Source organism: Stenotrophomonas sp. Iso1 (assembly GCF_027497995.1).
Taxonomy (GTDB): Bacteria; Pseudomonadota; Gammaproteobacteria; order Xanthomonadales; family Xanthomonadaceae; genus Stenotrophomonas.
Window position 1 is genome coordinate 344,349 of record NZ_JAODBT010000001.1, and the last position, 461,373, is coordinate 805,721.

The following is a 461,373-nucleotide window of genomic DNA, read 5'->3' on the forward strand; positions in this document are numbered from 1 at the left end:
TTCCCGTCAGAGTGGGTTGATTGAGCTGCATCCGAGACTTCCGCTGCAGCACACCGTGATCAGATGCAGGTGCGGCGTTGTAATTACTCAAATACCGGAATGCAGCGTCATTGTGTGTCGCAGGAACAGTGTTGCGCGATAGGTTGCCAGTCGTGATCACGCCGGAGGCGCTGATTGCCACGCACCTGTTTGGATGACGGCTGCGAACAATCGCTGCGATCCCAGCCGGTCGCACAAAAGGCTTATCACCAGCAGCTTTCGTGCGTCGTTTTGGCCGTCAGGCGCGCTCCAGCTTGAGCTTGATCCACGGCTGCCAGCCCACCTTTTTGTCTTTGAGTTCCCAAAGGCCGGTCAATTGGTTGCTGTCCGCACTGAACTTGCCTTGGAAGCGAACGAACTCTCCGGTGATGGTCCACCGCTTGCCTTTCAATGCAACGTCAAGCACCTCGGTTCCTCCCTGGTCATCGTAGGACCGGGCGACGTATTTTTTGCTTGCACGGTCGTAACCCACGATTTCCATGGAGCGGGTGGGGCTCTGACCAAAGCGCGCATCAACGTCGTGCAGCATGAAGTGCTTGCCGGGAAGCCAGCGGTAGGTGTCCGTTGCAGATAGCGTCGTCGCTGGTGAGCCCTGCGTCGCGAGCACTTCCCCGGTGGTGTTCCACGTGCCAATGAATACTTCCAAACGGGACATTCGATTCGTGGCCATCTACAACTCCAATGCAGTGTTGATACGGATGGCGCGAATATAAATGACCCAGCAGCAAAAAGCTGATTAAGCCAAGAAAAATAGAATTGTCAGCAGCATCATGCCCTCTGGTTCAATGCAGAGTGGATGTTTGTGGCGCACTACCATTGAACCAAGCCATGCCGCGAAGCGGGGTCGGCTTAGGGGGCAGCCAGCTCACGATTGAAATACTGCTTCGTTCTTAGGCTGAGTAGCGCCCAGAGGTTGATTGCGATTTCAAGACCGCTACGGAACACATGAGAGGTCAGCTTGCTGGCTGGAACCAAGCTGCCTTGTGATTGAGCGAGAAGAAGTGCATTTTGCACCAAGATACTGCCGTAGAAAGCCAGGGCCGCTAGAAGCATTAGGTGGCGCCAACGTGGCTTGCCGAGCAATGCCAGCGCTGATGAAATGATAAGGAAGCTTGCCGTTATTATGGCCATTGCTGTAGTCCCTGCTGAGAGTTGTATCTCCACAGGGATGCGCGACGAGATTGTGATGAAAGCAAGCATGGTCAAGCTGAGACAGCCGACCAGAATGTTCATGATAGAGGCCAGCCAGAGGCGCCTTGGTCGCTTTGTCTGCGGTGCTGTCATTGCTCCACCTACGGGCTGAATCCAAGCGAAGAAATTACCGGCAAGGCTTGAGTGAGTTTCTAGCGCACAACGACGGTTTGGGCCTTGTTTGCGACGATGTATGACTTGAGATCAGGCATCTCGCCTAGCTTGGCCTCGACTGCATCGACGAAACGATTGGCAGAACAACGGACGTGGCAGTTGCGGAAAGGATTGGCCTTGTCGTTGCCGCGAGACGTAAAAATCACGCGACCATCTCGATCCCACCCCAATACCAATCTTTCTTGATTCTTCTTGGTGCGATAGATCCAACCTGTCGCGATGTCTGAAATTGCAATTGCCACGGATATTTCCTTGGGCGCGAACGCCAGCGTTAAATCGAGCCGCGAAGCGGCGGAGACTTCCGTCGAAAAAGCGGACACCTATTGGTCAATGGCAGGTGCGCCCGAGTTCCACGGGTGTTTGATAAACCAGTGCCGAGTGTAGGCGCTGGTGATTGTAAAAATCCATGCAGTTGCAGAGGGCGGCCAGCAGGGATCGGTCGCTCTCAAATACACGTTGGTGTTAGAAGTCGGATTTCATGGATCTGTCCCACGATTCCATATGCGCATTGTCAGTCATCCGGCGAAGTCGGTTGGCCGACTGCAAGAGTCCTGCCCGCCGCAGGTGCCGCTTGAACTTGTCACTTTGAAAGTTGATGCCGCGGTCAGCACCGGCATGCGCTTGATGGAATGCCTGCGGCTTCGCATCAAGGACGTGGATTTCGCACGGGATGAAATGTATGTCCGTAGCGGTAAAGGCAAAAAGGGCCGGCGGGTGCCGCTGCCAATTTCATTGCGTGAGCGTCTGTTCCGTCAGCGCGAGTGGACATTGCTGCGCCACGCATCTGATCTGGCACAAGGCATCGGGCGGGTGTATCTGCCACATGCGTTGGCGCGGAAATATCCCAATGCGGATACCAAGCCGGGATGACAGTACCTGTTCCCTTCAGCGAAAGTTTCCGCCGATCCACGAACACGTCGCATCGGTCGCCATCATCTCAGCGAAGAAATGGTGCAGCGTGCGATGAAAGCCGCGCGAGCAGTGCAGGCATCACCAAGCCGGCCAGTTGCCACACACTGCGGCACTCTTTCGCCACGCACCTGCTTGAGGCCGGGCACGATATCCGCACGGCGCAGGAGCTGCTTGGCCACAAGGATGTCACCACCACGCAGGTCTACACGCATGTGCGCGGGCGGGGTGCCGGTGGGCGATTGAGCCCATTGGATCGGTTGCCGGGGACGTCGCCGTCCCCGTTCTGAAGCCGTCGATCAGCCGTCGAGTAGCGCCTTGTCGCGCACGGCGCCCTTGTCGGCGCTGGTGGCCAGCAACGCATAGGCCTTGAGCGCGGTAGTGACCTTGCGCGGTCGCTGCTCGGCGGGCTTCCAGCCGATTGCATCCTGCTCAGCGCGTCGGCGTGCAAGCTTGGCGTCGTCCAACAGCAGGTTGATGCCGCGCTGCGGAATGTCGATGCGGATGCGGTCGCCATCGCGGACCAGGCCGATGGTGCCGCCGGCCGCTGCTTCCGGCGAGCAATGGCCGATGCTCAGGCCGGACGTGCCGCCGGAGAAGCGGCCATCGGTGAGCAGCGCACAGGCTTTGCCCAGTCCTTTTGATTTCAGGTAGCTGGTGGGGTACAGCATTTCCTGCATGCCGGGCCCGCCCTTGGGGCCTTCGTAGCGGATCACCACCACGTCGCCGGCCTGCACTTCATTGCCGAGAATGGCTTTCACCGCCGCATCCTGGCTTTCATAGACGCGCGCGTTGCCCTCGAAAACATGGATGGACTCATCCACGCCTGCAGTTTTCACCACGCAGCCATCTGCTGCGAGATTGCCGTACAGCACGGCCAGTCCGCCTTCGTTGGAGAACGCATGGGCGACATCGCGGATACAGCCTTCGGCACGGTCCACATCCAGCGACGGCCAACGCGTGGACTGGCTGAAAGCCACCTGCGTGGGAATGCCCGCCGGGCCTGCCTTGTAGAACTGGTGGATGGCCTGGTCCTGGGTTTGGGTGACATCCCATTGCGCGATGGCAGTGCCCAGTGAGCGGCTGTGCACGGTAGGCACATCGGTATGCAGCAGGCCACCGCGCGCGAGTTCACCCAGAATGGCCATGATGCCGCCAGCACGGTGCACGTCTTCGATGTGGTACTTCTGCGTGTTCGGCGCCACCTTGCACAGCTGAGGCACGCGCCGCGACAGGCGATCGATATCGCGCTGATCGAAGGCGACTTCCGCCTCTTGTGCCGCGGCCAGCAGGTGCAGGATGGTATTGGTGGAGCCGCCCATGGCGACGTCCAGCGTCATCGCATTTTCGAATGCTTCGAATGTGGCGATACCGCGCGGGAGAACGCTCGCATCCTCGCCGCCGTACCAGCGGTGGCAGAGTTCGACGATCAAACGACCGGCACGCTTGAACAGTGCCTCGCGGTCGCTGTGCGTGGCCAACACGGTGCCATTGCCCGGTAGCGACAGGCCCAGCGCTTCAGTCAGGCAGTTCATTGAGTTGGCGGTGAACATGCCTGAGCACGAACCGCAGGTGGGGCAGGCGCTGCGTTCGATCACCGCGACCTCTTCGTCGCTGATCGCTTCATCACCGGCGGCAACCATCGCATCGACCAGGTCGAGCTTGTGGTCGGCCAGCTTGGTTTTACCCGCTTCCATCGGGCCGCCGGAGACGAACACCACCGGGATGTTCAGGCGCAACGCAGCCATCAACATGCCGGGGGTGATCTTGTCGCAGTTGGAAATGCACACCAGCGCATCGGCGCAATGTGCGTTGGCCATGTATTCGACCGAGTCGGCGATGATTTCGCGGCTGGGCAGTGAATACAGCATGCCGTCGTGGCCCATGGCGATGCCGTCATCCACCGCGATGGTGTTGAATTCCTTGGCAACGCCACCGGCGGCTTCGATCTCGCGCGCCACGAGCTGGCCGAGATCCTTCAGATGCACATGGCCAGGCACGAATTGGGTGAAGGAATTCACCACGGCAACGATGGGCTTGTGGAAGTCACCATCGGTCATGCCGGTGGCGCGCCACAGTGCACGGGCGCCGGCCATGTTGCGGCCGGCAGTGGAAGTTTTCGAACGATATTCAGGCATGGGGGCGAGCAGGAGCGAGCTAGCAGAAGCGCAGTGGGATTGATTCTGCATGAAGATCCCGGTTGCAGCTGCAACCATCGGGAGGTGGTCGCAGGGCCTGCTGGAAGGCTCAGAGCCAGCCCTCTCCACCTCTCCCCTTGTCCTTGGCAACGCGAAGGGAAGGGCGGATCAGCGGGCAACCTCAAACCGATCAGCTGAAACCCGGTTCAGTTTCCGGACCTTTCTCATTTACGCCTCAGCCGCCGGATCAGGCATCATTCGGAAACAACTTTCACGGGGAATCGACGATGAAGCGATCCAGAACTACTGCGCTGCTGCTGATGAGCGCCGCGCCGCTGCTGTTCACCGCCTGCCAGAAGGAAGAAACGGTGCAGGTGAAGGAAGGGCTGTACACCTCGGTGGAAGCCTGCAGCGAAGCCACAGGCGATCCATCCAGCTGCCGTCAGGCGTTTTCTACCGCCCAGCAGCAGTCGGCCGATGCGGCGCCCAAGTACGCCAGCAAGGAAGAGTGTGCCAAGGAGTACCCGGCTGAGCAGTGCGTGCAGCAGCAGACCAGCGCGGGCACCTCGTTCATCGGGCCGATGATGATGGGTTTCTTCATGTCGCAGATGCTCAACGGCAGCCGTGGCGCCGTGGCCGCGCCGCCGGCATCGCAGCCGGCTTTCAGGGACAAGGCCAATGGCTGGGCCAAGCCCGCACCGGGCGGTAGCGGCGGCCTGAACACCGGCAGCGGCATTGGTGCCGGCAAGGCCGGCCTGGCGCCGGTGACCAGCCAGCCCAACCGTGCCGTGACCGCAAGCCGTGGCGGCTTCGGCAGCCGCAGTGGTGGCCGTAACAGCGTCGGCGGTTGATGCAGTGAAACGTGTTGCGATTGCCGAACGTGGCAACTGGCGTGCCCGCGCCGCTGAAGCGGGCTTCCGTTTCCACACCATCGACGGTGCGCCGTACTGGGATGAAAGCGCGTACTACGCCTTCACCCTGCGGCAGATCGAAAACGACCTGGAAGACCCCAGCGCCGAGCTGCATGCGATGGCGATGGACCTGGTAGGCGAGGTGGTGGCCAGTGAGGCGTTGATGACGCAACTGGCCATCCCCGAACCGTTCCGGGATTGGATTGCCGAAAGCTGGCGCCGCCGTGACCCGCATCTCTACGGTCGCCTGGACTTTGCCTATGACGGCACTGGCCCGGCCAAGCTGTACGAGCTGAACTACGACACGCCGACCTCGTTGTACGAGGCGTCGTTCTTCCAGTGGCAATGGTTGGAAGACCAGCGCAATCGTGGTGCTCTGCCGCAGCAGGCCGATCAGTTCAACTCCCTCCACGAGACGCTGGTGGAACGCTTTGCCGAACTGGCCGCGCGTCTGCCGCCGCCGCTGTATTTCAGCGCGGTGGGGGAATCGACGGAAGACCAGGGCACGGTGGATTACCTCCGCGATTGTGCGGCGCAGGCCGGCTTGCACGGCGCCGCCATCGCCATCGAGGACATTGGCCTTTCCGCTGATGGACGCTTCACCGACATGGACGATGTGGTGATCGGCAGCCTGTTCAAGCTGTATCCGCTGGAAGACCTGATGCGCGAAGAATTCGGCGCCGCATTGCCGCGTTCGGGTGTGCAGTTGCTGGAGCCGGCATGGAAGGCGGTGCTGAGCAACAAGGGCATCCTGCCGTTGCTGTGGCAGCGCCATCGCGGCCACCCCAATCTATTGGAGTCGCATTTCGACGATGGCAGCGCGTTGCCGGCCGGTTGGGTGCGCAAGCCGCTGCATTCGCGCGAAGGCGCCAATGTGGCCATGCACATGGCCGACGGCAGCTGGCAGGAAAGCGAGGGCCCGTACAACGGTCCGAGCATCCGCCAGGCGTTCCATGCATTGCCGGTGTTCGACGGCAACTATCCGTTGGTGGGCAGCTGGGTGGTCGGTGACCGCGCCTGCGGTATCGGCGTGCGCGAGGACAACAGCCGCATTACCCGCGACAGTGCGCGCTTCCTGCCGCATGCCATTGTGGATGACGCACCGCAGGGCAGCACCCGCATCTACGTTTGATGCGCGGGGTGGTGGCGTGATTGATGCAATGAGGAAGGCTCCGCGAGCGGCGGGGCCTTCTTTTTGTGTGTGAGGTTGTGTGGCAGTTGAGCGGTCGCGTCTACTTCGAATGCAGACAGCCGTGGCAGGGCGAACAAGACCCCGGTTGTGGTTCCATCGTGGGCCTCGCGGCTTGAGCTTCTGCCGCAAAACCTGCCGGTCTAGAGCAGGCCGTCGCGTTTGACGGCGAGGTAGCGTTCCACCAATGCCGCCGGCAATTCTTCGGCGGTGACGTCCAGCACCATCACGCGGTGGCTGCGCAGGGCTTCATGCGCATCAGCGCGTTGCTGCAGGTAGCGGGCGATGGCGCCGGCCTGCACCGCGTCGGGCAGGGTTTCCACATCGCGCGCCAAGGCTTGGTCGAGCTCGCGTTCGCGCAGGCTGGCCACACAGACCAGGTGCCGCTTCTGCAACAACCGGACGGCGGCCAGTAGATCTTCGATGTCTTCATCGCGCACGTTGGTCACCAACATCACCAAAGTGCGGCGCGAATGCAGCAGCGACAACTCGGTGGCCGCCGCCAGATAGTCGGTGGCCACCGGCTTCGGCTGCAGGTCGTAGCTTGCCCGCAGCAGGGTGTCGATTGCACCCAAGCCGCGCTTGGGGGCCACCCAGCGGCTGTCCCCGCCGCTGGCAAACAAGCCCACGCCATCGCCCTGGCGCAGGGCCAAATAGGACACCACCAACGATGCATTGAGCACATGGTCGAAGTGCGATAGACCGCCTTCGTTGGCCATCATGCGACGGCCGGTGTCGATCATCATCACCAGCTGCTGGTTCTTTTCATCCTGGTACTCACGCGAGATCAACTTGCGCGCGCGTGCGGTGGCCTTCCAGTCGATCTGACGCAGGCTGTCGCCGACACGATATTCACGCATCTGGTGGAAATCCGTGCCTTCACCGCGACGACGTTTCAGGTGCGCACCGACCAGGCGTGAGGCCATCTCCGCGCTGAGCAATGCCAGCCGGGTAAGCGGGGCGAAGTTGGGGTAGACGCGCACGGTCTGCGGCGTGCCTGCAACGCGCTGATGCCACCACAAGCGAAGTGTTGAATGCAGCCGCAGTTGCACTCCATCGAAGACGAACGTGCCACGATTGGCCGGTGTGACGCGGTAGCTGAAGCGGCTTTCGCTGGTTGCTGCCAGGGTGAGCCGGCGTGGCAGACCATGGCATTCCCAACCATCGGGAACCAGGTCGAAGACATCCACACGCTGTCGCCCGAAGGCGTCCAGTTGCAGCCAGCTCTCGCGTTCGATGCCCAGGGCGAGTGAGTCTGGCAACTCACGGCGTACAAGCGGCGTCGGGCGGCGGTACAGCAGTAAGGCATCGAGCAGGGCGAACACGGCGATCACGCCGGCTGCGACACTCCATGCCAGTTGTGGAAGGTAGTGCAGGGCAACGGGAATGCCGAGCAGGCCCCACAGCACCAGCAGCGTGATCAGCAGCGGGGACGGCCTCACGGTGTGGACTCCGGGGCTTGTGCGCGAGGAGCACACCTCACCCGCCCTTTCCTTCGTACTGCAAACGAAAGGGAAGGGGTTGTGTACTGACTGAGGGCTCGCGCCTGGCTCACTTGCGTGGCGCCTCAACCTTGGCCAGCAACGCGGTGAGGACGTCGTCGGCCGATTGACCTTCGATCTGCAGCTCCGGCGCCAGTGCGATGCGATGACGCAACGCTGGCTTTGCGATCTCGCGCACGTCGTCAGGCGTGACAAAGTCGCGCCCGGACAACGCGGCCTGCGCACGCGCGGCGCGGACCAGCGCGATGCTGCCGCGTGGGCCAGCACCCAGCGCGATGCCGGGCCACTTGCGCGTGGCCGAGACGATGCGCACGGCGTAGTCGATCACCTGTGGGTCTACCGTGATCGCGGCCACGGCCTTCTGCAGCGCGGTCACGTCGGCGCCGCTGAGTACACGCGGCACCTGCGACAGGTTGAAGTCGCTTGCCGCACGGCCGGTGGTGATGGCCTCGACCATGCGCTTCTCGTCCTCCAGCTGCGGGTAGTCGATCAGCACCTTGAGCAGGAAGCGGTCCAACTGCGCTTCCGGCAGCGGGTAGGTGCCTTCCTGTTCCACCGGGTTCTGCGTGGCCAGGGTGAGGAACGGCGGGGTGAGCGGGAACGCCTTGCCTTCGATGGTGACTTGGCCTTCCTGCATCACTTCCAGCAACGCCGACTGGGTTTTGGCCGGTGCGCGGTTGATTTCATCAGCCAGCAGCAGGTTGGTGAACACCGGGCCACGGCGGATCTTGAAGCTCTCGGTCTTGGGGTCGTACACCGCGTGGCCACTGACGTCGCTGGGCATCAGGTCGGGGGTGAACTGAACACGTGCGTAGTCCAGTTCCAGTGCCTGTGCCAGGGCGCGCACCAGCAGGGTTTTACCCAGCCCGGGGACGCCTTCGATCAGCACATGGCCGCCGGCCAACAGTGCGATGAGGATCTGCTCCAGCACATCGGCCTGGCCGATGAAGGCGTGGCCCACCGCGTCGCGGATGCGCTCGACACGTTCAATCAGCTCGGCGTTGCCCGGCGCAGGCGTCGGCACAGGAGCGTCGCCGGGAAGGGTGGGCGGAAAGGGCGTCTCGGTCATAGCTGGTTTCTCATCTGGATGAGCAAGCGGATGCGTTCGCGCAGCGCGGTGTCGTCCCGCGAGGGCGGAACCTGCATTGCGGTCTGCACGCGGGAAATGGGCCACTGCAGGTGGTCGGCGATGGCCTGTACCTGCGCCTCGCCGGTGAGCGCGGCGGCCATCGGCGAGCGCCGGCGCAGACGCGCCAGGAACGATTGCCGTACCGCGTCGTACAGCAGCGGTGATTTGCCGTAGCGGTGCAGCAGCTCGCCGCTGGCACGGACGTGCTCCAGCAGCGAGCGGCGTTCCTCGCGTGGCGAAGGCAGTAGCGCGCCAAAGCGTTGGCTGCGCGCCCACAACCATGCCAGCAACGCCAGCAGCAGCGGCAACCAGATCGGCCAGCCGCGCTGGATCACGGTCTTCCACAGCGACGGCATTTCCATCGCATAGACCAAGTGGACGGTGCCTTGGCCGTAGTTGGGGGCCAGCACCAAACGGGAGAGGTCGCGGTGCGGCAGGTCACGCAGGCCGGGGTCGCCCGGGCCTGTGCCGTTGAGCAGGAAGTCCATATCGCCCAGAATATCGACGCGACCGGTGCCATAGCGCAGGCGGGCCCAGGCCACGCTCTTGTCGGCGTTGCCATCGCTCCAGCGGTATTCAACGCGGGTGGTGCCATCCAACGTGAAGCGGGTGCCGCCGCAGAATTCCTGATGGCTTTCCTGCCCGGGCACCTGCCATGTCTGGCAGCGCGCAAACCCCTCCTGGCCGGCTACGCCCAGGCGGTGCAGCAGATTGTTCCCGTCGGCATCCAGAGCCTCGTCCGGCTCCTGTGCACGCAGCACCAGGTGTCCGCCGAACTGCACCCAATCCAGCAGATCGTCGACCTGCGAGGGCGTGAGCAGGCGTGGGTCGTCCAGCATCAGCACGGTGTCGCCGGGCTGCAATCGCATGGTTGGCAGGTCGAGCTGGCGCCGCGATTCGGCCTTGCCGCCATCACGACGAATGGTTTCGCGCAGCGCGAACAGCGGGTTGTAAGTGGGCTCGCCGTAAGCCGGCAGGGTGATCTCCTCGCTGCCGCGCTCATAGTTGCTCAGGAACAACACCGTCAACACGCCGCACAGCAACAGCGCGACCAGAGCGATCAAGGCGTAACGCCAGCGCAGGCTCATGCCGGCCACCCGTACTGACGATGCAGGTCGCCCAACAACGCTTGGAATTCATCCTCACGCGGTAGCCGGCCGGCGTAGGCGGCGTATTGCCAGGCACGCACCATGCGTGCGAACAACAGACGGTCGGCATCCTGCGGCATGCGTCGGGAAGCACGCAGGCACTGTGCTTCGGTGGCGCCGGGTGGCAGCACCACGTCGGCGCGTTGCGACAACACTTCGACCGAAGCGCGGTACAGCAGTGCCAGGGCATGCCGCGGCTTGCCCTGCTGCCAGAGCTGCCGCGCACTGCCCAGGATGTCCGGCGGCAGCACGTCGGGCAGTTGCAGGACATCCTGCTGTACGGGGCTTTCGGCCTCACGTCTGCGGCGTCCGCTGCCACGCAACCACGGTAGCCACCAACGGGCAGTGAGTGCCAACGCTACTACCAGGATGCCCACCACAATCCACAGGAAGCTCTGGCTGATCAGTGCGAGCAGCTTGGCGAATGTGCTGAACGGCAGGTCCGGCAGATCATCGCGCTGCGCGCGCTCGGCGTCGTCGGGCTTTTTCTTTACCCAGCGCGTGACCGTGCGCTTGGTGCCCAGTTGCGGGTCTTCATATACACGGGCGGCGGCTTGACGAAAACCAGCGGTGTCGGCGGGGGTTTTGCCAAATACGCTTTCCGGCGTAGCGACGGGCGCATCGGCATCTGACGCTGTTTTGTGGTTGTCGTGAGGGGTAGGTTCTGCCGCATCGCTGTGCTGTGCGTGTGTGGGCAGCACCGGCAACGCGAATACCGCCAGCAGCATCACCAGCAACGGCGCGGTGCGCAGCAGCCGTTCGCGCAGGCGGCGGAAGGCGATCTCCACATCCCACGCTTCCAATGCGGTACGTCGGTTGAGGTACAGGCCGAAACCCGCGCCGCTGAAGAACGGGCTGATCAGTGTCATCGCCGCCCAGGCCAGCAGATTGAAGCCGATCCACGCCCACGCGGGGGTGTCTTTGCCGATCAACTCCCAAGTGGCGCGCAAGGATTCGGACAACCATTCCACCGGCACGAACATGAAAAACAAGGCCACACCAGCCAGCTTCAACATCACTTCAAAATGCCAGCACGTCCACGTCAGCAAGGTGGCATGGCCATAGCTGCCACCGCCCAGTGCGCTGCGGCGCAGGGCACGTTGGCCCGCATCGCCACCTTCGAGTAGATCCACTGGCATCAACAACGAACGCGCCGGGCTCAGGCGCCGCCAGGTCAGGTAAGCACGCGTGCCGCGCCAGCCCCAGTTCCACTGCGCACGCAGGGTTTCGGCCGTACCGGGCTCGGCACCGAAGGCACCGCGTGAAATCACATACAGCGGGATGCGCTCGAATGCCGGCTTCAGCCACCACAACACGAAGGCGGGCAGCCACAGGTTGTCCAGCCACCAGCCAGCAAGATTGAGCAACGCAAACACGGGCAGCGTCAGCAGCAGCCACGGCTTCCAGATGGCGCCGGCATGACGCCGCACCAGCGCAGTGCCCAGCTCCATTGCTTCCCACTGTGAACGGGCGCGCAGCACCACGTTGAGCTGGTCAATGCGCATCGCCCGCTCCGCCACGTCCGCCACGCCATAACCACACGATCACCAGCGTCCATAGCACGCCGGACGCAGTGAGCTTGCCCCACATTGGCACCCAGACAATGGCGGACCAGAACGCTTCAATGAAGGCCGCCACCAGCAGCATGAAGGCCACGCCCAGGCATAGCCGCGCGCCGATCACACCGCCTTCCACCAACGCATCGATACGTCGTTTGCGCCCCGGTGCCAGCAGGCGCAGACCCAACTGCAGGCCGGCGCCTCCGGCGATCACGATGGCAGTGAGTTCAAACGGTGCATGGCCGACGACGAAGCGCCAGAACGGCTCACCGAAGCCGGCGTTCTGCAGGTGCCCGGCGACCGCGCCGATGGTGATGCCGTTGAACAGCAGCACCAGGACCGTGCCCACTCCCGCCAGCAGGCCGCTGGCAAACGTGCGCAGGCCGATGCTGATGTTGTTCATGATGTAGTGGCCGAACATCGCCCAGTTGGTGCCACTGTCGCGGCCCAGGTGGTCGGCGGCCGGGTCATACATTTTTTCCATCTGCGCGATCTGGCGTGGATCGAGCAACAGGTGGATCAATTCTGGCTGAAATTGCAGCAGCACGAAGATGCCGATCAGCGGTACCGCGAACAATGCGCAGGCTATCCACATGGCGCCGGCCTGGCGGCGTACCAGCTGCGGGAAATCGGCGATGAGGAATTCCACCGCGCGCTGCCAGCGTGGTGCCGGCGTGCGATAGAGCAGGTTGTGCCCGCGCTGCATCAGCTGCTGCAGGCGTTCCACCAGCTGCGGGCTGTAGCCGCGACGGCGCGCCAGTGCCAGTTGTTGGCACAGGCGCCGGTAGCGCTGCGGAATGGTTTCATCGCCGGGCAACGGCGGGTCCAGACCGCTATGTCCCTTGCGCGCCTTCTCACCACGACGTTGTAGCCAGTCCTCGAACTGCTGCCATTCGTGCTGATAGCGGGTGACGAACTGTTCCTGTCTCATCGCCGCCCCAGCAACCAGTTGGCCATCGCGTACAGGCGCAGCACGCCGGTCTGTCCGTCGGCCTCGGTCAATGGCGTGACAATGTGGGCAAGCTCGCGCTGGCGCGGTGCCGACAGTGCCGGTGCGCGCTCGGCAAAGGCGATCAACGCGGCTTGCTCACCCGGCTGCAACGGCAGCGGTGGCGCAAGCACGGTGTCGATGCGCGGAGGCGCCACAAAGGTGCGCGGCGGGCTGTGCACCACCAGCGAGCCGGCCACAAGATCACCCAGACGGCGGCCATGCGCATCGCACAAGCAACTGACCAGGCCCAGCGCATAGCCGAACGGCAGGATGTCCACGGTACGCAGCAGGTTGCGCACGATCGCCGGCATCCAGCCCAGCGGTGCGCCATCGCGTGCGACCACGCGCAGGCCCAGGACGCGCTTGCCCAGCGTCTGTCCCAGCCACACTTCCAACACGATGGGGTAAACCCAGAACACCAGGAACATCAGCCCCAGGTAGATGCCTTTGCCCAGCCCGCCCAGCATCAACAGCAAGGGGCTCATCACGAGCAGGGTGCCGAAGCGGATCACCAGGTCGATCAGCCATGCCAGGGCACGCGGCACCGGGCCGGCCGCCGGCAATTGCAGCGGTACGCCTTCGGGCGTGATGACTTCCAGATAGGTGTCCAGCATCGGCGCTGCAGCACTCATCGCGACACGCCCAGCGAGGGCTGCGTGGCTTGCATGCGGTGATGGAAAGTCCGGTTTCCGGCCCGGACGGATGCCTGGGGCATTCGGGTCTCTGCTGCGTCCTGTCAGGACGCAGACTTTAACCGCCGCCAAGCGGAAAACCCAGCCTGCGGTAAGCGCAGGCCGGGCGGGTTGGGCCTTAGCGGTTGCTGCGCTTGTCGCGCTTGCCGCCAAACAGCTTGCCGATGCTGCCGCCCAGGAACAGCACGCCGATCAGCAGCAGCTTCCAGAACTTGGCCAGCAACAGGCCGATCTTGGCGAACAGACCAGCTTTGGCCGCCAGCCCGCCGCCGATCAGGGTGGCCACGCCGTAGGCGGCGACCTTGTCGGTGCTGGGGTTGTGGTCGGCGTAACGGGCGCCTTCGTTGAACTCGGTCAGCGGCAGCAGCCGGCCCATGCCTTCGCGCACCATGCCGACCTCGGACATGCTGGAGACCGCATTGAGGCTCAGATAACCCTGCCGGCCCAGCACGCGGATGTCGTAGTTCAGGACGTGCTTGGGCGTGTCGTTGAAGGCCAGCTCGCGTGCCCAGTGCAGTTTCTTGCTGGAAGCGTCATAGCGCGGTGGTACCGCCCAGCCAACCAAGTCGAGCGTGCCGTAGCCGGCTTTCTCGCGTTCGGGATTGGCATCGCGGATGTTGCTCTGCATGTCGCCGAGCAATTCGTCGTAATCGATCTTGTGCGCGTCCTCGTCGGACACATAGCCATCGTCGGAGTAGGTGACTACCACTGCCCAACTGTCATCGGCGGTAAGTTCCGGCGAACGCGGCACGATCAAGCCCAGCACGCTGTCGTCGGGTGGGTTGCCCCACATGTCTTCCAGTACGCGGCGTGCGTCAGCCTTGTCCAGATAACGGAACTCGTTGTCCAGATTGAAATGGGCTTTGGCTTCGGGCACGTCGATCTGCCCGGAACGGAAATGCAGTGACTGTACGAACTGCTCGGCCGTCATGCCCTCTTCTTCCTGGGCAACGGCGGCAAACGGAACCAGCAACAACAGCGACGCTACGGCCAGCAGGCCCAGCGCCCTGGACTTCATCGACTTCATGTCAATCCCTCATTGGGCGTCCCCACGCCCGGACGCGCATTTTGCACGCCTTGCCGCAGCACCGACAACGGCTACCCGGTATCAGCCCAGCATGCCGCGGTACTGGTCCTTGACCTTGACGTAATGGTCGGCCGAATAGCGCAGGCCTTCGATGTCTTTCTCGCTGAGCTGGCGCATCAACCGTGCGGGGTTTCCGGCCCACAACTCGCCAGTGCGTACCACTTTGCCGGGGCCGACCACGGCACCGGCCGCGATGAAAGCATTGGGTTCGATCACGGCACCGTCGAGGATGCAGGCGCCCATGCCGATCAGGCAGTAATCGCCAATCGTGCAGGCGTGGATGATGCATCCGTGGCCCACGGTGACGCCTTCGCCGATCAACGTCGGGTAGCCGCCCTTGTTGTACGGACTGTCATGGCTGACGTGGATGACTGCACCGTCCTGCACGTTGGTGCGTGCGCCGATGCGGATGTAATTTACATCGCCGCGAATCACGGTGCCCGGCCAGATCGAGGCGTCATCACCGATCACGACATCGCCGATCACCGTGCACGCCGGGTCCACATAAACGCGCTCGCCGACGACGGGCATCTTGTCCAGGAAGGGGCGTAGTGCGGTCATGGATGAAGCTCTTTCAGTGAACGAGGGCGGCGCAATGATAGCGCGCGTGATTGTTGTTCCGGTGGGGGACATGCGGAAGCGCGTGGAGGTTGCCGTTCAATCGTGATGTGGTTGTTGGCAGTAACGATGGCGGTCAAGAGCCGCTGCGCGAGTGTGTTGCAGCGTGTCTTGCTGGCGAGAGGTAACGCTTCGCGCGGCTGCTCCCGCGTCATGATCCTGGTGCCCAGTGTGTAAAGGAGGCTTGACAGGCCTCGGATTGCCGGGGCAGGATGTGTCAAGCGTCCTTTACAGGCGTTCCGTACGTGGCTAGCGGGAGCAGAGATGAGCCGTAACGTGCAATCAATGTGGTTGCTTTCCAGTGCCGTGCTGCTCGCTGGTGCAGGGGCTGTGGTGATGCAGCTGGCGTCGTTCTCCGGCAATACAAAGTTGTCGGGTGTGTTGTTTGGTATCGCAACCGGGATGGGTATCGCCGCAATACTGCGACGCTTGATGCCCGAGGATTGCGATGCCGCGCCGCCGGCACTGCGCAAACGCTATACCCGCGAAGTCATCATCGCCATGCTCGCGTATGCGGTGCTGCTGGTGGTGTCGATCCTGCTGCTGAAACAGGTCGATGGCGCGCCGCTGCGAGCGTTGATCGCACTGCTGCCGGTACCGCCCATCGTGCTGGTGCTGCGGGCGATGATCCGTTACATCCGCGATGTCGATGAGCTGCAGCAGCGTATTGAACTGGAAGCGGTGAGCTTCGCCACGGCGTTTGTGTCGCTGGTGTATCTGACCGGTGGCTTCCTGCAGTCGGCCAAGGTCATCGATGTGCCGTCCAACGCGGCGATGATCTGGGTGTTTCCGCTGGTCTGCCTGGCCTACGGGTTGGCCAAGGCCGTGGTTGCACGGCGTTACAACTGAGGTGGCGGCAGATGGATAACCGCCTGCGTGAACTGCGCGACGCTGAAGGATGGTCACAAGGGGAGTTGGCCGAACGCCTGGAAGTGTCCCGGCAGACGATCAATGCTCTGGAAACCGGCAAATACGATCCCAGCTTGCCACTGGCGTTCCGCATCGCCCGCCTGTTCGGGGTGCGGATCGAGGAAATTTTCTTTCCGGATGTCACATAGCCAACCCGGCCGCGTCTGGGTAATGGCAGAACCGTTGTTCGTTTCTTTCAATCAATCGTGGGGGCTGTTCCGATGATGTCCCGCAAGACCCAAACCCTTCTGGCGATAGCCGTTGTCGCCGGCCTTGTCGGCTACCGCATGACGCGGCCTGCCGCCGATGCGCCGGGCACCGCCAAGCCTGTCGCCGAGGAGGCCGCTGTTACGGCCAAACCGCTGACGCTCGGCAACCTGCAGTTCCGGCCGTGCAGCCTCAGCTCGTCCTTCAGCAAGGACAGCATGGAAGCGCAGTGCGCCACCTTCGAGGTGCCTGAAGACCGCGCCAACCCGGCGGGCCGCAAGGTGCCTCTCAACATCGCGTGGTTGGCGCCGGAGAAGGAGGGCGATCTGCTGCCGGATCCGCTGTTCTTCCTGGCCGGCGGCCCCGGCCAGTCCGCGGTGGACAGCTTCCAGCAGATGGCCCCGGCCTTCAAAGAGCTGCGCAAGCACCGAAATGTGATTCTGGTGGACCAACGTGGCACCGGTAAATCCAACCTGCTGGCCTGTGAGACCTCACCGGAGGCTGTGGCTACGCCAGAGTCGTACGGGGTGGAAGCAGCCAAGTGTGCGGCGGAGCTGTCGAAGAAGGCCGACCTGCGGCACTACACGACCACCGAAGCGGTCGCTGACCTGGATGCGGTACGTGAAGCCATTGGCGCGACGCAGATCAATCTGTATGGCGTGAGTTACGGCACGCGTGTCGCCCAGCAGTACGCCATGCGCCATCCGCAGCAGACGCGCAGCATCGTGCTCGACTCGCCGGTGCCCAACAGCCTGCAGTTGGGCAATATCTTTGCCCGTAACCTCGACGACGCACTGGCGCTGCAGTTTGCTCAGTGCAGCAATGTCGCTTCATGCAAGGACAAGCTCGGCGATCCACGTGCCGAACTGGATGCCTTGCTGGCCAAACTGCGTGCGCAGCCGGTGATGGTGGCGTACCGCGATGCCGCCAGCGGTGAACAGCGCGAGGGTCAGCTCACTGCCGATACCGTGGCTGGGCTGGTGCGCATGTACGCCTATATGCCGGCAGCAGGTGCATTGCTGCCCAAGCTGATTCATGAAGCCGGTGCAGGGCGCTACGAGAACCTGATGGCACTGACGCAGATGTTGCAGAGTGACATGAAGGACAGCATGGCCATGGGCATGCAGTTGTCGGTGGTCTGCAGCGAGGATGGCGAAAGCATGACCGGCGCCGGTGGTGACGAAGGCACCGTGCTCGGCAACCAGATGGCGCAGGGCATGGCGGCGATGTGCAAGGTATGGCCGAAGGGCACTGCGCCGGCCGATTTCCATCAGCCGTTGACCACGCAGGTGCCGGCGCTGGTGTTGGCCGGTGAGTTCGACCCAGTGACGCCGCCACGCTATGGCGAGGACGTGGTCAAGCATCTGCCCAATGGCCGTTTGTTCGTGCTGCGTGGCCAGGGCCATGCGGTGCTCGGCGCGGGTTGCATGCCCAAGTTGTTCGCCCAGTTTGTTGAAAAGGCCGATGCCAAGGCACTCGATGGCGCCTGCCTGGACAAGCTCAACTATGTGCCGCCGTTCACCAGCTTCAATGGCTGGGAACCGTGATGTCATCGCATTGCCAAGGAATCCGCTGAAATGATCGTTGCAGAACGACTCCGCAAGACCTTCCCCGGCAAGGGCAAGGACAAAACCCCGGTGATCGCCGTGGACGATGTGGGCTTCACTGCCCATGACGGTCAGATCACCGGCCTGCTCGGCCCCAACGGCGCGGGCAAGACCACGACGCTGCGCATGCTTTATACGCTGATGACGCCGGAGAGCGGCCGCGTATTGGTGGATGGCATCGACCCGGCCATCGACCCGAACGCCGTGCGCCGCAGCCTGGGTGTGTTGCCCGATGCGCGCGGCGTCTACAAGCGGCTGACCGCGCGCGAGAACATCGATTACTTCGGTGAACTGCATGGCATGTCGTCGGCCGATATCGCAGCACGCACCGTGCGCCTGGCGGCTGCATTGCAGATGGAGGATTTCCTCGACCGCAGCACCGAGGGTTTCAGCCAGGGCCAGCGCACCAAGACTGCCATCGCGCGCGCGCTGATTCACAACCCGCGCAATGTCATCCTCGACGAGCCCACCAACGGCCTGGACGTGATGACCACCCGTGGCCTGCGTGGGTTCCTCAAGGAACTGCGCGAAGAAGGGCGGTGCGTGATTTTCTCCAGCCACATCATGCAGGAGGTGGCGGCGCTGTGTGATCGCATCGTCATCGTCGCGCATGGCCGCGTGGTGGCACAGGGCACGCCGGACGAGCTGCGTGAACAGGCGCACGAATCCAACCTGGAAGATGCGTTCGTGAAGTTGATCGGCAGCGAAGAGGGCCTGCACGCATGAACCGGATTGGATTCTTCAGCAACATGTGGACGGTGATGCGCAAGGAACTGCGGGATTTTTCCCGTGACCGCCGCACCTTCCTGCTGACCCTGTTGACCGCACCGCTGCTCTATCCGCTGCTGTTCCTGGGTATGAACAAGCTCACCAACCTGCGCGCCGAAACGCAGTTGGACAAGGACATGACCGTGCCGGTAGTGGGCATGCAGCAGGCGCCGAACCTGGTGGCCTTTCTCGCCAGCCGCGGCATCAACGCAACGGAAGCACCGAAGGATTTTGAGGCTCGCATCCGCAGTCAGAAAGAAGATGTGGCGTTGGTGATTGACCCGGATTTTGCCGAGGATTGGCATGCGGGCAAGCCAGCCAAGGTGGAGATCGTGGCTGATACCACGCGCCGTACTGGTGACGTGCAGGTCGCACGGGTGCGTGCCACGCTGGCCGAGTACGGGCAGTCGGTAGGTGCGCTGCGCCTGCTCGCACGCGGCGTCAGTCCGATGGTGGCAGCGCCGGTCAATGTGGGCATCCGTGACTTGGCCACAGCGGAGGCCAAGCGCGGCATCTTCCTGTCCATTGTGTTGCCGCTGGTGTTGATGTTGTTCGCCTTCGTTGGCGGGTCGCATCTGGCGATGGACACCACGGCCGGCGAGCGTGAGCGGCAATCGTTGGAGCCGTTGTTGGCAACGCCGGCATCACGCAGTGCGCTGGTCAGCGGCAAGATGCTGGCCGCCGTGGTGCTGGGCCTGGCCTCGATGCTGTTGATCCTGCTGTCGTTCAAGCTCAGTGCGAGCATCGGTAGTGGTGCGGCACGCTCGCTGGATGTGAGCTTTGCGGCAATGGGCAAGCTGTTGGTGATCCTGCTGCCGCTGGTGCTGATTGGCACGGCGTTGCTCACCTGCCTGTCGGCGAGCGCCAAGAGCATGAAGGAGGCGCAGAGCCACATGGTGTGGCTGATGATGCTGCCGATGCTGCCCGGCTATGCGTTGATGGCGTACCCGCTGAAGGACACGCAGTTGTGGCAATACGCGGTGCCGTTCCTGTCGCAAAACCAGATGCTGGTGAAGGTGACGCGCGGTGAGATGCCGTCGGCGCAGCAATGGGCGGTGTACCTGGGTGCGTCGGCGCTGTTGGCGGTGCTGCTGTGGCTGATCGCAGTGTGGCGTTATCGCCAGGAGCGGTTGGCGATTTCGGGCTGATAGGCCGGGAGTATTTCTGTGTGGAAGGCCCGGAGCGATCCGGGCCTTTTTTTTTGGATTGGGCTGTGGGGAGGGCCAAGGCAGCCCTCATCCGCCCTTCGGGCACCTTCTCCCGCAGGCGGGAGAAGGGAGCGGCGACAGCAACAGCAACAAGAGCAACAAGAGCAACAGCAAGGGCAACAGCGAGGGCAACAGCAACAGCAACCGCAACAGCAAGAGCAACCGCAACCGCAACTGCAACTGCAACTGCGAGAGAAAGAGCCACGGCAATAGCAACTTCAGAAGCAACTTCAGAAGCAACTACTTAGGCAACTGCAAAAGCCATGATTGCCCTTGCCCTTGCCCTTGCCCTTGCCCTTGCAGTTGCAGTTGCAGTTGCAGTTGCTCTTGCCTTGCTCCTGCTCTTGCTCTTGCTCTTGCTTGTGTGCTTTCCGCAGCAGGATCAGGCGTTCAAATGCATCAGAAAAATCCCTTCTCCCGCCTGCGGGAGAAGGTGCCCGAAGGGCGGATGAGGGCCGGCTTTTGCCTTAAGGCAGGCTTTTGCCTCTTTAACGCCGAAGTTGAAAAAATCCCAAACCAATCACCCAGCCAAAGAAAAAGCCCGGATTGCTCCGGGCTTTTGCTGTGCCGCGTTGAGGCGAGCGCTTACTTGTTCGGCGCGAATGCCAAGGTTCGGCGTGTGGTTACCGAACTGGAGATTGGCTCGAACTTCCAGCGGCGTACCGCGCTCAATGCTTCACGGTCGAATACACGGGCCGGGGTTGCACGCAGCACGCGTGCATCGGTGACCGAACCATCGGTGCCGATGGTGAGCTCCACCAATACTTCACCGGAAGTGCCCGAACGCAGGGCATCGGCCGGATAGCGCGGCGCCGGTGTGCTGACCGCGCGTAGGCTGGGCGCGGCAGCGGCGGGTTTGGGGGCGGCCTGTTGTGCCGCAGCCTGGGCGGCGCTGCGCTGCTCGGCCTCACGCCGCGTGGCGGCCTGACGCTCGGCTTCAACGCGCTCGCTTTCCTTGCGCGTAGCTTCCTGCTTGGCAGCCAGCTGCTGGGCCGCGCTTGCCTCGGCGGCCTGCTGCTGGGCCATGCGCTGCTGTTCGACCTGCTGCTTGGCGCGGTTTTCAGCGTCCTTCTTGGCCTTGTCGGCTTCTTCGACCGTGCGCTTCTCGGCCACCTGCATCGTGCTGGTGATGCCCTGTTTCAGGCGCGGCAATGCGGGCGCGGTCGGATCTACCTTCTCCACCAGGGCGATCAGGCGCTGGGCTTCGGTAAAGTCCTCGCGGCCCAACGCTTGCTCGGCGGCAATCAGCGTGTAGGGCTGCAGATCGGTGAGTGCGTTCTTGATGGATGCATCGTCCGGCAGCTTGTCGCGCAGGACCAGGTAGTACTCCATTGCGTTGTCGCCGGCGGGGGCGTACATGCGGTTCTCACGCAGTGCGGTGCTGGCTGAATCGCGCAGCTGCGCGGTATCCATTGCCTGCACCTTGTTGGACACCGCCGGTTCGGCGGGTGCGGCAGCGGGTGCGGGCGCGGCAGTACCGGTAGCAGCGGCGGGAGTGGTTTCATCCTTGCCGGAGCAGGCGGCCAGGGTGACCAACAAAAGAGCAGGCGCCAACAGGCGCACCTTGCCTTGGATTGCGACGTACGACATCAAACATCCCCTTGAATCGACGAACGTGGACTGCCTGTGCCCGGTGGGCGGTGTGGACGCGGCATTTCCCGATGCCGCGCCGGTAGGCAACGTAGCGCGAATCTAGCATCGCCGACCCGACCTGCGGGAGGGGTAGTGCTCGATAAGGGTAAAAGGTGATGGGCGTCACGATGTTGCGACGCCCATCAATGGCAGGCCTCAGTGCGTGGTGCTGGGCTTGCTGTGGCTGTTGGACATCAGCTTGTCGGTCCAGGCAATACCAATGGCCGAGAGGATGAAAACGCAGTGGATGATGGTCTGCCACAACACGCCGGCTTCGGTGTACTTGCTGCCCTCGGCACCCAGCGTGCCGATTTCGATGAAGGTCTTGAGCAGGTGGATCGAGGAGATGCCGATGATCGCCATCGCCAGTTTGACCTTCAGCACCGATGCGTTGACGTGGCTCAGCCATTCCGGCTGATCCGGGTGGTTGTGCAGGCCAAGGCGCGAGACGAAGGTTTCATAGCCGCCCACGATCACCATCACCAGCAGGTTGGAGATCATCACCACGTCGATCAGGCCCAGCACCGCCAGCATGATCAGCTGTTCGGTCATTTCGGTGGCCGAGTGGATCAGGTGCCACAGCTCCTTGCCGAACAGGAACACATAGACGCACTGCGCCAGGATCAGGCCCAGGTACAACGGCAGCTGCAACCAGCGTGAGGCAAAGATCAGCGAGGAGAGCGGGCTCAGGGGGGCGTTCGAGGACATGTAGAAGGATGCTGCGTTGCAGGAAAGGATGCAGATTACCGGGCTGTTTTAACCCTGCCAAGCAGGGCGCGTGGCTACACTCCAAGGCCCATCTGCTGGAGGTTTCCCCATGATCGACCTGCATTACTGGCCCACCCCCAATGGCCACAAGGTCACCCTGTTTCTGGAAGAAGCCGGGCTGGATTACCGCTTGCACCCGGTCAACATCGGCAAGGGCGACCAGTTCCTGCCGGAATTCCTGGCCATTTCGCCCAACAACAAGATGCCGGCCATCGTTGACCACGCCCCGGCAGATGGCGGCGCGCCGCTGAGCGTGTTCGAGTCCGGCGCGATCCTGCTGTATCTGGCCGAAAAGACCGGCCGTTTCCTGTCATCCGACCTGCGCGGCCGTGCCGCCACGCTGGAATGGCTGTTCTGGCAAATGGGCGGTTTGGGGCCGATGAGCGGGCAGATGGGCCACTTCAACGTATACGCGCCCGAGCGCATCCCTTATGCCATCGAGCGTTACGACAGTGAGGTGCGGCGCCTGCACCGGGTGATGGACAAGCGCCTGTCTGAGTCCAAGTACCTGGCCGGCGACGAGTACGGCATCGCTGATATGGCCAGCTACCCGTGGATCGGTGCCTATTCCAAGCTGCCGGCCGATTTTGTGGCATTTCCGCATCTGGGCCGTTGGCACCAGGCCATTGCCGAGCGCCCGGCCACACAGCGCGCCTACGCACTCGGCCCGACCGTCAACCCGGATGCCGGCAAGCCGCTCAGCGATGAGGAGCGCAAGCACCTGTTTGCCAAGCGGGACTAACGGGAGGGGCAATGGCAGGCATGCTCGGCTAGGATGCCCCGATCCATGCTGTCTACGACAGGAATTCCATGCGCCCCTTGTTTATAGCCCTTGCCCTGATGCTCGCCACGCCCGCCGTCCACGCTGAGAAACTCACCCTTGAGGCCATCACCGGCAACGCGCCGCTGTCCGGCCCCACGTTGATGAAGCCCAAGGTCGCGCCGGATGGCTCGCGCGTGACCTTCCTGCGTGGCAAGGACAGCGACCGCAACCAGCTGGACTTGTGGGAATACAACATCGCCAGCGGCCAGACCCGGCTGTTGGTCGACTCCAAGGTGGTCCTGCCCGGTACCGAGACGCTGAGCGATGCCGAGAAGGCGCGTCGCGAGCGTCAGCGCATTGCTTCGTTCAGCGGCATCGTGGATTACCAGTGGTCGCCGGATGCCAAGACGCTGCTGTTCCCGCTGGGCGGCGAACTGTATTTGTACGACCTGGGCAAGCAGGGCCGCGATGCGGTGCGTCAGCTCACCCATGGTGAAGGTTTCACCACCGACGCCAAGCTCTCGCCCAATGGCGGCTTCGTCAGCTTCGTGCGCGAGCGCAACCTGTGGGTGATTGACCTGGCCAGTGGCAAGCAACTGCAGCTGACCACCGATGGCAGCGACGTCATTGGCAACGGTGTGGCCGAGTTCGTCGCCGATGAGGAAATGGACCGCCACACCGGTTACTGGTGGGCGCCGGACGACTCTGCCATCGCGTTCGCCCGCATCGACGAATCGCCGGTGCCGGTGCAGAAGCGCTACGAGATGTATGCCGACCGCGTCGAGATGATCGAACAGCGTTATCCCGCTGCCGGCGACCGCAATGTGCGGGTCACGCTGGGCGTGGTGGCGCCGCGTGAGGGCGGCACCACGAAATGGGTGGACCTAGGCAAGGAACAGGACATCTACCTGGCCCGCGTTACCTGGCGCGATCCGCAACACCTGACTTTCCAGCGGCAGAGCCGCGACCAGAAGCAGTTGCAACTGATCGAAGCCAACCTGGCCGACGGCAAGCAGCGCACGCTGGTCACGGAGACCAGCAAAACCTGGGTGCCGCTGCACAACAGCCTGCGTTTCCTCAAGGATGGCCGCTTCGTGTGGTCGTCCGAGCGCAGTGGCTTTGAGCATCTGTACCTGGCGAGCGCCGACGGCAGCCAGCTGACCGCGCTGACCTCCGGCAACTGGCCGGTGGACGAACTGCTGGCGGTGGATGAAGCCGCCGGCACTGCCTACTTCCGAGCGGGTGTGGAATCCCCGCTGCGCAGCGAAATCTACGCCGTGCCGTTGGCGGGCGGTGCGCTGAAGAAGCTCTCGCACAGCGCCGGCATGCACAGCGCCACGTTCGCCAACAACGCCAGCGTCTATGTGGACAGCTGGTCCAACCACAGCACGCCGCCGCAGATCGAGCTGTACCGCGCCAATGGCGAAAAGATCGCCACGCTGCTGGACAATAATCTGGCCGATCCCAAGCACCCGTATGCGAAGTACCGCGATGCACAGCGCCCGGTCGAATACGGCACGCTGACCGCCGCGGATGGCAAAACCGAGCTGAACTACAGCCTGGTCAAGCCGGAAGGTTTCGACCCGGGCAAGAAGTACCCGGTGGCGGTGTATGTGTACGGCGGCCCGGCATCGCAGACCGTGACCGATAGTTGGCCCGGTCGTGGCGATCACCTGTTCAACCAGTACCTCGCGCAGCAGGGCTATGTGGTGTTTTCGCTGGACAACCGTGGCACCCCGCGTCGTGGCCGTGACTTCGGTGGCGCGCTGTACGGCGTGCAGGGCACGGTGGAAGTGGCCGACCAGCTCAAAGGCGTTGCGTGGCTGAAGTCGCAGCCGTGGGTGGATGGCAAGCGCATCGGCGTGCAGGGTTGGTCCAACGGCGGTTACATGACGCTGATGTTGCTGGCCAAGGCATCGGACCAGTACGCCTGCGGCGTGGCTGGCGCACCGGTCACCGACTGGGGTTTGTACGACACGCACTACACCGAGCGTTACATGAACCTGCCGGCCGCCAATGTGGCCGGTTACACCGAAGGCCGCGTGCTCACCCACATCGATGGGCTGACCTCGCCATTGCTGCTGATCCACGGCATGGCTGATGACAACGTGCTGTTCAGTAATTCAACCAGCTTGATGAGCGCCTTGCAGAAGCGTGGCCAGCCGTTCGAGCTGATGACGTATCCGGGCGCCAAACACGGGTTGTCCGGTGCCAATGCGTTGCACCGCTATCGCATCGCCGAGAACTTCCTGGGACGTTGCCTCACCCCATGATCGGAGCCGGACAGGGAATGTCGACCAAGCCACCCCCCTTGCCGGGCAGCATGCCCGGCAAACCCCCACGGAACTGGCTGCAGCGCAACCTCAAATGGCTGCTGCCATTGCTGATGCTGGGGGTGGTGGGCACCTTTGCATGGCTGTTCTGGCGCGGTTACCACCAGGTCGAAGGGCACATGCAGCAAGATTCGCCCTATCTGGAGGCGATTAAACGCGCTTCCTCCTCCGACGAGATGAAGACCGTGCTTGGTACGCCGTTGCAGGTGACGTTGGTGGCGGTAGAAGGTGCCATCGAAGGTGATGCCGCCCAGTCGGGGACCTACCGCTTCCGTGCCAAGGGTCCCAAGTGCGATGCCCGCATCGTCGCCGAGGCGCGGCGTGTGGAGAAGCGTTGGGTCTACGACCGCTTCGCCGCTGACATTGAAGGGTGGAACGTGCGGTTGGATCTGCGGACGGATGAAGAAAAAGCGTGCGCCGCGCAGTTGCCCTGCGATTGAAGTCTAGGCAGGAGCTGCGCGTCGGCGGCCTCAGCCCTCTCCCTTCGCCGCAGGCCGGGGAGGTCGGGAAAGGGGCGTTTTGAGCATGCAGGCACTGCTTCACGCGCACGTCTCATGGCCCTTGTCGCGCTGGCATTGACTGCGTAGGGTCACGGCACTGACTTCAGGAGCCGCGCATGAAACCTCTCGCCCTTGCCGTTGTCCTCGCCTTGGCCGCACCGCTGCCGTTGAACGTGGCCGCCGCAGCGCCCGTCGCCAAGACCAGTCCGGCAGCGCCTGCCTGGGTTGCCCATAGCAACGAGCTGGCGCAGATCCTGCTGCAGGCACAAGCACCGTTCCAACCGGAAATGGCGAGCTTCTTCGGTGTGCCGGGGTACGACGACAAGGTCGCCGACCTCGGTCCGGATTACACCGGCCGTTACCGCACCGCGCTGGGCAAGGCGCGTGAGCAGTTGCGCGAAAAACTGCAGCTCGAACGTGACCCGAACGTGCGCCAGGATCTGGAGATCATGATCGGCGCTGCTGAGCGCAGTATCGAAAGCAGCACGCTCAACGAGCAGCATTTGATGCCATGGGTGGATGTGCCGCAGACGGTGTTCGGGGGCCTCAACAACCTGCTCTCCGACCAGGTGCCGGCCGAGCGCCGGGCCAAGGCGCTTGATCGTCTCAAGGCGTACCTCGGCCAGGCGTCGGGCACGCAGCCGATGGCGACGCTGGCACGTCAGCGCTATGAAGAAAAAAGCGGCACGCCCAACCTGCTGCAGCCGACCAAGATCGAAGTCGACCAGGCACTGGCCAATGTCGATACCTACATCGCCGGCATCGGCAAGCTGTTCGCCAAGTACAAGATCGAAGGCGCTGACGCCTCGTTGGCCGAGTTGTCCACGCAGATGAAGGACTACATCGCCTGGACGCAGAAGGACGTGCTGCCGAACGCGCGCACCGACACCCGCCTGCCGGCCGAGCTGTATGCGTTCCAGCTCAAGGAAGTGGGCGTGGACATCGACCCGGCGCTGCTGATGCAGCGTGCGCAGCTGGAGTACATGGAAACCCGCGCGATGATGCGTCAGCTGGCACCGCTGGTGGTGCAGGCAAAGGGACTGAAGGTCGCCGATCCGAACGACTACGCTGCAGTGATCCGCGCGCTGAAGCAGGACAAGATCAACAACGATCAGCTCGAAACGCACTATCGCGGGGTGATCGACGCCATCGATCCGATCATCCGCAAGCAGGGCATCGTCGACGTGCCGCAGCGCCCGCTGCAGATGCGTCTTGGCAGTGAAGCGGAAAGCGCGGCCTCGCCTGCACCGCATTACCTGCCGGCGCCGCTGGTGGGCAACACCGGCCAGCAGGGTACCTTCGTGTTGCCGCTGGGCAACCCGGCCTCGGGTGAGAAGGCGCAGTACGACGATTTCAACTTCGGTTCGGCAGCATGGACGTTGAGCGCGCATGAAGGCCGCCCCGGGCATGACCTGCAGTTCGCGGCGATGGTCGAGCGCGGCATTTCGCTGGCGCGCACCCTGTTCGCGTTCAACTCGGTCAACGTTGAAGGCTGGGCGCTGTATGCCGAAGCGGAGATGGTGCCGTTCGAGCCGCTGGACGGGCAGATGATTGCGCTGCAGTTCCGTCTGCTGCGCGCCGCCCGCGCGATGCTGGATCCCATGCTCAACCTCGGCCTTACGGACCGTGAGCGTGCACGCAGCGTGCTGGTGGATGGCGTTGGTTTGTCCGAGGCGATGGCCACGCAGGAGTTGGACCGCTACACCGTGCGCGCGCAGGGGCAGGCCAGCAGCTACTTCTACGGTTACACGCGGATCATGGAGCTGCGTATGCAGACCGAACTGGCGCTGGGCAACAAGTTTGACCGCCTGGCATTCAACAACTTTCTGCTCGACCAAGGCCTGTTGCCGCCGGACCAACTGGCCAAGGCCGTCAATGAAGTGTTTGTTCCCGCGCAGCGCCGGAAGTAAGAACAAACAAGAAGGGCGCCGCAAGGCGCCCTTCTTGTTTACGTAGGAGTGGTTTCAACCGGGAAGCCGCTGCTGCGGTATTACCTGCCGGCACCCGGTGGCACCCAGATCGCCACGCCTGCCGCGCGCTTTTGCTGGGTCGGGATACCAACACTCAGGCCACCAGCGGTATGCCGGCCGTAGCTGCCAGCGCCGACCGACATGCCCACCGGCGAGCCGCCCGAGCCCACGCCCATCAGGATCACCCCATTGGCGCCCAGTGCTGCTGCTTCGCGCTTGAGTCGGGCGATGGCGGCGTCCGTCTGGCCCTGGGTGCCGAAGCCGACTGCGCTGGAGGATTCCAGCTGCGCGATTTCCACCGAACCGGGCGGGGGCGTGGAATAGATCTGCACGCTGGCCGGGTCCACCGGTGCGCGGGCCTGGCCCAACATCACCTTGGAGGTGCTGGCGCAACCGCCCGTGGCCAGGACGATGCCCAGTGCGAAGGCAAGCGGTAGTTTCATGGTTTCACTCCCCGATGATGGCTGTTTGCGGATGATCCGCGCTGACGGGTGAATTGACCGCGAATGCACGGTTTAGCACCTGGCTACTTGAATACGCTCGTTTCCGGGCTATCTTGCTGACAGTTACGTAAGGGAAAAAGCCATGGGATTGATCAGTCTGGTGTGGGGCATTGTGGCACTGCTGTGGATGGTGCTGGCGTTCATCCCGCTGCTGGGCTGGGGCAACTGGTTCGTGATCCCGTTTGCGGCCGTCGGCGCGATCATTGCCGCCATCGGTCTGCTGTTCACCCACGCCAGCAAGCGTGGCCGGGCCAAGACCGGGTTGCTGCTCAACGTGGTGGTCATCGTGGTGGGGGTGATCCGCCTGAGTATCGGCGGTGGCTTCATCTGAGGCCTTTTGGGTGCAAACCTGCCTTGTACAGGTAGCGGGCGTAAAATACTGCGATTGACCGGGCACACGCCCGGCGTGATTGCGTCCTGATGATCATCCGTCCCCGCCCCAATGGCTGGCAGCTGCTGTACATCCTGCGCGGCTCCATCGTGCCGGCCATCGCCCCCAAGGTGCTGGCCATCGGCGTGTTGGCGGTAGCGGTGGCCGCATTCGAGCGTTACTGGCATCCCTTTGGCCGCGATGGGGTGACGGTGGTGCCGTTCACCCTACTGGGGTTGGTGCTGTCCATCTTCCTGAGCTTCCGCAACAACGCCTGCTACGACCGTTGGTGGGAAGGCCGCAAGTTGTGGGGACAGCTGTTGATCGAATCACGCGGCTTTGCCCGCGAGGCTGGCGCGCTGCTGTCCGCTGAGCCGCAACTGCGTGCGCGTGTTTCGCAACTGGTGATCGGCTTTGCCCATGCGTTGGCAGCGCGTCTGCGTGGCGCGGACGTGGCGGCCGCCAGTGCGCCGTGGTTGGCGGCAGACCAGTCTGCGGTACTGGAGCGCCGCAACATTCCCGACGGCCTGCTCTCGCAGCTGGCCAGCGAACTGGCGGTACCACTGCGCGAAGGCAGGCTCGACCCGTATCTCTACGGCCAGTTCGAGGCACGCCTGCATGGCATGTCCAGCGTGCAGGCCGCTTGCGAACGCATTGCCGGCACACCGCTGCCGTTCGCCTACACGTTGCTGCTGCACCGCTGTGCATGGCTGTTCTGCGTGCTGTTGCCGTTTGGTCTGGCGGGCGCGTTGGGCTGGGCCACGCCGGTGGTGTCGATGCTGCTGGCCTACGCATTCTTCGGTCTCGACCAGCTGGGCGAGGAGATGGAAGAGCCCTTCGGGCTGGAGCCCAACGACCTGCCGCTGGACGCGATGGTGCGTACCATCGAGATCGATGTGCTGGATGCGCTGGGCGACCGGCCGCTCCCCGAACCATTGCAGCCGCAGGGCTACCAACTGCGCTGACCACTGTTTTTTTGAATCAAGGAGTCTTTCATGGGCCATCCCCACTACCGCCCGCGCCGCATGCGTCACGATGAGTTTTCGCGCCGTTTGATGCGCGAAAACACGCTCACCAGCAACGATCTGATCTGGCCGGTGTTCGTGCATGAATTGGCTGGGCGCGCACCGGTGGGTTCAATGCCGGGCGTGGACCGCATGTCCATTGACGAGCTGCTGCGTGAGGCCGAGCAGGCGCTGGAACTGGGCGTGCCGGTGATCGACCTGTTCCCGGTGATCGACCCATCACGCAAGACGCTGGATGCGGCCGACGCATGGAATCCGGATGGCCTGGCGCAGCGTGCGATTCGTGCACTGAAATCGCGCTTCCCCGAGCTGGGCGTGATGACCGATGTGGCGCTGGATCCGTACACCACGCATGGCCAGGACGGCATCATCGACGAGCGTGGTTACGTGCTCAACGAGATCACCGTGGAGGCGCTGGTCAAGCAGTCGCTGTCGCATGCGCAGGCCGGTGTGGACATCGTGTCGCCGTCGGACATGATGGACGGCCGCATCGGTGCGATCCGTTCTGCGCTGGATGCTGCCGGCGATATCAATGTGCGCATCATGGCGTATTCGGCCAAGTACGCATCAGCGTTCTACGGCCCGTTCCGCGATGCGGTGGGCAGCTCGGGCAACCTGGGCAAGGCCGACAAGAAGACCTACCAGATGGACCCGGCCAACGGCGATGAGGCAATGCGTGAGATCGCGCTGGATCTGGAAGAAGGCGCGGACATGGTCATGGTCAAGCCGGGCATGCCGTACCTGGATATCGTGCGCCGCGTGAAGCAGGAGTTCGGCGTGCCGACGTTCGCGTATCACGTCAGTGGCGAGTACGCGATGCTCAAAGCGGCGGTCGCCAACGGTTGGTTGGACGAACGCAGCTGCGTGATGGAAACGATGATCGGCTTCAAGCGCGCCGGTGCTGACGGCGTGCTGACGTATTACGCGCCGCAGATCGCGCGTTGGCTGAAGGAGGGTTGATATGAATGTCCCCGGCCTGGAGAGCTACAACTGGGTGGTGTGGATTCTTGGCGTGCTGGCGTTTGCGGTGGTGATCGGCGTGGTCATTGCCGCCATCGTGCGCGCCTCGCGACGCCCGCCGGCACTGCACTCGGCTGCTGAGCGCCTGCAGCGTGAAGCGCCACAGAAACCCGAGGTGGAAGCAACGCTGCGCGAACTGAACCTGTTGAAGGAGCGTGGGCAGCTGAGTGAGGCGGAGTATGAGAAGCGGCGGGCCGAGGTATTGGCCGGGCGTTGAGGCAGGGCCGAAGTTCAAGGCCCCTCTTTCCAATCCTTCCCTTCGCTTTGCAAAAGGGAGCGGTACAAGCAACAGCGCTGCGCCTACCGATGCCTGCATGATCCGCTCTCTCCCTTGCGCCGACGGCGCGGGTGAGGGGTGGTTTTTCGGCCACCGCCGGCACTATCACGGTGTCTCTACCGGGAACTTCCCAGTCAGCAAAAAAGCGGCCGAATTCAGCGGCAATCGGCGCTGCCATCTACTGTCGGTGCCTTCATTCGATAAAGATCCAAGCCCCCGGCTCGCGGTGCACGCGCCTTGCCGCTGACGACCAGTTCGCCGGGTTTGTTGGCGTCAATCAGCGCGCCGCGTGTATCGCTCTCGGCGGTATTGAACGACAGCGACAACGGCGCCGCTTCGCCCCATTGCCCCTGACGGCACTGCGACACCCACAGCTGCGTGCCGCCCTGTGCATTGGCGCGGGCAAACACCACCGCGCGACCATCGCCGAGCCAACTGCCATCTACTTCATCGGCGGTGGTGTTGATGCCGCCCAGCGGTGCAGGCGCTGCAAAGCCATCACCGTCGCGTGCGGCGGCCCACAGATCCCAACCGCCTACGCCAGCACTGCGGTTGCTGGCCAGCAGCAGGGCGCCGTCGTCGGCGAGGCTGGGCGAGCGTTCGTCCTGCCGGCCATTGACGGCGTTGCCCAGCGGCTGGGGTGCACCGATGTCGCCATTGCCGGCCAGCGGTGCTCGGTACAAATCAAAACCGCCACGCCCCCCCTTGCGGTTGGAGGCGAAGTACAGCCAGCGACCGTCGGCGCTGAAGAACGGGTCGACGTCGTCGGCTGCACTGTTGAGCACCAGCGGCTGCGGGTCCATCCAGCGCTTGTCCTGCAGCGTGGCCTGCCACAGGTCCCAGCCGCCAGCGCCGCCTTCTCGGTTGCTGGCCCAGAGGATGCGCTGGCCGTCGGCACTGATCGTGGCGCGCAGCTCATCGGCGCGGGTGGAGACCATGCCCATGCCTTCAATGCCGAATTCGGAAAGCGCCGAGGCTGCCGGGGTAAAGAGTAGACTCGCAGTCAGCGCGAGCAGCAGTGGTCGGGTCCGCATGAAGGTTCCGCAGGCAAGAATCGCGTCCAGTCTAGGTCATGCAAAGGATCCCCATGAGCGCTCCCCGTTACGCAGTATTCGGTCAGCCCATCGCCCATTCGCAGTCGCCACGCATCCAGTCCGCGTTCGGCAAGGCGCACGGTATCGCGGTGGACTACCGTGCCATCGAGGCGTCGCCGGAAGGCTTCCCCACCGCACTGGAGGCCTTTGCGGCCGATGGCGGCGTGGGTGCCAACGTGACCTTGCCGCATAAGGAAGCAGCGTTCGCGCTGTGTACCACCACCACCTCACGCGCGCAGCGCGCCGGCGCGGTCAACACGCTGCTGCGCAAGGGCGAACGCTGGCACGGTGACAACACCGACGGCATCGGCCTGGTGCGCGACCTCACCGGCCGTCATGGTCTGGACCTGCGCGGCCGCCGCGTGTTGCTGCTGGGTGCCGGTGGCGCCGCACGCGGCGTGGCACCGGCGCTGCTGGACGCCGGCATCCTGGAGTTGGTCGTGGTCAACCGCTCGCCCGAGCGCGCTGATGCGCTGGTCGATGCGATGAGCGAACCGGGCCGCGCCATCTCTGCTTACTGGGAGGCACTGCGTGAGCAGGGCGATTTTGAACTGATCATCAATGCCACCTCGGCCGCGCGCGGCGAGGGCACCGGCTTCAACCTGCCGCTGTCGCTGGTCAACAGCATGACCACGGCGGTGGACCTGAATTACGGCGAAGCGGCAATCCCGTTCCTGGCATGGGCGCGCGCGGCCGGTTGCCGCAACAGCTTCGATGGACTCGGCATGCTGGTTGAACAAGCCGCAGAAAGCTTCCAGCAATGGCATGGCATGCGCCCGGAAACCGACGCCGTCTATGCCGAACTGCGCGGTCGTGACGCGCTGCTGGTCACGGCGGACTGAGCATGGACAACAGCACCTTGCTGCAGAGCCTGCTGATGACGGTGGGTTATCGGTTGCCCATCCTGATCGCGCTGGGGGTGGCGCTGGTGATGCTGATGGATACGCCACGCAGCCGGGCACGTACGGTGGCCATGAGCGCATTGGCGATGCTGATGCTGGCCGCCTTGGTCGGCGCAGGCCTGAACGTGTTGCCGTTGCTGATGATCGCTGCCGGTAATTTCAACGGCCTGAGTGGGCTGAATACGCTGCTGAATCTCAGCCAGGCGGTGGTGGCGCTGACCCAGGCCGCTGGGTTCATTCTGTTGGCCTGGGCGCTGGTGCAGGCCTTGCGGCGGCCGCTGCTGCCCGGGAAACCCTGAGCCACCAGCGCATTCGGTGAATGCGGGCGGGTATGGGAAAATGCCCGTCTTGATGAGTGCAGGTGGCAGGTTGGCGTGAGCGAAAAAGTAGAAGCACCGCGGATGTTGACCGAGGAACTGAAGGCCGGCATCCGTGACGCTTACGCCAAGCTGCAGGCCAATACGCCGGGCTTCAGTACGCGCCGTTCGCAGAGTCAGATGATCGGCGTGGTGTCGCGCGCGCTGGCCACCGGCGGCGTGGGCGTGGTGGAAGCGCCCACCGGCGTCGGCAAGAGCCTGGGGTACCTCACCGCTGGCGTACCGATTGCGCTGGCCAGCAAGAAGAAGCTGGTCATCAGCACCGGCACGGTGGCGCTGCAGTCACAGCTGGTTGAGCGCGACATCCCCAACTTCCTCAAGTCCACCGGCTTGCAAGCCACGGTGGCGTTGGCCAAGGGGCGCACCCGCTACCTGTGCACGCGCAATGCCGCCGAAGCGCAGGGCGAGGGCGCGCAGGAAGGCATGTTCGGCGACGACGTGCAGCTCTACGACCGGCCGTTGGCGCCGATTGAAATGGACGTGGCCGAAAAACTGACCAAGGCCTTCATCGAAGGCCGCTGGAACGGCGACCTCGACAACGCCCCGGAAACCGTTTCGACCACATTGCGCATGCGCATCACCACACCGGCGTCTGCCTGTGCCGGCCGTCGCTGTGCGTACTCGGCGCAATGCCCGGTGCTGCGTGCGCGCACCGAAGTGCGCGATGCGCAGATTGTGGTGACCAACCACGCGTTGCTGCTTTCGGCGCTGTCCATTGGCGAAAGTGACAGCGGCCAGCCGTTGATCGCACCGCCCGGCGACATGCTGCTGGTGCTGGACGAAGGCCACCACATTGGCAACGTCGCCATCGACCAGGGCGCGGCCAATCTGCCGCTGGATGACATGGCAAAGCGCACCGGCCGTCTGCAGATTTTGATTGCTGGCGCTTACCGCGCGGTGGACAAGGACAAGATCGGCAACCTGCTGCCGAATGAAGCCATCGAGGTGGCATCGCGGGTAAGCAAGCTGCTCAAAAGTTTTCGCGATGACATTGCCAACGTCTGGATTCCGCAACCGGATGATCGAGAACCGATGTGGCGCGCGGCCAACGGTCGCCTGCCGGAAGCCTGGAAGCAGCCCATCGAAGTGCTGGCCGATGAAACCCGCAGCCTGCTCAACTGGGCAACGGCGGCCACTTCACTGGTAGCCAAGGGCAAGCCCGAAGACGCCGGGCACGAACGCCTGCAGCGCAACCTGGGCATGGCGCTGGAGATGATCGAGCAGCAGTACAACCTGTGGGCCGGTTGGCGCCGCGAGGACAAGGAAGGTCAGCCGCCAATCGCGCGCTGGGTAACGTTGTCGCGGGAGGGCGACTACATCCTGCATTGCTCGCCGGTGTCGGCGGCAATGGTGCTGCGCAAGCTGCTGTGGGACGAAGTGAACTCGGTGGTGATGACTTCGGCCACGCTGACTGGCGGCGGCGATTTCCAATCGCTGGCCATCGACAACGGCATTCCCGAAGACGCGGAAATGGTGTCGCTGGCCTCGCCGTTCGACCTGCCGAACCAAGCTCAATTGATCGTCCCGCAATTTCCGGTGACGCCGGACGACCGCGAGCGTCATCCCAAGGAAGTGGCCAAGTACCTGGCCGCCGAGCTGGACTGGGAGAAGGGCAGCATCGTGCTGTTCACTTCGCGCTGGAAGATGGAAAAAGTGGCCGAGCTGATGCCGGCTACATTGCGAAAAAAGGTGCTGGTGCAGGGCGAAAGTGCCAAGCAGCGGATGATCGACGAACACCTCAAGCGCACAGCCGCTGGTGAGGGGTCGGTGTTGTTTGGGCTCAACTCATTTGGCGAAGGTCTGGACCTGCCCGGCGAAGCCTGCACGACGGTGGTCATCACCCAGGTGCCGTTCGCCGTGCCGACCGACCCGCAGACATCAACCTTGAGCGAGTGGTTTGAGAGCCGGGGCTTGAACTCGTTCAACCTCATTGCCATTCCGCATGCGTTGCGCACATTGACGCAGTTTTCGGGACGGTTGATCCGCACTTCCACCGACACCGGGCGCGTGATCATTCTGGATTCGCGCTTGCTGACGCGGCGTTATGGCAAGCGGATCATTGATTCGCTGCCACCGTTCAAGCGGGTGATCGGGTGAGGGCAAACGTGCCACCACTGGCGCTGCAAACCTCCAGTACGTAAAGTTCGCCGCCTCCCTCTCATCCCCTGGCCGCCATGCCCAACTTCCACGCGACTTTCCCTTGGGCAACCCAGCTGCAGCGTCTTCAACAACGCGATCCTGCCTGGGCTTCGTTGGCGCTGTTTGATGCAGCGGGTCTGACGGATGCCGGCCGTGCGCTGGAGCAGCTGCTGCAGGCTGGCCAGGTGTTCGCGCAGAGTGATGTGGACGTTGGTCTGGTTGCCGATGAACTGCGCCGTTATCAGAAGTTCGCGCCACCGGGACGACCGTCGGTGCAGATCGTGCAGTTGCGGCGCCAGCAGTCGACGGTGCAGCAGGCGCAGCGTATGGCGCGGCAGGCCTTCATCCGGCAGGCGGATGCGCTGGCGCGTGCGTTGCCGCTGGTGGTGCCCGCGAAACTGGGTCCGGTGGTCACGATTGAACGCTGGTTGGCGACCAAGCTGGCCTGACAGACGATCGTTGTTGGCGGTGCTTTCCCCTTTCCCGCGTGCGGGACGAAGAGGATCGTTTGCGAACCATGGATTCGCGATTCGATGAGTGGTGTCAGCGCAAAGGCTGGGGCGTGGAGCGGGCGAGGGGCGAGGACATTTTTGCCTTCGCCGTTGCCCTTTGACCTATCGAGCGCTTCCGCTGCTCAGTGCCACAACCCAAGAATCAAGCCGAACAGCACGAACTGCGCGATGTGGTAACCGCCATCAATCGCCCACAGTTTTCCGCTGCGCTGCGCGAACTGATAGTTGATGCCGAAGCTGGCAGCGACCATGCCGAAACCAACCACTGCCCCGCATAGCAACGCCTTGCGCAGTTCCGGCGCTGGCCCCAGCCACCATGCGAACGCAAACGCGGCCAACAGCGAAAACGCGAAGCTGATGCCGAACACCTTGGCGGGATGACCTTGCGGTACCTCGCCCCCGTTTTCACGGTTCCAGGCGCGGCCAAACAATGCTGGGGAATACCAGAGCCCGCCCAGCAGGAAGCTGGACACGGCGGCAAGCACCACGGCATACACGTTCATGCGTTTCCCCTCAGTTCCGATGATGCGTGCATCGTAGCGCTCCCTGCAGGGGCTGCGATGTGCAGGCGATCGCTCGGTGCACCGCGAAGCAGGCTGGTGCACACGGCTGCTTACGCCCCCTTCCTTCGGCCGGAGGCCAGAGTGGGGTTGGGAGTGCGGTGCGGGTTTCTCAACGAAGGCGATTTTGCGTGGATGCGCAGGCAGGCTCACAAAGAGAAGGCCGGTGGTTGCCCACCGGCCTTCTCTACCTCGTCGCACTTCTACAACACGCTCCGATCAGGCCTCCAGCGCGGCGGCGGGGCCGAAGAATTCATAACGGCTCTGTGCTTCGGGTACGCCGACATCGCGCAGCAGCTTCTTCACCTGGGCCATGAACGGCTTGGGGCCAAGGAAATAGGCATCCATGTCGCGCTCGGCCGGCAGCCACTGCTCCAACAGTTCGCGACTGAGGAAGCCCTCCGCATCAGCCGCATCACCAGGCAGCGATTCGCTATAGCAGGTGTAGCTGCGCAGCTGCGGGTGCTGCTTCTGCTTTTCAGCGATGAACTCCCGGAATGCGTGCACCTGACCGTTGCGTGCACAGTGGATGAAATGCACGTCGCGGCCGCTGGCCAATGCCTGTTCCAGCATCGGCAGGGTGGGAGTGATGCCAACGCCGCCGCTGATGAAAGCTACCGGGCGCTCGCTGGCAGCCAGGGTGAAATCACCGGCCGGGGCGAACAGCTCCAGCGTGTCGCCAATCTGCACGTTGTCATGCAGGTGGTTGGAGACCTTGCCGTTCTCCTCGCGTTTGACGCTGATGCGGTAACCCACGCCATCGGCTGCGCGCGACAGTGAGTAATTGCGGCGCGTTTCCTCGCCGTCGATTTCCAGCTTCATGCCGATGTACTGGCCCGGCTGGAAATCCACCACCGTTCCGCCGTCAACCGGCACCAGATGGAAGGAGGTGATCTCGGCACTCTCTGGCACCTTCTCGGCAACACGGAAGCTGCGGGCGCCGCGCCAGCCACCCGGGGCTTTTTCGTTGGCGGCATACGCGGCTTCTTCGGCACCGATCAGCAGGTCGGCCAGCGCTTGGTAGGCGGCGCCCCAGGCGTCGATGATGTCGTCGGTGGCCACGTCCGGGCCCAGCACCTCGCGGATCGAGAGCAGCAGGTGATGGCCGACGATGGGGTAGTGCTCAGGCAGAATCTGCAGGGCAACGTGCTTGTTGACGATCTGCCCCACCAACGGGCCCAGCGCTTCCAGGCGGTCGATGTGCTTGGCGTACATCAGCACCGAGTTGGCCAGCGCACGCGGTTGGTCGCCGGTGGCCTGGTGCACCTGGTTGAACAAGGGGCGCGCGACGTCGCTCTCGGTCAACATCCGCCCGTAGAAGTGCTTGGTCAGCGCCTCGCCGCCTGTTTCCAGCAGCGGAACAGTGGCCTTGATGAGGTCGCGTTGGTTGGCAGTCAACATGGTGAGTGGCTTCCTTGTAGGGGTGCCACCATCAACCCATTTTGCGGGCGCCGCTTCATTGATGAATATCAAGGAAGGGGCGTATTTCGACTGCATGCGGCCTGTGGGTTGCGCAGGAGCAGGGATTCCTGCTCCCCGTTCTCCCATCCGATGCAGCCGTTCGCTGCACCGTAGACAACAGAACTCAGGCCACCTTGCCGCGTCGCGCCCGTTCCAGGTGCACCAGCAGCAGGGAGATCGCAGCGGGCGTCATGCCCGGAATGCGCTGCGCCTGGCCGATGGTCTGCGGGCGCACGCGCTCCAGTTTCTGCAGGACTTCAGCCGAAAGGCCATGCACCGATGCGAAGTCGAAGCCTTCGGCAATCGCTGTGGTTTCATGCCGCTGCTGACGTTCGATCTCACCGCGCTGGCGGTCAAGATAACCGGCATATTTAACGCTGATTTCTACCTGCTCAGCCACGCGTGCGTCGTCCACGCCGGGGCCGAGCGAGGCCACCTGCATCAACTTGGCGTAGTCCAGTTCTGGGCGTTTGATCAGATCGAGCACATTGGTTTCGCGGCTCACGCTCACGCCAGTAGCTTCGGCCACTTCGCGGCCCAGCGCGTTGGCCGGTGTCGCCCACAAGCCACGCAGACGCGCGCTTTCGTGGGCGACAGCGGCCTGCTTGGTCTCAAACGCCGACCAGCGGCGGTCATCGACCAGGCCAAGTTCGCGCCCCGTTGGCGTCAGTCGCGTATCGGCGTTGTCTTCGCGCAACTGCAGCCGGTATTCGGCGCGGCTGGTGAACATGCGGTACGGCTCGGTGGTGCCGTGGGTGATCAGGTCGTCCACCAGCACGCCGATGTAGGCTTCATCGCGACGCGGGCACCAGCCGTCCTTGCCCTGCACGAACAGCGCGGCGTTGATGCCGGCCAGCAGGCCCTGCGCACCGGCTTCCTCGTAGCCGGTGGTGCCATTGATCTGCCCGGCAAAGAACAGCCCGGCGACCTGGCGGGTCTCCAATGTGTTCTTCAAGCCGCGCGGATCGAAGAAGTCGTATTCGATGGCGTAACCCGGGCGGGTGATGTGTGCGTTTTCAAAGCCCCGGATGCTGCGCACCAGCTCCAGTTGCACGTCGAACGGCAGCGAGGTGGAAATGCCGTTGGGGTAGATTTCCACCACGTCCAAGCCTTCGGGCTCGACGAATATCTGGTGGCTGTTCTTCTCGGCAAAACGCACCACCTTGTCCTCGATGGACGGGCAGTAGCGCGGGCCGATGCCTTCGATCTGGCCGCTGTAAAGCGGCGAGCGATGCAGCGCGCCGCGGATGATGTCGTGCGTGCGCTCGCTGGTATGGGTGATCCAGCAACTCACCTGTTGCGGGTGTTCATTGACGCTGCCCAGATAGGACATCACCGGCATCGGATCGTCGCCGGGCTGCTCATCCATCACGCTGTAGTCGAGCGAGCGGCCATCGATACGCGGCGGTGTACCGGTTTTCAGGCGGTCAATGACGAATGGACGCTCGCGCAGGCGTGCTGCCAACGTGGTGGCCGGCGGGTCGCCCATGCGCCCGGCGGTGTACTGGGTTTCGCCGATGTGGATCTTGCCGGCCAGGAATGTGCCGGCAGTCAGCACCACAGCCGGTGCATGGAAGGTCAGCCCGGTCTGGGTGATGGCGCCACGCACGGCGTCGCCTTCGATCACCAGATCGTCCACCGCTGCCTGGAACACGGTCAGATTGGGTTGCGACTCGACGATGCCTCGGATCGCCATGCGGTACAGATTGCGGTCCGCCTGGCAGCGGGTGGCACGCACCGCAGGGCCCTTGGAGGCATTGAGCGTGCGCCATTGGATGCCGGCGCGGTCGGCAGCGTGCGCCATGGCCCCGCCGAGTGCGTCGATCTCCTTGACCAGGTGTCCCTTGCCAATGCCGCCGATGGCCGGGTTACAGCTCATCGCGCCGACGGTTTCGACGTTGTGGGTCAGCAGCAGGGTGCGGGCACCGCCGCGCGCAGCAGCCAGCGCGGCCTCGGTGCCGGCGTGGCCGCCGCCAATAACGATGACGTCGTAACGGTAGAAGGTGTCGCTCATACGCGTGAGATCGAAGATAAGTGTGAAGTCCGTCTGCGGGGTGATTCCGCATGGCGACGGCGTGTTTGTCGATTTTACTGCCAATGCCAGCCAGACACGCTTTGCGCCCTAAAGTTGGCACGCTACCTGCAGCTAATACATTGCACCCAACGTGGCATGCGACTTGAGCGCAAATGGTCGGAATTGGAACAGGGGCCGACTGAAGCGCACGCTGGGGGAGCAAAGGGGCCGGTAGTCGGGGGACTGCCGGCCCTGTTTCTTTATGGTCCGTCAGGATCTTGGCGATGTACAAAGACAAAGCCCCGGCCATGGCCGGGGCTTTGTCGTTTTAGGCGCCGATGTCCGACAGGGCCGGAACAGGGGGGATCCAGATTTTCTGGCGGACATCGACATTGAAGCGATGGGTGACGCCGGTTTAGGTCAGATTGCGACGTTGCCGGTCACTCGTGACGCCAAGAATGCCTGCATTTGTGCCAAATGCAACCCCTTTACCGTTCAAGTGTCCTGACGCGCTGGCCACTTCGGACTTGTGACGGCTGTCGGGCGGCGGCGGGGCGTTCCTGAATGGCGGGACGCGGTGCAGCCATGGCCTGCGGACGCGGCATGGCCCGCTGCATCGGCCTGTTGTCAGCCCGTGGCTGCGGCCGTTGCAGGCGATCCAGATCACGCCACGGCGATTTCCCGCCACCGCCGTTGTTGGCCGGCGGTGGACGCGGCGGACGGCCGTCACCATTGCCTGGACGCGGTGGCCTGCCACCTTCATTGCCCGGGCGTGGCGGTCGGTTGCCGTTGTGATTGTGACTATTGCCATGGCCCGGCGGTCGATGACCGTTGCCGTAATGCGGCGGCTGCGGACGGTAGTACGGCCGGTAAACCGGATAGCCATAGCTGCCGTAGCCGTAGTAGCCACTGCCGTACCCGTAGCCCGCTCCGGACGGATAGCCGTAGGGATAGTTGTATTGCGTGGACGGGGAGCCGTGGTAATAGCCGCCCGAGCTGCCGCCGACATAGTCGTACGTGGCGCAGCCGGACAGGCCCATCAACAGGCCGGCGGAAACAATCAGGCGCTTGATCATGTAAGTCCCCCCAGTGGGAATGACGCCAGCATCGGGCTGGCGCGTTGAATTGGCCCTTAATCCAGAGATGCTCCGCTGAATGCAGGCTGTGCCCTGCATTCCCGGCCACACCTGCCTGGGATGCCGCCGCCGCAACGGCTGCGGCAGGGCGGGGCCAGCAGTGCCTTTGTGGAGATGGCCCAACCCGGTGAGCCTACGCTAACCTTTCACCATGAATGAACTTCCCTTGCCCGGATTTGCCGAGGTACTGGCAGCAGCGGCACGTATCGCGCCCCACGCAACGGTCACCCCGGTGCTGCGCTCGCGTGAACTGGATGCGATGGCCGATGCCAGCCTGCACTTCAAAGCGGAGCACCTGCAGCGCGGTGGGGCGTTCAAGTTCCGGGGGGCCTGCAACGCGGTGTGGTCGCTGGATGCCGAACAGGCTGGCAATGGGGTGGTGACGCACTCATCAGGCAATCATGGCGCCGCATTGGCGCTGGCCGCACGCTCACGTGGCATCCCGTGCCATGTGGTGGTGCCCGAAGGCGCGGTTGCTACCAAGCTGGCCAATATCGTCCGCCACGGCGCCACGTTGTGGCGATGCGCGGCAAACCAGGCCGCCCGTGAGGCGGGATGCGCGCGCGTGCAGCAGGAAACCGGTGCAACCCTGGTGCATCCCTATGCCGATGCGCGGGTGATTGCCGGGCAGGGCACGGCAGCGCTGGAACTGATGCGCCAAGCAGGCGCCACGCTGGATGTACTGGTGGTGCCGGTGGGCGGGGGAGGGCTGGCCGCAGGTACGTTGTTGGCCGTGCGCCAGCTGCTGCCGGATTGCGAAGTAGTGCTGGCAGAACCCACGGGTGCGGCCGATACCGCACGTTCGCTGGCCGCAGGCGCGCGTCAGCTGGATTTCGTCCCCGACACGGTCTGCGATGGCCTGCGTGGTGCGCTGGGGTGGCCGAATTTCGCGCTGCTGCAGGGCAATGCCCAGGTCATTACCGTGGATGACACCGACACCGTGGCAGCGATGCGCTTGATCTGGCAGGTAATGAAGCAAATGGTGGAGCCGTCGTCGGCGATTGCCCTGGCCGCTGTGCTGGCCCAGCCCGAGCGTTTTGCCGGGCGCAATGTCGGGGTGGTGCTGTCCGGCGGTAATGTGGATCTGGATGCCTTGCCATGGGGGCAGGGATGAGTGGGCGGCGGCGGATCGGTTTGATGGGTTGGTTGTGGCGGTTGGGTGCGTTGTTGCTGCTGTGGCTGCTGGGCGTGGCGGCATGGATCATCTGGGTGGGCGACCGCGACCAGGCCGCGCCGGCGGACGCGATCATCGTGCTGGGTGCGGCGGCGTATGACGCCAAGCCATCACCGGTGTTTGAAGAGCGCATCCGTCATGGCTTGGATCTGTACCACCAGGGCTATGCGTCGAAGCTGATCTTCACCGGTGGTTTTGGTGGCTCGCGCGCGCGTTTTTCTGAATCGCAGGTGGCGCGTCGCTATGCACTCAAGCAGAAGGTGCCGGCGGCAGACATCCTGATCGAGACCAAATCACGCACCACGCGGCAGAACCTGGTCGAGGCCAAGCAGGTGATGGCGAAGAACAACCTGCACCGGGTGATCGTGGTCAGCGACCCGCTGCATATGGCGCGCGCGCTGCGGTTGTCCAAAGAGTTGAACATCGATGCGTTGGCATCGTCCACACCGAGCACACGCTTCCGCAGCTTCCACACGAGTTGGCGGTTCTTGTTGCAGGAAGTGTATTTCTTCCACCGCGACCTGTTCGTCAAAGGCGCTTGAGAGATCGGCGGGAGTGGGGAGCAGAGCAGCAGCACGCTTTCCCCTGCCTTTCTTTCACCTTCGGTGAAAGAAAGGGCGTGTTGCTCTAGTCCCTAATCCTGCATCTTCCGCCGGATTGGAATCGCCGATACCGGCACCGCAGCCACATCGTGGCCCTGCTCGCGGATGGGTGCGCCCGGCTCCGGCGCCCAGGCTTGGGCGTAGATGACTTCCCAGCTGCTGGGCAGCTTCCCGTCGGTGCGGCGCAATGGTTCGTAGGCGTCGCGTGCTGCGGCGAAGCGGCCGCGCCCGGTGAGGGTGTGGCGGCGGCTGCTCATGGCGTTGGTCGCGCCGATGGCCTTGAGCTCGCGCATCAATGCGGGCAGGTCGTCGTAGGTGAGCGTGAACAGGTCGCGGTCCAGCACCGGGTTGCGGAAGCCGGCCATCATCAGCGCATCACCAAACTGAGCGATCTGCACGAAGTTGCTGACATGGGCGGTGTCATCGGCCTGGGCGAACGCCTGGCGCAACTCCACCAGCGTGTCAGGGCCGAACGTGGAGCACACCAGTAGACCGCCGGGTTTGAGCACGCGACGGAAACCGGCAAACACGGCGGGCAGGTCTTCCACCCATTGCAGGCACAGGTTGCTGAAGATCACGTCCACGCTGTTGTCGGCCAGCGGCAGGGCGCGTGCATCGGCGCAGACGCGCGAAAACGGGCGCCACCAGCCAGCCTGTTTCTTGGCTTCGACCAACATGGGCATTGCCAGGTCCAGCGCGATCACCTGCGCCTTGGGCCAGCGCTTCTTCATCACGGCGGTCGAATACGCTGGGCCGCTGCCGATATCCAGCACCACGTGCGGCTGTTTTTCTTCCAGGTAGTCCAGCGATTCCAGCAGGCGTTTGGCCACTTCCTGCTGCAGTACGGCGGCGGCGTGGTAGCTGGAAGCGGCGCGTGAAAAGGCGCGGCGGACGTGCTTGGGATCGAACAGGGAAGGCATGGCGGTTACAACGCTGAGAGCGGAATTAGAGAGTGCGGCTGCGCGACATGATCGAGCATGTCGCGCCAACGGGCGTGCAACGCATCACGCGCAGCCCGCAACGAACTGTTGCAGCAGATTGGCGACGGCATCGGCGTGGCCAAGGAACGGCGCATGGCCGCCGCCTTCGATGGTGTGCGCGTGGTGCTGGCCAGCCGGCGCCAATGCGGCGGCCCTGTGCATGGTGCGCGCGGACACCAGCCGGTCGCGCTGGCCGCCTATCCACAGGCCGGGCTTTTGCAGGCCGGGCAGGGCGCCGCGCAGGTCGCTGCGTTCCAGCAGGGACAGGCCTTCGTGCAGGGCGCGCGGGGCCGGTTCGCCGCGTTCGACCAGCGACTCGCGCAGGGTGCGCAGCTCGCTGCGTGCGTGCTGCGAGCCCATCACATCCAGGGCGAGAAAACGCTCCAGCGTGCCGCGGTAATCCTGTTCGAGGTCGCGCCCGAACTGCTCAAACACCGACGGCTCGACCGCATCGGGCCAATCATCACCACGAACAAAACGCGGCGTGGCGGCGAGCATTGCCAGCCCGCGCACCTGCGGCAGCGTCGCCGCGGCGTGCAGCGCCACCAGCCCGCCCAGCGACCAGCCACACCACACGGCAGGCGGTGTGGCGGCGGCGATGGCGTTGACCAGGTAGGGCAGCCGCAGCGGTGTGCTGTCCTCGCGGCTGTGGCCGTGACCGGGCAGGTCGACGACATGCAGTTGGAACCGCGGCGCCAGCCGTTCAACCAGCGGCGCGAAGATGCCGCCATGTAATGCCCAGCCGTGGATCAGGACCAATGCCGGTCCGCTGCCGGTGACGTCGATATGCATGGGGACGACCGTCGGCTCAGGCGTTGACGGTGTTCAACGAGCGCTGGTACAGCACCACGTCGCGGGCGCGGGTGATGGCGTCGATCAACGCCTTGACCTGCTCGACGCTGTGCAGCGCCGACAACGTCACCCGCAACCTTGCCTTGCCTTCGGGCACCGTTGGTGGACGGATCGCGCTGACCAGGAAGCCGGATTGCTCCAACGTTGCCGACAACGCCATCACCGTCGATTCGTCGCCGCACAGCAGCGGCTGGATCGGCGTTTCTGAAGGCATCAATTCCAATCCCTGACGACGTGCGCCCTCGCGGAATGCGGCGATCAGCTCGGTGAGCTTTTCGCGACGCCAATGGTCGCGACGCGCCAGTTTCACCGCTGCCAGCGAAGCAGCTGCTTGAGCCGGCGGCAGGGCGGTGGTGTAGATGTAGGGACGTGCGGTTTCGGCCAGGTGCTGGATCAAGGCTTCATCACCCAACACCACCGCACCGTGGCCACCGAGCGCTTTGCCCAGCGTGGCCAGCTGCAGCGGTACTTCGTTTACGCCCAGGCCGGCGGCGGCAACGCAGCCACGGCCGTGTTCACCGACCACGCCCACGCCGTGAGCGTCGTCCACGTAGAACAACGCTTCTTGCATGCGTGCCACCAGCGCCAGCGAGCGCAGCGGGGCGATGTCGCCATCCATGCTGAAGACGCCATCCGTGATCAACATGGCCGCGCCTTCGGCGGTGTTCTTGAGCTGGCGCATGGCGCCTTCGCTGTCCAGATGCGGATAACGGCGGAGCCGGCAGCCGGCCAGGCGCGAGGCATCAAGCAGGCTGGCGTGGTTGAGCCGGTCCTGTACGCAGACGTCGGTTTCCTCACTCAGCAGCGCCTGCTGTACGGCCAGGTTGGCCATGAAGCCACTGTCGAACAACAAAGCGCGCGGATAACCGAGCCAGTCGGCCATCTCGCGTTCCAGTTGCTGGTGCAGGCTGTGATGGCCGCAGACCAGATGCGAGGAGGTACTGCCGGCGCCTTCACGCGAGGCGGCGTCCTGCAATGCGGCCACTACCTCGAACTGCTGCGACAGGCCCAGATAGTCATTGCTGCAGAAGCCGATCAGCGAGCGGCCGTCGATCTCCAGGCGCACGCCATCCCGCCGGCCAACCGTGCGCCGGGTACGGATGCGGCATTGGGCAAGCCGCAGCTTGCGCTGGTGCTGGATGCGTTCGTGGAGGTCAGGACGGGCCATGGCGGTGGTTCATGGTCAGGCGGCCGGCTAGCGTACCCGGTTGCCCGTCAGAATTCCTGCGACGGGGCCGGGGTGCCGGAGCGGCCATCAGGCGCTTTGAGCGCAGACCGGGGCGATGTCCAGATGCACGGTGCCGGGGTGGTCGTGGTCGTCGGCATCCACCGTCACGGCCATCGGCCGGATACCCAGGCGGGCGAACAGGGCCTGGTCGCGCTCGGTGTCCGGGTTGCCGGTGGTCAGTAGCTTTTCGCCATAAAAAATGGAGTTGGCGCCGGCCAGGAAACACAGCGCCTGCAGCTCGTCACTCATGCTTTCGCGGCCGGCCGACAGCCGCACCATCGACTGCGGCATGGCGATGCGGGCCACCGCGATCATCCGCACGAACTCGAACGGGTCCAGCTCGGCGCTGCCGTGCAGCGGGGTACCGGCCACCTGGACCAGGCGGTTGATCGGCACCGAATCCGGGTGTGCGGGCAGATTGGCCAGCGCCAGCAGCAGGCCGACGCGGTGGTCGCGGGTTTCGCCCATGCCGACGATGCCGCCGCAGCAGGTCTTCAGGCCGGCATTGCGCACGTGTTCCAGCGTGTTGAGCCGGTCCTGGTACTGACGGGTGTGGATGATGGAGTCGTAGTAATCCGGTGCGGTGTCCAGATTGTGGTTGTAGTAGTCCAGCCCGGCTTCCTTGAGCGCCTGCGCCTGGTGGCCTTCCAGCATGCCCAGGGTGGCGCAGGTCTCCAGACCCAGTGCCTTCACTTCCTGGATCATCGCCGCCACTTTGGGGATGTCACGGTCCTTGGGCGAGCGCCATGCCGCACCCATGCAGAAGCGCGAGGCGCCGGCCTGCTTGGCGGCGCGGGCGCGGGCAACCACGCTGTCGGTGTCCATCAGCTTCTGTGCGTCCACGCCGGTGTCATAGCGCTGTGCCTGCGGGCAGTACGCGCAGTCTTCCGGGCAACCCCCGGTCTTGACCGAGAGCAGGGTGGAGACCTGGACTTCTGCCGGATCGAAATGCAGCCGGTGCACGCTGGCGGCGCGGTGTAGCAGGTCGGGGAAGGGCAGATCGAACAAGGTCTGCAGCTCTTCGCGTTTCCAGTCGTGGCGGATGACAGCGGACATCGGTGTTACCTGACGGTTGGGACTACGGAAGCGGCGCAGTCTGGTGAGCATGGATGAAGCTGTCAACTCTTGTGGGTGCCAATTGGTTTACAGGGCGCGGGCGCAGATGTCGGCCTGGTTGTTTCCGCCGCGCTGTCTGGTCTGTGCCGAGCCGGGCGTCGCTGGCCGGGATCTGTGCGCTGCCTGCAACGCCGGCCTGCCTTGGCCCGTGGCCAGTTGCCGACGCTGTGCTCTGCCGCTTGCTGTAGCGGACGACGACCAGCGCTGCGGTGCCTGCCGGCAACGCGATTCGCCCTTGAATGAGGTGCGCGCGGCCTTTATCTATGCCGCGCCGGTGGACGGCCTGCTGCGCCGGTTCAAATTTCATCAGGATCTGGCGGCGGGGCGCCTGTTGGCTGGCTTGATGTGCACACGCTTGGCCGATGTCGAGCGCCCCGTGGCGTTGGTCCCGGTGCCCTTGCATGTGTCGCGGTTGCGTCAGCGTGGTTACGACCAGGCGCTGGAACTGGCGCGCCCCCTCTCACGCGGGCTGGGAGTGCCGCTGTGGCACGGCCTGCAACGCGTCCGGGCCACCGCACCGCAATCGGAGCTGGATGCCGCCGCACGTCACCGCAACCTGCGCTCCGCATTTGCGGTTCAGGCCCCGGTACCTGCGCACGTGGTGCTGGTGGATGACGTGATGACCACCGGCGCCACCTTGCATGCGGCCGCTACGACCCTGCGCAGCGCCGGGGTGGCGCGGGTGGATGCCTGGGTCTGCGCGCGCGTGCCTTGAGCACGCCATCGCCACATCGGCAGGGCTAGAGTTGCAGGATGGAAATGTTTTCAATGCAGAAACCAAGGAGTTAGTGACATGAGTGCATCCACAGGTTTCCCGTCAGGTTCGCTGTTCACCGCGCTGTCGCGCAATTGGTGGGTGGTGCTGCTGTTCGGGCTGTTTGCGGTGGTGTTTGGCGTGCTCGCAGTGATGGCGCCGGTACGCACGGCGGCCGTGCTGGCTTGGTGGCTGGGGGTGATGGCCGTCGTCGAGGGCGTGGTGGTGCTGGTCGCCGCGATCAAGGGTTCGGCGCCGGTATCACGCGGATGGGCGGTGTTCTATGCGCTGGTATCCATCGCGTTCGGCGTGCTGGCCATTCTCAATCCGCTGGCCACCGCGAGCGTCCTGCTGCTGTTCCTGGCGGCATGGCTGGTGGTGGCGGGCATCTACCGCATCGTGTTCGCCATCCGCGTGCGCAAGCAGATTGAAGGCGAGTGGCTGTTGATCGTCAGCGGCCTGCTGGCCGTGGCCCTGGGCGTGATGTTTGCGCTCAACCCGTTGTCGGGGCTGGTGGTGACGTCGTTGTGGATCGGCGTACTGGCCTTGGTCTACGGTGTGCTGCAGATTGTTGTCGCGTTCCGCCTGCGCTCATTGGGCAAAGCGGCCTGACGCTGGCTCACAAGGGACAACCCAACAGCCCGCCGAAAAGCGGGCTGTTTCGTATCAGGGGAGGTATTGGCTGGCGACGATGCCGGCAAACAACACCGCGCCGACCCAGTTGTTGTGCAGGAAGGCCTTGAAGCAGGGCTCACGCTCGCGGTTGCGACATAGCCAGAACTCATAGACCACCATCACCAGCGCCACGGCCATGCTCGCCCAATAGGCCATGCCCAGTTCGGCGCGCTGCCCCACCAGGGCCATCGCGCCAAAGAACAGTGCATAGAGGATGCCCTGGATCACCAGGTCCAGATCGCCGAACAGGATGGCGGTGGAATGCGAGCCTATCTTCAAGTCATCGTCGCGGTCGACCATGGCGTACCAGGTGTCGTAGGCGGTGGACCACAGGATGTTGGCGCCATAGAGCACCCAGCCCAGCGGGGGCACCTCGCCCTGCACCGCAGCGAACGCCATCGGAATACCCCAGCCGAACGCCATGCCCAGATAAACCTGTGGCAGGTGCGTGTAGCGCTTCAGGTAGGGATAGCTGGCAGCCAGAAACACACCGATGAAGCTCAGGCCGATGGTCAGCGCGTTCATGGTCAGCACCAGTGCGAACGCCACCAGCATCAGCCCGGCGAACAGCGCCAACGCTTCGCGCCCGGAGACCGCACCGGTGGCCAGCGGCCGCTCCTTGGTCCGTTTGACGTGCGGGTCCAGCCAGCGGTCGGCGTAATCGTTGATCACGCACCCGGCCGAGCGGGTCAGCCAGACGCCGGCGGTGAACACGAACAGCGTCCACAGCGGCGGCATGCCGTCAGCGGCCAGCCACAGCGCCCACCAGGTGGGCCACAGCAGCAGCAAGGTGCCGATCGGGCGATCGGCACGCATCAGTTTCCAGTAGTGCGCGAACCGCGAGGACGTGCTGGCGGTGGGCGGGGAGTGGGGGAGACGGCTCATGGGTGCAAAGGTTACCAGCTGCACCCGGGCAGCCCTCCCATACGCGGCTTTCCGAAAGTGGGGGAAGACCTGCGCGCGCTTTGCCGCTAGAATGCGCGTCCGTCTGGCAATGCCAGCCGGTTTTCACTGCGCTCGTAGCTCAGCCGGATAGAGTAGTGGCTTCCGAAGCCATTGGTCGGGGGTTCGAATCCCTCCGGGCGCACCAGATTCAAGTCCGGGCATGTCCCAGGATGTCCAAAAACCCCAGAGAAATCTGGGATTTTTGCTTTTCCGGTGTCCGCTCGGATCTGGGGTAGTCCATTGCACTCTGAGGCCTTTCGGGGGGCAATTTTGGGGGCATCCCGATCAATCAAAACCCTAGATGTCCCCCATGGCTCTGACCGATATCCAAATACGTAACGCCAAGCTCATGGATAAGCCTTAGCGGCTGGATGCAGGCAGAGCGGGGCGTTCGCGCGCTGGAGAAGGCCGAGGGCCATGCGCTGGCCGAGATTGGAGCAAAGCATGAAGAACGATCGGGAAGTTGCCGAGGCCGTCTCTGCTGTTGTTGCGGACCTGCGTATTGGCAACCCCCAGCTGTGCCGGCAGTGGGGAGCGCGTGAAACGAACCGCGTGTCCGAATCCGCAGCGGGTGTCGCCGAACGTTATGCGCTCGCCGAACTACGAATAAAGGATCAGGGCGATCATGCCGTTTCTTCGGTGTTATCGCCCGCGCTGGGCGCCCCCGACGCGGCAGGTGGACGCGCTTGCGCTCAAATTGCATTGCCGCAAAGCAGTCTCCGAGTGTCGATGTCACGCGCTGGACTCCCCGGCGACCGGTATGGCCGTTCAAAGCAAAGTCAGCCCCCCGCAGGGAGGGCTGACTGCAATGCTTATGGCGCTGGGCAGGCCTCTGCACGACAGTTCGCATAGTTCTGGTAGCACTGTGCCTCGCTCATCGCGCCCTTTGTAAGGCATCGATTGAGGCTCACCTCACACATGGAGCATGGAGTGACCTGTGCGGAGGCAAGGCCGGATGCAGCAACAAGCAGGAACAGCACGGTCTTCAAGGTCTTCTTGATCATCACGTCAGTCCTTTGTTTGCCCGGGAACGGGCAGCTCAGACGCTACACATGGGCTAGGTGTCCTTCAATTTGCACTGCCGCAATCAGTGAGGGTGGGAGAAGGGTCGAGAGCTGCGCGTGAGGTTGAGTCGATGAAACGCAGCAGGAGCGATGGGTACCTTGCCCTTGGCCATCGACAATGTTGCAGGCCATGAAATGCGAACTGCGAACTGCTGGCCTTCCGCGATTGCCACGGATGCTGTTCGGCTCGATTTAGGTACCAGTCGGTGCGTCTACCTTGCAGTCGCGCACGCGTATGGCGCGTCCTTGATGCAGCCATCTGAATAGCCGTCGAAATCAAATCGCTGAATTTGATAAACAGGTAATTCCAGCGGAATTGCTGTCGAATCGTAGTTTTTTACGTCGCGCTGGATGAGTGTTCATTCATACGAAAAAAGACTGGATTGTCTGAATGTTCGTCTTGGACTCGGAGGGGGCGATAGGCCGAAGCTTCGGGCCACGAGCTAGTCTGGCCCTGCGTTGCTTGACGATGGGCTGCTTGCTCAGGATGAGGACGCGTCGAAGATCGGCACAGTCCAACTTCCGGGCAGTTTCAGGGCCAGGTGCGGCTCTCGGGTGGGTGGTTCGCGATCGTTGGAAGCCAGCGGCTCAATCCAGCGATCTACACCAATGGCCAATGATTTCCGGAGAAGCTATGAGCGCTAAAGACACGTTCAATCAACTGAAGGACAAAGAGCTGCTCAGTGACGAAGAGCTGCTGGCGTTCTTTGATTCACTTCCCGCTGTCTCGATAGAGCAGGCGCTGGGCCGCTGGAAAGGCGGTGACTTCAATACGGGGCACTGGGGGAACTCAGCGCTCAAGGAAATGAAGTGGTTTGGAAAGTGGTATCGCAGCAAGCTGGATGCTGTTCCGTTGGTCTGCTACGACGAGCACGGACGCTTGTTTTCGAGCAAGGCAATGAAGGGCGAAGCATCGCTGTGGGAGGTGGGTTTCCGTGGCAAGAGCTCGACCACCATGATCTACGACGGCGTTCCGGTCTTTGATCACTTGCGGAAAGTGGATGATCAAACCCTGCTCGGCGTGATGGACGGAAAGTCGTTCGATGGATTCCCCGACATCGTTGACAACGGTAAGTACTACTTCTTCTACCTCGAGCATGTGGACAGCTTTCCTGCGGAGTATGTCGAGGGCTGATCCAGCGCGACAACGGCAATGAGTCGCAGCAGTGAAGTGATTGAAGCGGAGGGTTGTCTGCTGCTGCAGGCAACTCTTCTGCGTTACTGCCTGCTTTGACCGCCGCACATGGCATTGGTGCTTGCTGTCTTCAACCACCTTCAATCAGTTGATCAATCCAGCGGGAACATTGAGATGAGTTTCGTACCAGATTTCGAGAGATTGAACTCGGCCGACCGCCTGCAACCGGAAGTTGTTTCCCGATTTATGACCGCGCTTGTAGCCGTTTTTTGGAGGGCAGCATGAAAGTTGAAGCAGCCGTTGCGCGATCGCCTGAAGCGGGATTCTCGCTTGAGGTACTTGACCTGGGAGAGCCGGGCGATGATGAGATTCTGGTCCGGATTGTGGCTGTGGGCGTATGCCACACGGATCTGGTCGCCAAGAATCAATCGTTGCCTTTCCCGTTGCCTGCAGTGCTCGGACACGAGGGTGCCGGCATCGTGGAACGTGTTGGGTCTCGGGTAACCAAGGTGGTTCCCGGTGACCATGTTGTCCTCACCTTTGCCTCTTGCGGGAAGTGCTTGAACTGTCAGCGAGGAAGCCCGGGACGCTGCCGGGAATTTATGATCCGCAATTTTTCTGGGCAGTGTTGTCCCCTGCATGCACATGACGGGGAGCGCGTCAGTGGCGGCTTCTTCGGGCAGTCGTCGTTTGCGAGCCATTCGCTCACCAACGAGCGCAATGTCGTCAAAGTTTCGAAGGCGGTTCCGTTGGAAACGCTCGCTCCGCTCGGATGCGGAATTCAGACCGGGGCAGGGACGGTGCTGAACAGCTTGCGTCCGCATGCTGGCAGCAGCATTGCCATTTTTGGCGCTGGCGCAGTTGGCCTCTCCGCGATGCTTGCGGCTATCGTTGCAGGCTGCACTCGGATCATCGTGGCGGACGTGAAGCCGGAGCGTCTGGAACTGGCTAAGCGCCTGGGCGCCACGGATGTCATCAACAGCGCGCAGGAGAATCCAGTTGAACGCGTGCGTCTGCTCACCGATGGCGAAGGGGCAGATTATGCGGTTGAGTGCTCAGGCATTCCGAGTGTGATGCGCCAGGCCATTGATGCGATTGCTGTACATGGTGCTTGCGCGCTGGTGGGCGCAGCGCCGGCGGGCGCCACCGTCAACGTGGACATTGGCAGCCTGGTCGCTGGCCGCACGATCATGGGTGTCATTGAGGGCGACAGCATTCCCGACATCTTTATTCCGCAACTGATTGAGCTCTGGCAGCAAGGGCGCTTTCCATTCGATCAGTTGTTGGAGTTCTATGACTTCGGTGACATCAACAACGCGGTTGAAGATTCAGAGCGGGGGAAGGTGGTGAAGCCCGTTCTGCGGTTCAGTCGAGCCGGGGATGGATAACGCCTTGAGAGAGGGAAGCCCGGATATAGAGGTTCCCATGTGTTGCCTCGGGCAATGAAGAGGGGGCCGCCCTGTGGCGGCCTCTGCAATGCCCTCTGCCCCATTCAGTAACGACTTCCTGCTGCGCTGCCGCGAGTTGTTTCAGCCCTTGCTGGCTAAACTACTTTCAATTGCAACGGAGGTGGTATGGCCGGTTTTCGTCCTGTTTCATTGATTGGTGTGCCGACTGACATAGGCGCGGGCCACCGGGGCGCCAGCCTCGGCCCGGAAGCGCTGCGTGTTGCCGGTTTGCCCGAGGCATTGGTCGCGCGTGGCGTGGATGTGCGCGACATCGGCAACCTGGCGGGGCCGCGTAACCCGTGGACCGGGCCAGTACAGGGTTACCGCCATCTGGATGAAGTGGTGGCGTGGAACCACGCGCTGATGGAAGCCACCTATGCTGAGCTGACTGATGGGCGCATGCCGATCATGCTCGGTGGCGACCACTGCCTGGGAATCGGTTCGATCACCGCCGTGGCGCGCTGGTGCCGTGAGCAGGGCAAACAGTTGCGGGTGCTGTGGCTGGATGCGCACTCGGATTTCAATACCTCTGATGTCACGCCCTCGGGCAACATCCACGGCATGCCAGTGGCCTGCCTGTGTGGTCTGGGCCCGGATGTGCTGACCCGACTCGGTGGCAGTGCCCCGGCGATCTCACCCAGCCAGGTGCATCAGATCGGCATCCGCTCGGTGGACCCGGAAGAGAAGCGGCTGATCAAGCATCATCAGGTGGATGTCTACGACATGCGCCATATCGACGAGGCCGGCATGAAGCGCACCATGGAGGCGGCGCTGGAAGGCATTGATGCCAACACGCACCTGCATGTCAGCTTCGACGTGGATTTCCTCGATCCCAGCATTGCTCCGGGTGTTGGCACTACCGTGCCGGGGGGGGTGAATTACCGCGAAGCGCAGCTGGTGATGGAGATGATTGCCGACACCGGTTTGATGGGCTCGCTGGACATTGTTGAGCTGAACCCGCTGCTGGACCACCAGAACCGCACGGCCGAGCTGGCGGTTGACCTGGTGGAGAGCTTGTTCGGCAAATCCACCCTGATGCGGGATTGACGTCGCGGCCACTTGGCTGAACGCCAGTGGCCGGTATTCACACGCGCTGCACACCACAGTCGCCAGATTCGTCTTCACACGCGGCACGCAGGTTTCGGTTTCTCCGGGGTCTGCGGTTGCCAAGCGAAGAAGGGAGACGCCTGATGAAGCGAGTATTGATGTTGGCCCTGCTGGGCATGTTCTCTGTGGGGATGCTCAGCGGTTGCAATACCGTTGCCGGTGCGGGCAAAGACATGCAGAAGGCCGGCGAGAAGGTTGAAGACAAGGCAAAAGACTGCAACGACGGCAAGTGCTGATGATCGCCGTGGCTCCGCCGGGGCCACGTTACTCGTGAACCACCACAGGAGAAAAACATGAAGCGTTTGGTTTCCTTGATGTTGCTGTCGCTGTTCTCAATTGCCGTGTTGTCGGGCTGCAACACCATTGCCGGTGCCGGTAAGGATGTACAGAAGGCCGGTGAGAAAGTGGAGGGTGCCGCCAAGAAGTAACGCGTTCCTGGCGGAATCAAGAAAAGGGCCGGCATTGCCGGCCTTTTTCGTTCCTGACGGTATGAACCTGAAGCTGTGTTCAAGATCGTCAGTGCCCTGCAACGAATTCTGGACCCTATGGCAACACCGACAGGGGCACGCTGGTCCCACGCGGATTTACCGCGTTTCCCCCAAGGAGAAGACTGATGAACAAAGACATCATTTCCGGCAAGTGGAGCCAGTTGAAGGGCAAGGCGCAGGCCAAGTGGGGCGATCTGACCGACGACGACTTCAAGGTTGCCGAGGGCAACGCGGAATACCTTTCCGGACGTCTGCAGGAACGGTATGGCTGGGCCAAGGATCGCGCTGAAAGCGAGGTGCGCGAATTCCAGAAAGACCTGAGCAAGGACTACCCGGATCACCACTGAGCGCGCGTGATGTAAGCGCATGAACAATGGGCCGCAGCGATGCGGCCCATTGTCTTTCTGCGGATCAGCGGCCGCGTGGCGGATCGGGGACGAAACCGCCGGGGAATGCCTGCGGCTGCCGGCTGCTGCCGGGGCGCAGGCGCGGGATCACGCCCATTGCCAGCAACCGCGAACGCGTGTCGTAGCGCAGCTCGCTGACTTGTGCTGGTGTGCGGCTGGCGCGTTCAAAGCGGGTGGAAGACGACTGCGACCACTCGCGCTCGCCATGGCCGGTGCCCAACTGCTGGCGGCTTTCCGCCTTGCCGTAGGCCGATGTCGCATCCGCAGCGCGGTTGCTGGCGCTGGACTCAGCTTGCGGCGCGGCACGCGGCATGGGGTAGGGCGCCGGCATCGGGCGCACGTCGTATACCGGGCGGTGCAGCTCGTTGAACACCGCAACACCGATCACCCCGACATTGGCCGGGCGCCCGGTGCGGCTGGCGTAGCTGTCGCCGTGGTCGGTGAACACGAACTGCGCCACCTCGGCATTGGATTTGCGCCAACCGGTGATCTCGCTGCTCTGCCACGGTTCCAGCACGTAGCCGGATTGCTCGGGCGAGGCGGTCTGGCCAGTGATGGCGTTGACGCCGTCCACCGACAGCACCACCAGCACGCGCTCGCCGCTACGGTTTTCCATGCGCACGCTGTAGCGGTGGCCTGGTGCGCCGGCTACCCAGCGCTGGCCACGGTGCGGGTAGGCATCGAGGTCCTCGCCGGCATCGCGGTCAATGAGGGACAACGCCACCGGGCCCTGCATGGGCGGTGGCACGGGGCGGAACCCGCACAGGGCGAGAACCAACAACACACTGGCTGAAATGCGGTACATGGCAGGCTCCTGCGTGAGGGACGAGACGATGAACGGCCAAGCGCGGGAAGCGGGGTTGAGCCATGGCGGTTACACTGGCCCGGTTAATCCGTCCGTCACAATTGCGTACATGACTACCCGCGTCCTTACCGGCATCACCCCCTCCGGCACACCCCACCTGGGCAACTACGTCGGCGCCATCCGCCCGGCCATTGCCGCCAGCCGTGCTGCGGATATCGAGAGTTTCTTCTTCCTGGCCGACCTGCACAGCCTGATCAAGTCACAGGAGCCCGAGCGCACCCAGCGTTCGACCCTGGAGATCGCAGCCAGTTGGCTGGCCTGCGGCCTGGACCCGGAGACGGTGTGGTTCTACCGCCAGAGCGACATCCCGGAGACCACCGAGCTGATGTGGTTCCTGACCGCGGTGGCCAGCAAGGGCATCCTCAACCGCGCCCACGCCTACAAGGCGGCGGTGGACAAAAACCGCGAGGAACAGCTGGACGACGATGCAGGCGTTACCGCCGGCCTGTTCATGTACCCGGTGCTGATGGCAGCGGACATCCTGATCTTCAATGCCAACAAGGTGCCGGTGGGTCGTGACCAGATCCAGCACATCGAGATGGCGCGCGATTTCGCGCAGCGCTTCAACCATGTTTACGGCAAGGAATACTTTGCCCTGCCGGAAGTGGTCATCGACGAACAGGTGGCCACCCTGGCCGGCCTGGACGGCCGCAAGATGAGCAAGAGCTACAGCAACACCATTCCGTTGTTCGTCCCGCGCGACGAGCTGAAGAAGCTGGTGTTCTCCATCCTCACCGACTCGCGCCTGCCCGGCGAGCCGAAGGAGACCGAGGGCTCGCCGCTGTTCCAGATGTACCAGGCGTTCGCCACGCCGGAGCAGACCGCCGCCTTCGCCAAGGCGTTCGCTGACGGCATCAGCTGGGGCGATGCCAAGCAGCAGTTGTTCGAGCGCATCGATGCCGAACTGTCGCCGCTGCGCGAACGCTACAACGCGCTGATGGCCGAGCCGGAGAAGATCGAGGCGATCCTGCGCAAGCGCGGCCAGCAGCTGCGTGAGCAGTTCGCCATTCCGCTGCTGAAGGAACTGCGCCATGCGGTGGGCCTGCGTGATCTGTCTGCCGCAGGCGACACGCCCAAGGGCGAAGCCGTTGCCAAGGCAGCGTTGCCGCTGTTCAAGCAATACCGTGAAAAAGACGGCCGCTTCTACTTCAAGCTACTCGATGGTGAAGGCGAATTGCTGATCCAGAGTGAGGGTTTTGATTCGCCGCGCGATGCCGGCCAGCTGATCGCCGTGATCAAGCAGGCCGAGCAGGGCGATGCGCTGCAGAGCGAGCTGTTCAAGATCGAAGGCGAGATGGAGCCGGTGCTGGCTGCGTTGCAGGCACTGCGCGAGGCTGCCGCCAAGGATTGATTGCTACCCGAAGGAGCACGTCGATGGCCTGGTTGTCGTTGTTGTTGTTTCTTCCGTGGTTTGGCGTGATGGGCGCGTTGTACTGGTGGTTTCCACGCCAGCCTCGACACCGTGCCCGCACGCTGTTCGATACGGTCATGCTGGTGCTGGCCTTGCTGGTCAGCATTGGCTTGATGCACTGGGGCTACCGCGTGGGTGCGGCCGAAGTGGCCGCTGGGCTGTGGAAGCAGATCATGGCGGTGCTGTACGCCTATGGTGGCTTTCTGGCGGTAATGGTGCTGGCCCTGCTGCTGCGCCCGCGCGTGCTGCAGTACTGACGCCACGCATCTGCGACCAAGGTGCAATGTAAGCCCGGCGGTGTGGCTGGCAGGATCGAAGGCCGCCCGTGAAGGAGTTCCCGATGTCCGTTGACCATGGCATCCATACCATCGATACCGCGTTCCAACGCGATCATTTCGATGCGGCCTACCTCATCGTGCAGGACGGGCGCGGCGCCTTTGTCGATTGCGGCACCAGTCACTCGCTGCCGAATCTGTTGGCTTGCGTGCAGCGGGCTGGCCTGCAACCGGCCGATGTTGATTGGCTGATCGTCACCCACGTGCACCTGGACCACGCGGGTGGTGCCGGTGCGTTGATGCAGCACTTGCCCAACGCCAGGCTGGTGGTGCACCCGCGCGGCGCGCAGCACATGATCGACCCGACGCGGCTGATTGCCGGCGCTACCGCTGTTTACGGTGAGGCGGAAATCGCGCGCAGTTACGGGCAGATCGTGCCGGTGCCAGCCGAGCGTGTGGTGGTGGCCGATGACGGGCATTGCGTCTTGCTGGCCGGGCGTGAGCTGCTGTGCATCGACACGCCGGGACATGCGCGTCATCACTTCTGTGTATGGGATCAAGCCAGCCGCAGCTGGTTCACGGGCGACACGTTTGGGTTGTCGTATCGCGAACTGGACGGTGATGCCGGCGCCTTCATCATTCCGACGTCCTCGCCGGTGCAGTTCGAGCCCGAAGCTCTGCACGCTTCCATCGATCGTTTGATGGCGCGCAACCCGCAGGCGATGTACCTCACCCATTACGGGCGCGTGGAAGGTACTGCACGCTTGGCCGGCGACCTGCACGAACAGATCGACGCGATGGTGGCCATCGCCCGCCAATGCGCGGATCTTCCGGAGCGGCATCGCGTCCTGGTGGAAGCACTGAGCGCCTTGTATGTGGCGCGTGCCCGCAAGCACGACCGCACGCTGGCCGATGCTGAAGTGTTGAGGGCGTTGGACATGGACATCGAACTCAACGCGCAAGGCCTGGCGTGCTGGCTGGACCGCGACAAGCGGTGAGGTTCTGCGCCTTGCTTACAGCTGCGTAGGTTGAGATGTCAGTCGGGTCTGCGCTGCAGCGGGTGCTGGCGCTTTACCTCTCCCTTTTGCGCGGCGAAGGGGGACGGGCAGCTGAACTTGCTCAGGATCGCCGCTTCACCGCCGTCATCACTTTTGCGACGCGGGCAGCGTCGGCGGGGATGAATTCCCTGCGGTTGGTGTGATCGGCAAAAAGGGAATGCTGCCATTTCATCCCGGCCTGCACGCTGCCGTTCCGCACGTCTGATTCACTCTTTCCCGCCTTTCCTCCGTAGAATCTGCAGCTCTGCCTGCTTGTTGGTATCTGCCGTGAACCCGATGCGCATCTTGTTGCTTTCGTCCTGCCTGTTTGTCGGCGGCATCGCCAATGCGGCCAATGATCTTCCCGGTGGCGGCATCGATCCGGAAGCGTTGTCGCGGCATGTGCGCATCCTTGCTTCCGATGAGTTCGAGGGGCGAGCGCCAGCGAGCAATGGTGAGCAGCGCACCGTGGATTACCTGATCGAAGAGTTCGGCAAGGCGGGTCTGCAGCCAGGTGGCAAGGACGGCAGCTGGGTGCAGGAAGTGCCGCTGGTGCGCGCGACGGTGAATGGCGAGGTCGCTGCCAGTTTGTCGCTGGGAGGCAAGCCGCAGCCGCTGACCAACGGCGAGGATGTGACGCTGCAAAGCCTGAGCCCACTGGGTGTGGTCGACCTGAAGGATGTGCCGCTGGTGTTCATCGGTTACGGCATCTCCGCACCGGAGCGTCATTGGGACGATTACAAGGGCGTGGACCTGGCCGGCAAGATCGCCGTGGTGCTGATCAACGACGCCGACTTTGAAGCCGATGCCCCGGGCGCGTTTGATGGCAAGGCTGTGACCTATTACGGACGCTGGACCTACAAGTTCGAGGAAGCCGCGCGGCGCGGTGCCGAAGGCGTGTTGATCGTGCACGAGACAGCCGGGGCCGCATATCCGTGGGCAACGGTGAAGGCGTCGGGCACCTCGGCACTGTTTGATATTGAACGCAGCCAGGAAGAAGCGCTGGCTGCACACACGCCGGTACGCGGCTGGATGCAGCGTGCACTGGCTGAGCGCATCTTCAGTGCGGCTGGGCTGGATTTTGAAGCAGAAAAGCGCAAAGCCATGAAGGCCGATTTCCGTCCGGTGGAACTGGGCGATGCGCGTTTGTCGACGAGTTTCCGGGTCAACCGCGAGCGCGTGGTGACCCGCAACGTGGTCGCCAAACTGGAAGGCACAACGCATCCGCAGGAGTCGGTGATCTTCTCCGCGCATTGGGATGCGTTTGGTATTGGCGAGCCGGATGCCAGCGGCCAGACGGTGCGCCACGGTGCCATCGACAACGCCACCGGCATTGCTTCGGTGCTGGAGCTGGGCCGCGTGTTTGCCGCGGGCCCACGCCCGCAGCGCAGCCTGTACTTCCTGGCACTCACTGCCGAAGAAAAGGGCCTGCTCGGTGCCAGCTACTACGCCGCGCATCCGCTGGCGCCGCTGGAGACAACGGCGGCGGTGTTGAACATCGAAATGTTCAGCCCGGACGGCGAAACCGCCGATATCGCGACCTGGGGCAAGGGCCGCGTGTCGTTGGAAAATGATGTGGACCGCGTGGCCAAGGCGCGCGGCCGCCGTTGGTCGCCGGATCCGAATCTGGAAGCTGGCTTCTTCTACCGTGCTGATCACTTTGCCTTTGCGCGCAAGGGTGTGCCGGCGATTACGGTCGGTGCGGGTCTGGATAAACGGGAGGGTGGCGTGGCTGCGGGCCGCGCGCTGCGTGATGCCTATTTTGCCAAGTGCTATCACCAGGCCTGCGATGCATGGTCGCCGCAGTGGGATGCGCGCGGATTGGCGGCTGACACACTGCTGGTTTACGACCTGGGCCTGGAGTTGGCCAATGGCCGGCAGTGGCCGCAATGGGACAAGGGTGCGGAGTTTGAAGCTGCCCGCGAAGCCAGCGACGCGGCACGGCGCTGAGCGTTGTAGGCGCGTGCTGGGTGTAATGCCAGCAGCGCGTCGCGATCAATGGCTTTTTGTTCGTCATTCCCGTCCATGCGGGAATGACGAACAGAAAAGAGGCCTGCATTAAAACAAAAGCTCCCCAACCGCGCTGCCCAACCGTGCGGTTTGCGCTATTGGCGCGTTCCATCCAGCCAGTTCGGTCCCTTGTTCTTCAGGAAGAACACGTAGACCACCAGCGACACCGCGATCACTGCGGTGACATAGAGCGCGAACGTGTTGACGTGGCCCGTCTTCAGCGCGGCCTGGTACAGCAATGGTGCAGTGCCGCCGAAGAGTGAGTTGGCCAACGCATAGCCAAAGCCGACGCCCAGCGCACGCACATGCGTGGGAAACAACTCGGCCTTCACCACCGCGTTGATCGACGTATAACCGGTGAGGATGACGAAGCCCACCGCCAGAATCAGGAAGGCCATCAGCGCGTCGTGCTGCTTGGGCAGCGCGGTCACCATGTAGCCGGTGTAGAGCACACCGCCGATGCCGAAGAACACCAGCAGGCTCTTGCGGCCGACGATGTCCGACAGCCAGCCGCCGAGCGGCTGCAACACCATCAGGAAAGTCAGTACGCCGAGGTTGATCAGCGTGCCGGTCATCACGTCATCCCCGGCGAAAGCACTTTGGATCATCTTCGGCCCGTTGACCGAATACGTGTAGAACGCCACCGTGCCGCCGGCGGTGATCAGGAAGCACAACAGCAGCGGACGCCATTGGTGGACGAACAGTTCGTACATCGAACCCGATGCCTTGGCCCGCCCTTCCTTGGCCGCCTCGATGGAGGACGCCTGTAGTGATTCGTCCATGCTCTGGCGCAGCCAGAACACCACCAGCGCTGCAATGCCGCCGATACCGAAGGCGATGCGCCAGCCCCAGGTGGAGATCTCGGGCTTGTCCCAGAAGCTGAGCATCGCCAGCAAGGTCAGCTGTGCCAGTACATGGCCGCCAACCAGGGTGACGTAGTGGAACGAGGACAGAAAGCCGCGCCGGCCGGGAATGGCGGCCTCGGACATGTAGGTGGCGCTGGTGCCGTATTCGCCGCCGGTAGCGAAGCCCTGCAGCAGACGCGCCAGCAACAGGATGATCGCAGCCCAGATGCCGATCTGCGAGGCCGTGGGCGTGATGGCGATCAGGAATGAGCAGCCGGCCATCATCGACACCGATACCGTCAGAGCCCGGCGCCGCCCGAAGCGGTCGGCGAAGCGGCCGAAATACCACGCACCGATCGGGCGCATCAAAAACGTGGCCGCGAAAATCGCCCACACATACATCGTGGAGTTTTTGTCAGCGGCCGAGAAGAACTGCGATTCAAAGTAGAGCGCGAATACCGAATAGACGTAGACGTCGTACCACTCAACCAGATTGCCGGCCGAGCCCTTCAGCGTGTTGGAGATGGAACGGCGCAGCGCGTCGCGTTCGGGATGTGCCGATGTGGCGGCGGGGGAAGTGCTCATGCGAAGGGGTTTCCTGGCAGGGAAGTGGGAACATGCACGCCTTGCCGGCACCATCCGGCCGCCGGTTCTGTGGTTCACCGTACTCCCACCGGGAGTTAGGCGATGTAATGACTTTGTAGGGGGTACGCGGGGCTGAGGGCGGCCATGGCTGCGTCCTCGGCACGATCCCCCGCTGCGGGCAAGCGCAGGACTCCACTCCTATCAGCCCCAACGCGGCCCACGTGGACGCGACGTTGTTCGGTCATGGATGCCAAGCGAAAACAGCATGCCGTTTTCCGTACTGATAACCCGTGGCTCACTGGCCTAGAATTCGCGTTCCCCTGATGGCGGTGTCTGCCCCATGTCTTCCCCCCAACTTTCGCCGGCTGCTCCCAAGAGCGGCCTTGTCGTACTGGCCTTGTTCCTGGTCTACGTGGTCTGGGGGTCCACCTACCTGGGTATTCATCTGGCGCTGGAAAGCGGCCTGCCACCGCTGTCGGTGATCTCCGGCACGCGCTTTGTGGTCGCCGGTGGTGTGTTGTACGGGTTCCTGCGCTGGCGCGGCATGCCTGCACCCACGCGTGTGCAATGGCCAACGCTGGCGGTGATGGGCCTGTGCCTGTTGTTCTTCGGCAACGGCATGGTGGTGATGGCCGAGCGGGATGTGTCCTCAGGGCTCGCCGCGGTAGCAGTGGCTTCGGTGCCGCTGTGGATGGCGCTGTTTTCCGCCTTCCGTGGTGACAAGGTGACGCGCGGTGAGTGGTTGGGTATCGGCATCGGCTTCATTGGCGTGGTGTGGCTCAATGCCGGCAGCAGCCTGACCGCGACGCCGAAGGGTTTGGTGTTTCTGCTGATTGCACCACTGGGTTGGGCTGCCGGTTCTATCTGGTCGCGCGGGCGTGATCTGCCATCGCCGTTCATGACCGCTGCCGGGCAGATGCTGTGTGGTGGCGCGATTCTGGTGGCCGTCGGCCTGCTGCGCGGCGAACGCATTGACGGTTGGCCGGGCATGCAGGGCGTGTTGTCGGTGGGCTATCTGACCGTGTTCGGTTCCATCGTCGCCTTCACCGCCTATGTGTGGCTGCTGCAGAACGTGCGGCCGGTGCTGGCTGGCAGCTACGCCTACGTGAACCCTGTGATCGCCGTGGCGCTGGGCACATGGATCGCAAATGAGCATTTCAGCAAGTCGGATATCGGAGCGATGGCGGTCATTCTGGTCGGCGTCGTGGTCATCACCCTGGCACGGATACGTCGCGCATGAATCCCGCTACCGAACACCGCAACGGTCTGCTCGCCGCCACATTGGCATTCGTCATGTGGGGGCTGTTTCCGCTGTACTGGCATCTGCTGGCTGAAGTGCCGTCATCGCAGATCATCGCCCACCGCATCGTGTGGAGCGCGGTACTGCTGATCGGTGGACTGGCGATTGCACGCGGCTGGGGTTGGCTACGTGAGGTTTGGCTCACGCCGCGCCGGTTCTGGTTGCTGGGTTTGTCGAGCCTGCTGATCAGTGCCAACTGGAGTCTGTACATCTGGGCCGTGAATGCCGGCCATGTGATCGAGACCAGCCTGGGCTACTTCATCAACCCGTTGTTGAGCGTGGTGCTGGGCGTGGTGGTGCTGAGCGAACGGTTGGGCAAACTGCAATGGCTGGCGGTCGGGTTGGCCGCGCTGGGCGTGGCCTGGTTGACCTGGCAGAGCGGTCGCCCGCCGTGGATCGCCATTGGCCTGTCGATCACCTTTGGCCTGTATGGCCTGCTGCGTAAGCTGGTGGCGGTGGAAGCAGTGACGGGCCTGGGCGTGGAAAGCCTGTTCATGGTGCTGCCGGCGCTGGCGTATGTGCTGTGGGCCGAAAGCGGCCACGGCGGCGGTTTCATTTCCGGCTGGGGCTGGGGCAATGATGTGTTGTTGGTGCTGGCCGGTGTGGTCAGTGCGGTGCCATTGATCGCGTTCGCCTACGGCGTGCGGCGGATACCGTTATCAGTGGTCGGTTTGCTGCAGTACATCGGTCCGACGCTGCAGTTCCTGGTCGGTGTATTGATCCTGCGTGAGCCGTTTGATCATGCACAGCTGGTGGGCTTTGGTTTCATCTGGGCCGGCTTGCTGGTGTTTGCGATTGCCGGCGTGCGTGCGGCGCGGAATGCACGGGCCACGCGTAGCTGAGTGCAACCAAAAACGCGCAACCTTCCCCGTCCTGATGCGGCCGGGAAGGACGAAGCAGTTGTTGCTGACGACGGACAGATCGCGTGAACCTGCTCGCTGTCTGGTGCCCTGCGCTTTACCGCTAACGTCGCCTGCAACGTCGCGATCTGCTGCTTCCCTTTGCCGCAGCCAAGGGGAGGGTTGCGCAGTCTGCTTATGCTTCCGCTTCGCGGATCACACCGCGCCTGCCGGTACTGCGGGACAGTGATTGTTGTCGCCGGATTCGGCGAACCAATGGTTGACCACGTTGGAGAGACGGTCCAGACGCATTGGCAGGGTCAGATGATCTTCGCCTGCCACTTCCAGATAGCGTGCATGCGGTGCCGCCGCTGCCAATGCACGGCCCTGTGCTACTGGGATGTGCGCATCGTCGCGGCCATGCACGAGCAGCACACAGGCCGGCACCTGCGCCAATGCCTGGCCGACATCCACGCGATCCAGATCAATGCCGAGCTTGTGATCAGTTGCTGCGATGGCGTCGTCCAGGCCACTGCCGCCGTACTGCCAACGGGCAAGCGGCAGGGCGACGTAGTCACTCAGGCGTTCGGGTGGGCGCGACAACATATGCGGCACCATCGTGCGGATCGCCTGACCGGCGTTGTCGAAGGACTCCATGGCCACCACGCTGCGCAGCTGCGGGCCAAGTTCGCGCGCGGCGAAAATCGCCGTTGCCGCGCCATAGGAAACGCCGAGCAAATGCACCGGACCACTGATCTGGCCTTCGGCCTTCAATGTCTGCAGTGCGGCCACGACATCCTCGCCCTCACGCGTGCCGTAGCCCGACGGTGCGTGCCCGGAGCGGCCGTGGTTGCGCAGGTCCAGCGCGATGGTGCGATAGCCGTTCTGTGCAAGCTCCAGTGCCCAGGGCAGCAGCGAGCCACCATCCATCATCCAGCCATGCAGCAGGATCACCGTGCCGCGTGGTGCGATGGCAGAAGGCGCAGGCGCCGAGGCGTCCATGGAAAATTCCGGGAAGTGCTTGCCCTTGCCGAGATAGCGGTAATCCAGCTGATAGTTGCCAGGATCAAATGCAATCCAATGCAGCCTGACACCGTCGCTGCCAGCAACGCTGCCCTGTTGATGGGGCAATTGCGCCAGCAACGCATCGATGCGCTCGGTGGGAACCAAGGGAGAGGTGCCGCCGGGTGCGGCGAGGCGCTCGCTCAGCGACAGTGGCGGAACGGGAGACGAGAGAGCAAAGCCGGCCAGCATCACGCAGACGCCAGCCAGCGCCAGCGAACGAAGCATGGCGGGAACCGATATGGGAACACCGACACCGTAGTCACAAGCGGGCGTTGCATCTACCGCATGGCGATGACAACTAGATGACCGTTGTGTGGTGTTTGGGTTGCGCGAGTGGCTTTCCGCTGCCGGATGCTGTGCGAGCGTTGTGCTCGTTTGTGCCTTCTCGTGGAAGGGCGTGCGGTGGGTGATGAGGGCAACTGCTGAAAGCTTGCCCTCACCCCAACCCCTCTCCCGCGTGCGGGAGAGGGGCTTCACGTCATGCAATCACGACACGGTGAATCAGCGCCGTTGCGGCTTCTGGATCAGAAGCGCTGCTGGTACTTCATGTACATGAAACGACCGATGTCGAAGCCACCGTAGTAGGTGAAGCTGCTGTTCGGCTGGCTGTACATGATCGGGCCTTCGTGCTTGAACACGTTGTTGACGCCCAGCGACACGGTGCCGTCCCACGGCAACGCGTAACGCACCTGCAGGTCATGGAACGTGTTGGAACCCAGCTTGCGGCTCGGCTGCATGTCCGTGTACGGCGACTGGAAGTTCGGCATGTTGCATTCCGGGCCGCCTTCCAGATCGTACGAGCACTTCTCCTTCATGCTGGAGGTGTAACGGGTGGTCCAGCTCGCGCCGAAGTTGCCGTTCTGCCAATCCAGCGTCAGGTTGGAGCGCACGCGGAAGTTGCCTTCCCAGCCGGTGGACTGCTCAACCGGGGTGGTGTCCACGTTGTCAGCCTTGCGCGACAGGTAGTCCACGTAGGTGGTGTTCCAGCGCAGCGACAGCTGGCCGAACGCCATTTCCGGCAGGCGGTAACGGACGCCGAGGTCATAGCCAGCGGTTTCCTGGTAACCGGCGTTGTTCAACGAACGGTTCATGTCGCTGACCTGGCCCTTGTTGGTGCCGGAGGCGTAGCGGGTGAAGCGGTCGCAGGCCGAGGCGATGCCCTGCACGTAGCACTGGTTGAGGATGTCGGTGGCCGACTCGCCAACGATCACGTTGTCGATGCGGATCTTCCACCAGTCCAGGCTCAGGTCCAGGCCGGTGACAAAGTCCGGGCTGTAGACCAGGCCCACGGTCCAGGTCGTGGCGGTTTCCGGCTTCAGCGCGGCGTTGGAGCCGGAGGTGAAGTCGGTGACGGCCTGGACGCCAGAGGTGGTGGCCAGTTCGCCGTCGCCGGTCTTCTGGCGGAAACCGGCGCCCATGCCGGCGGCGGTACAGCGTGCAGCCACTTCACTGTTGCGTGCGGCAGCGCCGAAGGAGCGGTCGCACGGATCGGTGATGCGGTCACGGGTGGTGACGGTGCCGCCGTACAGGTCGTCCACGGTCGGCGCACGGAAACCGGTGCCGTAGGTGGCGCGGACCAGCAACGTGTCGATCGGCTTCCACTTCAGGCCGAACTTGCCGTTGGTGGTGCCACCGAAGTTGTTGTAGTCCGAGTAACGGCCCGCCACGTCCAGCGACAGCTCGCGCACGAACGGCAGGTCGGCCAGCAACGGCACCTGCAGCTCCATGTACACCTCGTCCAGCTTGTAGTCACCCTGGGTTGGCTTGCCGCTGGTGCCGGCGATCTGGCCGTTCTGCACCATCATGTCCGGGGTGTAGCTGGCTTCTTCGGTGCGGTGTTCCACGCCCATCGCGGCCATGACGTCGCCGGCCGGCAGGGTGAACAGCGAGCCGGAGATGTTCGCGCTGACCACCTTGGTGGTGCTGCGGATATCGTCGACGAAGCTCTTGAACAGGTAGTCGCGCACGGCCGGGTCGCCGCTGAGCGAACCGGGGCTGTTGCTGCCCATCGGTGCCAGCGGGTTCCACGGCACGCAGCCTTCGATCACGTTGCCAACGCTGCCGCAGCGGGCCACGCCGCTGCCGTCGATGAAGGACGGGCCCACGGCCAGGTTCACGTTCGGCTGGTACATGCTCTGCAGGGTGCGACGCTCGCCCTCATTGCGGTTGTACATGTAGCTGACGTTCCAGTCCCAGAAGCGCGAACCGGTTTCGAAGCTGCCTTCCAGACCAATGCTGGCGCGCTTGGTGGTCAGGCTGTTGTTGGTCGCACGCGGAAATTCCTCGGTGCGATGCGAGAACAGCACGTCCTTGCCCCAGTGGTTGAACGCACTGTCGGCAGACAGTGGCGCACGCGCACCGCTGGCCGACTGCGCGGCGGACACCGAGTACGGGTAACCGGCCAGCTGCTTGACCGACTCACGCTCGCTGTACAGCACGTCGGCGACAACGCGCAGGTCGTCGTTGATCTGGAAACCACCATTGGCGAATGCAGACTTGCGCTCCAGCGAGGAGAGCAGGGTCATGTTGGTCTTGGTGTTGGCGTAGGTGGCCGGGTCACGTGGCTTGAAGTTTTCCACCTTCGACGGATCGCCACCCGGGCCGACGCTGAGCACCTTGCCGTCTACGGTGACCGAGCCCCATGCGGTGGTGCCATTGAGGCCATCGGCGGGGTGGTACGGGCCGTTCGGGTACGCGGTGAACTCACGCGCGCCACCGAGCACCGGGTCTTCCTTCGACTTCTCTGCGCCCACGCTGAACCAGCCGCGGTCGAAGGTCTTGCCGAAGTTGGCGCTGTAGGAGCGCTTCTGGCCATCGCCTTCGCTGTACTGGCCGACATAGGCGCTGGCGTTGCCGCCATCGAAGTTCTTGCGGGTGATGACGTTGATCACACCAGCGATGGCATCGGAGCCATACAGCGCCGATGCGCCGTCGGTCAGCACTTCAATGCGCTCGACGATGGCCGAGGGAATCGAGCCGACGTCGGAGTAACCGCCGGCGCTGACGCCCATGCGGCGGCCGTCGATCAACACCAGAGTGCGCTCCGGGCCAAGGTTGCGCAGGCTGACGAACATGCCGCCGTAATCGCGGCCCGACGACAGTGCAGAGGCACGGCTCAGCGACGGTGCGCCGGCGGCGGTGACGTCCTGCAGGATGTCGGCGACGTTGACGTAGCCCTTCTTTTCGATCTCCGCGCGGGTCAGGGCGATGACCGGCTGTGCGGTCTCGACGTTGGCCTGGCGGATACGCGAACCCGTGATTTCAATACGGTCCAGCGTGGTGGTGGAATCGTTGGCGTCTTGCGCGAACACAGGGGCAGTGCAGCTGCTGGCCAACGCGATGGCAATCGCGGTGCGCAGCGGATTCGACTTCAGATACATCTCTTTCGGCTTTCCTTTATACCTACTACGAAAAAAGCGCCCTTATAGGGCGCTGTGACAGATGCATCACCGTTGGGGGAGGGACGCAGCATCCGCTATCACAGCTCGCTGCCCGCCGAAAACTCGGGCGGGCGCGCATGATGGACCAAACGGATCGATGCGTGAAGGGACAAGTTCCGCCATGCCCATCTGCAATCGTTGCAGATGGGCACGCCATGGCGGACCGTCATGGTGCGGTTGACGAAGGGCTCAGGTTTCGCGCAGGGCGGTGGTGATCGGCAGTCGCGCCGCCCGCAGGGCCGGGAACAAACCACCTACCAGGCCAATGCCCAACGCCCATTTCAAGCCGCTCCACAACAACGGTGGCGACACTTTGAACTGGAACACCACCTGGCTGAAGTTGTTGCCCAGGGTGGAGACGCTGAAGTTGTTGAACGCCAGCCACGCGATCGCGCCGCCCAGTAAACCGCCAAGCAACGCCAGAAGCATGGTTTCCAGCATCACCGCGGTCACCACCGGCACGCCGCGGAAACCAATGGCGCGCAGCGTAGCGATTTCCCGGGCACGCGTGGCGACTGCCGCATACATGGTGTTGAGCGCACCAAACACTGCGCCCACCGCCATGATTGCGCCGATCACCGTGCCTAGCACGTTGAGCAGCTTGTTCAAGCCGCCGCCCTGCTTGCGGTAATACTCGCCGGTGGTCTCCACATCCAGTTTCAGGCGGGGGTCGGCGGCCACGGCGGCTTTGAAGGCTTCAAAGCCCTGCTTGCCTTCGGTGCGGACATTGATCGACTGCCAAGCGCTGCGGTTGTACGTGGTGGCCAGTGTCTGTGCATCCGTCCATAGCTCGGACTCATGCGCATCGCCCGATTCAAAGATGCCCACCACCGTCCATGCCTGGTTGCCGAGGGTGAGCGTCTTGCCGACGTCAAGCCCCTGGAACTGCGTCTGCGCACCGCGCCCGGCCACGATCTCGCGCAGGCCGGTGCCGAAGCTGCGGCCTTCGACGATGCGCACCTTGTCGTGCACAGCCCAGGCCTGCTCGCCGACGCCACGGAACTGCGCGTTGACGTCGGTGCCATCACTGCGTGACGTGAGATTGACTACCTGCGAGACCTCGGCCGACACCAGCGGGCGACCGTTCTCACTGCGTGCCACGCCGGGCAGGGTTTCCAGCAGCGGAACCTGGTCGCGGGTGATGACTGAATTGGTCTCTGCCTGTGAACCGCCGCGCAGCACGATGGCGGTGGTGTCATCGCCGGTACTTTCCAGCGTTGCCTGGAAGCCCTGACCCATCGCCAGCATCGCCACCAACACACCGACTACCCCGGCAATGCCGATCACGATCACTGAGGAGGACCCCCAACGCTGCGGCAGGCTGGCCAGCCCGATACGGGTTGCAGCCAGTGCGAGGCGACCGCTGCGGGTGAGCAGCAGCCACAGAGTGATGGCAACGGCGACGGCGGCAACACCGATCCACGGTAGTGCGATCCACACGCCCAGACCAACGATCAACAGCACGATCACCAGCGCGTTTGAAAGAAAGTTCTTCATGTCGTTCTCCTTAGCGCCCGGCCAGTGCATCAACGATCTTCAGGCGTTTGGCCCGAAGTGCCGGCAATACGCCCACCACCAAACCAATCACCACGATCAGCAATGCACCCACCAACCACGTCTGCGTTGGCACATGCGGTGGCAGCAAGCCCATGGTCTTGGGTGCCATCACAGGTAGCGCCAACGCCGCCAGGCCGAGGCCGATCACACCGCCCAGGCCGACCAGCAGCACTGCTTCCACCATCACCAGCATCAGCACGGTGCCGTCCTTGAAGCCCAGCGTCTTGAGCGTGGCCAGTTCGGGGACGCGCTCGCGCACTGCCTGCGCCATGGTGTTGCCGGTGAGCAGCAGCAGGGTGAAGAACACCGCGCCCATGATCGAAGTGACGATCATGCCGATGTCGGCAAACTGTTTGATGAAGGCCTGCTGGAACGCCGACTCGGTTTGGCTCTTGGTCTCATGGTCGGAGTTGGCCGAGATGGCATCGATGGCCTGTGCCACGCGTGAAGCATGGTCCGGGTTGTCCAGTCGCACCGTGTACCAGCTCACCTGGTTCTTGATGTAGTCGTTGGATTCGTCGAAATACTTCCAGTTCATCATCAACTGGCGCTCTTCGTTGGCGGCAGTGGCGGTGTTCTTGGAGCGGAACGTGCCGACCAGTTGCAGCGGCCAATCGTTGCTGCCGCCACGCGGGAAGATAGTGGCCTGCAACGGAATGGTGTCGCCGATCTTCCAGCCAAACTGCTTGGCCAGCGATTCACCGACGATGGCACCGGTGCGGGTGTTGCGGAATGCTTCTACCTGCTCCTTCGGGATCTCGAATTCATTCATGACATCGAAGTAATTCGGTGCGACCGAGAAGTTGGGGAAAAAATTCTTCGGGTCCTGATAGATGCCACCGAACCACATGGCGTAGGTCACATCGGTCACGCCTTCTATCTGGCGGATCTGCGATTCCAGGCGGATGGGTATGGTCTGGGTGATGGACAGCCGTGAACCGACCACCAGCCGGTTGGCACCGGCCACCGAATTACCGCCGCTGGCAAACGCCACGCGCACCGAATCCAGCATGCCGAACAACAGAAAGGCCGTGACGATCGACAGCAGCGTGAACAACGTACGCGTGCGGCTGCGGAACAGCTGTGCCCAAACCAGTGAAAAATATTTCATGGTTGCGCTCCTCAGTGCACGGGGGCGTCGACCAGCTCGCCCTTGTCCAGATGCACGGTGTGGGTGGCGTACTCGGCAGCCTTGGGGTCGTGCGTGACCATGATGATGGTCTTGCCGTGCTCGCGGTTGAGCAGCTGCAGCAGGCCCAGGACTTCCTCGGCGGATTGACGGTCAAGGTCGCCGGTGGGCTCGTCGCAGATCAGGAAAGTGGGGTCGGACACAATGGCGCGCGCGATTGCCACGCGCTGCTGCTGGCCGCCAGACAATTCGTTGGGGCGGTGGTCGCGGCGGTCGGCCAGTCCCACCAGCGTCAGCGCGATCTGTGCACGGCGCTTGCGATCAGCCGCACTCAGATTGGTGAGCAACAACGGCAACTCCACATTCTTCTGCGCGGTGAGCATTGGCATCAGGTTGTAGAACTGGAACACGAAGCCGACGTGGTGGCTGCGCCATGTGGACAGCTGGCCGGCACCGAGTTGGTCGATACGCTGCTCTTCGATATTGATTTCACCGCCAGAAGGGGTATCCAGGCCACCGATGAGGTTGAGCAGAGTGGTTTTGCCTGAGCCGGATGGTCCCATCAGCGCGACGAAGTCACCGCGGGTGATGTCCAGGTTGATACCGTGCAGTACTTGCACTTTTTCCGGGCCGCGCTGGTAGGTCTTGGTGATGTTGCGGAGGGAGACGAGGGTACTCATGGATGTTCCTCAGCGGTGACGTGTTGGGTTTTGGGTTTTGTCGTCCGGTGTGAGAAGCGCGGGACGAGGCAGGCGGAGCGAGGTACGAGGAGCGAGCGGTTGTTTCCCCCTCCCTTGCGCAAAGCGCAGGGGAGGGTTGGGGAGAGGTGTCGTTGCTCTGGCAGTTGCTTTGCAGTTGCTTTGCTTTGCAGTTGCTTTTGATCTGCCGGGTTCCCTTCCGCAGCGATGGAGCTGGCAGGCAAGACCCCGAAAGGGGCGGCGCACAAGGATGTGCGTCGTTTTTCGACGAGACAGGGATGTCTCGTCGAAAAATCCTGCCGGCGGAGTGGACCCGCGATGCGAAGCATCGTGGGCGCGGAGGCAGGGTGTGTTTTCTTTGCGCCAGGTTTCTTTGCACAAGCAAAGAAAGGTGGCTCGCGCCCCTTTAGGGGCACGAAAGCTTTTGCCTTTAGTCCTTGCTGTGCTTCTCACTACTCAAAAGCCGAAGCAGGAACAAGAACAAGTGCAAGAGCTTTCACTCCCCTCCGGGGAGCGAGTTACTTTTCTTTGCTTGTGCAAAGAAAAGCTAACCAAAAGAAAACACACCCTGCCTACGCGCCTTCCGCGCTGCACGCCGCCCCCTTCGGGGCCTTGTCCGTCAGCTCCGCCGCTGCGGAAGGGAACCCGGTAAATCAAAAACAAGAGCAACAGCAACAGCAGGATCAACAACAGAATCAACAACAGAATCAACAACAGAATCAACAACGCAACTACCCGGTGATTGGCAGCACCGCGGCACAGGTCACAGCCCAGCGCGCAACGCGCTTACTTCTCCGCACCTGCCAGCGCCACTTTGTCACCGTCCTTCAATTCATCCGATGGATTGACCACCACCGTCTGCCCGGCACTCAGGCCCGACAACACCTGCTTGTCCTTGCCCAGCGTGGCGCCGGTCTCCAGCGCCTGCTGCCGCACTTTGTCGTCGGCCTGCACCACGAACGCTACGGGTTTTCCTTCGCGTTGCACGATGGCCGTGGCGGGGACGCGCACGCCCTTGGGCACCTCGGTACCTGCAGGAGCGGCTTTCTCCAGGAAGCTCACCCGCACACCCATCTCCGGCACGATGCGCGGGTCCTTTACGCCCAGTGCGACGCGCACCTTCACCGTGGCCTTGCCGCGGTCGGCGGTGGGAATGATGGCGATCACCTCACCGGGAATCTTCCAGTCCGGGTAGGCGTTGAGCACGGTTTCCACCGCCATCTTCGGTTGCACACGGCCAATGAAGGCTTCGCCGACTTCCACTTCCACTTCCAGCGAATCCATGTCGACGATGGTGCCAATGCCGGTACGGGTGAAGCCGCCACCGGCCGACAGCGGCGACACGATCTCGCCCGGCTGCGCGGCCTTGGCCGTGACTACGCCGGAGAACGGTGCGCGCACGATGTTGTTGTCCACGCCCAGGTCGGCGATGGACAAGGCGTCCTGCGCCACCTTGGTGTTGTGCTGTGCGGTCAGCAACTGCGCACGCAGGCTGTCGCGTGCGGCCACTGCCTGGTCGTACTGTGAGCGCGAGACCAGCTGCTGGCTTACCAGCGATTGCAGGCGTGATGCTTCCGCCTCCGTCTGGCGCAACTGCGCCTGCAGGCCGCCAATCTGGCTGCGTGCGGCATCCAGCTGTGCGGCGTTGAGACTGCGCTGTGCGTTGGCATCAATGGGGTCGAGCGTGGCCATCACCTGGCCTTCTTCCACGCGCATGCCTTCTTCGATCATGACCTCGCGCACCTTGCCGGTGATCTTGGCCGAAACCGTCGCCATGCGCCGCGCGACGACATAGCCGCTGGCGTCCAGCACCGCGGTGCTGCCGGCGCCCGCCTGGGCCATGGCCACGACCGGTGCGGTTTCCACCGTGATGGCCGGTTTGCGGCTGAGCAGGGCGCCGATGGCCAAGGCCAGCAGCAACGCCAGGATCAGGCCAAGCACCACCCACAGCCAGCGGCTGGATGAGGACGGGCCGCGCGGCGGCGGGGCGGCCGAGCGATCAATGCGGAGTTCCTTCAGCAGTTCAGCAGATGCATTCATGTGGGAAAGGACGGCGCGAGAGGGGAAATGTGACCGAAAGGTACCGCAAACCTGTGTTTCAGGTGGTCTGCAACGGAACGGATGATAGGCATGCAGCACCCCAGATGCAGGTGACGGTTGTCACCCGCTTCGCCTGACCGCCGTGACTGTCGACTGCCTGGCCGACGCCTTACCTTGGCGCCATTCCCAGCGAGAGGCGACGGCGATGGTGCAAGGCAGCGACGTATTGGCCAGTCTGCGTGGCGTGCATAAGCGTTATGGCACGCTGGTCGCACTCAATGGCGTGGATCTGGACCTGCATGCCGGGCAGGTGATGGCATTGCTGGGCCCCAACGGTGCCGGCAAGACCACCACCATTGGCTTGTTGCTGGGCCTGCTGCGTGCAGATGCCGGGCAGGTGCAGTTGTTCGGGCAGGACCCGCAGCAGCTGGCGGCGCGGCGCGGCATCGGGGTGATGCTGCAGGATGCGGCGCTGCCGCCCACGCTCACGTTGGCGGAGTTGCTGCGGCTGAGTGCCAGTTACTACCCGGCGCCGCGCCCGTTGCTCGAGAGCGCATCGCTGGCCGGTGTCGAGGAGCTACTCGGTCGTCCTTACGGCAAGCTCTCCGGCGGGCAGCAGCGCCGCGTGCAGTTCGCCATCGCCCTGTGTGGCCGGCCGCGGTTGTTGTTCCTCGATGAACCCAGCGTCGGCCTGGACCTGCCGGCACGCCAGCGGCTGTGGGCAACCGTGCGCCAACTGGTGGGCGAGGGTGCCGCCGTGGTGCTGACGACGCATTACCTGGAGGAGGCCGAGCACCTGGCCGATCGCGTCTGCGTGATGTTGCACGGCCGTATCGTCAGCGATGGCAGTGTCGATGCGCTGCGCGCCCGCGTGGCCAATCGCGTGATCCGCTGCCAAACGGCGCTGGATGTCACCACCGTCGCTGCGTGGCCGGGAGTGCATGATGCCCGCCGCGATGGCGCGCGCCTGCAGTTCAGCAGCAGCCAAGTCGAGGTGGTGGTGCGACGTCTTCTCGATGCCGACCCGCAGTTGTCCGCACTGGAAGTGCAGCCGGCCGGCCTGGGTGAAGCCTTCACCGCCTTGACCGACGACACCACCGCAGCCGAACAACGCGAGGCCGCCTGATGAACACGCTGACACCGCTGCACACGGAGCGCACGACCACCGCAATGACGGGCCGACGCGTGCTCGGCGCCTACCTGCAGGAGATCCGTGCCGAATGCCTGCGTTATCTACGCAGCCCCTCATTCGTACTGCCGTCGATGTTGTTCCCGGCGGTGTTCTACCTGATGTTTGCGGTGGTGCTGGGCGCGCGTCAGTCTGCCGATGCGCCGCGTTTCCTGTTGGCTGCCTACGCGACGTTCGGCGTGATGGCGCCTGGCCTGTTCGGCTTCGGTGTGTCGCTGGCGATGGAGCGTGACAACGGCCTGCTCACGCTCAAACGTGCATTGCCGATGCCACCGGCGGCGTACCTGCTCGGCAAGATGGTCATGGCCATGCTGATGTCGCTGATGATCACGTTGTTGCTGCAGGTGCTGGCCATCACCTTGGCGGGTGTGTCCATGACGGCGGTGCAGATGCTGCGCCTGACCGTGGTCTGCACGCTTGGCGCCTTGCCGTTCTGCGCTTTGGGGCTGCTGCTGGGCACGCTGGTCAGAGGCCACGGAGCGCCGGCGGTGGTGAACCTGTTGTACCTGCCGATGGCGTTCCTGTCCGGCCTGTGGTTTCCGCTGTCGCTGTTGCCGCCGTTGATCCGTGGGCTGGCGCCGATCTGGCCCAGTCATCATCTGAACGCGTTGGCCCAGGCGGCGGTCGGTTTCGATACCGGCAATCCATGGCCGCACGTGTTGTGGCTGGGGGTGTTCACGGTCGTGGTTTGCGCCATGGCCGCACGCCGGTTGCGCCGTCATGGGTGATGGCATCATGTGCGGCATCAGAACAGGACGTACCCGTAGATGAGTCTGCATCTTCCCGCCTGGTTCAAACCGGCACCGGATTCAGTGGTCGCCGACAACATCAAGTTGGGCAAGTGGCCGTGGCTGGACGCGGTGCACCTGTTGTGGACGGTGTGGGTGTTCATCACACCGGCATTCAGCGGTGGCTTCACCTTGCGCTGGGCGTTGATAACGCTCTGGTCGTATCCGCTGTTCGTGCTGCTCTATGCAATGACGCTGGTGTCGTCGCGCCGCACCGCGCCGGTCTTCGCGCTGGCCATGGTGGTGATGGCGATATCGTTGTTGCGCGTGTATCCGTCCGGCATCAGCTACTTCATCTTCGGCTGCGTGATGTTGCGTACCAATCGCTCCATCTCGACATTCCGGTACCTGTTTGAACTTGCCTGTTTGAATGTGGTGTTCGTGGTGCTTGCGTCGTGGATCGGTTACCCGTGGCAGACCATCGCCTGGGTGCCGGTGCTGTCGACCATCATTGGCTTGATCGTCAACGTGGAGCGTGCCAGCAGCGAGAAGGATGCCGCGTTGCGGCTGTCACATGAGGAGGTGCGGCGTCTGGCTGCTACCGCCGAGCGTGAGCGCATCGGGCGTGATCTGCATGATCTGCTCGGGCACACGTTGTCGCTGATCACCTTGAAGATGGAGTTGTCGCGCAAGCTGTTCGAGCGTGACCCGGAGCGTTCAAAGCGCGAGCTGACAGAAGCCGAACAGATCGCGCGCGATGCGTTGGCCCAGGTGCGCAGTGCTGTTACCGGTTTCCGCGCCGCCGATCTTGCTGCCGAGCTGGCCTCGGCCCACCTGTTGCTGGAGTCCACGCACGTGCATCTGCGTTACAGCCCGCCACCCGCGATGCCGGCGTGGATTGAGGGCGGGCTGGCGATGGTGCTGCGTGAGGCGGCAACCAATATTGCCCGCCATTCGCAGGCCAACGAAGCCATGATCACCATTCAATGCGACGCCGGTGTTGTGTCCTTGGAGGTAGCCGACGACGGCCGCGGCGGCGTGTCGGCCAACGGCAACGGGTTGTCGGGCATGCGCGAGCGCGTGGCGGCAATGGGCGGCAGCCTTGAGATGGATTCACCACGCGGGCAGGGCACACGCTTGAAAGTACGCATTCCATTCGTGCAACCGGCGGTGCCCGGCGCAGAAGCAAGCACCGCCGCAGGTGACACCTTGACTCCAGCGGTGCGTGAGGTACGCGCATGATCCGTATTCTGTTGGCCGAAGATCAGGCCATGGTGCGCGGCGCCCTGTCGGCGCTGCTCAATCTTGAAACGGATATTGAAGTGGTTGGCACCGCCGCAGACGGCGAAGCGGCATGGCGCGAACTGCAGCGGCTCACGCCCGATGTGCTGGTCACCGATATCGAGATGCCCCACCTCACCGGATTGGAGCTGGCACAGCGCGTGCAGCGCCACCAGTTGCCGGTGAAGGTGGTGATCGTTACCACGTTTGCCCGCAGTGGCTTCCTGCGTCGTGCACTTGACGCTGGCGTGCAGGGTTATCTGTTGAAGGACTCGCCTGCGGAAAAACTGGCCGATGCCCTGCGTCAGGTGCAACGCGGCGGCCGCGCGATTGATCCCCAACTGGCGATGGAAGCCTGGTCGGAAGCCGACCCGCTCAACGACCGTGAGCGGCAGGTGCTGCGGCTTGCAGGCGAGGGCCGCTCGGCCAATGAGATCGCCGAACAACTCGGCCTCTCGCATGGCACCGTGCGCAACTATCTGTCCGAGTGCATTGGCAAGCTCGGCGTGGTCAACCGCATCGAAGCGTATCGGCTGGCGCGGCAGAAGGGCTGGTTGTAATCACCGCAGGCAGTGTCGGCCGGCTACCGGGCATCGTCGCGCGATGGGCCCTTTGCCATCGCCTGGAAAACGCCGTCGCGGCGTACCCACAGATGGAACAGCGCCGCCGACAGATGTCCGATCACGGTAGCGAACAGCACGTAGGCCAGCAGGCTGTGCGCGTTGCGCAGCGCGGCGTACAGCGCCGGGTCGTGCGGCACGATCGGCGGCAGGTTCAAGCCCGACCACATCACGATCGGGTATCCGCCAGCCGACAGCATCGACCAGCCGATCAACGGCATCGCCAGCATCAACCCGTACAGCAGCCAGTGCGAGGCATGTGCGGCAGCGGCTTGCCTCGCGGGCAGGTCGGTGGGCAGCGGTGGTGGCCGGTGACGCAGGCGGTTGTACAGGCGCACCAACACCAGCAGCAGAATCGCGATGCCGAGTGGTCGGTGCAGGTTGATCAACGCCGGGCGCCAGTGCAGCGAGGCAACCATGCTCACGCCGACGAACAGCATGCTCAGGATCATTGCCGCCATGAGCCAGTGCAACACGCGGGCGGTGAGATTGAAGTGGCCTGCATCGCGGCTCATCGTGCACCTTCCTTGCCGGTGGCATCGGTCGCCTTGCCGCTGGCGATCTCGCGTTCGCGGCGGTTGAACGACTGCGAATACACCGCTGATCGCGCGGCGAGGATTGGGTCATTGGACCCCTTGATGCCACTGGGCAGGATCAACGGATCGTAGTTGACGTCGCGGCAGGCGCCGTCGGCCTGCGGCTGCATCGAGGCCAGACTGAGTGTGCCGACCTTGATCTGGCGGCGCTGCTCGGGCCACACCTGCGAGGGGTCATCAATCGGATCGCCGGCCTCGGCGATGGTCACCCACATGTCCCAGCGCACCGGGCCCTGTGCCAGCCGTTGCTGGAATTCGTCGGCAAGGTAATCCAGCCCGGCCTGCGCGCGTTGCTCCGGTGTCATCTCCGCGATTGGCGCCTGCGGCCGCATGCTCCAGCGCACGACGTGCTCGCTGCCGTCGGCGGCAATGAAACGGAAGCTGTTGATCCCGTTGTAGGTGGTGTTGGCCCAGCTGTTCGACCACGGGGCAGTCTTGGCCCACTGCCCGAACGCGCGTGCCGATGGATATTTCGCCAATACCGCAGCCATCTTCGCCGGGTCTGGTTTGCCGGTGGCTGGGTCGGGGATGCCCGCGCGGGTCTGTTCGAGGAAGGCCTCGGTAGTGGGTACGGCGAAGAACGGGAAACTGTTCATCGCGGTGCGCAATTCCTGGCCGTCATCGCTGATCAGCTGCAACGCCATGCTGCGTACGCGCGCATTGGCATCGGCGCCGTGTGGGTCGCCACCGCCTATCGACAGACGTCCCAGCACCGGCACCTGCTGTTGCTGGAACACGCGTGCCGAACTCAGGGCTGCGCCTTCCGGTGTGCCCTGGAAGTTGCCGCTCACGCACACGCCCTTGCTATGCGCACGGCGGAAGCCGGGATGCGCCGAGCCGGTGGCTTCGATGCTGTCAGTGAAGGCCTGGGCCGTGGCACGGTCGCGACCGATCCAACCGGCCAGCCAGGCGAAGGCCAGCACCAGCAGGCCGGCGATCAACGCGATCAGCGCGATCCATAGCAGCGGCGAACGGGGGCCGCGTGGTTCTTGGCCAGCGCGGGTATAGCCGAAAAGCGACATGTCTGAATTCCTGCCTTCACGATGCGTGTGGGTGGGCGATGTAGGCATGGTGTCAGAACAGCGGCCGGGCCGATATTCACGTTTTCGACAACTATTGCGGAAACGACAGATCCCCGCCGGAGCGGGGATCTGTGGGTCCAATTGAAAGCTAAGTAACGCCCGGTTCTATCAGGCGTAGCGTGCTTTCAACATCGCCCATGCAGAACGCAGCGCCAGGGCTTCGCCACCGGCCGGGCGGCCCGGGCGTTCGCCGTCATTCCAGGCGTACACATCCAGATGCGCCCACACTTGGCCTTCGTTGATGAAGCGCTCCAGGTACAACGCGGCGGTGACCGCGCCGGCCATGCGCGAGCCGGAATTGGCCAGGTCGGCAATGCCGCTGTTGAGGTAACGCAGGTACGGGCGCCACAACGGCATGCGCCACAGCGGATCGCGGGTGGCGTCGCCGGCCTGCAGCCACTGGTTGGCCAACGCGTCGTTGTTGGAGAACAACGCCGGCAGGTCTGGCCCCAGCGCAATGCGTGCGGCACCGGTGAGCGTGGCGAAATCGATGATGGCTTCCGGCTGCTGCTCGCTGGCGTAGGTCAGTGCATCGCACAGGATCAAACGGCCTTCGGCGTCGGTGTTGTCGATCTCCACCGTGATGCCTTTGCGCGTGGTGATCACTTCACCCGGGCGGAACGCATCCGGGCCGACGGCGTTCTCCACTGCCGGCACGATCAGCGTCAGACGCACCGGCAGCTGCTGCGCCATCACCAGCCCGGCCAGCGCCAGTGCATGTGCGGCGCCGCCCATGTCTTTTTTCATGTTACGCATGCCGTCGGCCGGCTTCAGGTCCAGGCCACCGGTGTCGAAGCACACGCCCTTGCCGACCAATGCCAGGTGCGGAGCGTCTTCCTTGCCCCAACGCAATACGATCAGGCGTGGTGCGCGGTGCGAAGCGCGGCCAACGGCGTGGATGGTGGGGAAGTTCAGCTCCAGCAGTTCGTCACCGGCAATGACTTCCAGTGCACCGCCGTGGGCGTTGACCAGCTCGCGCGCGGCGTCTTCTAGCTGCTGCGGGCCCATGTCTTCGGTCGGCGTGTTCACCCAATCGCGCACGCGCAGGCAGGCGGTGACCACGTCCAGCACTTCCTGCGATGGGCTGGCCAGCAACTGCGCCGGTGCACGTAGCGGTTTGCGGTAACGGGCAAAACGGTAGCTGCCCAGGCCCCAGCCCAACTGCAGGTTGGTGGCGCTGATCGGGTCCAGCGCGTTGGCGACCTTCCAGGTCGTGCCGGCCGGCAGTGCAAACGGGGCATGCGCGAAGGCGTAGGCATCGGCGCGGTCGCCCACGCCCATCACCGCGCCGGCAATGCCGTCAGCACCCGGCAGCAGTGCCACCGAGGTGTGTGCGGCGGTGAACTGCTGCGCGGCAAGCCAGGCCTGCACGGCGGCCGGCTGCTGTGCGTTCCACGCGGCAAAGCTGTCGCGGTCCAGTACGTACAGCGGCAGGGCGTGGGTGGCGTCGGAGGTGAAACCGTTGAGGGGCGTCATGATCTGCATCTCGTATCTGAAGGTGGCCGTTGGCTCAGCGCTGCGCCGATGCGTTGGCATCGAGCCAGTCGGCCAACCCGGTCAGGGTGTCGAACTGCAGGTCAGGCTGCAGCGCTTGGTCGGTCCATGTATGTGATTCGCGGTTGATCCAGCAACCGCGCAGGCCCGCGCGCATCGCACCGGCAACATCCATTTCGGCGTGGTCGCCAACATGCAGCACGTGTGCGTGTTCAACGCCCAGGCGCTCGCAGGCGGCGTGGAAAATGCCCGGGTCCGGTTTGGCCGCGCCAAACTCGCGTGAGCCCAGCTGGAAGGCGAACAACTCGCCAATGCCAATGCGCTGCAGGTCGGCATTGCCGTTGCTCACCGCGGCCACCGGCACGCGTGCGGCGATGCGGCGCAAGGCTTCCAGCGCATCCGGGTAGAACTCCACCTGGTTGCGCGCGGCATAGAACGCTTCATACGCCGGCTCCAGCAGGCCGCTGTCGGCGCCGCTGTTTTCCAGTGCTTCGGCCAGCGTCAACCGGCGCAGGGCGCTCAGGTCGTAATGCAGGTGAGGGTTGTCGCGGAACGAGCGTTCGCGCAGTTCACGCATGGCCGCCACCGGGTACATCGTCGCGGTGGCGGGGCTGTGCTCGAGCATCCAGTCGTGCAACACCTGGTCAATGCGGGCGCCGATGGGCGCGAATGGCCAGAGTGTGTCGTCCAGGTCGAGGGTGATAGCTAGGACAGGAAAATTCACCCGGGCATTTTACGGCAAGCCGCCGCTCGCCTGTTGACGGCCATGGGTGCCTGCGCGGCCAACGTGAACGGCGGGGGCTTATTCCAGCAGCTTGGCCCAGCCGTGCATGCCGTCCAGCCGGGTCAGCACCAGCTTCATGCAGACCAGCAACGGCACCGCCAGCAGCAGGCCGACCATGCCCCACAGCCAGCCGAACAGCATCAGCGCCAGGATCAGCATCAACGGCGATATCGCCATGCTGCGCCCCAGTACGATAGGCGTGACCAGTTGGCCTTCCAGCGTGTGCAGGGCCAGGTAGCACAGCGCAGGCAACGTGGCGGCCAGCGGGTCGCGGAACTCGACAAAACCCACCAGCAGCATCAGCACGATGCCGATCAACGGCCCGACGTACGGCGCGAAGTTCAGCAGTGCCGCCACCGTGCCCCACAGCAGGGCGTCGGGCAGGTCGATGCCCAGCAGCAACAGCACGCCCACCAGGACCAGCCCGAGCAAGGTGTTGATCACGGTGATGGTCAGCACGTAACGCGATATCTCGCGTTCCATCGACCGCAATATCTCGGTGGTAAAGCGTTTCTGCTGGCGGTTGGGTATCAGTGCAATCACGTTGCGCTGCAGGCTGTCGCCATAAATCATGAAGAACAGCGTCAGCAGCACGACGGCCAATACCGACGCCGCCAGCTTGGGCGTGCGCACCAGCGCCTTGTAGGGGTCGTCGAGTTGGGTGCGTACTACCTGCACTTTGCGGTTGCCTTCGCCGCCGGCGGCGCGGGCAAAGCTCTCGGCGGCCAGGTTGGCCTGTTGCATCGGTTTCACCAATGCCTGCACTTGCCGCGATATCTGGCGCATCTGTTGGGGCGCCTGTTGCACCCACTCGGTGGCTGGGCCTGCCAGTTGCACCGCCAGCGCGCCGGAGGCGGCCAGCCCGCCCAGTACCACCAGCAGCGCGGCCAGCAGGCGCGGCAGGTGCAGCTTCTGCAGTACGCGGATGATGGGGTTGCCGACCAGCGCGAAGAACATCGCCAGCAGCACCGGTAGGATCACGCTCTGCGCGGCCCACAGCGTGTAACCCACGGCCAGCGTGGCCAGCACCACCAAGGCCATCGGCGAGCGCGGCCGTGGCGGAAGCGGTGCCGGTTCGGCAGGTGGGGGTGTTGTTTCAGTCAGCGGCGAGGACATGCGGAGGGTGCCCCGGGTGAGGAAAGGCGCGTGCTCGCGCCGTGCTCAGGATTCTGACAGTTCCGTGGCAGCTTCCGCCGCGCGGGGCGGCATGGGATTGGCCGCTGGGGTTTGGCGTGCCGGAGCCGGTGCTGCTTCGGCGGCCTGTTCGGCCTCTTCAGCCGAGTCGCCGGCCGCTTCAGCGGCCATGCTGGCAGCCGCGGCGGCGAACGATGCCACCGACGCCTGGGCCGACGCCACCAGCCCGGAAACCGAGCCGATCATCTGCAACCAACGGCCGCCACTGAACGCGCCGCCGGGTTCCAGCTTGCCGGCCAGAAAGCCGCCTGCCAGGCCCGCAATGATGATGCGGCCGGGTGTCCAGGCACTGCGCCACACGCTGTTGAGCGCGCCCCATTGCTGGGTGGTTTCCTCGCTGCGGACCTGCACCACGGCTTCGGCACGGCGCACGCGGCGTTGCAGTGTGTCGAAATTCATGGCGTTTCCTTGTCAGGGACCTTCACGTCAGCGTCTGGATCTTCCGGACCGGGCTCATCGAACAGGCCCAGCCGCGACAGCTGCCTGCGGGTGGCGTGCATGCCGGTGTGGTGGAAGAAGTAGGACACCCGCCATACCGCATACCCGGTGATGGCCAAACTGGTCACTGCGGTGATCAGCAGTGCGACAAACAGTGACAGGCCGATGTACTGCAGGAAGGCGATCAACGTGGCTGCCAGCAGCAGCCACGCCGATGCACCGAACACGATGGCGATGCCACTCCAGGCCATCGCGCGGCCAAACGCGCTGCGTGCCAGGGCGATATCGGCCGAGGCCAGACGCCGCAACGAGCGCAGCGTGTGGCTGGCCGAATCCAGCGTCTGTCGGCCAGCCGCGCCGACCTGGCGGATGCTTTCCTCCAGCCCCGGTGCGTTGCCCGGGGTGGAATCGTCGTCGGAGGGCGGTGTTGCGTTTTCGCTCACGCCGATCAGTCGTTGCTGCGGGCGAGCTTGGCGATGATCCAGCCGGCCGCGAAGGCCACACCGAACGATGCTAACGGACGCTCACGGATAAGCTCGGCGGCGCTGTCGATCAGGTCCTTGCTCTTGTCCATCAGTGCGTCCACCTGCTCCTTGGCGGCAGCGCCGGAGAGCTCGGCAGCAGCCAGACCGGACAGCGCGCTGTCAGACAACTCGGCCTTCAGATTGGCCTTGCCCAGGCGCAGTTCATCGGCAGCGGCACCGCTGGCGCCCTTGACGGCGCTACCGGCAGCGGAGGCGGCGGACTTCAAATGTGCGCCAGCCTCGCCCAGATGTTCCTTCAAATTGTCGGTGTTGGTGGGGCTCATTGTGATCTCCTGGTTTCAACTATGGGCGCCGGTGTTTGGCGCGCGGGTAACAGCAAGAACGACATCAATAGCAGCTGTCGGGTGTAAGGAACGTTAGAGCGCGTTCACCGCGACGACACAACCGCATACAGAACGTGTCCGCAAAACGCATGAACACGTTGCTGCGCGCGCTGCATCATCGCATCACCAGCTGACCACGCACGTTGCCGCGCAGGATGCTCAACACCAGTTGCTGCGGGCGCGGGCTGAAACTTGCGCGCCAGCTGGCCAGGTCGGTGAACTGCCCGCTGCTCGCGGCCAGAATCACGTCGCCACTGGCCAATCCCGACTGAGCGGCGCGGCTGCCACGTGCCACATCGTTGACCAGCACACCATTGACGCCGGCTTGGCGCAGCGATTCGGGCAGGTCGGCAAAGGTGGCGCCGCCCAGACGAGGGTCCAGCGTGTCGCCGCTGACCGCACGCGGTTGTTCTTTCAATGTGGCCTTGAGTTGCAGCGGCTTGCCATCGCGGCGCACGTCCAAATCGACGCTACGGCCCACGGTGGAAAGCCCTTCGAAGTTGTGCAGCGCCTGCGCGTTGTCCACCCGCTGGCCGTTGATGGCCAGCACCACGTCGCCGGCCTTCAGCCCGGCACTTGCCGCGCCGGAGTTGGGCAGCACACGGGTGATCAGCGCACCACGGGTTTCGCTCAGGCCCAGCCCGCTGGCCATCTGCGGGGTCAGGTTCTGGGTTTCCACGCCCAGCGTGCCGCGCACCACCACGCCCTTGGTCACCAGCTGTTCGACCACGTCGCGCGCAAGGTTGGAAGGAATGGCCAAGCCCAGGCCGATGTTGCCGGCCATGCTGCCCTGCGGATTGAAGCTGGCGGTATTGATACCGACCAGCTGGCCGGACAGATTGACCAGCGCACCGCCGGAATTGCCCGGATTGATCGACGCATCGGTCTGAATGAAGTTCTGATAGCCCAGCCCGCGGATGCCGCTGCGGCCCACGGCCGAAACGATGCCTGAGGTCACTGTCTGGCTGAAGCCGAACGGGTTGCCGATGGCCACGACAAAGTCACCCACGCGCAGCTGGTCGCTGTTGCCCAGCGGCAGCGCGGTGAGCTTTTCGGCCGGGATGCGGATCAGCGCGATGTCGGTGTCCGGGTCCGAACCGATGAACTCGGCCTGCACCGTGCGCCCATCTGCCAGCGTCACGCGCACGTCGTCGGCGTTGTCGATGACGTGGTGGTTGGTCAGCACCAGCCCTTTGGCCGCGTCGATGATCACGCCCGAGCCCAGCGACTCATTGATGCGCTCCTGCGGCACCTGCGGGAACAGGCGGCGGAAGAACGGGTCGTCGAAGAACGGGTTGCGTACCCGGACGACTTGTTTGGTGTTGACGCTGACCACCGCCGGCATCGCCTGTTCCAGCATCGGCGCCAGTGACGGCACGGCCTGCCCAGCGACGGCGGCGGGCAGTGCGGCGGTGGTGGGCAGCACTGCCGAGGCGTTGGCCGCCTCGGCACGGTTGTCCAGGTGGGCATTGATGGCGCTGGCGGTGAAGCCGCCGAAAGCAGCGGCCAGGGCCAGGGTAAGCAGCGTGGGGAGCGGTCGCATAAGCCGAGAGATTCCATGCAGGGGCGCCGACGGCGGCCCGGGGCGGGGCGGATTGCTGAACGCGAGTGTGGCCGGTGGTGCCTAAATCGACAATGAAATTCTCTGTCAGACCGCAATCCCAAGGCCGGCGTGGCCTGCACGGAATGCAATAGTCCAAATGCAGATTTTTTGTTTGACTTCACCCCTGCGGTGGGTAAGCTTGGTCTCGCCATCACCCACTAGATGTTGGGTTGATGTGAAAGACGTCCCCAAGCAGTAGGGTTATCGCTCGGGGTGCAAGCACCCCAACGGAAGGCGTGCAATGACCGCGACAGTGATGCTGAAAACCGGTAGTCCCCGGATTCCTCCCATCCCGCCAACAGGCGCGTAATTACGCGTCTGTGCGTTGTCGTCGTTGCAGCCCTGCCAGCAGGGAAAAGTAGATCGCACCGCAAGGTGCCCCAGGAGAATTCCCACAATCATGAGTACGGTGCGTCTGGAAGTGGTCAGCAATCAAACCAAGTCGGACCTGATTCCCCTGCAGCCTGCCTCGCAGGACATCTGGGAGAAGAAGTACCGCCTTACATCCAAGTCAGGTGAAGCGCTGGATGCCGATATCGACGGCACCTACCAGCGCGTCGCGCGTGCCTTGGCCGATGCCGAAGCCACCGACGAGAAGCGCGCTTACTGGTATGAGCGTTTCCTGTGGGCGCTGCGCCGCGGGGCCATCCCCGCTGGCCGCATCACCTCCAATGCCGGCGCGCAGCAGCACAAGCCTGCCACCAGCACCATCAACTGCACCGTGTCGGGCACCATCACCGACTCGATGGACGGCATCCTGGAAAAGGTCCACGAAGCGGGCCTCACCCTGAAGGCCGGCTGCGGTATCGGTTACGAGTTCAGCACCCTGCGTCCGCGCGGTGCCTTCGTTGCCGGCGCCGGTGCCTACACCTCCGGGCCGATGTCCTTCATGGATATCTACGACAAGATGTGCTTCACCGTGTCCTCGGCCGGTGGCCGTCGTGGCGCGCAGATGGGCACCTTCGACGTATCGCACCCGGACGTGAAGGATTTCATCCGCGCCAAGCGCGAAGACGGCCGCTTGCGTCAGTTCAACCTGTCGCTGCTGATCACCGACGGCTTCATGGAGGCGGTGAAGAACGACGCCGACTGGCAGCTGGTGTTCCCGATCAACATCAAGGAACAGGCTGAAGTCGACCAGAACGCGGCCGACGTGGTGTGGCGCGACTGGCCCACCCACGACAACTACATCGTGCGTGACGACGGCCTGGTGGCCTGCAAGGTGTATGGCCACATCCGTGCCCGCCACCTGTGGGACATGATCATGGTGTCCACCTATGACTATGCCGAGCCGGGTTTCATCCTGATCGACCGCGTCAACGAGATGAACAACAACTGGTGGTGCGAAAACATTCGCGCGACCAACCCGTGTGGTGAACAGCCCTTGCCGCCGTACGGCGCCTGTCTGCTGGGTTCGGTCAACCTGACCAAGTTCGTGCAGGACCCGTTCACCGACAAGGCCTCGTTCGACTGGGACGAGTACAAGGAAGTGGTGCGCGTGTTCACCCGCATGCTGGACAACGTGGTCGAGGTCAATGGCCTGCCGCTGGAACAGCAGCGCCAGGAAATCATGCGCAAGCGTCGCCACGGCATGGGTTTCCTGGGCCTGGGCAGCACCATGACCATGCTCAAGATGAAGTACGGCTCGGCGCAGTCCTGCGAATTCACCGACGCCATTGCCCGTGACATGGCCGTCGCTGGCTGGGAAACCGGCCTGGAGCTGGCCCGCGAAAAGGGCGCCGCGCCGATCATGGACGAAGAGTTCAAGGTCACCGCCGCCATGCTGCGCCAGCGCCCGGAAATGAAGAAGGACGGCTGGAAGCTCGGCCAGAACATCACCGGCAAAGTGCTGCACGCCCGCTACAGCCGCTACATGCAGCGCGTGGCCACGGTGGCCCCGGAGCTGGTGGAAGCACTGGCCGAAACCGGCGCGCGCTTCACCCACCACAGCTCCATCGCCCCCACCGGCACCATCAGCCTGTCGCTGGCCAACAACGCCTCCAACGGTATTGAGCCTTCGTTCGCGCACCACTACAGCCGCAACGTGATCCGCGAAGGCAAGAAGTCCAAGGAAAAGGTGGACGTGTTTTCCTTCGAGCTGCTGGCCTACCGCGAGCTGGTCAACCAGAAGGCCATGCCCTTCAGTGACGAGCCCGAGGCGCAGTTGCCGGACTACTTCATCAGTGCCGACGACATCTCGCCCAAGGAACACGTGGACGTGCAGGCCGCCGCGCAGAAGTGGGTGGACAGCTCCATTTCCAAGACTGCCAACGTACCGACGGATTACCCGTACGAGCAGTTCAAGGACATCTACCGCTACGCCCACGAGCAGGGTTTGAAGGGCTGCACCACGTTCCGCTTCAACCCGGCTGCCTTCCAGGGCGTGCTGGTGAAGGAAGCCGACCTTGAGAACACCACCTACCGTTTCGAGCTGGACGACGGCCAGATAGTGGAGGTCAAGGGCAACGAGCAGATCGAGTACGACGGCGAAATGCACACCGCCGCCAACTTGTTCGACGCCCTCAAAGAAGGCTACTACGGCAAGTTCTAAATGCTTCCAACGCTGCCCCGTGGACGACGCGGGGCGGCACGACGGTGGTCGCCGCCACCGGGTTTTTGTTGTGCGTTTGTTCCCCGTCGCATCCGCTTCGATATAGCATCGCCAGCATTACAGACCCGACGCCCTTAGGAGGGCAACATGAGCAATGGTAATGGTGTAACGGCGACCGTCTCCCAGGTTGCTGAAAACGTGAAAGAAACTGCAACTCATCTGGGCGAAACCATCGCTGCCACCGCCACTGAAGCCGTTGCCGTGGTTAAAACCCGCGCGCGCAAAGTTGAAGCCGGCGCCAAGAAACAGGTAGCCAAGGTCAAGAAGGCCGTCGTAAAGGCGGAGAAGGCTGTGGCCAAGAAAGCGGCTACCGCAAAGAAGGAAGTGAAGAAGACGGTGACCTCCATGCGCAAGAAACTGGAGAGTGCCAAGGCCAGCGCCAAGGCTGAAGCCGCCGAGCTGACCAAGAAGGGCGCCGGTAAGCGCGCTGCGACCAAGAAGGCTATCGCCAAGGTCGAGAAGAAGGCTGCCACCAAGGTTGCTGCCGCCAAGAAGTCGGTCAAGGCGACCGAGAAGAAGGTGGTCAAGGCCGTCAGCAAGAAGGCTGCTGCCGCCAAGAAGTCGGTGAAGGCTGTCGAGAAGAAGGTTGCCAAGGTTGTCGGCAAGAAGGCCGCTGCTGCCAAGAAGTCGGTGAAGGCTGCCGAGAAGAAGGTCGCCAAGGTTGTTGGCAAGAAGACCGCCGCCGCCAAGAAGACGGTGAAGGCTGCTCAGAAGAAAGTTGCCAAGGTCATCGGCAAGAAGACCGTCGCCGCCAAAAAGGCAGTGAAGAAGGTCGAGAAGAAGGCCGGCAAGAAAGTCGCCGCCGTCAAGAAGACGGTGAAGACCGCCGAGAAGAAGGTTGCCCGCAAGGCCACGGTTGCCAAGAAGACTGTCGCCAAGAAGGCAGCTTCGGCCAAGAAGACCGTTGCCAAGAAAGCTACCGCCGTAAAGAAGGCCGTCAAAAAGACTGCCCGCAAGTAAGCCGCACCGCGCACCCCGTCCCGTCAGGGGCGGGGTTGCTGCCGCAATCCGTACGTAACGCATAACCAGGACTCGCACCATGGCCGTCAAGATCGACAAAAAAATCAAGGGCTACTCCGTCATCACCCCGGACGACAAAGCCCGTGAAGCAGCTGCAGCGGCCAAGGCCGCGCTGACGGTGGCCCCGGTCGAGTCCCCCGTAGACAACATCGTTCACATGCACGAGCGCATCGAGCGCCCGGAAATGCTGATCGGCAGCACCTACAAGATCAAATCGCCGCTGGTGGAGCACGCGTTCTACGTGACCATCAACGACATCGTGCTCAACCAGGACACCGAGCACGAGCTGCGCCGCCCGTTCGAGATCTTCATCAACTCCAAGTCGATGGAGCATTTCCAGTGGATTGTGGCGCTGACCCGCATCATGTCCGCCGTGTTCCGCAAGGGCGGCGACGTCACCTTCATCGTCGATGAGATGAAGGCCGTGTTCGACCCCAAGGGCGGCTACTTCAAGGCCGGTGGCGTGTACATGCCGTCGCTGGTTGCCGAGCTGGGCTCCATCGTCGAAGACCACATGAAGTCCATCGGTCTGTTGCACGACCCGGAAATGAGCGTGCACCAGCGCGCCCTCATCGCCGAAAAGCGCAAGCAGTTCGAAGAGCGCTCAAAAAAAAACAGTGAAGTAATTGCAGTGCCTGCCGTTTCGCAGAGCGAAGCGGAAGCGGAAGCGGAGTTGGTGGTTATCGACACCGCCGACAACGGCAGCTTCCCGGCCAGCGCCAGCATGTGCCACAAGTGCAATACCAAGGCGCTGGTGCTCATGGACGGCTGCCAGACTTGCTTGAATTGTGGGTATAGCAAGTGCGGGTGACTGCTTCTGCCTAGTTAACTGCTATCGAACCGATTCTTTCTGACAGGGGTTAACTTGGCTAGTCTTCATGCCGCATCATCGGAAGATGGTTGGATTCATGGTCTTTGTAAAACGATTTTGGAAGCCTCTAGTGTTTGGTATGTGAAGCACCTTGTCTTTCCACTGGTTATCAGCTTTCCGCCGGCAATTATTTTGTTTTTTGTTTCGCGGGAATCTGCCAAGTCCTCCCTTCCCAAGGGTGCCCAGGATCTTGCGAACGATCACATGATTCCAATTGTGATTTGCGTGGCTCTGTATCCAGTTGTGATGAAGGCTCTTGGAGAGCTGGTACGATATAACGCGCAGCCACGTCGTGCAGTTTCAACCAAGGATCTGGTGGCCCTTTCTTCAGTATTGGAAGAGGCTGCGTCGATAAAGTTGACCAATGCGCTTCGCGCAATTAAAGAAAACGTTGGGGCGAAGAAGAAAAGTGATGTGGTGTTGTCTCATCTTCTTAAGCCGCAGGAACAGTACGAGAGGCTTGTTGCGGCGACTTATGATTTCTTTTCAACGATAGATACGCGATCCAGTTATCGGGTCGGTCTCATGCGGATTGATAGTAGTGGTGCTCCTGTGGAATGGCAGGCATATTCGCCTCCAGGAAGAGTGCCGAGAATGAGTCCAGAAGCATTGGGTGCGCCAGCTAGTTGTATTTCGCGTTGCGTTTCAGCGAAAACAATAATTGTTGTCGGCGATGTTATAAAAGAGGCCGAAAAGAAACGAAAAGATAAGCGCAGATTTATTGCGGGTGTTGCAGGTAAGGAGGCAGGCTCTCAGATATGCATGCCTGTGCTCAATAAAGATAGTGGCGCGGTTGAGATGGTGCTGTGTGTGGCTGCTGGAGGAGCCCATGCCTTGGACGAAGGTGCACATCGTGTTTATGAGCAGCTACTAGCGCCCATTATTAGTCGCCTGCAGTATGAGCGGTGTCTTGAGGTCCTTTCCTCGGAGAAGAGTCGTGACACAAAAGTCGCTGCATAAAAAAGTTAGGCTGGTCTCAACATCTGATGACGTCTTGATTTCAGTTGAGGATCGTCTGGACCAAGCGGAGAGGTTGCTTGAGTTGAGGCGTAGGGTCTCAGGAATTGTGGATATGCTGAAAGATGAGTCGCACGCACTAAAGCAGACCTCCGTAACTAAGAAGTTTGGATCGGCAAAGCATAAGCCGACGTCGAAGTGATCCGCCCTGGATTCTGATAAAGAACAGAGGGGCAAAAACAGGGATCAGAGTCAAAAAGCAGGAAAAACAGGGGTCAGAACCGAATTTTCGTTCCAGCCCTCTCCTGTAGCCAGAAGCCAGAGCGCGATGAGTCGAGACCCCGAATCGCAGCCCGATGACGATGCCTGGTGCCCGATACTTGATCTAGACTTTCGCCTCCCGAATATCGCGGCGAGCGTCATGAAGAAGTGGGTGGTTGGGTTGTTGCTCCTTTCTGTCTTGATGCTCCCCTCGGTGGGACGCTCGGCGGAGGCGTCGCCGCAGGGGATACACGCGGCCGTGTTGGACGATTACCTCGACCAGGTGGAGGACGACAGCGGCGGGCTGGGCAGCGTTTCCATCTTCCGTGGCGGGCGCGAGGTCTATCAGCGGCGCTTCGGCCAGAAATACCTGCCCGGCGTGCGGGCGGATGCGGACACCCGTTACCAGATCGCCTCGGTCACCAAGATGGTCACGGCCATTCTTGCGTTCAAGTTGATTGAGCAGGGGCGGCTGGGGCTGGATGACACGCTGGCCGATTTCCATCCGGATATGCCCGCTGCGGCGCAGATCAGCGTCCGGCAGATGCTGGCGCATTCCAGCGGCCTGGGTAACTTCGCGATCAAGGACGGTACGGTCTGGATCGTGGACGCGCTGGAGCCGCCGGCAATCCTGGCGGAGATCAGGCGGCAGTAAAACAGGGGTCAGATTCGAATTTTCGTTCCAGCCCTCTCCTGTAGCCAGAAGCCAGAGCGCGATGAGTCGACACCTCGAATCGCAGCCCGATGATCATGCCTGGTCCCCGAAACTTGATCTAGACTTTCGCCTCCCGGATATCGCGGCGAGCGCCATGAAGAAGTGGGTGGTTGGGTGGTTGCTCCTTTCTGTCTTGATGCTCCCCTCGTTGGGGCGCTCGGCGGAGGCGTCGCCGCAGGGGATACACGCGGCCGTGTTGGACGATTACCTCGACCGGTTGGAGGACGGTAATGGTGGGCTGGGCAGTGTTTCCATCTTCCGTGGCGGGCGCGAGGTCTATCAGCGGCGTTTCGGCCAGAAGTACCTGCCCGGCGTGCGGGCGGACGCGGACACCCGTTACCAGATCGCCTCGGTCACCAAGATGGTCACGGCCATTCTTGCGTTCAAGCTGATTGAACAGGGGCGGCTGGGGCTGGATGACACGCTGGCCGATTTCCATCCGGATATGCCCGCTGCGGCGCAGATCAGCGTCCGGCAGATGCTGGCGCATTCCAGCGGCCTGGGTAACTTCGCGATCAAGGACGGTACGGTCTGGATTGTGGACGCGCTGGAGCCGCCGGCAATCCTGGCGGAGATCAGACGGCAGGGCGTGGCCTTCGCCCCCGGTGCGCGCGTGGCCTACTCCAACTCCGCGTACTACCTGTTGCGGATGATCCTGGAAGAATCCTACGGGCGGCCGTACCACGAGATCGTCGAGCAGGAGATCGCCCGGCCGTTGCAGCTTGCGCATTTCGCCTCGGTGAAGGCCAATCACGCCGATACCTTCAGGTCGTATGCGTTCGCCGATGGCGCGTGGGGCGAGATCAGGGAATGGACTTCAACAATGTCGTCGGGGTTGGCGACATCGCCAGCACCCCCAGCGATCTCAACCGGCTGATCGTCGCCCTGTTCAACGGCGAGCTCGTGCAGAAGGAGACGTTGGCGCTGATGACGCCGGAGCCAGGCAAGGGCTGGGGAATGGGGCTGGCGGAGTTCGCGTACGGGGAGAACACGTTCCTCGGGCACGGCGGTGATGTCATCGGTGCGCATTCCCGGGTCATCTACAACCCGCAGGACGGTACCGCCATTGCCTACTCCACGAATGGGGAGCGGATTCCGACCAATGCCTTCCTCGAGACCATTGTCGGGATCGTTTACGACGGCACGTTCCAAGCGCCGGCGTTGAAATAAGGCAACACGCGGGCGGCTTGGCGCAGCGCACCGGCGACGTCCCATCATCGAAAGAGGAAAGCAGGGGGCAGAGTCGGATTTCCGCTCCGGCCTTTCTTTTCGATTGATTCTTGGGGGGTGGGGAAAGCACGACGTTGGACCGTGTTTCACCCCCTCACTGTTCCTGCGAACTGGCTTAGGCTTGAAGCTCCATCGAAAGGATTTCAGATGAAGATTCCCGTTGTCATGCTTCTGGCTACGTGGGCCTCAGTGGGGCTGGCAACCGATGGCGGGACGCACGAAGAGCTGGCGGCGATCTACCTCGCGGGCAAAGATCATGGCCCCATCGAAAAGCTGGAACGACCGGGAAGCGGGAGCAGCCATTTTCCCGGCGTGGAGACATTTGATCTGGTTGAAGCGCCCCGGCGCGAAGGTGCGGGTTGCGTGAGGCAGCGCTGGCATGTGTCTGCGCCTGACGGCCGCCGTGCCGGCCCGCAATCGGTGGACGTGCATGCCTCGTACGAAGTCGCCCTGAGTCAGGGAGCATGTCCCGTTGTCGGCTATGTCGGCATCAATCCGGGGATGTCTTCCCTCCAGGCCATCGCGGTACTTGAACGACTACGCCAGCCCACCGTTCTATCGACGCGCGTGAGGTTGACCTGCTCTCAGGAATTCGGCGATCAACAGTGCAATCGCGACCATTCCCTCGCAGAGATACTCGGCGACCTTCGCCCGTGGCTCGTTGGCCGTCAGGGGCAAGTGCTTTATGTCTGGCTGGGAACTCCGGGGCAACTGGTGACAGAGATTCGTTACAACGCGCAGGCTCCACACTCCCTTCAAGTGAGCAGGCGAATTCCAGCGCCGTTCTGATCTCGGATGAAGCCAGAGGTCAGAGTTGGGTTTCCGCTCTGGCCTTTTGCGTTGTTGCCGCAGAAAACAATGGGCCGAGTCGCGCTTCCGCTTTGGTCTGGAACGCTGCAGCTAGCGCAGTTCGTCAGGCTTTATCTCTTCTGAGGCGCGCCGGTAGATTCCCAGCGTGGACGAGCGTGAGTTGATGGGAATGATCAGCCCGATCATGCCGGTGCCGCTATCTACGCGTTTGAGCGCAAGATCGTTGTGTTGAGTACAGGACAGTTCGACATGCCAGGAGCTGCATTCCACACCGGTCTCAGCAAAGCGGCAGGAGGATGGATTGTCGATGATCAGGGCGGGGCCTTTGGCCTTGTACGGCAGTTCGGTGGTGGCTTTCTCACCGGCCAAGGCTTGGTGGTCGGCGGTCAAAAACTCTGCACGCAGCTGCCCATTTTCGGTGCGCAGTTTCAGCATGGCGATGCGCTTGTCGTAGCTGCCGAAAAGGGCGCTCAGTTTTTGGAAGGGAAACGTCTGGCCGCCGGCTGAGGTGTAGTACGCCTGATTCTGAAACAGCACTCCTTGCTCAAACGCACACTGACGAGGCTGCACCTCCCGGATGCGCTCATCGTGATAACGCATGCAGCCGCCTAGCAGGAGCAGGGCGGCGAGCGGAGCAAGCAATGGTTTCAGCATTGGCATGATGGAGGACAGAGCGTGCCCGTGGCGCGGACGTTGGAGCATAGCGAAACGTGAAAGATGGCGCGTGGTGCGAGGGGCTCTGGCGTTTCCCGATCATTGCGTTCTGTCAGGCGTCTGCTTTCGGTCATTGCGTTTGCAGTTGATCAGTAAGATCAACGAAACAGAGTTGAGGCCAATTTTTACGCTGCCGCTTTCTGTTTGTGGAGGCGTGATGCAGCCACCTTGCCTGCTGCCGACAGCTCATTTACCAGACCGGATGGTTACAATTCCGCTCCCCGATGAGCGCCACATCGGCGAGGAATCGGGACTTCGCATTGGTTGGCCAGGACAGGGAATGAAGCGTCGAATTATTGAGGTGTCGTTGTTGGTGTTCCTGCTGGCGGGCTGTGAGCAGGTAGCCGATACGCGTGTAGATACCGCTGCGGTTCCCGCGCCTGCAGCTGAGGCGCCGCCGGAGCCTGCGTCAACAACGGCAACCACGGTCCCGGACGATGTGGAGGCCGGTGTGGACCCGTCCGTGTGGGATAACGAGGGCGAGCCGGAAGGGGAAACGCCCGGTGCTGAAATCACCTGTGAGCAGGAGCCGCTGGCGACGCACTTCTTTACTCTGGTGGGCGGTAACTCGGTGGACAACTGTGGCCGTACCGATCCCAAGGTGCTCGCCGCGTTCGATGCATTGATGGCCGGCGCATCTCAGGCCGAATCGCCGGATACGGAAGTTCCGCCGCTGCGCGATCGCCTGCTCAGTGGCCCCAGCGCACCGGGCCAGCCAATGGAAGTGGAGGGGAAGACGTGGTGGTACTACTCTGCGTGCCAGGCTCATCAGTGCAATACGAACCAGTTGGTGATGCTCTACGAGCCGACGCAGTCGACGTTGGTGGGTCGCTTGGTGACACAGTGCAAGTTGCAGTGGTTGGGTGAGCCGACGGCCACGCAGCGCGCTTTGCTGGATACCCGGTCTCCGGTTGATCCGGCACTGTTGAGCGACGATTTGCCCTGCGAGTAACGGGGGAGAACCGGGATCAGGGGCGGAATTCCGTCCGGACTCCCTCCTCGGGTGATGTTGAACGCCATAGTGACCGTGCCGTCTGCGTGCGAATGAAGTGGCACCAGAGCAAGCGCAATGCTTGCGCGGGTTTGAAGTGACCGGGAAAGGCTGAGCAAATGCTCGGCCTTTCTGTTTCAGCTCTCCCGGAGTAACCCGGAGCCGGAGTTTCGGACGAAACATCCACCGCTTATCATTCGCGCTCACACACAAGGAAGTGCAGCGTGATTAAACCAAAGGCACTGGGCGGCGTTGGATTCTCATATGGACTCGCATGTCCGGGTGCGGAGGCTAGTTGCGCTAAAGCGACAATGAGAAAACGTGCGATGCAGTTGGCCGTTGCGACTACGGCAATCACAACGTTTCTTCTCCTGCGAGCGACCTCTGCCAGCTTGGTCGATGGGGGCTTGTCCTTGCTGAGGAGCAACACGCCATGAAGCGGATTCTGGTCCTGATTCTTCTGCTCACCCAGATCGCGGGCAATGCGTTCGCTGGCACGCCGCACAGTGTCGGCAGTGTGACGGTGCAAGCCTTCGTATCCGCGCCGCGCGTGGCAACCATCGTTGTGTCACCGCAAGACGGTGCGAAACTCTTTGAGCAGGAAATGCGCAGGGCGGAGGAGAAAAACGCCGCTCTTATGATCCTCGTTATTCCGGTGTTGCTCCTGCTGCTCTTCATCCTGTTTGGATGGCTGAAAAAGCGATCGTCGCGAACCAAGCAGCTTGCACAGCCGAAGGCGCTGCCGCGCGTGCCGGTGCAGATGCATTGGTATGGCGGCACTCAGTTGCCCATCGCTGATTGGGAGCGAATCAGCCAGGACGCACCGGCAGAACAGGATGCCGAGGCGGTCCACGTCTACCGGACGTCTGCGGCCCGTGAGTGGCTGGAAGCACTCAATCAGCAGCTGGGTGAGCACTACCGCATCACCGAATCTGCCGATTTCCTGCTGCTGTCGAACCTGCGGGATCGGCCCGCCGTGGTGGTCCTTGAAACCTGCCAGCGCATGTTGTCGCGTATCAGCCGCAGCCTGGGCGAGCTTGCCGTCGAACCGGGCATGGGCAAGTACGTGGTGATGGTGTTCGGGGACATGGATGATTACTACGCCTATGTGTCGCACTACTACCCAGATGACGGCGAGTACGCAATGTCCTCAGGCATGTTCATCAAGGCCGGGTATGGGCACTTCGTGATGCCTCTGGAGATCCTTGAGACGATGGAGCCGGTGATCGCGCACGAACTCACGCATTGCCTGCTGCAGCATCTACCGATTCCGGCGTGGTTGAACGAGGGGCTGGCGGTGAACACGGAGCACACCCTGTTCCCGCAGCTGGCGTCACCCAGTGCGCAGCTGTACTTCCCGCACGAGATTGCGGCCCAGCATGCGGCTTACTGGAACGAGGAAAGCATCCAGACGTTCTGGTCGGGCAAGTCATTCCTGGCGACGGACGATGGCAACCGGCTTTCCTACGATCTGGCCAAGAAGATCACCGCGCTTGCAGCAGGCGATGAGCGAGCGTTCCGTGCATTCGTGGCAGCGGCACAGATGAGCGACGGCGGCCTGTCAGCGGAACAGCATCTGGGTTTTCCCCTTCACAACCTGCTTGAAGCGGTGCTCGGCGAGGGTGAGTGGACGCCGCAACCGGATACCTGGATGCAGGGGACAGAACGGGGTCAGTTCTGAGCTCAGCCGGACGCCGAATGTCTGCGATGATCGAGGTAGTACTACCGCCGCCAGCCTCACCTGAGGGATTTGAATCGTGATGGATAACAACGGAACCGAGCGATGAGTCGCTATCCCTGGTCGGTGATCGTACGGGCGCTTGTGTTCTTCCTGCCGTTGCTGGCGTTGTATCTGTTCTCGCGTTGGTCGGCAGAGCAAGTGGCCGGTCAGGCGCATCGCGGGGATAGCGCGCTGGGCATCGCCGTGCTGCTGGGAGCGATGACGCTGGTGATGTTGCTGGGCTTCTGCGTGGATTTCGTAGTGCAGGTGAAGCGCCGGCGCACCTTCAATTGGTTGATCGATATTCTGCTGATTGTCTTGTTGATGACGCCGTTCGGGTGGTTCGCCTGCAACTGGTTCGGCGGCGGAGAATGCAAGGTTTGCCAGGTGCCGATGATGGTGTTTGCCACGGTGCTTGAATGGTTGGGTTTGTGAGCTGATAGAGAAGTAACGCACGGTTCCGCTGTCTCGCATGCTGCACTCGCGGCGGAGGCTCACAGAGGTTTCACCAGGCCGGGGGCAGGCTGCGCGGAAACCGGCCTGTGCCGCACCAGCAAGGTGGAAGCACTGGACGTCATCGGAGGAATGCACGCGTGAAAATATTGCTTATAGGTTTGGCCGTGGCTTCATTGGCCGGTTGTGCCACGCATCCGGCAGGCGGTGCGGTTACCGAGCGCCGCGTCAGCTATACCTGCGAGGGCGGGCCGGATTTGACGGTGGTTTATGCCGAGAATGTGGCGCGGGTTGTGCAGCCTGACGGCAGCACCGTGGAGCTGCCGGCGCAGGTCACGGGCTCTGGCTTTGCTTATGGAACGCCGATGCACACCTTGCGCGGCAAGGGCGAGGAACTGACGTACACGGTCGGTCGAATGGTGCCAAGACAGTGCCGAGAGAAGTAAGGGGCGGGGCCAGGGTGGAGTTTGCGCTCTGGCCCTTTTTTCTTGCGGAGAAATTGAACACGCGTGATGAAACGTGGGAACGCGGGGCGGGAAGAGCCATCGTCCGCTGAGTGCCTGTGGCCCGCGAAGCACTGGCCGCTGCCGCCATCGGTAGTGCGCCTAAGCCACTCCTATCGGCGGGCGATTGGATTACCCGGATTTCACACGCCCTTGCTGCTTCTTAACAGGGCGGCGTTCACTCTGGTGGCGAGGCATCCACGATGACGGGAGTCGGCCATGAGGCGTAATCGCATTCTTTCCAAACGCGGAATCATCATCATTGGCGCGTTGGTGATCGCGCTGGCGTTGATTATCAGCTTCGCGCCTTGGTGACCGGTTTTGTAATGCACGAAACCGATCTGCCTTGATCATGGAAGCCCAGGTATGCATGCGCTTACCCGGGCTTCTAATCCGCTGTTGGCTGCTCTCAGGCCTGCGCCAGCTTGCGTAGACGCTTGCGTTCTTTGCGGCGGGCGCGCCAGCTGCGCCAATGTTGTTGCAGGCACGAGAAGATCACGTACAACGCGGGCGTGCTCAACAAGGTCAGGCTCTGTGAAATCAGCAGGCCGCCGATCATTGCGATGCCCAGCGGGCGACGCAGTTCGGACCCTTCACCCAGGCCGATGGCCAGCGGCAGTGCCGCCAGAATCGCCACCATCGTCGTCATCATGATCGGGCGGAAACGCACGATGCAGGCTTCGCGCACGGCATCTGCCGGCGACTTGCCGTGTTCACGCTGCGCCACCAAGGCGAAGTCGATCATCATGATCGCGTTCTTTTTGACGATGCCGATCAACAACACCAGCGCAATCATCGAGATCACGGAGAGATCGGTGTTGGTCAGCCACAACGCCAGCAGTGCGCCCATGCCTGCAGCCGGCAGCGTCGACAGGATGGTGACCGGGTGCACCAGGTTTTCGTACAGCATGCCCAGCACGATGTAGACCGTGGCGATGGCAGCAATGACCAGCATCAGCATCGCGCTCGGGTCCATTGCACGGCCGAAACCGCCGCGCTCGGCCTGACGAATGTCGCCGGGCATGCGCAGGCCATTGATTGCCGCCTGCACGATGGCATCCCCTTCACCGCTGCTCACGCCCGGTGCCAGGTTGTAGCTCAGGTCCATCACCGTGTACTGGTTCTGGTGCGTCACTTGCGACGGTGCCAGCCCCGGTTCCTGGTGGGCGATGGTGGTCAGTGGAATCATCTGCCCGCTGCTGGAGCGCACATACAGGTCTTCGATGGCGGCCGGGCTGGCGGTCTGGCCGGGCAGTGCATTGACCACCACGCCGTATTGGTTGAGGTCGGCGTAGATGGTGGAGATCTGGCGTTGGCCGAAGGCGCCGTACAACGCGCCGTCAATGGCGCCGATGCTCACCCCCAGGCGCGATGCCTTGTCGCGGTCGATGACGATCTTCTGCATCAAACCGCCCTTGTCCACGTCCGAACCCACGTCACGCAGCTTGGGGTTCTGCTTGAGCACTTCCACCAGCCTGGGCAGCCACTCGGCCAATTGCCCGGCATCGTTGCCCTGCAGGGTCACGCGATTCTGCGCACCCTGCGAACCACCGCCGCCGCCATCGGACGGAAGATCCTGAATCGCGCGCAGGCGTACATCCAGGTCGGGGAACTGCGCAGCCTTGGCGCTCAGGCGGGTGACGACGACATTGGTCGGCTCTTTGCGACCTTCCTGCTGCGTGCGCAGCTCGATGTTGAACTGCGCGCTACTGCCTTGGCGGCTGGAACCCAGGCGCGAACCGACCATCTTCACCGCCGGATCGGCCAGGAACATGTCGCTGAGGCGACGCTGGCGCTCGCTCATTTCCTGGAACGACACCGTCGCACTGGAACTGGCACGGCCCCACACCAGGCCGGTGTCCTGCTCGGGGAACGACCCTTTGCTGACGGAGCCGGCGAGGTAGAACGTGGCCACGATCAGCAACAGCGGTGTCAGCGACAGGATCAGGCAATGGCGCAGTGAAAAATCCAACGCCACCGTGTAGATGCGCAGCATGCCTGCATGCATTCGATCCAGCAGCGGGCCGATGGGTGAAGGCTTCACCTGCACCGAATGCGGTTGCAGGAAACGTGCACACAGCGCCGGCGTCAGCGTCAGCGAGACAATCGCCGAAACCACGATCGCCGCCACCAGCGTCAAGGTGAACTCACGGAAAAACGCGCCGATCATGCCTTGCGCGAAAATGATCGGCAGGAACACCGCGATCAGTGACGCGGTGATGGAGACGATGGTGAAGCCGATTTCGCGCGCACCGGCCATCGCCGCCTGCTTGCGTGGCACGCCTTCGTCGAGGTGACGCATGATGTTTTCAATCACCACGATGGCGTCGTCAACGACGAAGCCAATGGCGACCACCAGCGCCAGCAAGGTGAGGTTGTTGAGGGTGAAGCCCAGCGTGGTCATCACCACAGCAGCACCGGCCAACGACAGCGGTACCGTCACCGCTGCGATCAAGGTGGGCGCCAGGCGGCGCAGGAACAGCGCCATGGTCAGGATCACCATCGCCAGGCTGATCATCAGCGTGATCTGCACTTCCGCCAGCGAGGCGCGGATGGTCGGGGTGCGGTCGAAGTAGGGCGTCAGCGTGGTGCCGGCATCCAGGTAACCGGACAACCCGGGTACGGCGTCCTTCACGCGATCCACCGTCGCCACGAGATTGGCGCCGCTGCGCAGGTACACGTACATCAGCACGCCGCGCTTGCCGTTGAACCAGGCCGCTTGATACGCGTCTTGCTGGCCGTCATAGACGGTGGCGATGTCCTTCAGCCGCACCACCGCGCCGTCATGCGTGGAGATGGCGACGTTGGCGAAATCCGGGGCCTTGCGGATCTGGTCATTGAGGACGATGGCGGTCTGGCTGTTGCCGTCGCTCAAAAAGCCCAGCGGCGAGGCCACGTTGGCGGCGCGCATGGCGTTGCGCAGGTCATCCGGGCTCAGCCCCAGTGCGTTCATCGCACGCAGGTTGAGGTCGATACGCACCGCGGGCGTGGACGCACCGGCGATATCCACCTGAGATACGCCGGGCAACTGCCGCAGCCGCTGTGCCAGCAGCGAGTCGGCCATGTTGTACAGCTCGGCCACCGACTGGGTTTCAGACGTCAGCGCCAGCGCGATCACCGGATCGTCGTTGGGGTTGGCCTTCTGGTAAGTGGGCGTGTTGATGCCTGCGGGAAGATCGGCCATGGCGGCGTTGATCGCGGCCTGCACATCCTGCGCTGCCGAGTCGATGTCGCGGCTGGTGTTGAACATCAAGAACACCATGCTGCGACCGTCGCTGCTGCTCGAACGCATGGTGTCGATGCCCGGCACCTGGCCGAGGTGGCGTTCCAGCGGCGCGGTAACGGTCGCGGCCATGGTGTTGGCATCGGCGCCAATGTTCGACGCCTGCACGAAGATCACCGGGATGGTCAGGTTGGGCAGGGCGGCGACGCCCAGGCGCAGGTAGCAGACCAGTCCAGCGAAAAACAGGCCGATGGCCAGCAGGCCGATGCCGATGGGGCGTTTGATGAAAGGCGCGGAAATATTCATGCCGGCGCGTTACCGGGCCGTCTGCAGACGTGTGGCGGCGCGTTGTTCGCGACGCTTGGCGGCCCACTCGGACAGGCGCTCGAAGTACAGGTAGATCACCGGCGTGGTGTACAGCGTGACCAGCTGCGACAGCAGCAGGCCGCCGACGATGGCCACACCCAGCGGCCGCCGCAGTTCCGAACCGATGCCAGTACCCAGCGCCAGCGGCAGCGCGCCGAGCATGGCCGCAGCAGTGGTCATCATGATCGGGCGGAAACGCAGCAGGCAGGCGCGTCGGATGGCGTCGTAGGCGTTGGCACCGGAGCGCTGCGCGTCCAGTGCGAAGTCGATCATCATGATCGCGTTCTTCTTGACGATACCAATCAGCAGGATGATGCCGACGATGCCGTCCACCGACAGGCTCATGCCGCACAGGTACAACGCCAGCAGCGCGCCGACACCGGCTGGCGGCAACGTGGAGATGATGGTCAACGGGTGGATGTAGCTCTCATACAGCACGCCCAGCACGATGTAGATCACCGCGATGGCGGCCAGCAGCAACAGCACTACGTCGGTCTGGCTGCTGGAGAACTCCGCTGCCGTACCGACGAACTGCGCCTGCATCTGCTGCGGCAACTGCAGTTCGGCGACGGCCTTGTTGATCGCATCCACCCCTTCGGACAACGAATAACCCGGTGCCAGGTTGAAGGAAATGGTGGCCGACGGCAGCTGCTGTTGATGGCTGACGATCAGCGGCGCGGTGCCCGGAATGGCGGTGGCAATGGCCGACAGCGGAATGCTGCCGCCGCCGCCCAGCGCGATGCCGGTATTGCTGTTGCCGATGCCGGTGGCAGTGGAGGAGTTGCTCGATGTCACCTGGCCCAGCGAGGTGGCGTTGCTGCCGGTGAGTGTGCCGCTGCCGTTGCTGCCGATGGCGAGCTGGTTCATCAACGCATCGCTGTTGCGGAACTCCGGTGCCACTTCCAGCACCACGCGGTACTGGTTGAGCTGGGTGAAGATGGTGGAGATCTGGCGCTGGCCGTAAGCGTCGTACAACGTGTCGTCGATGGTCTGCATCGGCACGCCGTAACGCGCGGCCTTGTCGCGGTCTACTTCAACATGCAGGGCGCGACCGTGGTTGGCCAGGTTGTTGTCGACGTCGGCCAGCTCGGGCAAACGGCGCAGTGCATCGGTGACGCGGTCGGTCTGCGCGGCCAGCTCGGTGCTGTCCATGTCCGACAACGAGAACTGGTACGCGGTGGCAGCCACGCGCGTATCCAGCGTCACGTCCTGCACCGGCTTGAGGTACAGCGCCACGCCGGGGATATGCGCAGCGGCGGCCTGCAGGCGCGGCAGCAGCACGTCGAGTCCGTCACGGTCACCACGGTCCTTGAGCACGATGCTCAGCTGGCCCTGGTTGAGCGTGGGATTCATGGTGCCCGCGCCGATGTAGGCAGCCACGCCGCTCACCGCGTCGTCCTTCTGCAATGCGGCAGCCACTGCCTGGGTGCGCTGCTGCATCTGATCGAAGGCCACGTTCTGGTCGGCCAGCACCACGCCGGTGATCATGCCGGTGTCCTGGTCGGGCAGCAGACCCTTGGGGATCACCATGTACAGCAGCACCGTCAGCGCGACCGACGCCAGGGCGATGCCCAGGGTCAACGGCTGGTGACGCAGCACCCAATCCAGGCTGCGTTCGTAGGCATGTACCAGGCGCGACCATGCGGTGACCTTGCCCTCGGCTGCGGCGCGCTCGTGGGCGTCGTCGCCTTCGGGCAGTGCGTCGGGCTTGAGCAGATACGCGCACATCATCGGCGTGAGCGTCAGCGAGATCAGCATCGAGATCGACACGGCAATCGTCAGCACCCACGCAAATTCATGGAACAGGCGCCCGGTAACGCCCGGCATCAGGATCAACGGCAGGAACACCGCAACCAGTGACACCGTCAGCGACAGCACGGTAAAGCCAATCTCTTTGGAACCAACTTCCGCCGCTTCCTTGCCGTCCTTGCCTTGTTCGATGTAACGCACGATGTTCTCGATCATCACGATCGCATCGTCGACGACGAAACCGGTGGCCACGGTCAGTGCCATCAGCGACAGGTTGTCCAGCGACATGCCGGCAAAGGCCATCACGCCGAACGTGCCCATCAATGACAACGGCACCGCGACCGATGGAATCACCGTGGCCCACAAACGGCGCAGAAATACGAAGATCACCGCCACCACCAGACAGATGGTGAGGATGAGGGTGAACTGCACGTCATGCACCGAAGCGCGGATGGTGACGGTGCGGTCAGAGAACACATCCAGCTTCACGTCCGCCGGCAACATGGCCTGCAGGCTGGGCAGAATCTGGCGGATGTTCTCCACTGTCTTGACGATGTTGGCGCCCGGCTGGCGGCGCACTTCCAGCAGCACTGCCGGCTTGCCATCCGCCCAGGCGGCGATCTGGTCGTTCTCCACGCCATCGACCACCTTCGCCACGTCGCGCAGGCGCACCGGCGCACCGTTCTGGTAGCGGATGATGACGTCGTTGTAGTCGGCCGCGTCGCTGAGCTGGTCGTTGGTGGACAGCGTGTAACTCTGCGTCTTGCCGTTGAGCGACCCCTTGGGTGCATTGACGTTGGCCTGCGTCAGCGCACTGCGCAGGTCCTCCATGGTCATGCCCATGTTGGACAGCTGCGCCGGATTGGCCTGGATGCGCACCGCAGGACGCACGTTGCCGGCAATGGAGACCAGGCCTACGCCGTCCACCTGCGACATGCGCTGGGCCAGTATCGAATCGGCGAGATCGTTGACCTCACGCAGCGGCCGCGTGTCGGAGACGAGCTTGAGGGTGAGGATCGGCGCATCGGCCGGGTTCACCCGGTTGTAGACGGGCTGGTAAGGCAATGAGCTGGGCAGGGTGGCTTGGCGGATCGCGGCCTGCACGTCCTGCGCGGCGGTGTTGATGTCCCGTTCCATCGAGAACTGCAGCACGATGCTGGACAGCCCGGCCGAGGAGTCGGAGGTCATCATGTCCAGGCCGGAAATCTGGCCCAGCTGCCGCTCCAGCGGTGTGGTCACCAGCGAGGCCATGGTCTGCGCGCTGGCACCCGGGTACTGCGTGGTCACCACCAGACTGGGGGCTTCGATCTCGGGCAGGGCGGCTACCGGCAGGCGCTGGTAACCGAGGATGCCCAACAGCATCAGGCCGACCATCAACAACGAAGTAGCGATCGGACGGCGGATGAAAATAGTCGAGAAGCCCACGGGCGATTCCTGGTGCGGGGGGAGAGGGCGAGGTGACGTGCTGCGCGTCAGCGCGGCGGGCCGCCTCGTCCACCAAGGCCCTTCTGGCTGGCCGCCTTGAGCTGTTCTTCAGTGGGTGCCGCCGGTGCCTGGCCCGGGGTCAGCTGGGTGACCTTGCTGCCTTCCTTGAGCCGGAACTGGCCTTCAGTCACCACCCTGTCGCCCGGTTGCAGGCCCTTGCTGATAACCACATGGCTGTCGTCGACCTGACCGCCCTGCACCACATCACGCAGGGTGACGGTGCTGTCGGGCTTGATCAGGTAGACAAAATCACTGTTGCTGCTGCGCTGCACGGCTTCGGCCGGTACAACGACCGCGTTGGGCAGCTCGTTGAGCTGCATGCGCACGTTGACGAACTGGCCCGGCCACAGCGCGCTTTCGGCATTGGGGAACTCGGCGCGCAAGCGGAACGTGCCGCTGCTGCTGCTGATCTGGTTGTCCACCACCTGCAGCTTGCCGTCGGCGTTGACCACGGCACCGCCTTCGCGGTCGAGCGTGGAGGTCTGCAGGGGGCCGGCCTGCTGCGCGGTACGCACGGCGTCGAGCTGCTGCTCGGGCAGGTTGAACATCACATAGACCGGCTGCAGCTGCGTCACCGTGACGATCTGCGTGCCCGCACTGACCACATTGCCGGGGTCCACTGCGCGGATACCGGTGACACCGCTGATCGGCGAGGTGATGCGGGTGTAGTCCAACTGCACTTTGGCCTGGTCGGCTGAGGCCTGCGAGGCCGCGACCGCCGCTTGATACTGCGCCACCTGGTTGCGCAGCGTGGTCAGGTCGGTCTGTGCCACGAACTGGCGGTACTCCGGCGAGTTGGAGCGTTCGAAGTTGGACTGTGCGGTGGCCAGCAGCGCCTGGTTCTGGCGCTTGCTGGCGGTGGCCTGGTTGTACTGGGCCTGGAAGGTGCGCGGATCAATCTGCGCCAGCAACTCGCCCTTCTTCACCGGCTGGCCTTCGCGGAAATTCACGCTCAGCAGCTCACCGCCTACCTGCGGGCTGACGGCGACAGTGTTGTAGGCGGCCACGGTGCCCTGCGCGGTCACGTAAACCGGCACATTCTTGCGCTCGGCAGTGACGACGGTGACGGGCACCGGGGCGCTGTCGCGGTCGCCGCCATTGCCTTGGCCCATGCCTGCTTCCGCACCCGGTGCCTTCTGCTTGCCCCCGCCCATCACCCGGTAGCCGATACCGATCACGAGGAGCACTGCGATGACCAGCAGCACAATCTTCCAGAAACGCGACATGCGAAAACTCCTGAGGAACCGGTAGGGGAGGTGGAGCGGCGAAGCTACAGAGGATACCGCTGTGGTGTGTCGGACTGGTTCATGACCGATGGGCCACGCGGTCAGACCGTGATAAGTGATGAACGTTCCATGGCGGCTTTGGTTGACCTGAGTGATGGCGCGAGAGGGGTTGGGGTGAGAGGGCTTACAACGCAGTGAAGCCAATGCTCCCCTCATCCGCCCCTGTGGAGCACCTTCTTCCGCACGCGGGAGAAGGGAAGCGGAAACCGCGTGCCGCTCGCAGCTTTAGCCCCTCTCCCGCACGCGGGAGAGGGGTTGGGGTGAGAGGGCTTACAACGCAGTGAAGCCAATGCTCCCCTCATCCGCCCCTGTGGGGCACCTTCTTCCGCACGCGGGAGAAGGGAAGCGGACACCGCGTGCCGCTCGCAGCTTTAGCCCCTCTCCCGCACGCGGGAGAGGGGTTGGGGTGAGGGCGGGGACTTCCCCGGCAATGCCCCTGCGCCGCGCAGTTGCGCTCTACACTCACCGCTCTGCCCTCAAGGAGCATTGCCGATGGCTCGCAAGACCGTGTTGTTGTCCGCGCTGCTATGCGCGCTGTCACCGCTGGTTGCCCATGCAGACGTAGCGCAGCGCCCCGAAGTCGCTGCCGCCGCCAAGCGTCTGCAACAGCAGGTGGTGGACTGGCGCCGTGACTTCCATGCACATCCGGAGCTGTCCAACCGAGAGGAGCGCACCTCCGCCAAGGTCGCTGAGCGCCTGCGTGCGATGGGCCTGCAGCCGCAGACCGGCGTGGCCGTGCATGGCGTCGTTGCGATCATCAAGGGAGGCTTGCCCGGGCCGAAGATCGCCCTGCGTGCGGATATGGACGCGCTACCGGTGACCGAACAGACCGGCCTGCCGTTCGCCTCCAAGGCCAAGGCGGAGTACCGCGGTGAACAGGTGGGTGTGATGCATGCGTGCGGCCACGACGCCCACACCGCCACCCTGCTTGGCGTGGCGGATGCGCTGGTGGCCATGCGCGACACGCTGCCCGGTGAAGTGATGTTGATCTTCCAGCCGGCCGAAGAAGGCGCGCCGCCGCCGGAGCAGGGTGGTGCCGACCTGATGCTCAAGGAAGGCCTGTTCAAGGACTTCAAGCCTGAAGCAGTGTTCGGCCTGCATGTGTTCTCCAGCGTCCAGGCTGGGCAGATCGCAGTGCGCGGCGGCCCGTTGATGGCGGCCTCCGATCGCTTCTCGATCACCGTCAACGGCCGCCAGACGCATGGCTCGGCACCGTGGAACGGCATTGATCCGATTGTCGCGGCGTCGGACCTGATCGGCACCGCGCAGACCATCGTCAGCCGTCGCACCAACCTGTCCAAGCAGCCGGCGGTGGTCACCTTCGGCGCGATCAAGGGTGGCATCCGCTACAACATCATTCCCGACTCGGTGGAGATGGTCGGCACCATCCGTACCTTCGATCCGGACATGCGCCAGCAGATCTTCGCCGACCTGCGCAACGTGGCCGAACACACCGCTGCCGCGCATGGCGCCACCGCCACCACGGACATCTACGAGAAAGATGGCAATCCGGCCACGGTCAACAACCCGGCGCTGACCGCACGCATGCTGCCCAGCCTGCAGGCGGTGGTAGGCAGCAGCAACGTCTACGAGCCGCCGTTGCAGATGGGTTCGGAGGATTTCTCGTTGTATGCGTTGCAGGTGCCGTCGATGTTCTTCTTCGTCGGTTCCACTTCCGAGGGCATTGATCCGGCGACTGCGCCCAGCAATCATTCGCCCAAGTTCCTGCTCGATGAAAAAGCACTGGATGTGAGCCTGCGCGCGCTGCTGCAGGTGTCGCTGGATTATCTGCACGGTGGCACCCAGCAGTAACGCCAACTTTGTAAGTCCGGCATGTAGTGGCGAGCGATGCTCGGCAGGAATGTCGCCGACAAAGCCGCTGAGCGTTCTACGGCAACAGAAAACCCGGCAATTACGCCGGGTTTTCTGTTTGCAGCGTTCTGGCGTTTCAGGCCTTCATGCTGCCGGTATCGATGTAGCGCTGGTGCCAGGACAGAGCTTCGGGCAACAGATGCGGCGTGTGTTTGCCATAGCTGTCGCGGCTGGCGCGGTCGAAGTAATCGTTGAGCTGGTCGCGGTAATCCGGATGCGCGCAGTTGTCGATCATCACGCGTGCGCGGGCACGCGGCGGCAGGCCACGCAGGTCGGCCAGGCCCTGTTCGGTGACGATGATGGAGACGTCATGCTCGGTGTGATCGACGTGGCTGACCATGGGCACGATCGCCGAGATGCTGCCGCCCTTGGCCACCGACGGGCTCAGGAACGTGGACAGGAAACCGTTGCGGGTGAAGTCACCCGAGCCGCCGATTCCATTCATGATGCGGCTGCCCATCACGTGCGTGGAATTCACGTTGCCGTAGAGGTCCACTTCCAGCATGCCATTCATGCCGATGCAGCCCAGCCGGCGCACCAGTTCTGGATGGTTGGAGATTTCCTGCGTGCGCATGATGATGCGGTCGCGGTAGAAATGGATGTTGCGTTTGAACTCTTCGTTCGCTTCCGGGCTCAGTGCGAAACCGGTGCACGAGGCGTATTCGAGCACGCCGGATTTGAGCAGGTCGAGCATGCCGTCCTGGATCACCTCGGTGAACGAGGTCAGGCCACGCAGGCCGCTTTCGGCCAGGCCGGCAAGCACTGCATTGGGAATATTGCCCACGCCCGACTGCAGCGGCAGCAGGTTCTGCGGCAGACGGCCCCGGGCCACTTCGTGCTTGAGGAATTCGATCAGATGGCCGGCGATGAGCTTGCTGTCTTCATCAATCGGCTTGAACGGGCTGTTGCGGTCCGGGCCATTGGTACGGACGATCGCCACGATCTTGTCCGGATCCACATCCAGTGTGGTCTGGCCGATGCGGTCGTTGGCGTGCACCAGCGGGATGGGCTTGCGGTGCGGCGGCAGCGCGGTGCCGTAGTAGATGTCGTGCATGCCCTCGATGCCTTCGGGCTGCCACTCGTTGACCTCGATGATCACTTTCTTGGCCAGGTCCAGCCAGGTCTTGTTGTTGCCGACCGAAGTGGAGGGCACCAGTGCGCCGTCTTCGCGGATGGCCGACACCTCGATCACGGCGGTGTCGATGTCGCCGTAAAACCCAAACCACACGTGTTGGGCAACGTGCGAAAGATGGATGTCGATGTAATCCAGCTTGCCTTCGTTGATGCGCTTGCGGGCATCAGGGTCGGTCTGGAACGGCATGCGCATGGCAATGGCGTCGACCTTGGCCAGTGCGCCATCGAGCTCAGGCGCGGTGGAGGCACCGGTCATCAACTTGATCTGGAACGGCAGGCCCTGTGCGTGCACATCCTCGATGCGCTTGGCCAGCGCGATCGGCACCGCCTTGGGGTAGCCGGAGCCAGTGAAACCGCTCATGGCGACGGTTTCGCCCGGCTGGATGAAAGCTGCCGCTTGTTCGGCGGAAACGATGCGGTCGCGCAGGCGCGCGTCCAGGATGCGTTCGACAGACATGACGACCAGGGATTTTGGGGGGAACGCCAATTATCGCGGATCACCGTGAACAGGGGTGTTCTACCTTGGTGGGATGGTCTTTGCGGATCGGGGGCTCTTGTACCGGCAAGTACTGTTTTGCACTGCAGCGTGCAAGTTGTTCGTACACCCCGCACGATCGCCCTGCATCCCGACGTGGGGGAGGGAGCAAAGCCCGCTGACAGTTCGCTGTCAGCGGGCTTTTTTAATGTCCGTTCGCCGAACATGGCGACTGCGGCCATGGCCAGATGCCAGAATCGGCGGTATGACTCTCCCCGCCCCCGCATTGCCTGAACACGTCGTGCCGGTCGTCGACCGTGCCATTGCCCGCCTCAAACTGGCCCTGCCGGACCCGTCGCAATGGCCGCAGGCCCCGGATTTCGAGGCAGGCCTGCGCCAGCTGGCGGTGACCAGCGATTTTGCCATCGACACCCTGTGCCGCCAGCCAGAACTGCTGGCATTGCTGGCTCAGCCCGATCCTGCCCCGGTGTCGCAACCGGAGCTGGATCCGCTGCAGCCCAGCGCCTGGCCGACCCAACTGCGCCGTTATCGCGCGGCGGCCTCTACCCGGCTGATCTGGCGTGACCTCAGTGGTGCCGACGACGTGGGCGCCACCCTGGCCGGCGCCACGGTGCTGGCCGAGGACTGTCTGCAGCTGGCGTTGGTCGCGCTGGAGCAGGAATTTGCCAGCCGTCACGGGGTAGTGCGTGACGCCGACGGCAGCGTGCAGCGGCTGGTGGTGTTTGGCCTGGGCAAGCTGGGTGGCAGCGAGCTGAATTTTTCCTCCGACATCGACCTGGTTTATGCCTACCCCCACGGCGGCGGCTTTCAACAGCCGGATGGCTGGTCATCCGACGGCGCTCGCCCGCTGGCGGCCGAGGAGTATTTCGCCCGGCTCGGTCAGCGCCTGGGGCGGCTGCTCGACGAAACCACCGCTGAAGGCTTCTGCCACCGTGTTGATCTACGGCTGCGTCCGTTCGGCACCGCCGGGCGGGTGGCGTTGTCTTTCGCCGGCATGGACCAGTATTTCCAGCGCGAAGGCCGCGACTGGGAGCGCTATGCGTGGATCAAGGCGCGCGCGGTGGCCGGCGACATTGCCGCCGGTGAAGCGTGGCTGGAGACCTTGCGGCCGTTCGTCTATCGCCGCTATCTGGATTTCACCGCGCTGGACGGCCTGCGCGAGATGAAGGCGGCCATCACCGCCGAGGTTGCGCGCAAGGACCGGCTGGATGACATCAAGCGCGGGCCCGGCGGCATCCGCGAGATCGAATTTCTTGCGCAGGCTTTGCAGCTGATCCGTGGCGGGCGCGAAGCGGCGCTGCGCGAACGCCGCCTGTTGCCGGCGCTGCGCGCGCTGGTCGAGGCCGGGCAGATGGCTGAAGCCGATGGTGACGACCTGACCACCGCCTATCGCTTCCTGCGCCGGATGGAAAACCGCCTGCAGATGTTGCGCGACGCGCAGACCCACTGCCTGCCCACCGATCCGCTGGACCGCACGCGCATTGCGCTGGGCCTGGGCTACACCGACTGGGACGCCCTGCTGCATGCCCTCAACGAACAGCGCCAGCGCGTGAGTACCGAATTTGGCGCGCTGCTGGCGCCCCGCCAAGGCCAGGCCGCCCCCGATGCGCTGGCCAGTTATTGGCGCGGGCTGCCCGGTAGTGGCAATGCCGAGGTGCTGGCCGAGGCCGGTTTCGCCGACGCCAATAGTGCCGACCAATCGTTGCGCGAGTTTGCACAATCACTGGGTGTGAAGTCGCTGTCGGACAGTGCGCGTGCGCGCCTGGACCGCGTGCTGCCGGCCCTGCTGCTGGCGGCCACCCGCTCGCCGCAACCGGACGCCGCGCTGCGCCGGGTGCTGGGTCTGTTGCAGGCCATCCTGCGGCGCACCAGCTACCTGGCCCTGCTCGACGAACAACCCAGCGCGCTCACCCGCCTGGTCAACGTGCTGGCGCGCAGCGCGCTGTTGTCTGAGCGGCTGGTCGCGTTCCCGTTGCTGCTGGACGAACTGCTGGACACGCGCGTGGCCGGGCCCATGCCCGAAGCCCAGGAAATGCATGACGCCTGCGCCACCGCCCTGGCCATCGACGATCCGGAAGTGGCCTTGCGCGCCCTCAACGAAGTGCGTCTGGCGCTGAGCTTCCGCATGGCGTTGGCATTCCACGATGGTCGCCAGCGTGCGGTGGACTGCACCCAACAGCTGGCCCAGCTCGCCGACGCGGTGGTGGTGACGGTGCTCGAAATGGCGCGTGCCGACATGGCCCGCGCGCATGGTGAAGTCCCCGGCGGACGTTTCGCCATCATCGGTTACGGCAGCCTGGGCGGATTGGAGCTGGGCTTCGGTTCCGATCTGGATCTGGTGTTTCTGTATGCCCATCCGCCCGAGGCCGAGGCCAGCGATGGTCCGCGGCCGCTGGAAAGCGGCCGCTGGTTCGCGCGCCTGGCGCAGAAAGTGATGGCGTTGTTGGCGGCGGTCACGGCTGCCGGCCGTCTGTATGACATCGACGTGCGCCTGCGCCCGGATGGCGGCAAGGGCGCCTTGGTGTCGTCGTTGGCCAGCTACACCGAGTACCAGCGCGAACGCGCCTGGACCTGGGAACACCAGGCATTGGTGCGCGCGCGCGGTGTGGCGGGTGATCCGTCCTTGCTGGCCGATTTCGAGCAGGTACGCACGGTCACGCTGGGCCGCGAACGCGACCACGACACGCTGTTTGGCGACGTATTGAAGATGCGCGCTCGCATGCGTGCCGAGCTGGACCGCAGCGATGCGGCGCGGCTGGATCTCAAGCAGGGAGCGGGTGGTTTGGTCGACCTGGAGTTCGTGTTGCAGACCGGCGTGCTGGCCGGCGCATCGCGCAATCCCGCGCTGTCCGAACCGCGCGAAACGCCGTTCCTGATCGCTGCACTCGCTGCCTCAGGTTGGTTGCCCGGTGACACCGCCGTGGCGCTGCACGATGCGCACGCCACGCTGTTGGATGCCGGGCTTTCCTGCACGCTGGACCGGCGCGCGCGCATGGCCGTACCGACACCGGAGATCGAAGCGGCGTGCGCGGCGATCTCCGCTGCGGCCATCGCCAAGGGGCTGCCTTTTGAGCCGGGCAAGCATGTTTGACCGGTAGCGGGAATCAGCGCCGTACACGGCGCTGACGGTCAGCGTGCTGGCGCCATCTTCCACAGCAAGGCGCGGAACGGTGCCAGCAGGCAGACGCCGATGGCCAGCTTCACGGCCAGGTCGCCGAATGCCCAACTGACCCATGGCAGGGACGAGCCGGCAAAGGCGATGGACCAGAAGATCGCCGTATCCACGGTGGCGCTGCAGGTGGTGGCCACCATCGGCGCACGCCACCAGTTGCCCGCGCGCAGGCGGTCGAACACGGTGATGTCCAGCAACTGCGCCACGATGAACGCCGAGCAGGACGCTATCGCGATACGCGGCGTAGCGATCCAGATCGACAGCACCACCGCCACCGCAAAGCCGGCCCATGCCACGCGGCGGGCAGCCTGCGGGCCGAAGCGGCGGTTGATCAGGTTGCTGACCAGAAACGCGATGGGATAGCTGAAGGCACCCCAGGTCAGCCAATCATTGATCGGGTACTGCACCAGCACGTTCGAGCCCAGCACCACGGCACCCATCGCCAGCACGGCGAGCAGCAGCGAGGTGGGGGTGAGCGGTGCGAAGCGATTGGAAGAATGCAAGGACATGGACGGCACAGGCAGCACCGGATGGCGCTGTAGAGAAGAGAGAAAGAAGGGCGACCAGGCTGGAAGCGGCAGGTACGCAGGGCGGCATTGTAACCGGCGAGGCCAGGCAGGCATGTCAACGCGGGGGAACAGCGTGTCCTGTCAGACGCGCGGTGCTCCCCGCTTTGGCCTTCTCCCGCCACCGGGAGAAGGGGTGACGGGCCGATGCTCTGCGCTCAAAGCCCTTCTCCCGCGAGCGGGAGAGGGGTGACGTTGGCCGATGCTCTGTGCTCAAAGCCCCTCTCCCGCGAGCGGGAGAGGGGTTGGGGTGAGGGGAGCTCTTGAGCTTGTTGCTTCCCAAAAGTGCCTCATCCGTCCTACGGGCACCTTCTCCCATCAACGAGAGAAGGGATGGCGTGTGGCCGATGCTCTGCGCTCAAAGCCCTTCTCCCGCGAGCGGGAGAGGGGTTGGGGTGAGGGCAGCAATCAGCACCTCTGCGATCTCAACGCCTTACAACGCAGATGTACGGCTCTCGTCAATCGCCTCGGCGGTCGGGACGAAGGTCAGCACCGCACCATCCTCGGCGCGCAGCATCCAGCCCGCACCTTGCGGACTGGGCGTGAAGGCAACGGTCTGGCCCACGACGAAGTTCGCCGCTGGGTTGTCCTCGCGCTGCGGCCATTGCAGCTGGGCAGTGTTCTCGGCGTTGGCCGGGTCTTGCAGTGCCACGCTGCGACCGCCTTCGGCGGTGCCGGTGATCGACTTCACCTGCATGTCCGGCAGCGGGCCGGCGGTGATCCGGCGTGGCTTGTCATCCTTGCGCTCGGTCGACGCCTTGGAGCCATCGGCCGTCTTGCGTACGCCGGCCGCCGACAGGAACAACGGGCCGGAGACCACCATGGCCACGCTCGCGCTGGTCACCAGCACCGATATCTCCGAACCATTGAGTTGGCCTTCGCCGGCGCGCGCATCGCGCGGTGCCAGGGACAGGCCGAGGCAGGCGGTGATCGCCAGGGCCATAACGCCGTGATGGAGGAACTGTTTCATGGACTGACTCCTTTCATTGAACAGGGGTTTGCACGCTGGCACCGGCGACTGCGGGTACCGGCGTTTGATGGGGGATGGACAACTCGCGCTCCAGCGCGCCACTGCGGTGCAGGAAATCAAACGTCGATTCCACCGTCACCACCGAGTAATTGCCGGAGATGCGCTCGCTGGCGGGATGGTCGCTGACGGCGACGTTGTCGGCGAAGAAACGCGCGCCCAGCCGCTTGCCGATACCGATGTGCATGCGCGTGGGCAGGTAACCCTTGCGTGACAGCCAAGCCAGCGCGTCATTGCGGTTGCCCAGCGTCGTGCCGTCTTCGGCCTGCGCCATCGCCGCAGCGGTGACTTCCAGAATCCACTGATTGGAGTTCTGGAATTCGTTGCTGCCGGGATAGGCCAGCATGCTGTAACGCGGCTGGTGCAGCGCACGTGCCTGTGTGGCAGCGCCGGTCAACAGTGGCTTGAGCGCGGCACGCACTGCCGGCGTGGGGATGCCCACGCGCAGGTCGGTGGTGATGGAACTTTCACCAACCAGGTTCACCAGGCCCTCGCGGTACAGGTCGGATGAATCGGTCTTGCAGCGGTTGAGCAGGTGCACCACGTCCCAGCCGCCTTGGTCATTGCGGACCAGAAAGGCGAGGTGACTGTGGCGCAGGCCATATTTGCTCAGGTCCTGGCCGCCGCGCGCCGCGATGGCCACCTCCACGTCGGGCAGGGCATCGAGGGCGTCGGCAGTGATCGCGGCCATATCGAACATCGCTGCGACAGTGGTCGGCGGCGGGTAGCGCGGTGCGCAAACGGGTTGCGCGAAGGCCGGCATTGCCAACGTCAGTAATACGGAGAGCAGTAGTGTTCTGCGGTGTTTCATCGGCGCGCATCCTTGCATGAGGATTGAAAGGAATCGTTAGGTGGAGGGCGGGTCGAGGTTCTTGCTGCTGTCTTTGCGGGAGTGACGATCTGAAGGGCCTGGAGAAAGCTTCCGCCCCCTTCCGCCTCTCATAACCCCAAACGCAACTTCACCTCAGCGGCAATGCGCTCGGTCTCGCGCAATGGCTCAATGGTCTGCGACGAACCGGCATCCAGAACCGCCAGCCCATCAAGCAGCCGGCCACGCGTACGCAGCGCCGCCTGGAAGTGTGCCATCCGTGCCTGCGCTCGCTCGCCCAGCAACACGCCGACGGGCACTCGCGTGGCGCAGGCTTCGGACAAAAGATTCACGGAATCGGGAGTGCAGATGATGCGGTCAGCCCAGCCGAGCAGGCCCGCATACGGGTTGGAACCATCGCCGCCGTCACTCCAGATCACCCCCGGCACATCATCAAAGGCGCGCAGCAGCGCGTCGGTGACCGGGCGCGGGGTGCGCCGTGAGGTGGTGGCCAATACGCTGCCGCCATCGGCGCGGATGCGTGCTGCCAGTTGCTGCAGCAGTGGTTGGATGTCCTGTTCCTGCCAGGGCGCATGGTTGGTGGGGCCGCCCACGAGCAGGGCGGTACGTGGCCCCGGCAGCTGCTCGAAACTGGAAAACGCGGCGCGGCCCAGGGCCAGCCAGTCGTCGCTGACCGGATTCAGGCTGCCCAACAAGCTGAGGACATTATCGCCGCGCAGGCGGTCATGTTCGGGAACGACCAACAGGTCCCAGTGGCGGGCGCTGATGCGGGGGTCGAGGATCTGCACCGTGCGGGTACCGCGCTGGCCCAACAGCCGCAATGCGCCGGCCGCTTGCCTGCCGCAGCCGATGGCCAACCCTGGCGGGTTGTCGGCCAGCCGTGCGAAGGCCGGGCCAAAACTCCGTACCCCGCCGGGCAGCAAACACGGTGTAAACCAGCGCCACGGCGCCCGGGGCTGCAGCTGCAGGCGCTGCTGGCCGCCCAAACGTAGTGCAGAGGCCAACGCCACGGCCTGCCGCACATTGCCGGCGCGGCCGTCAGTGATCGTCCAGGGAAGCGTCGATCGTTTCGCGTATGGCATTAATTCGTTTCAAAAAGGCTGGGTGTTGCAACAGTCGCTGGCGCCTACACTGCGCTCTGCACATTGGCGCCGCCATTGTCCGGGGCTTCCCGAGGGAATGCCACGACCGTAGCCCACTCATCACGGAGTTTCCATGTCCGACATCTTCACTGATGCCGCGCTTGACCAGCTGTTCCGCACCGCCCGTACCCAGAACTCGTTCCAGGATCGCCCGGTCGAGGACAGCCAATTGCGTGCGTTGTACGACCTGCTGAAGTGGGCCCCGACCTCGGCCAACGCCAGCCCGGCGCGCTTTGTGTTCGTCAAATCCGCTGAAGCCAAGCAGAAGCTGGCGCCGGCATTGTCCGAAGGCAATCTGGCCAAAACGCTGGCTGCGCCGGTCACCGCGATCATTGCCTTCGACCAGGATTTCCACGAAAAACTGCCGTACCTGTTCCCGCACACCGACGCCAAGTCGTGGTTCGACGGCCCGCGCGAAGGCCGCCACGAGGCCGCATTCCGCAACGGTACCCTGCAAGGTGCCTACCTGATCCTGGCCGCGCGCGCGCTGGGCCTGGATGCCGGCCCGATGTCCGGTTTCGATGCGGCCAAGGTGGATGAAGCGTTCTTTGCCGGCACCGCCATCAAGTCCAATTTCCTCGTCAATCTGGGCTATGGCGACCCTGCCGGTATTTTCCCGCGCTTGCCGCGTCTGTCTTTCGACGAAGCCGCGCGCATCGCGTAAATGCTCCAACCGGTGGTGGCCATCACATTGGCCGAAGCCGACCCCACTGAAACTGCCTGCGTTTCCCTTTACGAATCCTCTAGGAGAGTCCCATGTCCAACCTGTCCAAGCTGCTGCTCCCGCTGGCGCTGGCCGCCGCCATCACCGCTTGCTCCAAGCCGGCCGACCAGGCGGCTGCCCCGGCCGCCACCCCGGCTGAAACCGCTGCCCCGGCCGAAGCCGCTGCGGCTGCCCCGACCGCTCCGGAAGCGGCTGCCATCGTGGTTGCTGCCGGTACCTACAAGCTCGACCCGACCCACACCGACGTGCTGGTGCAGTGGAACCACCTGGGCTTCTCCAACCCGACCGCTCACTTCGGCAACGCTGACGGCACCTTGGTGTACGACGCTGCCGACGTGACCAAGTCGACCGTGGAAGTGACCCTGCCGCTGTCCGGCCTGAACAGCTTCACCGCCAAGTTCGACGAGCACCTGCGCGCCGCCGATTTCTTTGACGCGGCCAAGTTCCCGGTTGTCACCTTCAAGAGCACCAAGGTGGAAGCCGCGGGCACCAACAAGCTGAGCGTCACCGGTGACCTGACCGTCAAGGGCGTCACCAAGCCGGTGGTGCTGGACGTGACCATCAACGGTGCCGGCGAGCACCCGATGATGAAGGTACCGTCGGTTGGTTTTGACGCCACCACCACCTTCAAGCGCAGCGAGTTCGGTATTGGCGCCTACGTTCCGAACGTCAGCGATGACGTCAAGGTACGCATCACCACCGAAGCCACGATCCCGAAGGCTGAAGAAGCTGCCAAGGCCGAGTAATCGCCTTGGCCGGCAACGGTCCGCAGTACCCGCAACAAGCAAGGGCCCGCCAGCAATGGCGGGCCCTTGCGTTGCGGCATAGGAGAAAGGCAGGCCGGCGCCTCTCATAAATCCGGCGCTCAACAATGCCCACTTACAATGGCGCCGATGAATACCCCACAAGACTCCAGCCTCGGCCGCGAGGTCGACTACCCGCGCCAGTACGACGCCAGCCTGCTGTTCCCGATTCCACGTGCCGCCGCACGCGCCGAGATCGGGCTGGCCGACCATGCTCTGCCCTTTGACGGTGAAGACCGCTGGCACGCTTATGAAGTGGGTTGGCTGGATGCACGCGGCAAGCCCTGCGTGGAAACGGCCACCCTGTGGGTGCCGGGCAGCTCGCCGAACCTGGTCGAGTCCAAGTCGCTCAAGCTGTACCTGAACTCGCTCAACAGCGCCCGTTTCAACCGCGCCGAAGCGGTGCGTGAGCGCATCGCCACCGACCTGTCGGCCTGTGCCGGTGCCGACGTGCGGGTCGAATTCGGCCTGCCGGAGTTTGCCCACGCTCCGGGCGAGACCATCGACCACCTGGACGTGGACATCGACTGCTACGGCCCGCCGCAAGAGGCGTACCTGTCCGCCGATGCCGACAACGTGGTCAGCGAGACCCTGACCTCGGCTCTGCTCAAGTCCAACTGCCCGGTCACCGGCCAGCCGGACTGGGCCAGCGTCAGCATCCGCTACCACGGCCCGCGCATCGACCGCGAAGGCTTGCTGCGCTACCTGATCAGTTACCGCGATCACGCCGAGTTCCACGAACAGTGCGTGGAGCGCATCTTCCTGGAAGTCATGCGCCGCTGCGCCCCGACATGGCTGGACGTGGAAGCCCGCTACACCCGCCGTGGCGGGCTGGACATCAATCCGCGCCGCTTCACCCCGGGCCACGCCGGCGTGCAGGCGCCAATCCGCGACCTGCGTCAATAAACCGAACTGAAGCTGTCTCCGCACGCGGGCTTTACGCCAGCGCGATAAATCCTTAACAGGCGACGTGCAATGGTGGTCGCCAGTCAAGAAGCGGAGTGGCTTGGATGGGTACCGATAAGAAGGCCGATTTTTCCGACGTCAGTTCCACCGTCTCAAGCACTGAGCAGGTCGTGCCGAAGGCAGATTTTTCCGATGTCACCTCAACGGTGACCAGTACCGAAGAGATCGTGGGCGAACAGCAGTACACGGTGCAGGCGGGCGACAACCTTTCCAAGATCGCCAAGCATCTGCTCGGTGACGCAAACGCATGGAAAAAGATCTTCGACGCCAATCGCGATGTCCTTAACGACCCGGACAAGATCAAGCCCGGGCAAGTACTGAAGATTCCCCCGCGTCAGGGCTGAAGAAGCCCGCGTCATTGAGTTGTTTATTCCCAAACCCGTTTCGGAGCAATCCATGAAGAAGACTTCGCTCAGTAGTGCCCTGATGATCGCCGTGGTTGGTGCCGTCGCTTTGGTTGGTTGTAAGAAGAAAGAAGCCGAAGTCGTCCCGCCGCCAGCGGCTAGCACGCCGGCACCGGCTCCCATGGCAGAGGCTGCACCGGCCGCCGTCAGCGTCACTTCGGTCACGGTGGGCAATACCGTTGGCGCCGATCAGTCGGTGGCACCGGTCGCAACGCTTGGCACCAAGGACAAGATCGTTGTCTCGGTCAAAACCAGTGGTACCGCAAGCAACGTCAACGTCGCTGCCAAGCTGACCTATCAGGACGGCCAGGTGGCCGGCGAGCAGAACGCATCCCTCAACACCACCGACGCTGGCACCACCAACATCGAATTCACCAAGCCCAGCGGTTGGCCGGCCGGCAAGTACACCGCCGACGTCACTGTCGATGGCAAGGCGGCTGGTATGCCGCAGCAGTTCGAGGTGAAGTGAGGTAGGGCGTTCGCCGACGCCTCTCTCCCGTCGGCAAACGCATGGGCGCAGCCAATTGGCTGCGCCTTTTTTATTCGTGGCCCACCCCGTGAAGCGGAGACCTGTTCCGCTGACGTCTTCCCTGCAAAATCGCCCGCCGAGAACATGCCCAGATGCGACCGTGGCGGAGTTGGTTCCGCAACGATTGCGCAGCAACTGCCTCTGTCCTGCGACAAGAACATCGGTTGCAGCTGAGACCAGCATCATGAGGTGGCCCGCGAGGCAAGGCAGCGCAAGGCCTGCGCACGGTTGCATGGGAAACGCTCGCTTCATCCCTACGTTTGCGTATGGCGCATTTTTGCCCGACCCGGTTGAAAACGCGACAATGCAAAGGTTTCCCCACGGCGGCAGCCAAGCCGGGGGCGGGTGCCTGCCATCGCAGCGACGCCCGCACCACGGCACGGTCACCCCGTCCCATACGCAACGCATCCGTCAGCAAGAGAGTTCCTGCCCCCATGTCGAATACGCCGAAGATCATCTACACGCTCACCGACGAAGCTCCGTTCCTGGCCACCCAGTCGCTGCTGCCGATCATCGATGCCTATACCGCCACTGCCGGTATCAGCGTCGAAACCCGTGACATCTCCCTGTCCGGCCGCATCCTGTCGCAGTTCCCGGATTACCTGGAAGAAGGGCAGAAGATCAGCGACGACCTGGCTGAGCTGGGTGCGCTGGCAACCCAGCCGGAAGCCAACATCATCAAGCTGCCGAACGTCTCGGCCTCGGTGCCGCAGCTCAAGGCCGCCATCAAGGAACTGCAGGACCAGGGCTTCATCCTGCCGAACTACCCGGACGCACCCACCGACGACGTCTCGCGCGACATCAAGGCGCGCTACGACAAGATCAAGGGCAGCGCGGTGAACCCGGTACTGCGCGAAGGCAACTCGGATCGCCGCGCGCCGCTGTCGGTGAAGAATTACGCACGCAAGCACCCGCACCGCATGGGCGCGTGGAGCAGCGATTCCAAGTCGCACGTCGCGCACATGGACGGCGGTGATTTCTACGGCAGCGAAAAGTCGGCCACGCTGGCCAACGCCGGCAGCCTGAAGATCGAACTCGTGCAGAACGACGGCAAGACCGTTGTGCTCAAGGAAAAGACCGCAGTCAAGGCTGGCGAAATCGTCGATGCCTCGGTGATGAGCCGCAAGGCATTGGCCAGCTTCATCGACGCTCAGGTGGCTGATGCCAAGGCGCAGGGCGTGCTGTTCTCGCTCCACCTGAAGGCGACGATGATGAAGGTCTCCGACCCGATCATGTTCGGCGTCGTGGTCGAGGAGTTCTACAAGGACGTGCTGGCCAAGCACGCCGCTGCGCTGAAGGAAGTGGGCTTTGATGCCAACAACGGCATTGGCGACCTGTACGCACGCCTGTCGCAGCTGCCGGAAGCTACGCAGGAAGCGATCAAGGCCGACATCGCCGCTGAGTACGGCAAGCGTCCGGCGGTTGCGATGGTCAACTCGGACAAGGGCATCACCAACCTGCACGTGCCGTCGGACGTGATCGTCGATGCTTCGATGCCGGCGATGATCCGTGACTCCGGCAAGATGTGGAACGCCGAAGGCAAGCTGCAGGACACCAAGGCCGTGATCCCGGACCGCTGCTATGCCGGCGTGTACCAGGCCGTGATTGAAGACTGCAAACTGCATGGCGCGTTCGACCCGTCCACCATGGGCTCGGTGCCGAACGTGGGCCTGATGGCGCAGAAGGCCGAAGAATACGGCTCGCACGACAAGACCTTCCAGATCACCGCCGATGGGGTGGTCAAGGTCAGCGACGACGCCGGCAACGTGGTGTTCGAACACAACGTGGAAGCCGGTGACATCTGGCGCATGTGCCAGACCAAGGACGCACCGATCCAGGATTGGGTGAAGCTGGCCGTCAGCCGCGCCCGTCTGAGCAACACCCCGGCGGTGTTCTGGCTGGATGCGGACCGGGCGCATGACGCGCAGGTGATCGCCAAGGTCGAAAAGTATTTGAAGGACCACGACACCAGCGGCCTGGATATCCGCGTGCTGTCGCCGGTGGACGCCACTGCGGTGTCGCTGGAGCGCATCCGCAACGGCCAGGACACCATCTCGGTGACCGGCAATGTGCTGCGCGACTACCTCACCGATCTGTTCCCGATCCTGGAGCTGGGCACCAGCGCCAAGATGCTGTCGGTCGTACCGCTGATGGCCGGTGGTGGCCTGTTCGAGACGGGCGCCGGTGGTTCGGCACCCAAGCACGTGCAGCAGTTTGTCGAAGAGGATTACCTGCGCTGGGATTCGCTGGGTGAGTTCCTTGCGTTGGCTGCATCGTTGGAGCACCTGGGCCAGCGTTACGACAACAAGCGTGCTGCGGTACTGGCCAACGCACTGGACCAGGCCAACGGCAAGTTCCTGGACAACGACAAGTCGCCCTCGCGCAAGCTTGGCGGCATCGACAACCGGGGTAGCCACTTCTACCTGGCCATGTACTGGGCACAGGCATTGGCCGAGCAGAACGACGATGCGGCACTGAAGGCCAAGTTCGCGCCGCTGGCTGAAGTGCTGGCCAGCAACGAGCAGAAGATCGTCGATGAACTGGCTGCCGTGCAGGGCAAGGCGGTGGACATCGGCGGCTACTACCGTCCCGACGTGGCCAAGGCCAGCAAGGCCATGCGTCCGAGTGCCACGCTCAACGCCGCAGTTGCCAGCCTGAAGGGCTGATCGCAACAACCTGCTACCGCAGGATTGCAGCAACAAAGAAACCTGCGCCCTCACCGGCGCAGGTTTTTTTCTGGAAGAACGACGATGGATTTACCCGGCAGTAGTCGCCGCGCCGGCCAAACGTAAGAGTTGTCATCGTCAGGCGCTGCGATGACAACTCTCAATCACGCGTGTGATGCGGTCGTCGCCATGCGCGCATCTTCACTTGTCCTGCACGCTGCTGCGGCAATGAAGCGTGCGATATCTTTGGTCTTGTTGAGCATTGCATCACGCAGGGAACTACAGTCCGGTTGAACTGTGTGTCCAATCACCCTTTCACATGCGACATCTGGCATAGCCTGCGTGTTCAGACGTGGTATCGCTGGGACGCAACATCGTCTAAAGGGGAAGGGAGCATGACCAGGGTGCTGGTAGTGGGCTCGGACACCCGCGAGGAGCGCGCATTGCTTGGGCGATTGCTGCAGGTGGCGGGATTGCCACCGGAGGCACTGCAACGCTGTGCCGACTTGGATCAATGCGACCTGTTGTTGGTGCGGGACACCCCCGCCCTGCGCAGCGCCGCGCTGCATATGGCCAGCAAACGGCCGGCCATGCGTCTTTGGATGCATGACGACGCAGGCGTTGTCCACGACGGTCGGTCAAACTCGACATGCCATTTGGATGACGCGCAGATACAACGTGCGTTGGCCCCGATATCAGCGCCAACGTCATTGGTTCCAGAGAACACCGAAGGTCTGTTCCTGGCCGTTGGTGCCAAGCAGATGACGCGGCTGTTGCGGCAGCGTCTGCAGGAACGAACGGGCTACGCATTGCTGGCCGTGCAAAGCGAGCCCATGCTGCTGATCGACTTCGAACACGACCTGGCTGTGCCGCTGAATGCCGGTGCTTCAGCGGGCACCAATCTTGCGCAGCAACTGGGCGATCTGTTCGATCTGTTGTCCTTGCAGGAACTGTCATCGCAACGCTTTCAGGCCTTGGCCGGCAGCGTATCGCGACAACCGCTGCGGCCGCTGTTGTGGCAGATGGCACAGCACAGCGACAACTGGACCGATTTTGAACGTCGTCTGCAGCACCATGCGCAGGTAAGCCTGCTGCGCTGGCCGGATTTCCGCGTGCTGGCACATCAGCACGATGGTTTCCGGTTGTGTTCGCTGCTGTTGAAAAAACCCTGCACCCTGTACGAATGCACGCAGCTGCTGGAGTTGGACGTTGATGCCACCCGCGCGTTCATGCGCTCGGCTTACCTGTGCGGCTACGCCGAGGTGAAGGTTCCCGAAGTCGCACCGCCCGCACCGCCGCCGACCCGACAAGGAGCCAGTGCACTGCTCGCACGCATGTGGCGCAGCGTCCGCAATCGCACAGGAAGCTTTGCATGATCGAACACAAGATTGTCGTACTGGGCGCGATGGGTGCCGGCAAGTCGACCCTCGTGCGTGCCGTGGCCGGTGGCACCGTCATCGACACTGACGTGCTCAACACCGACACCAGTTCGTCCAAGTTGGCCACCACGGTAGCGATGGACTATGGCGACGTGAGCCTGCCCAATGGCGACCGCCTGCGCCTGTATGGCACGCCGGGGCAGGAGCGTTTTTCCTTCATCTGGCCGGTACTGCTGCAGGGCGCGCGCGGCGTGGTGATCCTGGCCGACGCGTCCAGCCCGGATGTGGTGAACGAGTTGGACTGCTACCTGCGGGTGCTGCAGGAGCACGCGCGCAACCTACCTGCCGTGGTGGGAATCTCCAAGTTCGACCTGACGCCGGACGTGGATCTGGATGGCTGCCAGTTGCGTGTGCAGGCATTGGCCGGCAGGCCCTTGCCTGTGGTGCCCTTCGACGCCCGCTCCGAGGACGCGGTGATGATGTTGATGGATGTGCTGATGGGGGAAGTGGAAGCGGCCGCACTCGTGGAAGAACATGTCTGAGACAGGGAGGAACGCGGTGCTTGAGGACTGGGAAGTAACGTTGGTGGAACGCAAGCTGCAGGAATTCTCCGAATCCGTGGACGGCGTGAGTGCGGTGGTCATCGCCAGCGTGGATGGTTTCGCATTGGCACAGGCGGCAACACACGCTTCCAGCGGCGAACGCCTGGCGGCCATGACCAGCGCAATGCTGGCGTTGGCCAGCGCGGTCGGCCGGGAGCTTTCGTTGGGCACGATGGATGTGCTGATGCTGGAAGCCAGCGAAGGCAAGGTGCTGATGCAGTCGGTCACGTTGCCGCGCGGCTCATTGCTGCTGATGGCTGCCTGCGGCCAACGCAGTGTCATCGGTCATGTGCTGTGGAGCGCTCGCGAATGCGGTCGCAAAATCCAGGCGGAACTGGCCGGGTAGGTGACGTGGTGGGTGTTGGCGGCACAGTGACAAACCGCTTGTTCTTGATCTTCATTCCCGCGAGGGTGGAAATCGCCGGCACCCTCGACCGTCATTCGCGAAGATGGGCTTTCAACCGACAGATGTCGGGTCATCACTTCTGCTTTCTGACCGCCAGTTGGCGGGCGCAAACAGCGCTGGGCGTGCCGTAAGCGGCGTCGCCTTCGCGGTCTCCCAATCGCGGTAGCACCTGCATCCGCACCTCGGCCGATAGCGGTTGAAGCCCTGGCATCACCGCTCACACCGACGCTGCAGCAAGCCCGCACCAACCACGACCAGATTGACCAAAACACACCAAGGGCTGTGCCGACCACCGGTCTCTGGCGTATGGTCACGCAAACCCCCGCCAGCTGCCTGCATGCAACCGCACTGCTTCTGCACCGCACTTGTAAGCCCTCTGCATCATCGGGAGTCACGCCGATGAGCACACCGACCGTCGCACCGATACTGGCCGAGCGTATCGCCGCCTGCATCGCGGGAGGCTTTGAGCGTTATCACCAAGGCTTTGCCGACATCACCCGGCGCGCGCGTGATCGTTTCCAGACGCGCGACTGGGCCAGCGCCAAAACCGACGCGGTGGAACGTACCGAGTTCTACGACGCATGCGTCGCGCATTGTAAGCAGCAGCTGCAGGCATTGCTGGGCGAGCAGGTGCCTACGCAAGCGCTGTGGGCTGAAGTGAAAGCGGGCTTCGATGATCTGGTTGCCAGTCGCATCGACTGCGAGTTGTACAAAACCTTCTACAACACGTTGACGCGGCGTCTGTTCCGCACGCATGGCGTGGACGATGGCATCGAGTTCATGGCGTTGGATATCGAACCATCCGATGCCATCACCCATCCCGTTGCACGTCACGTGTATGCAGTATCGGAATCACGGCCGGCAGAGGCGTTTTCGCGCTTGTTGTCCGACTACGCCTTCGATGTTCCCTACCGGCACCAGCTGCGTTGTGCCGCAGCCATCGCTGTGCGCCTGCAGGATGATCTTGCACATTGGGGCGCGTATCCGGTGCGTGCCATCGAGCTGCTGGAAACCGTGTTTTACCGCGAACGCCGTGCGTATCTGGTCGGCCGTGTATTCGGTGAACACCGTTTCTCACCCTGCGTGATCGCATTGGTCAATGAGGTCGATGGCATTCGGGTCGAAGCGGTATTGAGCCGGCGGCGTGATGTGGCGCATCTGTTTGGCGTCTCGCGCAGCTATTTCCAGGCCAATCTGCCTACCGTGGCCGATGCCGTGGTGTTCCTGCGCAGCATCTTGCCGGGCAAGCCGGTGGATGAGATCTACACCGTGCTGGGCCGCGCCAAGCAGGGCAAGACCGAGCGTTACCGTACCTTCTTCAGCCACTTCCAGCAGCATGGGAACGAGCGGCTCGTGCATGCCGACGGCACGCCCGGCATGGTGATGGCGGTGTTCACGCTGCCCAGCTATCCGCTGGTGTTCAAACTCATCCGCGACCGCTTCGCCTGGCCCAAGACCATGAGCCGGCAGGATGTCGAAGAGAAGTACGCGCTGGTCTTCAACCTGGATCGCATCGGTCGCCTGCTCGACGCGCAGCCGTATCGCTACCTGCGCTTCCCGATTAACCGTTTCTCGCCCGAACTGCTGGACGAGCTGGTCAATCACTGCGCGCAGAGCGTGCGCATCGAAGGCGACGACGTGGTGATTTCGCTGTGCTACGTGCAGCGGCGCTTCCGTCCCTTGAATCTGTACCTGCGCGAGCAGGGCACGGAAGCCGCACGCTCGGCCGCGCTGGACTACGCCCAGGCCATCCGCGACATGGCCTGCAACAACATTTTCCCGGGTGACATGTTGCTGAAGAATTTCGGTGTGTCACGGCATGGGCGTGCGGTGTTCTACGACTACGACGAACTGTGCCTGCTTACCGACTGCAACTTCCGGGCATGGCCTCAGCCGCGCAGCGAGGAGGAGGCCATGGCCAGCGAGCCCTGGTTCCATGTGGCGGCCAATGATGTGTTCCCCGAGCGCTTTGGTTTGTTCATGGGGTTGCCGGGTGCCTTGCTGGATGTAGTGCGTGAAAAGCATGCCGTGCTGTTCGATCCCACATGGTGGCAAGCCCTGCAGGCGGGCTTCCGTGAGGGGCGATATCCCGACACGCCGCCATATCCGCCGGCATTGCGTTTGGCGTGAGGCTTGCTGCAGCCTGGGGCCTGCGCTCTAATCCGGATTCCATGCACAGGGAGATGTGGGATGCGACACATGCTTGCAGCAATGGCGGTTGGCGCGGCACTGATGGCAGGGATGCCGGCAGTTGCCAGTGCCGGTAGCGGCGGGATCTCTGCGGTTCGCGAACGGGTTGAAAGCAGCATGGTGGTCCGTGGCGAAGTGACCATCGAAACCGACGGTTCGGTGTCGGCCATAAAGCTGGAGAAAGAGGAAGCACTGCCCACTGCGTTGGTTGACCTGGTGCGCAACGCGGCTTTGAAGTGGCGCTTCGAGCCTGTCCTCAAGGATGGCGTCCCGGTGCGCGGGCTGGCGCCTATGAGCCTGCGGGTGATCGCCCGCGAACTTGACCATGGTCGCTATGAAGTCAGCTTAGGCGGCATCAATTTCAACCGTGTTGACTCTGATGGCCCGGAGGGCATCGCGATCATTGACTCGATACCCCCACGTTATCCTCAGCAGGCAATAGTTGCCGGTGTGTCAGGTAGCGTTTATCTGGTGCTCAAGGTCGGCAGAGATGGCAAGGTGGAGGATGCGTTTGCCGAGCAGGTGAACCTTACAGTCCTCGGCAGGGAAGGTGAGCTGCGGCGGAGCCGCGAGATGCTGGCGGCCAGCGCCCGGGACTGCGTCAGGCAGTGGACTTTCCGCATTCCCACGCAGGGCCAGGTGACCGCGCAGCGTTATTGGAACGTGCGTGTGCCGGTGAGCTATTCACTGAACAAGAATGCTCCTGAAGGCCGTGACGTGGGCCGTTGGGTGACCTACGTCCCGGGGCCACGTGAACGTGCACCTTGGCTCGATGCCAGCGAGCAGCTCGGATTTTCACCGGATGCGCTGGCCGATGGCAGCGTCAACTTGGTCGATAACAATGGCCCACGTCTGCTGACCCCGCTGCAGGGCAGTTGAGAGCCGGACGGTTCCTGCAGCAGGGCAAGCAAACAAAAAGCCCCGCTTTCGCGGGGCTTTCTGGTGAAGCGGATTCCGGTAAAAGAATCAGCGCTTCATCGAACCGAAGAACTCGTCGTTGGACTTGGTGTTCTTCATCTTGTCGAGCAGGAACTCCATCGCAGCGATTTCGTCCATCGGGTGCAGCAGCTTGCGCAGGATCCAGATCTTCTGCAGCAGCTCCGGTTCGATCAACAAGTCTTCGCGGCGGGTGCCGGAACGGTTGATGTCGATGGCCGGGTACACACGCTTCTCGGTGATACGACGGTTCAGGTGCACTTCGCTGTTGCCGGTGCCCTTGAATTCTTCGTAGATCACTTCGTCCATCTTCGAGCCGGTTTCAACCAGCGCGGTGGCGATGATGGTCAGCGAGCCGCCTTCTTCAACGTTACGCGCCGCACCGAAGAAACGCTTCGGGCGGTGCAGGGCGTTGGCGTCGACACCACCGGTGAGCACCTTGCCGGAGCTGGGCACCACGTTGTTGTAGGCGCGGGCCAGGCGGGTGATCGAATCCAGCAGGATCACCACGTCCTTCTTGTGCTCGACCAGTCGCTTGGCGCGCTCGATCACCATTTCGGCAACCTGCACGTGGCGCGCGGCCGGTTCGTCGAAGGTTGAAGAGACCACTTCGCCGCGCACGGTGCGCTGCATTTCGGTCACTTCTTCCGGGCGCTCATCCACCAGCAGCACAATCATGTGCACTTCCGGATGATTGGTGGTGATGGCCGTGGCGATCTGCTGCATCATCATCGTCTTACCCGCCTTCGGCGGTGAAACGATCAGTGCACGCTGGCCTTTGCCCTGCGGAGCCATCAGGTCGAGGATACGGCCGGTGATGTCTTCCGAAGAGCCGTTGCCGCGCTCCAGGGTGAAGCGCTTGCGCGGGAACAGCGGGGTCAGGTTTTCGAACAGCACCTTGTTCTTCGACGCTTCGATCGGCTCACCGTTGATGGTGTCCACGATCGATAGTGCGAAGTAGCGTTCGCCGTCCTTCGGGAAGCGGATGCGGCCCGACAGATGGTCGCCGGTGCGCAGGTTGAAACGGCGGATCTGGCTGGGCGAAATGTACGTATCGTCCGGGCCGGCCAGGTAGCTGGCCTCGAACGCCCGCAGGAAGCCGAAGCCGTCCGGCAGAATTTCCAGCACACCGTCGGCGGCGACGCCGTCACCATGGCGGGTCAGCACCTTCAGCAGCGCGAAGATCACGTCCTGCTTGCGGGCACGGGCAACACCTTCCGAAATCTGCAGTTGCTCAGCGATTTCCAGCAACTTCTGCGCCGGCATGCGCTTGAGGTCGCTCAACGAATAGACCGGGAAACCTTCCGGGACGCCGGGCATCATGCGCGGCACGTGGGTTTCGTTGCCACCGTCGTTGGGCATGCCGTTGTCGTCGCGGGGACGGCCGTTACGGTCGCGGTCGCGGCGGTTGCGGAAGCGATCACGGCGGTTGCCCTGACCCTGACCCTGACCTTGACCCTGGCCTTGATTCTGTTGGTTGTGACGCTGCTGATTGTTGCCCTCAGCGCGCCCTTCGCCGGCATCGTGACCTTCCTGGGGATTACCGGAAGAGGACGGGCCGTCGTCATTGCCACCCGACGAAGCGGAAGCCTGCGCTGCCGGCGCCGCACTTTCAGCGGTAGGGGCGGGGGAAGGAGCGGGAGCTGCGGGCTGCAAGGGCAGTGACGGCTGAGCCGGTGCGCTGGCAGTGCTGCTTTCATTGACCTCTACGGTCTTGGCAACGCGCGGCTTGCGCACGCGCTTCTCGACGGGCGCGTCGGCGCTCCCGGTTTCGGAAGGAGTGTTCTCGGACAAGTGCTTGATTCCTCTCGCTAAGACGTGCGAGCGCCCTGTGGGCGGCGAACTGGTTGGGAATGATCCGGTCGAGAACCCGGCCGGAGGGTGCGGCAGGCGAAAGCTGCCGGATACAGCGACACTAACACCGCCACACGCGGCGCCGCAAGATGGCGGAGGAACCTTGTTGGGCCGCCGTATGGCGGGCCCAGAAGGGCCGGCGGCAGCGTGGCCGCCGGACCATGCCGGTCGATCAGGCCAGAGCCTTGTCGATCATTTGGCTCAGCTGACCTTTACCGACGGCGCCGATCTGGGTGGCCTGGATCTGGCCATCCTTGAACAGCAGCAGCATCGGAATCGAGCGCACGTGGTACTTCACCGCAGTCGCGCGGTTCTCGTCCACATTGAGCTTGGCGATCTTCAGCTTGCCTTGGTAGGCCTCGGCCAATTCGTCCAGAACGGGGGAAATCATCTTGCACGGGCCGCACCATTCAGCCCAGAAATCCACCAGGACCGGTTCGCCAGATTGCAGCACGGCGCTATCGAAGTCGGCGTCGCCGACGTGTAAAACCTTATCGCTCACTTGGAGTCTCCTGGTGCAATGCGACTGCCCATGCCGGGTTGACGGCCGCATTGCGGTAAACTGGGGCATTGCGCGGACAAAAGGGTACAGCCCAACGTCGCGCGACCCGGCGCAGGGGCCGCAGTGTGCGACGGTGCCCGTATCGATGCAAGCCGCCCGGCCACTCTGGCTGCCCGGCACTACAAAGACAGAATAAATGAGCGACAAACCGCTGACTGATGTGACCTTTTCCTCCTTCGAACTGCAGCCAAGTCTGGTGGCAGGCCTTGAAGGAGCCGGTTTCACCCGCTGCACCCCGATCCAGGCGCTGACCCTGCCGGTGGCGCTGCCGGGCGGCGATGTTGCCGGCCAGGCGCAGACCGGTACCGGCAAGACGCTGGCGTTCCTGGTGGCGGTGGTCAACCGGCTACTGACCCGCCCGGCGCTGGCCGACCGCAAGCCGGAAGACCCGCGCGCACTGATCCTGGCGCCAACCCGTGAGTTGGCCATCCAGATCCACAAAGATGCGATGAAGTTCAACTCCGAGACCGGCCTGCGGTTTGCGCTGGTTTACGGCGGCGTGGACTACGACAAGCAGCGCGAGATCCTGCAGCAGGGCGTGGACGTGATCATCGCCACCCCGGGCCGCCTGATTGACTACGTCAAGCAGCACAAGGTGGTTTCGCTGCACGCCTGCGAGATCTGCGTGCTGGACGAAGCCGATCGCATGTTCGACCTGGGCTTCATCAAGGACATCCGCTTCCTGCTGCGTCGCATGCCAGAGCGCGGCACGCGGCAGACGCTGTTGTTCAGTGCCACGCTCAGCCACCGCGTGCTGGAGCTGGCCTACGAGCACATGAACGAGCCGCAGAAGCTGGTGGTGGAGACCGAAAACATCACCGCCGACCGCGTGCGCCAGCGCATCTACTTCCCGGCTGACGAAGAAAAGCTGCCGTTGCTGCTGGGCCTGCTGTCGCGCAGCGAAGGCGCCCGCACCATGGTGTTCGTCAATACCAAGGTATTCGTTGAGCGCGTTGCGCGTTCGCTGGAAAAAGCGGGTTACCGCGTCGGCGTGCTGTCCGGCGACGTGCCGCAGAAGAAGCGTGAGAGCCTGCTCAACCGCTTCCAGAAGGGCCAGCTGGAAGTCCTGGTGGCCACCGATGTGGCCGCACGCGGCCTGCACATCGACGGCATCAAGTACGTCTACAACTACGACCTGCCGTTCGACGCCGAAGACTACGTGCACCGCATCGGCCGCACCGCGCGTCTGGGCGAAGAAGGTGACGCAATCAGCTTCGCCTGCGAGCGCTACGCGATGAGCCTGCCGGACATCGAGGCTTACATCGAGCAGAAGATCCCGGTGGAGCCGGTGACCTCCGAGCTGCTGACCTCGCTGCCGCGTGCCGCGCGGGCACCGGTGGAAGGCGACGAAGTGGATGAAGACGCCGGCGAGAGCGTGGGTGCGATCTTCCGCGAAGCGCGCGAGCAGAAGGCTGCTGATGAAGCACGTCGCGGCGGCAAGCCCGGCGCAAGCCGTAGCGGCGAGCGCGGTGCCGATGGCAAACCGCGTCGCGAGCGCAAGCCGCGTGTGGAAGGCGAAGCTGCTGCCACGCCCGCTGCGCCGAAGCCGCCGCGTCCCGTTGCCGCCGAGGCACCGTCTGCTGCCGGCAATCCGGCGGTTGAAGGTGAGCGCGCCCCGCGCAAGCGCCGTCGTCGTCGTCATGGTCGCCCGGTAGAAGGTGCCGAAGGCGCCGCGGCAGCAACCAGCAGCAACGGCCCGGTGCAGGTACAGGCCAAGCCGATGCGGGGTGGCAGCGACAATGATTCGTTCCTGACGCGTCTGGGTCGCAAGATCCGCCGGATGCTGTCGGGCAGCTGATCCAGCCCATGCGGTGATCTCATGACCCCTCTCCCGGCAACGCGAGAGGGGTTTTCTTTGGGAGGAACGGTGGAAAGTCGAACGGATTGGTCTGCGACGGAATTTTCCTGAGCAGCGCCTGGTGACCTTTCGTAGCGCATTGCCTGGCGGCGCTGCGCCCCGGCCTCGCACAGCGTGCCGGACGTTCAACCCCGCACAAGACACTGGCTTGCAAGTCGCATGTCTCCTCTCGCTGAGGGAGAAGAGGCGATTCTGGCCGCCATCGACGCGGCATTCCCGCACCCCGCTCGCGCTCCGGCATAATCGGCGGCATGAGCGTCCTGCGTTTTGACAATGTCAGTAAACAATATTCCGGTGGCCATCAGGCGCTGGTGGATGTCAGCTTTGAGGTGGTAGCTGGCGAGATGCTGTTCGTCACCGGGCATTCGGGGGCGGGCAAAAGCACGCTGTTGAAGCTGATTCACCTGAGCGAACGCCCCACGCGTGGGGCAGTCATGTTCGGTGAGCGCAACCTGCTCAAGGTGCGCGGCGGCAAGGTTGCCCTGCATCGCCGTGAAGTCGGTGCTGTCTATCAGGACCACCGCCTGCTGGTGGACCGCACCATCGGCGAAAATGTCGCGCTGCCGCTGATCCTGCGTGGTGACCGCCGCGCCGACACCGGCAAGCGCGTGCGTTCGGTATTGGAACGTGTTGGTCTGGGGCATCGCGAAAAGGCGCTGCCCACGGAATTGTCGGCCGGTGAGCAACAGCGCGTCGGCATTGCCCGCGCGATTGTGGCCGAGCCCAAATTACTGGTGGCCGACGAGCCCACCGGCAACCTCGACCCCACTCTGGCAGCAGAGATCATGTCGCTGTTTGCCGAGCTGCCTTCGCGCGGCACCAGCGTGCTGGTGGTCAGCCATGACCTCGCGCTGATCAAGCAGATGCGCAAGCGCGTGTTGATCCTGGATCACGGCAAGTTGGCCGATGACATCTCGCCACATGAACTGGCCGAGTGAGCGAGCACGATGAGTAAACCTGCAAATATCGAAGCCGCCGCGCCATCGCGCCTGGGCACCTGGATCAACCATCACCTGCACAGCGTGGTCTTCAGCCTCGGCCGCGCGCTGCGCAAACCGTGGGCGACCGTGCTGACCGTGGCGGTGATGGCGCTGGCGCTGGCCTTGCCGCTGGGCCTGTCCATTGCGCTGGACAATCTCACCCATTTCGCCGGCAGCGTGCAGCAGTCGCGCGACATCAATCTGTTCCTGAAACCCGAGCTGGATGCCGCCGCTGCGCAGGAGATCGCCACGACGTTGCGCGCCCGTGTGGACGTCGCCAACGTGGTGCTGCGCACGCCCGATGAAGGCCTGGTCGAGCTGCGCCAAAGCGCCGGGCTGGGTGAGGCCATCGACGCACTCGGTGACAACCCGTTGCCGACGTTGCTGATCATCACCCCGGCCGACGGCGATGACGCCGCGCTGGCCGCGTCGCTGGAAGCGCTGCCGCAAACCGATCTGGTGCAGCACGATGCGCTGTGGCGTAAACGTCTGGATGGCTGGTTGGCTTTCGGTGCGCGGTTGGTGCAGGTGCTGTCGGTGTTGCTGGGCCTCGGTGCGGCGTTGGTGGTTGGCAACACCGTGCGCCTGGATATTCAGGCCCGTCGCGAAGAAATTGGCGTGCTGCAGTTGCTGGGCGCCAGCGATGGCTTCATCCGTCGTCCTTTCATCTACCTTGGCGCGTGGTACGGGCTGGCGGCGGGCGCACTGGCGCTGGGCCTGATTGGCATCTGCGGGTTGGCGTTGCGGCCACCGTTGGCCACGTTGTCACAGAGCTACGGCAGCCCGTTTGTATTGCACGGGCTCGATCTGTTTCATTCTTCGATGGTGCTGGTCGCCACGACAATCCTGGGTTGGTTGGGGGCATGGCTGGTGACAGGCCATTTCCTCCGGCAGACTCGCCCGACCGAAACCTGAGGCCGGCATGTCCACGCAAGAGCTCAAGCATCTGATCAGCGACACACCGCGAGTGATGGTGGTCGATGGTTCCAAACTGGTACGTCGCCTGATCAACGACGTTCTCAAGCGCGAACTGCCCGACGTGGAAGTGGTCGGCTGCGCCAGCATCGAAGAAGCCCGTCAGGCGCTGGCCGCCGGCCCGGTGCATCTGGTCACCACCTCGTTGGCATTGCCTGACGGTGATGGCCTGGCCCTGGCGCGCAGCGTGCGCGAGGCTGCCGGGCAGGCTTACGTGCCGGTGATCGTGGTATCCGGCGATGCCCAGCAGCATCTGGAGCAGCGCCGCTTCACCGAATACGTCACCGACTATTTCGACAAGGCACTCGGCCACGAAGCGCTGGCTGCCTTCATCCGTGGCTATGTGCAGCCCGAGCCGGTAACCGACGCCACCGTGTTGTACGTCGAGGACAGCCGCGTCGTGGCCGAAGCCACCAAGCGCATGCTTGAGCGGCACAACCTGCATGTCGTGCATGTGCTCACCGCCGAGGATGCGTTCTCGCTGCTCACCGCCGAATCGCTGGGCCGCACCACGCGCGAAGTGGATCTGGTGCTGACGGATGTGACTTTGAAGGGTGAGTTGAGCGGGCGTGATGTGGTCGAACGCATCCGCATTGATTTCGGCTACGGCAAGCGCCGCCTGCCGGTGCTGGTGATGACCGGTGATGGCAATCCGCACAACCAGTCGGCGTTGCTGCAGGCCGGTGCCAACGACCTGGTGCAGAAGCCCATCGAAGAACGTCTGCTGGTGACCAAGGTGCTGTTCCAGCTGCGGCTGGCGCGTCTGGCACAGCCGGCGGTCACGCTGTGACCCCGGACGACGCGCCGCAGATCCAGCTGGAGCCCAGCTGGAAAGCCCACATCGGCGATTGGCTGTTGCGCCCGGACATGCGTGAGTTGTCCGCGTTCCTGCGCCAGCGCAAGGCCGCCGGTGCGCACGTGTTCCCGCCCGGTCCGCAGATTTTCGCGGCCTTCGATGCCACGCCGTTCGAGCAGGTGAAGGTGGTGATCCTGGGTCAGGACCCTTACCACGGTCAGGGCCAGGCACATGGTTTGAGTTTCTCGGTGCCGCCGGGCGTGGCGGTGCCGCCGTCATTGCTCAACATCTATAAAGAGCTGGAAACCGACCAAGGCATTCCGCGTGCGGACCACGGTTGTCTGATTCCGTGGGCGCAGCAGGGCGTGTTGCTGCTCAACGCGGTGCTGACCGTGGAAGAGGGCAAGGCCGGGTCCCATCAGGGCCGGGGCTGGGAAGGTTTCACCGACCACGTGGTGGACGTGCTCAACCGTGAACGCGAAGGCTTGGTATTCCTGCTGTGGGGCGCTTACGCCCAGCAGAAGGGCAAGGTGATCGACACCCGTCGCCACCGCGTTCTGAAAGCCCCACATCCGTCGCCGCTGTCAGCGCACCGGGGCTTCATGGGCTGCCGCCATTTTTCACAGGTCAACGAGTACCTGCAGCGGCGTGGGCAGGCTCCCATCGACTGGCGTCTGCCAGCGCGGGCCGCGCTGGACACTGTCAGCTGAATCCGGTTGATCCTTGTCATATGCGTGAGAGACAGGGTTTGCTACGTTAGCGGCCTTGCTTGAGTGCTATGGTTTTTGTCGCCCATTCATGTTGTTGGGTGAGTTTTTCGACAAAAACAGAACACTGGAACTTTTTCTGTACTGGTCAGTCCAATAGCCCGGACTGCTAAGATGAGATCCTATGAACCTGAACACCTCTACTGCCCTTGTGGCAAACAATCTCCCGATTCCCAGTGCGCTTGGCTCGCTGGATGCCTATATCGGTGCCGTGCACCAGATCCCGGTGTTGTCGGTCGATGAGGAGCAGGAGCTGGCACGCCGATTCCGCGATGACCTGGATCTGGACGCCGCCCGTGAACTGGTGCATTCGCACCTGCGCTTCGTCGTGCATGTGGCCCGCGGTTACAACGGCTACGGTCTGCAGCTGGGTGACCTGATTCAGGAGGGCAACATTGGCCTGATGAAGGCAGTGAAGCGCTTCGACCCGGAAATGGGCGTACGTCTGGTGTCCTTCGCGGTGCATTGGATCCGCGCCGAGATGCATGAGTTCATCCTCAAGAACTGGCGCATCGTCAAGGTTGCTACGACCAAGGCGCAGCGCAAGCTGTTCTTCAACCTGCGCAAGTCCAAGACCCGTCTGGGTTGGATGAACGCGGCTGAGGTCAGTGCGGTCGCCAAGGACCTGAACGTCTCCGAGCGTGAAGTGATGGAGATGGAGTCGCGCTTGTCCGGTCGCGATATTGGTTTTGATGCATCGTCTGACGATGATGACGATCACGCACCGCCGTCGCCGGCGGCTTACCTGGTCGCACGCGATGAAGATCCGTCGCAGGCCTATGAGCGCGAGGACAGCCAGGACAACCAGATGCAGCTGCTGCGCGAAGGGCTGGCCAAGCTGGACCAGCGTTCGCGCGACATCATCGCCCGCCGTTGGTTGGACGCCGACAGCAAGGTGACGCTGCAGGAGCTGGCTGATGAGTACGGTGTGTCGGCCGAGCGTATCCGTCAGATTGAAGCCAACGCGCTGAAGAAGATGAAGGCGCTGTTCGCTGCCTGATGAAGGCGCGGCATTGGTGTTAGGCAAAGGCCCGGGGAAACCCGGGCCTTTTTGTATGTGCGGCGTTGGGCCGCGGCCGGTAGTGCTGAGGTGTATTCGGCTGGGGCAATGCCTGTAGAACTCCAGTGGAATTTGGCGCCGCTTTACGGCGGGGTGTAAATTTCGCGACACCTGCGACGTGGAGCCGACGATGAAAGGTAGTTGCCTGTGTGGTGCGATTGAAGTGGTTGCCGGTGAGCATTCCGAGATTGGGCTTTGCCACTGCAGCATGTGCCGGCGTTGGTCGGGTGGCCCGCTATTCGCGGTGCATTGCGATGACAAGGTGCAGTTCAACGGTGGTACGCCCAAGACGTACCGCTCGTCGGAGTGGGCCGAGCGGGGGTTCTGCGGCGAATGCGGCACGCATCTGTACTACCGCCTCATGCCGGACGGTGAGTACTTTGTTCCTGCGGGCTTGTTCCAGGATCACGCGTTCGAACTGGCCAGCCAGATCTTCATTGATGAAAAGCCGCCGTTCTACACACTGGCCAACGACACGCCGACGATGACTGGCAAACAGGTGTTCGAGCAGTTTGCCGCCGGCGACAACTGAGCCACCGACGGCATTGCGGTTACTGCGCTGGCGTCACTGCGTTGATTCGGGTGCTACCGGCCGACGTGAATCGTAGGGGCTGCCGAGGATGATGCGAGCGCTACGCTGGTAGCTCCAGTACGCCACGCCCCAGTTCAGCAGCACCACCAGCCGGTTGCGGAAGCCGATCAGGAAGAACACGTGCGCGGCCAGCCAGAACCACCAGGCCAGCAGGCCGGACAGCTGCAGCTTGCCGACATGCACGATCGCGGCCATGCGACCGATGGTGGCCAGATTGCCTTGGTCGCGGTAGCGGAACGGTGGTGGTGCGGGTTTGTCCTGCAGACGGGCACGGATGCTGTCAGCGATGTGGCTGCCCATCTGCTTGGCGGCCGGTGCCACGCCGGGAACCGGGCGGCCGTCCTCCTGCATCAGTGAGGCCAGGTCGCCGGCGACGAAGATCTCCGGATGGCCGGGGACGGTGAGGTCGGGCAGCACCTGTACGCGGCCGGCGCGATCCAATGGCACATCCAGCGTGCTCCCCAGCGGCGAGGCGGCAACACCTGCGGCCCAGACCACGGTGCGCGCGGGCACGAAGGTATCGCCCAGTTGGAAGCCCTGCGCGTCGATGTTGTTCACCGCTGTGCCGGTGAGCACTTCCACGCCCAGTTTCTCCAGTTGTTGGCGTGCCTTGAGCGAAAGCGCTTCCGGGAACGAGGACAGCACGCGCGGGCCGGCTTCCACCAGGCGCACCTTGGCCGAGGCCGGATCGATGTGGTGAAACTCGTTCTTCAATGTGTGGCGGGCGATCTCGGCCAGGGTACCGGCCAATTCCACCCCGGTTGGGCCGCCGCCGACCACGGCGAAGCTGAGCCAGGCGGCTTTCTTGTCCGGGTCGGATTCGGCTTCGGCGCGTTCGAAGGCCAGCAGCAGCTTGCGGCGCAGGAGCAGGGCGTCGTCCAGAGTCTTCAGGCCGGGGGCGTCCTTGGCCCATTCGTCATGACCGAAGTAGGCGTGAGTGGCGCCGCTGGCGACCATCAGCAGGTCGTAGTCCACGGCGGTGGCATCGCCCAACAGCACGCGACGTTGCTGCTTGTCGACGGCGACCACTTCGCCCAGCCGCACATCAACATTGTCTTGCTTGCGGAGGATATGGCGCAGAGGCGCGGCGATGTCCGGCGAAGACAGGCCGGCGGTGGCAACCTGGTAAAGCAGCGGCTGGAACAGATGGTGGTTGCGACGGTCGATCAGCGTGATGCGCAACGGGGCACTGGCGAGGGCGCGGGTGGCCCATAGGCCGGCAAAACCGCCGCCGACGATAACCAGGTGGGGAACTGGATCGTGTGGCATGGAGTCTCCTTGGGGGCCGGCAAGCCGGCCATTGGCAACAACGGGCGCCGAGGATGATTGCATGTGACATGGCGTGAACACGAGTTGGCGATACTGGTACTTAGCCTTTTGTCATGGAGCGCAACGTGTCTGAACCCGAGAAACGAATCGCACTGTTGATTGATGCCGACAACGCCCCGGCATCGAAGATCGACGAGATCCTGGTTGAAGTGGCCGGCTATGGCGTGGCCAACGTGCGCCGTGCTTACGGCGATTGGAAGAATCCACGTTTGAAAGGATGGGAAAGCGTGCTGCACGAGTTCGCGATCCGGCCTATCCAGCAATTCGCGTATTCCAAAGGGAAAAACGCTTCGGACATGGCGATGGTGGTGGATGGAATGGACCTGTTGTATGCACGGAATCTGGACGCTTTTGCCATTGTCTCCAGTGATGCGGATTTCACGCCGCTGGTGATGCGGCTGCTGACCGACGGCGTGAAGGTGTATGGATTTGGCGAGCAGAAAACGCCGTTGGCCTTCGTCAATGCCTGCTCCAAGTTCATTTATCTGGAAGCGCTGGGGAACACAGAGTCCGATCCACAGGAGGTAACTGGGGAGCCGGCGTTGGCAATTCCCACGCAATCGGCACCGGCTGGCGCGGAAAGCGCGGTGGCAGTGCCTGCAGCGGAGCCGATCAAGCCACGCCCGGGCAGCGACCTGCGCGGCGATGCGCGTCTGGTCAACCTGCTGCGTGGTGCGGTGGAAGCGGCAGCCGATGAACAGGGCTGGGCGATGCTCAGTGCGGTGGGCAACCAGATTGCCAACCGGGCGTCGTTTGACTCGCGCAACTACGGGTATCGAAAGTTGAGTGATCTGATTGTCGCGACCGGCCTGTTCGAATTGAAGAAAGTAGGCAAGGTGCAGTCGGTGCGCGCGCTGCCGCGCAAGGGTACGCGCAGCGAGCGCTAGTAGACTGGATGCAGATGATGATTGAGGAGCGGGGCTGATGCTGAAGATCTGGGGGCGCCACAATTCCAGCAATGTGCGCAAGGTGCTGTGGTGCGCGGAAGAGATTGGGCTGCCGTATGAGTCGATTGAAGTGGGCGGTGCATTTGGCGGCACGCAGACGCCGGAGTACCGCGCAATGAACCCCAATGGGCTGGTGCCGGTGATCGAGGATCACGGTCTGCCGCTGTGGGAGTCCAATACGATCGTGCGCTACCTGAGCGCGCGTTATGCGCTGGGCAGGCTGTATCCAGAAGACGTGGTGCAACGCGCGCAGAGCGAGAAGTGGATGGACTGGACCACGTCCACGTTTGCGGTACCGTTCCGTGATCTGTTCTGGGGCACGTTGCGTACCGCACCGGCCGACCGCGACGAGGTGCGCATTGCCGCGGCCCTGCAGCGTTGTGGCGAGCTGCTGGTACTGGCCGATGCTGAGCTGGAAGGGCAGCCTTGGTTGTCGGGTGAAGCGTTCGCGATGGGCGACATCCCGCTGGGCGCGTTTGCCTATGCGTGGTTTGAAATGCCGATCCAGCGCCCGGACTTGCCGCATCTGGCAGCGTGGTATGCGCGGTTGCGGGAGCGGGCGGCGTATCGGAAAGCGGTGATGACGGCTTTGACGTGAGGCTTTTCGAGGCTTTGCTTGGAGCTTTGTTTGAAGCCCCTCTCCCGCTTGCGGGAGAGGGGTTGGGGTGAGGGCAGCTTTGGCTTTGGTTGAAGAGCAGTAGCAACACAGCAACAGCAACAGCAACAGCAACAGCAACAGCACCCCCATCCGCCCTTCGGGCACCTTCCCCGCAAGCGGGAGAAGGGATGATCAAATGCGGCTGTCAGCTGCAGCTGCAGCTGCAGCCCGCAGCCCGCAGCCCAAAGCCCAAAGCCCAAAGCCCAAAGCCCAAAGCAACCAGCAACAGCGCCTTCATCCGCTTCGGGCACCGCCGCCTTCGCGGGGGCAGGCCCTTTGTTCTCCTGCAGGCGGGAGAAGGGAAAGCAGTCTCCGTCCAGCCTCAAGAAAAAAGCCGCGCTGTTGCCAGCGCGGCTGTTCATCACCGTCGTGCGTTGGGCACGGTTACAACGGTCTTAGAACTTCCAGTTCACTCCGAAGTACATCACACGGCCCGCGTAACCGTTGGAGTAGAAACGGGCCTTGGTGTCGTTGCCAAGATGCGTGCGCGTCTCTTCCTTGGTCAGGTTCAACACCGAGGCAGTCAAGCTCAGTGCCGGGGTGATGTTGTAGGCAGCGTTCAGGTCGATCTGCTGGTAGGGCTCCTGGTAGAGGTTCAGGCCGCTGACCAGGCCCTGCACCACTTCGCCGCGACGGTTCCAGGAGGCACGCAGCAGCAGTTTTTCCACTTCATAGAACACGGTGAAGTTGGCCTGGTTCTCGGCGCTGCCGACCAGCGGTGACTTGCCGATCGCCGTACCGTCTTCCAGGGTGATTGCGGCTTCGTTGGTGTCGTTCCAGGTGTAGTTCGCCTGGAAGCCCAGGCCGAAATCCAACGTGTGCTGCGCGTAGAACTCCACACCCTGCGACACCGCATCACGACCACCGGCGGTGGTGGAGTAGTTCTGCACGACCACGCTCTGGCCGCCGACGTTCTGCGTCACGTCCTGCACCACCGGTACCGAGAAGTTGCTGACGTCCTTGCGGAACAGGCCCAGGCCCAGCACCGAGCCAGGCTGGAAGTACCACTCCACGCCGATGTCGTATTGGGTGGCTTTGTAGGCTTCCAGATTCTTGTTGCTGCCCGAGCCGTACCAGCCCTGCTCGCTGGCACCACCGGTGAGGCGGCGGTCGTTGACGTATTCGGGGCTGAAGTATTCCAGGCTGCCCGGTGCTGCGATGTTGCTGTAGCTCGGGCGTGAGATCACCTTGGAGGCGGCTGCGCGCAGCAGCAGGTTCTCGGTCAGGTCGTAGGCCAGGTTGAAGCTGGGCAGTACGTCGGTGTAGTTGCGGTCCAGGCCGCTGACCGCGAACGACTCTTCGCGCTGCTGGTCGTCCGAGAGCCGCCAGTACCCTTCGGTGCCGCAATAGGTATCGGCGGGTGCGCCACCGGGTACCGTGGCGCCGGCCTGGCAGGCCAGCGGGTTGCCGTTGGCGTCATCGTAGAAGTAGTCGTTGTACGAGGTCACCTTGTCGGTGGAATCAGCGTGTTGGCGGGTGCTGACCACGCGCACGCCGACGTTGCCGCGCAGGCGCTCGGTGCGGAAGTTGGCCTGCAGGTAGGTGGAGTAGATCTTTTCGTCCACGTTGTAGACGAAGTTGTCCTCGTTGCGGGTCTGCATCGGCCCGTAGGTCTTGTTCAGATGGGCGATGTAGGCCGGGTAGTTGATGGCCGGGAACGCGCTTGCATTGATGCCGCCGGCGAGGTTGCCCATGCCGTACACGAAGTCCGGCGAGAACTGCTGGGCGATGTCGTTGCAGCGGCCGTTCCAGTAGCGGTTGCCGTAGTCGCTCGGGTCGGTGCCAGGGCAGGCCCAGTAGCTGTTGCCGGTGCTGCGGTGGATGCCACCGTCACGGTACTTGACGCCGAACTGCAGCGATTCCAGGAAGCCGGAATCGTTGTGCCAGGTGGTATCGATCTGGGCGAACTTCTGCTGGTTGGTGTTACGGGTCCATGACGAGCCGGTGGAGCCGAGGTCAACCTGCAGGATGCCGTTCTTCAGGTTCTGCATCAGTTCCGGCGAGAACGCCATCGACGGCGTGCCGGTCAGGCTCCAGGAGCTGGCCAGGTTGCCCAGGTTCCAACTGCCGTCCGCATTCTGGCTGCGCGGCTTGAGCGGCACCGAGAACTGCAGCGACGGGCCACCCTCGGCCCAGGTGCGCCCGCCCTTGAAGGCGATGTCGACCGATTCACCGATCCATTCGGCGGAGAAATCGACGGTCTGCGACAGTGCCTCTTCGAGGTTGTAGCTGCCGGTGATCTGCGGGGTCGGCACGGTGCAGTCGTCAGAACCCCAACCGCCCGGCGCCATGCCGCCGGCGGCAGCTTGGTCTTCGCTGCAGTAGTAGGTCTTGCCTGGGTGCTTGCTGTAGTTGGCGCCGGTGACGATGGTGCCACTCGGGTCCATGGTCAGCCCGTCGAGCAGGCGCCCGCCGGCCCAGTTGCCGTCACCCCAATAGCGGGCGATGTTCCATTCCGGCACCTTGATGGTGTGGGTCTGGGAGTTCTGCGACAGGTCGAAGCGGAAGTAGTTCGCGGTCAGGGTGAGGTTGTCCACCGGCTTGAACTGCAGGGTGATCTGGCCGCCCTTGCGCTCGCGTTCCTCGTCCTTGACGTCGAGATTCACCGAGGTCGGCATCATGAAGCCGGTGTAGTACTTGCCGTTCTGGTCGTAGAAGCCGGTACCGCCCCACCAGTTGGAGTTGAAGTCGGAGGGGTTGCCGTTGACGTCAACCGCGGTGCCACCTTCGTCACGGCCATACCAGGACCAGCCTTCGGTGCTGGCGCCCATGGTGCGGGTGGTGCGCTTCTGGTTGGTATAACCGACGAACACGCCGAAGCGGTCGTCCTTGTCATGCCACGAATATGAGGCCGAGAGCTGGCCGTCGGTCTTCTTGGTGGTGTCGGCCCAGGTGCCTTCGACGGAGACGAAGCCGGTGTTGGATTCCATGTCCAGCGGGCGGCGCGTGTGCAGGATTACCGTGCCGCCGATGCCGCCTTCGTCGATGCGCGCTTCCGGCGACTTGAACAGTTCGGCGCTGCCCAGCATGTTCGCCGGCAGCAGGGTGTAGTTGAACGAACGGGTCGGGTCGCCGTTGGATTCGGCGGTGGCCACGTAGTTGCCGTTCAACTCGGTCAGGGTCAGCTCCGAGGACAGGCCGCGCACGCTGACGTTTTTACCTTCGCCGCCGTCGCGGGTGACGATCACGCCCGGCACGCGCTGCAGTGCATCGGCGACGTTCTTGTCGGGGAACTTGCCCACGTCTTCGGCGGTGATCACTTCGACCACGGCATTGGCGTCGCGCTTCTGCTCAAGGCTTTTTTCGATGGCGTAGCGGTAGCCGGTGACATTGACGCTATCCAGCGTGGTGGCGCTGGGTGACGGCGTTGCGGTGGTGGTTTGTTGTGCGAAAACACTGGCCGGCAGTAAAGCGGCTGACAGCGCGATGGCGATGGCGGCTGACAAGGTGTCGCGGCCGTGTGTGCGTGCGTTGTGTTTCATTCCCCTCTCCTGGATTGAATACATGGCTGATGCGGAAACTTGAATCGATCTAATTATTGAAGCCGACTTCTGTGTGAGCGCAGGGTGCCCGGTGCATGGCGTTCGAGCCATGGGTGGCCAAGCCCCCGCATCTTCCTGATTTCCGGCAATCGTGGTCATTCGATTTGGATCGATCTAAACGATTGGCGCGGATTTTTTAGCACAGGCCGGGGGCCGACGCATGTTGCTACGCAATATGGAAGCGGGGGTTTGGGGCGCAGAGGGGCGGGGCCGGTGGTACCGGGCGTCTGGCGAAGCATCGGCCAGGCCGGAGTGCCGTCGGGCAGCCACCAGCCCCCGCGCAGCAGAGGGCGCTCCTCCGACGGTTGCATGGCGCGGAGGTTGCGCCTGCAGGCGCCTTTTTGCCGCCTGATGCTGCGCCGCAGAATGCATGCGCGGAAATTGTCATGCTTTACTTGGATCGATCTAAATTCGCGGGGCGCGGGATCTGGGGCAATGGAAAGGGGGCCGCAACCGCGCGCCGCCATCGCTCCGACCAGGCTCCCCTCTCACCAAGGTGTTCGTGACCATGCTCAGGTTCCTCCCCGATCGTTACCTTGCCTGTCGCTCCTTTGGACGTCGGTTTTCCCTAGCCGAACGCCAGCCAGTTTCCTGATCCCGGCACTCTCTCCCCCATCCCTCACCGGATGGGCCGGGCATCAGCGGCCCGGCTTCGGCCGGGCCACCCTCTCGCCGTACCGACATCGACCCACAGGATCCAGTTCATGAGCCGCATGCCGTCCGCCACGTTGCTTCACCCTCTGCGCCACCCGTTGACGGGCCTGGCCTGTCTGCTGGCGCTGTCGTTCGCGCCGCTGCTGCAGGCAGCACCGGCTGCGTTGGAGCGCGAGGTCAACACCTTCATCGGCAGCAAGGACGACGGCAACACCTACCCGGGTGCCTCGGCGCCGTTCGGTTTGATCCAGGTCAGCCCCATCGGCAGCCATTACGCCGGCTGGCGTTATGACGATGAAAAAATCCGTGGCTTCGGGCATTCCTTCATTTCCGGCGCCGGGTGCTGGGAGCAGGGCGGTCAGGTGTCGGTGTTGCCGGTCACCGGCAGCATTGGCCCGGGTGGCGATTTCGATACCAAGGATGCCAAGCGCTTCGATCACAAAAACTACGCTTCGGCCTACAGCCATGACGGTGAAGTCGGGCAGGCCGGCTACTACAAGGTGCGCCTGACCAACTACGGCGGCATCGACGTGGAAACCACCGCGCGCACCCGTGCTGCGAGCGAGCGTTACACCTTCAGCGCCGGCAGCGGCCAGGGCCATGTGCTGATCAACGTGAGCCAGGCCAATGAGCGGCATTCGGTGATCGGCAGCGTCGTTGATGTGGTCGGCGACCGTGCGGTGGAAGGCAAGCTGGTGACCAAGAGTTTCTGCGGTGGTCATCAGTACACCACGTGGTTCCGCATTGAGTTCGACCGTCCGTTCAAGGCCTTTGGCACCTGGGGCGAGGGCGGTGGCCTGCCCAATGCGCGCCACAGCATGGAAGGCGAACTCAAGCCCAACGGTGCGTGGCTGAGTTTTGATCTGGCCGATGGCCGTGCGGTAACCGCCACCAGCGCGATCTCGCATGTGGATGCAGAAGGCGCACGCAACAACCTGCGCGTCGATGGCATGCAGGGCGACACGCTGTTGAGCTTTGACCGCATGCGCACGCTGGCGCAGCAGGCTTGGCGCAAGGAACTGGATGCCGTGCGTGTGCAGGGCGGCACGGCCGACGACCGCACCGTGCTGTACACCGCGCTGTATCACGCGCTGCTGCAACCGATGACCGGCAGCGATGCTGATGGTCGGTACCGCGGCTATGACGATGCTATCCATCGCGCCGATGGTTGGACCTACTACGAGTACTTCTCGCTGTGGGACACCTACCGCACGCAGAACCAATGGCTGGCGATGACTCGCCCAGAGGTGGCGCGCGATATCGGCCGCAGTCTGTTGGCCATCAACGAACAGGGTGGTTGGTTGCCGCGCTGGGGCTATGCGAATTTTGAAACCAACATCATGACCGGCGATCCGGTGACACCGTTCCTGGTGGACTTGTGGCGCTTTGGTGCGCTGACAGGACGTGAGGCCGATGCGTGGACTGCGCTGCGTCGCAATGCGTTCTCGATGCCGCCGATGAACTCGCGTTTTGCGGGCCGTTCCGGCAACGCCAGCTATCTGGCCAACGGCTACGTAGCATATGACCGTGCATTCCCGTCCAAGGGCATGGATGTCGATCCGCATCACGGCGGCTCGGCCACACTCGAATATGCACTGGCCGATTGTGCATTGGCGCAAATGGCAGATGGCCTTGGCCATGCCGACGACGCCAAGGCATTGCGCGAGCGCGGCGGCAACTGGCACAAGGTGTGGGATGCGGATGTGCGCGATGCCGAAACCGGCTTCAGTGGCTTCCCGCGCCCGCGTGCCGAAGGCGGCCAGTGGTACACGCCGGCCGATGGCCATTACAGCCCGCGTTCGCAGCATGGTTTCCACGAAGGTACCGGTTGGCAGTACCAGTGGCTGGCACAGCAGGACATGCCAGGGCTGGTGACTGCGATGCATGGCCGCGAGCAGGCGGCCGCCCGACTGGACGCCTTCTTCGCTTACGACGCACTGCTGGAGGCGCCGCTTACGGCTGCGCGCAAAGAGTGGGTAGTTGGCCCGTACAGCTACTACAACCAGTACCGCTACAACCCGAACAACGAACCGGACCTGCATTCCCCGTGGATGTACACGCTGATCGGCCAACCGTGGAAGACCGCCACCGTGGTGCGTGCCGCGCAGCAACTGTTCACCAACGCGCCCAACGGCGTCACCGGCAATGACGACCTGGGCACGATGTCGGCCTGGTACCTGTTCAGTGCGCTGGGCCTGTACCCCGCCGTGCCGGGCAGCGGCGAATTGCTGCTGCATGCACCGCGCTTCAGCAATGCGCAGATCCAGCTGGGCAATGGCCGCACCTTGGAGTTGCAGGCGCCCGGCGCCGATGGCCGCAGCCTGCAGTACATCCAGGGTGTGCAGTTCAACGGCAAGTCGCAGCAGAAGGTATGGCTGGATTGGGAACAGCTGCGCCTGGGCGGCACGGTGCGCTTTGCACTGGGTGCGCAGGCGCCGGAGCAGGGCTGGGGCACTGCTGTGGCAGACCTGCCGGTGTCGTATTGCGCCACCCCGGGTAGCGAACTGAAGTGAGTGCCAAGCGCAACAAGCCTGCTGCCACAACGCTGGGCGCCGATGGGCGCCCCGGCGATCCATTAGGCTTGGCGCAACCAGACAGACCAGCGGAAGCAATGAACGAGAAATCTCCAGGCGCCGGCAAGGGCGTACGCAAGGCTGCCAACCGGGCCGTCACCGTCACCGATATCGCGCAGGCGGTGGGTGTGTCGCGGGCGACCGTGTCGCTGGTATTGCGTGGCAGCCCCTTGGTCAATGTCGACACACGGGCCAAGGTTGAAGCCGAGTTGCGGCGCCAGCGTTATGTGTACAACCGTACTGCGGCCAATCTGCGCAGACGCACATCGTCATCGATCGCGTTGGTCATCAATGATCTCTCCAACCCGTTCTTCGCCGAATTTGCATCGGGTGTGGACGAGGCACTGGGCGGCAAAGGCTATGTGACCCTGCTCGGCAGCACCGGCGAATCCCCGGAGCGGCAGCAGGCGGTGTTGTCGACCCTGATGGAACACACGCCCACCGGTTTCATTCTTTCGCCGGCCGAAGGCAGCGACACGCAGGCGCTGACGCAGGTGCTGGGTGCCCATGCCAACGTGCTGCTGTTCAACCGTGAACTGGTCGGTGCCGAGTGGGATTTCCTCACCCTCGACAATCAACACGGCGCCTATATGGCCACGCGCCATCTGATCGAACGTGGACATCGTGATATCGCTTTCTTCGGTGGGCATGCGGTGTCCAGTTCATGCCACCAGCGCCGCACCGGTTACCAGCAGGCACTGAATGAGGCCGGCCTGCCGGTGCGTCCGGAATGGGTGATTGAATCAGCTCCCAATCGGCTGGAAGCCGCTGCACGCACGGGTGAGTTGTTCAGCAGTGAACAACGCCCGAGCGCGGCGGTTTGCTACAACGACACGGTGGCACTCGGCCTGATGCTGGGCCTGACGTCGCGCGGCATTCGTCCCGGCGGTGACTTTGCCGTCACCGGTTTTGATGACATCTCCGAAGCCGCCGTCGCCGTGCCACCGCTGACCACGCTGACCGCCGATCCGCGTGAGCGTGGCCGTCAGGCGGCAGCACTGCTGCTGCAGCGGCTGGACAACCCCGATGCACCACCGATGCGCACCGTCGCACCGGTACAGCTGCGTATCCGCGAAAGCAGTGCCGCGCGGCCGATCTGACTTTCCACTCACCCTTCCGACATCACCGCACCGAGGCGTACCGCGCATGGCGATACCAACAACACCGCTGAAAACGACAGGTTCCTCCGCCTCGGTGGTCAATCCCCGGATGGCGCTGGCGGTGGCCACCACCATCTTCTTCATGTGGGGCTTTTTGACCAGCCTCAACGACGTGTTGATTCCGCATCTGAAGGCGGTGTTCGAGTTGAACTACACCCGCGCGATGCTGGTGCAGTTCACCTTCTTCGGTGCGTATTTTTTGATGTCGTTGCCGGCCGGTCGGCTGGTAGCGCGGCTGGGTTACAAGAACGGCATTGTCGCCGGCCTGGTGATTGCCGGCATCGGCGCGTTGGGTTTCTGGCCGGCTGCAGCGCTGCGCGTCTATGAAGGCTTCCTGGCCTCGCTGTTCGTGCTGGCGACCGGCATCACCGTGTTGCAGGTGGCCGCCAATCCGTATGTGGCATTGCTCGGCCCGGAGCAGACTGCTTCCAGCCGGCTGACGCTGGCCCAGGCGCTCAACTCGCTGGGCACCACCTTGGCGCCCTTGTTCGGTGGTCTGCTGATCCTGGGTACCACGGTCAAGAGTGGCGACCAGATCGACGCGCTGCCGGCCGCCGAACAACTTGCCTATCGGGTCACCGAAGCGCAGTCGGTACAGGGGCCGTATGTCGGTCTGGCCATCGCGCTGGTGCTGCTTGCAGTTTTCGTTTATCTGTTCCGCCTGCCGCCGTTGTCAGAGGCCACCGAGCAGGCTGACAGGAGCCATCACACCTTGATGGATGCCCTGCGTCAGCCGCATGTGCTGTTCGGCGTACTGGCAATCTTCTTTTACGTGGGCGCGGAAGTGTCTATCGGCAGCTTCCTGGTCAACTACTTGTCGATGCCGGAAATCGGTGGGTTGACCGAGCAGCAGGCTACCAACTATGTGTCGCTGTATTGGGGCGGTGCGATGATCGGCCGCTTCGCCGGCTCGGCGCTGCTGGTGCGGTTGTCGCCGCGCAAGCTGCTGGCCGGTTTTGCCGTGGCCAATGTGGTGTTGCTGGCGCTGACCTTGATGTCCTCCGGGCAGACCGCGCTGTACTGCATTGTGGCGACAGGCCTGTTCAATTCGATCATGTTCCCGACCATCTTCGCACTCGGTATCGAGCGACTCGGGCCGCTGACCAACAAGGCGTCCAGTCTGTTGATCATGGCCATCGTCGGTGGTGCGTTGATTCCGCTTCTGCAGGGTGTACTGGCTGACCGTATCGGCCTGCATCACTCTTTCATCGTGCCGCTGCTCTGCTACGGCTACGTCATTTTCTACGGACTGGTGGGCTCACGCCCCCGTACCGGCAACGGCCAGGGGGGCTGAGGCCAGATGGGCAAGATTGTTTGTTTCGGCGAAATTTTGATCGATCTATTAGCGCAGCCGCCGGCCACGCCGGAGACGCCGCGCGCATTCCTGCAGTACGCCGGTGGTGCACCCGCCAATGTCGCGGTCGCCGCCGCGCGACTGGGTGCCAGCAGCCATTTTGCCGGCATGCTGGGCCGTGACATGTTTGGTGATTTCCTGGCCGAGAGCTTGGCCGAGGCCGGCGTCGGCACCGGTTGCATCGTACGTACCGACGCGGCCAAGACCGCGTTGGCATTCGTCGCATTGGATGCCGATGGCGAGCGCAGTTTCAGTTTCTACCGGCCACCGGCAGCAGACCTGCTGTTCCGCAGCGAGGATTTCCAACCGGCCTGTTTCGACGGCACCGGCTGCTTCCACGTCTGCTCCAACAGCCTGACCGAACCGGCCATTGCGCAGACCACCTTCACCGGCATGGAGCGCGCGCGCGCTGCCGGTGCTGTGGTCAGTCTGGATCTCAATCTGCGCCCGGCACTGTGGCCGGCCGATGCCGATCCGACACCGTGGCTGTGGCAGGCACTGGAGCGGGCCGATCTGGTCAAGCTGTCGCGTGAGGAGCTGGACTATCTGGCAAAGCCGTACGGCAGCGATGGTGAAGCGCAGGTGCTACAGCGCTTGTTGGCGGCACAGGCGCGCTGGGTGATCGTCACCGATGGCGCGGGTCTGCTGCGTTGGACCACCCGCGACGGTCACGGTGAGGTGCCCAGCTTCCGCGTCGATGCCGTGGATACCACGGCCGCTGGCGATGCCTTTGTCGGTGGCGTGCTGTACGGCCTGGCTGAGCGTGCGGCCACCGGCGCGGGCTTCGCCGCGTTTTGCCACGATGCACAGGCCATCACCGACACGCTGCGCTTCGCCGCAGCGGTGGGCGCATTGGCGGTCACCCGTAAGGGCGCATTCGCGGCCATGCCTACCTTGGAAGAAGTGCAAAAGCTGCTGCAGCAACAGGACGCCACCGCATGAATACCACCGCTCCCGACTTCCGCTCCCCGGCCTTTCTGCGTGCGCATATCGCCGACACGATGGCCTTCTACCATCCGCACTGCATCGATCCGCAGGGGGGCTTCTTCCATTACTACCGTGACGATGGCAGCGTCTACGATGCGCATCATCGTCATCTGGTCAGCAGTACGCGCTTCGTCTTCAACTATGCGATGGCTTACCGCGAATACGGCAACGCCGAGTATCTGGACGCGGTGAAACATGGCGTGGATTACCTGCGCAACGTGCATCGCAATCCGGCTACCGGCGGCTATGCGTGGACGCTGCGCGATGGTCAGGTCGAAGACGACATGAACCACTGCTATGGCGTCGCCTTCGTGTTGCTGGCCTACAGCTGCGCGCTGAAGGCCGGTATCGAGCAGGGCCGGGTGTGGATGGACGAAACCTGGCAGCTGCTGGAGCGCCACTTCTGGGAACCGCAACACGGCTTGTACCGCGATGAAGCCGATGCGCAGTGGAACTTCACGGGGTACCGCGGTCAGAACGCCAACATGCATATGTGCGAAGCCATGTTGGCCGCGTTCGAAGCCAGCGGTGAACAGCGCTATCTGGAGCGCGCACTGCAGCTGGCTGACAACATGACCCGTCGCCAGGCCGCCAAGGCCGGTGGGTTGGTGTGGGAGCACTACGACACCGAGTGGAACATCGATTGGGATTACAACCTCGACAATCCCAAGCATCTGTTCCGCCCGTGGGGCTTCCAGCCCGGTCACCAGACCGAATGGGCCAAGTTGCTGATGATCCTCGACCGCCACGTGCAGGCCGATTGGCTGGTGCCGACCGCGCGTCATCTGTTCGACACCGCAATGGCGTGCTCGTGGGATGACGCACGCGGCGGCCTGTATTACGGCTTCGCGCCGGAAGCACGTCGCCAGCCCGGCATGGATGGCGCACCGATCGGCGGCGACAGCTTTGTCTGCGACGACGATAAATATTTCTGGGTGCAGGCCGAGTCACTCGCTGCGGCTGCATTGCTCGCCAAGCGCACCGGCGATGAGAACTATTGGCAGTGGTACGACCGGCTGTGGGCGTACTCGTGGGAGCACATGGTCGATCACCAGTACGGCGCGTGGTTCCGCATTCTTGATGCGGATAATCGCAAGTACAGCGACGAGAAGAGCCCGGCCGGCAAGACCGACTACCACACCATGGGCGCCTGTCACGAAGTGTTGAACGTGGTACGCGAGGCGCGTTGAGCCTTGGGTGCAGGGTTTACGTCGTCATCCCCGCAGTCTTGGCGATGACGGCGTCATGAGCTTCAAAGCCCGGTAAGGCAACCACCGGAATCAGCGGCACGGAGGAGGTGACATGCAACGCACAGGCATGCAATTTGGATCGATCCATAAGCACCTCGCTCGGCGCTGGCGGGGTGCGTTGTTGTGCCTGTTGTGCAGCTTGGTCAGCACGGCGTTGGCCGCACCGCTGCAGGCGCAGTGGAGCTTCCGGCTGCTGCCCGGCGATGCGCAGCTGCAGGCGCATGCGGGCCTGGATGCCTGGCGCCCGGCGCAGGTGCCGGGCAGCGTGCATACCGATCTGATGGCGGCAGGCGTGATCGGCGATCCGTATGTCGGCGCGGCCGAAGCCGGGCTGCAGTGGATCGGCCTGGGCGATTGGGAGTACCGCGCGCGCTTTGATGTGGACGCGGCGACATTGGCAAAGCGTCATACCGAACTGCGTTTCGATGGCCTGGATACCTTTGCGGAAGTCAGCCTCAACGGCGCGCCGCTGTTGAAGGCCGACAACGCGCACCGCACCTGGCGTGCGCGCGTCGAGGGACGCCTGCGCGCAGCGGGAAACGAGCTGCACATCGTGTTCCGTTCACCGATCCGCACCTTGCTGCCGCAGGTGCAGGCCATGCCGCACAAAATCGCCGGCAACTATCCCTCGCCCTATGGTGATGAGCCGAAGGATGCGATGGTCGGCAACTTCGTGCGCAAGCCGGCCTATCACTTTGGCTGGGATTGGGGCCCGCGATACGTGACCGCAGGCGTGTGGCGCGACGTGCAACTGGAAAGCTGGAACGACAATCGCATCACCGATCTGGCCGTGCGTACCAATGCACTGGATGCACAGCGCGCCAACCTGAGCGTGCTGCTGGAGCTGGAGCAGGGCGAGACAGTCGGCAAGGCCGAAATCGTTGTCGAGGTGTTCGACCCGGACGGCAAACGCGTCGCGCGCATTGAACGTGATGCCACTTTGCAGCCGGGCAGCAACACGCTGCAGCTGCCGTTGAGCATCGATCAACCACGTCGCTGGTGGCCGGTAGGCTACGGTGCGCAGGATCGCTACACCGTGCAGGCACGCGTGGGACATGGCCGCGATGCCGCGCATCAGGCCAGCATTCGCACCGGTCTACGCACTGTGGAGCTGCGCCGCGAACTGGACAAGGACGGTGGGCAGGGCTTTGCGTTCGTCATCAATGATGTGCCGGTGTTCGCCAAGGGAGCGAACGTGATTCCGTTCGATGCCTTTCCAGCACGGGTCACGCGCGAGCGCCTGCGTCGCGATCTGCAGGCCGCGCGCGATGCCAACATGAACATGCTGCGCAACTGGGGCGGCGGTTATTACGAGGACGATGCGTTCTTCGACATCGCCGACGAACTTGGCCTGTTGGTCTGGCAGGACTTCATGTTCGGTGGCGGTATGCAGCCCGGTTACGATCCTGCGTTCCGCAGCAACGTCGTGGCCGAGGCGCGTGACAACATCCGCCGCCTGCGTCATCACCCGAGCATCGTGCTGTGGTGTGGCAACAACGAGGAAGAAACCGCGTGGAAGGATTGGGGCCACGGCAAGCAATTGACCGAGGCGGATCCGGTTTTCGCCGCGAAGGTCTGGCAAGGCTATGTCGATCTGTTCGGTACCGATCTGCGCAAGGTGGTAGCGGAGGAGAGCCTGGGTGTGCCGTACTGGTCGAGTTCGCCGAGCAACGATCTGGACAGCAAGGCCAACGATTCGCGCCGTGGCGACAAACATTATTGGGAGGTATGGGGCGGGCCCGCGTTGCCGGTAACTGCTTACCTGCGCCAGACGCCGCGCTTCATGTCCGAGTACGGCTTGCAGGCATGGCCGCAGTTGTCCACGGTGGATGCGTTCGCGACGAAGCAGGAACAGCAAGTGGAGGGCGAGGTGATCCGCGCCCATCAGAAATTCATGGCCGGCAAGGGCAATGAGCGCCTGCTGCACTACATCGAGATGGAGTACGGCACGCCGCGTTCGTTCGCTGAGTTCGTCTATCTCAGCCAGGTGATGCAGGCCGAGGGCATTGAACTGGCCGCGCTGCATCATCGCGCCTCGCGTCCTTACACGATGGGTTCGTTGTACTGGCAGCTCAATGATGTTTGGCCGGGTGCGTCGTGGTCGAGTGTGGATTACTTCGGTAACTGGAAAGCGCTGAACTTCCACGCACGTCGCTTCTTTGCCGAGGTGGCAGTCGCCGCATTGCGCGATGCCGGGGAAACCCGTGTCAGCCTGCTCAACGATGGCCAGACACCGCTTGCCGCACAGCTGCGCTACCGGGTGATGGATTTCGACGGACGCATACTCCAGGAGCAGCAGCGGGCGGTGACATTGGCGCCGTTGGCGGCTACCGAGGTCACACGTCTGAGTGATGCCGCGTTGCTGAAAGGCGCCGATCCGCGTCGCACGCTGGCGGTATTCGAGTTGATTGATGACGGCAAAGTGCTGGCACAGCGAATCGTTTACTTCGCTGCTGCAAAGGAACAGCTGCTTGCCGCCGACCAGGTGCAGGCCGAGCTGCAGACGGAAGGCGATCACTACCGACTGCGCTTGAACAGCCGCAGCCTTGCGCGTGCGCTATGGATCGATTTCGGTAATGCCGATGCCCACGTCGAAGACAACGCTTTCGATCTGCTGCCCGGGCAACCCTATGACGTGGTCGTGCGCAGCCGCGCCGGCCTGTCCACCCTGCGTGCCGCACTGCGTCTACAGACGCTCGGCGATGCGCTGCACTCCAACCCCGCTCCATCGCAAGACAACGCTTCCGTCCAGAGGATTCCATGATGACCCGTGCCCTGCGTAGTGCCCCCTTGGTAGTCGCCGTGATGTTGGCGCTCTCTGCCTGCAACAACACGACCGCGCCCGCTGCTTCCAATACTCCCGCCGCGCCCGCAACGGCGGCAACCCAAGCGCCGCTGGCCGATGTGCCGGTCGTGGATGACGCCGAAGCTGCGCGCATGGCTGAGCAGGTGCGCGAAGCCACCCGCCATGCATGGCAGGGCTACATGCAGTACGCCAAGGGCCACGATGACCTGAAGCCGCTCACCGCCAAGCCGCGCGACTGGTATCCGGTGCCGCTGCTGATGTCGCCGGTCGATGCACTGGACACACTGTTGCTGCTCGGCATGGACAAGGAAGCCAACGAAGCGCGTGAGCTGATCGTCAGCCAGCTCTCGTTCGACCAGGACATCGACGTGCAGAACTTCGAGGTCACCATCCGTCTGCTCGGTGGCCTGCTGTCGGCCTACCAGATGACCAACGACGAGCGTCTGCTCAAGCTTGCCGACGATCTCGGCACGCGTCTGTCGCCGGTATTCGACAGCCCCACCGGCCTGCCGTACACCCACGTCAACCTGCGCACTGGCAAGACCAGTGGCAAGATCAGCAACCCGGCCGAGACCGGCACGCTGCTGCTGGAATTCGGCACGCTGGCCAAGCTCACCGGCAAGCAGGCGTACTATGACAAGGCCAAGCGTGCGCTGGTGGAAACGCACAACCGTCGTTCGAAGATTGGTCTGGTGGGTTTGAACATCAACGTTGAAACCGGCGAGTGGACCAACAAGGACGCCTCCATCGCGGGGGGCATCGACTCGTACTACGAGTACCTGCTCAAGTGCTGGAAGCTGTTCGGCGACGAAGACTGCAAGCGTATGTGGGACGAGAGCATCGGCCCGGTCAATCAGTACCTGGCCGATGAAGTGCGTGAGGGTGAGCTGTGGTACGGCCACGCCGACATGGATACCGGCAAGCGCACCTCGTCGACGTATGGCGCGCTGGATGCCTTCATGCCAGGCCTGTTGGCACTGGGGGGTGACCTGGATCGCGCCAAGCGTCTGCAGGAGTCGAATCTGAAGATGTGGCGCTTGAACGGCATCGAGCCGGAGTCGCTGGATTACGCAGCGATGGAAGTGCGCTCGCCGAGTTATGCGTTGCGCCCGGAGATCGTCGAGTCGGCGTACTACCTGCACCATTACACCGGTGATGCGCGCTACCGCGGCATGGGCAAGGAGTTCTTCGATGACTTCGTGCGTTACACCCGCACCGAGCACGGCTTTGCCGCACTGAAGGATGTGCGCAGCAAGGAGAAGGACGACTCGATGGAGAGCTTCCTGTTTGCCGAGACGTTCAAGTACTACTACCTGTTGTTCGCCCCGGCCAAGACCCTCGACTTTGACGGCGTGGTGTTCAACACCGAAGCGCATCCACTGCGCAAGACCTGGTAAGTCTGCGCAGCAACGGCGGCCCTCACCCCAACCCCTCTCCCGCATGCGGGAGAGGGGCTTTGAGCATCAGTAGACACAGACCTGAGCCCCTCTCCCGCATGCGGGAGAGGGGTTGGGATGAGGGCCGCTCTTCAAGCTAAAAAACGCCACCTCAATAAAGATCCATCGGGTCCACATCCAACGACCAACGCACGCGCCGCGCCTGCGGCAGCGCATACACCCGCGGCATCAACTGAGCGAGCAGGCCATGCAATGGCCGTCGCTGTTCGGCCGACAGCAACAACTGCGTACGCTGAAACCCAGCCCGGCGTGGCATCGGTGCCGGCATCGGGCCATAGCGTTCGACACTGCTTTCGCCCGGTATCAGGTGCTTCACGGCGGCCAGAAATTCATTGGCCTGTTCCACTTGCTTGGCCTCGGCGCGCATCAGCCCCAGATGTGCGAACGGCGGGAAGCCCGCAGCCTCGCGCTGTAACAGTTCCGCCTCGGCAAAGGCGTGGTAACCGCCGTTGACCAGCGTATGCAGCAGCGCGTTGTCAGGATGATGTGTCTGCAACCACACTTCGCCAGGGCGTTCAGCGCGGCCCGCACGGCCAGCCACCTGGATCAGCTGCTGCGCCAGTTTCTCGCTGGCGCGGAAGTCCGCCGAGAACAGGCCTTCATCGATGCCCACCACCACCACCAGGGTGAGCTTGGGCAGGTCGTGGCCCTTGGCCAATATCTGCGTGCCGACCAGAATGCCTGGCTGCTCACCGAGCGTGGCCAGTGTCTGTTCCAATGCATCGCGGCGCGTGGTGGTGCCGCGATCAATGCGCAGCACCGGGTAATCGGGGAACAGCTGCAGCAAGCGTTCTTCCAGACGCTCGGTGCCAATGCCCTGTGGTTGCAGGGCAAGGCTGGCGCAATCGGGGCAGGCCAATGGCACCGATTGTCGCGCGCCACAGTGATGGCATTGCAGGCGACGACCACCACCATGCACCGTCATGGGTGTGGTGTGCAGCGGCGTGCTGCACCGTTTGCACGGTGCGGTCCAGCCGCAGTCGTGGCATAGCAGCACCGGCGCGTAACCACGGCGGTTTTTGAACACCAATACCTGGCTGCCAGCCTTCAGGTGTTGGCCGATGCCGACCAGCACTTCCGGCGACAAACCATCCTGCAGCGGTCGCTTGCGCACGTCGAACACCCGCACGCCCGGTGGCTTTGCATCACCGGCGCGCTGCTGCAGTCGCAGGTGCGTGTACCGGCCGCTGCGTGCGTTATGCAGCGATTCCAGCGATGGCGTGGCACTGCCCAGCACCACCGGCACATTCAGTGCTTTGCCGCGCACCAAGGCAAAGTCACGCGCGTGATAGCGGATGCCGTCCTGCTGCTTGTAGCTGCCGTCGTGTTCTTCATCGATGACGATCAAACCGGCCTGCGGCAACGGCGTGAAAATCGCCGAGCGTGTGCCGACGATCACCCGTGCTTCGCCACGCGATGCCGCCGCCCACACCCGTGCGCGTTCGTTGTCGTTCAAGCCCGAATGCAGTGCGTGTACCGGGATGCCCAGGCGGCTGCGGAAGCGCGTCAGCATCTGTGGCGTCAGCCCGATTTCCGGGACCAGCACCAGCGCCTGACGGCCCTGCTGCAGGCAACGGCGGATCGCCTGCAGATAGACCTCGGTCTTGCCGCTGCCGGTGACACCATCGAGCAGGAATGGCTGGAAGCCATCGCAGCCGTTGATGGCATCAATGGCAGTCTGCTGCTGCGGGTTGGGTGTTGGGCCGGGCCGGGTGTCGGCCTGCGGGATCAATGCGGGAACATCAACCCGCACGGCGAAACCGCGTTTGGCCAGCGCGCGGGCCGCGCTGCGCCAGTCGTCGAGCTGGTCGTCCAACAGGTCTTCGTTGACCGCGCCGCCGTGCAACAGGGCGGCGAGCCGCTGCGGGCGGGTACCGGAACGCAGCTTGGCCAGACCGTCGCGACCGACGTCGGTCAGCTCCCAAGCCCAGCCGTGGGTGTCAGGTAATGCCTCGCCTCGGCGCAGGGGAGCCGGCAGGGCGGTGGCGATCACTTCGCCCAGGGGCGCATGGGTGTAGCGCGAGAGCCAATGCAGCGAGCTGGCCAGTTCACCATCGATCAGCGGCGACGGGTCCAGCCACTCCAGCGCAGCGCGGAGCGGGGCGTCGCCGTCGGCCTGGCCGATGCTTTCCACCACCCCGACCAGCTCACGCGGGCCGAACGGCACCCGCAGGCGTCGGCCCACATCGCCGCTGTCCGGCGTGGGGCTGCCTTCGGGTGGCAGGTAGTCGAACAATTGCGGTAACGGCACCGGCAGGGCGATGCGCAAGGTGAGGCAGGCAGGCATGGGCGGCAGTGTAGCGTCAGCGGACGAGTGACCAGCGCTCATCGGCTTGCGTTGTGTTGTTGTGAACGTGGGCATAAATGGCGCGTAAACGCAGGCCCTGATTGGGGATTTTGGCTTATCCACATTTGCTGTGGATAACTCTGTGGGTGAACATTGTGCTCCACGCGGTTTGGACGACGGTTCAAGCCTCAGGGTTAACTTGGACAAAAAATAGCCAAATTAATTAATTCAATTTAATCAATAAGTTGGCCGTGAAACAAAAACGAAATGTGGGTCTGCCCAACGCTATGCGTGAACTCTGTTACAGGGTATTGACGCTGTGCACAACTTGCGGCAGCGGCCTCATTCGGCGTCGTGATGACGATGTGCAGGCATCGGCAGCCAAGGATGCGCTGGGTATCATTCCCGGGATGATGGAGTTCACATGACGGCCGCACCCGCCCCCCTTTCCCCGGCCGCAGCCAATGCACTGTCCGCCTTCCTGCGAGGCGTTGAGCGCCGCGCCTTGGTCGTGGCTGAATTGCAGGCTGGCGATGCCGCCCTGGCCGAACGCGCGGTGGCCGTGGCCATGCGTGCCTTTGTCGGCCACGCAGCCAACCTGCAGATGGCAGATTGGCCCTCCCGCTTCTGGAGCTTGTTGTGCAGCACCCCGCAATTGCTGGCGCCGCCGACGGGTGGGCACTGGCCTGAGCCGGTGGCGCACTTGCAGGTCCTGGCCCCGGCCGAACGGCTGGCGATGCTGTTGCGTATCGGCGCTGGCATGGATGAGCCCGCTGCCGCAGCGGTATTGGGGGTCGAGGCTGACGCCTACCGTCAGGCCCTGGCCGGTGCCTGCCCACGCGACACCGAGGGGTATCCGGATGCAAACGGCTGGCGACAACTGGCCGAAGACGTGCAGTCGCGGATCCGCGACCTGTCTCAGCTACGCCTGCAGCAACTGGAGCAACTGCGTGAGTCGGTGATCAGCGGCGTGCTCCCGACCAAGCCGGCACCCGCGCCCGCGCCCGCGCTCACCTTCAAGGATGACCGCCGCAAGCCCACACCCCGCCGACGTCAGCGTGAGCCTTGGCGCCTGCGCACGTGGCTGCTGCTGTGCGTGCCGTTGCTGCTGTTGGCCGTGGTGGCGGTGTGGTGGTGGCGCTCGCATGCCCCGACAACTGCGGCCAATACGGGTAACGGACTGGACGACACTGGACCGGTACAAGTGGAAGAACTGCCCGACGACAGCACCCCGCTGGCCCCGGGCGAGGACGCCCATGCCGCCGCCGACGCCGCCATGCTGGCCGATCCGCGTCTTGCCTTGGCACGGGATGCGGACTTCCTGGCCTGGTATGCCGCTGGCGGCCCGTTGCCGGTGGACGAATCGCAACCGCAGCCGAGTCGGCCGGAACCGGCCGGTGCCGCATTGGAGACGGTCGATGCTGAAAATTGATTGCCGCTGGCTGTGTGTGCCGCTGCTACTGAGCACGGCGCTGGTGGCTCAGGCCGCCGTGCCCACCGCCCTGCCGGCGTCGGTTGAACAGATTGCACCGGTTGCCAGCGTGCAGACCCCGCAGGCCGCCTGGGCGACGATGACCCCGCAGCTCAAACGCGAACTGCGGGCCCGTTATGCCGCCTGGCAGGTGCTGCCCGAACCCGAACGCCAGCGCATTGCTCAAGCCGCCACCGCCCTGGCGACCATGCCCGTTGCCCAGCGCGACAGCCTGCGGGCGCGCTTCCAGGGAATGGACCAGATGCATCGCGACGGTTGGTTGCTGGGGCCGCGCCTGGGTGCGCTCTACGCCAAGCTGCAACCGATGCTGGGCTACCTGCCGGCTGAGCAGCGCGAGCCGATGCTGGCCCTGCTGCATCAACTTGATGCCGCACAGTTGGAGCAACTGAGCCTGATTTCGCAGCGCACGCCGCCGCAGGAACGGGCGGCACTGCGCGAACAGCTGCTGGCCCTGGCACCCGCGCAACGTGCCGCGTGGCTGCAGCAGAACGTGGCGCGCTGACCCCATCACGCGGGCCGTTCATCGGCGGGGCGGGGAAGTCACGCCCCTGCCACGCTAGAATGCGCACACTCGCAACCCGGCATCCGCGCGCTTTCCGCGCCGGCCGCAGTCTGCGTCATCTGTTTTATATGCCTACTTCTCCCGCTACGCCGCGCTTCATGCAAGAAGTGCGGACGACCGGTCTGCTCGCGTTGCCGTTGGTACTTGGCCACGTCTCGACCGGTCTGATCGCTTTCGTTGACAACACCATCGCCGGCCACCATGGCACCGATACCTTTGCTGCCGTCAGCATCGGCACGGCATTGCTGTGGCTGCCAATGCTGGTGCCGATCGGCACCCTGATCTCGCTCACCGCGTCAGTCTCGCAGTTGCACGGCGCCGGTCGCGAACGCGAGATTGGTCCGCTGTTCCGCCAGGCGCTGTGGCTGGGGGTGGGCCTGAGCGTGTTGATGTTCTTGTTCCTGAGCGTGGTGCCGGCATTCCTGCCGGCATTCGGCATCGCCCCGGATATCGTGCCCGGCGCCACCAGCTTCCTGCACGCCATCCGTTGGGGCGTACCCGCGCTGACCCTGTACTTCTGCATGCGCTATCTCAGCGAAGGCATGCATTGGACGTTGCCGACCATGTTGATCGGCTTCGGCGGCCTGCTGGTCCTCGGGCCATTGGGGTACGCGCTGTGCAACGGCAAATTTGGTTTCCCGGAGCTGGGCGCCGAAGGCCTGGGCATCGCCTCGTCAGTGACCATGTGGGTGCAGGCCATCTGCTTTGGCGCTTACCTATGGACGACCAAGCGCTTCGCTCACCTGCAGTTGTTCAGCCACTTCGAGCTGCCGCGCTGGCGAGCCATCTGGGACCTGCTGCGTACGGGTTTGCCAATCGGCATCACCGTGCTGATGGAAGGCGGGTTATTCATCATCACCGCGCTGCTGATTGGTCGTATTGGTGCCATCGAAGCCAGTGCCCACCAGATCGCCATCAACGTGGCGCAGCTGTGTTTCATGATCCCGATGGGCGTGGCGGAAGCCACCACCGTGCGCGTGGGTCATGCGGTCGGCAGCAACGATCCGCTGGGCGTGCGCCGTGCCACCTGGGCCGGTTACGCCATCGTCATGGTCACCCAGCTGATGTCCATCACGGGCCTGCTGCTGGGCCATGAAGCGGTGGTGCGTCTGTACACCGACGACCTCGCCGTGGCGACATTGGCTTCCCTCCTGCTGCTGTACGCCGCTACCTTCCAGATTCCTGATGGCATCCAGGTGCTCTCGGCCGGTGCGCTGCGCGGGCTCAAGGACACACGCGTGCCGATGTTCATCGCCATGTTTGCGTATTGGGGCGTGGGCATGCCGCTGGGTGCCGGCCTCGGGCTGGGCCTGGGCTGGGGGCCGCAAGGCATGTGGGTGGGGCTGATCATGGGCCTGACCGTGGCCGCGGTGCTGCTGGGTTGGCGCCTGCGGGTCAGCAGCCGGCGTCTGATCGCCCACGCGACCCCCTGACTTAAAGGCCATGCTGGCCTGTGTGGTTATGCGTATCCTGCTTTGCAACAAGCCCCATTCGGAGCGTCCATGAATCCCCCCCCTCTGCCGCGTCGCAATCCCATCGCCAGCTTCTTTATCGGCCTGTGGGACGTGATGAATTTCACCCGCCGGTTGATCCTCAACCTGGTGTTCTTCGGCCTGTTGCTGTTGTTGTTGATGGTGTTCGTTGCCGCGATGGGCATGAGCGCCTCCTCGACCAAGGTGCTGCAGGACCGCACCACGCTGGTCATCGCCCCGGAAGGCCGGCTGGTCGAACAGTTCAGCACCGATCCGGTCAGCCGCGCGCTGGGCAAGGCGCTGGGTGACAGCAATGCCGAAGAGCTGCAGCTGCGTGACCTGATCCGCGCGATCGAGGCCGCACGTGACGACAAGAAGATCGAGCGCGTGGTGCTGAACCTGGACAAGCTCCAGCCAAGCGGCTTCGCCTCGATGCGTGAAGTGGCCGCCGCGCTGCAGGAGCTGCGTGCTGCCAAGAAGCAGGTGGTGGCGTACAGCGAAAACCTGAGCCAGTCGCAGTACCTGCTGGCCGCGCAGGCCGACGAGGTCTACCTCGACCCGATGGGTAGCCTGCTGCTGGAGGGCCTGGGCCGTTACCGCCAGTACTTCCGTACCGGCCTGCAGGAAAAGCTGGGCGTGGACGTGCACCTGTTCAAGGTGGGCGAGTTCAAGTCCGCTGCCGAGCCCTATGTGCTCGACGCAGCTTCACCGCAGGCCAAGGAAGCGGACCTGTTCTGGATGAACGACGTATGGCAGCGCTACCTGGGCGACATCGCCAAGGCGCGCAAGCTTGATCCGGCGCAACTGGCTGCCGGCATCGACACGCTGCCCGAAGGCATTGCCGCCGTCGAAGGCGACCTGGCCCGTTTCGCTCTGCAGCAGAAGCTGGTGGACGGCCTGAAGACCCGCGAGGAAGTGCAGGCGCTGCTCACCGAGCGCGGCGAAGCCGACAGTGATGCCGAGGGCGGTTACCGCCAGATCGCATTGAACGATTACCTGTTGCAGGTGGATGCCCGTCGCTCGCCGATGGATTCGCGTCCGCAGGTGGCTGTCGTGGTGGCCGAGGGCGAAATCGCCGGTGGCGACCTGCCGGCCGGCCGCGTCGGCGGCGAATCGACCTCGGCGCTGCTGCGTGCAGCCCGCGACGATGACGACGTGAAGGCTGTGGTGCTTCGTGTGGATTCGCCGGGCGGTGAAGTGTTTGCCTCCGAGCAGATCCGCCGTGAAGTGGATGCGCTCAAGGCCGCCGGCAAGCCGGTGGTGGTGTCGATGGGTGACATGGCCGCATCCGGTGGTTACTGGATCAGCATGAACGCCGACCGCATCTACGCCGACGAATCCACCATCACCGGCTCGATCGGCATCTTCGGCATGATCCCGAACTTCGCCCGCAGCCTGGACAAGATCGGCGTGCACACCGACGGTGTCGGTACCACCCGTTTTGCCGGTGCATTCGACGTGACCCGTCCGATGGACCCGGCGGTTGGCCAGGTGATCCAATCGATCATCAACAAGGGCTATGCCGACTTCACCGGCAAGGTCGCGCAGGCACGCAACAAACCGGTTGAAGCCGTGGACGAAGTGGCCCGCGGCCGCGTCTGGAGCGGTGCGCAGGCCAAGGAGCGCGGGCTGGTGGATGAGTTCGGTGGCCTCAAGGCTGCCGTGGCTGACGCCGCCAACCGCGCCAAGCTGGGTGATGCCGAGAAGTTCCGCGTGCGTTACATCGAGAAGAGCGCAACGCCGTTCTCGCAGTTCATGACCGGCTTCGCCGGCAGCCGCATGGGCGCATGGATGCTGGCCGACTCCGGTGTGGCGCGGATGATGCTGGCCCGTTCGATGCCGGAGCTGGACACCCAGCTGCGCTTTGTCGAGGACGCTGTGAAAGACCGTAACGGCACCCCGGTGAAGTCGCTGGCGTATTGCTTCTGCGGCTTCTAAGCAAACCGCAATGTCAGATGTAGACAACGCCGCCCCAGGGCGGCGTTGTTGTGTGCGGGAAGCTTCCGCCCTTGAGCGCGAGCAGAAGTCCCTCTCGCGCAAGGGGAGGGCGAGGGAAGGGGCTCTTCGCTACTGCGCGCTTGCTCCTGCCGCATCCAACACTGCCTTGTCGGCTTTCGCTGCTTCCTCCGTTGCCGCCGCCGCAGCTTTGGCCTGCTCCAGCGGTTGCGCGATGGCCGCTTGCATTGCCGCCACCTGTGGCTCCGGGCGTCGCTCGGTTTCCGGTGGCTGCGGCTTGCCACACGCGGCCAGCAAGGGCAGCGTCAACAGCATCAGGGAGTGATAAGGCTTCATCGGCATGCTCCGCTGGACTCAGGCGGCTATCCTAGCGCCCATCCCCCGCAGCGTCCCTTTGCGACGCCGCATTTCGGCTTTGACGAGGAACAACCATGAATCCGCAGCGTTGGCGATTGGAAGGGCAGACCGCTCTGGTGACCGGTGCCAGTGCCGGTATCGGCTTGGCGATCGCGCGCGAACTGCTGGGCTTCGGCGCCGACCTGCTGATCGTTGGTCGTGATGCCGACGCGCTGGAAATCGCACGCGATGAACTGGCCGATGCCTTTCCCGAACGTGAAATCCACGGCCTGTCCGCCGACGTCTCTGATGATGAGGATCGCCACGCCATCCTCGACTGGGTCGAAGACCATTGCGACGGCCTCAACCTGCTGATCAACAATGCCGGCGGCAATATCAGCAAGCCGGCCACTGATTACTCCGAAGACGAATGGCGTGGCATTTTCGAGGGCAACCTGTTCTCGGCTTTCGAGTTGTCGCGTTACGCCTATCCGTTGCTCACTCGTCACGCATCATCGGCCATCGTCAACGTGGGCAGTGTCTCGGGCATCACTCATGTTCGCAGTGGTGTGGTCTATGGCATGACCAAGGCGGCGATGCAGCAGATGACCCGCAACCTGGCCTGCGAATGGGCCGAGGACGGTATCCGCGTCAACTCGGTAGCGCCGTGGTACATCCGCACACGCCGAACGTCCGGGCCGTTGTCCGATCCGGATTACTACGATGAAGTGATCGCGCGCACGCCGATGCGTCGCATCGGTGAGCCCGAGGAAGTGGCCGCCGCCGTCGGCTTTCTGTGCCTGCCGGCATCGAGCTACATCACCGGCGAATGCATCGCGGTAGATGGCGGCTTCCTGCGCTACGGATTCTGAGCACGGCTTACTTCGGTTCGGCGCAGTCGCTGCTGTCCCACAGTTTCTGCAGACGTTGATGTTCGTCCTGCAGTGACTGCGCGGCGCGCGTGGAAGTAACTGAGCGTGGCGCGGCTTCGGCATCGCGCACACGCTGGTGCCAGGTGGCGCAGTGCTGTGCGGTTTCGACGGCGGTGCAGGTGTCGCGCACGATTTCGCAGGCTTCACCCGCGCCGGTATCCGGGTTGCCATCCAGGCCGGTCACCCGCAATGCCAGGCAGCGGCCCGGCGGATCGCTGGTTTCGCTCAGATAGTTCTGGCCTTCGCGCGTGCGGCACTGGAACAGCGGTGGCAGTGCTTTGCGCGCAACCGGTGCTACCGGCGGCTTTGGCGCAGCGACCGGTGGCGCGTGTGGTGCAGCGGACAACACCGGTAGCACGGGCAATACCGCCGCGGCAGGTGTGGCCACGGGGGCGAGAGTGGGCGGCGGCGTGGCGACGGCCTGCATCACCTTGGTGGTCTGCTGCATGCCCTTCGGGCAGGGCATGTTCTGCACGGTCAGTGCACCGGTGGCATCCGTGCAGCGGTAGAAGATCACCTCATCGGCGTGCAGTTCGCCGCAGGTCAGCAACAACGTGAACACAAGCAGGCACTTCATGTGCCGCCGCAATCCTGGTTGAGTCGCGCTTCGATGCCACGCTGCTCGCGGACCAGCGTTTTGCGTTCGCTTTGCAGCGCGCTGTTGTAACGGCGAATCAGTTCCCAGCGCCGGTCTTTCAGGCGCGCACAGACTTCCTGTTGTGGCAGCGCGTGGCAGGTGTCGCGCACCAGCACCGAGCCGGTTGGCACGGCAACGCCCGGGTGCCATGGCACGCCACCTGCGCCGGGTGGGCGCGGCGGACGGGGACCATGGCCGTGATGCGGCGACACGTAACCAAATGCCCAGGTCGGCACCCAGCGCGGATTGCCTTCGTTGTTGTCGCTGGTATAGCGCTCGCCTTCGGGCGACACACATTCGTACATAGGCTGTGGTGGCTGCACGGTGACCACGCGCACTTCGCGTTCGATCACCGGTGCTGGTGCGGCGGGTGCAGGGAGCGGTGCCGCCAGCGGCGCATCCTTGGGCCGGACCATGTCCAACACCTGCTGGCGGTGGTCACCCTTGCAGGGCGCATCCTGCAACGACACCGCGCCATTGGCGCCCACGCACCGGTAGATGCGCACGTTGCTCGACGGTGGCGGATCCACCGCCAATGCCGAGGCGGGCAGCAGGGTCAGGAGGCCGAGCAGGAGCAGGCGGGTACGCATGACGCCATGGTGACACGGAGACGCGCAGGGAGCGTGCAGAGGGGCTTGCAGGCGTGGCCCGCCGGGCTGGGGCTACGAGAATAGGGCGTCGTCAATGCCCGCTTCTGAAGCGGCAGACAGGCACGCGCGGAGGCAGTGTTGGCTTCGCCATTGGCGCTGCTGCTGCAATGGCAGGATTCAATCCCGCAGCACCTGCCCGGTGGCGGCGATGCGGATGCGGGTGGGCTGGGCCAGGCCGCCAGTGGCACCATCCACCAGCCCGTCCAGCAGGTTCAACAATGCAGGATCCAGCTGCTCACGGCTGCGTGCCGGCGGCTCCCCGGCCAGGTTGGCGCTGGTCGATACCAGCGGGCCGCCCCACGCCTCGCACAGCGCCTGCACCAACGGGTGAGCGCTGACCCGCACCGCGATGCCGGTGTGTTCGCCGGTAATCCAGCGTGGCGCGCGGTCGCCGGCCGGCACGATCCAGGTATTGGCGCCGGGCCAGCTCGCCAGTACTGCCATGCGGCGGTCATCGGTCAGCGCGTCCAATCGCACCCAGCCATCCAATTGCGCCGGATCGGCGGCCACCAGAATCATTCCCTTCTCGATTGGCCGCTGCTTGAGTGCCAGCAGCTTCATCACCGCCGTCTCGTTGGACGGATCGCAGCCAAGACCCCAGACCGCCTCGGTCGGATAGGCGATGACGCCTCCAGCCTGCAGCGCCGGGACGGCGGATTCCAGATCAAGTTCACGCATGGCCAGCATCCTGAAGAATCTCCACACAGCGGTGCGGGCCCCTGCCGGGGAGCCGCACCCAGGCCCCGCAATGGGAATGCGTGGGCTGCAAAGCATCAGGCCGCCCGGAGGCGGCCTGATGCGGGAGCGGTGATTATCCTCCTGCCGGCGTGGCAGGCGGTAACCGGGCTCAGAACGGTGGTGCGTCGTCGGCCGCCGTGCGCTTCACCGCTTTCTTGACGGCGGTTTTCTTGGTGGCTTTCTTCGCTGCAGCCTTCTTGGTCGCCGTCTTCTTGGTGGCGGCTTTCTTTGCCGGTGCCTTCTTGGCAGCGGCCTTCTTCGGCGCGGCTTCCTTCTTCACAGCGGTCTTTTTGGCGGCGGTCTTCTTGCCGAAGCCCTTGCGCACCGGCTTGCCGGTATCGGCCATCAGCTGCTGCACTTCGGCCAGGGTCAGCGAGGCCGGCTCGCGGTCCTTGGGAATCTTGCCGTTGAGCTTGCCGTCACTGATGTACGGCCCGAAGCGACCGTTGAGCACCTGGATATCCGAACCCTCGAACTCCTTGATGATGCGGTTGCGCGCGATTTCTTCCTTCTCTTCGATCAGGAACACGGCGCGGGCCAGGTCGATCTTGTACGGGTCGTCTTCTTTGGTCAGCGAGGCGTAGGTGCTGCCGCGCTTGGCGAACGGACCAAAGCGGCCGATGCCCACGGTGACTTCCTCGCCATTGGCGTCGGCGCCAAGTTTGCGCGGCATGTCGAACAGCTTCAGCGCGTCGTCCAGCGAAATCGAGAAGATGCTCTGGCCCGGCTGCAACGAGGCGAACTTGGGCTTGTCTTCGTCTTCAACGGTGCCGATCTGCACCATCGGGCCGAAGCGGCCGATGCGTGCGGTGACATCCTTGCCGCTGACCGGGTCCGGGCCCAGCACGCGCGCGCTGCCGGCATCGTTGCGGTCCAGCGATTCGCTCTTGTTGTCGACCAGTTCCTTGAACGGGCCCCAGAACCGCTCCATCAGCGGTATCCAATCTTCTTCGCCACGCGACACCGCATCCAGCTCATCTTCGAGCTTGGCGGTGAAGTCGTAATCGACGTACTGGGTGAAGTGGCTGGACAGGAATTTACTCACCGCGCGGCCCACGTCGGTCGGCTTGAAGCTGCGGCCTTCCATCTCGGTGTACTTGCGGAACAGCAGGGTCTGGATGATCGAGGCGTACGTGGACGGCCGGCCGATGCCGTATTCCTCCAGCGCCTTCACCAGCGCCGCTTCGGTGAAGCGCGGCGGCGGCTGGGTGAAATGCTGCTCGGCGTGGATGCGGTCCAGCGGAATGCGGTCGCCGGGCTTCATCGCCGGCAACTTGCGGCCTTCGTCTTCGTCCTCGGCGTTTTTGCTGTCCTTGCCTTCCTCGTACACGGCCAGGAAGCCGGGCACGACAACGGTGGTGCCGCTGGCGCGGAACACATGTTCGCTGCCGGCAGACAAGTCGACGCTGACGGTGTTCAACGTGGCCGGGATCATCTGGCAGGCGACGGCGCGCTTCCAGATCAACTCGTACAACTTGCGCTCATCGTCGGTGAGGTATTTGCCCACCTGGGCCGGGGTGCGCAGTGCCGACGTCGGACGTACCGCTTCGTGGGCTTCCTGCGCGTTCTTGGATTTGGTGGTGTACGTGTTGGGCTTGTCCGGCAGCGAGCTGGTGCCGTAATCGCGGGCGATCACGTCACGGATCTCGGCCAGTGCGTCCTGCGACAGCGTCACCGAGTCGGTACGCATATACGAGATCAAACCCACGGTGCCTTCGTCGCCGATGGCCACGCCTTCGTACAGCTTCTGCGCCACCTGCATGGTCTTGCGGGTGGTGAAACCGAGCTTGCGCGAGGCTTCCTGCTGCAGCGTGGACGTGGTGAACGGCGCAGCCGGGCGGCGCTTGCGCTCCTTGCTGACCACATCGGTGACGTGCAACGCACCTTGCGCAGTCTGCTGGATACGCATGCGCGCGGCCTCGGCGGTGTCGCCGTCGGTCACGGTGAACTGTTCGAACTTCTGCCCGTCCAGCTTGATCAGGCGGGCATTGAAGTGCTGCGACGGATGCGCGCACTCGGCCTCGATGCTCCAGTACTCGCGGGAGATGAAGGCTTCAATCTCTTCCTCGCGCTCGACGATCATGCGCAGCGCCGGGCTCTGAACGCGGCCGGCGGACAGGCCGCGCTGCACCTTGCGCCACAACACCGGCGACAGATTGAAGCCGACCAGATAGTCCAGCGCACGACGTGCCTGCTGCGCATCGACCAGGTCGGCGGCAATGGCGCGCGGCTGGGTCATGGCTTCCTTGATCGCACGCGGGGTGATTTCAGTGAACACCACGCGCTGCATCGGCTTGCCTTCGGCCAGCCCACGCTCTTTCAGGATCTCGGCGATATGCCAGCTGATGGCTTCTCCCTCGCGATCCGGATCGGTCGCCAGAAAGATGTCGTCGGCGCCCTTTGCGGCTTTGAGGATGGCTTCAACGTGCTTTTCGTTCTTCTCGATCAGGTCGTAGCGCATGGCGAAACCGTTGTCCGGATCGACCGCGCCCTCTTTGGGGACCAGGTCACGCACGTGCCCATACGAGGCCAGAACCGTGAAGTCCTTGCCGAGGTATTTGTTGATCGTCTTGGCCTTGGCGGGCGATTCGACGATGAGCAGGTGCTTGGGCATGTCAGTACTTTATGGGGGCGGAAAGCGCCCCGGTGGGGGCGCTAGGGTGGCGTAAACCGGCACGATAGTGAAGCCGATGTGGCCGTTGTGCATAGATCAACGCCCGGGCAGGGGCCCGGGCGTTCAGCTTGTGCCTATAGAGGAATCACGCCGGGACCGCCGCTGTCAAGCGCGCCCGGCGTTATCTCAGTGGTTGAAACCGGATGCGCCGATGCTGAGGGCAACGATCACCAACACCACGGTGGCAGCCAACATCAGGCCGAACAGCGACAGAACCACGATGGTTACCGTGCCCAAACCGCGCTCCTGCCACTCAGGGTGTTCAGTGAAGGCCCACTTATCGACCACGACGGTGTCGCAGATCATGTCATGCAAGCCCTGCTTGCGCTCGCTGACGCCGACCATGATCGCCGATACCAACATGGCGACACCGCAGGTGACTACTGCCAGGCCGGCCATGGCGATGTAGCGCAGGAAGGCGCGCCAGAAGCTGATGCGCTCACCATTGACGCGCACAACCTTGGCGCCCACGGCCAATTTGCCGAGGCTGGCCATGTTGCTGGATGACTGCATCCAGCCGAAATAGACGGCCGGTACCAGGATGCAGATGGCGTAGTAGAGCGCGTAGAAGATCAACATTGCGCCAACGTTGGCCATTTCCGAGCCGGCCATGCTCACCACGCTCACGCCCATCACCAGCGCCAGTGGAATCAGCAGCGCGTAAGAGATGACGCCGGTGACCAGGCTGTCGATGGTCGAGGCGGCAAAGCGCCGCAGGAAGCCGGCATGGACAATGTCACCACCAGCCACCACATGGTTCGAATCGATGCTGATGCTGCCAGGTGCTGCATACGGAGAGTGCGCGGTTGCCGCTGACAGGATGGCCGGCTCCGGCGCGGTGCCGTTCTCGATGGCGGCGTAATCACTGCGCAGGTCGATACCGGTTGTCTCCTGCACCAGTAGTTGCAGTTCCTCGGCCACGGCGGACAGCGGCTGCCATTGCGACATGCCTTCGCGCCACACCAGTGCGGTCAGATCCAGCTCGCCCTGACGGAATTTCTCGCGGATTGCGCCGGCATCAACCGGCCCGTGCCGCTCGCGCTGGGCGTCGGCGTAGTACCACTCACTCATTTCATTCCCCGTAGAGGTTCAAGTCGCCCCGGCTCAGCCGCGGCAGCCCAAAGGCAGATGTTTGTCCGCCACATCGGAGCTGCACTCCCACGTGGTGGACTGCGTATCGTAGTCGAGCCAGAGAGATTTGCCGTCAAGCAGTTGCTGGGTGGGCATATGCAGCTGGGCTTCAAACCCGCAGTGGCCGTGCTCGAAGTCGCCAACGTAGATCTGTGCGATGCCGTCAGTGGCATAACTTTCAGGGCTGCCGAAGCCCTCGTCGCCATTGTTCGGGCAGCGCTCGTTGCGCATGACGAAATCGGCCACTTCCGCCTTCAGCGGCGCCAGCTGGGTTTCCACGGCGGCAATCCGAGAGCGCAGTACATATTGTTGATACGCGGGGACCGCCACGGCCGCAAGCAGGCCGCCAATGGTCAACAGCGCCACGCCCATCACCGCAGCAATGGCGGCGAAGACGACCCAACCGGATGTAGCCGGTTTGCGCGAGGGCATCGCCGCGTGTGATCTAGGGAGGGGGTGCAGCGGTGGGGGCAAGGGCGGCATGCCGGCCGGCCCTGCCGCAGAGGGCGAGTGCGCCAGTTCGTGCAGATCCAGCTCACCGGCAACATTGCGCAGTGGCTGCCAGTCGCCCGCGCCTTCGCGCCAGACGAGTGTGTCGGCTGAAAGTTGGCCGGCGCGAAATAGGGCAGCGATGTCTTCGCTTGGCACCGGGCCGCGACGCTCGCGGTTGCTTTCAGCGTAGAACCATTGGCTCACGGGGCTTTCCTCATGCATCCATGCATGGCGTGAGGCTCAGTGCAGGGGTTCGGGTTCGTCAAGGAACATCTGGGTTTCCATCCAGGCGTAAGCCGCTTCGGCACCCGGCTGGTTGAACAACACCATCAATACAACCCATTTCAGGTCATCCAGATCCAACTCGTCCTGATCCAGTGCCATGGCACGGTCAAGCACCAGCTCGCGCTGGTCGGCGTCCAGGATGCGTTGCTGCTCCAGGAACAGCAGGAAGCCGCGGCATTCCACGTCCAGCTTGTCCAGCTCGGGACCATGGAATACGCGCACCGGCCCGTCTACCCGGCCTTGGGCCACGGCTGGGCGATGTTCGGCCAAGGCATCGAGCCAGTCGAAAGCCTTGCTGATTTCGGTGGGACTAAAACCGGCCTGGATCAGGCCGTTCTGTAGCGAGTCGCGGTCTCGGATGAGATCGGCGTCCTCGCTGAAATAATGTTCAAACAAGTACAGCAGGACGTCCAGAATGCTCTCTTTCATTGCCCCTCGGCCTGCGCCATTGGCGCTGTGGAGGTGAAGAAACTTTAGTTACGGGTGTAGCGACCGTGTACGGACGACACTCTTCCTTCAAGTTCCATGACCAGCAGCATGGAGGACAGGCTGGCGGCCGTCAATCCAGTGCGCTCGATCAATGAATCCATACCGGTTGGGTCGAAGCCCAGTGCGTTCCACAAGCGCTGGTAGTCGGGATCCGGTAGGGCGGGCGCCGGGCGGGAACCGGCCGGCGCACAGGAGATGGGGGCTTGCAGGCGGCTTTGCAAGGCGCTGGCCAGTTCCCCAGCCAGGTTGGCCACGCCTTCCAGGATGTCGGCCGGGCGACCGACCAGCGTGGCGCCTTCACGGATCAGCCGATGGCAACCCAGTGCCATCGGATTGTGAATGGAACCGGGCAGGGCGAACACCTCGCGACCCGCCTCGGAAGCCAGCCGCGCGGTGATCAATGCACCGGAGCGTTCGGCCGCTTCGATCACCACCGTGCCCAAGGTGAGTGCCGCCAATAACCGGTTGCGGGCTGGAAACTGGCCGCTGCGCGGGGGCGTACCGGGCAAATATTCGCTGACCACGGCCCCCTGCGCGGCGATCTGGGCCTGCAGTTCCCGATGATGGCGGGGATAGATCACATCCGGCCCGGTGCCAACCACCGCATAAGTAGTACCGCCACAGGCCAGTGCGGCGCGATGCGCGGCAGCGTCGATGCCGGCGGCCAGACCGCTGGCGATGGTGAGCCCGTTTCGCGCCAGTTCGGTGGCGAAATCGCGGGCATTGTCACGCCCGCCGGGGCTGGGTGCGCGGCTGCCCACGATGGCGATGGCCGGTGTCCAAAGCTGGGTGGGATTGCCGGCAATGAATATTGCCAGCGGAGAATTTGGGCTGTCGCGTAGCAGTGAGGGGTAGTCCGGATCGGCCCAGCCAATTAAATGGTGGTCGGTTGCTGCGAGCCAGGTCTGCGCGCTTTCCAGCGTCGCGGGATCGGGCCGGGCGAGCGCGCGACATTGGTCCGGCGTGCAGCCTGTGGCGCGCCAAGCTTCGGGGCCAGCGGCGACGGCAGCGCTGGGGTGTTCGAAACGATCGAGCAGACCACGCAATGGCAGCAGTGGTCCGCCAGCGATCAGCAGTGTGAGCAGGGCGGCGCTGTGGCCGGCGCTTGGGGTGGTGTTGCTGGGCGCTGAGGAAGGCATTCGCTCAGGGTCCAGTGCAAACAACGACGGCGCCCTCGGGCGCCGTCGTTTCACATCATCGGAGTTTCCCCCGGCCGCAGCTTACTGCGCGTCGGGATGCTTGAGCTCGTAGCCCAGGCGGGTTGGCTTGGTGCCTTCCATGATCAGCGCGTAACTGACTTTGTCGAACGTGCGGAACACCATTGCATGCCCGGCATATTCATCCGGCAGCGAGACACGGCCAGCCCCTCTGCGCAGAGCATCGTCGGCGCGCGAGCTGTCCATGCCAGCCACGCGGTCGCTGACATGGCTGCCGCTGCGCCAGATCGAGAACACCGTGCCGTTGTCGATGCCATCGCTGGCACCGCCGGAAATGGCGATCACGTCGCGCGGGCCGCCGGAGGTGAACGTGTCGCTGATGGCAAGCACGCGCAGCTGACCATCGGCCACCGGGGCGGCCGGTGCATGTGGAATGAACTGCAGGTCATACGCCTGCGCCTGCAAGGGCATCAGTCGATCACCCGCGCGGACTTCACGGCCACTGTCTTCCAGGCGCAGGGTCGAGGCCTCGGTATCGCCGCCAGCCAGCTGGGTCAGGGTGCCAATGTTGACTTGGGCCAGTTCGTAGCCGAGGAACCCGCCACTGCGATCATTGGCGACGTAGTCCTTCCAGAGATTGCCGGCACCGGGGATGCTGTTGCCGCGTGCATCCAGGTCATTGTTGGGCTTGGATTGGCCGTAACGCACGGTCGGGCGCACCACCAGGTAGCGCTGGCCGGGTTGTGCGTCCTGCAGGCCGATGACATAGGCCTGATGGCCGGCACTGGCACGCAGGCGGTTGTCTTCCAGGCCGACGACGTAGGGCAGCTCCTTGAAACTGTCCACGACAGTCAGGTTCTTCAGGAACGGTTCGACATCCGCCAGCGGGATGGTGTTGATGGGGGCTTCCTGACGCGGGCCCGCTTGGGCGGTTACGCGGTCCAGGTAGGCAAGGCTCAGCACGTCACCCGGATAGATCAGGTGTGGATTCTTCACCTGCGGGTTGGCCTGCCAGATCTCCGGCCAAAGCCACGGCTTCTTCAGAAAACGGGCCGAGATATCCCATAGCGTGTCGCCCTTGCGCACCACATAGGTGTCAGGGTGAGTGCCATTCATTTCCACGGCGACGGCATAGGTCGTGACGGTCAGCAGCGCGACGGCAGCGACCGTACGGAATTGTTTCAACATGGTTAATGATCCGCCTGATTCCCCAACAGGTTGCCGCACTATATTCCAGAAAGCGGGCCGTCGGGCAAGCGCAAGCGGTAGAATTGGGACGTCTTGCCGAAAATAAGCGGCATCCCTTTACCGGTACTCCCCATGGCCCTCCTGCCCATTCTCGAATTCCCGGACCCGCGGCTGCGCACCAAGGCTGCGCTCGTCGAGGCTGCCGAAGTGACCACTCCGGCCTTCCAGCAACTGCTCGATGACATGTTCGAAACCATGTACGAGGCGCCCGGCATCGGCCTGGCCGCCAGTCAGGTGGACGTGCATCAGCGTTTCATGGTCATCGACGTCAGCGAAGAACATGACGTGCCCATGGTATTCATCAACCCGCAGATCATCAGCGCCAGTGATGGCGGCCGCGTCTATCAGGAAGGCTGCCTGTCCGTGCCTGGCATCTATGCCGATGTGACCCGCGCCGACGCCATCGTGGTGCGCTTCCTCGACCGTGAGGGCAAGCCGCAGGAACTGGCTGCCGAAGGCCTGCTGGCCACCTGTGTCCAGCACGAGATGGATCACCTCGACGGCAAGCTGTTCATCGACTACCTCTCGCCGCTCAAGCGCGAGATGGTGCGCAAGAAGCTGGCCAAGCAGCGCAAGCACGATGCCTGAAAGCCAGGGGCCGGGGGCCGGAAACGGGGGCTGATTGACCCCGGTGCAGGCTGACGCGCCGGGGGCCAGATTGCCGTTTCGGGTTGTTCCTCGTTGCTGCGTGCGCCGCTGCGTCCCGCCAAGCGGGCTCGTGAAGGTCGTTGCGTGCCGCCATTCTCCCTTCCTTGTTCCGCCTTTCCGGGTTAACTGCCATGAAAATCGTTTTTGCCGGTACGCCGGAATTTGCCGTCGCCTCGCTGGCTGCGGCCGCGCGCCATCACGAAGTGGTGGCGGTCTACACCCAGCCTGATCGCCCGGCCGGCCGTGGCCGTGGGCTGATGCCGTCGCCGGTCAAGCTCGACGCCATTGCCCGTGGCATCCCGGTGTTCCAGCCGGAATCGCTGAAGACGCCCGAAGCACAGCAGCAGCTGCGCGAGCTGCAGCCGGACCTGATGATCGTGGTGGCCTACGGCCTGATCCTGCCCAAGGCCGTGCTGGCCACCCCGACACATGGTTGCTGGAATGTGCATGCCTCACTGCTGCCGCGTTGGCGCGGCGCCGCGCCTATCCAGCGTGCGATCGAGGCCGGCGATGCAGAGACCGGTGTCTGCCTGATGCAGATGGAAGCGGGGTTGGATACCGGCCCGGTGCTGCTGCACCTGAGCACACCGATCAGCGACACCGACACTGGCGGCCAGTTGCATGATCGCCTGGCGCAGTTGGGCGCGCAGGTGTTGTCCGACGGACTGGGCCTACTACGTGCCGGCCTGAAGCCGATGGCACGGCCGCAGCCGGACGCTGGCGTCACCTACGCACACAAATTGGACAAGGCCGAAGCCCGACTTGATTGGAACCAGGACGCCGCCGCGTTGGCGCGCAAGGTGCGTGCCTTCAACCCGTGGCCGGTCGCCGAAGCCACGCTGGTCGGCGAGCGCGTGCGCATCCATGGCGCCATCGCTGTGGAAGGTAACAGTGGCAAAGCGCCGGGCACGGTGATCGCGGCCTCGCGTGACGGCATCGACATTGCCTGCGGGCAGGGCACATTGCGCCTGCGCGTGGTGCAGCGTGAGGGCGGCAAAGCGATCACGGCTGCGGATTATCTGAATGCTCGCCGCGACCTGAAGGTCGAGGGCTGAGCAGATGGGAACTGCAACAACTTCCAGACCCTGGGGAAACAAGGGGCCTGCACAGCCGCCCGGCGTGCAGACCCGTGCGCTGGCCGCCAAGGTGCTGGCGGCGGTGCTGGGGCGCGGCCGTTCGCTGAAGGCCGAGTTGTCCATCGCGTTGCCAAAACTTGACGACAGCCGCGACCGCGCGCTGCTTGAAGCCATCTGCTTTGCGGCGTTGCGCCGCCGTACCGCCTACGACAAAGCACTGGGGCAATGGCTGCAAAAGCCGCTGGGCCCGCGTGAGGCGGATCTGCGTGGCCTGTTGATGGCTGGCTTCGCGCAGCTGGATGTACTGCAACTGCCTGCACATGCGGCCTTGTCGGCCACGGTGGAAGCGGCGCGTGCGCTGGGCCGTGAGCGACAGGCTGGCCTGGTAAATGCAGTGCTGCGTCGTGCCCAGCGCGAAGGTTTTGCCGAAGCGCGTGCCGAAGACGCCTGGCCGAAATGGCTGTTGGCGCAGGTGCGCCAGGACTGGCCAGAGCACGCCGACGCGATCTTCGCCCGCAGCCTGCAACCGGCGCCGCTATGGCTGCGGGTGAATCGCCAGCAGCATAGTCGCGATGCCTATCTGGCAAGGCTGCAGGAGGCTGGCATTGATGCGCTGCCCGAGCCGGCGTCGGCCGATGCGATTCGCCTGCCGGTCGCAGTGCCGGTCGCCAGCCTGCCGGATTTCGCGCAGGGCGCGGTATCGGTGCAAGACTTTTCCGCCCAGCAGGTAGCCGATGCTCTTTCGCCTGCCGTGGGTGCGCGTGTGCTGGACGCCTGTGCCGCTCCCGGCGGCAAGGCGGCGCATCTGCTGGAACGCGATTCGACGTTGCAGCTGGTGGCGCTGGATGTGGATGCGCGTCGTCTGCAGCGCATCCGCGAAACCTTCGCGCGTACCGGTGTGGGCAGTCATGCACAGGTGCAGGCGGCCGATGCAGGCGATGTTGCGGCCTGGTGGGATGGCGTGGCGTTCGACGCGGTGTTGCTGGACGCGCCGTGCTCGGCCACGGGCATCATCCGACGCCAGCCTGACGTGCTGCTGCACCGCCGGGCAGAAGACATCACTGCTCTGGCCGCAATCCAGGCACGTCTGCTCGACGCGCTATGGCAGGTGCTGCGCCCGGACGGCGTGCTGCTGTATTCGACTTGTTCGATCCTGCGCCGGGAGAACCGCCAGCAGATAACGGAGTTCCTTGCTCGTACGCCGGATGCACGGCTGGAGCCGCTGGCTGATTCGCTGGGGCATGACGAAGACGGTTGTCGCCAGCGCCTGCCCGGTGAGCGCGAAGGCGATGGGTTCTTCTATGCGCGACTGGTGAAGGTAGGCGCAGGTTGAGCCAACCACCGTCGCCGTGCGGCGAGGGTGGTTGGAGGAAGCATCAACTCCGCGATTTCTGACGCGGGTTGTTTGCCAGCAGTTGCTCGTAGACCGCCAGGATGCGGTCGATAAACAGTTCCATGCCAAATTCAGCGACGGCATGTGCATGCGCGGCGGCCCCCATCTGCGGGAGGGCGTCGCGGTGCTGCAGCATCCAGCGCAATGTTTCTGCCATCTCCGCGTGGCCATGTACCGGCACCAGCCAGCCATCCTGACCGTGGCGGACATTCTCCGGCAGACCGGAGTAGTCGGTGACCATCACCGGTTTGGCCATGGACATCATTTCGCGGCAAGCGAATGAAATGGCCTCGGTGGCGTGCGAAATAACGAAACCGGCGTCCAGCGCGGCCACTACCGGGCGTACGTCGTCCAGCATGCCGGGGAAGTGGAACTGCGCTTCAAGCCCGGCAGCACGCACGATGGCCAACTGGTGTTCGGTCGGCGGATGTCCCGCCACCATGACATGCACCCGACGACGCTCGTCTTCGTTCAACAGCGCCATGGCACCGGCCATGTCGGTCCAGCTTTTATAGTCAGCGGTACCGGCATTGCTGCCGATCAACAGTGCATCGGCATCAGTGGTGAAGCGGCTGCGCTGAGCGCGGGCATCGGCATCGGAGAACGGCGCGTAGTAGTGCGTGTCCACGCCGTTGTAGACCGTCTGCGGCTGGCAGACGCGATAGGGCGTGGCCAGGACCTGACGGCAGACGTAATCGCAGACCGCGATCACCTTGTCGGTGTGGAAGCGTGCGCGCCAGACATGCTGCAGGCCGTGCATCGGCTTGGTGTTGTGCTTGGTCAGTACCAGCCGAGGACGCGGGGTGATGCCACGCAGTGCGGCGATGGTGATGCGGTGATCGGCCGAGCCATTGACGTGCACGATATCGAAGCGATGCACACGCAGGTATTCATGCAGTTGCCGCACGGCGGCGGCGCGTTCACGCAGCCTGCGCAATCCATTCGGAAACGGCTGTGCCAAGGTATGGATGCCGGGCAGCGCTGCCGCTTCCAACAGCAGCCGGCTGCCCGGGGGCGCGGCGACGTGCACCTCGTGGCGGTTGCCAAGCGCACGTGCCAGCTCGCGTACATAAGTGGTATGGCCGCCGCCGCTGCCGCTATGGAAGTTGGTGTAGAGCAGTTTCATGCGGGGTGGGATGCCTTGGGTGCCGATCAGGAATGAGGTGGTGCCTGCGATGATGTGACGTGGCCATCGATGCCATTTTCGCAGCGGGTGATGTTCTGGGTACGGGTGGCATGAAACAAGCGGTTGTTCGGGAGCGTCATGTCATCCACATCAGGAGGTGCGCGCGAGTTGTGCCACAGATGCACGGCTAGCGCGGCCCATTTGAGTCCGCGACGACGTAGCCCGTAGTTCTCCAAGCGTGCCGCCAATTCGCGATCTTCGGCGCCGTAGCCTTCCATTCGCTCATCAAAGCCGTTGACCTCAAGCAGGTCCTGGCGCCAGAAACTCATGTTGCAGCTCATTACCCTGCCGCCGTTGCGCGAACGGGCTTTCAACCGTGCCAGCAGTGGTTGGCGGAAGGCATACAGGCGCCGGGTGCCATCGAATTCGTGGAAGTCAGCATCCGACCAGGGGGCGAATACCGGCCGGCCACCCGATAGCAGCCGTTTGCTTTCGGCGGTGCTGGCCTTCAGCCGGCCGCCCTGCAGGAAAAAGCCTGGCTCGGCGAAGCGCTCATGGTCACCGACGAAATCCGGGTGCAGGAGCATGTCGCCGTCAAGCAGGATCACGTAGTCGCCGCTGCTTGCGGCAATGGCCTTGTTGCGGCATCGCGCGGCACGGAAACCCTTGTCCTCCTGCCAGAGGTGCCTGACCGGCACCGGCAGCACGCGCTGCCAGCGCGAAATCACGGCGGCGGTCGCAGGGCCGGAGCCATCATCGGCAATGAGTACTTCATCCGGCATCCGATGTTGCGCGGCAATGCTTTCCAGCACACGGTCCAGTGCGTCCGGCCAGTTGTAGGTCAGGACCACCAGCGAAATCTTCATGAGGCGCTGCTGCGTTTAATTGCCACTGAGGGCAGCAACAAATTCAACGCCAGGGGTAGCCACAGGATCAGCCAGCCCGGGCGGGGGCTATCGATCAGATGGGGCAGATCAAACTGCACCATCACCGAGGCAAACAGCCACAGCCCCAGGATGACGCGGGCCACCGGTTCCTGACGGAAGTGCCACGCGCGCCAGCCCAGGCCCAGCCAGGCTGCCAGCCACAGCAACAGGCCGGGCAGTCCCAACTCCACTGCAACCTGGGTGAACAGATTGTGGGTGTGGACCTGGAACATGCCGGTGCCGGCTTCCACTGGAATCGTGAAGCTGGCTCCCAGCCCCCAGCCCAGCCACGGATGCTGTGCAATCAGCCCGAGGGCGTATTCGAAAATCTGCGGTCGGAATGACAGGCCGCGTTCGGTCAGTTCCGGGTAAGCCGCAATCGCCACACCCAGTGCAACCGTAAGCAGCAGCACCAGACGCTGCCAGGCACGTTCACTGCGGCGCACCGCCAGCAATACGAACACCGCAGTGAACAGCGCAATCCACGCGCTGCGCGAGTAAGTGAGCAGCAGGCAGGTGGCCATCAATGCCATCGCCAGCCATTTGAGCAGGCGATGGCCCGTGGTCTGGAAGCTCCACGGCCATAGCCAGAGGATGCCGGCGCCCATTGCCGCGCCGATCAGGTTGGCATTGGCCATCACCCCGAAGCCGATCAGTCTGTCGCCATGAGGGGCTTGGAGCGCGAACTGGATCATCGCTGCCACGGCAGTCGCAGTCAGTACGCCGGCGCCACTGAGCAGCAACCAGCGCTGTCGGCGTGGGTCGTTGCCAAGCCCTTGCACAACGGCGAACAGAAACAACAGCACAGTCAACAACCGCAGGAACTCGTCCGCAGGCCGCCGTGCGTTGCTCCAGGCCAAGCTCAACGCTGCCCAGCCAAACAGGGCCAGCAGCAGCGGCATCAGCGGTCGCCTGGCGAACTCCAGCCAACGGACGGGCTTGGCGAAGCCAATGACCAGTGCGGGCAGGTAGAGCGACACGGCCAACAGGTGCTGAAAGGGCCGGCCGGGGTTGAAGGAGGGGCCGGCGGGCAACGCGCACATCCCCGCGATGAGCAGCAGCAGCCCGGCCCACAGCAGGTTGCGCCCGTAAAGGGGAGCAGGACTGAAGGGCACTGGCAAGGTCATGCGGGGGGCTGCGGCTTGGTCAGTGCGACGCTTCGGCGTGTTTTGAAGTGCGAGTTCAGGACGGCTCATGGAGCAGAGCGCAAATCTGAGGGCTGCGTGGTGAACTCGGCCGCATGGCGATCAAGGCCATGTTCGCAGCGCACCCGCTGTGCGTCCCGGCTCGCATAGAGCAACTGGTTGTTGGGCAGTTCCGGCGCACTGGGATCCGGCGGTGCCGAACTGCGGTGCTCAAGATGCAGCGCCAATGCGGCGAACTTGATCTGGCGACGGCGCAATCCGGCCTGCCGCAAGCGCTCATCCAGTTCCAGATCCTCGCTGCCATAACCGACCATGCGCTCGTCATAACCATTGACGGCCATCAGATCCTTGCGCCAGAAGCTCACGTTGCATCCCATCGGATGTCCGGACGAACGGGACTTCAGTTCAGCCAGCCATGGAATGCGCAACGTGTGGTGGCGACGGCCGAAGTGGTAGGTGCTGCGGTCTCCTTCCTTGCGGAAGTAGGCATCCACCGACAAGCCGAATACCGGGGCGCCACCGGAAAGCAGGCGAGCGGTCTCTGCATCGGTGGTGCGGATGCGGGTGCCCTGCAGGAACGCGCCGGGCCGCGCCAGACGCATGTGATCGGCCACGAAATGCGGGTGCATGATCATGTCGCCGTCCAGCTGGATCAAGTAGTCGCCCCGCGCAGCGGCAATGCCGCGGTTGCGGCAGCGGGCCAGCTGGAAGCCGTCATCGGGCTGCCATACATGCCGGAGTGGAACGGGAAAATTGCCTGCCATGGTGTGCAGAAGCTCGGCGGTATCCTCCCGCGAGCCATCGTCTGCGACGATCACTTCATCGGGAAGCCGGCTCTGCTGAGCTGCGCTGCGAAGAACCAAGGCCAGTGCCTCTTTCCAGTTGTACGTGGAAATCATGAGGGAGACGGTGGGGCTTGGTAGTGGCATGACATTACTCAAGAAGTGACTCCTGCCAGCGGGCCGGAGTGGGCCGAAATTTTAACCTACGGCCCGAATCATGAAGAAAATCGGGTGTGCGGGGGCTGAAGAGCAGGATGAACGGGGTGATGGAGGCGTTAAGTGGTAGCCCGCACCGTAAAAATCCCGTGTGTGACATTCAGCGACTCGAATGGCTGGTTTCGGTGGCTACGAACGCGGGCATTCAGGGCTGGCGTTCGCCGGGAAATACTGGGGTCGCCACCGGCTGCCCGTTCTGTAACAGCCACAGCATGATGGTCTTCTGACGGACATAGTTGGCGCTGACGAAGGCTTCGATCAGGCCGGGCCAGCCGTCCAGAAAACCGCGTTTAAACACATAGCTGCGGAAGAAGCGCCACGTGGGGGAAATGATCAGCTTGCCCAGGCTGGCACGCTTGCCGCGACTGAACTCGTGCTCGGCCATCATCCGTGCGTACTTCTGTTTCTTGTCCAGCAACTGCAGGAAGCTGCGGTAGGGGTGGTGCAGCAGGTCGCCTTGGAGCAGTGCAATCGAGCCATCCACCGATACCGCCTCATGAATCTCGCGGTCGCCGCGCCAGCCGCCGTGGCGGCGGTCGAACAGCCGCAGCACGCGGTCCGGATAGGCAGTGCCGTGGCGCAAGAAGCGGCCGAAGTACTCCGAGCAGCGGGCGAAACGGTAGCCCTTGGCACGCGGGAAACCGGCATCGCGTTCGGCTTCGATGGCTGCGCGCAGGGTGGCATCCACACGTTCGTCGGCGTCCAGGCACAACACCCAGTCGTGGTTGGCCTGTTCCACACAGAACGCCTTCTGGCTGCGGAAGCCATCGAAGGCGCGTTGCAGGACGCGTGCACCGGCTGCTTTGGCGACCGCTACGGTGGCGTCGGTCGAGAATGAATCCACCACCACGATCTCGTCGCAGAACGCCAACGAGGCCAGGCAATCGCCAATGCGGTCGGCTTCGTTGAAGGCAATGATGCAGGCCGAAAGCCGGGGGCGTTGGGCGGGTGCGGGCGATGCTGGGTTGGGCATGGGGCCGTCTGGCGCAGGTGACCGGACCAAAGCCTAGCAGCGACGCTGCCTGCTGGCGATGCGATAATCGGCCGCATATCCCGGTTATTCAGGAGTTTTCACCGTGCCACGCCACTATCTGCTGTACGGCTCCGAGCGCTATGCGCTGGCCATCCTCCGGCCGGTGCAGGCGGCGATCCGTGCACGCGGTGATGAGGCAGCATGGTTCTTCGACGGCCCCGGTGCGGAAGATCTGGCCGACGACGAGACGCTGCTGACGGTGCAGCAGGTGCGCGAATGGAATCCCTATGCGGTGATCACTTCGTCCAACGCGGTGCCGCATTTCTTCCCGGGCGTGAAGGTGGAAACCTTCCATGGCTTCGACGCCGGCAAGCCGCGTCATATCTACGTGCGGGGTTTCTTTGACCTGTACTGCACCACCGGCCCGCGCGATACGGCGGCCTTCTCCGAATTGTCCAAGGAACTCGGGCACTTCTCGGTGGTGGAAACCGGGTTCCCCAAGATCGACCCGTTCATGAGTCAACTGCATGACCAGCCAGAGCCGGTGCGCGCGCCGCCGGTGATCCTGTACCACTCCACGTTCTCGCCGTCGTGGAGTGCGGCCGGTGTCCTGCATGATGAGATCAAGCGTCTGTCGCAGACCGGCGAATGGCGCTGGATCGTCACCTTCCACCCGAAGATGGACCCGGAAGTGGTGGCCAAATACCGCGCGCTGGAAGGCCCTTACCTGCGTTTTGCCGATGACGACAACATCCTGGATCTGTTCCCGCAGGTGGACATGATGTGTTCGGACACTTCCTCGGCACTCAACGAATTTTTGCTGACCTATAAGCCGGTGGTGACGTTCAAGAACCGCCGTCCGGGCCCGCAGTTGCTGGACATCGATGACCCTGCCCAGTTCGAGGGAGCGATCCGCACCGCGCTGTCGCGTCCGCCGGCGTTGATGGCCGCAGTGCGTGAGTTTGCGGATCAGCTGCACCCGTACCGCGATGGCAAATCCAGTGATCGCATTCTGGATGCGATTGATGCCTTCGTCGCCAAGGGTGCGCGCAATCGTCGCTCCAAGCCGATGAACCTGTGGCGCAAGATCAAGCTGCGCAAGCGCATTGGTTATTGGGGCCCGGCGCGCACGTGAGGATGGCGGAGTGACCGGGCGCTCTGCCGCCCGGTTGGTTTTTCTGTCGCGTGTTTACGGCGTGCTGTGAAGGGAAAACGAAGCCTGTGGCCCTTACCAGCGCAACTTGCGTCGCGCCATCTCCCGGCCAAGCTGTTCCATCAACTCCCGCGCGCGCTGTTCTTCCAGAAAGCGCAGTTGCAACGCTGGCGCGCCAAGTGCGCCGGCCGTATCCAGTGTGAGCGTGGCGGTACCAAAGCGGCGGTCCAGGGGCGAGCGGTCAAGGCGTAGTGCCTGCAGCTTGTCCAGCTCGGCAATGCGCCACCAGCGGTTCCACCAGCCGCCGCGCACAGCCACGCGCTGTGCATCGATGTTGTAGGCCATGCGCGTGACTTGCCGGTGCGACTTGAACGCCGACCATGGCAACCACAGCAATGGCAGCAGGCCCCATGGGCCGGTTTCATAAGTAAGCAGGGTGGCCAATGCGCTGGTCACGACCAGCGCAGGCAGGCATAGCCGCCACCAACCGCGTGTGGATACCGCATGCCATTGCGACGGCGGCCATTGCAGCTGTGGCAGCAGATGTTGCAGCAGTCCATCACAGGTGGCAGGCGTTGCCAGTGGCGCCAGTTCCTTCAGCGCACGCCCTTGTTTTTCCTCGTTGCCGCCACCGCTGGCGATATCCACGCGCAGCTGGCGACGGCCGAACAAGCGATGCAGCGCGCCTTCGCGAAGGGTCCATGCCTGGATGCGACGACGCGCGACGCTGCTACGCAGCCGTGTGAGCAGGCCGCGTTCCACGGTCAAGCGTTGGTCGGCTTCGCTCAGTCGGAAGCCGTAGTACTGCATGATCGCCAAGCCGATCGACATCAACCACATCAAGAACAGGGCGGTGACCAGTAATGCGACACCGCTGGCGACCAGCGTGGTGGTGCCCAGATGCAGTTGGCTGGCATAGCCGACCGCCTGCTTGCCCTGCTGTTCGATGAAGTTTTCGGTGATGTCGCGCGGCAGCATTTGATAGAGCGCACCGATGGCAGCGGCAATCACCACCATGGCGCGGTTGGAGATCAACCCGAGTCGCACCAGTTCGGGTAGGCGCAAGACGAGCAATTCGTCGGTTGGCGGGGGCGTGCCGTCCGCGGTTTCGGTGACATCGCCGCGCTGGCGGATCAATTGCTCCAGCTCCAGCGCCTGCGTCAACTTGAGTACGCGCATCTGCGCTTCGGGCTTGTCGCCCGCTGCTGATTCCAGGCGCAGCTCGGCCACACCGAACATGCGGTGTAGCAGGTTCTGGTGAACGACCACGTTGTGGATGCGCGCGAAGGGTATTTCGCGGCGAGTGCGCTCGAAGACGCCGCTGCGGATGATCAGCCGGTCAGTGCCGATGCGGTAGCGGTAGGTCAGGTATTGCAGCAGCGCTGTGGCGACCAGCGCCACCACCACGATCAACGGCGCCCATTGGTAGAACAGGTTTTCTTCCCGTCGGCTGTTGCCGAAGAACAGCAATGCCACCAGCGGCAACAGCAGTTGTTGCACCTGTTGTTGCAGCACAAACAGCCACGACCATGGATGCAGCCGCTGTTCGTTGTCGGTAGAAACAAGGGGGCCGCTCACAGTGCGTCGTCGTGATCGAGCTGCTGGGCAAGCTGGTCGCGCAGGCGCTCGGCGTCGACGTAGTCCAAGCCGGAGATGGCGACGGTGTTCATGCGCGTGCCGGCCGTATGCACGATGAGCGTGGCCAGGCCTGCCATGCGTTGCAGTGGGCCACGCTGCAGATCCAGATGCTGCACGCGCGAGACCGGCACCCGGCTTTCGCTTTGCCACATATGGCCGCGGCGAACGCCCAGCGCCTGGCTGTCCAATTGCCAGAACGTGAGCTGGTGCCGGCGCCGGCCCATCCATGCGCCCAGCAACAAACCGATTGCCGCGCCTGCCACCGCTGCCAGCAACCAGTGTGGATAGTGCAATGCGAACGCGAGTACGCCGCCAGCAGCGGCAAAGGGAAGGGCGGTCGCCAAGCCGGCGCCGAGGGCCGCAAGCCATGCGCCGCGTGGCGGCAATGACTGCCAGGAGGTGTCGGCGGCGATGGATTCGGGGAGTGCTGGGGGCTCAGTCATTCGCCGACGATAGCTTTAGTAAGGGAGTGAGTGAAGGGGAAGGCCAGGAAAGGGCACTTCCTTCGCTGCCCTTACTCCTTTTCAGCCACTCCTGAGCGTCACTGCGCCGCCATGATCAGCGCATCCACATCCAGGTGGTGGCCGGCACGCGCAACCTTGGTGCGCAGGTATTGCTCGTTCTCGGCAGTGATTTCGCCGGTTACCGGCACACAGCCCATCACTTCGATGCCGGCATTGCGCAGCCGCTGCACCTTGGTGGGGTTGTTGGTCAGCAGTTGGATGCGCTCCACGCCCAAGGCGCGCAGCATCGCCACGGCGCTGCCGTAACGGCGCTCATCGGCACCGAAGCCGAGTAGGGCATCGGCGTCGATGGTGTCCAGGCCTTCGTGTTGATAGCCATAGGCGCGCATTTTGGCGGCGATGCCAGTGCCACGGCCTTCCTGGTCCAGATACAGCAGGATGCCGCCGCCCAGTTCCTTGAGCGTGTGCAGGCCGCGGCGCAACTGGTCGCCGCAGTCGCATTTCAATGAGCCGAACAGGTCGCCGGTCAGGCAAGACGAATGCACGCGCACCGGCACCGTGCCCTTCAGGTCCGGGTTGCCGACGATTACCGCCACTTGGTCGCGCTGGGCCACGCCGCCACGGAACACGGCGAACTCGCTCATGCCGACATCGCGCAGCGGCACCGGTGAACGGGTGACCAGTTCGTAATCCTGGCCGGCCTGGCGTGCGCCGTCGCGCAGGTCATCGAAAGTCAGTTGCAGGCAGCCATCGAACGGTGTGCTGCTGGCGCCCAATTCAACCGACACCATGGCCGGCAGCAGCAGGCCCAGTCGGGCTACTTCGACGCTGGCAGCGTCCATGTCGTTGCCGGCAATTGGGTTGTCTGCCGGCGCGACGGCATCGCGCAGGTAGGCCAGCGCAGGAAGTTCGGTGAAGGTTTGCCCGGCCAGCGGAATACGGATGCCCTGCTCACCGGTGATGCCCAGGGTCTGGGCGCGTGGCGCGGTGAGGTGCAGGTAATGCTGCTGCGCTGCCGCCCGGGCAAACGCCTCGAAGCCTGCTGGTGAACTGCTGTCCAGTGCGGTGGTTGCCACGCGACGCTCGCCATCGGCGATCACCACGGGCCGGCCAGCGCGCAGTTCGGCGGCGGCACGTTCGCAGCGAATGGCTGCGGTTTCGCTGAAAGCAGCGGGGGAAACGGGGGAGGGGGACTGGGCGCTCATCGCTGTCCTTATGGGGGTCGCCGGCCGGGGATTCAATCAACAGGCTGACGACGCTGTGTTGCGGTAGGTGCGTCAGTGCGGATGTTTGGCTGTGGCGTAGGGATCATGCTCGCCGCTGCTGGGCGGGCGCAGGGTGAAGCGCTTGTAGGTCCACTGGTATTGCGCGGGGTCGCGCCGGGCGATGGCTTCGATGCCTGCGCTGAGTGCGCTGGCCGCAACCAGCGGGTCGGGATCGGCGATCTGCGGCGACGCCGGTTCCACGTGCAAAGCAAACGCCAGGTCCGGCCCAATGCGTTCACACCAGGCGTGCAGAACGGTGGCACCGGTGCGCTCGGCCAAGCGGTTGACCAGCGTCATGGTCAGCGCCTGCACACCAAAGAACGGCACAAAGACGCCGTCGCCATTCTTGGGCTGCTGGTCGGGCAGAATACCGGTAGCACCGCCGTCCTTGAGTACCTTGAACAGTTGCCGCACCGCCGGGCCTTCTGCACGCACCTGGCGCACATTGTCACCGCCACGCACCAGTTGCAGGAATTCGTCGCCGACCGGGTTCTCCGGTGGCGCATAGACGATGGCAACCGGCCCGCGTGAGGCCAGCCACTGGTTCAACAACTCCCAGTTGCCGTAATGCGGGGCCACCACGATCACGCCCTTGCCTGAGGCCAGAGCTGCGTCATAGATGTCCTGGCCGTGCCGTTCACGCAGGTGGCGGGTGAGATTGGTGGCCGGGTCATGGGTCCATAAATACAGCGTTTCCAACGCCTGGCGGGCGGTGGTGCGCAGCACCTCACGATGCAGGCGGGCGCGCTCGGTCGGGGCCAGTTCCGGGTAGGTCAGCTCCAGATTGCGGCGGGTAACCCGGCTCTCGCGGGCGTCAATCTGTACCCACAGCCAGGCCACGGTGTCTGCCAGTGACCGCTGCCAGGACCAGGGCAGGTGGGTCAGTGCGGAAGCGAGGCGGTAGTACAGCTTGGCGATGGATTGCGGTTTCATCGGCACAAGTCTAGGGCGTGCGGTTGCTTTGCGCGTAGCCCGATGGTCCTGCCTGAGCCCGGTGCTAAGGTGCCCGATTATCCCCAAGGAGCCCCCATGCTTTCTCTGATCCAGCGCGTTACCCAGGCCTCCGTCAGCGTTGATGACGAGGTGGTCGGCCAGATCGGGCAGGGCCTGCTGGCGCTGGTGGGAGTAGAGCCGGGTGACGACGAAGCAACCTTGGCACGCATGGCGGACAGGCTGCTCGGCTATCGGGTTTTCGCCGACGATGCCGGCAAGATGAACCGTTCCCTGCGCGATACCGGTGGCGGTCTGCTGCTGGTAAGCCAATTCACCCTGGCCGCCGACACCCGTTCTGGCATGCGCCCGAGCTTCACCAGCGCCGCACCGCCCGTCGAGGCTGAACGGCTTTTCAACCGTTTGGTAGACATTTGTCGCGAAAAACACGCCGCAGGGGTGGAGATAGGGCGGTTTGGCGCCCATATGGTAGTCAGCCTGGTTAATGACGGGCCCGTGACCTTCCTGCTCAGACCCTGACGCGCCGTGAAACCACCGCCCGGCAAGCGTTACCCTGCGCTGGTATAATGCTAGGTTCCCTATCTTCACAATCGCCGGTGGCGCGAGCACTACATGGCCAACGAACGTCCTGCCCAGCAAAACGACATCAAGCTTCTGATCAGCAAGGGCCTGGAACAGGGCTACCTGACCTATGCCGAAGTCAACGATCACCTCCCTGACGACATGGTCGACCCGGAGCAGATCGAAGACATCATCGGCCTGATCACCGGTATGGGCATTGATGTCCATGAGGTTGCCCCCGACGCCGACACGCTGATGCTCAGCGACGGCAACACCGGCAACCGCGAAGTCGATGACACCGCGGCCGAAGAAGCCGCAGCCGCGCTGACCGCGCTGGATACCGAAGGTGGCCGCACCACCGACCCGGTGCGCATGTACATGCGCGAAATGGGTACGGTTGAGCTGCTGACCCGCGAAGGCGAAATCGCCATCGCCAAGCGTATCGAAGAAGGCCTTGGCCAGGTGCAGGCTGCACTCGGCACCTTCCCGCTTGCCGTGGAATCGGTGCTGGCTGATTACGAAACCCACAAGGAAGGCAAGAAGCGCCTGGCTGAAGTAATCGTTGGCTTCAACGATCTGGTCGAGGAAGTCCCGGCTCCGGCCGTGGCTGAAGACACCAGCGAAGAAGCCGAAGAAGGCGCCGAAGACGAAGCCGATGGCGACGAAGCGGAAGAAGAAGCCGGCCCGACGGGTCCGGACCCGCTGGAAGTCGCGCGTCGCATGGAGCTGCTGGCCAGCGACATGGCCAAGTTCAAGAAGGCCCACGCCAAGGGTGATACCAAGGCGATGACCAAGCTGCGCGAAGAGCTGTCGGCCACCTTCATCACCTTGAAGCTGCCGCTGCCGCTGACCGACGTGCTGGTTCGCCTGCTGCGCGACACCATGGGCAAGGTCAAGGCCCAGGAACGCCGCGTACTGCATCTGGCGACCATCACCGCACGCATGCCGCGTAAGGACTTCATCCGCTCGTGGGAAGGCAACCAGACCAACCTGGAGTGGGTGGAAGACGCGATCAAGCGCAAGCAGAAGTGGTCTTCGGCGCTGCGTGACGTCAAGGATCAGATTGTTGCCGAACAGCAGGCCACCATCGATCTGGAAAAGCACTCCCAGCTGTCGCTGGACGAGCTGAAGGAAATCAGCCGTGTGATGGCCTATGGCGAAGCCAAGGCGCGCAAGGCCAAGAAGGAAATGGTCGAGGCCAACCTGCGCCTGGTCATCTCCATTGCCAAGAAGTACACCAACCGCGGCCTGCAGTTCCTGGACCTGATCCAGGAAGGCAACATCGGCCTGATGAAGGCCGTGGACAAGTTTGAATACCGTCGCGGCTACAAGTTCTCCACGTATGCGACCTGGTGGATCCGCCAGGCCATCACCCGTTCGATCGCCGACCAGGCGCGCACCATCCGTATTCCGGTGCACATGATCGAAACGATCAACAAGTTGAACCGCATTTCCCGCCAGATGCTCCAGCAGTACGGCCGCGAGGCTACGCCGGAGGAGCTGGCCAAGGAAATGGACATGCCGGAAGACAAGATCCGCAAGGTGATGAAAATCGCCAAGGAGCCGATCTCGATGGAAACCCCGATCGGCGACGACGAGGATTCGCATCTGGGCGACTTCATCGAGGACACCAATGTGGAGTCCCCGATCGAGAACACGGTCAACATCAACTTGTCGGAAACCGTGCGTGACGTGCTGGCTGGCCTCACCCCGAGGGAAGCCAAGGTGCTGCGCATGCGCTTCGGCATCGACATGAACACCGATCACACGCTGGAAGAAGTGGGCAAGCAGTTCGACGTGACCCGCGAGCGTATCCGCCAGATCGAAGCCAAGGCGCTGCGTAAGCTGCGCCACCCGAGCCGCTCTGAGCAGTTGCGCAGCTTCCTCGACATCGACTGATCGTAGAAATCGTTGAGTTGTAGAAGTTGAAATGAGAAACCCCGCTTCGGCGGGGTTTTTCTTTATGCGACAGGTGGTGGGTTTGGAGTGGCCCGACATGTGCCGGATGCCTTGATCAGGCCACGGGAAAGTAGTCGGCTACGCCGCGCTCCACTACACTGTGCCGTCTCTACGGGCCTATAGCTCAACGGTTAGAGCAGAGGACTCATAATCCTTTGGTTCCAGGTTCGAATCCTGGTGGGCCCACCAAGAAGATCAATGCTTTGCAGCGTTCGCTGCCACTAGGTCGAGGGCCTCTGGATTCGCTGGTGCCTGTTTGGTGCCCATTCCGAAAAGGCATGCTGCCGTTACATTGATTTATCCAGATGATTTTCTTGCTGGACCAAACCTTCGCGTCTCTTCGAGGCACGAACATGCGGGCGAAGGTGCCCCACATCGCTGTTCCACCGCGCTGCCCATGTAAGTGGGCGGCTACGCGACCGATGTCAATTGCCCAGCCTTAGATCAGAGCCATCGATCTGGAATTCATCAAAGATTTCCAGCTTCTTTAGGATGGCGGGCAATACCTGATGAATTGTCCGCATGCCAACCAGCAATTCATTCATATATGCGTCTGGATGGATGCGTGATCCATTGAAGCCGAGGCTCTCAGCTTCAGCGTCGTGTCCCAGTTGATCGTGGGATGCATGCACCATTTTCATCAGCTCGGTGCGAAGGGGCGGGCTGCGCGAAAAGCCCTTTCTTTCACCGCTTCCAACCAGCGTGAGTAGTCCTGCTGCACGCGTGTCGTTGAAGTGTTGATTCAATATTTAGTGACTAGAAATGTGTATTGACTAAATATTCTAGACCGGCCGCCGGTGAGGTAGGCCCGCGACTGAATGGGAGGCTATGACGCGCGTGGCAACCTGTGGCCAATCGCTAGCCGCGGCGGCTTTGGCTTGATCGAACCCATGGACTTTTGGCAAGCCGTAAGCTCGTAAACCTCACTTCCGCTTCACGCAGGTGCCATTCGTGGCACACAGGGGCACTTCAGCATTGGGGTACGGGCTGGCGAGTGGCTGGTCCTCTTATCGAACTCACAATGCGGGAGATCAACATGGTCAAGGTTGGTGTTTTTTTGGTGGTCTTGGGATTCATCGCGCTCATCACCTTCCGGCTGGTGGGCTCTTCAATCGATGCCGATGGATTCCTGCATGAGCCATTCGCGCTGCTCCCGATTGGTTTTCTGTTGGTGGTTGTCGGTTGCGTTACCGCGTTGATCGGATGGATCAAGCGCAGGGTCCAATCGCGTTCTCGTGACTAGTTGACTGGCGGGCACGGGAGCAGGCCGAGCGCATGCTTCCGCCGTCGCCTACCGACTTGGAAAAACGCACAGCACAGCGCCAATGAGCCTCAACTATCCGCCTGACCGTGTCGAAAGGTGCCGGCAGCAGAGTCGTCGTTTGAAATGCCGAACACGGTGGCCGCATACTCCTTCAGCTCCGGGCTCAACGCTGGTGCGCAACAGGAGGCACCGGCTTTCCCTGCAGTGTCTGCAACAACACGCATGAAACGCCCGTTCTGGCCCGCGTGCCGGAACGACAACGCAAGCAGACTGCTCCATCAGGGAGGCAGCGGGAATGCCGATTCACCCAGTTCCAAGTCGTCGTCGTTTCATGGCCCATGCCGCTGCGCTCGGCGCGCTGGCGGTGCTGCCTCCGACGGAGGTGTTGGCGGCTTCTTGTGCGGGTAGCGCTGAGCGCTCGTGGATTCCCAGCGATACGTTTCTCGCCGAGTTGCCAAGGATCATGCAGGCCTTCGCGGTTCCCGGCGTTGGCATTGCGGTGGTCGAGGATGGTGTGGTTGCCTGGAGCCGTGGTTTCGGCATGGCCAACGCAGTGACTGCAACGCCGGTTGATGCACGCACCGTGTTCGAGGATGCGTCACTCAGCAAGCCGGTGTTCGCCTATCTGGTGATGCAGTTGGTGGATCAGGGTGTAATCGACCTGGATCGTCCGCTGGTCGAGTATCGACGCCCTGATTATCTAGGCGATCATCCATGGATTGCGTCGATCACCGCGCGGGATGTGTTGCGTCATAGCACCGGGTTGCCGGGCTGGCGCACGTCACCGGCGACGGAAAAACTGGTGCCGATGGTCAAGCCGGGGACGCGCATCGATTATTCCGGTGAGGCGTTCTTCTGGTTGCAGCTGGTAGTTGAAACGCTCACCGGGCAGAGTCTGGACGACGCCATGCGCACGCATCTGTTCGCGCCGGCCAACATGAAGGACAGCAGTTACGCCTGGAACGCGGAGCTCGCAGTGCGCTCTGTCCATGGCCATCCCGCGCACGACCGGACGGATCCAGAAAAACCGCGACAGGTGATCCGCGAACAATGGAGTGCCGCCCAGCAAGTCGCCGATCGCTGGGGCAAGCCGCTGTCTGCGTGGAAATACGAGGATGCCGAGCGCGCGTTGCCCGACGTTATGGCGCTTGCGCCGCCTGGGTTGGTGACATGGCCAGGTGACATCCTGGCCAATGCGGCGGCAAGCCTGCGCACGACGGTGCAGGATTACGCGACCTTCCTGACGTTGATGATGGCGCGTAAACCGCGCGCCCCGTGGGAAGTCTCTGAAGCCACGCGATTGGCCATGTTGACGCCGCAGATCAGTCTGCCCGGTCGATGGACGGAGAAGGGGCTGGGCTGGAATATGGAGCAGACCCGTGACGGCCCAGTGTTCTATCACTCGGGTAGCAACAGCGGCATCTTCAAGAATTTCGCGGTCGGTGATGCGCAGCGACGGCGCGGCATTGTGGTGTTGACCAACAGCGGTAGCGGCTCATTTGTGCATCAACGTGTCGTGCGTGCGTCAACCGGATACGACCTGCTTTCCTACGACCTCTAGCCGGCGCCGCCTGGCAGTGCCGTGGATGGGTGAAGATCCGTTGACGCCGTCGTGTTCCCGGTTTGGAGAAGATCCCCCAGATACGGCCGTTGCTTTGGCAGTGTGAGACGCCAAGGCGATGCGGATGATGGGTGTTTGATCGGGAAGGAGAGGGGCGTGAGAGTGCTGCGACGTCTTTTCGCGCTTGTACTGGGCCTGATGGGCGCTGGCCTGTTGGCCGGGGGCGTCTGGTTGCTGCTGCTGAAAGGCTCGCCCTACTACGTGCTGGCCGGAGCGGCGTATCTGTGGGCTGCGTGGCGTTTGTGGTGGGGCCGGGGTGGGGCGGGCATCGTGGCCGTTGTCGCGGTGTTGACCATTGTCTGGGCGCTGTGGGAAAGCGGGATGGATTACTGGGCGCTGTTCCCGCGTGTGATGGCACCGCTGGCATTGGCCGCCGTTGCTTTGTGGATTGCGCCTGCGGAGCAGACTGCATCGCCGGGTTGGCGCGGCAAAGTGGGGCAGTTGGGTGCGGCGGTGTTCGCGCTGTTGTTCTTTGCGGGCTTTGCGTTTGCATTCCGGCAGCACGGCGTGATCCAGCCTGCCAAAGACATCGCCTATCAGACACCGAAAGGCGACAACGCCGCTTCGGATTGGAGCGCGTATGGCCGAACGACCGAAGGTCTTCGCAATGCACCGTTTGATCAGATCAACCTGAAGAACGTCGCGCAGCTCACTCAGGCATGGATGTACCGCACCGGCGACAACGGCCCGGGCGTGGACCAGAACACGCCGCTACAGATCGGCGACACGGTGTATTCGTGTTCGCGAAACAACATCGTCAGTGCCTTGGATGCTGACACCGGCGCGTTGCGTTGGAAGCACGATCCGGAGGTGAGCGCGCCGTTCTGGCAACGCTGCCGTGGATTGGGCTTTTATCGCCTGCCGGCCGACGCAAAGGTGATTGCATCGGCCGATGCCGCCGACCTGGCCAACGGCGGCAGCACGCCGGTGCAGACGTGCGCCGAGCGCATCATCGAGACGACCGCCGATGCGCGTTTGATTGCCTTGGATGCAGATACCGGCCAGCCGTGCGGCGGCTTTGGGAATGGCGGCACGGTGCAGCTTTCGCAGGGAATGGGGCCAATCGACAAGGGCTTCTACTTCCAGACATCGGCACCGTTGGTGGCACGCGATCTGGTGGTGATCGGCGGATGGGTAGTGGACAACCAGCGCCGCGAGGAGCCGTCGGGCGTGATCCGTGCGTTCAGTGCGCGCACCGGTGAACTGGTGTGGGCATGGGACCTTGGCAACCCGGAAATCACGAAGCTGCCACCGGAAGGGCAAACCTATACGCGCGGCACGCCAAACATGTGGACGGCAGCGGCGTATGACGATGCGCTGGGCCTGGTGTATGCGCCGCTGGGCAATGCCACGCCGGACTATTTTGGCCAGGGGCGTCCGGCGGGCTCAGAGGCGTACAACTCCAGCCTGGTTGCGTTGGACATCAATACCGGGCGGCCGCGTTGGAAATTCCAGACCGTGCATCACGACATCTGGGATTACGATCTGCCGTCGCAACCGGCGCTGGTGGATTTTCCCGATGAGACTGGTCGCAATGTGGCAGCGGTGCTGCAGACCACCAAACGCGGGCAGATCTTCATGCTTGATCGCGCCACCGGCAGGCCGCTGTCGGACGTCGTGGAAAAGCCTGTGCCGCAGAATGGTGCGGTGCCGGAGGAAACGCTGTCACCCACACAGCCTTACTCCGTTGGCATGCCGTCCATTGGGGTGCAGGCGCTGGAAGAACGGCGGATGTGGGGCATGACCCTGTTCGATCAGCTGGCCTGTCGCATCGCGTTCCGCAAGATGCGCTACGACGGTGACTTCACCCCGCCGGGCCCGCAGATGGCAATTCAACATCCGGGCAACATCGGTGGCATGAACTGGGGCAGCGTGTCGGTGGATACGCAGAATCAACGCGTGTTCCTCAACGACATCCGTGTACCGAGCATCTTTCAGTTGATCCCGCGCGAGGCCTACGCGGCGTTCTCCAAAACGCATCCGCCGGTAAGCGACGGCCATGGTCCTTCGCCGCAAGCCGGCACGCCATATGGCGTTTACACGACGATCTGGCTCTCGCGGCTCGGTGTGCCCTGCGTGCAGCCCCCGTTCGGTACGCTCACTGCATTGGACCTGCGCACGCGGCGTATCGCCTGGCAGATACCGGCCGGCACCGCAGAACAATTGGGGCCTGCGGGAGTCACGCTAGGCCTGCCGATGAAGATGGGCATGCCGACGTATGGCGGAACGTTGAGCACGGATGCCGGTTTGGTGTTCTTTGCTGGTTTCCAGGATTACTACCTGCGTGCCTTCGATGCGCGTGACGGTCGCGAAGTGTGGAAAGCGCCGCTTCCGGTGGGCGCAAGCGCAACGCCAATGAGTTATGTGTCGCCGAAGAGTGGGCGGCAATACATCCTGGTGTCGGTCGGTGGTTCGGCTTACTCCCGCGATGTTGGCGATTACGTCATCGCATTCGCATTGCCGGAGAAAAAGGGGTGAATCGGCAACGATAGAGCAGGGTTGCGCTCCGTCGCGCGGCGCTGATCATTCGTCATCGATTTCCAGAACCGTGCCCAGATGCTCGGCCAATGTCTGCGCCGCTGCCAACACGCGGTGACGCGTGGAGTCGTCGGCGATTTCCACCCGGATCATGTGATTGCCCGGACCGGCGTTGTCGCTGAGGCCAGCTGAACTGCTGTCCTCATCATCCGCACCGGCATCCGGTTCCAGATCAGCCACGTCTTCGGCCCATTCCACGCCATCAAAGTCTTTGAGCAGATCAAGCATGGCTTGGGCTGCGTCATCATCGCCGGTCAGGCGGAGTTGAAGGGTTGCCATGGGGTATCTCCGTTTCAGAGCGCACAGTGTCGGAGCAAGCGCGTTAAGACGAAGCGTTGGTATGGGTGAACATGGTCACGGGGCGTGGAGAAACAGGTGCTCCACGGCTGATGAAAGACGGCGCGTTCATCGGCCTGGCGACCGGTACCAGCGGCATGTCAGCGGCGCGTGGCCAGTACACCGTCCAGCGCCAGCTCGGCCTTGAAGCCAGCTTTCTGCAGGCGCGTGGCGACCTCACGCGGTACGTCGCGGCCGCTGGTGAGTTTGTTGGGGCTGCCGGTGTAGTGGAACAGGCGCCCGCCGTTGCGCAGCACGCGTGCAAGCTGGTCGTAGAACACCTGCGAGTACAGTTCGCCGGCGATACCGAAACGCGGCGGGTCGTGCAGCACGGCATCCATCGAGGCGTCGGCGAGGTGTTCGATCTCCTGGGAGACGTCGCCCTGTTTCAAGTTCAGGCGGCCCTGTGCGTAGGTGGCCTCCGGGTCCGGCGACCAGGGATTGAGCGTGCGCAGCCACAGCACCTCCGTGCTCTTCTCGAATGAGTGCATGCCGGCGACGCCGTCGTCCAGGCAGCATGCGGCGAAGTAGCCCATGCCGCCGCAGGTATCGAGCACCTGTTTGCCGCGCGGTTCCACCAACGCTACTTTGCGGCGCGCATCGTCCATTGGCGAAACCTGCGCGCTGACCAGCATCTTGATGCCGTCAATTTCGAATGTCGGCACGCCCCAATCGGTGGGCACCAGCTTGTACAGGCCGCTGCCAAAGCGCGAGGCGGCGCTGAATTCGTCGCCATCCCAGTAATAGATCGTGCGGTCCTTGAGCTTTGCCGGCCACGGGTAATGCTGACCGCGCCATTGCCAACCGTCGTTGCTGAGGATGACGTTGTCCTCGCTGCGGCCCAGGTCGAACGAGGCGCTGGCGTGGCTGGCGCCTTTCTTCAGCGCGGCCTGCAGTTGGTCGAGCAGAGGGCGGGTGAGCAACGGGCCGGTGTAGTGGGGCATGCGGGGGACGAGGGCGAGACGGGGAGGGAATGCTACCGCAGGGTGGGTGGGAGGGCTGTTTCAACCGGAAGGGCGGCCTCGCCAGCGCTTGCTGTGTGTGATGCCCTTCATCTCGACAGCCCTCACCCAAGTGCAGGAGCAGAAAGCTGCCCCGGGCCCGCACTGCAGGCATAATTCGCGCCCTTTCCTTTGATTCCGCCGGTCCGTGCCAATCTCGGCAAGCGCTGGCGGCAGACGCGTATGTCCTTCCTGAACGCTGAACTGGCGCAGTGGCGCGCCAATCCCCTGCGCGAAATGCTGGCCGGTGCGGTGGCCACGTTCGCGCTGATCCCCGAGGTCATCGCCTTTTCGTTCGTGGCTGGCGTGGACCCGCAAGTAGGCCTGTTCGCCTCGTTCGTGCTGAGCATCGTGATTGCGGTGTTTGGTGGGAGGCCGGCGATGATCACCGCCGCTGCCGGTTCGGTGGCGCTGGTGGCGGCGCCTTTGATCAGCGCCCACGGTCTGCCCTATCTGTTCGCTGCCGGCCTGTTGGCGGGCGTGTTCCAGGTGCTGTTCGGGGTGCTGCGGTTGGGCGTGTTGATGCGTTTCGTGAGTAGCTCGGTGCGGACGGGCTTCGTCAATGCGTTGGCCATTTTGATCTTCTCCGCGCAGTTGCCACAGCTGCAGGGCGCCACTCCGGCCACCTGGATGATGCTCGGCCTGGGCTTGTTGCTGATCTATGGATTGCCGCGCCTGCCATTGCCGGGTGTGCGGGCGATTCCTTCCCCGTTGATCTGCATCGTGGTGCTGAGCCTGCTGGCGTCGTGGTTGAAACTGGACCTGCCCACGGTTGCCGATCTCGGCAAGTTGCCAGATTCCCTGCCGCATTGGATGGGTTTGCCGGCGCTGCCGTTTGATCTGGACACGTTGCGCATCATCGCGATGCCCGCGTTGGCCATTGCCATGGTTGGCTTGCTGGAGTCGATGATGACCGCGCGCGTGGTTGATGAACTTACCGACTCGCCCAGTTCCAAGAACCGCGAATGCACGGGCTTGGGCATGGCGAACATCGCTGCCGGATTGTTCGGTGGCATTGCCGGTTGCGGCATGATCGGGCAGACCGTGGGCAACGTGAAGTACGGCGGCCGGGGGCGCTTGTCCACGCTGTTTGCCGGTGTATTCCTGCTGGTGTTGATGGTGCTGCTGAAGCCGTGGGTGGCGCAGGTGCCGGTGATCGCGTTGGTGGCGATCATGGTGATGGTCAGCGTCTCCACGTTCGACTGGGGCAGCCTCGGTGCGCTGGTGCGGCACCCGCGTCTGTCTGGTGTGGTGATGTTGGCCACGGTGGCGGTGACGCTGGGTACGCACAATCTGGCTGCCGGTGTCGGTGTGGGCGTACTGCTGAGCGGCGTGTTCTTCGCGCTGAAGGTCGCGCAGCTGCTGCAGGTGCGGTCACATGAGGACGAGGATGGCAGCCTGCGCTACGCAGTGAGCGGGCAGGTGTTTTTTGCCTCGGCCGATGCGTTCATTGATGCGTTCGATCCGCGCGTGGCGGAAGGGCGCAAGGTAGTGATTGATCTGTCGCACGCGCAGCTGTGGGACATCACCGCCGTGGCCGCGTTGGAGAAAGTGGTGAGCCGTTATCGCCACCATGGCGTGAAACCGCGTGTGCTCGGGCTGGACCGGCACGGCCGCACATTGCTGCGGCGCGTGCTGCGTGAAGGTGAATTGGCCGTGGAGGATGCGCCGGCCGCGCGTTGAACGGCAGTGCCGTAGGAGCGACCTCGGCCGCTCCTACGGGTGTTGTCGGTTACATCACATCCCACGCATAACCGCCGCGCTCCAACACCGAGGCGGCGAGCGATTCGATGATTTCATCTTCATTGCGTTCCAAGCCGCGCACATTGCGGGCCATGCGCCGACGCGCCTGTCGGGCGAACAGACGCGCGATCTTGATCGCGTCATCTGCTGCAGGATGCTTGGCGTCCACCAGGCTGTTCACGCGTGACAGCACGCACAGCCCCACGAACAGATCGATGGCGATATCAGCCACGCGCTTCTGTGCATGCTGCTGATCGGCGATCTTCTTGCCGTGCGCGCGCAGCAGGCGGTCCGATGCCTTGGACAACTCCACCGAATACTTCTCGCACAGTCGCGCCAAAGGACGCAGGGACTCAGCCAGCGGTGCACGGATGCGGCCGGTGCCATAGCCGGTGGCTTCGCGTACGCGACGGCCAGCGTAATCGCTGAGCACGCCGAACCCCTTGATGGGCTCGTTGAAGATGCCGCCGACCGCGCTCTGCAGTTCGCTCAGCGTAGCGCCAACGCCCTTCAAGCCATTGAGTGCCACGTACAGGCGCAGGATCTCGTTGGTACCTTCGAAGATGGAGAGGATGCGTGTGTCGCGGGTCATCTGTTCGTATGGCAGCTCGCGCATGAAGCCGTTGCCGGCAGCGATCTGCAGTGACTCATAGCAACAGCGCTGCACCGCTTCGCTGGCGAACACCTTGCTCATCGCCGCTTCCACCGAGTAGTCGGTGCGGCCGCTGTCGATCAGGTGCGCCACCATCCACACCGTGCTTTCGGCGGCGAAACAGTCGGCGGTCATCTGTGCGATCTTCTCGCGCACCAAGCCAAACTCAGCAATCGGTTGGCCAAATTGCTTGCGTTCATTGGCCTGTGCGCAGGCCATGCGGATCAGCGAACGCATGCCGCCCACCGCGCCGCCGCCCAAGCCAGTGCGGCCGCTGTTGAGGATGTTCATCGCCACCTTGAAACCCTTGCCGACCGGGCCGAGCACATTGGCCGCGGGCACGCGCACGTCGTTGAACGCAACGGTAGTGGTGGATGAAGCGCGGATGCCCATTTTGTCTTCGTGCGGGCCGTGGCTCACGCCGTCCCATTTGGCTTCCACGATGAACGCGGTGACCTTGCCTTCGGGGGTGTCGGTGCGGGCGAACACCGTGTAGAAATCGGCAATGCCGCCGTTGGTGATCCAGATCTTCTCGCCGTTGAGCGTCCAGGTGCCGTCGTCGTTGCGCGTGGCCTTGGTGCGGATGGCAGCGGCATCGGAACCGGCACCGGATTCGGTAAGGCAGAACGCGGCGATCATTTCACCGCTGGCCAATGCCGGCAGATAGCGCTGCTTCTGCTCGTCGTTGCCGAACAGCAACAGGCCTTTCATGCCGATGGAGCTGTGCGCACCGACGGTGAGTGACACGGAACTGTCGTGGCTGCTGGTCTGGCCGAGCACACGTGCGTAAGCGCCGTTGGACAGCGCCATGCCACCGTACTCTTCGGGAATGATCAATCCGAACAAACCCATCTCGCGCAGCGCCTGGATGAATTCGGGTGGCTGCTCGGCATCTCGGTCGTACTGGCGCAGCTCGGCGGTCTTCTCGCCCAGGAACTGGTCGATGGCATCGGTCATGGCGCCGAGCATCTCGCGGTCACGCTCGCGGATCTGCGGGTAAGGAAACAGCGCATCTTCGGCGATATGGCCAAAGAACAGCTGTTTGGCGATGCTTTCGTCCAGGTTCTGCGATGCAACGTCGTTCACGGAACAGCTCCTTTCAATGCAGGGGATGACACGCCTGGGGGCCATCATCGCCCATGGGTATGAAAGGATCACATCCGGACTGCTGCCATCGCTGGAACTTGCCGTCCTTGCCGTGGTCAGTGTCTTGCGCAGATGTGCCGTGGCAGGGCCGGTAGCCGCCTTGCGGAGTTCTCATGATGGACATGCATGCACTACCGCAGTCAGCCCGAGCCTATGTGGATCCGAACCGTTGCCGGCATGGCGGCGTTGGCATTCTTATCAGCACTGGCGCGGCTGTTGCTGCAGATGCCCGAGGCCGCGCCGGCAACGCGTGAAGCGCGCGTGCAACTGCGTTGGTTGCCGCCCGCAGGTGCCCGTCCGCAGAAGGTGGAACCGCTGATCATTCCCGTTGAAGCGACACCGGACCCGGTCACGCCACCGGAGCAGCCCGTGCAGCCGCGACCAGCCATGACTGTTGTGACCACCGCGATGCCGGCTGCGACGAAACCCAGCGAAGATTTGGTGAAGAATCTCTACGGCAGCGATGGAAGACCCGAGATTCCGGATGCGGCGGGTGTACGCCAAAAGGCGTCGGCGGAACGTGTGTTTGAGCATCGCGACGAACTGGCGACGGGCGTCGGTGAACGTGCAACCGCCAACCTTTTCAGCGGCAAGAACGCAGGCACCAGCCAATCACGCGCGCAGCGGGCGCTGTATGGGCGCGACATCCAGGCTGCGGAAGCACGACGACCTCCCGAAGTCGCGTTCAACCCTGCTTTGCATGAGCGCCCGGCTGACCTGGGCAGCGAAGCAACCGGCGATGCCTACAAAGCCGCACCGATTCGCTTTGAGAAAGTACCGGATATGAAAGGCGAAGCCAGTCGCCGTATCCGTGCCGCGATCGGTGCCCTGGAAGGTCGCTATCCGCGTTGCGGTGCAGAGCAGCGCACGCGCTGGATGGCGGCTGCGTTGACGCATCTGAACACCCTGCAGCGGGTGGAGTATCGCTACAACAACGGTGCCGATCCGACCGAAGCCGAGCACACCCTGCCCAGCGCCGCCGATAGCGCCTACGACCTTGCGCGGCGCGCCCTCTGGGATGCCGAGCGGCGCATGAAGACCTGCGGCTAGGTCAGACTGTCCTGTGCGTAGCGCCGTGTGACGCCACGATGTCGGTTGCACTGGCGGCTCAGGCCGTCGTTTGTGACAGGGCGTCTGTCGCCCTGTTGTGCACCTCGGTCAGACCCCGGACATGCGTGGGTCAAAGCGGGACAGGTTTCATAACTAATTGTTTTTGGTGTGATTTATGGTGATTGGTGTGCCTAGAATCCGGGTCCTTACACGCTCTGGGATTGCGATGAAGTCGATCACCTTGTTGTCATGCGCGCTGGCACTTGTTTTCACCTTTGGTTGCCAGGCCAGTCCTGCCCCAGCGACGCAGGTGGGCGTGTCACCGGGCAACAGCCATCCGTTGCCCAGGCACGCGCTGATCGGCTACCTGCACAACTTCGACAATGGTCAGGGATTGTTGCCGGTGGGCAAGGTGGACAACCGCTGGGATGTGATCGTGCTGGCCTTTGCAGATGACATGGGCGAGGGCAAGGTCGCCTTCAATCCGGATCAGGCGTTGGACCGCACTCAACTGATTACTGACATCGCCGCCAAGCGCGCGCAGGGCAAAATCGTGGTGCTGTCCTTCGGCGGTGAACTGGGCACCGTGACGCTCAACACCCAGCGCGATGAAGACAATTTCGTGCGCACCACCGCCGATGCCATCAACACGTTCGGGCTGGATGGCATTGATATCGATCTGGAAAAAATTGCCGGTGTGGTGCATGGCGCGCCGGTCATCCCGCATCTGATTTCAGCGGTGAAGCGCCTGCATGGCATGTACCCGAATCTCTATGTATCGATGGCGCCGGAGCACCCGTATGTGCAGGGTGGTTTTGTGTCGATGGAAGGTATCTGGGGCGCGTATCTGCCGCTGATTGATGGCCTGCGCGACGAGTTGGATCTGCTGCATGTGCAGCTCTACAACAATGGTGGCTTGCCGACGCCGTATCGCGCCGAAAAGTATCCTGGCGGCAGTGTTGACATGATGGTGGGTTCGGCCAGGATGTTGATTGAAGGCTTTGAGCTTGCCGGCGGCAAGGGACGCTTTGAAGGCCTGCGCGCCGACCAGGTGGCGCTCGCATTGCCGTCGGGCCTGCGTGCGGCAGGTAACGGTTATGCGACACCGGCCGACATCAACCGCGCTTTCGATTGCCTGACCACTGCAACGCAGTGCGACGAGGTGAAACCATCGCGGCCGCATCCAGAATTCCGTGGCGTCATGACGTGGTCGATCAATTGGGATGTCACCGACAAGCGCGCCTTCTCGCAGCCGGTGGGTGAGCATCTGCGCGCAGCCAGCGCCCGATGAGATGACGTGTCGTGCCGGGCCATGCTCGGCGCGATCGTCCCGGCAACGTGCCCGTGACGCATGGCGCTGCGCTAGGGCGTTTCTGCCCAATCAAAATGCACCAGCGTGACCATCTCGTCGCGCTGGAATCCCGCGTACAGCCGCCGCATCACGGCCAACAATCCTTCCGGCGTGCGACAGGCGGGGTCATGCTCATCGCGTAGATCGGCCGCCGTCAGTGTGTCGAAACGCCGAAGTTCGGTGAGCAGCGGCAATGGCGCGGAAAGCCGGCCAGCCCCCCGGTCGATACGCGCCTGCACCACTCCGTGCCAGCGGTCCCCGCGCCGTACGCTGATGTTGTGGCCGGTATGGAATTGCGGGTTGGCGAAGCCGAGCAGGGGCAGGGGATCAGGCATGGTCGGGGACAGGAAGGTGAGCATTCATTCTGGACGCGTGTGGTGAGATTTTCATCACCTGCCGTTCAAACGGGCGGGTTCAGCATCATCGACCATTCCCTTGATCTGGTCCCGGCATGTCGCGCACGGCTGCGGTTGCACTGTTGCTGCTGTTGTTGGGACTGTGTGCGCCGTTGCAGGCGCGCACCATCTACCGCTGCGTGCAGAAAGGCACGGTGAGCATGGCCACCGCACCGGAGCCGGGTTCGGCCTGCAGGGCGATGACGGTAGACGACAACGCCGTGCAGACACCCAACTTGTGGGGCAACTTCGGCGTATTCAGTGGCACGCTGTATGAGCGTGAGCAGGACGGCAAGCTGGTGTACTCCACGCGCAACCTGCCGGGTTCGCGGCCGTACCTGCGTTTCACCGCTGCCACGCCGCCGGGCGAGCCCGCACATGAAGGGTTGGGTCGCGTGGGTACGCCGCAGTTGGATCGGCATGCGCGGCAGTTCCGCGCGGCATCCAAGGCGACCGGCGTTGACGATGCGTGGCTGCGCGCCGTTGCCCATGCCGAGAGCGCGTTCGATGAGAAAGCGGTTTCGCCCAAGGGCGCGCAGGGCGTGATGCAGTTGATGCCCGAAACCGCGACCGAATACGGTGTGAACGATCCGTTCTCGCCTGCGCAATCCATTGATGGCGGTGCGCGTTACATGAAGGCGTTGTTGGGCCGCTACAAGGGTGACCGCACTCTGGCCGCCGCTGCCTACAACGCGGGCATTGGTGTGGTTGCCCGCTATGGCGGCGTACCGCCGTATGCGGAAACGCGGCAGTACGTCGACAAGGTGCTGACGTTGTACTCGCGTTACCGCGAGGCGATGGGCACCGGCCCTGAGCGGCCGGCGCAATGAATGTTTTTGTGGATGAGCTGGCATCCCGCGTGTGTTCTGTTGCGGCGCGGAGGCGTGGCGAACCCCGGTGGGATTTCGTTCCGGCCTGTGTCGTCGAAGTAAGCACCGCGCACCCGGCAAGCTCATGCTGTCGGTGATTTGCTGCGCTGCCGGAATTTCATTCCCGCTTACGAAAGTTGCAGATGCTTCCAGCCGACGTGATGCATCAGCTCTCGCACTACCAGCAGCGCGGCGACGAACTGCGGCTGCGCCGGTAGTCCCATCGCCCGTGCGGGCATGCCTGCGGCGACCCGTGCCACTTGGTTGAAGCCACGCTCCACGTCATCAATCTCCAATCGCAGCGACGCGTTACCGTCACGCCCCAGTAGCGACGGCAATGCGGCAAGGGCGCCGTCATCGGCGATCAACATTTCCAGCGGATGCGCGCGCAGGGCCGGCACGTAGGGCATCAATGCATCTTCGGTCAGGGCAATGGCGCGCTCGAGCGCCAGCTCGGTCGGCGGGAAATTCTGCAGACCAGCGTCCAGCAAGTCGCGCAATGACAACGGCAGCACGATGGCGTCTGCGTCTGCGGGCTGCAGGTAGATGCGGCTTTGATCCATGTACAAGCGGGTGTGCATGCGCGTTGGGTTCCGATGTGGCCGATGGGAGGTTTTCGCAGAGCCTGTCAGCGTCTATCGTGCCTGCTCCGGAATGGGGTGGGTGTGGATGGAACGCAAATATTGGGTGAGCGCCGTTGTCGTCGTAACCGGGGCCGCGCTGGCGGCCAGTTTCCTGTGGGCGCCGCAGCCGCCGTTGCCCAGTGGCCCGGCGGCGACACCGCTGGGTTGGCGGGCGCAGGTGGGGTTGTTGGGCGGTGATGGCATCGCCGGCAATACGCAGGGCGCTCCGGCGCAGACGCGCTTCAGTGACCCGTGGGGCGTGGCGATCAGCGGCGGTGTGTTGTTCGTGGCGGATGCGGGCGACAACAACCGCATCGTCTATCGGACGCCGGATGGCGTGTTCCACGTGCTCGCCGGTGGTCGCGAAGGTTTTGTCGATGGCAGCGGGCAGGCTGCGGCATTCAATACACCCTCGGGTATCGCCGTGGATGCGCAGGGCAACCTGTACGTGGCCGACACCGGCAATCACGCCATCCGCAAGGTCACGCCGCAGGGGCAGGTAAGTACGCTGGGCGGCAACGGCCGCCCCGGTTTTGCCGATGGCACGGGGGCGCAGGCGCAGTTCAACGGGCCGATGGGCGTGGCAGTCGGGCCAGAGGGCCGCGTCTACGTGGCCGATACCTGGAACGACCGTATCCGCGTGATCGAGACCGATGGCCGTGTGTGGACGTTGGCCGGTGGTGAGCGGCCGGACTGGGTTGACGGCCTTGGCACACAGGCACGTTTCGATACGCCCACCGACGTGGCAGTAGATACGCATGGCAACGTGTGGGTGGCGGACCTGCAGAACAATGCGCTGCGCACCATCACCCCGGCCGGTGAGGTCAACACCCGGATGGGCGGCGGCGATGGTGAGCGCGTGTTATGGGGGCCGATGACGCTGGCGCTGACGCACGATGGGGTGGTTTACGTGGGCGAGCGTTTGAGCGGACGCGTGCTGCAGGTATCGCCCACTGGCCATGGGGTGGCTGTGGCGGGCAACGATGCCGAGCGGTTCGCGCGTCCGGCAGGTGTGGCCGTCGCGGCGGATGGCAGCTTGGTGGTAACCGATGCCGATGCCCATCGTCTGCATCATCTGCAGCAATTGCCGGCCGGCACCGTGCCGCAATTGGCGGAGCTGGGGCCGTCAGCGGATAACCCGTTGCCGCGCAATGAAGGCCGCTGGCCGTTGGCGCCGCAGACCGGTTGGCATGAAGTGACCGGCACGCTGGGCGAAGTACGTGGCAACTTCAGCGGTGAGAGTCGTCATCACCTGCACAGCGGTTTCGATGTGCGCGGCGATGTTGGCCAAACCGTACTGGCGATTGCCAACGGCAAAGTCAGCAGCCCGGCATCAACCTGGACGCTGGGCGGGCAGGCGGAAGGCTTCTCGCTGGACACGCTCGACTACATCCACATGAAGGTGGGACGCGATGCCAGCAATCGCCCCCTCGACGCGGCGCGCTTCCAACTGGTCAACGATGAGGCGGGACGACTGGACCGCGTGCGCGTGCGTCGCGGCACGCGTTTCCAACCCGGCGATGCGCTGGGCAGCATCAATAACCAGGCGCATGTGCATCTGGCGGTGGGGCCGTCGGGTTACGAGCGCAATGCGGTGCGGCTGGGCTTCCGCAACTACGCCGATCACGTTGCGCCGAAGATCGACGACATCGCTTTGCTGGACAGCAATGACCAGCGCCTGCGCGGAAAGGTGGAGGGACGATTGCAGGTAGCCCGCGATGGCGGCGGTCTGCAGTTGGTGGTGGAAGCCTGGGACCAAGTGGACAACAACCTGTCGCGTCGCCGACTCGGCCTTTACGCGCTGGGCTACCAGATCCTCGATGCGAAGGGACAGCCGCTGCCAGGTTACGAGCAGCCACGCATGAACCTCATCTTCAACCGCATGCCGCCACAGCGTGAGGCCGTAAAGGTGGCCTATGCCGCCGACAGTGGCATCACCGTGCATGGCAGCAGCAGTACCCGCTTTCGCTATGTGCTGACCAATACCGTGCGCGATGGGCAGCTGGCGACGGGACGGTTGCAGCCGTCGGAGTTGTTGCCGGGGGATTACACCATTCGCATCACCGCGAAGGATTACAGCGGGAATGAGGCGGTGGTGGGGAGGGAGTTGGCGGTGGTGGTGCAGTGAGCCGTTGCTGATGCATTCGCGTGAATGCTTCTGTAGTTCCGAGTCAGGCTTGGCAGGCGATGCTCCGGAATTGCTGCAGTGGAGCATGGCTCCGCTCTACCGGCTGTTGCGTTGGTATTACTGCCAACGATAAAAAAGCCCCGGCAAGATGCCGGGGCTTCAAGTACATCATTTAAGAGAGATCACCTTGCGGCTGAGCTTCTACGATCAGAAGTCGTAGGAAGCCGACAGACGCACAGAACGCGGTGCGGTGTAGTAGGTGCCCATGCCGTAGGTTTCCGACACCTTCTTCGGGCCCACTTCGTACTCGGCTTCGCTCTGCACCGGCTTCAGTTCATTGAAGACGTTGAAGACGTTTAGGCCGAAGGCCAGCTTGTGATCAGCGAAGGACGGACGATATTGCACGCCCATGTCCAGACGCTTGGTCCACGGCTGACGACCAGCATCACCCGGACGGGACGGCTTGCCACCGCAGTAGTGGTAGGCCGACTCATAGCCCATCGGATCGCTTACGTCGGTGCCGTAGTAGCCCAGGCAGCTCTTGGGCATGCCCGAGGCGACGCTCAGCGTTGCCGAGGCGGTCCACTCATCGTTGAACTGGTAGGCGGCAAAGCCCTTCAACTGATGGCGACGGTCGTTGGCCAGATAGCCACCGGAGTATTCCATCAGGTAACTGCCATCCCAGTCCTGCGTCTTGGAAACGTCGTCCTGACCGATGTCGGACTTCACCTGGCCTTCGGTGTTGCCGAAGTTACGCGACCAGGTGTAGTCAAGGCGGCCGTACCACTTGTCGGTCATCGGGTGTTCGATGAACAGATCGACGGCGACGTAGTCACGCTTGGCCTTCTGGCTGCCGAAGCCCCAGTCATGGCCGTTCATCTGCAGCTGGGTGTAACCCGAGCCGTCGACATTGGCCAACATGAAGCTGTTGGTTTTGCCCGGGTTGAAGATCAGGCAGCCCGGGATGGTCACCGAATCCGGGTCCACGCCGGAGGCGGTCAGTTTGTCAGCCATGCGATCCGGATCGCAGACGTCATCGATTGCAGCCTGCAGACGACGGTAGGTGACCTTGGCGCCCGTGTTCCATGATTCACCCAGGGTCTTTTCAAAGCCGAGGATCAGCTCATCCTGGTATTGCGACTTCAGATCGGTCGGTGCAACCGAGTACGGATCCGGTGCGGTGCCGTATTCGTTGTTGGACGACACCGGGCCTGGGCCCAGAGCAGTCAGACCAGTCGGGTTGCCGTCGGCATCAATGCCGGAGTAGGTGAAGTACTCGCGGGTATAGGTCGAGGCCGAGGCACCGCGGATAGCCACGCTGTTGGGAAGGGCCAGATAGTAACGGCCCAGGTTGGCGAACACCTTCAGCGAGGAATCACCAAATACATCCCAGCTCACGCCGGCACGCGGAGCCCACTGGTCACCGCTTTCAACGTAGGGAACGGCGGCGCTGTTGAAGTTGGTGAACTTGTCGTTGCGCAGGCCCAGTGTGACAAGCCAGTTGGGAGAAACCTGCCAGCGGTCTTCCAGATAGTAGGCCTTCTGCTCCACGCTCATGCTGGTGGTGGTGGAGAAGATGTACTTCTGCACCATGTAGCCTTCGCCGCCCGGCGGGGCGATGTTGAACTTGCTGTTTGGTGACTCGTTGGGATCAAGCTGGGCGTAAATCCACGCGTAGCCTGGACCGGTCATCGACTGGCCCTCGTTGTGCGCGTTGTAGTACATGTTGTCGATACCGGCAGTCAGCTCGTGATTGCCGATGCGGTATTCCAGATCTACACGCAAGCCACGGGTCTTGCTGCCAGCATCGTCAGCCTTGCCGGCGTTGGTTGCCTGGGAGTTGCGGATCGGAGAGCCGCCGGTGATCGACGGATCCTGGAATGCCGAGCCGCTGATGTAGGCCAGAGGGGAGTCGCTGGGGTTGGAGGACAGGTTGTCCTGCTTGCTTCGGCCGTAGGTCGCGCTCAAGGTCAAGTCATCGGTCAGGTAGCCGGTGTACTTGAAGATGTCGTAGGTGTCCTTGATCTTGGTGGTGTTGGGATAGACACCGGTGCGCCCACCTTCACTCAGGTCATCGTAGTCGAACGCAGTGTAGTAGCCGGCCTGACGATCGGTGTTCTGGATACGGGTGTATTCCAGCGTGTTGTTGTCGTTGATGTTCCAATCGATCTTGCCGTAGAACTTCGGCGAGCTGTAGCTGTAATTGTTGCGTGCCTGTTGCGCTGATTCGATGCTGTTGGTGGATACACCATCCGTCTTGTCGGCTTCGGCGGCCAATTGCACGAATAGGCGATCCTCGATCAGCGGACCACTGACGTAGCCGCTGGTAGTGGTCCGTGTCTTGGTGTCGTTGTCGCGATAGCGGTAGATCGAACCTTCCCGCGGATACCAGATATCGCGCGGCGAAGCGGAAAGGCTGTCAGGCGACCATGTGGTCTGAGCACCGAAGTGCCACTCATTGGTGCCACGCTTGCCCAACTGGTTGATCACGCCACCGGTAGAGCGCCCGTAACGCGCGCTGTAACCGCCGGTGTAGGTTTCCTGCTGGTCGATCGAGCCATACGGCAGGCTGACGCCGCCCATCGCACTCAATGGATTGCTGACGTTGTAACCGTTGATGTAGTACGCATTCTCGGTGACGCTGGCGCCGCCAAAGGACAGCACCGAACGCGAGCCGTTCGAGAACTGCTGACTGCCGGCGATGACGCCCGGGGCAAGCAATGCAATGGCCTCTGCACTGCGGCCAAGCGGCAGTACGTCCAATTGCTCGGAGGTGACCACCGACTTGGACACGGTGTTGGAGACGTCGATCTTCGGCATGCTGGCTGCAGTGACCGTCACCGCGTCGAGCGTGGTGGCGCCGCCGCCGCCGAAGGAAACTTCCGTACCGGCGCCGACGCGCAGCAGCACGTTTTCACGCTTGTCGACCACTTGCCCATCGCGCTGCAGGGTGACCGAGTAGTTGCCCACCGGCAGCGAGCCGAGGTTGTAGCGACCGTTGGCGTCCACCGTGGCGGTGCGCTTGAGGCCAGATTCGTTTTGCACAGTGATGGTGGCGCCTGCGGCCGCGGGGGCGTTGCCGAACAGGGAGCCAGTGGTGCTCTGGGCGGAAGCGGCGGCGATGACCGAGGTCAGAATTACCGCGAGCGCTGTGCGCTTCAGTCGAACTGTTTGCTTTGCACTGCTCATCAAATTTCCTTGATCATGAAAACGATTTCGTGTCTTGAGCTGGTCAGGATGAAATTTCCGTTACAGCTGAACGAAATATTAATTTCATTTGGTTTGATTTTGCAATATCAGCTGAAACTATATTTAAGTATTTGAAAATAAAGAATTTCACTAACTAACATTTTGCTGAATGGGGTATGGTCGAGGGCTTTGGGGGCATAAAAAGCTCACACGACGCGTGCCACCCAGGCAAAAAAAGACCCCGGCCGGAGCCGGGGTCAATGGTTGGCAGTGAGAGCTATCTCTCGGAATGGCTGCTTAGATCATCAGAAATCGTAAGAGGCCGAGAACATCACATAGCGTGGCGTCTGGCGCGCAATCGGCACCAGATAGTCATTGGCTATTGTGTAGGCGTCCTCTTCCGAGGTTACCTGCACCTGCGTGGCCTTCTGCTCGTCCAGTACGTTGAAGATCTGCACGTTGAAGGACAGCTTGTTGTCGAAGTAGGCGGGCCTATAGGTCACTGCCAAATCGATGCTCTTGGTCCAGGGATTCCGCTTGGCGCCTGGCTTCGCAATGCTGCCCAGGCAGGTGTGATACGCGGGCCCGTAACCAATCGGATCACCCTCGGACGTGCCTTCGTTGATTGACCCATCCGGGTTGTAGTAACCCAAACAGCTGATCGGTGAACCGGACATCACCCGCACGTTGCCACCCAGCATCCACTCCGGGGTGATGGCATAGCTGCCGTACAGCTTGATCTGGTGGCGACGATCGTTGGCCAGATAGCCATTGGCGAAGCGCATCATCTCGGCGGCGTCCCAATCCTGGGTTTTGGAGATGTTCGTCTGGCCGAACTCGGACTTCACCTGGCCTTCGTTGTTGCCTTCACTCTTGCTGTAGGTGTAGTTCAAACGGCCTTCCCACTTGCCGTCAAACGGGTGCTCCAGGTACAGGTCCAAGGCCTTGTATGTGCGCTTGACACCTTCTTCGAAACCCCAGTCTGCCGAGCCCATGCGGACTTCAGTGCGACCGGAACCATCAACGTTCTTCAGGCTGAAGGTGTTGGTGCCGCCTGGGTTGAACATGTAGCAGCTGGCGACTTCCACCGAGTCCGGGTCGATTTTGTTGGCGATCAGCTTGTCGACGATCTTGCCGCTGTCGCAGATGTCGTCGATCGAGGACTTCAGGTCACGGTAGGTGAACTTGGCGCCATATACCCAGTTGTCGCCCCAAGTCTTGTCGAAGCCCAGGATGTATTCGTCCTGGTACATGTTTTTCATGTCCTTGGGGGCGAATGCCAGCACGTCGATGGGCTCACCATACTCGCCGTTGGACGAGACAGGACCCGGTGCCGGCGCGCCATTGACGCCACCGACATCTTGCAAGCCGGTGGGCCGGCCGTCGGCACCGATGCCGGTATAGGTGTAGTACTGCCAGGTATAGGTGGAGGCCGAGGCACCGCGGACGGCGACATTGTTAGGCATAGCCAGGAAGTAGCGGCCGGCATTGCCGAAGATCTTCAGCGAAGCATCTCCGAACACGTCCCAGCTCAGGCCCAGTCGTGGTGCCCATTGATCCTTGGCATCCATGTAAGCCACGCCGGCATCGTTCTTGTTCTCGAATTCGTCGTTGCGGATACCCAGTGACACCAGAATGTTGTCGGTGACCTTCCAGCGATCTTCCAGATACCAGGCTTTCTGATTTAGCTCCATGCTGGTGTTGTTGAAATATTTCAACTCACGTACGTAGTAGCCATCGCCACCGGGTGCGCCGACACCCAGGGCAGCGTTTGCGTTCGTGGAGCCAGAGCTTGCTTTCCTGTACTCCCAATACTCGGCAATCTGTGAGGTACCTTCGTTTTTTGCCTCGAACTTGATGTTGTCCACGCCCACGCTGAGCGTGTGATCACCGACGACCCATTCCAGATCTGCGCGCAGGCCACGCGTTTTGTCCTTGGCATCAATGCTCTGATAGCCACCTTGGATGTTCTTGACCTCATTGCCACCGTTGGCTGCCGGGTTCTGGAAATTGGAGCCAGCAATGTAAGGGGCCCCAGCAACAATCGAGGGGTTGATTTGACGATTTGTGAAATCACTGCTGCCGTAGGTGGCATTCAGCGTCAACGTATCGGTCAGGAAGCCGGTGTACTTCAGGATGCGATAGTCGGTTTCCTTGATGACTGGCGTCGGCACGATTGAGAGCTTTTCACCTTCGGTGAAGTTGCCTAGGTCGTAGTCATGATAGGTACCGCTGTAGTCGTCGTTCTGCTGGAACCAGGTAGCTTCCAATAGGTGATTGTCGGTGATGTTCCAGTTCAGCTTTGCGTAGTACTTGGAATTGTCGTCTTCGGCATGCGTGCTGCGTGCGCTACCCAGAGTATTGGGATTGCTCACCGAGTCGGTCTTGTACCATTCACCGCCAGCGAAGAAGAACAGCTTGTCCTGGATGATCGGGCCGCCGACATAACCGCTGTAACGCGTGGATCCGAATTCAACCCCTTTGCCGCTCTGGTACTTGGTGCCTGCAAGCGTCGGGTCGGCATATCCCCATTGGCACTTTTCGTCCTTATCGACTCCACAGGTGGATGGCAGATTGGGATTGGAATTGAACTGGGACAAATCAATATTCGGCAAGTACAGATCATCGCGACGCGACCGCAGTGACTTGGGTGCCCAATCGATTTGCGCACCGAATTTCCATTCATTGGTACCGCTCTTGCCGATCTGGCTGATCACGCCGCCGTCCGAGCGACCGTACTTGGCGCTGTAACCGCCGGTATAAGTTTCCTGCTGCGCCACAGCGACGAACGGAAGGCCGGATCCGCCTAGATTGGAGAGTGGCTCACCAGTGAAGTAGCCATTGATGTAGTACGCATTCTCCGAAGCGCCCGCGCCGCCAAAAGACACCAAGCCCGCCAATGCGCCGAAGCCGCCCGCACCCGCGACGGCACCCGGAGCCAACATCGCGATAGCTTCGGCGGTGCGGCCGATAGGCAGACGTTCCAATTGCTCGGCGGTGATGACCGTGCGGGTATCTACGGCAGTGAGATCAATGGAAGCGGCTGCCGTGGCACGAACATTGACCGTCTCCAGCGTAGAGGCGTTGCCCCCCTCACTTGCTGCGAATGACGCATCGGTACCTGCGCCGACGATGACCGAAACATCACGGGTGCCGACGACCTGGCCGTCGCGTTGCACGGTGATTTTGTAGTTGCCGACGGGCAGCGAACTGATGCTGTATCGGCCGTCCGCTCCTACCGTAACTGTACGGGTCACACCACTGTTGCTGGTTGCTTGGACAGTGGTTCCGCTACCAGTGGCTTGAACGGTGCCGTAGATGCTGCCGCTGGTGCTCTGCGCATAAGCGCCACCAGCGATGCACAGGCTCAGTGCGGCACTGAGGGCTGCGCGTTGGATTGTCTTGCGCTTGACCATCTTCTCTCTCCAGAAGTTGTGTTGGTTCATGGTTCATGGTTCTTGGTGCTGGTGCCCATGCGGGACCTAAACGCCAAGTGAACGAACAATAACTGCAGATGAAAGAAAAATTAACATTACATGAACAATATTTTCGAGGGAAATTATTATTTCTTTGTAATTCAGTTGGTTGCATGTCAAGTGCATTGGGTCATAGTGTGATTTTCGACACGGTTTCTGACTGGAGAAGTGCTCACTCAACCAAAATTTTGGTGCGAAGCGAAGGCTGGACCAACCCGTGGCCTCATCGCTCCTAGCCGCGACCGCTCCCTCTCCAGGGCTCCAACAACCACATTTCGATGCTTACGTAGGCTGAGTACGGGAATTGCAGCGCGACACGCTTTGAGCCAAAGTGACGGCGATAACCCAGCCCAGATGAAGGTGAAGTTTTTCTGATCGACAACTCTGCTGAGTTGGGTGCTTGGAAGCTTTGTTGCCCTAAAAAATTCATCCAACGCATGCCACCCAGGCAAAAAAAAGACCCCGGCCGGAGCCGGGGTCAATAGTTGACAGTGAGAGCTATCTCTCGGAATGGCTGCTTAGACCATCAGAAGTCGTACTGCGCAGACAACCGCACGAAACGGGGAGTCTGGCGGGCCTGTGGCAGCAGATACGTGTTGGACACGGTGTAAGGGCCGCTTTCGGAGGTCACATCCACCTGCAGGGGCTTATCCTCGTTCAACGCGTTGAACACCTGCAGGTTGAAACCAAGCTTGCCATCCAGGATGGCGGCAGGGCGGTAGCCCACACTCAGGTCAACATTGCGTGTCCATGCTGTGCGCTTGGCGCCCGGCTTGGCAATCGAGCCGAAGCAGGTGTGATAAGCGGCGCTATAGCCGATGGGATCGCCCGCATCGGAGCCCTCGTCGATGGTGCCGTCCGGGTTGTAGTAGCCCAGGCAGCTGATCGGCGTACCCGATTGCACCCGGATGTTGCCGGCCACGGTCCACTCCGGCGTGATCATGTAGCTGCCGAACAGTTTGAGCTGGTGGCGGCGATCATTGGCGAGGTAGCCATCGGCGTACTGCATCATCTGCCATGCATCCCAGTCCTGGGTCTTGGAGATGTTGATCTGGCCAAACTCGGACTTCACCTGGCCTTCGTTGTTACCCTCGCTCTTGGAGAACGTGTACATGACACGGCCTTCCCATGTGCCGTCGAAAGGATGCTCCAGGTACAGGTCGATGGCTTTGTACGTACGCTTCAAGCCCTTCTTGAAGCCCCAGTCACTGGACGACATCTTGTAGTCAGCACGTCCACCAATATGGTTGCCGGCCGCGTCCACGTTGGCCAGGCTGAAGGTATTGGTGCCGCCCGGATTGAACATGTAGCAGGAAGCTACTTCGAGGAAGCGACCGTCATCGGTGGCGGCGATGATCTTGCCCTCCTTCGTCCCGGACTGACTCAGGCCGTTGGCGCTCATGAAGGTGCCTGGGTCGCAGACGTCATCGATCGAGGACTTCAGGTCGCGGTAGGTCAGCTTGGCGCCGGCAACCCATTTCTCGTTGATCTGCTTGTCAAAGCCCAGGATGAACTCGTCCTGGTACATGTTCTTCAGGTCCGAGGGAGAGAAGGACAGCACGTCCACCGGCAGACCGTACTCACCGTTGGACGACACCGGGCCTGGAGAGGGGCCTCCATTGACACCCGATACTGCGGTCAACCCGGTAGGAGCGCCATTGGCGTCGATGCCGGTGTAGGTAAAGTATTCCCGAGTGAAGGTGGACGCCGAGGCGCCGCGGATAGCCACATTGTTGGGCATGGCCAGATAGTAGCGGCCAGCGTTGCCGAATACCTTCAGGCTTGCATCACCCTCTACGTCCCAGCTGAAACCCAGACGCGGTGCCCATTGGTTCTTTGAGGACATGTAGGTCTCACCCGAGTTGTTCTTGTTGGTGAACTCGTCGTTGCGTAGACCCACGGTCAGTAGCAAGGTATCAGCAACTTGCCAGCGGTCTTCCAGGTACCAGGCCTTCTGTTCCAGCGACATGCTGGAATTGCTGAATTGCTTCTGATCATAGACGTAGTGGCCAGTGCCGCCGGGTGCCCCAACGCCCAAGGCCGCAGAGATGTTGCTTGAGGGATTGCTGGCACTGCGATAGAGCCAATAGTCGGAAACCTGCGAGGGGCCTTCGTTGTCCGCTTCGAATTTGATGTTGTCCACACCGAGGCTGAGCGTGTGGTCGCCCACCACCCATTCAAGGTCGGCGCGCAGGCCATTGGTGTCATTCACACCGTCGCGGCCCTGGTAGCCAGCCAGACGGCTGCGGACAGGAACCTTGCCGTTGAGCGCTGGGTTCTGCAGCGTCGGATCGGAAATATGCGGCACACCCGGCAGTACGTAAGGCTTGTCGCGCGCGATGAACTTGCTTTTGCCGTACGTGGCACTCAGGGTCAACGCATCGGTGAGATAGCCGGTGTACTTGAAGATGCGGTAATCGCTGTCCCGCTCTTGCGCAGTGGGGGTGACCGTGAGCCTGTCACCTATTGCGCTCGTCTCGATGTCATACGAACGGTAATAGCCGCTGAGATCCCGCTTCTCCTTCATCCACGTTGCTTCAAGCAGGTGGTTGTCGGTGATGTTCCAATCGACCTTGGCGTAGATCTTCGGGCTGTCCGTATCGGCATAGGTGCGGCGTGCTGCCCCCAGTGAGCTTGAGTTGGTGTCCTGTTGTGTCTTCTGGGCCTCACCGGCAACGAACAAGAACAGGCGATCGGGAATGATCGGGCCGCCAACATAGGCGCTGTAGGTCGTGACGTCGGTCTTCTCGCCCTTGCCACGTGAATACAGACTGCCGGCGGCATCCGGATCTTCGTACCCGTAGCCATCTGGCAGGGCGGCATTGGGCAGGTAGAGATCCTTGTAGTCCTCACGCAGCGACTTGGGCTCCCACATGACCTGGCCGCCGAAGCTCCATTCGTTGGTGCCGCGCTTGCCGATCTGGTTGATCACGCCGCCGGCCGAACGGCCGTACTTGGCGCTGTAGCCGCCGGTGAAGGTTTCCTGCTGCGAGATGGCGCCATAGGGCAGCGAGAAGCCGCCCAGGTTGGAAAGCGGCTCGCCGCTGAAGTAGCCGTTGATGTAGTACGCGTTCTCCGATACACCAGCGCCACCAAAGGACACCAGCCCGGCCAGCGCGGAGTAACCCGCAGCACCGGCAACCGCGCCCGGTGCCAGCATCGCCAGCGCTTCGGCTGAATGCTGCAGCGGCAGACGGGCCAGTTGCTCGGCAGTGATCACGGTGCGGGTATCAGTGGTGGTCAGGTCGATCGCAGCCGGCGCGGTGGCCGTCACGGTGATCGCATCGAGGTTTGTGGTGCCAGCGGTGCTTTGGCCAGCAACAAACGAGCCATCTGCACTGGAGCCGACGATCACCGTGATGTTGCGTGTGCCGATGACCTGATCGCCGCGTTTGACGGTAACGGTGTAGTTGCCTACCGGCAGTGAGCCGGTGGTGTAGCGGCCGTTGGCATCGGCGGTGACGGTACGGCTGAAGCCGCTGTTATTGACGGCCTGCACGGTCGTGGTTGTGCCCGCCTTGACCGGAATGTTGCCTTGGATGCTGCCGGTAGTGCTTTGTGCATGGGCGGCACCTGCGATGCACAGGCTCAGTGCGGCGCTAAGGGCCGCACGTTGGATTGTCTTGCGCTTGACCATCTTCTCTCTCCAGACATTGCGTTGGTTCTTGGCGCAGGCGCCCATGTGGGAACCCAAACGCAAAGTGAACGAACAATGACTCTGGATGTGTCGAGAATTATTTTTCTAAGGGCCCTTAATCAATCCAAAAGAATATTTCTTTCTTATTCAATGTGTTGCGGTTGTTTCGCGGTTGGCCATGCGGACGCCTTCAGCACAGTTTTCCACGGTATGGACAGGACAGTTGCAAGCTCTACCTGCCCTTTTTCCCGCTCTGCCGCTGATGCAGTGCGCTGACATTGATGTCCGCAAGCTCATCCCAACCGTACCCGCTCAGCCTCCAGATCACCCAGCGGCCGTACCTCAATGCTTCCATAGGCTGACCAGGGAAATTGCTGTGCAATACGCATTGCTTCTTCCGCATCGGCCGCTTCGATCAGGTTGAAGCCGGCCAATATTTCGCGTGTCTCGGCGAAGGGCCCGTCGGTGATGCGGGCTTGGCTTTGGCGGGTGCGTAGCGTCTGCGCGGTGCGGGGTGGCTGCAGTTTCTGTGACAGCAGCACCGTGCCTTCGGCCTGCAGTTTGTCCGCGTGCTGGATGCAGCGGCGCATCAGCGTGTCGTAGTCGGTTGCCGGCAATGCCTCCAGCAACGTGGGCTCGATGTAGATCAGCAACAGGAATTTCATCGCGCTCGCCTTATCGGGAAGGCGCTCATTTTGCCGCACGGATTCTGCTGCATTGCCGCATTAATTCATTCAGAAAAATAGCCGCCGGCGATGTCGAGAATCCACGCACTGGTTCGTCGTACTTGATGTGAGCCGGCAAAGGGCTGGCGACGGAGATGCCGCGATGAAAGTGATTGTGTTGGTGAAAGCCTCGGCCGATACCGAGGCCGGCGTGATGCCCAGCGAGGCCGAATTGGCCGCCATGGGCGCATTCAACGAACAACTGGTCAATGCCGGAATCATGCTGGCCGGCGAGGGCCTGCACCCCAGTGCGAAGGGGGCACGCGTGCGCTTTGACGGTACCGCCGGACGCAGTGTGATCGATGGCCCGTTCGCCGAGACCCGCGAGTTGGTCGCCGGTTTCTGGTTGTGGCAGGTGCGCTCGATGGACGAAGCCGTGGAATGGCTCAAGCGTGCGCCCTTCAACACCGAGGGCAGCGAACCGATGGAAGTGGAAATCCGGCCGATCTTCGAGGCTGAGGACTTCGGCGCCGCCCTCACTCCGGAATTACAGGCGCAGCAGCAACGTTTGCAGGACCGCATCGACAACCCGCTTTGACCCACACACGAAACAGGGAGCAACACCATGAAACTGATTCCGTTTCTCGGCTTCAACGGCAATACCCATGAAGCGATGGCGTTCTACGCCAAAGCACTCGGCGGCAAGGTGGTTTCGGAGATGAAATACGGCGATATGCCACCGAGCCCGGACATGGACATGGACATGGAAGGTTGCGGAGGCTTCACGCCGGATGCTGACCAGGTCGCGCACTGCCAGCTTGAAGTGGGCGCGGCGATCCTGATGGCGGCGGATGGTCCTCAGGCCGAAGGGCAGACCGCCACCACCATCAATGTCGATGTAGACAGCGTCGAAGAAGCCGAACGCGTTTTCGCAGCGCTCGCCGACGGTGGACAGGTGCAGATGCCGCTGGCTGAGACGTTCTGGGCGCGCCGCTGGGGCATGTTGACTGACCGCTACGGCAAGCCGTGGATGGTCAACTGCATGAAGCCGATGTGATCAAGGAGATGACGATGACGACACCACAGATGATTTTTGTGAACCTGCCCGTACGCGACCTGGAGGCATCGAGGACATTCTTCGGCGCGCTGGGTTACAGCTTCAATCCACAGTTCAGTGACGAAAACGCGGCCTGCATGGTCATCAGCGATGCCATCTTCGTGATGCTGTTGGTGGAGCCGTTCTTCCAGACCTTCACCCCGCAGCCGCTGAGCGATGCGCGCAAGCAGACTGAAGTCATCACTTGCCTGTCGTCGGAAAGCCGCGCAGCGGTCGACAAACTGGTGGACAAGGCATTGGCTGCCGGTGCCACCGAGCCGATGCCGGCGCGCGACTACGGTTTCATGTATCAGCGCGGCTTCCAGGATCTGGACGGCCACCTGTGGGAGATCGCACACATGGATGGCGAACCCGGCTGAATCACCGCGTGACCGAGCCGCCTGTGGCGGCCGGTCAGCGCGCAAATCACGTTACGAAGGAGACACCCATGAGTTACGTCGATGGTTTCGTGTTGCCGGTGCCGCAGGAGCGGCTTGCCGAGTATCGCCGTATGGCGCGCAAGGCCGGTGCGGTGTGGAAGGATCATGGTGCGTTGGCTTATCTGGAGGCGGTGGCCGATGACGTCAAACCGGGTAAACACACCTCGTTCCCACAGGCGGTGAAGCTGAAGGAAAACGAGGTGGTGGTCTTCGCCTATATCGTCTACCGCTCGCGTGCGCACCGTGATCGTGTCAACGCCAAGGCGATGGCCGATCCGCGTCTGGCCGGTATGGATGCCAAGACCATGCCGTTTGATGGAAAGCGAATGTTCTGGGGCGGTTTCAAGCCCTTTCTTGATCTGTGAATACGCGCGCCTGCCCGCAGTAATGGGGCAGTATCGAGCGGGCAGGGACGCATGTGGAATCGAATGGACGCAAACGCACGAATGCAGCTGAAACATGCACTCCATGCTTGCGTGTGCATCGGCGCGATGGTGTGATTCCTGCCTGATGAAACAGGCAGATCTCCAGCAAAGGCTCGATACGTTGTGGCGCATGGAATCGCCGCGTCTGGTCGCTCGTCTGGCACGCATGCTGGGCGATCTGGACAGCGCCGAAGAACTTGCCCAGGACGCGCTGGTCGCCGCGCTTGAGCACTGGCCGCAGCACGGCATTCCAGACAATCCCGCCGCCTGGTTGATGGCTACCGCACAGCGGCGCGCCATCGACCGCCTGCGGCAACGGCGTCTGCATGCGCAACGGCAGACGCAGGTGCTGGACGAGCAACAGGATTACGTCATGGGCGCGGATGCGCAGGATCATGTGGATGACATTGGCGACGACCTGCTGCGGCTGGTGTTTGTGGCCTGTCATCCGCTGTTGCCGGCCGATGCGCGCGTGGCACTTACCCTGCGCTTGCTGTGTGGCCTGACCACCCATGAAATCGCCCGTGCCTACCTGCAGCCAGAGCCCACCATCGCTCAGCGCATCGTGCGCGCCAAGCGGCTGTTGTCCGAGCGGAAGGTGCCGTTTGAAGTGCCGCGCCGGCATGAATTGACGCAGCGCCTGCAGTCGGTGCTGGACGTGGTGTATCTGGTCTTCAACGAAGGCTATGCCGCCAGTGCCGGCGATGATTGGACGCGGCCGACATTGTGCGAAGAAGCATTGCGGCTGGGCCGCGTGCTGGCCGGGCTGATGCCCAATGCCATTCCGGTGCTGGGCCTGCTCGCCTTGATGGAACTGCAGGCCTCGCGTTTGCGCGCACGCACCGGCGCTGACGGCGCGGCGGTGTTGCTGCTGGACCAGGACCGCAGCCGCTGGGATTGGCTGCAGATCGGGCGGGGGCAGGCAGCGTTGGAGAAAGCGCTGGAGCTGCACGACGGCAATGATCCATACGTGCTGCAGGCCGCCATCGCCGACTGCCACGCACGTGCGCGCCGTGCCGAGCAGACCGACTGGGCCCGCATTGCCACGCTGTACGCGCGGCTGGGTGAAGTGATGCCCTCGCCAGTGATCGAACTGAACCGTGCGATGGCCGTGGCCCAGGCGCAGGGGGCGGAAGCCGCCTGGCCGCTGTTGGAAGCACTGCAGCACGATGAGCGACTGCAGGGCTACGCGCCGTTGGCAGCGGTACGCGGCGATTTGCTGGCCCGGCTCGGCCGTCATGAAGAGGCGCGTGCGGCGTTCGAGCAGGCCGCCGAACTCAGCGGCAATGCGCGGGAGAGCCAAGTATTGCGGGCCCGTGCGGCGGCCATGCCCTCCGGCACTGCGCGCTGAGTTGATCAGCTGGCTACACTCCAACGGTTGCCTGACCAGTGGAGAGAAAGCGTGAAGCGAGTAGTGATCAGCCTGTTGGCGATGTCGATATCCACGGCCTTGATGGCCGCACCGCCCAAATTTGATGGTGCGCGGATTTCGGCCGATGTGAAGGAGCTTTCCTCCGACGCCTATGAAGGCCGTGCGCCGGCGACGGCGGGCGAGCAGAAGACGGTGGCTTATCTGAGCAAGCAGTTTGCCGAGGCTGGCCTGCAGCCGGGTGGCGATCTTCAGGATGGCAAGCGCCTGTGGACTCAGGCTGTGCCGTTGCTCAAAGGCGATATTGTCGGTGCGCCATCGCTCACATTGACGGGCCAGGGCAAGCCGCAGGTGCTGACCCAAGGCCAGGAGATCGCGGTGCGTGCGGCGATGAACGGTGACAGCCAAGTGGCCATCAACAATGCGCCGCTGGTGTTCGTCGGTTACGGCGTCAAGGCCGCCGAGCGCAACTGGGACGACTTCAAGGGCGTGGACCTGAAGGGCAAGATCGCCGTGGTGCTGATCAACGACCCGGATTTTGAAACTGGCGTCGGCGATTTCGACGGCAAGGGCATGACCTACTACGGTCGCTGGACCTACAAATATGAAGAAGGCGCGCGCCAGGGCGCGGCCGGCGTGTTGATCGTCCATGAAACCGCACCGGCCTCCTATGGCTGGGCGACGGTGGCCGGTTCCAACACCAACACCATGTTCGACGTGGTGCGGGACAACCCGGCAGAAGCACATCCGGCGCTGGAAGGCTGGGTGCAGCGTGATCTGGCGGTGGAAATGTTCAAGCGTGCGGGCCTGGATTTCGACGCACTGAAGAAGCAGGCGCAGTCGCGTGATTTCCAGCCGGTTGAATTGAAGGGTGAAACCTTCTCGGCCAACTACCAGGTCAAGAACGAAGTCATCACCTCGCAGAATGTGGCAGCACGTCTGGAAGGCAGCAGCCATGCGGACGAGACCGTCATCTACAGCGCGCATTGGGACCACATCGGCGTGGGTGAGCCCGATGCACGCGGCGACCGTATTTTCAACGGCGCGATGGACAACGCCAGCGGCACGGCTGCGCTGGTGGAACTTGCACGTGGCTTTGCTGCACAGCCCAAGCCGCAACGCTCCATCGTGTTCCTCGCGGTCACGGCGGAAGAAAAGGGGTTGCTGGGTTCGGAGTACTACGCCAGCCATCCGCTGTATCCACTGGCCAAGACCGTGGCGGTGATCAACATGGACGGCATGGCGGCAAACAGCCCGTCGCGTGATTTCGGTATCTACGGCTCGGCGAAGATGGAGTTGCTGGATCAGCTGAAGGATGTCGCCAAGGGTTGGGATATCCGCTACACGCCAGACCCGAAGCCGGAAGCCGGTTTGTTCTTCCGCTCCGATCACTTCCCGTTCGCCAAGCGTGGCGTACCGGCGCTGTCGTACGCGGCGGGCCAGGATTGGATTGAGGGCGGCGTTGAAGCTGGCAAGAAGGCGTCGGACGATTACACCGCCAAGCGCTATCACCAACAGGGTGACGAGTGGCAGGCCGACTGGACCTTCGCGGGAGCGGTGCGTGACCTGGAAGTGGTCTACACCCTTGGCGAGAACCTGGCCAATTCGCGCGCATGGCCGAACTGGAGCCAGGAAGAAGCCTTCCGTGCGGTGCGTGATGCGAGCGCGGCAGAGCGGAAGTAAGCGCTAGGTGGGTCCCTTCTCCCGCACGCGGGGGAAGGGGGCAACGTGGCTGCTTTTCGGAACAGCGCGGTCTGGGGCAAAGTTCCGGCAAGCCAACTGACAGGCACCCGTTCCAACCCTCCCTTGCCGCTGGCAAAGGGAGGGAGCGTGGCGGCATAAGTCCCTCTCCCGTTGGCGGGGCGGGGGGCGATGCCTGCTCTTGCCATTGATTCGCGCCTTCTTCGGCCTCACTCACCTACCATTGGTGTGGGCAGCAGCAAGGAACAGGGATGTCGATCAAGAGTGTGTGGGGCGTGGTGTTCTGGCTGGCGGGTATGGCCGCCCCGTTGTGTGCCGGCGCTGCGACGTTGCCGCCAAACTGGCAGATTCTGCCAACCTCGCCGGACCTCGTTGAAGAGGGTCTTCCTTCTGCGCTACGCACTCCCGAATTGGGCAAGGACGGCAAGCGCCTGGCACGGGTGCAGATGGTCGTGGACCTGCCGTTCGCGCAGGTGTTGCCGGTGGTGCAGCGGGCACTGAAGCCGATGGGCACGTTTGCCGGTGAACTCAACAGCAACCCGGTAGCGCGTATCGACCAAGGCTGGGGCGATGTGCTGTTGGCACGTCGGCCTGAGCTGGTGCGCGAATATTTGCGTCAGTACGAGTTGCCCACCCTGCAGCAGTACGTCAGCGATGGGGCGTTGCTTGAATCGGAAATCCCCGGTCGCATGGCGAGGCTGGAACGGAACTTCCGTTTTGAGGGACGCGGCGAACGCATGCCTGCCCTGCATGACGCCTTCAACTACTGGACCGGCAGCGCGCAGCAACGTCACGGCGGCACAGGGCGCAGCACCAGCACGATTCATGTCCGCGTGACGCAGCTTGATGCGGTGATGGGCCGTCCGGCCACTGCGGTCACGCTGTGGCGTACCGATGACTGGCCCAACCCCGGTGGTGGCATCGTAGGGCAGTTGCGTGCGCTTGCGGACGTCAACATTTTCAGCAGCGGGCCACAGACGAGGATTCAGCGCAACAGCGTGCCGCAGCCGGTGTTCAATCCGGTGTTCGAGGCGTTGAGCGTGCTGCCGGGTGCGGGGCTACGGATCGGTGCAGGGGCATCTGACTGGATCGCTCCGCCCAGACCGGTTGCTTCCATCATCGAGCCGCAGCGTCAGGCACCCGATGCCGACGCGCCGACCATCAAGGCCAATCGGGTGCTGCGTATCGAGCAGGTGATGGCGCTCAAAACCTACGAAGCCGACGGCATGCAGGTACTGGCCGATGGCAGCGTACTGCTGGTGCAGAACTATCCCTTCACCGTGATGCGCTGGTCGGCGGCGGACGGCCAAGCGCCACAAACCCTGTGGACTTCCCCACAACAAAGTGTGGGCCGCTGGATGTTGTCGGCCGACGCACGCGGGCAGGTGGCACATCTGCTGGTGGATGGGCAGGTGATGCGCTATGACACCGCCCATCCGGGGCTGGTCAGGCATCCCTTGGCGTTCGCCGAGAAGGGGGTGCTTGGCGACAACTACGTCCGCTACTTCCACGATGGCAATGGAATTCCGTTGGCGTACCGCCGTGACTACGCCGGCAGGCGCGAAACCTTCAAGTTGTGGGCACCCACTCAGACCGCCTCCGGTGATGGCGCGCGTTGGGATTACGCCCTGCGTCTGGCCGCGCCGCGTCAGCATGTGATGCGCGGGGATTTTCCCGGCAACGCACAGTCCAAGCCGGTGCAATGGGATGGGCCGATGACCAACCTCTGGATCGAGGACGTATTTGGTTTGACCGAACTGGACGGGAGCACTGTCCGGGTGCTGCGGGTGTTGCCACTGCCGCGCCGCTTCGGCGGGGCCGATACCCAGGATGACATCGGCATGGCGCAATGGACGCCGGAACCGTTTGGTTCTACCAAGGGCCGTTGGATCGCGGTCGGCTTCGTGTTGATGGACGGTGAGCGCCGCAACCCCGGCATGCACGTGGTTGATGTGGAAAGTGGCAAGGTGCGTTACTCGCTGACCCTGCCCGGGCGGGACTCGCTCCCGCTTGCCGCCGGGTCACCTGATGGGCGCCTGCTGGTGCTGGGTGGCGGAGCGGCGGGCGTGCTATGGAACCTGGACAGCGGCCGCTCGTTGACCTTGCAGACCGATCGCGACACCTGCTCGGAGCTGCGGGAGCTGCAATGGAGTGCCGATGGCAAGCGGCTATGGGGGCGTTGCGTCAATGCGCTGGTGCAATGGGAGTTGTCCCCGGCCTGGCAGTCGAAACAGGGATGACCCGTATGCCGGTTCTGGAAAGCACCGCGATGCCTTTCACCGTACGCCGTGCCGTTGCTGCCGATGTCGAAGCCTTGTTCGATATCCGCACCAGCGTCACCCAGAACCATCTCTCGCGTGAGCAGTTGGCGCAGAGGGGGATTGATGCCGAAGCACTCGCCGCGGCAGTCTCGTCGGCGCCGTGTGCCTGGCTGGCGGAAGTCGAGGGCCAGGCGGTGGCGTTCTCGATGATCGATCTCGACGACGCCTGTCTGTTCGCGGTTTTCGTCAGGCCTGCCTTTGAGGGGCAGGGCCTGGGTACGGCGGTGCTGCAGCCGGCCGAACAGGCACTGTTTGCGCAGCATGCCCGGATCTGGCTCAGCACGGATGGGCGTGAACGGGTGCGCGCCAATGGGTTCTATCGTCGCCACGGCTGGGTGCAGGTGGCGGACCTGGAGGACGGCGACGTGCGCTACGAGAAGGCTCGCTCTCGCCGTTGAACGGGTCCGATCGACGGCTTGCCCGGTTTGGTCGCTGAATTCCGGGTTTCGTCGCACGGCGCTTGTGTCGCGGCTGCCGCCACTTATCCTCGACGCCAGCTTCCCACTCCGGCCACGACCATGTTCGCCAGCCTCTTCCTCGGTTTCCGCATTCTCGCTGTCTGGGCACTCGCGCTCGTTGTTGGCGGTTTTCTGTGGAGTGGCTTGTTCAGCGGCATGGACGAACCGCCGGGCTGGATTTACGGCCTGCTGGCGATGACGCTGATGGTGTTCACCCTGAGCGCCATCGTCGGCCATATCCGCCGCGTCTCGCTCATTGCCGACCGCCTCGACACGCAGACCTTGGGCAACCGCCACCGGCGCCAGGTGGAGCTGCCGTTGGATGCGCCTACCGCCTTCCGTCTGCTGGAAGAGGTCATCGGCCAGATGCCCCGGCTGGAAGGATTCGAGCGTTCGGTTGGCACCCTGCAGCTGCGCGCGTTGCAGCGCCGCGCCGATCCCTATGGTGACCGCCCGCCGTCGCGCTGGAACCTGCTGGCGCGGCTGGCGATCAAGCGCAACCAGATTACCGCGCGCGTGGTCCCGGGCACGGATACCTGCAGCGTGACGCTGTTGTTTGAACCCGATGCCGGTGCCTGGGTGGATCTGCTGCTGCTGGATGAAGGCAGCAACTTCGAGAACGCTGAAGCAGTCACGCACGCCCTCAGCGGCAAGGTCGCCGAGCAGCGTCGCGAAGAACGCGAACACGCGGCCCGCACCGAGGCCGAGAAGGAGCTCACCGTGGCCCGCCTCAACCTGCTGCATGCACAGGTTGAGCCGCACTTCCTCTACAACACGCTGGCCAACGCCCAGGTGCTGACCCGCTCCGATCCTGAGCGCGCCGAACAGATGCTTGGCCACCTGATTCACTACCTGCGCAGCTCGCTGCCGGGCATCGACCAATCGGTGTCCACGCTCGGTCAGGAACTGGACCGCGTGCACGCCTATCTGGAAATTCTGCGCATCCGCATGGGCGCACGCTTGGCCCTGCATATCGACGTCCCCGAATCGCTGTACCACGTGGCGCTGCCGTCGATGTCGCTGCAGACACTGGTGGAAAACGCGATCAAGCACGGGCTGGAGCCGAAGTCCGGTGGCGGTACCGTTTGGATTCTGGCGCGCGAGCTGGGCGGCCAATTGACCGTGACCGTGGCCGATGATGGCCAGGGCATCACCACCCACAGCAACGGCACCGGCATTGGTCTGAAGAACCTGCGTGAACGACTGCGCCTGACTTGCGGCGAACAGTCGTCGCTGGCGATGGTCTCCAACTTCCCAAGCGGCGTGGCGGCGACCATCAGCCTGCCGTATGTGGCGCCCGTGCTGCCGCTGCAGGTACCTGCAAGCGTGGTGATTCCGCCGGTGCCGGAGTACCCGCATGTCCCTTGAAGCGCTCATTGCCGAAGACGAACCGCTGTTGCGTGAGGCATTGCTGCAGCAACTGCAGCGGTTGTGGCCGGAGCTGGTGATCGTGGCCGAATGCGAGGACGGCGCCGCGGCACTGGAAGCGCTGGAAACCCACCAGCCGGACTTGGCGTTCCTCGACATCCGCATGCCCGGCATCACCGGCATCGATGTGGCCCGTGCACTGCAGAACGTGAGCCCGCAGACGCAGGTGGTGTTCGTTACCGCTTATGACCAGTACGCCATCGCTGCGTTTGAACAAGGCGCGGTGGATTACCTGCTCAAGCCGGTGACCGACGAACGCTTGCTGGCCACGCGCCAACGCGTGTTGGCACGGCGCCAGGCGGGAATGCCGGATCCCAGCATGCTGGACCGCTTGTTGAAACAACTGGTGCAGCAACCGGGCGCACCGCAAAGCGCACCGCCGTTGGCCTGGATCACTGCCAGCAACGGCCGCGAGACGCGCCTGGTGATGCTGGACGAAGTGCTGTATTTCCGCGCCGACAGTAAATACACCTCGGTGGTCACTGCCGACGAAGAACTGTTGTTGCGCAGCTCGTTACGTGAGTTGGCCGCAGCGTTGGACCCGAACTGTTTCCGCCAGGTGCATCGCTCCACCATCGTCAACATGAAAGCGGTGGTGTCGGTGAGCCGTGAGGAAACCGGGCGTGGCGTACTGCGCCTGAAACACCGCAGCGAAACACTGGTGGTCAGCCAACCCTTCATGAGTCTGTTCCGCGGCATGTGATGCCGCCACCGCTTTGCCAGGAGAAGTGCCATGCATTACCTGACCATGTTGCTGGGCAGTCTGTTATCGATGCTGGGAATCAACGAGCCGCCCGGGCAGACGTCGGTGACGCGCATCAGTGGTGAACACACGCTGCTGAGCCGCACGACCGTGCGCTCCGGCGTCGCCAACTTCCAGTGCCTGCAGAGCGAGAGCGGCAGCTGTTTCTATCAGTTGTATCGCGAGCAGTGCGGCGTAGGGCAGGGCACGCAAGTCTGCAATCGCAAACCATTGATGGATTTCGTGGTGCTGGTCGGGCGCACCCGCCAGATGACTGATTTGCCGGAGGGTTTTGCCCAGCAGGTGTTGATCCGCAAATGACATCGCCGCGACGAGCGCGGCGATGTGTGGGTTGTGGCTTCGGTTTCACTTCAGGCCTGGCGTTGACTTCCGTGCCGGCTCAGCTGTCTCTCGCTTCACCCACGCGCGGCTGAAGGTGCCCAGCGAAGTGGATGAGGGGCGCTTTGAACTCGACGTGTGGGCTGTGGCTTTGCTCTTGCTCCCTTCTCCCGCGAGCGGGAGAAGGTGCCCCCGCGGGGCGGATGAGGGGTGCTTTGAACTCAGAATGCCGGCTGCAACCGCAAACCATCGTCACCGATGTGGTTGAGCTTGCCGACCAGTTCGGAGTGCTGCCGCATACGGCCCAGCTCGCGCATGATGCGAATGTCTTCGTGGCGCAGCTCGCGGTTGGCGGTGACGGCCTGCTTGTAATCCAGCACTTCCGGATAGTGCTGCGCCATGTCCAGCGCTTCGGCCACGTCATCCACGCTATCGGCATCGGAGCTGATGCGCGCGCGGCTGTTGAAGGCCTTCATCCAGCGCTCGAAACCGGCGGTGCCATCAAACATGTTGGCCATGAACCAGATCACGAACAGGATCGACACCCATGAGCCCAGCACGATCACCACCCGGGTGAAGGTGATATGGAAATCATCGCGCCATAAATAATTGGTGATCAGCCCGAGGATCAGCAGCGAGGATGCCTGCCAGAGCACGATCGAGGCCATCAGCCATTGGCACTTGGCCTGCGCCAGCACCGCGACTTCGTCGCGTATCTGCTGGTCACTCAGATTCTTCCAGTGATCGACCTGTTTCTCGAACGGCTGGCCATACAGTTCATTGTCCTGCAGCAACAATCCCAAACCCTTGAACAACGCAATCATGTTGAGCTCCTTGCAGTTACCTAGCTGGTACGAGCGACGGAGAAGCGTGAAACGGTCAGGCGGCTTTAGTTCTAGCACTTTCAGGACGCTTGGCAATGGGCGTTGCGCAAAGGCAGGCGGGGCCGGCCACGCCTGAACACGCGCAGCTGGCGGAATTTCTGCAGCGCAACATCGCGAAAATGGCCGAATGAAAGATGGGTGATGAAAAATTGTGCTGCGCTTGCACATCCCGCAAGCGCAAGGCCGGGCCGCATGTACTCGGGCCGCTGCCGTCTGTCTGTGACCAAGGTAGGAAGCGAGTTGCGCGCTGACAACGGTACGATAGCGCCCATGTCGTCCTTGTCCCGTCGTGTTTCCGATGCCGCCACCGCCCAGATCCGGCGCTGGGTCCTTGATGCTTTCCCCCGCCACCAGAGCGGAGTGGACTATGACGCGCCGCCTGGCGACCCGGGTTGGTTCGGCCCGGACAGCGTCACCTGGCGTATTCATTCTGAATTCCCGGGCATGCTGGCCGGTGGCCTGTGCGCGCTGATGTTGCAGTTGCTGCACCCGCGCGCGCTGGCCGGTGTGTATGACCATTCCAACTTTCGCGAAGACCTGGTCGGGCGCCTGCGTCGCACCACCAATTTTGTGGCGGGCACCAGTTACGCGCCACGCGCGGAAGTCGACAAGCTGATCGCGCGGGTCAAGCGCATTCACGCGAAGGTGGTCGGCCGCTTGCCGGATGGCAGCCACTACGCGGCCGACGACCCGGAACTGTTGACCTGGGTGCATGTCACCGAGGCCTATGGCTTCCTTGAAGGTTGCCGACGCTACTGCCGCGAAGTGCCGGAGGCAATTGCTGACCGTTACTACAACGAGTATCGGCGCGTTGCCGAAGCGTTGGGTGCAACCAACGTGCCGGCCAGTCAGGCGCAAGTCCATGACTACTTTGCCGCGCAGCAACCGCAGTTACGCATGGATGAACGTTCGCGCGAAGTGCTGGACGTGCTCAGTGCAGTACGGCTTCCGGTGCCGCTGCCGGGCATGTCGCGTGAGGTGTTTCTGGCGGCCGGTGCGGCGTTGTTGCCGCAGTGGGCCGAGCAGTTGATCGGCCGCAGCCGTGGTCAGCACCTGCAGTCGGTGGTGTCCGCACGCATGTTGCGCAGCGTGGCGCCGTTGTTCCGCATTGCGTTGAACGATGGCATTTCCACGCGCGCGTGCCGGCGGGTGGGGGAAGAACCGGCGATTCTTATGCAGTGGCCGGCTTGATGGGGTGAGGGTTTTCAGGGTGTGGGTGGAAGTGGAAGGCAGCCTTCCCAAACTCTCCGCCTGCCTTGGGAAAAGCCAGGGGGCGCTTATACATGCTCCGTCGGATTGCAGCGAAAGGCGCTTGAACCGGTCTCTTTCGCGCAGCGAAAGGGGAGACGTAGATCCTTGGCACGAATGCAAAAGAAAACGGGCGCTCACGCGCCCGTTTCCATATCAAGTTTCCAGCACGCTGATCACCAGACCTTGACCCGCTTGTCCGGTGCCAGGTACAGCGCCTGGCCTTCCTTTACTTCGAACGCCGGGTACCACGCGTCGAGATTGCGCACGGTCAGGCTGCGGAACTGACCCGGTGCATGCACGTTGGTCAGTAGCGAGTTGCGCAGTGCCTGCTCGCGCGCCTTGCTGCGCCATGCCTGGGCAAAGCCGAGGAAGAAACGCTGGTCGGGAGTGAAGCCCTCCAGGGTCTGCTCCTGCTTGCCTTGCAGCGACAGGCGATAGGCATCGTGCGCGGTCGCCAGGCCGGCGACGTCGGCGATGTTCTCGCCCAAGGTCAGGCGGCCGTTGACGTGGACGCCGGGGAACGGTTCGTAGCTGCTGAACTGCGCCGCCAGCGCGTCACCGGCTGCGTTGAACTGCTTCAGATCGTTGGCCGTCCACCAGTTGTGCAGCTTGCCGGTTTCGTCGAACAGCGCGCCGGCGTTGTCGAAGCCATGGCTGATTTCGTGGCCGATCACCGCACCGATGGCGCCGTAGTTGATCGCATCATCGGCAGCGCCGTCGAAGAACGGTGGTTGCAGGATGGCAGCCGGGAACACCAGACGGTTTTCCAGCGGTACGTTCATCGCATTGATGGTCTGCGGCAGCATCGCCCATTCATCGTGGTTCACCGGCTGGCCGAGTTTGGCGAGATTGCGCTGGTACTCAAACCGCGAGGCGCGCTGCGCGTTGCCCAGTGCATCGTCGCGCTTTACTTCCAGCGCGCTGTAATCGCGCCACTTGGACGGGTAGCCCATGCCGACCTTGAGCCCGGCCACCTTGGCCTGAGCATGCGCCTTGGTCTCCGGCGACATCCACTCCAGCGCGTCGATGCGCTTGGCGAAGGCGGCGATGATGTTCTTTGCCATCTCATCGGCACGCGCCTTGGTGGCCGGGTCGAAGTGGCGCTCGACGTAGATTTTGCCGACAGCCTCGCCGATGGCAGCATTGGTGTCGCCCACCGCACGCTTCCAACGATCGCTCTGTTGCGGCGTGCCGTTCAGTGCAGTGCCGTGGAAGGCGAAGTGTGCATCGGCGAAGGCCTTGGGCAGGTAGGGCGCGGCTTCATCCAGCGCATGGAAGGCCAGGTATTCCTTCCATGTGGCCAGCGGCTCGGCGCCCACCAACTTGGACAGGCCGGTTATGGCCGTGGGCTGCCACACGATGAAGTCCTGCTGCGCTGACAGGCCAGCGCCCTCCAGGAAGGCGGCCCAGTCCAGGCCCGGCGCCTTGGCGCTCAGGTCGGTTTGTTTCCAGGCGTTGGCGCCCTTCTCCACGTCGTTGGTGGCTTCCTGGGTGGCGTGGGCGTGGGCGATCCTGGTTTCCAGGGCGACGATACGTGCGGCCTTGGCGGCAGCGTCGGTGTCGCCGGACAGTTCGAGCAGCTTGGCGATGTAACCTTCATAGGCCTTGCGCAGATCGGCCATGCGGCCGTCCTGCAGGTAGAAGTCGCGGTCGGGCATGCCCAGACCGCCCTGCACCAGGTAAGGCGCGTTGCGCTCGGGCTGCAGCAGGTCGGCCGACACCCAGACGCCAAACAGGTGCGGCGTATAGAAATTGGTGGCGTTGAGCAGGTCCACGTCTGCGCGCAGGGTGTTGCCCAGGGCCTTGGCCAGTGACTGCTTGTCAGCGATGGCGGCAATGGCCTGCAGCGCCGGTTGCACCGGCGCGATACCGCGCGTCTCGATGGCGGCTTCGTCCATGAAGGCGGCGTAGTAATCGCCGATCTTGCGGGCTTCGCCGTCATTGGCCTTGGCGCTTTCTTCCATGATTGTGCGGGTGTCGGCCAGGGTCTTTTCGGCGATCACATTGAAGCTGCCCTGGCTGGAGCGGTCGGCCGGTATTTCGGTGCGCTTGACCCATTCACCATTGGCGAAGTCGAAGAAGTTGTCGCCTGCCGCGACACTGCGGTCCATGCCGGCTGCGTCGAAGCCGAAGCCGCCCAGCTGTGCTTTGGCTGCCCCGGGGGTGACCGGTGCCTGTGCGGCATCGTCGGCCGCTGCTGGAGCATCCTTGTTGCAGCCGCCAAGGGAAAGGGCGGCACCGATTGCCAGCATCAGAATGGAGCGTTGCAGGGCCATGGAGGGTTCCAGATTGAGAGACCGGCCAAGTCTAGTCCTGTGCCAGCGCGGATGCAGATGCGGACTCTGGCGTTTTATCAACCACGCAGGCGCAGCAAAAAAAGCCTGTTTATGCTCTTCACGCAGGTAGTGGTTCTGCTGCATGCTGTATCAGGTTTGCTGCTCGTGGTGTCTGGGGAGACACTTGCAGCGCGGTTTCATGCCGGTGGCATGCGCCCGCTCCTTGCTGGCTCCCTGTTGCCCACGGTCCTGGAACACCAAGTGATGCCTGCCCGCCGCCCAATGAAGCGCTGGAACTATCTGTGACCCGGGTACAGGCTCATCCATTGCGGGTGATTGCCATCGCGGGCGCGCTGGTCGCGCTGCTGTTGGCAGCGGCCCTGGCGATGATGTTGTGGAACGACCGCAGCAGCCGGATCGAAGCAGCGCAGCGGCGAAGCATGGCCCTGGCCAATGGCAGTGACCGCCTGCTGCGCGCGCAACTGATCACGCTGGAGCGGGCGCTGCGTGGCACCGCCAACGATGGCCGTGAGTTTTACCGGCGAGTGCCGGACAGGGCAGTGGAGTTGTTGGAAACCAGCATCCAAGGGGTGCTGGAACGCAATCGCGATCTGGCGTCGATCACCTTGGTTGACGATGGGGGCCAGCCGCTTTCACAAGGCCATGGCGATACTGCGTTGCGCACGTGGGTCGTGCCGCAGAACCGGGTGCTCAGTGGCGAGTTGTATGTCGGTCCACTGGAACAATTGCCCGAGGGGGCATGGGTGGTGCGGGCGGCTCTGCCGATGCAGCAAGGGCAATGGTTGCTGGCGCGGGTGCGGCTGGGCATGTTCCAGGACGTGGTCAGTGGCCTGGACCTGGGAAAGAACGGTGTGGCCTCCATCGGCAACCGCTATGGGCAATTGCTGGCCCATAGCCGCAACCCAACGGCGTTTATCGGTAAGCAATTGCCTTCGCCGATGAAGATTCTGGCGCCCTCGTCGGAGATCGTGCGGCAGGGGATCGTGGAGAGCCCGGCCGATGGCCAGAAGCGCATTGCTGCGGTCAGCGTACCGACGGACTATCCGCTGACCCTGTACACCGCGCTGTCATACCAAGAAGTGATGGCGCGCTGGTATGTATTTCTCTACGCCGCCATCGGCATCTTCCTGCTGTATCTGCTCGGCCTTGCCTACCTGCTGCACAGCCTTGGGCGAAGCGCCTCGCAGGAGCAGCGCTTGAGCGAGGAACTGCAGAGCGGTGCCGCCGAACTGGAGTTGGCGCACGAGGTGGGCAAGGTGGGTACCTGGTCCATCCATGGGGATATCCCGCTGCTGGATTGGTCACTGCTGACCCAGCAGATGCTCGACCTGCCGACGCGCGCGTCCACGCTGGATGGGTTCTTCCAGCGGGTTCATGAAGATGACCGTGCTTGGCTGCGGGTGATGCTCAACCACGCCCGCGACGGCAAGGGTGCGTTGAACGCGATGTTCCGGCTGCATATGGCCGACGGTTCGCTGCGTTGGTTGTCCGCGCGCGGTGACAGGGTCAACAGCCCGGGCCAGTCGCCCCGCCTGGCCGGTGCGGTGGTGGACATCAGCGAGCGCGTGCACACCGAGGCGCGCGCGCAGGAAGCGGAGCGGCAGTTCCGGCTGGTGTTTGATCGCAACCCGGCGCCGTTCTGGATCTTCGACCTGGCCACGCTGCGTTTTCTTGAAGTGAACCAGGCCGCGGTCGACCAGTACGGCTACAGCCGCGATGAGTTCCTGTCCATGTCGATCCTGGACGTGCGCCCACCGGAGGACCGTGAGGCCATCCGGCGCACGGTGCTCACTACCGCCACCGGCCAATCCACGGTGTTGCCCGTGCACCGGCACAGGCGCAAGGACGGCACCATCTTCCAGGTGCAGGCACATGGCGCACGCTTGGAATTCGGCGGGCACGATGCCTGCCTGGTGCTTGCCGAAGATGTCAGCCAGCGCCTGCGTTACGAGAAAGAACTGGCCTACCGGGCCAGCCACCACGCCGGCACCGGCCTGCTGACAGTGCGTGGCCTGGTTGAAAAGCTCGATGCCGGCGCAGGCGGTTACACCATTGCGCATGTGCAGCTGCGTGGCCTGCAGATGATTGCCGACACACTGGGACGCGAGGCGGGCGAAGAAGCCTTGCGCTCGGTGGCTGTGCGCCTGGGTGGGTTGGCCGCACGTCATGGCTTGTTGGCGCACCAGCCAGCGGAAGATTTCGTGCTCGCCATACAGAAACCGGCTGACGTGCAGCTGGCGCTGGACGCACTGCTTGAAGCGGTGGCCGAGCCGATCCGCGGACGCGACACGTTCCACCAGTTGGAAGCTCGCATTGGTGTGGCCAACAATCCGGAGGACGGCGACCTGGCCGAACAGGTGCTGGGACGCGCGGCGCAAGCAGCACATGCCGCGCGCGAAAACGGTGTTGCCCTGGCGCGTTTTGTGCCGGCGATGGCCACCCGCTATACCGAGCGGTTGCAGTTGGCTGGGCGAGTGCACATGGCCATCGACCGTAACGAGTTCGATCTGCACTTCCAGCCCATTCGTCACGCCGCTGATGGCAGCCCGGTAGCGCTTGAAGCGCTGCTGCGCTGGCCGCAGGCCGACGGCAGCTTCATACCGCCGGGTGATTTCATCCAGTTGTGCGAAGACACCGGCCTGATCATTGCGCTGGGGCGCTGGGTGCTGCGCAATGCGGCGCGGGCACAGCAGCAGCTGGCGGCGGCCGGCTGGGGCCAGTTGCCCATCGCGGTGAATGTATCGGCAGTGCAGTTCTTCAACACCGATTTGGCAAACGAGTTCTCGCGGGTGATCGAGGAGTTCGGCCTGCCGCGCGGTTCGCTGCACCTGGAGCTGACCGAGAGCAGCCTGATGCGCAATCCCGCCCAGGCGTTGCAGACCATGCAACGTCTGCATGAGCGCGGCATCCACATTTCACTGGATGACTTCGGCACAGGTTTTTCGTCAATGTCGTACCTGCAGCACCTGCCGTTGGATTCGTTGAAGATCGACCGCAGCTTTGTTGCCGATGTCGAAACCAACCCACGTAATGCCGCCATTTGCCGCGCGCTGTTGTCGCTGGGCCACAGCATGGGCCTGATGGTGATTGCTGAAGGCGTGGAGACCGACGGCCAATACGGATGGCTGGCTGCACACGGTTGCGACCAGGTGCAGGGTTATCTGCTGGGCCGGCCGATGCCGCTGGCGGATGTGCTGGTGCTGCTGTCCACGCTGCGCAGCCCGGGCTGAGCCCGTCCAGCCACGCTGCTCAGGTTGAAGTGGAACGTGGAGCGTCGTTGTCCATGCACTCCACCAGATAGTCGATGAAGCTGCGCACCTTGGGTGCCAGATGGCTGCGGCTGGCATAGACCGCATGGATGTCGATGGGCGGCACTTCCCACGCCGGCAGTACCGGTACCAAGCGGCCATCTGCCAGCGCCGGGCCAATGATGAAATCCGGCTGCGCGATGATGCCCATGCCGGCAATGGCGGCTTCACGCAGCACTTCACCGTTGTTGGCACGCATGCGTGGGGTGAAGGTGACACTGGTTTCGCCGTCCGGCCCGCGCAGGGTCCAGCTGTCGCCACTGGCTGAGTAGGTGTAGGACAGAAAGTCATGTTCGGCCAGCGCCTGCGGCGTGGCGGGTGCGCCGCGTCGCGCAATGTAGGCAGGCGCTGCGCACAAGATGATGCGCGCCTGCGCCAGCCGCCGGGCGATCAATGACGGCGAAGGGTTGCGGGTGATGCGGATGGCGAGGTCGAACCCTTCTTCCACCATGTCCACCATCCGGTCGGACAACGACAGGTCCAGCTCCACCTGCGGGTAGCGCGCACTGTAGCCAGGCAGCAAGGGCGCCAGCTGGGTGATGCCGTAGCTGACCGGCGCGTTGATACGCAGGCGACCGGAGGGCTGCAGTGCCTGCGCGCCAACCGAGGCTTCCAGTGCGTCGAACTCGGCCAGCAGCTGCACGCAGCGCTGGTAGTAGGCCGCGCCGGTACTGGTGGGGCTGACCCGGCGCGTGGTGCGATTGAGCAGGCGCGTGGACAGGCGTTTTTCCAGCGCGGCAATCTGCCGGGTGACGGCGGCGGTGGACATATCCATGGCCTCGGCAGCAGCGCTGAAGCCGTTGCGCTCGACCACGGCGACGAACACCCGCATGGCATCGATCGTGTCCATTGTTCCTGCTTCCGCAATAAAACGTTGTCGCCGAGGTTATTTGTTGTCATGGCAGCGCGCAATAAGCTTCGTGGCATGTTCCCCATCACCCAAGAGGCAACCGCCATGCGTCATTTGCCCTCGCTCTACATTTCCCATGGTTCGCCGATGACCGCGCTGGAACCGGGCCAGGTGGGGCCGCGTCTGGCGGAGTTGGCCGCCGGGCTGCAGAGCCCGCGTGCCATCGTGATGGCCTCGGCGCATTGGCTGGCGCGCACGCCGGTGGTGTCGGGTGCCGCCACGCCGGAGACGATTCACGATTTCGGTGGCTTCCCCGACGCACTGTACGAGCTGCAGTACCCAGCGCCGGGTGCGCCCGAACTGGCGCAGGAGGTTGCCGAGCGGTTGCAGGCCGCCAGCCTGAGCCCTGCCATCGACCCGAACCGTGGCTTGGACCATGGCGCCTGGGTGCCACTGCGTTATCTGTATCCGCAGGCCGACATCCCGGTGCTGCAGGTGTCGATCCAGCCGATGCTGGGTCCGACACACCAGTTCGCGGTGGGCCGCGCGCTGGCGCCACTGCGCGAGCAGGGGGTGTTGCTGATCGGCTCCGGCAGCATCACCCACAATCTGCATGAGCGGCGCAATTACCCGCAAGGCAAGGAAGCGCCGTATGTGCGGCCCTTCATCGAGTGGGTAGAGCAGAAGTTGGATGCCGATGACATCCCGGCATTGTTCGACTATCGCCAGCAGGCACCGTTTGCGACGCAGGCCCATCCCACGGATGAGCATCTGCTGCCGCTGTACTTTGCGATGGGTGCGGCGGGTTCCGACGCGCTGGGCGCCACGCGCATTGATGCCGGCATCGACATGGGTTTCCTGGCGATGGATATCTATCGCTTCGACGGCGCGCGCTGACGTGTTGACTGTCCTGTTCCGTGGCTTCGGCGCGGGATGTCGCGGTCGTCTGACGGCGGCGTGCGCTGCGGGTGCGCTCGGCTTACCCGTGCATCAGGACTGACACGGAACGGCGGCGGCGTTGTCCCTGTCTTGCACGGAAGCTGCATGGGAGGAGGTTTTCCGCGCCGCCGCCGCCCGCATGTGAGGCGTGCTGTGCTAGTTTTTTCCGGTCTCCGGCGCAGGCCCTTGTCTGGTTCTGCACGCGCCCGTTTCTGGAAGAAGCATGCACACGATCGAAGTCGTCCTGGCGATGCTGGTGGCCGTTGTCGCCAGCGGTTACCTGGTAAGAATCCTGCCGTTCTCGCTGCCGCTGCCCTTGGTGCAGATCGGCCTGGGTGCGTTGATTGCCGGGGTATTCAATCGCGGCCACGCGCTTGAGCCGGACATGTTCTTCCTGCTGTTCCTGCCGCCGCTGCTGTTCCTGGATGGCTGGCGCATTCCCAAGCAGGGCCTGTTCCGCGACAAAGGCGCAATTCTGGAGCTGGCGTTCGGCCTGGTGGTGTTCACCGTGGTCGGGGCCGGCCTGCTGATTCATTGGTTGATCCCCGCCATGCCGCTGGCGGTGGCGTTTGCATTGGCGGCGATCATTTCCCCGACCGATCCGGTGGCGGTCAGCGCCATCGCTTCACGGGTGCCGATCCCCAAGCGGCTGATGCACATTCTGGAAGGCGAGTCGTTGCTCAACGATGCCTCCGGCCTGGTGTGCTTCCGTTTTGCGGTGGCAGCGGTGATGACCGGCAGTTTCTCGCTGGCCGAAGCCTCGCTGACGTTCGTGTGGGTGTCGGTGGCCGGTTTGGCCATCGGCGTGGCGGTGACTTGGGGCGTGTCCACGTTCCAGCGCTGGTTGTGGCATGGCTTTGGCGAGGAGCCGGGTGCTGCGTTACTGGTCAACCTGCTGATCCCCTTCGCCGCCTACCTGCTGGCCGAAGAGCTCAAGGCCTCCGGCATCCTGGCTGCCGTGGCGGCCGGCATCACCATGAGCTATGTGGAACAGACTGGCCGTATCAGCGGCAGCATGCGTGTGCAGCGCAGTGCGGTCTGGAACATGGTGCAGTTCACCTTCAACGGCATCATCTTCGTGCTGCTGGGCGAACAGTTGCCGGGCATTGTCGAGCGCGCCATCCAATTCATGGAGCACAGCGGCCAGCACAGCGCGTGGTGGCTCGTGATTTACGTGTTGGCCATCAACGCGATGCTGGTGGTGATGCGACTGACGTTTGTATGGTTGTCGCTGCGTTGGAGCCTGCTCAAGGCGCGTATGCGGGGTGAAAAAGGCACACAGACGCCGGGGCGGGTGGTACTGGCAATGTCCGTGGCGGGTGTGCGCGGTGCGATCACGTTGGCCGGTGTGCTGACCCTGCCGCTGATGATTCCCGGCGGTGAGCCATTTCCGGCGCGGGACCTGGTGATCTTCCTGGCGGCGGCGGTGATCCTGGTATCGCTGGTCGGCGCGAGCCTGTTGTTGCCGCGCCTGCTCAAGGGGTTGGAGTTGCCCAAGGACGATTCCGGCCGGCGTGAGGAGGATCTGGCCCGCAAGGTCGCTTCCAAGGCCGCGTTGGCAGCGGTGGAGAAGACCCGTCAGCAATTGGTGGAAGGGCAGAACACCACCAACGTGCAGCTGTACAACGACGCCGCCTCGCGGGTGAGCCTGCTGTACCAGCGCAATCTCGAAAAAGGTCAGGGCCCGGATGAAGACCCCGAACAGGTCAAGCGCATGGAAGAGGCGTACCGCAGCCTGCGTGCGGCGGGTCTCAACGCCGAGCGTGAGGAGTTGTTCCGTTTGACCCGGCGCGGACAGATCTCCGATGAGATGTCGCGCAAGCTGATCCGCAATCTGGATCTGCTGGAAAGCCGTAAGCGGGATTGAGGGGGTTTTGGGAGCTTTTCAGGCACTTCCCCTCACCCCAACCCCTCTCCCGCGTGCGGGGGAAGGGCTCTTGGAGCGCCGCCTTTGCCTGAAGCCCATCTCACGGACGCGGGAGAGGGGTTCGGGTGAGGGCCGCGCTAACGCTCGAAAACCGCCTTAGGCGTTTTTCAGCTCAAGAAAATACGGTTCCACCACACCCTTGATCTTCAGCGTCATCGGGTTGCCGCGGCGGTCGCGGGCCTTGCCGGCCTGCACACGGATCCAACCTTCAGCGACCGAATACTCTTCCACGTCATCGCGCTCGATGCCGTTGAAGCGCACGCCGATACCGCGCTCCAGCGCAGCGGCGTCATGGAACGGGCTCTGGGGATTGATCGCCAGGTGATCGGGAGGGGTCTCGCTCATAGCTAGTGCTTCATTGAAGGCCGACGTGGCCATCTTCTGTGGCACAGGATAACCGTTGCGGTCGGCACCTCGGGTACGTCATGGCTTCCGCTGGGGGGCGCGGCAGCGCAGAATGCGCGCCATCAAGCCGTGGATATCCGCTTCATGCCCGACAACAGCGACGATTACGAAGATTCAGACGAACTGCAACCGACTTTCGACGAGGACGACCATCCGGCGCGGGTCTGGAACCTGCTGTGGCTGATCAATCCCGGTGACGAGGACACGGCGCTGCAGCAGTTCAACGCTTGGCGCGAGGCGCGTGCCGGCGCAGAAGATGACTCCAGCGACGAATCCTGGTTGTGGGACCTGAAGGACGCCATTGACTGGCGCGCTGGCTTCTACGTGGATTGGAAAGACACCGACTCGTTCGTCGCGGCACTGGATGAAATGGCCGCGCGCTGGAGCCTTCGCATTGAATGGGGCGGTGATCTGGACGACGAGGATTTCGCCGCCGATATCGACGTGCCCACGCTGATGGCCATTGCCCACGATCGCCTGCGCGAATACGGCTATACGGTGTGGAACTGGAACACCGGCGGCGATGCCTATGCCGGCTGGATCGCACTGCGTCGTGACGACGAGGCGATGCTGGCGCTGTGCTCGGTGCTGGGCGTGGAAGTGCGACCGGGCAGCGATCCGTTCTAAGTGCGGGAGCGGTAGGTGAGAAAGGGCAACGCCATTGCGCTTGAACGGCTGCCTCCTTTCGAGCGAAGGAGGAGGCACGCTGCTCGGCAGCTCAGCGCGTATTTCTGCTCTTTTTCATGGCTCATATTGCGTTCGCGCATTGGCAATCACGCTGCGTAGCAATTCCCGGTCGGTATGCCGCGAAATAGCGCGTGCGCCCAGTGCAATGGCCTGCTCGCGCAGCGGTGCGGGCACGTCGTAGTGCACGCCGCTGGGGCGGTTCTGGAAGGCGCGGCGAGGAATCCCGAGCTGCTGCGCCAAGGCATGCAGCTCGGGTACGGTGTCGGCCATCAGATGCGCCCAGCGCTCGCCGCGCCAGGGGTGTACTGCATCGTCGATATAGACCGTCACTGCAGGCCCGGGGCTCAGGCCTTGGGCTTGTCGTCGGCGTCGGCGTCCGGAGCAACGTCGGCAGTCGGGGTGGCTTCGTCCTCGACAGTGTCGGCTACGTCGATGGCTTCTTCGCCGTCCACGCCTTCAAACTCCGACACCAGGTTGGCCAGATAGTCGTCGGCGGTTTTGCCTTCGTCGGCGGCCAGGTCGTCGATCATCTGCTGCAGCTGTGCCGAGTACTCCAGGGTGACCTTGCGGCCTTCCTTTTCCTGCACGTTGGACAGGTGCTTGAGCATGGCCAGCATCGGCACCGGATTATCAGCATTGCCCATGGTCTGGCCACCGATGGCCAGCAGCCACTCGGTACCCTGCAGGCCGATGGCAGCCACCACCTGGCCTTCTTCATTCGTCAGCACGGCGTGGTTCTGTACCGGCTGCTGGCCATTCAGGCGAGCGAACGGACGGCGCGTGGCCTGCTTCTTGCGCTTGTCGCGCTTGGCTTTGGACAGCTTGGACATAGGATTCAGTCGTAGTAGAAAACGGGGCCCATTGTAGGCGCCCCGGCCGTCTCTGCCCTCACAGCGTGGACCACGGCTGCTGCGAACGCCGGCAGGCGCAGCTCTGGCTCCCGTTTCCCGGGGCGCAGGCAGGCGGTCAGTGGGTAGCCGAGGGCGCCGCTGCAGCCGCTGCAGGTAGAAGCTCAGACGGCGGCACCGGGAGCGAGTCGGTCTCGTTGAGCGCGGCGGCTTCGGCATCCTTGGTCATCACCACGATGCTGATGCGACGGTTGATCGGGTTCTGCGGGTTGGTCTTGTCGAACAACACCGACGAGGACAACCCCACCACACGTGCCACCTTGGCTTCGTCCATGCCGCCTTCCAGCAGGGTGCGGCGTGCGGCGTTGGCGCGGTCAGCGCTCAGTTCCCAGTTGCCGTAGCCCAACTGCGCGGAATACGCGGTGGTGTCGGTGTGGCCGGTGATGCTGATGCGGTTGGGTACCTGGTTGATGAAGTGCGACAGCTCCACCAGGATCGTCTGGGTGTACGGCATCAGCCGCGCGCTGCCCAGGTCGAACATCGGCCGGTTCTGCTTGTCCACAATCTGGATGCGCAGGCCCTCAGGGGTGATGTCCAGCAGCAGCTGGTCCTTGAACGGCTCCAGCGCCTGGCTCTTGCTGATGGCCTCCTGCAGCTCCTGCTTCAGCACTTCCAGGCGTTTCTTCTCGCGCTCGCGTTCTTCCACCGGGGTGGGTAGCGCTTCCTGCCGGTTCTGGAAGGGGTCGTTGTTGTTGCCGCGCGAGACATCGGTGGCACCGCCGAGCTTGATCATCGAGGTGCTGGCGCCGCCAGGGCCGGCCATGCCCGGTGCCGGCGTGCTGCTGGTGCCGCTCAACGGGCTGGGGTTGCGGAAGTAATCGGAAATCGCCGCGCGCTCGGGCTTGGTGGTGGCGGCCAGCAGCCACATCACCATGAAGAAGGCCATCATCGCGGTGACGAAGTCGGCATAGGCCACCTTCCACGAACCGCCGTGGTGGCCGCCTTTCTGCACCTTTTTTATCCGGCGCACGATCACCGTGGGCTTGTTCTCGCTCATGGCGTGCGCCTTACTTGACCGACTTCAGGTGCTGCTCGAACTCGCTGAAGCCCGGGCGCAAAGCTGACGGCACGGTCTTGCGCGCGAACTCCAGTGCGATCTTCGGGTTGTAGCCACGCAGGCAGGCCAGCAGCGCGGTTTTGACCGATTCGTAGATGCGTGCGTCCTGTTCGGCGCGCGCTTCCACCGCTGCCGCCAGCGGGCCGACAAAGCCATAGCCCAGCAAGATGCCGAGAAAGGTACCCACCAGCGCGCCAGCGACGTGCGCGCCGACTTCCTTGATGTCACCGCCGATCGAACCCATGGTGATGACGATGCCCAGCACCGCCGCGACGATGCCAAAACCGGGCAATCCGTCGGCCACCTTGTTGAGCACGTGGGACGGCTCCATCGCCTCGTGATGGTGCTTGTCCAGCTCCAGTTCCAGCAGCGGTTCCAGCTCATGCGGCTCGATGTTGGAGCCGATCATCAGCCGCAGGCAGTCGGTGATGAAGTCCAGCAGGTGGTGGTCGGCCAGTACCTTGGGGTAGTTGGCGAAGACCGGGCTGTCCTGTGGGTTCTCGACATGCTCTTCCAGCGCCATGAAGCCTTCGCGGCGCGCCTTGTTGAGCAGTTCATACAGCAGGCTGAGCACGTCCAGATAGTCCTGGCGCTTGTATTGCGGGCCCTTGAACGTACCGGCCACGGCCCGGAGGGTCTGTTTGACGGTCTTGAACGGCGTGCCAATCAGGAACGCACCCAACGCCGCGCCACCAATGATGACCAGCTCATAGGGCTGCCAGAGCGCTCCCAGCCGGCCATGGGCGCCGACGTAACCGCCGAGCACGCTGATGATGACAATGAGCAAGCCGACGAGGATGAGCATGAGGCGGGCACGACAGAAGGGGACATCCCGTTGTCGGCGCGGCGGAGCGGTTCTGAAGTGTGAAGTTGGTAATCGACCGTATTCCGGTCGAGCAAGGCCTGATTGGCGAATGCGCCGCTGGAACCGAGAAATCAGTCCGCAGGCCTGTGGGGCGAAGTCACGCTCCCTTGACGCCTTGCGGCGCAGCCAACGCCGAGCATGGCCCGGCGCGACAGGATGGCCACGCTACCCCTCAACTGGCCAGTAATGCCTCGACACCCTCACGCTGCAGCGGGTTCGGATAGGCCTCGCCCAGGCCCACAAAGCCCAGCGATACCGAATTCAGACAATGCCGCTCGAAGGTCGGCGGCGGGCCGTCAGGAAACACGTGGCCCAGATGACTGCCGCAGCGTGCGCAGACGATCTCCGTACGCGTCATGCCGTGGCTTTCATCGCGGATTTCACGCACATGTTCCGGCGCAAACGGTGCAAAAAAGCTGGGCCAGCCGGTGCCCGAGTCGAACTTGGTGTCAGAGCGGAACAGCGGCAGCGCGCACAGCCGGCAGCAATAGACGCCGTCGCGTTTGTTGTCCAGGAACACGCCGCAGAATGGCGCCTCGGTGCCGTGATGCAGCAGTACCCGCTTTTCCTCGTCATTCAGGCCGGCGATGAGCGCATCGCGCTGGCTGGCAGTGGGCGGAGTGAGGTCGAAGAAGGTCATGGCGATGAATCCTTGGGGCAGGGCGCCATGGTAGGCCGATGCGCCCGTCACACCAATCCAGGGCGCCCCTTGCGTTCACCCGTGCGCCAGTCAGGTGGGAGCATGCTGTGCGCAGGATTCGGACAGGGGCGGCCCATGAAGCGATTCACCGGATGGTTGCTGTTGGCGACGCTGTCGCCTGCGTTGGCATTGGCCCAACTCAAGCTGCCACCGCCGCCCACCGCGACGCGACCTGTGCAGTTGCCAGCGCCGTCGCCGCAGAAACCCAAGGCCGATGACCGCAATCAAGCCGCCGACAACGCGCGCTTGCGTGAGCGGCTGGAGAATCCGGCCCTGCGCACGAAGCCGGTCAACACGCCCACGCCGATCACGCCGCCCGCCACGGCGCGCCCGGTCTACGGCAGCAATGGGCAGCCCTTGAACCACCTGCAGCAGACCAGCCCGAATCGGGTGCTGGACACCCGCACCGGCCGTTACTACGACACCGTGCCCAGCGGTGCCGGCCAGCGTGTGGTGCCGCCGCCGAAGAGCAGCAAGCCGGCGGGCAGCAACGAGTGAAGCGGGGTAAGTGAGCGCAGGCAGCGCTTCAGTGGAGCAGGGCTGCGCGCGACCCGGCGTCACTCATCAATCGGCAGGGTCAGTGTCTCTTTGACCTCTTCCATGACGATGTAGCTCTTGGATTCACGTACGTGCGGCATGGTCAGCAAGGTGCTGCCCAGCAGTTTGCGATAGGAGGCCATTTCGTTGATGCGTGCCTTGAGCAGGTAGTCGAAATCGCCCGACACCAGGTGGCACTCCAGCACGTTGGGCAGCTTTAATGCCGCGCGGCGAAATTCCTCGAAGATGTCGCCGGATTTGTAGGCCAGGCTGATCTCCACGAATACCAGCAGGCTGGCTTTGACGAACTGCGGGTCCAGGCGCGCGTAGTAGCCAGTGATCACGCCTTCGCGTTCCAGCCGGCGCACGCGATCGGTGCAGGGCGTGGTGGACAGGCCCACGCGTTCACCCAGTTCGGTGAAGGAAATACGCCCTTCCTGTTGCAGGATGCGCAGGATCTTGCGGTCGATCTTGTCCAGTTCGCGACTGCGGGTGGCCATGGCGCTCTGCTTTTGATGAACGAAACGGGAAATTACTCTGTATCAGCAGCGCAATACAGCGATAAACACTGCTCAAGGCTGAATATACTGCGCCGTTTCTAGTCCCTGACCACCCCGGTGCAGGGAATGATGGGGTCAGGAGAAGACAATGCGAGTTCTCGTGCTCGGCGCCGGTGTGATCGGCACGACCAGTGCCTGGTATCTGCGGCAGGCCGGCTATGACGTCACCGTCGTGGACCGCCAGCCCGCCCCGGCGTTGGAGACCAGCTTCGCCAACGCGGGCCAGTTGTCGTTCGGCTACACCTCGCCCTGGGCCGCGCCGGGTGTGCCGTTCAAGGCGATCAAATGGCTGTTCGAGGAACACGCACCACTGGCCATTCGCCCCACCCGTGACCTCAACCAGTACCGCTGGCTGTGGCAGATGTTGCGCAACTGCACCTCGGCCCGCTATGCGGTGAACAAGGCGCGCATGGTGCGCGTGTCCGACTACAGCCGCGACTGCATCAACGAGCTGCGCGCCGCCACCGGCATCAATTACGAAGGCCGCCAGCTCGGCACCACACAGTTGTTCCGTACCCAGCAGCAGCTGGACGCCGCTGCACAGGACATCCAAGTGCTGCGCGAATACGGCGTGCCGTATGAAGTGCTGGACCGCCAGGGCATTGCCCGTATCGAGCCGGCGCTGGCCGGCAAGACCGACATGCTGGTTGGCGCGTTGCGCCTGCCCGAGGACCAGACCGGCGATTGCCAGCTGTTCACCGACAAGTTGGCGGCGTTGGCGGCTGAAGCCGGCGTTGAGTTCCGCTTCGATCAGACCATTACATCGATCCAGCATGACGGTGACCGCATCACCGGTGTGCACATCAATGGCCAGTTGGAGACTGCCGACCATTACGTGCTGGCGCTGGGCAGCTATTCGCCGCAGTTGCTGGCGCCGTTGGGCATGCAGCTGCCGGTGTATCCGCTCAAGGGTTATTCGCTGACCCTGCCGATCATCGATGCGGCGATGGCGCCCAATTCGACCATCCTGGACGAGAGTTACAAGATCGCCATCACCCGTTTTGAAGACCGCATCCGCGTCGGCGGCATGGCTGAAGTGGCCGGCTTCGATCTGTCGCTGGAACCGCGCCGCCGCGCCACGCTGGAAAAGGTGGTCAACGACCTGTATCCCGATGGCGGTGATCTGTCCAAGGCCACGTTCTGGACCGGCCTGCGTCCGGCTACGCCGGACGGCACGCCAGTCATCGGCGCCACGCCGTTCCGCAACCTGTTCCTCAATACCGGCCATGGCACGCTGGGATGGACCATGGCCGCCGGCTCGGGCCGCTATCTGGCCGACCTGATGAGTGGCAAGTCGCCGCAGATCAGCAGCGAAGGCCTGGATATTTTCCGCTACGGCAAGGGGCAGCACTGATGCGCCCGGCACAGGCACTGATTGACCTGGAAGCGCTGCGTCACAACTACCGGCTGGCGCGCCAGTTGGGCGGTGGCAAGGCATTGGCGATCGTCAAGGCGGATGCCTACGGCCACGGCGCGGTGAGTTGCGCGCGCGCGTTGCAGGACGAGGCCGATGGCTTTGGTGTGGCCTGCATCGAGGAAGCGTTGGAGTTGCGTCAGGCCGGCATTCGCGGGCCGATCCTGCTGATGGAAGGGTTCTTCGATGCTGCCGAACTGCCGCTGATCGTCGAGCACGATTTGTGGACGGTGGTGTCTTCGCGGTGGCAACTGGAAGCGGTGGAAGCGTTCAAGACCGGCGCTACGCTGCGCATCTGGTTGAAGCTGGACAGCGGCATGCACCGCCTCGGTTTGTCGCCGGAAGAATTCCGCGATGCGCATGCGCGTTTGTCGGCGCTGCCGCAGGTCGCCCCGCTGGTGATGATGAGCCACCTGGCGCGTGCCGACGAACTGGACAGCAATCGCACGAAGGAGCAGCTGGACATCTTCAACCGCGCCATCGATGGCCTGGAAGGTGAAACCAGCCTGTGCAACTCGCCGGCACTGCTGGGTTGGCCGGAGGTGCGCAGCGACTGGGTGCGCCCAGGCCTGATGCTGTACGGCGCGGATCCTTTGTTCCCGCAACCCAGCCCGCACGCGGCGCAGTTGCGCCCGGTGATGACGCTGCAGTCGCGGGTGATCGCGGTACGCGAGTTGGCCGTGGGCGAACCGCTGGGCTATGGCGCGCGGTTTGTCGCCGAAAAGCCGACCCGCGTGGGGGTGGTGGCGATGGGCTATGCCGACGGCTACCCGCAGTTCGCACCGAACGGAACACCGGTGTTGATCGACGGCGTGCCGGGGCAACTGATCGGCCGTGTGTCGATGGATATGCTGACCGTCGATCTCACCGATCACCCGCAGGCCACACGCGGCAGCATCGTGCAGCTGTGGGGCAACGCGCCGACGATTTCCGAGCTGGCGCCGCGCTGCAATACCAGTGCGTACCGGCTGCCGTGCAGTCTCAAGCGCACACCGCGCGTGTACCTCTCCGAGTAAAGGAAAGGGCCGCAATGCGGCCCTTTCTGTATTCACCTGCAGAGAGGCAGTAGAGCGGAGCCATGTTCCGCCGAAGCGTTATCAATGGCGCGCTCGGCCCTATCGGTGCCTGCTGTTACAGCCCGGCGGTACTGCGCTCGGGCCGCAGCTCGCGGCGTACCCAATCGTCGAGCAGGCGCTTTTCGTAACGCAGCGGGTCGGTATTGTTCGGCAGCGCGCTGTTGAACAGATAGCCGGTGTCCGACAGCTTGCGCTCGCCCTGGTCGATCACCTGGCCAGTGGCATCGGTCAGGGTGAACTGCAGGCTGATACGCGGCGGGTAGATGTCGCGCATGAAACGCACGTCATTGAAGTTGGGGCCATGCCACGGCTCGTAGTCGCCAGCACGTTTGATGTCGGTGATGGTCACGTCAAGCTTCTGGCCGTCGGGCAATTGCTTGCTGGCTTGCTTGCGCAGATGTTCGGCCAAGGTTTCCACCCAGTCACCGCGCTGGGCTTCCCAGCGGTTGCGGCTCTGGCGCAGCTCGGTGAACTGGGCAGGGTCGTTCCACTGCACCTGCACCGGTCCCTCTGCTGCCAGTGCACGGGGGGCTTCGGGGTCGGCTACGTTTCGCGGCTTGGCGTCGGCGCTGCCCACGGCAAGCAGGCAGGCCAAGGCAAGTCCAGTCACGGTAAGGGTTTTCATGACGAACTCCTATGGCTTGAATGAGTACCCACAGTGTGGGCCTGCATGCCGAACGGGGCAATGAATGGTGGCGGTAGCGGCGGCGTGGAGTTGCGCGATGGTTCATCATCACACTCCGTAAATCGCCTGCTGCCCAGACTTTCGTGCGAACCAGAGAACTCCTGCCCCGTCGCTCATTCTTCCTACATGCTCCCCCTCAATAGCGAACCACCGCTGACCCTGACCGCCCTGGCAGAAGAAGATCTGGGCAACACCTCCCTCTATCGGGAAGTGTTCGACGCCGTGGGCTCGGGCTTCTGTGTGATCCAAATGGTGTTCGAGGAAGACCGTGCGGTGGATTTCATCTACCACAAGGTCAATGCGGCATTTGAACGGATCACCGGGCTGATGGGCGCCAAGGGGCGCAGTGCGCGTGAGGTGCTGCCCGGGCTGGAGGAATACTGGTTCCGCGTCTTGGGCCGGGTCGCCACGGAAGGTGTGATGGCCCAGTTCGAGCGTGAGGTAGCGCAGCTGGGGCGCTGGTACTCGGTGGAGGCGGTGCGCATTGGTGCGCCGGACAAGCTGCAGGTAGCGGTGTTGTTCTTCGATATCTCCGCACGCAAGCGTATCGAGACTGACCTTGCCGAAAGCGAGGCGCGTTTCAGCGCATTGGCCGATGGCCTGCCGATGCCGGTGTGGGTGCTGGACGACCTGGGTCATGTGCGCTTTGCCAACACGGCGTTCACCACGTTCTTTGGCATCGTCCAGGACAGCGACCTTGGCCCGCGTTGGTGGCGGAAGCTGTTGCACCCCGACGAGCTTGCGCCGTTCGAGTACGAGCTGCAGGCCGCGCTGGTGGAACGCCGCGAGCTGCATATCAACGTGCGTGTGCGCCGCCACGATTGGCAATGGCGCTGGCTCGAAATGAACGCGGTGCCGCGCTTCTCGCACGATGGCCGCTTCATCGGCTTGGCTGGCAGCAGCCCGGACATCACCGAGCGCCGTGAAATTGAAATGGCCCGCGAAGAGTTGCTGGAAGCCGAGCGTGCTGCACGCAACACCGCCGAGGGCATGGCGCGGATGAAGGACGAGTTCCTTGCCACGCTGTCACATGAGTTGCGCACGCCGCTGACCACCATCCTGGGCTGGAGCGAACTGCTGCTGCAGCGCATGGAAGATGACCATCCGATGCGACGTGGCATGGAGGTGATCGCCAGCAGCGCCATCACCCAGAAGAATCTGATGTCGGACATGCTCGACCTGAGCAGCATGTTGTTGGGCAAGGTGCAGCTGGAAGTGGAAGTGCTGAATCTGGCCGAGCAGGTGCGCGAAGCGGTGCGTGCGCAGGAACTGGTGGCCGAAGGCAAGGCGCAGACCTTGCGTGTGGTCACGCCTGACCGGCCCTGCCCGGTATTGGGCGACGCCACGCGCCTGCGCCAAGTGCTGTCGAACCTGCTGTCCAACGCCATCAAGTTCACACCGGTCGATGGCCACATCGAGGTTGAGTTGTGGAAGGACGACGGCTATTACGTCGTGCAGGTGCACGACAACGGTGACGGCATCGCGCCGGAGTTTCTGGAGCATCTGTTCAGCCGTTTCAGCCAGGCCGATGGCACCACCACACGCCGTTACGGTGGGTTGGGGCTGGGCTTGGCGATCGTGCAGCAGTTGACCGAACTGCACGGCGGTACGGTTTCGGCCGACAGCGCTGGCGCCGGGCGCGGGGCGACGTTCCGTGTGCGTCTGCCCGAGTTCCAGGTACAGAAAGCCGTGGGCCGTCCTCGACGCCGGGTACAGCGCGGCCGCATCAGTGATCAGGTGGTGGCGGCCAACGCATTGCAGGGCGTGCGGATTCTGGCGGTGGAAGATCAACCGGACATGCTCGGCTACATCCGCCGTGTGCTGGAAGAGCAGGGCGCGTCGGTGGTCATTTCGGCCTCGGCGGCCGAGGCGCTTGAGCTGCTCGACCTGCGCGGGCACACCGCTTTCGACGTGCTGATCAGCGATATCGGCATGCCAGGCATGGACGGCTACGGCTTGGTGCATACCCTGCGCGAGACCATGGGCGTGCCCGGTGACGAACTGCCGGCGGTGGCGGTGACCGCGCTGGCGCGGGCTGACGACCGCAAACGCGCGTTTTCGGCGGGCTTCCAGGGCCACATCGCCAAACCCTATAGCGTGGCCCAGTTGGTGGGCGCCATCCGCGACGCCCGCCTGCCCTGATTTTCTTTGCATGAAGTTCACGCGCGACGGGGGTAGTGTGACCACGGTCACCCGCGAAACCTGTCATGGCCCAGTACGCGCCCCACGTCTACAGCGATCCGATGACGATCGCGCTGCTTGAAACCCTGGCGGGTGAACTGCCGGTACAAGCGCGGGTGATGTTGGTGCTGGATGACGGCGCCCGCGTTGCCGGCACCGTGACAATGCGGCCGGTCTTGCAGCATTTTGCCGACTGCGACGAGTGCCCCGGGGTGAATGCCACGGTGCGTCTGGACGATCTGGTCCGCATCTCCCAGCAACACATGCTGTGGCTGGACAGCGTGCGGCAGGTGCTGCGGCTGCCGGTGGCTGAGGCGCCGTAAGGGCGCTGGTAGTGGCGGGCCAGGGGCGTTTTTCGTTGCGGCAGGCCGATAAAGCCCCTTCGGGCATGGCTCGGCACGGCGCAGGTCTGCCCATTTCGGCCCCGTACGGGCCCGGTTGGGGCCACGCCGGTAGAATGGACGCCCCGTTTGACCAAGTATCGGCATGCCCGCTCCATACGACGCCCCGCTGGAAACCCTGTTCCTTCCCTTCTCCGCCTCCAACCTGCGCTGGCCGCAGGGGCCGGTGTTGTTCCTGCGCGCCCGCGATGGTTGGCCGCTGGGCGAGCACGCCAGCGCCTCGCAGCTGGTCTGCGCGCAAAGCTTCCGCCCCTTTGCCGAGGCGCTGGAGCGCAGCGGCTGGGAGGTGCGCAGCGAACAGGTGCTGGAGGAATCCAGCGAGCGCTATCCGCTGGTGCTGGTGCTGCCACCCCGGCAGCGCGACGAAGCCCGCGCCCTGTTTGCCCGCGCGCTGGAAATGGTGGCGCCCGGTGGCCAGATCGTGGCCTGTCAGTCCAACAACGAAGGCGCGCGCTCCGGCGAAAGCGATCTGCAGCAGTTGGCTGGGCTGGGCGGCAAGCTGACCAAGAACCACTGCCGCACCTATTGGACTGCGCCGCAGGACGGCAGCCATGACGAAGCCCTGCGCAAGCGCTGGGCGGCGCTGGATGCCGAGCGCCCGATCCTGGACGGGCGTTTCCACAGCCGTCCGGGCGTGTTTGCCTGGGACCGCATCGATCCGGCCTCGGCGCTGCTGGTCGAACAGTTGCCGGACACACTGGCTGGCCGCGGTGCCGATCTTGGCGCTGGCTGGGGCTACCTGTCGGCGGAAGTGCTGGCACGTTGCCCGAAGGTCACCGCGTTGGACCTGTACGAAGCCGAGGCACGCGCGCTGGCGCTGGCCCGCCGCAACCTGGCGGGCAGCACCGCGCAGCTCGGCTTCCGTTGGCAGGATGTCACCGCCGGCATCGACGGCCGCTACGACTTCATTGTTTCCAACCCGCCGTTCCACACGCCGGCGCGCGAAGACCGGCCAGATATCGGCCGGCGTTTCATCGCCGTGGCCGCAGAAGCACTGCGCCCGGGTGGGCAGTTGTTCATGGTGGCCAACCGCCACCTGCCGTACGAGCAGATCCTCAACGAGAGCTTCGGCAAGGTGCACGTGGCCGCCGAGCGTGATGGCTTCAAGGTCATCGTCGGTACTCGCGGGGGGCGTGCGTGAGGCTGGTCAAGCTGATTGCCAACCTGGGTTATGGCAGCCGCAAGCAGGTGCAACAGATGTTCCGCGAAGGCCGCATCACCGACGCCGACGGCGAAGTGCTGTATGCCGACGACAAGGTGGAGCATGAGGCGATACGCGTTGACGGCGAGCCGCTGGATCCGCCGGTGGGCATGATCCTGATGCTGCACAAGCCAGCCGGTTACACCTGTTCGACCAAGGACCAGGGCCGGCTGATTTACGACCTGCTGCCGTCACGTTTCCGCGATCGCGCGCCGGTGTTGTCCACCGTGGGCCGGCTGGACCGCGACACCAGCGGCATGCTGCTGCTCACCGATGATGGCGCGTTGTTGCACCGGATCATCTCGCCCAAGTCCAAACTGTCCAAGGTCTATGAGGCCGAGTTGGCACAGGACCTGAGCGGCAACGAAGTGGCGTTGTTCGCCAGTGGCACCTTGCTGCTGGAATCGGAAAAAACCCCACTGTTGCCGGCCGATCTGACCATCCACGATCCGCGCCACGCGCAGCTGGTGCTGCATGAAGGGCGCTATCACCAGGTGCGCCGCATGTTTGCTGCCACCGGCAATCACGTGGCCACACTGCATCGCAGCCGCATCGGCGGGCTCAGCCTGGATGGGCTGGAAGAAGGCCACTGGCGGATGCTGACCGCCACCGATCTGGACACCTTGTTCGCTGCATGAACACCCTCACTGCGCTGCCGTTCTTTCCTGATGCCGTCATCTTCGACATGGACGGTTTGATGATCGACAGCGAGCGGGTGTCGGTCGCCTGCTGGAGCCAGGCCGCCGAAGAATTCGGCCTGGTGCTGGAGCGTTCGTTCTTCCTGGGCATGGTCGGTTTTGGCGACCGCGATTGCCGCGCCATGCTGCGGCAGCATCTGGCCGATGACGCACAGGTCGATGCGATGACCGAGCGTTGCCACCTGTTGTACGACGAACGCACGCACGCCGGCCTACCGTTGCGCCCGGGCATCGTCGAACTGCTGGAACTGCTCAAGGCGCACGACATTCCACGCGCGGTAGCTACATCCACGCGGCAGCCGCGTGCGGATCGCAAACTGGATGCAGCGGGTTTGTTGCCGTATTTCCATGCGGTGGTGACCAGCAGCGATGTATCGCGACCGAAGCCCGCGCCGGACATCTACCTGCTCGCCGCACAGCGGTTGGGGCATGCGCCGGCACGTTGCCTGGCGTTGGAAGATTCACCGGCCGGCATCCGTGCGGCACTGGGCGCGGGTATGACGGCCATCCAGGTGCCGGATCTGGTGCATCCGGATGATGCCTTGCGTGCACTGGGCCATCGCATTGCCGGCTCGCTGCATGACGTGCGTCAGTTGTTGCAGCCATGGTTGAGCAAAGCTCCGCTCGCAGCGCTGTAGTCGGCGTCCGCAATGCCATCATTGCAGGCGCAGCGTCAGTGATTTTTTTTACTTTGTAGAAGCGGCATGACGCTTGGCGATCACTTGCCGCGCTCACGCGTGCAGAGAGTGCGCATACGGGCCGCGTAGAAGAACATCGGCGGCGTCCGTTGCGAAGCGGGCGATAGCGCCGGTCAAAGGCTCACCTGCAATTTCATTGTGTGTGGCAACAGCGGCATTGACCGCGCTGCGCGATTCACGCCGCTCCTGCAATGGAGCGGCGTAACCGATGCGCTTCAGCCTTGCAGCTGCGGCGGGAAGCCAGCGGCGTCCAATACCTGAGTGATGCGTTCGGCCGACTCGGTCGTCTGGATCTGCACGATCCGGTTTGGCACATCGATTTCCACTGTGGCTGCCGGATCTATTTCCTTCACCGCCGCCGTCACGCTGCGTGCGCAGCCGCCGCAGGTCATGCTTTCAATATGCAATTTCATGGGGTGTCTCCGTTGGGTATGAGCGCAGGATGCGGGTTGCCATCATGGCAAGGTCAATAGGGCGGGCGCGAAAGAGAAGGAGTGAGCAGAGGCAATGACAACAGGAAAGCCTGGCTTGGGCCGCCTCACGCGACTGCTTACTGTTCACCCACTTCGTGCCCCTTGACCTTCCCTTCATGGGAAGCTTTACCGTGGCTGCAACGGTAAACAGGCGGAGACAATCCGATGACGAGCACGGCCGATGTGGGCAAGACAACAGGCGCCCCGCAGATGGAAGATCTGGTGATTGAAGGCATGACCTGCGCGTCCTGCGTGGGTCGGGTGGAGCGGGCGCTGGCAGCGGTGCCGGGGGTGAGCAGGGCCAATGTGAATCTGGCCACCGAGCGCGCCAGTGTGCAGACCGACGGCAACGTGGCGCGCGAGGCACTCGTGCAGGCCATTCGCAAGGCGGGTTACGAAGTCACCGCGTCCGTGCCGGTGGAGCTGGAAATCGAAGGCATGACCTGCGCGTCCTGCGTGGGGAGGGTGGAGCGTGCACTGTTGGCAGTGCCCGGCGTGCAGTCGGCCAGCGTCAACCTCGCCACCGAGCGTGCCACGGTGCAGGGCGGTGCCTCGCCGGCCGCATTGGTGGCTGCCATCGCCAAGGCGGGCTACACCGCCCGCATGCTTGATCGTGCGGTCAGCAATGAAGACGCACAGGCCCAGCGCCACGCCGACGAACTGCGCGTGCTCAGGCGCGATCTGCTGCTGGCCACGGTGTTGACCTTGCCGGTATTCCTGTTGGAAATGGGTGGGCATCTGGTGCCGGCCTTCCACCATTTCATCGCGTCCACGCTGGGCATGCAGAACAGCTGGCTGCTGCAGTTCGTGCTGACCACGTTGGTGCTCGTGTTCCCGGGCCGTCGCTTCTACGAGAAGGGCATCCCTGCATTGCTGCGTGCTGCGCCGGACATGAACTCGCTGGTCGCGGTGGGCACGCTGGCTGCTTTTGGCTTCTCGCTGGTGGCTACCTTTGTGCCGCGTCTACTACCGGCCGGCACCGTGAATGTGTATTACGAAGCGGCGGCGGTGATCGTCACGTTGATCCTGCTCGGCCGCGTGCTGGAGGCGAAGGCCAAAGGACGTACGTCGGAGGCCATCAAGCGCCTGCTCAAGCTGCAGGCCAAGACCGCCCGCGTGCGTCGCGATGGCAGCGTGGTCGAGCTGCCGCTGGATCAGATCGCCAGTGGCGACGTGATCGACGTGCGCCCGGGCGAGCGCATCGCGGTGGATGGCGAGGTGATTGACGGCGACAGTTATGTCGATGAGTCGATGATCAGCGGCGAGCCGGTGCCGGTGCAGAAAACACCCGGCAGCACCGTTGTCGGCGGCACTGTCAATCAAACCGGCACGCTGGGCGTGCGTGCCACCGCCGTGGGCGGTGCCACCGTGCTGGCGCAGATCATCCGGCTGGTGGAACAGGCGCAGAGCGCCAAGCTGCCGATCCAGACTTTGGTGGACCGCATCACCCTGTGGTTCGTGCCGGCGGTGATGGTTCTGGCGGTACTGACGTTCCTGGTGTGGTTGCTGTTGGGGCCGGACCCGGCGCTGACCTTCGGCCTGGTCAACGCGGTGGCGGTGCTGATCATTGCCTGCCCGTGTGCGATGGGCTTGGCGACGCCGACCTCGATCATGGTCGGCACCGGGCGCGGTGCTGAGCTGGGCGTGTTGTTCCGCAAGGGCGAGGCGCTGCAGCTGCTCAAGGAAGCGCAGGTGGTGGCGGTGGACAAGACCGGCACATTGACCGAAGGCCGCCCGCTGCTGACCGACCTGCAACTGGCCGATGGCTTCACGCGCGGCGACGTGTTGGCCAAAGTGGCGGCGGTGGAAGACCGCTCCGAGCACCCCATCGCCCGAGCCATCGTCAACGCCGCGCAGCAGGACGGCCTGCAACTGCCGGCCGTGGACGCGTTTGAATCGGTCACCGGCTATGGCGTGCGGGCGCAGGTGCAGGGCGTGCGCGTGGAAGTGGGCGCGGACCGCTTCATGCAGTCGCTGGGCCTGGATGTGGCGGTGTTCGCTGCCGTTGCCAAGCAACTGGGCGAAGAGGGCAAGTCGCCGTTATATGCCGCCATCGATGGGCAGCTGGCGGCAATCATCGCCGTGTCCGATCCGATCAAGCACGACACTCGCGCCGCCATTGCCAGCCTGCATGCGTTGGGCCTGAAGGTGGCGATGATCACCGGTGACAACCGCCGCACCGCCGAGGCTATCGCCCGTCAGCTGGGTATCGACGAGGTAGTGGCCGAAGTATTGCCGGAGGGCAAGGTGGACGCAGTGCGCCGGCTCAAGGCGGCGCATGGCCGTCTGGCGTATGTGGGCGACGGCATCAACGACGCCCCGGCATTGGCCGCTGCCGATGTTGGCATGGCCATCGGCACCGGCACCGACGTGGCCATTGAAGCGGCCGACGTGGTGCTGATGTCGGGCAGCCTGCAGGGCGTGCCCAATGCCATCGCGCTGAGCAAGGCGACCATGGGCAACATCCGCCAGAACCTGTTCTGGGCGTTCGCCTACAACACCGCGTTGATCCCGGTTGCGGCGGGTGTGTTGTATCCGTTGTGGGGCATGCTGTTGTCACCGGTGTTCGCTGCCGGTGCGATGGCGTTGTCTTCGGTATTCGTACTGGGCAACGCGCTGCGGCTCAAGCGCTTCCAACCGCCGCAGGCACAGGCATGAAGGAGATGACGATGCACGACGGCATGAACATCGGCCAGGCCGCCAAGGCCACTGGCCTGTCGGCCAAGATGATCCGCTACTACGAAGACACCGGCCTGTTCGGGCCGGTGGCACGCACTGAAGCGGGCTATCGGATCTACAACCCGCGCGACATCCACACGCTGGGTTTCATCAAGCGTTCGCGCGACATGGGCTTCAGCGTCGAGCGCATCGGTGAACTGCTGCAGCTGTGGCAGGACCGTTCGCGGCATAGCGCTGACGTCAAGCGCATGGCGCTGGAGCACGTGCAGTTGCTCCAACAGCGCATCGCCGAACTGCAGGACATGGTGCGCACGGTGCAGGCACTGGCCGAATGCTGTGCCGGTGACGACCGCCCGGATTGCCCGATCCTGCGTGATATCGAAACCGGCGTGCCGCTGCTGGCCGAACCGATGTCGACCCAGTTTGGTACAGGTGGCAAACCCAGGCCGCGGCATTGAACGTGTGCGTCTGACAGGCCTGAACAAAGTGCAACGCGCATGAGCGTCGCGCGTGCCAGAAAACACCTGAATACAAGCCTAAAAAAACGATTTCAGCGGGGGTGCGGTTTCAGGGTGTGTTGGGGTGCATAACGGAAAACTTACATCCGGACGCAGGCAGTGAATTTACTGCCGTGCCATCAAGACGTAATCCAGAGGTGTACCCCCATGAAGAATTCGCTGATTGCCCTGGCGCTGGTTGCCGCCCTTCCGTTCGCCGCTTCGGCTGCTGACGGCCTGTCCTACAACTATGCCGAAGCCGATTACGCCAAGACCCAGGCTGACGGCGATGCCGAAGGTTGGGGCGTCAAGGGTTCCTACGCATTCCACCCGAACTTCCACGCCTTCGGCGAGTTCACCCGCCAGGAAATCGATCGCACCAACATCGAGTTCGACCAGTGGCGCGTCGGCGCAGGTTTCAACAAGGAAATCGCCCCGACCACCGATTTCGTTGCTCGCGTGGCCTACGAAAAGTTCGACCCGCGCAAGAATGCCGGTCTGGATTTTGAAGGCTACAGCGCTGAAGCCGGTGTTCGCACCGCATTCGGCCAGCACGCCGAGGTTTATGCCATGGCTGGCTACGAAGACTTCACCAAGAAGCACGGCATCAACCCGGAAGGCGAGTTCTACGGTCGCCTGGGTGGCCAGGTGAAGTTGAACCAGAACTGGGGCATCAACGGCGACATCAAGATGAACCGTGATGGCGACAAGCAGTGGACCGTGGGTCCGCGCTTCAGCTGGTAAGACGCCCAAGCGTCATGCAGCAAGGAAAGGCCCGGCAATGCCGGGCCTTTCTGCGTTTGGGGGAAGGGCGGTGTTCTGATTTTTCAAGGTAAAGCGCCCTCACCCCAACCCCTCTCCCGCGTGCGGGAGAGGGGCTTTGAACGTCCAGTGCCCCGCGGATGCTTGATGCCTGCCCTCTCTCGTATGAGGGAGAGGGGCTTTGAACGTCCAGTGCCCGGCGATGCTTGATGCCTCCCCTCTCCCGCGTGCGGGAGAGGGGTTGGGGTGAGGGCAGCTCTTGCCCTTGTCCCCAGCTCGCTGTCATCCACTCGTAACCAAACTGCAGCATCGTGCGCAGCGACCGGTATCAGCCGGAAGGAATCGCCGTCATGAAGATCCGCCTGTTTCTCATCGTTTCACTTCTGCTAACCACGCCTTTGGCCTGGGCGCAGCGGGATTACCAGCCCATCGAACAACGTCTGAGTGCCGAACAGCTCCAACAGGTGGGACTGAGCGCGCAGCAGCTGCAGTTGCTCAACCACATGCTCAGCGCGGCGCAGGCCGCGGCCCCAACGCAAGAGGAGAGCCCTGAGGCCGTGCAACTGATGCATATCGGGCTGGAAGAAGGCCCCGTGCACAGCAAGGTGCAGGGCGCGGTGGACGGCTGGGAACCGGGCACACTGTTCGTGCTGGAGAACGGCCAGCAGTGGAAGGTGCTCAAGGGCCAGATGCGCCTGCGCCAGACGCTGCAGTCACCGGAGATCGAGGTCGTGCCGGGTATCGCCGGGCGCTGGTTCCTGCAGGTGGATGAAGACCTGCCCAAGGCACGGGTTTACCGCGTGCGTTGAGGCGTCAACAGGTCGGCCTGCGTGTACATCCCTTCTCCCGGTGGGAGAAGGGATCAGACCAGAATCAACCCGCCGGGCGCACGCGCTGGGTCAAACCCTTCAGAAAATTGCGCAGGGCCTGGTCGCCGCAGTCGCGGTAATTCTTGTGGTCCGGCTGGCGGAAAAGGGCCGACAGCTCCGGCTTTGACATTGGGAAACCCGCTGCCTCGAACACCGCGTGCATGTCCACATCCTTCAGCTCGAAGGCCACGCGCAGCTTCTTCAGCACCACATTGTTGGTGATGCGTTGCTCCGGCGCGCGCTGCGGCTGTGACTCATCGCGACCTCGGTAGTGGTAGATCAGGCCGTCGAGGAAGCGCGACAGCACGGCGTCGGGGCATGCTACGAACAGCGGCTCCTCGTCCTTGCGCAGGAAATCGTGCACCTGGGAGGCGTCCACGTCGAATGAGGCGTCAGCCAGGTGAATGGTGTCCACCACCATGCTGTCGCTCAGATCGAGCATGTAGCGGATGCTACGCAGTACGTCGTTGTTGATCATTGCCACTCCGGAACAACCGCACGGGACCGTCCGGCGGCCGCATAGTGTAACGCTGCCCCCGGTGGCGGCCGTCTACAATTGCCCGGGTTGGCTGAAACGCATTCAGCTGCAATACGTTCACCAGGAACACGCCCCATGCGCCCCATGCGCCCCGTTGCCTTTGTTGCGCTTTCTGCGGGGGCCCTCCCGCAGCCCCTGACCAATGAGCGCCGTGTGCGTCGTTATTGCCGCTCTGCAGGGCGCACTGGCAGGGCGCGGATGCACTGCCCATGAGCCTGCGCGCGATCCTGCACCTGTGTCTGCATGCAGCGATTCCGGCACTGTTGGCCTGGCTGTTCTGGCGGCCACAGTTCGTCAAGGCATGGATGCTGATGTTGTTGGGTTGGGTGATCGATCTGGATCACCTGCTGGCCGACCCGATCTATGCGCCGGACCGCTGCAGCATCGGTTTCCATCCGCTGCATACCGCGCCGGCCATCGTGCTCTATGCCGGGTTGACCATACCCCGACGCACGCGTCTGTTTGGTATCGGCCTGTTGTTGCACATCACGCTGGATGCCATCGACTGCGTATGGATGCGCTGCAGTTCGTAGGGCAGGGAGCGGGGAACAGGAATCGTGCGGCGGGAGCGCTGTCAGGCTCCGTTGGGGCCTGTCGTTGCTGCGTTATGCCAAAGGCGGCTTGATCTGGCCGGAGGCGTAGCGCTTACCAGCCGTGCCACGGGCCCGGGCCGAATCCATATGGCGTCATGCCATCGCCTTTGCTGACGTGGATGTTCACGTCCACGCGGCGGGTATTGCCTTCATCGGTGGTGTAGTTCTTGCCCAGGTTCAGGTCCACCGCGCTCCAGTGGCTGTTGCCGTAGGCCTTGGAGTAGCCGATACCGGTGCTGACTGCGCCATGCACCTGCAGCTTGTCGTCAACGACAACATCACCGGACGGTGAGTCCTTGGAAGGCGGGCGACGGCCGCTGCGATCGCCGTAAAAAGTGCCCGGTGCATCGGACTGGTAGGACGGATCGCCGAGGTATCGGACCGGCGCCTGCGGCACGCTCAGGTCCAAGGCGCCCGGGGTGGTGGCCTGCGCCATCGCTGTGGCCGGGGCCAGCACCAGTGCGAGGATCAGTGATGTTCGGATCACGGCAACCACTCCAGTACACATGCCGTGCCGCGGATGGCAAGGCTGATTGCACGCTAGCAGAAAAGGCTTGAATGATCCCTGTCGCCCAGCAGGGTCAATCCAGCCGGGCGAACGAGAACAAAGCTTTCAACGGATGGGGCCGTTTCTCGATGGCCGCACGGACGATGCCGGCGCCGGTCATCGAGTAGGTGATGCCGTTGCCGCCATAGGCCATGGCGAAATGCACGCGGGGGCCCCATTGCCGGTGCGGTCCGAAGAACGGCAGGCCGTCCGGGGTTTCGGCAAAGGTGCCGGCCCAGGCAAAAGCCGGCGTCAACGGCAGTTGGGGGAACAGCTTGCCAACCTTGCCTGCCAGCGTGCGCGCCTTGGTATCCACGCGTGCATCGCGGCGGGCGGGTACATCCAGTGCGTCGTCTTCGCCGCCCACCAGCAGTCGGTTGTCGGCGGTGCTGCGCAGGTAGAGATACGGGTGCGCGGTTTCCCACAGCATCGTGGTGCGCAGCGGGCCAAGTGCTTCTTCGGTGAGTGGGTCGGTGACGAACGCGTAGCTGCTGCGGTTGCGCGCCACGCGCGAGTCGAGCCAGTGCTGGCTGGCATAGCCGGCGGCCATCACCAGATGTTTGCAACGGATGCGCATGCCGTCGCTGCTGCGTGCATGCACCTGCCGGGTAGTGGCTTCCAGCGCGGTGATGCGGGTGCGGTCGAAGACTTGGCCGCCCTGTCGCTGCAGGCGAGCCAGCAGGCGGTAGGTCATCCGGTAGGGGTCCATGCGCGCGGCCAAGTCGCTGAGGATGGCGCCCGGCGCGTTGAAGCCGTGGTCCGCGTGCACACCGGCCGCATCCCGCCAATGCACGGCAAAACCATGTTTACGGCGCAGTTCGTACTCGTCGATGAGCCCGCTCAGGTCGCGGGTGCGGCTGGCGTAGTACAGGCTGTCGGCGGGCTGGAAATCCACCTTGCCGACCTGCCGCGCCAGTTGCCGCAGTTGCCCGATGGCTTCGGCACAGGCGCGATAGGCCAACAGCGCATGATCCAGCCCATAGCGTCGCGCAAGCACCTGCATCGGCGTGTCGATTTCGTACTGCAGCAGGGCGGTGCTGGCGGCGGTGGAGCCCCAGCCGATGTCGCGCTGCTCGACCACCACCACGTCGTGCCCATGCTGGCCGAGATGGTCGGCGATCAGCGCGCCCGTGATGCCGCCGCCGATCACCAAAACATCGCAATGCAGATCGCGCTCCAGCTGGGGGAACGCCTGCATCAGGCCGTTGCGTACAGCCCAGAACGGGTAGCCGCTCTTCAGATCCATGGGTTGATTACCAGCTCTGGCTCAGGCCGTGCGGTGCCCGGTGTGCGGGGTGTGGATCAGCTTGTCCACATCGAACCCCTGTTGGCGTGCATAGGCGATGTAATGCTGCCGTGTGGTCTCGTCCATTTCCGGCTGCCGCGCCAACAGCCACAGGTAGTGGCGGTCCGGGCTGCCGATCAGGGCCGTGCTGTAGCCGGCATCGAGCTGCATCACCCAGTAGTCGCCCTTGGTGAAGGGTATCCAGCGCAGGCCCTCGGGCAGGAAACTGACTTGCAGTCGGCTGTTGCTCGCGTCGATGGGGGTGGCCTGGCCGATGGCCTCTTCCTGCTTGCCCTTGTGCAGGCAGCGGTTCTGCACGCGCACGCTGCCGTCGTCGTTGAGCGAATAGAGTGCGCTGATATCGGTGGCGTCCTCTGGTTCATGACGCATGGGCAGACGGTCGATTTCGTACCAGGTGCCCAGGTAGCGCTGCAGATCTACTGACGGCACGGTGGGTAGTGGGGGATGCGGATTCACGAGGTCACCTGTTTGCGGTGGCGGCGATGCCGGGACACTTCCTATAGGCCAACGGCGGTGAAGAATCCGTTGCCTGGCGTGACGACGCGTATGGCCGTTGTTAGCGAGAGGGAGCAGCGAGAGGGCGTTACAGAGCGCTGTAAATTGATCATCGGGATGAACGTGAAATGGCGAGGGTTGCGCACGGGTTCGCAGGATCTGGACGCAGCCTGATCTATAGTCCCCGGCAGGCGCGGTGGTCCGTGCGATCCGGTGTGTTCCCTTGCTGAAATCCTGCCTTTCCCGGCCGCTGCGCGCGGTACTGTTCGCCATCGTCCTTACCGGCGTCAGCGTGCCCATGGCGACCGCATGGGCTACCCAGGACGCGGCCAGTGCCAATGCCATTACAACCACGCCGCAGGCACGCATCGAGCAGGCCTCACGTGTGCTGGATGCCGTCAAGCATGCGGTGGATGATGCGGATGCACCGGAAACACTGAAGACACTGAGCGAGCAGGCAAGCCAGGCGCAACGCGATGCCGAAGCCAGCGTGCAGGCATTGCAGCCGGAGCTGACCCAGCTGGATGCACGTATCTCGCAGTTGGGGCCGGTGCCGGAAGGCGGTGAGGACCGCGATATCGCCCGCCAGCGCAAGGCATTGGATCTGCAGCGCAGCCAGCTCAACAGCGATATCGCGCGCGGCAAATTACTTGCCGAAGACGCCAAGCAGGCAAGCGAGTCAATCGAAAAAATGCGTGCGCAGCAGTTTGGCGAACAGCTCGGCCGCAAGGTGGGTTCGCCGTTGTCACCGGGGCTTTGGCGTCAGTTTTCGGAACATCTGCCCGATGATCTGAGCCGCTTCGATTCGCTGTACCGGCAGGCCAGCAACGGACTGCTGTTGGCGACGGCCAAACACGGCTGGACGGCACCGATCGTTGGCGTGGTGCTGGCCCTGCTGATGGTGTTCCCGCTACGTCTCTGGCTGCGCCATCTGGGCCGTCGCTATGCCGCCTCCGAGCGTGCGCCCGCCGGACGCCTGCGCCGCACGGGGCTGGCCGTGTGGCTGCTGCTGGTCGGCACGCTATTGCCGGGGCTGGCAGCGCTGGTGTTGGTCGGCAGTCTGCGGTCGATCTCGGCGATTGCGCCGCGCCTGGAAGCGGTGGCCGATACCTTTGTCGCTGCCACCTTCGTGGGTGCCTTCATCGCTGCGCTCGCGGCATCCCTGCTGGTGCCATCGCGGCCGTCGTGGCGGCTGTTCGACATTGACGACCTGGCGGCGACGCGGCTCCGTCGGTTTGCCTGGGGTGCGGCCTGGTTGACCTGGTTCACCATGCTGGTGCGCGACGTCAACCGCGCCGCGCGCACCTCGCAGGTGAGCACCATCACCCTCGATGGTCTGGTCGCCTTGACCTACGTCGCGCTGATCATGGGCATGCTGGTGACGCTGGCCGCGCTGCACCGGCGCCGTGCGGCGGCCGCAGCCGAAGCCGAACAGCAGGAAGACGCGGGCCGCGCACGGCCTGCCAAGGCGCCACGCAGCGGCTGGTTGGTGCTGGCACGGTTGGGTGGGCACCTGGCGGTGTTTGCCGCTCTTGCGGCAACGCTGTTGGGTTATCTGAACTTCGCGATGTTTGCCGCCCAGCAGATGGTGTGGGTGACGGTGGTGGTGTTGGCGACATCGTTGTTGATGAAGTTCGCCGATGATTTTGCCCTGTGGCTATTGGCGCCGGACAGCGTATTCGGCCGCACCCTGCGCCTGTCCACGGGCTTGCCGGGCGCGCGTCTGGAGCAGGGCGGCGTGCTGTTGTCGGCAACGCTGCGGATAGTGCTGGTGGTGTTGGGCATCACCGCTGTCGTGGCGCCCTTTGGCAACATCGGCATGCTGTATGGCGGGCTGGAGACACTGGCCGGCGGCGTGAATATTGGCGGCAAATTGCTACGGCCGTCAGCGGTGTTCTGGTCCATCGTGGTGCTTTTGTGCGGTTTGGCCGTGATGGGTGTGGTGCAGCGTTGGTTGGAAGACACCTACCTGCCCAAGACCGAGCTGGATACCGGCGCGCGCAATTCCATCAGCACCGTCGCGCACTACCTGGGGATCGTGTTGGCGGTGTTGTGGGCACTGGCCACGCTGGGGGTCGGCTTCGAGAAACTGGCACTGCTGGCCAGCGCGTTGTCGGTGGGTATTGGTTTTGGTCTGCAGGCGATCACCCAGAATTTCGTGTCTGGTCTGATCCTGCTGGCCGAGCGGCCGGTGAAGATTGGCGACTGGGTGAAGATCGGTGACCAGGAAGGCGACATCCGCCGCATCTCGGTGCGTTCGACCGAAATCCAGGTGGGCGACCGCTCCACGCTGATCGTGCCGAACTCGGAGTTGATCACCAAGACCATCCGCAACATGACCATGGCCAATGCACTGGGCCGCATCCAGGTTCAATTCTCGGTGCCGTTGGGTACCGATGTGGGCAAGCTGAGGCAGCTGCTGTTGGATATCTATCAAGCCAATGAGACCGTGCTCAATGAGCCAGCCCCGTCGGTGTTCATCGACTCGATCAGCGGTGGTCAGGTGGCGATCAACAGCTTTGGCTACGTGCCGACCGCGCGCAGTGTGTATGGCACGCGCAGCGAGCTGTTGTTCGAGCTGCTGCAACAGGCTGCTGCCAACGATATTGCGCTGGTGACGCCGACCGACATCCATCTGGTGCGTGCCCCCCAGGCGCCGTCGTAACGCACGATCCGCGTAGCCCGGGTATGCACCACGCACCCGGGCAATCATTGGCAGTGAAGGCGGCCGGTTTCATGCGGCCAGGCGACGCGGGCTGCGACGGTGGTGTGCTGCGGTGTCGTCAGAAGTTTTTGCCCGCCGCAGCCGGAATCAGTCCGGACGTCGCCGCACGAATCGCTCCGGCACCAATGCAACGGAATCAGGAGCGAGGGTGTTCCGGTGCTGCCGGTACCAGTGCGTAGTCATCAATGGCCAGCAACTCGGCATGGCTGAGCCAGGCGCGGATTTCCAGGTCATCAATCTCGTGATCCAGCCCAAGCGGCATGCTGATGCGGCCTTCGCTGTCGGCCTGCACCCATTGCTGGGCCACCACCACCTGACGGCTGGACGACACCGCCTCCACCCAGAACCCACGCTGCGGTCGCTGCGCGGCATACAACTCCAGCATGTATTGACCGGGGCCGGTATGGCGCGGCTGCCGGCTGATCATACGTGATTGACGCACGCTCGGGCGCGGGCCGGTGAACGCCTGCAACGGCGCATCAATGGCGATACCCCGGCGCAACTGATCGTCGCGGAACAGGCGCATGCCCTGGTCGCTGTCCACCAGCAGGGCGCACCATTGACCGTCGGCCGAGCCGTCCTCGAATGCCGTGCAACGGTCCACGTAAGCCAGACGATGTTGTGGGTCGGCCTCCTCGAACTTGCGCGAGGTGTTTTCCAGATACATCGATTTCAGCTGCCACTCCTGGTCGTATTCCAGCAATACCGGCGGCTGCACTTTCTGCACACCCACCAGCACCTGTTCCTGATCCAGCCGCAGCATGCGTGTCTGCTCACCCAGCCACAACGAGCGGGAGAAAGCGTGATAACGCGCGTAATCGCGGCTATCGGCCTTCAATGCGGCGACGCTGGCGCTGGGCGCGCGCGGCGAAGCCAGCAGGGAGCGGCCGAAGCCGATTGCATCAATGGCCGGGTCCAGCAGCTGCAATGCAGTGGCGCCCGAATCCAGTGTGGTGCCGGCGTGGGCGGTCACCTGACGCGGCGCGATGTCCTTGCCGAGGAACAGCAGCAGGTTTTCGCGGCGCATGTCTTTCAGCACGTGGCTCAGGTCGTTGGGCATGGCCAGGTGATCGGAGGCCAGCACCACCAGTGTGTTCTCGCCGAACTCGCTGGAACGGATGCGATCCACCAGCTGCGAGATCAACCGGTCACTGCATTTCAGTGCGCGCAGCAGGCCGATGTTGCCGTGCTGGCTGCGATAGCGCGTGCCCTTGCAGGCCACTGGCAGGTGTCCGGCCGGGTGGTGTGTGTCCATCGTCAAGGCGGTAAGCATGAAGGGCTGGCCTGCCCGCGACAGTTCCAGGAAGCGGTCGAACGCGCGGTCCAGCAGCACGTCGTCATGCAGGCCCCAGTTGGAGAAATGCGAGCGAGCAATTTTCTGCTGGTTGAACCAGGCCAGGTCGCGGACATCGTCGAAGCCATGCGTGGACAGGAAATCGGCCTTGGCCGCGAACTGGCCGTTGGCACCGCCCATGTAGTGATTGCTATAGCCCTGCTGCTTCAGGTAATCGCCCAGGCAGAAGGCTTCGGGCAGGAAGCTGCCCATGCGTCCCATGCTGTTCTCATCGCCCTGCGCGGTGGTCAGCGGCACGCCGCACATGGATGACACCAAACCGGCAATGGTCCAGCCGCTGCCATCGGCCGAGGCGATGTCGCGGAAATCCAGTGCTTCTCCCGCCAGACGGCGGATGTTTGGCATCAGTCGCGGGAAGGTGTCTTCATCCAGATAGGTGCGTTCCAGGCTTTCACCGTAGATCCAGACGATGTTGGGGCGCTGCGCCAACGGCTTGCCGGGGATGCTGTATTCCGGTGCCACCGCGCTGTAATCCACCGGCTGCATCTGCTGATGAATGCGCTTGGCATCGCGGTACAACGGGCTGCTGACAAGCGTGGCAACGAGCAGTGCCGCAAAGCCGGCGAAAATCGGCACGCCATGGCGCGGCAGCCGCAGGCGGCGCACACGCAGCAGCAACAAGGGTGTCAGCGAGGCAAGCACCAAGGCCAGAAAGCCCAGAATGTAGGCACCGAAATCACCGACGCCAGCCCCTTCCATGTCACTGCGCAGGTGATAAAGCGTGGCCGAATTGATGCCGTCACCACTGAGCCGGTCAATCAGCCACCAGCTGCTCAACGCCAACAACAGCAGCGACAACAGACCTGCTTTGAGCTTTGCCAGCGTGGGCGAAAGCACTAGCAGAACAACCAGAACAGCCAGGTAAAACCAGATGATCCAATGCATGCGGCCACTTGGGTAGCGAAAGACGTAAGCGGGTGACCGTAGTCACCACGTCCCACCACAACGCCATGTCAGGCGTGTGACGAAAGGACGCCCGGATGGTGCCTGCACGAACCTGACTGAAATGTTTTCCAGTGAATGCAATTTTTAGTGAGAAAGCGTGAGAGAGAGCTGTAATGCGAAGTGCCCAACGCGCACGCATTCATTCACCGGCTCATTCGCGGGGGCGTCAACGGTGCCCACGTTCTTCGCGTACACGCGAGCGGGTGCGGTGATCAAACAGCAGGGCGCTGAGGATCAACCCCATGCCAATCACCACGCCCAGCAGAAACAACGCGATGGCGAAGGCCGGGTAGCCGAACAATGTGAAGCGCGTTGGCACCTGCATCATCAACGCGGAAGACAGCAGCAGCGCTGCGGTGATCAACCCGGCGGCGATGCGGTTGGCGACTTTCTGGATGTTCTCCATCAAGCGCGACTCCTCCAGTCCGGTGACTTTCATCTGCAGCCGGTTCTCGGCGACCAGACTGAGGATGTCGGACATGCGCCGTGGACCATCGCGCAGCAGTTGCTGCACTTCCATCGCCTCGCTGGCGAGGTTGGCCCGTGAGAGGGATTTGCGCAGGCGCGCGCGCATCACGTGCTGCAGCTGTTTCTCCACCACCTTGCGTGTATTGAGTTCTGGCGCCAGCACCTGGCACACGCTTTCCAAACTGAGCAACGCCTTGCCCAACAGGCTGAGCTCGGGCGGTGTACGCAGGTTGCTGCTGGTGGCGATGCGAACGATCTCCAATACCACGCGGCCTTCAGAGACGGTGCCGTTTGCCGCGTAGCGGGCGATCATCTGCCCGGTCTCGCGCAGATGGCGTTCCTCGTCGTAGTCCTCCAGGCGGGTGCTGATGGCGATGATTTCGTCGGCCACTTCCTCGCCACGGCCATCCACGGCAGCAAACAACAACTTGAGCAGGCGCTCGCGCAGCCGTGGCGGCACATGCGCCACCATGCCCAGGTCGAAGATGGCCAATTGCCCGTCGGGTGTGACCCGCAGATTGCCCGGATGTGGATCGGCATGTATCTCGCCGTGCACGAATATCTGGTCGAGATAGCCACGCACCAAGGCGGCGGCCAGCGGCAGCATCGACTGCTCGGTGCGGCGCACCTGCGGAATGGCATCCACGCGCACGCCCGGCACCAGCTCCATGGTCAGCACGCGGCGGCTGCACAGGTCCCACATCGGCTGCGGTACCCACAATTCTGGATACGGCGCCAGGTGCTCACCGAAGCGCGCAAGGCTGGCGGCCTCGGCTTCGTAATCCAGCTCCATGCGCAGGGTCTTGGCGAATTCATCCAACCAGTCGGAAAAGCGCACCTTGCGGCCGACGCGGGTGAGGTGGTCGGCGGCGGTGGCAAAGCTACGCAGCACGCCGATATCCGAACGCAGCTGCGCGGCGATGTCCGGTTTTTGTACCTTGATGGCCACCTCGCGGCCGTCACGCAGCTCAGCGCGATGCACCTGGGCGATGGAGGCACAGCCCAGCGGCACGGGGTCGAACGAGGCAAACAGTTTGTTGACCGATGCACCGAGGTCCTCCTCGATGATCGCGCGGATGTGCTCGACCGGGATGGGTGCCACTTTCTCCTGCATGCGCTCCAGCGCGGTCACGTACTCCGGCGGGATCATGTCCGGGCGGGTGGACAGCACCTGACCGAGCTTGACGAAGGTGGTGCCCAATGCCTCCAGGTCGGTAACGAACTGGGTGGGGCTGCCGGTGGCCGGTTGCCGGCCCAGGCGTGGCAATTCGCCGTCGAGCGAGATGCCCGAAAACACACCGGAGTTCCGGTAACGCAACAGCATCCGCACGATCTGCTGGCGCCGGTTCATGCCGCCGATGGTGGTGGGAACCTCGTTGCTGGTGGGTTCGTTCAAGCCGATACCTCCTGCAAAACAGGGGCCTTAGTGTGGCTGCGGGCAGGTTGGGGAAGGGTGAATGCAGGGCGGTCACGTCTATCGACGCATGAATGGGTGAGAATCCACCGGTCTATCCACTTTTAGGTGTCCCATGGCTGGAGCCAGCCTGTTTGCCCTGCTTGACGATATTGCCGCCCTGCTTGACGACGTCGCGGTCCTGACCAAGGTTGCGGCCAAAAAAACCGCAGGCGTGCTCGGCGACGACCTGGCGCTCAATGCGCAGCAGGTGACCGGCGTCAGCGCCAACCGCGAGTTGCCGGTGGTGTGGGCGGTGGCCAAGGGGTCGCTGGTCAACAAGGCCATCCTGGTACCGGCGGCGTTGGCCATCAGTGCGTGGCTGCCGTGGGCGATCACGCCGTTGATGATGATCGGCGGTGCCTTCCTCTGTTACGAGGGCGTGGAGAAACTGGCGCACAAATTCCTGCACTCAAAGGAAGAAGACCAGGCACACAAGGCCGAGCTGGTGAAGGTGCTGGCCGATGAAAAGGTCGATGTGATCGCTTGGGAGAAGGACAAGATCAAGGGCGCGGTGCGCACCGATTTCATCCTGTCGGCCGAGATCATCGTGCTGTCGCTGGGCGTGATATCCAATGCGCCGTTTGGCCAGCAGGTCGCGGCGCTGATCGCCATCGCGCTGGGCATGACGTTGTTCGTGTACGGCCTGGTGGCTGGCATCGTCAAACTGGACGACATCGGTGCCTGGCTGCTCGACAAAGGGCGCGCACTGGCAGCGGTGGGGCGCGGACTGCTGTATGCCACGCCGTGGCTGATGCGCGGCTTGTCGGTTGCTGGCACCGCTGCGATGTTCCTGGTCGGCGGCGGCATCCTGGTGCATGCCATACCGCCGTTGCATCACTTCGTGATCGGCCTGGCGCCGACGAATCTGGAATGGCTGGCCAACGGCCTGGGTAGCGTCGTGGTGGGCATCTTCATCGGCGCGGTGGTGCTGATGGTGGTGACGGCGTTCCAACGCATGCGCGGCGGTAAAGCCGCGGACTGACAGACCAGTGCCCGGGCAAGCGCAATGCTGCCCGGGCACGTAACGTTGCCGTTGTGGGCGCGCGATTTCTTTTCCGCGACGCGATGGCTTCTTCTACGTTGCAGAGCGGCATCCTCCGTACAGTCACGAATGATGCCGCTCAACGTGCAGCCGCTCAGTGCAGCTTGTCGCCGGCCAGCAGCTTGTTCCAACCGTCAATGCCCAACTTGTCGAGCGTTTCGATGTTGCGCTCGATGATCACATCGGGGTCCGGGAATGCGGCCACCGCGCGCTCCACGCTGTCTTCGCGCAGCAGGTGCAGGATGGGGTAGGGCGCGCGGTTGGTGTAGTTGCTCACGTCATCCGGCGCGGCTCCGGCGAACTGGTACTGCGGGTGGAAGCTGGCGACCTGCAGGATGCCCTGCAGATCCAGCGCTTCCACCGCCGCATCGGCGTTCTCCAGGAAGTCGTTGTACTCCAGGAAATCGGTCAACACGTCCGGATGGATGATCAACGTGGTGTCGGTCTGCTCGGCCGGAGTGTCGCGCAGCAGCGCCAGCTCTTCGACCAGTTGTTCCAGCAGGGCTTCAGGCGTACTGGCATCGCTGAGTACGAAGCGCACCTGCTGCTTGGTGTACACCGCTTTGGCGAAGGGGCACAGGTTCAGCCCGATGACGGCCTTCTCCAGCCAGTTCCGGGTGACGGCGAGCGGGTCGCCGGTGGGGGTGGTGGCGTCGTTCATGGTGGCCTTGCCTAGGTGCTGGGTGGGCAATTGTAGTGCCAGCCCGTGGCGAGGACCGCTTGACTGTCCATGGATGAAACAGCTGGCAGTGGTCAAACCGCTTCCGCGACAAGAGATTCGGCAATCGCCGTTGGTGGCCAATAGGCAAGCGATGTGGGCAGGCGTCCAATCGGCTGACTTATTTCCCCCAATGGAGTCCTGGACGATGGCAACGCAAGCACTTCTGCCGACCAAACTTTGGTCGGGCAAGCAATTCGATGGGCAATGGAGCGTCAGCGCGGCATTGTGGAATGTGGTCGAGCCGGCTACCGCTGCGTTGCTGGGCCAGGTGGCGCTTGCCGACCCGGCCCAGGTAGCGCGTTCAGCGGCGGTCGCAGCCCAGGCGCAACGCCTCTGGGCCGACGCACCCTACGAAACCCGGGCAGGCGTGCTGCGCCGTGCCGCCGCGCTGGCCGAAGCGCATGGGGACGAAATCAAGGATTGGCTGGTGCGCGAAGGCGGCTCTACCCGTTTCAAGGCCATCGCAGAATTCAGGGTGGCCACCCGTACGCTGCATGAGGCAGCCGCACTTCCATCGCGTGCGGTGGGTGAAGTCCTGCCGTCCGAGCCGGGGCGCTTGAGTCTGGCGCGGCGGCGTCCGCTGGGCGTGGTCGGGGTGATCTCCCCATTCAACTTCCCGCTCTACCTGGCCTTGCGCGCGGTGGCGCCGGCCCTGGCGCTGGGCAACGCGGTGGTGCTCAAGCCTGATCCGCGCACCAGCGTGTGCGGCGGCTTCGTCATTGCCCGCCTGTTTGAACTGGCCGGTCTGCCGGCCGGGCTGCTGCATGTGTTGCCGGGCGACGGTGCTGCGGGTGCTGCGCTCACTGCCGACCCCCATGTGCGCATGATCCAGTTCACCGGCTCCACCGAGGCCGGGCGCAAGGTAGGCGAGGCCGCTGGCAAGCACCTGAAGAAGGTGTCGCTGGAACTGGGCGGCAAGAACTCGCTGATTGTCCTGGACGATGCCGACGTGGATCTGGCCGTGGCCAACGCCGCCTGGGGTGCGTACCTGCATCAGGGGCAAATATGCATGGCCACTGGCCGTATCCTGGTACAGCGGGCTATCTATGCCCGCTTCCTGGAAAAACTTGTCACCAAGGCCAAGTCGCTGAAGACGGGTGATCCAGCCCGCGAAGAGGTCGCGTTGGGGCCGTTGATCAACGCCCAGCAACGGGACCATGCCGCACGCATCGTGGCCGATGCACAGGCCGCGGGTGCCGTGCTCGCGGCCGGCGGACACCACCGCGAGCTGTTCTTTGACGCAACGGTGTTGGCTGACGTAAACCGGGAAAATCCAGCATTTCGTGAAGAAATATTCGGGCCGGTAGCCGTGGTGGTGCCGTTCGATACGGAGGATGAAGCCGTGTCGCTGGCCAATGACACGGACTATGGATTGTCGATGGCGATCATCTCAAGCGACGTTGGGCGCGCGCTCAAACTGGGCGAGCGGTTGCACACCGGGCTTCTGCACATCAATGACCAGACGGTAAACGATGAGGTGATAAACCCGTTCGGCGGCGTCGGTGTGTCGGGTAACGGGACCAGCATCGGCGGGGCAGCCAACATTGATGAGTTCACCCAGTGGCAGTGGTTGACCATCAAGGGCCAGGCGCCCGCTTCTTACCCGCTGTGAGCCAGGAGCCGCACATGAACGCTGAAACAGCAGCGCGAGACATCACCGTAGCGGTGGTGCGAGCGAAAGAGCAGCCCTTCACCATCGAGCAGGCCCGTCTTCGCGGGCCGCGCAGTGACGAGGTGCTGGTGCGGGTCGTGGCTACCGGTCTTTGCCACACCGATCTGATCGTGCGGGACCAGCTTTACCCGGTACCGTTGCCGGTGGTGTTGGGCCATGAAGGCGCCGGCGTCATTGAAGCCGTGGGCCCGGAGGTGAAAGCTCTGAAGGTGGGCGACCACGTCGTGCTTACCTATGGCGTCTGCGGTCACTGCAAGCAATGCAGCAGCGGCCATGGCGCCTACTGCGAGGATTCTTACCAGCAGAATTTTGCTGGTGCTGGCGTCGATGGCTCCAACGCCATCGACGATGCGCAGGGGCAGCCACTGCATGATCATTTCTTCGGGCAATCCTCGTTTGCCACCTATGCCTTGGCACGGGAGAGCAATGCGGTGAAGGTGCCCGAAAAGGCCCCGCTGGAACTGCTGGGCCCCTTGGGGTGTGGCATCCAGACCGGTGCCGGTGCGGTGATCAATTCGTTGAAGGTGGTTGCCGGTAGCCACTTTGCTGCCTATGGCGCTGGGGCGGTGGGCCTCAGCGCGGTGATGGCTGCGCGCCTGGCCGGTGCGGCCATCATCATTGCCGTGGACGTGGTGCCGTCGCGGCTGGAGCTGGCCAAGGAGCTGGGCGCCACCCATGTCATCAACAGCCGCGAGCAGGACATCGTCGAAGCGGTGCATGCGATCAGCCCCGGCGGCGTGGATTTCGCACTGGAATCCACCGGTCGCGTGGACGTGCTGGAGCAGGGTGTCACCGCGCTGGCCAAGCTGGGTGTGATCGGCGTGGTGGGTGCTTCAAAGATGGGCACGCTGGCCAGTTTCGACGTCAACAATCTTATGATCGGCGGGCGTACCATCCGTGGCGTGGTCGAGGGCGACAGTGTGCCGCAGGTGTTCATCCCGCAATTGGTGGAGTTGTATTTGCAGGGCCGGTTTCCCTTCGACAAGCTGGTGAAGTTCTACCCCCTTGAGCAGATCAACCAGGCCGCTGAAGACAGCACGCGTGGGCTGACGCTCAAGGCGATTTTGAGGATGCCAGGATGACGCCAGGCGTCGGGGACCGGCGGTGGTCTCAACGGGTACACAACACGGATGCGGCGTTGCCGCTCCGGCACGAGGGCAATCCATGAACGGTGCGTTGTTGGAACACCAGGCGTTGTTGGTCAATGCACGGCGGGAGTTTTCGGCAGGCGCGCCCTTGCCGGAAAACCTGCTGGCGCCGCCGCTGCGGCGCTCATGGGAGCGCTTGCGCGCGTCCGGCATGCAGCAACACGAAACACCGCAGCTGCAGCCCAGGGTGGCACGGCCGCCGCAGTTGGAAGGCAATGCCGACCGCAGATTGGCGCGTTGCGCACAGCACGACATGGACCAGTTGTGGTCGGCATTTGGCGGTCGCCAATGGCTGATGATCTGCGCCAACACGCAGGGCATGATTGTGGCCCAGCGTGAGCACGGCCTGACGGATTCACCGTTGCTGCGCCCCATCCAGGTGGGGCGGCAATTGCGCGAGTCGCATCTTGGTACCACCGCACCCACCTGTGCGCTGGCCGAGGACACGCCAGCGCTGGTTCGCGGCAACGAGCACTATCTGGATCACTTCACCGCGATGTTCTGCCTGAGCGTGCCATTGCATGGGCTGGAGGGTGAAGTGACCGGAGTGCTCGACATCACCGGCCTTGGCGAGCGCAACCCGGATTGCTTGCTGGACTATTTCCGGCAGGCGGCGCTGTCCATCGAAAACCGTTTGCTGCAGGAATGCCGCCCGTGCCATTTGCTGGCGCTGCAGCACGATGTGCGTTGGTTGAATACGCCATTCCAGGGCTTGTTGGCCATCGAGGAAAGTGGGCGCGTTCGTGCCGCCAATCGTGTCGCGCGACGTCTGCTCGGTCTGCCGCGTCGAGGGCCATTGCCGGAGCTGACGTTGGACAGCTTGTTTGCGGGCGCCAATCTGCATCAGCGGCGTCGGTTGTTGCAGGCCGGGCCAGCGCGACGGGTGCGTGTTTCCGAGGACAGCGCATTGCAGGTGCAGTACCTGCGTGCGCCGGTATCGCGGCGCGGCAGCGTGGGCATCCCGGTGACCTCGCGCGATGCCGTCAAGGGTTCACTGCGTGCGCAGGGCATCCAGGCGGTGCGCGACGCGGTGGATAACCACCGCGGCAATGTCAGTGCGGCAGCACGCCGGCTGGGTATTTCGCGTACCACGCTGTACCGCAAACTGCAGCAGGGCGACTAACCCTGCTGCAGCGGTGGATCAATCGCGGAAATTGTCGAATTGCAGCGGCTGCTCGAACTCGCCTTTTTTCAACAGCGCCATGACTTCCTGCAGGTCATCGCGCTTTTTGCCGTTGACGCGCAGCTTGTCACCGTTGATCTGCGTGTCGACCTTGATCTTGGCTTCCTTGATCTTGGCAGCGATCTGCTTGGCCAACTTCTGCTCGATGCCCTGCTTGACGGTGACTTGCTGACGCGCACCGCCGAGGTTGGTTTCGATGTCGCCAAATTCCATGCAGCGGAAATCGATGTTCCGGGCAGCCAGGCGCAGGCGCAGGATGTCGGCCATCTGCTTGAGCTGGAAATCGGTTGGCGCGGTGAGCTTGATCAGCTTTTCGTCTTCCAGGTCGAACTTGGCATCCACGCCCTTGAAATCGAAGCGGGTGGCCAGCTCACGGTTGGCCTGGTCCAGGGCGTTGGCCAGCTCGTGCTTGTCAACTTCGGAAATGACGTCAAAGGAAGGCATGGGCCTGCTCCAATCAGTGAAAACAGCCCCCATTCTAGGCGAATACAGCCCTATCTCTCTTTCGCGGGGGGGTGCAGCTTGGCTTTGAAGCCCCCGCCGTTTGTCGCAGGCAAGGGGAGGGGGGGGACGGAAACCGATGCCCTGCAGGATAGTCCTCTCGGCACGAAGCACTGAACCTACCGGTTGCCTCGGGGATACCGGCTTTGGGCATGACAGCGGATAATCGGGCGCATGTCCCCAACCAAATCCCCTGCGCGCGCCATCGTCTGGATGCTGGCGGCAGTCGCCTTCTTTTCGCTGATGGATGCCGGCATGAAGATGCTGGCGGCCAGTTATCCCACCCTGCAGGTCACCATGCTGCGCGGCGCGGCGTCGTTGCCGTTCGTGCTGGTGTGGGTGCTTGCCTCCGCCGGGCCGCGTTCGATCATCCCGGTGCGCTGGGGCCTGCATCTGCTGCGTGGCGTGCTCGGCATGGTGATGATTGGCTGCTTCGTCTACGCGCTGCGCACGCTGCCATTGTCCACGGCTTACACCATCTATTTTGTCGCTCCGCTGTTGGTGGCGGCCTTGTCGGTGCCGCTGTTGGGCGAGCATGTCGGACCGCGTCGCTGGGTCGCGATCGGCATTGGCCTGGTCGGCGTGCTGGTGGTGCTGCGGCCGGGCGTGGACGGCATCATTTCCTTCCCCGGTTTGATGGTGCTGCTGGCGGCCACTGCCTATGCCATCGCGGCGGTTACGGTCAGCTTGCTGACCCGCACCGACACCCCGCAGTCGATGGTGGTGTGGTTCCTGCTGATCATGGCCATTGGCGCCGGTGTGCTGGCCTGGCCGGAATGGCGGCCGCTGCAATGGAAGCACGCGGCCTTGATCGCGGGCATGGGCTTGGCCGGGGCGCTGGGGCAGATCGCGCTGACCCGGGCGTTCCAGCTGGGCCAGGCCTCGATGATCGCGCCGCTGGAGTACACCGGCCTGGTCTGGGTGATCGGCTGGGATCTGCTGCTGTGGGACAAGCTGCCCGACCGCTGGACCTGGGCCGGCGCGGCCATCATCGTCGCCAGCGGCCTGTACCTGCTGCATCGCGAACGGGTGCAGCGGGCGCAGCGGCCGGATCAGATTGATCATCCCTGAGCGGGGGAGGCCATCCCGGTCTCCGGCATGGTTGGCCTCGGCTGCCGGCGGCGTCACTTAGAACCAAAAAGAATAAGATTCGCCGGTACAGCACGCGCGCCGGAGGGCCGGCGCTGCTAGGCTGCACGCCCCTTCTGACCCCCCGGTTGCCCTGGCAGTGATCGCGTTCCAGAACCTGCAAAAGTCCTACGTCGTCGACGGCCGCGCGATCACCGCGCTGCATCCGCTCGACCTGCAGATACAGGCCGGCGAAGTGTTCGGCATCATCGGCCACTCCGGCGCCGGCAAGTCGACCTTGATCCGCCTGATCAACCGTCTGGAAGAACCCAGCGGCGGTCGTGTGTTGATTGAAGGCGAGGACGCCACCGCGCTGGACGCCGATGGCCTGCGTGCGCTGCGCCGCCGGATCGGCATGATCTTCCAGCACTTCAACTTGCTGTCGGCGCGTACCGTAGCTGACAACGTCGCCTTCCCGCTGGAACTGGCCGGCACGCCCAAGGCTGAAATCGACGCCCGCGTGGCCGAACTGCTGCGCACTGTTGGCCTGGAGGCACATGCGGGCAAGTACCCGGCGCAGTTGTCCGGTGGGCAGAAGCAGCGCGTCGGCATTGCCCGCGCCCTGGCGACGCGCCCGCAGATTCTGCTGTGTGACGAGGCCACCAGCGCGCTTGACCCGCAGACCACCGCAGCGGTGCTGTCGTTGCTGGGCAAGATCAACCGCGAGCTGGGCCTGACCATCGTGCTGATCACCCACGAGATGGATGTGATCCGTCGCGTCTGCGACCGCGTGGCGGTTCTCGATGCAGGGCATCTGGTGGAAATGGGCCCGGTGACGGAGGTGTTTCTGCACCCGAAGCACCCGACCACGCGCCGCTTCGTGTCGGAATCCGAGCATGTGGACGAGGGCGAGCAATTGCAGAGCTACGCCGCTGTCGGTGGCCGCATCATGCGCCTGACCTTCCTCGGCAATGACACCTATGAACCCCTGCTCGGGCACATCGCCCGCGAGACCGGGGTGGACTACAACATCCTGTCCGGCCGTATCGACCGGATCAAGGACACGCCCTACGGCCAGCTCACCGTCGCTTTGGTGGGCGGTGACCAGAACGCAGCGCAGGCTGCCTTCGTCGCGGCTGGGGTGCACGTGGAGGAACTACGTCGATGATTCTTGCAACTGCAGGCGGTTTCTTCCGCCATCTGGATGCTGGCAAATGGGCCGACATCGGTCAGGCCACCGTCGACACGCTGTTGATGCTGGCCGGCTCGTTGCCGCTGACCATGGCCATCGGCTTGCCGCTGGGCGTGCTGCTGTTCCTCACCGGTTCCCCGCAGCTGCATCGCAAACCAGTGGTCTACGGCGTGTTGGCGCTGCTGGTGAACCTGCTGCGCTCGGTGCCTTTCATCATTTTGATGATCGTGTTGATTCCGGTGACGCTGGGGTTGATGGGCACCTCGCTGGGTGTGCGCGGCGCGATCCTGCCGCTGGTCGTGGGCGCCGCGCCGTTCTACGCACGCCTGGTGGAAACCGCGCTGCGTGAAGTGGACCGGGGTGTCATCGAGGCCAGCCAGGCCATGGGTGCGACCACCCAACAGCTCGTTTTCAAAGTGCTGCTGCCCGAAGCACGACCGGGCCTGATTGCCGGTGCCACCGTCACCACCATTGCCCTGATCGGCTTCACCGCCATGGGCGGCGCCATCGGTTCCGGTGGTCTGGGCGATCTGGCGTTCCGTGATGGCTACCAGCGTTCGCACACCGATGTGGCGCTGGTCACGGTGGTTCTGCTGCTGGTACTGGTGCAGGTGCTGCAGATGATCGGCGACCGTCTGGTCACGCATTACAGCCGCAAGTAAGCGCAGCCGGCCGCGCATCGTCTGCACGGTCGGCCTGTTACGGTGTATGCCGTTCGTCCTTCCCCACAGGATTCTGATTCCAATGAACAAGCTGCTCGCTCTTTCCCTGTTCGCTGCCACGCTGGCGCTTTCGGCCTGCGGCAAGCCGGTTGCTGATGATTCCAGGCTTGTCGTGGCTGCCACTGCCGTGCCGCACGCCGAGATTCTGGACGTGGTCAAGCCGCTGCTGGATAAAGAAGGCATCAAGCTCGACGTGCGCGTGTTCAACGATTACGTGCAGCCCAACGACCAGTTGGTGCAGAAGCAGGTAGATGCCAACTACTTCCAGACCGAGCCGTATCTGGACGCCTACAACCGTGACCGCAAGACCACGTTGGTTACCGTCACCGGCGTGCACATCGAACCGTTCGGTGCCTATTCGCGCCGCATCAAATCGCTGGCCGACTTGCCCGATGGCGCCGATGTGGTCATCCCCAATGACCCGAGCAACAACAGCCGCGCGCTGATCCTGTTGGACACCGCAGGCGTCATCAAGCTCAAGGACGCCACCAACGCGCTCTCCACCCAGCGCGACATCGTTGAGAACCCCAAGCAGCTCAAGTTCCGCGAGCTGGATTCGGCAATGCTGCCGCGTGTGCTCGACCAGGTAGATCTGGCGTTGATCAACACCAACTACGCACTTGATGCCGGCCTCAACCCGACCAAGGACGCGCTGGCCATTGAAAGCAGCGATTCGCCGTACGTGAACTTCCTGGTCTCGCGCAGCGACAACAAGGACGACCCCCGCGTGCAGAAGCTCGCCAAGGCGCTGACCAGCCCGGAAGTGAAGGCCTTCATCGAACAGAAGTACAAAGGCGCGGTACTGCCGGCGTTCTGAAAAAACCGCCCACGATAGTGCCGGCCGAACAAACCGGCTCCCGCCGCGCCCCGCCATGCTCGGCGAGTGGCATCGAGGTAACAACTTTGCGGAATATGGCTCCGTGTTACCTCCCGTCAGATGGCATTGCCGGCTGGGATAATCCCGGTCGGCAATGATCTTTGCAGGCCTTTCGCCTACACGGTGACGACAGGCCAGGGCCTAATCTTCCCGTCACGCGATGGCGGATATTCCCTTCCGGTTTGCCGCCGTATCCCTGCACAAGCAATCGCCGCATGCGCGTTGATCGCGCGCGGCGTCAACGGATCAATCTGCCATGCCACTGCTTCTTGCTCTGCCATTCGCCTTGCTGGTGTTTCTGGCGATCTTGCTGATGCTGCTGCCGCTATCACTGTGGCAACGCTTCCGCAGCAGCGGTGCACGCCGCCAGGCGCGGCCGTGGCTGATCACTTTCAATCTGTGGGGCACGCTGGTGTCCACGGTTCTGTTCATCATTTTTGCCGCCATAGCCGGTGTCTGGTGGCCGGGCGCCTGGGCCCATGCCGCACTGGGCTGGTTGGCGGGGCTCGCGCTGGGCGCGTTGGGTTATGCATTGACCCGCTTCGAGGCCGGTACGGAGACGCTGTTCTACAAGCCCAACACCTGGCTGGTGTTGGGGCTGACCTTGATGATCCTGGTGCGTGTCGTGGCGGGCATGGTGCAAGGTTGGCAAGCCTCGATGAGCGGCGTGCCATGGCCACAGAGCGGCTGGCTCAGCCATGCCGGCTTGCTGGCAATGGCCGCGGTGCTGCTGGGCTATGCCGGCATGTACGCGCTGTTGCTGCGCCGTAGGGTGAGGCACCACCAGCGCTATCGCAGTTACAACCGCAGTCCGCGCTGAGCAGCAGGACGTGCGGCGGTTGCGGAAGCGGTGCAAACCGCCAGGTCACCGCAGCGGAAGCAGCTCATGCACCACTGCAGTGGTCGGGTGCGAGGGCAGCATGGCGGCAGGGCCGCGCAGCCATTACGCTGACGCCACGGTTCTGGGAGGTCGTGCAATGGGTGTGTTGAGTTTTTTTGGGCGGCGCCTGGCGCATTTTTTGGCGCAACCCCGCCGCAATCAGGCGCGGCCTTCTACCAGCGATCCTGCATTGTTGTTGCGTACGTTGCGGCGCGGTGATGTGTTGCTGGTGGAAGGCAACAGCCGTTTTTCCACCGCGATCAAATATCTCAGCCAATCCACGTGGTCGCATGCGGCGCTGTACATCGGCGAGGAGCCGCTGGTGGAGGGTGGCAAGCCGCAGCCGATGATGATCGACGTGGATGTGGAACAGGGCGTGCGGCGGATCCCGCTCAGCGAGTTCGCCCAACAGCACACCCGCATCTGCCGGCCGCAGGGGCTGGCGCCGGCGGTGGTCGAGCAACTGGTGGGTTTCATGCGTGCCCGTATCGGTTACAGCTATGACCTGAAGAACGTATTCGACCTGGCCCGCTATCTCATCCGGCAACCACCGGTGCCTGGGCATATGCGTCGGCGTTTGATAGCGCTGGGCAGTGGCGAGCCGACCAAGGCGATCTGTTCGACGCTGTTGGCGCAGGCTTTCGAGTCGATTCGCTATCCGATCCTGCCAGAGATTGAAACGGTGTCGGCGCAGGCGGGCGCTCGACAGCAGCGACAGGAAATCCTGCACATCCGCAACTACAGCCTCTACACCCCACGTGACTTCGACGTGTCGCCATTCTTCGACATCGTCAAACCACGGCTGCAGACCAACTTCGACTATCTCGCCCTGCAATGGAGCGACGATGGCAGCCCGTGATCTGGAGGGACGTCGCATGGCCTGGGCGAACCTCATGGGAAGGGCCTTGGTCGCAAAGCTGGCAATCCACAGTGTCCGCACCTTCGGCCCATGCACAATCGTGCGCGGCCATGTTTTTACGAACATCACGGCCAAGCCCGCTTCTGCAGACACGGCAGCTTTGTAAAACAAAACAGGCACGGATCGCGAACGATCCGTGCCTGTCGATGTAACGCTTACCGCTTGGCTGCAGCAATCAGAAACGTGCGCCGATGCCGAAGCCAACGGTCCACGGATCCATCTTCAACTCTTCGGCGCTCTGGCCGCCAACACGCAGGTCCGGGCGGGCATGCATGTAACGTGCGTCGGCACGGGCGAACCAGGTGGAGTTGATGTTCATGTCCACACCGACGGTGCCGATCGCACCCTTCGCGGTCTCGACGCCGACATGGTTGCCGCTGTCAGACAGGCCATCGATCTTCTCGTTGCTGAAGTTCGACTCGTAGTAGCCCAGGCCCACGAACGGACGGAAGGTGTTGTCCGCTGCACCGAAGTGGTACTGCGCACTCAGCGCAATCGGCTGCTGCTCAACGGTACCGGCCTTTGCGCCGCCATCGGTACGCACGCGGTGATTGAACTTGTCCACCGCGCCCCACAGTTCAACGGCGATGTTGTCGTTGAAGTAGTAGCTGGCGCTGACGGTCGGTGCCGGGCCACCATCGAACTTGTCGATGCCGTTGATCGGGTCGCTCTTGGGCTGCAGCAAGGTGATGCCACCCACTACAGCGAAATGCTTGCCCGAAGCGGTATCGCCGCTGGCATCCTGCGCAAACGCAGTGGAAGACAGTGCAAGCGCACCAACGGTGGCAAGGCTCAGAATTTTGATCGAACGCATAACAGACTCCTCAGTCTCACTATCGGGACTATCGTTGTTGTCGAGGCCCTCGTTGCGGGGCGTGTAGACCGTAGCGATGCGAAGATGAATCGCGCTGTACGCAGGGAGATTTCGCTATGTTTGTGTTCAGCAAAATTGAGAAGAATCCTATGGACACATGTGTGCGCAGAAAAATGTTGTTCACGAAGTTGTGGTGCATGTGATGAGCGGAGTGATCCTGCAGGGATTGCCTGCGCAAGTAGATTCGCAATGTCGCGTGCTGGTACTGGGCTCGATGCCGGGTGCGATCTCTTTGCATGCGTCGCGCTACTACGCGCATCCGCGCAATCGCTTCTGGCCGCTGATGGCAACGTTGTGCGGATTTGATGCAGCGTTGGACTACACGCAACGCATGCAGTATCTGCAACACGCAGGTGTCGGCCTGTGGGATGTCATCGGCCAATGTCAACGCAGCGGTAGTCTGGATGCGGCAATCGTGCGCGGCAGCGAAGTTGCCAACCCATTGCCTGCGTTGATTGCGGACCTGCCTGCACTGGAGGTCATCGCCTGCAACGGCGGCGCGGCACATGCTGCGTTCCAACGGTGGGTGCGACCGGCTTTGCCGGTTGTGGCGGTTGCGCTGCCGGTGTTGGCGCTGCCATCGACCAGCCCGGCCAATGCGGCGTGGTCATTGCCACGCCTGCGGGAGGCATGGGGCCAGCTGCGGCCGTGGCTGGATGCATCGGAACCGCCCACTGCGCGGCCCTGTGGCGGCTGACCGGGCAGGACATCGGGGACAACCGGCAAGTCACGCGGTGTGAATCCCGTCGCGGCAAGCCTGAAGCCCCACCGGCTGTGGCTTGCGCCTGACCGGGGACATACGCAGGCGAATTCAGCGGTAGCGGTTGGCGCTGCGGCCCGGTGACGCCACAATAGAGGATTCCCTCACTGTTGCTGGAGTAGTTTCATGGCCGAAATCAAGGAAGCACTTGTCCCCGATATCGGTGACTACAGCGACATTCCGGTGATCGAAGTGCTGGTCGCCGTCGGCGATACGGTCAAGAAGGACCAGGGCCTGGTCACGTTGGAATCGGACAAGGCCACGATGGAAGTGCCTTCGTCGGTGTCTGGCGTGGTCAAGGAAATCAAGGTCAAGGTGGGCGACAACCTGTCTGAGGGCAAGGTCGTGGCGCTGATCGAAGTGGCCGAGGAGGACGCAAAGCCAGCCGCTGCCGCTGCCCCGGCTGCCCCGGCCAAGGTGGAAGCGACCGCCGAAACCGGCGCCAAGGTCGAACCGGTAGCCGTGGCGCCGGTGCCGGACAAGCTGGCCCAGCGCGAAATCCAGCAGGAAGCCGCATTGCCGGCCAGCAAGCCGGCCAGCCCGCCGGTGCAGTTCAATGCGGAAGGCGTGTTGCCGTCCAAGGTGCCGTATGCCAGCCCGGCGGTGCGCGTGTTCGCCCGTGAGCTGGGCGTCGACCTAGACCAGGTGTCGGGCACCGAAAAGGGTGGCCGTATCACCAAGGAGGACGTGCAGAAGTTCGTCAAGGGCGTGCTTACCGGCGGCGTTTCGGTTGCCGGCGCTGCGCCGGTGGCAGCCGGTGGTGGCCTGAACCTGCTGCCATGGCCGAAGGTGGACTTCAGCAAGTTCGGCGAGGTCGAAGTCCAGCCGTTGTCGCGGATCAAGAAGATTTCCGGTGCCAACCTGGCCCGCAACTGGGCAATGATTCCGCACGTCACTCAGTTCGAACAGGCCGACATCACCGACCTGGAAGCCCTGCGCGTGGCGCTGAACAAGGAAAACGAGAAGGCCGGCATCAAGCTGACCATGCTTGCCTTCCTGGTCAAGGCCAGTGCCGCGGCGCTGAAGAAATTCCCCGAGTTCAACGCCTCGCTGGATGCCAGCGGCGAAAACCTCACGCTGAAGAAGTACTTCAACATCGGCTTCGCTGCCGACACCCCGAGTGGTCTGGTCGTCCCGGTCATCCGCGACGTCGACAAGAAGGGTGTGGTGCAGATCGCGCAGGAATCCGGCGAGCTGGCCAAGAAGGCGCGTGACGGCAAGTTGGGCCCGGCTGACATGAGTGGCGGTTGCTTCTCGATCAGCTCGCTGGGTGGCATTGGCGGCACCGCGTTCACTCCGATCGTCAATGCGCCGGAAGTGGCCATCCTTGGTGTGTCCAAGTCGTCGATCCAGCCGGTCTGGAACGGCAAGGAATTCGCGCCGAAGCTGATGCTGCCGTTGTCGCTGAGCTACGACCACCGCGTCATCGATGGTGCGTTGGCGGCGCGTTTCACCACCTACCTGTCGCAGGTGCTGGCCGACATGCGTCGCGTCCTGCTGTGATGCGCACTGCGCCCATGCGCGCAGTGTTGGCTGCGCTGCTTGCCGTGCTGGCTGCACCCGCACTGGCCGCACGTCAGTGCGAGCCGGTGGTGGGCCAGGGCTGGCCGCCGGCCGTGGGCAACTACGGTCAGGCGGCATCGCAGTTGTTGGGCGGGCAGGCCGAAGACGAGCTGTCGTTGCTGATGTTGCCGGCGCGTGGCGAGGAATCGCAGGTGCTGCTGCGTCGTGATGCCAGCAACGGTCAATGGACCGTGTTGGCGGGGCTGGCCGAAAAGCGCATTTACAGCTGGAATAGCGGTGCCAGCCGGGTAGGGGTGAACCTGCGCCTGGACCAGAGCCCATCATTCGCGCAGGCGCCGTTGCCGGAGGCATTGGCGCAGCGCGTGGTCGAGGTTTGGGCGCAGGCGTTGTCCACGCCGGAAGTGGCGGCGCGTGCGCCGGTCACCGATGGCGAAGTGGTGTCCTTCACCATCAACGGCGAGCGTTACAGCGGGCTGCGCCCGGGCTGTGGTCAGCTGGAGGCGTTGCTGGAACAGGCCGCACTGCTGACCGAACTGGCGCACAGCAAAGACAAAAAGTACGAGAAGCGCTACGAGGCTATCGAACGCGCGCTCGACAAGATGCACAACCGGTTCTCCGGCGAAGACGCCGGCTGAGCCCACTGGAGAAAACAATGGCGACGATTGAAATCAAGGTTCCGGACATTGGCGATTACGACAGTGTGCCGGTGATCGAAATCCTGGTCGCGGTGGGCGACACAGTGAAGAAGGATCAGGGCCTGGTCACGCTGGAGTCGGACAAGGCGACGCTGGAAGTGCCGTCCTCGGCATCGGGTGTGGTCAAGGAAATCAAGGTCAAGCTCGACGACAAGCTGTCCGAAGGCGACGTGGTGGTGATTCTGGAAGCGGAAGGCGAAGCCGCCGCACCTGCTCCCGCCGCCGCACCTGCGCCAGTGGCAGCGCCTGTCGCGACGCCGGCTTCGGCCGCGCAGCCTGTCGCCGTCGCTCCGGCAGCGGTCAGCGCACCGGCCGCGATCGGCCCGGTCGAAGTGAAGGTGCCGGACATCGGCGACTACGACAGTGTGCCGGTGATCGAAATCCTGGTGGCTGTGGGCGACACGGTGGTCAAGGACCAGGGCCTGGTCACGCTGGAGTCGGACAAGGCAACGCTGGAAGTGCCGTCCTCGGCAGCCGGGGTGGTCAAGGAAATCAAGGTCAAGCTCGACGACAAGTTGTCCGAGGGCGACGTGGTGGTGATCCTGGAAGCTGAAGGCGCCGCCGCCGCTCCGGCCAGCAAAGCTGCACCGGGCAGCAAGCCGCCGGTGACCCCGTCGCACCGCGCGCCGGACCCGGCGGTCGCTGCCAAGGCGCTGCCGTCCAGCGGTCGCAAAGCCGACATCGAGTGCCGCCTGGTGGTGCTGGGCGCCGGCCCGGGCGGCTATACCGCCGCGTTCCGTTCGGCTGACCTGGGCATGGACACCGTGCTCATCGAGCGTTACGCCAACCTCGGCGGCGTCTGCCTCAACGTGGGCTGCATTCCGTCCAAGGCGCTGTTGCACGCCGCTGAAATCATCGATCACGCCTCGCACGCCAGTGACCTGGGCATCGAGTACGGCGCGCCGAAGATCAGCTTGGACAAGCTGCGCGAGTACAAGGAAAAGGTTGTCGGTCAGCTGACCAAGGGCCTGGCCGGCATGGCCAAGCAGCGCAAGATCCGCACCGTGCAGGGCGTGGCCAAGTTCGTCTCTGCCAACGAGCTGGAAATCACCGGCGACGACGGCAAGACCCAGCTGTTGCGCTTCGAGCAATGCGTCGTCGCGGCCGGTTCGCAGGCGGTGAAGCTGCCGAACTTCCCGTGGGACGACAAGCGCGTGATGGATTCCACCGACGCGCTGGAACTGGCGGAAGTGCCGAAGACCCTGCTGGTCGTTGGCGGCGGCATCATCGGCTTGGAAATGGCCACCGTTTATAGCGCCCTGGGCGCCAAGGTCACGGTGGTCGAGTTCATGGACCAGCTGATGCCGGGTGCCGACAAGGACCTGGTCAAGCCGCTGGCTGACCGTCTGAAGAAGCAGGGCATCGAAGTCCACCTGAAGACCAAGGCGTCGGGCGTCACCGCTGACAAGAAGGGCATCACCGTGACCTTCGAAGCCGCTACCGAAGGCGACAAGCCGGCGATGGAAAGCGCCACCTTCGACCGCGTGCTGGTGGCTGTGGGCCGCTCGGCCAATGGCAAGAAGATTGATGCCGACAAGGCGGGTGTGGAAGTGACCGATCGCGGCTTCATTCCGGTTGATCGTCAGATGCGTACCAACGTGCCGCACATCTTTGCCATCGGCGACATCGTCGGTAATCCGATGCTGGCCCACAAGGCCACGCACGAAGGCAAGCTGGCGGCCGAAGTGGCCTTCGGCGAGAAGAAGGAATGGGTGGCCCGCGTGATTCCGTCGGTGGCGTATACCAACCCGGAAATCGCCTGGGTCGGCGTCACCGAAACCGAGGCCAAGGCCAAGGGTTTGAAGGTGGGCGTGGCCAAGTTCCCGTGGGCGGCCAGCGGTCGCGCCATCGGCATTGGTCGTACCGAAGGCTTCACCAAGCTGATCTTCGACGAAGAAACCCATCGCGTGATCGGCGGCGCCATCGTCGGTGTGCATGCCGGTGAGTTGCTGGCCGAAATCGGTTTGGCCATCGAGATGGGTGCTGAAGCCGAAGATATCGGCCACACCATCCACGCCCACCCGACGCTGAGTGAATCGGTGGCGATGGCGGCGGAGATTTACGACGGCACCATCACCGATCTGTATATCCCGAAGAAGAAGTGATCCACACGACGCCCCCTCACCGGGGCGTCGTTGTTTCTGGCGTTCGAAAGGGGCGAGGGAATGTGATGTTGCCACCGCCGCCTACCGATGCAGGTGGAATGCCCAGTATTCGATCAGGGTGTGCAGCGCCGTACCGAGCCGGTACTGCATGGATGCGAAACCAAAAACGGCAGAGCGGAGCCATGCTCCGCTGAGGCCTTACCAAAAAAGCCGCTGCCAAGCATGGCTCGACACTGCCGTGTGGGTCAGAACGACAGGCTCACACCCGCCAGCGGTCCCTTGAATTCCTGCTTCAAGCCGATGACACCATCACTGCCGCGCTTGTCGGCATCGAGCTTGAACCAGTCATAGCCGGCGAAGATGCCGAAGTTCTTGTTGAAGTTGTATTGCACGATGGCATTGGCGCGACTCAGGTCGCCTTTGTAGTCATCGAAGTTGCCCCAACTGGTGTTGAGGTACTGGCCTTGCAGGTTGATCATCCAATGCTCGGACGGCGTGAAGGTCAGGCGTGCACCGACCACCGGCGCAATGCCATCGGCCTTCTCATTGATGAAGCGCCCCTGGTAGAGATCGCCAAGATCGGCATAGGCATCTGCGCTGATCTTGGCGTACTCGGCACCCAGCTGCAGGCCGAAGTCGAATGTCTCGCTATCCACCACGGAGTAGTCGTAGACCAGCGTGGCTACCTGGTACTTCAGTTCGCCCTTGACGAAGCTGCCGGCCGGCACCGTGGTGTCACCGTAACTGACGGTGTCATCGAGCGTCTCGCGGCGGTCCTTGTCGTACTTGAAGTAGTCAAAGATCAAGCGCTGCCGGTCGCTGATGCGGAACATGCCATCCACGCGCGGCTCCCCCTCTTTGCCGCCCATGCTGAAATCTTCGGACAAGTTGACATCCTGGCCACCAATGCTGGTGCTGCCGCGGATCGTGTTGTCGGTATCGATGTTCATCGCACCGAGCCGCAGTGTGAAGCGAGGGTCTTCCTCGGCGGCATGCGCCGTCGCGGCGCTGAACAGGCCCAGTGCCAGTGCGCAGGGAGCGAGTGCAGGAATGAAGCGGAAGTTGTGCATTGTTTTTGCCTCCGTGTTGCGTGGAAGCAAAGACCATCGCGGGTTGTGCGTAGTGTCGGCGTGACCACGCGTGTACGCGATGTGTACGGAAGCCGAGGCATGAATGCGGTGAGGTGGTGCTGCAGGGGACCGACAGCACCACCTCACCCGGATCCGTCTCCATCGACGAGTAATGGCGGCGGACGCAGGGGTCTGACAGGGGCGTAGAGAGGAAGTTCCCGGTGCTGCATTGCGGCATCCGGGGCCTGCTGAAGCGGGCTGGTCGGGGGAAAATCCTGAAATTGCGGCAACTTGCATAGTCAAAAGGGATGCCAGATGCCGGTTGTCTCTCAAAATGTCTCACTGCTATACTTTCGCGGCTCGACGAGGCGCCTTCGCGCGATTCGGTTCCCACTTTCACCTTGCAGGACACTTTGACGTGCTGAACTCCGTTGACTCGGGTCGGCGACTGATGTTGCGCGCCGCGGTCTATCCGCTGGCAGCAGTGGCTGTCCTGGCTCTGGCCTTCCTCTTCGTGGGGCCTAAGTACGCCATCGGCGCTGCGGCGTCGGGTCTGGCAGTGGTGGCAGGGGGCTGGATTTCAGCCCGTATGGCACTTGGTGGCGGCGTTCAGGCTGCTGGTTCAGCAATGATGCGCCTGATTCTGGCGATGTTGCTGAAATGGGTACTGGTCATCGCCGTGTTTGCAATTGGCCTTGTCTGGGTGAAGCTTCCCGCGCTGCCGCTGTTCGCGGGTTTGGCGGTGGGAATGATGTTCCAAGTCCTGGCTCTGGCCAGACGTTGATCGAATTCATAAAGGTTACGGACACATGGCGGGCGAGGCTCTAACTCCTACCAGCTACATCCAGCATCACTTGCAGAACCTGACCGCTCCGGTCGGTGAAGGCGGTGGTTTTTGGACGATCCACGTTGACACCATCGTTACCGCAGTCCTGATGGGCCTGCTGATGGTGTTCGCGTTCTGGATGGCAACCCGCAAGGCCACGGCAGGTGTGCCGGGCAAGTGGCAGGCCTTCGTCGAAATCTGCCTGGAGTTCGTTGACCGCCAGGCCAAGGACACCTATCACGGCAAGAGCAAGCTGGTAACGCCGATCGCGATCACCATCTTCTTCTGGATCCTGTTGATGAACCTCATCAAGATGATCCCGGCCGACTTCATCTCCAAGCCGCTGGAATGGGCAGGCGTCCACTACTGGAAGCCGGTGCCGACCGCTGACGTCAATGCCACGCTGGGCATGTCGATCAGCGTGTTCTTCCTGATGATCTTCTTCTCGCTCAAGTCCAAGGGCGTGCTGGGTTTCATCAAGGAGTTCCTGACGGCCCCGTTCGGCAAGTGGATGATGCCGTTCAACCTGATCCTTAACATCGTCGAGTGGCTGAGCAAGCCGATCTCTCTGGCGATGCGACTGTTCGGCAACATGTTCGGCGGCGAAATTGTTTTCCTGCTGATCTGGGTGCTGGGTGGTGCCGGTGTGTTCGGTGCCATTGCCGGTGGTGCATTCGGCTTTGGCTGGATGCTGTTCCATCTGCTGGTGATCCCGCTGCAGGCATTCATTTTCATGATGTTGTCCATCGTGTACTTGAGCCTGTCGGAAGACAGTCACTGAGTTACAAGCTTCAACCAGTTTCAACCTTCATCCGTTTCATCACCCTTAGCTACTTAAGTTCCTGGAGATAACCATGTACTTCGCCGTCCTGACCAACCTCGCCCAAGTTCAGAGCTCCACCGCCCTCGCCGTTGGCATCATGATCGGCCTGGCCGCGCTGGGTGCTGGCCTCGGTCTGGCCATCATGTCCGGTAAGTTCCTGGAGTCGGCCGCTCGCCAGCCGGAACTGATCCCGGTCCTGCAGGTCCGCATGTTCATCACCGCCGGCCTGATCGACGCCGCGTTCATCATCTCGGTCGCCGTTGGCCTGCTGCTGGCTTTCGCCAACCCGCTGGCCTCGACGCTGCTGGCCGAAGCCGCCAAGCTGGCAGGCTGATCCGGCTGCAGTGAGACGGCCGGGTGCCTTCGGGCATCCGGCTTCGGATGAAGGTTCGGTTGCGTCGCCCCGGCGGCGCAACCACCCCCCGACACCAGCGACTGAGCTAATCCATGAATATCAATTTCACCCTCATTGCACAGGCCCTGGCCTTTGCCGCGCTGATCTGGATCATCGCGACCAAGATCTGGCCGCCGTTGATGAAGGCTATCGAAGAGCGTCAGCAGAAGATCGCTGAAGGCTTGGCCGCTGCCGATCGCAGCCAGAAAGATCTGGCCCAGACGCAGGAAAAGGTCAACGAAGCGTTGAAAGACGCCCGTGGCAAGGCCAACGAAATCATCGATCAGGCTCATGTCCGTGCCAACCAGATCGTTGAAGCCGCCAAGAACGAAGCTGTCGCCGAAGCCAACCGTCAGAAAGATCTGGCCAAGGCTGAAATCGACGCTGCCGCCAATCGCGCCCGCGAAGATCTGCGCAAGCAGGTTGCCGCACTGGCTGTGAGCGGTGCCGAGAAGCTGCTCAAGCGCGAAATCGATGCCAACGCCCACAAGGCGCTGCTCGACGAGCTGGCCGCGGAGATCTGATAGATGAGCCAGGCCCTCACGCTTGCCCGCCCGTATGCCCGCGCCGCTTTCGCGATTGCGCGCGAGGATGGCAAGTTCGCGCCGTGGTCGGACGCGCTTGCGTTCTCCGCCCACGTTGCCGCCGATCCGCGCGTGTCGGCCCTGCTGTCCAATCCTCAGCTGAGTCGCGGTGATGCCGTCACCCTGCTGACTCCGGAGGCGGCAGGTGAAACCTACAGCCGCTTCTTGGGGCTGCTGGCCGAGGCGCACCGTCTGCAACTGCTGCCGGAAATTTCCGGACTGTTCGACCAGCTGCGCGCCGAAGCCGAAAACGTGCTCAAGGCCACGGTGACTTCGGCTGCCGAACTGTCGGCAGACGAGCTGGAAAAGATCAAGGCCGCGCTGCGCAAGCGCTTCGGCCGCGATGTCGAGGTATCGACCGCGGTGGACGCTTCGCTGATTGGCGGCGCCGTGATCGATGCCGGCAATGTGGTTATCGATGGTTCGCTCAAGGGCAAGCTGTCGCGCCTGCAGACCGCGCTCGCACACTGAATTCAATTTAACGTCCGGCTTGATTGCCGGCACTAGGACTTGACGATGGCTACCACGCTCAACCCCTCCGAAATCAGCGAACTGATCAAGAACCGCATCGAGAAGGTCGCCCTGTCCGCGGAATCGCGCAACGAAGGCACCGTGACCAGCGTGTCCGACGGCATCGTGCGCATCTACGGTCTGGCCGACGTGATGCAGGGCGAAATGATCGAACTGCCGAACAACACCTACGCCCTGGCGCTGAACCTGGAGCGTGACTCGGTCGGCGCCGTGGTGCTGGGTGACTACGAGCACCTGCGCGAAGGCGACGTGGCCAAGACCACCGGCCGCATCCTGGAAGTGCCGGTGGGCCCGGAAGTGCTCGGCCGCGTCGTGAACGCGCTGGGTGAGCCGATTGACGGCAAGGGCCCGCTGGGCACCTCGCAGACCGCTCCGGTGGAACGCGTTGCTCCGGGCGTGATCTGGCGCAAGTCCGTCGACCAGCCGGTGCAGACCGGTTACAAGTCGGTCGACGCCATGATCCCGATCGGCCGTGGTCAGCGCGAGCTGATCATCGGTGACCGCCAGACCGGCAAGACCGCGATGGCCATCGATGCGGTGATCAACCAGAAGGGCACCGGCATCAAGTGCGTGTACGTCGCGATCGGCCAGAAGGCGTCGACCGTTGCCAACATCGTGCGCAAGCTGGAAGAGAACGGCGCGCTGGCCCACACCGTGGTCGTGGCTGCTACCGCTTCCGAATCGGCGGCGATGCAGTACATCAGCCCGTACTCCGGCTGCACCATGGGTGAGTACTTCATGGACCGTGGCGAAGACGCCCTGATCGTGTACGACGATCTGTCCAAGCAGGCCGTTGCCTACCGCCAGATCTCGCTGCTGCTGAAGCGCCCGCCGGGCCGCGAAGCCTACCCGGGTGACGTGTTCTATCTCCACTCCCGTCTGCTCGAGCGCGCAGCCCGCGTGTCCGAGGAGTACGTCGAGAAGTTCACCGAAGGCAAGGTCACCGGCAAGACCGGTTCGCTGACGGCACTGCCGATCATCGAAACCCAGGCGGGCGACGTTTCCGCATTCGTTCCGACCAACGTGATCTCGATCACCGACGGCCAGATCTTCCTGGAAACCGACCTGTTCAACGCCGGTATCCGTCCGGCCGTGAACGCCGGTATCTCGGTGTCGCGCGTCGGTGGTGCAGCCCAGACCAAGATCATCAAGAAGCTGTCGGGCGGTATTCGTATCTCGCTGGCCCAGTACCGTGAGCTGGCTGCGTTTGCGCAGTTCGCCTCGGACCTGGACGAAGCAACCCGCAAGCAGCTGGAGCGCGGTCAGCGCGTCACCGAGCTGATGAAGCAGAAGCAGTACGCGCCGATGCCGATCGCCGACCAGGCGCTGTCGATCTACGCCGTCAACGAGGGTTACCTCGACGATGTGCCGGTCAACAAGCTGCTCGGCTTTGAAGCTGGCCTGCACGCGCACTTTGCCAACACCGCAGGTGAGCTGGTCTCCAAGATCAACGCCACCGGTGCCTGGAACGACGAGATTGAAGCCGCTTTCAAGAAGGGCATCTCCGAGTTCAAGACCACTGGCAGCTGGTAATCGCAAAGCGGTCACCGGCAGGGAGCGGCCGCACGGCTGCTCCTCAACCAAGTAAGTAGAGCGAGCGAGAAATGGCAAGCGGACGCGAAATCAAAACCAAGATCAAGAGCGTGCAGAACACCCGCAAGGTGACGCGCGCGCTCGAGATGGTCTCGGCCTCCAAGATCCGCAAGGCGCAGGATCGGATGAAGACCTCGCGTCCGTACGCGCAGGCGATGAAGCAGGTCATCGGTCACCTGGCCCAGGCCAGCACCGATTTCCAGCACCCGTTCCTGGTTGAGCGTGAAAACGTCAAGCGTGTGGGCTACATCGTGATCTCTTCCGATCGCGGTCTGGCTGGCGGCCTGAACAACAACCTGTTCCGGAAGGCTGTGGCAGAAATGCGCGGCTGGCAGGAAAAGGGCGCCGAGATCGACATGGTGACCGTGGGCCAGAAGGCCAGCGTGTTCTTCCGTCGCGTCAACGTGAACATGGTCGGCAGCGTCACCCATATCGGTGACAACCCGCAGCTGGAAACGTTGATCGGCGTGATCAAGGTCATGCTCGATGCCTACACCGAAGGCAAGGTCGACCGCGTGTACGTGGTCTACAACCGCTTCATCAACACGATGACGCAGAAGGCCAGCTTCGATCAGCTGTTGCCGTTGCCGGCCAGCGAGACGCAGGTGGCCTCGCACGACTGGGATTACCTCTACGAACCCGATGCGGCGACCGTGCTGGAGCACGTGATCACCCGCTACATCGAGTCGCTGGTATACCAGGCCCTGCTGGAGAACGTTGCTTCCGAGCATGCGGCACGCATGGTGGCGATGAAGGCGGCGAGCGACAACGCGAACAAGCTGATCGGAACCCTGCAGTTGGTCTACAACAAGGCCCGCCAGGCAGCGATCACCCAGGAAATCTCCGAAATCGTCAGCGGCGCGGCAGCAGTCTGATCGCGTTCGTTCAAAGCACACATTTAGAGGATGCAGCAATGAGTCAGGGCAAGATCGTTCAGATCATCGGCGCGGTCGTCGACATCGAATTCCCGCGCAGCGACGTACCGCGTGTGTACGACGCGCTGCAGGTGGAAGGCACCGAAATTACACTGGAAGTGCAGCAGCAGCTCGGCGACGGCATCGTCCGCGCGATTGCGCTGGGCTCCACCGACGGCCTGAAGCGTGGCCTGGTTGCCAACAACACCGGTCGCGGCATCTCCGTGCCGGTGGGTGCAGGCACCCTGGGCCGCATCATGGACGTGCTGGGTCGCCCGATCGACGAAGCCGGCCCGGTTGCCGCTTCGGATACGTGGGAAATCCACCGTGCTGCTCCGTCGTACGAAGACCAGTCGTCCTCCACCGAGCTGCTGGAAACCGGCATCAAGGTGATCGACCTGATGTGCCCGTTCGCCAAGGGCGGCAAGGTCGGCCTGTTCGGCGGTGCCGGCGTCGGCAAGACCGTCAACATGATGGAGCTGATCAACAACATCGCCAAGGCGCACAGCGGCTTGTCCGTGTTCGCCGGCGTGGGTGAGCGTACCCGTGAGGGCAACGACTTCTACCACGAGATGAAGGACTCCAACGTTCTGGACAAGGTCGCGATGGTGTACGGCCAGATGAACGAGCCGCCGGGCAACCGTCTGCGCGTCGCACTGACCGGCCTGACCATGGCTGAGTACTTCCGTGACGAGAAGGACGAGAACGGCAAGGGCAAGGACGTGCTGTTGTTCGTCGATAACATCTACCGCTACACGCTGGCCGGTACCGAAGTGTCGGCACTGCTGGGCCGTATGCCGTCGGCCGTGGGTTACCAGCCGACCCTGGCTGAGGAAATGGGCGTCCTGCAGGAGCGCATCACCTCGACCAAGACCGGTTCCATCACCTCGATCCAGGCCGTGTACGTGCCCGCCGATGACTTGACCGATCCGTCGCCGGCCACCACGTTCGCCCACTTGGATTCGACCGTGACCCTGTCGCGTTCGATTGCCTCGCTGGGTATCTACCCGGCCGTGGATCCGCTGGATTCGACCTCGCGCCAGATGGACCCGCAGGTCATCGGTGCCGAGCATTACGAAACCGCCCAGCGCGTCCAGCAGACCTTGCAGAAGTACAAGGAACTGAAGGACATCATCGCCATCCTGGGCATGGACGAACTGTCCGAAGAAGACAAGCAGGCCGTGACCCGCGCCCGCAAGATCGAGCGCTTCTTCAGCCAGCCGTTCCACGTGGCCGAAGTGTTCACCGGCTCGCCGGGCAAGTACGTGTCGCTGAAGGACACCATCCGTGGCTTCAAGGCTATCGTCGATGGCGAGTACGACCATCTGCCGGAGCAGGCGTTCTACATGGTCGGCAGCATCGAAGAAGCGGTCGAAAAGGCCAAGAAGATGGCCGAAAAGGCCTAAGGAAGCCTGGAACAGGGAATCAGGAACAGGGACTGCTTGTCCTTGTTCCAACGGAAGCGTCGCGTAGCGCGCTTCCCTTCCCGGCTCCCTGATCCCCACTCCGCTTTTGAGAAATGAACCATGACTAGCACCATCCGTTGCGACATCGTCAGTGCCGAGCAGCAGATCTTCAGCGGCGAAGCGACCCTGGTCGTGGCTACCGGTGAGCTGGGCGAGCTGGGCATCGCGCCCAAGCACGCACCGCTGATCACCCGCCTGAAGCCGGGCAAGGTGGTTGTCACTACCGCCGCTGGCGAGCACCTGGATTTCGCCATTTCCGGCGGCATCCTGGAGGTTCAGCCGCAGGTCGTGACCGTGCTGGCCGACACCGCCATCCGCGCAACCGACATCGACGAAGCCGCTGTCCGCAAGGCCAAGGAAGAAGCCGAGCGCGTGCTCGCCAACCGTGGCGAAGCCATGGAGCTGGCCGAAGCACAGCAGCGTCTGGCCGAAGTCACCGCGCAGCTGCAAGCGCTGGAGCGCCTGCGTCGCACCCTCAAGCACTGAGGTTGCCCGCAGCGCACGCAGAAACGCCGGCCATGTGCCGGCGTTTTTGTTTGTATTTTTCAGTTCCCGTTGAATGAATCGCTATCGTTCTCACCCGCAATGCGGTCGACGAATGCGCAGCTGGTTGGTTCGGCGAATCGATGGCGCTGTGATCGCGGGCCTCTCAGGGCGGCAAGCTGCACGCGCCTGGCCGCTGCTGGTGGTGTCACGCCACGTCTGTATCACTCTGCGTGGACTGCCGGTCGCCCAGCAGTGCATGCACGGGCGAGCGCGGTTCGGCAGCCACATCGAAGTTGAGCCAGGACAACAGCATCTGCACGCCGACAATGATCGGCAACGCGGCCAGCATCACCGTGCCGGCGGTGGCCGGAACCCCGCTGTCGGTCGAACCGATCCAGTGCCACAAACCGAACGCTGTGCCGCCGAATAGCAGAGCGCTACCCAGCCCCAGCTCGACACTGGCGACCGAGAAACCTCGCAGTAGATAGCTGTAGCCAATCCGTCGCACGGTGTTGCGCAGGTGGCCATGCAGGAACGGGCCAATCACTCGCGTGGGCCGCAGGCTACTGGGTTCACCCTCGTAACGGGCTTGCATCGGGACGTCCACCACGACCGCGCGAAGCTGGTTGAGGTGGTAGAGCAGATCGGACTCGAAGAAGTAACGCCGCGCGATGCGTTCAAGTTCCAGCTCGGCCAGTAGCTCGCGACGGATGGCAGTGAAGCCATTGGTGGGATCGGCAATCTGCCAGTAGCCGCTGGACAGTTTGGTCATGAACGACAACATGGCATTACCGAGCAGCCGCACCCAGGGCATGCCACGGACGAAGGCGAGGCGATGGAAGCGGTTGCCCTTGGCGTAGTCGGCATGACCTGCCAGCAGCGGCCCGGCGATACGCAGGATCAACGCCGGGTCCATCTGTCCGTCACCGTCGAGTTTGACCACCGCGTCGGCACCAGAACCGATGGCGTGGCGGTAGCCGGTCAGCGTGGCGCCACCCACACCCTGGCTCTGCGCGTGGGTGATGACAACCACGCGCGGGTCGCTGCAGTTCGCGCTGACCCACGCGCCGGTCTGTTCTGGACAGGCGTCATCGACCACATAGATCCAGCCGACTTCCGCGCCGATGCCGGCAATGACCTGCAATATCTGGTCACGGACCCTGAAACAGGGAATGACGATGGCGATGCGACGGTTGGAATTCATGGCTCAGCGATAGATCCAGTGACGCGAGATGAAGAAGCTGATGACGGCGAGTACGGCCTCGATCAGCGGTTTGGCCAGCCAGGCAGCCTCCAGGCCCACACTGCGCCCGACGTAACCGACGCCCCAGGTGCTGATGACCGTAAGCGCAGCCCAGGCCAGGGCGAAACGCAGCAACTGCTGGCGTCCCAGTGGTCGGCTCGACGAGAAGGTGAAGGTGCCATTCAACCAGAAGCCGAACATGGCCCCGATGAGCCGGCCGCAGACGTTGGCGATTTCCAGCGACATGCCGGCATGGCTCAGCCCAACGGTCACCAGCCAGTCGAGGATCCATTGCAGGAACCCCATCAGCAGGAACAGCCAACTTTGCCGTGCCAGTGTCATTGCTTGCCAGCTTCCGGCAGCGACCACCATTCGCTTTCCTTGATTGTTCCCCGCTGTGTGGCGCCTGCTGCGTGCAGCGCTTCACGTTGGGCAGGCGTGACACTGTTGGTGCGCAAGATGACGTCATGGACGTTCTCGCGCTGCATCAAGGCGACCCAAGCCTGTCCCGTCGGATCCTTGTCGGCGTCGCCGGCAGCGGCCAGCAGCGGTGGCGAGTACCAGCTGATGTTGCGTCCACGCGTACCGAATTCGGCAAAGAAGCCATAGGCAGGATCCAGCAGCAATACGTTGCCGGTTGGGCCGCCGGCCTTGCGGATCTGGTGGGCGAAGATGCGCTCGGGCGCGTAGCGCTTGTACAACGGTTCGTCGCGGCCGGCGGCTTTCACCGCTTGTTTGATCGCCCCATAGCGCAGGGTCCAGTAGGCATTGGCCTGGAAGCCCAGGTGCAGCACGCACAGTCCGATGGCGATCCAGGCGGCGCGTCGCGCATCGACCGAGAACGCAGCGCTGACCAGCACGGCGGACAGCACCGCCAGCCCCGGATAGGCGTAACGCATGTACTGCAGCGGGATCAGCGGCAATACCAGCACGCAGGTGGCAGCCAAAGCAGCAATGCGGGTCTGCCGGTGAACCAGGGCCAGCAGCCAGGGGCCGGCGAGTGCGATGAGCAGGAAGCTGCCGCCGCCGTCGTTGGCACCATCGTGGAGGTGGGTATGGAAGCTCATGTCCCAGAACAGCGTAGGACCGAAGCCCGTGTACCAGCGGTCGTCAAAGAAATTGACGGGCGCAAAATAAGGCGACTTGAACCAGGCATTGAACAGCGGCAACACCGGGTTTCCGGTGAGCAGGAACGCCTGGAGATAGCTTGAACCCGCGATCAGCAGACCCACCACGAGTACTGCGCCGATCCGCGGCAATGACGGCCAAGGATGGCGGAACAATGCCCACAACAACGGGATGAGGGCCATCACCGCTGACGTGGTCTTGATGCTCATCAGCCCGCCCGCCAGCACCGCGAGCGCGAGCCAGAAACGGAAGCTGCCATCACGCGGTCCTGCCACCAGGGCGAACAACCAGACCAATGCTGCAGCGGTGGGAAGTTCGGTCTGCATGCCGCTGGCCAAGGCGGTGGTCATCGGCTGACTGATGGCGACAGCTGCGGCGAGCCAACGAGCGGGCACCGGTGCACCCAGGTGTGTGCACAAACGCCACAGGCCACAGGCCAGGGTCAGCAGCCAGAACATGTTGACCGGGCCACGGGCTTCGCTGCCGCTCATCAGCTGTGCGATGGCATGCACCACATCCGATGTCCAAGGGGCGAGTGCCCAGACCTGATGCTCCGGTGATGGCGCGTAGAACCCTTGCTGTTGCAGCTGCCATGCCAAGCGCAGGTGGTAGGCCAGATCATCTTCCTGCATCGTGGGCAGCCAGCAGCTGGCGGCGGCAAGCCCGATGACGAGCACGCAGAACGCCGCAAGCCGGGGTGATGCAGTGACCGCTTCCCTCCATTCATTGCGCGCACCGCGCAGCGTGTTGAGCAGCTCGCGCCTGCGCGCCAGCACCAGCCCGATGCAGAGAATCAGGTAGCTCCAGTTGTAGTGAATCGGCAGGGTCAACAGCCAGCCTGCGGTACCCGCCAGCAGCAGGATGCCGAGCAGGCCCTGCAAGGCCGCCGGTCCCCGTGGCAGCAACCTTCCGCCCAATGCGATGGCCGCCAGGATCAACACGGCGGTCATCAGTGTTGGCAGGGGACCGGCCAGGACGAGAAGCATGACCGCCCACAGCACCAGCAGCCAGTTGGCCTGCGGACTGCGACGAACGCGCCCCAGCAACCACGCCAGGCCCCAGACCGGCAGCGCGAGCAACAGCAGATCCGTGAGCCGGGTGGGCGACCACTGTTCCCACAGATGGGGCGATGCCAGCCCGATCAAGACCGCCACAGGGCCAAGCCAAAGCAGGGCGCGTTCCATACGTTGTGTTGTTGCTTCCATACATTCCTGCAGAGCAAGGTGTGAGTTCGCCTATGCTATCAGCCGACCAAAGAACTCCAGACGGATTAGTCAGGTGGAACCAATGACTCAACCCTTGCACGTAATCATCCTCGCCGCTGGCGCAGGCAAGCGCATGAAGTCGGCATTGCCGAAGGTGCTGCAACCGATCGCAGGGCAGCCGATGCTGGCGCACGTGATTGCCATTGCCCGCCAGTTGCAGCCGGCAGGTATTCACCTGGTCTATGGGCATGGCGGTGAGGCGGTACGGGCGGCATTCGCCGACCAGCAGGATCTGACCTGGGCCGAGCAGAAGGAACAACTGGGTACTGGCCATGCGGTGCAGCAGGCCATGCCGGATGTGCCCGACACCGCACAGGTGCTGGTGCTGTATGGCGATGTCCCGTTGATGCGGGCTGACACGTTGAAAGCGTTGCTGACAGATTCGCCGCGGCTGGCGGTGCTGGTAGCCGAGTTGGAGAACCCGGCCGGTTACGGACGCATCGTGCGCGATGCCGAGGGCAAGGTGGCAGCCATCGTCGAGCAGAAGGATGCCAGCGATGAGCAGAAGCGCATCCGCACCATCAACACCGGCATCATCACCGCCGAGTCGACGGCGCTGCGGCGCTGGTTGGGCTCGCTGTCCAATGCCAATGCACAGGGCGAGTATTACCTGACCGACGTGTTTGCCTTCGCCGCGGCCGAGTACACGCCGGCCGAGCTGGTGTATGTGGCCGATGCGCAGGAAGCCGAAGGTGCGAATGATCCGTGGCAGCTGTCGCAGCTGGAACGTGCGTGGCAACTGCGTGCGGCCAAGGCGCTGTGTGAGCAGGGGGCGCGCTTGCTGGACCCGTCGCGCTTTGATCAGCGCGGCACGGTGAAGGTGGGCCGTGATGTGCAGATCGATGCCAACGTGGTGCTGGAAGGTGAGGTTGAACTGGGAGATGGCGTGCGCATCGGCCCGTTTGTACGTTTGAAGGACGTCAAGTTGGGCGCCGGCACCGAAGTGCGCGCGCATTGCGATCTGGAAGGCGTGATTGCCGAAGGTGCCGCGCAGATCGGACCATTCGCACGTCTGCGCCCAGGGACGGTATTGGCGGAGGGTGTGCACGTAGGCAACTTCGTCGAGACAAAAAAGGTCAGCCTGGGCAAGGGCAGCAAGGCCAACCACCTGACGTACCTGGGTGATGCGGTGATTGGCAGCGGCACCAACATCGGCGCCGGCACCATCACCTGCAACTACGACGGTGTGAACAAGTTCCAGACCATCATCGGTGACAAGGTGTTCGTCGGCTCCAACAGCTCGCTGGTGGCACCGGTGACGCTGGAAGACGGCGCGACCATCGGCGCCGGCTCGGTCATCACCCGCACTGCGCCGTCCGACAAGCTGACCGTGGCGCGCAGCCGCCAGCAGACGATCGATGGCTGGGTACGACCCATCAAGAAAAGCTGAGCCGCGCCTGGCACGGCGCGAGGATCTCGCGCTGCTGCGGGTGATCGAACTGCGCGCTGGCGAGCGTCTGCGTGGGCATCCCGCAGACGCAGTCTTCGCTGCTTCGCCGACGGATCTGGACGCATTCGAGCACGGCATGCGGCAGCGATTGCTGTGGGTGATTGAAGGAGACACCGGCGACGTTGTGGGCTATCTGCTAGCAGGCACGCTGGATGACGACCTCCACATTCAACAGATGGATGTGCTGCCCGAACAAGGCGGTAAGGGTCACGGGCGTGCTCTGCTGCGGCATGCGTTGGGGCAGGCGATCGAGCGCGGACATCGTCGCGTGGTGCTGACGACATTGAGCGATGTGCCGTGGAATGGCCGCTTTTATGCGAGCGAAGGTTTCCGGGTGTGGCCGCGTGAGGCGTGGAGTGCCGGTATGCACAGGGTGATGGCCGAAGAGGCGGCTGCGGGCTTTCCGATGGCGCTGCGTGTGGCGATGCTGCGGGAGCTTTGCGCGGGTGGCAACGTCATTGCGGAGCATGGCTCCGCACAACCGTGACGTGCTTTGGCCTGTCAGTCGTGTGGCAACAGGATAGCGACGCACAGGCCGCCTTCGTTGCGATTTTGCAGGGAAATGCGGCCGCCGTGGGCTTCGATGATCTCGCGGGTCAACGCCAGTCCGAGGCCGGTGCCATTGCGCTTGGTTGAGTAGAACGGCATCAATGCGTTCTGCAGCACAGCCTCATTCATGCCAGTGCCGCTATCCAGTACTTCAATGCGCAACCAGTGTGGCAGACGGGACACGCGCAGTTCGACCGCGTCATCTGGCGCGCCGCTGTCGCCACCGGCTTCATGTGCGTTCTTGAGCAGGTTCAACAAGGCTTGTGAGAACTGGGCCTGATCAATACGGCTGCTCAGGTCTTCCGGTGGCGGGTCCATGCGGAACGGGATCTGTTGTTGCAGGCCATGCAGGAAGTTACGCCAGACCACGGTCTGCAACTGCGGCTGTGGCAGCTTGGCGAAACGGGCGTAGCCACGGATGAAGCCTTCAAGATGACGGGCGCGTTCTTCAACAGTGGCGAAGATGTCTTCCAGCCGGTCGAAGCGGTTGCGGCGCACCAGTTCGGCGCCGGAGTGTGCCAGCGATGCAATTGGCGCCAGTGAGTTGTTCAACTCGTGGCTGATCACGCGGATCACCTTCTTCCAGGTCTGCACTTCCTGGCGACGCAATTCGGCAGTGAGCAGACGTAGCAGCAGCAGTTCGTGAGGCCGGCCGTTGAGATGGAAGTTGCGGCGCGAGAGGTGATAGATCTGCTCATCGTCTTCATCACCGTCCTGTGCATCGGGTTCGCGCACGGCGAACAGGCTGTCACCGCCGCGAGCGATGGCGTTGCGCAGCTCGATTGGCATGGTATCCAGCAGTTCCTGCACGCGCTTGCCTTCCAGCTTCCAGCCGCCGTGCAGCAGCTTGCGTGCTGCGATGTTGGAGAACGCCACGCGCTGGATACCGTCACCGCCATCGGTGAGCAGCAGCATCGCCACCGGCGTGTTCTGCACCATGGTGTCCAGCAGCAGTTCGCGTTGCACCAGGGATTGGCGTTGCTCGCGCAGCACTTCGCCGAGTTCGGCATGGGCTTTCACCAGCTGCGCGAATTCGTCATTGCTGCGCCAATGCACACCGAAGTTGTACTCGCCGTCGCGATAGCTGCTGGTGGTGCCGGAGAGGGCGCGCAGCAACGAGCGAATCGGCGAGGTCGTGCGATGCAGCGCGTACCACATCAGTGCGAGCAGGATGACCGCGGAGGTCACCACGACCAGCCAGCCATGGTCCATCCAGTACGCCAGCATCCACGGCAACGCGGCTGCCAATGCGAGTACGGGCAGCAGCCTCAGGAACAGGCTGAAGGTGAAGGAGCGTGGTTTCACCGGGACATTCTCATTCGCGCGGGATGCCGTGACGGTCCATGCGGCGGTACAGTGCCTGACGGCTCAAGCCCAGCTCGGCGGCCGCCTGGGCGATGACGCCACCGGCATGTTCCAGCGCAGCCATGATGCGCGCGCGATCCGGTTCTTCCGCACCCTGCGTGACCGGGCGTGCGGGCGCACGCGGCAGATTGAGATCAGCAACTTCCAGGCGCGGCCCCTGCGCAAGCAGGCTGGCACGTTGAATCACATTGCGTAGTTCGCGCACGTTGCCCGGCCAGTTATGCCGCTGCAGTGCCTGTGCGGCCTGCGGAGACAGCGCTTTGCCATCGTCGCCGAGGAAGTGGCGCGCCAGCGGCAGGATGTCCTCGCGGCGTTCGGCCAATGCCGGCAGCGCCAGTTCCACGGTGTTGAGGCGGTAGTAAAGGTCCTCGCGGAAGCTGCCATCGCGGATCATCGCGGGCAGGTCAGCATTGGTGGCGCTGACCACGCGCACTTTCACTTGGCGCTCCCGGTTGGAACCCAACCGTTCAAAGCGGCCGGTTTCCAGCACGCGCAGCAGTTTCATCTGGCCAGTGAGCGAGAGGTTGCCGATTTCGTCGAGGAACAGGGTGCCGCCGTCGGCGGCTTCGAACTTGCCTTCGCGTGCTTTGTTGGCGCCGGTATAGGCGCCGGCTTCGGCACCAAACAATTCGGCTTCGATCAGTTCAGACGGAATGGCGCCGCAGTTGAGGGCCACGAACGGACCCTTGCGATTGGCAGAATTGGCCTGAATGATTTCGGCGATTTTTTCCTTGCCGGCGCCGTTGGGGCCGGTGATCAGCACCGGTAATTCCGAACGGGCCACCTGACAGGCCAGCGCGACCACGCGCTCGCTGGCCGGGTCAGCGAATACCAGCGAACGCAGGTCATAGCGCTCATGCAGGCTCTTGCGTTGGGCCAGTTCACGTTGCCGGCGGCGCGCGAGTTCGCGGCGGGTTTCGGCCAGCTCCATCAGGTTGTTGACGGTGGTCAGCAGGCGCCCGTCGTCCCACGGTTTGGCCAGATAGTCGGCGGCGCCGGCCTTGACCAGCTCCACTGCACTGTTCAGGTGCGTCCAGGCGGTCAGCAGGATGACCGGCAGGTCCGGGTGTGTGTCGCGGATGTGCCGGAACAAGGCCTGGCCTTCTTCACCGGAGGTGGTATCGGCGGTGAAGTTCATGTCCTGCAGGACCAGGTCGAACTCCTGCTCTTGCAGCATCGCCAGCCCCTGCTCAGGCGAGGTGGCGTGGCGGGTCTCGATGTCGTGCAGAGAGAACAGCACGTCCAACGCGGTGGCCACGGCGGTGTTGTCGTCGATGATCAGGATCTGCGGCATCAGGTGTCGTAGGAAGCGGTGGGCGGGTGCCGGTTGGGCGGCGGAGTCAGCACATTACACGCTGCGGGTGGCGCTGGCAGGTGGCAGGCGTGCGGCACGTCGCGCCGGCAGGAGTACCGCCAGTTGGCCGAGCAGGCCCAGTAGCAGCGCTGCAGCAGGAAGATAGGCCAGTGGCAGGCGCGGCAATTCGTAATGCTGCATCAGCCATTGGTTGATCAACACTGCCAACAGCAGCCCACCGGTCAGGCCTACGCAGGTGAGCAGCAGGTTCTCGGCCAGGAAATGGCGCAGGATCTGCCCGCGCGTGGCTCCCAGGGCGCGGCGGATGCCGATCTGTCGGGTGCGCTGCTGAATCCAGTAACCGCTCAGGCTGGCGATGCCGATCAGGGTGATGGTGGCAACCACGGCGTTGACCGTTACCAACAGCCACACCGCCGCGCGACGTGAGCGCAGGCCGTCTGCACGCAACTTTTCGTAGTCGGAGACAACAGGCTCGAAGCCCTTGGCGATTTGCCCGGCAAAGGTGGTCTGCAGCATGCCGGGGACGGCGTTGAGTACGGCGTCGCGCTGCGCGGCATCGGCGCGGATGACGAAACTGAGCATCGGCAGGCCGGCCGCGCGATGCGGTAACAGAATGGCGTACTCGGCCTTGCCGTCGTCCAGCTCGGCCAGCTGATAGCGCATCAGGTGTGACACCACACCGACCACCACGTAATGGCCGCTGTCGTCGCCGGATGTCAGTGATTGGCCGACCGGGTTGTCGCTGCCGAACAACGTGCGTGCCAACGACTCGGTGATGATGACCGGCGTGGTCGCGCCGCCGTCGCCGTCGCCCAGTTGCAGGTCGCTGTACTCGTCATCGAGGAAATCGCGACCACGGCTGAGCTGCAGGCCCAAGGTGTCGATGAGCTTGTCGCCGATGAAGCCACTGACCAGCAGGGTAGGGCCGTTGGCGGACTTGATGTCGTAGACCATGGTCAAGGTCTGCCGCATCGGCGCGCCGACGACGGCCGAGGCACGTTTGACCCCGGGAATGCCGGCCAGTGCATCGGCACCGGCGCGGGCCTGCGATGCCGTCCAGTTGCCGCCGCCACTGACCAACTGGTCAACGATGATGACTTCATTACGTGCGATGCCGTCGTTGGTGAGCAAGGGGCCAGCTTGCTGGACCAGCAGGAACAGCGTGTTGCAGAGGATGGCGCAGGCCACGGCGATCTGCAGCACGATCAGCCACGGCATCAACGGCTGGCGGCGCAGCGGCGAAATGAGATGGTTCATGCGATGACCCCGTTCAAAGCGTCTTTACCTGCAGCGCAGGCTCCTGGCGTGCCGCGCGGATCGCGGGCAACAAGCCCACCAGCAGGCCCGTGAGCAATGCCAACAGCAACAGCAGGGCGAACAGTGAGAGATTGAGCCGCGCCAGTGGCGCATACGCCTCGCCTTGTTGCCGCATCAGCCATAGGCCGCCGAGCGTCAGCGGCAGCGCCATCAGCCCGCCGAGCAGGCCGGCGAGGGTGGATTCCACCATGCAGGTGGCGATGATCGCGCGGCGCGGCGCGCCCAGTACACGGCGCACGCCGTGCTCGCTGGAGCGACGCAGGAAGCGTGCCGCCAGCAGGCCGGCGACGTTGACCAGGCACAACACCAGCAGGCCGATGGCCAGCCATAGATTCAGGCGCACGCTGTCCGGCACGACACGGTTGTGGTGCAGCCATTGCGGCATCGACAGCAAGCGCGTGGATGCGGGGCGCGCAAAGATGCCGGCCGCATGCCGATCAGCGGCGAAGTTCTGCAGGCTTTGTGCGTAGCTGTTCTGCTGCTCTGTGTTCTCAAGTTCGGCCCACAGCACCAGCCAGCGGCAGTGGTCCACGTTGACCTGATCAAAACGGAAGCCGCCAAAGCCGGCACCATCGCAGACGCGGGTGCTGCTGATTTCGATGCCCGATGCCAGGGCGGCTTCGGCGGGCACGAATACCTCGTCACCCTCACCACGCCAGCCAGCGTCGCTGGAGGGCAGGAAGTGGGGGCGAGGACGCGGTGCCCAGCGCTCGCTGATGCCAATGACCCGGAAGGTGTGATTGCCCAGCCGAACTTCGCCGCCCGTGCCATCCTCGCGGCCAAGCAGGCGCTGGCTCAAGGCACGGCTGATGATCACCACCGGCGTGCGCGAAGCCTCTTCTTCTGGCGTCCAGAAACGCCCATGGCGCAGCGGCACAGCGAACATCGGCAGCATCGGGCCGATCGCCATCGTTGCCGAGACGTTGCGGCTGCTGCTGCCGTCGATGTTGGCAACCGTCACCGGTGCGGTGACCAGCGCCGTCTGACGGATGTCAGGACGCAACTGCTGCATGGCGCGCGCGTCAGCCAGTTTCCATAGCGGCGGTACCGGCGTGCCATCGCCATAGCTGTCGGTCTCGCCGCTTTTTGCTGCCGCGCGGGAATCGGCCCAGGCGATGTGCAGCTTGTGGCTGACGCCAGGTAGTGGGTCGGCGCCCAGCACCGAGAGCAGAGTCAGCATGGTCATCACCGACGCCAACCCCAAGCCGAGTGTGAGTACCACCAGCGCCATCGTGCGTGGATGACGAAGACAGCCGCGCAGGCCGGTTTCCAGCGTGTAATTCAATCCCTTGCCTCCTGTGAAATGGAACGATGGGCATAGCTCATCACACGGGTGATCTGCCACTGACCATCCTGCAGACGCCAGAGAATGGTGAAGTCGGCCAGGCCTTCGCATGTATGGGTTTTACTGTCGCAGAAGCGGTGCTGTCCACGTGCCAATGCGCCGAAATCCTTGATGGAAAACACTTCCAGCGTGCCGGGAATCAACTCGCGGGTGAAGTTGCCGCAAACATACTTGGCGGTGTTGGCCAGCATCGCCTCGCGGGTCCAGGTAACGCCGCCGGTGTCGTGATAGAACTCCACGGCCGGGTCAAAGTAGCCGGCATGCTTTTGCAGCTGTGCTGGATCGGCGCAGCGGTTGAAGCTGTCGAATACCTGGTAATCCAGCGCGGCGATGGTGTCCTGCAGCGAAGGCGCGGTGGCGTCGGCCGCCAGGGCGGTCGAGCCGGACAGCGGTGCCAGAATGAACAGTAGATTCAACAGACGCTTGTTCATGGATGCGGCTCGATCAGGGAACATGTGGATGCGAAGGCTCATGCGCTGCGTGTGGCCACGGCGGGGGGAATCGCTGCGGCGCGACGTGCCGGGCCGAACACGGCGATCTGCCCCAGAATCCACAGCACAATGGCGCTGGCTGGCAGGTAGGACAATGGCAGACGCGGCAGTTCATAGCGGCTCATCAACAGCATGTTCAATCCGTAGGCCAGCAACAGGCCGAGCACGATGCCGGCGCCGCTGAGGATGAAATTCTCCACCTGGAAGTAGCGCAGGATGTGCCGCTGCGTTGCCCCGAGCGCACGGCGGATGCCGATCTGTTTGGTGCGTTGCTGCACCCAGAAACTGGCCAGACCAATGATGCCGAAAGCGGTAACCGCCAGCAGGGCGATACACACGGCAAGCAGCAACCAGATCACCGCGCGGTCGCGACGATGGAAGTCGGCGCGCATCTGCGTCAGCGTGTCCTTCTGCTCGATAATGCGATTGGGGTCGGAGGCGTGCAGTGCAGCGACGGCGGCAGTGAGCACCGCCTCGCGTTGGTCCGGTGTGGTGCGCAATGCGTAGGCGCCGTTGGAGACGCGGATCGGGAAGACCATGGTGTGATAACGGTTGGCGAACGTCCCGGATTCACCCGGGGTCATCAGATCATTGACCACCCCGACCACCGGCGATGGCGGCTGCTTTTCCCCCCAGACATACACCGTCTTGCCAATGGCGCTTTGGCCAGAAAACAGTGTCTGAGCCAACGATCTGCTCAGGATGATGGCGGGCACCGACAGGCCGACCTTGTTGGGATCGAACGCGCTGTTCTCCAGGTACTCATCAGCGTTGAAGGCACGCCCTTCGATCACCCGCACTCCGAAGGTCTGCAGCAACTGTCCGTCGTCCATATAGAGCGAGGCGTGCGCGGTGGGGCGGGACTGATCAGGATCAAGGCGGACGTCCGAACCCCACACATTACTGCCATAGGGAACTTGGTTGATGCTGCTGGCTGCTTTCACTCCGGGCAGGGATGAAAGCGCTTGGATGTCCTGCTTGCGTAGTGCATCCATGTTGACGTCGGGCAGCAGGCTGCTGGTAGCCAGATACACCAGTTCGTCATTGGCGACGCCGCTATCGAGTTGAAGCTCGGCGACGCGGTTACTGATGATGAAGACTGCATTGCAGATGATGGCGCAGCTCAATGCAATCTCAAGCACGATCAACAGCGAGGCGGTCTTGTGCCGCGACAGCGTGATGAGGATGGGGCGGATGTCGATGGTCGTTCTCCTTGGACCGCAGTGGCGCGATGCGGTGCCCGGTGTTCAGCGGCGAATAGCGGGTGAATGCGAACGCTGGCTTGGGTGACCCATCGCTCTGCCAGGAATCAGTGGGGAGGAACCAGCAACCAGAAAGGGGGCAGCTTGGCTCTGCTCCCTACGGCTGTTGGTTCCTCTCCACTGGTTCCCTTCTTTCTGGCGTGGCACGTCTGATTTCTCACTTCTCTTCATTGGGTTCTCGCTCTCACTGACTCTTGAGCTGCAACGCGGGTGGAATCCGCATTGCGCGCCACGCCGGCAGCAGCCCGGCAAGCACACTGACCAGCAGGGCCAGAGCGAAGGTGAGCCCCAGCGTGGTGAGATCCATATGCGCCAAACGCGCATAGTCGTCTGGTTGCTGGCGGATCAGCCACAAACCGACGGCAGCGAAGCCCAGGCCGATGACCCCGCCCAACAGGCCGATGGTGCCGGCTTCCACCAGGCATTGTTTGAAGATGTCCCTGCGTGACGCGCCCAGCGAACGGCGTACGCCGATCTCCCCACTGCGACGCAGGAACTTGGCCAGCAACAGGCTCACCGTGTTGATCATGCAGACCAGCAGGAAGCCGAAAGCCAGCCACATCTGCAGGCGCACGTCGTTGGGCACGATACGGTTGAAGTCCAACCAGCTCATCACATTGTGCAGGCGCACGTTGGTGGGGCGTTCGAAGCGCCCGTTGGCACGTTGCGCATCCGAGTAGTCGGCGAGGTACTTCAGGTAGTCGGCGGCCTTCTGCGGCGAATCCAGCTCGACCCAGTATTGCAGCCACGCGCAGGGCGCATTGAGGCTGCGGTTGCCTTCGGCTTCGTCGTCGCTGATGCCCCAGCAGTTCATGTTGCCCTGTGTGTCCAAACGCAGATCCCGCGAAGTGGAGAACGGCAGGAATACCTGCTCGACGCCTCCGTAGCGTTGGTTGCTCAGGTCATAGAAACGCGGGGCTGGCTTCCAGTCTGCCGACACACCGACGACCCGGAAGGTGCCTTGCGGCAGACGCAGTTCCCGGCCGACGGCCTCTTCCGTGCCAAACAGCCTGGAAGCCAGCGTGTGATGGATGACGGCCACGCGCGCGCGTTCGTCATCGTCCTTGTTGTTCCATGCGTTGCCGCTGAGCAGCGGCACGTCGAACATCGGGAAAAAATCCGCCGACGTGTAACGGGCCGACGCGCGGAATGGCTGGGCGACGTTGTCACTTGGCTGCAACGTCACCGAGCCACCGCTCATCAGTGCCTGCCGATCGCCGCGTTTTTGTCGCAGCAGCTCCTCGGCGTCGTACCGGCTCATCTGCTTCAGCGGGTCTTTGTCCAGCGTGGCGTCCTTGCCGAGAGTGCGTGGCTCCAGCTGCGGGTAAAACAACTGCGTGCTCTTGTGCGGAATGGGATCGCCCGAGAGCACGAAGTACAGGGCCAGCGTGGTCATCGTCGCGCCGATGCCGACCGCGATGGTCAGCACCATCAGGCTGGTCAGCACCTTGTTGCGGCCGAAGCTGCGTAGCGCCAGTTGCAGGTAGTAGCCGAACATGCGGTTCCTCTTGATCGTCCGTGATCAGGCGCTGCGGGTGGCAACTGCCGGCGGAATGGCGGCGGCCTTGCGGGCCGGGCCGAACACGGCGATCTGGCCGAGCATCCACAGCAGCACCGCGCCAATGGGCAGGTACAGCAGCGGCAGGCGGGGCAGCTCATAGCGGCCCATCAGCCACTGGTTCAGCAGGTAGGCGAGCAACATGCCGACCACGATGCCGATGCCGGCCAACAGGAAGTTCTCGGTCTGGAAGTAACGCAGGATCTGCCCGCGGGTCGCACCCAGCGCACGGCGGATGCCGATCTGCTTGGTACGCTGCTGCACCCAGAAACTGGCCAGGCCGATGATGCCCAGTGCGGTCACCAGCAACAGCAGCACGCTGACGATCAGCAGCAGGCCGACCATGTCGCGGTCATCGGCGAAAAACTCGGCGCGGCCTTGCTCGAAGGTCATTTTGCGCCAGGTCAGGCGGTTGGGGTCGTTCTTGTCCAACGCAGCCAATGCCTGCTTGAGCACTTCGTCACGACGGCCCGGTTCGCTGGTGCGGATCAGGAAGCTGCCGCCGTTGGAGAAGTTCATGCGGATCGGGAACATCACCGAACGCGTGCGGTCGTTGCTCTGCATGTTCGGCCGCACCAGCGCTTCCACCACGCCAATAATGGTCAGCGGGACGTTGGCCATGTAGATGGTCTTGCCAACGGCGCTGCCGTCCGGGAACAAGTGCTTGGCAACGGATTGGGTGACGATCACCGGCGAGCGCAGTGCACTCAAATCCTGTTCTTCTTCCAGCAGAGCACTGCTCTTGTACTCGTCGGCATGGAAGTCGCGGCCGGCAATCAATTTCAGGCCCATGGTGGCAACAGATTCTTCGCCGACCATGTACTGCGCGGCGTTGATTGACTGTGCGTCCGGATCCGGAGTGACGGCGAAGCCGCTGTTCCAGGAGCCATTCTGGAACGGCAGCTGGTTGACGATGGCGGCCTTTTCGACGCCGGCGATGCCGCGCAGTGATGCGAGGTCTTCGGCGGTGCGCGCATCGGCGTCCACCTGTTTGCCAATGCCGCTGAGCGCAATCTCAATCAGGCGGTTGTCGTCCATGCCGCTGGGCATGTTCATGGTGTCGATACGCTGGGAGACGATGAACAACGCATTGCAGATGATCGCGCAGCTCAATGCGATCTCGAGCACGATCAGGGCAGCGGCGGTTTTATGCCGGGTCAATGTGGAGAGAATCGGGCGGATGTCCATGGTGTTCTCCGTGGAGCCTGGGAATAGGGAAGAGGAAGGCGGTGAGGGGCGGGCAACCGGACAAAGCGGAGGTGCGGGTCCAGAGCGGGTTGTGCGCTGCGCGCACGTGCCGACGCCGGACCGGCGGGAGCGTCCGCGTTACTGGCTCTTGAGTTGCAGTGCCGGTGCCACCTGCATCGCACGCCAAGCCGGCAAAGCCCCGGCCAGAATGCTGGCAGTGACGGCCATCGCGAATGTGAGTAGCAGCATGGAGCCGTCCAGATGAGCCAGAGACGCATAGCTGGCCGGGCGCTGGCGCACTGCCCACAGGCCGAACAGTGCGAACACCAGACCGAGCAGGCCGCCGGCCAGCCCGATGGTTCCAGCTTCGACCAGACACTGCTTGAAGATCTCCCGACGGCTGGCACCGAGTGCGCGGCGCACGCCGATTTCGCCACTGCGACGCAGGAACTTGGCCAGCAGCAGGCCGACGGTGTTGACCAGGCACACCAACAGGAAGCCGAACGCCAGCCACATCTGCAAACGCACGTCGCCCGGTACCACGTTGCTGTATTCCATCCACTCCATTACGTCGCGCAGGCGGGTGTTGGCCGGGCGCTCGAAGCGGCCGGCGGCGCGCTGCTGTTCGGAGTAGTTGTCCAGGTAGGCCTTGAAGTCGCCTGCAGCGCCGGCCGAATCCAGTTCCACCCAGTACTGGATCCAGGCGCAGGGCACATTGAGTGCCTGCGCGTCGTTGACAATCTCGCGACCGAAGCAGTTCATGTTTCCGCTGCGCTCCATCTTCAGGTCAATGAAGGTGCTGAAGGGCAACGTCACGCTCTCACCACGACCAAAACGACTGGTGCTGATGTCATAGAACTTCGGTTTGGGGTTCCAGCCATCGAGCACACCCGTCACACGCAGCGCATGGCCTTCCACCAGCACATCCTTGCCGACACTGTTGGCGCCGTTGAACAGCTTGTCGTTGAGGGTCTTGCTGATCACCGCAACGCGGCCACGGCCTTCATCGTCAGCCGCGCTCCAGCCTTGGCCGAACAGGAACGGTGTATCGAACATCGGGAAGAAGTCGGCGGAGGTATAGCGCATGTCGATGCTGAAAGGCTTGAGCGCATCCACACGTGGATCCACGATGCCGCTACCGCCGGTCATCATTGCCTGACGTGTTGCTTTCTTCTGCCGCAACAGTTCTTCGGCATCAAAGCGGGTCAACTGGGATTCGGGCTCTTCACCGGCCTTGTAGCCCTCACGCATACCCGGGTCCAGCTGCACGTAGAACAATTTTTCGCTCTTGTGCGGGATGGGATTGCCGGACAGCACCTTGAACACGGTCAAGGTGGTCATCGAAGCACCGATGCCCAGTGCAATGGCGAGCACCATCAATGCAGTGAGAATCTTGTTGCGGCCAAAACTGCGTAAGGCAAGTTTGAAGTAGTAGCTGAACATGAGCGTTCCTTGGCCGATCAGGCGCTGCGCGTGGCGACAATGGGTGGAATGGCGGCGGCACGGAGCGCGGGGCCGATGACCGCCGCCTGTCCGAGCAACCAAAGCAGTACGGCGCCCACCGGCAGGTAGTACAGCGGCAGCCGTGGGATTTCGAAGTAGTGCATCAATAATTGATTGCCGCTGTAGGCCAGCAACATGCCGATGACGATGCCAATGCTGGTCAGCAGGAAATTCTCGGTCTGGAAGTACCCGATGATCTGCCGCCGCGTCGCGCCCAATGCCCGACGGATGCCGATCTGCTTGGTGCGCTGCTGCACCCAGAAACTGGCCAGGCCGATGATGCCCAGTGCGGTCACCAGCAACATGGTCACGCACACGCCGAGCAGCAGTCGGGTCATGGCGCGGTCCTGACGGAAGTAGGCATCGCGCAGCTGCAGCAGCGGCATGCTGTAGTCGCCGGACAAGATGGCTTCCGGCGTCACCTTGGGCGCGGCGGCGATGGCGTCGCGCACGATGCGGGTGAGGTCCCCGGGATTGGCGCGCAGCACATAGGTGCCGCTCTGTGCGTTGGTGGTGACCGGTACGATCACCGACCACTGCGCACCGGCGATGCCGTTCTCGCTGCGGCCCGGATCAGGGCGGGCAAAATGGGCCAGAACACCGGCCACGGTGTAGTGATAGCTGCCCATCCAGAACGACTTGCCCAACGCGGATTCGCCCGGCCACAGGTGCTCGGCGAACGCTTGGGTGATCCACACCTGTGCATTCTCTGGCAGGTAGTTCGTGATCGGCTGGTAATCGGCGGCGTCGAACATGCGCCCTTGCACGGGCTTGAGCTGCAGCGTGGCCACGGCATCGGCATCGAGCGTGTAGAAGTGTGGAACCCCGCCGTGGTGCTTGCCTTCGGCATCCAGCGTGATGCCGGCGACGCCAGCACGCTGGCCGAACGGCACGGCGTTGGCGACGCCTGCGGCCTGCACGCCGGCCTGGCCACGCAGTTGCTGCAGCCAGCGGCTGTTGAGGTCCACCGCACTACAGGTGTCGCAGTCATTGAGGGTGATGCTGGCGACAGCGGTTTCGTCGACGCCGCTGTCCATGCGCATCAGTTCCATGCGCGAGGCAGCCAGAAACAAGGCGTTGCACAGCACCGCGCAGGCCAGGGCGATTTCCAGCACGATCAGCGAGGCGGCGATACGGTGGCGCGAGAGTGTGCTGAGGATGGGTTTGATATCCATATCCGTTCCTTACAGGGCCTTGATCTGCAACGCGGGATCGATGCGGCTTGCGCGCAGTGCCGGCAACATGCCCGCCACTACCGTGGTCAGCACCGAGGCGACAAAGGTGAAGGCCAGCATCTTCAGATCCAGCTGCATCATGTCGGCGTAGGCCAGCGGTTGTTGGCGCACCGCCCACAGGCCGAACAAGGTCAGTAGCAAGCCGCCGAGGCCGCCAGCCAGGCCGACCAATGCGGATTCGACCAAGCACTGCTGGAACACCATCGCGCGGGTAGCACCCAATGCACGCAGTACACCGATTTCACCGGTGCGACGCAGGAACTTGGCCAGCAACAAACCCACCGTGTTGAACAGGCAGATGCCAAGGAAGGCCAGCGCCACCCACGCCTGCAGGCGCACGTCACGCGGCACCACGCCGTTGTAGTCCATCCACTCCATCAGGCTGCGCAGGCGTACCAGCTCAGGTTGGCTGATGCGGCCGAGCTGATGCTGTTGTTGTGCGTAGCCATCCAGGAACTGGCGATACGTGGCGACTTTGGCGGCGTCGTCCAACTGCACCCACAACTGCAGCCATACGCAATCGGCGTTTTCCAGATGCCCCGGGTTGCTGGGCAGGTTCCAGCAGGTGAACTGCTGAAAATTTCCCGCGTTGAGCTGCAGCCCGGTGAAGAAGGGCACCATCACGTCTTCGCTGCGCGTGTAGTAATCGGCAGTGTCGCCCTGGGCGAAGCGGCCGCCGACCACCGTGTAGAAGAGTGGCGACGGGCGCCACGGTTTGAGCACGCCGATGATGCGAACCTCACCGTCGCGGATGCGCAGCATCTGCCCGGTGCTGTCTTTGCCGCCGAACAGGCGCTGGTTCAGATCCCACGAGATCACCGCCACGCGCGAACGACGCTGGTCGTCGTCCTGCGACCAGCCGGCACCGAAGGCCATCGGCACCTGAAACATCGGGAAGAAATCCGCCGTGGTCGACAGCATGGTCGCCATGCTCGGCGGCTCGTTGCTGCTGGACGTGGAGAGCTTGACGCTGCTGTCCACGATCAGAGCCTTGCGGTCGGCCGGGCCATCGCGCCACAGGTCCACAGCGGAGGTGTAGTCAAGCATGTCCAACGGTTCCCTACTTGCCCGCTCACCACGCGGCGAGGCATCCAGCTGCGGGTAGTAGATGTGCTGACTGCGCCCGGGCAGGGGATCGCCCGAGAGCAGGTGCATCACCGTGAGGGTGGTCATTGACGCACCGATACCCATGGCGATGGACAGCACCATCAACGCCGTCAACACCGGTGTGCGGCGAAGACTGCGCAGGCCCTGCTGCAGGTAGTACGGGAACAAGGACATGCGAGCTCGCCTCAGCCTTGGGTGGAAGCGGCAGCGGCGAGTTTGGCGGCGTGGGCCAGTACCGGCTCACGCAGCAGATCGGTGGCCTGGCCATCGACGATATGCACGTTGCGCTGTGCGCGTGCGGCCAGCTCCGGATCGTGGGTCACCATGACGATGGTGGTGCCCTGGCTGTTGATCTCTTCCAGCAGTTCCATCACGCCACGTGCCATCTGCGTGTCCAGGTTGCCGGTCGGTTCATCGGCCAGCAACAGACGCGGGCTGCCTGCCAGTGCACGGGCAATGGCGGCACGCTGCTGCTGACCACCGGACAGTTCGGCCGGGTAGTGCTTCATGCGCGAGCCCAGGCCAACGCTGGTCAATGCCTTTTCGATACGCTGGCGGCGCTCGGAAGCGGGCATGCCGCGGTAACGCAGTGGCACATCGACGTTGTCGAACAGGTTGAGGTCGGGAATCAGGTTGAAGCCCTGGAAAATGAAGCCGATTTTCTGGTTGCGCAGGCGCGAGCGAGCGTCATCACCAAGGTGGCTCACGTCCTGACCATCGAGCAGGTACTGGCCACTGGTGAAGGTTTCCAGCAGGCCGGCGATGTTGAGGAAGGTCGTTTTGCCTGAGCCGGACGGACCGGTAACGGCGACGAATTCGCCCTCGCGTACGTGCAGGTCCAGCGAACGCAGCGCGTGGGTTTCAACCTGTTCGGTACGGAAGACCTTGGAGACGGATTGCATCTGGAGCATGGTTTTTCCTTTGATGGCAGGGAACAGGAGCAGGGAAAGGGAATGAAGGAACAGGGGTGAGGTTTCAGTTGTCTGGTTTCACGGCAGACGAGACGACGTCAGGTTCCTCAACACCCTGTTCCCAATACTTAGTTGATCGAAACGCTTTCGTTGTCGCCGAACAGGTCGGCGCCGGATACAACGATCTTGTCGCCGGGTTGCAGGCCGGAGATCACTTCGACTTCGCCCAGGCTGCTTACACCCAACTTGACCGGACGACGGGTGGCGTTGCTGCCGTTGACGACATAGGCATAGCGACCACCGGACTGCTCGACGAACGGGCCGCGTTCGACCTTGAGTACGTTCTTGCGGGTGTCCAGCAGGATGCGCGAGCTCATGCGCTGGCTCTGACGCAGGCCTTCGGGTTGTTTGTCGGAGAAGCGGATGCGGGCGACGACTTCACCGTTCACCACTTCCGGTGACACGGCCGAGATCTCGCCGGGGAACGGCTGGCCTGAGCCGCTGGTGAGCTGGGCCGGCATGCCGATGGCCAATTCGCGGGCGAAGCTTTCCGGCACCTTGATTTCGACTTCGAAGCGCGACAGGTCGACCACGCCCAGCACCGGCGCATTGGTGATTACCTGAGTGTGCTGGGTGGCCTGCACCTGGCCGACTTGGCCATCAAACGGCGCGCGCAGGGTGAGTGCATCCACCTGGCGCTGTACTTCATTCACCACCGCTTTCTGGCGGTCGGCCATCAAGTGCTTGTTGCGGGCGTCCAGGTCGGCGCCGCGGCTCTGCAGGCTGGCGTCCTGCTGAGCATGCTGCAGTTCGATCTGTGCCTTCTTCAGTTCGTCCTGGGCCTTGGCCAGGTCGACCTGCGGCACGGCACCACCGTCGAAGCCGCGCTGGTAGCGGTCCAGGTCGCGCTGTGCGGCCGTGCGCATCAGGCCGGCCTGGTCGGACATCTTGGCGCCGGTGGCACGTGCAAGCGTGGCATCCAGTGCGGCGCGGCTGGCTTCGGCTTCCAGGCCGGCCAGCGTGGACTGTTCCTGCGCCAGCTTGCTGCGCAGCTCCGGGCTGTCGATCACCGCCAGCTCCTGGCCCTGTTTGACCACGTCACCGGCGACCACCTTCAAGGTGACCGTGCCGGCCGAGATGGCATACAGCACCGGGCTGTTGGCAGCGATGACGCGACCATCGGCGGCGATATCGCGCACCAGGTCACCTCGGGTGATTTCAGCGATGCGCAGGCGCCCGCCGTCAAACGAACGGCTGGCGCCGAGCCAGCTGCTGGCAACGTAGCCAATGCCGCCGATCACCACCACGGTGGCAACGGCGGGCCACAGCCACCGACGCCAAGTAGGCTGCGGGCGCTGGGAGGAAACCTGGTCCTGGGCGGAAGTGTCGCGGATCATCTGGGGCTTCGCTGCAAGGGTTGCTATTGATTAAGCAGGCAGCGTGCCAACTTCAATTGATTGAATTCATTGGATATTTATGTTGAGGCGAGTGTGTCCGGGTGTCCGCGGACACTTTCGCGGACAGTGTCCGGGGTCCGGATGTCCGCAGATGTCTGCTGTCTGACCAGATCGCTGACTTAGAATGTCGCGATCACCAACGCGAGCGGATGAACTATGTGCGGCATTGTGGGAGCGATCGCTGATCGCGATGTGGTTCCAGTACTGATTGAAGGACTCAAGCGGCTGGAATACCGCGGCTACGACTCGTCGGGCATCGCGGTGTTGAACGGCGATCAGATACGCCGCGTGCGCCGTACCGGCCGCGTCGCGGAAATGGAAGGTGCTGCCGCTGCCGAGCAGTTCCAGTCCAATCTGGGCATTGGTCACACGCGCTGGGCTACCCATGGCGGCGTCACCGAGTCCAACGCGCACCCGCATATCAGTGAGGGGGTGGCGCTGGTACACAACGGCATCATCGAGAACCACGAAGAACAGCGCGAGAAGTTGACCGCGTTGGGCTATGTGTTCGAGTCACAGACCGATACCGAAGTCATCGCGCACCTCATCCATCACCATCTGCAGGCCGACCATGACGACCTGCTCAGCGCGTTGCAGCACACGGTGAAAGAACTGACTGGCGCCTACGCGCTGGCGGTGATCAGCCGCAAGGAGCCTGAGCGCATGGTGGTCGCGCGGATGGGCTGCCCGCTGCTGGTGGGCCTGGGCGAAGGCGAGAACTTCGTCGCCTCGGACGTATCGGCCATCCTGCAGGCCACCCGTCGGGTGATGTTCCTGGAGGAGGGCGACACTGCCGAGCTGACCCGTCAGGGCGTGCGCGTGTTCGATGGCAACAACGCACCGGTGCAGCGCGAGCAGCGCATGTCCGATGTGTCGCTGGCCTCGCTGGAACTGGGCCCGTACCGCCATTTCATGCAGAAGGAAATCCACGAGCAGCCGCGTGCGCTGGGTGACACCCTTGAAGCGGCCATCGATGCCGGTGGCTTCCCGGCCACGTTGTTCGGCAAGAATGCCGAAGCGGTGTTGAAGGACATCGAAGGCGTGCAGATTCTGGCCTGTGGCACCAGCTACTACGCCGGCCTGACCGCGCGTTACTGGATCGAAGCCATTGCCGGCCTGCCGTGCAGCGTGGAGATCGCCAGCGAGTACCGTTACCGCGCTGCGTATGCAAATCCCAAGCACCTGATCGTCACCATCTCCCAGTCCGGCGAAACCCTGGACACGATGGAAGCGCTCAAGTACGCCAAGTCACTGGGACACCTGCACACGCTGTCCATCTGCAACGTGCCGGAAAGTGCGATCCCGCGCGCCAGCGAACTGGTTTGCTACACCCGCGCCGGTGCCGAAATCGGTGTGGCCTCAACCAAGGCATTCACCACCCAGCTGGCAGCGTTGTTCCAGTTGACCGTGGTGCTGGGCAAGCTGCAGGGCAAGGTCAGCGCCGAGCAGGAAGCGGACTACCTGGAGCAACTGCGTCACCTGCCGGGCAGCGTGCAGCATGCGTTGAACCTGGAGCCGCAGATCATCACCTGGGCCGAGCGCTTTGCCGGCAAGTCCAACGCGCTGTTCCTTGGTCGCGGACTGCACTATCCGATCGCTCTGGAAGGCGCGCTCAAGCTCAAGGAAATCTCCTACATCCATGCCGAGGCTTACCCGGCGGGCGAGCTAAAGCATGGCCCGCTGGCGCTGGTGGACGCAGAAATGCCGGTGGTGGTCATCGCCCCCAACGACAGCCTGCTGGAGAAGGTGAAATCCAACATGCAGGAAGTGCGCGCGCGTGGCGGCGAGCTGTTCGTGTTCACCGACCAGGACAGCAATTTCAATGCGTCCGAAGGTGTGCATGTGATCCGTACTCCGCGCCATGCCGGTGTGCTCAGTGCGGTGGTGCACACCATCCCGGTGCAGTTGCTGGCCTACCACACGGCCTTGGCGCGCGGCACGGATGTGGACAAACCGCGCAACCTCGCCAAGAGCGTGACGGTCGAATAAGCCGATCACGCAAGCCGCAGGGCGTTGCATGCAAGGGGGTGATCCGGCCGGACAAGGCGGATCCCCCCCTTTTTGTTTACGGGCATCCATGACGTCGGACCCGTAGCCACGGACGGCGTGGCTCCATGGCAGGCGTTCGGTCGACGGCGGCCGAACTTTAGTGCAATGGAAAGGCGGCATTCAGCGGCGATTTCATTCGCGATGCCATGCTCCAGTCATCAACCGGTTTCCACGATGAACCGTCCCAAATATGCCGACCTTGGTCGTGCAGGAGCGGTCGTAGACTCGGAAGGGTCAAGGGCACGGCCGATGTATTGCCGCCGACCTCGCCCGTGATGAAGCAACTCGTCTGCCGAAGCACAGCAACGGTCGGCGACATGCACCAAACGTGTGCTGGTCGATCTATCGCCGGACTACGGCGGCATATCGGAAGGGCACGCTTTCAATCAGTAGCCTGTAACAGGAAACAAGAATGAACGTCCGAGAACTGCTGCGATCGAAGAAAGATGCAATCGTCACCATCGATGTTGAAGACACGATCGGCGGCGCCGCACACAAAATGAGCGCGCACAAGATTGCTGCGCTGGTGGTGATGAAAGACGATGCCCCGGTGGGGATGATTTCTGAAAAGGACATCGTGCGCAGCCTGGCCGAAGACGGCCCACAAGCGGGTAGAAGGGTTATTTCCAGCCTGTCCTCGGCGGGTCTGGAGAACATTGCTCCCGATGCGACGCTCAAGCAGGCCATGGCGCTGATGACGTACTCGCGTCACCGCCATCTGATGGTCACCGAGAACGACACGCTGGTCGGCATCCTGAGCCTGGGCGATATCGTGAAGAATCTGCTGAGTGAGCTGGAACTGGAGAAGGCGGTACTGCAGGACATCTACATCGCGGCGCATTGACGGCGTGCGTTGATGACGCGGTGAGATGAAAACGGCCCGAGGCGGAAGCACCGGGCCGTTTTCCGTTGCATGCCGTGCGTTCGCTGGTGCCGCGCGGTACGCCACGGGCCGGAAGATGGATTCACCGAAACCCCGCCAGGGGTTACCGGCCCGGGGAGCATCATGTCGATGGTGTTGCCGGCCCGGGTGTTCGGCACAGGCGTGGATAAGCTGCGCAACCTTGCCAAGAGTGTGACGGTGGAATAATTGGTGTAACGAAAGCGTAACCGTGGTTGCGGATAATCCCCCCAGCAGCCCGGTTCTCTCTCTCCCCCGACGCTGTGAAGAAGCCCGGCCCTGAGCCGGGCTTTTCTTTTGTCAGGTAGCGACCTACAGCTTTTGTCGGGCGGCAACCTACAGACAGACGCCAATGGCTCTGTCACCGTCCGCACCTCGGCGGCTGGGGCCTGCCGGTACCTCGGATAGCAAGCGTTTCAGTATGTGATGAGAGTCGCGAAAAATACTGATAGGGCGGCGCTGCTTTTCCCGATTAACTGATTAGAGCAACAAAGAAGCCGGAAGAACGGCTGGGGAAATCATGATGTGGGGATGCAGGGGGGAGTCCGGGGCGGTACTGCCAGCGTTGGCGGTGCGCGTATGCGCGTGGGTGGCAGGTAAGCGTGGCATGGCTTGGCGCTACGGGGGCGTGCGCGCATGAGCCGTGCCTACCATTTCATCGCCGGCATGCCGCGCTCGGGATCCACGTTGTTGGCAGGCATCCTGCGTCAGAACCCACGATTCCATGCCGCGATGAGCAGCCCGGTGGCGGGCCTGATCAACGGTGCACTGGAACAGATGGGCGCCGGCGGCGAGTCAGCGGCCTTCTTCGATGAAGCCAAGCGCAAGGCCATCTGCAGGGCCATGCTGGATGCCTACTACGCCGATTCGGCCGCACCGGTGGTGTTCGACACCAACCGGCAGTGGACCGCGCGCATGCATCAGCTGGCGGGCCTTGTGCCGGACTTCAAGATCATCTGCTGCGTGCGCAATCCGGCCTGGGTGATGGACAGCTTCGAGGCTATCCACCGTCGCAACCCGTTCGACTACAGCCGCATGTACAACGCAGCCACGCGCCAGACGGTGTACAGCCGCTGCGAGCAGTTGATCAGCGCTGATGGCGTGGTTGGCGGTGCCTGGACAGCATTGAAGGAGGCCTATTACGGCGATTTTTCAGAGCGCTTGCTGTTGGTGGACTACGAACTGCTTACCCGCCATCCGGCGCGCACCATGCAGTTGGTCTATCAGTTCCTGAGCGAAGCAGAGTACGCACACGACTTCGACAACGTCGAGTACGCCGAAGAAGCGTTCGACCAGCAATTGGGCGTCAAGGGCCTGCATGACGTCAGGCGCAAGGTCGAGTTCAAGGCGCGGCGCAGCATTCTGCCGCCGGATCTTTTCAATAAATATCAGGACATGGATTTCTGGCAGGACCAGACGGGCACTTCCGCCGGCATCATCGCCGCGCGTCGGTCCGAAACCCAGGCTCCGCTCATCACCAAGGCCACACCATGAAGCACACACTGCTCGGCGCAATCTCCACGCTGCTGCTCCCGTTCTCTGCCCACGCTGCATCTTCGGCAGGCGGGTACTTGATGCGCGGTGGCTATCAGCCGCGCAGCTACCTGCGAATGGGCCATGGCGACGACACCACCGCTACGTTGCCGCTAGGCAAAGCGACCACGCGCAAGCCATCGCCGGTGACGGTAGCCGCTGCCGATGTGCTGGATATCCAGCAGCATGCCGGGGTTACCGAGCTGGTGGTGATTGACAGCTCTGTGAAGGACAAGGCCACGCTTTATCACGGGCTAAATCCCGGTGTGGGCGTGGTTGAAATCGACGCGAATCGTCCAGGCCTTCCCCAGTTGGTACAGGCACTGCAGGGTTACACGGACCTTGCAGCGATTCACGTGGTGTCGCACGCGAGTCCGGGTTCATTGCAGCTGGGTAGCAGCCGCATCACGGCAGAATCCATACATGCCGAACTGGGAGCGATGCATGCACTACGCACGGCTGTGCGTGAGGGCGCGGACTTGTTGTTCTACGGCTGTGATCTCGCCGCGAATGCCGATGGCGAAGCATTGTTGGACATCGTGCGCAGCCAGACCGGCATGGATGTCGCCGCCTCATCCAATCTGACAGGCAATGCCAGTCTGGGAGGGGATTGGGAACTTGAGGTGCGTCGTGGTGATGTCGAGAGCGCATTGGCCTTCTCAGGAAAAGCGCTTGTCGACTTCTCTGACGTTCTGGTAGCAAGTAATGGGCCCCATAACTTTGCTGGCTGGAGCGGGTCGTGGACGGGGCAGCTCAGTACCACCGACTTTCGGCTAACTGCCAAAGACGGTGCGGGGAATCCGCAATCCGTTGGTATCTACAGCGGTGATCTCAGCTACATGATGAATGGTGCTGGCAACGGCAACCATTACCTCTACCTGAAGGCCGATGGCACCAACACCACGGCGTTTGAGCTTACGGGGCTCACAGCTGGTGAGTACACCGCAGGCGGTCAATTCACGAATGTTCGTATTGTTGGCATGGTTCACGGAGGCGGCACCGTCGCTTCTGCGGCGCTGACCAACAGCGGGATGCTCAACGAGGCATTCGTGTTTGGTAGCGCCCAGCTAAGTTCCTTCCAGGGGGTGAAGCTCACAGGCTTCAAGCTCTATTTCGACTGTGATGGTGCTTGTGACCTGCTCAGCGAAGCGGCGTCCTTTGAATTCCGTAACTTCACCATCCAGAACGCGATCAGTACACCACCCGTGCCGGTGGTAACCGATGGCAACATCAGCATCTCAGGCGCAAGCGGCACCAGTGGCGCCTACAAGATTGGTGACACGGTTACCGCCACCTGGAACAACACGGCAGGTGGCGACAACAATGCGTCGGTCACCGGGGTGACCATGGACTTCAGCCAGTTCGGTGGCGGCGCGGCAGTGGCTGCGACGAACAGCAGCGGAAGCTGGACGGCGACGTACACCCTGACTGCCGGTGCAATCGACACAGCCAACCGCAACGTCAGCGTGACCGCGACGAACAGCGGCGGCGCCACGACGACCGCGGATTCAACCAACGCCATCGTGGACAACATCGCGCCGACGGTAACTGACGGTAGGATCAGCATCAGTGGCGCCAGTGGCACCAATGGTGCCTACAGAATCGGCGACACGGTGACCGCCACCTGGAACAACACCGCCGGTGGCGACAACAACTCCGACACCATCTCCTCTGTGACGATTGACTTCAGCCAGTTCGGTAGAAGTACCGCCGTGGCCGCAATCAACAGCGCGGGCATCTGGACGGCGACGCACACCATCGTTGCCGGCAACATCGACACGACCAATCGCAATGTCACTGTCTCCGCGACTGACAACGCCGGCAACGCCACTTCGACGGCGGATACCGCCAATGCCATCGTGGACAACATCGCGCCCTCGGTGAGCAGCATCGCCGTGAGCGGTACGCCGGGCTCAGGTGATACGTCGATGGCATTCACCGCGACCTTCAGCGAGCCGGTGACGAACGTGTCCACCTATGATTTCGCTCTGGTTGGCACGGGAAGCGCATCCGGGTCCATTACCAGCGTGTCTGCTTCGAGCGGGTCTGCCGTCAATGTCAATGTGGTGGGTATCAGCGGGACTGGCACGCTCAGGGTCGATCTCAATGGCTCCGCAAGCGCCGTCGACGATGTTGGCAACACGGTGGCCGCCTTCAGCAGCGGGTCCACGCATTCGGTTGCCATTCTGACTGCACCCGATGCACCTGCCATCGGTACGGCATTGCCAGGTGATGGACAGGTGGCGGTGACGTTGAGCGCGCCGGCCAGCAATGGTGGCGCGCCGATCACCACTTACACGGCAACGGCCAGCCCAGGCGGAGCCTTCGGCACGTGCGCGGGCCCCTCGGCATGCACGGCGACGGTCACCGGTTTAAGCAATGGCACCCCGTACACCTTCACAGCGACAGCGACCAACGCCATCGGCACCAGCCCGGCCTCGACTCAGAGTGGCCAAGCCACGCCCAAGGGCAACCAGACCATCACCTTTGCCAATCCCGGTGCGCAGAACTACGGTACCTCGCCCGATCTGTCGGTCCTGAATGGTGGGGCTTCATCGACGTCGGGCCTGATGGTGTCGTTCACGTCATCGACCACTGGCGTCTGCATGATCACCAGTGATGGCGTGCTGACTTTTTTCACCGCCGGGAGCTGCACGGTAGACGCCGACCAGGCTGGCAACAGCAGCTGGAACGCGGCGCCCACGGTCAGCCGTAGCTTTACGGTTAATGCGATCGTGCCCGGGACGCCAACCATCGGTACCGCAACCGCAGGCGACACCCAGGCAACGGTGACGTTCACCGCTCCAGCGAGCGTGGGGGGTGGAAACATCTCCGGCTACACGGTGACCGCGAGCCCGGGGGGAGCCACGGGTACCGGTAGCCACTCACCGATTACGGTGACTGGCTTGACCAACGGCACGCCCTACGAATTTACCGTCACCGCGACCAACAACGTCGGCACCGGCGCGGCGTCGAATGCTTCCAACTCGATCACGCCCGCAGCGCCGCAGACCATCACCTTCGCCAATCCCGGTACGCAGAACTACGGTACCTCGCCCGATCTGTCGGTGCTGAATGGTGGGGCGTCATCGACGTCGGGCCTGGCGGTGTCATTCACGTCAGCGACGAAGGGTGTCTGCACGATCACCCGCGCCGGTGTGCTGACGTTTGTTGCGGCGGGCACCTGCACGATCAGTGCCGATCAGGGCGGCAGTTCATCGTTCCTGGAGGCTGCGCAGGTGGCGCAATCGTTCACGGTCAGTCCGGTTGTGCCGGGCGCGCCCGTCGACCCGGTAGCCACGGGAGGTGACACCCAGGCGAGCATTGCATTCGCTGCACCGTTGAACATCGGTGGTTCGGCCATCACCGGCTATACCGTCTTCATTACGCCTGCCGATGTTGCGCCTGTAAGCGGCTCAAGCTCGCCCATTGTCATTACCGGGTTGACCAACGGCCAGGCGTATAGCTTCAGTGTCGCTGCGGGCAATGTTGCGGGCACCGGCCCGGCATCGGTCGCCTCGAACAGCACCACCCCGAAGGCAGCGCAGACCATTACCTTCATCAACCCGATCGCGCAGAACTTCGGCACGACGCCGACGCTCAGCGCCAGGTCGGATTCGGGGCTGACGCCGCTGTTCACCTCGAGTACGACTGACATTTGCGCCATCACAGCCAGCGGCGCGCTGACATTCATGAGCGCAGGGACATGCACCATCAAGGCCGACCAGAGTGGCAACGGCAGCTACCTGGCGGCAACGCCAGTGACCCGCAGCTTCACGGTCAATGCGGTACTGCCCGGTGCGCCGACGATCGGGGCCGCCACCGCGCAGGGCATCGACAAGGCGGAGGTTTTCTTCACTGCGCCGGCCAGCAGTGGCGGTGTCGCCATTACCGGTTACACGGTGACGAGCAGCCCCGGTGGTGCGACCAAGACAGGAGCTGGCAGTCCTATCGTCGTTGACGGACTCAACCCGGCAACGTCGTACACCTTCACGGTGAGTGCAACCAACGTGGTCGGCACCGGTCCGGGGTCGACCGCTTCCAATCCGGTCACCACCATCCCGGTACTGCAAGCCAATGATGTCAGCGGTAGCGTGACCTACGGCGCGGCTGCCACCGTGATTGCGTTGTCGATCACTGGTGTCGCCGACGAAGTGCTCATCACATCTCAGCCGGTGAATGGCAGTGCGGTCGTCAGTGGTACTTCTGTCAGCTACCAGCCCCATCCTGGTTACGCGGGCCCGGACCAGTTCACCTATGCCGCGAAGGATGCGTACAGCACGTCTGCGCCAGCGCGGGTGGACATCCGGGTGGCCGCGCCGACACTGACGATGACGTTGGACGCGTTGCCGGCCACACAGGCCAGTACCGTCTATACGCAGACGCTGGGCGCCAGCGGTGGTACCGGTCCGTATGGGTATGCCGTCACCGGCGGCAGTCTGCCCAACGGCCTGACGCTGTCGGCGTTGGGCGAACTGACGGGCACATCGACGCAGGTGGGCACTTTCAACGTGACCATCACCGCGACAGACAGCAGCACGGGCGATGGGCCTTTCAGCGTGTCGCAGAGCTACCGCCTGGTGGTGGGGGCGGCACAGGTGACGCTGGATACGCGTGTGTTGCCGCCCGCCAGCGGCGACCAGGGCTACTCACAGACGCTGACCGCCAGTGGTGGCAGTGCGCCGTATCGCTTCGCGGTGACGGGGGGGCAGTTGCCTGCCGGTCTGTCACTGGCACCGACCGGGGAATTGTCCGGTGAGCCGGAAGCCGCCGGTAGCTACACCTTCACAGTGGAAGTGACAGATGCCAACGGCTTCACCGGCACACAGTCGTTGACGCTGAAGGTGGAGTTGACGGCGCAGGTGATCAGCGCGTTGGCGAGCGATCCGCAGGCACCGGTGTTTGCGCAGGGTGGGAGCTTCACCGTATCGGCCACCGGCGGTGGCTCCGGCAACCCGGTGCTGTTCGGCAGTGCCTCGCCGGGCGTGTGCTCGGTTGCGGGTGCGCAAGTGACCATGCTGGCAGCCGGCAACTGCGTGGTGAGTGCCGACCAGGCCGGCAATGCGATGTATCAGGCCGCATCGCAGCTACGTCTGGAGATCGTCATTTCGGCGGCAATGCCGACGTTGGAGTGGATGCAGGCGCAGACCAAGATCTATGGCGAAGCTGCGTTCGAGTTGGCTGATCCGCGCAGCAACAGCCAGGGTGCTTTCAGCTTCAGCAGCAGCAACACGTCCGTGGCCACCGTCAGTGGGCGCACGGTGACGCTGGTCGGCGCGGGTACCACCACATTGATTGCCACACAGCAGGCGCATGGCAGCTACACCGCCGCCACGGTGGAGGTGGAACTGACGGTGAGTGCGCGGCCGGATCCGACGCTTGATGCCGAAGTACGCGGCAGCGTGCAGGCGCAGGTGGACGCGAGTGTGCGTTTCGCGCGCGTGCAGCTGAGCAATATTCAGGCGCGTCTGCAGCAGGTACGTTCCGGTGACAACCCGTCCTCGGCGGCGCTGACATTGGCCTATGCAGGCGACCTGCTCGGCCAGGGCATGTCAGTGCCGGTCAGGCTGCCGATGAACGCGTGGAAGGGATTGCCGGCGGGTTGGGGTGGCTGGATGTCAGGCACCGCGACCTTCGGCAACAGCGGGCAGCAACGCGGCGGTGGCTTTGATTTCCACACCGATGGCATCAGCCTGGGCGTGGACCGCGCATTGGGCAACAACGCGTTGATGGGTGCGGCGGCCAGCATGGGCCGCAACCGTAGTCGCCTGGATCACTCCCCTTCACGGATGGATGCTGACCAGTATTCGCTGGCGTTGTATGGCCTGTGGCGTGCGGGTGAACACCTGTTCGTCGATGGCGTGCTGGGGCATGGTTGGCTGGACTTCGATATGGCCCGCTGGAGCGATGTGATGGGCAAAACCGCGTCTGGCCAGCGCGATGGTCAGCAGACGTTCGGTGCGCTCACCTTTGGCTACCAGCAGCAGCTCAATCGCGTTTCGTTGGCAGGCTACGGCCGCTTCGATGGCAGTCGCAGTGCCTTGGACGGCTACCGTGAGTACGGTCTGGGCGTGTACGACCTGGACTACGCAGCGCAGACGGTGAACAACAGCGGGCTGGCTGTCGGCATGGACGGCAGCTATCTGTGGCGCGGTGACACGTTGGAGCTGCGGCCGTTCTGGAAGGTCGAATACCGCCAGTCGTTGTCCAATACCGGTGACGCACGCATCAATTACGTGCAGCAGCCGGTAACGGGTGGCTACCTGCTGGGAATGAACAGCTATGCCGACGACATGCTGACCCTCGGCGCAGGCCTGGACATGCGAACCCAGCGCGGTTGGTTGATCTCGCTGTTGTTCGGTCGCGATCAGGGGCGCAGCAGTGACAGCAGCAACAGCGTCGGCCTGCGTGTTTCGTACGGCAAGGGCGGCGCTTCGTCGATGGACATGGGCATGTACTCGGCCGATGGCGAGTTGAGGGAATGCCAAGGGCGTCGTTGCCGGCGTGGGCAGACGCGCGGCGGAGAAATCCATCCCTGATGCACGGCGGCGGCCCCGGCAGGTGACTGCCGGGCTTCGCTGACCAGACGTTACAGCCCGGCGTTGTGCCGGGCTTTTCTTTGTCTTTGTCTTTGTCCGGCATCCCGGCACGCTCCATCCGACGCTTCGTTTTACCTGGGCACCGAAAAACGTCCGGAAGCGTGTGGATTTCCGCCGCTCAGGTTCCAAGAGAAACACGTGGCGTGTGGTGGCGAACGCTGCGGTGGCGCCTCAACGGCGGTACAAGCGCGTGGCGATACGGGTATGAGCGAATGGGCGCTGGCGCGGGGGCGTTGGAGGTTTGGCGCAGATCGACATCCCTCTGTTGCCAACACCAAGAGGAAGGCTAGGCGGAGGAGATGTCGGGGGGGCGTCCGCCTCAACGCCGAACACAAAAAACGCCGGCATTGCCGGCGTTTTCTGCAGTCACGCGGGACTCAAATCACGGCCTTACGGTGTTGGAAATCACTTCCACCCAGTAGCCATCCGGGTCCTTGATGAAGGCCAGGTTCTTCATGCGGCCGTCGGTCAGGCGCTTTTGGAACGGCACGTTCAATGCTTCAAAACGGGCGCATGCCGTTTCGATATCGGGCACCGACACGCAGATGTGGCCGAAGCCGCGCGGGTCGCTGTTGCCATCGTGATAAACCGGGCCGTCCTGCTTCTCGGTGCCGTGGTTGTAGGTGAGTTCCAGCACCCCCGGGATGCCGGCCATCCACAGGCGGCGCGCTGAATCTTCTTCGGGGACCTGCGTGCCAGCGGGCACATAGGCGAGGAAGTACAGACTGAATTCGGCTTCGGGGAAGTCCCGCTGATCGACCAGTTGGAAGCCCAGCACGCGCGTGTAGAAATCCAGCGACGCGTGGATGTCCTTGACCCGCAGCATGGTGTGGTTGAAGACGAAACCGGTGGTTTCGGCCGGCACTTCGGCAGCCACGCCGGGCTGCTGGTGGAGGGTTTGGAGGCTCATCGGTTACATCCTGAGGGAGTGAATGGGGAGGGCGAAACGTGCTGTTTTTGACGGTGATTCAAGTTGCATCTGCAATCAACGTCGAATGAAAAAAAGTTGCGACTGAAAGCAGTAGCGCGATAGACACCGCAGCTTGTTTGCATCAACAGAAAAAATCATCAATGCCATGCCTTGCGCATCTTGGCGGTGCCAGATGCGCTGGCTATGCTGCGTCGCAGGATAGTCATTGTTGCTTTGCCACGAACTGAAGGACAGTTGCTTGGTGCTTGAATGGGGCAGAGACGACGCCGGCACAAGGGCCGTGCCGGGAATGTGCAGGGAGCGCAGGCAGGAAACGATGCGTTGGGAAGTGCTGGGGAGTTGACAGCCCTTCTCCAGACGCGTTATTCATTGTTTGTATATACAAATAGAAAGGGTCGTCGGGAACACCATGCCGTACCGCTTCTGGCTGCCACTGCTGCTGATCTGCGTGCTTGCTGCCGAAGGCGTGCTTGGGGCGTGGGCCGGCGCGCGCATGGCGATGGAGACGGTGGCCAGTGTGGCCACCGACACCGGGATTGGCGCGGTAGACCCTGACTGCGAGCCGGCCAAGCCCGTGCTGGCCCAAACCCATGGCGACCACGGCAGCGGCACCGGCAACCTGCCGCCACACCATGCCGATTGCACCTGTGTGGACAGCACCAGCTGCGAATGCGTCTGCGTGCTGGTGCTTTATCCCCCCACGTCCGTGAAGCTGTTTGCCGGCACCCATCCCCCGGTGTCGCTGGATACCGCACTGCCGGTGCTTGAGTTACCCGCCAGCAAACTTTCGCGGGTGTTCCGACCTCCCATCGTTTGACCTGTCGTCCCTGCGTCATCAGGACGTTGCAGTGCCTCCGTGTGCGCCTTTTGTGCCCGCGGACATCACCCAGAGACAGGTTTACCCAGCGGGAGAGAGAAATGTATTTGAAGTCCCATGCCTTGGCCGTGGCCATTGGCAGCGTGTTGTGTGTGGTCGTCACCAGCCAGGCCGCGCACGCACAAGAGAATCCAAGCCAGCCGGAGAACGCACGCACGCTTGATGCCGTGCAGGTCACCGGCAGTCACATCAAACGCGCGCAGTTGTCCGGTGTCGGTCCGGTAAGCGTGGTGGATGCCGAAGCCATCGAGCGCTCCGGCGCAACGTCGGTGGAAACGCTGCTGCAGCGGCTGCCGGCTTCCGCCGGGTTTGCCGGCAGCCAGAGCAACGCCTACTGGGCCGAGAACGGCTACGGCACCACCCAGGTCAACCTGCGTGGACTGGGTGCCAACCGCACCTTGGTACTGCTCAATGGCCGCCGTATCGTCAACGGCGGTACCGGTGCAAACAGTTCGGTCGATCTGAATGTGATTCCGGTGTCGCTGATCGAGCGCGTGGAAGTGTTGAAGGATGGCGCCTCGGCCATCTACGGCGCCGATGCGGTGGCCGGCGTGGTCAACATCATCACCAAGCAGGGCTTTGATGGCGCCGACGTAGCGGTGCGCTATGGGCAGACTGCCGAAGGCGATGGCGAAGAGAAATCCATCGATTTCAGCTGGGGCATCACCGGCGAGCGTGGCTCGCTGATGACGGCAATCAATTATTACGACGGCGGCTCGGTGAACATGGCGACGCGCGCGCCGTGTGGCCTGATCGAATCGGACGGCAAGCTGGTGTGTTCGGGTAGCTCCACCACGGTGGGCGGCCGCGCATTGTTGGCCGATGGCAGCCGCGTCAATTTCAACCAGGTGCTGGGTGGCAACGGTGATTTCTACGAACCGTACTCGGCGGCCAAGCACAACTACAACGGCAACCACACGCTCAACGCGGTCAACCCGATTGAACGCTTGAGCTTCAGCGTGTTTGGCGACAGTCAGATCAATGACACCACCACCGCGTTCGTGGAGATGATGTTCACCAACCGCCAATCAAAGCAGTTGGCGACGTCCGGCGCGTTGGGCGTATACCGGCCCATCAACATTGCCGCTGATCATCCGACCAACCCCACCGGCCAGGATCTGCTGCTGCAACGCCGACGTCTGGAAGAAGCCGGCCCGCGTCACTTCTCGCAGGAAACCGACACCTATCGCGTGGTTGCCGGTTTGAAGGGACAGCTCGGCACCAGTTGGGATTGGTCGGCCGCGTTCAACTGGGGCCGCAACACCGGCGTGGACGCTTCGGACAACGTTGCCAATCTGGACCGCGTCGAGCAGACGCTCGATCGCCGCGTCTGCAGTCCCGTTCCGGGTGCTGCGATTCCGTGCGGTGATTACCTGGGCTACGGCGACCTGAGCCAGGAAGTGCTGGACTACATTCTGTTCAATTCGCGCGACACGGGTGGCAACGAGCAGAAGAGCTTCACTGCCAACCTCAGTGGCCAGATTTTTGAGCTGCCGGCCGGTTGGGTGGGCTTTGCGGCCGGTGTGGAGGTACGCAAGGAGCGTGGCTGGCGCGATCCGGATCCGCTCACCGTGCTGGGCATCGGCAACACCAATCAGCAGGATCCGATCCACGGGGAGTACACCGCCAAGGAAGTGTTCGCCGAACTGGCAATCCCCCTGCTGCAGGACAGCGTCATCGCCGACTCGCTGTACCTCAACCTGGCGGGGCGCGCGTCTGACTACGATCTGTTCGGGCGCGACTACAACTACAAGGTGGGCCTGGATTGGCAGGTCAACGAATCGTTGAAGTTGCGCAGCACCTACGCCACTGCGTTCCGCATCCCCAACATTCCGGAACTGTTTGGCGGTGTGGCCGAAGGCAATTTGACCACCACCGACCCGTGCAGCAACTGGAGCAGCCTGCCTGCGGATTCGGTGGTGCGTGGCAACTGCCAGGCATATGGCGTGCCGGCAGGGTATGTGCAGCCGGGCAACAGCATCCTCACCACGTCCGGTGGCAATGCGGATCTGAAGCCGGAAGACGCCACCTCGTTCACCGCTGGCGCGGTATGGACACCGGCGTTTGCTTCCGGCCTGACGCTGACGCTGGACTACTACAACATCCGCATCAAGAACGCGATCCAGCGCATTGCCGGCTCCACCAAGCTGGCCATCTGCTACAACACGCCGGGGTTGGCGCACCCGTTCTGCGATGCCAGCAACTTCACCCGCAACCCGCGTACCGGCGAAGTGGATTATCTGTCCTCGCAGCCAGTGAATGCGGCCAACGAGCGGGTCAGTGGTGTCGATCTGGGCGCGCTGTATGAGTTCGAGATGGCGGGGTTCGATGCCAGCGTCAGTGCTGACGTGTCCTACTTGCAGCGCTATGACGTGCGTCCGTACGACGGTGCGGAGGTCATCGAGTATGCGGGCAAGATCACCGGTGGCCGAGGCAGTTATGCCAAGTGGCGTGGCCTGGTGGCAGTGAACGCGGCACGCGACAAGTGGTCGGGCACGTGGTCCACGCAGTACATCGGTCGCACCGATGACATCAACGCGACGCGCGGTGATATTGGTGACCATGCGCCGTCGGTGTTCTATCACAACCTGCAACTCAAGTACGCCGTGAGCAAGGCGCTGGATGTTTCGCTGGGCCTGGACAACGTCTTCAACAAGAAGGCGCCCTTCATCCAGAGCTACACCGATGCCAACACCGACACCATGACGTATGACCTGCTGGGTCGCCGTTGGTACGCACGCATCGGCTATCGCTGGTGACCGCAGGCGCCCCGTCGCATAAACGGCGGGGCGCATCGCAGACTGAGGATGATGTAGATGAAACCCGCTTTCTGGGCGCGCCGCGCCCACAAATGGATCGGCCTGATCATCGGCGTGCAGGCGCTGTTGTGGATGCTCAGTGGTGTGTACATGACCGTGGTGCCGCTGGACGTCATCCATGGCGACCATCTGGCGCATGTGCACGGTGACCCGCTGCCACCGCAGACGGCGCGCGTCGGCGCCGATGTGCTGGTGGCGCGTTACCCGCAGTTGCAGTCGTTCCGGCTCAAGCATGTGCTGGACCGTGAGGTGTACGAAGTGCAGCAGGGAGGCGGCAAGTTTTTGGTGGATGCGGCCAGCGGCGAGCGTGTGCCGCCGCTGGACCGTGATGCGGCCATTGCGTTGGCGAAGTCGCTGTATCAGGGGAAAGGCGAAGTGACACGGGTGGAGTGGATTACCCGCGCGCCGTCTGAAGTGAAGACCCGCCCCGTGCCGATGTGGGCCGTGCATTTTGCTGACAGCGGTGACACCACGTTGTACCTGTCGCCCGACAATGGCGAGCTGCTCGCGCGTCGCCACAGTTTGTGGCGCTGGTTCGATTTCCTGTGGATGTTCCACATCATGGATTACGAGAACCGCAGTGACGTCAACAACACCTTGTTGCGTGTGGCATCGGTGGTTGGCCTTGGCTTCGCATTGAGCGGCATCTGGTTGCTGTTTTACAGCTTCGGCAAGCGGAGGCCCGCATGACGCCCTGGATGCGACGCCTGCACAAATGGGTGGGCCTGCTGATCGGCCTGCAGTTCGTTGTTTGGCTGGGCAGTGGCTTGATGATGAGCCTGCTGGACCCGGCCAAGATTGAAGGCAGCGCGCAGCGCGCACCGGAAATGGACGTGCCCGCATGGCCGGCGGATACGGTTTCGCCCGCTCAGGCGCTGCGCGCGGCCAAGCACCCAGCAGCAACGTTGGATAGCGGCTGGCTGCTGCAAAACCCGGTTTATCGCCTGCAGTCGCCGGAAGGCACCGAGGTGATTGATGCGCGAAATGGTCACCGCATTGATGTCAACGCCGCATTGGCGTTGCGCGTTGCGCAGGCCGCGTATCGCGGTGGCGGCGTGCCAGCGGCTCCGCAGTATCTGAAGAAGACGCTGGAAACGCGGGCCAATCCGGACCCTGTGTGGCGCGTGGATTTCAGCGATGCGCAGGACAGCACGATTTACGTGTCCGCGCACAGCGGCCAGGTGATGGAACACCGCAACGCGACGTGGCGGCTGTTCGACATCTTCTGGATGTTGCACATCATGGATTACAGCGAGCGGGCAAACTTCAACAATCCGCTGGTAGTGGGCATGGGTATCGGTGGCCTGTGGTTGGCGCTGACCGGTTTCTGGCTGCTGGTGACCAGCTTCCATCTGCAGGAGTTCATCCCACGCCGCTGGCGCCGGGAGCGCCAGTTGATGGTGTTCGCCCCCGGTGGTGCGCACCTGCGAACGGTGACGGCTGCCAACGGTGACAGTGTCTATGTGGCGCTGGCACGCGAAGGTGTGAACCTGCCGTCCAACTGCGGAGGCGGGCAAAGTTGCGGCCTGTGCGAGGTGCGTGTGCGTGGCGGCGCAGGCAAGGCAACTGCGGCGGATCGCTCGCACCTGGCAGAGGCAAAGTTGAAGGTAGGTTGTCGTCTGGCCTGTAACTTGCCGGTGGACGAAGATCTGGAAATCGAAGTGGCCGGTGGTGCCAGTCTGTGGACCGAACATTGGGCCACGGTGGTGAAGGTGGAAGCGGTGACGCCGTTCCTGCGCGAGATCCATCTGCAGCCGGAACATGCGGCCGATGCCCAGTTCCAGCCGGGCTGCTATCTGCAGCTGCATGTGCCCGAGTACCAGTTGCCGCGCAGTGCGTTATGGCATCCGGACGATCATCGCGATGACTGGAAGCCGTTGCCACTGCCGACGACGTTGCAGAACAAGGCGGCAGTGCGTCGTTCGTACTCGCTGGCGATGCCGGTCAGTGCGGCCGAAGGTCAGTTGGTGTTGCTGGCGCGCTTCAGCCCAGGCTGGCAGGAGAGCAAGCGGCATCCGCCGGGCAAGGGCTCAACGTATCTGTACACCCTGCGCGAAGGCGATCGGGTGCGCTACAGCGGGCCATTTGGTGATTTCGCTTTGAGCGGCGTCGAGCGCGAGAAGGTATTCATTGGTGCCGGAGCCGGCATGGCACCGTTGCGGGCGATGATCCAACAACGGCTGGAAGAGGGCGGTGGTGAGCGTATCCACTACTGGTATGGCGCGCGTAGTGCGCGCGATTGTCCGTATGCAGCGCAGATGCAGGCACTGGCGGGCCAGTATTCCAACTTCAGTTGGCACCCAGTGTGGTCGGGTGGCGCCGAGGGTGGTTCGCCACGTCGTGTGCATGACGCGATACATGAGGATCTGTTGCGACAGCATCCGGATCTTGGTGGTTGCGAGTTCTATCTGTGTGGACCACCGGCGATGCTGGCAGCGACGCGGCAGTTGCTGCGCACCTTGGGCGTCGATGAAGCGAGGATCGCTTACGACGATTTCAAGATCTAAGGGGTGTTTGGGATTGTGTGTTTGAAGCGGCCCTCACCCCAACCCCTCTCCCGCACGCGGGAGAGGGGCTAGGAATGCTCGGCAACGCGTGGTGTATGCATCCCTTCTCCCGTGAGCGGGAGAAGGTGCCCGAAGGGCGGATGAGGGGGCTTTGGTTTGTCTGCTTCAAGGGCGCCCTCACCCCAACCCCTCTCCCGCACGCGGGAGAGGGGCTAGGATTTCTAGGCAGCTCGTGGTGCATGCATCCCTTCTCCCGTGAGCGGGAGAAGGGCTAGGGATGCCAGGCAACTCGTGGTGCATGCATCCCTTCTCCCGTGAGCGGGAGAAGGTGCCCGAAGGGCGGATGAGGGGGCTTTGGATTTTCTGCTTCAAGGGCGCGCTTACCCCAACCCCTCTCCCGTAGACGGGAGAGGGGCTACACCTGCGAGATCGCTTGCGGCGCTTGCTTCACTCGTGCTTCGAGAACTCACTCAGGCTGCCATCTTCGCCAAGCAGCGAGACAGTGAAGGGTTGGCTGTAGCCATCCGGCGATTCCATGCCCGGTGAACCGACCGGCATGCCCGGCAGTACCAGGCCGCGTGCCTTCGGTCGCTCGGCCAACAGCTTCTGGATGGCGGCTACCGGCACGTGGCCTTCAACTACATAGCCATCGATCTCCGCAGTGTGGCAGGACATCATGCTGTCGCTGATCTGCAGGCGCTGCTTCACTGCCCCCATGTCCGTGGTGTCGTTGATCTGCACCGGGAAACCGGCCGCCTGCATGTGTTCGGCCCAGCCACCACAGCAACCGCAGTTGGGGTCTTTGTAAACCTTCACCAAGGGCAGGGTGTGTTTCGCTGCCGCTGCTGCAACCTCCGCTACTGCGGAAGTCGTTGCGCTGGCAGTGGCAACCACAGCCGATGTGGCTGGCGTTGCGTTGCAGGCGCTGATCAGTAGCGTGCTACCCGCCAATGCCAGGCCGTAGAAAGACACCTTCGATGGAATTTTCATGATGTTTGATTCCTTGCAGAGTGTCGCGCCGGGGTCATCACGGCGCGACGGGAGAGGTCAGAGCATGGAGATGCCGCGCTTGAACTCATTGAGATCGAGTTTTCCGTCGCGGTTGGCATCGCTCATGTCGAAGTGGGGCAGCAGTGCATGCTTGGCAGGCAGTTCCTGGCGGGTAACGAAGCCATCGTTGTTGGCATCCAATCGCTTGAATGTGGCATCGCTGTCGGTGGCAGCAGGCTTGGTCGCGTGTGCGCTGTGGTCATGTGCGCCATGGCCGGCGTGTTGGGCATTGGCCAGTGCGACCGGTACGAAAGCAGCAGCGGCGCCAAGCAGCAGGGTGTGCAGAATTTTCATGTAGTTCTCCGTATTCGAATGAGAATGGGCGGCTCACCGGTTGGCGTGTCGCCTTGCAGGATCAGAACCAGAAACGCAGGCCGGCCACCCAGCGTGAATCACTCACGCCTTCGCCCGCATCGCGGTGCAAGTCGGCCGTGCGGCCGAACTTGCGTTCGTACAGGAAGCCGACATACGGTGCGAAACGCCGGGTGATTTCGTAGCGCAGGCGCAGTCCGGTCTCGACATGACCCAGACCACTGCCCACGCCGCGCCGCGGATCGTCATCGGCGGAGATGCTAGCTTCAACCACCGGTTGCAGGATCAATCGGTTGGTCAACAGCACGTCGTACTCGACTTCAAACGCCAACTCCGCTTTGCGCGTGCCGCCGAGATAGGCCATGGCCGATACCTCGAACTTGTACGGCGACATGCCCTGGAAGCCGATGGCGGCGCGGGTGAGATCAGGCGTTTGGCGGCTGTTGTCATGCCGCACGCCGCCGACAACATCCCACCACGGCGTGATCGAACGTCCGTACAGCGCATCCACCGACCAGTCGCCAAGTTTGCTGTCACTGCGGCTGCCTTCGCTGCGCACCCACAGTCGGTCGATGTCGTTGCCAAACCAGGCGTCGATACCCCATGCCTGCCCGCTGCCGTGGTCGTTGTCCCACGCTTCCAGGTGGTCGAACACCACCAGGCTGTTGAACGACGGTGCGTGCTCCATCGCATGCGGCTTCAATACGGGGAACGCGGCGGCGAAGTCTTCGGCGGTCGGCGTCGGGATCGGCTCGCGCGGCGTCTCACTGGCTGCCTTTGCAGGCATGACGTGACCGGCATGCGGGTCGGTGCCGTGTGCACTGTGATCCATGGTCGACATATCGTGGCCGGCATGCGGATCATCTTTCGCCGGTGCCGGCATGACATGACCGACGTGCGGATTCGCGCCATGGGGACTGTGATCCATGGCCTTCATGTCGTGGCCCGCGTGCGGGTCGTCCTTCGCAGGAGCCGGCAGTGCATGACCTGCGTGCGCGTCATGCGTCTGTGCAGCGGGTTTGGTCTTGGGCATGACGTGGCCGGCATGCGGATCAACTGCAGGCTTGACCGGTGCACCATGTCCGGCATGCGGGTCCTGCGCGAATGCGGTGCCGCTGGCCGCCAGCGCGATGAACAGCAGCGTGTGGGAGATCGTCTTCATGCGTCGATCCTCACTTCGCGCATCATTCCCGCTTCCATGTGATAGAGCAGGTGGCAGTGGAAGGCCCAGCGGCCGAGCGCATCGGCGCGCACGCGATACGTGCGGCGTGTGCCGGGCGGCATGTCGATGGTGTGCTTGCGCAGCTGGAACTCGCCGTTGGCATCTTCCAGGTCGCTCCACACGCCATGCAGATGGATGGGGTGCTGCATCATCGTGTCGTTGACCAGCACGATGCGCATGCGTTCGCCATAGTTCAGGCGGATCGGCTCGGCCCCGCCAAACGGAATGCCGTCGAAGTTCCAGGCGAATTTTTCCATATGCCCGGTCAGGTGCAGCTCGATCTCACGGCCCGGCTGGCGTCCATCCGGGTCGTCGAACAGCGAGCGCATCGCTCCATACGTCAGCACGTTGCGGCCGTTGCCACGCAGGCCGATGCCGGCATCATCCAGCTTGGGTTCGGTGGCCGAGGTCTGCATGTCCACCAGCGGATTGCCGGTTTCGCTCGGCTTGTGCTTCGGTGTTTTGTCACCCGCCGCCGTACCGTGGCCGGCATGCGCATCCTGGCTCATGGACGCACCACAGCCACCCTCCATGCCCTTGCCCATGTTGGCGCCACAGCCGCCTTCCATCCCGGCGTGACCGCCATGGCTGCCCATGTCGTGGCCCATGTCGCTCATGGTCAGCAGCGGACGCGGATCGAGTGACGGAATCGGTGCCTGCAGGCCATGCCGTACCGCCAGCGTGCCGCAGGCGTAACCGGTGCGGCCCATGTCCTGTGCGAACAGGGTGAATGCATCCTGGCCGGTGGGCTCGACGATCACGTCGAAGGTTTCAGCCGGTGCAATGCGGAACTCGTCGATGCTGACCGGATGGATGTACTGGCCGTCGGCAGCCACTACGGTCATCTTCAGGCCGGGAATGCGCACGTCGAAGTACGTCATCGACGCACCATTGATGAAGCGCAGCAGCACCTTCTCGCCGCTGCGGAACAGCCCGGTCCAGTTGCCGGCCGGCGCGGTACCGTTCATCAGGTACGTGTAGGTGTGGGCGTTGATATCGGAGATGTCCGAAGGCGTCATCCGCATCCGGCCCCACATGCCACGGTCCGACAACGTCTCGCGTAGGCCGTCGTTGCGTGCATCACGCAGGAAATCACCCACCGTGCGCTGGTAGGTATTGTCGTGCATCGGCATTTTCTTCATCCGCCGGTGCAGGGCGTTGACGTCCATATCCGTCCAGTCCGAGAGCATGACAACGTGCTCGCGATCAAAGTGGTACGGCGGCGGCGCCAGCGGGTCCACGATCAGCGCGCCGTACAGGCCGGCTTGTTCCTGGAACAACGAATGGCTGTGGTACCAGTAAGTGCCCGATTGCTTGAGCTGGAAGCGGTACTGGTAGGCCTCGCCCGGTGCAATGCCGTTGAAGCTCAGGCCCGGCACGCCGTCCATGTTGGCCGGCAACAGAATGCCGTGCCAATGGATGGAGGTGATTTCATCGGTGAGCGTGTTGGCCACACGCAGGTTGACCATGTCGCCTTCGCGCAGGCGCAGGATGGGCGCCGGCAACGAGCCGTTGACGGTGATGGCGCCGCGCGTGCGGCCAGTGAAATTGACCGCTGAACGGCCGATGGCAAGGCTCAGATCAGTGCCACGCAACTCGGTGGCCGGCACCGCCATGGCGGCGCTGGTGGAAGCGAAGGCGCTGGGGATGCGCCCCAGCCCGGCACCGGCGACGACACCGCCCAGGGCAAGGCCCTGCACGAAGCGTCGTCGCGACAGCGCCGAGCGCGAGTCGGAAAGGAAATCGGATGACATGTGGAACTCCCGGTCATGCACCGGCGACACGATAGGTCGCGGCATGTCCTGAACAGATCAAGGAAGCACCTTGGCAAAGCAAAGGCGCAGGCATCTGAGCGGCGCGTGGACGCGCCGCGGGAGATCAGGCGATGGGAGGCCGGTTGAGCTGGCCGGGTGCCACATCATCGTGCGATGGCACCGGCGGTATTGGCGCGAGCGTATGGCGCGTTGTGCCCAGGCGGGTCATCGCGGTGGCAGGCAGCATGTTGCAGTGCTGTTTGCAGTCGCAGTGGTTGCCGTCGGCACAGCTTGAAGGCGCCTTGTCAGCACTGTCCGCGTCGCACTGCATGCTGGCCGTTTCGTGGCAGCAGTCGTGCGCGCTGTCGTTGGCCTCCATGGCCATGGTCTGCATCGGCATCGCCATTACCGTCGCAGACCATACCGACCCGACCGCACCAGCGATCAGGGACAGGCACAGCAGCAGGGGCAACAGAATGCGCGGCACAGAGGGACGTCCATAAACAGACCTGAACCATATCATTCCCGGGTAGGGGAAGAACTGAACGGTTTGTTGCTTTTTATGGTTGCAAGGGTGGGAAGGTTTGAAGCTCCGATGTCTGTCCGGTGATCGTGACAAGCACTATTTCCGTGCAAGGGGGCATTCAACCGACGCGTGTCGGGTAATCGCCGTGGTTTGAACGGCACCGCTCCGGAACCCCAGCAGGACACGCCGGTCCCAACGCCAAAATCCCCCACCCAGTAGAATCCACACCAGTCTTCATTGAAGTGGCATTCCATGTCCCAGCGTGCATGGGTGGCGGCAGCCATCCGCAAGATCGAGGCTGATTTCAACCGTTCGGCCGACACCCACCTGATTCCGATGGACTTACCGGGCTTCCCCGGCATCGACCTGTACTTCAAGGACGAGTCCAGCCATCCAACCGGTAGCCTCAAGCACCGTCTGGCGCGCTCGTTGTTCCTGTACGCGCTGGCCAATGGCTGGTTGCGCGAAGGCGGCCCGGTGATTGAGGCGTCCAGCGGATCCACCGCCGTGTCCGAGGCCTACTTCGCGCGATTGCTGGGCTTGCCGTTCATCGCAGTGATGCCAGCCAGCACCTCACCGGAGAAAATCGCCGCCATCGAGTTCCACGGTGGCCGTTGCCATCTGGTGCAGCGCGCCTGTGATCTGAACGGCGAGTCGGAGCGGCTGGCGAGTGAAACCGGTGGCCATTTCATGGACCAGTTCACCTATGCCGAGCGTGCTACCGACTGGCGTGCCAACAACAACATTGCCGAGTCCATCTTCAAACAGATGGCTGAGGAGCCGCATCCGGTGCCGGACTGGGTGGTCTGCAGCCCGGGCACCGGCGGCACCGCTGCCACGCTGGGTCGCTACGTCAGCTACCGCCGCCATGACACGTTGATTCTGTGCGCTGATCCGGAAGTGTCGGTGTTCTACGACGGTTACTGCGCGGCACTGGCCGGCAACGATTGGCGCGACATGACCTGCGAAGGCGGCTCGCGTGTGGAAGGCATCGGTCGCCCGCGTGTGGAGCGCAGTTTCATTCCGACCAGCGTCGATGCCATGGTCAAGGTGCCCGATGCGCTGAGCCTGGCGGCGATGCGACACGTCAGCGCCACCCTCGGCCGCCGCGTCGGCGGGTCCACAGGCACCAATTTCATCGGCGTGCTGTACGCCGCCCAGCAGATGCGTGATGCCGGGCGTAGTGGCTCCATCGTCACCATTCTGTGCGACTCGGGCGACCGCTATGCGCACAGCTACTACGACCCCAGCTGGTACGAGCGGCAGGGCATTGACGTGGTCAACGCCGATGCCGTCATTGCCGCCGCCGTAGCGGGGCAGGGCACGCTGGCGCTGCCTTGTGCGTGGCTGGAAGCGTCGCCATATCAGTCGTGATGCCAGCCGTGCTGGCGCTGTTTTCAGGACAACGATGAACACCAATCCCCTGCTCGATTTCTCCGGCCTGCCGCGTTTTGACGGCATTGGCCCGGAGCACGTCACCCCCGCCATCGACGCCCTGCTGGCCGAGGCCGAAGCGGCGGTGAAAGTGGCCCAGACCGTGGCGCCCATCCGCTGGGACAGCTTCGTGACGCCACTGGATGACGCCACCGAACGCCTGTACCGCGCATGGGGGCAGGTGTCGCATCTGCAGTCGGTAGTCAACACGCCGGAACTGCGTGAGGTCTACAACGCGAACTTGCCAAGGATCAGCCGCTTCGGCAGCGCGGTTGCGCAGAACCCGGCGCTGTATGCGCAGTACAAGGCGTTGGCTGCCTCGGACGAAGCCAAGGCTTACGACGAAGCACGCGGCAAAGTGTTGGCCAATGCGCTGCGTGATTTCCGCTTGGGTGGCGCCGAGTTGAACGATGCCGACAAAGCCCGTTTCGCGCAGCTGCAGGAAGAGCTGTCCGGCCTGCAGGCAAAATTCTCGCAGAACGTGCTCGATGCCACGGATGCCTTCGCGCTGTACGTGGACAGCGAAAGTGAACTGTCGGGCTTGCCGGTTGACGTCATCGCCAACGCCCGTGCCGCAGCACAGAAAGAGGAGCGCGAAGGCTGGAAGCTGACCCTGCAGATGCCGTGTTATCTGCCGGTGCTCACCTACGCTGACAACCGCACGTTGCGCGAGCAGCTCTATCGCGCCAACGCCATACGTGCCTCCGAGTTCGGTGATGCCGCGCTGGATAACAGCGGCAACATCGACCGCATTCTTGCTGTGCGCAACGCGTTGGCAGCACTGCTGGGCTTCGAGAATTACGCCGAGTATTCCATCGCCACCAAGATGGCCGCCGACGCGCCGCAGGTGCTGGGTTTTCTGCGTGATCTGGCCGCACGCGCCAAGCCCTACGCGCAGCGTGATCGCGTCGAACTGGAAGCTTATGCGCGCGACGAGTTGGGCCTGGAAGATCTGCAGGCGTGGGATCTCTCGTACGCCGGCGAGAAGCTCAAGCAGGCGCGCTACAGCTATTCCGAGCAGGAGGTGAAGCAGTACTTCACCGAACCGAAGGTGCTCGCCGGGTTGTTTGGTGTGATCGAGCGCCTATACGGTTTGAACGTGCAGCCCGACAGTGCGCCGGTGTGGCACGAGGATGTGCGTTTCTATCGGCTGGTGGACGCCGATGGCACGCTGGTCGGCCAGTTCTACCTGGATCTCTATGCACGCGAAGGCAAGCGTGGCGGCGCGTGGATGGACGACTGCCGCAATCGTCGCGTCACCGCTGCAGGTGTGCAGACGCCATTGGTCTACCTGGTCTGCAACTTCGGCCGTGGCAGCGATGGCAAGCCGGCCACGTTCAGTCATGACGAAGTCACCACCCTGTTCCACGAGATGGGCCACGGCCTGCATCAATTGCTGACCCGCATCGGTGAGCTGGCGGTCGCCGGCATCAACGGCGTGGAATGGGATGCGGTGGAGCTGCCCAGCCAGTTCATGGAGAACTTCTGCTGGGAATGGGACCAGGTGCAGGCGATGACCGCGCATGTGAGCACCGGTGGGCCGTTGCCGCGCCCGCTGTTCGACAAGATGCTGGCGGCGAAGAATTACCAAAGCGGCATGTTTACCGTGCGTCAGTTGGAGTTCGGCTTGTTCGACATGCTGCTGCATAGCCAGTATCAGCCGGAGCAGGGAGGCGTTCTGCAGGTGCTGGAGCGTGTGCGTGACGAAGTTGCAGTGAACGTCCCGCCGGATTGGAACCGTTTCCCCAACCAGTTCAGCCACATTTTTGCCGGTGGTTATGCGGCGGGTTACTACAGCTACAAATGGGCTGAAGTGCTGAGCGCGGACGCTTATGCGGCGTTCGAGGAAGCGCCGGAGCAGGTGGAAGCGACCGGTGCGCGGTTCCGTGCAGAAGTACTGTCGCGCGGCGGCAGTCGCAGTGCCGCAGAGAATTTCCGTGCGTTCCGAGGTCGTGATCCGCAGATCGACGCCTTGCTGCGCCATAACGGCATGGCCGCCTGAACGCGAGCGGCGCGCGGGGCTGGTAAGCCGGGTGGTTGAGGGTCAAGCTAGGGAACGATTTTTCAAGTTTTGATCCCATGCCCCGGCTTATCACCCGCATAGCAGCGTGCGCGGCCATCATTGGTGCGGTTCTGTGGTTCCAGCCCCGTATCAACGAGCCCGCCGCTCAGGTCAGCAACGGTTTGAACCTGCGCAGTGCGCCGGATCAACGTGCCGAGCGCCTGGCCGTGTTGCCGGTGGGTACCACAGTGGAAGTGCAGCGCTGCCTGGATGACCTGCAGTGGTGCAACGTGCGTGCCGGCGGCAAGAGTGGTTGGGTGGCCGCCAGTTATCTGATCGCCAAGAGTGACGGCAAGCGGGTCAAGCTGGCTGAAGCCGGCAGGGAGCTTGGCGTGGTGATCGAGACGGCTCAACCAGGCGGTTGAGTCCATAGGTTGCGATGAAATGCCGGCGCCTTGAGGTTCGGCAGGAACAGCGCCGGCATGAAGCCACCAGCGCAACGGCGATTGGGGGCGTGCCGCTACAGATGTTTCCGGGATTGCAGCCTTTGTGTGCTTCGTGGCTGCCCCCGTTTCTGCGTGGCATCCAACGCTTCGTCACGTGCAGATAAAAAAACAGCCGCTTTCGCGGCTGTTTTCTTTGCATCAAACCTGCCCGGGCATTACACCCGGCCGAAGATCAGCGTGGCGTTGGTGCCGCCGAAACCAAAGCTGTTGGACATCACTGTATCCAGCTTGGCTTCCTGCGTCTGGCGCAGGATCGGGAAGCCTTCGGCGCGCTCGTCCAGCGTTTCGATGTTGGCCGAGCCGGCCATGAAGCCGTCGCGCATCATCAGCAGGCAGAAGATCGCCTCATGCACGCTGGCAGCACCCAGCGAGTGGCCGGACAGCGCCTTGGTCGAAGACAGCGGCGGCACGGCGTCGCCGAACACGGCGCGCACCGCGCCCAGCTCGGTGACGTCGCCCAGCGGCGTCGAGGTGCCGTGGGTGTTGAGGTAATCGATCGGGCGATCAACGGTAGCCATGGCCATTTTCATGCAGCGCACGGCGCCTTCGCCGGACGGAGCGACCATGTCGGCACCGTCGGAGGTGACGCCGTAACCGACCAGCTCGGCATAGATCTTCGCGCCGCGTGCCACGGCGTGGTCGTAATCCTCCAGCACCAGGATGCCGCCACCGCCTGCGATGACGAAGCCATCACGATTGGCGTCATACGGGCGCGACGCCTGTGCCGGGGTTTCGTTGAAGCTGGTGGACAGGGCGCCCATCGCGTCGAACATCACGCTCATCGACCAATGCAGATCTTCACCGCCACCGGCGAACATGACGTCCTGCGCGCCGTGACGGATCAGGTCCGCCGCCGCACCGATGCAATGCGCCGAGGTGGCACATGCAGCCGACAGCGAGTAGCTCAGGCCCTTGATGCTGAATGCCGTGGCGAGGTTGGCCGACACGGTCGAGCACATCGTGCGCGGCACCATGTACGGGCCCACTTTGCGCACGCCACGGTTGCGCAGCAGATCGGCCGCTTCCACCTGCCATTCGCTGGAACCGCCGCCGGAGCCAGCGATCAAGCCGGTGCGCGGGTTGCTGACCTGCGCATCTTCCAGGCCGGCATCGGCGATGGCGTCACGCATGGCCACATAGCTGTAGGCAGCCGCATCGCTCATGAAACGCTTGAGCTTGCGGTCCACCTGGGCCTCCATGTCCAGCTCGACCCTGCCGGCCACTTGGCTGCGCAGGCCGGCTTCGGCATGGTCCGGGGCTGCGACGATGCCGGGACGGCCATCACGCAGGGCGCTGGAAACGGTATCCAGATCGTTGCCAAGGCAGGACGTGATGCCCATGCCGGTAATGACGACACGACGCATCAGAAGCTCTCGGTTGAAGTGAACAGACCCACGCGCAGGTCCTTGGCAGAGTAGATCTCACGGCCGTCCACCAGCATGCGGGCGTCGGTCTGTGCCATCACCAGCTTGCGGTTGATGACGCGCGAGACATCGATTTCGTACTGCACCAGCTTGGCGCTGGGCAGCACCTGGCCAGTGAATTTGACCTCACCGCAGCCCAGAGCGCGGCCACGGCCTTCGGCGCCCAGCCAGGTGAGGAAGAAGCCAGTCAGCTGCCACATGGCATCCAACCCCAGGCAACCGGGCATCACCGGGTCACCAATGAAGTGGCAACCGAAGAACCACAGGTCCGGTTTGATGTCGAGTTCCGCCCGGATCAGGCCCTTGCCGTGCGCGCCACCGTCCTCACGGATATCGGTGATGCGGTCGAACATCAGCATGGGGTCGTTGGGCAGGCGGCCCTTGTTGGGGCCGAAGAGTTCGCCGCGCGCACTGGCCAGCAACTGGTCACGCGAGAACGTATGCAGACGGGTCATCCGGGGGTAATCCAAAGCCAGGAACGAGCCTGCGAGCATGCGTCAGCACCTGCGTTCAATCAAATGTTTTAACTGGACGGTTGCGTATGTTCGACGCAGTTAGCAGCCGTTCGGGGGCTGTTATCGACGATTTTGAATTGCACAATTGTGAGGACAAGTGTGCATTTAACGACAACAGCTATCATGTTGACGACCGTTTCGGACTGTTGTCGTGACCCAGCTTCGCAAGATCATCCATGTCGACATGGACGCCTTCTACGCGTCGGTGGAGCAGCGCGATGACCCCAATTTGCGCGGACGGCCGGTGGTGGTGGCCTGGAAGGGTGCCCGATCGGTGGTCTGCGCGGCCTCCTATGAGGCCCGCACTTACGGGGTGCGCTCGGCGATGCCGGCAATGCGGGCCGAGCGGCTGTGCCCGGACGCGGTGTTCGTGCCGCCGGACTTCGCCCGCTATAAAGCGGTGTCACGGCAGATCCGGGAAATCTTCCTGCAGCACACCCCGCTGGTGGAGCCGCTGTCGCTGGACGAGGCCTACCTGGACGTCACCGCGTCACCGACCTGCGGCGGCATTGCCACCGAGATCGCCCGCACCATTCGCGCGCAGATCCGCGAAGTCACCGGGCTCACCGCTTCGGCCGGCATTGCCCCGAACAAGTTCCTGGCCAAGGTCGCCTCGGACTGGCGCAAGCCCGATGGTCAGTTCGTGGTGCCGCCCTCGCGCATCGAGCAGTTCCTGACGCCACTGCCGGTCGGCCGCATACCGGGCGTGGGCAAGGTGATGGCGGGCAAGTTGTCGGCGTTGAGCATCGCCACCGTCGGTGACCTGCGCGAGCTGCCGCTGGAGCAGTTGGAAGCCTTGTTCGGGAGTTTCGGCGGCAGTTTGTACCGTCGTGCGCGTGGCATCGACGAGCGGCCGGTGGAGCCGGACCAGCCGGTGCAGTCGATCTCGTCGGAAGACACGTTTGCCGAGGACATACCGCTGGGCACGTTCGATGAAGTGATCACGCAGTTGGCTGAAAAGACCTGGCGTGCCACCGGTCGTACCGAACGGGTAGGGCACACGGTGGTACTCAAGCTCAAGACCGCACAGTTCCGCATCCTGACCCGCAGCTTCACCCCGGACACCCCACCCACCTCGGTCGAGGAACTGCGCGATATCGCCCTGGCCCTGTGCCAGCGCGTGCAGTTGCCGGCGGAAACCTTGTATCGCTTGGTGGGAGTGGGCTTGTCGGGTTTCCGGGATCGCGAAGATACGGTGGTGCAGGGGGATTTGTTTCGGGATGTGCAGGTCGATGACTGAAATGTTCCGTGTAGGTAGGCCGCTCGGTACTTGAAGCCTCTCTTCCCTTATCGGATGGAGGTTCTGGGAAGAGGGCTTGGGGCTGCGCCGCAACGCGCCGTTACAATGGGCTGCTTTCCTTGGTGGAGTGTGTGTACGTGGTGACTTCGGCAGTGGTTTTCGATCTGGACGGCACGCTGGTGGACAGTGCCGGTGATATCGCCGAAGCGGTGAACCGCACGCTGGAAGATCTGTCTCTGCCGCGTGTGAGCGAAGCCACGGTGCGCAGTTGGATCGGCGAAGGTGTGCGCAAGCTCGTCACCACGGCCTTGCGTGATGCTGGCAGTGATCACGCGCTGGACGATGTAATGCCGGGTTTCATGCGTCATTACAACGAATGCCTGCTGCGCAGTCCGCGCCTGTATGACGGCGTGATCGAAACGCTGCAAGCATTGCAGTCACGCGGCTTGCCGATGGCGATCTGCACCAACAAACCGGCGGCCTTGGTGCCGCCCTTGTTGACGCATCTGGGTATCGCCCCGTTTTTCGCGCACATCATCGGCGGCGACTCATTGCCTCAGCGCAAGCCGGCGCCGGAGCCGCTGCAGCACGTTGCCATGCTGTTGGAGCAGTCGGTGCAGGAGTGCGTGATGGTGGGTGATTCGGCTACCGATCTGCACGCCGCCAACAACGCCGGCATGCCCATCGTGCTGGTGCGCTACGGCTACACGCGCGATCTGGATCTAGATGCTGCCGATGCGGTGGCGGTGATCGAGGACATGCCCGCGTTGTTGCAGATTATCTAAGGCAGGCAGGTAGTGCCGAGCCATGCTCGGCATTGGCTCCATCAGTAATGCCTTAGCGGAGCGCGGCACCGCGTTAATGGCAGTGCCGAGCTGCGTGCGACATCTGGTCGCAATTTAAGGTGAGTAATAATCATTCTCATTTGATGTAGAATGGCGGCCATCACGCAGCCGCCAGGTGTCTTTGTTCCGGCAGCTGCAATTCGATACCTGCCGTGCCTCACGCCGTCGCCAGAGGTTCGCACTCCCACTGTCGAGAGGCTTTCCCCCATGTCCCGTCGTTCTTCGTCGCGGTTGTCCGCGCGTGCTCCCTTGTTCCGTCGTCGTCCCCTTGCCGTTGCGCTGGCGCTGTCCGCGTTGATGGCTGGCCCCGCTGCCGCCGAAGGCGCGCCGGATGCCACCGACATCGACACGGTGCACGTCACCGCAGAGCAGATCGCACGGCAGGCATTGGGTACGTCAGTCATCACCTCGGTGGACTTGGAGCGCATGCCGCCGGCCAATGATCTGTCCGAAATCATCCGCCGCATGCCGGGTATCAACCTCACCGGTAATACCGCGTCAGGTGCCTATGGCAATTTCCGCCAGATCGACATTCGCGGCATGGGCCCGGAGAACACGTTGATCCTCATCGACGGGCGCCCCGTGAGTTCACGTGATTCCGTGCGCATGGGCCGCAGTGGTGAACGCAACAGTCGCGGCGACAGCAATTGGGTGCCGGCCGAAGCCGTGGAGCGCATCGAAGTACTGCGCGGCCCGGCTGCGGCACGCTATGGCTCCGGTGCATCCGGTGGGGTGGTCAACATCATCACCAAGAAGCCGACCGGCGATCTGACCGGCTCGGTCACGCTGTACGGCAGTCAAGCCGAGCACAGCGCCGAAGGTGACAGCGAGCGCGTTGGTTTCCAGCTGTCGGGCCCGTTGAGCGATCAGCTCTCGTTCCGCTTGTTCGGCAACGTCAACAAGACCGATCCCGACGCGCTGGAACTCAACCAGGATTTCGCCACGGGCGTCACCCCGCCGGCGGGCCGCGAAGGCGTGCGCAACCGTGATATCAGCGGCCTGCTGCGTTACGACATCAACGATAACCATGTGCTCGAATTGGATGCCAGCGTCAGCCGTCAGGGCAACATCTATTCCGGCGAACGTGGCGTCAGCGGCGACGGTTTCCAGCGTTTGAATGATCTGTTCGGTGCCGAGACCAACGTCATGCTGCGACGCTCCTTCGGCCTGACCCATCGCGGCAGCTACGACTGGGGTACCTCGCGCATCACTGCTGCCTATGAAGACACCGACAACACGCGCCTCAACGAAGGGCTGGCCGGTGGCCCGGAAGGTTCGATCAACGAGGGTGCGACGTTCTCCACCTCCGAGCTGACGTCGACGCGTGTGGACGGCGAGATCAACGTGCCGTTGAACTGGGGCGGTATTGAGCAGGTGGCGACGCTGGGCTTTGAGTACCGCGACATGAAGCTGGATGACCCGTATTCGGTCACGCAGAGTTCGAGCAGCGGTGGTGGCATTCCTGGCTACGCCGGCAACCGCAGCGGCAAAACCGACCAGCAGTTCGCGGCGGTGTTCGTGGAAGACAATCTCTACATCGGTGACCGCTGGACGGTGACGCCGGGCGTGCGCTTGGACCATCACTCGCAGTTCGGCAACAACGTCAGCCCCAGCCTCAACGTGCAGTTCAAGCTGGCCCAGGATTGGGCGATCAAGGGCGGCATCGCGCGCGCATTCAAGGCTCCGAACCTGTATCAGGCCAACCCGGATTACCTGTACTACACGCGCGGCAATGGTTGCCCGGTGTTGAGCCCGAACATGGGCTCGGGTTGCTATGTGATGGGCAATGCCGAGCTTGATCCGGAAACCAGCATCAACAAGGAAATCGGCATCGAGTGGGCGCCGGACAACGGCTGGCATGCCTCGGTTACGTATTTCCACAACGACTACAAGGACAAAATCGTTGCCGGCCAGGAACGCATTGGCGTGACCAACGACACCCAGGGCCAAGTGTTCCAGTGGAGCAACTCGCCGGACGCCCTCATTCGCGGTGTGGAAGGCAACCTGAAGGTGCCGCTGCTCGGCGGTGGTGATGTGCTGTCGTGGAATACCAACGCCACCTGGATGATCGAGAACGTCGACAAGATCACCGACCAGCCGTTGTCGATCATTCCCGAGTACACGGTGAACACCTTCCTCGATTGGCAGGTCAACGCGCAGTTGTCTTTCATGCTGACGGGTACGTTCTACGGCAAGCAGGCGTCGGCCACGCAGTCGAGCACCACTGGCGCGGTGCTGCCGCCCGATACGCGTGCGGCCTATGACCTGTGGAGCCTGGGCGGGCAGTACCGGATCACGCCGAAGGTGCGCGTGGGAGCAGGCATCAACAACCTGTTCGACAAACGCCTGTTCCGCGAAGGCACCACCAGCACCAGTGCCACCGGTGCGGGCGCTGATACCTACAACGAGCCCGGTCGCAGTTACTGGGTGAACCTGACCGTTGGCTTCTGATCCCGGCGCCGCGATGAACAACCACACACGCACACACTTCCATTCCCTGCCCGCGCTACTGGCGGTGTTGCTGTTGGCGTGTGTGGTCTCGCCGATGGCGATGGCGCAGCAGCGCAACCCGGCCCAACTCATCGGCCAGACCGTGGCCGATACCGGTTCGCCGCATTACCGCTTCGAGCGGTTTGTGGTGCACAGCGATGACGGCCAACGCACGTGGCGGGTCAATGTGGGTATTCCCGCCGGTGTTGCGCCGGCCGCAGGATTCCCGGCGTTGTGGATGCTCGACGGTAATGGTGCGTTGATGGAGTTCGACGTGCCGCTGTTGGAAGAACTGGCGAGCAAGCGGCCCACGGTGCTGGTGTTTGTCGGTTACGACAATCAGCAGCGCATCGATTCGCCCGCCCGTACCCGCGACTACACGCCGACGGCGGACGAACCGGAAGGCGGCGGCATTGCCGTGGGCGGCGGTGCGGATGCACTCCTGGAAGTACTGGAGCGCCGCATCCGGCCGCAGCTGGCACGACGGGTGGCCGTTGATGCCGATCAGCAGGCGTTGTGGGGCCATTCGCTAGGGGGGCTGTTTGTGCTGCATGCGCTGTACACGCGCAGCGGTGCATTCCAGACCTACGTGCCGGCCAGCCCGTCGTTGTGGTGGAAGCAAGGTGTGATGCTGGGTGAACCCGAACGGCAGTTCACGGCCAACAACGCTGGCCACCGTGCGCGTGTGCTGGTGATGCTGGGCGGCGGTGAACGCGACCGCGACGTCAGCAATCGCGACATGAGTAACCCGCGCGTTCTGGCACACCTGAAGCGCGTGTCCGGCGCCCCGTCCGATGCCAGCGTGCAGGTGGCCGAACGTCTACGTCAGGTGCCCGGGCTTGACGTGGAATATCACCAGTTTGAAGGATTGGGCCACGGCCCGATGTTCCGTGCGTCATTGATGCGCGCCCTGCATGAAATTGCAGGTGTGCGTGACCGAAGTGGTGAACCGCGTCCATGAGGTAGTCGGCCTCGCGCCGGCACGCAGTGCATCGGTTCGCCACTAAATCATTACCCAGGTAGCGTGATCGCCCAGGCAAAAACCCGTCGCACGCGATGCCGCGTGCAGCAACCCAAGAGGTATTGCCCCATGGCACAGATTTGCTTCCACGCTCGTTCGCACGCTGCACGCGCAGCGCGTCCTTCTCTGCTGGGATTGGCTTTGCTACTGGCCACTGGCGTGGCTGGCGCGCAGGTTTTTGCGCAGCCGGATACCGGTTTCAGCGGGAGCATCAGGGCTACCGCACCGATGGTGCTGCCGGGCAGCGAGACCGGCATTGAAGGCAAGGGATTTACGCCGGGCCAGAAGGTGACGCTGCAGCGCGGTGACACCGTGCTCAATCCGCAACCTTATGTCGCCGATGGCGAAGGAAAGTTCACTGGCACGTTGGCGATTCCCGCAGACGCCGTTGCCGGTTCGCAGCCCATCGTGGTGCGTGCTGCCGGCCCGGATGCAGCGACGGTGTTTGCCTTGCAGGTGTCGCGCGAAGTGCCGTTGTCCGGCCAGGAGCGCATCCAGGCGGTCAGCAACAAGCTTGCGCAAGGGTTGTACCAGGTGGCTTACAGCCCGGCCAGCAAAGCCGCGTTCGTGACCAGCGCGGTGGGCCGCCCGCCGGTGAAGCAGTCTGAACTGCTCAAGGTTGACCCGGAAACGTTGCAGATCGTCGCCAGGGTTTCACCGCAGGCGGCACCCGGCAATGACGGCAACCTGTTCGCGGTGTACGGCGTGGGTGTGGACGATGGCAACGGTACGGTCTGGGTGACGAATACCCGTCAGGACACCGTGGCGGTGTACCGCCAGTCGGATCTGGCGTTGGTCAAGCAATTCCCGGTAGGCGCGGTGTCGCATGCGCGTGACGTGGTGGTGGATGCACAGCGCAACCGCGCCTATGTCTCGGCTACCGGCGCGGATTTCATCAGCGTGTTCGACACGCGCACGTTGCAGCAGCTGGACAACATCACCATCGCTTCCAGCAAGCGCGGCGAGACCTTCACCCCCACCAGCCTGGATATCGACCCGGCCACCGGCAAGGTCTATACCGTGAGCCTGGGGGTGGCCGAAGCGGCCATCATTGACGGCGCCAGCGGCAAGGTGGAAAAGGTCTTCCCGCTGGCCGGCGCACGCGATGCCATCGGGGTGGCCTGGAATCCGGTGGCCAAGCGCCTGCTGGTGGTGTCGCAGGGCAGTGACAACCTGCTCATCGTCGATCCTGTCAGCGGCAAGGTGGAGCACGACGTGTATGTCGGAGCGGGCGCGCTGAATGTGTCTTACAGCCCGAGCACGCGGCTGGCCTACGTGAGCAACCGCGCTGCCGGCACCGTGACGGTGGTGGACGAGAGCGGCAACCTCGTTGCCAACCTCGATGGTGGCACCTACCCGAACCATGTCAGCAAGGGGCCGGCGACGGTGATGTTTGCAGTCAATAAGTCGCGTGGCGAGGACGATGCCAAGGGCGACCGCATCACACGCTTCGTGCCGCAGCAGCGCTGAGTCGATCGCTGCGCATCACGTGCGGCAATGCAGTACGCATGCGGGAGGTGCCGGGCACGGCATCTCCCGCACTGTCATGAAGGCTTGGCTAGTGCGGTGATTGAACGCGCGGGCCAGCAGAACCGTCGAGGAAACGAGAATGAAGACCCGAGGTGTAGTGCCAACAGGCCTGTTGCTGGCCGCGCTGATCGCCGGTTGTGATCGCGCGCCGCCCGACGCCGCTGCGGCCGAGAAAGCCGAGGTGGCCGCCAGTGCCGATACCCAGACATTGCCGCAGGGGTGGAGGCGCGTGGCCGGGCAGGATGTGCCACGTAGTGCAGCGGCCACGCCGCAGTTACCGGCGCAGCTGCATTCAGACGATGGCGTGGAGGTCAGCATCACCGACATCGGTCGTATCGTTGCCGGTGGCGATGATGTGATTGCGGTGATTGAAGCCCTCGGCCTGGGCGGCAATGTCTACGCGGCGCCGGAGCGTTCGGCAACGGCGGCGGGCAGGGCAGCGGAGAAGCACTTCCTGTTCAACCGCACCACGGGTGTGGAAGGCGTGCTGAGCCTGGGAGGCAGCGTGTTCCTCGGCAACAGCCTGCGTCGCCATGCAGTGCTGGCTGAACGCCTGCGCGCGACCGGTCATGCCGCCGTGGTGATTGATGATCTACAGGCGCCGGCAGACAAGGTGCGCAAGGTGGCCGACGCGCTCGGCCTGCCGCAGCAGGGCCGGGAGCTGGCCGGCAAGGTGCAGGCGCAGCTCGATCAAGCCGCAGCCATCGCCAGCAGCAACACCAGACGTCTGCGCGTGATTGCGTTGTCGGCCAGTGGTGCCGGTGGCCTGCCGACCGTTGCCGGTGCCGACAGCGCCGCCAATCAACTGATCACGATTGCCGGTGGCATCAACATCGGCGAGGAAGCCGGCGTGGCCAACTATTCGCAACTCAGCAATGAAGGCGTGGTGGCAGCGGCACCGGAGGTGATTCTGGTGACCGACAACGATCTGCGTCTGTTTGGTGGTGAAGCGGGTTTGTGGAAGGCATATCCGACGCTCAAACACACGCCTGCCGGTGCTGCCAATCGCGTGTGGGTGATGCCTGATATCGCGTTGAAATCCACCAGCGTCGGTTCCGGCGCCGGTGCGCTGGCCCTGGCGCAGGCCCTGGCGGAACTGTCGCGCGGATGAGGCACGGGCAAGTGCGGCGGCCCAACGGCGCGCTGTTGTTATGGGTGCTACTGGCGGTGTTGCTGGGCGCGGTGGTGCTGTCCTTCGGCACCGGGCCGTTGAAGCTGCCGCCAGGCGATGTACTGCAGGCCATCTCGGCCAGGTTTGGATTGGCCGATCCACAATCAGTCAGTGCCCGCGATATGGGGGTGATCTGGCAACTGCGCATCCCGCGCGCGCTGCTTGGTGCCTTGGTCGGGGCATCACTGGCGATGGCCGGTGTGGCCTTGCAGGGTTTGTTCGGAAACCCGTTGGCCGACCCCGGCATCGTGGGTGTCAGCCAGGGCGCAGCACTGGGCGCGGTCGCGGCTATCGTGCTCGGCGCGGGTGCGCTGGGGGTGTGGTTGATTCCGCTGGCTGCCTTTGCGGGCGGCGCCGGTGCCACCACGTTGATCTATCTGCTCGCGCGGCCGGGGCGCGGCGAGGGCACGGCGACGTTGCTGCTGGTCGGTATCGCCATTGGTGCGGGCTGTTCTGCGGCGGTGGGTTTTTTGACCTACATCGCCAGTGAGAGCGAACTGCAGTCGCTGGTGTTCTGGCAGATGGGCTCGCTGGCCCAGGCCAGCTGGAGCGACGTGGTAACCGTGGCGCCGGTGTTCGTCATTGGTCTGTTGGCGCTGATTCGTCTGGCGACCGCGCTGGACATGCTCGCGCTGGGCGAACGGCAGGCGCGGCACATCGGATTGGACGTGGCGCGCACGCGGTTGCTGCTGGTCGCCTTCAGCGCGCTGTTGGTAGGCGCGGCGGTGGCATTTGCCGGCAGCGTCAGCTTCGTCGGCTTGGTAGTGCCGCATCTGGTGCGGATGATGGCCGGCCCGGGTCATCGCTGGCTGCTGCCGCTGTCGGGTGTGGCCGGTGCGCTGTTGATCGTCGTGGCCGACACTGCTGCGCGCACGTTGGATCCCCCATCGGAAATTCCGTTGGGCTTGTTCTCCGCGGCGTTGGGAGCACCGTTTTTTCTTTGGCTCGTGCTGCGTAAACGCGGCAAGGGCCAGGCATGAGCGCGCCTTTGTTGGAGCTGCGCAATGCCGGCGTGCAGCGTGGTGATCGGCAGGTGCTTGCCGGCGTGAGCCTGTGTCTGCAGGCGGGCACGCTGACGGCGCTGGTCGGCCCCAATGGCGCCGGTAAATCCACGCTGTTGGCCCTGCTTGCGGGGGATGCCAAGCCAGATCGCGGCGAAGCGTTGCTGCAAGGTCGCGCGCTGGCCGAGTGGCCGGTACGCGGGTTGGCATTGCAGCGTGCGGTAATGGCGCAGGACCACGCCGTGCACTTTGCCTTCAGCGTGCGTGAGGTGGTGGCGATGGGCCGCTTGCCACACCCGCCAGATCCGCTGGAGGACGCGCGCATCATTGACGACGCACTGGCCGAGGTGGATGTCAGTTCACTGGCCGAACGCGATGTGCAGACACTGTCCGGCGGTGAAGCGGCGCGCACCTCACTGGCCCGCGCGCTGGTCCAGCGCACGCCGATACTGTTGTTGGACGAGCCCACCGCCGCGCTCGACCTGCGCCACCAGGAGCGCACGCTGCATGGCGCCCGCGAACTCGCGCGACAGGGCCGCTGCGTCGTGGTGGTACTGCATGACCTCAATCTGGCGTCGGCCTATGCCGATCGCATCGTGATGCTGTGCGAAGGCCGCATCGCCGCCGACGGCGCACCGCGTGAGGTGTTGACCCGGGAAATCATCGCGCAGGTGTACGCACAACCGGTCCAGGTGGTCGAACACCCTACGCGCGGCGTGCCGCTGGTGGTGCCCTGCGACGAATGAACCGCAGCGACGGTTGTGGTGATTTTCGCCCGGCAGTGACCATAAACAAAAAGCCCCGGTGCGAACACCGGGGCTCTTGATCACTCAACCGAACCGGTTCAGTTCTTCGAGTTGTAGCGCAGCGTCAGCTGGTACTCACGGCCCGGCTGGTTGTACCAGGCAACGGTTTCGTATTCGCGGTCGAACACGTTGGCGGCCTTGGCCTGCAGGCTCCAGGCGTCGTTGATGGCGTATTCAACGCGCACATCCATGGTGCCGTAACCAGCCAGGCGCACGGTGTTGGCGGCATTGTCGAAGCGGTGGCCGCTGCCAGCTGCAGTCACGCCCAGACGCAGCGGGCCAAAGTTCTTGTCCACGTCCAGGCGACCGCTGGTGCGCGCGCGGCGAGCCAGCAGGTTGTCGTAGGTGGCCGCGCCAGAGGTGTTGTCGCGCGGGTCGGTGAAGCTGGCCTGTGCGTTGATGTCAAAACCGGCAAGCGACAGGAAGCCGGTCAGCTCTGCACCACGGATGCGAGCTTCAGCCACGTTGACCAGGTCGAAGTTGCTGTCATAGCCGATCAGCTGATCAATGCGGGTTTCATAGGCGTTGAAGGTCCAGTTCCAGTTGTCGGCGTACTGCGCAATGCCGACGTTGAGGCTCTTGGATTCTTCCGGCTTCAGTGCCGGGTTGCTGAAGCCCGGGTAGTACAGGTCGTTGAAGGTCGGTGCCTTGAAGCCGGTGCCGGCGCTGGCGGTCAGGCGGAAGCCGTTGCCGAAGGCGAAGCCGTAGCCCAGGCTGCCGGTGGTGTGGTTGCCGAACTGCTCGTTGTCGTCATTGCGCACGCTGGCCTGCAGCGAGTGCGCGCCGAACTGGCCCTGGTACTCGACGAACACACCGGTGTTGTCGCGGTCCTTGACGTCGAATGCGGTGGAGCTGGTGACCTTGTCGTTCTGCCAGTCGGCACCGGCGGTCAGCTGCTGGCCTTCCGAGAGCTGGATGTCGCCCTGCACACTGGCGGTATCGCGACGGGTGTCGAAGTTGCTGGCAAAGGTGCGGGTGCCGCCTGCAGCGAAGTAGTTGTCGGCCTGGTCGCGGTTGCGGCCGACCTGTGCGGTCAGCTGGAACGCATCGGACACGGCCCATGCCAGTTTGCCACCGTAGACCTGCTGCACGTTGTCGGCTTCGTTGCCGCCGAAGATGCTGCCGTCGTATTCGTTGAAGCTGTCGGCATTGAGCACGTGGCCTTCCAGGCTCAGCGTGTCGGTCAATGCATAACCTGCACGTACGTTGATGGAGGTATTGCGGTAGCCATCGCGGTCCGGCTCATCGGCAAAGCAGCCTGCACCCCAACCGGCGGCGGTGCCACGGCAGGCGTTGATGCCGTCGGTCTTCTGGTAGCCGCCCTGGGCCGACACCCAGCCGTGCTCGCCACGGTTGCTGAAGCCCGCGCTGGCTTGACGCAGGTTGTTGCTGCCTGCGGTCAGCGACAGGTTCTGCTGCAGGCCCTTGCCGGCGGTACGGGTGAAGATCTGGATCACACCGCCGATGGCTTCGGAGCCGTACAGGCTCGAACGCGGGCCGCGCACGATCTCCACGCGCTCGATCTGGTCGACGGGCAGGTCCTGCAATGCCGCCATGCCGGAGGTCGCCGAGCCGACGCGTACACCGTCCACCAGCACCAGCACCTGGTTGGAGTTGGTACCGCGCAGGAACAGCGAGGTGATCTTGCCGGTGCCACCCTGGTTGGCGAAATCCAGACCTGCGCGGCCGCGCAGCAGTTCCAGCACCGTGTTGGCCTGGCTGCGGTCGATCTGGTCGCGATCGATCAGCTGTACCGGCACCACGCTGTCCTTGATGGCAACGGGAGTGCGGGTGGCGGTGACGGTGACGTCGTCCAGCTCGGTCGGTGCGTTCTGCGCAGCGGCAACGGCCGGCAATGCCAGTGACAGGGCGAGCGAAAGGGTGTGGTAATGCAGTTTCATGGAAGCTCCTGGACCTGCGCGCTCCCGCGCAGGCGGATGGGTTGGGCTGCCATGGGAGAGAAGTGACGGAGGTCGCGCACACGGCGCCACAGCCGCCGCCATGCCCTCCGCATCGCAACCAGTCGGCTTTCGGGCCGGTCTCCGGACTCGCAGGCGAAACAGCGTGGCTGCTTCCGACCAGGCGCCTTCCCGTGCGTCGCACAGTGGCGGTGTTGCCTGGCCTTGTCCTGCTTACCGTTGCGGGGGCAGCGCCGGGATGGCGAGCGGCTGGAGTTCCAGCAGTGCGCGGCACCGGCTTCCCGTTTCAACCGGCCGGCGCGTGCCGGTCGGTCACCCGAAAGTGCGCGCATTCTATGCCATGAGGCAGGGGCGGTACTGAACGAATATCAGGAACAGACGGTATGAGGGCCTGAGAACACCCTGGTCCGTAGGCGTTGCATTGGCTGCGAAGCAGGTAGAGGCGCCAACCGTGGGCCGATCCGAAACGGCAGAGATGCCGCTTGCGTTTGCACCGCCCGCGTTGCGGCCAAGGCCTCTGCTGCGCATGCGCAGCGGCCGAAGCGTTGCCTTGATGACGGGCCTGCTTCCGGCGGTCCGGCTAGAATGCGCGCCGCAGTCGCAGTATTTGGAACAGTCGTGACAGAAACATGGTTCGAGCAAGCCTGCGGGCTGCCGTCGCAGGAACACCGTCAGCGTGCCATCGCCCGCCAACGCCAGTTGACCAAGCCTGAAGGTGCGCTGGGCCGGCTGGAAACGCTGGCCATCGAGCTGGCCGCACTGCAGGGCACCGATGCGCCGCAGGCTCAGCGCGTGCCGGTGGTGGTGTTTGCCGCTGACCATGGTGTGACCGGGCAGGGCGTGTCGGCGTACCCGGCCGAAGTCACCGTGCAGATGCTGCGCAACTTTGCTGCCGGCGGCGCTGCCATCGCGGTGTTGGCGCGCGAGCTGGGCCTGCCGTTGCATGTGTGGGATGTCGGCAGCCGCGCCACCACATCCATCACGGGCGTGGTCAGTCACAAGACCCGTCATGGCACCGATGATTTCAGCACTCGCCCGGCGATGGACGCCTCCGATCTGGAAGCCGCATTCGCGGCGGGCCGTCGCGCGGTCGAAACCGCCTGCGTGGATGGCGCAGACCTGCTGGTGTTCGGTGAGATGGGCATTGGCAACACCACCGCCGCCAGCGCACTTGCTGCGGCACTCGGTCCGTTGCCGCTGGACGAATTGGTCGGTGCCGGCACGGGGCTGGATGCCGTGCGCATGGTGCAGAAGCAAAACATCATCGCCCGCGCGCTGGCGCTGCATGGCGAGGCGATCAATGCCGCAGACATGCCGGGTTGCGAAGCATTGCAACGCGTGGGTGGTCTGGAAATCGCCGCGATCAGTGCGGCGATGATTGCCGCTGCACAACGCAAAGTAGCGGTGCTGGTGGATGGCTTCATTGTCACCGCGGCCGCGCTTGCAGCCGTGCGTATCAACCCCGGCGTGCGGCCGTGGTTGTTGTTCTCGCACCAGTCGGCCGAACGGGGCCATGTGCGTCTGTTGGAAACGCTGCAGGCACAGCCGCTGTTGTCGCTGGACCTGCGTCTGGGTGAAGGCTCCGGTGCCGCATTGGCCCTGCCGCTGGTGCGCATGGCCTGCGCCCTGCACAACCAGATGGCGACCTTCGACGAAGCGTCCGTGGCTGATCGCGGTGGCCTGCAATGATTCTGGATTTGATGCGCCACGCGTCCACCGGCCGCCAAGGTCACCTTGATGGCCGCACGGATCCGCCGTTGATCGACGGTGCGATGGACGCGCTTTACCGCTGCCATGCGGGTATCGGCTGGAGCCGGGTGATTACTTCGCCGCGTCGTCGCGCGCTGGATACCGCGCACGCATTGGTGGCGGGCAGCAATCAATTCTGCGAGATCCACCCGGATTGGGCCGAGCTGGATTTCGGCGATTGGGATGGCCTGCATTTCGACGAACTGCCAGCCGAGCAATTGGCTGCGTTCTACGAAGAGCCGCATGACATCGTGCCGCCCAACGGCGAGTCATGGCAGTTGTTCCAGTCGCGCGTGGAAGAACAGTTGCACCGTTTGGTGGACGAAGACGACGGTGATGGTTTGCCGGTGCTGGTGGTCAGCCATGCCGGTGTGTTGCGGCTGGCGATCTCCCGCATCTGCGGCATGCCGCTGTCGATGTTGTGGGCGGTACGCATTGATTACGGCACCCGCGTGCGCCTGCGCGTGGAGCGCGGCGATGACGGGCGGTTGTGGGGCGAGCTACTGGAGCTGCGCCAGCCATGATCCCGCGCCGGTTGATTCTCGCCATCCAGTTCCTTACTCGCTTGCCGACACCGCAGGTGAAGGATTTCCGTCAGGACGATCTCAGTCACTCGGCGGTGTACTACCCACTGGTAGGCGCGATCATCGGCGTGCTGTTGGCACTGCCGCTGTATGGTTTCGGTGAGCGCCCATGGCTGGCCGGTGTGATGGCATTGCTGGTGTGGGTGTGGGTGACCGGCGCGCTGCATCTGGATGGTCTGGGCGATGTGGCCGATGCGTTTGGTGCTGCCCATCGTGATCCGCAGCGCTTCCTGGAAGTACTCAAAGATCCGCACATGGGTGTGTTCGGCGTGGTCACGTTGATCATGCAGTTGCTGCTGAAATTCGTGCTGCTCACCGAATTGGCAGTGAGTCCATTGTGGTACGGCATCGTTCTGGTGCCGGTATGGGCGCGCTGGGGCACGTTGTGGTGGAGCCGTCTGTTGCCGTCATTGCACGCTGCCGGCATGGCCGAGCGTTTTTCCTGGCAGTTGAGCCTGCGTTCGATGTGGCTGTGGGCGGCATTGCTGGCGGTGATCACCGCGTTTGTCGCGTGGCCGCTGTTACTGGCGCTGTTGCTGGTGCCATTGGTTGCTGCGTACTGGCGACGCAGGCTCGGCGGCATATCCGGTGATTGCCTCGGCGCGAGTGTTGAAGTCACCGAGACCTTGCTGCTGTTGGCACTGGTGCTGCTCGCCGGCATCGAGCTGCCGTTCGGGTGAGGACGGCTCTCCCTTCTCCTGTGTACGGGGGAGGGCGGCGGCTCACGAGCCACCGGCTCGTGCATGCATGGACGCCACGCAGACTGTGCGTGGCAGGGGCGCGGAGCGAGGTGGCGGAGGAGGTTACGGGCGAAGCCCCTGCAATACGATCCGCATTCAGTGCTTCGCGGTGAACACCGTTCCTGCAGGGTGCTCCGTATCAGTCTTCGCTGAAGCGCATCTCGCTGGTCGCTTCATCATCCGCATCCACCTGCATGCGGGTTTCATGCACCGGCCCGGCCACCTGCGCGCCACGTGCGGCTGGCAGTTCACCCACGGCGGTTTCGTACTCGGTGACCAGTTGCTGACGACGCGCCTCGGGTACTTCCTGCCAATGGCAGCCGACCAGCGCGCCTTCAAGCGAGTACAGCAGGTTGAGGCTGGGCTTGAAGCCGGCGCGTTTTACTTTCATGAAAGCGCCGACGGCGCCAGCCGCAATCAGATCCTGCTCGCTGCGCAGCCCTACCTGGCGCAGCCATGCCGCGCTCTTGGGGCCGATGTTGCGCAACTTGGTGGTGCTCACTGCAGCGCCTCGACGAACGCCTGGGCAATGGCTTCCAGCCCTGCCTGATCTTCTGCATCAAAGCGCGCAACCACCGGGCTGTCGATATCGAACACGCCGATCAATTCGCCGTTATGTACCAGCGGCACGACCAACTCGGAGCGTGAAGCCGAATCACAGGCGATATGACCTGGGAAGGCGTCCACGTCGTCGATCCGCTGCGTCTGGCGGCTGCTTGCTGCCGCACCACACACCCCCTTGTTCAGCGGAATGCGCACGCAGGCCGGCAGACCCTGAAACGGGCCGACGACCAATTCCTTGCCGTCGTAGAGGTAAAAGCCCACCCAGTTGAGCTGCGGTAGTGCGTGGTAAACCAGCGCGGACAGGTTGGCGGCATTGGCAATGTGATTGGCCTCGCCATGCACCAGGGCGCGGGCTTGTGCCAGCAGCTGGGCGTACTGTTCCGGCTTGCTGCCGGTGAGCGTATTGGCATTGAACATCGTAAGAGTCTACCTGCTGCCGGGTTGGCGAATCTGCCAGATACGGCGACCTTGCGCCATCCCGTTGCCGGCTGACATGCGAGCACGCGGTTTACCTGATGGCTGCTGGTTTGGCCGAGGTGCGCTGACCGACGCGGTGTTTTCCGCGCGTCAGATTCAGATAGGAGATACGCAGTCAGCTTCGTAGGCGGCAGTTGGCATCCGCCTGCGCTGGGTGTTCTTGCGCAGGAGCAGCATCGCGCTCCAGAGCCGCTCCCCGAACTAGGGACAAAAAAAGACCCGGCAGCGGGAGGGTGCTGCCGGGTCCGGGTTGCGCGGGGGAGGGACCGCGCAAATTTGGTATGTAGATCAACGCGTCTTCGGGGTTGCCTGCGCCTTGGCGGCCACAAACGGCTGGCGTACCAGTTCGCCGAGTGCTTCGCCGGTTTTCAGGCTCAGGCCGATGGCTTCCTGGCTGGCGGTGGACAGACGTTCAAAGTTGTCGCGCGCCACCTGCAACCCCTTCGGCAACAGCGCCTGCAGATCCAGCTGCGCGCCGGCCTGGGTCAGCTCGCCAAAGAAGCCGGCCGTGGCGTTGGTGTTCCGCTCCAGGGTACGAAGCTGCACGCCGAACACGCTTTCAGCGGTCTCCAACGTCAGCCGGTTGGCGCGATTGGCTGCGGCAGCGAACTGTTGGGTGTAGCGGCTGAAATCGTTGGGCTGGGCGGACATCTGTGAATTCCGGAACACCGTTGTTGCGATGCAGCATAGCGCGATTGTGGCGCAGTGCAACCCCCAGCGGGCCGATTCAAAACCGCGTTCAATTTCTCGGATTCCGTGCCCGCCGATGGCCGGTTCCCCAGGCAAGTGGTCGCTCCACCCGGGTCAGGCGTGCCGCTGCATTCCTGGCATTGCAGGCGCGACGATGGAAGCAGCAAGGCTTGCGACGGTTACGGGCCGCGGTAGCTGCAGCCGGACGTGCAGGTCTCATGCACCACCACTTCGCTCAGCAGCGGCAGGGTGGGCTTGAGCCGCTCCCAGATCCACATCGACAGGCGCTCGCTGGTCGGGTTCTCCAAGCCGGGGATGTCGTTGAGGTAGTTGTGGTCGAGCTGGTCGTACAACGGCTGGAAGGCGGCCTTTAGGTCGCTGAAATCCATGATCCAACCGGTGTCTTCGCCCGGCTCGCCGCTGACCTTCAGCTCGATCCGGAACGAATGACCGTGCAGCCGCGCGCACTTGTGGCCCGGTGGGACGTTGGGCAGCCGGTGGGCGGCCTCTAGGGTGAAAACCTTGAAAATATCCATGGGCGCAATTGTAGGGCGCGCGTGGCGTGATGCGGCTGGCTTGGATGGGGCAGCGAAGGATACGTTTCATTTATTTATTCATCTTGATGGAAAGATGTAACAACTTGTTATGTCCGCATGAAGGGATGTTATTGGCCGGACATTTGCCGCGCATGAGCTACTGCAGCAGTCGCTCCCGCTCTCCCCCAAGAACTTCATGCTCAATCGCTCACTGCTTGCTCTGGCCATCGCGGCCACCGTTGCTACTCCCTCTATCGCATCCGCCGAAACCGCCGCCAATGACAGCAAGACGCTGGAAGCGGTGCGTGTGACCGGCTCCAACATCAAGCGCACCGACACCGAAACCGCCAACCCGGTGCAGGTGATCGAACGCCAACAGCTGGAGCAATCCGGCAAGGCGACCGTTGCGGATCTGCTGCGGTCCATCTCGGCCAACACCGGCAATGCCGCCAACGAAACCAGCAACAGCGGCTGGGCCTCGGGTTCGGCCGGCATCGGCCTGCGCGGTTTGTCGCAGAAGAACACGCTGGTGCTGCTCAACGGCCGCCGCCTGGCCAATTACGGTTTTCCGTCCGGCGGCTTGTCGGACACGTTCGTCAACCTCAACGCCTTGCCGCTGGTCGCGGTGGAGCGCATCGAGGTGCTGAAGGACGGCGCCTCGGCGGTGTATGGCTCCGATGCGGTGGCCGGCGTGGTCAACATCATCACCCGCCAGGGTTTCGAGGGCGCTGAAGTGGGCGTCAGTGGTGGCACCGCCGATGCAGGCGGACTTGATCAACAGAACCTCAAGTTCGTTGGTGGTATCGGTGACCTGGCCCGTGATGGCTACAACGTCCTGGTCTCGCTGGAAGGCTACAACCGGGATCGCCTGGACCAGGACGAGCGCGAGCTCACCCGCTCGGGCATCTACACCGACAAGGCGGGTGGCCGCTGGAATGGTTGGTCGGCCAAGGGTGCGCGCTATCTGATTGGTGGCAAATCGGTACCGATGCTCGACGCCGGCGGCAACTGCCCGACAGGCACGGTGCTCACCGCCAGCGGGCCGATCGATGGTTTGGCCGGTGACACGTGCGCCTTCAACCAGGCGCCGTACACCACGCTGATTCCTTCAACCAAACGTTGGCAGGCCTACGTCAACGGCACGCTACGTCTGAGCGATTCCGTGGATGCGTTTGCCGAAGTGATCTACAGCGATATCAAGGGCGTGTCGTGGTTCGGCTCCAGCCCATTCTTCACCCTGGAAAGCGGCCGCTTTGCACTCAATGCCGACACCGGTCTGGCAGAGCCAGTCAGTTCCAATCTGCCGGCGAGCAATCCGTACAACCCATACGGCGTGGCAGTGCCCATTGAATACACGTTCTTCAACCTGGGTGGCACGCTCAAGACCAATCGTTCCACCGCTTATCGTGGTGTGCTGGGTCTGCGTGGGCAGGGCGAAAAATGGGATTGGGAAATAGGCGCGTTCCAGGCTGCCAGCAAGGAGCGTGAAACCGTTGCCGGTGGTTTCGCGAACCGCTGGGCGCTTTATGACGCGCTGGCCTCGGGCAGCTACAACCTGCTCAATCCGTCAGCCACGGATCCTGCAGTGCTGTCGGCCATCGGGCTGAGCACGCTACGCCCTGCGGACTCGGTGCTCAAGGGTGTCGATGCCAAGATATCCGGCACGCTGGGTGAAACCTGGGCTGGCTCGATTGGCTTTGCCGCCGGTGTCGAATGGCGCCAGGAAAAACTCGACTCTGACAACCCGTGGCAGATCGACGCTGGCTTGCAGGTACGCCCGGCCATCGCCGAAGTGCACGGCCAACGGCAGGTCACCGCCGCCTATGCGGAAGTGAGCGTGCCGCTGCACAGCACGCTGGAGCTGCAGGCCGCTGCACGCGCTGACCATTACAGCGATTTCGGCGACGCGTTCTCGCCCAAGCTGGGCCTGCGCTGGCAGCCGCAGGATTGGCTGCTGGTACGTGCTTCTGCCTCGCGTGGTTTTCGTGCGCCGTCGCTGTCGGAGAACTCGGCGTCCACCAGCATTGCTTACGGCTCGGTAGTGGACCCGCACGATCCGGACGTGCCCGGCTCGCGGCAGAACCCGACCTTCTTCACCGTCGGTAACAATCACCTGGATCCGGAGCGCACCCGCAGTTACAACGCTGGTGTCGTGCTGTCGCCATGGGAAAACACCAGCCTGAGCGTGGATTACTACCGCATCAAGCTGGACAACCTGATTGGCAGCGGCAACACCACCACGCTGGTTGACGAGAACAACCCGGCCAACGTCGTGCGTGATTCGCGCGGCAAACTGCTGGCGGTCTACAACCGTTACCAGAACCTGAGCGAACTGCAGACATCGGGCGTCGATGTGGAACTGCGTCAGCGCTGGTCCACCGCACGTGCGGGTGATTTTGGTCTGTCCACCGCATTGACCTACGTCATCGACTACAAGCGCCCGCAGGTGACCGACGGCCCGTTGGTGGACTACGCCGGCTCCAACCTCGGCCCGTCGCTGCCCGACACCAAGGCCACCACCACACTGGACTGGGCGCTGGGTGACTGGCGCACCGCATTGACCTGGTACTACACCAGCAGCTACGACCAACAGGGCAGCGCTGCGGCCATGGCCGTGCAGTCGGAGGTGGCCAGCTACAGCCAGTTCGATCTGTACCTGGGCTACACCGGTATCGACAAACTCACCCTGTACGCCAAGGTGCAGAACATCGGCGACCGCCAGCCCCCGTATGACGCGACCTTCCCGGGTGTGCGTGCGCCCTACGACTTCAGCCAGTACGACCTGCGCGGGCGTTACTACACGGTTGGTTTCGACTATCGCTTCTGATTGAAGCCGCGCGGTCATCGAGCCCCTCTCCCGCAGGTGGGAGAGGGGTTGGGGTGAGGGCAGGTCGAGATCGATGGTACGGACACGCGGCCCATCATCCGAAGCCCAGCCAGAAGCGCAAAGCGCCCTCATTCGCCTCGTCGGGGCACCTTCTCCCACGGGCGGGAGAAGGGAACATCTTCATTCCATTCCTAAGTTTTTCGGTCTGGAATCCCGGCGTCGGACATTTTCCATGTGGCCCGAAATCGGGCCATGTACTCGGGGATCACCACATCCATGTCACTTCGATTTCTTTCTCTTTCCGTTCTCGCGCTGTTGCTCGCAGCAGCCACCGTCGCGTCACCGGCCCACGCCCAGAACAGCTACTACTTCCCCACCGCGCAACAATTCGATGCGACGGTGCCATCGCCGCAACAATTCCTCGGCTATGACATTGGCAGCAACTACACACGCCACGATCAATTGGTGGCGTACTTCAACGAGCTTGCGCGTGTGTCGGACCGGGTCAAGGTCGAGATCATCGGCCAAAGCTACGAGCACCGACCGCTGCTGTTGGTGACCGTCACCTCACCCCGCAACCACGCGCGCAGTGCGCAGATCGCTGCGCAACGTCAGGCGCTGGTTGATCCCGCGCAGCCGACGCCTGGCGATGACGCACCTGCGGTGGTCTGGCTCGGCTACAGCGTGCATGGCAATGAAACCTCCAGCGGCGAAGCGGCGATGCTGACGGCCTACTACCTGGCCGCCAACCAGGACGCGGAAACCACACGTTGGCTGGACCAGTCGGTCGTCGTCATCGACCCGGCGCAGAATCCGGATGGTCGTGACCGTGCCGCCAACTGGCACAACGGTTGGGGCTCGCGCCCAGCATCGGCCGACCCTGCCGACAAGGAGCATGTCGAGCCGTTTCCCAGTGGCCGCGTCAATCACTACTTCACCGATCTCAATCGCGATTGGCTTGCCTTGGCGCAGGCCGACAGCTGGCCGAAGGTGGCGCAGTTCCATCGCTGGTATCCCAACATCCAGATTGATTTCCACGAGATGGGCAAGGACAGCACCTACTACTTCGAGCCCTCGCCGAAAAGCATGGAAAGCCCGTTGCTGCCGAAGTCTTCCTATGAAGCCAACCAATGGTTGGCGCGCTTCCACGCGCAGGCATTGGATGCATTGGGCTCGCTGTATTACACCGGTGAGAATTTCGACAACTTCTCGCCGATTTACGGCTCCACCTATCCGGATTTTCACGGTGCGGTCGGCGTGACCGTGGAGCAGGCCAGCTCGCGCGGTCTGGTGCAGGAGTCAGTCAATGGCCCGCTGCATTTCAACTTCACCATCCGCAATCAGGTGGCGACCGGTCTGGCCAGTGTTCGCGGCGCGGTGGAAGACCGGCCGCGTCTGTTTGCATTGCAGAAGGAGTTCTTCCGCAGTGCTTTGAAACAGGCGGCGGCCTATCCAGTACACGATTGGGTGTTCGGCGATGCCGCTGATGCCACGCTCACACGAAAGCTGCTGGCCGTACTGCTGCAGCATCGCATCGAGGTGCATGCGCTGGCGCGCGATGTCGAGGTTGATGGCAAGCGTTTCCAGGCGGGCTCGGCCTACGTGGTGCCGGCGCGTCAGCCACAGTTTCGTCTTGCGCACTCCATCTTTGAGTTCACTCCGCCGGTGAAGGGCGACGTGTTCTATAGCGGCACGTCCTATGCCATCGCACCGGCTTACGGGCTGCATTACGCCGGCAGCCGGGGCGCCTTGCCGAGTGGCGCGCAGGTGGACGCCGTCCCAACAGCACAGGGCGGTATCAGTGGCGGACGCGCTGGTTTTGCCTATGTCGCCGACGCGCGTGATTTCGGCAGCTATCGTCTGCTCGGTGGTCTGCTGCGTGACGGCATAAGCGTGCGCACCGCCCATCAACCGTTCACTGCGGCGACGGCTGCCGGTGAGGTGAGCTTTGGCCATGGCGCGGTGGTAATTCCGGTGGCCGGGCAGACACTGGACGCGGACGCATTGCAGGCCAAGGTGTTGGCGCGCGCGCAGGAGGCCGGTATCACTGTGCACGCCTTGGCCAGTGGCCGCGCTGCCAGCGGTATCGATCTGGGTAGCGACAACGTGCGAGTGGTACGCGTGCCGACCATCGCATTGGTGATGGGCGAGGGCGTGTCAGCAACCGAGATCGGCTCGGCGTGGTTCGCGCTGGACACCTCGTTGGGTCTGCCGTCGACCAAGCTGGATCCGACACAGTTGGCCACCGTGGATCTGTCCCGCTACACCTCCATCGTGTTGTCCGGTGGCACGTATGGCACGGTGAGCGACGCTGGCGTGGCTGCGCTCAAACGCTGGATTGCGGCCGGTGGTTCGCTGGTGGTGTATGGCGGCGGCGCGCGCTGGGCAATCGACAAGGGCCTGGCCGAGGCCAAGCTTCGCGAAGGTGACAAGAAGGACGACAGCGAGCGCCTTGATTTCGGCACCGTGCGTGACGTGTTCGCACTCGGTCGAGTCAGCGGCAACATCCTCAGCGCCGACATTGACCCGACCCATCCCCTGGGCTTCGGTGTGCAGCAGCGTCGCTTGTGGGTGAACAAAGAGGGCGGGCTGGTGTTCGAGCCGGTCAAGAACGCCTTCCTCAACGTCGTCACCATCGACCGCGAGCCGGTGGTGAATGGCTATCTCTCCGATGCAAACCGTGCACGCGTGGCCGGCTCCAGTTATCTGCAGGTAGTACCGACCGGTAGCGGCAATGTAGTGCTGTTCGCTGACGACCCGGCGCACCGCAAGTACTGGCACGGCACCGAGCGTTTACTGCTCAACGCATTGCTGCAGTCCAAGTATCTCAGCACGCCGCCGCAACGCGGGGAGTGACGGAGGCCCGCACGATCAAAGCCCCTGGCAATCAGCACCGCGAGCGAACAAGGGCCCGAGCGATCAAGGCCCATCTCACGCATGCGGAGCGAGGGGGAAAGCGTGGTGATCACTGGTTCGCTGCCCCACGAACGGCCTTGTGTTGGCACATGGGCCGAAGCGCGAAGCGGGGGGGTGGATCGAAGCGGCGAAGGTGAGAGCTGCAGGATCTTCTCGAAGCCAAAGCAAAGGCCGCCCTCATCCGCCCCTACGGGGCACCTTCTCCCGCCGGCGGGAGAAGGGACAGAAGCCAAAGCGCAAAGCCAAAGCGCAAAGCGCAAAGCCAAAGCTCAAAGCCAAAGCCAAAGCCAAAGCCAAAGCCAAAGCCAAAGCTCAAAGCCAAAGCTCAAAGCTCAAAGCTCAAAGCTCAAAGCTCAAAGCTCAAAGCTCAAAGCTCAAAGCCAAAGCCAAAGCTCAAAGCCAAAGCCAAAGCCAAAGCTCAAAGCTCAAAGCTCAAAGCTCAAAGTCAAAAGCAGAAAGGCCGACGCAATGCGTCGGCCTTTGTTTTTCACTCATCCCAACAAAACCTGGGATTACGCGCTGGTACGGCTCTGGCTACGACCACCACCGCTGCGACGCTGACCACCACCCGGGTGGCTGTCGCGGCGCTGCTGACCGTTGTTGTTGCCGGCACTACGCTGACCACCCGGCTTCTGCGGCTGGCCGCCACGGCCACCACGCGGTGCATCGCTGTTCGGACGACGTGCGGGATGACCGCCGTTGCCGCGACGCGGTGCCTTCTGGCCGCCCGGCAGCTCAGCCTTGCCCGGTGCGCTGTTGCCCCAACGGATCGGGGTCTGCGGCTCGAAGCCCGGCACGTCACGGATGTCCATGTCGCGGTCGAGCAGGCGCACGATCTGACGCAGCAGCTTGGCTTCGTCCTGCGCCACCAGCGAGACAGCCTCACCGGTGGAGCCGTTACGGCCGGTACGGCCGATACGGTGCACGTAATCTTCCGGCACCATCGGCAGGTCGTAGTTGATGACCTTCGGCAGCTCATTGATATCAATGCCGCGCGCGGCGATATCGGTGGCCACCAGCACGGTCACACGGCCGGCCTTGAAGTCTGCCAATGCACGCAAACGCTGGCCCTGGCTCTTGTTGCCATGGATCGCGGCGGTCTTGATGCCGGACTTCTCCAGGAACATGGCCAGCTTGTCGCAGCCATGCTTGGTACGGCCGAACACCAGCGTCTGCACGCGGGAATCTTCCGCTAGCAGGTGCAGCAGCAGTTCGCGCTTGCGGGCGCCATCGACCGGGTGCACGCGGTGCGTGATGGTCTCGGCTACCGTGTTCTTCGGCGTGACCTGGATCTGCTTCGGGTCGCGCATGAATTCCAGCGCCAGCTGCTTGATGCTTTCCTCGAACGTGGCCGAGAACAGCAGCGTCTGACGGTTCTGGCGCGGCAGCTTGGCCAGGATGCGGTTGATCGACGGCAGGAAGCCCATGTCGAGCATACGGTCGGCTTCGTCCAGCACCAGGATCTCGATGCCTGACAGGTCGACGCTGCGACGCTCCAGGTGGTCGATCAGGCGGCCCGGGCAGGCGACCAGCAGGTCAACACCACGGCGCAGTATGTCCAGCTGGTTGCCCATGCCGACGCCGCCGTAGATGCAGGCGCTGGGGATGCGCAGGTACTTGCTGTAACCGCGCAGGCTGTCATGCACCTGGGTGGCCAGCTCGCGGGTGGGGGCCAGAATCAGCGCACGCGGCTTGCGCGGGCCGTTGCCCACGCTCTGCGGCGTGGTGCCCAGGTGCTGCAGCAGCGGCAGGCCGAAAGCGGCGGTTTTGCCGGTACCGGTCTGAGCGCCGGCCAGCAGGTCGTGACCTTCCAGCGCAAGCGGGATGGCCTGCTCCTGGATCGGGGTCGGGTTTTCGTAGCCCTGCTCGGCGAGCGCGCGCAGCAGGAAGGGCGCAAGGCCCAGGTTTTCAAACGACATGGAGTACTCCGAAACATGAATAACGCGCGCCCGTAGGGGCTTGCGTTGCTGGTCATTGAAGACCAGCTGATCTCGGAGCGTTCCCGTAAACCGCGCTGCAAGATCTGGATGCAACCAGAGCGGTGCGCTGGTTGGTATGCGTAACGATTGGCGTCGGAGTGGGGGCGGGCGGGCGGACAGGCCTGAAAAGCCGGTGTCCTGCACCGCCGGCGGTCCCTGAGGGAAACGGACGGCCGCTGGCAGACCGCGCTAGTCTAGGGGATTGTCCGGATCGGTACAAAAACGCCCGTTCAGCATTCCTTCGGGGAGCTGGTGGCGGCCGGCATATTCATTACAATTGAAACTTGTTTCTTCTGCAGACTGGACGTTCCCATGAAGCTTGGTTCCCTGAAGGAAGGCGGCCGCGACGGCACCCTTATCGTGGTTTCGCGTGACCTGACCCGCGCCGTGCGTGCCAGCGGCATTGCCGCCACCCTGCAGCTGGCGCTGGAGGACTGGTCCAACCTGGCCCCGCGCCTGAACGCTTTGTCCGAGCAGCTCAACGACGGTGACGCCGAGGGCAGCTTCGTGCTGGAAATGGAGGAGCTGGCCGCGCCGCTGCCTCGCGCCTACGAGTTCGTGGACGGCAGTGCCTACCTGCCGCACGTGGCCCGTGTGCGCAAGGCGCGCGGTGCCGAAGTGCCCGAGTCGTTCTACACCGATCCGCTGATGTACCAGGCCACCAGCGCCGGCTTCTACGGCCCGCGCGACGCGGTGAAGGTGGTTAGCGAGGACTACGGCATCGACCTGGAAGCCGAGATCGTGGTCATCACCGACGACGTGCCGATGGCGCCGACCCCGGAACAGGCCGCCAGCCATATCCAGTTGGTGGGCCTGGTCAACGACGTCAGCCTGCGCAATCTGATCCCGGGTGAGCTGGCCAAGGGCTTCGGCTTCCTGCAGTCCAAGCCGCGCTCGGCATTGAGCCCGGTATTCGTGACCCCTGACGAGCTGGGCGCTGCCTGGCAGGGCAGCAAGGTGCATCTGCCGCTGGTCACCCACATCAACGAAAAGTGGTTCGGTGCCCCTGAAGCCGGCGTGGACATGCAGTTCGATTTCGCCCAGCTGGTGGCACACGCGGCCAAGACCCGCCCGTTGTCGGCTGGCGCCATCGTTGGCTCGGGCACCATCGCCAACGAAGACACCTCCTTGGGTGCATCGTGCTTCGCCGAGCAGCGCACGGTAGAAACCCTGCGTGACGGCAAGCCGTCCACGCCGTTCATGAGCTTCGGCGACGTGGTGCGCATCGAGATGTTCGACCGTGACGGAAACAGCATCTTCGGCGCCATCGAACAGCGTATCGAGCAGGCATCGCGCCCCTGAGTTCGCGCGCTGCAGAAGCAGCGCCGAACTTCGCGACGTTGGGATGCGGGGAGCGTCCCAATGCCGCATTGCCGTGTTCTGAAGGTGCCGGTAAGCGGGTACAACTTCACGGTTTTCTGGCTGCAACGTCGGGGCGATTCCATCGTCCGACTGGCGGCGTAGTTGTCTGACCGATGGTGAAGGAATCCTCACCGCCACCAGTTACTGTGTCGTCCAGGCGACAGGAGAAATCCCCCATGGAAGATGGCCTGAAACTCTATAGCTATTGGCGTTCAAGTGCTGCCTATCGCGTGCGCATCGGTCTGAACCTCAAAGGTCTGGCCTACAGCATCGTGCCGGTGCATCTGGTACGCGACGGTGGCCAACAACATGCGCCGGACTATGCCGCGCTCAACCCGCAAGAGTTGGTGCCCACATTGCGGCACGGCGAGCGCGTGCTGACCCAGTCGTTGGCCATTCTCGAATACCTGGAAGACGTGCATCCGCAGTCGCCGTTATTGCCGGTTGACGCCGGTGGCCGTGCGCGCGTGCGCGCGTTGGCCCAGCTGGTGGCCTGTGATATCCACCCGCTCAACAACCTGCGTGTGCTGCAGTTCTTCGATCAGGAATGGAACGTGCCACAGCCCGAGCGGGATGAGTGGGTCCTGCACTGGATGCGCACCGGCTTTGCGGCCATGGAAGCAATGCTGGTCAGCTCCTTCGACACCGGGCGTTTCTGCCATGGTGCCGAGCCTGGCCTTGCCGATTGCTGCTTGGTACCGCAGCTGTACAACGCGCGGCGCTTTCACCTGGACCTGGGCCCGTATCCGACCTTGTGCCGGATCGAGGAGGCCTGCCTGGCCCTGCCGGCCTTCGACGCCGCGCGTCCGGAAAATCAGCCAGACGCGATTTAAAGCCCTTCGCCCTTCTAAACCCTTCTCCCGTATTACGGGAGAAGGGTGGGGATGAGAGTGCATTTCGTGGATGACGCGGGAAAAACAGTACGCTGAAACCGTGCTTGATTCAGCGGGTCTGCAGTCTCGCAAACCCGTCGCCTTTACTCAGAACCCGTGACTGATCGCCGCAGGTGCCGTAGCGGAGAAATCACCATACGGATCATGCTCACCGCTGGAGCCCTCCGACAGGCGGAACTTCAATGCAAGGCCGTCACGTGAGTCGGCTGCGCGCAGCGCTTCCTCCTGTTCGATGAGGCCTTCCTTGACCATGCGGAACAGGCATTGGTCGAAAGTCTGCATGCCTTCTTCCAGTGACTCCTCCATGGCTTGCTTGATCGAATGGATCTCGCCACGGCGCAGCAGGTCGCGAATCATCGGCGTGTTGATCAACACCTCGCTGGCCGGCCGGCGACGGCCGTCCACGCCCTTGACCAAGCGTTGCGAAACCACCGCACGCAGGTTCAACGACAGGTTCATCAGCACATTCTTGTGCGCGCTTTCCGGGAAGAAGTTGAGGATGCGTTCGATGGTCTGGTCGGCATTGTTGGAGTGCAGCGTAGCCAAGCACAGATGACCGGTTTCGGCGAAGGCGATGGCTGCCTCCATGGTCTCGGCATCCAGGATCTCGCCGATCAGAATCACGTCCGGTGCCTCGCGCATCGCGTTCTTCAGTGCGTTGTGGAAGGCGTGCGTATCCAGGCCAACCTCACGTTGGTTGACGATGGACATCTTGTGCTTGTGCAGGAACTCGATCGGATCCTCGATGGTGAGGATGTGCCCGGTCGAGGTGCTGTTGCGGTGGTCGATCATCGACGCCAGCGAGGTGGATTTGCCCGAGCCGGTCGAGCCCACCACCAGCACCAGACCGCGCGGGGTCATGATGACGTCCTTCAGCACCTGCGGCAGGTGCAGCTCTTCGATGCTCGGGATATGGCTCTTGATCGCACGGATCACCATGCCCACTTCGCCGCGCTGCTTGAACACGTTGACGCGAAAACGCCCCGCATCGGTCAGAGCGATGGCCATGTTGAGCTCCAGGTCGCGCTCGAACTGCGGCACCTGGCCCTCGTCCATCAACGAGTAAGCGATTTTCTTGACCATTCCCGGTGGCAAGCCGGTGCTCCCCAGCGGATACAGCTTGCCCTCGATCTTGATGTAGACCGGCGCTCCGGTAGTCAAAAACATGTCCGAAGCGTTCTTTTCGGTCATCAGCTTCAGGAAGTAGCCGATATCCATACGCAATATTTCCCCAACAGACGGCGACTTGTCATTGCAAGCACGCCATAGCCTTGACCACAATGGCCGCGCTCAGTCACTCAGGCAACGGCCTCCCCAATGAAAGCAAGCTTCGCACAATTACGACGTCTCCTGTATGTGACGGCGTGCGCAACAGCGCTGTCTGGTAGCGTTTTTGCGCAGGATCCAGCCGCCGCTGATCTGCTCATCGCACAGCAGGCGGTGGAGCGCGCCGATCGCGCCGACGCCGACCAGTACGCCCCGGACATGATGGCGATGGCGCGCCAACAGCTGGAACAGGCGCAGCGTGCTGCTGGCGACCGCAGTCAGCGCAAGCAGGCACCGGTGCTGGCCCAGCGTGCCGCGGCTGACGCCGATCTGGCGCGTGCGCAAAGCGAGGAGTCCGTCGCGCAGGCCCAGCTGGCCCAACGCCGGGCCGAGGTTGAACAGTTGCAACGCCAGTTGGCGACAGGGGAGGGCCGCTGATGTTCGTCAGGAATCTTGTGATTGCCGGCCTGCTCGCGCTGCCGTTGGTGGCTGTTGCCGCGGAAGACCCGGCAGTGGCGTCGTTGAGCCAGCGTCTGGTCGCGCTGCAGGCCGACATGCAGACCGCCGATGCGGCATCGTTCGAGAAGTTGCAGGCACAGCAGGCGATTGCCGCGCTGGCCAAGGCCAAGCGCAAGGAGCTGGACAATGCGCGTTACCTGGCCGAGCGTCGCGTCGCCATCGCCGAAACCGCCGCGCGTACTGCAGTGGCTGCCCGCGAGGTCGACCAGTTGGAGCGCACCCGCAGTGAGCTCCTGATTGAAGCCAGCCGTCGCGAAGTGACCAAGGCACGCCAGGAAGCCGAGCGCCTGCGCATGCAGACGCAGATCCAGGCCGAAGAGGCCGAGCGCCTGCGTCTGGCCGCCGAAGCCGAAACCTTGGCTCGTCAGGACGCGGAAACCGCGCTGACCAGCGTGGCTGGCCGCCAGCAGCAGCGCTTGAGTGCCGCCCAGCAGAACGCCGCCAAGCTGTCCCGCGAGGAAGCCGAGCTGGTCTCCGGCCATCGACTGCCAGCGTCGAAGTTCGACGGCCGCGGCGAGGTGTTCACCCTGACTGGCGATGCGTTCGCTGCCGGCCAGGCCAGCCTGTCCGCAGGTGCAGCCAATCAGGTCAAGGCGCTTGCCGAGTACCTGAACATCGGCAAGAAGGGGCGGGTGACCATCGAGGCGTACGACAGTGCCAACGGCGTTGGCCAGCGTCGCGCACAGGCGCTGAAGGACGCACTGATCGCCGCAGGTGTGGGCGCCAGCCGGGTTCAGGTCACGGGCAAGAAAGCGGCCTCCACACGTGCACGTTCTGCCGAAGTCATCATTGCGCCTTGATCTTCATAAATGGCTGACGTTGTTATGTTTTTGTTTGTTTTGAGCGACTGAATGCGGCCTTAAGCTGGCTTCAGAAAATTGCTCGTCTGCAGCACTTGCTGGAACCTTTTTGCAGGCGTAGGGTCAATTGTCCGGGTGGCAGTTTCGCCATCCGGACAGAGGAGGGCCGAGCCGGTGCAACAGTGGCGCGAACCAGTTTCCGAAAGCTCCCGACAGGTTCGTCGGGAGAAGGCCGGTGGTTTCGTCGTTCGCGGTTCCGGCGCTCCATCCTGCAACGCCCCGTGCCATCCGGCCGGGGCGTTCTTGTTTCTGCATGAAGGAGGTTCAGTCATGTTCGAAGGGCAGCCGCAGAGTGAGATCGATGCCTTGATGAAGGCCAACCCCGAGTTCAGGCTGCTGTACCAGCAGCACCGGAAGTTGAACAAGAAATGCATGGACGCCCAGCTTGGGGTGCTCCCCATTGATGATGTCACTCTGGGTCAGATGAAACGGGAGAAGCTGCTGGCAAAGCAACGGCTCCTGCGAATGTACGAAAGCACCATCAATTAAGACCTTCCCCACGCGTTGAAGTTACCGTCGCGGACGGTGACGGCCCCCTCGTCGGCCGTCATTGTCCGCGCCATTGCGGGCCATGACGCCGGCACTGATGCAGATCGGTACTGATGCAATAAGGAGTGTTTGCCTGACTTTCGGCAGCATCCGTCGGATAATCGGAAATCCAGCCGCTTTGCGGCGTGATCCGAAGCTGACCATGGCAATCTACTCCTCCGTCCTCGAACTCATTGGCAACACGCCCATCGTCAAGGCCCAGCGCCTGGATGTCGGTGTGTGCGAGCTGTACCTGAAGCTCGAAAGTGCCAACCCGGGCGGGTCGATCAAGGATCGCATTGGTCTTTCGATGATCGAAGCCGCCGAGAAGCGCGGCGATCTCAAGCCCGGCGCGACACTGGTTGAAGGCACCGCCGGCAATACCGGTCTTGGCCTCGCGCTGGTGGCACAGCAGAAGGGTTACAAGCTGATTCTGGTGGTGCCGGACAAGATGAGCCGGGAGAAGATCTTCAATCTCAAGGCGATGGGCGCCGAAGTGGTGTTGACCCGTTCGGACGTCGCCAAAGGCCACCCGGAGTACTACCAGGATCTGGCCCAGGCCGTGGCCGAGCGCACCCCGGGCGCCTACTTCATCAACCAGTTCGGCAATCCGGACAACCCGGCCGCGCATGAGTTCGGAACCGGACCGGAGATCATCGAGCAGATGGGCGGTGACCTGGATGCCATCGTGTTCGGCTGTGGCAGCTCGGGCACCATGACGGGCCTGTCGCGTGCCTTTGCCAAGCTCTCGCCGAAGACCGAGCTGGTGCTGGCCGACCCGGTGGGCTCGATCCTGACCCAGTACATCAACGAAGGCACGCTGAGCGAGAAATCCGGCAGCTGGCTGGTGGAAGGCATCGGTGAGGACTTCCTGCCGGGCATCTCCGATTTCAGCCGGGTCAAGAAGGCTTACGCCATCTCTGATGCCGAGAGCTTCCATACGGCGCGTGAGCTGCTGGGCAAGGAGGGCATCCTCGGCGGTTCGTCCACCGGCACCCTGCTGGCGGCGGCGTTGAAGTACTGCCATGAACAGACCACGCCGAAGAAGGTGCTGGTGCTGGTGCCCGATACCGGCAACAAGTACTTGTCCAAGATGTACAACGACTACTGGATGCTGGACAACGGCTTCCTGGAGCGCCCGCAATACGGTGACCTGCGCGACCTGATTCTGCGTCCTTACGGGCAGCGCGACACGGTCGTGATCGGCCCGAACGACCTGCTGACCACCGCCTATCAGCGGATGAAGCTGTACGACGTGTCGCAGTTGCCGGTGATGGAAGGCAGCCAGCTGGTCGGCATCATCGACGAGAGCGACGTACTGCTGCATGTGTACGGCGACGAAGCCCGCTTCCGCGACCCGGTGTCGGTGGCCATGGTCAGCAAGCTGGACCGGCTGGACGTCAAATCGCCGATCGAAGCGCTGTTGCCGGTATTTGACCGTGGTCAGGTGGCGATCATCACCGACGGTGAGGCGTTCCTTGGCCTGATTACCCGCATCGACCTGCTGAACTACCTGCGTCGCAGGGTTCAGTGATTTCCACGCGGTGCCCTACGGGGCACCTCAAGGGCAAGTTCAGCCCAGACTGATAGAATTCCGCCCCTTCTAAGCTGGAAGCCTTATATGACGGATCAGCACTCCCGCAGCCAGGATGGCGAGCGCAGCTTGTCGCTTGCTACCTTGGCTATCCATGGTGGGCAATCGCCCGACCCCAGTACGGGTGCGGTGATGCCGCCGATCTACGCCACCTCGACCTATGCACAGTCCAGCCCGGGCGAGCATCAGGGTTTTGAGTATTCGCGTACCCACAATCCGACCCGCTTCGCCTACGAGCGTTGCGTGGCCTCGCTGGAGGGTGGTTTGCGTGGTTTCGCTTTTGCTTCCGGCATGGCCGCCAGTTCCACTGTCATCGAGCTGCTGGACGCTGGCAGTCACGTGGTGGCGATGGATGACATCTATGGCGGCAGCTTCCGCCTGTTCGAGCGTGTGCGTCGCCGCACCGCCGCACTGGATTTCAGTTTCGTCGACCTGACTGATCTGGCTGCGTTTGAAGCCGCGATCACGCCGAAGACCAAGATGGTGTGGATCGAAACCCCCACCAACCCGATGTTGAAGATCGTGGACATCGCTGCGGTGGCTGCGGTCGCCAAGCGCCACGGCCTGATCGTGGTGGTGGACAACACCTTCGCCTCGCCGATGCTGCAGCGCCCGCTGGAACTGGGCGCAGACCTCGTGCTGCATTCGGCCACCAAGTACCTCAACGGTCACTCGGACATGGTCGGCGGCATGGTGGTGGTCGGCGATAACGCCGAACTGGCAGAGCAGATGGCTTTTCTGCAGAACTCCATTGGCGGCGTGCAGGGCCCGTTCGACAGCTTCTTGGCCCTGCGTGGCCTGAAGACCCTGCCGCTGCGCATGAAGGCGCATTGCGCCAATGCGATGGAACTGGCGCAGTGGCTGGAAACGCACCCGGCGGTGGAAAAGGTGATTTACCCGGGCCTCGCCTCGCACCCGCAGCATGAACTGGCGGGCAAGCAGATGGCCGGCTACGGCGGCATCGTCTCGATCGTGCTCAAGGGCGGCTTCGAGGCAGCCAAGCGTTTCTGCGAGCGCACCGAGTTGTTCACCCTGGCTGAGTCGCTCGGTGGCGTGGAAAGCCTGGTAAACCACCCGGCGGTGATGACCCATGCCTCGATTCCGGTGGCGCGTCGCGACCAGTTGGGCATCAGTGATGCGCTGGTGCGGCTGAGTGTGGGGGTGGAGGATGTGGGGGATTTGAGGTTGGATTTGGAAAGGGCATTAGCGGAATGAGTCGTTCGTTGATCGGGGACTACATCGATAGCTTCCGTAACTCGGGATTTTGGACGTATTCCACATGGTTGGAGCTGGTGACCAAGTACCGGCGCTCGCGATTAGGGTTGTTTTGGGCGTTATGTCCGGCGCTGATTTATATGTTTGGCATCGGCGGATTCTTTGGCTATCTACAGGGGCATCCGGCTGCAGGATTCATTCCGCACCTGGGTATCGGTTACGTGCTGTTCCGGTTGATCACTGTCGGCCTGAGTGAGTGCACAACCGCATTCCAGGGGCATGCCAGCTTCATCTTGGATGGGCGGGTACGGTTGACCGATTACATTCTTCGAGTAGTGGCCAAGGCGCTGTTTTATTTCGTTATGGCCTTGCCAGCAGTTGCGATTGCTTTGGCAATAAGTCCCAATTTTCATCCGGGCGGTCTGCTGATTTCGCTGTCTTGTTTCATTTTGGTCATGCTCAATATTGGCTGGATGGGCGCGGTAGTGGCTGTGTTGGGCGCACGACTGCAGGACGTGCATGAGCTTATTGGCAGTATCTTGATGTTCAGCTTCCTGTTCACTCCTATTATTTGGTACGCCGATCAGGCCCCCATCGATACTGTGCGTGGCATGATTGCGCGCGCCAACCCGCTTTATCACATGATTGAAAGTGTTCGTGCCCCGATGTTGGGTGAACCACTAGAATCGCTCACCTTTGTATACCTTGCCGTGATGACAGTCGGCGGTTGGTTGGTGGCTTCCTTTATCTATCGGCGCTATGCCCGTTACGTTCCGGTGTGGGTATGACTAAAGACATTTACTTGCGGGCAAAAGACATCGGTCTGGACCTGCCCACTTATACCCAGGAACAACGGACCATCAAAGCCAGCATGGGGGTGCTGCTGCAGGCGGCGTTCCAACCACCCAAGCGGATGATGCGTACCACGCTTGAGGGTATTAACTTCGATCTGGGGCCTGGAGACCGGTTGGCGATCATGGGGCGCAACGGCGCCGGAAAGTCAACATTGCTCAAAGTGCTTGTCGGGGCTTATCCGCCAACCCGAGGCAGGCTAGAGGTTTCCGGTGCACGGCAGGCGCTGCTGAATTTGGCGCTGGGTTTCAACCCCGAAGCGACGCTGGTCGAAAATATTCTGTTGCGTGGGATTGCCATGGGCCTGAAGGCCAAGGAGGCTAATGCCATTGTCGACGAAGTCTTGGCGTTCGCAGAGCTCAAAACAAAAGCGGGTGATCGTCTAAGGACGCTGTCTTCGGGCCAGCGCATGCGCCTTGGCTTTGCGTTGGCAACTGCGGTACAGCATGAAATTCTAATCATGGATGAGTGGATTGGTACCGGCGATGCGGGCTTTGTGCAGAAAGCACAGGAGCGGATCCAATCCCGGGTGGAGAGTGCCCAGATCGTGGTGTTGGCCAGTCACAACTTCAAATTGATGGAGAACGTCTGCAATAAGGCGATCTTACTGGAGGACGGAGCTGTTCTGGCGGCGGGCGGCGTGTCAGAGGTCCTTGCCCACTTCAACGCGCTGTTGGCAAGCCCGCCGCAAAGCCGTCCCTCGCAGGAGCGGTAATGTATCTGCTGCTGGTCGCATATGATTTTCCTCCTATTCCTTCTCCGCAAGCATTGCGTTGGATCTATTTGGTGCGGGCATTATCTGATGCAGGGCATCGGGTCGAAGTGATCGCCCCGAATGTGCCGGGATATGGACCGGGGGGGCTGCCTGAGATACCGGCGTCGGTAGTAGTGCACCGGGTGTTTCCTGGACGGATGACTCAGTTCCTGCTGGGGCGCGGAGGAGCCCGTAAGCCGGCTGTCGGTTCCACTTGCGATGCGCCGCCACTCGTGCATGTGGAAGGACGCAACTGGAAGGGGCGATTGACGAAATCTATTAGACCGTTATTCGATAGCCGAAGTGGGCTCAACTGGAAAGGGCGACTTGCTGAGAAGCTGAAAGCTGTAGTTTCCAATCTCGTATTCCCGGACTACCGCATTGAGTGGGTGAAGTACGCGCTGAGTAGGCTTGACGTTTTACTGGAAACCGGACGACCGGATGTGGTGGTGGTTTCACACGAGCCCGCCTGCACCTTGCCGGTTGGATTGGCGGCTGCGCGACGAGGGTTACCTTTGGTAGTGGATATGGGTGACCCTGTGCTTGCGCCATACACTCCTGACCGGTGGCGAAAAAAGGCATTTGAACTGGAAGGGAGCGTCTGCCGGGCTGCGATGTTGATCAGTGTTACAACTGAGGCTGCTGCGCAAGTGCTGCAGCAACGACACCAACTGTCGGAAGAAAAATTAATTGTGATCCGTCAGGGTTTCAATCCCGACTTTCGTTTGGATGAAGCTGCTTCCGAGACGCCTTTTGATCCTGCCTTTGTCGAACTGTTGTATACCGGTAGTTTTTATAGCTTCCGTCGGGCTGAAGTTCTGCTGGACGCGGTTCTGGCGGTGCCGGGTGTTCGCCTTTCAATAGCGAGTATTCGGATGCCTGATTACCTTGTGAATTATGCCGAGAAGTCAGGTGGCCGGATTAGGTTGCTTGGTTTTCTGTCACATACGGCCGCACTTGTGGCTCAGCGCAGTTGCGACATTTTGGTAAACCTGGCTAATGAGGACCCGGTTCAGGTACCAGGAAAAGTGTTCGAGTATATGGGGGCTGGCAAGCCGATCATGCACCTGCGCGGGAAGCAGCAGGATGCAACCGGTGCTTTGATGACTGCCTTGCACGCCGGATGGGATGTGTCTTCAGAAACCGAGGTGATCAGTGCGCTTCTTGCCGATGTCTGTGATCTGAAGCGGCGTGGTGAGCTCTCGACTTTTGCGCCAGACCGTGATCAGGTGAAAGAATTCTCCTGGCCCCATCTCGCAGAGACTTGGTTTTCTCGCGTGGAGTCGAACCTGCAGGCATCGCTGCATCAGCAGTGACTTCTTCACGCAATGCTGCTTTTGGCGAATGACTCAGAACGGGCATGCGCCGTTTGAATAAGAGAAGGAACTATATGAACGACAAAAATGGCGCGGTAGACGGTGTGATCGGTAGCCGGAACGAGCGAGTAATATCGGTCATCGGTCTCGGCTACATCGGGCTGCCTACGGCTGTTACGTTTGCTGCCCATGGTCGCAGCGTGGTCGGTGTGGATATTTCCGAGCGTGCTGTGAATTCCGTCAACCAAGGCAAAGCTCATATTGAAGAACAGGGCTTGTCGGAATTGGTCTCGGAGGTTGTAGCCAGTGGCAGGCTGCGCGCCGTGACCAGCCCGGTTACAGCGGATGAATTCATCATTGCCGTGCCTACTCCGGTGGATCATGAAACCCATTTGCCCGACATCGGTTACGTGATTGCTGCTGGTCGATCTATTGCCTCTGTTTTGCGGAAGGGTAACCTTGTCGTTCTCGAATCGACTTCTCCGGTAGGAACCACTAGGAAGCTGGCGGAATTGCTGGCTGAGTTGCGCCCAGATCTTCGGTTTCCGCTTGATGGTGAAACCGATCCTGACGTGTATCTGGCGTACTGTCCTGAACGGATCATTCCGGGTCAGATGTTGCGTGAATTGATTGAAAATGATCGGATCATTGGCGGTATGTCCGAAGAGTGTACCAAGCACGCGATTGCGCTCTACGATACTTTCGTCAAGGGCCAATGTGTAGCAAGCGATGACCGTACGGCTGAGCTCTGCAAGCTTGCAGAAAACTCCTATCGCGACGTCAACATTGCTTTCGCCAATGAGCTATCGATGATCTGCGGCGATCTTGGTATTGATGTCTGGAAGCTGGTTGAGCTGGCAAACCGTCACCCTCGCGTGAATATTTTGAAGCCGGGTCCGGGTGTGGGCGGACATTGCATCGCGGTGGATCCCTGGTTCATCGTATCTAGCGACCCGGAGCGCGCAAAGATCATCAAGACAGCGCGGCAGGTGAATGACAGCAAGCCGGGGTACGTGCTTGATCTGGTCGCTGCAGCGGTGAATAAGGTGAATAAGTTGAATGGACGACCTCCGCAGATCGTATGCCTCGGCCTCGCCTATAAACCGGACGTAGATGATTTCCGCGAGAGCCCGGCGCTTGCTATCGCCCAGTCGCTGACAGCGACGTATCCGGGCAATGTCCAGTGTATGGATCCTTTCTCGCACGCACTCGAAACTTCCGGAGAAGACGTGGACGGGCTGCGTGTCATCGAGTCGGAAAGCGCACTGGCAAATGCGGATATCGTGGTGGCGCTGGTCGCGCACGCTGGCTTCCGGCAGATTCCCTATCCTGAAGGCAGGTCTGTTATTGATGCCTGCGGTCTCTGGAGCTAAGGAGCGATAATGCACAACGAGCATAGCGCTGACGCCACGGCCAACCCGTGGGCGGACCAGATCAACGAAGCCTATTACGATGGAATGGGAAGCGCATTTGGAGCCCGAACACGTGACCGCATCAATTGGATGTGCTCGCAGGTCATTGGTGACTCCGTACTGGACATCGGTTGCAGCCAGGGAATTGCATCGATTCTGCTGGCCCGCGAGGGGCTGCAGGTAACCGGCATAGATATCGATCAGCCTACGATCGACTATGCGGTGGCAGAGCGTGCGAAGGAAATTGCATCCGTACAGGAGCGCATTGAGTTCCGTTGCATGGACTTGGCTGCCCTTCCTCCCGGAACGTTCGACACCGTCATCATGGGCGAGGTCATCGAACATCAGACCAGCCCGGGGCGCTTCCTAGCGCGGGCAGCGACTTTCCTGGCACCTGGCGGTAGGTTGGTAGTGACAGTGCCGTTTGGGTTGAACCCCTGGCCTGACCACAAATCGACGATTTTCCCCAGTGACCTGGCACTGGCTCTTCCTGGCGATTTCATCGTGCGTGACCTGAGTGCGAACGATGGCTATATCCGTATGGTGGCCGATCGCGATGTCGCCGCCGGCCAGTCCGATTGGAGCTTGATGCTCGGCGCCACTAGGATCGGCGCGCTGGACGTGCATCGGAAGTACTACGAAATATCGGATGAACTGCAACGGCTGCGTAAGCAGAAGGCAGTTCTGGAGAGCTCGATCAAGACGATGCAGAGCTCGCTTGAGGGAGAAACCAAGGAGAAGAACCGCCTTGAGCTGGAGTGGCGCCACGAGCAGAAGAGGCTCGAGAGTGCCCGGGCGGAGCTCGGGAGCACTGAGGCGAAGCTCGAGAGCACTAAGGCGGAGCTTGAAAGCACCAAGGCGGAGCTTGAAAGCACCAAGACGGAGTTTGGGAGCACCAAGGTGGAGTTGGGTGGTGCTAAAGCAGAGTTCGGTAGCGCCAGTGCCGAATTGGAGCGGTTGCGTCGTGAGCTGAGGCAAGTGTCGGAGCAGGAAAGTCAGTACGCGGCGCAATTGGCCCAAAAGGCGACCGATGAAAAAGCCGCAATAGAGGCAGAACTGGATACGTTGCGCTCGGAATTCGCCGTTGCCCAAGCCAAGCGCAATGGGCACTTTCTGCACCTTGAAGCTGAGCGTGCGTATGGCTACGTCCTGCAGGAGCGCTTGCGTGAATTGCACGAGGAGAATTATCGATTCCAGCATTCGCTGGCACTTGCCATCGGCCGGGCAATCCTGAAGCTGCGCACATTGCGCGGAATGATTGGTTTTCCGCGCGCCATGGTGCGTGCACTGCTTATGTATCGGAATCGTGGAAACTCGATACCGTTATTGCAGTTGCCTGCACGCCCAGCAGTACGATCGCTTTCATCCGTTGCGCCAATCACCGCGCTGGTTACAACGACTGCGGGCGAGCAAGCGCGCAAAGAGTTGTCAGTAGCTGGCTGGTCGCAGCAACTGGAAGCGGGCAAGGTCGTGGCGATGAGTGTGATGGATGAGTTCTCGCGGGAGTGCTTCGCGCCGCATATCAACCTCATTGAGCCACGGCCGGATAATTGGGAGGGGTTGCTGGATCGATACCTGCCTCAGTTCCTTTTTGTTGAATCTTCGTGGAGAGGAAACTCCGGTGCCTGGCAGTATCGGGTGGCGAACTATGCCAATCCACCGGGCAACGAAATTGTCGAGATGGTCACTGAATTCAAGAGGCGGGGGGTGCCGACCGTCTTCTGGAACAAGGAAGATCCGGTCCATTTCAATGACTTCATCGGCAAGGCGATTCATTTCGATCACGTCTTCACCACTGCCGAGGAAGCGTTGCCCAATTACACGGGCCGAACCACTGCAAACGTGGGCGTGCTCCAGTTTGCGGCAGAAGAAGCGCTACATAATCCGGTGGGTAGTTCGGAGCGTAATGGCAAGGTGTGTTTTGCCGGTAGTTTCTACGCGAACCGTTTCCCGGAGCGCCGTGATGATCAATTGATGTTGCTGGATGCCGCTCGCGCGTACGATTTCGATATATTTGATCGTAACCACAAACCCGATGTGGCGGCGTCAGATTTCTCGTTTCCAGAGCGTTTTGCCGGCAACATACGCGGCAGCCTTCCGTACTCCGAGGTCAATGCTGCCTATCGCAGGTATCGTGTTTTCTTGAATGTCAATTCTGTCGTCGATTCGCCGACGATGTTCTCCCGACGCGTCTTCGAGTTGTTGGCTTGCGGGACGCCAGTCATCAGCACTTGGTCACAAGGTACCGAATCTACTTTTGGTAACGACCTTGTCTGGCATGTCCGTAGCGCGGAGGAGGCAGAGGAAGCTCTGTCTGTACTGATGAAAGATGATCGAGAGTGGACCCGCAGAAGCCTGCATGGCATCCGCGAGGTGTTCGGCAAACATACCTACCGGCACAGATTCGCGCAGATCTGTGCGGCGATTGGCTTGGAACAGCCAGTGGTGGAAAGATTCACGAAGATTCTGGTGGTTGCGGAGGTCGAATCGTCGCTTGCTGCCAACTTGGTGATGGATGCCTTCCACCGGCAGGTCCTGTTGTCTGGTAGTAGCAAGCGCCTGCTTCTGGTGTGCCGTGGACGCTTTGAGTTGGAGGGCTTGACGGATTCCGGAGTCAACGAAGTGCAAGTAATCCGGAGTGAACTGAGCATCGGCGAAGTTGTTGCCAATATGGGAGCCGAAGCGAGCCATGCCGTGATTGCGGTGATGTCGACGCGAGCGGTATATGGGAAGTTCCATCTCCAAGACATGATCAATGCACTGCGTTACAGCGGCGCGCAGATGATTGGAAAATCCAGCGATGCTCGCTTGCAGTATTCGTATGACGCGGACCTAGATCCTGCCTCCTTGTTGATCGATGGTGATCGTGTTGCTACAGACAGTCTGACCCGTATATTGGATGGGCGTGAGTCGTTTGTTGCCGGGGGACGGGCGAGATTCGCGGCTGATCAAGCGAATTTTCTGAGCGTTGCTGAAGGATTGGACCTAGCCCGTGTTCGGGACGAAATCCCGAAGATCGAGATCTAAATGGGGATCGCTATGTCAGCCAGGAAGATACGCATTGGTGTAAGTGGCCATGACCTGAAGTTCTGGTATCCGCTACAGGCGTGCCTGGAGTCGACCGGGAAATATGAGTTCCGTGAAGACTTGTGGCACGGCCACGAAGAACACGACGCGGCTAAATCGTCGGCGCTTATCGAGTGGGCAGACGTGTTGATCGCGGAATGGGCGCTGGGTAACGCGGTTTACTATGCGGCGAATAAGCGTCCATCGCAGAAGCTGTATGTGCGTTTGCACGCACAAGAGCGCAGGACGAACTACCCGGCCCGTATCGATTATTCACGCGTCGATGCAATCGTGTTCGTTGGGAGGCATATCCTGCAAGAGTGTTTGGGGAAATTCGAGATTCCCAAGGAAAAATGCGTTGTCATTGGTAATTTGGTTGATGTAGAACGCTTCCGCCAAGCCAAATTTGGCGGGGCGGAATTCGTCTTAGGCATGATCGGTATTGCGCCACAATCAAAGCGACTTGATTTGGCATTGGATACATTGGAGCTCCTACTACAGCGCGATCCTCGCTACTCGCTACGGATCAAGGGTACCAACCCTGCCTCTGTTCCTTGGCTGTGGGCGAGAACTTCGGATCGCCACTATTATGAGTCGATCTTCCAAAGGATCAACAGTGGTTCGTTACGCTACAAGGTGACCTTCGATCCACCGGGGACTGATGTCCACCATTGGCTGAAACTAGTAGGGACCCTGCTATCGCCTTCCGATCACGAAAGTTTTCACATGGCTGTTGCCGAGGGCGCGGCCTCTGGTGCTCTGCCGATTGTTTGGTCATGGGCGGGAAGTAAAGAGGTTTACCCCGAATTTCCTTCCGTGGATACTGCTGCCCAAGCAGCTACTCTGATTGATTTTTACAACAACAGCGCCGCTGGCCCAAGATTGCGCGAGCATTCACTTGATGTTATCAGCACTCGCTATGGCAAAGAGTCCGTTTCTAGGAAATGGGACCTGCTGTTGCAGGGTAACTCTGAGCAATCTGACACCTCCCTGCAGAATCGGCGTGGGCGGAAGGTTGTTGCTGTCTGGGCAATCGATGATTGGTCTACATTCCATCGCAGGGAGATGTTGGAAGCACTGGCAGGACATCTTGCTAAGACCCATGACTTCCTGATCATCGAGCCTGGGAATCACTATGCCACCATCGCAAAGCTGGGTTGGGCACCGCCAACAGAGCTTGCTGAAATTGCTGCTGGGAGGTTCCCAAGGGAATCACAGAATATTTTCCGTGTCCGCTTATTTGCCGACGGAATTCCTGCGGGAATCCAGCGGACCAGCTACCAAGGAAGGTCTGATCTACCCGAAATACTGAATGGCTTGGTAGAGGAAAGTTACGGTCGAGGTGCCGAGTTGCTTCATTGGGTCTACAAGCCAGACCAGGCCCTACGTCTTCCGAAATCCGCCAAGTTCATTTACGAGGTGTATGACGAATATACGATGAATTTCGGTACCGGCGAGATTCACGGCAAGATGGTAGAGATGGAGCCGATTGCCTTGCAGCGGGCAGATCACGTGTTTTTTACGTCACAGCCGTTGTTGGAGCGCAAGTCTGCACAGACGTCTTCGCACAGCCTCGTTGGTAATGGCGTGGCGAGTGAGGTGTTTGCTCGCTACCGTGTGGGAAGGGGAGAGTCGAGGAAAGGTCGGCCAGTGGCAGGCTACCTCGGTAACCTATCGACGTTCTTCGATTGGGGGCTGATGTTAGAGGTCTGCAGCTCGATGCCTGGGGTGGACTTCATGTTCCACGGACAGATCGAACTTGCCGTGGGTGATATGCGATGTGAGCAACATGCTCAGATGGAAGCGTTGCCAAATGTATTCTTCAGTGGACGGGTGGATCGAGTAAAGGGGGCCTCGGCGATCAATCGTTATGACGTCCTGTTGATTCCTTTCGTTGTGAATGACGCAATGCATGCGGTTAATCCTCTTAAATTATGGGAATACTTCGCCACCGGGCTACCGGTGATTAGCTCACCGATGGACGCGATCATGGAAGCCTCACCGCTGATCTGGGTTGCGCGTACGGTTCAGGAATGGGTGATTGCCATCAACTCAGCTCTCGCGGCTGATGATGTGAATGCGTACAACGCGCGTATAGATCGGGCAGAAGAACATTGTTGGCAACGTTTAACAGTTGCTCATGCTCAAGTCGTCGAATCCCTGTAGCCGCCCGCCAGTCTCTTACAGAAGATCCAGCCTTGAACCTTGCTAATAGCGAAATTTTGAAGTCCCCTGCCCGGATATTCATCCTGGGCAGCTGCGTATCCCGAGATATATTTGAGCTTGATCTACCCTCGTTTGAGTTAGCTGGCTACTTGGCCCGTACCTCAATGGCGGGATTTGGCCTGCCGCCGGTATCCGATGACGAGGTGCGTGCCTGCGCCACCGGACTTCAGAGCCCTTTTCAGCGAAGCATGGCCCTTAATGATCTTGATAAAACGACTCTTTCAAGAATCAAGGCGACCGAGTGCGACTTCATTCTGCTGGACTTCATAGATGAGAGGTTCAGTTTAGTCAGGGGGGGGGAGGGCTTTTTTAGTTTGTCAGGTGAGTTGGAACGTGCCGGGTTTGTGGTGGGAACTCGTGATGTAATCACGCCGGACAGTTCGGCATTTGAACATCTCTGGTTGGCAGGGTTTGAGCGTTTTGTTCGTAGTGTCGGCGCTGATCGGATTATATTGAACAAGGCATTCTGGGCTTCAGCAACGGATGACCCAGAGTTCGTTATCAGCAAAAGTTGGGTTGATAGGAATAATGAAATTCTCTCTCGGCTGTATACCCTGATCGAACATGTCTTGAAACTACAGACGATCCACTATCCATTAGAGGTCATCGTCGGCGACTCAAAACACAAGTGGGGCGTTGCTCCGTATCACTATACGGCCGCTACGTATCAGCATGCCGCAGCCGAAATTCTTCGCTGTATTAACGCTGCAAGGGACTTGCGTTGTCTGTCGGATCCTTGAGGTCGAACCCGGTTGCATCGCTTGCCGGCATGGCATATCGCCGAGATGTCGATGGTTTTGCACGCGATTGCGGTGCTCAGTGTGGTGGCTTGCCATATTAAACAAGAGCGTCCTCCCGGGGGAGGGGCTTTCTTCGTAATGTCGGATTCTCTTGTTTCGAGAGATACCCGGTCTGAGATGTCCAAGGGAAACTTTCTCTGGACCGTTGCATGCATGCACAGGTCTCTTCGGGATGCTCGGGCGGGAGCGAGTACTCCGGATGAGCCACTCAACACTCGATGCGGCAAAGGCTGATGTGTTTGAGTATATCGAGGGGCTCCGCAATCGCAGGATGAGGCGGAGGATCGCCAGGCGTGATGTCGGGTTCTCAACCCTTTCACAACCGACGCTGGTTTCGAGGTAGAATCCGCCGCAATGCCCACAGCAGAACGGGATGGTGGAGTGCGTGGTCCGAACGCTGAGAGAGTAATGTGTGCTTCGGCATCGTTTTTGTGAGCCAGATGCACGCGCTGCGCGTAATCGGCGATTGGATTGCCTTTTGCAACCAGAAACGTCCGTATCAGGCGCTGATGATGATTACCCCTGATGCGGCCTATGTCGCTACGTTAACCGCCTGACCTGAGTAGAAACCGGTGGGTCATTGCAAATCGGTGGAAGGCGCTGGTGAGGTTTATTTGTCGGAATTCTATTGGAGATTAAGTATGTTGCGTTCTGTTCGTTATTCAGTCTTTGCATTGATGGCTTTGGGAATGATTGGGTGTGGCAAGTCCCCAGTCCCCGGTGATGGCGCTGCTTCGCCGGCCAAGGCGGCTGCTGAGGCAGTTGATGTTTCCGCAGCTGTTGCATCCGATTTTCCGCGGGGTTTTGTTCCTGAGTTTTCCTATAGAGTTCGATCGAAGGCAAACGACACTATTGATGGTGTCGAGTACAAGAAGCTTGTGGTCGAGTTCAAAGGCGGGGATGCCGTGACTATTGATAAGACCGTCGAAGCTGGATTTGTGAGAATCGGATATCGTCGATACAAGACTCTTACCCAGAATAATGGGGCGATCGTCGGCGACTATGGTAAAGATGGCCATCGCATTACTGCAACCATTACGCCCAAGTCAGACTCGATGAGCCTTTTCGATGCTGAATCCAAGGGCACGATCTATTTTGTCTGGCGGCCGTAATTCACGGATCTAGGGGAGGGAGAGATGGGCGGTGCGAGCGACGGCGGGCAGAAGGAGTGTGCCTGGCGGGAGTGGGTTGTCGGTTGGCTGGGGGTCGTCATTGCGACGACCCTTTGCTATGTCTTTTATACCGGTCTGTTTTGCAGTGATGACACGCGCTATCTGGTGGGTGTCAAGAAAATCGTGGCCGGCGAATACATTGATCTTTCCTCTATTGCTGAACGCCGACTGATCTTCCTGCTTCCGTCGGCGCTGGCCTATTACGGTAGCGGGGGGGGGCTGAGCGCGGCAATTGGGGTATATGGGCTCTTTTTCGTGCTATTGCCACTGTCTTTGTATTGGGGTTTCCGGAAGCGGATTGGGTTCTGGGCTGCGGTTTCGGGGAACATTGTCGCTTTGACCCCATTGCTGTACCTAAATGCAGGGTCCGTGCTTCCTGATGTTTTCAGTGCTTTTATTGTGTTGTTGACTGGAGTTGTCACAGTCGCGCTGGTGAATAATGAGACTGGGTTGCAACCTTCTAGGCACATATTATTGATAACTGCAGGTGCGCTGGCTGCCTTGGGCGTTTCGATCAAGGAGAGTAATGCTGTCATTGCGGTGCTGCCTTTTGTACTGATTTCTCTGGGCTGGTGCTGGAAACATCAGTTCAAGGCCATGTTTGCCGATTGCTGCGTGATGCTTGGTGGAAGTGTTGCTTTCTTCGCGTTTGAAAGCGTGATGTATCGACTGTTTGCGGGTATCTGGCATTCAAGCCTGATGAACCGTGCGGGCGATCATAGCTTTGCGCGCTTCATTGAAACGCAGGGCCTGTATCCTTGGGATCGTTTTAAGTATCTGGCCGGTGTGTTCGATGGATGGACATTGGGTCTGTTTGTCGCAGCGCTGCTTGCGGTGCTCTATTGGCTCGTCGCAATCGTCGCGAAGCTACATCTGCGGACATCGTCGCGAACCTGGTTTGTGGCGGCTGTCTTCTTTCTATGGCCGCTCATCTATTTCACCATTGGGACCTCACGGTTCGACCAATATTTGCCGCCCGTCATTCAGGCACGCTACTTCGCTCCATGCGTACCATTTGCAGCGTTGCTCGTAACATTGTTGCTGCGGGAGTTGTTCGATGGCGCTTCCTGTCGTGTCAAGACCGTCTTGGTGAGCTTTCTACTGGTAACAATGGGGGCCAGCGTTCATCCCAGTTATCAGGGGCGATCCATTCAGTACTGGGCCAGGGCCAAGGACGCATTACTGGTTGGTATTTTTGATGTCAAGGGAATGAATGTTAGGAATATCGTTATCGGCGATAATGTGATCAATTCAGAGGTTGATCGTTGCTACAGGCATGTGCTCCAGGATGAGTTCGATTTGGTCGCGATCCGCGAGGTGGATAGTCTCCCGGATTTGCCATTTGTTGTGTTTGGTTCCACATTGCAAGGACTGAAAGCACGGGATACGGCTCTGGCGGTGAAGATCGGAGCCAATGTGGATTCCGGAAAATGGAAGGTTGCTCTAGTTGGCTATTACTATGCTGATGAGAGTGCTGGGCGCGACTTCTGGTGGTTACCGAGGGAGAGGGCCATCATTGCCGAGCAAAAAAGAGGGCGGGCGTCATTCAGGGCTTTGAGTGTGCCCGACGCGAATCAGCCATGGATGAAGCGTGATATGCATGCAGAGGTATTCGAAGTATCGGCCGTGGAGGATGGGAAATGATTGGGGTTGATGCCGACTTTCGGTGCAATGAGAGCGTTCCCGCTGGCAAGGGGGTGATTGCTGTAATTATCCCAGCTTACAAGGTTTCAAGGCATATACTGGATGTGGTCCGGTCAATGCCAGCATGTGTTTCTCATGTCTATGTCGTGGATGACGCGTGCCCTGACGGTAGCGGCGAATTGGTTCGCAAGGAGTGCCGGGATCCGCGCGTTACCGTTCTATTCAACAATGTCAATCTGGGGGTGGGCGGCGCTGTCAAGCATGGCTACAGAGTGGCTGTTGCTGATGGTGCTGATGTGGCCGTCAAGGTGGATGGTGATGGCCAGATGGACCCGGGGCTGATTCCTCTGTTTGTTGCGCCGATACTTTCCGGGCGCGCTGACTATACAAAGGGCAATCGGTTCTTCGATGTTTCCGTCATGAAGAAGATGCCATTTGTCCGGCTTTTTGGTAACGCCGTCCTCTCCTTCTTGTCAAAGCTGTCAACTGGATACTGGGGTTTGTTCGATCCGACCAACGGCTATACCGCTTTGTCATGCCGGGTGATTCCGCTGCTTGCATTGGATAAGATCAGCAACCGATATTTTTTCGAAACCGACATGTTGTTTCGATTGAACTCCGTCGGAGCTGTCGTCAGGGACATCCCGATGGCGGCGCGTTACGCGGATGAGGTGAGTAATCTGAGGATTTCCAAGGTAATTCCCGAGTTTTCGATTGCTCATCTAAGAAATTTCTTGAAGCGGATATTTTATAACTATTATCTTCGAGACTTCAGCATTGCTTCTATCGCACTGTTGGCTGCGGTGCCTCTGCTGTGCTTCGGTATTGGATTCGGTACGCTGAAGTGGTGGTTCTCCATTGCTACCGGGATTGTGGCTACTCCCGGTGAAGTCATGCTTGCGGTGCTTCCGTTGACGGTCGGATTCCATCTGCTTCTTGCTTTTGTTTCCTACGATATGATGAATGTTGCCAAGGAGCCTTTGACGGGACTCTTGGGTTGGCAACTTCTCGTGAATGAGAGCGCTGAGGGGTGAGTCTCCTTGGGGGTTACTACCTTCGCGGGGTTTCAAGTGTTGTTGTGAAAATAGTATTGGCCGCATGCGGGGGATGTGGGGAATAGTATTGGCTGGTATCAGATCAGTCCGAGAATTCGTGGATTCTCTTGATCAGAGCCTGTGCGCCATCGAATGATAGCGATGGTAATCCCCCCCCCCGCTTTTGGCGGACTCCAAAAAATGGAATTAGGTGGCCAGTATCAGTTTCTGCATGGGCGTGATACCACCGAGGGCCATGTTCGGGCGTTCGTGGTTGTAAGTCCATGACCAGTGAATAGACTTGCCCTGCACTTGCTCGATCAAGTCGAACGGTATGCGATCGGGCCAAGCGTAGCGCACGTTTCGGTCATAGCGTTCGATATACGCATTCTGTTGCGGCTTTTTGGGCTAGATGTGCGCGATGCGGATACCGGCCTGCTCTGCCCAGGTCAACAGTGCGGCACTGATGTATTCGGGGCCGCAGTACATCAGGAGGCATGAGGTCTTTGCAGGCAGCTATCATCCCCGCTGGGAAAACTAACAACTGAGCAGGTTTTCAGTGGGTCATTACAGGTTGATATCCGAGACGCCTGTCGAAGACTGATTCAGGAGCCCTCAGGGGGCTCGCTACGTCGTTCCAATTCCAGCTCGCTTTTGCCCCATCCCTTGTTTTGCCGTTCCGAGGACGTTCGCTGGGAAACGAACAGTTCGGCGAAGCGGTCTGCAGCTCTTATCGAGGGAGAATCGAAGAGCTTCCAGAAAATGTGCGCACAAATCAGCGATGTAACCACGACAAGAGTCGTTGATACGGCAAAACTGACAGTGCCATCACCAAAGGCGTGCATAACCGGTCCCGCTATCGCGGTGAGTACAAAGCTGTGGGTGAGATACAGGGAAAAGGAAATCGCTCCCATCCATGAAAGGGCCGATGAACTCAGAATGGAATGAATGCTTTTAAGTGCGAGAGTTCCGTAAATCAGGAGTACTGCTCCGAGGCATGCATAGACTGCTGGCCAGTTCAGTTTAATTCCGTTTACCTGCAAGGTATTTGCAAGTTTTACCAGTAGAGAATAGGAGCCAGAAGTTGGAGCATATCCGCCTAGATAGAGCCCTCCAATAATGGCTGTAATCGCCAGACCATTGTGGCTATGGGACGGCGTGAACCTGAAGGTGCTGAGCCACGCTCCGAAGAAGAACATGGAGTAGTTTACGAGCTGCCCGGCCTGGACGAAGAAGACAAGCGAAAGCAGAAGGGCGGCTCTCCTGAAGACAAGCTTGGATACTCCGAATATGCCTACCAAGCTGAAGACCAAAAGCGATCCATAGAACTCGATGCTTATGGTCCATAGCACATAGTTGAACGAACGATCGCCGTAAAGCATCGCGCCGTATACGGCAGATTTGATAGCGGCCCACCAGTTTGCGCTCGAGTCATAGGCATTTGAGAGCGGCACTGATATTCCGAGGTCTGTGTTGTGGAATAGCCCAAGTGACTTCAGAATGATGCATAGAAAAATGGATGCCGCGACCGGTCCGCCAAGGCGGATGTATCGTTTTGCCGTGGCTTTCGCGAGATAAATGGACTCGGTTTGTTTCTTCATGCAAATGGTGGCGAGCACAAATCCGCTGAGGACGAAGAATACCGAGACGGCGTAACCTCCTTTGTAGAAGAAGGAAACCGGGCTGTGATACAACCACAAGGCGGTAGCAGAAGCTGATGTCATGGTTGGCCCGATGCCTGAGTGTGCCTCTGGGAAATACCACAGTGCCAAATGAGAGAAGACGACGCTTAGTGCCGCAAGACCCCGCAGGCCGTCAAGAAACTGCGTATTTTCATGGCGGGCTTTCATTGCTGTGGTCATTGTTCTTTCAATGGTGGGTACTGCGAAGGGCTGCCTGATCTACACAGGTCCACATCCATCCATGCTCGATGCCATTTGCACGGAGCACTTTTCGATCAGCATCAGTGTTCTGGCTGGTCGGTAGCTGCATCCTTTCTATTCAGCGAGCAGATCCGTGATCCGCTCCGCAGCTCGACCATCCCCATAGGGATTGTGTGCCCTTGTCATCTTCTCGTAGGCAGCATGATCGTCAAGGAGTTGTGCGACCTGGAGAGCGATCTGGGCGCTGTCGGTACCGACGAGCCTGACCGTACCTGCGTCCACCGCTTCCGGGCGCTCGGTGGTATCGCGCATAACCAGAACAGGCTTGCCCAGTGAAGGCGCCTCTTCCTGGATGCCGCCAGAGTCTGTGACGATGATGTGCGACCGGCTCATCAGGTAGACGAACGGCAGGTACTCCTGCGGATCGATCAGGTATACCGAAGGCTGATCACCGAGGATCCGCTTGACGGGCTCCTGCACATTGGGGTTGAGGTGTACCGGGAAAACTACTTGCGTGTCGCCGCGGGCGGCGATGTCTTTGAGCGCTTGGCAGATCTGTTCAAAACCGTCGCCGAAGTTTTCACGGCGGTGGCCGGTGACCAAGATCAGCCGCTTGGACGCATCGAGGAACGGGAAGCGAGCGGCGAGTTCGATTTCCAGTGCGGCATTATTTCTAATTTTTTCGACAACGGTGAGCAGTGCATCAATTACCGTATTGCCGGTGATGTGGATGGCATTAGGGTCTACATTCTCTGCGCGAAGGTTGTCAGCGGATTTTTTTGTCGGTGCGAAGTGCAGGTCCGCCAGAACGCCGGTTAACTTGCGGTTTGCTTCTTCGGGCCAAGGCGAATGTAGGTTGCCCGTGCGCAGGCCTGCTTCGACATGTCCGATGGCGGTACGCTGGTAGAACGCGGCCAGAGAAGTGGCGAAGGTAGTGGTGGTATCGCCATGGACCAGCACGATGTCGGGCTTGTGCTTGGCGATCACCAGCTCCATGCCCTGCACGATGCGCGAAGTCAGGCCGGAAAGGGATTGGCCCGGCTGCATGACGTTGAGATCTTCGTCAGGCGTGATCTCGAACAGTTCCAGTACCTGGTCGAGCATCTGCCGGTGCTGGGCGGTGACGGCGACGATGGTTTCCAGTTCGGGCCGCTGTTTGAGGGCGGTGACCAAAGGAGCCATTTTGATGGCTTCCGGACGGGTACCAAATACCACCATTACCTTTTTGCGACGGGTCATGTTTTTTTCAGCTCCTTACGTGGCAATTTTGTCAACTGTGCATGCACATCGGGCGTCCTGCAAATTATCGACATGTGGCTTGCGTGCAATTGGTCAGCATTGTTTGACATTCTACGCTGCAAGCGTTCAGCTCACATTTCGTTAGGCGGCAGCCATAAAAGAAAACAGCCTCCTAAGAGGCTGATTCTCTGATTTTCTTTGCACTTTCTGAGACTTAAAGCGCCTTTTCCAATTCGGGCAACAAAGTAAACAAATCCCCCACCAACCCAATATCCGCAATCTCAAAGATCGGCGCATCGCCGTCCTTGTTGATCGCCACAATCGTGCCGGCGTCTTTGATGCCGGTCAGGTGCTGGATAGCGCCTGAGATGCCCACGGCGATGTACAGCTCCGGGGAGATGATCTTGCCGGTCTGGCCGACCTGCATGTCGCTGGGCACATAGCCGGCGTCGACTGCAGCTCGTGAGGCACCGACGCCGGCACCGAGTTTGTCGGCCAGCTGGTAGATCACCTTGAAGTTCTCTTCCGAGCCGACGCCGCGGCCACCGGATACAACGCGCTTGGCGCTCTGCAGGTCTGGGCGGTCGCTCTTGCCGGCGGCCAGGCCGATAAAACGGGTGTGCGAAGGCAGGGCGGCGTCGACATTGATGGCTTCGACCGGAGCGCTGTTACCCTTGGCCGCTTCCTGCCACGAGGCGGCACGGACAGTGGCTACGACTACCTGATCTGCCGGTACTTCGACGGTGATGATGGCGTTGCCGGCGTAGATCGGACGCTTGAAGGTATGCGGGCCTTCTACGGCCATCAGATCGGAAACCTGGTTGACGCCCAGCAGCGCGGCCACGGCGGGCATCAGATCCTTGCCGGTGGTGGTCGAGGGGCCGAACACGTGGCTGTAGCCAGCGGCGGCCTTGGCGATCTGCGGTGCCTGCACCTGGCCCAGTGCATGCTCGTTGGCCGGGTTGGCAATGGTCAGCACCTTGCTGACGCCAGCGATCTGCGCGGCTTCAGCGGCGATGGCGGCCGGGTTGGCGGCCAGCACCAGTACATCAATGTCGCCGCCCACGGCGGTGGCAGCCGAAACGGTCTTGGCAACGGCGCTGTTGAGCTTGCCGTCCAGATGTTCGGCGATGACGAGAATCTTGGCCATTACAGCAACCCCTTCTGCTTGAGTGCAGCCACCAGCTCGGCGGCATCTTTCACCATCACGCCCTTGCTGCGCTTGGCCGGAGCGGCGTAGTGGGTGGTCTTGAACGTATCAGCGGCATCAACGCCCAAGTCAGCAAGCTGCAGTGTTTCCAGCGGCTTGGCCTTGGCTTTCATGATGTCCGGCAGCTTGATGAAGCGCGGCTCATTAAGGCGCAGATCGGTGGTGATGACGGCCGGCAGATCGACTTCCAGCGTTTCCAGGCCGGCGTCTACTTCGCGGGTGACCGTGGCCTTGCCGTCGGCGATTTCCACCTTGGATGCGAAGGTGGCCTGCGGGCGGGCCCAGAGCGTGGCCAGCATCTGGCCGGTCTGGTTGGCGTCGTCGTCGATAGCCTGCTTGCCGAGGATCACCAGGTCTGGCTGTTCCTTTTCCACCAGTTTGAGCAGGGTGCGGGCAGCGGTCAGCGGCTGGATGGCCTGATCGGTGACCACATGGATAGCGCGGTTGGCGCCCATGGCCAGGCCGTTGCGCAGATGCGCCTGGGCGTCGGCCGGCGCAATCGTGGCAACCACGACCTCGGTGGCGATGCCCTTGTCGCGCAGGCGAAGGGCTTCTTCCAATGCAATTTCATCGAACGGGTTGGGCGAGAGCTTGACGCCATCGGTGACCACGCCGGAACCATCCGGCTTGACCTGAATGCGGACGTTGTAGTCCACCACGCGCTTGTACGCGACGAGGATTTTCATGTGCTGCAGGGTCCTTCGATTGCTGAGGGGGCCGACGCAAGCCGGGGATTGATGTTTGTTCGCGATTCTAGCTGGCTTGATGGTTCCATGCGAATGCGTATGGTGATGTTGCGGCGCGCCATTTGTCCGGACATATTTCCGGAAGTGCTCATGGGTTGTCAACGGAGCACCTGGCTGGAAGTGCTCGCGTTATATCCTTATGGGAACAGTTCGCTGCATGTAACGACAGCGAGGAGAATCATCGCGTGACTACCTGGCTTGTGACCGGCGGTGCCGGTTTTATCGGCGGCAATTTTGTCTTGGAAGCGGTAAGCAAGGGCATCCGTATCGTCAATCTGGATGCGCTAACCTACGCCGGCAACCTGAAGACGTTGGCGAGCCTGGACGGTAATCCGGACCATGTGTTCGTGCAGGGAGACATCGGGGACCGTGAGCTTGTCTCCCGTTTGTTGTCCGAGCATCAGCCCGATGCGGTGCTGAATTTCGCTGCCGAAAGTCATGTTGATCGCTCAATCGATAGCCCGGCTGCCTTTATCCAGACCAATGTGGTCGGTACTCTGGGGCTGCTGGAAGCGGTCCGCGATTACTGGAAGGCGTTGCCTGCTGATAGAGCGCAGGCATTCCGTTTCCTGCATGTGTCCACCGACGAGGTGTACGGCACGCTGAGCGAAACCGGCAAGTTCACTGAAACCACGCCGTATGCACCGAACTCGCCTTACTCAGCTTCCAAGGCGGCTTCGGATCATTTGGTTCGCGCGTTCCATCACACCTATGGCCTGCCGGTTCTGACCACCAATTGCTCCAACAATTACGGTCCGTATCACTTCCCGGAGAAGCTTGTTCCTTTGGTAATTGCCAAGGCGTTGGCCGGCGAACCGCTGCCGGTCTATGGCGACGGCAAGCAGGTGCGTGATTGGCTGTTCGTTACCGACCATTGCGAAGCAATTCGTACTGTTCTGGCCAAGGGCCGTGTAGGTGAGACCTACAATGTCGGTGGCAATTCCGAAAAGCAGAACATTGAAGTGGTGCAGGCGATCTGTGCGTTGCTTGATGCACGTCGTCCGCGCGACGACGGGCAGCCGCGTAGCAGCCAGATCACCTATGTTGCGGATCGTCCTGGCCATGACCGCCGCTATGCGATCGACGCTTCCAAGCTCAAGAACGAGTTGGGCTGGGAACCGAAGTACACGTTCGAACAGGGCATCGCGTTCACGGTTGACTGGTACCTGGATAATCAGGAATGGGTCAACGGAGTACTTGATGGCAGCTATCGTTTGCAGCGCATCGGTACTGCGGCTTGATGCGACACCACCGTAAGAGCCTATGCACTTGTGCGTAGACCTTCCAAGGGAAAACCCATGACGCAACGTAAAGGCATCATCCTCGCCGGCGGCTCTGGCACGCGCCTGTACCCGATCACCAATGGGGTCAGTAAGCAGCTGCTGCCGGTCTACGATAAGCCGATGATCTATTACCCACTCAGTGTGCTGATGATGGCGGGTATCCGTGAAGTGTTGATCATCAACACGGCGCATGAGCAGGCGTTGTTCCAGCAACTGCTGGGCGATGGCTCGCAGTGGGGCATGAACATTGAATACGCCGTGCAGCCGAGCCCAGATGGCTTGGCGCAGGCGTACTTGATCGGTCGTGACTTCGTTGGCGGCAAGCCGAGTTGCCTGGTGCTGGGCGACAATATTTTCCATGGGCATGGTCTGCGTGAAGTGCTCAAACGCGCTGATACCCAGCAGCAGGGTGCAACCGTGTTCGGCTACTGGGTCAATGACCCCGAACGCTATGGCGTGGCTGAGTTCGACAAGGATGGGAAGGTTGTCGGTCTGGTCGAGAAGCCGGAGAAGCCGCGCTCCAACTATGTGGTGACCGGTTTATATTTCTATGACGGCAACGCCAGCGACTATGCGGCTGCGCTTAAGCCCTCGCCACGTGGTGAGTTGGAAATCACGGATCTCAATCAGCGCTATCTGGATGAAGGTTCACTCCAGCTTGAGGCGCTGGGTCGTGGTTTTGCTTGGCTGGATACCGGCACGCATCAGTCGCTGCTGGAAGCCTCCAATTTCATTGAGACCATCCAGACCCGGCAGGGCCTCCAAGTCTGCTGTCCGGAGGAAATTGCCTATGGTCAGGGATGGATCGACAGCGAACAGGTGCTGGCATTGGCTGCTCCCTTGTCCAAGAACGGCTATGGCCAGTACCTGCAGAAGCTTGTTGAACGAGGAATTGTTCCGTGAAAGTAATTGAAACTGCGATGCCCGGTTGCGTGGTCATCGAACCCGCAGTCTTCGGTGACGAGCGTGGCTTCTTCTTCGAAACTTGGAATGCCGAGCGCTTCAAGGCGCTGGGCCTGCCCGACACGTTTGTGCAGAGCAATATTTCCGCTTCAAGCAAAGGCGTGCTGCGTGGCCTGCATTACCAGTGGCCGCGTCCGCAGGGCAAGCTGGTCAGCGTGTTGGAAGGTGAGGTGTATGACGTTGCGGTGGATATCCGTCGCGGCTCACCGACCTTTGGTCGCTGGGAAGCGGTTGTGCTGAGCGCAGAGAACAAGCGCCAGTTCTGGATTCCGGAAGGCTTCGCGCATGGATTTGTGGTTCTCTCTGAGCGAGCACTTTTCAACTATCTATGTACGGACGTGTATGTAAAGGAAGCTGATGCCAGCATCCGCTGGAACGACGCCAACATCGCCGTGGATTGGCCGATCAGTGGCCCGACCTTGTCGGCCAAGGACGAAAACGCACCCTTCCTGAAGGACATCGACGAAGACCGCTTGCCGGTCTACATGCCGTGACCATTCTTGTTTTTGGTGGGAATGGTCAGGTCGGCCAGGAACTGCTGCGCGCGCTGGCGCCGATGGGCAATGTAGTGGCAACGACACGCAGCGGTAAGCTGCCCGATGCCAGCGCCTGCGAAGTCGCCGATTTCGGCCAACCCGAAAGCCTGCCTGCATTGCTGGATCGCCTGTGCCCTTCTGTGGTCGTCAATGCGGCGGCTTACACTGCTGTGGATCGTGCGGAGCAGGAGCCGGAGGCCGCGTTCCTGGCCAACGCGCAGGCGCCGGGGGTGATCGCGCGCTGGTGCGCTGCGCATGACGTGCCGATGGTGCATTACTCCACTGACTACGTGTTTAACGGCGAAAGCACTGCGCCCTATCGCGAAGAGGAGGCCACCGCGCCGTTGGGCGTGTACGGCACCAGCAAGCGTGATGGTGAAGAAGCGGTGCGTGCTGCTGGCGGGCGTCATCTGATTTTCCGTACTGCGTGGGTTTACGCCTCGCACGGTGCCAACTTCCTGCGCACGATGCTGCGCGTGGGTGCCGAGCGCGATGGGCTGCGCGTGGTGGCCGATCAGCTCGGTACGCCAACACCGGCTGCACTGATTGCGGACGTCACCGCGCAGGCCTTGCAGCACCCGGGCAAGTTCTCTGGGACGTGGCACCTGACGGCTTCCGGGCAGACCAGTTGGCACGGTTTTGCAGAGGCGATCTTCAGCGAGGCAAGGCGTGCGGGATTGCTTGTGAAAACGCCCACGGTGCAAGCGATCAGCAGTGCCGAGTATCCGACGCCGGCCAAGCGTCCATCGTGGTCGGTGCTGGACAACCGCAAGCTGCAGCAGGATTTCGAAATTGTGCTGCCGCCATGGGAACAGGGTCTGCATCGTGTCATCGGCGAATTGGCTTCTGCCAAAACGTAAGCGGACAAAGAAAAACCCCGGGCATGCCCGGGGTTTTTCATGGAGACGAAGGTGCAGGCTCACGCGCGCCCGTAAGTGTCCTCAAAACGCACGATATCGTCTTCGCCCAGATAGCTGCCGGACTGCACTTCGATCAGCTCCAGAGGCAGCTTGCCCGGATTGCGCAGGCGGTGAGTGACGCCTAGCGGAATGTAGGTGCTCTGGTTCTCGGCAAGCAGCAGCACTTCACTGCCGCGAGTGACTTCCGCGGTGCCGCTGACTACGATCCAATGCTCGGCGCGGTGATGATGCATCTGCAGGCTCAGCGTGCCGCCGGGTTTGACGGTGATGCGCTTGACCTGGAAACGCTCGCCATGATCGATGGAGTCATACGCGCCCCATGGCCGGTAGACCTTGCGGTGCCAGGTCGCCTCGCTGCGGCCATCGGCCTTCAGGCGTGCCACCACGTCCTTTACTTCCTGCATGCGGTCGGACTTTCCGACCAGCACCGCATCATCGGTCTCAACAACGATGACGTCTTCCAGCCCGACCATCGCGATCAAACGTTCGCCGTAAGCGAAGGTGTTGCGGCAGTCGATGGCGATGACATCACCGCTGTGCGCATTGCCGTCAGCATCCTGTTCGGATACATCACGCAGTGCCGTCCATGAGCCGACATCGCTCCAGCCTGCATCCAGCGGGACTACGGCGGCATCGCTGGTCTTTTCCATCACCGCGTAGTCAATGGAGTCGGACGGGCTGGCCGCGAATGCATCGGCATCCAGGCGGATGAAGTCGCTGTCGCGACGTGCCTTGTCCCACGACGCGCGGCAGGCCGCGAGAATCTGCGGCTGCAGGCGTTCGAGTTCTTCGAGGTAGCGCGATGCACGGAACAGGAACATGCCGCTGTTCCAGTAATACTCGCCTGAAGCGACATAGGCCTCGGCGGTAGCGAGGTCGGGCTTCTCGACGAAGCGCTCGATGGCACGCGCACCTTCACCTGCGGCGGCTTTGATGTAGCCGTAGCCGGTTTCAGGTGCCGTCGGTTGGATGCCAAAAGTGACCAGCTTGCCTTGTTCGGCAACCGCGGCAGCCTGGATGATGGCCTGATGGAAGTGCTCGACATTGCGGATCAAATGATCCGACGGCAACACCAGCAGCAACGGATCATCGCCATTGCGGCGCGCTTCCAGCGCTGCCGCAGCAATGGCCGGGGCGGTGTTACGGCCGATCGGTTCCAGCAGGATCGCCGAGGGTGTCGTGCCAACTTGCTGCAGTTGCTCGGCGGCAACAAAGCGGTGTGCCTCGTTGGCGACCACGATCGGCGGCAGCGCTGCCACGTTGGCCACACGCAGCCAAGTGGACTGCAACATGCTGTGCGTTCCAGACAGCTGCAGGAATTGTTTGGGATAGGCTTCGCGCGACAGCGGCCACAGCCGCGTGCCGGAGCCACCAGACAGGATGACGGGCAGGATCTGGCTCATGGCATTCCTCAGGCGGTGATCAGTTCGGAAATTTCGCGAGTACGCTCGGCCAGCAGTGCGGCATCGCCTCGTGTTTCCACATTCAATCGCAGCAGCGGCTCGGTGTTGGAACTGCGCAGGTTGAAGCGCCACTGGTCGAACTCGGCGCTGACGCCGTCGGTGTGGTCCAAGGCGGGCGACTGCTCGGCAAAATGCGCCATGACGCGCGCCACGGCGGCCTTGGCATCGCTGACCTTGAAGTTGATTTCACCGCTGCAGGGGAAGCGCGCGATGCGGTCTTCGACCAACTCGGCCAGCGAGTTACCGCTGGTGGAGACCAGCGCAGCGATCAGCAACCACGGAATCATGCCCGAGTCGGCATAGGCGAACTCGCGGAAGTAGTGATGCGCGCTCATCTCGCCGCCATACACGGCATTCTCGGCGCGCATCTTCTCCTTGATGAAGGCGTGGCCGCTCTTGCACAGCACCGGCACGCCACCGGCGGCCTCCACCATCTCCACGGTGTTCCAGGTCAGGCGCGGATCGTGGACGATTTTCCCGCCCGGATTACGCGACAGGATGGCCTTGGCCAGCAGGCCGACCAGGTAATAACCTTCGATGAACCGGCCGTCGTGGTCGAAGAAGAAACAACGGTCGAAATCGCCGTCCCACGCGATACCGAAATCCGCGCCATGCTCGCGTACCGCATTGGCGGTAGCGGCGCGATTTTCCGGCAGCAGCGGGTTGGGAATGCCATTCGGGAAGCTGCCATCGGGTTCATGGCAGATGCGCACGAACTCGAACGGAAGGTGCGGGGCCAGCAGGTCAATGATGGAGCCTGCGCCACCGTTGCCGGCGTTGACCACCAGCTTCAGTGGCTTCAGCGCGGAGGCGTCCACATAGCTCAGCAGATGCTGGATGTAGGCGCTCTTGTCATGCTCGGCAACCTGGCCGGCGCGGGGCGGCAGTGGCGCGCTGTCATCGGCGGCAACCGCGTCGGAAATGGCGAATAGACCGGTGTCCGAACTGATCGGCTTGGCCTGCTCACGCACCAGCTTCATGCCGTTGTAGTCCATCGGATTGTGGCTGGCAGTGACCATCACACCGCCGGCCGCCTGCAGATGGCCGGTCTGGAAATAGACTTCTTCAGTGCCGCACAGGCCGATATCGATGACGTCGCGGCCTTCGCCGCGTAGGCCATCGGCCAATGCATCCTGCAGGCCTGGGCTGGTCAGGCGCACATCGTGCCCCAGCACCACAGGGCCGGTGTCGAGCTGCGCCGCAAGCGCTTTGCCAATCTTGCGGGCCATGTCTTCGTTGAGTTCGCCGGGCACGCGGCCGCGGATGTCATAAGCCTTGAAGGCGGGAAGGGGCATGCAAGCGTCCTGCGGGTGAAAGATGTCTAGTTTAGTCGGCTCTGGGGCACGAAGCTGTCTATGGACTGGACGAACGTCCAAGGTGGCTGGCAGCAGACAATGGCTAGAATGCAGGAATCATTACTACTGTGGGCGTGAAGCGATGAGCGATCTCTCAATCCCGACCGGGCAGCGCGGCAAAGTGTTTCCAAGCGCTGCGCAGGCTTTGGCTGGCATCGTGGCTGATGGCCAGACCTTGGCCGTGGGCGGTTTCGGACTGTGCGGCATCCCCGAGGCGCTGATTGCCGCGCTGCGCGACAGCGGGGTCAAGGGCCTGACCGCCATTTCCAACAACGCCGGTGTCGATGGCTTCGGCCTGGGGCAGCTGCTGGAAACCCGCCAGATCAAGAAGATGATTTCGTCCTACGTGGGCGAGAACAAGGAGTTCGAGCGGCAGTATCTGGCCGGCGAACTGGAGTTGGAGTTCAATCCGCAGGGCACCCTGGCCGAGCGCCTGCGTGCTGGCGGCGCGGGTATTCCGGCGTTCTTTACCGCCACCGGTTACGGCACGATCGTGGCCGAAGGCAAGGAGACGCGCGAATTCGAAGGCAAGCACTATGTGCTGGAAACCGCACTCAAGGCCGACGTGTCGCTGGTCAAGGCGTGGAAGGCGGATACCGCTGGCAATCTGTTGTTCCGCAAGACTGCGCGCAACTTCAACCCGGCCTGCGCCATGGCCGGCAAGATCTGCGTGGTTGAAGTGGAAGAGATCGTGGCGCTGGGCGCCATCGACCCGGACCAGGTACACCTGCCGGGTATCTACGTCGATCGCATCGTATTGAACGCAACGCCGGAGAAGCGCATCGAACAGCGCACCGTGCGTCAGGAGGGGAACTGAAATGGCCTGGACCCGTGACGAAATGGCTGCGCGCGCTGCCCGTGAGCTGACTGATGGCGCTTACGTGAATTTGGGTATTGGCCTGCCGACGCTGGTGGCCAACCACATCCCGGAAGGCGTGGATGTATGGCTGCAGTCCGAGAACGGCCTGCTTGGCATCGGCCCGTTCCCGACCGACAGCGACGTGGATGCCGACCTGATCAACGCCGGCAAGCAGACTGTCACCGCACGTGCCGGTGCCAGCTATTTTGGTAGCCATGATTCGTTCGCGATGATCCGCGGTGGCCATATCAATCTGGCCATCCTGGGCGCGATGCAGGTCACCGACAAGGGCGATCTGGCCAACTGGATGGTGCCGGGCAAGATGGTCAAGGGCATGGGCGGCGCGATGGACCTGGTGGCCGGCGTGCAGCGCGTGGTGGTGCTGATGGAACACACCGCCAAGAACGGCGAGCACAAGGTGTTGCCTGAATGCACCTTGCCGCTGACCGGCGTGGGCGTGGTCGACCGCATCATCACCGACCTGGCGGTGTTCGATGTCACAGCCGACGGATTGGTATTGGTTGAAGCCGCACCGGGCGTCAGCGATGACGACTTGAAGGAAAAGACGGGCGTGGTGTTTCGGCGCTGAGTTGCTCGCAAGAGTCGACAGTGCTTGCGCTGTCGGTTGTCATCATGCTGGAGGTAGTAATTCCTCCAGCGTGCGATGGGCAAGGTTCGAGGAAAAGTGCTCTTCGATGTTCTGATAGCCGTTGCGCGACAGTTTTTGCCACAGTGCTGCATCTTGATAGAGTCTGACTACCTGCGCAGCGAAGTCTTCGGCGCTATCGGCGATGAGCGCGTTCTCCCCATGCTGCAAAAACATGCCTTCGGCGGCAATGCTGGTTGCTACCACGGGTAATCCGTGACTCATGGCCTGGTTGATCTTACCTTTGACCCCCGCGCCACTGCGGAGGGGGGCGAGGTTGATGCGACTTCGCTGCAGAAACGGTTCAATCGACGGCACATGGCCATGTACCACGATGTCATCGCTACGCAAGCGTGCCGCATCCTGCTCCGGCATATCGCCGACAAGGTGCAGCACGATGCCGGGCAGGCGTCTGCGCAGCGCTGGCATGATTTCTTCCCTCAGCCAGGCAACGGCTTCCTGGTTCGGATGGTGCTGATAGCCACCGACGAACAGCAAGTCTGCAGTGGCGTCGAATTGGCGTTCTGTCGCTGCAACGTCGTGTACGTTTGATAGAACTAAAATAGGTGCCGTGATACCTGTTTGACGTAGATACGCCAGTTCGGAATGGCTGACCACAATGGTGGCGTCGGAGCGGTTCATCAGCTCGAACTCTTCTGAGCGCGCACGTGCGGCTTTTTTGTGCAGCACAACGTTGTTGTGCAGTTCCGCTGCTCGCAACAGGCGGACATGGTGCAGGTCCACCGTATCGAAAATAATCTTGGCCGTGGTGAACGCGCGCAGCAGTTGCAAGTGGCGACGGGCGACAGAATGTCGGCACAGGAACACGGCCTGTACGTTGTGGCCGTTGTGCTGCAGCCAGCGATCCAGTTGCGGATAACCTGGTGCGCCAATCAATTCGGCGTGCAGTTCTGCGAGCAAGTGGGTACTTTCGGCGGGCAGTTGGCCGTTGTCGGGCATGAAGGCCAATGACCAACCCTGTTCGCTGCACAGTTGCAGGATACGGTGGGCGCGCACCGATCCTGAATCACGGCTGGGAGTGGGGGCTGCAGCATCAATGAACAACAGCAGTTTGCCGTTCGCCCGAGGTGATTTGGCAATGGCCGGTAAGCCGTGCGTCGCCCCGGCTGTCGGCTGCAGGCGTTTGCGAATGGCTTGCACCGTGCCCCCCAGTCCGCGGCTGCCCAGGCTGCGTAACAAGCCGATGGCCAGCGCGGTTTGGCGGGCCAGACGCCAGCGTTGCTGGATAAGGAATCGATGCAGGGAAAAGGTCATGGCACTATCAACGGCGGACGATGGCACATGGTTCAGAAGCTTTGGAGCCAGACGCCATGCGCGATTCTGAGGGGTGTGGCATGAACGAGCAAACTAGAACGCAGCCTGTTGGCAGAAAAAGCATGATACAAGCCAACATCCGCTACTTTCCCGGCTGGTTGCTGCCTGCCGAAGCGTCGGCTTTTCTGCAGACATTACGGGAAGCAGTGCCTTGGGAGGTTCACCGCATCCGCATGTTCGGGCGTTGGGTGGATTCACCCCGGCTGAGTTGCTGGGTCGGTGATCCGCAGGCGCATTACCGTTACTCGGGGGCCGATTTCGTGCCGCGGCCTTGGCCGCTCCCGTTGCTGCCTTTGCGCGAACGTCTTCAGCAGGCCTGCGCAGCGCAGTTCAACAGCGTGTTGATCAATCGTTATCGCGATGGCAGCGACAGCATGGGCTGGCACAGCGATGACGAGCCTGAACTGGGTGAGCGCCCGGTAATTGCCTCATTAAGCCTGGGCGCAACGCGGCGCTTCCTGCTACGCCGCCGCGACGATCATGCGTTGACGACCGAATTCTTGCTTGCTCACGGCGATGTGCTGGTGATGGCCGGCGATACCCAGCGCTTCTATCAGCATGCATTGCCGAAGACCGCTCGCCCGTTGGGCGAGCGCATCAACCTCACTTTCCGCTGGGTTTCAGGCCAGTGGGCTGGCTCACATCCTGTTGGCCGCTGATCAAGGTCCACCCGATCAACTCGTTCGCCACCTTGTCCAGCGCGCCCTCAAAGGCGTGGGCAACGCTGGGCAGCTCGGCGGAGGTTGCCGGTTCGACAACCAGGAAGGTGCGTGAGGCCACCACACGCTGGTCGATGCTGTGGATCAGCTTGGCGTTGAGTTCGATGGTGGCTGCGGGCATGTCGCCGCCACGGTAGTCCGCCTCGAAGCGACGCAGGTCGGTCGTCAGCTTATATTCCGAACGAATGCCGGTGGCGATACGTGCCACGGCGCCGATCCGGCCCGAATCCTCAAAGCCTCGCAACACGGTGTCCTCCAGCATATCGGTGGCGGGTTGCGACCAGGTCGCGCCACGGTATACCTCCAACTCGCCGGGGGTCGGGCGCACGTTGATGCGAGGGCTGTCGACCAGACGCGCGGCGCTGGGTTTGGCAATGGATAACTGCCAGCTCACCTGCGGCCATGCGGGATCGGCGGTGACGCGTACCTGCGGCGCATAGATGGTGGTGGATTGACGGTCGCCGCCAGCAAGGATCGAGCAGCCGGACAGTGCCAGCAGGCACAGCGGGACGAGCAGTTTGATCGGCAGGGCGCGCTTCATTTGGGTTCAAACTCCTTCGGGGCATCGCGGCCGAGCAGGTAGCGGGCCGGGTTGTTCTCCAGCCGGTCGCTGACGCGGCGCAGGTCGCGGATCAGGCCACGCAGCTCGGTCAGGGTTGGGCCGAGTTGCGCCAGGCCGTCGTTGGCGAAGCTGTTGATGGCGGCGCGGTTCTCGCCAAGGATGGCGTCGGCATTGCCGGCCGCCGAGTCGAGCTTGCTGAGGCTGGTGTCGAGCTTGTCCAGCGTGGCCGGCAGCTGCCGCAGCACGTTCTGGTCGAGGTTGGCGATGGCGCCGTTGGCGGTGTTCAGCGTGGTGTTGAGGTTGCGTGCAGCATCGCGTGCTTCGACCAACAGCGCCTGCGTGCCTGCGTCACGGTCGGCCAGGCCGCCGCTGATGGTTTCCAGGTGGGCCAGCGTGGTTGAGATGCGCGCCACGTTCTTGTCGCTGAGCAACTGGTCCATGCGCTCGACCACGCGGTTGGCCACGTCGGTGATGTTCTGCAGTGCCGAGGGTGCGGTGGCGATGGTGGGAATGGGCTCACGGCTGGAGGCCGTCAGGGCTGGCGCTTTTGGCGTGCCGCCGCTGAGTTGGATGATGGAAGGCCCAGTGAGGCTGGTGATGGCCAGCTTGGCGCGCGTGTCGGTCTTCACCGGCGTGGTCGAATTCAACCGTAGCTTGGCGATGACTTTGCGCGGGTCATCCGGGGCCAGCGTCAGCTCGGTGATCGAGCCCACCGCGATGCCGTTGTATTGCACCGGGCTGCCGACCGACAGGCCGGTGACAGCTTCGGTGAACACCACGCGGTATTCCTGCCAGGTGCGGTCGGAGGAATATTTGGCTGCCCACAGGCCGAACACCAGCAGCGCCATGGCCACCACAAGGGTGAAGGCGCCGATCAGGACGTAGTTGGCTTTGGTTTCCATGGCTTCACTGCGGGAAATGGGGGGCTGGGACTGGGAAGACGGATGCTGCTCGAACGTGATCGTTGTCGGGCGAAGTGCAGCACCCGCGGTGAGCGTCAATGGCAAGGACGTGGGCGAGGTTCATTGCGGGTTCCCCGCCCCCTGTGCCCTGCTCCTGGCGCGGGGGCCGTGGAAGTACTCACGTATCCACGGATGGTCGAGTTGTTCGATCTCCGGCAGCGGTGCACACGCCACCACCTTGCGGTCGGCCAGCACGGCCACCCGGTCACAGATAGCGTAAAGCGTGTCCAGATCGTGTGTGATGAGGAAAACAGTCAAACCCAATGCTTCCTGCAAGGTCTTGATGAGATGGTCGAACGCCGCTGCACCAATGGGGTCCAGGCCGGCGGTGGGTTCGTCCAGAAACAGCAGCGGTGGATCCAGCGCGAGTGCACGGGCCAGGCCGGCGCGTTTGCGCATGCCGCCGGACAGCTGTGACGGCAGTTTGTTGATGGCATCGGCCGGCAGGCCGGCCAGTTTCACTTTCAACAGCGCCAGCTCGTAGTGCCAGCGTTCGTTCAATTCCGGGTGGTGCTCCTTGAGCGGCACCTGCACGTTCTCGCCGACGGTGAGCGAGGAGAACAAGGCGCCGTCCTGGAACAGCACGCCGGTATGGCGTTCGATCTGCAGGCGGTCGGCCGGGTTGTCCGAAAGGGCGTCGATGCCCAGCACTTCGATCTGCCCTGCGTCGGGTTTGCGCAGGCTCAGGATGGAGCGCATCAACACCGATTTACCGGTGCCCGAGCCACCGACCACGCCCAGGATCTCGCCGCGCCGCACGTCCAGGTCCAGCTCATCGTGCACGACCTGGCTACCGAAACGGTTGACCAGCCCGCGCACGCGGATGGCCATGTCCGCTGCGGATTTTTCCGGGGTGTTGGAAGAAATTGCCATCATCGTCCGTGCAGTCCGCCTACCAGTCCATGTGCATGAACCACAACGCGGCCATGGCGTCGAGGATGATGACCAACGAGATGGTCTGCACCACACTGGAGGTGGTGCGTTCGCCTACCGATTGCGCGGTGCCTTCGACCTTCAGGCCTTCCAGGCAACCGATGAGGCCGATGATCAATGCAAACACCGGCGCCTTGGACAGGCCGACAAGGAAGTGCCGCACCTCCATGGTTTCGTGCATGCGCGCCAGGTACATCTGCGGTGGGATACCCAGGTCGAATGCGCCGACCGTGATGCCGCCCGCCAGGCCGGCGAGCATCGCGATGAACGTGAGCAAGGGCAGCATCACCAACAGGGCCAGCACGCGCGGCAAGACCAGCAGGTCGATGGGGTCCAGGCCGAGCGTCTGTATGGCGTCGATCTCCTCGCGTGCCTTCATCGCACCAATCTGTGCGGTGAAAGCGCTCGCGGTGCGCCCGGCCAGCACGATGGCGGTCAACAGCACCGCGAACTCGCGCAGGAAGGCGATGTTCACCAGTTCCACCACGTAAATTTCCGCGCCGAAATCGCGCAGGATCGTCGAGCCGAGGAAGGCGATCACGGCGCCCACCAGATACGACAGCAGCGCCACCAGCGGCACCGCATCCAGACCCACTTGTTCCATCTGGTTCACGGTGGCAGTCAGGCGCAGGCGTCGTGGTTCACGCAGCAGGCGGGCCATCTTGGACAGGTTCTCGCCCAGGAAATTGAGCAGCACCACCACGTTCTGGCCGATGGCCTGCACCGAGCGGCCCAGCCGCTCAAGGGCGGCTGCCACGCCGTAGTCGCGTTGCGGCCGGGGGCGTTCATCGGCAACTTCTTCGATGGTGCAGACCAAGGCCTGGTGTTCCTGCCGGAACAGCAAGGTGTCGTCGGCCAGCCCGGCCTTGTGCACGAAACGCAGCAGCAGCAACACGCCGGCCGAATCGAGCTGGTCGATTCCCCGCGCGTCAATCGTCGTGACCGGTTTGGCGCTGGCATCCAGCGCATTGACCGCACTCAGTGCGGTGGACAGCGTCCAGCTACCGGAAAGCCGCAGCTGGCCTTCGGTACCGGGTTCCATCGTGCAACTGGGTGGGGAGGTGTTTGTCATCATTGGCATCCGGTGCCGAGAATACCTTGTCATCCGTTGAGCGCGGATGATGCATTGCTTCCGCTTCAGGCGATACTACCGGGCATGTCCGCCGAAACCCTTGCCTCCATTCCTGTCTCAGCCCCCAGCCGGGCGACCTATGCACAGCGTGTGGCCTTTGTTTCAGAAATGGCTGGGCGTTTGCACCGTTATGGCACCACCGCGCAGCGGTTGGAGGCGGCGGTGGTGGCATTGGCGCAGCAGTTGGATCTGGATTGCGAACCCTGGTCAAACCCGACAGGTTTGATATTGAGTTTCAGCGACCCGACCCAGGCCATTGGCTCCAGCGACATCACCCGTGTGATCCGCCTGGGGCCCGGCGATACCGATCTGCATAAACTGGCCATGGCCGATGAGATCGCCGACGCGGTTTCCACTGCGCGCATGAGCATCGCCCAGGGCCACACCGCGCTGCGGCAACTGGATAAAGACCCCGGCGTGCGCGGCAAGATCCAGATGCTGCTCTCCTTTACCCTTGGCTCGGCCGGCGTGGCTGGTCTGTGGCGGCTGCCCTGGCTGGATATCGCTACCGCCGGTGTCACCGGGCTGTTGATTGGCCTGCTGTTGTTCTATACCGACCGGCGGGTTGCCACGCGCGAAGCCAGCGATGCGCTGGCCGCGCTGCTGGCCGGTTTTGTGGCGGTACTGGTGGCCTCGTTCATTGGTCCGCTCAATTTGAACTCCACCATCATCGCCTCGCTGGTGATATTGCTGCCGGGCATGTCGCTGACCAATGCGGTCAACGAACTGGCCAGCCAGCATTGGGTATCGGGCACGGCACGCTTTGCCGGTGCGCTGACCACCATCATGAAACTCACCGTGGGTGCGATGATCGCGGTGACCATCGCCAATTTCATCGGCCTGGAGCCGGTAATCAAGGCCTCGCGGCCGCAATCGGACTGGGTGGAATGGGGCTCGGTGCTGGTGGCATCGTTCGCTTTTGCCATGCTGTTCCGTGCCAGCAAGCGTGATTATCCATGGGTGATGGCGGCCTCGCTGGCCGGTTATGCCATTTCCCGTTATGGCGGGCAGTTGTGGGGTGGCCCGGCCGGTATCTTCCTGGCGGCGATGATGCTCACCGCTGCCGGTAACCTGTTTGGCCGGCTGGTGCAGCGGCCGGGGGCGATCATCCGGCTGCCCGGCATCATCATGCTGGTGCCCGGTAGCATCAGCCTGCGGGGGGTATTGAACCTGGCCCAGCAGCAGAACGTGAACGCCGGGGAGTCCGCTTTGCTGACCGTGCTGAACGTGGTGATGGCCCTGGTGGCCGGTTTGCTGTTCGGTAACCTGCTGGTGCCGGCACGCAAGAATCTGTAACGACAGACAATAAAAAAACGCCGGCAGCTGCCGGCGTTTCATTTTCAAACCTGATTACTTCTGAATCAGGAAATCTTCAACCTTGCGGCCCTGATTGGTGAATTCAGCCAGCCAGCGCGGCTGCTTGCCACGGCCGGTCCAGGTTTCAGCCGGGTTGGCCGGGTTGCGGTACTTCGGTGCCACCTTCGGCAGGGTGCGGCCGGTCTTGGCAGTGCCCTTGGCGGCCTTGGTACCACGCACGGCCTTGGCGGCAGGAGCGCCGGCGCCAAACAGTTCTTCAATCGTGTAGCCCGCCTTCTTGGCGGCAGCGGCCAGCTGAGCCCGGACCTTGGTGATTGGCTGACGCTTGGCAACAACGGTTTTGCGCTTCTGGGCGTCGCGGATCAGTGCGGCCAATTCTTTGGCCGACAGGTTGCTCAGATCAATACTCATCTAATTGACTACTCCGGATAATAGGTTCATGGGGAAAGCCAATCCGTGGCAGCGCCGCAAGAATAACGGGCGCGCGGTGCGAATGACAAACCAAATACCGTTTTGGGTGTTATGTGCAAATGAAAAGGCCGGGATATTTCCCGGCCTTCGCAGATTACCCGATGATTTTCTGCAAAACCGTGGACCGGTCAAGGTTCTCAGCTTCGCTGGCATCACGTGCGCGATATTCAAATGTGCCTGCTGCCAGGCCGCGTTCGGACACCACGATGCGGTGCGGGATGCCGATCAACTCCATGTCGGCAAACATGGCGCCCGGGCGCAGGCCACGGTCGTCCAGCGCTGCGTCGACACCGGCGGCCTGCAGGTCAGCCAGTAGCGCTTCGGCAGCGGCGATGACGGCGGCGTCCTGCTTGGGGTTGATCATGCAGACCACGGCCTGCCACGGCGCCATCGCAACCGGCCAGAGGATGCCGGCGTCGTCGTGATTCTGCTCGATGGCGGCGGCGACGATGCGCGAAACGCCAATGCCGTAGCAACCCATCGCCATTACCGCAGCCTTGCCGTTCTCATCCACGACGGTGGCCTTGAGCACTTCGGCGTACTTACGACCCAGCTGGAACACGTGGCCCACTTCGATGCCACGGGTGATTTTCAATTCACCGCCGTCGCGGGCACGGTCGCCTGCTTTGACGTTGCGGATATCGGCCACTTCCGGCTCGGGCAGATCGCGGCCCCAGTTGACGCCGGCAAGGTGGAAGCCCTTTTCGTTGGCGCCGATGACGAAATCGGCCATGGCTGCCACATCACGATCCGCGACCACGCGGATTGTCTTGCGCGGATTGTGCGGGCCCAGGAAGCCCGGCTCGCTGCCAAGGTGCTCGGCAATCTCTGCTTCGCTGGCCATGCGGTAGTCGGTCAGACCGGTGACCTTGGCGAGTTTGATCTCGTTGACTTCGTGGTCGCCACGGACCAATGCCAGCACGAATTCCTTCTCGGTGGTCATCACCGCGATGGACTTGACCGTGCGCAGCAGGGCGATGCCCATCAATGCGGCCACGTCTTCGCAGGTCTTCTGCGTGGGCGTATCGACCCTGCGCAGTTCTTCGCTGGCGGCGGCGCGCGGCGCGGGGTCGGCGGCGATGGCGGCTTCGACATTGGCCGCGTAATCCGAGCCAGTGGAGAACACCAGGGCGTCCTCGCCCGAATCGGCGATGACATGGAATTCCTGCGAAGCGTCACCGCCGATGGCGCCGGAGTCGGCCTGCACCGCGCGGAACTCCAGCCCCAGACGGGTGAAGATGCGGGCGTAGGCGGCCTTCATGTTTTCGTATTCGGCAACCAGGCTGGCGTCGTCCAGATGGAAAGAGTAGGCATCCTTCATCAGGAACTCGCGCGAACGCATCACGCCGAAACGCGGGCGGATTTCGTCACGGAACTTGGTTTGAATCTGGTAGAAATTGACCGGCAGCTGCTTGTAGCTGGCGAGCTCCTGACGCGCGAAGTCGGTGATCGCTTCTTCGGCAGTCGGGCTGTAGCAGTACTCCTGCTCCTTGCGGTCCTTGATCTTCAGCAGTTGGCCGCCAAATTTCTCCCAACGGCCGGTTTCCTCCCACAGCTCCTTGGGCTGGATGGTCGGCAACTGCAGTTCCACTGCGCCAGCGCGGTTCATTTCTTCGCGCACGACGCCTTCCACCTTGCGCAGTACCCGCAGGCCCAGCGGCGACCAGGTGTACAGGCCCGAGGCCAACTTGCGGATCATGCCCGCGCGCAGCATCAGCTTGTGGCTGATCAGCTCGGCGTCGGCGGGAGTTTCCTTGGTGGTGTGCAGGTGGAAGCGGGACAGGCGCATGGGAGGGCTTCGCAAAACGGCGGAATCGACTATTTTGCCAGCCTTGTCGCCCGCTGGGGTGCTAACGCGGATATGTCCAGGGGCTGGGTCGCCCCAAACCGGGAGGCGGGGGCTGCGTTGGCCCTGGCCGCTCCTGCAAAAGCTGAGGATTTGCGCCGCAGAGCATCGGCCCGTAGCGCTGAATCAATTTCCGTCGCCCATTTCCCAATCCCCGTGTCCTTCCGACCTCAGGGCTTGGCAGCAGGCTTGCAATAGACCGCAGCGGCGGATTCGGCCAGCTGCTTCTGGGCCGCGCGCTGGGTTTCGTCCAGCTCGGCGTCCGGCTTGCCGTCGCCATCGCTGTCGCGCATTACCCGGTTGTTGCCGGCCAGGATCTCCAGATTCTTGCGCGCGCCCAGACACTGCTCGGATTCGCCCGCCTCAGCCGGCGCGGCCTCGACCACCGGGGCGCCGCTGGCCGCAATGCGGCGGGTTTCATACTGCTGGCCGGTCGGCGGGCGCTCGGAGTACTGGGTCACCCCGTTGGCGTCCTTCCACTTGTACAGGTTGCTGGCACTGACGCTGGCGGAAGCCAGCACAAGCAGGCAGCAGAGACGGGGCAGGGCACGCATGGCGACTCCGGGGACAGTAAAACTGGGCAGGCGGTGATTGCAGCACCCGGTGACGTGGCTGGCAAGTCGATTAAACTCCCCGGTATGGACGAAATGAGACCCAAGCCGCGTTCGCGCAGCATCTACCTGCTGCCGAACCTGTTCACCACCGCCGGGCTGTTTGCCGGCTTCTACGCCATCATCGCCGCATCCAACGGAGACTTCGTCAACGCCAGCATCGCGGTGTTTGTGGCCGCCATCATGGATGGGCTGGACGGGCGCGTTGCGCGTTTGACTGGCACCAGCAGCGAATTCGGGGTGCAGTACGACTCACTGGCCGACCTGGTCAGCTTCGGCATGGCCCCTGCGCTGGTGATGTACCACTGGGCGCTGTCATCGCTGAAGTTCGACGGGGAAGTCCTCGGCCGCGTTGGTTGGTCGGCGGCTTTCCTGTACGCGGCCTGCGCGGCGCTGCGCCTGGCCCGCTTCAATACCCAGGTGGGGTCGGTCGATAAACGTTGGTTTATCGGCCTGGCCAGCCCGGCCGCCGCCGGTTTGATGATGTCCTTTGTCTGGGCCTTTGCCGATGGCAACCTCGGTTTGAATGGCGAGGAGCTGCGCTACGTGGCGCTGGCGGTGACGATTGTCTCCGGCCTGTTGATGGTCAGCCGCATCCGCTTCTGGAGTTTCAAGGGCGGCGGTGAGCAGGGGCCGCGCTCGGAGCGTGTGCCGTTCCTGGTGCTGGCGCTGGTGCCGATCATCATCGCCATCATGGCGTGGGATCCGCCGCGCGTGCTGTTCGCCGTGGGCGTGGTGTATGCGCTGTCTGGCCCGGTGATGTGGGCGCTGCAGCGTTGGCGTCAGCCGGCCGGCAAGGTGCAGTGACCGGCATCGCGCCAACGCTGGTGTGGTCCGCGCAGCAGCAGGCATGGCTGCAGGCGATGGGCTATACGGTGTATCTGGAAGGCAGTGCGCTGGACGCGCTTGCCTTGGTCGAGACGGCCATGCCTGCGCCGGTGGCCGTCGAAATTGAACCGATGGCGGCGCCTGCGCCCCGCGCGGCACCGCCGTCGCGTCGGGAAGCACCACAAGCACCTGCACCGGAAACGCCGGTGACCACCGCCAGCAAGCCGCCATCGAATGCGGGGCGTCGCGCCGGCGGTCTGCGCATGCCGGATCGCCTGCAGATTGCCTTGCTGCGCGCTTCTGGATGCAACCCGAATGACCCCCAGACGCGCGTCTTGATGGATAGCTGGCCGCTGGCCGAGTTGCGTGCCGACCCCGCCGCCAAGCGCGCGCTGTGGCCGCAACTGCGTGCACTGCGGCGGAAGCAACGGCAGTGAACGCGCGGGCTCGCGAACCGAGGCCGGCAATGCGGCCGATGTTCGAGGACGACCTGGATGCGGTGATGGAGGTTGAGCTTCGCGCTTACCCGTTCCCGTGGACCCCCGGCATCTTCCAGGATTGCCTGCGTGCCGGTTATCCCGGGCGTGTGTTGTTGCTGGAGGGCCGCATTGCGGGCTACGGCATGCTGAGCATGGCGTCCGATGAAGCGCATGTGCTCAACGTCTGCGTGGATCCGCAGGTGCAGTCCCGTGGGCACGGCCGCCAGTTGCTGCGCGAGTTGGTAAGTGCGGCGCGGCAGCGTGGTGCGGTGCGGGTGTTCCTTGAGGTACGACCGTCGAACACACCGGCCATTGCGCTGTATCACAGCGAAGGCTTCAACGAGATCGGTCGACGCCCGCGTTATTACCCGACCGAGAGCGGGCGCGAAGATGCATTGGTGATGGCGATGGAACTGGTGGATGAGGACATCACCACCATGCCGCCGCTGTGACCCGGTCACTCAGGCAATCCGTGGGCCATTAGGAAAACCCGCACGCAGGTGGTTGATGCAGGGGTTTCAGCCCAACCGCAGCAGGATCACGCCGATCACGATAAGGGCTGCCGCCAGCAGGCGACGGCGATTGATGCGCTCCTTCAGCACGATGACTGATATCAACAGCGCGAACAGGATCGAGGTTTCGCGCAGGGCGGCGATGATCGCGACCGGTGTCAGCGTCATCGCCCACAGTGCGATGCCGTAGGACGTGGTGGTGCCGACACCGCCAATCAACCCGCGTGCCCAGTTGTTGCGGAAATACGCCAGCAGTTGCACGCGGCGGGTGGCCAGCGCCCACAGTGGAAGCGGTAGGCCAGACAGTAGGAACAACCACAGCGTGTAGCTCAGCGGCTGGCCTGACAAACGCGCGCCCTGCGCGTCCACCAAGGTATAGGTGGCGATCACCAGCGCGATGAACAGCGGCAGTTGAAGCGTGCGACGGTTGCCGCTGCCGGCCATGCACAGGATGCCAATGCTGACCAGCGCGATGCCTGCCCAGCCATTGGGGGGCAGGTGTTCGTCGAACATCAGGCTGCCTGCCAACGCGACCAACAGCGGTGCGCTGCCACGCATCAACGGGTAAGACAGGCTCATGTCGGCGACGTGGTAGGCACGCGCCACCAGCACGTAGTAGCCGAGCTGCAGCAGGGAGGAGGCGGCCAGCCACGGCCAGCTGGCAGGGGCGGGAGGTGGTAGCCATGGCAGCAGCAGTGCGGACAGTACGGCGGCCCAGCCGGTGACCAGAAGGGTGGTCAGCAGTTTGTCGCCGCCGAGTTTGACAATGGCGTTCCAGCTGGCGTGCAACAGCGCGGCGAGCAGAACGGCGCAGAAGATTCCCAGTGACATGGAGGGCGTGTGTTTGGGGCTGGTGGAGGGTAGTTGGAAAAGTGGGAAGCGGGAAAGGTGTAGCGCGAAGAGCTCCCCTCATCCGCCCTTCGGGCACCTCTTCTCCCGCATGCAGGAGAAGGGAAGTCATTGGCTCCGGGGGCATCCATTCTGCATTTTCTGCCGTCGTTCGTTGAGCTGGAAGCGCACGTAATGCTCGGCATGCTCCCTTCTCTCGCACGCGGGAGAAGAGGTGCCCGAAGGGCGGATGAGGGTGCTTCTGCTTTTCCGCTTCCAGAGCATTCGACAGCCCAAAAGAAAACGCCGCCCTTAGGCGGCGTTTTCAATCAACACATCGGCAAAGCCTCAGAGCTTCGCGCGCTGTTCCTGCAGGCCCGCCAATTGGCTGTTCCAGTCCACCAGGCGCACACGCTCCTGCTCGACCACTGCCGCCGGCACCTTGTCGGTGAACTTGGACAGCTTGGTCTCACTCTTTTCCTTCTCCGAGGAAACGCGGGCAATTTCCTTGTCCAAACGCGCGCGTTCGGCATCCAGATCAACCAGGCCTTCCAGGGGAACCAACAACTTCAACTCGCCAACGATGGCAGTGGCCGCCGGCGGCGTTTGTGCATCACCCGCCAGCCATTCGATGCTTTCCAGCTTGAGCAGGAAGCGCAGCTGCGAGTGGAAGCGCTCCACGCGAGCACGGTCGGAATCGTGGCCGCCCTGCAACAGCAGGCGCACCTGCTTGGACGGAGGCACATTCAACTCACTGCGTACACGGCGCAAGGCGCTGACCATGGCCTTGAACCATTCCACGTCGGTTTCGGCTTGTGCGTAATCACCGGCGAATTCGTCAGCGGTCGGGTAGGCGCGCAGCGATAGCGAATCGGTATTGATACCAAGGCGCGGCGCCACCTGCTGCCACAACTGCTCGGTGACGAACGGAATCAGCGGGTGCAGCAAGCGCAGTACTGCTTCCAGCACGTACAGCAGGGTGTGACGGGTGCTGGCCGCGTCGTCGGCGTTGTCACCATTGAGTGCCGGCTTGGTCAGCTCCAGGAACCAATCGCAGAACTCGTTCCAGACGAATTCGTACAGCGACTGTGCGAGCAAATCGAAGCGGTAGTCGGCGAAGTGCTGCTGCGCTTCAATCGACACCTTGGCAAGGCGCGCCAGGATCCAGCGCTCGGCGTCGGTGCGCGGCTGCGGTACGCCATTGAAGCTCGCGCCCTCGGTGTTCATCAGGGTGAAGCGGCTGGCGTTCCACAACTTGTTGCAGAAGTTCTTGTAGCCCTCGGCGCGGCTCATGTCGAACTTGATGTCGCGGCCGTGGGTGGCCAGGGCCGCGATGGTGAAGCGCAGCGCGTCGGCACCGTGGGCGATGATGCCGTCCGGGAATTCGCGGCGCGTGGCTTTTTCGATCTTCTCGGCCATCTTCGGCTGCATCAGGCCATGCGTGCGCTTGGCGACCAGGTCGTCGATGGTGATGCCGTCGATGATGTCCAGCGGGTCGAGCACATTGCCCTTGGACTTGGACATCTTCTGGCCCTGACCATCGCGGATCAGGCCGGTGATGTAGACGTCCTTGAACGGGATCTGGCCGGTGAAGCTGTCGGTGGCCATGATCATGCGCGCCACCCAGAAGAAGATGATGTCGAAGCCGGTAATCAACACCGACGACGGCAGGTAGCGATCAAAACCGCGCTCGGTCATTGCCGTTTCGTTCGGCCAGCCCAGCGTGGAGAACGGCCACAGCTGTGAGGAGAACCAGGTTTCCAGCACGTCGCTGTCCTGGGTGAGCACCACATCGGCACCGAGCCCGGCCTTGGCACGTGCTTCGTCTTCGTTGCGGCCCACGTAGCAGTTGCCTGCCTCGTCGAACCACGCGGGAATGCGGTGGCCCCACCACAGCTGGCGGCTGATGCACCAATCCTGGATGTTCTCCATCCAATGGCGATAGGTGTTGATCCAGTTGGCCGGCACGAACTTGATCGAACCGTTCTCGACCAGCTCCAGGCCGCGCTTGGCCAGGCCGTCCATTTTCACGAACCACTGGTCGGTGAGGTAAGGCTCGATCACCTGACCGGTACGGTCGCCGCGCGGCACCTGCAGTTTGTGCGCCTTGGTCTCGACCAGAATGCCAAGGTCTTCCAACTCGGCCAGGATCACCTTGCGCGCTTCGTAACGGTCCAACCCGCGGTATTGCTCGGGCGCATTTTCGTTGAGCGCGGCGGTCTGGGTGAACAGGTTGATCATTGGCAGGTTGTGACGCACACCCACCTGGTAATCGTTGAAGTCATGCGCCGGGGTGACCTTGACCACGCCGGTGCCGAACGCCTTGTCGACGTAGTCATCACCGATCACCGGCACGCTGCGGCCGGTCAGCGGCAGGGTCACGCGCTTGCCGATCAGGTGTGCGTAGCGGCTGTCTTCCGGGTGCACCATCACGGCGGTGTCGCCCAGCAGGGTTTCCGGGCGGGTGGTGGCCACGACCAGGTAATTGCGGGTTTCGCGCAGGGTTTCGACACCGTCGGCATCGACTGCGATGTGCTCGTAGCTGGCGCCGTCTTCCAGTGCGTAGGCGATCGACCACATGAAGCCGTCTTCTTCCACGCTCTCCACTTCCAGGTCGGAAATGGCGGTCTTCAGCACCGGGTCCCAGTTGACCAGACGCTGGCCACGGTAGATCAGCCCCTGTTCGTGCCAACGGAGGAACGACTCGATCACCGCCTCACTCGGGCCCGGATCCATGGTGAAGGTGCTGCGCGACCAGTCAGCCGAGGTGCCGAGGCGGCGCATCTGGCCTTCAATCACGTTGCCGGAGTGCGCCTTCCACTCCCACACCTTGTCGATGAAGCCATCACGGCCCAGCGAATCGCGGGTTTCACCCTTGCCTTCCATCGCCAGGTTGCGGCTGACCACCATTTCGGTGGCGATGCCGGCATGGTCCGTACCCACCTGCCACAGCGTGTCGTAACCGCGCATGCGGTGGTAACGGATCAGCGCATCCATCAGCGTCTGCTGGAACGCATGGCCCATGTGCAGCGTACCGGTCACATTCGGCGGCGGCAGCAGGATGGTGTACGGCTCGCCCTTGCCGGACGGCTTGAAGTGGCCGGCCTTTTCCCACGCATCGTAGAGATCCGTTTCGAAAGACTTGGGGTCGTAGCTGGAGGCAAGTTGGGTCATGCGGGGGAACCGGATAGAAGCGTGGGAGGGAGATCAGCGGGCGCCGAGCGCGCGCTGGATCTTCTTGTCAGTGTGGTACTGGCTGACGGCGTAGGCAGCCCAGATGGCGCCGGGCAGCCAGCCGATCAAGGTGATCTGCAGGATGAGGCAGACAATGCCGGCAATCGGGCGGCCAATGGTGAAAAAGGCCAGCCACGGCAGCAGGATGGCAATCAGCAGGCGCATCGTCGGCTTCCTTTACATGTCATGTTTGTTGAGCGCATGGCCGGCGGCCTTGTATTGGCGCCAGCGTTCGCGCAGCGGTTCGCGCGCGGCTGGGTCGGCCGGCACCACTTCCAGCACCCGCTCGCAGGCGCCCAGATAGGGCTCGTCGCGCAGGTTGATCACCAGCGGTCGCTCCGGTGCATCGGCGCCAGGCACAGCGATCAGTACGATGGCTTCTTCCTCGTCCACGTCCTCACCGATGATCTGGTGCGGGATGTAGGCATCCGGGTCGAACGACCACAGCAACTCATCCAGCTCCTCGGCCTGGGCTTGATCGCGCGCCAGCACGAGCGTGTACAGGCCGGCATCGTTGGCCTTGCGCGCCAGTTCGCACACCAGCTTCAACGGCTCGGTGAGAAAACGCGGCTTGGCGATCAGGTAGAAGTCGGCTCGGGACATGAATGCTCGATGGTTGAAGGAGAAGTGGGGCCGGCGTCGGGTTCTGGAACGCGACGCTGGCCCCGGTTTCGATGCTTGGCTTTGCTACATCAAGATTGGCTTACACGCGCGGAGAACCTTTATTCCCCGGACCGTGCTCACCCAATCCTTGTTGCTCAAGCAACCCGATCCAACAACCACTGGGTCAGCAGGCCCACTGGACGGCCGGTCGCCATGCCGCGCTTGCCTTCGTCGCTGGCGACGCCGGCGATGTCCAGGTGCGCCCAGCGCTGGCCTTCGGCAAAGCGCGACAGGAAGCAGCCAGCGGTGATGGCGCCAGCCCAGCGGCCGCCAATGTTGTAGACGTCGGCGAAGCTCGAATCGAGCATGCCCTGGTATTCGTCCCACAGCGGCAGGCGCCAGGCGCGGTCGAACACGTTCTCGCCGGCAGCGACCAGCTCATTGGCCAGATCGTCGTGCTTGCTCATCAGGCCGGCGGTCTGGTGGCCCAGGGCCACCATGCAGGCGCCAGTGAGGGTGGCCACGTCGATCAATGCAGCCGGCTCGAAGCGCTGCGCGTAGGTCAGCGCATCGCACAGGATCAAACGACCCTCGGCGTCGGTGTTGCCGACTTCGATGGTCTTGCCCGACATCGAGGTGATGACGTCCGAGGGGCGGTAGGCATTGCCGTCGATGGCGTTTTCCACGGCCGGCACGACCACGACGAGGTTCAGCGGCAGCTTGGCCTTCACCGTGGCGACAAAGGTGCCGATGACGTTGGCGCCGCCGCACATGTCGTACTTCATTTCCTCGATGCCGCCCTGGGTCTTCAGGTTGACGCCACCGGTATCAAAGGTGATGCCCTTGCCGACCAGCACGTATGGCTTGGCGTCACCACCGTTGTTCCACTTCAGCACCACCAGCTTGGGGCGGTTGGCCGAACCACGGGCCACGGCCAGCAGCGAGCCCATGCCGAGCGCTTCCATCTGCGCCTCGTCCAGGATCTCGGCCTCGGCACCTTCATGCTCGGCGGCGAACTTGACTGAGGATTCCGCCAGGTAGGCGGGGGTGCAGAAGTTCGGCGGCAGGTTGCCCAGCTCACGCGCGTATTCCACACCTGCGGCGATGGCATGGCCCTGCAGCAGCGCGGTTTCATCGCTGCCGCTGATTGCCAGCGTCTCCAGGCCCGGGGCGTCCGGCTTCTTCTTGCCCAGGGTGGCGGTGTAGCGATAGTTGGCGTGGTTGGCGGCGATTACGGCCTGGCGGACGTTCCAGGCGGCATCGCGGCCCTTCACTTCCAGTTCGTTCAGGGTGAACAGTGCGCTGCGGGTGGCACCGCTCTTCAGGGCGCGGCCAGCATCGCCCGCGGCCTTGATGTACTGCGGCACGCCAAACTTGGCCGGGTCGCCAAGGCCCACTACCAGCACGCGCGGGGCGGTGACGCCATCCAGGTCGTGCAGCAGAGTGGTATTGCCGGTCTTGCCGCCGACATCGCCGCGCTCGACCAGTGCCGCGATGCGGCCACCGGAGGCGGCATCCAGGGCCTGCGCTGCGGGGGACAGCGACTTGTCGGAGAAGGCGCCGACGATGATGCAATCCACCTCAGCAGAGGTTGGGGCGGCGTGGTTCAGGGTGAATTCCAGAGACATTGATCAGATTCCGTTGCCAAATCCGTACAATCGCGGGCTACTTGCGTGTGGCTGCTGAGCCACTCGTGCCGCGGACGAAACCGAGAGTTTAAACCACCGACCCCATGGCAAAGCTTGATCGCTACCTGCTGAGTGACTTCCTCCAGAGCTTTCTGGCCACTTTGACCGTGCTGTTGGTGGTGAGTGTGGGCGGGGTGCTGGTCGATATCCTGGGGCGTATTGCCGATGGACGGATCCCAGCCGGGCTGCTGCTGTCGCAGTTGGGCCTGCAATTCATCGTCTACCTGCCCATCATCCTGCCGCTGGCCCTGCTGCTGGGGCTGGCGCTGGCCATTGCCCGGCTGTACCGGGATTCAGAAATGGCCGTGCTGACCGCCATCGGCGTTGGCCCCAAGCGGTTGCTCAAGCCGGTATTGCTACTGGTACTGCCGGTGGTGGCGTTGGTGGCGACCTGCTCGCTGTGGCTGGGGCCGTGGGCTGACCGTACTGCCGAGCGCATGCTTGAGGCGGCCAGCCGCAACGTGGTGCTGGCCGGGCTGGAGCCGGGCAAGTTCACCACGCTGTCCGGGGGCGGGGTGGTCTATCTGTCCTCGCTCAATGAGGACGGCAGCCGGATGGGCAAGGTGTTCATGCAGCGCTACAAGGACGACCGGCTGGACGTGGTGTCGGCCAATGGCGGCACGGTGTTCGTGGAAGGCGAGCGCCAGCGTTTCCTGCGTCTGGAAGACGGTTATCGGGTGGAAGGCCCGAATGACGGTGGGCTAGACTACAGCCTGATGCGCTATGCCAGCAATGAAATGGCGCTGCCGGACCGTGATGAGGTCCGTGACGAGAATGACCCGGAAATGATGCCGACCATGAAATTGCTGGGCGATCAGCGCGCCGAGGCGCGGGCCGAGCTGCACGCACGCATCAGTCCCGCCTTGCTGGCCCTGGCCTTTGCCCTGTTGGCGCTGCCGCTGGCGCGCAGCGCACCGCGGCAGTCGCGCTATGGCCGCATCATGCTGGCGTTCTTGGCTTACATGGTGGCCGTGAACATGACCATCCTCGGCCGCCAGTGGCTGACCGAGGGCAAGCTGCCGCTGGCGGCCGGCATGTGGTGGTTGACCCTACCGCTGCTGGCATTCGCGCTGTGGCTGTACTTCCGTGATGGCCGCCTGTCGCGCCCGCGTGGAGCCAAGGCATGAGGCTGACCCCGCGTATCCATGACCTCTACGTTGGCCGCAACGTGGTGTTCACCGTATTGGTGGTGTGGCTGGTGTTGCTGGGATTGGACGGCATCATGGCTTTGTCCAGCGAAAGCAAGAATATCGGGGTCGGCAGCTACACCTTCGGCCACGCCCTGGCGGCCACTGCTTACACCTTGCCGCGTCGCGCTTACACCTTGTTCCCGATGGCGGCGGTGATCGGCGCGTTGATGGGGCTGGGTCAGCTGGCGGCAACCTCCGAATTGACCGCACTGCGCGCGGTGGGTGTTTCGCGGCGCCGGATTGCCTTGTCGGTGGCCATCGCGTTGTCACTGCTGACCGCGTTGATGGTGGTGAACGGTGAAACCCTGGCGCCGTGGGCGCAGAACCGAGCTGACACGCTGAAGACCAGTGCCAAGTACAACGCAGACCTGTCGGTGGAGCGCTATTCGGGCCTGTGGGCGCGCGAGGGGGATACCTTCCTCAATGCGATGACCGGCGAAGAGTTGTTGGACGGCGATAAGGGCACGCGCCTGGTGCTGCACAACGTGCGCCTGTATACGCTGGATGCGGATGGGCGGTTGGCGACACTCACGTATGCCGCCATGGCTACGCATAATGAAAAGGGCTGGGTACTGACCAAGGTGCGACGCGACGTCTTCGGCGAACGCTCGGTCACGCAGCAGCGAGTAGAGAGTGAGTTGTGGAACTCTCAGCTGGACGCGTCCGCGCTGGCTGCCGGCCTGGCCAAGCCCCGCAATCTCAGCGCCGCTGAGTTGAAGACCAGCATCGAGTACCGCAAGCGCAACGGGCTGGACGCGCGCGACTACGAAGACACTTACTGGAGCCGCTGGTTCTATCCGTTGAACGTGCTGGCGCTGTGTCTGGCCGCCGTGCCGTTCGCCTTCGGCTCATTGCGCAGCGGTGGCATGGGCAAGCGTCTGTTCCTGGGCATGCTGTTCGCGCTGGGCTTCATGCTGCTGCAGATGTTCTTCGGCCGCATGGCCGGTGCATTGAAGTTCGACTACCGGATCGCCTACGCATTGCCGCCGATCCTGATGCTGGCCATCTCCGGTTGGCTGTCGCGACGGCGGGTGGGTTGAGTAGGACTCTTGACGGTCGAGCGGAGCCCTGCATCCGTCGATGCGTTACCGGTGCGGCCCTGACCGAGTGTGGCTCGACACTGCGGTCTTCGCGTTAATCAGGATTGCTTGGGTACCCGCACCAGTCGGGTGCCGCTGAGCCGGTCATGCCAGGTCAGCCCCTCGCGATCCAGCAGGGCCCACCAGAATCCCAGCCCGCCGCAAAGCAGGGACACGCTGCCCACGGCGTAGCGCTTCCACAGCATGCGTGCGTTGGGTAATTCGCCGGAGGCCGTACGCAGGTGCAGTTGCCACGGGCGCATGCCCAAGGTCTGCCCGCCGCGCTTCCAACTGACCGTGGCATACACCCCCGCGACCAACCAACAGCACAACCACAGCAACCACTGCAGCGCGCTGAAGGCAGGGATGTTGTCGCGGCTGGCGTGCCCTGCCAGCGTGTAGCCGAGGGTGAAGGCGGCGGATATCAACATCCACAACGCCAGTGCAGGCCAGAAGTCATAGAACAGCGCAAGCAGGCGGCGGCCGAGCAGGGCGGAAGGGCGGCGGATGTCGTTGACAGGCGGGCTCATCGGTCGAGCATAAAGGCAGCGACAGTCCATGCGCATGTGCAGCCGCGGAAGCAGGCCCTATCCTTGTGACGATGTCCACGCCACACACTCCTGCCGAACGTCGCCAGCTGGTGCAGCAACTGCCGCCGCTGCGCGATGCTGACGAGCGCCTTATCCAGCGATTTCTGGATGTCATCTGGGCCGAACAAGGCTTGGCGCGCGCCTCGCTGGACAGCTACCGGCGCGATCTGGAAGGGCTGGCGCGGTGGCGTGACGGTGCCAGCGGTGGTTTGGCCGGGATTGATCGTGCGGGTCTGTTTGATTACCTGGCGTGGCGTACCAAACACGGCTGGTCGGCGCGCAGCAACGCGCGTTTGCTGTCGGTGTTGCGCGCCTTTTTCGCGCAGGGCCTGAAGCGCGGTGAGCGTGCCGATGATCCAGCGTCGTTGCTGGAGTCGCCCAAGCTGCCGCGCTCGCTGCCCAAGGCATTGGTCGAAAGCCAGATTGACGCATTGTTGGATACGCCGGACATCAGCACGCCGACGGGCCTGCGTGACCGTGCCATGCTGGAATTGATGTATGCCGCTGGGCTGCGCGTGAGCGAACTGGTCAACCTGCCGGCCAATGCGGTCAATCTGCGCCAAGGTGTGTTGCGGGTGACCGGCAAAGGAAGCAAGGACCGTCTGGTGCCATTGGGCGAGGAGTCGCAGCATTGGCTGGAGCGTTACCTGGCTGAGGCACGGCCACTGCTGAGCGGAGGCAAGCCGGTGGTCGCCACCGCGGAGGGTGAAGTGCCGCTGTTTGTGGGGGCACACCGCAAGCCGCTGAGCCGTCAGCAGTTCTGGGTGCTGGTCAAAGCGTGTGCTGCCGTGGCGGGCATCGACCCAGACAAGATCAGCCCGCATGGCCTGCGCCACAGTTTCGCCACCCACCTGCTCAATCACGGCGCCGATCTGCGCGCGCTGCAGATGTTGCTGGGGCACAGTTCCTTGTCCACGACCCAGATTTACACGCTGGTTGCGCGAGAACACCTGCAGAAACTGCACCACAAGCACCATCCGCGCGGCTGAACGATTGGCCGGGCGAAGGCCTGCATGGCGGGGGTGTGCGAGAATTCGCCGGTTCCTCCTTTCCAGGGTTGCCGATGTTCCGAATTGCCATTGCCGCGCTGTTGGGTGCGGTCAGCCTCACCGCCTGTGCCCAACAGAAGGCGCCCGCTGCGGCCGCTACTGCCACTGCCGCCGCCACGCCTGCCGACGCTGCGGTCGAGCGGCGTGTGCGTGACGCGCTCAAGGAGCTGGATCCCAACTTCAAACCCGAATACATCGGTGCGGCGCCGTTCCCCGGCTTCCGTGAGGTAATCGTGTCCGGGCAGGTGCTGTATGTCACCGACGATGGTCGATTCCTGATGCAGTCGCAGCCCTACGACATCGGGAAGCGTGCGATGGCAACAAGCGCTGGTCTGCTGCAGTACCGCCGTGGACTGCTGGAAACCTTGCCGCATGCTGACCGCATCGTGTTTGCGCCACCGAATGCCAAGTACACCATCAGCGTGTTCACTGATATTGAGTGTGGCTACTGCCGCAAGCTGCATCAGGACATCGCCGAGTTGAACCGCAACGGCATTGCGGTCGAATACCTTGCATTCCCGCGCATGGGATTGGGCAGCAAGGACTACACCGACATGATCTCGGTCTGGTGTTCGGACGACCGCAAGGCGGCCTTGACCGCTGCCAAGGGTGGCGCGGCCGTGCCGTCCAAGACCTGTACCAACCCGGTGGCCATGCAGTACAACCTTGGCCAACAGTTGGGCGTCAACGGAACGCCGGCGATCTTCGCTGCCGATGGCAGCCAGTTGGGCGGTTACCTGCCGCCGGCACAGCTCAAGGCTGCGCTGGAGCGCATTGAAGGCGCCGCCGGCAGTCGCTGAGCGGGTCTGCAAGGTGGTTGAAACAACATGCGCCCTTCCTGGCAACAGGCGGGGCGCATTGCTTTGCGTGTGGTGGCGCCGGTGGATAGGGGCGGGGTGCTGCGCCATGCTTAGCCAGACCCGCCCGGGAGCGCCGCAGCAGAGCATGGCTTGCCGTTGCCGCAGGGGCGGGAGGCAGATAAAGAAACGCCCCTCCTGCCGAAGCAGAAGGGGCGTCTCAATCCCCCATCCCCGAGGAACTTACTTCAGGCCATCGCTGAGCGTGTTTACCAGCGTGCCCTGCGTGTCATCACCGCTGAACTCCCAAAAGAACGTGCCACCGAGGCCCTGGGCTTTGACATAGGCCATCTTTTTGGTGAGGAGTTCCGGTGTATCCACACTCCAGAACGTCGTGCCGTCATAGAGCCAGCTGGCCTTGGCAACTTTGTCCGTGTAGACGGGCCAGCCGAGGGTCTTGAGTACCTTCCAGTCTTCAATGCCAGCCTCATAGCGGCCTGGTGCGGGTCGGCCGCTCTGGTACAGGCCGTTGTTGACGTTGGGCACCTGGGTCCAGCCGCGGCCGTAGAAGCCCACGCCGAGGTTCAACTTGGATGCCGGCACACCGCGGCCGATATAAGCCTCGATGGCGTCATTGCTGTTGTAGAGCTTTGCATCGCCGTTGGATGGATCGGCCGGCGAATCGAACAACGCGGTGTGATGATTGGTGCGGGGCGCCCAGGCACCGTGGAAGTCGTAGGTCATCACGTTGATGAAATCCAGGTAGCGGTGATAGGTACCTGGATCGGTCACGCGGATCTTGTCGATGCCTGCACCCACGGCAACGGTCAGTAGCAGGCCGGGACGCGCTGCGTCGAGTTGGCGACGGAACTCGGCCAGCAGACCATTGAAGTTTTCGCGGTCGGCTGGCGTGCCGCAGCTCAAGCCGCAGGAGGCCGGGTATTCCCAATCCACGTCGATGCCATCAAAAATGCCAGCGGCCGCGCCCGGGCCACCGGCGTTGTCGGTGAACGGCAGATTGCCCTTGATGTAAGCGTCGATGCAGGAGGCGACAAAGGCCTGGCGGTTCTCCGGGCGTGCGGCGCTGGAGAAACCGCGTGACCAGGTCCAGCCGCCGAGCGAGATCAGCACCTTCAGCTGCGGATGCTTGGCTTTGAGCTGCTTGAGCTGGTTCCAGTTGCCGCGCAACGGTTGGTTCCATTGGTCGCCACGGCCACTCACGCTTTCACCGGCACCAAAGCTCTTGGTGTAGTCGGCAAAGGCATCTCCACCGGCACCGCTGTTGGCATCGGCCATCTGGGTGACGCCCACTTCGCACCGGTTGTTGCGCACGTTGCCGAAGGCGTAGTTGATGTGGGTAAGGCGTGCGGCAGAGCCGCTGGTGTCGATGTTCTTCACCCGATAGTTGCGGCCGTAGATGCCCCATTGGGTGAAGTAGCCGATCACGCGCTTGCCGTCGCCGGAACCGGTGTTGCCTTCGCTGCTTCCAGGGCCAGGGTTCGTTCCAGAACCGGAGCCAGGACCACCTTCGTTGCCGGAATTCGAACCCGAACCGGGATTCTCGCCGCCCGTGACTTCAGGCTGGGTAGTGATGCTGAGCACGGCGCTGTGTGCCGACGCATTGCCGGCCTTGTCACGTGCCCGCACCGTATAGGCATAGCGGGTGCCGGGGCGCAGGCCACCATCCAGATGGCGTGTGACGCTCGGCGAGGCCACCAACGTGCCATTGCGATAGAGGTCGTAGCCGGCCACACCGCTACCGCCCGGATTGTCAGTGGCCGCATTCCAGGTGAGCTGCAGCGTCTGCGTGGTTTGGGCCGCGACCTGCAGGCCGGTGGGCACGCTGGGTGCGGTGGCGTCCTTGTTTTCGGCAACGACCTTTACCTGGACCGTCGCCGAGTGGGTGCTGGCATTGCGGTTGTCAGTGGCCACTGCCTTGATCAGGTGGCTGCCGCTCGGTGCATTGCGCCAGATGACGTTGTACGGCGCTTGGGTATCAACGCCCAGCGATACGCTGCCGTTGAAGAACTCCACCTTGCTGATGCTGCCATCGCTGTCGGAGGCATTGGCAGTCACGGTGATGGCGCTGCCCGCTGTGAATGTGGAACCAGAAGCCGGTGAGGTCAGATTGATCTGTGGGGCCTGATTGGCGCCGCTGCCGCCATTCCCATTGCCTGCTGGTGCGTCGCAGCGGCCAAGATTGCGGTAATAGCGGCGGCCGGCCGGGTGGTCCGGCGGCGCATTCCAGATGGTCTGGTTGGCCTGATACAACACGCCGCTCTTCTGCAGGGTGTGGCCGGGCTGGTAAATGGTGGTGCCGGCCCAGGCTTTCACCCCTTCACAGTCGGCGGCGTGGGCCAGCGAGGGCGCAATGGCACTGACGGCCAGCAGGGCCAACCAGGGGCGCCGGCCCGCTGGGGTAGGGCAGGGAGGTGGGGCCGATACGTGGTCTGCGGAATGATCCTTCATGGTGAATCTCCTGGCGGTATGGCGAGCGAAAGGCATGCCCGGGGCTGGCAGACGACAGGCGTCAGCCCAAGGGGCAAAGGGTTCTGGGGGAATGCCGGCAGCTGATGGGGGCTGGCTGTCGGGCCAAGGCAGCGGCGCCGGCACGGCTGAAGATAGCGGCGGCAGAATGTAATGCTGCTTTTCATATGGTTCGCGGGCGCAGCCTGCTGCCGCTGGCTTGCGCGGGCCAAAACCGCCTTGGACAGGAAACAGGGCCCTGGCGACGGACTCCGGTACAATGCCGGGCCCGATTCCCACCATGGTCTCCCGGACATGATCGTCCTCGAGGGCGCAGCTGCCCTTTCGCCGTTCCGCCGCGAACGTCTTGAATCCCGCCTGCAGTCCATCGCCGCCGATTTGCGTATCACCGGTGCCTGGCACGTCTATTTCACCCAAGCTGCCGATACCGGCGCGGTCGACCTGACCACGCTGGGGCGCATCGTGCAGGGCCAACCACAAGCGGCCGAACGCGCTGACGGCGCGGTGTCGCGTTATGTGGTGCCGCGCCTGGGTACGTTGTCGCCCTGGTCGAGCAAGGCCACCGAGCTGGTGCGCGGTGCCGGCTTGCCGATCCAGCGCGTCGAACGCGGTACACGCATCGACCTGAGCGGTTGGCCGTCCGATCCGGCACAACAGGCCGCCGTGGCCAAGCTGCTGCACGATCCGATGACCCAGTCATTGCTGGAAGACATCGACCAGGCGCAGGCGTTGTTCACCAGCCTGGCGCGTGGCCAGCTTGAGCGCATCGCGCTGGGTGATTTGGAGGCGGCCAACAAGCGCTTGGGTCTGGCTTTGGCCGACGACGAAATCGATTACCTGCGTCAGCGTTACAGCGAGCTTGGCCGCGATCCGTCCGACGTTGAACTGATGATGTTCGCGCAGGCCAATTCCGAGCACTGCCGCCACAAGATATTCAACGCCAGCTGGACCATTGATGGACGCGAGCAGGACCGCTCGCTGTTCAAGATGATCAAGAACACTCACCAGCAGACGCCGCAGCACACGCTCAGCGCCTACAGCGACAACGCTGCGGTGATCGAAGGCGAGCCGGCCGCGCGTTATCGCCCGGACCCGGCGACCGGCAAGTACCGCAGCGAAGCGGTGGTGCCCAGTGCATTCCAGATCAAGGTGGAAACCCACAATCACCCGACCGCGATTGCCCCGTTCCCCGGCGCATCGACCGGTGCCGGTGGTGAAATCCGCGATGAAGGCGCAACCGGTCGCGGCGGCAAGCCGAAGGCCGGCCTGACCGGTTTCTCGGTCTCGCACCTGCGCATTCCGACCTTGCCGCAGCCGTGGGAAGCGCCGCGCGCGCTGAACCCGCGCATGGCGCCGGCGTTGGACATCATGCTCGACGGCCCGCTCGGCGGCGCTGCGTTCAACAACGAATTTGGTCGCCCCAACCTGCTGGGTTACTTCCGCAGTTTCGAGCTGCCGGAAGACGGTATTACCCGCGCCTACGACAAGCCGATCATGCTGGCCGGTGGCCTGGGCGCCATCGACCGCGTGCAGGTGGACAAGCTGCTGCTGCAGGAAGGTGACGTGGTCATCGTGCTTGGCGGCCCGGCGATGTTGATCGGCCTGGGTGGCGGTGCGGCGTCGTCGGTGGCTTCGGGCGAAAGCGCCGAAGACCTCGATTTTGCCAGCGTGCAGCGCGACAACCCGGAGATGGAGCGCCGCTGTCAGGAAGTGATCGACCGTTGCGTGGCCATGGGCACCGATAACCCGATCAAGTTCTTCCATGACGTCGGTGCCGGTGGCCTGTCCAACGCCATCCCGGAACTGCTGCACGACTCCGGCGTGGGTGGTGTGATCGACCTGGGCAAGGTGCCTACCGACGACCCGTCGCTGTCGCCCCTGGAACTGTGGTGCAACGAATCGCAGGAGCGCTATGTACTGGGTATTCCGGCTGAGCGTCTGGCCGAATTCAGTGCCATCTGCGCGCGTGAGCGTTGCCCGTTTGCCGCCGTCGGTATTGCCACGACGGAAGAACACCTGGTGGTCGCTTATGGCGCCACGCCGGGCAACATCCCGGCCGATGCACCGATCGACCTGCCGATGGACGTGTTGTTCGGCAAGGCGCCGAAGATGCACCGCGACACCCTGCATCCCGCCGCGCCGCGCTGGCCGCAGCTGAAGACGGACGGTATCGATCTGCATGCTGCAGGCCTGCGCGTGTTGGCGCACCCGACCGTCGCATCGAAGAGCTTCCTGGTCACGATTGGTGACCGCAGCGTGGGTGGTTTGACCGCGCGCGAGCAGATGATTGGTCCGTGGCAGCTGCCGATGTCCGATGTGGCCATCACCCTGGCAGGGTTTGATACCTATGCCGGTGAGGCGATGTCGCTGGGCGAACGCACGCCGTTGGCGCTGCTGGACGCTGCGGCGTCGGCACGCATGGCAGTGGGTGAGGCCATCACCAATCTGTGCGCTGCCCCGGTGCTGTCGCTGGACACGGTGAAGCTGTCGGCCAACTGGATGGCCGCTTGCGGCCACAACGGTGAAGACGCGCTGCTGTATGACGCAGTCAAGGCCGTGGGGATGGAGCTATGCCCGCAGCTGGATATCAGCATCCCGGTGGGCAAGGACTCGCTGTCGATGCAGGCGCAGTGGGTTGTTGCAGAGACTGCGGGTGCCGGCGAAATGCACAAAAGCGTTTCGCCCGTGTCGCTGGTGATCACCGCGTTTGCGCCGGTCGCCGATGCGCGCCAGCAGCTCACACCGCTGCTCGACCGCGATACCGAAAGCGAGTTGTGGTTGATTGGCCTGGGCGCTGGCAAGCAGCGTCTGGGCGGTTCGATCCTGGCGCAGACCCAGGCCGGTCACAGTGCGTTGCCGGCCTTTGCCGGTGAAGTGCCGGACCTGGATGACCCGCAGCTGCTGCGTGGCTTCTTCGAGCTGATCCGCGATGCGCGTGAAGCCGGTTTGTTGCTGGCGTACCACGATCGCAGCGATGGTGGCGCGTTTGCCGCGTTGTGCGAAATGTCATTCGCCTCGCGCCAAGGCCTGGATATCGTGCTCGATGCCTGGGGTGATGATCCGTTCCGCAGCCTGTTCAACGAAGAGCTCGGCGCCGTGGTGCAGATTGCCAAGGAAGACCGCGCAGCGTTCGCTGACCTGGTCGAGCGTCATGCATTGACCGAATGTGCACAGCGTATTGCGCGCCCAACCACCGCACCCATGGTGCGCGTGCAGCTGGGCGGCGAGAGTCTGGCCGAGTGGCGTTGGGAAGAGCTGTTTGATGCCTGGTGGTCGGTGACGCACGCCATGCAGAAGCTGCGTGACAACCCGGAAGCGGCCGATCAGGAGCGCGCTATCGCACGCAGCTTCAATGCGTCAGGTTTGAAGCCGAAGCTGGCGTTTGATCCTGCTGACGATGTCGCTGCGCCGTTCATCGCCACCGGCGCACGGCCAAAGGTGGCGATCCTGCGCGAGCAGGGCGTCAACGGCCAGATCGAGATGGCCAACATCTTCGAGCGTGTGGGCTTTGATGCGTACGACGTGCACATGAGCGACCTCATCGAAGGCCGCGTGCAGCTGTCCGATTTCCGTGGTTTGGCTGCCTGTGGTGGCTTCAGCTACGGCGACGTGCTGGGTGCAGGCCGTGGTTGGGCAACGTCCATCCTGGAGCGCCCCGCACTGCGTGAAGCGTTCGCTGCGTTCTTCGCACGCCCGGATACCTTCGCACTCGGCGTGTGCAATGGCTGCCAGATGATGAGCCAGCTCAAGGACATCATTCCCGGTGCCGAACACTGGCCGAAGTTCCTGCGTAACCGCAGCGAGCAGTTCGAGGCCCGTACGGCTTTGCTGGAAGTGATGGAATCGCCATCGATCCTGCTGCGTGGCATGGCCGGTTCGCGCCTGCCGGTGGCGGTGGCGCACGGTGAAGGCCGCGCTGAGTTTGATACCGCGGTGGACCAGGCGGCGGCCAGCATCGCGTTGCGTTACGTCGATGGCGACGGCCGCGTGGCCGAGCAGTACCCGCTGAACCCGAACGGTTCGCCGGACGGCATCACTGGCCTGACCACCACCGACGGCCGCGTCACCATCCTCATGCCGCACCCGGAACGCACCCCGCGGACGGCCAACCTGAGCTGGGCACCGAAGAGCTGGGGCGAAGACTCGCCGTGGCTGCGGATGTTCCGCAATGCGCGCGTTTGGTGTGGCTAAGCGGTGGTTGAATAGACGCCGGGAAAGAAAAGTTCAGCTGAACTGAAAAAAGTTTGAAAACAACCGCAGGCCAAGGCCTGCGGTTTTTTTTTGGGCTTTTTCGCGCTGCCAACGCGTCCCCGCTGCGCTGTACCCAGTGACGAATGGACAGTGTTGATTCCACAAATCTAATCCTTTTCATCTCATTTGATTATGGGATTTGTGACGCACATAACAACTGTATTGCGGACAGTCAGAAGTTTGACGTCACTGCAACCGCTGTCTTCAACTGCGCTCCGTCCTGCAGACATCGCCAATGCAAGGGGATTTAGAGCGACGTCCGCCAACCGGCTAAAGCCCAGTGCGCCCAGTAACACAGGGAACCAGGAACACCGTGCCCGGCCGGGCCCCAGTGGGGGGCTTCCGCCGTCTCGGTGGGGTGACTTCTTCGCAAATACAAAACCCAGTCCACTCAGGAGCAATGTATGAATCGGATCTACCGCAAGGTTTGGAACAAGGCGTTGGGACAGATGGTGGTGGCATCGGAACTTGCATCATCCGATTCGTCCGGTGTGGTGGTTGATGAGCGGCATTCGTCCAGCCACCATTTGCAGGCCTTGTCGCTTGCCATTGCCCTGGGGTTAGGGGCGGGCTTAGGAACCTTTGCGGTAAGCGCGCAGCCGGTAGAGATCGGCGGCAGCGCGCAATGTGTGGTGCTGGGCAGCGCCACATTGATGGATTGTGCAATCGCCGGTGACGCGCAGGCAGCCGGCACCAATGCCGTGGCCATTGGCGCCGCGAGCATTGCTTCGGGAAATTCCAGCATTGCGCTGGGAGCCAACTCGGTTGCCGACCGTGACAACACCGTATCGGTAGGTAACGTCGGTGCCGAGCGTCAGATCACCAATGTCGCCGCCGGTACCGAAGGCACCGACGCGGTAAATAAATCCCAGCTGGATGCCATCGCCGGTGTTGCTGAAGGCACGCAGCATTACTTCACAGCCAACGGCCTGGCCGATGGCAGCGACGATGCCGTGGCCAGTGGTGCCGGTGCAACGGCTGCCGGTGTTGGCTCGCAGGCAAGCGGCGCGGAAAGCACGTCAGTAGGCAGCTACAACGTTGCTGCCGGTGATTACGCCAGCGCGGTGGGTTATGTGAATACCGCCAATGGCCTCAACAGTTCGGCCGTGGGTAACTTCAACCAGGTCGATGGCGACAACAGCAGTGCGTTTGGTTTTGCCAACTTTGTCGAAGGCGCCAATGCGGTCGCTATCGGCAGCAACAGCACGGCGGCCGGTGCAGGCAGCGTGGTGGTCGGTGACAGCGCCTTGGCTGGCGCAGACAACGCCACGGCCGTGGGTTCGTTGAGTGCTGCTAATGGCAAGAACAGCACGGCGCTGGGCGCCGGTGCCGGTGCCATCGCAGAAAGCAGCCTCGCACTCGGTGATGGTGCTCAGGCGGAAGCAGCAAAGAGCGTAGCGCTGGGGTCGGGCTCGATTGCCAACCGTGACAACACGGTATCGGTAGGTAATGCCGGTGCCGAACGTCAGATCACCAACGTCGCTGCCGGTACCGAAGGCACTGACGCGGTGAACAAGTCGCAGCTGGATGTTGTTTCCGAAGTTGCCGACAGCACGGAGCGTTACTTCACAGCCAACGGCCTGGCCGATGGCAGCGACGATGCCGTGGCCACTGGTGCCGGTGCAACGGCTGCCGGTGTTGGCTCGCAGGCAACCGGCGCGGACAGCACGTCAGTAGGCAGCTACAACGTTGCTGCCGGTGATTACGCCAGCGCGGTGGGTTATGTGAATACCGCCAATGGCCTCAACAGTTCGGCCGTGGGTAACTTCAACCAGGTCGATGGCGCCAACAGCAGCGCGTTTGGTTTTGCCAACTTTGTCGAAGGCGCCAATGCGGTCGCTATCGGCAGCAACAGCACGGCGGCCGGTGCAGGCAGCGTGGTGGTCGGTGACAGCGCCTTGGCTGGCGCAGACAACGCCACGGCCGTGGGTTCGTTGAGTGCTGCTAATGGCAAGAACAGCACGGCGCTGGGCGCCGGTGCCGGTGCCATCGCAGAAAGCAGCCTCGCACTCGGTGATGGTGCTCAGGCGGAAGCAGCAAAGAGCGTGGCGTTGGGATCGGGCTCGATTGCCGATCGTGAGAACACCGTATCGGTCGGAAGTGCCGGTGCCGAACGTCAGATCACCAACGTCGCTGCCGGTACCGAAGGCACTGACGCGGTGAACAAGTCGCAGCTGGATGTTGTTTCCGAAGTTGCCGACAGCACGGAGCGTTACTTCACCGCCAACGGCCTGGCCGATGGCAGCGACGATGCAGTGGCCAGTGGCGCCGGTGCGACGGCGGCCGGTGTTGGCTCGCAGGCAAGCGGCGCGGAAAGCACGTCAGTAGGCAGCTACAACGTTGCTGCCGGTGATTACGCCAGCGCGGTGGGTTATGTGAATACCGCCAATGGCCTCAACAGTTCGGCCGTGGGTAACTTCAACCAGGTTGATGGCGACAACAGCAGCGCGTTTGGTTTTGCCAACGTTGTCGAAGGCGCCAATGCGGTCGCTATCGGCAGCAACAGCATGGCCACCGGTGCAGGCAGCGTGGTGGTCGGTGACAGCGCCTTGGCTGGCGCAGACAACGCCACGGCCGTGGGTTCGTTGAGTGCTGCTAATGGCCAGAACAGCACGGCGCTGGGCGCAGGTGCCGGTGCCCTCGCAGAAAGCAGCCTCGCACTCGGTGATGGTGCTCAAGCGGAAGCAGCAAAGAGCGTAGCGCTGGGATCGGGCTCAATCGCCAACCGTGACAACACGGTATCGGTAGGTAATGCCGGTGCCGAACGTCAGATCACCAACGTCGCTGCCGGTACCGAAGGCACTGACGCGGTGAACAAGTCGCAGCTGGATGAAGTCGCAGTGGTGGCCGGCAACACCAGTAAGTACTTCCAGGCCTCGGGCAGCGCTGACAGTGATGCCGGTGCATATGTGGAGGGTGATGGTGCAACTGCCGCCGGCGAGTCGGCCAACGCAATCGGCAATGGCACCTCAGCGTTCGGTAACGCTGCCAACGCCGTTGCGAATGGTGCGACGGCGGTCGGCATGAATGCCCTGGCCAGCGGCCAGAACAGTGCTGCTTTTGGCCAGAACGCAAGTGCTACGGGCCCCGGCGCGGTGGCCGTGGGTGGCAATGCGGTGGATCAGTCTGGCGGCGCGCTTCTTACGAACAATGGGGTGTCGGTCAACACTGGCGCGACCAGTGCCGGCATAGGCGGAACCGCATTGGGCGCCAGCGCCATTGCCAGCGGTTTCGGTGCGACTGCGACGGGCGTAGGGGCGATTGCTGAAGGGGATCAGTCCACCGCGACTGGTGCGGTGAGCACCGCGCAGGGTGCTTTCAGCACGGCCAATGGTTCGCAGAGCTCGGCCGCGGGTGAAGGGACCACGGCAGTGGGGTTCAATGCCGCTGCTTATGACGATGGCAACGTGGCGGTGGGTCGTGACGCCTCGGCGCTGGGTGAAGGCAGCCTGGCGATTGGTGATGGTGCCCAAACCGGCAATGTCGACCTGGAAGTCGGTTCCGCAAATGCAGTTGCCATTGGCAGTGGAAGCCTGGCGTTCGGCGACGACTCTATCGCCGTCGGTACTGAGTCCGTCGCGTTTGGGCAGCAGTCCACTGCGATCGGCATGGGCGCAGAGGCGGGTGTCACCAACTCGGTGGCACTGGGTGCCGGCTCGATAGCGGACCGTGAAAGCACGGTATCGGTAGGTAATGCCGGTGCCGAACGTCAGATCACCAACGTCGCCGCCGGTACCGAAGGCACTGACGCGGTGAACAAGTCGCAGCTGGATGTTGTTTCCGAAGTTGCCGACAGCACGGAGCGTTACTTCACCGCCAACGGCCTGGCCGATGGCAGTGACGATGCCGTGGCCAGTGGTGCCGGTGCAACGGCTGCCGGTGTTGGCTCGCAGGCAACCGGCGCGGACAGCACGTCAGTAGGCAGCTACAACGTTGCTGCCGGTGACAACGCCACCGCGATTGGCAGCAATAGCGTGGCATCAGGTGACCACAGCTTGGCGCTGGGTGATGCGGCTTCAACATTGGCCGAGGATGCTATCGCCATCGGTCATGGCGGCGCGGCCAGTGGCAACAGTGCGGTGGCAATGGGTGCAGGTGCAGACGCATCGGGCCGGAACACGATGGCCTTGGGTGTGGATGCAGCCGCCATGGGAGAGGGCTCGGTAGCCCTGGGCAATCGCGCCAGAGCAGTCGGGAAGGAGAGCATGGCGCTGGGTGTGGCATCACAGGTCAATGCCAATAATGCAGTGGCTCTGGGTGCGTACTCCATTGCTGGCCGCGCCAATACGGTGTCGGTGGGTGATGTGGGTACCGAACGTCAGATCACCAATGTGGCGGCGGGTACGGAAGGTACCGATGCAGTGAACAAGGCGCAGCTGGATACGGTTGTTGGCGCCATGGGCACGACCAGCAAGTACTTCCAGGCCACCGGTGACGGTGTGGCGGTGGCAAGCGGTGCCGATAGTGTTGCGGCCGGTCCGTTGGCGACGGCAAGCGGCGAACGCAGTACGGCGCTGGGCATGTCCAGCATGGCCGGTGCAACCGGTGCAACCGCCGTGGGTGCGGATGCCTCTGCACGTGCTGCGAACAGCACGGCACTGGGGCGCAAGACTGCCGTCACTGCAGTCAATGGTGTGGCTGTTGGCTTTGGTGCATTTGCCAGCGGCGGCGCCAACGGTATCGCCATCGGCGCCAACGCCGGTGTGTCCGGAGCCAATTCGGTCGCGCTGGGTGCAGGTTCGCGGGCGACTGAAGCCAATGTGGTTTCAGTAGGCGGCGGCAACGGCACCACTGGGCCGGCAACCCGCCGCATTATCAACGTGGGGGCGGGCCGCTTAGCCGAAGGCAGTACCGATGCGGTCAACGGCGGCCAGTTGCATGTCACCAATCAACGGGTAGGCGCGGTGGAAACCCGTGTCAACGATATTGATGGCCGTATCGGCACCATTGAAGGTGTCGCCACCAATGCGGTGGTCTATGACGATACCAACCGGGATGCGATCACCTTGTCCGGCTTGCAGGGAACCCTCCTGGAGAACGTGACCGACGGTCTCATTGGTACAGGAAGCATGCAGGCCATCAACGGTGGCCAGATGTACCAGTCATTGAACTCGATGGCTGCCTTGCTGGGCGGTGGTGCGGCGCTGGGCATGCAAGGCATGTTCATAGCCCCCAGCTACATGATCCAGGGATCCAACTACTACAACGTGGGCGATGCACTGGCTGCATTGGATATGCGGGTGACTTCAATCAACTCGCTGGTCGGTGGTAGCGGTGCTATAGCGGGCGATGCTGGCGGTACGGCTGTGCTGGGTGCCAGGCGTGGCGGTGTAGTGCTGGGAGACGATGCCACCGCACTTAATACCGCCGGTACGGGTATCGGCAACGATGCTTATGCCCACGGGTTGAATGACACCGCGATCGGCAGCAACGCGCGCGTAAATGCCGATGGCAGCACCGCAGTGGGAGCCAATACGCAGATCGCTGCAGAAGCCACCAACGCGGTTGCAGTCGGCGAAAGTGCCAGTGTTATCGCCTCGTCCGGTACAGCGATTGGCCAAGGTGCCAGTGTCACAGCTTCATCGGGCACGGCGATAGGACAAGGGGCCATGGTGACTGCGCAAGGTGCCGTGGCCCTGGGGCAGGGTGCAGTTGCTGATCGTGCCAACACCGTCTCGGTGGGAACAGGCAGCGGCGGGCGACAGATCACCAACGTTGCAGCCGGTACGCAGGCCACCGACGCGGTCAACAAGTTGCAGTTGGACAACGGCCTCGCATCAGCCAATGCCTACACCGATAGCCAGATCAGCGGTTTGAACGACAGCTTCAGCGGGCTGCGCGGTGACGTGGACAAGCGTCTGCGCCAGGTCGATCGTCGCCTGGATCGTCAGGGCGCCATGGGGGCGGCCATGTTGAACATGGCCACCAGTGCGGCGGGCCTGCGCACGGAGAACCGCGTGGGTGCGGGCGTGGGTTTCCAGGGAGGTGAGTCAGCCTTGTCGATTGGCTATCAGCGCGCCATCAGCGACCGCGCAACGGTCACCGTGGGCGGCGCCTTCAGTGGTGATGACAGTTCCATCGGCATCGGCGCAGGTTTCGGCTGGTAATTGGTTTGATCTTCCTGCCCCTGCCGGCTGCGGCAGGGGCAGGGGCTTTCAACCGGGGCTGCCTGCAACTTGCTGTGGCAAAACAGGTGGGGCTCCAGGTTGGAAGGGCAGAACAAAGCAGCGTTGCATTCCATTCCTGTTGCATGACGAGAAGAGGTCGAACATGAAGAAACATACGCTTGGGTTGGCGGTAGCTGGTGTGATGTTGATGGCTGTTGCGGATATGCCGCATGCCTATGCGGCAGGGGCTGGCCCTGTGCAGTTGAACGCTGCAGGTTCTGCGTTTGCACCGAGCGAAGGGGGCTTTCGCTTCGTAGTGAAATACCGTGACGCTACGCCGGAATTGCGTGATGCCACCCAGCTCAATCGTGGCTTGAGTCAAGCAGCGTTGCGAGCGGGTATTGGTCACGCCATTGCAGATAGTGCCCGTTCAAGCGCGCGCCCAGCGGCCAATGCCACGCTGATGCGGCGTATGGGTGTGTCTGGTTGGTCGGTGATCAAGGCCTCGCGGCATCTGGATGCGCAGGAGGCTGCCAACTTCATGCGTGAGCTACGTGCCAATCCATCGGTGGAGAGCGTCGAACTGGACCGTATACGTATGCGGATTGGTGCGGTTGGCCCAACGATGATTCCCAATGACCCCGATTACGCCTCGCGGCAGTGGAACCTGTCCGATCCTGTCTCTGGTGTGCGCGCCCCGGCAGCATGGGAGCGCTCAACGGGGGAGGGTGTCGTGGTGGCGGTATTGGATACCGGCATCCTAGAAGGACTGTCTGACCTGCAGAACAACGTCATCCCCGGTTACGACATGATCACCGATGCCCGCGTTTCGCGCCGTGCCGCTGATGGACGTGTGCCCGGTGGTTGGGATGAAGGGGACTGGACGGAGGCCAATTACTGCACCGGATGGGCGACGGAAAAAAAGCACAGCGCTCGCGACAGCAGTTGGCACGGCAGCCATGTGTCCGGGACCATTGCTCAGGAAACCAACAACGGGATTGGCGTGGCTGGTCTGGCACACAATGCCAAGGTCATGCCGATACGTGTGCTCGGTTCTTGTGGTGGCTTTGACAGCGACATTGCGGATGGCGTGATCTGGGCGGTCGGCGGTGATGTGCCCGGTATGCCGCGCAATGAAAATCCGGCAGAAGTGCTGAATATGAGCTTGGGCAGCTCCGGGCCAAACGCTTGCCCCCTCATCTATCAAGATGCTTTGGATTACGCCGTCAATAGCAAGGGTGCGGTGGTTGTGGTGGCGGCCGGAAATGGCAACGCAGTAGCAGGCAATTACACCATGAGCTCTTGCAATAACGTGATCTCGGTGGGCGCTACGGAGCGTTCCGGAGCGAGGGCTGTCTATTCCAATTACGGGCCACGCGTTGATCTGGCCGCGCCGGGTGGCGATCGTTGGGGTTTCGACCCGATATACCAAATGGTCAGCAGTAGCACGACCACTCCGTCCGCTGGTTCACCCACAGTGGGAGGGATAGTGGGCACGTCCATGGCTTCGCCGCATGTGGCCGCTGCCGCCGCGATGGTGCAAAGCGTAGCGAAGACGCCGCTGGACTGGATGCAGATGCGTCACTTGCTCAAAGGAACCGTCACACCATTTCCGCTGGCGATTCCCGTAGGTAAGCCGATTGGTGCGGGCATTCTCAACGTTGACGCGGCACTGGCCAAGGCGACCGAGGAGTCCTGTGACCCGAGTGCAGCAACGTGCGCCCCGGTTGCAACACCCCTTACCAATAAAGAGGCTGCGACTGGTCTGGTTGGGGGAAGGGGCAAGGAGAAGTTGTACAGCTTTGAGGCCAAGGCTGGCCAAGTGTTGACGGTGATGACTTACGGCGGCTGGGGCGATGTGTCGCTGTATGTCAGCCTCGATGCGGCGCCCACCGCGACGAAGTTTGACGCCAAATCCACGCGTGTTGGCAACAGCGAGACGGTGCGCTTCACCGCACCGAAAGCGGGTACCTACTATGTGAATCTGGTAGGCGTTGCCGCGTATGGTCGTGTGACCTTGGTTGCCCGCCAGTAACCCTTGGTTTGAAGCACTTCTGAACCCCGGTAATGCCGGGGTTCTCATCTGTCTTTTCCATCGCACTGTGGCCATGCCACCGTTGGCACTACCTTTGTGATGCATCACAAAGGTAATGCTCCGGGGCGTGCCAGACGGGGTAGGGAGCTGTTGAGCGTCGGCGAAGGCGTATCGTCGCTTCGGGTATCTCCAACGCTGCAATAGAGAGCCGCCGAGTAGGCGTTGCGCACGATCGTTTCAGTTGCGTTCAAGAAAACTGAAGAAGCCCGCAGGCCAGCGCTTGCGGGCTTTTTTTTGCCTGTGAGTAGCGTTTCTGACTGGCGTGCATTGCTGTACCTGAAGTAGCAACGACAGAGCTGATTCGGAACAGGTTAGTTGCTCAGTACACCGTCGCGAACATCTGTTTTTACGCTGTACTCGTGCATCTGTACCCGCTCGTGAATAACTTGACGTTCGAGACAGTGCCTCTCAAAACTCAAATCGCCCCAGGCAGAAGCCATGCCGGTGCAGCAACGAAAGGAAGCCAGACATAACCCACTGAGCGAAGTCCGATGTCAGGTGGCTCTTGGGTACGTGATCGAGAACCATCCAACTCAGGGGAGCACGATGAACTGCATTCTTCGCAAGATCTGGAGCGAGGTATCGGGGTGGCCGATGCTGACGTCGGAATGGGCTGCGTCACCTTCGACAGGGACAGCGGCGGAAGATGGATGTGTTTCAAGCACCTCTCAGGTGCGGGTGTCGTCCCTTGTGTTTGGCCTGGGGTTGCTGTTGTCCATTCCAATGCCGGCGCATGCGCAGTCACTGGCGATGGGTGGCATTACGCAGTGCCTGAACAGTTTCCTTCCCGGTGCGGCCAGGGTGAACTGCGTTGAGACAGGCAATGCCAGCGCCAGCGGTAGCAATGCGGTTGCCATCGGTGCGTTCAGCGTTGCCAGTGCAGCCAACAGCGTCGCGCTGGGGGACAACTCGGTGGCTAATCGTGTCAATACGGTATCCGTCGGCCGGCTAGGTGGTGAGCGTCAGATCACCAATGTTGCGGCGGGGGTTGAAGCGTCGGACGCAGTGAACAAAGCACAGTTGGATGTGGCAGCCCGCTACTTCAAGGCCAATGGTGCTGACGATGGCAGTGATGCAGCGCAGGCAGATGGCGTGGGAGCGAGTGCTGCAGGCGTGGGCTCTCAAGCCAGCGGTGCGGAAAGCACTGCACTGGGAACCTACAACGCGGCCATCGGAGATCACGCAAGTGCGGTGGGTTACATGAACACCGCCGGCGGTGTGAACAGCTCGGCGATGGGTAACTGGAATCAGGTAGATGGTGAAAACAGCAGTGCGTTTGGCTTCTCCAACAGTGTGGAGGGCAGCAACGCCTTGGCAATCGGTAGCAACAGCAGGGCGAGTGGAAACGCCAGTCTTGTTGCAGGCGATAGCGCACACGCGACTGCTGATAATGCGATTGCGCTGGGTACTGCGGCGATGGCATCAGCAGTCAATGCAGTTGCGCTGGGTGCGGGCTCAGTCGCGGATCGTGCAAGCGCAGTGTCGGTAGGTGCGGTGAATGCCGAGCGCCAGATCATCAATGTTGCAGCCGGTACGCAAGCTACCGATGCGGTGAACAGAGCGCAGTTGGACGTGGTTTCCGAAACCACTGCGGCAAACAAGCTGCAGTTGGAAGTCGTGTCCGAAGCCGCTGCGGTGAACAAGGCACAGTTGGAAGCCGTTTCCGAAACCGCAGATGCGGCCGGTCGCTATTTCCAGGGAGAAGGCTTGGCAGATGGCAGTGATGACGCGATGGTCAGCGGCGCGGGTGCTGTTGCCATCGGTCGCAGCGCGGTTGCCTCGGCGATCAATGCGGTTGCACTGGGCGCGGGGTCGTTGGCAGATCGCGATAATGCTCTCTCCGTGGGTGCGGTGAATGCCGAACGCCAGATCATCAACGTTGCCAGTGGTACGCAAGCCACCGATGCGGTGAACAAGGCGCAGTTGGACGTGGTTTCCGAAACTGCAGATGCGGCGGGTCGCTATTTCCAGGGAGAGGGCGTGGCCGATGGCAGTGACGATGCGATAGCCAGCGGCGCAGGTGCCGTCGCCATCGGTCGTAGCGCGGTTGCCTCGGCGATCAATGCGGTTGCGCTGGGTGCGGGTTCGGTGGCGGATCGTGACAACGCCATCTCCGTAGGCGCGGTGAATGCCGAGCGTCAGATCATCAACGTTGCCAGTGGTACGCAAGCCACCGATGCGGTGAACAAAGCGCAGTTGGATGCGGTGTCCGGTGTGGCGGGTGGCACCGGCCGCTACTTCAAGAGCAACGGCGCTGCGGATGGAAGCGACGATGCGATAGCCAGTGGATTCGGTGCGAGCGCTGCTGGCGTGGGTTCACTGGCAAGTGGCGTGGAGAGCACCGCGCTGGGGAATTACAACGTGGCGGCCGGCGACTATGCGATCGCGGTGGGGTACGTGAACACCGCCAATGGCGTGAACAGTTCGGCAGTGGGAAATTTCAATCAGGTCGATGGCGAAAACAGTAGCGCTTTCGGCTTCGCCAATGTGGCTTCGGGCAACAACGCGTTGGTCGTAGGCAGCAACAGCATAGCGTCGGGAAATGGCAGCCTGGCGGCTGGCAACAGCGCAGTGGCAAGTGGCAGCAACGCCGTCGCGCTGGGGAGCGGATCTCAAGCACTTGAGGACAACGTGATCTCCGTGGGCGGCGGTGACGGCAGCAATGGACCGATGACGCGACGCATCGTCAATGTTGGCGAAGGGCGCCTGGCCGACGACAGCACCGATGCGATCAATGGCAGCCAGTTGAATGCAACCAATCGGCGTGTCGCTACGGTGGAAACGCGTGTGGATGACTTCGATGCCCGTATTGAAAGCGTGGAAGGTGTGGCCATCAATGCGGTGAGTTATGACGGTGCCGACCGCACTGCCTTGACCTTGTCCGGAACCCAGGGCACCACGCTCAACAACGTCGCTGCGGGTGACATCGCTGCAGGCAGCATGCAGGCGACAAATGGTGGGCAGCTGTACGACTCACTTGGCGCGATGGTGAGTGCGCTTGGCAGTGGCGCGGTACTTGGCATGCAGGGCGTGATTGTCGCGCCGACTTACGTCATCCAAAGCGCCAGCTACAACACGGTGGGGGATGCATTGAAAGCGCTGGATGGTGAAGTATCGGCGCTCAACAAGCGTGTTGCCGATGGCGGTACTGGCGGCAACAACGGCGGTGGTGTTGTGTTGGGCGACCGGGTGATTGCGCCGGGTGCAGCAGGTATCGGCATCGGCGATGACGCACATGTCGCAGGCAATAGTGGAATCGCGCTTGGCAGCAACGCGCACGTACTTGGCGAGGGCGGGACCGCAGTCGGTACGAACACACGGATCAGTGCCGGCGCAGACGCGGCAGTTGCCTTGGGCGACGGTGCGGCTGTCAGCGCCAGCGGTGGTATCGCGATTGGCTCGGGCGCGCACGTCACTGCCAGCGGATCGGTGGCTTTGGGGCAGGGCTCTGTGGCTGATCGTGTCAACACGCTTTCGGTTGGAAGCACTGGCCACGAACGGCAGATTGCACACGTCGCTGCAGGCACCCAGGACACCGATGCGGTCAACAAGTCACAGTTGGACAACGGCATCACATCGGCCAATGCGTACACCGACAGCCAGCTGTCCGGCATGAATGATCGTTTCGACGTGCTGCGCAACGACATGGGTGAGCGTCTGCGGCATGTGGACCGCCGCATTGACCGACAAGGCGCGATGAATGCAGCGATGTTGAACATGTCCACGAGCATGGCAGGGGTGCGGACGGAGAATCGTGTCGGCGTCGGCGTGGGTTTCCAGAGTGGCGAATCCTCCCTGTCGATAGGTTATCAACGCGCCTTCAGTGACCGCGCCACGCTGACCGTCGGCGGTGCCTTCAGCAGCGACGACAGTTCGGTAGGTGTGGGTGCCGGCTTCGGTTGGTGAGTTGACCGGTCGGCGAAGGGGCCGCGAACGCGGCTCCGTTCGCCCATGCAGGTGAGCAGGTGCTGTCGATGGCTCAAACGCGCCGTGCTGGCGCCAACTATCCCGCACCGCAAAAGAATGGTCTTGCTGAATAGGCGAGACCGAAGAAATTTCGACTGAAACCAAAAATCGTGGTGAGACGCCCGCAGGCCAAGGTCTGCGGGCTTTTTTTTTGCCCGTCATCTGCCCAGGCAGGAAGCTGCAACTGTTCTGCCTCTGGACGGGTACATCGGATTGTTTCGTAAGAACTTTCTCATCCACGACCATCCAAAAAGCAGCCTTTTTGTGGGCTGTTTCACAAAATGGCCTCGGCACGTCAAATGCTTGACGCTGGATGAACGGTCGTTCAACACTCAAACCATCCTGTAGCAAACCCATGCGTATGGAACGCAAGGGGGCGCCACGACAGACGTGAGCCTTACGTGCCCGGCTTGGCCGGGTAGCGGGATCTACAACACATCAGGGGGATCGTTGGGCGCATTCAGCTCAGCGATGACGCTTTCTGCGAGCGGCAAAGAAACCCAGCCCACTTTATGGAGCAGTGACGATGAATCGGATTTATCGCAAGGTGTGGAACAAGGCATTGGGGCAGTTGGTGGTGGCATCGGAATTGGCCACCTCCAGTTCGCCAGGGAGCGTCGTTGACGAGCGCCATGCGCATTCGCACCGACTGCAGGCCTTGTCGCTAGCAGTTGCTTTGGGAATAGGGGCGGGTGCGATGGCGCCGCTTGCACAGGCCCAATCGGTGGAAGTGGGTGGCTCCGCGCCATGCCTGGTGCTTGCCAGCCCGTGGCTGACCGAGTGCGCCACCGCTGGCAGTGCACAGGCCAGCGGCGCCAAAGCCGTGGCCATCGGTGCTTCCACCGTTGCTTCGGGCGAAGGCAGTGTGGCGCTGGGCAACGATGCTGAAGCCTCCGGTGCATTTGCCACCGCGCAGGGCGCGCAATCGACTGCCGCCGGGCAGCAGGCGCTGGCCAATGGCTTCCGCGCCGAGGCTTCCGGTCGCGGTACCACCGCCGTTGGCAGCTACAGCGTTGCATCGGGTGATTTGGCTTCGGCCGTGGGTTACGGCGCCGAGGCGAGCGGTGACTACGGTGTGGCGATGGGTCTTGGCGCCGCGGCGTCGGGTACCAGCACGACGGCGGTGGGTGAATCGGCCATTGCCTCGGGTGAGGAATCCACCGCAGTGGGCGGCACCACGTTTGGTGGGCTGATCAGCACGAAAGCATCGGGTACCGGTGCCTCTGCGTTCGGCAATGGCGCGTGGGCCGTGGCCGACGAGACCACCGCCATTGGCTTCAACAGCTGGGCAGATGCGGACAGCAGTGTCGCCCTGGGTGCCAATGCCGTAGCCGAAGCGGCCAACAGTGTCGCGATTGGTGCCAACTCCTGGGCCGCACGTGAGAACACGGTTTCTGTCGGTGATGCGGGCGCAGAGCGCCAGATCACCAACGTCGCGGCCGGTGCAGAAGCCACCGATGCGGTGAATAAATCGCAGTTGGATGAAGTGGCCACGGTGGCTGCGACCACCAACAAATATTTTCAGGCCAGCGGCAGTGATGACAGCGACGCCGGTGCCTATGTCGAAGGCGATAACGCCACTGCTGCAGGCGAAGCCACCAATGCCATTGGCAACGGTGCATCGGCCTTCGGCAGCGGCGCGAATGCCGTGGCAGATGGCGCAACGGCAGTTGGTATGAATGCTCTGGCAGCTGGCCAGAATGCAGCTGCCTTCGGTCAAAACGCACAAGCCATTGGCCCGGGTGCTGTCGCCGTCGGCGGCAACGCGGTGGACGAAAACGGCGATGCCTTGATCAACGTCGGCGGTGTGCCGGTGGAAACTGGTGCTACCAGCGCTGGCGTCGGCGGTACCGCGCTCGGTGCAAGTGCAAACGCAGATGGCTTTGCTGCCACCGCTACCGGTGTTGGCGCGCAGGCCAGCGGTGATCAATCCACCGCCAACGGCGCCGTTGCCAATGCACTGGGTGATTACAGCACCGCCACTGGTTCGCAGAGTTTGGCTGAAGGCGCGGGCACGACGGCTGTTGGCTTCAACGCTGCGGCGTATGAGGACGGCAACGTCGCGGTGGGCCGCAATGCGTCCGCGCTCGGCGAGGGCAGTTTGGCGATGGGTGACGGTGCGGAAACCGGCTTCGGTCTGTTCGGGATCGGTGCAACCAATGCCGTCGCGATTGGTAGCGGCAGTTGGGCATTTGGTGACGATGCAACGGCGGTAGGTGCCAATGCGTGGGCCTTCGGCCAGCAGACAACGGCTATCGGTACCGGAGCCGAAGCGGGTAGCACCAACTCGGTGGCACTCGGTGCGGGTTCTCTGGCCGACCGCGACAACAGCGTGTCAGTCGGCAGCGAAGGTGCCGAGCGTCAGATCACCAATGTCGCGGACGGCACTGAAGCCACCGATGCAGTGAACAAAGGGCAGCTCGACGATGTTGCTGCGGTGGCCGAGGAAGGCCAGAAAGCAGCCAAGTACTTCACTGCCACGGCCAGCGATGACAGTGACGCTGGCGCTTACGCTGAAGGCGATAACGCCACCGCCGCAGGCGAAGCCACCAATGCCATCGGCAGCGGTGCATCGGCCTTCGGCAGCGGCGCGAACGCCGTGGCAGATGGCGCAACTGCGGTTGGTATGAATGCTCTGGCGGCCAGCCAGAACAGCGCAGCGTTCGGTCAGAACGCACAAGCCACCGGCCCGGCAGCGGTCGCGGTTGGCGGCAATGCGGTGGATGCCAATGGCAATCCGCTGATTACTTCCGGCGGTGTACCGGTGGATACCGGCGCCACCAGTGCCGGCGTTGGCGGCACTGCCTTGGGTGCCAGCGCCAGTGCGGATGGCTTTGCCTCGACCGCAACCGGCGTGGGTGCTTTTGCAGGCGGGGCGCAATCGTCTGCATTCGGTGCGGTTGCCAGTGCGGTCGGCGACTACAGCACCTCGGTGGGTACGCAGAGCGCAGCCACCGGCACCAGCAGCGTTGCCATCGGCGGCCCGGCGGATCTGATTCCGGGCTTTGGCATCTTTGTGGATACCCAGGCAAGCGGCGAAACGTCTACTGCGGTAGGCGCGGGTGCTATCGCTTCGGGTGATTACGCGCTGGCTTCCGGCGCCTTGAGCGAAGCATCCGGTACCGAGGCAACTGCCGTCGGTTTCTTCGCTTACGCCCCGGGCGACAATGCCAGTGCGCTGGGCGCGGAAAGCTGGGCCAGCGGTGCCAACAGCACGGCGGTCGGTTTCTACAGCACCAGCCGTGGCGTGGATAGCACCGCACTGGGTTCAAATTCCGAGGCGGTCGCCGCCAACAGTGTGGCCTTGGGTGCCAACTCGGTTGCCGACCGTGCCGACAGCGTGTCGGTGGGCAGTGACGGTGCCGAACGCCAGATCACCAACGTCGCGGCCGGTGCAGAAGCCACCGATGCGGTGAACAAATCGCAGTTGGATGAAGTGGCTACGGTGGCTGCGACCACCAACAAGTATTTCCAGGCCAGCGGCAGTGATGACAGCGACGCCGGTGCCTATGTCGAAGGCGACAACGCCACCGCCGCAGGCGAAGCCACCAATGCCATCGGCAACGGTGCATCGGCCTTCGGCAGCGGTGCGAATGCTGTGGCAGATGGCGCAACGGCGGTGGGCATGAATGCTCTGGCAGCAGGCCAAAACGCAGCCGCCTTTGGTCAGAACGCACAAGCCATCGGCCCGGGTGCCGTTGCCGTTGGCGGCAACGCGGTGGACGAAAACGGCGATGCCTTGATCAACGTCGGCGGTGTGCCGGTGGAGACCGGTGCAACGTCTGCTGGCGTCGGCGGTACCGCGCTCGGTGCAAGTGCAAATGCGGATGGCTTTGCTGCTACCGCAACCGGCGTTGGCGCGCAGGCCAGCGGTGATCAATCCACCGCCAACGGCGCCGTTGCCAATGCATTGGGTGACTACAGCACCGCCACTGGTTCGCAGAGCTTGGCTGAAGGTGCGGGCACGACGGCTGTTGGCTTCAACGCTGCGGCTTATGAGGACGGCAACGTCGCGGTGGGGCGCAATGCGTCCGCGCTCGGCGAGGGCAGTCTGGCGATGGGTGACGGTGCGGAAACCGGCTTTGGTCTGTTCGGGATTGGTGCAACCAATGCCGTCGCGATTGGCAGCGGCAGTTGGGCGTTTGGCGACGATGCAACGGCGGTAGGCGCCAATGCCTGGGCGGTCGGTCAGCAGACCACGGCCATCGGTATGGGCTCCGAAGCCAGCGGCACCAACTCGGTTGCACTCGGTGCAGGCTCAGTGGCGGATCGCGACAACAGCGTGTCAGTCGGTAGCGAAGGCGCCGAGCGTCAGATCACCCATGTTGCGGACGGCACTGAAGCCACCGATGCAGTGAACAAGGGGCAGCTCGACGATGTTGCTGCGGTGGCTGAGGAAGGCCAAAAAGTGGCCAAGTATTTCCAGGCCAGCGGCAGTGATGACAGCGACGCCGGTGCCTACGTCGAAGGCGATAACGCCACTGCTGCAGGCGAGGCTACCAATGCCATCGGCAACGGTGCATCGGCTTTCGGCAGCGGCGCGAATGCCGTGGCAGATGGCGCAACGGCCGTTGGTATGAATGCTCTGGCAGCAGGCCAAAACGCAGCCGCCTTTGGTCAGAACGCACAAGCCATCGGCCCGGGTGCGGTTGCAGTCGGCGGCAACGCGGTGGATGAAAACGGCGATGCCTTGATCAACGTCGGCGGTGTGCCGGTGGAGACCGGTGCAACGTCTGCTGGTGTCGGTGGTACCGCGCTCGGTGCAAGTGCAAATGCGGATGGCTTTGCTGCCACCGCAACCGGTGTTGGTGCGCAGGCTAGCGGTGATCAATCCACCGCCAACGGCGCCGTTGCCAATGCATTGGGCGATTACAGCACCGCCACCGGTTCGCAGAGCTTGGCTGAAGGCGCGGGCACGACTGCCGTTGGCTTCAACGCGGCCGCATACGAGGACGGCAACGTCGCAGTGGGGCGCAATGCGTCCGCGCTCGGCGAGGGCAGTCTGGCGATGGGTGACGGTGCGGAAACCGGCTTTGGTCTGTTCGGGATCGGCGCAACCAATGCCGTCGCGATTGGTAGCGGCAGTTGGGCATTTGGTGACGATGCAACGGCGGTAGGCGCCAATGCCTGGGCGGTCGGTCAGCAGACCACGGCCATCGGTATGGGCTCCGAAGCCAGCGGCACCAACTCGGTCGCCCTCGGTGCAGGCTCAGTGGCGGATCGCGACAACAGCGTGTCAGTCGGCAGCGAAGGTGCCGAACGCCAGATCACCAATGTCGCGGACGGCACCGAAGGTACCGACGCGGTGAACAAGAACCAGCTCGATGCTGTTGCGGATCTGGCGGGTGAAACCAACAAGTACTTCCAGGCCAGCGGTGATGGTGTAGCCAGCGCAAGCGGTGGCAACAGCATCGCTGCCGGTTCCGGAGCAAAGGCCAGTGCCGAACGCAGCACCGCATTGGGTACGGCAAGTCTGGCCAATGCGAACGGTGCGACGGCAGTAGGTGCAGATGCCTCGGCGCGTGCAACCAACAGCACCGCGTTGGGACGGCAGACCTCGATCACCGCCGTCAATGGTGTGGCCATTGGCTACGGTGCGTTTGCAAGCAACGGCGTCAACAGCGTCGCAATCGGTTCCGGTGCGGGTGTGTCCGGTGCCAATTCAGTGGCACTGGGTGCGGGTTCGCGCGCCACCGAAGCCAACGTGGTGTCGGTGGGTGCGGGCCCGGGCGGTACCGGACCCGCGACGCGCCGCATCATCAACGTTGCCAACGGCCGCGTGGCCGAAGGCAGTAGCGATGCGGTCACCGGTGGCCAGCTGCATGTCACCAACCAGCGCGTAGGTGCAGTGGAAACGCGGGTGAACGATATCGACGGCCGCATCGGCGATGTGGAAGGCGTGGCCGCCAATGCGGTGACTTACGACGACGCCAGTCGCAGCACGTTGACGCTGTCCGGATTGCAGGGCACCACGCTGGACAATGTCGCTGCGGGCAGCATCGCCGCCGGCAGCATGCAGGCCATCAATGGTGGGCAGCTGTTCCAGTCGCTGGGCAACATGGCCAGCTTCCTGGGCGGCGGCGCGGGCGTCGGTATGCAGGGCATGTTCGTTGCACCCACTTATGTGATTCAAGGCAGTAGTTACAACAACGTGGGCGCCGCATTGAACGCGCTTGACCAGCAGGTCAGTTCGATCAATACCCGCATTGCTGGAAACGGAAACGGAAACGGAAACGGCAATGGCAACGGCAATGGCAACGGCAATGGCAATGGCAATGGCAATGGCAATGGACCGCGCGTGGCCAGTGCCGCTACCGATGGTGCCGCTGGGGGCACTGGAGGTGCCGTGTTGGGCAGCCAGGCCAAAGCCAACGACGTCACCGGTACGGCAATGGGCGGCAACAGCTACGCGCACGGCCCCAACGACACGGCGCTGGGCAGCAATGCACGCGTCGATGCCGACGGCAGTACGGCAGTAGGTGCCAATACGCACATCACCGCTGCTGCAACCAATGCGTTGGCAGCAGGTGAGGGTGCCTCGGTCAGCGCGGCATCGGGTACGGCGTTGGGCCAGGGGGCCAGCGTCACCGCACAGGGTGCGGTGGCATTGGGTCAGGGCTCGGTAGCCGATCGTGCCAACACGGTGTCGGTGGGCAGCAGTGGCAGTGAGCGTCAGGTCACCAATGTCGCTGCGGGTACGCAGGCAACCGATGCGGTCAACAAGGGCCAGCTGGACCAAGGCGTCGCCTCGGCCAACAGCTACACCGACAGCAAGATGAGCAGCCTGACGGACAGCTTCAGCGGTCTGCGCAATGACATGGACAACCGCTTGCGCAATGTCGACCGCCGTATCGACCGACAGGGCGCGATGAATGCGGCGATGTTGAACATGGCCACCAGCGCCGCCGGCGTGCGCACCCAGAACCGGGTGGGCGTAGGCGTGGGCTTCCAGAGCGGCGAGTCGGCACTGTCGCTGGGTTACCAGCGGGCGATCAGTGACCGCGCAACGGTCACCTTCGGTGGCGCGTTCACCAGTGATGACAGTTCGGTAGGCGTCGGCGCCGGCTTCGGCTGGTAACCACGGCAAGGGTTTTGCCCCCGTCCGCTGCGGTGGGGGCATCCGGGTTCGTGACCATCGGTTGTTTCATCCCCCGATGCAGCCGGTGCGAGCCAGGACGGCAAAGCAATGCAGCAATGGAGTTCCATCCCTGTTTCACCAGACGAGAGATCGAACATGAAGAAGAAGACCAAGCTTGGAGTGGCAGTCGCAGGTGTCGTGCTGATGGCTTCAATCGGTATTCCCATGGCGACCGCTGCAGGTGCCAGTAACTTGCCCACGCGTCCGCTCAGTGCCGCGCCAGCCGCAGGTGAGGGTGGCTACCGCTTCGTCGTGAAGTACCGTGCCGGTACCAGCGAACTGCGTGATTCGGCCAAGGCCAATCAGGGGATCGGCGCTGCCGCCAGCCGTGCGGGGCTGAACCGCGCCGTGCCTGCGATGGGCCGCTCGGCTGCGCGTCCGGCCGCAAGTGCCGCGTTGCTGCGCCGCATGGGCAGCCCGGGCTGGGCCGTCGTCAAGGCCTCGCGCTCGCTCAATGCCGCCGAGTCGGCCGACTTCATCCGTGAGTTGAAGGCCAACCCGGCCGTGGAAAGCGTGGAGATCGATCGCCTCTATCAGCACATGAGCACCGTATCCCCCAGCTTCACCCCGAACGATCCGCAGACCTCGGCGCAGTGGAACTTCTACAACGCCATCAGTGGCGTCAACGCCACCGAGGCATGGGATATCTCGCAGGGTGAAGGCGTGGTGGTGGCTGTGATTGACACCGGCATCGCGCAGGGCAATCCGGACCTGCAGACCAGCGTCATCCCCGGCTACGACATGATCAGCGACAAGCGCGTGTCACGTCGTGCCACTGACGACCGCGTTGTCGGTGGCTGGGATGTGGGCGACTGGGTCGAGAAGGATTACTGCACCGGCTGGGCAAGTGCCAACCCGCATGATGCCGATGTCAGTTCGTGGCACGGCAGCCATGTCTCGGGCACCGTCGCGCAGGACACCAACAATGGCGTCAACGTCGCGGGTCTGGCGTTCAAAGCGAAGGTGATGCCAGTGCGCGTGCTGGGTTCGTGCGGTGGCTTCGGCAGCGATATCTCCGACGGCATCATCTGGGCTGCGGGCGGCGCCGTGCCGGGCCTGCCGGCCAACCAGACGCCAGCAGAAGTGATCAACATGAGCCTGGGTAGCGGCGGGCCGGCAAGCTGCCCGACCATCTACCAGGACGCCATCAATCAAGCCATCGGGCTGGGCAGCATCATCGTGGTAGCGGCAGGCAACAGCAACGGGAATGCCGGCAGCTACACGATGTCGTCGTGCAACAACGTCATCTCGGTGGGCGCCACTGGCTTCAATGGCGGCAAGACCTACTACTCCAACTACGGTTCGCGTGTGGACCTGTCTGCGCCTGGCGGCAACGCCGAGCAGAACAACAACGGCTGGATCTGGCAGGTAGCCAATCGCGGTACGCAGGGGCCGACCAGTGAATGGGGACCGATTGGCATGGTGGGTACCTCCATGGCATCTCCACATGTGGCCGCTGCCGTGGCGATGGTGCAAAGCGTGGTCGATACGCCGCTGACCTGGACGCAGATGCGCGACCTGCTCGTCTCGACGGTCAGGCCGTTCCCGGTGGCCATTCCGGCCGCCACGCCGATTGGTGCCGGCATCCTCGACATCAAGGCTGCGCTGGACAAGGCCACCACGCCACCGTGCGATCCGGAAGTGGACGAATGCGGCCCGGTTGCAACACCGCTGGTCAACAAGGTGGCGCTCACCGGCTTGGCAGGCAACACGGGCAATGAAGTGCTGTACAGCTTCGAGGCCGAGGCCGGCAAGGTGCTGACCTTCATGACCTACGGTGGCACCGGTGACGTGTCGCTGTATGTCAGCCACGACAACGAGCCGACCACCGCTTCATCCGACGCCCGCTCCACCCGCGCCGGCAACAGCGAGACGGTGCGCTTCACCACACCGAAGGCGGGCACGTACTTCATCAAGCTGGTGGGTGTGGCCCCGTATTCGGGCGTCAGCCTGGTTGCGCGCCAGTAAAAAACCGCACTGCAGCATCAAAGAGCCCCGGCCATGCCGGGGCTCTTTGTTTGGACGCATCACCGTCGCCAGCGTTATGCAGGACGGAGAAGCGAATAGCCCGGGCGGTCGCCACAGGTAGCGCGTGGCCACGCTGCGCCGTGGTACGTCGGGCAAAGCCTGTGTTGCCGCGGCAAAGCGCTGTACCCCGAGTGATGTACCTGGGCTCTGATGTTGGGTCCATGCACAAAAACAACGTAATCCACCTGACGTTTGCAGATGCTCCGTGAAGCTGGACGTGATGACAGAATATCCACCCGCCATTACGCCCGAATGGCGGGGATGAACTGTTAAAGTCCCGACACTTACAGGAGGATTGCGTGAACGCGGCAACCCACCATGTCCAATGTGTACCCACGCCCGTCGACAACATCGTCGCCGAGTTGCTGGCGCAAGGAGGCCTCAAGGAGGCCGATCTGCTGCGGGCCAGGCAGTTGCACCAGGAGTCCGCTGGCGACCTGTTGGTGCTGCTGGCCCGGTTGGGGCTGGTGTCCGAACGTGACCACGCTGTGGCCTGTGCCAAAGTGCTGGGCCTGCGCCTGCTCTCCGCCCGCGAACTGCCCGAACAGCCACCAGAGCTGGTGGAAGGCGCCGAGCCCATGCCGCTGCGTTTTCTCAAACAGTTTCTGGTATTGCCGTTGGGCGAACGCCAAGGCCGCATCCAGCTGTGGATGGTGGATCCGCAGGATACGTACGCGCGCGATGCCATCGCCTTGGCAACCGGTTGCGAGGTGTCACCGGTGGTCGGTCTGCGCAGCGAGGTGGACGAAGTGATCGAGCGCTGGCACGGTCAGGGCCGCAGCGCGATGGGCACCATTCTGGAATCGGCCGACAGTGAAGCCGCGCCGCTGGATGACATCGAGCATCTGCGCGACCTGGCCTCCGAAGCGCCGGTCATCCGGCTGGTGAACCTGGTGATCCAGCGTGCGGTGGAGCTACGTGCCTCCGACATCCACATTGAGCCCTTCGAGAACCGTTTGAAGGTGCGCTATCGCGTTGATGGCGTGTTGATTGACGGCGAGAGCCCGCCAGTGAACCTCACCGCGGCGGTGATCAGCCGTATCAAGATCATGGCCAAGCTCAACATCGCCGAACGCCGCCTGCCGCAGGATGGCCGCATCATGCTGCGCGTGCAGGGCAAGGAGCTGGACCTGCGCGTAAGCACCATGCCCACTGCGCATGGCGAGAGCGTGGTGATGCGTTTGCTTGATCGCGAAGCGGTGGTGTTTGACTTCCAGCGGCTGGGTTTTTCGGAGGATTTCCTGCCGCAGTTCCGCAAGGTGCTGACCCAGCCGCACGGCATTCTGCTGGTCACCGGTCCCACCGGCTCGGGC

Annotated in this window: 374 protein-coding genes, 2 tRNA genes, 6 pseudogenes and 1 riboswitch (1 of these 383 cut by a window edge); of the genes and pseudogenes, 222 read left to right on the forward strand and 160 right to left on the reverse strand. The window is 62.8% G+C overall.

Annotation, left to right across the window (positions count from 1 at the left end; all coding sequences use genetic code 11):
* Positions 1-277: 277 nt before the first annotated feature.
* From PAN08_RS01290 to PAN08_RS01300, 3 genes are all read right to left on the reverse strand, one after another.
* Positions 278-709 carry a DUF1579 family protein gene (locus PAN08_RS01290; RefSeq protein ID WP_269789750.1) on the reverse strand — a complete coding sequence of 144 codons (432 nt, stop codon included), beginning with the start codon at positions 707-709 and terminating at the stop codon, positions 278-280.
* A 179-nt stretch (positions 710-888) separates the two neighbouring features.
* Positions 889-1,272, reverse strand: a complete 384-nt coding sequence (locus tag PAN08_RS01295) for a hypothetical protein (RefSeq protein ID WP_269789751.1) — start codon at positions 1,270-1,272, stop codon at positions 889-891.
* A 110-nt stretch (positions 1,273-1,382) separates the two neighbouring features.
* Complete coding sequence (locus PAN08_RS01300) at positions 1,383-1,724, reverse strand: hypothetical protein (RefSeq protein ID WP_269789752.1); 342 nt, start codon at positions 1,722-1,724, stop codon at positions 1,383-1,385.
* 289 nt (positions 1,725-2,013) lie between these two features.
* Here PAN08_RS01300 and PAN08_RS01305 point away from each other — a divergent pair.
* Positions 2,014-2,603 (forward strand): annotated as a pseudogene (locus tag PAN08_RS01305) (integron integrase); the annotation flags it as partial.
* A 9-nt stretch (positions 2,604-2,612) separates the two neighbouring features.
* Here the strand turns inward: PAN08_RS01305 and ilvD are convergent.
* The gene (gene ilvD / locus PAN08_RS01310) at positions 2,613-4,451 is read right to left on the reverse strand and encodes a dihydroxy-acid dehydratase (protein ID WP_269789753.1); all 1,839 of its coding nucleotides are present in this window, start codon (positions 4,449-4,451) and stop codon (positions 2,613-2,615) included.
* 287 nt (positions 4,452-4,738) lie between these two features.
* Between ilvD and PAN08_RS01315 the strand changes: the two genes are divergently transcribed.
* Both PAN08_RS01315 and PAN08_RS01320 read left to right on the forward strand, forming a co-directional pair.
* On the forward strand, positions 4,739-5,302 hold the full coding sequence (locus PAN08_RS01315; RefSeq protein WP_269789754.1) for a DUF1190 domain-containing protein: 564 nt from the start codon (positions 4,739-4,741) through the stop codon (positions 5,300-5,302).
* A 4-nt stretch (positions 5,303-5,306) separates the two neighbouring features.
* A complete protein-coding gene (locus PAN08_RS01320) occupies positions 5,307-6,494 on the forward strand; it encodes a glutathionylspermidine synthase family protein (RefSeq protein WP_269789755.1) in 1,188 nt (395 codons plus the stop codon).
* Positions 6,495-6,694: 200 nt separating this feature from the next.
* Here PAN08_RS01320 and PAN08_RS01325 read toward each other — a convergent pair whose 3' ends face one another.
* From PAN08_RS01325 to PAN08_RS01360, 8 genes are all read right to left on the reverse strand, one after another.
* Positions 6,695-7,993 carry a DUF58 domain-containing protein gene (locus PAN08_RS01325; RefSeq protein ID WP_269789756.1) on the reverse strand — a complete coding sequence of 433 codons (1,299 nt, stop codon included), beginning with the start codon at positions 7,991-7,993 and terminating at the stop codon, positions 6,695-6,697.
* Between the two features lie 109 nt (positions 7,994-8,102).
* Complete coding sequence (locus tag PAN08_RS01330) at positions 8,103-9,122, reverse strand: MoxR family ATPase (protein ID WP_269789757.1); 1,020 nt, start codon at positions 9,120-9,122, stop codon at positions 8,103-8,105.
* On the reverse strand, positions 9,119-10,270 hold the full coding sequence (locus PAN08_RS01335; protein WP_269789758.1) for a DUF4350 domain-containing protein: 1,152 nt from the start codon (positions 10,268-10,270) through the stop codon (positions 9,119-9,121). The genes PAN08_RS01330 and PAN08_RS01335 overlap by 4 nt, the downstream gene beginning before the upstream one ends.
* Entirely contained in the window at positions 10,267-11,835 is a 1,569-nt protein-coding gene (locus PAN08_RS01340; RefSeq protein ID WP_269789759.1) for a DUF4129 domain-containing protein, read from the reverse strand. The genes PAN08_RS01335 and PAN08_RS01340 overlap by 4 nt, the downstream gene beginning before the upstream one ends.
* The gene (locus tag PAN08_RS01345) at positions 11,825-12,820 is read right to left on the reverse strand and encodes a stage II sporulation protein M (RefSeq protein ID WP_269789760.1); all 996 of its coding nucleotides are present in this window, start codon (positions 12,818-12,820) and stop codon (positions 11,825-11,827) included. The genes PAN08_RS01340 and PAN08_RS01345 overlap by 11 nt, the downstream gene beginning before the upstream one ends.
* Positions 12,817-13,512, reverse strand: coding sequence for an RDD family protein (locus PAN08_RS01350; RefSeq protein ID WP_269789761.1), 696 nt, complete (start codon positions 13,510-13,512; stop codon positions 12,817-12,819). Before PAN08_RS01350 ends, PAN08_RS01345 begins: the two co-directional genes overlap by 4 nt.
* 178 nt (positions 13,513-13,690) lie before the next feature.
* Positions 13,691-14,590: a DUF2167 domain-containing protein gene (locus tag PAN08_RS01355; protein ID WP_269791137.1), complete on the reverse strand. Its 900-nt coding sequence runs from the start codon at positions 14,588-14,590 to the stop codon at positions 13,691-13,693.
* 90 nt (positions 14,591-14,680) lie between these two features.
* The gene (locus tag PAN08_RS01360) at positions 14,681-15,220 is read right to left on the reverse strand and encodes a gamma carbonic anhydrase family protein (protein ID WP_269789762.1); all 540 of its coding nucleotides are present in this window, start codon (positions 15,218-15,220) and stop codon (positions 14,681-14,683) included.
* Positions 15,221-15,541: 321 nt separating this feature from the next.
* On the opposite strand from PAN08_RS01360, the gene PAN08_RS01365 reads away from it, so the two are divergent.
* The 5 genes from PAN08_RS01365 (at position 15,542) to PAN08_RS01385 (ending at position 19,916) form a co-directional block, all read left to right on the forward strand.
* On the forward strand, positions 15,542-16,126 hold the full coding sequence (locus tag PAN08_RS01365) for a hypothetical protein (protein ID WP_269789763.1): 585 nt from the start codon (positions 15,542-15,544) through the stop codon (positions 16,124-16,126).
* Between the two features lie 11 nt (positions 16,127-16,137).
* Complete coding sequence (locus PAN08_RS01370) at positions 16,138-16,335, forward strand: helix-turn-helix transcriptional regulator (protein ID WP_057634200.1); 198 nt, start codon at positions 16,138-16,140, stop codon at positions 16,333-16,335.
* A 75-nt stretch (positions 16,336-16,410) separates the two neighbouring features.
* Positions 16,411-17,940 carry an alpha/beta fold hydrolase gene (locus PAN08_RS01375; protein ID WP_269789764.1) on the forward strand — a complete coding sequence of 510 codons (1,530 nt, stop codon included), beginning with the start codon at positions 16,411-16,413 and terminating at the stop codon, positions 17,938-17,940.
* 30 nt (positions 17,941-17,970) lie between these two features.
* On the forward strand, positions 17,971-18,726 hold the full coding sequence (locus PAN08_RS01380) for an ATP-binding cassette domain-containing protein (RefSeq protein WP_269789765.1): 756 nt from the start codon (positions 17,971-17,973) through the stop codon (positions 18,724-18,726).
* Positions 18,723-19,916, forward strand: coding sequence for an ABC transporter permease (locus PAN08_RS01385; protein WP_269789766.1), 1,194 nt, complete (start codon positions 18,723-18,725; stop codon positions 19,914-19,916). Before PAN08_RS01380 ends, PAN08_RS01385 begins: the two co-directional genes overlap by 4 nt.
* Positions 19,917-20,561: 645 nt before the next feature.
* Here the strand turns inward: PAN08_RS01385 and PAN08_RS01390 are convergent.
* Positions 20,562-21,566, reverse strand: a complete 1,005-nt coding sequence (locus PAN08_RS01390) for an energy transducer TonB (protein ID WP_269789767.1) — start codon at positions 21,564-21,566, stop codon at positions 20,562-20,564.
* A gap of 198 nt (positions 21,567-21,764) precedes the next feature.
* Positions 21,765-22,316 carry a TIGR00645 family protein gene (locus PAN08_RS01395; RefSeq protein WP_269789768.1) on the reverse strand — a complete coding sequence of 184 codons (552 nt, stop codon included), beginning with the start codon at positions 22,314-22,316 and terminating at the stop codon, positions 21,765-21,767.
* Between the two features lie 109 nt (positions 22,317-22,425).
* Here PAN08_RS01395 and PAN08_RS01400 point away from each other — a divergent pair, with 109 nt between their 5' ends.
* The 4 genes from PAN08_RS01400 (at position 22,426) to PAN08_RS01415 (ending at position 27,882) form a co-directional block, all read left to right on the forward strand.
* A complete protein-coding gene (locus PAN08_RS01400; protein ID WP_269789769.1) occupies positions 22,426-23,118 on the forward strand; it encodes a glutathione binding-like protein in 693 nt (230 codons plus the stop codon).
* A gap of 68 nt (positions 23,119-23,186) precedes the next feature.
* Positions 23,187-25,412, forward strand: a complete 2,226-nt coding sequence (locus tag PAN08_RS01405; RefSeq protein ID WP_269789770.1) for a S9 family peptidase — start codon at positions 23,187-23,189, stop codon at positions 25,410-25,412.
* A 17-nt stretch (positions 25,413-25,429) separates the two neighbouring features.
* Positions 25,430-25,912 (forward strand): cytochrome c oxidase assembly factor Coa1 family protein, encoded by a 483-nt coding sequence (locus PAN08_RS01410; protein WP_269789771.1) that lies wholly within the window; start codon positions 25,430-25,432, stop codon positions 25,910-25,912.
* 176 nt (positions 25,913-26,088) lie between these two features.
* Entirely contained in the window at positions 26,089-27,882 is a 1,794-nt protein-coding gene (locus PAN08_RS01415) for a DUF885 domain-containing protein (RefSeq protein WP_269789772.1), read from the forward strand.
* A gap of 80 nt (positions 27,883-27,962) precedes the next feature.
* Here PAN08_RS01415 and PAN08_RS01420 read toward each other — a convergent pair whose 3' ends face one another.
* A complete protein-coding gene (locus PAN08_RS01420) occupies positions 27,963-28,385 on the reverse strand; it encodes a hypothetical protein (RefSeq protein WP_269789773.1) in 423 nt (140 codons plus the stop codon).
* A gap of 142 nt (positions 28,386-28,527) precedes the next feature.
* Between PAN08_RS01420 and PAN08_RS01425 the strand changes: the two genes are divergently transcribed.
* The 4 genes from PAN08_RS01425 to PAN08_RS01440 all read left to right on the forward strand — a co-directional run bounded on the left by PAN08_RS01425 (position 28,528) and on the right by PAN08_RS01440 (position 31,077).
* Complete coding sequence (locus PAN08_RS01425) at positions 28,528-28,776, forward strand: hypothetical protein (protein ID WP_269789774.1); 249 nt, start codon at positions 28,528-28,530, stop codon at positions 28,774-28,776.
* An 89-nt stretch (positions 28,777-28,865) separates the two neighbouring features.
* The gene (locus PAN08_RS01430; protein WP_269789775.1) at positions 28,866-29,780 is read left to right on the forward strand and encodes a bestrophin family ion channel; all 915 of its coding nucleotides are present in this window, start codon (positions 28,866-28,868) and stop codon (positions 29,778-29,780) included.
* 30 nt (positions 29,781-29,810) lie between these two features.
* Positions 29,811-30,800 carry a porphobilinogen synthase gene (gene hemB / locus PAN08_RS01435; protein WP_269789776.1) on the forward strand — a complete coding sequence of 330 codons (990 nt, stop codon included), beginning with the start codon at positions 29,811-29,813 and terminating at the stop codon, positions 30,798-30,800.
* A 1-nt stretch (position 30,801) separates the two neighbouring features.
* Complete coding sequence (locus tag PAN08_RS01440) at positions 30,802-31,077, forward strand: SHOCT domain-containing protein (RefSeq protein ID WP_269789777.1); 276 nt, start codon at positions 30,802-30,804, stop codon at positions 31,075-31,077.
* Between the two features lie 215 nt (positions 31,078-31,292).
* On the opposite strand, the gene PAN08_RS01445 is transcribed toward PAN08_RS01440, so the two are convergent.
* Positions 31,293-32,171 (reverse strand): TolB-like protein, encoded by an 879-nt coding sequence (locus PAN08_RS01445; protein ID WP_269789778.1) that lies wholly within the window; start codon positions 32,169-32,171, stop codon positions 31,293-31,295.
* 53 nt (positions 32,172-32,224) lie between these two features.
* Here PAN08_RS01445 and aroE point away from each other — a divergent pair, with 53 nt between their 5' ends.
* The 4 genes from aroE (at position 32,225) to PAN08_RS01465 (ending at position 36,098) form a co-directional block, all read left to right on the forward strand.
* Positions 32,225-33,073, forward strand: coding sequence for a shikimate dehydrogenase (aroE, locus tag PAN08_RS01450; protein WP_269789779.1), 849 nt, complete (start codon positions 32,225-32,227; stop codon positions 33,071-33,073).
* 2 nt (positions 33,074-33,075) lie between these two features.
* Positions 33,076-33,432, forward strand: coding sequence for a hypothetical protein (locus tag PAN08_RS01455; RefSeq protein WP_269789780.1), 357 nt, complete (start codon positions 33,076-33,078; stop codon positions 33,430-33,432).
* A 102-nt stretch (positions 33,433-33,534) separates the two neighbouring features.
* Positions 33,535-35,607, forward strand: a complete 2,073-nt coding sequence (gene dinG / locus PAN08_RS01460; RefSeq protein ID WP_269791138.1) for an ATP-dependent DNA helicase DinG — start codon at positions 33,535-33,537, stop codon at positions 35,605-35,607.
* Between the two features lie 77 nt (positions 35,608-35,684).
* On the forward strand, positions 35,685-36,098 hold the full coding sequence (locus PAN08_RS01465; protein WP_269789781.1) for a hypothetical protein: 414 nt from the start codon (positions 35,685-35,687) through the stop codon (positions 36,096-36,098).
* A 185-nt stretch (positions 36,099-36,283) separates the two neighbouring features.
* On the opposite strand, the gene PAN08_RS01470 is transcribed toward PAN08_RS01465, so the two are convergent.
* The 4 genes from PAN08_RS01470 to PAN08_RS01485 all read right to left on the reverse strand — a co-directional run bounded on the left by PAN08_RS01470 (position 36,284) and on the right by PAN08_RS01485 (position 41,272).
* Complete coding sequence (locus PAN08_RS01470) at positions 36,284-36,664, reverse strand: DUF1761 domain-containing protein (protein ID WP_269789782.1); 381 nt, start codon at positions 36,662-36,664, stop codon at positions 36,284-36,286.
* Positions 36,665-36,940: 276 nt separating this feature from the next.
* Positions 36,941-38,122, reverse strand: coding sequence for an NO-inducible flavohemoprotein (hmpA, locus tag PAN08_RS01475; RefSeq protein WP_269789783.1), 1,182 nt, complete (start codon positions 38,120-38,122; stop codon positions 36,941-36,943).
* Positions 38,123-38,306: 184 nt separating this feature from the next.
* Positions 38,307-40,196 (reverse strand): tRNA uridine-5-carboxymethylaminomethyl(34) synthesis enzyme MnmG, encoded by a 1,890-nt coding sequence (gene mnmG / locus PAN08_RS01480; RefSeq protein ID WP_269789784.1) that lies wholly within the window; start codon positions 40,194-40,196, stop codon positions 38,307-38,309.
* A 488-nt stretch (positions 40,197-40,684) separates the two neighbouring features.
* The gene (locus PAN08_RS01485; RefSeq protein WP_269789785.1) at positions 40,685-41,272 is read right to left on the reverse strand and encodes a hypothetical protein; all 588 of its coding nucleotides are present in this window, start codon (positions 41,270-41,272) and stop codon (positions 40,685-40,687) included.
* A gap of 211 nt (positions 41,273-41,483) precedes the next feature.
* On the opposite strand from PAN08_RS01485, the gene PAN08_RS01490 reads away from it, so the two are divergent.
* Together PAN08_RS01490 and PAN08_RS01495 are read left to right on the forward strand one after the other, a co-directional pair.
* Positions 41,484-42,446, forward strand: a complete 963-nt coding sequence (locus PAN08_RS01490; protein ID WP_269789786.1) for a pyridoxal-phosphate dependent enzyme — start codon at positions 41,484-41,486, stop codon at positions 42,444-42,446.
* Positions 42,431-43,048: a YdcF family protein gene (locus PAN08_RS01495; protein WP_269789787.1), complete on the forward strand. Its 618-nt coding sequence runs from the start codon at positions 42,431-42,433 to the stop codon at positions 43,046-43,048. Before PAN08_RS01490 ends, PAN08_RS01495 begins: the two co-directional genes overlap by 16 nt.
* A gap of 92 nt (positions 43,049-43,140) precedes the next feature.
* On the opposite strand, the gene bioC is transcribed toward PAN08_RS01495, so the two are convergent.
* The 4 genes from bioC to bioB form a co-directional block, all read right to left on the reverse strand.
* Positions 43,141-44,028, reverse strand: a complete 888-nt coding sequence (bioC, locus tag PAN08_RS01500) for a malonyl-ACP O-methyltransferase BioC (RefSeq protein ID WP_269789788.1) — start codon at positions 44,026-44,028, stop codon at positions 43,141-43,143.
* 84 nt (positions 44,029-44,112) lie between these two features.
* Positions 44,113-44,880, reverse strand: a complete 768-nt coding sequence (gene bioH / locus PAN08_RS01505; protein WP_269789789.1) for a pimeloyl-ACP methyl ester esterase BioH — start codon at positions 44,878-44,880, stop codon at positions 44,113-44,115.
* Positions 44,881-44,896: 16 nt separating this feature from the next.
* Positions 44,897-46,108: an 8-amino-7-oxononanoate synthase gene (gene bioF / locus PAN08_RS01510; protein WP_269789790.1), complete on the reverse strand. Its 1,212-nt coding sequence runs from the start codon at positions 46,106-46,108 to the stop codon at positions 44,897-44,899.
* A gap of 87 nt (positions 46,109-46,195) precedes the next feature.
* Positions 46,196-47,224: a biotin synthase BioB gene (gene bioB / locus PAN08_RS01515; RefSeq protein ID WP_269789791.1), complete on the reverse strand. Its 1,029-nt coding sequence runs from the start codon at positions 47,222-47,224 to the stop codon at positions 46,196-46,198.
* 106 nt (positions 47,225-47,330) lie between these two features.
* Here bioB and PAN08_RS01520 point away from each other — a divergent pair, with 106 nt between their 5' ends.
* A complete protein-coding gene (locus PAN08_RS01520) occupies positions 47,331-47,999 on the forward strand; it encodes a ComF family protein (RefSeq protein WP_269789792.1) in 669 nt (222 codons plus the stop codon).
* Between the two features lie 78 nt (positions 48,000-48,077).
* Positions 48,078-48,650: a DUF308 domain-containing protein gene (locus PAN08_RS01525; RefSeq protein WP_269789793.1), complete on the forward strand. Its 573-nt coding sequence runs from the start codon at positions 48,078-48,080 to the stop codon at positions 48,648-48,650.
* 54 nt (positions 48,651-48,704) lie between these two features.
* On the opposite strand, the gene ubiA is transcribed toward PAN08_RS01525, so the two are convergent.
* The gene (gene ubiA, locus PAN08_RS01530; protein WP_269789794.1) at positions 48,705-49,598 is read right to left on the reverse strand and encodes a 4-hydroxybenzoate octaprenyltransferase; all 894 of its coding nucleotides are present in this window, start codon (positions 49,596-49,598) and stop codon (positions 48,705-48,707) included.
* 128 nt (positions 49,599-49,726) lie between these two features.
* On the opposite strand from ubiA, the gene PAN08_RS01535 reads away from it, so the two are divergent.
* The 7 genes from PAN08_RS01535 (at position 49,727) to PAN08_RS01565 (ending at position 55,247) form a co-directional block, all read left to right on the forward strand.
* Positions 49,727-49,803 (forward strand) — tRNA-Arg (locus tag PAN08_RS01535).
* A gap of 1,553 nt (positions 49,804-51,356) precedes the next feature.
* Positions 51,357-51,857, forward strand: coding sequence for a DUF4334 domain-containing protein (locus PAN08_RS01540; protein ID WP_269789795.1), 501 nt, complete (start codon positions 51,357-51,359; stop codon positions 51,855-51,857).
* A gap of 281 nt (positions 51,858-52,138) precedes the next feature.
* Positions 52,139-53,245 (forward strand): NAD(P)-dependent alcohol dehydrogenase, encoded by a 1,107-nt coding sequence (locus PAN08_RS01545; protein WP_269789796.1) that lies wholly within the window; start codon positions 52,139-52,141, stop codon positions 53,243-53,245.
* Positions 53,246-53,431: 186 nt separating this feature from the next.
* Positions 53,432-54,352: an arginase gene (gene rocF / locus PAN08_RS01550; protein WP_269789797.1), complete on the forward strand. Its 921-nt coding sequence runs from the start codon at positions 53,432-53,434 to the stop codon at positions 54,350-54,352.
* 143 nt (positions 54,353-54,495) lie between these two features.
* On the forward strand, positions 54,496-54,648 hold the full coding sequence (locus PAN08_RS01555; RefSeq protein WP_269789798.1) for an entericidin A/B family lipoprotein: 153 nt from the start codon (positions 54,496-54,498) through the stop codon (positions 54,646-54,648).
* 57 nt (positions 54,649-54,705) lie between these two features.
* The gene (locus PAN08_RS01560) at positions 54,706-54,840 is read left to right on the forward strand and encodes an entericidin A/B family lipoprotein (RefSeq protein WP_269789799.1); all 135 of its coding nucleotides are present in this window, start codon (positions 54,706-54,708) and stop codon (positions 54,838-54,840) included.
* A gap of 185 nt (positions 54,841-55,025) precedes the next feature.
* Complete coding sequence (locus PAN08_RS01565) at positions 55,026-55,247, forward strand: CsbD family protein (protein ID WP_269789800.1); 222 nt, start codon at positions 55,026-55,028, stop codon at positions 55,245-55,247.
* 64 nt (positions 55,248-55,311) lie between these two features.
* On the opposite strand, the gene PAN08_RS01570 is transcribed toward PAN08_RS01565, so the two are convergent.
* Entirely contained in the window at positions 55,312-56,112 is an 801-nt protein-coding gene (locus tag PAN08_RS01570) for a hypothetical protein (protein WP_269789801.1), read from the reverse strand.
* A gap of 109 nt (positions 56,113-56,221) precedes the next feature.
* Here PAN08_RS01570 and PAN08_RS01575 point away from each other — a divergent pair, with 109 nt between their 5' ends.
* The 4 genes from PAN08_RS01575 to PAN08_RS01590 all read left to right on the forward strand — a co-directional run bounded on the left by PAN08_RS01575 (position 56,222) and on the right by PAN08_RS01590 (position 60,845).
* On the forward strand, positions 56,222-57,523 hold the full coding sequence (locus PAN08_RS01575; RefSeq protein ID WP_269789802.1) for a tryptophan--tRNA ligase: 1,302 nt from the start codon (positions 56,222-56,224) through the stop codon (positions 57,521-57,523).
* A 23-nt stretch (positions 57,524-57,546) separates the two neighbouring features.
* Entirely contained in the window at positions 57,547-57,840 is a 294-nt protein-coding gene (locus PAN08_RS01580; protein WP_269789803.1) for a hypothetical protein, read from the forward strand.
* Between the two features lie 83 nt (positions 57,841-57,923).
* On the forward strand, positions 57,924-58,856 hold the full coding sequence (locus tag PAN08_RS01585; protein WP_269789804.1) for an MBL fold metallo-hydrolase: 933 nt from the start codon (positions 57,924-57,926) through the stop codon (positions 58,854-58,856).
* Positions 58,857-59,192: 336 nt separating this feature from the next.
* A complete protein-coding gene (locus PAN08_RS01590) occupies positions 59,193-60,845 on the forward strand; it encodes a M28 family metallopeptidase (RefSeq protein WP_269789805.1) in 1,653 nt (550 codons plus the stop codon).
* Between the two features lie 155 nt (positions 60,846-61,000).
* Here PAN08_RS01590 and PAN08_RS01595 read toward each other — a convergent pair whose 3' ends face one another.
* Positions 61,001-62,335, reverse strand: a complete 1,335-nt coding sequence (locus PAN08_RS01595; RefSeq protein WP_269789806.1) for an MFS transporter — start codon at positions 62,333-62,335, stop codon at positions 61,001-61,003.
* Between the two features lie 340 nt (positions 62,336-62,675).
* On the opposite strand from PAN08_RS01595, the gene yedA reads away from it, so the two are divergent.
* Entirely contained in the window at positions 62,676-63,575 is a 900-nt protein-coding gene (yedA, locus tag PAN08_RS01600; RefSeq protein WP_269789807.1) for a drug/metabolite exporter YedA, read from the forward strand.
* Positions 63,572-64,477: an EamA family transporter RarD gene (rarD, locus tag PAN08_RS01605; protein WP_269789808.1), complete on the forward strand. Its 906-nt coding sequence runs from the start codon at positions 63,572-63,574 to the stop codon at positions 64,475-64,477. The genes yedA and rarD overlap by 4 nt, the downstream gene beginning before the upstream one ends.
* A 213-nt stretch (positions 64,478-64,690) precedes the next feature.
* Here the strand turns inward: rarD and PAN08_RS01610 are convergent, their stop codons facing one another.
* The 6 genes from PAN08_RS01610 to PAN08_RS01635 form a co-directional block, all read right to left on the reverse strand.
* Complete coding sequence (locus tag PAN08_RS01610; RefSeq protein WP_269789809.1) at positions 64,691-66,016, reverse strand: alpha/beta fold hydrolase; 1,326 nt, start codon at positions 66,014-66,016, stop codon at positions 64,691-64,693.
* Positions 66,017-66,063: 47 nt separating this feature from the next.
* Complete coding sequence (locus PAN08_RS01615) at positions 66,064-68,919, reverse strand: TonB-dependent receptor (protein ID WP_269789810.1); 2,856 nt, start codon at positions 68,917-68,919, stop codon at positions 66,064-66,066.
* A gap of 249 nt (positions 68,920-69,168) precedes the next feature.
* Positions 69,169-70,476: an ABC transporter permease gene (locus PAN08_RS01620; protein WP_269789811.1), complete on the reverse strand. Its 1,308-nt coding sequence runs from the start codon at positions 70,474-70,476 to the stop codon at positions 69,169-69,171.
* Positions 70,477-70,486: 10 nt separating this feature from the next.
* Positions 70,487-71,647, reverse strand: coding sequence for an FtsX-like permease family protein (locus PAN08_RS01625; RefSeq protein WP_269789812.1), 1,161 nt, complete (start codon positions 71,645-71,647; stop codon positions 70,487-70,489).
* Between the two features lie 11 nt (positions 71,648-71,658).
* Entirely contained in the window at positions 71,659-72,345 is a 687-nt protein-coding gene (locus PAN08_RS01630) for an ABC transporter ATP-binding protein (protein ID WP_269789813.1), read from the reverse strand.
* A gap of 804 nt (positions 72,346-73,149) precedes the next feature.
* Positions 73,150-74,403 (reverse strand): efflux RND transporter periplasmic adaptor subunit, encoded by a 1,254-nt coding sequence (locus PAN08_RS01635; RefSeq protein ID WP_269789814.1) that lies wholly within the window; start codon positions 74,401-74,403, stop codon positions 73,150-73,152.
* 205 nt (positions 74,404-74,608) lie between these two features.
* Here PAN08_RS01635 and PAN08_RS01640 point away from each other — a divergent pair, with 205 nt between their 5' ends.
* Genes PAN08_RS01640 through PAN08_RS01655 form a run of 4 tightly spaced genes read left to right on the forward strand, consistent with a single transcriptional unit; the run spans position 74,609 to position 78,161 of the window.
* A complete protein-coding gene (locus PAN08_RS01640; RefSeq protein ID WP_269791139.1) occupies positions 74,609-75,529 on the forward strand; it encodes an ABC transporter ATP-binding protein in 921 nt (306 codons plus the stop codon).
* Positions 75,529-76,320: an ABC transporter permease gene (locus PAN08_RS01645; RefSeq protein ID WP_269789815.1), complete on the forward strand. Its 792-nt coding sequence runs from the start codon at positions 75,529-75,531 to the stop codon at positions 76,318-76,320. The genes PAN08_RS01640 and PAN08_RS01645 overlap by 1 nt, the downstream gene beginning before the upstream one ends.
* A gap of 39 nt (positions 76,321-76,359) precedes the next feature.
* Positions 76,360-77,562 (forward strand): sensor histidine kinase, encoded by a 1,203-nt coding sequence (locus PAN08_RS01650; protein ID WP_269789816.1) that lies wholly within the window; start codon positions 76,360-76,362, stop codon positions 77,560-77,562.
* Entirely contained in the window at positions 77,559-78,161 is a 603-nt protein-coding gene (locus PAN08_RS01655) for a response regulator transcription factor (RefSeq protein WP_269789817.1), read from the forward strand. The genes PAN08_RS01650 and PAN08_RS01655 overlap by 4 nt, the downstream gene beginning before the upstream one ends.
* Before the next feature lie 23 nt (positions 78,162-78,184).
* Here PAN08_RS01655 and PAN08_RS01660 read toward each other — a convergent pair whose 3' ends face one another.
* From PAN08_RS01660 to PAN08_RS01700, 9 genes are all read right to left on the reverse strand, one after another.
* Positions 78,185-78,736: a cytochrome b gene (locus PAN08_RS01660; RefSeq protein WP_269789818.1), complete on the reverse strand. Its 552-nt coding sequence runs from the start codon at positions 78,734-78,736 to the stop codon at positions 78,185-78,187.
* Complete coding sequence (locus PAN08_RS01665; protein ID WP_269789819.1) at positions 78,733-79,839, reverse strand: catalase family peroxidase; 1,107 nt, start codon at positions 79,837-79,839, stop codon at positions 78,733-78,735. The genes PAN08_RS01660 and PAN08_RS01665 overlap by 4 nt, the downstream gene beginning before the upstream one ends.
* A 168-nt stretch (positions 79,840-80,007) precedes the next feature.
* Positions 80,008-81,375 carry a M17 family metallopeptidase gene (locus tag PAN08_RS01670; protein ID WP_269789820.1) on the reverse strand — a complete coding sequence of 456 codons (1,368 nt, stop codon included), beginning with the start codon at positions 81,373-81,375 and terminating at the stop codon, positions 80,008-80,010.
* Between the two features lie 34 nt (positions 81,376-81,409).
* Positions 81,410-82,117 (reverse strand): HAD family hydrolase, encoded by a 708-nt coding sequence (locus PAN08_RS01675; RefSeq protein WP_269789821.1) that lies wholly within the window; start codon positions 82,115-82,117, stop codon positions 81,410-81,412.
* 78 nt (positions 82,118-82,195) lie between these two features.
* Entirely contained in the window at positions 82,196-83,293 is a 1,098-nt protein-coding gene (locus PAN08_RS01680; protein ID WP_269789822.1) for an AI-2E family transporter, read from the reverse strand.
* A 45-nt stretch (positions 83,294-83,338) separates the two neighbouring features.
* The gene (locus PAN08_RS01685) at positions 83,339-83,770 is read right to left on the reverse strand and encodes a protein sip-5 (protein WP_269789823.1); all 432 of its coding nucleotides are present in this window, start codon (positions 83,768-83,770) and stop codon (positions 83,339-83,341) included.
* A complete protein-coding gene (locus tag PAN08_RS01690; protein ID WP_269789824.1) occupies positions 83,767-84,252 on the reverse strand; it encodes a phage holin family protein in 486 nt (161 codons plus the stop codon). Before PAN08_RS01690 ends, PAN08_RS01685 begins: the two co-directional genes overlap by 4 nt.
* A gap of 5 nt (positions 84,253-84,257) precedes the next feature.
* A complete protein-coding gene (locus PAN08_RS01695) occupies positions 84,258-84,617 on the reverse strand; it encodes a hypothetical protein (RefSeq protein WP_057632116.1) in 360 nt (119 codons plus the stop codon).
* Between the two features lie 175 nt (positions 84,618-84,792).
* Positions 84,793-86,220, reverse strand: coding sequence for a Do family serine endopeptidase (locus PAN08_RS01700; RefSeq protein ID WP_269789825.1), 1,428 nt, complete (start codon positions 86,218-86,220; stop codon positions 84,793-84,795).
* 460 nt (positions 86,221-86,680) lie between these two features.
* Here PAN08_RS01700 and PAN08_RS01705 point away from each other — a divergent pair, with 460 nt between their 5' ends.
* The 7 genes and pseudogenes from PAN08_RS01705 to PAN08_RS01740 all read left to right on the forward strand — a co-directional run bounded on the left by PAN08_RS01705 (position 86,681) and on the right by PAN08_RS01740 (position 94,734).
* Entirely contained in the window at positions 86,681-88,831 is a 2,151-nt protein-coding gene (locus PAN08_RS01705; RefSeq protein ID WP_269789826.1) for an adenosylcobalamin-dependent ribonucleoside-diphosphate reductase, read from the forward strand.
* Positions 88,832-88,978: 147 nt separating this feature from the next.
* On the forward strand, positions 88,979-89,851 hold the full coding sequence (locus tag PAN08_RS01710) for a histone (RefSeq protein ID WP_269789827.1): 873 nt from the start codon (positions 88,979-88,981) through the stop codon (positions 89,849-89,851).
* A gap of 79 nt (positions 89,852-89,930) precedes the next feature.
* Positions 89,931-90,722 (forward strand): NrdJb, encoded by a 792-nt coding sequence (locus PAN08_RS01715; protein WP_269789828.1) that lies wholly within the window; start codon positions 89,931-89,933, stop codon positions 90,720-90,722.
* A gap of 54 nt (positions 90,723-90,776) precedes the next feature.
* The gene (locus tag PAN08_RS01720) at positions 90,777-91,742 is read left to right on the forward strand and encodes a hypothetical protein (protein ID WP_269789829.1); all 966 of its coding nucleotides are present in this window, start codon (positions 90,777-90,779) and stop codon (positions 91,740-91,742) included.
* A 325-nt stretch (positions 91,743-92,067) separates the two neighbouring features.
* Complete coding sequence (locus tag PAN08_RS01725; RefSeq protein WP_269789830.1) at positions 92,068-92,655, forward strand: serine hydrolase domain-containing protein; 588 nt, start codon at positions 92,068-92,070, stop codon at positions 92,653-92,655.
* 196 nt (positions 92,656-92,851) lie between these two features.
* A pseudogene (locus PAN08_RS18030) lies at positions 92,852-93,885 on the forward strand (serine hydrolase domain-containing protein).
* Between the two features lie 207 nt (positions 93,886-94,092).
* A complete protein-coding gene (locus PAN08_RS01740) occupies positions 94,093-94,734 on the forward strand; it encodes a hypothetical protein (RefSeq protein WP_269789833.1) in 642 nt (213 codons plus the stop codon).
* A 111-nt stretch (positions 94,735-94,845) separates the two neighbouring features.
* On the opposite strand, the gene PAN08_RS01745 is transcribed toward PAN08_RS01740, so the two are convergent.
* Positions 94,846-95,409 carry a hypothetical protein gene (locus PAN08_RS01745; RefSeq protein ID WP_269789834.1) on the reverse strand — a complete coding sequence of 188 codons (564 nt, stop codon included), beginning with the start codon at positions 95,407-95,409 and terminating at the stop codon, positions 94,846-94,848.
* A 340-nt stretch (positions 95,410-95,749) separates the two neighbouring features.
* On the opposite strand from PAN08_RS01745, the gene PAN08_RS01750 reads away from it, so the two are divergent.
* From PAN08_RS01750 to PAN08_RS01765, 4 genes are all read left to right on the forward strand, one after another.
* The gene (locus PAN08_RS01750) at positions 95,750-96,421 is read left to right on the forward strand and encodes an Ivy family c-type lysozyme inhibitor (RefSeq protein WP_269789835.1); all 672 of its coding nucleotides are present in this window, start codon (positions 95,750-95,752) and stop codon (positions 96,419-96,421) included.
* 472 nt (positions 96,422-96,893) lie between these two features.
* Positions 96,894-98,141 carry a hypothetical protein gene (locus PAN08_RS01755; RefSeq protein WP_269789836.1) on the forward strand — a complete coding sequence of 416 codons (1,248 nt, stop codon included), beginning with the start codon at positions 96,894-96,896 and terminating at the stop codon, positions 98,139-98,141.
* 102 nt (positions 98,142-98,243) lie between these two features.
* The gene (locus PAN08_RS01760) at positions 98,244-98,615 is read left to right on the forward strand and encodes a hypothetical protein (RefSeq protein WP_269789837.1); all 372 of its coding nucleotides are present in this window, start codon (positions 98,244-98,246) and stop codon (positions 98,613-98,615) included.
* A 158-nt stretch (positions 98,616-98,773) separates the two neighbouring features.
* Positions 98,774-99,079, forward strand: coding sequence for an MliC family protein (locus PAN08_RS01765; RefSeq protein WP_269789838.1), 306 nt, complete (start codon positions 98,774-98,776; stop codon positions 99,077-99,079).
* A 466-nt stretch (positions 99,080-99,545) separates the two neighbouring features.
* On the opposite strand, the gene PAN08_RS01770 is transcribed toward PAN08_RS01765, so the two are convergent.
* From PAN08_RS01770 to PAN08_RS01780, 3 genes are read right to left on the reverse strand one after another with little or no spacing between them, the layout of a single operon-like run.
* On the reverse strand, positions 99,546-102,665 hold the full coding sequence (locus tag PAN08_RS01770) for an efflux RND transporter permease subunit (protein ID WP_269789839.1): 3,120 nt from the start codon (positions 102,663-102,665) through the stop codon (positions 99,546-99,548).
* Between the two features lie 9 nt (positions 102,666-102,674).
* Positions 102,675-105,899 (reverse strand): efflux RND transporter permease subunit, encoded by a 3,225-nt coding sequence (locus tag PAN08_RS01775; protein ID WP_269789840.1) that lies wholly within the window; start codon positions 105,897-105,899, stop codon positions 102,675-102,677.
* 47 nt (positions 105,900-105,946) lie between these two features.
* Positions 105,947-107,185: an efflux RND transporter periplasmic adaptor subunit gene (locus PAN08_RS01780; protein ID WP_269789841.1), complete on the reverse strand. Its 1,239-nt coding sequence runs from the start codon at positions 107,183-107,185 to the stop codon at positions 105,947-105,949.
* A 552-nt stretch (positions 107,186-107,737) separates the two neighbouring features.
* Here PAN08_RS01780 and PAN08_RS01785 point away from each other — a divergent pair.
* The gene (locus tag PAN08_RS01785; protein ID WP_269789842.1) at positions 107,738-109,057 is read left to right on the forward strand and encodes an amidohydrolase; all 1,320 of its coding nucleotides are present in this window, start codon (positions 107,738-107,740) and stop codon (positions 109,055-109,057) included.
* A gap of 136 nt (positions 109,058-109,193) precedes the next feature.
* Here PAN08_RS01785 and PAN08_RS01790 read toward each other — a convergent pair whose 3' ends face one another.
* The gene (locus tag PAN08_RS01790; RefSeq protein ID WP_269789843.1) at positions 109,194-110,708 is read right to left on the reverse strand and encodes an acetyl-CoA hydrolase/transferase family protein; all 1,515 of its coding nucleotides are present in this window, start codon (positions 110,706-110,708) and stop codon (positions 109,194-109,196) included.
* Positions 110,709-110,991: 283 nt separating this feature from the next.
* Between PAN08_RS01790 and glnE the strand changes: the two genes are divergently transcribed.
* Positions 110,992-113,838 carry a bifunctional [glutamate--ammonia ligase]-adenylyl-L-tyrosine phosphorylase/[glutamate--ammonia-ligase] adenylyltransferase gene (gene glnE / locus PAN08_RS01795; protein ID WP_269789844.1) on the forward strand — a complete coding sequence of 949 codons (2,847 nt, stop codon included), beginning with the start codon at positions 110,992-110,994 and terminating at the stop codon, positions 113,836-113,838.
* 38 nt (positions 113,839-113,876) lie between these two features.
* On the opposite strand, the gene PAN08_RS01800 is transcribed toward glnE, so the two are convergent.
* From PAN08_RS01800 to PAN08_RS01815, 4 genes are all read right to left on the reverse strand, one after another.
* Positions 113,877-114,428, reverse strand: coding sequence for a queuosine precursor transporter (locus tag PAN08_RS01800; protein WP_269789845.1), 552 nt, complete (start codon positions 114,426-114,428; stop codon positions 113,877-113,879).
* 490 nt (positions 114,429-114,918) lie between these two features.
* Positions 114,919-115,455 (reverse strand): hypothetical protein, encoded by a 537-nt coding sequence (locus PAN08_RS01805; protein ID WP_269789846.1) that lies wholly within the window; start codon positions 115,453-115,455, stop codon positions 114,919-114,921.
* 13 nt (positions 115,456-115,468) lie between these two features.
* Positions 115,469-116,323 (reverse strand): DUF2145 domain-containing protein, encoded by an 855-nt coding sequence (locus PAN08_RS01810; protein WP_269789847.1) that lies wholly within the window; start codon positions 116,321-116,323, stop codon positions 115,469-115,471.
* Positions 116,324-116,451: 128 nt separating this feature from the next.
* Positions 116,452-117,423 carry a mitochondrial fission ELM1 family protein gene (locus PAN08_RS01815; protein WP_269789848.1) on the reverse strand — a complete coding sequence of 324 codons (972 nt, stop codon included), beginning with the start codon at positions 117,421-117,423 and terminating at the stop codon, positions 116,452-116,454.
* 133 nt (positions 117,424-117,556) lie between these two features.
* On the opposite strand from PAN08_RS01815, the gene PAN08_RS01820 reads away from it, so the two are divergent.
* The 11 genes from PAN08_RS01820 (at position 117,557) to PAN08_RS01870 (ending at position 129,031) form a co-directional block, all read left to right on the forward strand.
* The gene (locus PAN08_RS01820; RefSeq protein WP_269789849.1) at positions 117,557-118,147 is read left to right on the forward strand and encodes a malonic semialdehyde reductase; all 591 of its coding nucleotides are present in this window, start codon (positions 117,557-117,559) and stop codon (positions 118,145-118,147) included.
* A gap of 92 nt (positions 118,148-118,239) precedes the next feature.
* Positions 118,240-118,953 (forward strand): YceI family protein, encoded by a 714-nt coding sequence (locus PAN08_RS01825; RefSeq protein ID WP_269789850.1) that lies wholly within the window; start codon positions 118,240-118,242, stop codon positions 118,951-118,953.
* A 147-nt stretch (positions 118,954-119,100) separates the two neighbouring features.
* Positions 119,101-119,916 (forward strand): NADPH-dependent 7-cyano-7-deazaguanine reductase QueF, encoded by an 816-nt coding sequence (queF, locus tag PAN08_RS01830; protein WP_269789851.1) that lies wholly within the window; start codon positions 119,101-119,103, stop codon positions 119,914-119,916.
* 104 nt (positions 119,917-120,020) lie between these two features.
* Positions 120,021-120,320 (forward strand): LysM peptidoglycan-binding domain-containing protein, encoded by a 300-nt coding sequence (locus tag PAN08_RS01835; protein WP_269789852.1) that lies wholly within the window; start codon positions 120,021-120,023, stop codon positions 120,318-120,320.
* A 52-nt stretch (positions 120,321-120,372) separates the two neighbouring features.
* A complete protein-coding gene (locus PAN08_RS01840) occupies positions 120,373-120,849 on the forward strand; it encodes a hypothetical protein (RefSeq protein ID WP_269789853.1) in 477 nt (158 codons plus the stop codon).
* A gap of 494 nt (positions 120,850-121,343) precedes the next feature.
* Positions 121,344-123,575, forward strand: coding sequence for an NADP-dependent isocitrate dehydrogenase (locus PAN08_RS01845; protein WP_269789854.1), 2,232 nt, complete (start codon positions 121,344-121,346; stop codon positions 123,573-123,575).
* Between the two features lie 395 nt (positions 123,576-123,970).
* Positions 123,971-124,951 carry a hypothetical protein gene (locus tag PAN08_RS01850; protein WP_269789855.1) on the forward strand — a complete coding sequence of 327 codons (981 nt, stop codon included), beginning with the start codon at positions 123,971-123,973 and terminating at the stop codon, positions 124,949-124,951.
* Positions 124,948-125,496 (forward strand): ATP/GTP-binding protein, encoded by a 549-nt coding sequence (locus PAN08_RS01855; protein WP_269789856.1) that lies wholly within the window; start codon positions 124,948-124,950, stop codon positions 125,494-125,496. Before PAN08_RS01850 ends, PAN08_RS01855 begins: the two co-directional genes overlap by 4 nt.
* Entirely contained in the window at positions 125,489-125,902 is a 414-nt protein-coding gene (locus PAN08_RS01860) for a roadblock/LC7 domain-containing protein (RefSeq protein ID WP_269789857.1), read from the forward strand. Before PAN08_RS01855 ends, PAN08_RS01860 begins: the two co-directional genes overlap by 8 nt.
* Before the next feature lie 459 nt (positions 125,903-126,361).
* Positions 126,362-128,092: a bifunctional isocitrate dehydrogenase kinase/phosphatase gene (aceK, locus tag PAN08_RS01865; RefSeq protein WP_269789858.1), complete on the forward strand. Its 1,731-nt coding sequence runs from the start codon at positions 126,362-126,364 to the stop codon at positions 128,090-128,092.
* A 60-nt stretch (positions 128,093-128,152) separates the two neighbouring features.
* Complete coding sequence (locus PAN08_RS01870) at positions 128,153-129,031, forward strand: protein tonB (protein WP_269789859.1); 879 nt, start codon at positions 128,153-128,155, stop codon at positions 129,029-129,031.
* A gap of 87 nt (positions 129,032-129,118) precedes the next feature.
* Here the strand turns inward: PAN08_RS01870 and rho are convergent, their stop codons facing one another.
* Together rho and trxA are read right to left on the reverse strand one after the other, a co-directional pair.
* Positions 129,119-130,882, reverse strand: coding sequence for a transcription termination factor Rho (gene rho, locus PAN08_RS01875; RefSeq protein ID WP_269789860.1), 1,764 nt, complete (start codon positions 130,880-130,882; stop codon positions 129,119-129,121).
* Positions 130,883-131,114: 232 nt separating this feature from the next.
* Positions 131,115-131,444, reverse strand: coding sequence for a thioredoxin TrxA (gene trxA, locus PAN08_RS01880; RefSeq protein ID WP_057632160.1), 330 nt, complete (start codon positions 131,442-131,444; stop codon positions 131,115-131,117).
* A gap of 196 nt (positions 131,445-131,640) precedes the next feature.
* On the opposite strand from trxA, the gene rhlB reads away from it, so the two are divergent.
* The 7 genes from rhlB (at position 131,641) to PAN08_RS01915 (ending at position 138,472) form a co-directional block, all read left to right on the forward strand.
* A complete protein-coding gene (rhlB, locus tag PAN08_RS01885; RefSeq protein WP_269789861.1) occupies positions 131,641-133,302 on the forward strand; it encodes an ATP-dependent RNA helicase RhlB in 1,662 nt (553 codons plus the stop codon).
* Positions 133,303-133,613: 311 nt separating this feature from the next.
* Positions 133,614-134,300, forward strand: a complete 687-nt coding sequence (gene ftsE, locus PAN08_RS01890) for a cell division ATP-binding protein FtsE (protein ID WP_269789862.1) — start codon at positions 133,614-133,616, stop codon at positions 134,298-134,300.
* A gap of 9 nt (positions 134,301-134,309) precedes the next feature.
* Positions 134,310-135,257, forward strand: coding sequence for a permease-like cell division protein FtsX (ftsX, locus tag PAN08_RS01895; protein ID WP_269789863.1), 948 nt, complete (start codon positions 134,310-134,312; stop codon positions 135,255-135,257).
* A gap of 7 nt (positions 135,258-135,264) precedes the next feature.
* On the forward strand, positions 135,265-136,107 hold the full coding sequence (locus tag PAN08_RS01900; protein ID WP_269789864.1) for a response regulator: 843 nt from the start codon (positions 135,265-135,267) through the stop codon (positions 136,105-136,107).
* The gene (ung, locus tag PAN08_RS01905) at positions 136,104-136,823 is read left to right on the forward strand and encodes a uracil-DNA glycosylase (RefSeq protein ID WP_269789865.1); all 720 of its coding nucleotides are present in this window, start codon (positions 136,104-136,106) and stop codon (positions 136,821-136,823) included. The genes PAN08_RS01900 and ung overlap by 4 nt, the downstream gene beginning before the upstream one ends.
* A gap of 181 nt (positions 136,824-137,004) precedes the next feature.
* The gene (rpoH, locus tag PAN08_RS01910; RefSeq protein WP_269789866.1) at positions 137,005-137,880 is read left to right on the forward strand and encodes an RNA polymerase sigma factor RpoH; all 876 of its coding nucleotides are present in this window, start codon (positions 137,005-137,007) and stop codon (positions 137,878-137,880) included.
* 190 nt (positions 137,881-138,070) lie between these two features.
* Positions 138,071-138,472, forward strand: a complete 402-nt coding sequence (locus PAN08_RS01915) for a GFA family protein (RefSeq protein ID WP_269789867.1) — start codon at positions 138,071-138,073, stop codon at positions 138,470-138,472.
* A gap of 33 nt (positions 138,473-138,505) precedes the next feature.
* On the opposite strand, the gene PAN08_RS01920 is transcribed toward PAN08_RS01915, so the two are convergent.
* A complete protein-coding gene (locus tag PAN08_RS01920; protein WP_269789868.1) occupies positions 138,506-139,801 on the reverse strand; it encodes an NAD(P)/FAD-dependent oxidoreductase in 1,296 nt (431 codons plus the stop codon).
* A gap of 125 nt (positions 139,802-139,926) precedes the next feature.
* On the opposite strand from PAN08_RS01920, the gene PAN08_RS01925 reads away from it, so the two are divergent.
* Positions 139,927-140,748 (forward strand): NYN domain-containing protein, encoded by an 822-nt coding sequence (locus PAN08_RS01925; protein ID WP_269789869.1) that lies wholly within the window; start codon positions 139,927-139,929, stop codon positions 140,746-140,748.
* A gap of 37 nt (positions 140,749-140,785) precedes the next feature.
* Positions 140,786-141,406 (forward strand): glutathione S-transferase, encoded by a 621-nt coding sequence (locus PAN08_RS01930; RefSeq protein WP_269789870.1) that lies wholly within the window; start codon positions 140,786-140,788, stop codon positions 141,404-141,406.
* A gap of 455 nt (positions 141,407-141,861) precedes the next feature.
* Here the strand turns inward: PAN08_RS01930 and PAN08_RS01935 are convergent, their stop codons facing one another.
* Positions 141,862-144,948, reverse strand: coding sequence for a TonB-dependent receptor (locus tag PAN08_RS01935; protein ID WP_269789871.1), 3,087 nt, complete (start codon positions 144,946-144,948; stop codon positions 141,862-141,864).
* Positions 144,949-145,721: 773 nt separating this feature from the next.
* On the opposite strand from PAN08_RS01935, the gene PAN08_RS01940 reads away from it, so the two are divergent.
* The 7 genes from PAN08_RS01940 to PAN08_RS01970 all read left to right on the forward strand — a co-directional run bounded on the left by PAN08_RS01940 (position 145,722) and on the right by PAN08_RS01970 (position 157,189).
* A complete protein-coding gene (locus PAN08_RS01940; protein WP_269791140.1) occupies positions 145,722-148,175 on the forward strand; it encodes a GH92 family glycosyl hydrolase in 2,454 nt (817 codons plus the stop codon).
* 98 nt (positions 148,176-148,273) lie between these two features.
* Complete coding sequence (locus PAN08_RS01945) at positions 148,274-149,335, forward strand: LacI family DNA-binding transcriptional regulator (RefSeq protein ID WP_269789872.1); 1,062 nt, start codon at positions 148,274-148,276, stop codon at positions 149,333-149,335.
* A 46-nt stretch (positions 149,336-149,381) separates the two neighbouring features.
* Positions 149,382-150,689, forward strand: a complete 1,308-nt coding sequence (fucP, locus tag PAN08_RS01950) for an L-fucose:H+ symporter permease (RefSeq protein WP_269789873.1) — start codon at positions 149,382-149,384, stop codon at positions 150,687-150,689.
* Between the two features lie 6 nt (positions 150,690-150,695).
* Positions 150,696-151,691, forward strand: a complete 996-nt coding sequence (locus tag PAN08_RS01955) for a carbohydrate kinase (RefSeq protein WP_269789874.1) — start codon at positions 150,696-150,698, stop codon at positions 151,689-151,691.
* Entirely contained in the window at positions 151,688-152,926 is a 1,239-nt protein-coding gene (locus tag PAN08_RS01960; RefSeq protein ID WP_269789875.1) for an AGE family epimerase/isomerase, read from the forward strand. Before PAN08_RS01955 ends, PAN08_RS01960 begins: the two co-directional genes overlap by 4 nt.
* 127 nt (positions 152,927-153,053) lie before the next feature.
* Positions 153,054-155,750, forward strand: a complete 2,697-nt coding sequence (locus tag PAN08_RS01965) for a glycoside hydrolase family 2 protein (protein ID WP_269789876.1) — start codon at positions 153,054-153,056, stop codon at positions 155,748-155,750.
* Positions 155,750-157,189, forward strand: coding sequence for a glycoside hydrolase family 47 protein (locus tag PAN08_RS01970; RefSeq protein ID WP_269789877.1), 1,440 nt, complete (start codon positions 155,750-155,752; stop codon positions 157,187-157,189). Before PAN08_RS01965 ends, PAN08_RS01970 begins: the two co-directional genes overlap by 1 nt.
* Before the next feature lie 151 nt (positions 157,190-157,340).
* On the opposite strand, the gene PAN08_RS01975 is transcribed toward PAN08_RS01970, so the two are convergent.
* Positions 157,341-159,536 carry a primosomal protein N' gene (locus tag PAN08_RS01975; RefSeq protein ID WP_269789878.1) on the reverse strand — a complete coding sequence of 732 codons (2,196 nt, stop codon included), beginning with the start codon at positions 159,534-159,536 and terminating at the stop codon, positions 157,341-157,343.
* A gap of 424 nt (positions 159,537-159,960) precedes the next feature.
* Here PAN08_RS01975 and PAN08_RS01980 point away from each other — a divergent pair, with 424 nt between their 5' ends.
* The 4 genes from PAN08_RS01980 (at position 159,961) to sppA (ending at position 165,000) form a co-directional block, all read left to right on the forward strand.
* Positions 159,961-160,968, forward strand: a complete 1,008-nt coding sequence (locus PAN08_RS01980) for a hypothetical protein (protein WP_269789879.1) — start codon at positions 159,961-159,963, stop codon at positions 160,966-160,968.
* Positions 160,955-161,530, forward strand: a complete 576-nt coding sequence (locus PAN08_RS01985) for a DUF3106 domain-containing protein (RefSeq protein ID WP_269789880.1) — start codon at positions 160,955-160,957, stop codon at positions 161,528-161,530. The genes PAN08_RS01980 and PAN08_RS01985 overlap by 14 nt, the downstream gene beginning before the upstream one ends.
* Before the next feature lie 128 nt (positions 161,531-161,658).
* On the forward strand, positions 161,659-163,023 hold the full coding sequence (locus PAN08_RS01990; RefSeq protein ID WP_269791141.1) for an MATE family efflux transporter: 1,365 nt from the start codon (positions 161,659-161,661) through the stop codon (positions 163,021-163,023).
* A gap of 69 nt (positions 163,024-163,092) precedes the next feature.
* Complete coding sequence (sppA, locus tag PAN08_RS01995) at positions 163,093-165,000, forward strand: signal peptide peptidase SppA (protein WP_269789881.1); 1,908 nt, start codon at positions 163,093-163,095, stop codon at positions 164,998-165,000.
* 129 nt (positions 165,001-165,129) lie between these two features.
* Here the strand turns inward: sppA and PAN08_RS02000 are convergent, their stop codons facing one another.
* On the reverse strand, positions 165,130-165,354 hold the full coding sequence (locus PAN08_RS02000) for a hypothetical protein (RefSeq protein ID WP_269789882.1): 225 nt from the start codon (positions 165,352-165,354) through the stop codon (positions 165,130-165,132).
* A gap of 95 nt (positions 165,355-165,449) precedes the next feature.
* On the opposite strand from PAN08_RS02000, the gene PAN08_RS02005 reads away from it, so the two are divergent.
* Positions 165,450-166,226, forward strand: a complete 777-nt coding sequence (locus PAN08_RS02005) for an SDR family oxidoreductase (protein WP_269789883.1) — start codon at positions 165,450-165,452, stop codon at positions 166,224-166,226.
* Between the two features lie 7 nt (positions 166,227-166,233).
* Here the strand turns inward: PAN08_RS02005 and PAN08_RS02010 are convergent, their stop codons facing one another.
* From PAN08_RS02010 to PAN08_RS02050, 9 genes are all read right to left on the reverse strand, one after another.
* Entirely contained in the window at positions 166,234-166,863 is a 630-nt protein-coding gene (locus PAN08_RS02010; RefSeq protein WP_269789884.1) for a DUF4124 domain-containing protein, read from the reverse strand.
* Positions 166,860-167,513, reverse strand: coding sequence for a DUF4124 domain-containing protein (locus PAN08_RS02015; protein ID WP_269789885.1), 654 nt, complete (start codon positions 167,511-167,513; stop codon positions 166,860-166,862). Before PAN08_RS02015 ends, PAN08_RS02010 begins: the two co-directional genes overlap by 4 nt.
* 177 nt (positions 167,514-167,690) lie before the next feature.
* Complete coding sequence (locus PAN08_RS02020) at positions 167,691-168,251, reverse strand: Sua5/YciO/YrdC/YwlC family protein (RefSeq protein ID WP_269789886.1); 561 nt, start codon at positions 168,249-168,251, stop codon at positions 167,691-167,693.
* A 169-nt stretch (positions 168,252-168,420) separates the two neighbouring features.
* Positions 168,421-170,925, reverse strand: a complete 2,505-nt coding sequence (locus PAN08_RS02025) for a DNA topoisomerase I (RefSeq protein WP_269789887.1) — start codon at positions 170,923-170,925, stop codon at positions 168,421-168,423.
* 186 nt (positions 170,926-171,111) lie between these two features.
* Positions 171,112-172,056 (reverse strand): RDD family protein, encoded by a 945-nt coding sequence (locus tag PAN08_RS02030; RefSeq protein WP_269789888.1) that lies wholly within the window; start codon positions 172,054-172,056, stop codon positions 171,112-171,114.
* Between the two features lie 33 nt (positions 172,057-172,089).
* Positions 172,090-172,812, reverse strand: a complete 723-nt coding sequence (locus tag PAN08_RS02035; RefSeq protein ID WP_269789889.1) for a GYF domain-containing protein — start codon at positions 172,810-172,812, stop codon at positions 172,090-172,092.
* Between the two features lie 36 nt (positions 172,813-172,848).
* Positions 172,849-173,322 carry a DUF494 family protein gene (locus PAN08_RS02040; RefSeq protein ID WP_269789890.1) on the reverse strand — a complete coding sequence of 158 codons (474 nt, stop codon included), beginning with the start codon at positions 173,320-173,322 and terminating at the stop codon, positions 172,849-172,851.
* 44 nt (positions 173,323-173,366) lie between these two features.
* Positions 173,367-174,521, reverse strand: a complete 1,155-nt coding sequence (gene dprA / locus PAN08_RS02045; protein ID WP_269789891.1) for a DNA-processing protein DprA — start codon at positions 174,519-174,521, stop codon at positions 173,367-173,369.
* An 81-nt stretch (positions 174,522-174,602) separates the two neighbouring features.
* Complete coding sequence (locus PAN08_RS02050) at positions 174,603-175,727, reverse strand: LysM peptidoglycan-binding domain-containing protein (protein ID WP_269789892.1); 1,125 nt, start codon at positions 175,725-175,727, stop codon at positions 174,603-174,605.
* Between the two features lie 132 nt (positions 175,728-175,859).
* Between PAN08_RS02050 and def the strand changes: the two genes are divergently transcribed.
* The 3 genes from def (at position 175,860) to rsmB (ending at position 178,844) form a co-directional block, all read left to right on the forward strand.
* Positions 175,860-176,375, forward strand: a complete 516-nt coding sequence (gene def, locus PAN08_RS02055; RefSeq protein WP_269789893.1) for a peptide deformylase — start codon at positions 175,860-175,862, stop codon at positions 176,373-176,375.
* Positions 176,376-176,566: 191 nt separating this feature from the next.
* Entirely contained in the window at positions 176,567-177,490 is a 924-nt protein-coding gene (fmt, locus tag PAN08_RS02060; protein WP_269789894.1) for a methionyl-tRNA formyltransferase, read from the forward strand.
* 4 nt (positions 177,491-177,494) lie between these two features.
* A complete protein-coding gene (gene rsmB / locus PAN08_RS02065) occupies positions 177,495-178,844 on the forward strand; it encodes a 16S rRNA (cytosine(967)-C(5))-methyltransferase RsmB (protein WP_269789895.1) in 1,350 nt (449 codons plus the stop codon).
* A 43-nt stretch (positions 178,845-178,887) separates the two neighbouring features.
* Here rsmB and PAN08_RS02070 read toward each other — a convergent pair whose 3' ends face one another.
* The 5 genes from PAN08_RS02070 to PAN08_RS02090 form a co-directional block, all read right to left on the reverse strand.
* Entirely contained in the window at positions 178,888-180,030 is a 1,143-nt protein-coding gene (locus PAN08_RS02070; protein ID WP_269789896.1) for a glycosyltransferase family 4 protein, read from the reverse strand.
* 26 nt (positions 180,031-180,056) lie between these two features.
* Positions 180,057-180,896 carry a glycosyltransferase family 2 protein gene (locus tag PAN08_RS02075; RefSeq protein ID WP_269789897.1) on the reverse strand — a complete coding sequence of 280 codons (840 nt, stop codon included), beginning with the start codon at positions 180,894-180,896 and terminating at the stop codon, positions 180,057-180,059.
* On the reverse strand, positions 180,893-182,083 hold the full coding sequence (locus PAN08_RS02080) for an O-antigen ligase family protein (protein ID WP_269789898.1): 1,191 nt from the start codon (positions 182,081-182,083) through the stop codon (positions 180,893-180,895). Before PAN08_RS02080 ends, PAN08_RS02075 begins: the two co-directional genes overlap by 4 nt.
* A 65-nt stretch (positions 182,084-182,148) precedes the next feature.
* The gene (locus tag PAN08_RS02085) at positions 182,149-183,030 is read right to left on the reverse strand and encodes a glycosyltransferase family 2 protein (RefSeq protein WP_269789899.1); all 882 of its coding nucleotides are present in this window, start codon (positions 183,028-183,030) and stop codon (positions 182,149-182,151) included.
* Between the two features lie 214 nt (positions 183,031-183,244).
* The gene (locus PAN08_RS02090) at positions 183,245-184,072 is read right to left on the reverse strand and encodes a glycosyltransferase family 2 protein (protein ID WP_269789900.1); all 828 of its coding nucleotides are present in this window, start codon (positions 184,070-184,072) and stop codon (positions 183,245-183,247) included.
* Positions 184,073-184,175: 103 nt separating this feature from the next.
* Between PAN08_RS02090 and PAN08_RS02095 the strand changes: the two genes are divergently transcribed.
* Entirely contained in the window at positions 184,176-185,207 is a 1,032-nt protein-coding gene (locus tag PAN08_RS02095; protein WP_269789901.1) for a CDP-glycerol glycerophosphotransferase family protein, read from the forward strand.
* 93 nt (positions 185,208-185,300) lie between these two features.
* Here PAN08_RS02095 and PAN08_RS02100 read toward each other — a convergent pair whose 3' ends face one another.
* From PAN08_RS02100 to PAN08_RS02115, 4 genes are all read right to left on the reverse strand, one after another.
* Positions 185,301-186,803: a PH domain-containing protein gene (locus PAN08_RS02100; protein WP_269789902.1), complete on the reverse strand. Its 1,503-nt coding sequence runs from the start codon at positions 186,801-186,803 to the stop codon at positions 185,301-185,303.
* Positions 186,800-187,306 (reverse strand): PH domain-containing protein, encoded by a 507-nt coding sequence (locus PAN08_RS02105; protein ID WP_269789903.1) that lies wholly within the window; start codon positions 187,304-187,306, stop codon positions 186,800-186,802. The genes PAN08_RS02100 and PAN08_RS02105 overlap by 4 nt, the downstream gene beginning before the upstream one ends.
* Positions 187,307-187,404: 98 nt before the next feature.
* Complete coding sequence (ribA, locus tag PAN08_RS02110) at positions 187,405-188,532, reverse strand: GTP cyclohydrolase II RibA (protein WP_269789904.1); 1,128 nt, start codon at positions 188,530-188,532, stop codon at positions 187,405-187,407.
* Between the two features lie 72 nt (positions 188,533-188,604).
* Positions 188,605-189,525: a lauroyl acyltransferase gene (locus PAN08_RS02115; protein ID WP_269789905.1), complete on the reverse strand. Its 921-nt coding sequence runs from the start codon at positions 189,523-189,525 to the stop codon at positions 188,605-188,607.
* 96 nt (positions 189,526-189,621) lie between these two features.
* On the opposite strand from PAN08_RS02115, the gene dtd reads away from it, so the two are divergent.
* From dtd to PAN08_RS02130, 3 genes are all read left to right on the forward strand, one after another.
* Entirely contained in the window at positions 189,622-190,062 is a 441-nt protein-coding gene (gene dtd / locus PAN08_RS02120; protein WP_269789906.1) for a D-aminoacyl-tRNA deacylase, read from the forward strand.
* A 93-nt stretch (positions 190,063-190,155) separates the two neighbouring features.
* Positions 190,156-192,003 (forward strand): RNA polymerase sigma factor RpoD, encoded by a 1,848-nt coding sequence (rpoD, locus tag PAN08_RS02125; RefSeq protein WP_269789907.1) that lies wholly within the window; start codon positions 190,156-190,158, stop codon positions 192,001-192,003.
* Between the two features lie 173 nt (positions 192,004-192,176).
* Positions 192,177-192,252 (forward strand) — tRNA-Ile (locus tag PAN08_RS02130).
* A gap of 236 nt (positions 192,253-192,488) precedes the next feature.
* On the opposite strand, the gene PAN08_RS02135 is transcribed toward PAN08_RS02130, so the two are convergent.
* Positions 192,489-192,809 carry a hypothetical protein gene (locus tag PAN08_RS02135; RefSeq protein WP_269789908.1) on the reverse strand — a complete coding sequence of 107 codons (321 nt, stop codon included), beginning with the start codon at positions 192,807-192,809 and terminating at the stop codon, positions 192,489-192,491.
* A 290-nt stretch (positions 192,810-193,099) separates the two neighbouring features.
* Here PAN08_RS02135 and PAN08_RS02140 point away from each other — a divergent pair, with 290 nt between their 5' ends.
* From PAN08_RS02140 to PAN08_RS02150, 3 genes are all read left to right on the forward strand, one after another.
* Complete coding sequence (locus PAN08_RS02140) at positions 193,100-193,306, forward strand: DUF3955 domain-containing protein (RefSeq protein WP_269789909.1); 207 nt, start codon at positions 193,100-193,102, stop codon at positions 193,304-193,306.
* 316 nt (positions 193,307-193,622) lie between these two features.
* Positions 193,623-194,888, forward strand: coding sequence for a serine hydrolase domain-containing protein (locus PAN08_RS02145; protein ID WP_269789910.1), 1,266 nt, complete (start codon positions 193,623-193,625; stop codon positions 194,886-194,888).
* Between the two features lie 156 nt (positions 194,889-195,044).
* Positions 195,045-197,426, forward strand: coding sequence for a membrane-bound PQQ-dependent dehydrogenase, glucose/quinate/shikimate family (locus PAN08_RS02150; RefSeq protein ID WP_269789911.1), 2,382 nt, complete (start codon positions 195,045-195,047; stop codon positions 197,424-197,426).
* 45 nt (positions 197,427-197,471) lie between these two features.
* Here PAN08_RS02150 and PAN08_RS02155 read toward each other — a convergent pair whose 3' ends face one another.
* Positions 197,472-197,765, reverse strand: coding sequence for a hypothetical protein (locus tag PAN08_RS02155; protein WP_269789912.1), 294 nt, complete (start codon positions 197,763-197,765; stop codon positions 197,472-197,474).
* A gap of 158 nt (positions 197,766-197,923) precedes the next feature.
* A complete protein-coding gene (locus tag PAN08_RS02160) occupies positions 197,924-198,766 on the reverse strand; it encodes an MnmC family methyltransferase (RefSeq protein ID WP_269789913.1) in 843 nt (280 codons plus the stop codon).
* A gap of 240 nt (positions 198,767-199,006) precedes the next feature.
* Here PAN08_RS02160 and PAN08_RS02165 point away from each other — a divergent pair, with 240 nt between their 5' ends.
* On the forward strand, positions 199,007-200,506 hold the full coding sequence (locus PAN08_RS02165) for a SulP family inorganic anion transporter (protein WP_269789914.1): 1,500 nt from the start codon (positions 199,007-199,009) through the stop codon (positions 200,504-200,506).
* A gap of 49 nt (positions 200,507-200,555) precedes the next feature.
* Here PAN08_RS02165 and PAN08_RS02170 read toward each other — a convergent pair whose 3' ends face one another.
* Positions 200,556-202,304 carry an acyl-CoA dehydrogenase family protein gene (locus PAN08_RS02170; protein WP_269789915.1) on the reverse strand — a complete coding sequence of 583 codons (1,749 nt, stop codon included), beginning with the start codon at positions 202,302-202,304 and terminating at the stop codon, positions 200,556-200,558.
* A gap of 213 nt (positions 202,305-202,517) precedes the next feature.
* On the opposite strand from PAN08_RS02170, the gene PAN08_RS02175 reads away from it, so the two are divergent.
* Positions 202,518-203,414: a hypothetical protein gene (locus tag PAN08_RS02175; RefSeq protein ID WP_269789916.1), complete on the forward strand. Its 897-nt coding sequence runs from the start codon at positions 202,518-202,520 to the stop codon at positions 203,412-203,414.
* A 226-nt stretch (positions 203,415-203,640) separates the two neighbouring features.
* Entirely contained in the window at positions 203,641-204,705 is a 1,065-nt protein-coding gene (locus tag PAN08_RS02180) for a chitinase (RefSeq protein ID WP_269789917.1), read from the forward strand.
* Between the two features lie 71 nt (positions 204,706-204,776).
* On the opposite strand, the gene PAN08_RS02185 is transcribed toward PAN08_RS02180, so the two are convergent.
* Entirely contained in the window at positions 204,777-205,124 is a 348-nt protein-coding gene (locus PAN08_RS02185; RefSeq protein ID WP_269789918.1) for a hypothetical protein, read from the reverse strand.
* A 92-nt stretch (positions 205,125-205,216) separates the two neighbouring features.
* Here PAN08_RS02185 and PAN08_RS02190 point away from each other — a divergent pair, with 92 nt between their 5' ends.
* Positions 205,217-205,990, forward strand: a complete 774-nt coding sequence (locus PAN08_RS02190; protein ID WP_269789919.1) for a lytic transglycosylase domain-containing protein — start codon at positions 205,217-205,219, stop codon at positions 205,988-205,990.
* A gap of 167 nt (positions 205,991-206,157) precedes the next feature.
* Here PAN08_RS02190 and PAN08_RS02195 read toward each other — a convergent pair whose 3' ends face one another.
* The gene (locus PAN08_RS02195) at positions 206,158-206,610 is read right to left on the reverse strand and encodes a hypothetical protein (RefSeq protein WP_269789920.1); all 453 of its coding nucleotides are present in this window, start codon (positions 206,608-206,610) and stop codon (positions 206,158-206,160) included.
* Positions 206,611-206,698: 88 nt separating this feature from the next.
* Here PAN08_RS02195 and PAN08_RS02200 point away from each other — a divergent pair, with 88 nt between their 5' ends.
* The gene (locus PAN08_RS02200; RefSeq protein WP_269789921.1) at positions 206,699-208,780 is read left to right on the forward strand and encodes a gluconolaconase; all 2,082 of its coding nucleotides are present in this window, start codon (positions 206,699-206,701) and stop codon (positions 208,778-208,780) included.
* Positions 208,781-208,987: 207 nt separating this feature from the next.
* On the opposite strand, the gene PAN08_RS02205 is transcribed toward PAN08_RS02200, so the two are convergent.
* From PAN08_RS02205 to PAN08_RS02220, 4 genes are all read right to left on the reverse strand, one after another.
* Positions 208,988-211,969, reverse strand: a complete 2,982-nt coding sequence (locus PAN08_RS02205) for a TonB-dependent receptor (RefSeq protein WP_269789922.1) — start codon at positions 211,967-211,969, stop codon at positions 208,988-208,990.
* A 305-nt stretch (positions 211,970-212,274) separates the two neighbouring features.
* Positions 212,275-215,415, reverse strand: a complete 3,141-nt coding sequence (locus tag PAN08_RS02210; RefSeq protein WP_269789923.1) for a carboxypeptidase regulatory-like domain-containing protein — start codon at positions 215,413-215,415, stop codon at positions 212,275-212,277.
* Positions 215,416-215,971: 556 nt separating this feature from the next.
* Positions 215,972-219,082, reverse strand: coding sequence for a TonB-dependent receptor (locus PAN08_RS02215; RefSeq protein WP_269789924.1), 3,111 nt, complete (start codon positions 219,080-219,082; stop codon positions 215,972-215,974).
* Positions 219,083-219,375: 293 nt separating this feature from the next.
* The gene (locus tag PAN08_RS02220; RefSeq protein ID WP_269789925.1) at positions 219,376-219,747 is read right to left on the reverse strand and encodes a YciI family protein; all 372 of its coding nucleotides are present in this window, start codon (positions 219,745-219,747) and stop codon (positions 219,376-219,378) included.
* A gap of 163 nt (positions 219,748-219,910) precedes the next feature.
* Here PAN08_RS02220 and PAN08_RS02225 point away from each other — a divergent pair, with 163 nt between their 5' ends.
* The 11 genes from PAN08_RS02225 (at position 219,911) to PAN08_RS02275 (ending at position 230,048) form a co-directional block, all read left to right on the forward strand.
* Positions 219,911-220,345, forward strand: coding sequence for a YciI family protein (locus tag PAN08_RS02225; protein WP_269789926.1), 435 nt, complete (start codon positions 219,911-219,913; stop codon positions 220,343-220,345).
* Between the two features lie 27 nt (positions 220,346-220,372).
* On the forward strand, positions 220,373-220,804 hold the full coding sequence (locus PAN08_RS02230; RefSeq protein WP_269789927.1) for a VOC family protein: 432 nt from the start codon (positions 220,373-220,375) through the stop codon (positions 220,802-220,804).
* 8 nt (positions 220,805-220,812) lie between these two features.
* Positions 220,813-221,223, forward strand: a complete 411-nt coding sequence (locus tag PAN08_RS02235; RefSeq protein ID WP_269791142.1) for a VOC family protein — start codon at positions 220,813-220,815, stop codon at positions 221,221-221,223.
* Positions 221,224-221,291: 68 nt separating this feature from the next.
* Positions 221,292-221,648 carry a DUF1428 domain-containing protein gene (locus PAN08_RS02240; protein WP_269789928.1) on the forward strand — a complete coding sequence of 119 codons (357 nt, stop codon included), beginning with the start codon at positions 221,292-221,294 and terminating at the stop codon, positions 221,646-221,648.
* A 145-nt stretch (positions 221,649-221,793) separates the two neighbouring features.
* The gene (locus PAN08_RS02245) at positions 221,794-223,059 is read left to right on the forward strand and encodes an RNA polymerase sigma factor (protein ID WP_269789929.1); all 1,266 of its coding nucleotides are present in this window, start codon (positions 221,794-221,796) and stop codon (positions 223,057-223,059) included.
* A 51-nt stretch (positions 223,060-223,110) separates the two neighbouring features.
* Entirely contained in the window at positions 223,111-224,760 is a 1,650-nt protein-coding gene (locus PAN08_RS02250; RefSeq protein WP_269789930.1) for a M28 family metallopeptidase, read from the forward strand.
* A 269-nt stretch (positions 224,761-225,029) separates the two neighbouring features.
* Entirely contained in the window at positions 225,030-227,018 is a 1,989-nt protein-coding gene (locus tag PAN08_RS02255; RefSeq protein WP_269789931.1) for a hypothetical protein, read from the forward strand.
* A complete protein-coding gene (locus PAN08_RS02260) occupies positions 227,015-227,497 on the forward strand; it encodes a GNAT family N-acetyltransferase (RefSeq protein WP_269789932.1) in 483 nt (160 codons plus the stop codon). Before PAN08_RS02255 ends, PAN08_RS02260 begins: the two co-directional genes overlap by 4 nt.
* A 120-nt stretch (positions 227,498-227,617) precedes the next feature.
* A complete protein-coding gene (locus tag PAN08_RS02265; RefSeq protein WP_269789933.1) occupies positions 227,618-228,925 on the forward strand; it encodes a histidine kinase in 1,308 nt (435 codons plus the stop codon).
* Positions 228,915-229,688: a LytTR family DNA-binding domain-containing protein gene (locus PAN08_RS02270; protein WP_269789934.1), complete on the forward strand. Its 774-nt coding sequence runs from the start codon at positions 228,915-228,917 to the stop codon at positions 229,686-229,688. The genes PAN08_RS02265 and PAN08_RS02270 overlap by 11 nt, the downstream gene beginning before the upstream one ends.
* A gap of 30 nt (positions 229,689-229,718) precedes the next feature.
* Positions 229,719-230,048, forward strand: a complete 330-nt coding sequence (locus PAN08_RS02275; RefSeq protein ID WP_269789935.1) for a hypothetical protein — start codon at positions 229,719-229,721, stop codon at positions 230,046-230,048.
* Between the two features lie 239 nt (positions 230,049-230,287).
* On the opposite strand, the gene PAN08_RS02280 is transcribed toward PAN08_RS02275, so the two are convergent.
* Positions 230,288-230,890 carry a hypothetical protein gene (locus PAN08_RS02280; RefSeq protein ID WP_269789936.1) on the reverse strand — a complete coding sequence of 201 codons (603 nt, stop codon included), beginning with the start codon at positions 230,888-230,890 and terminating at the stop codon, positions 230,288-230,290.
* A 330-nt stretch (positions 230,891-231,220) separates the two neighbouring features.
* Here PAN08_RS02280 and PAN08_RS02285 point away from each other — a divergent pair, with 330 nt between their 5' ends.
* Positions 231,221-232,141 (forward strand): oxygenase MpaB family protein, encoded by a 921-nt coding sequence (locus PAN08_RS02285; RefSeq protein WP_269789937.1) that lies wholly within the window; start codon positions 231,221-231,223, stop codon positions 232,139-232,141.
* A gap of 233 nt (positions 232,142-232,374) precedes the next feature.
* On the opposite strand, the gene PAN08_RS02290 is transcribed toward PAN08_RS02285, so the two are convergent.
* Complete coding sequence (locus tag PAN08_RS02290) at positions 232,375-234,477, reverse strand: M13 family metallopeptidase (protein ID WP_269789938.1); 2,103 nt, start codon at positions 234,475-234,477, stop codon at positions 232,375-232,377.
* 51 nt (positions 234,478-234,528) lie between these two features.
* On the opposite strand from PAN08_RS02290, the gene PAN08_RS02295 reads away from it, so the two are divergent.
* Complete coding sequence (locus tag PAN08_RS02295; RefSeq protein WP_269789939.1) at positions 234,529-234,783, forward strand: hypothetical protein; 255 nt, start codon at positions 234,529-234,531, stop codon at positions 234,781-234,783.
* Positions 234,780-237,728, forward strand: a complete 2,949-nt coding sequence (locus PAN08_RS02300) for an EAL domain-containing protein (RefSeq protein WP_269789940.1) — start codon at positions 234,780-234,782, stop codon at positions 237,726-237,728. The genes PAN08_RS02295 and PAN08_RS02300 overlap by 4 nt, the downstream gene beginning before the upstream one ends.
* Positions 237,729-237,747: 19 nt before the next feature.
* Here PAN08_RS02300 and PAN08_RS02305 read toward each other — a convergent pair whose 3' ends face one another.
* On the reverse strand, positions 237,748-238,656 hold the full coding sequence (locus PAN08_RS02305; RefSeq protein WP_269789941.1) for a LysR family transcriptional regulator: 909 nt from the start codon (positions 238,654-238,656) through the stop codon (positions 237,748-237,750).
* Positions 238,657-238,761: 105 nt separating this feature from the next.
* Between PAN08_RS02305 and PAN08_RS02310 the strand changes: the two genes are divergently transcribed.
* Positions 238,762-239,553, forward strand: coding sequence for a class III extradiol ring-cleavage dioxygenase (locus PAN08_RS02310; RefSeq protein ID WP_269789942.1), 792 nt, complete (start codon positions 238,762-238,764; stop codon positions 239,551-239,553).
* 265 nt (positions 239,554-239,818) lie between these two features.
* Positions 239,819-241,462 (forward strand): Na+/H+ antiporter, encoded by a 1,644-nt coding sequence (locus PAN08_RS02315; RefSeq protein WP_269789943.1) that lies wholly within the window; start codon positions 239,819-239,821, stop codon positions 241,460-241,462.
* 156 nt (positions 241,463-241,618) lie between these two features.
* On the opposite strand, the gene PAN08_RS02320 is transcribed toward PAN08_RS02315, so the two are convergent.
* Positions 241,619-241,867, reverse strand: a complete 249-nt coding sequence (locus PAN08_RS02320) for a DUF3297 family protein (protein WP_269789944.1) — start codon at positions 241,865-241,867, stop codon at positions 241,619-241,621.
* Between the two features lie 144 nt (positions 241,868-242,011).
* Between PAN08_RS02320 and PAN08_RS02325 the strand changes: the two genes are divergently transcribed.
* Positions 242,012-242,554: a hypothetical protein gene (locus tag PAN08_RS02325; protein ID WP_269789945.1), complete on the forward strand. Its 543-nt coding sequence runs from the start codon at positions 242,012-242,014 to the stop codon at positions 242,552-242,554.
* A 114-nt stretch (positions 242,555-242,668) separates the two neighbouring features.
* Here the strand turns inward: PAN08_RS02325 and PAN08_RS02330 are convergent, their stop codons facing one another.
* The 5 genes from PAN08_RS02330 to msrB all read right to left on the reverse strand — a co-directional run bounded on the left by PAN08_RS02330 (position 242,669) and on the right by msrB (position 246,084).
* The gene (locus PAN08_RS02330; RefSeq protein ID WP_269789946.1) at positions 242,669-242,944 is read right to left on the reverse strand and encodes a DUF4031 domain-containing protein; all 276 of its coding nucleotides are present in this window, start codon (positions 242,942-242,944) and stop codon (positions 242,669-242,671) included.
* A gap of 14 nt (positions 242,945-242,958) precedes the next feature.
* Positions 242,959-243,444, reverse strand: a complete 486-nt coding sequence (locus PAN08_RS02335; protein ID WP_269789947.1) for a hypothetical protein — start codon at positions 243,442-243,444, stop codon at positions 242,959-242,961.
* A gap of 136 nt (positions 243,445-243,580) precedes the next feature.
* Positions 243,581-244,519: a flagellar motor protein MotB gene (motB, locus tag PAN08_RS02340; RefSeq protein ID WP_269789948.1), complete on the reverse strand. Its 939-nt coding sequence runs from the start codon at positions 244,517-244,519 to the stop codon at positions 243,581-243,583.
* A gap of 10 nt (positions 244,520-244,529) precedes the next feature.
* Positions 244,530-245,384 carry a flagellar motor stator protein MotA gene (gene motA, locus PAN08_RS02345; protein WP_269789949.1) on the reverse strand — a complete coding sequence of 285 codons (855 nt, stop codon included), beginning with the start codon at positions 245,382-245,384 and terminating at the stop codon, positions 244,530-244,532.
* Between the two features lie 232 nt (positions 245,385-245,616).
* On the reverse strand, positions 245,617-246,084 hold the full coding sequence (gene msrB / locus PAN08_RS02350) for a peptide-methionine (R)-S-oxide reductase MsrB (protein WP_269789950.1): 468 nt from the start codon (positions 246,082-246,084) through the stop codon (positions 245,617-245,619).
* A 135-nt stretch (positions 246,085-246,219) separates the two neighbouring features.
* Between msrB and PAN08_RS02355 the strand changes: the two genes are divergently transcribed.
* Entirely contained in the window at positions 246,220-246,642 is a 423-nt protein-coding gene (locus PAN08_RS02355) for a classical arabinogalactan protein 4 (RefSeq protein WP_269789951.1), read from the forward strand.
* 59 nt (positions 246,643-246,701) lie between these two features.
* On the opposite strand, the gene PAN08_RS02360 is transcribed toward PAN08_RS02355, so the two are convergent.
* The gene (locus tag PAN08_RS02360) at positions 246,702-247,181 is read right to left on the reverse strand and encodes a winged helix-turn-helix transcriptional regulator (protein WP_269789952.1); all 480 of its coding nucleotides are present in this window, start codon (positions 247,179-247,181) and stop codon (positions 246,702-246,704) included.
* Between the two features lie 148 nt (positions 247,182-247,329).
* Here PAN08_RS02360 and PAN08_RS02365 point away from each other — a divergent pair, with 148 nt between their 5' ends.
* Both PAN08_RS02365 and alr read left to right on the forward strand, forming a co-directional pair.
* On the forward strand, positions 247,330-248,595 hold the full coding sequence (locus PAN08_RS02365; RefSeq protein WP_269789953.1) for a D-amino acid dehydrogenase: 1,266 nt from the start codon (positions 247,330-247,332) through the stop codon (positions 248,593-248,595).
* Positions 248,595-249,671: an alanine racemase gene (gene alr / locus PAN08_RS02370; RefSeq protein WP_269789954.1), complete on the forward strand. Its 1,077-nt coding sequence runs from the start codon at positions 248,595-248,597 to the stop codon at positions 249,669-249,671. Before PAN08_RS02365 ends, alr begins: the two co-directional genes overlap by 1 nt.
* 115 nt (positions 249,672-249,786) lie before the next feature.
* On the opposite strand, the gene PAN08_RS02375 is transcribed toward alr, so the two are convergent.
* On the reverse strand, positions 249,787-250,356 hold the full coding sequence (locus tag PAN08_RS02375; RefSeq protein ID WP_269789955.1) for a DUF3016 domain-containing protein: 570 nt from the start codon (positions 250,354-250,356) through the stop codon (positions 249,787-249,789).
* 309 nt (positions 250,357-250,665) lie between these two features.
* Here PAN08_RS02375 and PAN08_RS02380 point away from each other — a divergent pair, with 309 nt between their 5' ends.
* The 5 genes from PAN08_RS02380 to PAN08_RS02400 all read left to right on the forward strand — a co-directional run bounded on the left by PAN08_RS02380 (position 250,666) and on the right by PAN08_RS02400 (position 255,535).
* Positions 250,666-252,558 carry an ATP-binding protein gene (locus PAN08_RS02380; protein WP_332840094.1) on the forward strand — a complete coding sequence of 631 codons (1,893 nt, stop codon included), beginning with the start codon at positions 250,666-250,668 and terminating at the stop codon, positions 252,556-252,558.
* A gap of 65 nt (positions 252,559-252,623) precedes the next feature.
* Complete coding sequence (locus PAN08_RS02385; RefSeq protein ID WP_269789957.1) at positions 252,624-252,920, forward strand: DUF3247 family protein; 297 nt, start codon at positions 252,624-252,626, stop codon at positions 252,918-252,920.
* Between the two features lie 163 nt (positions 252,921-253,083).
* Complete coding sequence (locus PAN08_RS02390; protein ID WP_269789958.1) at positions 253,084-254,139, forward strand: methyltransferase; 1,056 nt, start codon at positions 253,084-253,086, stop codon at positions 254,137-254,139.
* Positions 254,136-254,837 (forward strand): pseudouridine synthase, encoded by a 702-nt coding sequence (locus tag PAN08_RS02395; RefSeq protein WP_269789959.1) that lies wholly within the window; start codon positions 254,136-254,138, stop codon positions 254,835-254,837. The genes PAN08_RS02390 and PAN08_RS02395 overlap by 4 nt, the downstream gene beginning before the upstream one ends.
* Entirely contained in the window at positions 254,834-255,535 is a 702-nt protein-coding gene (locus PAN08_RS02400) for an HAD family phosphatase (protein ID WP_269789960.1), read from the forward strand. The genes PAN08_RS02395 and PAN08_RS02400 overlap by 4 nt, the downstream gene beginning before the upstream one ends.
* A gap of 275 nt (positions 255,536-255,810) precedes the next feature.
* On the opposite strand, the gene PAN08_RS02405 is transcribed toward PAN08_RS02400, so the two are convergent.
* Positions 255,811-256,008 (reverse strand): heavy-metal-associated domain-containing protein, encoded by a 198-nt coding sequence (locus tag PAN08_RS02405; RefSeq protein WP_269789961.1) that lies wholly within the window; start codon positions 256,006-256,008, stop codon positions 255,811-255,813.
* A gap of 225 nt (positions 256,009-256,233) precedes the next feature.
* Here PAN08_RS02405 and PAN08_RS02410 point away from each other — a divergent pair, with 225 nt between their 5' ends.
* The 4 genes from PAN08_RS02410 to PAN08_RS02425 all read left to right on the forward strand — a co-directional run bounded on the left by PAN08_RS02410 (position 256,234) and on the right by PAN08_RS02425 (position 260,815).
* Positions 256,234-258,726, forward strand: coding sequence for a heavy metal translocating P-type ATPase (locus tag PAN08_RS02410; protein ID WP_269789962.1), 2,493 nt, complete (start codon positions 256,234-256,236; stop codon positions 258,724-258,726).
* 23 nt (positions 258,727-258,749) lie between these two features.
* A complete protein-coding gene (gene cueR, locus PAN08_RS02415; protein WP_343237807.1) occupies positions 258,750-259,205 on the forward strand; it encodes a Cu(I)-responsive transcriptional regulator in 456 nt (151 codons plus the stop codon).
* 207 nt (positions 259,206-259,412) lie between these two features.
* The gene (locus PAN08_RS02420; RefSeq protein ID WP_269789964.1) at positions 259,413-259,988 is read left to right on the forward strand and encodes an Ax21 family protein; all 576 of its coding nucleotides are present in this window, start codon (positions 259,413-259,415) and stop codon (positions 259,986-259,988) included.
* A 368-nt stretch (positions 259,989-260,356) separates the two neighbouring features.
* The gene (locus PAN08_RS02425; RefSeq protein WP_269789965.1) at positions 260,357-260,815 is read left to right on the forward strand and encodes a hypothetical protein; all 459 of its coding nucleotides are present in this window, start codon (positions 260,357-260,359) and stop codon (positions 260,813-260,815) included.
* 64 nt (positions 260,816-260,879) lie between these two features.
* Here PAN08_RS02425 and PAN08_RS02430 read toward each other — a convergent pair whose 3' ends face one another.
* Positions 260,880-261,353 carry a DUF1456 family protein gene (locus PAN08_RS02430; RefSeq protein WP_269789966.1) on the reverse strand — a complete coding sequence of 158 codons (474 nt, stop codon included), beginning with the start codon at positions 261,351-261,353 and terminating at the stop codon, positions 260,880-260,882.
* A gap of 269 nt (positions 261,354-261,622) precedes the next feature.
* Here PAN08_RS02430 and PAN08_RS02435 point away from each other — a divergent pair, with 269 nt between their 5' ends.
* Positions 261,623-261,946, forward strand: coding sequence for a DUF6122 family protein (locus PAN08_RS02435; protein ID WP_269789967.1), 324 nt, complete (start codon positions 261,623-261,625; stop codon positions 261,944-261,946).
* A 112-nt stretch (positions 261,947-262,058) separates the two neighbouring features.
* Here the strand turns inward: PAN08_RS02435 and PAN08_RS02440 are convergent, their stop codons facing one another.
* The 3 genes from PAN08_RS02440 to PAN08_RS02450 form a co-directional block, all read right to left on the reverse strand.
* Positions 262,059-262,493, reverse strand: a complete 435-nt coding sequence (locus PAN08_RS02440) for a hypothetical protein (protein ID WP_269789968.1) — start codon at positions 262,491-262,493, stop codon at positions 262,059-262,061.
* A gap of 94 nt (positions 262,494-262,587) precedes the next feature.
* Positions 262,588-263,799, reverse strand: coding sequence for an FAD-dependent oxidoreductase (locus PAN08_RS02445; RefSeq protein ID WP_269789969.1), 1,212 nt, complete (start codon positions 263,797-263,799; stop codon positions 262,588-262,590).
* Between the two features lie 21 nt (positions 263,800-263,820).
* Positions 263,821-264,315: a lipocalin family protein gene (locus PAN08_RS02450; protein ID WP_269789970.1), complete on the reverse strand. Its 495-nt coding sequence runs from the start codon at positions 264,313-264,315 to the stop codon at positions 263,821-263,823.
* Positions 264,316-264,652: 337 nt separating this feature from the next.
* On the opposite strand from PAN08_RS02450, the gene PAN08_RS02455 reads away from it, so the two are divergent.
* The gene (locus PAN08_RS02455) at positions 264,653-267,019 is read left to right on the forward strand and encodes a DUF3772 domain-containing protein (RefSeq protein ID WP_269791143.1); all 2,367 of its coding nucleotides are present in this window, start codon (positions 264,653-264,655) and stop codon (positions 267,017-267,019) included.
* Positions 267,020-267,215: 196 nt separating this feature from the next.
* Here the strand turns inward: PAN08_RS02455 and PAN08_RS02460 are convergent, their stop codons facing one another.
* The gene (locus tag PAN08_RS02460) at positions 267,216-269,318 is read right to left on the reverse strand and encodes a phosphoglycerol transferase I (RefSeq protein WP_269789971.1); all 2,103 of its coding nucleotides are present in this window, start codon (positions 269,316-269,318) and stop codon (positions 267,216-267,218) included.
* Positions 269,319-269,544: 226 nt separating this feature from the next.
* Positions 269,545-271,206: pseudogene (locus tag PAN08_RS02465) on the reverse strand (AarF/UbiB family protein); the annotation flags it as partial.
* Positions 271,207-271,375: 169 nt separating this feature from the next.
* On the opposite strand from PAN08_RS02465, the gene PAN08_RS02470 reads away from it, so the two are divergent.
* Positions 271,376-272,284, forward strand: a complete 909-nt coding sequence (locus tag PAN08_RS02470; RefSeq protein WP_269789972.1) for a DUF808 domain-containing protein — start codon at positions 271,376-271,378, stop codon at positions 272,282-272,284.
* A 154-nt stretch (positions 272,285-272,438) separates the two neighbouring features.
* Here PAN08_RS02470 and PAN08_RS02475 read toward each other — a convergent pair whose 3' ends face one another.
* A complete protein-coding gene (locus tag PAN08_RS02475; RefSeq protein ID WP_269789973.1) occupies positions 272,439-273,005 on the reverse strand; it encodes a DUF1415 domain-containing protein in 567 nt (188 codons plus the stop codon).
* 205 nt (positions 273,006-273,210) lie between these two features.
* On the opposite strand from PAN08_RS02475, the gene PAN08_RS02480 reads away from it, so the two are divergent.
* From PAN08_RS02480 to PAN08_RS02490, 3 genes are all read left to right on the forward strand, one after another.
* Positions 273,211-274,677 (forward strand): benzaldehyde dehydrogenase, encoded by a 1,467-nt coding sequence (locus PAN08_RS02480; RefSeq protein WP_269789974.1) that lies wholly within the window; start codon positions 273,211-273,213, stop codon positions 274,675-274,677.
* A 14-nt stretch (positions 274,678-274,691) separates the two neighbouring features.
* On the forward strand, positions 274,692-275,819 hold the full coding sequence (locus PAN08_RS02485) for an NAD(P)-dependent alcohol dehydrogenase (protein ID WP_269789975.1): 1,128 nt from the start codon (positions 274,692-274,694) through the stop codon (positions 275,817-275,819).
* Positions 275,820-275,901: 82 nt separating this feature from the next.
* Positions 275,902-277,008: a helix-turn-helix domain-containing protein gene (locus PAN08_RS02490; RefSeq protein WP_269789976.1), complete on the forward strand. Its 1,107-nt coding sequence runs from the start codon at positions 275,902-275,904 to the stop codon at positions 277,006-277,008.
* Positions 277,009-277,026: 18 nt separating this feature from the next.
* On the opposite strand, the gene PAN08_RS02495 is transcribed toward PAN08_RS02490, so the two are convergent.
* Positions 277,027-277,512, reverse strand: coding sequence for a YajQ family cyclic di-GMP-binding protein (locus tag PAN08_RS02495; RefSeq protein WP_269789977.1), 486 nt, complete (start codon positions 277,510-277,512; stop codon positions 277,027-277,029).
* A gap of 231 nt (positions 277,513-277,743) precedes the next feature.
* Here PAN08_RS02495 and PAN08_RS02500 point away from each other — a divergent pair, with 231 nt between their 5' ends.
* From PAN08_RS02500 to PAN08_RS02525, 6 genes are all read left to right on the forward strand, one after another.
* Positions 277,744-278,640 (forward strand): DMT family transporter, encoded by an 897-nt coding sequence (locus PAN08_RS02500; RefSeq protein ID WP_269789978.1) that lies wholly within the window; start codon positions 277,744-277,746, stop codon positions 278,638-278,640.
* Between the two features lie 157 nt (positions 278,641-278,797).
* Positions 278,798-279,805 (forward strand): methionine ABC transporter ATP-binding protein, encoded by a 1,008-nt coding sequence (locus PAN08_RS02505; RefSeq protein ID WP_269789979.1) that lies wholly within the window; start codon positions 278,798-278,800, stop codon positions 279,803-279,805.
* The gene (locus PAN08_RS02510; protein ID WP_269789980.1) at positions 279,802-280,491 is read left to right on the forward strand and encodes a methionine ABC transporter permease; all 690 of its coding nucleotides are present in this window, start codon (positions 279,802-279,804) and stop codon (positions 280,489-280,491) included. Before PAN08_RS02505 ends, PAN08_RS02510 begins: the two co-directional genes overlap by 4 nt.
* Positions 280,492-280,573: 82 nt before the next feature.
* Positions 280,574-281,368, forward strand: a complete 795-nt coding sequence (locus tag PAN08_RS02515) for a MetQ/NlpA family ABC transporter substrate-binding protein (protein WP_269789981.1) — start codon at positions 280,574-280,576, stop codon at positions 281,366-281,368.
* Positions 281,369-281,684: 316 nt separating this feature from the next.
* Positions 281,685-282,248 (forward strand): DUF1453 domain-containing protein, encoded by a 564-nt coding sequence (locus PAN08_RS02520; RefSeq protein WP_269789982.1) that lies wholly within the window; start codon positions 281,685-281,687, stop codon positions 282,246-282,248.
* 157 nt (positions 282,249-282,405) lie between these two features.
* On the forward strand, positions 282,406-283,167 hold the full coding sequence (locus PAN08_RS02525) for a YiiX/YebB-like N1pC/P60 family cysteine hydrolase (protein WP_269789983.1): 762 nt from the start codon (positions 282,406-282,408) through the stop codon (positions 283,165-283,167).
* A gap of 235 nt (positions 283,168-283,402) precedes the next feature.
* On the opposite strand, the gene PAN08_RS02530 is transcribed toward PAN08_RS02525, so the two are convergent.
* Positions 283,403-284,041, reverse strand: a complete 639-nt coding sequence (locus PAN08_RS02530) for an OmpW family outer membrane protein (RefSeq protein ID WP_269789984.1) — start codon at positions 284,039-284,041, stop codon at positions 283,403-283,405.
* 202 nt (positions 284,042-284,243) lie between these two features.
* Between PAN08_RS02530 and PAN08_RS02535 the strand changes: the two genes are divergently transcribed.
* From PAN08_RS02535 to lpdA, 4 genes are all read left to right on the forward strand, one after another.
* The gene (locus PAN08_RS02535) at positions 284,244-284,798 is read left to right on the forward strand and encodes a DNA-deoxyinosine glycosylase (RefSeq protein ID WP_269789985.1); all 555 of its coding nucleotides are present in this window, start codon (positions 284,244-284,246) and stop codon (positions 284,796-284,798) included.
* Between the two features lie 189 nt (positions 284,799-284,987).
* Entirely contained in the window at positions 284,988-286,364 is a 1,377-nt protein-coding gene (gene aceF, locus PAN08_RS02540; RefSeq protein ID WP_269789986.1) for a dihydrolipoyllysine-residue acetyltransferase, read from the forward strand.
* A 14-nt stretch (positions 286,365-286,378) separates the two neighbouring features.
* Positions 286,379-287,020, forward strand: coding sequence for a hypothetical protein (locus tag PAN08_RS02545; protein ID WP_269789987.1), 642 nt, complete (start codon positions 286,379-286,381; stop codon positions 287,018-287,020).
* Between the two features lie 17 nt (positions 287,021-287,037).
* Positions 287,038-289,185 (forward strand): dihydrolipoyl dehydrogenase, encoded by a 2,148-nt coding sequence (gene lpdA, locus PAN08_RS02550; RefSeq protein WP_269789988.1) that lies wholly within the window; start codon positions 287,038-287,040, stop codon positions 289,183-289,185.
* 245 nt (positions 289,186-289,430) lie between these two features.
* Here lpdA and PAN08_RS02555 read toward each other — a convergent pair whose 3' ends face one another.
* Positions 289,431-290,255, reverse strand: coding sequence for a hypothetical protein (locus tag PAN08_RS02555; RefSeq protein ID WP_269789989.1), 825 nt, complete (start codon positions 290,253-290,255; stop codon positions 289,431-289,433).
* Between the two features lie 418 nt (positions 290,256-290,673).
* On the opposite strand from PAN08_RS02555, the gene PAN08_RS02560 reads away from it, so the two are divergent.
* The 9 genes from PAN08_RS02560 to PAN08_RS02600 all read left to right on the forward strand — a co-directional run bounded on the left by PAN08_RS02560 (position 290,674) and on the right by PAN08_RS02600 (position 297,872).
* Positions 290,674-291,039, forward strand: coding sequence for an ATP synthase subunit I (locus PAN08_RS02560; RefSeq protein WP_269789990.1), 366 nt, complete (start codon positions 290,674-290,676; stop codon positions 291,037-291,039).
* Between the two features lie 25 nt (positions 291,040-291,064).
* A complete protein-coding gene (gene atpB, locus PAN08_RS02565) occupies positions 291,065-291,862 on the forward strand; it encodes a F0F1 ATP synthase subunit A (protein ID WP_269789991.1) in 798 nt (265 codons plus the stop codon).
* Between the two features lie 73 nt (positions 291,863-291,935).
* The gene (gene atpE, locus PAN08_RS02570) at positions 291,936-292,238 is read left to right on the forward strand and encodes a F0F1 ATP synthase subunit C (RefSeq protein ID WP_057635707.1); all 303 of its coding nucleotides are present in this window, start codon (positions 291,936-291,938) and stop codon (positions 292,236-292,238) included.
* Between the two features lie 113 nt (positions 292,239-292,351).
* On the forward strand, positions 292,352-292,822 hold the full coding sequence (locus PAN08_RS02575) for a F0F1 ATP synthase subunit B (protein WP_269789992.1): 471 nt from the start codon (positions 292,352-292,354) through the stop codon (positions 292,820-292,822).
* Between the two features lie 3 nt (positions 292,823-292,825).
* Positions 292,826-293,353: a F0F1 ATP synthase subunit delta gene (locus tag PAN08_RS02580; protein WP_269789993.1), complete on the forward strand. Its 528-nt coding sequence runs from the start codon at positions 292,826-292,828 to the stop codon at positions 293,351-293,353.
* A gap of 45 nt (positions 293,354-293,398) precedes the next feature.
* Positions 293,399-294,946, forward strand: a complete 1,548-nt coding sequence (atpA, locus tag PAN08_RS02585; protein ID WP_269789994.1) for a F0F1 ATP synthase subunit alpha — start codon at positions 293,399-293,401, stop codon at positions 294,944-294,946.
* A 71-nt stretch (positions 294,947-295,017) separates the two neighbouring features.
* The gene (atpG, locus tag PAN08_RS02590) at positions 295,018-295,881 is read left to right on the forward strand and encodes a F0F1 ATP synthase subunit gamma (RefSeq protein ID WP_269789995.1); all 864 of its coding nucleotides are present in this window, start codon (positions 295,018-295,020) and stop codon (positions 295,879-295,881) included.
* Between the two features lie 38 nt (positions 295,882-295,919).
* Positions 295,920-297,326, forward strand: coding sequence for a F0F1 ATP synthase subunit beta (gene atpD, locus PAN08_RS02595; RefSeq protein ID WP_269789996.1), 1,407 nt, complete (start codon positions 295,920-295,922; stop codon positions 297,324-297,326).
* Between the two features lie 120 nt (positions 297,327-297,446).
* Positions 297,447-297,872: a F0F1 ATP synthase subunit epsilon gene (locus PAN08_RS02600; RefSeq protein WP_269789997.1), complete on the forward strand. Its 426-nt coding sequence runs from the start codon at positions 297,447-297,449 to the stop codon at positions 297,870-297,872.
* A 205-nt stretch (positions 297,873-298,077) separates the two neighbouring features.
* Here the strand turns inward: PAN08_RS02600 and PAN08_RS02605 are convergent, their stop codons facing one another.
* From PAN08_RS02605 to PAN08_RS02615, 3 genes are read right to left on the reverse strand one after another with little or no spacing between them, the layout of a single operon-like run.
* A complete protein-coding gene (locus tag PAN08_RS02605) occupies positions 298,078-299,076 on the reverse strand; it encodes a glycosyltransferase family 2 protein (protein WP_269789998.1) in 999 nt (332 codons plus the stop codon).
* Positions 299,077-299,079: 3 nt separating this feature from the next.
* Positions 299,080-299,457, reverse strand: a complete 378-nt coding sequence (locus tag PAN08_RS02610) for a GtrA family protein (protein WP_269789999.1) — start codon at positions 299,455-299,457, stop codon at positions 299,080-299,082.
* Entirely contained in the window at positions 299,454-301,427 is a 1,974-nt protein-coding gene (locus PAN08_RS02615; RefSeq protein ID WP_269790000.1) for a hypothetical protein, read from the reverse strand. The genes PAN08_RS02610 and PAN08_RS02615 overlap by 4 nt, the downstream gene beginning before the upstream one ends.
* A 103-nt stretch (positions 301,428-301,530) precedes the next feature.
* Between PAN08_RS02615 and glmU the strand changes: the two genes are divergently transcribed.
* Positions 301,531-302,898 carry a bifunctional UDP-N-acetylglucosamine diphosphorylase/glucosamine-1-phosphate N-acetyltransferase GlmU gene (gene glmU, locus PAN08_RS02620; protein ID WP_269790001.1) on the forward strand — a complete coding sequence of 456 codons (1,368 nt, stop codon included), beginning with the start codon at positions 301,531-301,533 and terminating at the stop codon, positions 302,896-302,898.
* Positions 302,867-303,445, forward strand: a complete 579-nt coding sequence (locus PAN08_RS02625) for a GNAT family N-acetyltransferase (protein ID WP_269790002.1) — start codon at positions 302,867-302,869, stop codon at positions 303,443-303,445. Before glmU ends, PAN08_RS02625 begins: the two co-directional genes overlap by 32 nt.
* A 14-nt stretch (positions 303,446-303,459) precedes the next feature.
* Here the strand turns inward: PAN08_RS02625 and PAN08_RS02630 are convergent, their stop codons facing one another.
* The 13 genes from PAN08_RS02630 to PAN08_RS02690 all read right to left on the reverse strand — a co-directional run bounded on the left by PAN08_RS02630 (position 303,460) and on the right by PAN08_RS02690 (position 319,501).
* Positions 303,460-304,812, reverse strand: coding sequence for an ATP-binding protein (locus tag PAN08_RS02630; RefSeq protein ID WP_269790003.1), 1,353 nt, complete (start codon positions 304,810-304,812; stop codon positions 303,460-303,462).
* 10 nt (positions 304,813-304,822) lie between these two features.
* Positions 304,823-306,166, reverse strand: a complete 1,344-nt coding sequence (locus tag PAN08_RS02635; protein ID WP_269790004.1) for a sigma-54 dependent transcriptional regulator — start codon at positions 306,164-306,166, stop codon at positions 304,823-304,825.
* 54 nt (positions 306,167-306,220) lie between these two features.
* A complete protein-coding gene (locus tag PAN08_RS02640; RefSeq protein ID WP_269790005.1) occupies positions 306,221-307,444 on the reverse strand; it encodes an FtsX-like permease family protein in 1,224 nt (407 codons plus the stop codon).
* 13 nt (positions 307,445-307,457) lie between these two features.
* Positions 307,458-308,789 (reverse strand): ABC transporter permease, encoded by a 1,332-nt coding sequence (locus tag PAN08_RS02645; protein ID WP_269790006.1) that lies wholly within the window; start codon positions 308,787-308,789, stop codon positions 307,458-307,460.
* Positions 308,786-309,280, reverse strand: coding sequence for a nuclear transport factor 2 family protein (locus tag PAN08_RS02650; RefSeq protein WP_269790007.1), 495 nt, complete (start codon positions 309,278-309,280; stop codon positions 308,786-308,788). The genes PAN08_RS02645 and PAN08_RS02650 overlap by 4 nt, the downstream gene beginning before the upstream one ends.
* 38 nt (positions 309,281-309,318) lie before the next feature.
* Positions 309,319-310,542: an FtsX-like permease family protein gene (locus PAN08_RS02655; RefSeq protein WP_269791145.1), complete on the reverse strand. Its 1,224-nt coding sequence runs from the start codon at positions 310,540-310,542 to the stop codon at positions 309,319-309,321.
* A gap of 244 nt (positions 310,543-310,786) precedes the next feature.
* Entirely contained in the window at positions 310,787-312,100 is a 1,314-nt protein-coding gene (locus PAN08_RS02660; protein ID WP_269790008.1) for an FtsX-like permease family protein, read from the reverse strand.
* Between the two features lie 24 nt (positions 312,101-312,124).
* The gene (locus tag PAN08_RS02665; RefSeq protein ID WP_269790009.1) at positions 312,125-313,348 is read right to left on the reverse strand and encodes an FtsX-like permease family protein; all 1,224 of its coding nucleotides are present in this window, start codon (positions 313,346-313,348) and stop codon (positions 312,125-312,127) included.
* A 138-nt stretch (positions 313,349-313,486) separates the two neighbouring features.
* On the reverse strand, positions 313,487-314,791 hold the full coding sequence (locus PAN08_RS02670) for an ABC transporter permease (RefSeq protein ID WP_269790010.1): 1,305 nt from the start codon (positions 314,789-314,791) through the stop codon (positions 313,487-313,489).
* 17 nt (positions 314,792-314,808) lie between these two features.
* On the reverse strand, positions 314,809-316,026 hold the full coding sequence (locus tag PAN08_RS02675; RefSeq protein ID WP_269790011.1) for an FtsX-like permease family protein: 1,218 nt from the start codon (positions 316,024-316,026) through the stop codon (positions 314,809-314,811).
* 9 nt (positions 316,027-316,035) lie between these two features.
* The gene (locus PAN08_RS02680) at positions 316,036-317,361 is read right to left on the reverse strand and encodes an ABC transporter permease (protein ID WP_269791146.1); all 1,326 of its coding nucleotides are present in this window, start codon (positions 317,359-317,361) and stop codon (positions 316,036-316,038) included.
* A gap of 17 nt (positions 317,362-317,378) precedes the next feature.
* Positions 317,379-318,104 (reverse strand): ABC transporter ATP-binding protein, encoded by a 726-nt coding sequence (locus tag PAN08_RS02685; protein ID WP_269790012.1) that lies wholly within the window; start codon positions 318,102-318,104, stop codon positions 317,379-317,381.
* A 128-nt stretch (positions 318,105-318,232) separates the two neighbouring features.
* Entirely contained in the window at positions 318,233-319,501 is a 1,269-nt protein-coding gene (locus PAN08_RS02690; protein ID WP_269790013.1) for an efflux RND transporter periplasmic adaptor subunit, read from the reverse strand.
* Positions 319,502-319,717: 216 nt separating this feature from the next.
* Between PAN08_RS02690 and glmS the strand changes: the two genes are divergently transcribed.
* From glmS to PAN08_RS02710, 4 genes are all read left to right on the forward strand, one after another.
* Positions 319,718-321,550, forward strand: coding sequence for a glutamine--fructose-6-phosphate transaminase (isomerizing) (gene glmS, locus PAN08_RS02695; RefSeq protein WP_269790014.1), 1,833 nt, complete (start codon positions 319,718-319,720; stop codon positions 321,548-321,550).
* Between the two features lie 472 nt (positions 321,551-322,022).
* Complete coding sequence (locus tag PAN08_RS02700; RefSeq protein ID WP_269790015.1) at positions 322,023-322,454, forward strand: CBS domain-containing protein; 432 nt, start codon at positions 322,023-322,025, stop codon at positions 322,452-322,454.
* Between the two features lie 693 nt (positions 322,455-323,147).
* Positions 323,148-324,005 carry a sulfotransferase gene (locus PAN08_RS02705; RefSeq protein WP_269790016.1) on the forward strand — a complete coding sequence of 286 codons (858 nt, stop codon included), beginning with the start codon at positions 323,148-323,150 and terminating at the stop codon, positions 324,003-324,005.
* Positions 324,002-330,583, forward strand: a complete 6,582-nt coding sequence (locus tag PAN08_RS02710) for a DUF4347 domain-containing protein (RefSeq protein WP_269790017.1) — start codon at positions 324,002-324,004, stop codon at positions 330,581-330,583. Before PAN08_RS02705 ends, PAN08_RS02710 begins: the two co-directional genes overlap by 4 nt.
* Positions 330,584-331,025: 442 nt before the next feature.
* Here PAN08_RS02710 and gloA read toward each other — a convergent pair whose 3' ends face one another.
* Positions 331,026-331,553 carry a lactoylglutathione lyase gene (gene gloA, locus PAN08_RS02715; RefSeq protein ID WP_269790018.1) on the reverse strand — a complete coding sequence of 176 codons (528 nt, stop codon included), beginning with the start codon at positions 331,551-331,553 and terminating at the stop codon, positions 331,026-331,028.
* Between the two features lie 430 nt (positions 331,554-331,983).
* On the opposite strand from gloA, the gene PAN08_RS02720 reads away from it, so the two are divergent.
* The 4 genes from PAN08_RS02720 to PAN08_RS18040 all read left to right on the forward strand — a co-directional run bounded on the left by PAN08_RS02720 (position 331,984) and on the right by PAN08_RS18040 (position 337,777).
* Complete coding sequence (locus PAN08_RS02720; RefSeq protein ID WP_269790019.1) at positions 331,984-332,391, forward strand: CopL family metal-binding regulatory protein; 408 nt, start codon at positions 331,984-331,986, stop codon at positions 332,389-332,391.
* A 101-nt stretch (positions 332,392-332,492) separates the two neighbouring features.
* On the forward strand, positions 332,493-335,210 hold the full coding sequence (locus PAN08_RS02725) for a TonB-dependent receptor (protein ID WP_269790020.1): 2,718 nt from the start codon (positions 332,493-332,495) through the stop codon (positions 335,208-335,210).
* 57 nt (positions 335,211-335,267) lie between these two features.
* The gene (locus PAN08_RS18035) at positions 335,268-335,960 is read left to right on the forward strand and encodes a PepSY domain-containing protein (protein WP_332840084.1); all 693 of its coding nucleotides are present in this window, start codon (positions 335,268-335,270) and stop codon (positions 335,958-335,960) included.
* Positions 335,957-337,777 (forward strand): 2Fe-2S iron-sulfur cluster-binding protein, encoded by a 1,821-nt coding sequence (locus tag PAN08_RS18040; RefSeq protein ID WP_332840085.1) that lies wholly within the window; start codon positions 335,957-335,959, stop codon positions 337,775-337,777. The genes PAN08_RS18035 and PAN08_RS18040 overlap by 4 nt, the downstream gene beginning before the upstream one ends.
* Before the next feature lie 447 nt (positions 337,778-338,224).
* Here PAN08_RS18040 and PAN08_RS02740 read toward each other — a convergent pair whose 3' ends face one another.
* The 5 genes from PAN08_RS02740 to PAN08_RS02760 form a co-directional block, all read right to left on the reverse strand.
* Positions 338,225-338,767 (reverse strand): DUF411 domain-containing protein, encoded by a 543-nt coding sequence (locus PAN08_RS02740; RefSeq protein ID WP_269790021.1) that lies wholly within the window; start codon positions 338,765-338,767, stop codon positions 338,225-338,227.
* Positions 338,768-338,824: 57 nt separating this feature from the next.
* The gene (locus PAN08_RS02745) at positions 338,825-339,121 is read right to left on the reverse strand and encodes an EF-hand domain-containing protein (RefSeq protein WP_269790022.1); all 297 of its coding nucleotides are present in this window, start codon (positions 339,119-339,121) and stop codon (positions 338,825-338,827) included.
* Positions 339,122-339,182: 61 nt separating this feature from the next.
* Positions 339,183-340,301: a copper resistance protein B gene (locus PAN08_RS02750; protein WP_269790023.1), complete on the reverse strand. Its 1,119-nt coding sequence runs from the start codon at positions 340,299-340,301 to the stop codon at positions 339,183-339,185.
* Complete coding sequence (locus tag PAN08_RS02755) at positions 340,298-342,115, reverse strand: copper resistance system multicopper oxidase (protein WP_269790024.1); 1,818 nt, start codon at positions 342,113-342,115, stop codon at positions 340,298-340,300. The genes PAN08_RS02750 and PAN08_RS02755 overlap by 4 nt, the downstream gene beginning before the upstream one ends.
* A gap of 124 nt (positions 342,116-342,239) precedes the next feature.
* Positions 342,240-342,602 carry a CopL family metal-binding regulatory protein gene (locus PAN08_RS02760; protein ID WP_269790025.1) on the reverse strand — a complete coding sequence of 121 codons (363 nt, stop codon included), beginning with the start codon at positions 342,600-342,602 and terminating at the stop codon, positions 342,240-342,242.
* 291 nt (positions 342,603-342,893) lie between these two features.
* Between PAN08_RS02760 and PAN08_RS02765 the strand changes: the two genes are divergently transcribed.
* From PAN08_RS02765 to PAN08_RS02775, 3 genes are all read left to right on the forward strand, one after another.
* Positions 342,894-344,015 (forward strand): PLP-dependent cysteine synthase family protein, encoded by a 1,122-nt coding sequence (locus tag PAN08_RS02765; protein ID WP_269790026.1) that lies wholly within the window; start codon positions 342,894-342,896, stop codon positions 344,013-344,015.
* Between the two features lie 34 nt (positions 344,016-344,049).
* Positions 344,050-346,077 carry a M3 family metallopeptidase gene (locus tag PAN08_RS02770; RefSeq protein ID WP_269790027.1) on the forward strand — a complete coding sequence of 676 codons (2,028 nt, stop codon included), beginning with the start codon at positions 344,050-344,052 and terminating at the stop codon, positions 346,075-346,077.
* A 77-nt stretch (positions 346,078-346,154) separates the two neighbouring features.
* On the forward strand, positions 346,155-346,502 hold the full coding sequence (locus PAN08_RS02775) for an SH3 domain-containing protein (RefSeq protein WP_269790028.1): 348 nt from the start codon (positions 346,155-346,157) through the stop codon (positions 346,500-346,502).
* A 236-nt stretch (positions 346,503-346,738) separates the two neighbouring features.
* Here the strand turns inward: PAN08_RS02775 and fabB are convergent, their stop codons facing one another.
* Positions 346,739-347,947, reverse strand: a complete 1,209-nt coding sequence (fabB, locus tag PAN08_RS02780) for a beta-ketoacyl-ACP synthase I (protein ID WP_269790029.1) — start codon at positions 347,945-347,947, stop codon at positions 346,739-346,741.
* Positions 347,947-348,462: a 3-hydroxyacyl-[acyl-carrier-protein] dehydratase FabA gene (fabA, locus tag PAN08_RS02785; RefSeq protein WP_269791148.1), complete on the reverse strand. Its 516-nt coding sequence runs from the start codon at positions 348,460-348,462 to the stop codon at positions 347,947-347,949. Before fabA ends, fabB begins: the two co-directional genes overlap by 1 nt.
* Before the next feature lie 211 nt (positions 348,463-348,673).
* On the opposite strand from fabA, the gene dinB reads away from it, so the two are divergent.
* The 8 genes from dinB (at position 348,674) to PAN08_RS02825 (ending at position 358,566) form a co-directional block, all read left to right on the forward strand.
* Complete coding sequence (gene dinB, locus PAN08_RS02790; RefSeq protein WP_269790030.1) at positions 348,674-349,762, forward strand: DNA polymerase IV; 1,089 nt, start codon at positions 348,674-348,676, stop codon at positions 349,760-349,762.
* Positions 349,763-349,899: 137 nt separating this feature from the next.
* Positions 349,900-350,547: a phosphoglycolate phosphatase gene (gph, locus tag PAN08_RS02795; protein ID WP_269790031.1), complete on the forward strand. Its 648-nt coding sequence runs from the start codon at positions 349,900-349,902 to the stop codon at positions 350,545-350,547.
* Positions 350,548-350,904: 357 nt separating this feature from the next.
* Positions 350,905-353,058, forward strand: coding sequence for a TonB-dependent siderophore receptor (locus tag PAN08_RS02800; protein WP_269791149.1), 2,154 nt, complete (start codon positions 350,905-350,907; stop codon positions 353,056-353,058).
* A gap of 13 nt (positions 353,059-353,071) precedes the next feature.
* Entirely contained in the window at positions 353,072-354,058 is a 987-nt protein-coding gene (locus PAN08_RS02805) for an alpha/beta hydrolase-fold protein (RefSeq protein WP_269790032.1), read from the forward strand.
* 129 nt (positions 354,059-354,187) lie between these two features.
* On the forward strand, positions 354,188-355,588 hold the full coding sequence (locus tag PAN08_RS02810; RefSeq protein ID WP_269790033.1) for an ATP-binding protein: 1,401 nt from the start codon (positions 354,188-354,190) through the stop codon (positions 355,586-355,588).
* Between the two features lie 139 nt (positions 355,589-355,727).
* Entirely contained in the window at positions 355,728-356,759 is a 1,032-nt protein-coding gene (locus PAN08_RS02815) for an ABC transporter substrate-binding protein (protein ID WP_269790034.1), read from the forward strand.
* A complete protein-coding gene (locus tag PAN08_RS02820) occupies positions 356,756-357,799 on the forward strand; it encodes an iron ABC transporter permease (protein WP_269790035.1) in 1,044 nt (347 codons plus the stop codon). The genes PAN08_RS02815 and PAN08_RS02820 overlap by 4 nt, the downstream gene beginning before the upstream one ends.
* Positions 357,796-358,566 carry a heme ABC transporter ATP-binding protein gene (locus PAN08_RS02825; RefSeq protein WP_269790036.1) on the forward strand — a complete coding sequence of 257 codons (771 nt, stop codon included), beginning with the start codon at positions 357,796-357,798 and terminating at the stop codon, positions 358,564-358,566. Before PAN08_RS02820 ends, PAN08_RS02825 begins: the two co-directional genes overlap by 4 nt.
* Positions 358,567-358,664: 98 nt before the next feature.
* Here the strand turns inward: PAN08_RS02825 and btuB are convergent, their stop codons facing one another.
* Complete coding sequence (gene btuB, locus PAN08_RS02830; protein WP_269790037.1) at positions 358,665-360,527, reverse strand: TonB-dependent vitamin B12 receptor; 1,863 nt, start codon at positions 360,525-360,527, stop codon at positions 358,665-358,667.
* 114 nt (positions 360,528-360,641) lie between these two features.
* A riboswitch (cobalamin riboswitch) is annotated at positions 360,642-360,880 on the reverse strand.
* A gap of 283 nt (positions 360,881-361,163) precedes the next feature.
* Between btuB and cobT the strand changes: the two genes are divergently transcribed.
* From cobT to cobS, 3 genes are read left to right on the forward strand one after another with little or no spacing between them, the layout of a single operon-like run.
* Complete coding sequence (gene cobT / locus PAN08_RS02835) at positions 361,164-362,234, forward strand: nicotinate-nucleotide--dimethylbenzimidazole phosphoribosyltransferase (RefSeq protein ID WP_269790038.1); 1,071 nt, start codon at positions 361,164-361,166, stop codon at positions 362,232-362,234.
* Positions 362,231-362,818: a histidine phosphatase family protein gene (locus PAN08_RS02840; protein ID WP_269790039.1), complete on the forward strand. Its 588-nt coding sequence runs from the start codon at positions 362,231-362,233 to the stop codon at positions 362,816-362,818. Before cobT ends, PAN08_RS02840 begins: the two co-directional genes overlap by 4 nt.
* Positions 362,815-363,558 carry an adenosylcobinamide-GDP ribazoletransferase gene (cobS, locus tag PAN08_RS02845; RefSeq protein WP_269790040.1) on the forward strand — a complete coding sequence of 248 codons (744 nt, stop codon included), beginning with the start codon at positions 362,815-362,817 and terminating at the stop codon, positions 363,556-363,558. The genes PAN08_RS02840 and cobS overlap by 4 nt, the downstream gene beginning before the upstream one ends.
* A gap of 199 nt (positions 363,559-363,757) precedes the next feature.
* Here the strand turns inward: cobS and PAN08_RS02850 are convergent, their stop codons facing one another.
* The 4 genes from PAN08_RS02850 to queD all read right to left on the reverse strand — a co-directional run bounded on the left by PAN08_RS02850 (position 363,758) and on the right by queD (position 365,885).
* The gene (locus PAN08_RS02850) at positions 363,758-364,120 is read right to left on the reverse strand and encodes a TfoX/Sxy family protein (protein WP_269790041.1); all 363 of its coding nucleotides are present in this window, start codon (positions 364,118-364,120) and stop codon (positions 363,758-363,760) included.
* Positions 364,117-364,599 (reverse strand): GAF domain-containing protein, encoded by a 483-nt coding sequence (locus PAN08_RS02855; RefSeq protein ID WP_269790042.1) that lies wholly within the window; start codon positions 364,597-364,599, stop codon positions 364,117-364,119. The genes PAN08_RS02850 and PAN08_RS02855 overlap by 4 nt, the downstream gene beginning before the upstream one ends.
* A gap of 348 nt (positions 364,600-364,947) precedes the next feature.
* Positions 364,948-365,310: a phasin family protein gene (locus PAN08_RS02860; protein ID WP_269790043.1), complete on the reverse strand. Its 363-nt coding sequence runs from the start codon at positions 365,308-365,310 to the stop codon at positions 364,948-364,950.
* 218 nt (positions 365,311-365,528) lie between these two features.
* Positions 365,529-365,885, reverse strand: coding sequence for a 6-carboxytetrahydropterin synthase QueD (gene queD / locus PAN08_RS02865; RefSeq protein ID WP_269790044.1), 357 nt, complete (start codon positions 365,883-365,885; stop codon positions 365,529-365,531).
* Positions 365,886-366,081: 196 nt separating this feature from the next.
* On the opposite strand from queD, the gene PAN08_RS02870 reads away from it, so the two are divergent.
* Together PAN08_RS02870 and PAN08_RS02875 are read left to right on the forward strand one after the other, a co-directional pair.
* Complete coding sequence (locus PAN08_RS02870; RefSeq protein WP_269790045.1) at positions 366,082-368,712, forward strand: TonB-dependent receptor; 2,631 nt, start codon at positions 366,082-366,084, stop codon at positions 368,710-368,712.
* 276 nt (positions 368,713-368,988) lie between these two features.
* Positions 368,989-371,568, forward strand: coding sequence for a M14 family zinc carboxypeptidase (locus PAN08_RS02875; protein WP_269790046.1), 2,580 nt, complete (start codon positions 368,989-368,991; stop codon positions 371,566-371,568).
* Positions 371,569-372,140: 572 nt separating this feature from the next.
* Here the strand turns inward: PAN08_RS02875 and PAN08_RS02880 are convergent.
* Positions 372,141-373,547, reverse strand: a complete 1,407-nt coding sequence (locus PAN08_RS02880) for a DEAD/DEAH box helicase (RefSeq protein ID WP_269790047.1) — start codon at positions 373,545-373,547, stop codon at positions 372,141-372,143.
* A 372-nt stretch (positions 373,548-373,919) separates the two neighbouring features.
* Between PAN08_RS02880 and PAN08_RS02885 the strand changes: the two genes are divergently transcribed.
* Together PAN08_RS02885 and maiA are read left to right on the forward strand one after the other, a co-directional pair.
* Positions 373,920-374,909, forward strand: coding sequence for a fumarylacetoacetate hydrolase family protein (locus PAN08_RS02885; RefSeq protein WP_269790048.1), 990 nt, complete (start codon positions 373,920-373,922; stop codon positions 374,907-374,909).
* 236 nt (positions 374,910-375,145) lie between these two features.
* Positions 375,146-375,802, forward strand: a complete 657-nt coding sequence (gene maiA / locus PAN08_RS02890; RefSeq protein WP_269790049.1) for a maleylacetoacetate isomerase — start codon at positions 375,146-375,148, stop codon at positions 375,800-375,802.
* A 147-nt stretch (positions 375,803-375,949) separates the two neighbouring features.
* On the opposite strand, the gene PAN08_RS02895 is transcribed toward maiA, so the two are convergent.
* Positions 375,950-377,080, reverse strand: coding sequence for a PilT/PilU family type 4a pilus ATPase (locus PAN08_RS02895; protein WP_269790050.1), 1,131 nt, complete (start codon positions 377,078-377,080; stop codon positions 375,950-375,952).
* Between the two features lie 99 nt (positions 377,081-377,179).
* On the opposite strand from PAN08_RS02895, the gene PAN08_RS02900 reads away from it, so the two are divergent.
* The 17 genes and pseudogenes from PAN08_RS02900 to PAN08_RS02980 all read left to right on the forward strand — a co-directional run bounded on the left by PAN08_RS02900 (position 377,180) and on the right by PAN08_RS02980 (position 396,120).
* Complete coding sequence (locus tag PAN08_RS02900) at positions 377,180-377,566, forward strand: DUF4398 domain-containing protein (protein WP_269790051.1); 387 nt, start codon at positions 377,180-377,182, stop codon at positions 377,564-377,566.
* Positions 377,566-378,447, forward strand: a complete 882-nt coding sequence (locus PAN08_RS02905) for a hypothetical protein (RefSeq protein WP_269790052.1) — start codon at positions 377,566-377,568, stop codon at positions 378,445-378,447. The genes PAN08_RS02900 and PAN08_RS02905 overlap by 1 nt, the downstream gene beginning before the upstream one ends.
* 330 nt (positions 378,448-378,777) lie before the next feature.
* Positions 378,778-378,996, forward strand: coding sequence for a YdcH family protein (locus tag PAN08_RS02910; protein ID WP_057631703.1), 219 nt, complete (start codon positions 378,778-378,780; stop codon positions 378,994-378,996).
* 202 nt (positions 378,997-379,198) lie between these two features.
* A complete protein-coding gene (locus PAN08_RS02915) occupies positions 379,199-380,569 on the forward strand; it encodes a pyridoxal-phosphate dependent enzyme (protein WP_269790053.1) in 1,371 nt (456 codons plus the stop codon).
* Between the two features lie 87 nt (positions 380,570-380,656).
* The gene (locus tag PAN08_RS02920) at positions 380,657-381,844 is read left to right on the forward strand and encodes a cystathionine gamma-synthase (protein WP_269790054.1); all 1,188 of its coding nucleotides are present in this window, start codon (positions 380,657-380,659) and stop codon (positions 381,842-381,844) included.
* Positions 381,841-382,632 carry an ABC transporter permease gene (locus tag PAN08_RS02925; RefSeq protein ID WP_269790055.1) on the forward strand — a complete coding sequence of 264 codons (792 nt, stop codon included), beginning with the start codon at positions 381,841-381,843 and terminating at the stop codon, positions 382,630-382,632. The genes PAN08_RS02920 and PAN08_RS02925 overlap by 4 nt, the downstream gene beginning before the upstream one ends.
* Positions 382,629-383,411 carry an ATP-binding cassette domain-containing protein gene (locus PAN08_RS02930; protein WP_269790056.1) on the forward strand — a complete coding sequence of 261 codons (783 nt, stop codon included), beginning with the start codon at positions 382,629-382,631 and terminating at the stop codon, positions 383,409-383,411. The genes PAN08_RS02925 and PAN08_RS02930 overlap by 4 nt, the downstream gene beginning before the upstream one ends.
* Positions 383,411-384,766, forward strand: a complete 1,356-nt coding sequence (locus PAN08_RS02935; RefSeq protein ID WP_269790057.1) for a glycosyltransferase — start codon at positions 383,411-383,413, stop codon at positions 384,764-384,766. The genes PAN08_RS02930 and PAN08_RS02935 overlap by 1 nt, the downstream gene beginning before the upstream one ends.
* Positions 384,767-384,840: 74 nt before the next feature.
* Complete coding sequence (gene wecC, locus PAN08_RS02940; RefSeq protein WP_269790058.1) at positions 384,841-386,139, forward strand: UDP-N-acetyl-D-mannosamine dehydrogenase; 1,299 nt, start codon at positions 384,841-384,843, stop codon at positions 386,137-386,139.
* A gap of 9 nt (positions 386,140-386,148) precedes the next feature.
* A complete protein-coding gene (locus tag PAN08_RS02945) occupies positions 386,149-389,205 on the forward strand; it encodes a methyltransferase domain-containing protein (RefSeq protein ID WP_269790059.1) in 3,057 nt (1,018 codons plus the stop codon).
* Positions 389,206-391,410, forward strand: coding sequence for a glycosyltransferase (locus PAN08_RS02950; protein ID WP_269790060.1), 2,205 nt, complete (start codon positions 389,206-389,208; stop codon positions 391,408-391,410).
* 32 nt (positions 391,411-391,442) lie between these two features.
* Positions 391,443-392,210: a DUF6270 domain-containing protein gene (locus tag PAN08_RS02955; RefSeq protein ID WP_269790061.1), complete on the forward strand. Its 768-nt coding sequence runs from the start codon at positions 391,443-391,445 to the stop codon at positions 392,208-392,210.
* A gap of 211 nt (positions 392,211-392,421) precedes the next feature.
* Positions 392,422-392,613, forward strand: a pseudogene (locus PAN08_RS02960) (IS3 family transposase); the annotation flags it as partial.
* An 88-nt stretch (positions 392,614-392,701) separates the two neighbouring features.
* On the forward strand, positions 392,702-392,827 hold the full coding sequence (locus tag PAN08_RS02965) for a hypothetical protein (RefSeq protein ID WP_269790062.1): 126 nt from the start codon (positions 392,702-392,704) through the stop codon (positions 392,825-392,827).
* Between the two features lie 84 nt (positions 392,828-392,911).
* On the forward strand, positions 392,912-393,382 hold the full coding sequence (locus tag PAN08_RS02970; RefSeq protein ID WP_269790063.1) for a hypothetical protein: 471 nt from the start codon (positions 392,912-392,914) through the stop codon (positions 393,380-393,382).
* A 24-nt stretch (positions 393,383-393,406) separates the two neighbouring features.
* The gene (locus PAN08_RS02975; protein ID WP_269790064.1) at positions 393,407-395,086 is read left to right on the forward strand and encodes a hypothetical protein; all 1,680 of its coding nucleotides are present in this window, start codon (positions 393,407-393,409) and stop codon (positions 395,084-395,086) included.
* Positions 395,083-396,120 carry a glycosyltransferase family 2 protein gene (locus tag PAN08_RS02980; RefSeq protein WP_269790065.1) on the forward strand — a complete coding sequence of 346 codons (1,038 nt, stop codon included), beginning with the start codon at positions 395,083-395,085 and terminating at the stop codon, positions 396,118-396,120. Before PAN08_RS02975 ends, PAN08_RS02980 begins: the two co-directional genes overlap by 4 nt.
* Before the next feature lie 207 nt (positions 396,121-396,327).
* Here PAN08_RS02980 and PAN08_RS02985 read toward each other — a convergent pair.
* The 5 genes and pseudogenes from PAN08_RS02985 to PAN08_RS03005 all read right to left on the reverse strand — a co-directional run.
* A pseudogene (locus tag PAN08_RS02985) lies at positions 396,328-396,600 on the reverse strand (integrase core domain-containing protein); the annotation flags it as partial.
* Between the two features lie 125 nt (positions 396,601-396,725).
* Positions 396,726-397,982, reverse strand: coding sequence for an acyltransferase (locus PAN08_RS02990; protein WP_269790066.1), 1,257 nt, complete (start codon positions 397,980-397,982; stop codon positions 396,726-396,728).
* 135 nt (positions 397,983-398,117) lie between these two features.
* A complete protein-coding gene (wecB, locus tag PAN08_RS02995; protein ID WP_269790067.1) occupies positions 398,118-399,242 on the reverse strand; it encodes a UDP-N-acetylglucosamine 2-epimerase (non-hydrolyzing) in 1,125 nt (374 codons plus the stop codon).
* Positions 399,243-399,456: 214 nt separating this feature from the next.
* Positions 399,457-400,392 carry an electron transfer flavoprotein subunit alpha/FixB family protein gene (locus tag PAN08_RS03000; protein ID WP_269790068.1) on the reverse strand — a complete coding sequence of 312 codons (936 nt, stop codon included), beginning with the start codon at positions 400,390-400,392 and terminating at the stop codon, positions 399,457-399,459.
* Positions 400,392-401,138, reverse strand: a complete 747-nt coding sequence (locus tag PAN08_RS03005; protein WP_269790069.1) for an electron transfer flavoprotein subunit beta/FixA family protein — start codon at positions 401,136-401,138, stop codon at positions 400,392-400,394. The genes PAN08_RS03000 and PAN08_RS03005 overlap by 1 nt, the downstream gene beginning before the upstream one ends.
* A gap of 245 nt (positions 401,139-401,383) precedes the next feature.
* Between PAN08_RS03005 and rfbB the strand changes: the two genes are divergently transcribed.
* Genes rfbB through rfbD form a run of 4 tightly spaced genes read left to right on the forward strand, consistent with a single transcriptional unit; the run spans position 401,384 to position 404,840 of the window.
* A complete protein-coding gene (gene rfbB, locus PAN08_RS03010; protein ID WP_269790070.1) occupies positions 401,384-402,439 on the forward strand; it encodes a dTDP-glucose 4,6-dehydratase in 1,056 nt (351 codons plus the stop codon).
* Between the two features lie 57 nt (positions 402,440-402,496).
* A complete protein-coding gene (gene rfbA / locus PAN08_RS03015) occupies positions 402,497-403,384 on the forward strand; it encodes a glucose-1-phosphate thymidylyltransferase RfbA (protein ID WP_269790071.1) in 888 nt (295 codons plus the stop codon).
* The gene (gene rfbC / locus PAN08_RS03020) at positions 403,381-403,938 is read left to right on the forward strand and encodes a dTDP-4-dehydrorhamnose 3,5-epimerase (RefSeq protein WP_269790072.1); all 558 of its coding nucleotides are present in this window, start codon (positions 403,381-403,383) and stop codon (positions 403,936-403,938) included. The genes rfbA and rfbC overlap by 4 nt, the downstream gene beginning before the upstream one ends.
* A complete protein-coding gene (gene rfbD / locus PAN08_RS03025) occupies positions 403,935-404,840 on the forward strand; it encodes a dTDP-4-dehydrorhamnose reductase (RefSeq protein ID WP_269790073.1) in 906 nt (301 codons plus the stop codon). Before rfbC ends, rfbD begins: the two co-directional genes overlap by 4 nt.
* A 59-nt stretch (positions 404,841-404,899) precedes the next feature.
* Here rfbD and PAN08_RS03030 read toward each other — a convergent pair whose 3' ends face one another.
* Together PAN08_RS03030 and PAN08_RS03035 are read right to left on the reverse strand one after the other, a co-directional pair.
* Entirely contained in the window at positions 404,900-406,303 is a 1,404-nt protein-coding gene (locus PAN08_RS03030; protein WP_269790074.1) for a mannose-1-phosphate guanylyltransferase/mannose-6-phosphate isomerase, read from the reverse strand.
* A gap of 8 nt (positions 406,304-406,311) precedes the next feature.
* Complete coding sequence (locus tag PAN08_RS03035; RefSeq protein WP_269790075.1) at positions 406,312-407,658, reverse strand: phosphomannomutase; 1,347 nt, start codon at positions 407,656-407,658, stop codon at positions 406,312-406,314.
* 142 nt (positions 407,659-407,800) lie between these two features.
* On the opposite strand from PAN08_RS03035, the gene PAN08_RS03040 reads away from it, so the two are divergent.
* Both PAN08_RS03040 and PAN08_RS03045 read left to right on the forward strand, forming a co-directional pair.
* Positions 407,801-408,535: a CoA transferase subunit A gene (locus tag PAN08_RS03040; RefSeq protein ID WP_269790076.1), complete on the forward strand. Its 735-nt coding sequence runs from the start codon at positions 407,801-407,803 to the stop codon at positions 408,533-408,535.
* Position 408,536: 1 nt separating this feature from the next.
* On the forward strand, positions 408,537-409,166 hold the full coding sequence (locus PAN08_RS03045) for a CoA transferase subunit B (RefSeq protein WP_269790077.1): 630 nt from the start codon (positions 408,537-408,539) through the stop codon (positions 409,164-409,166).
* 42 nt (positions 409,167-409,208) lie between these two features.
* Here the strand turns inward: PAN08_RS03045 and PAN08_RS03050 are convergent, their stop codons facing one another.
* Positions 409,209-410,498, reverse strand: coding sequence for a glycosyltransferase (locus PAN08_RS03050; RefSeq protein ID WP_269790078.1), 1,290 nt, complete (start codon positions 410,496-410,498; stop codon positions 409,209-409,211).
* Positions 410,499-410,620: 122 nt separating this feature from the next.
* On the opposite strand from PAN08_RS03050, the gene PAN08_RS03055 reads away from it, so the two are divergent.
* The gene (locus PAN08_RS03055) at positions 410,621-411,217 is read left to right on the forward strand and encodes an alpha-ketoglutarate-dependent dioxygenase AlkB (protein ID WP_269790079.1); all 597 of its coding nucleotides are present in this window, start codon (positions 410,621-410,623) and stop codon (positions 411,215-411,217) included.
* On the opposite strand, the gene PAN08_RS03060 is transcribed toward PAN08_RS03055, so the two are convergent.
* The 4 genes from PAN08_RS03060 to PAN08_RS03075 form a co-directional block, all read right to left on the reverse strand.
* A complete protein-coding gene (locus tag PAN08_RS03060; RefSeq protein ID WP_269790080.1) occupies positions 411,162-411,818 on the reverse strand; it encodes an ABC-type transport auxiliary lipoprotein family protein in 657 nt (218 codons plus the stop codon). The genes PAN08_RS03055 and PAN08_RS03060 overlap by 56 nt on opposite strands.
* On the reverse strand, positions 411,815-412,741 hold the full coding sequence (locus PAN08_RS03065) for an MlaD family protein (protein ID WP_269790081.1): 927 nt from the start codon (positions 412,739-412,741) through the stop codon (positions 411,815-411,817). Before PAN08_RS03065 ends, PAN08_RS03060 begins: the two co-directional genes overlap by 4 nt.
* Before the next feature lie 120 nt (positions 412,742-412,861).
* Positions 412,862-413,674: an ABC transporter ATP-binding protein gene (locus tag PAN08_RS03070; RefSeq protein ID WP_269790082.1), complete on the reverse strand. Its 813-nt coding sequence runs from the start codon at positions 413,672-413,674 to the stop codon at positions 412,862-412,864.
* 19 nt (positions 413,675-413,693) lie between these two features.
* Positions 413,694-414,806 (reverse strand): MlaE family lipid ABC transporter permease subunit, encoded by a 1,113-nt coding sequence (locus tag PAN08_RS03075; RefSeq protein WP_269790083.1) that lies wholly within the window; start codon positions 414,804-414,806, stop codon positions 413,694-413,696.
* Between the two features lie 84 nt (positions 414,807-414,890).
* On the opposite strand from PAN08_RS03075, the gene PAN08_RS03080 reads away from it, so the two are divergent.
* Positions 414,891-416,162 (forward strand): threonine/serine exporter family protein, encoded by a 1,272-nt coding sequence (locus PAN08_RS03080; RefSeq protein ID WP_269790084.1) that lies wholly within the window; start codon positions 414,891-414,893, stop codon positions 416,160-416,162.
* A 57-nt stretch (positions 416,163-416,219) separates the two neighbouring features.
* Here PAN08_RS03080 and PAN08_RS03085 read toward each other — a convergent pair.
* The 3 genes and pseudogenes from PAN08_RS03085 to PAN08_RS03095 form a co-directional block, all read right to left on the reverse strand.
* Positions 416,220-416,594: pseudogene (locus PAN08_RS03085) on the reverse strand (H-NS histone family protein); the annotation flags it as partial.
* 154 nt (positions 416,595-416,748) lie between these two features.
* A complete protein-coding gene (locus tag PAN08_RS03090) occupies positions 416,749-418,443 on the reverse strand; it encodes a proline--tRNA ligase (protein ID WP_269790085.1) in 1,695 nt (564 codons plus the stop codon).
* A gap of 227 nt (positions 418,444-418,670) precedes the next feature.
* A complete protein-coding gene (locus PAN08_RS03095) occupies positions 418,671-419,054 on the reverse strand; it encodes a DUF4124 domain-containing protein (protein WP_269790086.1) in 384 nt (127 codons plus the stop codon).
* A gap of 84 nt (positions 419,055-419,138) precedes the next feature.
* Here PAN08_RS03095 and pssA point away from each other — a divergent pair, with 84 nt between their 5' ends.
* The 3 genes from pssA to rimI are packed head-to-tail and all read left to right on the forward strand — an operon-like array spanning position 419,139 to position 420,870.
* Positions 419,139-419,918, forward strand: a complete 780-nt coding sequence (gene pssA, locus PAN08_RS03100) for a CDP-diacylglycerol--serine O-phosphatidyltransferase (RefSeq protein ID WP_269790087.1) — start codon at positions 419,139-419,141, stop codon at positions 419,916-419,918.
* Positions 419,915-420,376: an alanine acetyltransferase gene (locus PAN08_RS03105; RefSeq protein WP_269790088.1), complete on the forward strand. Its 462-nt coding sequence runs from the start codon at positions 419,915-419,917 to the stop codon at positions 420,374-420,376. Before pssA ends, PAN08_RS03105 begins: the two co-directional genes overlap by 4 nt.
* 29 nt (positions 420,377-420,405) lie before the next feature.
* Positions 420,406-420,870 (forward strand): ribosomal protein S18-alanine N-acetyltransferase, encoded by a 465-nt coding sequence (gene rimI, locus PAN08_RS03110; RefSeq protein ID WP_269790089.1) that lies wholly within the window; start codon positions 420,406-420,408, stop codon positions 420,868-420,870.
* A gap of 66 nt (positions 420,871-420,936) precedes the next feature.
* On the opposite strand, the gene PAN08_RS03115 is transcribed toward rimI, so the two are convergent.
* From PAN08_RS03115 to PAN08_RS03135, 5 genes are all read right to left on the reverse strand, one after another.
* Positions 420,937-421,761 carry an EamA family transporter gene (locus tag PAN08_RS03115; RefSeq protein ID WP_269790090.1) on the reverse strand — a complete coding sequence of 275 codons (825 nt, stop codon included), beginning with the start codon at positions 421,759-421,761 and terminating at the stop codon, positions 420,937-420,939.
* A 345-nt stretch (positions 421,762-422,106) separates the two neighbouring features.
* Positions 422,107-424,932: a valine--tRNA ligase gene (locus PAN08_RS03120; protein ID WP_269790091.1), complete on the reverse strand. Its 2,826-nt coding sequence runs from the start codon at positions 424,930-424,932 to the stop codon at positions 422,107-422,109.
* A gap of 33 nt (positions 424,933-424,965) precedes the next feature.
* A complete protein-coding gene (locus tag PAN08_RS03125; protein ID WP_269790092.1) occupies positions 424,966-425,157 on the reverse strand; it encodes a YqaE/Pmp3 family membrane protein in 192 nt (63 codons plus the stop codon).
* 12 nt (positions 425,158-425,169) lie between these two features.
* Positions 425,170-425,595 (reverse strand): DNA polymerase III subunit chi, encoded by a 426-nt coding sequence (locus PAN08_RS03130; protein WP_269790093.1) that lies wholly within the window; start codon positions 425,593-425,595, stop codon positions 425,170-425,172.
* A gap of 155 nt (positions 425,596-425,750) precedes the next feature.
* Positions 425,751-427,223, reverse strand: coding sequence for a leucyl aminopeptidase (locus tag PAN08_RS03135; protein ID WP_269790094.1), 1,473 nt, complete (start codon positions 427,221-427,223; stop codon positions 425,751-425,753).
* 104 nt (positions 427,224-427,327) lie between these two features.
* Between PAN08_RS03135 and lptF the strand changes: the two genes are divergently transcribed.
* Together lptF and lptG are read left to right on the forward strand one after the other, a co-directional pair.
* Positions 427,328-428,410, forward strand: coding sequence for an LPS export ABC transporter permease LptF (gene lptF, locus PAN08_RS03140; protein WP_269790095.1), 1,083 nt, complete (start codon positions 427,328-427,330; stop codon positions 428,408-428,410).
* Positions 428,407-429,513 (forward strand): LPS export ABC transporter permease LptG, encoded by a 1,107-nt coding sequence (lptG, locus tag PAN08_RS03145; protein ID WP_269790096.1) that lies wholly within the window; start codon positions 428,407-428,409, stop codon positions 429,511-429,513. Before lptF ends, lptG begins: the two co-directional genes overlap by 4 nt.
* Positions 429,514-429,611: 98 nt before the next feature.
* On the opposite strand, the gene PAN08_RS03150 is transcribed toward lptG, so the two are convergent.
* Positions 429,612-430,082, reverse strand: coding sequence for an RDD family protein (locus tag PAN08_RS03150; RefSeq protein ID WP_269790097.1), 471 nt, complete (start codon positions 430,080-430,082; stop codon positions 429,612-429,614).
* Positions 430,083-430,153: 71 nt separating this feature from the next.
* Between PAN08_RS03150 and xerD the strand changes: the two genes are divergently transcribed.
* Positions 430,154-431,131 (forward strand): site-specific tyrosine recombinase XerD, encoded by a 978-nt coding sequence (gene xerD / locus PAN08_RS03155; protein ID WP_269790098.1) that lies wholly within the window; start codon positions 430,154-430,156, stop codon positions 431,129-431,131.
* A 74-nt stretch (positions 431,132-431,205) separates the two neighbouring features.
* Positions 431,206-431,991, forward strand: a complete 786-nt coding sequence (locus PAN08_RS03160) for a DsbC family protein (protein WP_269790099.1) — start codon at positions 431,206-431,208, stop codon at positions 431,989-431,991.
* A gap of 240 nt (positions 431,992-432,231) precedes the next feature.
* Here the strand turns inward: PAN08_RS03160 and PAN08_RS18045 are convergent, their stop codons facing one another.
* Positions 432,232-434,457, reverse strand: a complete 2,226-nt coding sequence (locus tag PAN08_RS18045) for a glycosyl hydrolase family 18 protein (RefSeq protein WP_332840086.1) — start codon at positions 434,455-434,457, stop codon at positions 432,232-432,234.
* Positions 434,458-434,769: 312 nt separating this feature from the next.
* Here PAN08_RS18045 and purL point away from each other — a divergent pair, with 312 nt between their 5' ends.
* The 7 genes from purL to gspE all read left to right on the forward strand — a co-directional run.
* Positions 434,770-438,666 (forward strand): phosphoribosylformylglycinamidine synthase, encoded by a 3,897-nt coding sequence (gene purL / locus PAN08_RS03175; protein WP_269790100.1) that lies wholly within the window; start codon positions 434,770-434,772, stop codon positions 438,664-438,666.
* Positions 438,667-439,130: 464 nt separating this feature from the next.
* The gene (locus PAN08_RS03180) at positions 439,131-444,833 is read left to right on the forward strand and encodes an ESPR-type extended signal peptide-containing protein (RefSeq protein ID WP_269790101.1); all 5,703 of its coding nucleotides are present in this window, start codon (positions 439,131-439,133) and stop codon (positions 444,831-444,833) included.
* Positions 444,793-446,868: a S8 family serine peptidase gene (locus tag PAN08_RS03185; RefSeq protein ID WP_269791150.1), complete on the forward strand. Its 2,076-nt coding sequence runs from the start codon at positions 444,793-444,795 to the stop codon at positions 446,866-446,868. The genes PAN08_RS03180 and PAN08_RS03185 overlap by 41 nt, the downstream gene beginning before the upstream one ends.
* Positions 446,869-447,606: 738 nt before the next feature.
* Positions 447,607-450,834 (forward strand): YadA-like family protein, encoded by a 3,228-nt coding sequence (locus tag PAN08_RS03190; protein WP_269790102.1) that lies wholly within the window; start codon positions 447,607-447,609, stop codon positions 450,832-450,834.
* Between the two features lie 586 nt (positions 450,835-451,420).
* Positions 451,421-457,972 carry an ESPR-type extended signal peptide-containing protein gene (locus tag PAN08_RS03195; RefSeq protein WP_269790103.1) on the forward strand — a complete coding sequence of 2,184 codons (6,552 nt, stop codon included), beginning with the start codon at positions 451,421-451,423 and terminating at the stop codon, positions 457,970-457,972.
* A gap of 156 nt (positions 457,973-458,128) precedes the next feature.
* Positions 458,129-460,000 carry a S8 family serine peptidase gene (locus PAN08_RS03200; RefSeq protein ID WP_269790104.1) on the forward strand — a complete coding sequence of 624 codons (1,872 nt, stop codon included), beginning with the start codon at positions 458,129-458,131 and terminating at the stop codon, positions 459,998-460,000.
* A gap of 359 nt (positions 460,001-460,359) precedes the next feature.
* Positions 460,360-461,373, forward strand: partial view of a type II secretion system ATPase GspE gene (gspE, locus tag PAN08_RS03205; RefSeq protein WP_269790105.1) — the 5' portion only. 714 nt of this gene lie beyond the right edge of the window; only the first 1,014 of its 1,728 coding nucleotides appear in the window; its start codon is at positions 460,360-460,362; its stop codon lies off the right edge, out of view.

Coding starts and splice junctions, on each gene's coding strand:
- PAN08_RS01290 (WP_269789750.1), bottom strand. CDS start 709: ATGGCCACGAATCGAATGTCCCGTTTGGAAGTATTCATTGGCACGTGG.
- PAN08_RS01295 (WP_269789751.1), bottom strand. CDS start 1,272: ATGAACATTCTGGTCGGCTGTCTCAGCTTGACCATGCTTGCTTTCATC.
- ilvD (WP_269789753.1), bottom strand. CDS start 4,451: ATGCCTGAATATCGTTCGAAAACTTCCACTGCCGGCCGCAACATGGCC.
- PAN08_RS01315 (WP_269789754.1), top strand. CDS start 4,739: ATGAAGCGATCCAGAACTACTGCGCTGCTGCTGATGAGCGCCGCGCCG.
- PAN08_RS01330 (WP_269789757.1), bottom strand. CDS start 9,122: ATGACCGAGACGCCCTTTCCGCCCACCCTTCCCGGCGACGCTCCTGTG.
- PAN08_RS01335 (WP_269789758.1), bottom strand. CDS start 10,270: ATGAGCCTGCGCTGGCGTTACGCCTTGATCGCTCTGGTCGCGCTGTTG.
- PAN08_RS01340 (WP_269789759.1), bottom strand. CDS start 11,835: ATGCGCATTGACCAGCTCAACGTGGTGCTGCGCGCCCGTTCACAGTGG.
- PAN08_RS01345 (WP_269789760.1), bottom strand. CDS start 12,820: ATGAGACAGGAACAGTTCGTCACCCGCTATCAGCACGAATGGCAGCAG.
- PAN08_RS01350 (WP_269789761.1), bottom strand. CDS start 13,512: ATGAGTGCTGCAGCGCCGATGCTGGACACCTATCTGGAAGTCATCACG.
- PAN08_RS01355 (WP_269791137.1), bottom strand. CDS start 14,590: ATGAAGTCCAGGGCGCTGGGCCTGCTGGCCGTAGCGTCGCTGTTGTTG.
- PAN08_RS01360 (WP_269789762.1), bottom strand. CDS start 15,220: ATGACCGCACTACGCCCCTTCCTGGACAAGATGCCCGTCGTCGGCGAG.
- PAN08_RS01365 (WP_269789763.1), top strand. CDS start 15,542: ATGAGCCGTAACGTGCAATCAATGTGGTTGCTTTCCAGTGCCGTGCTG.
- PAN08_RS01370 (WP_057634200.1), top strand. CDS start 16,138: ATGGATAACCGCCTGCGTGAACTGCGCGACGCTGAAGGATGGTCACAA.
- PAN08_RS01375 (WP_269789764.1), top strand. CDS start 16,411: ATGTCCCGCAAGACCCAAACCCTTCTGGCGATAGCCGTTGTCGCCGGC.
- PAN08_RS01380 (WP_269789765.1), top strand. CDS start 17,971: ATGATCGTTGCAGAACGACTCCGCAAGACCTTCCCCGGCAAGGGCAAG.
- PAN08_RS01385 (WP_269789766.1), top strand. CDS start 18,723: ATGAACCGGATTGGATTCTTCAGCAACATGTGGACGGTGATGCGCAAG.
- PAN08_RS01390 (WP_269789767.1), bottom strand. CDS start 21,566: ATGTCGTACGTCGCAATCCAAGGCAAGGTGCGCCTGTTGGCGCCTGCT.
- PAN08_RS01395 (WP_269789768.1), bottom strand. CDS start 22,316: ATGTCCTCGAACGCCCCCCTGAGCCCGCTCTCCTCGCTGATCTTTGCC.
- PAN08_RS01400 (WP_269789769.1), top strand. CDS start 22,426: ATGATCGACCTGCATTACTGGCCCACCCCCAATGGCCACAAGGTCACC.
- PAN08_RS01405 (WP_269789770.1), top strand. CDS start 23,187: ATGCGCCCCTTGTTTATAGCCCTTGCCCTGATGCTCGCCACGCCCGCC.
- PAN08_RS01410 (WP_269789771.1), top strand. CDS start 25,430: ATGTCGACCAAGCCACCCCCCTTGCCGGGCAGCATGCCCGGCAAACCC.
- PAN08_RS01415 (WP_269789772.1), top strand. CDS start 26,089: ATGAAACCTCTCGCCCTTGCCGTTGTCCTCGCCTTGGCCGCACCGCTG.
- PAN08_RS01420 (WP_269789773.1), bottom strand. CDS start 28,385: ATGAAACTACCGCTTGCCTTCGCACTGGGCATCGTCCTGGCCACGGGC.
- PAN08_RS01425 (WP_269789774.1), top strand. CDS start 28,528: ATGGGATTGATCAGTCTGGTGTGGGGCATTGTGGCACTGCTGTGGATG.
- PAN08_RS01430 (WP_269789775.1), top strand. CDS start 28,866: ATGATCATCCGTCCCCGCCCCAATGGCTGGCAGCTGCTGTACATCCTG.
- hemB (WP_269789776.1), top strand. CDS start 29,811: ATGGGCCATCCCCACTACCGCCCGCGCCGCATGCGTCACGATGAGTTT.
- PAN08_RS01440 (WP_269789777.1), top strand. CDS start 30,802: ATGAATGTCCCCGGCCTGGAGAGCTACAACTGGGTGGTGTGGATTCTT.
- PAN08_RS01445 (WP_269789778.1), bottom strand. CDS start 32,171: ATGCGGACCCGACCACTGCTGCTCGCGCTGACTGCGAGTCTACTCTTT.
- aroE (WP_269789779.1), top strand. CDS start 32,225: ATGAGCGCTCCCCGTTACGCAGTATTCGGTCAGCCCATCGCCCATTCG.
- PAN08_RS01455 (WP_269789780.1), top strand. CDS start 33,076: ATGGACAACAGCACCTTGCTGCAGAGCCTGCTGATGACGGTGGGTTAT.
- dinG (WP_269791138.1), top strand. CDS start 33,535: ATGTTGACCGAGGAACTGAAGGCCGGCATCCGTGACGCTTACGCCAAG.
- PAN08_RS01465 (WP_269789781.1), top strand. CDS start 35,685: ATGCCCAACTTCCACGCGACTTTCCCTTGGGCAACCCAGCTGCAGCGT.
- PAN08_RS01470 (WP_269789782.1), bottom strand. CDS start 36,664: ATGAACGTGTATGCCGTGGTGCTTGCCGCCGTGTCCAGCTTCCTGCTG.
- hmpA (WP_269789783.1), bottom strand. CDS start 38,122: ATGTTGACTGCCAACCAACGCGACCTCATCAAGGCCACTGTTCCGCTG.
- mnmG (WP_269789784.1), bottom strand. CDS start 40,196: ATGAGCGACACCTTCTACCGTTACGACGTCATCGTTATTGGCGGCGGC.
- PAN08_RS01485 (WP_269789785.1), bottom strand. CDS start 41,272: ATGATCAAGCGCCTGATTGTTTCCGCCGGCCTGTTGATGGGCCTGTCC.
- PAN08_RS01490 (WP_269789786.1), top strand. CDS start 41,484: ATGAATGAACTTCCCTTGCCCGGATTTGCCGAGGTACTGGCAGCAGCG.
- PAN08_RS01495 (WP_269789787.1), top strand. CDS start 42,431: ATGGGGGCAGGGATGAGTGGGCGGCGGCGGATCGGTTTGATGGGTTGG.
- bioC (WP_269789788.1), bottom strand. CDS start 44,028: ATGCCTTCCCTGTTCGATCCCAAGCACGTCCGCCGCGCCTTTTCACGC.
- bioH (WP_269789789.1), bottom strand. CDS start 44,880: ATGCATATCGACGTCACCGGCAGCGGACCGGCATTGGTCCTGATCCAC.
- bioF (WP_269789790.1), bottom strand. CDS start 46,108: ATGGCCCGTCCTGACCTCCACGAACGCATCCAGCACCAGCGCAAGCTG.
- bioB (WP_269789791.1), bottom strand. CDS start 47,224: ATGTCCGCTGTCATCCGCCACGACTGGAAACGCGAAGAGCTGCAGACC.
- PAN08_RS01520 (WP_269789792.1), top strand. CDS start 47,331: ATGTCGGCCTGGTTGTTTCCGCCGCGCTGTCTGGTCTGTGCCGAGCCG.
- PAN08_RS01525 (WP_269789793.1), top strand. CDS start 48,078: ATGAGTGCATCCACAGGTTTCCCGTCAGGTTCGCTGTTCACCGCGCTG.
- ubiA (WP_269789794.1), bottom strand. CDS start 49,598: ATGAGCCGTCTCCCCCACTCCCCGCCCACCGCCAGCACGTCCTCGCGG.
- PAN08_RS01540 (WP_269789795.1), top strand. CDS start 51,357: ATGAGCGCTAAAGACACGTTCAATCAACTGAAGGACAAAGAGCTGCTC.
- PAN08_RS01545 (WP_269789796.1), top strand. CDS start 52,139: ATGAAAGTTGAAGCAGCCGTTGCGCGATCGCCTGAAGCGGGATTCTCG.
- rocF (WP_269789797.1), top strand. CDS start 53,432: ATGGCCGGTTTTCGTCCTGTTTCATTGATTGGTGTGCCGACTGACATA.
- PAN08_RS01555 (WP_269789798.1), top strand. CDS start 54,496: ATGAAGCGAGTATTGATGTTGGCCCTGCTGGGCATGTTCTCTGTGGGG.
- PAN08_RS01560 (WP_269789799.1), top strand. CDS start 54,706: ATGAAGCGTTTGGTTTCCTTGATGTTGCTGTCGCTGTTCTCAATTGCC.
- PAN08_RS01565 (WP_269789800.1), top strand. CDS start 55,026: ATGAACAAAGACATCATTTCCGGCAAGTGGAGCCAGTTGAAGGGCAAG.
- PAN08_RS01570 (WP_269789801.1), bottom strand. CDS start 56,112: ATGTACCGCATTTCAGCCAGTGTGTTGTTGGTTCTCGCCCTGTGCGGG.
- PAN08_RS01575 (WP_269789802.1), top strand. CDS start 56,222: ATGACTACCCGCGTCCTTACCGGCATCACCCCCTCCGGCACACCCCAC.
- PAN08_RS01580 (WP_269789803.1), top strand. CDS start 57,547: ATGGCCTGGTTGTCGTTGTTGTTGTTTCTTCCGTGGTTTGGCGTGATG.
- PAN08_RS01585 (WP_269789804.1), top strand. CDS start 57,924: ATGTCCGTTGACCATGGCATCCATACCATCGATACCGCGTTCCAACGC.
- PAN08_RS01590 (WP_269789805.1), top strand. CDS start 59,193: ATGCGCATCTTGTTGCTTTCGTCCTGCCTGTTTGTCGGCGGCATCGCC.
- PAN08_RS01595 (WP_269789806.1), bottom strand. CDS start 62,335: ATGAGCACTTCCCCCGCCGCCACATCGGCACATCCCGAACGCGACGCG.
- yedA (WP_269789807.1), top strand. CDS start 62,676: ATGTCTTCCCCCCAACTTTCGCCGGCTGCTCCCAAGAGCGGCCTTGTC.
- rarD (WP_269789808.1), top strand. CDS start 63,572: ATGAATCCCGCTACCGAACACCGCAACGGTCTGCTCGCCGCCACATTG.
- PAN08_RS01615 (WP_269789810.1), bottom strand. CDS start 68,919: ATGTATCTGAAGTCGAATCCGCTGCGCACCGCGATTGCCATCGCGTTG.
- PAN08_RS01620 (WP_269789811.1), bottom strand. CDS start 70,476: ATGAAGAACTTTCTTTCAAACGCGCTGGTGATCGTGCTGTTGATCGTT.
- PAN08_RS01625 (WP_269789812.1), bottom strand. CDS start 71,647: ATGAAATATTTTTCACTGGTTTGGGCACAGCTGTTCCGCAGCCGCACG.
- PAN08_RS01630 (WP_269789813.1), bottom strand. CDS start 72,345: ATGAGTACCCTCGTCTCCCTCCGCAACATCACCAAGACCTACCAGCGC.
- PAN08_RS01635 (WP_269789814.1), bottom strand. CDS start 74,403: ATGAATGCATCTGCTGAACTGCTGAAGGAACTCCGCATTGATCGCTCG.
- PAN08_RS01640 (WP_269791139.1), top strand. CDS start 74,609: ATGGTGCAAGGCAGCGACGTATTGGCCAGTCTGCGTGGCGTGCATAAG.
- PAN08_RS01645 (WP_269789815.1), top strand. CDS start 75,529: ATGAACACGCTGACACCGCTGCACACGGAGCGCACGACCACCGCAATG.
- PAN08_RS01650 (WP_269789816.1), top strand. CDS start 76,360: ATGAGTCTGCATCTTCCCGCCTGGTTCAAACCGGCACCGGATTCAGTG.
- PAN08_RS01655 (WP_269789817.1), top strand. CDS start 77,559: ATGATCCGTATTCTGTTGGCCGAAGATCAGGCCATGGTGCGCGGCGCC.
- PAN08_RS01660 (WP_269789818.1), bottom strand. CDS start 78,736: ATGAGCCGCGATGCAGGCCACTTCAATCTCACCGCCCGCGTGTTGCAC.
- PAN08_RS01665 (WP_269789819.1), bottom strand. CDS start 79,839: ATGTCGCTTTTCGGCTATACCCGCGCTGGCCAAGAACCACGCGGCCCC.
- PAN08_RS01670 (WP_269789820.1), bottom strand. CDS start 81,375: ATGACGCCCCTCAACGGTTTCACCTCCGACGCCACCCACGCCCTGCCG.
- PAN08_RS01680 (WP_269789822.1), bottom strand. CDS start 83,293: ATGTCCTCGCCGCTGACTGAAACAACACCCCCACCTGCCGAACCGGCA.
- PAN08_RS01685 (WP_269789823.1), bottom strand. CDS start 83,770: ATGAATTTCGACACACTGCAACGCCGCGTGCGCCGTGCCGAAGCCGTG.
- PAN08_RS01695 (WP_057632116.1), bottom strand. CDS start 84,617: ATGAGCCCCACCAACACCGACAATTTGAAGGAACATCTGGGCGAGGCT.
- PAN08_RS01700 (WP_269789825.1), bottom strand. CDS start 86,220: ATGCGACCGCTCCCCACGCTGCTTACCCTGGCCCTGGCCGCTGCTTTC.
- PAN08_RS01705 (WP_269789826.1), top strand. CDS start 86,681: ATGAGTACGGTGCGTCTGGAAGTGGTCAGCAATCAAACCAAGTCGGAC.
- PAN08_RS01710 (WP_269789827.1), top strand. CDS start 88,979: ATGAGCAATGGTAATGGTGTAACGGCGACCGTCTCCCAGGTTGCTGAA.
- PAN08_RS01715 (WP_269789828.1), top strand. CDS start 89,931: ATGGCCGTCAAGATCGACAAAAAAATCAAGGGCTACTCCGTCATCACC.
- PAN08_RS01725 (WP_269789830.1), top strand. CDS start 92,068: ATGAGTCGAGACCCCGAATCGCAGCCCGATGACGATGCCTGGTGCCCG.
- PAN08_RS01740 (WP_269789833.1), top strand. CDS start 94,093: ATGAAGATTCCCGTTGTCATGCTTCTGGCTACGTGGGCCTCAGTGGGG.
- PAN08_RS01745 (WP_269789834.1), bottom strand. CDS start 95,409: ATGCTGAAACCATTGCTTGCTCCGCTCGCCGCCCTGCTCCTGCTAGGC.
- PAN08_RS01750 (WP_269789835.1), top strand. CDS start 95,750: ATGAAGCGTCGAATTATTGAGGTGTCGTTGTTGGTGTTCCTGCTGGCG.
- PAN08_RS01755 (WP_269789836.1), top strand. CDS start 96,894: ATGAAGCGGATTCTGGTCCTGATTCTTCTGCTCACCCAGATCGCGGGC.
- PAN08_RS01760 (WP_269789837.1), top strand. CDS start 98,244: ATGAGTCGCTATCCCTGGTCGGTGATCGTACGGGCGCTTGTGTTCTTC.
- PAN08_RS01770 (WP_269789839.1), bottom strand. CDS start 102,665: ATGAATATTTCCGCGCCTTTCATCAAACGCCCCATCGGCATCGGCCTG.
- PAN08_RS01780 (WP_269789841.1), bottom strand. CDS start 107,185: ATGTCGCGTTTCTGGAAGATTGTGCTGCTGGTCATCGCAGTGCTCCTC.
- PAN08_RS01785 (WP_269789842.1), top strand. CDS start 107,738: ATGGCTCGCAAGACCGTGTTGTTGTCCGCGCTGCTATGCGCGCTGTCA.
- PAN08_RS01790 (WP_269789843.1), bottom strand. CDS start 110,708: ATGTCTGTCGAACGCATCCTGGACGCGCGCCTGCGCGACCGCATCGTT.
- glnE (WP_269789844.1), top strand. CDS start 110,992: ATGACTCTCCCCGCCCCCGCATTGCCTGAACACGTCGTGCCGGTCGTC.
- PAN08_RS01800 (WP_269789845.1), bottom strand. CDS start 114,428: ATGTCCTTGCATTCTTCCAATCGCTTCGCACCGCTCACCCCCACCTCG.
- PAN08_RS01805 (WP_269789846.1), bottom strand. CDS start 115,455: ATGAAACAGTTCCTCCATCACGGCGTTATGGCCCTGGCGATCACCGCC.
- PAN08_RS01810 (WP_269789847.1), bottom strand. CDS start 116,323: ATGAAACACCGCAGAACACTACTGCTCTCCGTATTACTGACGTTGGCA.
- PAN08_RS01815 (WP_269789848.1), bottom strand. CDS start 117,423: ATGCCATACGCGAAACGATCGACGCTTCCCTGGACGATCACTGACGGC.
- PAN08_RS01820 (WP_269789849.1), top strand. CDS start 117,557: ATGTCCGACATCTTCACTGATGCCGCGCTTGACCAGCTGTTCCGCACC.
- PAN08_RS01825 (WP_269789850.1), top strand. CDS start 118,240: ATGTCCAACCTGTCCAAGCTGCTGCTCCCGCTGGCGCTGGCCGCCGCC.
- queF (WP_269789851.1), top strand. CDS start 119,101: ATGAATACCCCACAAGACTCCAGCCTCGGCCGCGAGGTCGACTACCCG.
- PAN08_RS01835 (WP_269789852.1), top strand. CDS start 120,021: ATGGGTACCGATAAGAAGGCCGATTTTTCCGACGTCAGTTCCACCGTC.
- PAN08_RS01840 (WP_269789853.1), top strand. CDS start 120,373: ATGAAGAAGACTTCGCTCAGTAGTGCCCTGATGATCGCCGTGGTTGGT.
- PAN08_RS01845 (WP_269789854.1), top strand. CDS start 121,344: ATGTCGAATACGCCGAAGATCATCTACACGCTCACCGACGAAGCTCCG.
- PAN08_RS01850 (WP_269789855.1), top strand. CDS start 123,971: ATGACCAGGGTGCTGGTAGTGGGCTCGGACACCCGCGAGGAGCGCGCA.
- PAN08_RS01855 (WP_269789856.1), top strand. CDS start 124,948: ATGATCGAACACAAGATTGTCGTACTGGGCGCGATGGGTGCCGGCAAG.
- PAN08_RS01860 (WP_269789857.1), top strand. CDS start 125,489: ATGTCTGAGACAGGGAGGAACGCGGTGCTTGAGGACTGGGAAGTAACG.
- aceK (WP_269789858.1), top strand. CDS start 126,362: ATGAGCACACCGACCGTCGCACCGATACTGGCCGAGCGTATCGCCGCC.
- PAN08_RS01870 (WP_269789859.1), top strand. CDS start 128,153: ATGCGACACATGCTTGCAGCAATGGCGGTTGGCGCGGCACTGATGGCA.
- rhlB (WP_269789861.1), top strand. CDS start 131,641: ATGAGCGACAAACCGCTGACTGATGTGACCTTTTCCTCCTTCGAACTG.
- ftsE (WP_269789862.1), top strand. CDS start 133,614: ATGAGCGTCCTGCGTTTTGACAATGTCAGTAAACAATATTCCGGTGGC.
- ftsX (WP_269789863.1), top strand. CDS start 134,310: ATGAGTAAACCTGCAAATATCGAAGCCGCCGCGCCATCGCGCCTGGGC.
- PAN08_RS01900 (WP_269789864.1), top strand. CDS start 135,265: ATGTCCACGCAAGAGCTCAAGCATCTGATCAGCGACACACCGCGAGTG.
- rpoH (WP_269789866.1), top strand. CDS start 137,005: ATGAACCTGAACACCTCTACTGCCCTTGTGGCAAACAATCTCCCGATT.
- PAN08_RS01915 (WP_269789867.1), top strand. CDS start 138,071: ATGAAAGGTAGTTGCCTGTGTGGTGCGATTGAAGTGGTTGCCGGTGAG.
- PAN08_RS01920 (WP_269789868.1), bottom strand. CDS start 139,801: ATGCCACACGATCCAGTTCCCCACCTGGTTATCGTCGGCGGCGGTTTT.
- PAN08_RS01930 (WP_269789870.1), top strand. CDS start 140,786: ATGCTGAAGATCTGGGGGCGCCACAATTCCAGCAATGTGCGCAAGGTG.
- PAN08_RS01935 (WP_269789871.1), bottom strand. CDS start 144,948: ATGAAACACAACGCACGCACACACGGCCGCGACACCTTGTCAGCCGCC.
- PAN08_RS01940 (WP_269791140.1), top strand. CDS start 145,722: ATGCCGTCCGCCACGTTGCTTCACCCTCTGCGCCACCCGTTGACGGGC.
- PAN08_RS01945 (WP_269789872.1), top strand. CDS start 148,274: ATGAACGAGAAATCTCCAGGCGCCGGCAAGGGCGTACGCAAGGCTGCC.
- fucP (WP_269789873.1), top strand. CDS start 149,382: ATGGCGATACCAACAACACCGCTGAAAACGACAGGTTCCTCCGCCTCG.
- PAN08_RS01955 (WP_269789874.1), top strand. CDS start 150,696: ATGGGCAAGATTGTTTGTTTCGGCGAAATTTTGATCGATCTATTAGCG.
- PAN08_RS01960 (WP_269789875.1), top strand. CDS start 151,688: ATGAATACCACCGCTCCCGACTTCCGCTCCCCGGCCTTTCTGCGTGCG.
- PAN08_RS01965 (WP_269789876.1), top strand. CDS start 153,054: ATGCAATTTGGATCGATCCATAAGCACCTCGCTCGGCGCTGGCGGGGT.
- PAN08_RS01970 (WP_269789877.1), top strand. CDS start 155,750: ATGACCCGTGCCCTGCGTAGTGCCCCCTTGGTAGTCGCCGTGATGTTG.
- PAN08_RS01975 (WP_269789878.1), bottom strand. CDS start 159,536: ATGCCTGCCTGCCTCACCTTGCGCATCGCCCTGCCGGTGCCGTTACCG.
- PAN08_RS01980 (WP_269789879.1), top strand. CDS start 159,961: ATGACGGCCGCACCCGCCCCCCTTTCCCCGGCCGCAGCCAATGCACTG.
- PAN08_RS01985 (WP_269789880.1), top strand. CDS start 160,955: ATGCTGAAAATTGATTGCCGCTGGCTGTGTGTGCCGCTGCTACTGAGC.
- PAN08_RS01990 (WP_269791141.1), top strand. CDS start 161,659: ATGCCTACTTCTCCCGCTACGCCGCGCTTCATGCAAGAAGTGCGGACG.
- sppA (WP_269789881.1), top strand. CDS start 163,093: ATGAATCCCCCCCCTCTGCCGCGTCGCAATCCCATCGCCAGCTTCTTT.
- PAN08_RS02000 (WP_269789882.1), bottom strand. CDS start 165,354: ATGAAGCCTTATCACTCCCTGATGCTGTTGACGCTGCCCTTGCTGGCC.
- PAN08_RS02005 (WP_269789883.1), top strand. CDS start 165,450: ATGAATCCGCAGCGTTGGCGATTGGAAGGGCAGACCGCTCTGGTGACC.
- PAN08_RS02010 (WP_269789884.1), bottom strand. CDS start 166,863: ATGAAGTGCCTGCTTGTGTTCACGTTGTTGCTGACCTGCGGCGAACTG.
- PAN08_RS02015 (WP_269789885.1), bottom strand. CDS start 167,513: ATGCGTACCCGCCTGCTCCTGCTCGGCCTCCTGACCCTGCTGCCCGCC.
- PAN08_RS02020 (WP_269789886.1), bottom strand. CDS start 168,251: ATGCGTGAACTTGATCTGGAATCCGCCGTCCCGGCGCTGCAGGCTGGA.
- PAN08_RS02025 (WP_269789887.1), bottom strand. CDS start 170,925: ATGCCCAAGCACCTGCTCATCGTCGAATCGCCCGCCAAGGCCAAGACG.
- PAN08_RS02030 (WP_269789888.1), bottom strand. CDS start 172,056: ATGAGTGAGTGGTACTACGCCGACGCCCAGCGCGAGCGGCACGGGCCG.
- PAN08_RS02040 (WP_269789890.1), bottom strand. CDS start 173,322: ATGAAAGAGAGCATTCTGGACGTCCTGCTGTACTTGTTTGAACATTAT.
- dprA (WP_269789891.1), bottom strand. CDS start 174,521: ATGCCTTCCTCAGCGCCCAGCAACACCACCCCAAGCGCCGGCCACAGC.
- PAN08_RS02050 (WP_269789892.1), bottom strand. CDS start 175,727: ATGTTGAAACAATTCCGTACGGTCGCTGCCGTCGCGCTGCTGACCGTC.
- def (WP_269789893.1), top strand. CDS start 175,860: ATGGCCCTCCTGCCCATTCTCGAATTCCCGGACCCGCGGCTGCGCACC.
- fmt (WP_269789894.1), top strand. CDS start 176,567: ATGAAAATCGTTTTTGCCGGTACGCCGGAATTTGCCGTCGCCTCGCTG.
- rsmB (WP_269789895.1), top strand. CDS start 177,495: ATGGGAACTGCAACAACTTCCAGACCCTGGGGAAACAAGGGGCCTGCA.
- PAN08_RS02070 (WP_269789896.1), bottom strand. CDS start 180,030: ATGAAACTGCTCTACACCAACTTCCATAGCGGCAGCGGCGGCGGCCAT.
- PAN08_RS02075 (WP_269789897.1), bottom strand. CDS start 180,896: ATGAAGATTTCGCTGGTGGTCCTGACCTACAACTGGCCGGACGCACTG.
- PAN08_RS02080 (WP_269789898.1), bottom strand. CDS start 182,083: ATGACCTTGCCAGTGCCCTTCAGTCCTGCTCCCCTTTACGGGCGCAAC.
- PAN08_RS02085 (WP_269789899.1), bottom strand. CDS start 183,030: ATGCCACTACCAAGCCCCACCGTCTCCCTCATGATTTCCACGTACAAC.
- PAN08_RS02090 (WP_269789900.1), bottom strand. CDS start 184,072: ATGCCCAACCCAGCATCGCCCGCACCCGCCCAACGCCCCCGGCTTTCG.
- PAN08_RS02105 (WP_269789903.1), bottom strand. CDS start 187,306: ATGACTGAGCCCCCAGCACTCCCCGAATCCATCGCCGCCGACACCTCC.
- ribA (WP_269789904.1), bottom strand. CDS start 188,532: ATGAGCGCCCAGTCCCCCTCCCCCGTTTCCCCCGCTGCTTTCAGCGAA.
- PAN08_RS02115 (WP_269789905.1), bottom strand. CDS start 189,525: ATGAAACCGCAATCCATCGCCAAGCTGTACTACCGCCTCGCTTCCGCA.
- dtd (WP_269789906.1), top strand. CDS start 189,622: ATGCTTTCTCTGATCCAGCGCGTTACCCAGGCCTCCGTCAGCGTTGAT.
- rpoD (WP_269789907.1), top strand. CDS start 190,156: ATGGCCAACGAACGTCCTGCCCAGCAAAACGACATCAAGCTTCTGATC.
- PAN08_RS02140 (WP_269789909.1), top strand. CDS start 193,100: ATGGTCAAGGTTGGTGTTTTTTTGGTGGTCTTGGGATTCATCGCGCTC.
- PAN08_RS02145 (WP_269789910.1), top strand. CDS start 193,623: ATGCCGATTCACCCAGTTCCAAGTCGTCGTCGTTTCATGGCCCATGCC.
- PAN08_RS02155 (WP_269789912.1), bottom strand. CDS start 197,765: ATGGCAACCCTTCAACTCCGCCTGACCGGCGATGATGACGCAGCCCAA.
- PAN08_RS02160 (WP_269789913.1), bottom strand. CDS start 198,766: ATGCCCCACTACACCGGCCCGTTGCTCACCCGCCCTCTGCTCGACCAA.
- PAN08_RS02165 (WP_269789914.1), top strand. CDS start 199,007: ATGTCCTTCCTGAACGCTGAACTGGCGCAGTGGCGCGCCAATCCCCTG.
- PAN08_RS02175 (WP_269789916.1), top strand. CDS start 202,518: ATGTGGATCCGAACCGTTGCCGGCATGGCGGCGTTGGCATTCTTATCA.
- PAN08_RS02180 (WP_269789917.1), top strand. CDS start 203,641: ATGAAGTCGATCACCTTGTTGTCATGCGCGCTGGCACTTGTTTTCACC.
- PAN08_RS02185 (WP_269789918.1), bottom strand. CDS start 205,124: ATGCTCACCTTCCTGTCCCCGACCATGCCTGATCCCCTGCCCCTGCTC.
- PAN08_RS02190 (WP_269789919.1), top strand. CDS start 205,217: ATGTCGCGCACGGCTGCGGTTGCACTGTTGCTGCTGTTGTTGGGACTG.
- PAN08_RS02195 (WP_269789920.1), bottom strand. CDS start 206,610: ATGCACACCCGCTTGTACATGGATCAAAGCCGCATCTACCTGCAGCCC.
- PAN08_RS02200 (WP_269789921.1), top strand. CDS start 206,699: ATGGAACGCAAATATTGGGTGAGCGCCGTTGTCGTCGTAACCGGGGCC.
- PAN08_RS02205 (WP_269789922.1), bottom strand. CDS start 211,969: ATGAGCAGTGCAAAGCAAACAGTTCGACTGAAGCGCACAGCGCTCGCG.
- PAN08_RS02210 (WP_269789923.1), bottom strand. CDS start 215,415: ATGAACCAACACAACTTCTGGAGAGAGAAGATGGTCAAGCGCAAGACA.
- PAN08_RS02215 (WP_269789924.1), bottom strand. CDS start 219,082: ATGGTCAAGCGCAAGACAATCCAACGTGCGGCCCTTAGCGCCGCACTG.
- PAN08_RS02220 (WP_269789925.1), bottom strand. CDS start 219,747: ATGAAATTCCTGTTGCTGATCTACATCGAGCCCACGTTGCTGGAGGCA.
- PAN08_RS02225 (WP_269789926.1), top strand. CDS start 219,911: ATGAAAGTGATTGTGTTGGTGAAAGCCTCGGCCGATACCGAGGCCGGC.
- PAN08_RS02230 (WP_269789927.1), top strand. CDS start 220,373: ATGAAACTGATTCCGTTTCTCGGCTTCAACGGCAATACCCATGAAGCG.
- PAN08_RS02235 (WP_269791142.1), top strand. CDS start 220,813: ATGACGATGACGACACCACAGATGATTTTTGTGAACCTGCCCGTACGC.
- PAN08_RS02240 (WP_269789928.1), top strand. CDS start 221,292: ATGAGTTACGTCGATGGTTTCGTGTTGCCGGTGCCGCAGGAGCGGCTT.
- PAN08_RS02245 (WP_269789929.1), top strand. CDS start 221,794: ATGAAACAGGCAGATCTCCAGCAAAGGCTCGATACGTTGTGGCGCATG.
- PAN08_RS02255 (WP_269789931.1), top strand. CDS start 225,030: ATGTCGATCAAGAGTGTGTGGGGCGTGGTGTTCTGGCTGGCGGGTATG.
- PAN08_RS02260 (WP_269789932.1), top strand. CDS start 227,015: ATGACCCGTATGCCGGTTCTGGAAAGCACCGCGATGCCTTTCACCGTA.
- PAN08_RS02265 (WP_269789933.1), top strand. CDS start 227,618: ATGTTCGCCAGCCTCTTCCTCGGTTTCCGCATTCTCGCTGTCTGGGCA.
- PAN08_RS02270 (WP_269789934.1), top strand. CDS start 228,915: ATGTCCCTTGAAGCGCTCATTGCCGAAGACGAACCGCTGTTGCGTGAG.
- PAN08_RS02275 (WP_269789935.1), top strand. CDS start 229,719: ATGCATTACCTGACCATGTTGCTGGGCAGTCTGTTATCGATGCTGGGA.
- PAN08_RS02280 (WP_269789936.1), bottom strand. CDS start 230,890: ATGATTGCGTTGTTCAAGGGTTTGGGATTGTTGCTGCAGGACAATGAA.
- PAN08_RS02285 (WP_269789937.1), top strand. CDS start 231,221: ATGTCGTCCTTGTCCCGTCGTGTTTCCGATGCCGCCACCGCCCAGATC.
- PAN08_RS02290 (WP_269789938.1), bottom strand. CDS start 234,477: ATGGCCCTGCAACGCTCCATTCTGATGCTGGCAATCGGTGCCGCCCTT.
- PAN08_RS02295 (WP_269789939.1), top strand. CDS start 234,529: ATGCAGATGCGGACTCTGGCGTTTTATCAACCACGCAGGCGCAGCAAA.
- PAN08_RS02305 (WP_269789941.1), bottom strand. CDS start 238,656: ATGGACACGATCGATGCCATGCGGGTGTTCGTCGCCGTGGTCGAGCGC.
- PAN08_RS02310 (WP_269789942.1), top strand. CDS start 238,762: ATGCGTCATTTGCCCTCGCTCTACATTTCCCATGGTTCGCCGATGACC.
- PAN08_RS02315 (WP_269789943.1), top strand. CDS start 239,819: ATGCACACGATCGAAGTCGTCCTGGCGATGCTGGTGGCCGTTGTCGCC.
- PAN08_RS02320 (WP_269789944.1), bottom strand. CDS start 241,867: ATGAGCGAGACCCCTCCCGATCACCTGGCGATCAATCCCCAGAGCCCG.
- PAN08_RS02325 (WP_269789945.1), top strand. CDS start 242,012: ATGCCCGACAACAGCGACGATTACGAAGATTCAGACGAACTGCAACCG.
- PAN08_RS02335 (WP_269789947.1), bottom strand. CDS start 243,444: ATGTCCAAGCTGTCCAAAGCCAAGCGCGACAAGCGCAAGAAGCAGGCC.
- motB (WP_269789948.1), bottom strand. CDS start 244,519: ATGAGCGAGAACAAGCCCACGGTGATCGTGCGCCGGATAAAAAAGGTG.
- motA (WP_269789949.1), bottom strand. CDS start 245,384: ATGCTCATCCTCGTCGGCTTGCTCATTGTCATCATCAGCGTGCTCGGC.
- msrB (WP_269789950.1), bottom strand. CDS start 246,084: ATGACCTTCTTCGACCTCACTCCGCCCACTGCCAGCCAGCGCGATGCG.
- PAN08_RS02355 (WP_269789951.1), top strand. CDS start 246,220: ATGAAGCGATTCACCGGATGGTTGCTGTTGGCGACGCTGTCGCCTGCG.
- PAN08_RS02360 (WP_269789952.1), bottom strand. CDS start 247,181: ATGGCCACCCGCAGTCGCGAACTGGACAAGATCGACCGCAAGATCCTG.
- PAN08_RS02365 (WP_269789953.1), top strand. CDS start 247,330: ATGCGAGTTCTCGTGCTCGGCGCCGGTGTGATCGGCACGACCAGTGCC.
- alr (WP_269789954.1), top strand. CDS start 248,595: ATGCGCCCGGCACAGGCACTGATTGACCTGGAAGCGCTGCGTCACAAC.
- PAN08_RS02375 (WP_269789955.1), bottom strand. CDS start 250,356: ATGAAAACCCTTACCGTGACTGGACTTGCCTTGGCCTGCCTGCTTGCC.
- PAN08_RS02380 (WP_332840094.1), top strand. CDS start 250,666: ATGGTGTTCGAGGAAGACCGTGCGGTGGATTTCATCTACCACAAGGTC.
- PAN08_RS02385 (WP_269789957.1), top strand. CDS start 252,624: ATGGCCCAGTACGCGCCCCACGTCTACAGCGATCCGATGACGATCGCG.
- PAN08_RS02390 (WP_269789958.1), top strand. CDS start 253,084: ATGCCCGCTCCATACGACGCCCCGCTGGAAACCCTGTTCCTTCCCTTC.
- PAN08_RS02400 (WP_269789960.1), top strand. CDS start 254,834: ATGAACACCCTCACTGCGCTGCCGTTCTTTCCTGATGCCGTCATCTTC.
- PAN08_RS02405 (WP_269789961.1), bottom strand. CDS start 256,008: ATGAAATTGCATATTGAAAGCATGACCTGCGGCGGCTGCGCACGCAGC.
- PAN08_RS02410 (WP_269789962.1), top strand. CDS start 256,234: ATGACGAGCACGGCCGATGTGGGCAAGACAACAGGCGCCCCGCAGATG.
- cueR (WP_343237807.1), top strand. CDS start 258,750: ATGAACATCGGCCAGGCCGCCAAGGCCACTGGCCTGTCGGCCAAGATG.
- PAN08_RS02420 (WP_269789964.1), top strand. CDS start 259,413: ATGAAGAATTCGCTGATTGCCCTGGCGCTGGTTGCCGCCCTTCCGTTC.
- PAN08_RS02425 (WP_269789965.1), top strand. CDS start 260,357: ATGAAGATCCGCCTGTTTCTCATCGTTTCACTTCTGCTAACCACGCCT.
- PAN08_RS02430 (WP_269789966.1), bottom strand. CDS start 261,353: ATGATCAACAACGACGTACTGCGTAGCATCCGCTACATGCTCGATCTG.
- PAN08_RS02435 (WP_269789967.1), top strand. CDS start 261,623: ATGAGCCTGCGCGCGATCCTGCACCTGTGTCTGCATGCAGCGATTCCG.
- PAN08_RS02445 (WP_269789969.1), bottom strand. CDS start 263,799: ATGGATCTGAAGAGCGGCTACCCGTTCTGGGCTGTACGCAACGGCCTG.
- PAN08_RS02455 (WP_269791143.1), top strand. CDS start 264,653: ATGGCGACCGCATGGGCTACCCAGGACGCGGCCAGTGCCAATGCCATT.
- PAN08_RS02460 (WP_269789971.1), bottom strand. CDS start 269,318: ATGCATTGGATCATCTGGTTTTACCTGGCTGTTCTGGTTGTTCTGCTA.
- PAN08_RS02470 (WP_269789972.1), top strand. CDS start 271,376: ATGGCTGGAGCCAGCCTGTTTGCCCTGCTTGACGATATTGCCGCCCTG.
- PAN08_RS02475 (WP_269789973.1), bottom strand. CDS start 273,005: ATGAACGACGCCACCACCCCCACCGGCGACCCGCTCGCCGTCACCCGG.
- PAN08_RS02480 (WP_269789974.1), top strand. CDS start 273,211: ATGGCAACGCAAGCACTTCTGCCGACCAAACTTTGGTCGGGCAAGCAA.
- PAN08_RS02485 (WP_269789975.1), top strand. CDS start 274,692: ATGAACGCTGAAACAGCAGCGCGAGACATCACCGTAGCGGTGGTGCGA.
- PAN08_RS02490 (WP_269789976.1), top strand. CDS start 275,902: ATGAACGGTGCGTTGTTGGAACACCAGGCGTTGTTGGTCAATGCACGG.
- PAN08_RS02495 (WP_269789977.1), bottom strand. CDS start 277,512: ATGCCTTCCTTTGACGTCATTTCCGAAGTTGACAAGCACGAGCTGGCC.
- PAN08_RS02500 (WP_269789978.1), top strand. CDS start 277,744: ATGTCCCCAACCAAATCCCCTGCGCGCGCCATCGTCTGGATGCTGGCG.
- PAN08_RS02510 (WP_269789980.1), top strand. CDS start 279,802: ATGATTCTTGCAACTGCAGGCGGTTTCTTCCGCCATCTGGATGCTGGC.
- PAN08_RS02515 (WP_269789981.1), top strand. CDS start 280,574: ATGAACAAGCTGCTCGCTCTTTCCCTGTTCGCTGCCACGCTGGCGCTT.
- PAN08_RS02520 (WP_269789982.1), top strand. CDS start 281,685: ATGCCACTGCTTCTTGCTCTGCCATTCGCCTTGCTGGTGTTTCTGGCG.
- PAN08_RS02525 (WP_269789983.1), top strand. CDS start 282,406: ATGGGTGTGTTGAGTTTTTTTGGGCGGCGCCTGGCGCATTTTTTGGCG.
- PAN08_RS02530 (WP_269789984.1), bottom strand. CDS start 284,041: ATGCGTTCGATCAAAATTCTGAGCCTTGCCACCGTTGGTGCGCTTGCA.
- PAN08_RS02535 (WP_269789985.1), top strand. CDS start 284,244: ATGAGCGGAGTGATCCTGCAGGGATTGCCTGCGCAAGTAGATTCGCAA.
- aceF (WP_269789986.1), top strand. CDS start 284,988: ATGGCCGAAATCAAGGAAGCACTTGTCCCCGATATCGGTGACTACAGC.
- PAN08_RS02545 (WP_269789987.1), top strand. CDS start 286,379: ATGCGCGCAGTGTTGGCTGCGCTGCTTGCCGTGCTGGCTGCACCCGCA.
- lpdA (WP_269789988.1), top strand. CDS start 287,038: ATGGCGACGATTGAAATCAAGGTTCCGGACATTGGCGATTACGACAGT.
- PAN08_RS02555 (WP_269789989.1), bottom strand. CDS start 290,255: ATGCACAACTTCCGCTTCATTCCTGCACTCGCTCCCTGCGCACTGGCA.
- atpB (WP_269789991.1), top strand. CDS start 291,065: ATGGCGGGCGAGGCTCTAACTCCTACCAGCTACATCCAGCATCACTTG.
- atpE (WP_057635707.1), top strand. CDS start 291,936: ATGTACTTCGCCGTCCTGACCAACCTCGCCCAAGTTCAGAGCTCCACC.
- PAN08_RS02575 (WP_269789992.1), top strand. CDS start 292,352: ATGAATATCAATTTCACCCTCATTGCACAGGCCCTGGCCTTTGCCGCG.
- PAN08_RS02580 (WP_269789993.1), top strand. CDS start 292,826: ATGAGCCAGGCCCTCACGCTTGCCCGCCCGTATGCCCGCGCCGCTTTC.
- atpA (WP_269789994.1), top strand. CDS start 293,399: ATGGCTACCACGCTCAACCCCTCCGAAATCAGCGAACTGATCAAGAAC.
- atpG (WP_269789995.1), top strand. CDS start 295,018: ATGGCAAGCGGACGCGAAATCAAAACCAAGATCAAGAGCGTGCAGAAC.
- atpD (WP_269789996.1), top strand. CDS start 295,920: ATGAGTCAGGGCAAGATCGTTCAGATCATCGGCGCGGTCGTCGACATC.
- PAN08_RS02600 (WP_269789997.1), top strand. CDS start 297,447: ATGACTAGCACCATCCGTTGCGACATCGTCAGTGCCGAGCAGCAGATC.
- PAN08_RS02605 (WP_269789998.1), bottom strand. CDS start 299,076: ATGAATTCCAACCGTCGCATCGCCATCGTCATTCCCTGTTTCAGGGTC.
- PAN08_RS02610 (WP_269789999.1), bottom strand. CDS start 299,457: ATGACACTGGCACGGCAAAGTTGGCTGTTCCTGCTGATGGGGTTCCTG.
- PAN08_RS02615 (WP_269790000.1), bottom strand. CDS start 301,427: ATGGAACGCGCCCTGCTTTGGCTTGGCCCTGTGGCGGTCTTGATCGGG.
- glmU (WP_269790001.1), top strand. CDS start 301,531: ATGACTCAACCCTTGCACGTAATCATCCTCGCCGCTGGCGCAGGCAAG.
- PAN08_RS02625 (WP_269790002.1), top strand. CDS start 302,867: ATGGCTGGGTACGACCCATCAAGAAAAGCTGAGCCGCGCCTGGCACGG.
- PAN08_RS02635 (WP_269790004.1), bottom strand. CDS start 306,166: ATGCCGCAGATCCTGATCATCGACGACAACACCGCCGTGGCCACCGCG.
- PAN08_RS02640 (WP_269790005.1), bottom strand. CDS start 307,444: ATGAACCATCTCATTTCGCCGCTGCGCCGCCAGCCGTTGATGCCGTGG.
- PAN08_RS02650 (WP_269790007.1), bottom strand. CDS start 309,280: ATGAACAAGCGTCTGTTGAATCTACTGTTCATTCTGGCACCGCTGTCC.
- PAN08_RS02660 (WP_269790008.1), bottom strand. CDS start 312,100: ATGTTCGGCTACTACCTGCAACTGGCGCTACGCAGCTTCGGCCGCAAC.
- PAN08_RS02665 (WP_269790009.1), bottom strand. CDS start 313,348: ATGGACATCCGCCCGATTCTCTCCACATTGACCCGGCATAAAACCGCC.
- PAN08_RS02670 (WP_269790010.1), bottom strand. CDS start 314,791: ATGTTCAGCTACTACTTCAAACTTGCCTTACGCAGTTTTGGCCGCAAC.
- PAN08_RS02675 (WP_269790011.1), bottom strand. CDS start 316,026: ATGGATATCAAACCCATCCTCAGCACACTCTCGCGCCACCGTATCGCC.
- PAN08_RS02685 (WP_269790012.1), bottom strand. CDS start 318,104: ATGCTCCAGATGCAATCCGTCTCCAAGGTCTTCCGTACCGAACAGGTT.
- PAN08_RS02690 (WP_269790013.1), bottom strand. CDS start 319,501: ATGATCCGCGACACTTCCGCCCAGGACCAGGTTTCCTCCCAGCGCCCG.
- glmS (WP_269790014.1), top strand. CDS start 319,718: ATGTGCGGCATTGTGGGAGCGATCGCTGATCGCGATGTGGTTCCAGTA.
- PAN08_RS02700 (WP_269790015.1), top strand. CDS start 322,023: ATGAACGTCCGAGAACTGCTGCGATCGAAGAAAGATGCAATCGTCACC.
- PAN08_RS02705 (WP_269790016.1), top strand. CDS start 323,148: ATGAGCCGTGCCTACCATTTCATCGCCGGCATGCCGCGCTCGGGATCC.
- PAN08_RS02710 (WP_269790017.1), top strand. CDS start 324,002: ATGAAGCACACACTGCTCGGCGCAATCTCCACGCTGCTGCTCCCGTTC.
- gloA (WP_269790018.1), bottom strand. CDS start 331,553: ATGAGCCTCCAAACCCTCCACCAGCAGCCCGGCGTGGCTGCCGAAGTG.
- PAN08_RS02720 (WP_269790019.1), top strand. CDS start 331,984: ATGCCGTACCGCTTCTGGCTGCCACTGCTGCTGATCTGCGTGCTTGCT.
- PAN08_RS02725 (WP_269790020.1), top strand. CDS start 332,493: ATGTATTTGAAGTCCCATGCCTTGGCCGTGGCCATTGGCAGCGTGTTG.
- PAN08_RS18035 (WP_332840084.1), top strand. CDS start 335,268: ATGAAACCCGCTTTCTGGGCGCGCCGCGCCCACAAATGGATCGGCCTG.
- PAN08_RS18040 (WP_332840085.1), top strand. CDS start 335,957: ATGACGCCCTGGATGCGACGCCTGCACAAATGGGTGGGCCTGCTGATC.
- PAN08_RS02740 (WP_269790021.1), bottom strand. CDS start 338,767: ATGAAAATTCCATCGAAGGTGTCTTTCTACGGCCTGGCATTGGCGGGT.
- PAN08_RS02745 (WP_269790022.1), bottom strand. CDS start 339,121: ATGAAAATTCTGCACACCCTGCTGCTTGGCGCCGCTGCTGCTTTCGTA.
- PAN08_RS02750 (WP_269790023.1), bottom strand. CDS start 340,301: ATGAAGACGATCTCCCACACGCTGCTGTTCATCGCGCTGGCGGCCAGC.
- PAN08_RS02755 (WP_269790024.1), bottom strand. CDS start 342,115: ATGTCATCCGATTTCCTTTCCGACTCGCGCTCGGCGCTGTCGCGACGA.
- PAN08_RS02765 (WP_269790026.1), top strand. CDS start 342,894: ATGTCCCAGCGTGCATGGGTGGCGGCAGCCATCCGCAAGATCGAGGCT.
- PAN08_RS02770 (WP_269790027.1), top strand. CDS start 344,050: ATGAACACCAATCCCCTGCTCGATTTCTCCGGCCTGCCGCGTTTTGAC.
- PAN08_RS02775 (WP_269790028.1), top strand. CDS start 346,155: ATGCCCCGGCTTATCACCCGCATAGCAGCGTGCGCGGCCATCATTGGT.
- fabB (WP_269790029.1), bottom strand. CDS start 347,947: ATGCGTCGTGTCGTCATTACCGGCATGGGCATCACGTCCTGCCTTGGC.
- fabA (WP_269791148.1), bottom strand. CDS start 348,462: ATGACCCGTCTGCATACGTTCTCGCGTGACCAGTTGCTGGCCAGTGCG.
- PAN08_RS02800 (WP_269791149.1), top strand. CDS start 350,905: ATGGCTGGCCCCGCTGCCGCCGAAGGCGCGCCGGATGCCACCGACATC.
- PAN08_RS02805 (WP_269790032.1), top strand. CDS start 353,072: ATGAACAACCACACACGCACACACTTCCATTCCCTGCCCGCGCTACTG.
- PAN08_RS02810 (WP_269790033.1), top strand. CDS start 354,188: ATGGCACAGATTTGCTTCCACGCTCGTTCGCACGCTGCACGCGCAGCG.
- PAN08_RS02815 (WP_269790034.1), top strand. CDS start 355,728: ATGAAGACCCGAGGTGTAGTGCCAACAGGCCTGTTGCTGGCCGCGCTG.
- PAN08_RS02820 (WP_269790035.1), top strand. CDS start 356,756: ATGAGGCACGGGCAAGTGCGGCGGCCCAACGGCGCGCTGTTGTTATGG.
- PAN08_RS02825 (WP_269790036.1), top strand. CDS start 357,796: ATGAGCGCGCCTTTGTTGGAGCTGCGCAATGCCGGCGTGCAGCGTGGT.
- btuB (WP_269790037.1), bottom strand. CDS start 360,527: ATGAAACTGCATTACCACACCCTTTCGCTCGCCCTGTCACTGGCATTG.
- PAN08_RS02840 (WP_269790039.1), top strand. CDS start 362,231: ATGATTCTGGATTTGATGCGCCACGCGTCCACCGGCCGCCAAGGTCAC.
- cobS (WP_269790040.1), top strand. CDS start 362,815: ATGATCCCGCGCCGGTTGATTCTCGCCATCCAGTTCCTTACTCGCTTG.
- PAN08_RS02855 (WP_269790042.1), bottom strand. CDS start 364,599: ATGTTCAATGCCAATACGCTCACCGGCAGCAAGCCGGAACAGTACGCC.
- PAN08_RS02860 (WP_269790043.1), bottom strand. CDS start 365,310: ATGTCCGCCCAGCCCAACGATTTCAGCCGCTACACCCAACAGTTCGCT.
- queD (WP_269790044.1), bottom strand. CDS start 365,885: ATGGATATTTTCAAGGTTTTCACCCTAGAGGCCGCCCACCGGCTGCCC.
- PAN08_RS02870 (WP_269790045.1), top strand. CDS start 366,082: ATGCTCAATCGCTCACTGCTTGCTCTGGCCATCGCGGCCACCGTTGCT.
- PAN08_RS02875 (WP_269790046.1), top strand. CDS start 368,989: ATGTCACTTCGATTTCTTTCTCTTTCCGTTCTCGCGCTGTTGCTCGCA.
- PAN08_RS02880 (WP_269790047.1), bottom strand. CDS start 373,547: ATGTCGTTTGAAAACCTGGGCCTTGCGCCCTTCCTGCTGCGCGCGCTC.
- PAN08_RS02885 (WP_269790048.1), top strand. CDS start 373,920: ATGAAGCTTGGTTCCCTGAAGGAAGGCGGCCGCGACGGCACCCTTATC.
- maiA (WP_269790049.1), top strand. CDS start 375,146: ATGGAAGATGGCCTGAAACTCTATAGCTATTGGCGTTCAAGTGCTGCC.
- PAN08_RS02895 (WP_269790050.1), bottom strand. CDS start 377,080: ATGGATATCGGCTACTTCCTGAAGCTGATGACCGAAAAGAACGCTTCG.
- PAN08_RS02900 (WP_269790051.1), top strand. CDS start 377,180: ATGAAAGCAAGCTTCGCACAATTACGACGTCTCCTGTATGTGACGGCG.
- PAN08_RS02905 (WP_269790052.1), top strand. CDS start 377,566: ATGTTCGTCAGGAATCTTGTGATTGCCGGCCTGCTCGCGCTGCCGTTG.
- PAN08_RS02910 (WP_057631703.1), top strand. CDS start 378,778: ATGTTCGAAGGGCAGCCGCAGAGTGAGATCGATGCCTTGATGAAGGCC.
- PAN08_RS02915 (WP_269790053.1), top strand. CDS start 379,199: ATGGCAATCTACTCCTCCGTCCTCGAACTCATTGGCAACACGCCCATC.
- PAN08_RS02920 (WP_269790054.1), top strand. CDS start 380,657: ATGACGGATCAGCACTCCCGCAGCCAGGATGGCGAGCGCAGCTTGTCG.
- PAN08_RS02925 (WP_269790055.1), top strand. CDS start 381,841: ATGAGTCGTTCGTTGATCGGGGACTACATCGATAGCTTCCGTAACTCG.
- PAN08_RS02930 (WP_269790056.1), top strand. CDS start 382,629: ATGACTAAAGACATTTACTTGCGGGCAAAAGACATCGGTCTGGACCTG.
- PAN08_RS02935 (WP_269790057.1), top strand. CDS start 383,411: ATGTATCTGCTGCTGGTCGCATATGATTTTCCTCCTATTCCTTCTCCG.
- wecC (WP_269790058.1), top strand. CDS start 384,841: ATGAACGACAAAAATGGCGCGGTAGACGGTGTGATCGGTAGCCGGAAC.
- PAN08_RS02945 (WP_269790059.1), top strand. CDS start 386,149: ATGCACAACGAGCATAGCGCTGACGCCACGGCCAACCCGTGGGCGGAC.
- PAN08_RS02950 (WP_269790060.1), top strand. CDS start 389,206: ATGGGGATCGCTATGTCAGCCAGGAAGATACGCATTGGTGTAAGTGGC.
- PAN08_RS02970 (WP_269790063.1), top strand. CDS start 392,912: ATGTTGCGTTCTGTTCGTTATTCAGTCTTTGCATTGATGGCTTTGGGA.
- PAN08_RS02975 (WP_269790064.1), top strand. CDS start 393,407: ATGGGCGGTGCGAGCGACGGCGGGCAGAAGGAGTGTGCCTGGCGGGAG.
- PAN08_RS02980 (WP_269790065.1), top strand. CDS start 395,083: ATGATTGGGGTTGATGCCGACTTTCGGTGCAATGAGAGCGTTCCCGCT.
- PAN08_RS02990 (WP_269790066.1), bottom strand. CDS start 397,982: ATGACCACAGCAATGAAAGCCCGCCATGAAAATACGCAGTTTCTTGAC.
- wecB (WP_269790067.1), bottom strand. CDS start 399,242: ATGACCCGTCGCAAAAAGGTAATGGTGGTATTTGGTACCCGTCCGGAA.
- PAN08_RS03000 (WP_269790068.1), bottom strand. CDS start 400,392: ATGGCCAAGATTCTCGTCATCGCCGAACATCTGGACGGCAAGCTCAAC.
- PAN08_RS03005 (WP_269790069.1), bottom strand. CDS start 401,138: ATGAAAATCCTCGTCGCGTACAAGCGCGTGGTGGACTACAACGTCCGC.
- rfbA (WP_269790071.1), top strand. CDS start 402,497: ATGACGCAACGTAAAGGCATCATCCTCGCCGGCGGCTCTGGCACGCGC.
- PAN08_RS03030 (WP_269790074.1), bottom strand. CDS start 406,303: ATGAGCCAGATCCTGCCCGTCATCCTGTCTGGTGGCTCCGGCACGCGG.
- PAN08_RS03035 (WP_269790075.1), bottom strand. CDS start 407,658: ATGCCCCTTCCCGCCTTCAAGGCTTATGACATCCGCGGCCGCGTGCCC.
- PAN08_RS03040 (WP_269790076.1), top strand. CDS start 407,801: ATGAGCGATCTCTCAATCCCGACCGGGCAGCGCGGCAAAGTGTTTCCA.
- PAN08_RS03045 (WP_269790077.1), top strand. CDS start 408,537: ATGGCCTGGACCCGTGACGAAATGGCTGCGCGCGCTGCCCGTGAGCTG.
- PAN08_RS03050 (WP_269790078.1), bottom strand. CDS start 410,498: ATGACCTTTTCCCTGCATCGATTCCTTATCCAGCAACGCTGGCGTCTG.
- PAN08_RS03055 (WP_269790079.1), top strand. CDS start 410,621: ATGATACAAGCCAACATCCGCTACTTTCCCGGCTGGTTGCTGCCTGCC.
- PAN08_RS03060 (WP_269790080.1), bottom strand. CDS start 411,818: ATGAAGCGCGCCCTGCCGATCAAACTGCTCGTCCCGCTGTGCCTGCTG.
- PAN08_RS03065 (WP_269790081.1), bottom strand. CDS start 412,741: ATGGAAACCAAAGCCAACTACGTCCTGATCGGCGCCTTCACCCTTGTG.
- PAN08_RS03070 (WP_269790082.1), bottom strand. CDS start 413,674: ATGGCAATTTCTTCCAACACCCCGGAAAAATCCGCAGCGGACATGGCC.
- PAN08_RS03075 (WP_269790083.1), bottom strand. CDS start 414,806: ATGACAAACACCTCCCCACCCAGTTGCACGATGGAACCCGGTACCGAA.
- PAN08_RS03080 (WP_269790084.1), top strand. CDS start 414,891: ATGTCCGCCGAAACCCTTGCCTCCATTCCTGTCTCAGCCCCCAGCCGG.
- PAN08_RS03090 (WP_269790085.1), bottom strand. CDS start 418,443: ATGCGCCTGTCCCGCTTCCACCTGCACACCACCAAGGAAACTCCCGCC.
- PAN08_RS03095 (WP_269790086.1), bottom strand. CDS start 419,054: ATGCGTGCCCTGCCCCGTCTCTGCTGCCTGCTTGTGCTGGCTTCCGCC.
- pssA (WP_269790087.1), top strand. CDS start 419,139: ATGGACGAAATGAGACCCAAGCCGCGTTCGCGCAGCATCTACCTGCTG.
- rimI (WP_269790089.1), top strand. CDS start 420,406: ATGCGGCCGATGTTCGAGGACGACCTGGATGCGGTGATGGAGGTTGAG.
- PAN08_RS03115 (WP_269790090.1), bottom strand. CDS start 421,761: ATGTCACTGGGAATCTTCTGCGCCGTTCTGCTCGCCGCGCTGTTGCAC.
- PAN08_RS03120 (WP_269790091.1), bottom strand. CDS start 424,932: ATGACCCAACTTGCCTCCAGCTACGACCCCAAGTCTTTCGAAACGGAT.
- PAN08_RS03125 (WP_269790092.1), bottom strand. CDS start 425,157: ATGCGCCTGCTGATTGCCATCCTGCTGCCGTGGCTGGCCTTTTTCACC.
- PAN08_RS03130 (WP_269790093.1), bottom strand. CDS start 425,595: ATGTCCCGAGCCGACTTCTACCTGATCGCCAAGCCGCGTTTTCTCACC.
- PAN08_RS03135 (WP_269790094.1), bottom strand. CDS start 427,223: ATGTCTCTGGAATTCACCCTGAACCACGCCGCCCCAACCTCTGCTGAG.
- lptF (WP_269790095.1), top strand. CDS start 427,328: ATGGCAAAGCTTGATCGCTACCTGCTGAGTGACTTCCTCCAGAGCTTT.
- lptG (WP_269790096.1), top strand. CDS start 428,407: ATGAGGCTGACCCCGCGTATCCATGACCTCTACGTTGGCCGCAACGTG.
- PAN08_RS03150 (WP_269790097.1), bottom strand. CDS start 430,082: ATGAGCCCGCCTGTCAACGACATCCGCCGCCCTTCCGCCCTGCTCGGC.
- xerD (WP_269790098.1), top strand. CDS start 430,154: ATGTCCACGCCACACACTCCTGCCGAACGTCGCCAGCTGGTGCAGCAA.
- PAN08_RS03160 (WP_269790099.1), top strand. CDS start 431,206: ATGTTCCGAATTGCCATTGCCGCGCTGTTGGGTGCGGTCAGCCTCACC.
- PAN08_RS18045 (WP_332840086.1), bottom strand. CDS start 434,457: ATGAAGGATCATTCCGCAGACCACGTATCGGCCCCACCTCCCTGCCCT.
- purL (WP_269790100.1), top strand. CDS start 434,770: ATGATCGTCCTCGAGGGCGCAGCTGCCCTTTCGCCGTTCCGCCGCGAA.
- PAN08_RS03180 (WP_269790101.1), top strand. CDS start 439,131: ATGAATCGGATCTACCGCAAGGTTTGGAACAAGGCGTTGGGACAGATG.
- PAN08_RS03185 (WP_269791150.1), top strand. CDS start 444,793: ATGACAGTTCCATCGGCATCGGCGCAGGTTTCGGCTGGTAATTGGTTT.
- PAN08_RS03195 (WP_269790103.1), top strand. CDS start 451,421: ATGAATCGGATTTATCGCAAGGTGTGGAACAAGGCATTGGGGCAGTTG.
- PAN08_RS03200 (WP_269790104.1), top strand. CDS start 458,129: ATGAAGAAGAAGACCAAGCTTGGAGTGGCAGTCGCAGGTGTCGTGCTG.